We start from the raw sequence: 458,325 nt of genomic DNA, 5'->3' as shown, positions 1-458,325 counted from the left end.
GGTGGCCCACCCTGTCGGCAGAGCGGAAGCTACCCGGGTCCACGCCCCCGGCGCACCACCCCACGCTGATCGGCTACACCACGCCAAGGGACGCGATCCGAAGAAGTGCCGCAGGGCGTGCATCCCGTCCTCACGGGCCGCCTGGTGACGCTTCCCCTTCACCCGCTCCGGAAGAACGCCAGCACCCACCAGCGCAGGCTTCCATGCGTAGGTGTTGAAGTCGCTCCGGCGCACCGCTCCGCCGTGAGCCGCAGTGAACATCAATTTCTTCGTCACTGGAGCACCGTCCGGCCGGAGCCACGGCAGGGTGACAGCTGTCGGCGGGAACCGCTCGGCATGTTCCTTGAAGGCCAAGGCAACAGCAGGCGCAAGCGGGATGTCACGGACTTTCCCTCGCTTCGGTGGAGCGAAGACGAGGTGACCCCCGACATTCTTGACCTGAAAGCCGACGTGCAGCCAACCGGTGTCGAAGTTGACTTCATCCACGGGCAGGCCGAATACCTCGCCCTGACGGAGGCCGCACGAGAGTGTCCTGATCTTTGTGTTGTTTGGCCTGGTGTCTTGTGGTGTCAGTAGTGGTCGGTGACGCGTTCGCCGTAGTAGTTGGCGAGCGTGTTGGCGGCCTCCATCCAGTCGCGGGTCCGGCCGGTGATGTTGGCCCGGTTGGGCCGGTGCTCGCGTAGGACGAGATAGACGACCTTGAGCGCTGCTTCCTCCGTGGGGAAGTGTCCTCGTCGGGCGGTGGCCCTGCGGACCCGGGCGTTCAGGGACTCGATCATGTTGGTGGTGTAGACGACCTTCCGCAACTCCGGCGGGTACTTCAGGAAGCCGGTGAAGTGGTCCCAGTTCCGCCGCCAGGTGGCGATCAGTCCTGCCGCCTGCTGCCTCAGCTTCACCAGGCCCTTGAGGAGCCCGTCGGAGCCGACCAGGTTCACCCCCTCATTGCGGGCCCGCTCCACCAGTCGGGCCGCCAACTCCCGGACCAGCTCCACCGCACGAGACTCGTCCCTGGTTCCCATCCGTGATCCTTCCCGGCAGAGCACAGCTCATGCCAACTCGGGTCACACCGGGCCAAACAACACAATCCCTAGGACAGTCCCCGACCAGGGAATCGACGACCGGGCACAGTCGGGAGGCGCCGGAGGCGATGTGCTGGACGACGCCGAGGGCCTTGGAGGTGCGGACGATGTCGCCGACGGCGTATATCGTCCGCACCCTTCTTTGAGGCTCGCTACGGGTTGATTGCGGATTCTCCTGGCAATCCCCGGTACTGGCGGGTGTGAGCCGCGCACAGCCAATAGATGTGGCCCTCAGGGGTGGCCACCTTGCTCAGACCACTCCAAGCCTGCTTGGGGTCCAAGGCGAGCAGCAACCCCTGCATGGCCCGGAACTGGGGGTCCTCCGTGGCGCGGACCATGGTCTGGACTCCGCTGAGATCGTGGGTGTGCAGTTCATCGGGCAGACCGGCCACCAACGCTTCCATCGTCTCGATGTCACCCTTCAGGTGCTTGGCCAGGTCCTCGGAGGCGATACCGATGCTGGCCCCAGCGACCGGGACCACGTACTTGAGCAGGGACAGCATGGTCTGCACGTAGGGCAGCACTGTCGCAATGGCCCCCGATGTCAGCTTCAGCTCGTAAGGCTCGGCGCCTGGCGCCCGATGCCAGGCGCCGGGCGCCTCGCAGTAGAGATGTACTCGCACCACCGATCCCATGAGGCCTCCCGCCCGCTTGCGAACGTGCTCCACCGCCATCACACTCGGGCACAACACCTGATTCAACGACTGGTTCAATCGCTGCGCGGCCAGGAACGTGCGCTGCTGCTCGGCCGCGATTGCGTCCTGCTTGATCCTCATGGCCCGTAGTTCGTCTAAGACGTCTTCGTTGTGATGCTCGACCTGCTGCCGCAAGCCCACCACTACACCTGTTACCGCCTCAGCCAACTCTTCAGAACGGGACCTGGCCGGCGGTTCGATCCCTTGCAGCAATTGCCGCACGTTCAGTTCGGCGAAGTCCACCGGGCACTCAATGGTCTCGCGTGGCGGCTCAAGACTCAGACGCGCAACCAGTTGCTCGTGACGAAACTCATGCGGGCACGCCTCCCCGTCATCTCCGATGACTGGACACGGCACCAAGCGTTCGATACCCAGCCCCGGATACCGGTCCAGGGTCTCCTCCAAACCGTCCTTGAGCACTGCGAAGAAGTCCTGCGGATAAGGGCCGCGTACCCGAAGCTCCGCCGTCTTCGCATGCTTGTCCATGGTTAGCAGTCCGAAGTGGGCACCGTCGGAATGCCGTAGAAGCACACCGGTACGCCAGTGGAAGCCAGTGGTGAACCGATGCTCCCGAGCGATGAACCAGGTCGGGATACCGGGCGGCACCGTATGCAGCCTGTACCGCAACCGCAGCTCCCGGTGTGCCGAGGTGAATGCTCCCTCCCACAGGTTCTGGAAGTCGGGCGGATCCCAGGGCAGCAGTTCTACTACCAGGCTGCTGGCGCGGTCACTGGTGCGGTACGACAGATCGAAGCGCTCCATCATGCTCACAAAGTGCTGCCGCATTCCAGAGGAAAGGTCGTGCCATAGCCGCCGCTGGTGCGCCTTGGTGAAGAGGGCACCGTTGGCTTGCAGTTCCTTAGTCTCGTCGTCCAGCACCTTACTGACATAGGAAGTTACCCACTGGGGGTGAAGCACTACCAGGTCCTGCAGTTCATCATCCTGCGGGTAAAATAGTATGTCGCCCAGACTGTGCAGCGCTGCGGCTAGGGCCCTCTGGTGCACCAGGTCTTCCACTCCGCACCTGGCCATGATCGCGTACAGCTCCTCGGCTGGAACATGATTTTCAGGGTGGGCGCGGATCGTGTCCGCAGCCTCCAGCCAGGGGCGCGGCCACCGAGTTCCCATCAATGGTAGGTCGGCCGCTACGCGCCTGATCACCGCCCGTAGCTCCTCAAGCCCATGTCCCGTCTCGCTGTCAACGGCCATGCTCTCCACGATCAGGCCCGGATATGCCTGGCGGAGGTTGTTCAGCGGGAAGTCCGGTGGTCGTGGCCCCAGGTGAGTGGCGACCAGAACCACCGGGGCGTATGGCGCTCGTGCCTTGATCATGTCCAGCCAGTAGTACAAGAGGCTGGCCTCCCAACCCACTTGTGCGTCCCAGACCAGCACGAACAGCGAACGTTCCGTCAGAAAGAATTGGTGCGTCGCATGATAGATCTCCTGGCCGCCGAAGTCCCACGTTGCCAATTCCATCATGACATCAGCACACGCTGGATCCGGATGCGCCATCCGAAGCGAACCGATGGTTAGACCGTGCGTACTGTCCTCGCCGAGGTCGAACGCCTCACCGCGCAATGCCTTCAGCAACGACGTCTTGCCAGCACGTCCCTGCCCCACAACGAGTACCTTCGATACCCACTGACGTACTGGATTAGCCGCCAGGCCCGATAGGAATGCCACCACTGCCCCAGCTCCAGCCGCAATGACTTCAGGCGGAGGGCTCGTGAGCGAATTTCCATCCACTTCGAGAACTTGGAGTTTGGTCAATTTCCCTATAGAATCAGGGAGCATCGAAAGATTGCTATTAGACAAGTATAGATGATTGAGAAGCGTGAGATTGCCAAGTGATTCAGGTAGCTCCAATAGGTCGTTTCCGGTTAGATTGAGAAGCTCTAGCCTGACAAGGTCCCCAATTGAACTGGGCAATACCGAAATCTTATTCATGTACAGATACAAAGAGGTCAGTCTAGTCAATTTTCCGATCGAATCCGGCAGGACTGACAATTCATTTTCAGAAAGGATCAGGTCGGTGAGGCTCGCAAGATCCCCAATTGACTCTGGCAATGCCGACAGGCCGGCGTTATACAGGTATAGGTATGTGAGGTCGGTCAATTTTCCAATCGAATTAGGTAGTACTGAAATTCTATTATCGGCAAGGCTTAGGCTGGTGAGTCTAGCGAGATTGCCAAGTGACTCCGGCAATGCCGACAGGTCATTCTTGGAAATATCCATACTTAGGAGCTTGGTGAGATTTTCAATAGATTCTGGCAGGGCCGAAAGCTTGTTGTCCGACAGGTCCAGATCGGTGAGGGCGGTGAGATTACCCAGCCATTCCGGCAATACCGACAACTTATTCCCGCCAAGGTCCAGGCTGGTAAGAGCAGTCAGGCCAGCCAGGAACTCCGGCAAGGCCGACAACCCGTTGTCCGACAGGTCAAGATCGGTGAGGCCGGTGAGGTTACCCAGCCATTCCAGCAACACCGACAACTTATTCCCGCCAAGGTCCAGGCTGGTAAGAGCAGTCAGGCTAGCCAGGCATTCCGGCAAGGCCGAAAGATTATTGCCCGACAGGTCAAGATCGGTGAGATTGGTGAGATTGCCCAGCCATTCCGGCAACTCCAGAAACTCATTCCGGGCCAAGTCCAGGCTGGTGAGAGCAGCCAGGCAAGTCAGGCATTCCGGCAAGGCCGAAAGATTATTGCCCGACAGGTCAAGATCGGTGAGATTGGTGAGATTGCCCAGCCACTCCGGCAACTCCGGCAACTCATTCCCAGCAAGGTCCAGGCTGGTGAGAGCAGTCAGGTCAGCCAGGCATTCTGGCAATGCCGAAAGCTTGTTCTTCGACAGGTCCAGATCGGTGAGGGCGGTGAGGTTACCCAGCCACTCCGGCAACTCCGGCAACTTATTCCCGCCAAGGTCCAGGCTGGTGAGAGCAGTCAGGCCAGCCAGGAACTCCGGCAAGGCCGACAACCCGTTGTCCGACAGGTCCAGATCGGTGAGGGCGGTGAGGTTACCCAGCCACTCCGGCAACTCCGGCAACTCATTCCCAGCAAGGTCCAGGCTGGTGAGAGCAGTCAGGCTAGCCAGGCATTCTGGTAATGCCGAAAGCTTGTTCTTCGACAGGTCCAGATCGGTGAGATTGGTGAGATTACCCAGCCACTCCGACAATACTGACAACTCATTCCCGTCCAGGTGTAGCTCAGTGAGGGAAGTCAGATCTCCCAGCCACTCAGGTAAAGCGGAAATCTGATTCTTGGACAGGCTTAGAGTGGCGAGGGCGGTCAGATCTCCCAGCCACTCCGGCAGCGCCGAAAACGTATTCCCGCTCAGGTCCAAGGTGGTGATGGCGGTGAGGTTACATAGCGATTCCGGCAGCACCGATAACCCGAGGTCAGACAGGTCCAGCCGATGGGCCTTGCTGCGACGAGTCGCTTCGATCCGTTCTTCAGCGACTCCCTGCGCATCCGTAGACACTGCTCCCCTTTCAGACGGGCACGTCATGACCCGCCTATCGTCGCCCACCCCGGTAGTCGGCAGGATCGGTTTGACCTAATACCCCGACTGTATTTTGTGATCATGGCCGCTTCGTCCAGTGATAGAGGCCGATGGATCTTGAGGTGTACTTGGGGCGGATCCGGAACAGGCCGTGCTTCGTCCGCGCGTTCCTGGATAAGTGACATACGGCGCCTGGCAAGGTCTTGGTCGCACCGGGAGATTGACAGTCGGTGTTGGTGCCTGTCAGCGCGGTGCCAGGCACCGTTCGCTCTGGCGCACCTGACAAGAACTGACCGACCTAAGCTTGTCCGTCCTGCCCCTTTCTGAGTGCCTAGCGGGCCAGTGTGGGGCCGTCTGTGGGCCGTCCGAGGGTGGCCAAGGATGAACATCGATGACAGACGTCGACCAGATCGTGGCTGGTCCGCCGCACTTGTCGAACAGAGGTTCGCAGGCTACGAAGGTGGCCGCCAGTTCCTGCGCAACAAGCGCCAGGAATGGGAGGAGTACCGCTCCGAGGTCACCGCCTTCGAGCTCCGCAAGAACCTCCCGGTCCTGTAACCGTAGGCCGGAGGAGCCCGGTACCGGTGGAGTCATCCACCGGTACCGGGCTCCTCGCTTTCCGCCGCTACAGTCCGGCGCCGCCCGTCGCATCGATGACCCGGCCGGTCACCCAGCGGGCGTCGTCGGAGGCGAGGAAGGCCACGATGTCGGCCACGTCCTCCGGCTGCCCGACCCGGCCGAGGGCGGCCAGGGCCGAGGCGTGCGCCTCGGCCTCCGGATTGCCGCGGAGCCAGGACGCGTTGACGTCCGTGTCGACGATGCCGGGGGCCACCGAGTTGGCGGTGATGGCCCGAGGGCCCAGTTCCTTGGCGAGGTTGAGGGTGAAGGTGTCCAGCGCGCCCTTGGTGGCGCCGTAGGCCAGGATCTCCGGCATGGCCAGGCGGGCGGCGCCGCTGGAGATGTTGATGATCCGGCCTCCGTCACGCAGGCGCGGCAGTCCCTGCTGCACGATGAAGAACGGCGCGCGCACGTTCACTGCGAAGACCTCGTCGAATCCCTCTTCGGTCAACGAGGCCAACGGCGCACTGCGTCCGATGCCGGCGTTGTTGACGATGATGTCGAGCTTCCCGTCGGGTACGTGGTCCCGGCCCGCGGCGTCGAAGGCCGCCCACAGGCGGGCCGCGTCACCGTGCCGCCCCAGTTCCGCGCGGAGCGCGAAGGCCTGCCCGCCGTTCTTCCGGATCCGCGCGACGGTCTCGCCAGCCGCGTTCTCGTCGCGGGCACAGGCGACGCCGACGCAGGCGCCGTCACGGGCGAGCCGTTCCGCGATGGCCCGGCCGATACCCCGGCTGCCGCCGGTGATCAGTGCGACCTTTCCCTCAAGTGCTTTGGCTGCCATGGCTGTTGCCCGCTCCCCACTTTCTTGAATGAACGCTCAAGAATGAACGTAGCACACGTTCTTGAACGATCGCTCTAGAATCAGGGCATGACTGCACCAGAGGTGAAGCGAGGGCGGCCCCCGACCTTCGACCGCGCCACGGCCCTGGAAGCCGCGACCCGACTGTTCTGGGAGCACGGTTACGAAGCCACCTCGGTCGGTGAGCTCACCCGCGCGATGGGCATCAGGCCCGGCAGCCTCTACTCGGCGTTCGGGGACAAGAAGTCCCTGTTCAAGGAGGTCGTGCAGGCCTACGGGCGCTCGCCTGTCGGCGCCTTCGTCGGTGCCGCCCTGGCCGAGGAGCCCACCGCCCGCGGCGCGTTCCGCCGCCTGCTCCGGGAGGCCGCAGCCGCCTACCCCGACCCCTCCCATCCGGCCGGCTGCCTGACCATCAGCGCCGCCACCAACGTCACCGTGCAGGACGCCGAGGTCGCGGCGTTCCTGCGCGACCTGCGCAACGCGAACCTGGCCGCCTTCGAGGCCCGCCTGCTGACCGCACAACAGCAGGGCGAACTACCACCTACCGCTAACCCGCGCGCCCTGGCCGCGTACTTCGCCGCAGTCATCCAGGGCATGTCCCAACGCGCCCGCGACGGAGCCACCCCGGCGGAACTCACCCGGACCGCAGAACTCGCACTGGCCGCCTGGCCCCAAGGGCAAGGCTGACCTGCTGTTCTGTCCCGGAGCGCCGATCAGCGCAGGCGGGTGGTGGCGGTGTTGAGGTGCATGCCGGCGGGGATGCGGCCGGCTGTGTCGAGTAGGAAGGGGGCGGCGGCGAGGAACTCGGTGCGGAGGCGGGCGGTCTGGTTCTCGTCGAGGGCCGCCAGGTCGTAGAAGGCGTCGGTGAGGGACTCCCAGACCTGTTCGGGGGCGCCGCCCATGTCGATGACGACGGTCGTCCAGCTGACGGGTTCGAACCCGGCGGGGGTCAGCAACTCGTCCAGGCCCTCGCGGGTACGGGTCCGACGGTCGCCGAGGCGCGGTAGGGAGCGTTCGGGCGGGACGGCGCTGAAGTAGGGGGCGGCGATTTCGAGGAACAAGCTCATCGCCTCGCCCTTCACCGACCCGCCGCCCACGGCGACGGCGAGCCTGCCGCCGGGGGCGAGGACGCGCGAGGCTTCGGCCGCGACCTGCTCTACGTCGTTCATCAGCATCAGCGCCATGTGGGACACCACCGCGTCGAACGAGTCGTCAGGGAAGGGCAGTTGCTGTGCCCGGCCCTGGCGCAGATCCGCCCGGGCGAGTGCGGGACGACGACGGGCGAACGCCAACTCGGCTTCGGAGAGGTCGATCCCGGCCAGCTCCTCGGCCCCGGCCGCCGCCAGCACTTCGAGCAGCGCACCGTCGGCGCAACCGAGGTCCAGCACCCGCCGGGCCCCGGCAACTTCGGCCGCCAGCAGCTGGTACCCGGTGCGGCCGTCAGCCGACGGTGCGCCCTCCATGTTCACCGACTGCCGACCGGGGAGGCGGTTGTGGAAGTCACGGAGGAAAGCCTCGGCGGCGGAGTGAGCGGAGTCGACGGAGTCAGCACGCGGGGAAGCCGGAGTCGTCGTCATTGCGCGACCCTAACAAGCGCGGCCGGCCCGCAGGTGCTGTTCGGGGGCGGTCGGCAGGGCGGCGTAGCTGGTTGTTTGCGGAAGCTGTGGGTGGCTTACATGGCGGCACCGATGCCGCCCGCCCCCGCCCGTGGCTTGTTGCTGTTGCTCGGCTCCGCCTCGCGGGCTAACAGCAGGGAGGGGGCTGCTTGGCCGGTCGCCGTAGGCCCGTGACGGGGGCGTGCGGGGCGGGGTAGGAGCGTGCGGTGGGCCGAGTTGCTTGAACTCGGGTCACTTCTCGTACATCGGGTCACTCGTCGTACGGAGATGTCCGATATATCCGGGCATTCACGTAGATCAAGTGACCCAATGTCCGGAGATTGACCCAAAGTGTAGAGGGCACCTACCTGGCGAATCGTTTCTCCAGCCGCGCCACCGACCGACCCGCCGCCCGGCAATGGCGAGCCCCCGCACCCCTCCCGTCCTTGTCGCCGCGAGCGAAGCGAGCAACAGCAACAAGCCACGGACGGCGGAGGGCGGCAACGGAGCCGCCATGTAAGCCACCCACGGTTTCCGCCCCTGTACCCTCCGGCCTGATCCCGAACCTGTCTCCGTTCTGGGGACAGGTTCGGGACGGATCCTCAGTCAGACCAGTACGGTGCCGCCGTCGACGACCACCACTGAGCCGGTGGTGTAGGCGCCGCGCATCAGGTAGAGGTAGGCCTCGGCGACGTCCGCCGGTTCGCCGATGCGGCCGACGGGGAGGGACTCGGCGGCGGAGGCGAAGAGGCCCTCGCGGTTGGCCTGCGGCAGGTCGCGCCACAGGTCGGTGCGGACGACGCCCGGTGCGACCGCGTTGACGCGGAGCGGGGCGAGTTCCAGGGCCAGGGCCCGGGTCAGCGACTCCATCGCTCCGCAGAGGCTGGCCGCGACGGTGGTGCCCGGCATCGGGCGGCGGCCCGCGGTGCCGGTGGTCAGCACCACGGAACCGCCCTCGCGGATCGACGGGGCTCCGTACTTGACGGCCGTGTAGGCGCCCCACAGCCGGGTGTCCAGGAAGCCGCGGGCCCGCGCCAGGTCCGACTCGGCGAGGGTCTCCAGCAGCAGGGACTCGCCCGCGGTGAAGACCAGGTGGTCGTAGCCGCCGATTCGCTCGAAGAAGGCGGCGATGGCCGCCTCGTCGGTCGCGTCCAGGACGTGGCCCTCGGCGGTCCCCGGCAGGCGCTTCAGTGCGCCGTCCACGCTCTCCTGCCTCCTGGAGGCGACGATCACCGCGGCCCCGTCCTGCGCTGCCGCCTCCCCGACTGCGAGCCCGATGCCCGTGGTGCCGCCGATGACGACGATCCGCTGTCCTTGCAGGCCCATGTCGGTTCCCTTCGTAGGACCGGCCGCTCCGCGCTGCCGACCGGTCCAGATTGCTCGTGCTCTGGCGTGATCCAGCCTGCGGCCGGACCCGCCGCGTCGTCCAAGACCTCTTTCGACGGTGGCGATACCCTGAAGGCATCGCCACCGGAGCAGAGCAGAGCTGGGGAAGGTGCGGCATGGATCTGGACCTGCGGAAGATCCGCTACTTCGTCGCCGTCGCCGAGCTGCTGAACTTCGGACGTGCGGCCGAGCGGCTGCACATCGCCCAGCCGGTGCTGAGCCGTCAGATCCGGGCCCTGGAGAAGGACCTGGATGCCACGCTCTTCGTGCGGGACAGCCACGGCGTGACACTGACGGCCGCCGGGCGCCAGCTCCTCGACGACGCGCAGCCCCTGCTCGCCGGCGCCGAAGCCGCCCGCCGCAGGGTGCACCGGGCCGCCCGCGGTCCACGCCGGCTGGTGGTCGGTTTCCGGGCCGGGGTCGTCGTCACCGGGGTGATCCGGGCCTTCGGCGCCGCCCATCCCGATGTGGAGGTCCAGGCGCGCCGGGTCGAGTGGGACGACCAGGAGGACCTGATCCTGGACGGGACCGTCGACCTCGCCTACCTGCGCAGGCCGATCCGGGAGCAGGGCCTGAGGCTGCTGCCGGTGTTCACCGAGGCGCGGGTGGCGATGCTCCCGGCCGACCACCGGCTGGCGGGCAAGCAGGACCTGGCCCTGGCCGACCTCGACGCCGAGCCCCGGCTGCGCTACGTCGACGCCGGCCCGGACGACCCGCCGATCCGCACCGTCGAGGAGAAGTTCGAACGCGTCGCCGCCGGCCACGGCATCACCCTGGTGCCGCAGTCCGTCGCCGAGCAGTACTCGCGCCCGGACATCACCTACGTCCCCGTCCTGGACGCGGAGCCGGACCAGGTGTTCCTCGCCTGGGAGGCGGCCCGCCGCTCGCCGCTGGTCGCCGCCTTCGTGACGGTCGCCCAGAGCTGAGGCCCGAGGCCCTCGGTCGTCGCCACTAACGGACCATCAGATCCGGCATCTGACGACCCGTCGTGTTCGGATGAGGTGATCTGCCAGTACGTCGATCACCACGTCGATCACCACGTCGATCACGACGAGTACGAACCGAGAGGACCCGATGCACCGCAGGACCGCAGTGACGACCCCCCGCTCGCGCAAGCTGATCCGTGCCACCGTCGCCGTGGCGGTGGCGGGCGCGGCAGCCGCCTCCCAGCTGGTTTTCGCCTCGGGCTCCGGCGCGCTGGCCCCGGCCCGCCCCGGACCGCTGCCCGTGACGCGTGCCGGCGACAGCACCGGACAGCACCCGATCCCCATGAAGACCCGCTACCAGGCGGACATGAACGGATCCATCACCCGGATCGCCAACACCCTGATGACCTGTGACGAGAAGAAGCCCCCGGTGACCCCGGGCGTGGCCTCCTGCCTCGACGCACGCAAGGGCATCGGCCAGGGCATCTACAACAACAACTACATCATGCGGTACGTCAACCAGTACCCCGGGAAGTTCAAGCTGCCGGCCTCGGAGGGCGGCGGCTACGAGACGCTGTACTCGTCCAGCGGCGCGGTGATGAACCTGTCGAAGGGCTCCGACATCAAGTACGCCCGGCTGTACTGGGGCGGAACCCGAGGCCTGGGGAACGATGTCCTGCCGCTGACGAAGGTCGACGGGGTGCTCTTCAAGGGCGCCAAGGACAAGACCTACCACGAGGTCAACACGGACGACAACGACCTCGGCTACATGACCGGCATCGGAACCGGCAACGCCATGGAGCACGGCTACCAGGCCTCCGCCGACGTCACCGACATCGTCCGCAAGAACGGCAACGGCAACTACATCGTGGCCGACATGGACTCGAAGGTGCAGTCGCACAGCTGGGGCGGCTGGACCCTGGTCGTGGCCTACGAGAACTGCGACCTGCCCTACCGTCACATCACCCTGGACGACGGCTTCCAGATCGAACTGCCGAAGTCGGCACCGATCAAGGTGGACATCTCCGACCTGAAGACGCCCGCGAGCGGGCCGATCAAGTCCGTGCTCGGGTACGTGGCCTACGACGGCGACCGCACCTACACCGGTGACACGGTGACCGTGAAGTCCACCAACGGGCCGCTGACGCAGCTCAGCCTGCCGGAGAAGCCCGCGAACGACTTCATGAACTCGACCATCATCGACAACGCCGGGACCGTCGCCGGTGCGCGCACGCCCAACTACGTCAACCAGATGGGCTACGACTCGAACCGGCTCGACATCTCCGACTTGATGCGGAACGGCGACACCGGTCTGGAGTTCACCTTCGACACCAAGCTCGACGGCTACCAGATCGGCGCGATCTTCTCCTACACCGACCTGGAGTAGGACCGGTCGGCGGCGGACCGGGGGCCCGGGACACCGGGTCCCCGGCCACGCGGAGGTCCGTCCGCAGGCTCGTCCGCCGGCCGCGGACGTCCGCGCAGCGCGGCTTCCAGCGGGCGCTCCACCCAGGTGTGCAGGGCGCCCGCCAGGACCAGGCTCAGGGCGGCGACGAGCACCCAGCCCGTCGCCGCCTGCGCCGTGCCGTGCGGCGGCCCCACCAGCAGCGGCGCCAGCCGCAGGCAGGTCTGGTGCACCAGGTACCAGGCGAACGACCAGTGGCCCAGCCGCCGCATCCAGGGCCGCGACAACGTCCCGCCCGGGCGCCCGCCGTCCGCGTCACGCCCGGCGGCCGCCAGCACCAGCACCGCGAACAGCGGCGCCACCAGCAGCTGCGATCCGCTGTACGGTCCGTACCAGCGGCTCTCGGGCACCGCCGCCGACCAGGGCACCAGCGCCAGATGCCACAGCACCAGCGCAGCCACCGCGGGGCCGACGGCCATTCGCAGCCGCCACCCGCGCCGGAACGCCACACCCGCCACGGCGCCCAGCAGGAACTGCGGGGTACGGGTCAGCGGCAGGTAGTCCAGCAGCCAGTCCCGCAGCGCGGGCGATCCCATGTACGCCCCGGCGAGCCAGAGCACGACCCCGGCGCAGCAGGCCGCGGCGGCGAGCAGGGCGAGGGCGCGGTCGCCGCGCCGCAGCAGGGCACGCAGCAGCGCGGGCAGCAGCAGGTAGAACCAGGCCTCGGCGCTCAGTGACCAGGCGGCCGGGTTGCCTCCGTACACCGTCGACGGGGCCCAGGCCTGCAGCAGCGGCAGCGACCACAGCACTGCCCGCCACGGCAACAGGCCGCCGGCGGCGGCGGTCACGGCGAGCGCGAAGCCGGTCGCCAGGACGTGCAGCGGCCAGACCCGGGCGAACCGCCGCCGGTAGAAGACCCGGGCCGGTACTGCGGCCGCGCCGGCGTAGGACCAGGCCAGCACGAAGCCGGACAGCACGAAGAAGAAGGTCACCCCGTCCCTGCCGTACCAGACCAGGGAACTGACGAGTGGTAGCCGGTGGTACTGGCGGCTGAGGTGGTACGCCACCACCAGCAGCGCGGCCCAGAAGCGCAGCCCGGTCAGCGAGGGCAACCGGTCACGGTCCATACCCAGGACAACGCCCACCCGCGGCCAGGAGTCACCCCCGCGTTGTTGTGAGTCCTCGCGCAGCAGGAGTCACCGCGCCGCACCGGGACTCCATCCTCCGGGGGGCGACCCCCCGGACCCCCGCGTGGGTGTGAGTCCTCGCGCAGCAGGAGTCACCGCGCCGCACCGGGGAAGAACGGCTCAGTGGCACGTAGTCTCGGATCTTGGTTCGGTTGTTGTTCGACGTTCGACGGTTGATCGCATGGGAGGGGCAGCGCCTTGGAGCAGGCAGGCGGCGGGTTGGACGGCCCCACGGCCAGCGGTGACGGCTATGCGCCCCCGGCGCCCCGCGGCGCGCGGCGGGTCAATCCGGCTGCGCGGCTGGTCCGGCGCGGGTTCACCGACCCCGAGGCCGCCGTCAGGCGCCTCGCGGAGCCGGACCTCGCCGCGCACGCCAGTGACAGCGTGCTGCTCGACGCCCTCGCTGCCACCGCCGACCCCGACCTGGCCCTGCTGGGCCTGGCCAGGCTCGCGGAGGCCTGCGCGCCGGCCGAGCGCCGGACCCTGCTGGACACCGTCACCACGGCCAAGCCGCTGCGGGACCGGCTGCTCGGCGTCCTAGGCGCCAGCGCCGCCCTCGGCGACCACCTCGCCCGCCATCCCGAGGACTGGCACGCCCTGGTCACCTTCGAACTCCACGACATCCACCCGGGCCCCGAGGAGTTCCTGCGCACCCTCTACCACCACATCTGGGACACCCACGCCCACCTTCCCCGCGCCGACGCGCTCCGCACCGGCTACCGCCGCTGCCTGCTGGGCATCGCCGCCCGCGACCTCACCGGGACCACCCAGATCAGCCAGACCGCCGCCGAGCTGGCCGACCTCGCCGGGGCCACGCTCCAGGCCGCACTGGACATCGCCGCCGAGGAGGACCCGGTCTCCGCCGCGGCCTGCCGGCTGGCGGTCGTGGCCATGGGCAAGTGCGGCGGCCACGAGCTGAACTACGTCTCCGACGTCGACGTCATCTTCGTCGCCGAGCCCCGCGACCCCCATGAGCACCACTATCCCCGGGACCTCCCCGGGGGCGCTGCGGAGAGCGACGACGGCACCGCCGTCCGGGCCGCCACCCGGCTGGCCGCCCGCCTGATGCGGCTCTGCTCCGACACCACCCGCGAGGGCGTGATCTGGCCGGTCGACGCCAACCTCCGTCCCGAGGGCAAGAACGGGCCGCTGGTGCGCACCCTCGCCAGCCACCTCGCCTACTACCAGCGCTGGGCCAAGACCTGGGAGTTCCAGGCCCTGCTCAAGGCCCGCCCGGTGGCCGGCGACGCCGAACTCGGCCGCGCCTACCTGGACGCGGTCACCCCGATGGTCTGGCAGGCCGCGGAGCGCGAGAACTTCGTCCCGGACGTCCAGCAGATGCGCCGCCGGGTCATCGACGCCATCCCGGTCGCCGAGGTCGAGCGCGAGCTCAAGCTCGGCCCCGGCGGGCTGCGGGACGTGGAGTTCTCGGTCCAGCTGCTGCAACTGGTGCACGGCCGGGCCGATGTGACGCTGCGCAGCGCCACCACGCTGGACGCGCTGGCCGCGCTCTCGGCCGGCGGCTACGTCGGCCGCGCCGACGCCGCCGCGCTGGACTCCGCGTACCGCTTCCTGCGGGCGATGGAGCACCGCATCCAGCTCTACCAGCTGCGCCGCACCCATCTGGTGCCGACCGGAGAGGACGACCTGCGGCGGCTGGGCCGGTCGCTGGGCATGCGGGCCGACCCGGTCCAGGAACTGCGCCAGGAGTGGCGGCGGCACGCCCGCGAGGTGCGCAGGCTGCACGAGAAGCTGTTCTACCGCCCGTTGCTGGACTCGGTGGCCCGTCTCGACACCGCCGAGGCCGGGCTGACCACGGCTCTGGAGACCGCCAACGGCGGTGGCCTCAGCGCCGCCGCCGCCCAGGCCCGGCTGGCCGCCCTCGGCTACCGCGAGCCGGCCGACTCGCTGCGCCATCTGCGCGCCCTGGCCGGCGGCGTCAGCCGGCGGGCCGCGCTGCAGCGCACCCTGCTGCCGGTGATGCTGGGCTGGTTCGCCGACTCCGCCGACCCCGACTCCGGGCTGCTGAACTTCCGCAAGGTCTCCGACAGCCTGGGCTCGACCCCCTGGTACCTGCGGCTGCTGCGGGACGAGGGCGCGGCGGCCGAGAACCTGGCCCGGATCCTGTCCTCCGGACGGCTCGCCCCCGACCTGCTGCTGCGCGCCCCCGAGGCGGTCGCGCTGCTGGGGGACCGGGACGGGCTGGTGCCGCGCGGCCGGCAGGCGCTGGAGCGCGAGATCGACTCCGCGGTCGGCCGGGCCGCCGACGCCCCGGCTGCGGTGGCCGCCGCCCGGTCGGTGCGCCGCAGGGAGCTGTTCCGTACCGCGGCCGCCGATGTGTTGGGCCGTCTGGGTGACAGCCCGGGCGAGGCCGTCTCGACCTCCGGCGCCGCGCTCACCGCGATCACCACCGCCACCATCACCGGAGCCCTGCGCGCCTGCACCGACGCGCTGGAGGCACGGGACGGGGAGCCGCTGCCGACCAGGATCGCGGTCATCGGCATGGGCCGGTACGGTGGCGCGGAGCTCGGCTACGGCAGCGACGCCGACGTCATGGTGGTCCACGAGCCCCTCCCCGGCGCCGACGAGACCAAGGCGACCAATGCGGCCCGCCAGGTCTTCGAGGAGGTCCGCAGGCTGCTGCAGCTGCCCTCGACCGAGCCGCCGCTGTTGATCGACGCGGATCTGCGTCCCGAGGGCCGGCAGGGGCCGCTGGTGCGCACCCTGGCCTCCTACGCCGCGTACTACCGGCGCTGGTCGCGGACCTGGGAGAGCCAGGCGCTGCTGCGGGCCGCCCCGGTCGCCGGGGACGCCGACCTGGGCGCCGCCTTCGTCGAACTGGTCGACCCGCTGCGCTACCCGGCCGCCGGGGTCAGCGAGACCGAGCTGCGGGAGATCCGGCGGATCAAGGCCAGGGTGGAGACGGAGCGGCTGCCGCGCGGCGCCGACCCGACCACCCACACCAAGCTGGGCCCGGGCGGCCTGGCCGACGTCGAGTGGACCGTGCAGCTGCTCCAGCTGCAGCACGGGCACCGGCTGGCCGGGCTGCGCACGACCAGGACCAGGGAGGCGCTGGCGGCAGCGGTGGAGGCCGGTCTGGTGGCGCCCGCGCAGGCGGAGGCGCTGGACACCGCCTGGGTGCAGGCGACCCTGGTGCGCAACGCGGTGATGCTGGTGCGCGGCCGGGCCGGGGACAGCTTCCCCGGGGACCCGCACGAACTGGCGGGCGTGGCCCGCTACCTCGGCTACGGGGCCGGGCACGCCGGGGTGATGGTGGACGACTACCGGCGCCGGGCGCGGCAGGCCCGGACGGTGGTGGAGGAGCTGTTCTACGGCTGAGGAACTGCCCGAGGGCGTGCCGGATCGAACGGGCGCGCGCCCGTCAGCGGTTGGCTAGCGGTTGGCCGCGACCGGGGCCAGTTCGGTCTCGTCCGAATCCGCATCCGAATCGGCATCCGAGCCGGGGGCCGGGGCGGCGGCCGGGCCGGTTTCCGTGGCGGTGTCGGCGCCGGTGGCCGCGCCGATCGCGGGGGCGCTGCCGGTCAGTGTGGTCGGCTCGGTGGTGGTGCGCGGGAAGGCGAACACCCAGCGGCCGTACACCAGTCGCGAGGTCAGCAGTCCTATGCCGGTGCAGGTCGCGCCGGCGACCGCGTCCATGAAGAAGTGGTTGCCGCTGGCCACGATGACCACCAGGGTGGCCAGCGGGTACAGCAGCGCGACGGCGCGCACCCAGCGCCTGCGGGCCAGGAAGGCGATGGTCAGGCCGCACCAGAGGGACCAGCCGATGTGCATCGAGGGCATGGCGGCGAACTGGTTGGACACGCTGGCCATGTCGCCGGAGGCCATCGAGCCCCAGGTGTGGTGCTTGGCGACGGTGTCGATGAAGTCGCCGCCGGTCATCAGCCGCGGCGGGGCCAACGGGTAGAAGTAGTAACCGAAGAGCGCGATCGCAGTGGTGACGAACAGCGAGAGCCGCGCCGCCGCGTAGCGTCCCGGCTGGGTGCGGAACAGCCAGACCAGCACGCCGATGGTCATGATGAAGTGCAGCGTGGCGTAGTAGTAGTTCATGCCGGTGATCAGCCAGGTCACCGAGTCGAAGGCATGGTTGATCGACCGCTCCCAGGCGAAGCCCAGGGTCTGCTCCAGGTGCCAGACGTCGTGGGCGTTGTGCTCGGCCCGGTTCTTCATCTCCGGGACGGCGTTGCGCACCAGCGAGTAGAGCCAGTAGCTGACACCGATCAGTACCAGTTCGAACCAGAGGCGCGGACGGCCGGGGGAGTGGAAGTGGCCGCGCAGCGGGTGCCAGCACCGCTGCCACGCGCGCCGCGCAAGGCTCTGCTCTTCGGCGCTGCCCGTGGTTCCGTCGGGGGCGACGGAACCGGACGGACGCATCGCCGCGGCGACGCTGGCGCCGCCCTCGTGATCCCGCTCAGGTTCCCCCATGGGGCAGTAGTCTGCCATGCGGCCTCCCGGGACCCGATCACCCTCTGGTTGGGGATTCGCTCGCCGATATCCCTCTGAAGTCCTACTCAAGTCCTACGGCTGTACACCGCAGAGTCAGCCGGCCGACTCCGAACACGCACGCGATCCTATCCGGCGTGGCGCAGTCGCGTTACTGGGGGCCGTGCTCATACCTGTGACCAGGGTGATTTGGATGAGTGGGTTGGAAATCGTTTCTGCATCTTGCTGAAACATCTTGCGGCCAGTACGGTCCTGGCATTGCTGACGCCGCCTCAAGGGAGAGCCCGCGTGGCCACCAGGTCCCACCGCACCAGATCCAATCCCACCCGATCCAGGCTCGGCAGTTTCGTGACGACGGCCGCCCTGCTCGCACCGGCCTTCGCCGCAGCCGCGCCGTTCCCGGCGGCTGCCGCCCAGCCTCTGACAGCCCCCGCCGCCACCACCGTCACCACGACCAGCACCACGACGAGCACCACTGCCACCACCACGACTGCCACCACCACTGCCGCCAAGCCGCTGGCCGCCGCCCCCTCCGACAAGGCGCTCGCCGCCACCCCGGACCGGCACGACCTCACCAAGGAGCAGTACTACTTCGTCCTCCCCGACCGCTTCGCCAACGGGGACACCGGAAACGACACCGGGGGCATCACCGGCAGCCGGATGGACAACGGCCTGGACCCCACCGACTCGGGCTTCTACCACGGCGGTGACCTCAAGGGCCTGATCGGCAAGCTGGACTACATCAAGAAGCTGGGCACCACCGCGATCTGGATGGCGCCGATCTTCAAGAACAAGCCGGTGCAGGGCACCGGGTCGGACGCCTCGGCCGGCTACCACGGCTACTGGATCACCGACTTCACCCAGGTCGACCCGCACTTCGGCACCAACGCGCAGCTCAAGGAGCTGATCCAGAAGGCCCATGCGATGGGCATGAAGGTCTTCTTCGACGTCATCACCAACCACACCGCCGACGTCGTCGACTACGCGGAGAAGACCTACGACTACCGCTCCACCGGTGCCTACCCCACCCTGGACTCCAGCGGCCGTCCGGTCGACACCACGGCGCTGGCCGACGCCAACGCGCTGAACGGCACCTCGCTCTACCCCAAGCTCACCACCAGCGCCTTCCCGTACACCCCGATCTTCGACTCGCCGGCCGACGCCAACGCCAAGTCGCCGTCCTGGCTGAACGACCCGACGCTCTACCACAACCGGGGCAACTCGACCTTCACCGGCGAGTCCGGCACGGAGGGGGACTTCTCCGGCCTCGACGACCTCGACACCCAGGACCCGAAGGTGGTCCAGGGCATGGAGAAGATCTACGAGGACTGGGTGAAGAACACCGGCGTCGACGGCTTCCGCATCGACACCGTCAAGAACGTCGACATGGCGTTCTGGCAGCAGTGGGCCCCGGCGCTGAAGAAGTACGCCGCCGCGCAGGGCGACAAGAACTTCTTCATGTTCGGCGAGGTCTACGACAGCGACACCTCCACCACCTCGTCCTACGTCACCCAGGGCAAGCTGCAGGCGACGCTGGACTTCCCGTTCCAGTCGGCCGCGCAGACCTATGTCGCCAACGGCGGCTCGGCCAAGGCGCTCTCCGCCGTCTACGGGAACGACTACAAGTACACGACGGCCGACACCAACGCCTACGAGCTGCCGACCTTCCTCGGCAACCACGACATGGGCCGGATCGGCTACTTCCTGCAGTCGGCCAACCCCGGCGACAGCAACGCCCAGCTGCTGAAGAAGGACCAGCTGGCCCAGCAGCTCCAGTTCCTGACCCGCGGCCAGCCGGTCGTCTACTACGGCGACGAGCAGGGCTTCACCGGCGCCGGGGGCGACAAGGCGGCCCGCCAGGACATGTTCGCCTCGCAGACCGCCTCCTACAACAGCGACACCGTCATCGGCGGCAGCTCCGGCTCGGCCGCCCGCTACAGCACCAGCACCCCGCTGTACTCGACCATCTCCACCCTCGCCGCGCTGCGCAAGGCCAATCCGGCGCTGGAGGACGGCGCCCAGGTCGAGCGCTACGCCGCGGACGGCCCCGGGGTCTACGCCTTCTCCAGGATCGACGAGAAGCAGCAGGTGGAGTACCTGGTCGCGGTGAACAACGCGACCACCGCGCAGAGCGTCAGCGTCCCCACCTACTCGGCCGGGATGACCTTCGACCCGATCTACGGCGGCTCCACCGGAGCCTCGCCGCTCGGCGCGGTCACCACCGGCAGCGACAGCAAGCTGGCCGTCACCGTCCCGGCCCAGTCCGCCGTCGTCTACAAGGCGACCAAGCGACTCGCCGCGCCGACCGCCGCCCCCGCGATCAGCCTCACCGCCCCCGCTGCGGGCTCGACCGGCACCGTCACCGTCGCCGCGACCGTCCCCGGCAGCGGCTTCGACCGGGTCACCTTCGCGGCCGCCGTCGGCGACGGGAAGTGGCAGACCCTGGGCACCGCCGACCACGCTCCGTACCAGGTCACCGAGAACCTGGCGAACGTCGCCGCCGGCACCACGGTCCGCTACAAGGCCGTGGTCGAGGACAGCGCCGGACACCTGGCCGACGCCACCGGGAGCACCACCGTGGGCACCGTCCCGCCGGTGACCAAGCCCAGCGCCACCTCGCGCACCTACGCGGTGGTCCACTACCACCGCGCCGACGGCGACTACAGCGGCTGGAACCTCTACGCCTGGGGGGACATCGCCGACGGCGAGGGGACCACCTGGCCGGCCGGGCACCCCTTCGTCGGCCGGGACGCCTTCGGCGCCTTCGCCTACGTCAAGCTGAAGGCCGGCGCCGCCAACGTCGGCTTCATCGTGGAGAACAACGGCACCAAGGACGGCGACGCCGACCGGTCCATCGACCTCTCGTCGACCGGAGAGGTCTGGGTCAATTCCGGCGACACCACCACCTACACCACCAACCCGGGTGCGACCTCGACCGTCCCGGCCGACACCGCGGTCATCCACTACCACCGCACCGACGGCAACTACACCGGCTGGGGCCTGCACGACTGGACCGGCGCGGCCACCCCCACCGACTGGACCAGCCCGCTCCAGCCCTCCAGCACGGATGCCTTCGGTGACGTCTTCACCGTGCCGCTGGCGTCGGGGGCGACCGTCCTCGACTACATCATCCACAACGGCGACACCAAGGACCTGCCGGACAACCAGGAGCTCAACTTCGCGGTGAACGGCCGCGAGGTGTGGATCACCGACTCCACTCCCGGCTACATCCTGCCGCAGTCCACGGCCTCGGCCGCGGACCTCGACCTGACCCAGTCCAAGGCGCAGTGGATCGACGGCACCACCGTCGCCGTCCCGGCGGCCTGGGGCTTCGGCCAGAACCTGGCGGCGGGCGCGTCGGCGGAGATGGTCTACTCACCCACCGGCGCCCTCGCGGTCAAGGACGGCGACCTGACCGACCCCGGCTACTGGCTCCGGCTGCTGCCCGTCAGCACCGGTCTGACGGCGGCCCAACTCGCCGCCCACCCCGAGCTCAAGGGCTACGCAGCCTTCACGGTCGACCCGCGCGACCGGAGCCGGATCACCACCGCACTGCGCGGCCAGCTGATCATGACGGAGCGTGAGGCCAACGGCGCACTGCTGGCCGCCACCGGGGTACAGATCCCGGGCGTCCTGGACGCCGTCTACGCGACCAAGGCGGTCAACGCCACCCTGGGGCCGGTGGTCTCGCACAACTCGGCCAGGCTCTCGGTCTGGGCCCCGACCGCGCAGTCGGTCAGCCTGGAGCTCTACGACGGCCCCACCGGCGGCACCGCCCGCACCGTCGCCATGCACCGGGACGACTCCACCGGAGTGTGGTCGGTGACCGGGCCCGCCTCCTGGAAGGGGAAGTACTACCTCTACCAGGTGCAGGTCTGGGCGCCGAGCGTGCAGAAGGTGGTCACCAACCACGTCACCGACCCCTACTCGCTGGCCCTGTCCGCCGACTCCAAGCGCAGCGAGATCGTCGACCTGGACGACCCGTCGACCGCGCCCGAGGGCTGGAAGGGTGACCGGTCGCCCAAGGCGCTGACCTCCACCCAGCAGGAGATCCAGGAGCTGCACGTCAGCGACTTCTCCTCGGCCGACACCACCGTCCCGGCCGCCGACCGCGGCACCTACCTGGCCTTCAACGACCTGGACTCCGACGGCATGAAGCACCTCGCCGCCCTGGCCAAGTCCGGGGTCACCACCGTCCACCTGCTGCCGACCTTCGACTTCTCCTCCGTCCCGGAGACCAAGTCCGAGCAGACCACCCCGGCCTGCGACCTGGCCTCCTACGCCCCCGACTCGCAGTCCCAGCAGGCCTGCGTCAGCGCCTCGGCGGCCACCGACGACTACAACTGGGGCTACGACCCCTACCACTTCACCGTCCCCGAGGGCTCCTACGCCACCGACGCCGACGGCACCGCCCGCACCGAGCAGTTCCGGCAGATGGTCGCCGCGCTGCACAGGATCGGCCTGCGGGTGGTCATGGACGTGGTCTACAACCACACCGCGGCCTCCGGCGAGGCGGCGACCTCGGTCCTGGACCAGATCGTCCCGGGCTACTACCAGCGCCTGAGCGCCACCGGCGCGGTGACCACCGACAGCTGCTGCGCCGACACCGCGCCCGAGCACACCATGATGAACAAGCTGGTGGTGGACTCCACCCGGACCTGGGCCGACGAGTACCACGTCGACGGCTTCCGCTTCGACCTGATGGGTCTGGACCCCAAGCAGACCATGCTGGACGTCCAGGCCTCGCTGAAGAAGACCGGACGCTCCGAGTTCCTCTACGGCGAGGGCTGGAACTTCGGCGTCGTCGCCAACGACGCCCGCTTCGTCCAGGCCACCCAGACCAACATGGCCGGCACCGGCATCGCCACCTTCAACGACCGCCAGCGCGACGCGGTCCGCGGCGGCGGCCCGTTCGACACCGACCCGCGGATCCAGGGCTTCGCCTCCGGCCTCTACACCGATCCCAACGGAGCCGCCGCCAACGGCACGGCGGCTCAGCAGAAGGCGAACCTGCTGCACGCCATGGACCAGCTGAAGGTCGGCCTCACCGGCGACCTGGCCTCCTACTCCTTCACCGACAGCAGCGGAAGGACCGTCAAGGGCTCGGAGGTCGACTACAACGGCTCGCCGACCGGCTACACCGACGCCCCCGGGGAGGCCATCACCTATGTGGACGCCCACGACAACCTGGACCTCTACGACGCGCTGATCTACAAGCTGCCGACCGGCACCTCGATGGCGGACCGGGCCCGGATGCAGTCGCTCGCGCTCGCCACCACGGCCCTCTCCCAGGGTCCCGGATTCGCGGTGGCCGGCAGCGACCTGCTGCGCTCCAAGTCGCTCGACGCCAACTCCTACGACAGCGGCGACTGGTTCAACGCGATCCACTGGAACTGCACCCAGGGCAACGGCTTCGGCCACGGCCTGCCGCTGGCGGCGGCCAACCAGTCCTCCTGGACCTTCGCCCAGCCGCTGCTGGCCCGGACCGACCTGGTCCCCGGCTGCGCCGCCGAGCAGTCGGCCTCGGCCCAGTACCAGCAGTTCCTGCAGATCAAGAAGTCCACCCCGCTGTTCTCACTGACCACCGCCGCCGCCGTGCAGCAGCGCCTCAGCTACCCGCTCTCGGGCACCTCCGGTGAGACCCCGGGCGTGATCACGCTGCACCTCGACGGCACCGGCCTGAACACCTACAAGTCCGTCACGGTCGTCTTCAACGCGACCCCGACCAGCCAGCAGCAGACCGTCACCGGTCTGGCCGGCACCAGCCAGAAGCTCCACCCGGCCCAGGCCGGCGGCTCGGACCCGGTGGTCCGCAGCTCCGCCTTCGACCCCGCCACGGGCACCTTCACGGTCCCCGCGCGGACCGTGGCGGTCTTCGTCCAGCAGTAGCAGCTCGGGCGCAGAGCCCGGACGCCCGGCCCCGGATCACAGTGATCCGGGGCCGGGCGTCCGTCTGCTGCGACCGGCGTCAGCCGGAGGTGGTCGCCGCGGTCAGGTCGTAGACGGTGGTGCCGTCCACGGTGGTGGCCTTGTAGTGGGCCTTCACCCAGGCGGTGATCTGGGAGGCGGAGCCGGTGCTGCCGCCCTGGCCCCCGGTGGAGGCGGCGATGAAGTAGTGGATCTTCCCTTCCTTGACGTACTGCTCGAACTGGGCCAGCGTCGGCGAGTTGTCGGTGCCGTTGAAGCCGCCGATCGGCATGACCGACTGCTGGGTGGCCAGCTGGTAGCTGGCCGCGTTCTGGGAGCCGATGGTCGCGGCGACCCAGGTGTAGCTGGAGGCGTTCTTCTCCAGCAGGGTGGTCATCGCGGAGCTGACGGTGGCTCCGTTGAGCAGGCCGCTGGCGCCTCCGCCACCCATGGAGCCCTGCTCGGTGCCGGACGGTGCGGTACCGGTCCTACCGGTTCCGCCGGTCGTGCCGCCGGTGGTCCCACCCGGCATGCCGGCCTGCGAGCTGCTGCCGCCCGCGGCGCCCGCACCGGCCGCGGCACCCGCGCCGCCGCCGGTGCCGGTCGGGGGCGTTCCGCCGCCACCCGTGCCGCCGCCGAAGCCGCCGGTCTTGCCGCCGCCGGGCATCCCGCCGCCCATGCCGCCCATGCCGGTGCTCGGACCGGCGGTCGGGATGGAACCGGTATGACCGGTGGACGCGGTGTCCGCCGCATAGGCGGCCTGGCCGGCCAGCATCGAGATCAGCGCGGCGACCCCGGCGGCCACCATCAGCCGCTTGATCCCGGAAGCGGCCGGGACGAAGGCGTTGGCCAGGAACAGCGCTGCTGCTGCCAGCCCCAGCAGCAGCACCAGCCAGCGCACCGCCGGGTAGAAGTCCGCGCTGCGGTTCAGCAGGACGAAGGCCCAGATCGCCGAGACGCCGATGGTGGCCGCGCCGACCGTGGCCACACCCGGACGCCTGCGTCCGCGCCAGACGGCCTCCGCGCCCATGCCGACCAGGGCGGCGATGGAGGGGGCCAGCGCCACGGTGTAGTAGGCGTGGAAGATGCCGCTCATGTAGCTGAAGGTGAGCGCGGTGAAGAGGAACGAGCCGCCCCAGAGCAGGAACGCTGCCCGCGCGGTGTCGGCCCGCTTGGCCCGACGGGTGACCCAGACGCCGAGGGCGAGCAGGATCACCGCCGCCGGGATCAGCCAGGAGATCTGACCGCCGATGTCCGAGCTGAACAGACGGGTGATGCCGGTGGCACCCCACTGGCCGGTGGAGCCGGTACCGCCGCCGCCCACGCTTCCGGTCTCATCGCCCGTCAGCCGCCCGAAGCCGTTGTAGCCGAAGGTCAGCGACAGGAAGGAGTTGTCGGTGGAGCCGCCGATGTAGGGACGGTCGGCCGCCGGGACCAGCTGGACGATGGCGACCCACCAGCCGCCGGCGAGCAGCATCGCCAGGGTGCCCCAGGCCAGCTGGCCGATCCGCTTCCGCAGCCGGTGCGGGCCGAAGGCCAGGTAGACGGCGGCGAAGGCCGGCAGCACCAGGAAGGCCTGCAGGGTCTTGGTCAGGAAGGCGAAGCCGATCAGCGCTCCGGCCAGCACCACCCAGCGGGTGCGGCCGTCCTCGTGGGCCCGCAGCATCGCGTAGGTGGCCAGCGTGAGCAGCAGCGCCAGCAGCGCGTCCGGGTTGTTGAAGCGGAACATCAGCACCGCGACCGGGGTCAGCGCCAGCACCGCGCCGGCGATCAGCCCGGCGTGGGCGCTGAAGCGGCGGCGCACCGCCGCGTAGACGGTGCCCACGGTGGCGACGCCCATCAGCGCCTGCGGGACCAGGATCGACCAGGAGCTGAGGCCGAAGACCCGCACCGACAGGCCCATCACCCACAGCGCCGCCGGGGGCTTGTCGACGGTGATGGAGTTGCCGGCGTCCGAGGAGCCGAAGAAGAACGCCTCCCAGTTCTTGGAGCCGGCCTGCGCCGCCGCCGAGTAGAAGGAGTTGGCGTAGCCGGAGGCGCTGAGGTTCCACAGGTAGAGCACGGCCGTGGCGAACAGCAGGCCGAGCAGGGCCGGGCGGACCCAGCGGGGGTCCTCGGGCCGGCCGCGCCAGACCCGGCCGGGGAGGGTGCGGACCCGCTCGCCGAGCGGCAGCCGGGGTTTCTGCGGCGGCGGATCCCAGGTCGGGAAGAGCGGCTCGGGCCTGGCCCGGCCGTGGGACCGGGGTGCGGGCGGCTGCTCGCTGAGCGGGGTGTCGGTCTCGGGGGCGTGGATGGTCATGCGGAGTTCCTCTGCTGGTGCCGGTGCTGGCTGCTGTGCTTGCGGAAGACCCAGGTGCGCAGCAGGACGAAGCGCACCAGGGTGGCGGCGAGGTTCGCCGCGACGAGTACGGCCAGCTCCGTCGCATGGCCCGGGTCGGGGGAGAGGGCGTGCAGCAGGGCGAGCGAGCCGCTGGTGAGCACCAGGCTCAGCAGGAACACGGCCAGGCCCTGGGCCTGGTGCCGTCCGGCGCCCGACCCCCGCACGCCGAAGGTGAGCCGGCGGTTGGCCGCGGTGTTGGTGATTGCACTGAGCAACAGTGCTGTGGCGTTCGCCAGTTGAGTGCCCATCAGGGTGCCGGCGAGGCTGAACAGCACCAGGTAGAGCAGGGTGCTGGCGGCGCCGACCGCGCCGAAGCGCAGCAGCTGTCCGCCGAGACCGTGCGGGACACCGGGCAGTTCCGGCTGCTCGGGCTCGGGCCGCCGGAGTTCGGCCAGCGAGATGCTGCCGGTGGCCAGGCCCCGGCCGACCCGCCAGCAGCCCTTGAGGTCGGCCTTGGCGGTGGCCACGATGTCCACGCTGCTGTTGGGGTCGTCGACCCAGTCGACCGGCACCTCGTGGATGCGCAGTCCGGCGCGTTCGGCCAGCACCAGCAGTTCGGTGTCGAAGAACCAGCCGGTGTCCTCGACCATCGGCAGCAGCCGTTCGGCGACGTCGGCCCGGATCGCCTTGAACCCGCACTGGGCGTCGCTGAAGCGCACCGACAGGGTCCGGCGCAGGATCTGGTTGTAGGCGCGGGAGATGAACTCGCGCTTGGGCCCGCGCACCACCTGCGAGCCGCGGGCCAGCCGGGAGCCGATGGCGATGTCGGAGTGGCCCGAGATCAGCGGGGCGACCAGCGGCAGCAGCGCGCTGAGGTCGGTGGAGAGGTCGACGTCCATGTAGGCGAGCACGGGTGCGTCGGAGGCGGCCCAGACGTTGTTCAGCGCCCGGCCGCGCCCCTTGAGCGGGAGCCTGCGGACGCACACCGCGGGCAGTTCGCGGGCCAGTTGCTCGGCCACCACCGGGGTGCCGTCGGTGCTGGCGTTGTCGGCGATGGTGATCCGGAAGCCGTACGGGAAGGCGCGGTCGAGGTAGGCGTGCAGGCGGTGCACGCTGGGGCCGAGGTCGTGTTCCTCGTTGTACACGGGGACCACGACGTCGAGCATGGGCGTTTCCAGCTCGGCGGGCAGCGGGTCACGGCGCGGCAGCGGCCGTACCGTGACCCCCTGGGCCGGCGTCGAGGGTGCTGCGATGGTTGTGGACATGGAGCAACCGTCGCGGCCGGGTCTGAGAGGCCGCTGAGCCGCCGTTGAGATCGGCCTTCAGATCACGCCCCGATAACGGGCCGTTCCTGAGGAGGCCTTCACCCGCGCCCCGAAAGGGGCGCGGGGAACTGCGCAACCCCGGCTGAGACGGCGGACCAGCCGGGCGCCGAGGCTCAGCCGCTCTCGCCGTCGCCTTCCTGGCCGCCGGCGCCGGCCATCGCGGCCATCTCCAGGTCCACCAGCCGCTGGTGCTCCTCGGCGTCCTCGCGCGCCTTCTTCGGGCTCCAGCGCCCCGCCATCACGAACAGGAACGGCAGGAACAGCACCTGGCCGGCCAGGCAGACGAACCACCAGGTGCGCCAGTTGCCGGGGTTGTCCTTGGCGGCCTTCTGCACCGTGGTGCCGTACTGCTGCAGCACCGCGAGCTGGGGCTGGGCCTTCTGCACCGTCTGCAGGCCGGGCAGGCCCACCTGCTGCACCGCCTGGGCCTGCAGCGCGGGCGGGATCGCGGTCGGCGGGTACTTCTGCAGCTCGGCGAAGAGCTGCGGATGGGCGTTGACGATAGCGAGCGCCGGACCGGCCTGGGCCTCCGCGGTCGCCACCGCCGCGCCGTGCTCCACCAGCGGGGTCGCCGTGGTCACCACCACCGGGACGAACGCGGCGGACACCGCGACCACGATCCGGATGATCCAGCCCCACACCGCGAGGCCGGTCGCCGTCGCGGCCGGGTTGTGCTTCTCCACGGTCTCGGTGAAGCTCGCCATCCACGGCGCGTAGGTCAGCCCGCTGAGCACGCCGATGCCGATGAACATCCAGGCGAAGGTGTAGTAGCCGGTCTTGGCGTGGGTCGCGCTCAGCGCGAAGATCAGCGTCACCACGATGCTGCCGACGGCGCCCACCAGCATGAACGGCTTGCGGACCTTCAGCCGGTCCGAGGCCAGGCCGGCGACCACCAGGGCGATGGCGTTGGCCGCCCAGTACCAGTTGGCCAGGGCGTTGACCCGCTGCTCCGAGTAGCCGAAGACGGTCGAGAAGTAGACCACGAAGTTGCCGACCGCGGCGAAGTACAGCAGCAGGAAGATGCTGATGGCGACGGCCGAGCCGACCACGTCCAGGCGCATCATCTGGCGCCAGTGGCTGCCGGACTCGACCTCGCCGAGGTCCATGCCCTTGGCCCGGGCCTCGACCAGGGCCCGGTCGCGCAGGGTCACCATGATCTGGTCGCGCAGCCGGGGGGACAGCTCGCGCAGCGCGACCAAGGAGAGCAGGAACACGATCAGCGTGGAGATCCCGGCGTAGCGCAGCTCGTCCTGCCAGCTGGAGGAGTTCAGGGTGCTGCTGGTCACCGTGGTGACCACCAGGCTGCCCAGCACCGGGCCCATGGTCCAGTAGCCCATGGCCGTGGCCCGGCCCAGCTGTGGTGAGAAGTCCCTGATCAGGGCCGGTGTCGCCACCAGCACGATGCCTTCGACGAAGCCGACCAGGGCGAACAGGATCAGGTAGGACAGCTCGCCGGAGGCGTTCGGCAGGCCGAACAGCACCAGCAGTCCGGTGACCAGCAGCCCGTACACCACCATGTTGGCCCGGCCCCAGCGGTCGGCCAGGCCCGCGATCAGCGAGGCGAAGGCGCCGACGGCGTTGCCGACCACGGAGACCCAGATGAAGTAGCGGTAGGTCATGTGGAAGTGGGTGATGATCGAGGTCGCCACCGCGTACTGGATGTACAGGGCGTAGTACAGAACGATCGTGGTCAGCACCACGATGGCCAGGTAGGCGTAGCGGCGGCCGGTGTCCGGGTAGTGGGCCAGGTCGCGCTGCCAGAGCCGGGTGAGTGCGCCGGGCGCGGGTCTGGAGGCCGGCGCGTCTGCGTTGAACGGAGTGGTGGTCATGCTGCTCCTCGGGGCACCGGTGCGTACGGGATGCGGACGGACGGGACGGCGCGCGATCGTGCCGGGACGCACGCCCGCAAGGGCACGGGCCTCGGCGGCGAGGGCGTGAACGGAGGTTAGTACCGACTGGTCGGTACGGACCAGATGCGTGCATGCACCAGTTGCGCGGAAGGCGGCCCCGGGAATCCCGGGGCCGCCTCCGGCGGTGCCTGTCGGTGCGTCAGACGCTTCTGCTGGGAAGCGTCACCGGGAGCAGCTGGCGGTTGAAGGTGCTGCTGACCACCCCGGCGAAGGAGGTGTACCAGGCCAGCAGTCCGGTGATCAGGCCGAGCCAGCCGCCGGCCTTGGTGATGTTGCCGGTCCCGGAGAACTCGCCGACGGCCAGCACCACGAAGGTGAGGGTCAGCGCGACGAAGACGGCGAGCACGGCGTGGTTGACCCGGACCGCGGCCACGGTCATGTAGAGCGTGAAGATGCCCCAGACCAGCAGGAACAGGCCGAGGGCGTTGTGGAAGTCGACCGAACTGGCGATGGCCGGCGCGACGTCCTTGACCAGAGCGTAGTAGGCCAGCCAGAACGCCCCGAAGGAACTGAAGGCGGTGGCGCCGAAGGTGTTGCCACGGCGGAACTCCCACATCCCGGCCAGGAGCTGGCCGAGACCGCCGTAGAACAGGGCGAGCGGGAGCACCACGGCCTCTGCGGTGGCGTTGAAGAATCCGGCGTTGAAGCAGCTGAGGACCAGGGTGGTCATGGCGAACCCGGCCAGGCCCAGCGGGGCGGGGTCGGCGATCGCGGATGCGGTTGCGGGGAGCGGGGTTGCCCGTTCTGTCTGCGGCTCGACTTCGGACATGAGGATGTGCCCCTTCCGACAAGAAGCTGACGCTGTCCATTATGTGACGGCTCAGCAGATAGAGCGCCGGGCCGGAACGGGTAGAAAATGTCATGTCTGCGAAAAGACGGGAACGCCTCCGCTTCCCCGCGAGTTCTCCGGTCCAGGAGCAGTTCGGCAACCGACAGGGGGAGGCCCGGACATGGACGCGGCAGAGATCATCGGCCAACTGGCCCGCGCGGAGGGCCGGGTGGACCCGTACCCGCTGTACGCGCAGGCCCACCGGCTGGGCCCGGTGACCAGCTTCGCCGAGGACTGGGTGCTGGCCTGCGGCTACGACTCGGTCAACCGGGTGCTGCGCAATCCGGCCTTCGGCGTCGACAGCGACGAGCTGCGCCGGGCCCGCTTCGGCGACGAGCCGATCCCGGACTCGCTGTCGCTGTTGGGCGCCTCCATGCTCCAGAGCAATCCGCCGGTGCACACCCGGATGCGCGCGCCCATCGCCTCGGTGTTCACGCCCCGGCGGGTCGCCGCGCTGGAACCCGCCGTGGTCGGCGTGGTGGAGCGGCTGCTGGACGGGCTGGGCGGCCGTGACTCCGGGGACGGCCGCGGTGTGGACTTCATGGAGGAGTTCGCCTACCAGCTGCCGGTCAGCGTGATCTCCGAGCTGCTGGGCGTCCCGGAGCAGGACCGGCGGCCGTTCCGGTCGCAGATCCACGACCTCAGCAGGGTCCTGGAGTTCATGTCCGACGACAGCGATCTGACCGCGGCCGACGCCGCCGCCCGCGAACTCGGCGGCTACTTCGCGACCCTGGCCGAGCTGCGCCGCGCCGAGCCGCGCGACGACCTGGTCACCGCGCTGGTCCAGCTGGTGGACGCCGAGGATGCCCGCCTCGACGCCGCCGAGCTGCTCGGGAACCTGGCGCTGCTGCTGCTCGCCGGCTTCGAGACCACCACCAATCTGCTCGGCAACGGCCTGGCGCTGCTCTTCGACCACCCCTCGGTGCGCGCGGCCCTGATCCAGGGCGCCCTGCCGGTCGGCGACTTCGTCGAGGAGGTGCTGCGCTTCGACTCGCCGGTCCAGCTCACCTCCAGGACCGCCCTGTTCCGCGGGCTGGACGTCGACGGCGTGCCGCTGCCCCAGTACGGCGAGGTGGTGCTGCTGATCGGCGCGGCCAACCGCGACCCGGCCCGCTTCCACGACCCGGACCGCTTCGACCCCTGGCGGGCCGACAACCAGCCGCTGAGCTTCGGCGCCGGTATGCACTACTGCCTGGGGGCGATGCTGGCCCGGCTGGAGGCACGGACCGCCTTCACCGCCCTGCTGCGGCGCTTCCCGGCGATCGCCCCGGCGCAGGGCGCGCAGCCGGTGCGGCAGGACCGGCTGCTGCTGCGGGGGTACGCGACCCTGCCGGTGGACCTGGGCTGACCTGGACCCCGGCTTACCCGGACCCGGGCTGACGCCGGGCTACCCCAGCTGGGCGTAGCCGCAGGCCACGGCGGACTCCAACTCGCTCACGGGGTACGGCCAGCCGTCCTCCGCCAGGGCGTCCCGGACCGGCACCCCGGCCCGGTGCAGCGCCCTGATGCGGTCGGCGAGCAGGCCGAGGGCGTCGCGCTGGGCCCGGACGAAGGCCGGGTCCACCGGGGCGCCGTGGCCGGGGACGACGACGGTGTCCGGCGTGGTCCGGGTCAGCAGGCTGTCCAGGGTGCCGGCCCAGTCCAGCGGGTGGCTGTCCGGGCCGAGCGCGGGCGGACCCGACTCCTCGACCAGATCGCCGGCCAGCAGCACGTCCGCGTCGGGGACCAGCACCACCAGGTCGCCGTCGGTGTGGCCGCGGCCCGGGTGGAACAGCTCGACGGTGCGGTCGCCCAGGTCCAGGCTGCTGCTGCGGTCCACCAGCCGCTCCGGGACCACCCGGGGCGGCAGCCGGTACCCGGCCCGGGTCCAGTCCGCGTCGGTCTCCCCGGCGCCCAGCGCGGCGGCCATCGCCCGGTGGCCCCACAGCTCGGCCGGCGGCAGCTGCCGCGGCGCCACGAACTCGGCGTTGCCGCCGACGTGGTCGAAGTGCACATGGGTGTTGACCACCCAGCGCACCGGCGCGGGGGAGAGCTGCCGCAGGTGCTCCCGCAGCTCCGCGGCCTCGGCCAGGTCGGTGCGGGTGTCCACCACCGCCAGCCCGTCGGCGCCGGCGATCACCGCGACGGTGACGTCGTAGGGGTCGTAGCGGCGCTGGAAGACGCGGTCGGCGACCTCGCGCCAGCTGGAGTCGGGCATGCGGCGATCATGCCAGCCGCCGGCGCCCCCGCGCACGCCGTCCGGGCGACCCGCGTCCGGGCTGGTGAGCGGTCGGGCCCCGGGGACGGCGATACTGGTGCACGTCGGATCCGAGGAAGGAAGCCACCATGCCCGAAGAGGTTCTCGTGCAGCGCGCGGACCAGGAGGCGGCCCAGGGCCGCCACGCCGCCGCACTGGAGTTGTACGCGAGGGCGTGGGAGAGCCGGCACGACGAGACCGCCGACAAGCTGCTCGACCTGGTCGAGGACTGGGGCGACGTCGAGGCGTCCCTGGAGGTGCTGCGGAGCACCGCGGAGAGCGGGGTGTCCGGGGCCTACGAGGCGCTCGCCGCGCTGCTCATCGAGGTCGAGGAGCCGGAGGAGGCGCTGGAGGCGCTGGCCCTGGCGCACGCGGCCGGCCGCGAGGTCACCCTGTGGACCGCCGCGGTGTACGCGGACGAGCTGGGCGAGCGCGAGCGCGCCGAGGAGTGGTACCGCAAGGCCATCGGCGCGGAGGAGCCCGGGGCGCTCAACGACTTCGGCGTCTTCCTCAGCGACGACCAGGACCGGCTGGTCGAGGCCGAGGAGGTGCTGACGCTGGCGGTGGAGCGCGGCGACCCGATGGCGCTGGGGAACCTGGGCCGGATGCACCTGGAGGCCGAGCGGGTGGACCAGGCGCTGGAGTGGCTGGGCCGCGGCCTGGACGCCGGGGTGCGCTCGGTGCTGGTGCCGATGGCCGAGGCCGAGCAGCAGCTCGGCCGCTACGACGAGGCCAGGGCCCACCTCACCGCGGCGCTGGACGAGGAGATCGAGGGCGCCCAACTGGCCTGGGCCAACTTCTGCGCCGAGCACGGCACCGCCGAGGAGAAGGCGTCCGCCGAGGGCGAGTACCTGACGGCGCTTCAGCAGCAGGAGTACGGGGCGCACTTCGACTACGCCATCTTCCTGGCCGAGCAGGACCGGATGGACGAGGCGGTCAAGCAGTACGAGGCCGCGGCCGCCGAGGGCGAGTCCAACGCCTGGCTCAACCTGGCCCTGATCTACGAGGACCGCAAGGACCGCCGCACCGCCGAGGACTGCTACCGCAGCGGCATCGAGGCCGGCGACCTCCAGGCCCTGCTCGCCTACGCGGAGTTCCTGCGCCAGTGGGGCCGCCAGAAGGACATCCCCGACCTCTACCCCACCGCCGAGGCCCTCGGCGCCGACGAATCCGAAACAGCCCAACTCCACACCCTGGCCGGCACCGCCTGACCGACCCGTGCGGACGCAGGACGGGCCGGCGCGGAACCCTCCGCACCGACCCGTCCCGTGTGTGCGGCCGAGATCAGACCTGCGGCGTCACCGGGGCGCCCGTCCCGGCCGGCGCCGCCGCCTGCCCCTGCGCGGCCTGGGCTCGGGCCGCCAGGATCTGCTGGGCCTGCACCTGCTGGGCCCGCACAGCCGCCTCGGTGGCCTGGCGGCGCGCCGCGATCGACTTGATCCCGTTGGCGATCAGCAGCACCGGCAGGATGAACGCCTTGAACATGATGAAGTAGGTGCCGCCCTCGAAGATGAAGGCGAGGTAGATCGCGTAGCCCAGGAAGGCGACGCCGACCAGGGCGTTGAACACCCGCATGCCGGTGCTGCCTGACCTGGCCGCGGCCAGGGCGACCATCGCGACACCGCTGACGGCGAGCAGCACGACGTACCAGGAGAACAGCGGCTGCGCGCTGAAGTCGAGATTCACAGGGATCCCCCGAGAGATAAAGATCAGATAAGGAACGCGCAGACGCTAGCTGATTCCAGCTACCGACGTCGCCTCAGATTCGCCGCCGAAACCACACCGTGACGCAAATCCCGCAGATGGCGGGCAGCGGCTAGGTTGGGGGGACGATGAATCGACTGATCGCCGCACAAGGCTCGTACGACCTCGCCCGTTTTCCGGCCGACCCGCGTGACACGCTCCGGGCGTGGGACGCCTCCGACGAGTACCTGCTGCGGCAGCTCGACGGGAGCGCCGCGCTGGACGGGACGAGCGCTCCGCCGGTCGACCTCTCCGGTGAGGTCGTGGTGCTGGGGGACCGCTGGGGGGCGCTGGCCACCGCGCTGGCCGGGCAGCGGCCGGTGCAGATCAGCGACTCCTACCTGGCCCAGCAGGCCACCCGGGCCAACCTGGCCCGCAACGGCATCGACGCGGGGGCCCTCCGGCTGCTGTCCACCCAGGACGAGCCGCCGGCCCGGATCGACGTGCTGCTGGTCCGCGTCCCCAAGAGCCTCGCCCTGCTGGAGGACCAGCTGCACCGGCTCGCCCCGGCCGTGCACGCCGACACGGTCGTCATCGGCACCGGGATGACCACCGAGATCCACACCTCGACGCTCAAGCTCTTCGAGCGGATCATCGGCCCGACCCGCACCTCGCTGGCCGTCCGCAAGGCCCGGCTGATCCACTGCACCCCTGACCCGGCGCTGAAGCCCACCCCCAGCCCCTGGCCGCACGGCTACGACCTGCCCGCGGACGTCGGCGCCGGAGCCGCCGGGCTGACCGTCACCAACCACGCCGGGGTCTTCTCGGCCGAGCGCCTCGACATCGGCACCCGGCTGCTGCTGCAGCATCTCCCGCAGCTCTCGGGCCCGACCCGGGTGGTGGACCTGGGCTGCGGCAACGGCGTGGTCGGCACGGCGGTCGCGGCGCGGTCCGCCGAGGCGGCGATCGTCTTCGTGGACGAGTCGCACCAGGCCATCGCCTCCGCCCGGGCCACCTTCGCGGCCAACGCCGGTCCTGCCGCGGCGGCCGAGTTCCTGCTCGGCGACGGCCTGTCCGACGTCCCGCCGGGCTCGGTGGACCTGGTGCTCAACAACCCGCCGTTCCACTCTCACCAGGCCACCACCGACGCCGTCGCCCGCCGGATGTTCGCCGGCGCCCGCGCCGCGCTGCGCCCCGGCGGCGAACTCCGCGTGGTGGGCAACCGCCACCTCGGCTACCACGTCACGCTGCGCCGGATCTTCGGCAACTGCACGACCGTGGCGAGCAACCCCAAGTTCGTGGTCCTGAGCGCGATCAGGTCCTAGGACCCGGGGCCGGCTACTTCAGCAGCCGGGACAGCCGGCGGTCGGCGAGGATCCGGCCGCCGGTCTGGCAGGTCGGGCAGTACTGCGTGGACCAGTCGCTGAAGGACACCTCGCGGACGGTGTCCCCGCAGACCGGACAGGTCTCGCCGGTGCGTCCGTGGACCTGCAGACCGCTCTTCTTCTCGGCCTTGAGGTCCTTGAGCGGCAGTCCCCGGGCCCGTTCGACGGCGTCGACGAGCGTCCTGACGACGGTGGCGTGCAGCAGGCCGGCCTCCTCCTCGGAGAGGTTCGCGGCCGGTCTGAACGGGGACATCCGGGCGGCGTGCAGGATCTCGTCCGAGTAGGCGTTGCCGATGCCGGCGATCACCGTCTGGTCCCGGAGCACGCCCTTGATCTGGCGCCGCTCGCCGGAGAGCAGCGCGGCGAGGACGGCCGGGGTGAACTCCGGCGACAGCGGATCCGGACCCAGCCGCTGGATCCCCGGCACCTGCGACGGGTCGTGGACCAGGTACACCGCGAGCCGTTTCCGGGTGCCGGCCTCGGTCACGTCGAAGCCGGCCCCGTCCGGCCCGGCCAGCCGGACCCGCAGGGCCAGCGGCCCCTTGCCGGGCTTGGGCGGCAGCTCCGGCAGCCCCTCCTTCCAGCGCAGCCAGCCGGCCCGGGCCAGGTGGATCACCAGGTGCAGCCCGTCGGCGTCCAGGTCGAGGAACTTCCCGTGCCGGGTCGCCCCGGTGAAGGTCCGGCCCGCCAGCGCGTCGGGCGGCGGGTCGTAGGTCTTCAGGGCCGACACGGCGAGCGGATACACCCGCTCCACGGTGCGTCCGGCCAGGTGCTCGGCCAGGAACCGGGCAAGGGACTCGACCTCCGGCAGTTCGGGCATACGCCCAGTCTGCCCCGCCGGCCGTCAAATGCGGCGCTCCGTTTAATGCCGTGCTCCGCGCGCAGGGTTGCGGTAGCGTCCCTCCGCAACGTTCTCGGAAGCAGGGAGTACGAAGATGCGGCGTGGCCTCGGAGCAGTCGAGTTGCTGTGTGCCCCTTCCCTGACTTCTTCCGAGGACCGTTTTGACGACGCCCGACACCCTGAACCTGGGCATTCTCGCCCACATCGACGCCGGTAAGACCAGCCTCACCGAGCGGCTGCTGTTCGACAACGGGGCCGTCCCCGAACTCGGCAGCGTCGACGCCGGCAGCACCCGCACCGACTCCGGTGAGCTGGAACGCGAGCGCGGCATCACCATCCGCTCGGCCGTCGCCGCGTTCGCCCTCCGCGGCGGCGACGCCGACGGTGCGCCGGACCTGCAGGTCAACCTGGTCGACACCCCGGGCCACCCCGACTTCATCGCCGAAGTGGAACGCGCGCTCTCGGTGCTGGACGGCGCGGTCGTGGTGCTGTCCGCGGTGGAGGGCGTCCAGGCGCAGACCCGGGTGCTGATGCGGTCGCTGCGGAAGCTGAAGCTGCCGACACTCATCTTCGTCAACAAGATCGACCGGATGGGCGCCCGCCCCGAGGGCCTGCTCGCGGACGTCCGCAGCCGCCTCGCTCCGCACATCGTCCCGATGGGCACGGTGGCCGACCCCGGTACGGCCGCTGCCCGGGCTACGGCCCGGTCCTTCGCGGACCCGGAGGCGCGGGTCGCGGCCGCCGAGGTCCTCGCCGAGCAGGACGACGACCTGCTGGCCCGTCTGGTCGACGGATCGGTCCCGTCCGAGGCGGACCTCCGCGAGGTGCTGCTCCGGCAGACCGCGGCCGGCCAGGTGCACCCGGTGTACTTCGGTTCGGCGCTCACCGGCGAGGGGACCCGCGAACTCGCGGACGGCATCAGGACGCTGCTCCGACCGCCGGTCGCCGACCCGGGCGCACCGGCCGACGGCACGGTCTTCGCGGTGGAACGGACCCCGGCCGGGGAGAAGGTCGCCTACCTGCGCCTGTTCTCGGGCCGGGTGCACGAACGGGAGCAGGTCGTCCTGCGGCGGCGCGGGCCCGGCGGGGCGGAGCACACCGTCGGCGGCAGGGTCACCGGCCTGCAGACCGTCCGTCCACCGGGGTCCGTCCCGGGCCGTTCTGACGATCGATCACTGACGGCCGGCAGCATCGCCAGGGTGCGCGGCCTGTCCGCCGTCCAGGTCGGCGACCGGATCGGCGACCGGACCGGTGCGGGGGACCGCAGCTCCGAGGGGTTCCACTTCGCGCCGCCCGGACTCGAGACCGTGGTCCGCCCCGAGCGGCCCGACCAGAAGGCCCTGCTGCACGCGGCACTGCTGAGCCTCGCCGACGAGGACCCGCTGATCAGGACCAGGCCCGCAGCCGGCGGGGCGACGTCCGTGCTGCTCTACGGCGCGGTGCAGCGCGAGGTGGTCGCCGAGCGCCTGCGCCGCGACTTCGGGGTCGCCCCGGTCTTCGAGCCGATCACCCCGGTCCACGTGGAGCGCCCGGTCGGCACGGGGGAGGCGCGGATCGGGATCGAGCGCGGCGGTGGCCATGACTTCTGGGCCACGGTCGCGCTCCGGGTGGAGCCGGCGCCGATCGGCTCCGGCGTCCGCTTCGTCGACGACACCGAATGGGGGGCTCTGCCGCAGGCGTTCCACCGCGCGGTGGACGAGGCCGTCCTGCGCTGCCTCGAACAGGGGCTGTACGGCTGGGAGGTGACCGACTGCACGGTCACTCTGACCGAGGTCGGCTACACCTCGCCGGTGAGCACGGCGGCGGACTTCCGCAACCTCACCCCGATGGTGCTGCTGCGTGCGCTCAGGGCGGCCGGGAGCAGGGTCTTCGAGCCGGGGCAGGCGGTGGAGATCGAGGTGCCGCCGGACCTGCTCGGCGGCGTGGTGGGGCTGCTGGGCACCCTCGGCGCCGACATCGGCCGGTCGGTGCAGCACGGCACGTCCTGGCTGATCGGCGCCGAACTGCCGGCGCAGGCGGTGCAACAGCTGACGGCGGCGCTGCCCGGGCTGACCCGCGGCGAGGGCGCGCTCTGGTCCGGACCGGGCGCCGATCGGCCGGTGCACGGTCCGGCGCCGCTGCGTGAACGCTTCGACGGCAATCCGCTGGACCGGATCGAGTACCTGCGATTCCTCGCCGACCGCTCCCTCGTCCGTACTATTGTTACTGGCCAGTAGTAGCCGATGCGGCTGCCACGGCCGGAGCGAGAGAAGGAACATCCATGCCCACGCTGGACCGCCAGGACGATGTCTTCGTCCTCGACATCGGGGACAACGAGAACCGCTTCCACCCGGACTGGCTGGCGGCGGTCGGTGCGCTGCTGGACCAGGTGGAGCAGGCCGAGGGGCCGAAAGCCCTGGTGACCACCGCGACCGGGAAGTTCTTCTCCAACGGCCTGGACCTGGACTGGCTGTTCGCCCACGCCGACCAGGCCGGCGAGTACGTGGCCGGGGTGCAGGAGCTGTTCGCGCGGGTGCTCTCGCTGCCGCTGGTCACCGTGGCCGCGCTGCAGGGGCACACCTTCGCGGCGGGCGCCATGTTCTCGCTGGCGCACGACTTCCGGGTGATGCGCGCCGACCGCGGCTTCTGGTGCCTGCCCGAGGCCGAGATCAACATCCCGTTCAGCGTGGGGATGTCCGCGCTGATCCAGTCCCGGCTGAGCCCGCGGACGGCGCACGAGGCCATGGTCACCGCCCGCCGCTACGGCGGTCATGACGCCCTGGCCGCCGGCCTGGTGGACCGCACCGCGGACGAGGAGACGGTCAGGACGGCCGCGATCGAGATCGCCCGGCCGCAGGCAGCCAAGGCCGGCCCGACGGTGGGGACCATCAAGGCCCGGATGTACGCCGGGGTTCTGGAGGCGCTGCGGGAGAAGGACATCCCGCTCGGCTGAGGGGGCAACTGAGGGAAGGGCCCCCGGTGCTCGCCTCGGAAGGGGCACCGGGGGCCGGCCGGGTCCGCCCGTCCGGTCGCTGCGGTCGGACGGCCGGCTGTCTCAGGCCGCGTCGAGGCGGCTGAACTCGTCGGCGGATAGCTCCAGTTCCGCCGACGCGACGGAGTCGCGGATCGTCTCGGGGCGCGAGGAACCCGGGATCGGGATCACCACCGGCGCCTTGGCGAGCATCCAGGCCAGGCAGACCTGCTGCGGGCTCACCCCGTGGTCCTGCGCGACCTGCTGGAAGGCGGCGAACCGCGACCCCAGCCGGCCCGCGTTGCTGATGCCGCCGAGCGGGCTCCAGGGCAGGAAGGCGATGCCCAGCTCCGCGCACAGCTCCAACTCCGGTTCGCTGGAGCGGAACGCCGGCGAGAACTGGTTCTGCACGCTGATCAGGCGTCCGCCCAGGATCTCGTTGGCCAGCCGGATCTGCTCGGGGTTCGCGTTGGAGATCCCGGCGTAGCGGATCTTCCCGGCGTCCAGCAGGTCGCGGATCGCGCCCACCGAGTCGGCGTAGGGGACCGTCGGGTCGGGGCGGTGGAACTGGTAGAGGCCGATCGCCTCGACCCCGAGCCGCTTCAGCGAGGCGTCGCAGGCCCGCTTCAGGTACTCCGGCGAACCGTTCTGGGTCCAGGAGCCGTCGCCGGGGCGCAGGTGGCCGCCCTTGGTCGCGATCAGCACCTCCGAGGTGTCGCCGCCGTAGCCGGCCACCGCACGGGCGATCAGGGTCTCGTTGTGGCCGACGTCGGTGGCGGTGAGGTGGTAGGCGTCGGCGGTGTCGATCAGGGTGACGCCGGCGTCGAGGGCGGCGTGGATCGTCGCCACCGAGCGCTCCTCGTCGGGCCGTCCCTCGATCGACATCGGCATCCCGCCGAGGCCGATCGCGCCGACCCGGACGTCACCGATGCTGCGAGCCTGCATGGAGGATCCTCCTGGGAGTCTTGCGCGTGCTACGGACTGTCTGCGCTTCTCCAACAGCCTGCGGCACTGCCATTAAGCTGTCCAACAGAAGTTGCTGATCCCTTTGAGCACTGCGGGTGATGAATCATGGAACTGCGGCAGCTGGAGTACTTCGTCGCCGTCGCCGAGGAGCGCCACTTCACCCGGGCGGCCAAGCGGCTGCAGGTGGCCCAGTCCGGGCTGTCGGCCTCGATCCGCACGCTGGAACGGGAGTTGGGCGCCGCACTGTTCCTCCGCAGCACCCGCTCGGTCGAGGTGACCCCGGCCGGGCAGGCCCTGCTGGTCGAGGCCCGGCGGGCGCTGTCGGCGAGCCATGCCGCCAAGGACGCGGTCGCGGCGGTCCAGGGCCTGCTCCGCGGCAGCCTCTCCATCGGCTCGCTGCAGTGCCTGCACGTGGTCCATCTGCCCGCGGTGCTCGCCAGGTTCTCCGCGGCGTACCCCGGACTGGAGATCCGGCTGCGCCAGGGCGGGTCCAACGAGCTGACCGAGGAGGTCCGCACCGGACGGCTGGACCTCGCCTTCGTCTCCCGCCCGGCCGGCAGCCCCGAGGGCGTACTGGTGGAGCCGCTCGCCGACGAGCCGCTGGTACTGGCCTGCGGCCCCGATCACCCCCTGGCCACGCGGTCCGCCGTCGAGCCGACCGATCTGGGGCAGGAGCAGTTCGTCGACTTCCACCAGGACTGGGGCACCCGCGACCTGGCCGACCAGGTGCTCGGCGCGGCCGGGGTGGACCGCCGGGTCGCCCTGGAGGTGACCGATGTGCACTCGCTGCTGGACCTGGTGGCCTTCGGCCTGGGCGTGGCCCTGGTCCCGCAGTCCTTCGCGGCCAAGACCGACCAGGTCCGCTTCCTCCCGCTGGCCGGGCCGACCGGACCGCTGCCGCCCTGGCAGACCGTCTCGGTCACCGGCGATCCGGTCAGCCCGGCCGCGGCGGCGCTGCTGCGCGAGGTCCGACGCGGCCGCGGCGCCCGCTGAGACCCCTCAGCGGGCGCCGTGCACTGCGCTGTACCTACCGGTCAGGGCGCGAAGGTCATGGCGCGATGGTCCACTGCTGGCAGGTGTTGTCGAGCTGGGCCCACTGCCGGACCACGACGCCGTTGGCGGTCCCGCAGTTCTTCACGTCCATCACCATGCCGTTGCCGACGTTGGAGATGGTGTAGTTGCTGCCGACCCTGGTGACGTTCCACTCCTGGCAGAGGTTGCTGAGCGAGGCCCAGAGGTCGAGTGAGGTCCCGTTGGAGGAACCGCAGTTGACCGAGTCCAGGACGGTGCCGCTGTTGACGTTGGTGATGGTGTAGCGGTTGCTGCCCAGGCTGGTGAACTTCCACTGCTGGCAGGTGTTCCCCAGCGACGCCCACTGGTCGATCGAGGTCCCGTTGGCAGTACCGCAGTTGACGGCGTCCAGCACCTTGCCGCTGTTGGTGTTGGTCAGCCGGTAGGCGGTCCCGGCGACCGGGAAGCTGCTGCTCGGGCTGGTGTAGCCGACCGAGACGATGTTGGCCTGGACGGCGTTGTCGGCCGCGTCGGTCGGGTAGCCGGTGGTCATCACGCCCTCGAAGAAGGAGCCGTCCGACCCGTTGCTGTCGTCGCCGCCGGTGCCCAGCACGATGGCGCCCTCCTGGCTCATCGGCGTGTAGCCGCCCAGGTCGGGCAGGGCGCCGTTGTACCAGGTGGTGAGGGATCCGGACTGGGCGTTGCCGCCCTTGAGGGCGTAGGTGGTGGTGCCGTTGTTCTTCAGCAGGGCGGTGACGAAGGTGCTGGAGTTGCCCGCGTTGGCGGTGTTGGAGCCGTTGCCGCCGGCGAACAGGCCGTTCTCCAGGTCGGCCTGGACCCAGGGTCCGGAGCCGGTGCAGGGCGAGAACCAGCATTCGGTGCCGAAGTTGATGGCGTCCATGTGGCCGTTGCCGGTGTCGTCGCCGGAGGTCTCCGCGTTGCCGTAGTCGAAGCAGCAGCGGGCGTTCACATGCGTGCCGCTGGTGACCATGTAGGCGCCCTGGGCGGTGCTGCCGGTGGGCACGCCGCTGGTGCTGTTGTTGCGGTAGCCGACCCCGGCCGAGACGAAGACGCCGTAGACCGAGTGACCGCCGACGGTCACCGGCAGCGCGTTGGCGATCGCGCCGACATCGGCACCGCCGTTGCCACCGGCTTCCTCGATGGTGAGGTTGTTGTGCTTGGAGGTCTGGTCGTAGATCTCGGTGATGGTGCAGGTGGTACTGGCGCAGAAGGTGTCCTGGGCGGCGGCGTTGGCGTAGCCGCCGGCGGTCAGCGTGCCGATGTCGGTGGTGGTGCTGTCGGAGGCCCGCTTGACCTGGTAGAGCGAGCCGCTGTAGGCGGCGAAGAGCGCCCGCACGGTGCTGTGCGCGGCCACGCAGGGCGTGCCCGCGGCGGCGTAGATGTCACAGGGCAGGGAGGTGGCGGCCTGCGCCGTCCCCGCCGTGCTGATCGCGCCGGCCAGCAGGGCGAGCAGGAACGCCATTGCGGCGCCCGCTGCCAGCAGTGCTCTCCTCAGGTGCCGAACTCGCATCCGAACGTCCACGGTGGGCCACTCTCCGTTCCGGTGGGCCTTGCTGGGTGGGGTGGGGCCGCGCCGACGAGCCGGACCGCCGAGGGCGGCCGGATATGTTAGCGTTAACAATTTCTCCCGCAGGCAGGGGTGGTCGACTGGGGGATATGTAGTGCGCATGGCAGGCGGCGCGATGGCCATCACTATGGATCCGGCGTTTGGTTGCGTCAAGGTTTCCAACAGAACAAATGTGAGCGCTCACATCCGACCTGACATCGCGCCAGGTGAGGCCTCGACACAGCTGGATCCCAAGCTGCGCACAGCAGTTGACGGCCCCTCCGGCGGACCGGGGTCCGGCGGAGGGGCCGTCAGATCAGTGCAGCGGGGTCAGGGCGATGGGGTCAGGGCAGCGGGGTCGGTGCGGCCAGGTAGGACTGGGTGCGGGTGACCCAGTAGTCGTAGTCGCTGGGGGCGCTCTGGTAGCTGCCCACCATCTCCGGCACCCCGTAGGTGCCCGAGCCGGTGCCCGCCCCGAAGAGGATGGCCACCACGCCGTCCGCCGCCGCCTCCGGGAGGTGCGAGCCCCAGGTGACGGTGGACCCGCTGACGGTCACCTTGGGGTCGGCGCCCGGGTTGCTGCTGTAGAAGGCGAGGTTGTTGCCGCTGCTGGTGAACGAGTCCCCGTAGAAGAAGGTGGCCGCCGAGTCCTCGTCCCGGTTGGCCGAGACGTCGTCCAGGGCGGGGAACTTCCCGGAGGCGTTCCAGTAGGTCGGGCTGGCCGTGAGGGTCGAGTTGAGGTGGCCGGTCGGCAGTTGCCACAGCACGGCCGGCAGTCCGAGCGACTGGCGGATGGTCTTCACGTAGAGCAGGTAGTTGGTCCAGTGCGCGTCGTTGAGGTAGCGGATGTCGCCCGCCGGGTTCGGGTCGTTCAGGATGCCGAAGTCCTGTCCCCACTGGTCGAACGCGGTGAAGTCGGCGTCGTAGTTGATGGCCGCCGTCTTCACGAAGTCGGCCACCTGGGTGGCGGTGTTCACCACCGACTGCTGACCTGCGGTCCAGCCCAGGGTGTCGGTGTCCTTGAGTGCGTCGCGGACGCCCCAGGTGTTGACCTGCCAGCCGACGAAGGCGGTCGGGTCGTACTTCTTGACGGCGTAGTTGATCGCCTGGACCAGGCCCTTGAGGTTGTTGCCGAAGGCCGGGTCGCTGCCGCTGGACAGCACGCCGGAGGAGTACGCGGCGTTGGTGGCGGCCGGGAACTGGGCGGCGTCGTTGTTGTACTGCGCCGCGTAGTTCTGCTGCAGGTAGCCGAGCATGTCCGGCTCGATCACCCAGCCGACCGGCTTGCCGGGAGCGGCGGCCTGCGCGGCCTGGGCCGCGGACTTGAGGGCCTGGAAGTAGGTGGTCAGCCAGCTCGCGTTCTGCATGTTGGTGTAGTCGACGCTGGTGCCGTCGATGTTGCCGTTCATGCCGTAGTCGACCAGGACCGGGGTCATCCCGAACTGCTCGGAGTGGGTGACCATGGTGGTCGTGGTCGTGGCCCAGTTGGCGAAGTCGCCGCCGATCAGGTACTCGTACCCGTAGTCCGGCAGCTTGCCGTGCGACTTGAGCGTGGTGAAGAACGCGTCGACGGTGCTGCCGGGGGTGTAGACCGACCCGATCGACAGGTAGTTCGGGTGCCAGGCGGCCGTGCCGCCGGTGCCCCCGGTGGCGGTGGGTGTCGGAGTGGGGCTGCTGGTCGGGCTCGAACTCGCGGTGGGACTGGCGCTCGGCGTGGGGCTGGCCGAGGCGCTGGCCGACGCACTGGCGCTGGGCGTCGGGGTCGCCCCGCCGCCGGGGCCGGTGAGCACCACGTCGTCGGCCGTGTAGCCGCCCTGCCCGTACCAGCCGTGCAGGTAGACGGTGATCGAGGTGGTCGCGGCGCCGGTGGTGAACGTGGTGCTGAGCTGCTGCCAGCTGGTCGCGGACGGCGTCCAGGTGGAGCTGGAGCCGTTGGCGCCGAGGTAGACGTAGGGGCCCTCGACGTAGGCCGACAGCGTGTACGTCGAGTTGGGCAGCACCGCGACGGTCTGGGTGCACTGGGCGTCAGCGGACGACGTCGGCACCCCGGACAGCGCATGGGTGCCCGAGTGCACCGGGGAGCCGACCACCGAGGCGGTGCCGGTGTCGCAGGTCCAGCCGGACAGCGTCCCGGTCTCGAAGCCGGCGTTGGTGAGCAGATTGGTGGCGGCGGCACTGGCGCTGCGGCCCAGCAGGCCGAGGCCGAGCGGGACGAGAGCGACTGCCGTCAGCGCGGCGAGTGCCCGGTTTCTCCTGCGGTGATGCACTGTGCTGCCTCCTGGGGGCGACATGACGGTCGGCACGGCGCCGCGCCGCCGGCGGGGGGACGGCAGCGGCTGTGCACCTGACAAAAGCAGGTATGTCCCGAACAATGGCCTAGACCTATTAGGCCGTCAAGGGTCTAGACCACGCCATGAGTTGTCGCTAGGACTCCCTTAAGCCGGGCGGCGACACGGGCCCCGGCAGGCACTCGGGTGGCAGCGGTGGCCGGGGCGGCCGACCATGGAAGTGCGCCGTCGGACCGTCGAGGCGATCGGAGCGGAGTACCGCGGTGCGGAGTCCAGCCCTCGCGCGAGGCCGAGCAGCGGAGATCTCTGATGACAGCCCAGCAGCCGTCGCACAACCAGACAGGCGCCAGTCCCGCTTCGCGGGCACCCCGCGGAGGCGCTTCCGCTCCCGTGGGCGTTGTGTTCGCCGCGGTGGTCATGGCCGTCAGCGGGGTCCTCAGCATCCTGCAGGGCGCCGCCGCGATCGCCAAGAACGTTCCCTACGCCAACGTCCTGCACTACGCCTACCGGTTCAACGTCTCGGCGTGGGGCTGGATCCACCTGCTGTTCGGGGTGGCCCTGGTCGTCATCGCCGTGTGCCTGCTGGGCGGGATGGTGTGGGCCCGGTGGGCCGGGGTGCTCTTCGCCGCCACCACCATGGCCCTGCAGTTCATCTTCCTGCCCTACTACCCGGCCTGGGCGCTGATCGCGATCACCCTGGACGTGGTGATCCTCTGGGCGCTGCTGATGCACGCGAGCGAACCGGACTGGGGACCGCAGGACCGCCGCTGAGGACCGCCGCGGGCTACTTCACCGCGCCGCCGGTGATGCCCGAGGCGATGAAGCGCTGGGCCAGCACCAGCAGCACCGTGGACGGCAGGCAGGCCAGCACGGCGCTGGCCATCACCGGGCTCCACTGCTCGGTCTGGGCGCCGAGGTACTGGTAGATGCCCAGCGTGATCGGGGTGACCGTGCCCGACGAGGTCAGCGTCAGCGCGAACAGGAAGTCGCTCCAGGCGAACAGGAAGCTGAACAGGGCGGCGGTCACGATGCCGTTGCGGCAGATCGGCACCACCACCGACCAGAAGGTGCGCAGCCTCCCCGCCCCGTCGACGCGTGCGGCCTCGATGATCTCGCCGGGGACGTTGGCCATGAAGGAGCGCATCAGCAGGATCGAGAAGGGGATGCCCAGCGAAGCGTCGGCCAGGATCAGGCCGGGCAGCGAGTTGAGCAGGTGCAGGGTGTTGTAGGTGCCGTAGAGGGCGTTGGCGATGACGATGCCCGGGATCATCTGGGTGACCAGGGTCGCCAGGACGATCCATCCGCGGCCCGGCAGCCGGAACTTCGCCAGCGCGTAGGCCGCGGGGGTGGCCACCGCGACGGCGACGGCCGTGGCGCCCAGTGCCAGCAGCAGGCTGACCAGCAGGTGCCCGCCCTGGTCCGCCAGTGCCTGGCGGTATCCGGACAGGCTGGGGTGCCAGGGGAACCAGGCGGTGGTGAACGAGGTCGCGTCGCTCTGCAGGGACGCGTTGACCATCCAGTACACCGGGAACAGCAGCACGGCGAGGATCAGCAGCGCCAGCACCGTGGAGAGACGGCTGCGCGTGGTCGACGGGGTCTTCATGACTCGCCCTCCGTGAGGATCGCCCGGCGGTTGAAGCGCAGGTAGACCAGCGCGAACAGCAGGGAGACCAGGATCAGCACATTGCCCATGGCCGCGCCCTGGCCGAACAGGAACGTCTTGAACGACAGCTGGTAGGACTGCACGGCCAGGGTCTGGCTGGCGTCGGCCGGCCCGCCGCCGGTGACCACCAGGATGATGTCGATGACCTTGACGGTGTAGATGAACCCGAGCACGACCACCACGGTGACCACCGGCCGCAGCAGCGGCCAGGTGATGTAGCGGAAGCGGCTCCACGGACCCACGCCGTCCAGCGCGGCCGCCTCGTACAGCTCGGGCGGGATCTCCTTGAGGCCGCTGTAGAGGATCGCCAGGTTGAAGGGGATGCCGACCCAGATGTTGACCAGGGTGACCGAGACCAGGGCGACGCTGACGCTGGACAGCCAGGGCACCCCGCCGGCCGGGGCCAGGTGCAGGCCCTCCAGGATCCGGTTGACGATGCCGGTGTCCTGCCCGAGCATCCACCGCCACACCGTGGCCGAGGCGACCATCGGCAGCAGCCAGGGCAGGAGCAGCAGCGCCCGGATCACGCCGTTGAGCGGGAAGCGGCGGTTGAAGAACAGTGCCAGCGCCATCCCGATCACGAACTGCCCCAGCATCGAGGCGACGGTGAACAGCGCGGTGTTGAGCACCAGTTTCGTGAACAGTCCGGAGGTGAAGACCGCCTGGTAGTTGGACCAGCCGGTGAAGGGGGCCTGTCCGGTGTAGAGGCTGGCGGTGCTGTAGTCCTGGAAGCCCATCACCACGTTCCTGGCGATCGGGTAGCCGAAGAACGCGAGCAGGTACAGCAGGGCGGGCGCCAGGAACAGCCACTGGGCCAGCCGCTCCTGGCGGCGGCGCCGTCGTGGGCCGCCGGCCGGTCCTCCGGCCCGCATGGACCCGGCCGCCCTGGCGCCGGGAATCGTCGAGACCTGGGTCATCCTGCTGTTCCTCCGCCGTAGTTCCGCCGTGGTGGGGTGCGCGACCGGGCCGGACGCGCCGGGTCAGCCCTTGGTCGCCGCGGACTGAGCGGTCGTCAGCGCCGCCTGCGGGCTGGCCGCGCCGGTCAGCGCCGACTGCATCGCGGTCTCCAGCGCGGTGGCGATGGCCGGGTACTTGGTGCCGACCACCGCGGTGCGGGACAGCGCGGTGGAGACCTCGGTGACGAACGGCGCCAGCGCCGGGGTGTCCTTGGCGACCTGGGCGGCGGCCGACTGCAGCGAGGGGACGTAGCCGGCCGCCTTGGCGAGGGCGACCTGGTTGGCGCCGGTGTTCATGCAGGCCAGCACCTTCGCGGCGGCCTTCTCCTTGGCCGAGGAGGTCACCGGCACGGTCCACACCTCGCCGCCCAGCGGCACCTTGACTGCGGCACCCGCCGTCGGGACCGGGATCGGGGCGACCCCGTAGTGCAGGCCCTTCGCGGCGTCCAGGGTCGGGAACTGCCACGGCCCGTTGATCATCATGGCCGCCTTGCCGGCGATGAACTGGTCGTTCACGTCGCTCTGCGCCCAGGTCACCACCGACTTGGACATCGAACCGCTCTTGACCAGGCCGCTGACCAGCTGCAGCGACTGGACCGAGGGCGCCGCGTCCAGGTGCTGCAGGTCCCCGCCGTTGGACCAGAAGAAGGGCAGGTACTGCCAGGCGCCCTCGCCGTCGTTGTCCGCCGACATCGCGAAGCCGTAGCGCTTGGGGGTGGTCAGCTTCGCCGCGTCCGCGGTCAGTTCGGCCCAGGTGGTGGGGGGCTTGATGCCCGCCGCGCTCAGCATGTCCTTGTTGTAGAACAGGGCGATCGAGTTCACCCCCGGGGCCAGTCCGTAGACCTTGCCCTGGTAGCTGCCCGCCGAGAGGATCGAGGGGTAGACGCCGGACAGGTCCACGCCCGCGGTGTCGAGCGGGACCAGCGCGCCGGTCTGGGCGATCTGCTGCAGGCTCGGGTTGTCCAGCATCAGCAGGTCCGGCAGCGTGTGCGAGGACAGCTGCTGGAGCGCCTTGGGCATCAGCTGCGGGTTGGCCACGCTGACATGGGTGACCTTCACACCGGTGCTCGCCGCGCAGCTGGTCAGGATCGATCCCACCGCGCTGTGCATCGGCTCGGAGGTGTAGTAGTCCGTCGCGGTGAGCGTGAGCGGTCCGGCGGGCGCGCTGCCGGTGGCCGCGCCGGAGCTGCAGGCGCCGGCGGTCAGGGCCACACCGGCGGCCATGGTCAGCGCCAGGCCTCGGCGCGGAGATCTGCTGGGACTCCCGGATTTCCTAGCTGCGTTCATGGCTGCCCCTTTCGCGGAAACGTTTCGACGTATCGAAGCGCGAGCGGGAGGGGTTGTCAATGGGAGGTTTCGTTTCCGTGGCTCGCCGGTAACCGCACTTCGCCAGAGTCTCCCTGCTGACGGGTGCACTTGACGTGATGACCGGCGATGGGGGAGGGTCCGGTGCTCGGGGACGATTGCCTCTAGCGATCATCGAATCAATTCGATTAACATCCGGCGGGCAGACCTGTGGCGTCTCGGTGCCCGGGTCCATGAACAGGGAGGACGGGGCATGAGCGTGTTCCGCGAAGTCGACGGCGGTCTCGAATGGCGCGACAGCGAGCAGTTCGTCCGGATCGAGCCCTGGGGTGTCGACAGCGTGCGGGTCCGCTCCGGGGTCGGCGTCCTGCTGGAGGACCTGCCCGGGGCACTGCTGGCCGCACCGCCCGGCGTACGCCCGGTCGTCGAGCTGCCGCCGCCCGGTTCGGTGACCCGTTCCGCCGAGGCCTCCATCGGCGCGGCCGTCGGGATCCAGGGGCCGCCCGCGGTGCTGTTCCACGGCGGGCTGCGGGTGGAGGTCACCCCGGCCGGGGTGGTGCGGTTCCTGGACGCGCGGGGCGAGGAGCTCCTCGCCGAGCGGCCGGCCCACTTCTGGTGGCCCGGCCCGCGCGGCTTCAGCCCGCTGGGCGCCGGCCGCTACCGCATCGAGCAGCTGTTCGCGGCCTACGAGGACGAGCGGATCTACGGACTGGGACAGCACCAGCACGGGCTGCTCGACCAGAAGGGCGCCGTGATCGACCTGGTCCAGCGCAACACCGAGGTCAGCATCCCGTTCCTGCTCTCCAGCCGCGGCTACGGCCTGCTGTGGAACAACCCCGCCGTGGGCGCCGTCGAACTGGCCGCCGGCGGCACCCGCTGGATCGCGCACCAGGCCCGGCAGATCGACTACTGGTTCACCACCGCACCCACGCCGGCCGGGATCCTGACCAACTACGCCGACGCGACCGGCCACAGCCCGGTCCTGCCCGAGTGGGCCACCGGTTTCTGGCAGTCCAAACTGCGCTACCGCACCCAGGAGGAACTGCTCGCGGTCGCCCGCGAGCACCGCAGCCGCGGCCTCCCGCTGTCGGTGATCGTGGCCGACTTCTACCACTGGCCCAGCCTCGGGGACTGGCGCTTCGACGAGGCGGACTGGCCCGACCCCAAGCAGATGGTCGCCGAACTCGACGCCATGGGCGTCAAGTTGATGGTCTCGGTGTGGCCCTCGGTGAACCCGGTCAGCGAGAACTGGCAGCAGCTCAGCGAGCAGGGGCTGCTCATCGGCACCGAGTCCGGGCTGCCCACCCACACCCGGTTCATCGACAAGCCGTCACCGGTCCCGACCCCGGTGGCCTTCTACGACGCCACCAACCCGCAGGCCCGGGCCTTCCTCTGGGACACGATCAGGCGCAACTACGCCGACCTGGGCATCAACGTCTTCTGGCTGGACGCCTGCGAACCGGAGATCGTGCCGCTGCACCACGCCAACCTGCGCTTCTGGGCCGGCAACGGCGCCGAGGTCGGCAATCTGTACCCGCGCGAGCACGCCCGCGCCTTCTGGGAGGGACTGACCGCAGGGGCGGCCGCGGGCCCGGGCCCGGGCTCGGGCCCGGGCCACGACGGGATGAGCTTCTCCCGCTCGGCCTGGGCCGGCAGCCAGCGCTACGGTGCCGCGCTGTGGTCCGGTGACATCGGCGTGGACTTCGCGACGCTGCGCCGGCAGATCGCCGCCGGACTCAACACCGCCCTGTCCGGACTGCCCTGGTGGTGCGCCGACATCGGCGGCTTCCACGGCGGCGACCCGGACGACCCCGGCTACCGGGAGGTGATGATCCGCTGGTTCCAGTTCGGCGCCTTCAGCCCGCTGTTCCGGATGCACGGCGACCGGGCCCCGCGCACCCCGCTGGGCCGCGACATCACCGGTGGGCCCAACGAGGTCTGGTCCTACGGCGAGCGTGCCTACGAGGTCATGACCGGCTACCTCGCCCTGCGCGAACGGCTGCGCCCCTACCTGCGGCAGCAGATGGAGACCGCCGCCCGCGCCGGCCTGCCGCCGATGCGCGCGCTGTTCCTGGAGTTCCCCGAGGACGCCCGGGCCTGGGAGGTCGCGGACCAGTTCCTGCTGGGCCCGGACCTGCTGGTCGCCCCGGTGCTGGAGGCGGGTGCCGAGAGCCGCGAGGTCTATCTGCCGGCGGGCGCCGACTGGACCTGTGCCTGGACCGGCCGGTCCTTCGCCGCCGGACGCACCCACCGCTGCCCGGCGCCGCTGGAGCGGATACCGCTGTTCCTGCGCGACGGCGCAAGCCTTCCGATCCTCGCCGCCGAGCTCGGCTAGACCGGGCGGACGGGTAAAGTCAATGGTCTCTCACCCGATGGAGGCGCAGTGCCGGTAAGGCTGGTCGATGTGGCGCGGCGGGCCGGGGTCTCGCCCAGCACCGTGTCCTACGTGCTCAGCGGCAACCGGCCGATCTCCGCCGAGACCCGGCGCCGGGTCGAGGAGAGCATCGCCGAACTCGGCTTCCGCCCGCACGCCGGCGCCCGCTCGATCCGGCGGCAGAGCACCAATGTGGTCGCCATGGTGCTGCCGATGTTCGCGGACGGTCAGAGCAGCGTCCAGATGCAGTTCGTCTTCGCGGTCCTGCACGCGGCGCGAGCGCAGGGGTACAACCTGCTGCTGCTGACCGCCGAGGACGGCGTCGCCGAGATCAACAACGTGGTCAACAGCGCCATGGTCGACGGCGTCATCGTGATGGAGATCCAGGTCAACGACCCCCGGGTGCCGGTGCTGCGGGCGCTGGACCGGCCCGCGGTGCTGATCGGCACGCCCGACGACGCGGAGAGCCTGGTCCATGTGGACTTCGACTTCGCCGCCGCCGGTGCCATGTGCGTCCAGCACCTGCACGACCTGGGCCACCGTCACATCGGCATGCTGGCCCAGCCCGCCGACACCTTCGCCCGCCAGGCCGGGTTCGCGCTGCGCGCCCGCGACGGCGTGCTGCAGGAGCTGACCGACCGCGGGCTGAATCCGACCTGGATCCCGGCGCAGCCCAACCCGGCCGGGGTGGCCGAGGCCATCGAGGAGCTGTTCGGGCAGGACCCGGAGCTGTCGGCGCTGATCGTCTACAACGAGCTCGCGCTGCCCTTCGTCCTGGACCGGCTGCGGCAGCTCGGCCGGCGGGTGCCCGGTGACATGTCGGTCGTCGCGATCTGCCCCGACGACCAGGCCCAGCACCTGCTCCCGGCCGTCTCGGACGTCGCGCTGCCCGCCGCCGAGCTCGGGCGGCTGGCCTTCGAACGCCTGGTCGGACTCATCAGCGGCACCGACCAGCCGGTGTCCACGCTGCTGGAACCGCACCTGAACCGGCGCGGCAGCGCGGGCCCGCCGCTGCGGCGGTAGCCGGGGGGGCGGGGCCGGGCTGGGGGGTGCGCGGATCGATCCGCGCCCCCCCCAGCCGTTCAAGCAGGTCCCTCAGCCGGTGGTGACGTCGGCGCTGTCGACGGCGACGTTGAAGCCGCTGCTGCTGGGGTTGTGGTTCCCGGTCACCCTGATGTGCAGGGTGTGCGTGCCGGCGGCCAGCGTCGGGCTGGTCCAGACGACGCCGGAGGCGTTCCGGGTGGGGCTGTAGTCGTCGACGACCGTCTCTGCGCCGCCGTCCAGGGAGACCGCGATCATCTCCTGGTCGACGTCGCGCACGGCGTGCAGCGCGACCCTGGTCCCGCTGAAGGTGAAGGTCACGGTGGAGCCGGCGGTCTGGCTCCAGTTGGCGGTGCCGTCGTACATGTCGGAGATGCCGTTGGCCAGGCCCCAGCCGGAGCTGTAGGAGAACTGGTCGACCCCGGTTCCGGTGGCGTTGCCGTCGACGGTCACCGTCGTGCCCGAGCTCTGCGTCTGCAGGACGTCGGCGCTGTCCAGCGCGATGGTGCTGCCGCTGCTGCTCGGATTGCGGTTGCCGGTGGCGGTGACGGTCAGCGTGTGCGCGCCACTGGCCAGGACCGGGCTGGTCCAGACGATCCCGGAGGCGTTGCGGGTGGCCGCGTCGTCGTCCACGGTGACCGGGGCGGAGCCGTCCACCGAGACGGTCATGATGCCCTGGTCGGTGTCACGGACCGCGTGCAGGGCGACCTGGCTGCCCTGGAACTGGAACTGCGCGGTGGAGCCGGCGGTCTGGGTCCAGTTGGCGGTGCCCGCGTACATGTCGCTGATGCCGTTGGCCACGCCCCAGCCGGAGCTGTAGGAGAACTGGTCGATGCCGGCGCCGGTGCTGTTGGCGTCGACGGTGGTGGTGGCGACCGGGGGAGGCGTCGGGGCGACCCCGTTGGGGGAGAGGGTGACGGTGTACGCGTCGGTCCCGGAGACCACGTTCACCGGGACGCTGATGCTGCCGTTGCTCGGGGTCAGCGCGGTGTCGGTGACCGTGATCGGGGTGACCAGCTGGCTCTGGTCCGGGATGCGCTGCACCGTGACGTGCACGGTGCCGCCGGACAGCAGCCAGGGCGTGGCGGACAGTCCGTTGATGGTGACCGTGGTGGTGCCGGTCTGGCCCGAGTTGTTGCCGAGCAGGGCGGTGGCCCGGCCGCGGCTCTGGTCCTCGGTCGCGAAGACGGCCATGCCGCCGCTGTTGCTGCTCGCCGCCCGGACGCCGGTGAGCTGGGCGTAGGCCTGGTAGACCCACCACTGCCCGGAGGGCTGCTGGCTGCTGCCGCTGCCGGTCAGCAGCGAGTCCAGGGTGCCGGCCCCGCAGCAGTCGCTCCAGATGGCATGGGCGGCGGCGGTGACCCCGGAGACCGCGAGGCGGTCCAGGAACCAGGCCGAGTAGGCGGAGTTCTGCTGCTGCGAGAAGAGGTACTCGTTGATGGTCATCGGTATCGCCGGGATGCCGTGCGCGGACATCAGGCTGCTCGCGTCCGCTGCGTCGGCGGCGGGGTCGGTGCCGAAGTGCCAGTTGAGGACATTGGGCAGGGTGCCGTCGGCCTTGGTCTGGCCGAGCCAGGAGTCCAGCCAGCTGTGGTTGTAGCCGCTGTAGGAGGGGCCCACGATCGGGGCGGACGGCACCAGGCGGCGGATCTCCCGCACCGCGGTGTCCCACATCTGGTAGTACTGCGCGCTGTTGACGCCGCGTTGCCAGAAGCCGGTGCCGTCCGGCTCGTTCCAGATGTCGTAGCTGACCTTGACGCCCGAGGCCTGAACGTCGGCGACGACCTGGTCGATGAAGGCGGTCCAGTTGGCGCAGTTCCCGTTGTCGCAGGGGTAGACGGTGTTGGTCGGCTGGGTGGTGTCCGCGCCGTACAGGTCCGACACCAGCAGGTGGTAGGTCCCGTTGTACGGTGCCGTCGTCACCCGCTTCGCCTGCGAGAGCGCGGAGTTGATGCGGACCCGGTAGCCGGCGCCGGCGGTGTAGCCGTCGCCGATCCACCCGCCGCCGGCGATCCGGGCACCGCCGCCGCGGAACAGGTCCGCCTGCAGCGGCTGCAGCAGGGAGTCGGCCGGACCCGATCCGTCCTGGGTCAGCCCGTACAGGAAGCCGGCCCCGGCGTGGGTGGGGGCCGCGCCGGGCTGGGACAGGTCCACGGAGACGGTGGTGTCCGCCGCGCTGGCGTGTGCGGGCGCCGGTGCGGCCAGGAAGGCGCAGGCCAGTGCGGAGGAGGCGAGCAGGGCGAGTACGGCGGAGCGCAGCCGTCCGGTGTTCATCAATTCCCTCCCAGGGGTGGGGTAGGCGGGAGACCATCGTAGAAACGTTTCGACGAATCAAAGCGCGGGCCCATACGACTGTCAATCGGGCAAGCTGACCCACTCTCGGCTGGTCGGTCATTCTTTGGTCATCGAATTGTCGAAAGGATTCGATGACCGTCGCCGACCTGGGGACATCACCGGTTCGGACGCCGGCAGGTGCCGGTGCGCGGCTGTGCGTGGTGTGCTGGTTCCCAGGACGACTAGCGAGGATGTGCGATGGCATTGCCGGTCAAGCCCCCGATCGAGCCGATGCTCGCCAAGGCCGCGGCGTCCGTGCCGACCGGCGGGTACCTGTACGAGCCCAAGTGGGACGGCTTCCGCTGCCTGGTGTTCCGCGACGGCGACGACATCGAGCTGGGCAGCCGCGGCGGCAAGCCGCTGACGCGGTACTTCCCGGAGCTGGTCGCCGCCCTGGCCGAGGCGCTGCCGCCGCGGTGCGTGCTGGACGGGGAGATCGTGATGGTCCAGGGCAGCCGGCTCGACTTCGACCGGCTCGCCGACCGGATCCATCCGGCCGAGTCGCGGATCCGACTGCTGGCCGAGCAGACCCCGGCCACCTTCGTGGCCTTCGACGTGCTCGCGGTCGACGACGAGGACCTGATGGGTCGTCCGCTGGCCGAGCGGCACGAGGTGCTGGCACGGCTGTTCGCGCCGCACCCGCAGGTGCGGGTGTCCCGCGCCACCCAGGACGTCGAGCTGGCCAGGACCTGGTTCCGGACCTTCGAGGGCGCCGGGCTCGACGGCGTGGTCGCCAAGCCGCTGGACGGGGCCTACCGACCCGGCGAGCGGGCGATGGTGAAGATCAAGCACGAGCGCACGGCCGATGTGGTGGTGGCCGGGTACCGGCTACACAAGAGCGGCCCGGTGGTCGGATCGCTGATGCTGGGTCTGTACCTGGAGCCGGGCGTGCTCAACTACGTCGGCGGTGCGAGCGCCTTCACCACGGTCCGGCGTGCCGAACTCGTCGACGAGCTGGCGCCGCTGGTGCTGGGCGAGGGCGAGGAGCACCCCTGGCTCGGCGAGGACGACGGCGGGCACCGGCGCCCGGGTGCGCTCAACCGCTGGAACGCCGGCAAGGACCGGTCCTTTGTGGCGCTGCGTCCGGAACTGGTCTGCGAGGTGCGCTACGACCAGCTGCAGGCGGACCGGTTCCGGCACAACGCCCGGTTCCTGCGCTGGCGTCCGGACCGGCAGCCCGAGTCCTGCGGCTACGACCAGCTGGACCTGCCGGCCGCCTACGACCTCGCCGACGTGCTCGGCCCGGCCGCGTCGTCCTAGTCCGCTACCCCTATCCGCTACCCCTGGTCCGCGTCGTGGCGGGCCTTGGACGGCTGGACGCGCTTGGGTTCGCCGGGCATCTTCGGGAAGTCGGGCGGATAGGGCAGATCGCCGAGCCCGCGGTCGTGCTCGTCCCGATCGGCCATCTCCAGCAGCGCGTCCAGGGTGGCCGGCGCCTCGTCGAGGGACTCGTGCGCGTCGCCGCGTTCGGCGAGCAGCGCGGGGACGGTGCGCACGGTGAAGTCCTCGGGGGCGACGTCGGCGAGCTCGGTCCAGCGCACCGGCATCGAGACCGTGGCCTCCGGGGTGGCGCGGGTGGAGTAGGCGGCGGCGAGCATCCGGTCCCGGGCCATCTGGTTGAAGTCGGCGAAGATCCGCTCGCCGCGCTCCTCCTTCCACCAGGAGGTGGTGAACAGCTCGGGGCGGCGGCGCTCCAGTTCGCGGGCGAGGGCGATGACCGCGCGCCGCGTCTCGACGAACGACCAGCGCGGTTCGATCCGGACCAGCACATGCAGGCCGCGCCCGCCGGAGGTCTTCACGAAGGGCACCATGCCGAGCTCGGTGAGCAGCGCCTCGGCCTCGGTGGCGGCCTCGACCGCCTCGGCGAAGCCGGTGCCGGGCTGCGGGTCGAGGTCCAGCCGCAGCTCGTCGGGGTGGTCGGTGTCCTCGCGGCGCACCGGCCAGGGATGCAGTTCCAGGGCGTTCATCTGCACCGCCCACAGCGCCGTCGCCGGCTCGGTCACGCACACCTCACGGCCGGTACGGCCGCTCGGGAAGGTCACCTCGGCCGTCTGCACCCAGTCGGGAACGCCCTTGGGCGCGTGTTTCGTGTAGAACGAGCTGCCGCCGTCCAGGCCGCCGGGGAAGCGGTGCAGCGCCATCGGGCGTCCGGCGAGCGAGCGCAACAGCCCTTCGGCGACGGCGACGTAGTACTCGGCGAGGTCGAGCTTGGTGACCCCGACGGCCGGATAGCAGACCCGCTCCGGCGAGGAGATGCGCACCTCACGCCCGGCGACGGTGACGAACGCCTCGCTGCTGCTCATGACCGTAGGCTAAGCGCCCGCAGTGGCCGCCGCATGCGGAGTGCCGGGCCGCAGTGTCGGCCCTGCCGGGCCTCTGCCGGGTCTGGGTCTGGTCGGGGTCTGGTCGGTCCTATGCCGGTCACGGCCGGCAGGCGCGGTGCACGAGGCTCTGCCACCCCTGCACGAGCCGGGTCTCCATTCGTGGTGCGTCCACGGCGAGGTCGTCGGCGGACAGGTGGAGCAGCAGCGGGCCGTCCAGGGCGGCGGTGAGCTGGACGGCCAGGATGTCGGGATCGACGGCGCCGAGCCGGATCTGCCCGAGCAGCATCCGGATGTGCATCCGGGACAGCGGCGTCTCGGTGCCGGCCGGGACGGCCTGGCTGCCGTCCAGGGCGGCCCGGGCGATGTCGCGATGCGCGAACAGGAAGCCGATCCGGGCCCGGCCGTAGGCCACCAGCCGGTCCAGGGCGTCGGCGTCGGGACCCAACGGCGGTGGACCGGACAGGACTTGTTGCTGGAACTGCTGCTCCTCGTCGTCCAGCAGGGCCTGGAAGATGCCGGCGCGGGTGCCGAACCGGCGGAACACCGTCCCCTTGCCCAGCCCGGCCCGTTCGGCCAGTCCGTCCATGGTGAGCCGGTCCGCGCCGTCCTCGGCGAGCATCTCGCGGGCGGTGGCCAGCAGGTGCAGCCGGTTCCGTGCGGCGTCGGCGCGTTCGGCGCGCGGCACGCCCAGGGGCAACAGGGGTCCGTCCACGGGCCTCACCCTACCCGGCCGGAATAGTAAGCGGGGTAAAGTCCGTTTATCCCCGCACAAGGCGGCGGCGACGCCGACACCGACCTGGAGGCAGTGATGGAGAAGACCCAGGAGATCGAATTCGGGCTGGACTCGTTCGGCGAGGTGAGTGCGGATTCCTCCGGACGGCTGCTGACCGATGCCGAGACCGTGCGGCTGATGATCGACGAAGCGGTGCTCGCCGAGTCGGTCGGCATCGACTCGTACAACATCGGCGAGCACTACCGGGACCAGCACGTGGACTCGGCCGGCCCGGTCATCCTCGCGGCGATCGCCGGCCGGACCGAACGCATCCGGCTGGGCACGTCGGTGACCGTGCTGAGCACCCAGGATCCGGTGCGGCTGTACGCCGAGTTCGCGACCCTGGACGCGGCGTCGAAGGGCCGGGCGCAGCTCATCGTCGGGCGGGCCTCCTCGACGGAGTCGTTCCCGCTGTTCGGATTCGACCTCGCCGACTACGACACGTTGTTCGAGGAGAAGCTCGACCTGCTGCTGCACCTGCTCCGGGACCAGCCGGTCACCTGGTCCGGCACCGTCCGCTCCGCCCTGGTCGACCAGCGGGTGCACCCGGCCGTCGGTGCCGACGGCATCCCGGTCTGGGTCGGCGTGGGCGGCACGCCGGAGTCGGTGGTCCGGGCCGCCTACTTCGGCCTGCCGCTGATGATCGCCGTCATCGGCGGCAACCCGAGCCGGTTCGCAGGCCACGTCGACCTCTACCAGCGGGCGCTCGACCAGTTCGAGCGTCCGCGGCTGCCGGTGGGGATGCACTCGCTCGGGCTGGTGGCCGGCACCGACGAGGAGGCGAGGTCCGCCTACTGGCCGCACTGGAAGGCGGTCATGGACGCGGCCTCCAAGGAGCGCGGCTTCGCGCCGCCCTCCCTCCGCCGCTACGAGGAGGAGATCGCGGAGGGAGCCCTCTTCGTGGGATCGCCGGAGACGGTCGCCCAGAAGATCGCCACCAGTGTCCGCGCGCTGGGCCTGAGCCGCTTCGACCTCAAGTACGACATCGGACGACTCCCGCTGGAGCACCGCGCCGCCTCCATCGACCTGTACGGCCGCGAGGTGATCCCCAGGGTCCGCGACCTCCTCGCGGACCGCCCGGCCCCGGCCGACCCGCACCCGGCCGATCAGTTGGCGTAGGGGTTCCCCGGGTTCCGGATCCGCGCCGAGTCACCTCCGCGGACAACGGATGGTTGTGGATCGGGGGCAGCGGAGTTGTTTGACCTGCGGCGGTGCCAGTCGGTTAGCTCTCACCGATCAACTTCGGTCTGTTTCGGGTGAGGCATCAGGAGGGGCGCTGACCATGCTGGGCAGGAGACCGTTGGGGCGGCAGTTCGGCTGGCTCTGGGCGGCGTACGCGGTCAGCGCCTATGGGTCTGGACTGGGGTTCGGCGCGTTTCCGCTGATCGCCGTGCTGGTGCTGCACGCCGGCCCCGCCGAGGTGTCCGCACTTTCCGCGGTGGGGCCCGCGGTGGGTGCGCTGATCGCGGTTCCGCTCGCGCCGTGGGTGGAGTTCCGGCGCAAACGCCCGGTCATGATCGCCATGGACCTGACCCGGTTCGCGGCCATGGCGACGATCCCGGTCGCCTATGCCTTCGGCCGGCTCGGGTTCGTCCAGTTGCTGGTGGTCTCGGCCGTGATCGCCGCGGCCAAGATCGCCTTCAACGCCGCCAGCGGCAGTTACCTCAAGTCCCTGGTCCGGCCGGACGACCTGCTGGTCGCCAACGCCCGGTTCGAGTCCACGAACTGGAGCTCCATCGCGGTCGGGCCGCCGCTGGGCGGGGCGGCGATCGGCCTGTTCGGACCGGTCACCACGGTGGTGGCCGACGCGCTCAGCTACCTGTTCTCCGCGCTGGGCGTCACCGCGATCCGCGACCAGGAGGAAGCACCGCAACCGGCGGGCCCGGGCCCGACCCGGGCGGGCGCCCTGCTCGACGGCTGGCGCCACATCCTGGGCCATCCCGGTCTGCGGGCGCTCTACCTCAACAACCTGCTCGTCGGCGGGCTGATCATGGCCACCGAGCCGCTGCTGTCCGTGCTCCTGCTGCGCCAACTCGGCTTCCCGCCCTGGCAGTACGGCCTCGCCTTCGCCGTCCCCTGCCTCGGCGGACTCATCGGCTCCCGGCTGGCCCGCCGCGTCGTGGCCCGCTACGGCCGGCAGGCGGTCTTCCGGACCGTCGGCACCCTGCGCGCGATCTGGCTGATCGGCCTGGTCTTCGTCCGTCCCGGCATCGTCGGCCTGCTCACCGTGATAGCGGTCGAACTGGCGATCATCATCAACATGAGCCTGTACACCCCGGTCCTCGCCACCTACCGGCTCGAACACACCCCCAAGCACCTGGTCGCCCGCACCCTGTCGGCCTGGTCCATCGGCCAACAGGCGTCCATCGCCGTCCTCACCGCACTCGCCGGGCTGCTCGCCGACGCCACCGGCCCGCGCACCGGCCTCGCGGTGGCAGGACTGCTTATCCTGGCCACCCCGCTCCTCCTTCCCCGCCGCGAGCCCGCAGCGCAGCCGCGGCCGGAACTGGTCCCCAGCGACTCGTGACCAGCGACTCGTGACGGCGCCGGGGAACGTCCGTGCGGACGACCAGCTGACCTGCGGTGTCCCCGGCTCAGCCCTGTGCCAGCTCTGCCACTGGCTGCCATGCCTCCCACGTCGCGAGACGCTGCTCGTAGTCGGCCTTGGCGATGCCCAGCGGCGCCGTACCGAGGAAGCAGCGCAGTGGCGGCTCGTCGGCATCGACGATCTTCAGCACGGCTGCGGCCGACGCGGTCGGGTCGCCCGGCGTGCCGACGCGCTTGCGGCGCTGCTCCTGCACCTCCTTGTGGAAGTCGGCGTACGCGGGCAACGGCTGGGACGTGCTCGACGAGGACCCCGCCCAGTCGGTGGCGAACCCACCCGGCTCGATCAGCGTGACCTTGACGCCGAACGGCGCCACCTCCTGCGCCAGCGCCTGGCTCATGCCTTCGAGCGCCCACTTGGACGCGTGGTAGATCCCGACCAGCGGGAAGGCACTGATGCCGCCGATGGAGGAGACCTGGAGAATGTGGCCGCTGCCCTGCTCACGCAGGAACGGCAGCGCAGCCTGCGTGACCCACAGGGCGCCGAACAGGTTGGTCTCCAGTTGCGCCCGTGCCTCGGCCTCGGTGAGTTCCTCGACCAGGCCGAAGTGGCCGTAACCGGCGTTGTTGACCACCACGTCCAGGCGGCCGAACCGCTCGTGCGCCTGCTGTACGGCGGCGAAGTCGGCGTCACGGTCCGTCACGTCGAGACGCAGCGGCAGAAGTCGGTCTCCGTACTTCTCGCCGAGGTCGTCCAGCGCGGAGAGGTCACGCGCGGTCGCGGCCACCGAGTCGCCGCGTTCGAGCGCGGCGATCGCCCACTCCCTGCCGAAGCCGCGGGAGGCACCGGTGATGAACCAGATCTTCTGCGCCATGCTGTGCTCCTCGGAAACTCGTCATCCGCGCGGTCGACACGTCGCGGTACTCGTCCCACCAGTCAACACCTGAGAGTGGACTCGAACGCAACCGCAACGGCTGCCCGCCCGAGGGCTGGAAAGACGGCGTCGCTGCAGGCCGAAAACTTCACGGTCTGCAGCGACGCCGTCGTACCTGCTTCAAACACTCCAGGTCAGGGCCCTTTAGATGTCGAAGTAGAGCTCGAACTCGTGCGGGTGGGGGCGGAGGGAGACCGGGAGGATTTCGTTGGTGCGCTTGTAGTCGATCCAGGTCTCGATCAGGTCCGGGGTGAAGACGCCGCCGGCGAGGAGGTAGTCGTGGTCGGCCTCCAGGGCGTTCAGGACGGCCGGGAGGGTGGCGGGGACCTGGGGGACCGAGGCGTGCTCGTCGGGGGCGAGCTCGTAGAGGTCCTTGTCGACCGGCTCCAGCGGCTCGACCTTGTTCTTGATGCCGTCCAGGCCCGCCATCAGCATCGCCGAGAAGGCGAGGTAGGGGTTGGAGGACGGGTCGGGCGCGCGGAACTCGATGCGCTTGGCCTTGGCGTTGGCGCCGGTGATCGGGATGCGGATCGCCGCGGAGCGGTTGCGCTGCGAGTAGACCAGGTTGACCGGGGCCTCGAAGCCGGGGACCAGGCGGTGGTAGGAGTTCACCGTCGGGTTGGTGAAGGCCAGCAGCGACGGGGCGTGCTTGAGCAGGCCGCCGATGTAGTAGCGGGCCATGTCGGAGAGGCCGGCGTAGCCCTGCTCGTCGTAGAAGAGCGGGGAGCCGTCGCTCCACAGCGACTGGTGGCAGTGCATGCCGGAGCCGTTGTCGCCGAAGATCGGCTTGGGCATGAAGGTCGCGGTCTTGCCGTTCCGCCAGGCGACGTTCTTGATGATGTACTTGAACAGCATCAAGTCGTCGGCGGCGGCCAGCAGGGTGTTGAACTTGTAGTTGATCTCGGCCTGGCCGGCCGTGCCGACCTCGTGGTGCTGGCGCTCCACGGTCAGCCCGGAGGCCTCCAGCTCCAGCGACATCTCGGCGCGCAGGTCGGCGAAGTGGTCCACCGGCGGGGCCGGGAAGTAGCCGCCCTTGTAGCGGACCTTGTAGCCGCGGTTGCCGCCCTCCTCGACGCGACCGGTGTTCCAGGCGCCGGCCACGGAGTCGATCTCGTAGAAGGACTTGTTCTGCTTGGTCTCGAAGCGGACGTCGTCGAAGACGTAGAACTCGGCCTCGGGACCGAAGTAGGCGGTGTCGGCGATGCCGGAGGAGGCCAGGTAGGCCTCGGCCTTCTTGGCCACGTTGCGCGGGTCGCGGCTGTACTGCTCGCCGGTGATCGGGTCGTGGATGAAGAAGTTGATGTTGAGGGTGGAGTCCTTGCGGAAGGCGTCGAGCCGGGCCGTGCTCAGGTCCGGGATCAGGGCCATGTCGGACTCGTGGATCGCCTGGAAGCCGCGGATCGACGAGCCGTCGAACATCAGCGTCTCGGCGGGGTCGAAGGACCCGGCCGGAACGGTGAAGTGCTGCATCACGCCCGGGAGATCGCAGAACCTGACGTCGACGAACTTGACGTCGTTCTCCGAGATGTAGCGGGACACCTCGTCGGCGTTGTTGAACATCCATCCTCCTCGGGCCCGGCAAGCGCCAGGGTTGCAGCTCGGTTGGCGTCACGGCCGGCCGCCGGTCCCGCCGGCGGTACCGGTGTGGCCACGATAGGAACAGGCCGTTTCTCGCTTGTGACTCGTATGTTTCGTGGATGTTAACCGCAGCAGGTCAAGGAGGAGAAAAGCCTTGTGGTTCCTGGGTTCGGCCGGAACGGCGCCGAGAGCAGGGGTTCACTCGTTGGGGAGTGGACTAGACCACTCGACCGGCTCCTCGGGAAACCGGCACCCGGGCGCAATTCGGTAGAGCTCGGGCGGATACTGTGGCGTTGTGGAAGACAGCAGAAAAGTCATCGGATCGTGGATCGAGGGCCCTCAGGTCGGCGGCTCGCCGGTGGACGGCGCGGGGGCGTACCGGGGCCAGCGGTTGGGGCTGCCCGAGCAGGGCAGCGGATCGCTCGCCTCGACCGGGCGCCGCCTCGCCGCGGTCGTCATCGACTGGTGGCTGTGCGCGCTCATCTCCTACGGGCTGGTCGCGCACGGCAACACGGTGCTCGCCAACTACTGGGCGATGTTCGTGTTCTTCGTACTGAGCCTGCTCACCGTCGGCACCATCGGCAGCAGCCCCGGCAAGCGGCTGCTCGGCCTGCGCGTGGTCCGGCTGGACGGTGGCCGGGCCTCGCTGGGCCAGGTGGCGCTGCGCACCTTCCTGCTGCTGCTGGCCATCCCCGCGGTGGTCTGGGACCGGGACGGCCGCGGGATGCATGACCGGGCCGTGGGCACGGTCGAGGTGCGGATGTAGCAGATCCGACCTGCAGAGCGTGATGGCGTGAAGGACGACGGCCCCGGCCGCGCCCCCACCGAGTGGGGGCGCGGCCGGGGCCGTTCTACGTATCTGTGGGTGCTGCTGCGGTTCCCGGTCGGGCGCTCAGCGCGGCCGGCCGCCCTTGGGCATCCGTACGCCCTTGGGCAGCGGACCCTTGGGGATCGGGGCGTTGGTCATCAGGTCGCCCATCGCCCGCAGCCGGTCGTTGATCTGGGTGACCTGCGACGCGGGGAGCGTCCGGGACATCCGGGTCAGGTGCAGCTGGAGCTTCTTCAGCGGGATCTGGCCCTCTTCGTCGCCGACGATGATGTCGATCACCGGCACCTCGCCGACGACCCGGCTCATCTTCCGCTTCTCGGCGGCCATCATCGGACGCAGCCGGTTGATGTTGCCCTCGCCGACCAGCACGATGCCCGGGCGGCCCACGGCGCGGTGCACCGCGTCCTGCTGGCGCGTCGCCGCGACCACCGGGGTGATCGTCCAGCCGCGCTTGATGTTGTTCAGGACGGCGGCGGCCGCACCGGGCTGCCCGTCCATCTGCCCGAAGGCAGCCTTCTCGGCCCTGCGGCCGAAGACCACGACAGCGGCCAGCAGCCCCGCGAAGAGGCCCAGCACGCCCAGGTAGATCGGGTGTCCGATCAACAGGCCGATAACCAGGAGCACCGCGAAGGTGCCGAGCCCGATACCGGCGATGATGAGACCGATCTTCGGGTCGACCCGCTTGGTCATGGTGTACGCCAGACGGATCTGCTTCAGCCGTCCGGGGTTTTCGTCGGTGGTTTCCTGCCTCGCCATGCCGCCATCGTACGGTGCGACTGATCCGGTTACCCAAGCCCGGGGGTCGGAAACCGTATCGGGTTGATCTCGTTGCGGCAGTCGGCCGACCGGAGCGCCGGGGGCGCGGCTGCGGGAGGGTCGGCCGACGGGGCGTCAGCGGGCCGCGCGGACCAGTACCCGGCGGACGTCCTCACGGTCCTGGGCGTGCCGGCGGTTCTCGCAGACCGCGTCCCAGGCGTTGCGCCGGGCCGTCTGCTGTCCGCCGCGGAGCAGGACCGACTCCGCCATCCGCAGGGCGCCTTCGAGCAGGCCGCCGCTCAGACTCGTGCTGATGTGGCCGGTGACGGGCTGCTCCGCACCGGGTCGTACGTGTTTCGTCGACTGCATCCTGAACCACTCCCCTCGTGGTCGTGCTGTCCGGAACGTGTACTCCGACGTGCGCTGCCGCGCTTCCGCACTGCTGCGCAGTCCGGTCCGGGGTGCCGCCGCGGTCGGACAACCCTGTTCGGCGGCGGCCACCCCCATCGTCACCACACCGTGTTACCGCGCGGTGACCCCCGGGTCAAACATGCATGAAGCCCTGTGGCGGCTTTCACACGTCTTGTTCAGACGGTGGCGCCGCGGCGTTCCAGGGCCTGGCGGTAGAGCCGTCCGGCGCGGTACGAGGAGCGGACCAGCGGTCCCGACATGACGCCGGCGAAGCCGATCTCCTCGGCCTCCTGCTGCAGCTCCACGAACTCCTGCGGCTTGACCCAGCGCTCCACCGGGTGGTGCCTGGGGGAGGGGCGCAGGTACTGGGTGATGGTGATCAGCTCGCAGCCGGCCTCGTGCAGGTCGCGCAGTGCCTCGCTGACCTCCTCACGGGTCTCGCCCATGCCCAGGATCAGGTTGGACTTGGTGACCAGGCCGACCGCCCGGGCCTCGGTGATGACCTTCAGTGAGCGCTCGTAGCGGAAGCCGGGGCGGATCCGCTTGAAGATCCGGGGCACTGTCTCGACGTTGTGCGCCAGCACCTGCGGACGGGACGAGAAGACCTCGGCCAGCTGCTCGGGGACGGCGTTGAAGTCGGGGATCAGCAGCTCGACGCCGGTGGTGCCGGTGGGCCGGTCGGCGGTCACCGCGTGGATCTGACGCACCGTCTCGGCGTAGAGCCAGGCGCCGCCGTCCTCCAGGTCGTCGCGGGCGACGCCGGTGATGGTGGCGTAGTTGAGGTCCATGGTGAGCACGGACTCGGCGACCCGGCGCGGCTCGTCACGGTCGAAGGCGGCCGGCTTGCCGGTGTCGATCTGGCAGAAGTCGCAGCGCCGGGTGCACTGGTCGCCGCCGATGAGGAAGGTGGCCTCGCGGTCCTCCCAGCACTCGAAGATGTTGGGACAGCCGGCCTCCTGGCAGACCGTGTGCAGCCCCTCCTTCTTCACCAGCGACTGGAGGGCCGTGTACTCGGGCCCCATCTTCGCCCGGGTCTTGATCCACTCCGGCTTCCGCTCGATCGGGGTCTCGCTGTTGCGGACCTCCAGACGCAGCATCTTCCGACCGTCAGGTGCGACAGCGGACACGTAGCGGCTCCCTCAATGTTGATGTGGTGCGAGCGTTGGTGGTGCGGGCTCTGACTTCCAGGCGGTCCCCCCAGGGTACGCCTGTGATTCCATGGGCCGGTCGGCCCCCGGGCCGACCTTCAGACGGCAACAGCGTCGGACGGCAGCTGATTCCCGGCCGGATCCCCGAGCACCTCCTGGAGGTGCCGCCGTACCGCGGGCAGTGCCTCGGAGACGGTGACGTCCCGGCCCAGCTCGGTGCTGAGCGAGCCCACCCCGGCGTCACGGATGCCGCAGGGGATGATCTGGTCGAACCAGGTCATGTCGGGGTCGCAGTTGAGGGCGAAGCCGTGCATGGTCACGCCCCGGGCGACGCGGACGCCGATGGCCGTCAGCTTGCGGTCGTCGCCGCGCTGGCCGGCGTTGGAGGCGGCGTACTCGGGGCCGGCGAGCCGCGGGTCCAGGCCGAGCTTGGCGCCCATCCGCAGGGTCAGCGCGCCGAAGTCGACCACCTTGTCCTGGTCCACCACCGCGCCCGGCAGCTCCTCGCCCAGCACCCACACGCCGCTGCGGCCCTCGATCCGGGTGGTCGCCACGCCGAAGTCGGCGCAGGCTCGGATCAGTGCCTCCTCCAGGCGGCGCACATAGGCGACCACGTCCATCGGCTCGGGCAGCTTCACGATCGGGTAGCCGATCAGCTGGCCCGGCCCGTGCCAGGTGATCTCGCCGCCCCGGGTCACCTCGACCACCGGGGTGCCGTCCAGCGGGTAGTCCTCGCGGCGGGTGCGGCGGCCCGCGGTGTAGACGGGCTGGTGCTCCAGCAGCAGGACGGTGTCGGGGATCTCGTCGGCCACCCGCAGGGCGTGCAGCCGCTGCTGTTCGGCCAGGGCCTCCTGGTAGGGGACCGCCCGTTCGCCGATGCCCAGCTCTACAAAGCGCAGACTCTCGCCCACCGCAACCGACCCTCTTCCGTCCGTCCTCTGCTCCTGGCCACTCTACGACTGCCAGACGGCGTGGATGGGATGACAGATATTGAAATCTGTCATCCCATAGTGCATAGTTGTCAGCGGCAGGTTGAAGACCCCGAAAGGACCTCCCCTCATGGACCTCCGTCAGCTCGGCAGCACCGGCCCCCGCGTCTCCGCCATCGGCCTCGGCGCCATGGGCATGTCCGGAATGTACGGTCCCGCCGACGAGACCGAGTCGATCGCCACCGTCCACGCGGCGATGGACGCCGGCGTCACGCTCATCGACACCGGCGACTTCTACGGCATGGGCCACAACGAACTCCTGATCCGCGACGCGCTGCGCAGCAGTGGCCGCAGCCGCGACGAGGTGCAGATCAGTGTGAAGTTCGGCGCCCTGCGCGACGCCGACGGCGGCTGGTGGGGCAACGACGCCCGCCCGCAGGCCGTCAAGAACTTCCTCGCCTACTCGCTGGGCCGGCTGGGCACCGACCACATCGACGTCTACCGCCCGGCCCGGCTGGACCCCGCCGTCCCGATCGAGGAGACCGTCGGCGCCATCGCCGAGCAGATCCAGGCCGGGCACGTGCGTCACATCGGCCTCTCCGAGGTGGGCGCCGAGACGCTGCGCCGCGCCCACGCCGTGCACCCGATCGCCGACCTGCAGATCGAGTACTCGCTGATCTCCCGCGGCATCGAGGCCGAGATCCTGCCCACCGCCCGTGAGCTGGGCATCGGCATCACCGCCTACGGTGTGCTCTCCCGCGGTCTGATCAGCGGCCACTGGCGCGCCGACCAGGCCGTGGCGCCGGGCGACTTCCGCGGCATCAGCCCCCGCTTCGCGGCGGGCAACGTGGACACCAACCTCCGGCTGGTCGAGGCCCTGCGGGCGGTCGCCGAGGCCAAGGGCGCCACCGTCGCCCAGACCGCCATCGCCTGGGTGCTGGCCCAGGGCGAGGACATCGTGCCGCTGGTCGGCGCCCGTCGCCGGGAGCGGCTGAGCGAGGCGCTGGGGGCGCTGGACCTCAAGCTCGAAGCCGACGACCTGGCCGCGATCGAGGCCGCGGTCCCGGTCGGCGCCGCCGCGGGCGACAGGTATGTTGCTGCTCAGATGGCACACCTGGACAGCGAGAAGTAGGGCCGGACGACACGCGATGGCGGAAACAGCGCTCACCACCGAGCAGATCATCGAGGCGGCGGAGGACGTGCTGCGCCGCTTCGGGCCGGCCAAGGCCACGGTGGTCGACGTGGCCCGGGCGCTCGGGGTGAGCCACGGCACGGTCTACCGCCACTTCCCCAGCAAGGCGGCGCTGCGGGCGGCGGTGACCCGGCGCTGGCTGGACCGTGCGCACGCGGCGCTGCCGGCGATCGCCACCGGGTCGCAGTCGCCGGACCGGCGGCTCCGGCTCTGGCTGGAGGCCCTGTACGGGGCCAAGAAGCGCAAGGCCCTGGACGACCCGGAGCTGTTCGCCACCTACTCGGTGCTGGCCGCCGAGAGCGGCAGCGTGCTCGACGAGCACCTCACGACGCTGGAGTCGCAGCTCGCCGTGATCATCGCGGAGGGCCAGGACGACGGGATATTCGCCCGTGACGGTGATCCGCTGACCCTGGCTCAGATCGTGTTCCAGGCCACCGCCCGCTTCCACGACCCGGTCTACGCACCGCTCTGGTCCGCCCCGGCCGCGGACCGCGACTTCGCCGCCCTGGTCGGCCTGGTGCTGCGGGGGCTCGCGGCGCGCTGACATCCGCTCGTCCCCCACCGGCACCGGGTCGGTGGGGGACGTTGTCACGGTCGTCACCCTTGTCGCCTCAACGAGGGGCTGTTGTCACTCGATCGGACGAACGTGGAGACGTATTCGGCCATACGGGTCAAATGCTCGCTACATTCACGCCGTTCCCGTAGGGAGCTCGCGGGGCGTTCCGGGGAGCGCACCCCGGTGCCGCCGAGAGCCCCCGGAAGGTGAGTGTCCTATGCCCCAACGGCCAGTAACCGAGCGGCCGTCGACCGAGCCGCGTCCGGACCGCAACCCGGTCCAGGACCACCCTCGGTCGGTCGACCACCGGATCAGCCCGCCCCGGGCTTTGGAGCCACCCATGAGCCCCGGTCCGACCCGTCCCGTCCCGCACCAGCCCGCGCAGCCGGAGGTCCGCTCCCAGGCCGACCGGTCGCAGAACGCGCGGCTGGCCGCGCTGATCGAGGAGGCCGGCTTCTCCCACGCCGGCCTCGCCCGCAGGGTGGACCAGCTCGGCCTGGAGCACGGCCTGGACCTGCGCTACGACAAGACCTCGGTCACCCGCTGGCTGCGCGGACAGCAGCCCCGGGGGGCCACCCCCGCGCTGATCGCCGAGGTGTTCACCCGCCGCCTCGGCCGCCGGCTGAGCGCCCAGGACCTCGGCCTGGACGCCTGTGCGCCGGTGTACGCGGGGCTCGAGTTCGCCGAGACCCCCGCCGAGGCGGTGGACATCGTCAGCAGCATGTGGCGCAAGGACACCGGAGCCCACTCCGAGCTGCGGCGGATCGCCTTCACCCCGGCCGGCCTGGTGGTCCCGAGCCGGGACTGGCTGATCGGCCGCACCGACGACCGGGTGGCCAGGGAGACCCCGCAGGAACTGGGCATCGCCGCACCGCCGCTCCGTCCGGGGCTGCGCCCCGGACTGCCCGGCATCCCCGCGCAGTCGCGTCGCCCGCTCACCCCCGGAGCGCTGGGGGTCCAGCCCGCGGGCTCGGGCGGGATCGGCCACGGCGAGGCGCTGCCCGCGCCGGCCCCGGCCCACGCGCCGCGCGGCCTGCAGCGGGTCGGCCGCGGTGACGTCGCGGCGGTCCGCGCGGTCGGCGACCTGTTCCGCTCGCTGGACAACGCCTACGGCGGCGGCCACGCCCGGCAGGCGCTGATCCGCTACCTGGAGAGCGAGGCCGAGCCCATGCTGCGCGGCCGCTACAGCGAGCCCATCGGCCGCTCACTGTTCGGCGCCGTCGCCGACCTGACCCGGCTGGCCGGGTGGACCTCCTACGACATCGGCGCGCACGGACTGGCCCAGCGCTACTTCGTCCAGTCGCTGCGGCTGGCCCAGGCGGCCAACGACCGGCTGTACGGCGCGTACATCCTGGTCACCATGAGCCGTCAGGCGGTGTACCTGGGGCACGGCCGGGAGGCCGTCCAACTGGCCAGGGTGGCCCAGCAGGGGATCGGCAGCGCCGCGCCCAGCCCGGTCCAGGCGCTGATGCACGCCGCGGAGGCGCGCGGGCACGGGGTGATCGGCGACGCCAGGTCCTGCACCACCTCGCTGGTCAGGGCCGAGCGGGCGCTGCAGACCGCGCGCCCGGGCGACGACCTGCCGCCGTGGGCCCGGTTCTTCGACGAGGCCCAGCTGGCCGACGAGTTCGGCCACTGCTACCGCGATCTGCAGCAGTGGCGCCCCTGCGCCCAGCATGCAGAGCGGTCGCTCCGGCTCCGTGCGGTGGGGTACGCCCGCAGCCGGGTGTTCTGCCGCATCGTGCTGGCCACGGCGCGGCTGGGCATGGGCGAGGTCGACGAGGCCTGCACCGGCGCGACGGAGGCGCTGCGGGGGGCGGCGGAGATGCGGTCGCTCCGGGCAGTCGAGTACGTCCGCGAGTTCAGCCGGAGGCTCGGGCCTTATCGGGGGACCACGGCCGTCCGCAGCTTCGAGGAGGCGGCACATGCGGCGGGTGTGATCTGACGGTTGGTGCATGGTTGGCAGCGCGCGCAGTTGATTGAGCAGAGCCCCGCGCCCCTACAGGGGCGCGGGGAACTGCGCGAGCATCCATCAACGGTCCGCACCTCAGGCAGCCTGCTCGGCCCCCGCGGCGAAGGGCACTCCCAGGTCGCGGAGGACCGCGCCCGCCGCCCGTCGGCCCGACAGCAGGGCGCCCTGGACGGTGCTGGTGTCGCGGTGGTCGCCGCACACGTAGAGGCCGTGCAGCACCCGCACCGGGCGGCGGAAGTGGTGCGGCGGCACCATCGCCGGGAGGGCGTCCGGGACGTGCCGTACCGTCAGGAACTCCCAGCGGGACGGGTCCACCCCGTACAGCCGGCCCAGCCGCCGCCGCACCTGCGGCTCCAGCGCTGCCGGGCCGTCAGGCCCGAAGTGCGGACGGCCCAGGACGGTCGAGCAGATCAGCGCGCCGCCGCCGGGCGCGTAGGAGCGGTCCACCTCGCTGAGCACCAGGGTGTGCGCGACCAGCGAACCGCCCCGGTCCGCGTCCAGCAGCAGCTGCGGCGCGGCCAGCGGGGAGACGTCGGCGACGTGGTAATAGGTCGTCACCGGGTGGTGTCCGGGCTGGTGCAGGCCGGGCAGCAGCTCGCCCGCCGAGCGGGCGTCGGCGGCCACCACCACCGCGCGGCAGGGCATCCGGCCGTGCCGTTCGGTGTCGACGCCGTCCGCCGAGACCGAGGTGACCCGGACGCCCAGCCGTAGCGTCCCGGCCGGCAGCGCCTCGGCGAGTTGGGCCGGGACGGCGCCGATGCCCCCGGCCGGGAGGCTGAGGCCGCCGCGGGCGTAGCCGCGCAGCACCAGGTCCGCCACCCGGCTGCTGCTGGCCAGGTGCGGGTCGCTGAGCAGCGCCGCCAGCAGCGGGCGCAGGAAGCTGTCGATGGTCCTGGCCGGAATACCGCGCAGGGCCAGCGCCTCGGCGGCGGTCCGTTCGGGCCGGCCCAGCAACTGCTCGACCGGGGTGGCGGCGAGGCGGGACAGGGCCGCACCCAGGCGGGCCTTGTCCCAGGGGGCGCCGATGGGGGCGCGAACGGCGGTGAGTGCGCTGCGGGCATGGGCAGCCACCCCGATCCGGTGGCGTCGTCCGTGCTGGTGCACCAGCACCTCGGGGCTGAGCGGGCGCAGTTCGAGCCGTTCCAGGTCGAGGCTGTGGTCGAGCTCGGGGAACGAGGGGTTGAGCACATGCGAACCGTGGTCGAGCCGGAAGCCGTCGTGGTGGTCCCCGGCGGCCCTGCCGCCGATGCGGTCCGTGGACTCCAGGACGGTCACCGCCATTCCGGCGGTGGTGAGCTGCCGCGCGGCGGCCAGCCCGGCGAGTCCGGCTCCCACGACGACCACGTCGACCGGACGGGACATTCTGTGCAGCAGGGGTGTTGCGGGCACGGTGCGGCTCCCTCCGTGTGCCTCGATCGGCTGACGCCGATCGGTCCCCACCTCAATGCCCAGTCGAACGGCTGATCAGACCGCTGGTTTCGGCCGGAATGAACGGAGGGCGACAATCCGGCGACGGCGGGTGACGGAGAAGGTGGCGAGGGGCGCAGGCGAGCGCAGAGGGTTACGGGAGCTACGGCGTGCGCCCCCAGCGTGCGCCCGTACGCCGTCCACGCGGACGAGGCGTCAGACGCCGTTCAGGGCGCGGTGCAGAGCGCCGTTCAGAGTGCGGCTTCGATGGCCTGGTCCACGGTCGGGTGCTGGAAGCGGAACCCGGCGTCGAGCAGCCTGGCCGGCACCGTGCGGTGGCTACCGACCACCTCCACCGCCATCTCGCCCAGGACCAGCTTCAGCGCGAACTCGGGGACGGCGGCCAGGGTCGGACGGTGCATCAGCCGCCCCATCGCCTCGGTGACCTCGCGGTTGGTGACCGGCGCCGGGGCGCTCAGGTTGAAGGGTCCGCTCAGCGAGTCGGTGTCGACCAGGAAGCGCAGCGCGGCCACCTCGTCGTGCAGGGAGATGAAGCTCCAGTACTGCCGGCCGTTGCCCAGCCGGCCGCCGAGGCCGAACCTGAACAGCGGGAACAGCTTCCCCCAGGCACCCCCGTCACCGGCCACGACCAGGCCGGTCCTGGCGTGCGCCACCCGGATGCCGGCCGCCTCGGCGGGGGCGGTGGCCTGCTCCCACTCCACGCAGACCCGGGCCAGGTAGTCGCCCCCGGCGGGCGCGGTCTCGTCGATGACCTGGTCGCCGGTCTGTCCGTAGTAGCCCACCGCCGATCCGCTGACCAGTACCTTCGGCGGCTGCTCCAGTCCGGCCACGGCCTCGGCGATGGTCCCGGTGCCGAGCAGCCGGCTCTCGTGGATCTGCCGCTTGTAGGCGGCGGTCCAGCGGTGGTCGGCGATGCCGGCCCCGGCCAGGTGCACCACCGCGTCCAGCGGCGCCCCGTCGGTGCCCTTCGCCAGGGCGGCGCGGTCGATCTCGCGCAGCCCCGGGTTCCAGCGGACCTCGGTACTGCCGTCCGGCCGTGGCGCGGGTGGGCGGCGCACCAGCCGGACGACCTGGTGCCCGTCCGCGAGCAGCGAGCGGACGAGTGCGGACCCGATAAGGCCGGTCGAGCCGGTGACAGCGATGCGCATGGGGCCATCCTGGCAGGTCGCCGCAGTGGCGCTTCGCGGGGGCGGGGACGTGTCGGGTTTTCGGCTGCGGCGTGTGCATGGTCTGTCGCGCAGTTCCCCGCGCCCCCAGGGGTCTGCAACTGGCTCAGCCGCAGCCGAAAGCCCGTCAGAAACGGCTACCCGCCGAACCTGTCCCAGAGGCGGGGGAAACGTTCCTCCATGATGCGGGCGTTGTCGAAGTCGAAGGACCTGCCGGTGGGCTTCCCGGGCTTGGGCCTGATGCCGAGGTCGGGCAGCGGGAGCCCGGTGAGCTGCTCGTGGGCCCGGTCGGCGGCGTCGCCCAGCTCCTCGGCGTCGCCGTCCTCCTCGTCGTCGAAGTCCGGCACCAGGTCGGCCAGCTCGTCCGGATCGGCGAGCGCGCCCTCGAAGACCTCGCGGCCCTGGCCGATCAGCCAGCAGCAGAAGTACTCGAAGGCGTCGTCGCCCGCCCCTCCCAGCAGCAGATCGGCCGCTCCCCACAGGTCCCAGCGCCAGGCCCGCACCATGCGGGCCTCGAACAGCCTGGCGAAGTCGATCACCTCGTCCGGCGTCCGTTCCACCAGCCGCTCGACCAGCAGGTCGGCATGCTCCACCGGGTCGCCCTGAGCTCCCTCACGGGTCTCGTCGATCAACTGCCAGAAGTCCGTCTCGTCCATAGCCCTGATCCTCGCAGGTCTCCGGAGACGCCGCTGCCCCCGTCCGCCGAAGCGGGGACGGGGGCAGCGGCGTCGAAGGGGTCAGAGCCCGAGGTCGCCCTCGAACGCGCCTTCCTCCAGGCGGGCCTTGACGGTGCCCAGGAAGCGGGCGGCGTCGGCGCCGTCGACCACGCGGTGGTCGTAGGACAGGGCCAGGTAGACCATGTCGCGGACGGCGATGGTCTCGCCGAGCTCCGGCGTGGTGACCACCACGGCACGCTTGACCGTCGCGCCGATGCCGAGGATCGCGACCTGCGGCGGCGTGAAGATCGGGGTGTCGAACAGCGCGCCGCGCGAACCGGTGTTGGTGACGGTGAAGGTGCCGCCGGACAGCTCGTCCGGCTTGACCTTGTTGTCCCGGGTGCGGGCGGCCAGGTCGGCGGTCTTCTTGGCGATGCCGGCGATGTTGAGGTCGCCCGCGTCGTGGATGACCGGGACCATCAGGCCGCGCTCGGTGTCCACCGCGATGCCCACGTGCTCGGCGGCGTGGTAGGTGATCGTGCCCTCGGCGTCGTTGACGGTCGAGTTGACGATCGGGTTGGACTTGAGCGCCTCGGCGGCGGCCTTCACGAAGAAGGGCATCGGCGAGAGCTTGACGCCCTCACGGGCCGCGAAGGCGTTCTTGGCCTGCGCGCGGAGCCGCATCACCTTGGTGACGTCGACCTCGACGACCGTGGTGAGTTGCGCGGTGGTCTGGATCGCCTTCAGCATGTTGTCGGCGATGACCTTGCGCATCCGGGTCATCTTGACGGTCTGACCGCGCAGCGGGGAGGCCTCGGCGATGGTCGCCGGGGCCTTGGCGGCAGCCGCAGCCGGGGCGGCGGACGCGGCCGAGGCGGCCCGGGCGGCCTCCGCGGCGGCGAGCACGTCCTGCTTGCGGATCCGGCCGCCGACGCCGGTGCCCTGGACCGCGCTGAGGCTGATGCCCTGCTCGGAGGCCAGCTTGCGGACCAGCGGGGTGACGTAGGCGTCGCCCGCGTCGGCCGGGGCCGCAGCGGGAGCGGCCGGGGCGACCGGCGCAGCCACCGGGGCCGGGGCCGGGGCGGCGGGGGCCGGCGCGGCGGGGGCCGGCGCGGCGGCGACCGGGGCCGGGGCGGCGACCGGGGCGGGCGCGGCGACGGGCGCCGGGGGAGCGACCGGAGCGGCGGGCGCGGGAGCCGCGACCGGGGCCGGGGCGGCCGGAGCAGCCGGGGCGGGGGCCGCGGCACCGGGCGCACCGATGACGGCCAGTTCGGCGCCGACCTCGACGGTCTCGTCCTCGCCGACGGAGATCTTCAGCAGGACGCCGGACACCGGGGCCGGGATCTCGGTGTCGACCTTGTCCGTGGAGACCTCGAGCAGCGGCTCGTCGGCCTCGACGGTGTCGCCCTCGGCCTTGAGCCAGCGGGTGACGGTGCCCTCGGTCACGCTCTCGCCCAACGCGGGGAGCAGGACCGGGGTGCCGGCGACGGCGGACGGGGCAGCGGCGGGGGCGGCCGGAGCAGCGGCGGGCGCCGGAGCGGCAGCCACCGGGGCCGGGGCAGCCGGAGCCGCGGGGGCCTCGACGGCGGCGGGGGCGGGCGCGGGCGTCGGGGCGCCGGTGCCGTCGTCGATGATCGCCAGCTCGGCGCCGACCTCGACGGTCTCGTCCTCGCCGACCTTGATCGAGGCCAGGATGCCGGACGCGGGCGCCGGGATCTCGGTGTCGACCTTGTCGGTGGAGACCTCGAGCAGCGGCTCGTCGGCCTCGACACGCTCACCCTCGGCCTTGAGCCAGCGGGTGACGGTGCCCTCGGTCACGCTCTCGCCGAGAGCGGGCAGTGTTACTGAGACTGCCATGAGTTCAGGTACTCCTACTTGGTGCGTGCGGATGGATGGCGGCGTAACCGGGGAGGTCAGTCGTGATTGTGCAGGGGCTTCCCGGCGAGCGCCAGGTGTGCCTCGCCGAGAGCCTCGTTCTGGGTCGGGTGCGCGTGGATGAGCTGGGCGACCTCGGACGGCAGCGCCTCCCAGTTGTAGATCAGCTGAGCCTCGCCGACCTGCTCGCCCATCCGCTCGCCGACCATGTGGACGCCGACCACGGCGCCGTCCTTGACCTGGACCAGCTTGATCTCGCCGGCCGTCTTGAGGATCTTGCTCTTGCCGTTGCCGGCCAGGTTGAACTTGGCGGTGACCACCTTGTCGTCGCCGTAGAGCTCCTTGGCCTTGGCCTCGGTGATGCCGACGGAGGCGACCTCGGGGTTGCAGTAGGTCACCCGCGGCACACCGTCGTAGTCGATCGGGACGACCTTGAGGCCGGCCAGCCGCTCCGCGACGAGGATGCCCTCGGCGAAGCCGACGTGCGCCAGCTGCAGGGTCGGCACCAGGTCGCCGACGGCGGAGATGGTGGGGACGTTGGTCCGCATGTACTCGTCGACGAGGACGTAGCCGCGGTCGGTCGCGACGCCCGCCTCCTCGTAGCCGAGGTTCTGCGAGACCGGGCCGCGGCCGACGGCGACGAGCATCAGCTCGGCCTCGACCTGCTTGCCGTTCTCCAGCGACGCGCGGACACCGGTCTCGGTGTACTCGACGCCGGCGAAGCGGGCGCCCAGCTCGAACTTGATGCCGCGCTTGCGGAAGGCGCGCTCCAGCAGCTTGGAGGAGTTCTCGTCCTCCAGCGGGGCCAGGTGCGGCAGCGCCTCGATGATGGTGACCTCGGCGCCGAAGGACTTCCAGACCGACGCGAACTCGACGCCGATGACGCCGCCGCCGAGCACGATCACGGACTGCGGGACCCGGTCCAGGGTGAGCGCGTGGTCCGAGGAGATCACCCGGTTGCCGTCGATGGCCAGCCCCGGCAGGGACTTCGGCACGGAGCCGGTCGCCAGGACGATGTGGCGGCCGGTGTAGCGCTCGCCGTTGACGTCCACCGAGGTGGGGGAGGAGAGGCGGCCCTCGCCGGTCACGTAGGTGATCTTGCGGCTGGCCACCAGGCCCTGCAGGCCCTTGTAGAGGCCGCTGACGACGCCGTCCTTGTAGGCGTGGACGCCGTTGATGTCGATGCCCTCGAAGCTGGCCTTGACGCCGAAGCCCGCGCTCTCGCGGGTCTGGTCGGCGACCTCGCCGGCGTGCAGCAGCGCCTTGGTGGGGATGCAGCCCTGGTGGAGGCAGGTGCCACCGAGCTTGTTCTTCTCGATGAGGGCGACCTGGAGTCCAAGCTGGGCCGCCCGCAGCGCCGCGGCGTATCCGCCGCTTCCGCCTCCGAGAATGACTACGTCGAAAACGGTGCTGGCGTCGTTCGCCACGTCACGTCCTCCATGCAAAGGGTGCGGATCGTCCCGGTCGGTCGCCGGCCGGGGAGCGGTTCTCCCTTGTGGGGAGACCAGTCGTGCCGGAAATACATCTTCGCACTTGTTTCCAGTGCTTGATGTCCGGGGCTGCCCTGTGGACGCGGGCGGGGGGCCAAAGGTCCCGCCACGCCACAAACAAGTGTGTGGTTGCGCTCATGGCGAACGCCGGAGCGTCCAGATCCTGTCGACACTGGGTCAACGGAACTGGACGCTCCGGCGTCACGGCGTGCTGGTGGAACTACAGGTCGCCGGCGGCGGTCTCCTCGGCGAGCTGCACCAGGGTGCGAACCGCGGAGCCGGTGCCGCCCTTGGGGATGTAGCCGTACGCGGCGCCCTCGTGGTACGCGGGGCCCGCGATGTCGAGGTGCGCCCAGGGGGTGCCCTCGGTGACGAACTCCTGCAGGAACAGGCCGGCCACCAGGCCGCCGCCCATCCGCTCGCCCATGTTGGCGATGTCGGCGGTCGGCGAGTCCATGCCCTTGCGCAGCTCGGCCGGCAGCGGCATCGGCCAGGACTGCTCGCCGGCGGCGGTCGCGGCGGCGAACACCTTGTCCCGGAAGCCGTCCTGATTGGCCATGATGCCGAAGGTGCGACTGCCCAGCGCCATCATCATGGCGCCGGTCAGGGTCGCCACGTCGACGATCGCGTCCGGCTTCTCCTCGCCCGCGCGGACGATGGCGTCGGCGAGCACCAGGCGGCCCTCGGCGTCGGTGTTGAGGACCTCGACGGTCTTGCCGCCGTACATCTTCAGCACGTCGCCCGGGCGGGTCGCCGAGCCCGAGGGCATGTTCTCGGCCAGCGCCAGCCAGCCGGTGACATTGACCTGCAGGCCCAGGCGGGCGGCGGAGACCACGGCGGCGAACACGGCGGCGGCGCCGGACATGTCGCACTTCATGGTCTCGTTGTGGCCGGCCGGCTTGAGCGAGATGCCGCCCGAGTCGTAGGTGATGCCCTTGCCGACGAAGGCGAGGGTCTGCTTGGCCTTGGGGTGCGTGTAGGCGACCTTGACCAGGCGCGGCGGACGGGCCGAGCCGACGCCGACGCCGAGGATGCCGCCGAAGCCGCCCTTGGCGAGCGCCTTCTCGTCCAGGACCTCGACCTTGAGGCCGTGTTCCTTGCCGACGGCGGTGACGATGTCGGCGAAGGACTTGGGGAACAGGTCGTTCGGCGGGGTGTTGATCAGGTCACGGGTGCGGTTCATCTCCTCGGCGAGCACGGTGGCGCGCTCGACGGCGGCCTTGGCCGCCTTGTCGCGCTTGCCGCCGACCAGGGAGATCTCGCCGAGCGGCGCCTTGCCGGCGGCCTTGGCCTCGTCGCCGCGGAAGGCGGTGAAGGCGTAGGCACCGAGGAGCGCTCCCAGGGCGACGGCTTCGACCGAGGCCGCGTCGCCGGACGGCAGCGCGAAGGCGGCCTTCTTGGAGCCGTGCAGGGTGCGGGCGGCGGTGCCCGCGGCGCGGCGCAGCGCCTCGGCGTCAAAACCGCCGTCCTCGGCGGCCTCGCCCAGGCCCACGGCCAGGACCAGCGGAGCCTTGACGCCGGCGGGGGCGGGGAGCTTCACGGCCTCACCCTCGGCGCCGGTGGCGCCCAGGGTGCCGAGAACGTCGGCCAGCTTGCCGTCGAACGCCTCGTCGACCGTCTCGGCGCCCGGGGCCAGCACGAGGCCCTTGGGACCCTTGGCCACGGCCACGACGACGGCGTCCGCGCGCAGCGCGTTGGCCGCGGAGGTGCTCAGAGACACTGAAGTCACGTAATGCGTCCTGTTCTGTATGCGGTCCTCGGCACGCGGTCCATGCGTCAGGAGTGCTGAGGAGGGCGAGGGTGAGGGTTGCTGGTTGTCCAGACCGCGAGCGGCCTGTCCAGCATGGTAGTCCGCATGGTGGAATGTTGTGCCCCTCATGCCGAGGTCCGTCACCCCGGCTTGTGGTGACAGCATCTCAGACCGGCTCCGTGCGGTTCGGCCCGGTGTCGCCGCGTCAGGCTGCGGCGAACAGGCACCACACCACCAGCGCGGCGGTGGTCGCCGTCTCCACCATGGCACCCAGGACGTCGCCGGTGATGCCGCCGAAGCGGCGGACGCAGTGCGCAAGCAGCAGCGCGGCGCAGCCGAGACCGCAGGCCAGGGCGAGCAGCGCGCCCACCGCCAGGCGCAGCCCGGCGGTCCCCGCGCCGCCCGCCGCCCAGCCGCCGCCGGCCGCCGCCGCCACCAGGAGCACCCCTGTGACCAGCGCGGATCGGGGGAGCACGGTGCCGGCGACGGTCGCGCCCAGGCCGTCGGGGCGGGCCGAGGGGGTGCCGTCCAGGCAGCCCCTGAGCAGGCTCGCCCGACCGGTCGCGGCGGCCAGCACCACCCCGAACGCCCCCAGTCGGGCGGACCCGCCGAACGCCTGGGCGAGTGCCGCCACCTGGGTGAACAGGGCCAGTAGCAGCACCACCACCCCGAAGGGGCCGATGTCGGAGGCCTTCATGATCCGCAGCGCGTCGGCGGCGGGCTTGTTGCTGCCGAGGCCGTCGGCGACGTCGGCGAGGCCGTCCAGGTGCAGGCCCCGGGTGAGGGCCGCGAGCGCGGCCACGCAGGCGACGGCGGCCAGCAGCGGGCCGCCGTCCAGCAGCCGCAGCCCGCCGCCGAGCAGCGCGGCCAGCCCGCCCAGCACCACGCCGACCAGCGGCGCCCACAGCATGGCCCGCCCCGCCGTCGGCCGGTCCCACCGGTCCACCCGCACCGGCAGCACCGAGAGGGTGCCGAAGGCGAAGCGCAGGCCGTCGGTCACACCGCGGCCTCGTCCTGGTCCGCCGGCTCGGCCGGACCGGTCTCCTCGGTCGCCCCGGTCTCCTGGGCCGCATCCGCCGCAGCCGCCGAATCAGCCGCCTCGGCCGACTCCACCGGCGCCAGCGGGAGTTCCGCCAGCAGCACCGAGGCGGCCTGCAGCACCGGCAGCGCCATCAGCGCGCCGAGGCCCTCGCCGAGGGCGACCCGCTGCTCCAGCATGGGTTCGACGCTCATCCGCTCGTAGGCCTTGGTCTGGGCCGGCTCCCCGGTGGCCTGCCCGGCCCGCCACCACTCGGGCGCGCGGAACGCGATCCGCTGCGCCACCAGCGCGCAGGCCGCGGAGACCACGCCGTCCAGCACCACCGGGGTGCGCCGCAGCGCCGACTGCAGCAGGAAGCCGGTCATCGCGGCGAAGTCCGCGCCGCCGGTCGCCGCCAGCAGGTCCAACTGGTCGCCCAGGACCGGACGGGCCCGGCGCAGCGCGTCGCGGATGGCCGCGCACTTCACCATCCAGACCCGGTCGTCGATGCCGGAGCCGCGCCCGGTCACCGCAGCGGCGTCGGTCCCGCACAGCGCGCCGACCAGGACCGAGGCCACCGTGGTGGAGCCGACGCCGATGTCGCCCAGCAGCACCAGGTCGGTGCCCGCGTCGGCCTCCTCGTCGGCGACGGCCATCCCGGCCCGGAACGCGGCCTCGGCCTGTTCCCGGGTCAGCGCGTCCTCGATGTCGATCCGCCCGGAACCGCGGCGGACCCGGTGCCGGACCACCTCGGCCGGGAACTCCTCCGGGTCGGCGTCCACGGCCATGTCCACCACCCGCACCTGCGCGCCGTACTGCTCGGCCAGCAGGCTGACCGGCGCGGTGCCGTCCAGCACCGCCCGCACCCGGCGGGCGGTGCTGCCGGCCGGCAGTGCCGAGACGCCCAGCGCGGCCACCCCGTGGTCGGCGGCGAACAGCACCGCCTTGGCCCGGCGCACGGGGGCCGGCGGGCAGGTTGCCTGTACGGCGGCCAGCCAGCCGCCCAGTTCCTGCAGGGTTCCCAGCGAGCGGCGCGGCAGGCCGAGCGCGCCGTAGCGCTCCTCGGCCGCCTGCCGGTACTCGTCGTCGGGGCGCGCCACCAGCGCGGAGAACTCGTCGAGATCGAAGGTACTCACCGGCGGAACGTTACCGTTCCGGTGGGTCAGGACGCAGGGCCCAGTCGTAGGGTCCTACCGGCGACGACCAGCAGGACCTCGTCGGAGGCCGCGGCGACCGCGGCGTTCAGCCGTCCCAGCTCGTCCCGGAAGCGCCGCCCGGACGCGGTCGCGGGCACCACCCCGCTGCCGACCTCGTTGCTGACCCCGACCACCCGGCGCGGTGAGGAGCGCCAGGCGGCGACCAGCCCGGTGGTGCGGGACCGCAGTTCGGCCTCGCCGCCGGCCGCCCAGACCGCGTCGTCCCAGGCGCCGCAGTCGTCCATGGCGGCGGTCAGCCACAGCGACAGGCAGTCCACCAGCAGCGGCGCGCTCTGACGCGCCGCCAGCAGCGGTTCCAGGTCGCAGGTCTCGGCGGTCCGCCAGGAGGCGGGGCGCCGCTCCCGGTGCAGCGCCACCCGCTGGGCCCACTCGGCGTCGCCGTCCCTGAGGCCCCCGGTGGCGACGTAGAGCACGTCCTGACGGTCGCTCAGCATCCGCTCGGCGGTGACCGACTTCCCGGAACGCGCGCCGCCGAGGACCAGGGTGCGCCGGGGGTCGGCGGCGGCCGGACCGAACTCGATCCCGATCCTCCGGCGGCCGCCCTGCTTACGTTCCGCGTAGATCCGCACAAACCCGCCCCTTGCTCTGGACTCCAGGTGTGACCAGCGTAAACACCCGATTTGGTGCTCTGTCGACCAGCTGCCATGTTGGTGTTCCGGAGCACCCGTCGGAAGGGGACCAGCATGAACGTCCGCAGGATCGCTTCGCCGGCCCGGGACCGCGCCGACGCGGTGTCGGGGGTGCCGACCGTGATCGACCTCTACACCGGCAGCCTGCCGACCGAGCGGGCGCTGGTGGCACCGACCTCCGCCCCGCTGCACGGACGGGCCGTCATCAGCGACGAGGGGACCGCCACCTACACCTCGGTCCCCGGCTTCACCGGCAGCGACTCGTTCGGCTACCGCTTCACCGACGAGCGCGGCCGCAGCTCCCGGGTCACCGTCGCGGTCCAGGTCGCACCGGATGCAGAACCCGAGGACGCCGAACCCGACGACGGAGACACCGCACTGGCTTACGCGGCCTGAGGTACTGGGTAACCTGCGCAGGAACGAGATGTCCCGGCGGAAGGAGCCCCAGCATGGTGTGGACGTGGCGTTTCGAGAAGGCCGACGGTTCGGTGACGGCCTCGGCCAACGGCACCGAGGAGTTCCCCACCCAGGGCGACGCCGAGTCGTGGATCGGCGAGAGCTACAAGGACCTGCTCGCCGAGGGGATCGACCAGGCGGTGCTGCTGGAGGACGGCGAGAAGATCTACGGCCCGATGAGCCTGCACCCGTCCTGACCCCGCACTCCCCGCGTCACCGTGTCCGCCACCGGCCCGCCCGGGCTCAGGCGGACACGGTGACGTCGAAGGTCTCGGTGTAGCGGCAGGCGGAGACCTGCGTGCCGCAGGCCAGGTTCCAGACGATGTGCGTGGTCCCGGGTTCGACCGCCCGGTAGACCTGCACGTAGGTGGACGAGCCGCCGACAGTGCCCTTGGGCGGGGTCCGCACCGTGATCGAGTTCCCCTGCTGCACCACGCCGGCGTCCTCGGCGGTCCCGGGGGTCCACCGCTCCGGGTAGTCCGGCACGGTGTAGCGGACCCCGAAGCTCTGCCCCGGTCGCAGCGCGACCTCGACGGCGGGGAAGGCGCTGGGCGCGGTGGCACCGGGCGCCGGGAACGCCGGCACGTCGAGCACCGTGGCGGGCAGGGAGGGCCCCGAGCCGTGCAGAGCGACGGCGGTGACCGCCCCGGCACCGGCCAGCAGCAGTACGCCGACCACGCTCCACAGCACCGTCCTGCGCCGGGTCACCGGGCCCCGCCCCGGTACAGCCGCAGCCGGGCCGCGAGCAGCATGGACACCGTGGTCAGCCAGCGGGCGAAGAGGTCGTCGGTGGTGACGTCGCCGCTGACCGGCTCCGCCGCCGCCAGCCACTGCCGGGCCAGCGCCGTTCCGGCCGGGCCGACCAGGGGCTCGGGCAGCGCGGCGGCGCTGCTCACCCCGGCGGCGCGGACGTAGCGGGCCAGGAAGGCCAGCCCCAGCGGGTCCACGCCGATCTCCTCGGCCCGGTGCGAGGCGGCGACGGCGGTCTGGTCGAACAGCGCCCGCTGCGCCGCACCGCCGGCGGCGAGGCCGCGGGTGATGCCGGCCGGGACGTCCAGGTCCATCAGATCCGCGTCGTAGCGAACGTTCCGGGGTCGGTCCTGCTCGTTCACTGTTTCGGGATCTCCACGTGGAAGGGGGTGTTCATGGTGGTGCCGGTGATCGAGCCGACGTTCCCGTTGACGTAGTCCGAGGTCGAGATCCAGGAGGTGGAGCCCCAGGGGTTGTAGACCTCCAGCTGGTCGCCGCTGGCCCCGATGATCATGACCTGGTGGCCCTCCCACTTGGTCGAGCCGTCGGGCTGCTTGACGTCCCCGCCGATGTCCATCGGTACCGGTGTGCCCGAGGAGACCGACTGCTCGATCTGCGGCACGGTGGCCTGCCGGTCCGAGGAGGAGTTCACGTCCACCGACTGGTACGCGGTCCCGGTGACCGAGCCGAGGTCCTTGTTGGCCAGGAAGTCCACACCCTTGGGGCCCACGCCGTCCGGGTCGGCCGGGTCCTTCAGCGGGTCCTGGTTGCCCTCGGCGAGCTGGGCCAGGTCGTACTGGTTCAGGTACTCCTGCTGGAGCGCCTGCTGCAGGCCCAGGCTGCTGGTGCTCAGCTGCAGCATCAGCACCGGGTTGACCTTGGCCTCGGCGACCACGGTCGAGGCGGCCACGCAGTCGTTCACCGCCCCCTGGCTGTAGGTGTTGCCGATGCCGGGGTCGGCCGAGTCCAGCACGGTCGGCGACAGGTGCTGGTAGAGCCAGTCCGGGTCGGAGCCGTGGGCGTGGATGACGCTGTCGAACTGCTGGACCTGGCTGATGCTGTTCCCGGCGGCCAGCGCCTGCCAGAGGTAGGCGGCCTCCTGGGGCGAGGAGGAGCTCTGCAGCAGCTGCTCGAACGCGGCCCGGTCGGCCGGGTTCATGCTGTTGAGCCTGGTCGAGGCGCGGCTGAGCTCGGCGGCGGTGAGGATGTCCCCGCCGGTGCCGGAGGCGTTGGCCAGCTCGACCGCGCCGAGCGGGTCGATGTCCGGGCTGTCGACCCGCTCGGCCCGGGCCTGGGCGGCCAGCTGGGTCAGCAGGTTGGCCAGCGTCTGCGCCCCCGCGGCGGCGTTCCTGGCCGCCTGGATCCGGGTCTCGCAGCCGTTCACCGCGGCCTGCTTGGCCGCGTCGAACTGCGACATCGGCTGCTGCTGAGCGGCCGTCAGTTCGGCCGTGCCGGAACGGTCCAGGGTCTGCGCGGCGGACAGCTCAGCGCTCCACTGCGCCATCGCCGCGGCGGCCTGGCCGAGCACGGTGACGGTGGTGGCGACCTCGGCCGCGACCGAGGCCACCGCCTGCGCGGCGGTCTCGGCGACCGGGCCGGTCCACGCCCGGGGCAGCGCGGAGCTGCTGACATGGGTCAGGTCCGCCTCCACCACCGCGGCCTGCGCCCCGGCCTTGCGGTAGTCCTCGGCCTGGGCGTCGACGACGGAGGGCGACCCCGGCGGCCCGGGGACCGCCAGGGCCTGGCCGATGGCCCCGGGGAGCGAGTCGAACATGAAGCGTCCGACCATCGGTGTCGACCGCTGGATCTGCTGCAACGCGTCCTGCAGGTCGGACAGCGAGCTCATCGCGGCCCACCGCCCACGCCGGCGATCGCCCCGGCCACCGCGGCCTCGTTGGTCCGGTAGTTGTCCGAGGTGGCCTGGAGCTTCCGGGTCAGCTCGGCCAGGGCCAGGCTGGTGGTGCTCAGCTCGCCGCCCCAGGCGCTCTCGAACGCGGACCAGGCGGCCGGGACACCGTCCTGCCCCAGTTGGTTTCCTGACGGGGTGTCACCCGAACCGCAGAAGTACACGATCACCGTGTCGTAGTCGTCGTAGGCCCGGCCGACCTGTCCGGCCACACCGGAGAGGTCGGCCGGGTCCACCGAGAACCCGTCACTGCCACCTGGATCAACCCGCATGTCCCCCGCCTCGTGGACCAGTACCTTTCGGCGAGGACACCATAGGCTGCGGGCGCGACCGTTGAGAAGTACGGCCGGTACGTACGGTGCGGGCTACGGACGGGACTTGGGCGCGTTCTCCGCGGTCCTGGCCGGGTCGAACTCGGCGACCGGGGCCAGCACCGCGTCCATCCTCTTGAGCAGCTCGGAGTCCAGCTTCACCCCGGCCGCCCTGACGTTCTCGGTGACCTGCTCGGGGCGGGAGGCGCCGATGATCGCCGCGGAGACGTCGGGGTTCTGCAGCACCCAGGCGACCGACAGCTGGGCGAGCGAGAGCCCGGCCTCGTCCGCCAGCGGGCGGAGCTGCTGCACCCGCTCCAGCACGTCGTCCCTGAGGTAGCGGGCGACGAACTGGGAGCCGTTCTCGTCGGTGGCCCGCGAACCGTCCGGGACCGGCTGCCCGGGCAGGTACTTGCCGGTCAGCACGCCCTGGGCGATGGGGGAGAAGACGATCTGACCCAGGCCCAGCTCGGCGCAGGTCGGGACCACCTCGGCCTCGATGACCCGCCAGAGCGCGGAGTACTGCGGCTGGTTGGAGACCAGCGGGATCCGCAGCTCCTGGGCCAGCGCGTGCGCCGCGCGGATCTGCTCGGCGGTCCACTCGGACACGCCGATGTAGTGGGCCTTGCCCGAGTGCACCACGTCGGCGAAGGCCGTCATGGTCTCCTCCAGCGGGGTGCTGGTGTCGTAGCGGTGGGCCTGGTAGAGGTCGACGTAGTCGGTCTGCAGCCGGCGGAGCGAGCCGTTGATCGACTCCATGATGTGCTTGCGGCCCAGGCCCCGGTCGTTGCGGCCCGGACCGGTCGGCCAGTAGACCTTGGTGAGGATCTCCAGACCCTCGCGCCGCTCGCCCTTCAGCGCCCGGCCGAGGACGGCCTCGGCCCGGGTCCCGGCGTAGACGTCGGCGGTGTCGAAGGTGGTGATCCCGGTGTCCAGGGCGGCCCGGACGCAGGCGACGGCCGCGTCCTCCTCCACCTGGGAACCGTGGGTGAGCCAGTTGCCGTAGGCGATCTCACTGATGATCAGGCCGCTGCGGCCCAGATGACGAAACTCCATGCGGCAGACCCTACCCCCGGTGATCAACCGGGGCGGGTGCCCACCAGATGGAGCAACGCGGCCACGGCGCGGTAGGGGTCGGTGCGACCGGCCCGCTCCTCGGCGTCCAGCAACTGCGCCAGCTGCCGTCCGTCCACCGGCGGGCCGACGTGGTCGGGCGTCTGGTCGGTGAACACCCGCACCCCGTACCAGCGGCGCAGCGGGACCACGATCTCGGACAGGGTCCGGGTCAGCGGCTCAAGACGGTCGGCGCGGGTGGGCAGACCCAGCCGGTTGGTGTAGCGGTCGGTGCCGAAGGCCTCGATCGCCCCGCCCCAGTCCCCGGCGCAGCCGGGCCGCATCGCCAGCGCGTCGCCGTTGCGGACCACCACCGAGAGCATGCCGCCGGGGGCGAGCACCCGGGCCAGCGAGGCCAGCATCGGCTCCGCCTCGGGCATGTACATCAGCACCCCGTGGCAGAGCACCACGTCGAAGGTGCCGGGGCCGAACCAGCGGCCGCAGTCGCCGCCCTCGCCGGTCAGCAGGCTGATCCGCTGCTGCACCTGCTGGGGCTCGGCGCCGATGGCGCCCTGGGCCGCCCCCAGCGTCACCGGGTCCGGGTCGAGTCCGGTGACCAGGTGCCCGGCCCGGGCCAGCCGGACCACCTGGGTGGCCTGACCGCAGCCGACGTCCAGCACCCGCAGCGGACGGGCCTCGGCGGCGCCGTTGCCGTGGAAGAAGTGCTCGGTGATCTGTTCGGCCAGCTGCCTGGCGACCAGTTCCTGACGCACGATGTTCCGCAGCCCCGACAGACCCGCCAGCCAGGCGTCGGCGCCGCCGTCGAATCCCGCCTGGCGCTGCTCCGGCAGCCGACCCCGGTGGGCGTAGGCCTCGATCAGGGCTTCTGCCCTCGCTTGACCTGGGGCTTGGGCAGGCGCAGCCGGCGCATCTGCAGGGTGCGCATCAGCGCGTACGCCACCGCGCCCTTGGTGTTCTTGTCCGGGAAGCGCTGGGCCAGCTGCTTGCGCAGGCCGAAGGACAGGATGAAGGAGTGCACCACGATCAGCGCGATGATCACGACCCAGAGCACCAGCGAGATCGCGGTCAGCGCGGGGCTGCGCATCACACTGAGCAGCAGGATGATCACGGCGAACGGCAGGAACCACTCGGCCGCCGTCATCCGGGAGTCCACGTAGTCGCGGGCGAAGCGCCGCACCGGGCCCTTGTCGCGGGGCGGCAGCGCCGACTCGTCGCCGTTCAGCAGCGCGGCGCGCTGCCGCTCGCGGGCGGAGCGGTCGCGGCTGCGGGCGTCCTTGGCGGCCTCCTTGCGGTCCTTGGGCACGTACGCGCGACCGCGGCGGTTGGCCTCGGCCTCACTGCGCTTGGGCGTGGGGCGGCCCTTGGGCGCTTGCGCGGCGGGGCGGTCGGCGGAGTCAGGCTTCTCGAGCGTGACGGCGTCGGCGGGGGCATCCTGGGAGCTTCGTCGGAACACACGGCAAGAGTACGTGGTCAGCAGGTGTAATCCCTAGCCCTGGTGGGCAACCGGCTGCCTCGGCCGCCCCGGTGCCGCCTCCGGGGCCCTGCTCCTGCCTGTGGTCGAGGCGACACCTGGAGGTATCCCTCGCACGGATGACGCCGCTGCGGTGTTGCTGTAGCACTCTTGTTGCAGGCCGGTGCGCTGCGGTGAACGCCCCGCGCCCCGTAGTCTTGGGTACGAGAACCGGCAGGCCGGAGAAGGGGGCGCGCGAGGCCCATGAGCGACGGAATTATGAGGCGGATGTCGATGATCTTCCGCGCCAAGGCCAACAAGGCCTTGGACCGTGCGGAGGACCCACGGGAGACACTCGACTACTCGTACCAGAAACAGCTCGAACTGCTGCAGAAGGTGCGTCGTGGAGTGGCCGATGTGGCGACGTCCCGCAAGCGCCTGGAGCTCCAGCTCCAGCAGCTCCAGAAGCAGTCCTCGACGCTGGAGGAGCAGGGCCGCAAGGCGCTCTCGCTCGGCCGCGAGGACCTGGCCCGTGAGGCGCTGACCCGCCGTTCCGGGATCCAGCAGCAGGTCGCCGACCTGGAGACGCAGTACCAGGCCCTGCAGGGCGAGGAGGAGAAGCTCACGCTCGCCTCCCAGCGGCTGCAGTCCAAGGTCGACGCCTTCCGGACCAAGAAGGAGACCATCAAGGCCACCTACACGGCCGCGCAGGCGCAGACCCGTATCGCCGAGTCCTTCTCCGGGATCTCGGAGGAGATGGGCGACGTCGGCCTGGCGATCCAGCGGGCCGAGGACAAGACGGCGCAGATGCAGGCGCGGGCCGGCGCGATCGACGAGCTGCTCGCCTCGGGCGCGCTCGACGACCCGACCGGGATGCGCAAGGACGACATCACCGCCGAGCTGGAGCGGATGTCCAGTGGTTCGGACGTCGAGCTGGAGCTCGCCAGGATGAAGGCCGAGCTGTCCGGCGGCAGTGCGGAGCCGACTCCCGCGATCGAGCAGGGTCAGCAGCCGACCACGCCGCAGGACCAGCCCCGGTTCGACAAGTAAGGGAGAGTCTCATGATCGTCAGGATCATGGGGGAGGGCCAGTTCGAGGTCCCGGACAGCCTGGGGGACCGGCTCAACGAGCTGGACAACGCCGTGCTGGCCGCTCTCGACACAGCTGACCGGGCCGACTTCAAGGTCAGCCTGGCCGCCCTGCTCGCTGCCGTCCGGGCCGGCGGCACGCCGGTCGCGGACGACGTGCTGGTCCCCTCGGACGCCACCCTGCCGTTCGAGGACGCCACGGTGGACGAGGTCAAGGCACTGCTGCACGACGACGGGCTCATCCCCGGATAGTGACGGCGGACGCAGGAGGGGCACCCCGACCGGGGTGCCCCTCCTGCTTGCTGACGCGGCTTCAGCAGCCGTTACGGCAGGGCCAGCATCTGGTCCAGCGCCGCCTTGGCGTGCTTCTCGGTCTCCGGGTCGACCGTGATCACATTGGGGACCCGGCCCTCGACCAGCGACTCCAGGGTCCAGACCAGGTGCGGCAGGTCGATCCGGTTCATGGTGGAGCAGAAGCAGACGGTGCGGTCCAGGAACACGATCTCCTTGTCCGGGTGCGCCTTGGCCAGCCGGCGGACCAGGTTGAGCTCGGTGCCGATGGCCCACTTGCTGCCGGGCTCGGCGGCGTCCAGCGCCCGGATGATGTACTCGGTCGAGCCCACCAGGTCGGCGGCCTCGACCACCTCGTGCTTGCACTCCGGGTGGACCAGCACGGTGACCCCGGGGACGCGCTCGCGGACCTCGTTCACCGAGTCCAGCGAGAAGCGGCCGTGGACCGAGCAGTGGCCGCGCCACAGGATCATCTTGGCCGCCCGCAGCTGCTCGGGGGTCAGCCCGCCGCCCGGCTTGTGCGGGTTGTAGACGACGCAGTCGTCGGGGCTGAGGCCCAGGTCGCGTACGGCGGTGTTGCGGCCCAGGTGCTGGTCCGGCAGGAACAGCACCTTGGTCCCCTGCTCGAAGGCCCACTCCAGGGCCCGCTGGGCGTTGGAGGAGGTGCAGATGGTGCCGCCGTGCCGGCCGGTGAAGGCCTTGATGTCGGCGGAGGAGTTCATGTAGGCGACCGGGACGACGGTGTCGGCGATCCCGGCGTCGGTGAGCACGTCCCAGCACTCGGCGACCTGCTCGGCGGTGGCCATGTCGGCCATCGAGCAGCCGGCCGCCAGGTCGGGGAGGATGACCTGCTGGGCGGCGCTGGTCAGGATGTCCGCGCTCTCGGCCATGAAGTGCACGCCGCAGAAGACGATGTACTCGGCCTCGGGCTTGTTGGCGGCGTCGCGGGCCAGCTTGAAGGAGTCGCCGGTGACGTCGGCGAACTCGATGACCTCGTCGCGCTGGTAGTGGTGGCCCAGGATGAACACCCGGTCGCCGAGGGCGGCCTTGGCGGCGCGGGCGCGGGCGACCAGGTCCGGGTCGGAGGCGGCGGGGAGGTCGCCGGGGCAGTCGACGCCGCGCTCGCTGGCGGTGTCGGCCTCGCGGCCGAGCAGCAGCAGGGCCAGCGGGGTGGGCGCCGGTTCCTGTGCCAGTGTTCCGGGGCGTGCACCGTTGGTGGTCATGGGCGGACTGCCCTCCTGTGGGGGAGGGGCAGCGGCGCCCCACCCTTTTCGTCTATCTGACGCTATCTATCATAACCCGCTTGCGCCACCGTGACGACGGGCGCTGTGGGAGTGTGACGTACACCGCTCTGTGGGAGGGTCGCAGGTGAGGGCGGTCGGAGAGCCACGGGAAGGGTACGCGTAGGTGAGCCTCAGGTCGATCGGCGTCGGTGCGGGAGTGCGGCGGATGGTGCGCAGGGAGCGCACCGAGAAGCACCGGGCGTCCACTCCGTTGGAGCTCTTCTTCGACCTCTGCTTCGTGGTCGCGGTGGCCCAGGGCGGCTCGCAGCTGGCCCACGCCTTCGCGGCCGGGCACGGCTGGAACGCGCTGCCGCACTACCTGTTCGTGTTCTTCGGGGTCTGGTGGGCCTGGATGAACTTCACCTGGTTCGCCTCGGCCTACGACACCGACGACGTCCCCTACCGGCTGGCGACCTTCGTCCAGATCACCGGCGCGCTGATCTTCGCGGCCGGGGTGCCGCGGATGTTCGAGGGCCGGATCGCGGTCGCGGTGCTCGGCTACGTGGTGATGCGGACGGTGATGATCACCCAGTGGCTGCGGGTGGCCTCGGCGTCCGACGGACCCGAACGGGTGATGGGGCTGCGCTACGCCGGCGGCATCGCACTGTGCCAGTGCCTCTGGGTGGTCGCGGTGCTGCTCCCGCACCGGGTGCAGGTCTGGGTGCTGCTGCCGGTGGTGCTGATGGAGATGCTGGTCCCGCTGTTCGCGGAGCGCCGGTACGCGACCACCTGGCACCCCGAGCACGTCTCCGAGCGCTACGGCCTGTTCACCCTGATCGTGCTGGGGGAGACGGTCTCGGCGGCCACCGTCGCGGTCCAGTCCGGGGTGAACGGGCACGGCGACCTCGGGAAGGTGCTGCCGATCGCCGCCGGCGGCCTGCTGGTCTGCTTCTCGGCCTGGTGGATCTACTTCGCCCGGCCGATCCACGACTACCTGCGGTCCAACCGGCAGGCGTTCGTCTGGGGCTACGGCCACTACTTCGTCTTCCTCAGCGCGGCCGGCATCGGGGCCGGGCTGGAGGCCGCCGTCGAGCACGCCGTGGGTGAGGGGCACCTGTCGGACACCGGCGCCGCAGCGGTGGTCACCGGGCCGACCGCGCTCTTCCTGTTCACGGTGTGGGCGATCCACGCCCGGCACAACAAGCACGGTGCGGTCCAGATGCTGCTGCTGCCGGTCACGGCGCTGGCGGTGCTCGCCACCACCTTCGTCGGCGGCGGCGCGGCCGTGCTGACGGCCGGGCTGCTCTGCGCCGCCGCCACCGCGGTCGGCCTGGTGCTGCACCTGCGCGAGGACGGGGCCGGTCAGCCGGGTTGAGTCCGGTGGCCGGTGTGCTAATCCTGTACGCGTGCCCGCACCGCTGAACTCCGCCGCCGCCCGTCTGGACGAGACCGACCGCAAGGTCCTGGAAGTGCTGGGCCGGGACGGGCGGGCCAGCTACGCGGAGATCGGGCTGCTGGTCAACCTGTCCGCGACGGCCGTCAAACGGCGGGTGGACCGGCTCCGGGAGCGCGGGGTGGTCCGCGGCTTCACCGTGGTGCTGGACCCGGCCTCGCTGGAATGGCGTACCGAGGCCTTCGTCGAGGTCTACTGCCGGGAGCGGACCTCCCCCGAGGAGATCCTGGCCGCGCTGCGGCAGTTCCCCGAGGTGGTCGCCGCCTGGACGGTCACCGGCGACGCCGACGCGCTGGTGCACCTCCGCGCGGCGGACACGGGGCACCTGGAGGCGGTGATCGAGCGGATCCGCCGGGAGCGCGGGGTGCAGCGGAGCCGTAGCCAGGTGGTGCTCAGCCGGCTGATTGGCTGACCCTCGGTGCGCGACCAGCCGTGCACGTGCCGCACCTGTTCGGAAACCGTCGCGGTGGGGCTGGCACGCGCAGGAATGCTGCGTGGGGCGGTGGGTTCCGACATGCCGGGTGGGGTTGCCGCTGCCTAGGGTTGATCACGACCTGAGCCCGCCGTGAGAGGACCCTCCCGTGACCCAGCGCATGCACCGGTACGACGCCAGGACGGTCGACCTGGTCTTCGACTACATGCGGGAGCGGCTGCAGTACGACCCGGTGCCGCTGGACCACCCGGGCGACGGCGAGCGGCTCGGAGCCGTGCTGGACGGGCTGCTGAGCCCCGGCGGAAACGATCCTGCCGATGTGCTGAAGCTCTACGACCACGAGCTGTCGCGCGCCGTGATCTCGGCCGACAGCCCCCGTTACCTGTCCTTCATCCCCTGTGCGCCCACCAAGGCCGCGCTGCTCTTCGACATGGTGGTCTCCTGCGCCTCGCTGCAGGGCATCTCCTGGCTGGAGGCGGCCGGCGCCATCGCCGCCGAGAACCAGGTGCTGCGGCTGATCTCGGACCGGGCCGGGCTGCCCGAGTCGGCCGGCGGCTGCTTCGTCTCTGGCGGTTCGGCCGGGAACCTGTCGGCCCTGGTGGTGGCCAGGGACACGGCCAGGCACCGGCTGGGGGTGGGCGTCGGAGCTCGGCTGCGGATCGCGGTGAGCGACCAGACCCACTCCTCGGTCACCAACACGCTCAACATCATCGGAGTGGAGAAGCTGGTGGTGCCGACCGAGGGTCACCGGCTGACCGGTGCGGCGCTGCGCGCGGCGCTGACCGCCGACGGCGACCCGGCGTCGGTGATCGGGGTGGTCGGCACGGCCGGCACCACCAACGCCGGCATCGTCGACGACCTGGCCGGGCTGGCCGAGGTGGCCCGGGAGTACGGGCTCTGGTTCCACGTCGACGGCGCCTACGGCGGTGCCGGGCTCTTCGCCCCGTCGGTCCGGGCCAAGTACGACGGCATCGAGCACGCCGACTCCTTCGTGGTGGACCCGCACAAGTGGCTGTTCGCGCCGTTCGACTGCGCGGCGCTGGTCTACCGGGACCCGAGGCTGGCCAAGGCGGTGCACACCCAGGACGCCTCCTACCTGGACGTGCTGCACACCGGCGACCACGAGCAGGAGTGGAACCCCACCGACTACGCCTACCACCTCACCCGCAGGGCCCGCGGCCTGCCGCTGTGGTTCTCGCTCGCGGTGCACGGCACCGACGCCTACACCGAGGCGATCGAGACCGGGATCGGCCTGGCCAGGGACACCGCCGCGCTGATCCGCGCCGAGTACCCGCAGCTGGAGGTGGTCCGCGAGCCCGAGCTCTCCTGTCTGGTCTACCGGCGCCTGGGCTGGCAGGCCGAGGACTACTACGCCTGGTCCGAGCAGCTGCTGGCGGACCAGGTGGGCTTCGTCACCCCGACCGGGTGGGAGGGCGAGGTGGTCTCCCGGTTCGCCTTCCTGCACCCCGGCACCACCATGGCGATGGTCAGGGAGATCCTGGACACCATGGTCTGACCGCCGCCCGGGATCCGGTGCTCAGAGCGCTCAGAGGTAGGCGCTCGACGGCAGGTACGGAGCCGGCGGGCGCATCCCGCGCAGGGCCAGGTAGCCGCGGTTGCGCAGGGTCAGGCCGCCGGCCAGGCCGACCGCCACGGCCCAGTCCTGCTCGGCGGTGGCGCGGGCGATCCGCACCTCGGTCCCGGCCGGGACCCGGGCCAGTGCCTCGATCAGCAGCCGCGAGGCGAGCCGCCGGGAGGTGGCCGCCAGCAGCACGATCCGCCCCTCCCGCCGGTAGCAGTAGCCGCTGCCGGTGAGGGTGTCGACGAGCAGCAGTTCGTCGCTGGTGCGCAGCAGCACCGGGTGGTCCGGGCCGTGCGCCCCGCCCCGGGCGCGGCGGTCCACCGAGTCCAGCAGCGCCAGGTGCGAGGCGTCGCCGAGGTGCACCGGGATGCCGCCGGGGTCCGGCAGCGCGGCCCGGTCGACCTGGCCGGTCAGCTCCATCGTCGGGTGCAGCTTGAACCCCGCCGCCTGGTAGCGGCGGGCCGCGCGCGGGTCCGGGGAGGAGGCGACGATGCCGCGCAGGCAGCCGCGCCCGTAGGCGACGGCGTGGTCCAGCAGCAGCCGTCCCACCCCCTTGCCCTGGGCCTCCGGGACCACGCAGAACAGCGAGAGCCCCCACAGGCCCTCGCGGCGCAGGGCCAGGGCGGCGCCGATCGGCCGGCCGTCCTCCTCGGCGAGCCAGCAGCCGCCGGGGTCGGTGCCGGCGAGGTGCCGGGTGCGGATGTCGGAGACCGCCACGGCCGCCGGGGTCGGCTCTCCCGGCTCCTCGCCGAGACTGCGGTCCAGGGTGGCGAAGGCCGCGGTGGACACCTCGCGGACGGCTGCGGCGTCGGAGGCGCTGTCACGGACCGGGCGCAGGAGCATGGACTCAGTCTCCCTCCGGACCGGCGCGGGAGGGGACCGTTCCGGCCGCCTCCGCCGGGCAGTGTGCGAGCATGGGAGATGCCCCTACCACTTGTGGGCAATCCCCGGAATACTTCGGGGACGCCGCCGGTTTGCCGCTGGTAGCAGCAGTACGTCGTCACAACCCGGGAGTATGCAGATGACCGTCCAGGACGAGACCAACGTCGAGAGCGGGATCCTCCTCAGCGATGCCGCCGCGGCCAAGGTCAAGAGCCTGCTGGAGCAGGAGGGCCGCGAGGACCTCGCGCTGCGCGTCGCCGTGCAGCCCGGTGGCTGCTCGGGCCTGCGCTACCAGCTGTTCTTCGACGAGCGCTCGCTCGACGGCGATGTCGTGAAGGACTTCGGTGGCGTGAGCGTCGTCACCGACCGGATGAGCGCTCCGTACCTCGGCGGCGCCTCCATCGACTTCGTCGACACCATCGAGAAGCAGGGCTTCACGATCGACAACCCCAACGCCACCGGCTCCTGCGCCTGCGGCGACTCCTTCAGCTAGTCGCTCCGCGCACGGCCGAAGCAGCGGCGCCCCCGTCCGTCCGGACGGGGGCGCCGTTCTGCGTGCGGGGCCGGGCGGGCCGGGTCAGTTGGGCTTGGTCGGACCGTGGGTGACCACGGTGCCGCTGCTGGGCAGCGGATCGCTGAGCGGGAGGGCCTTCCCGGTGGTGGTGTCCACCACCCTGCGCCCGTCCAGCGGCGACCCGAGGTCGGTGCTGACCGTCTGCGGGGTCAGCACGGCCGGGCACATCTGGCCCGTCTTGGGGCCCTGGGTGACCACCACGGTCACCGCGACCTCGCCGGAGGCCGACTGGTCCGTGTGCAGGCCGTACTTCTCGCAGGTACCGCCGTAGAAGTGGACGGTGAGGACGGTGCCGGAGGTGGAGTAGCCGTCGGCCGTCTGACCCCTGCCGGTGGGGGTGGCCGACGCGGCACCGGAGCCGGAGCCCGAGCTGCTCGGCGCGGGGATGTTGGGGCCGCCGGGCTGGATGCCGGTCTGGGTGCCCGCCGCGGGCGTGGTGGGCACCGGCACGACCACCGACGACGTGGCCGAGGGCGATACCGAGACCGCTGCCGAGCCGCCGGCGTTCACCGCGGAGCCGGAAGCGCATGCCGTGGCGCTGCCCAGCGCGACGGCTCCGAGTACCGCGAGTGCCGCCGCTGTCCGTGCAGTCGTCCGGGTCGTCGTCCTGCGAGTCATCACTCATGCCTCCCGTGCTGTCCCGTATAGCTGAACGATGATGGGACGCGGAAGGTGCGGAACAGGTTCCGCCGGATCAGTCGCCGAAGTCGGAGAGGTCCCGGACCAGGGCGGCCGAACGGGCGCTGACCTCGAATCCCGGGTGCACGGGCCGGTCGGCGGTGGCCTTGTCGGTGGCCTTGGAGGTGGCCAGCAGCGGCCAGAACAGGCCCATCCGGCGGGAGGTGTGCACCAGACCGGCGAGGGTGTCGGCGTCGGCGTCGCCGCGGAGGTGGGCGGGGACGTGGATCGGGTTGTTCCTGGGCAGCATGCGGTGCTCCGAGGTCGGTTCCGGCGGCGAGTGGACGCCGTCCACCTTCGACCCTAGATCGGGAACGGAGCGCATTCCAGGCCTACCACAGGGTAACCGGCAGGTGCCGGTGAGGTGACACGGCGTGCGGCCGGTACCGTGTTCGGGGCCGACATCTGTCGGCACCCTGTGTGCAGTCCCGTAGAGAACCGCTTCGAGGAGCCCTTCCGTGCGCATCGCTGTTACCGGATCGATCGCCACCGACCACCTCATGACCTTCCCCGGACGTTTCGCGGAGCAGTTCATGGCGGAGCAGATGCACACCGTGTCGCTCTCCTTCCTGGTCGACACCCTGGACGTGCGCCGCGGCGGGGTCGCCCCCAACATCTGCTTCGGGATGGGCCTGCTCGGGCTGCACCCGATCCTGGTCGGCGCGGCCGGGGCGGACTTCGCCGAGTACCGGTCCTGGCTGGACCGGCACCACGTGGACACCAGCGCGGTGCGGATCTCCGAGACCCGGCACACGGCGCGGTTCGTCTGCACCACCGACACCGACCACAACCAGATCGCGTCCTTCTACACCGGTGCGATGAGCGAGGCCCGCAACATCGAACTGCGGCCGATCGCCGAGCGGCTGGGCAGCCTGGACCTGGTGCTGATCGGCGCGGACGACCCGGAGGCGATGGTCCGCCACACCGAGGAGTGCCGCGACCGCGGGTACGCCTTCGCGGCCGACCCGTCGCAGCAGCTGGCCCGGCTGGACGGCCACGACATCCGCAGCCTGGTGGACGGGGCGACCTACCTCTTCTCCAACGAGTACGAGAAGGCCCTGATCGAGACCAAGACCGGCTGGTCCGAGGAGGAGATCCTGGACCGGGTCGGCGTGCGGGTCACCACGCTGGGCGCGAAGGGCGCCCGGATCGACCGCAAGGGTGAGCCGCCGGTGCTGGTGCACTGCCCGGTGGAGAACGTCAAGGCGGACCCGACGGGTGTCGGCGACGCGTTCCGGGCCGGGTTCCTCGCGGGGCTGACCTGGGACCTGGGTCTGGAGCGGTGCGCGCAGATCGGCTCGATGCTGGCGACCCTGGTCATCGAGACGGTCGGCACGCAGGAGTACGAGCTGCGGCGCGGGCACTTCCTGGACCGCTTTGCCGTGGCCTACGGCGAGGACGCGGCCGCCGAGGTCCGGACGCACCTGGCCTGAGCGATCCGCTCCACGTCGGTGGGTGGCTGACGTTCGCGCAGTTCCCCGCGCCCCTAAAACAGGGGCGCGGGGAACTGCGCAACCTCAGCTCAGACGGCGGATCAGGTAGGCAACGGCGCCGACGCCCTCCGCGGGTTCGCTCCCCACGTACTCCTGATCGCGCATCTCGCACCAGGCCGGGATATCGAGCCCCGCGGCCTCGTCGTCGGACAGGACTCTGATGAGCCCGCCGACCGGGACGTCGCCGAGGTGTCTGGCCAGCTCGATCACCGGGATCGGACAGCGGCGGCCCAGGGTGTCCAGGGTCAGTTCGTCCGTCGACGGCGTTGCTGACGGAGCGTCGAGCGTACTGCGGACCGCTGCGACGGCCCGGGGGAGGACCTCCAGGAAGCGGTCGAGGTCGGCGTCGGCGCAGTCCGCCGGCAGCGACACCCGGATGTTGCCCTCGGTGAGCACCCCCATCGCGGCCAGCACATGGCTGGGCATCAGCGTGCTGGAGGTGCAGGAGGAGCCGGAGGTGACGGCGAAGCCGGCCCGGTCCAGCTCGCCCAGCAGTGCCTCCCCGTCGACGTAGAGGCAGGAGAAGGTCAGCAGGTGGGGCAGCCGGTCCTCGGCGGGGCCGAGCACGGCCAGGTCGGGGACCAGCCCCGGCAGGGCCTCCCGCAGCCGGGCGATCCTGGCGTGCTGCACCGGGTTCAGCGCCGCCGCCTCCTGCCGGACCGCGCGCAGCGCGACCGCCGCCGCGATCACCGCGGGGACGTTGACGTGGCCGGGCACCCGCCCGGCCTCCCGGTCGTCCGCGGGCAGCGGCGAGCGGTAGCGGACGCCCTTGCGGACCGCCAGCACACCGACGCCCGCCGGTCCGCCCCACTTGTGCGCCGAGGCGGTCAGCAGCGACCAGCCCCGGGGCGCCCCCAGCGGCCCGAGCGACTGGGCCGCGTCGACCAGCAGCGGCACCCCCCGCTCCGCGCACAGCTCGGCCACCTCGGCGACCGGCTGCACCGTCCCCACCTCGTGGTTGGCCGACTGCAGGGCGGCCAGCGCGGTGCCGGGGCGCAGCTCCTCGGCGAACGCCCCGGTGCGGACCCGTCCCTGACGGTCCACCGGGACGGCGGCGGCGGTGCCCCCGTCGGCCTGGTGTCGCTCGGCCGCGTGGAGCACGGAGGAGTGTTCGACCGCGGAGTGGACCAGGTGTCGCCCGTTCCGGTGATTCCCGGCGAGCGCGCCCAGCACCGCGAGCTGGTTGGCCTGCGTCCCCGACGTGGTGAACACCACTTCGTCGGTACGGGCGCCGAGTTCCGCGGCGACGGTCTCGCGGGCGGCGTCCAGCAGCATCCTGGCCCGGCGTCCGTCCCGGTAGAGCCGGGCCGGGTCGGCCCAGCCCTCGTCGAGCGCGGACAGCAGCGCCTGCCGGGCGAGCGGGTGCAGCGGGGCGGTCGAGGCTGCGTCGAAGTACGGCACCTTCACACGTTAGCGAGCAGGTCCTTGGCGGGACGTCAGGGGGCCGTCCACAGTGTGATCGTTTGGGTGCCTTATGGTGTGTCAGCCGGGTGCCACCGGCGTGTCGCCGGAATGCTCCCCGGGTGTGCGAAGTGCCCATCTGACCTGGGAATCCATCCGTTCGGGGGCCATCCGGGGGCCGCCTCGGCGCGTTAGCCGGACCTGCCCGCGAAGCTCCGATACGCCTGGAGTAGGGTTTGGCCCGCATAAACATCCATACCCTGCCCGCTGACCGGGCCGCCGGGACCACAGTTACCCGGGTGGCGCGTGAGCGGGCGAGACTTCGGGAAGGCGCTACGTGAGTCCCAACGGCTCCGACCGCTCGCCGCGGCGCTCGATGCGGCGGAAGCTGCTCTCAGCGCTCACGCTGGGCCTCGTCCTTGCCACCGCCACCGGCTGCTCGTCCTCGCAACTGCCCCGGCTCGGCCTGCCCACTCCGCGTGACGAGCAGGGCAAGACCGTCCTCTTCATCTGGCAGAGCTCGTGGATCGCGGCGCTGGCTGTCGGTGTCCTCGTCTGGGGACTGATCCTGTGGAGCGTGTTCTTCCACCGGCGCAGCCGCACCAAGATCGAGGTGCCGCAGCAGTTCCGGTACAACATGCCGGTCGAGGCACTGTTCACCGTGGTGCCGCTGATCATGGTGTCGGTCTTCTTCGCCTACACCGCGCGTGACGAGGACTACCTCCTCAAGACCCCGACGCCGGCCACCACGGTCAACGTCGTCGGTTTCCAGTGGAGCTGGGCGTTCAACTACAACCACACCGTCACCAACAAGAGCCAGGGCGACGTGGCCGGTGACGACGGCGGCGCCTACGACGTCGGCACGCCGGGAACCCCGCCCACGCTGTGGCTGCCGCTGGGGGAGAAGGTCGAGTTCGACCTCACCTCGCGTGACGTGATCCACGGCTTCTGGCCGGTCGACTTCCTGATGAAGATGGACGTCATCCCCGGTGTGGTGAACAAGTTCGAGGTGACGCCCACCGCGCTCGGCACCTTCCGCGGGAAGTGCACCGAGCTCTGCGGTGTCGACCACTCGCAGATGCTGTTCAACGTCAAGGTGGTCACCCCGGCCGAGTACGACGCGCACATCGCCGAGCTTCGCGCCAAGGGCCAGAAGGGCTTCGTGCCCGCGGGCATCACGACCACCGGAGCGGACAACGCCAAATGACGATCCTCAACGAACCCCAGGGTCTCAGCGGTGGTACCGCCACCGTGGGCCGGAAGAGCGCGCTTGAGCGCAAGTCCGGGACCCAGGTCATCAAGTGGATGACCACCACCGACCACAAGACCATCGGCACGCTGTACCTGGTCACCTCGTTCGCGTTCTTCATCATCGGCGGCATCCTGGCGCTGACGATGCGTGCGCAGCTGGCACAGCCGAACGGCTCGGTCCTGACGAACGAGCAGTTCAACCAGGCGTTCACCATGCACGGCACGATCATGCTGCTGATGTTCGCCACCCCGCTGTTCGCCGGCTTCACCAACTGGATCATGCCGCTGCAGATCGGCGCGCCCGACGTGGCGTTCCCGCGGCTGAACATGTTCGCGTACTGGCTGTACCTGTTCGGCTCGCTGATCGCGGTGGGCGGCTTCCTCACCCCGCAGGGTGCGGCCGACTTCGGCTGGTTCGCCTACTCGCCGCTGTCCGACGCGATCCACTCGCCGAGTGTCGGCGCCGACATGTGGATCATGGGTCTGGCGCTGTCCGGCTTCGGTACCATCCTCGGCTCGGTCAACTTCATCACGACCATCCTCTGCATGCGTGCCCCCGGCATGACCATGTTCCGGATGCCGATCTTCGTGTGGAACGTGCTGCTCACCGCGGTGCTGGTGCTGCTGGCCTTCCCGGTCCTGGCCGCCGCGCTGCTGGCGCTGGAGGCGGACCGCAAGTTCGGTGCGCACGTCTTCGACCCCGCCAACGGCGGGCCGATCCTCTGGCAACACCTCTTCTGGTTCTTCGGCCATCCAGAGGTGTACATCATCGCGCTGCCGTTCTTCGGGATCATCTCCGAGATCGTCCCGGTGTTCTCGCGCAAGCCGATGTTCGGCTACCAGAGCCTGATCGCGGCGACCATCGCCATCGCCGGCCTCTCGGTCACCGTGTGGGCCCACCACATGTACGTGACCGGCGCGGTGCTGCTGCCGTTCTTCTCCTTCATGACGTTCCTCATCGCGGTGCCCACCGGGGTGAAGTTCTTCAACTGGATCGGCACCATGTGGCGGGGCTCGCTGAGCTTCGAGACCCCGATGCTGTGGACCGTCGGCTTCCTGGTGACCTTCCTCTTCGGCGGTCTGACGGGTGTTCTGCTGGCCTCCCCGCCGATCGACTTCCACGTCTCGGACTCCTACTTCGTGGTGGCGCACTTCCACTACGTGGTGTTCGGCACGGTCGTCTTCGCGATGTTCGCGGGCTTCCACTTCTGGTGGCCCAAGATGACCGGCAAGATGCTGGACGAGCGGCTGGGCAAGATCACCTTCTGGATGCTGTTCGTCGGCTTCCACACCACCTTCCTGGTGCAGCACTGGCTGGGCGCCGAGGGCATGCCGCGTCGCTACGCGACCTACCTGCCCACCGACGGCTTCACCACGCTGAACCTGATCTCCACCATCGGGTCGTTCATCCTCGGCGCCTCGATGCTGCCGTTCTTCTACAACGTGTGGAAGACCGCGAAGTACGGCGAGAAGGTCGACGTCGACGACCCGTGGGGCTACGGCCGTTCGCTGGAGTGGGCGACCTCCTGCCCGCCGCCGCGGCACAACTTCCTCACCCTGCCGCGGATCCGCTCCGAGTCCCCGGCGTTCGACCTGCACCACCCGGAGATCGCGGCCCAGGACTACCTGGAGAACCACGGCGAGGTGCCGCCGCACCTGGTCGCCGCACTGGAGGCAGCCGCTGCCGACACCGAGAAGGAGGCGGGTGACCGATGAGGGAACAGGGCAAGATCTTCGCTGGCTTCGCCGTCTTCGTCCTCGGCATCGCGATCTGGTACGGCATCTGGTCCAAGGACCCGACCGGCACCACGGCACTGTTCATGGCCTTCGGGCTGGGCGCCTTCATCGCCTTCTACCTGCTGTTCACCGCCAAGCGGGTGGACACCGGGGCCGGTGACAACCCCAAGGCCGAGGTGTCCGACGACGCCGGCGTGCAGGGCTTCTTCAGCCCGCACAGCTGGATGCCGCTGTCCCTGGGCATCGGCGGGGCGCTGATGTTCAGCGGCGTCATCTTCGGCTGGTGGCTGATGTACTTCTCCGCCCCCATCCTGCTGATCGGCATCTTCGGCTGGGTCTTCGAGTACTACCGGGGCGAGAACCAGACGCAGTGAGTTCCATCCCCCTGAAGGGGCGGCGGACCGTTTCGACGGTCCGCCGCCCCTTCTGCATTTCCGGTCGCGCGTATTCGGCATCACTCGTTGGGGCGCGGTCAGTGGGTGTAATGCTGTGATTCTTCCTAGGATGTGACGGTACGTCGACTATCGGCGCTTGGGAAGGACAAGGGCATGAGGGCTCGGTTTCTGGCAGCAGCGGCGTTGACGGCCGGGCCGCTGCTGCTGTGCGGGTGCAGTGGTGGCAGCAGCCTGGGCCATGAGAGCTCGGTGGACGCGGCCGGTCTGGTCAGCCTCAGCCCGTCCGGACGGACCGTCGACCCCGACCTGCCGGTGGTGGTCACCGCCGCGCACGGGCAGCTCACCGACGTGGTGGTGACCGACGCCGGCGGCCGCCGGGTGGCCGGGGCGATCGCCGCCGACGACCGCAGCTGGCGCTCCAGCGCGCCGCTGAGCGCGGGGCAGCAGTACACCGTGCGGATCAGCGCCGACAACGGCGACGGCGGCCGTGGGACCACGGTCCAGCAGTTCGCCACCAAGCCCGCCCCGAAGACCCTGACGGTGAAGCTCACGCCCGGCGACAAGGCCGTCTACGGGGTCGGCGAGCCGATCACGGCGACCCTGAGCACCCCCGTGCACGACCCGGCCGCCAGGAAGGCCGTGGAGCGCGGTCTGACCGTCGACTCCACCCCCTCGGTGCAGGGCGGCTGGTACTGGGTGGACGACAGCACCCTGCACTTCCGCCCCAGGACCTACTGGCCCGCGCACGCCGCCGTCAGCGCGGCCTTCTCCATGCAGGGCCTGCCGGTCGGCGCGGGGCTCTACGCCGGCGCCCCCAGCAGGATCTCCTTCAGCACCGGGGACAAGGTCCTCGCGCTCACCGACGCCGGCAGCGACGAGATGACGGTCTACCGCAACGACAAGGTGATCAGGACGCTGCCGATCACCACCGGGAAGCCGGGCTTCTCCACCCGCAGCGGGTTCAAGGTGATCCTGGAGCAGTCGCCGGTGGTCTACATGAACTCCACCACCATCGGCATCCCGGCCGGCAGCTCCGAGTCCTACCACCTGGACGTGCACTGGGACACCAGGGTCACCTGGAGCGGCGAGTACGTCCACGCCGCGCCCTGGTCGGTGGACCAGCAGGGGGTCGCCAACGTCAGCCACGGCTGCACCGGGATGAGCACCGAGAACGCGCACTGGTTCTACGACACCGTCCGGCGCGGCGACGTGGTGGACGTGGTCAACAGCCGGGGCCACCAGATGGAGACCTTCAGCAACGGCTTCGGCGACTGGAACCTGTCCTGGGACGACTGGCTCAAGGGCAGCGCCCTGGGCCGGCCGGTCGACACCGGCGCGGTGGACGGCCGGACCGCGGCCGAGGTGGGACACCTGCGTCCGGAGGCCTGAGCAGCCCTCCGGCAGCATTCCTGGAAATGACCCTGCGCGCACGCACGTTCGCCTGAACAATGGGCGGCGGTACGGCACTTGGCCATTCCAGGAGGGGAATCCCGTTGTCCGAGAGCGCCACCGCGGTCCGCATGTCCGAACCCGTAACCGGGACGACGCCGGGGCAGTCGAGATTCGTCCTGCCCGTCGTCCTGGTCGGTACCTTCATGGCGATCCTCGACGTCGCCATCGTGAACGTCGCCATCCCCTCGATCCGCAGCGGGCTGCACGCCGGCTTCGGCGCGGTCGAGCTGGTGGTCTCCGGTTACACCATCGCCTATGCCGCCCTGCTGGTCACCGGTGGGCGGCTGGGGGACATCATCGGCCGCAAGCACATGTTCGTGGCCGGACTGCTGGTCTTCTCGGCGGCCTCGGCGCTGTGCGGGGCGGCGCCCAGCATCGACGTGCTGATCGTGGCCCGGGTGCTGCAGGGCATCGGCGGAGCGATGCTCTACCCGCAGGTCCTGGCGATCATCCAGACCACCTACCAGGGCCAGTCCAGGATCAAGGCGCTGGGCACCTTCGGCGCGGTCATCGGCATCGCCTCCATCGCCGGGCAGCTGATCGGCGGCGGACTGCTGGCCGCGAACCTGTTCGGCTGGACCTGGCGTCCGGTCTTCCTGGTGAACGTCCCGATCGGGCTGCTGGCCGTGGCGGCGGCGCTGGTCTGGCTGCCCAGGGACGAGCCGGTCCCGGGCACCCGGCTGGACCTGGGCGGGGTCGGCCTGGTCACGCTGTTCCTGCTGCTGCTGTCGGTGCCGCTGCTGATCGGCCGTGACCAGGGCTGGCCCGCCTGGCTGCTGGTCTGCCTGGTCGCCGCGGTCCCGGCCGGATACGCCTTCGTCCGCTACGAGCACCGGGTCGGCCGGCGGGAGGGCGGCCAGCCGCTGGTGCGGCTGGACCTGTTCCGCAACCGCAGCTTCGCCGGCGGGGTGCCGATCGCCCTGCTGTTCATGGCCTCCTACGCCGGCTTCCTGTTCACGCTCGCGGTCTACCTGCAGACCGGTCTCGGCTTCTCGCCGATCGACTCGGCGATGGTCTACACACCCTCGGCCCTCGGCTTCTTCGTCACCTCGCTGCGGGCCCCCAGGCTGGTGCCGGTACTCGGCCGCCATGTGCTGACGCTCGGCTACCTGGTGGCCGGGCTCGGGCTGCTGGCCACCGCGGCCACGGCGTACACGGCGGGCACCTCGCTGACCGTGTGGACGCTGGCGCCGACGCTGCTGATCACGGGACTGGGCCAGGGCCTGGGGATGAGCCCGCTGGTCGGCACCATCATCTCCGGGGTACCGCCGAAGGACGCCGGCTCGGGATCGGGCATCGTCACCACGATCATGCAGACCGCGAACGTGCTGGGAGTGGCCCTGTTCGGGCTGGTCTTCTTCGACCTGGTCGGGCAGTCCGCGCCGGGAGCGGCCTACTCCACCGCCTTCTCCGAGGTGCTGCCGATCTCCGCCGGGCTGCTGCTGGTCGCCGCACTGCTGGTGTTCCGGCTGCCGCACGCCCCGGGGCAGCCGTCCAACGCGCTGATCGAGCGGCTGCCCGGCTGGGCCAGCGGCTTCGCCTGGTCGATGTTCCTGTCCACCGGCGGCCGGGTCGGCGACACCCTGTTCACCGACCTGCTGGGCCGTTTCAGGGCCTCCCGGCTGGAACGGGCCGCCGAGGCCCCGGACACGATCGGTGACTTCCTCGCCTTCCACTACCACGAGCACGAGGCGGGGGACAGCTCCTGGATGGGCTACCTGCAGCGGGAGGCACTCGCCTACGGCGACCGGACGGTCCCGCGCGAGGAGGAGCGGCAGCCGGTGATCCAGGCCCAGATCGAGGAGATCAGACGGCGCCAGGCAGCCGGGATGATCAATCCCGGGACCGATCCGGTGCTGTTCCAGCTGCTGACCTTCGCGATGGGCAGCTATCCGTCGCTGCTCCCGCAGATCACCCGGATGGCCACCGGACTGAGCCCGCACGACCCGGAGTTCGTGGCCCGCTGGGAGGAGTTCCTGCACCACATCGGCGCCCAGCTGGAAATCCGGGGAGCGGAGACCAGGGCGGGCGGGGAGTTCGCCGTCGAGGGCTGACCCGTCCTCAGCAAGCAGACCGAAGGGCCCCTCCCGCGAGTGCTGCGGGAGGGGCCCTTCGGGTACTGCCGTGCGGTGGAGCGGGATCAGTGGTGGCCGTGGCCGCTGGTGATCTCGGCGTGCTCCTCCGGGGTCGGCTTGGGGATCTGCGCGGCCTCGCCGAAGTAGCTCTGGGAGAGCCGGGCACGGGTCTTGGTCAGCAGCGAGACCTTGCGCTTGACGCCGTTCTCGTCCACCTCGGCCGGCAGCTCCATCGGCTGGAACTGCTCGTGCGCGGTGATGGTGTGCAGCGCCTCCGGGGAGAGCTGCTCGTGCACCTCGATGAACTCACCGTGCGGCAGGCGCTTGATGGTGCCGGTCTCGCGGCCGTGCAGGACCTTGTCCCGGTCACGGCGCTGCAGGCCGATGCACCAGCGCTTGGTGATGGTGAAGGCGATCACCGGGCCGACGAAGAAGAGGATCCGGCAGGCCCAGGTGATGGTGTTGATCGACAGGTTGAAGTGCGTGGCGAACAGGTCGTTGCCGCCGGCCACCAGCAGGATGCCGTACTCCGCGATCCAGGCGACACCGAACGCGGTGCGCATCGGCGCGTTGCGCGGGCGGTCCAGGATGTGGTGCTCGCGCTTGTCGCCGGTGATCCACCCCTCCAGGAAGGGGTAGGCCGCGATCACGATCATCACCAGGCCGAAGATCATCAGCGGGATGAAGACGCCGAGGACCAGGGTGTGCCCGAAGGCCCTGATCTCCCAGCCGGGCATGATGCGGATCAGGCCCTCGGAGAAGCCCATGTACCAGTCCGGCTGGGCGTCGGTGGACACCTGGTCCGGCCGGTAGGGGCCGTAGGCCCAGATCGGGTTGACCGAGGCGATCGCCGAGACCATCGCGATGACGCCGAAGACCAGGAAGAAGAAGCCTCCCGCCTTGGCCATGTAGACCGGCATCAGCGGCATGCCGATGACGTTCTTCTCGGTCCGTCCGGGGCCCGCGAACTGGGTGTGCTTGTGGTAGAAGACCAGGATCAGGTGGGCCACCAGCAGGCCCAGCATGATGCCCGGGATCAGCAGCACGTGGATCGTGTAGAAGCGCGGGATGATGTCGTTGCCGGGGAACTGGCCCCCGTACAGGAACATCGCGATGTAGGTGCCGACGATCGGCATCGACAGGATCGCGCCCTCCATGAAGCGGATACCCGTACCGGACAGCAGGTCGTCCGGGAGGGAGTAGCCCATGAAGCCGTCGAACATGCCCAGGAAGAGCAGCAGGAAGCCGAACAGCCAGTTGATCTCGCGGGGCTTGCGGAACGCGCCGGTGAAGAAGACGCGCATCATGTGCACCAGCATGGCCGCCACGAAGACGATGGCCGCCCAGTGGTGGATCTGACGGATCAGCAGGCCGCCGCGGACGTCGAAGCTGATGTCCAGGGTGGACTTGTAGGCCTCCGACATCCGGATGCCGTTCAGCGGGGTGTAGGAGCCGTGGTAGACGACCTCACCCATGCTGGGGGTGAAGAACAGCGTCAGGTAGACGCCGGTCAGGATGATGATGATGAAGCTGTAGAGGCAGATCTCGCCGAGCATGAAGGACCAGTGGTCCGGGAAGATCTTCCGCAGGTTGGCCTTGGCCAGCCCGTAGATGCCGAGCCGGCCGTCGACCCAGTCCGCCGCCTTCTCGCCGAGGTGGGCCTGGTCGACCCCGGCCTCGCTGTGGCCGACCTGGTGGTCGTCGTGGTCGCCGACCGCTGTGGGTTCCGCGTGAGTGGTCATGGTTAGCTGCGCTCCCAGAAGCCGGGGCCGACGGGCTTGCTGAAGTCGCCGAGTGCCTCGAGGTAGCCGTCGCCGTTGACCGAGATCTGCAGCTGCGGCAGGGGGTGCCCGGCCGGGCCGAAGATCACTCGGCCACCGTCGGAGAGGTCGAAGGTCGACTGGTGGCACGGGCAGAGGACGTGGTGCGTCTGCTGCTCGTAGAGGCTGATCGGGCAGCCGACGTGGGTGCAGATCTTGGAGTAGCAGAGGACGCCCTCGTAGCCCCACTCCGCCGACGTCTGGTCCTTGATGTCGGCCGGCTGCATCCGGACCAGCATCACCGCGGCCTTGGCGATGACCTCCTGGAAGTCCTCGTCGCTCTCCTCCACGCCTTCCGGCTTGGCGAAGGTCAGCGAGCCCACCGTGATGTCGGAGGCCTTCATCGGCTCGTTGGTGTTCATGTTGACCAGGCGCTTGCCCTTGGCCCACTCGGTGGAGTCGAGCTTCTTCTCCGGCAGCGGACCGAGGTCGCGGAACAGCACCACCGCGGACAGCGGGACCATCGCCATGGCGCCGATCATGGTGTTGCGGATCAGCTTGCGACGGCCGAAGCCGCTCTCCTTGGCACCCTGGCGGAAGTCGGCGAAGACCTGCTCGCGGACCTCGGGGCTGGCCTCGATCGGGTGGCGCTCGGCGATGTGCTCCTCGTCCGACATCAGCGTGCGGGCCCAGTGGACCGCGCCGGCGCCGATGGCGAACAGCGAGATGCCGAGGGTCATGCCCAACGAGAAGTTGAGCTTGCTGATGTGACCCAGCGGGAAGATGTAGACCGTGTTCTTGAGCTCGGGCCCCGGCTTGAAGAGCACGTAGGACGCGATGAAACCGATCGTCGCGACCATCGAGAGCAGGAACCACATCGCCACCTGGCGCTCCGCCCTGGCGGCGGCGTGCTCGTCGATGTCGGTACGGCGGTGCTCGTGGGGCGGCAGCCCCGGATCGGCGAAGGCGTCACCGTGGACGGCTAGCTCTCCGCCGTGGGCCCCGTGGGCCTCCGGCAGGTGTTCTTCAGACATGTTGTCCTGGCTCGTCATGACTTCTTGGCCTTGGGGGTGCGGGCGGCGATCCAGATCGCGATACCGATCAGGGCGCCCAGCGCGAAGATCCAGCCGAACAGGCCCTCGGTCACCGGACCCAGTGCGCCCAGGGTGAGCCCGCCGAAGCTGGGGTTCTTCGCCGGGTCGGTGGTGTGCTGCACGTAGGCGATGATGTCCTGCTTGTTCTGCGTGGACAGGGTGCTGTTCGGGAAGGACGGCATGTTCTGCGGGCCGGTGAGCATGGCCTCGTAGAGGTGCTTGGCGCTCACGCCGTCCAGGGAGGGCGCGTACTTGCCCTCGGACAGCGCGCCGCCGGAACCGGCGAAGTTGTGGCACTGCGCGCAGTTGGTACGGAACAGCTCTCCACCCTTGGCGACGTCGCCGGCGGCGTACTGGTCGGACGTCGGGATCGACGGACCGGCGCCGAGCGAGGCCACGTAGGCGGCCAGCTCGTTGATCTCGTCCTGGGTGTAGATCACCTTCTTGGCGGGGATCTGCGCACCCGGCTGCTGGGCCGGCATGCGTCCGGTGCCCACCTGGAAGTCCACGCTGGCAGAACCCACACCCACCAGGGTGGGCCCGTCCTTCGTCCCCTCGCCGCTGAGAGCGTGGCAGCTGGAGCAGCCCACGGCGAACAGCTTCTTGCCCTGCTCGATCTGCAGGGACTGGCTGCTGTCGGCCTGGGCGTTGCCGGCCGGAGCGAACGCCGCGTACAGCCCCCCGGTCGTCGCCAGCGCAAAGAGTAGGACGACGAGCGCTGCCAGCGGGTGGCGCCGTCGTGCGGAGAGCTTTTTCACGGATTAACCCCGGTGTGAGGATCTGGAGCGTCTGGAGTCTGGCTGACCGTCAGGTCGGTCTGTGGGGACCGCCCGGCGGTGTGCCGGGAGGACGGTCCGACCCTGGCCTACTTGATCAGGTAAATGGTCGCGAAGAGGCCGATCCAGACCACGTCGACGAAGTGCCAGTAATAGGACACGACGATCGCCGCTGTGGCCTGCTCGTGCGTGAACCGCTTGGCGGCGTACGTACGGCCGAGGACCAGCAGGAAGGCGATCAGACCACCCGTCACGTGCATGCCGTGGAAGCCGGTGGTCAGGTAGAACACCGAACCGTAGGGGCCCGAGGACAGCGAGATGTGGTCGTGCTTGACCAGGTCCGTGTACTCGAAGATCTGACCGCCGATGAACGTCGCACCCATGATGAAGGTGAGGATGAACCACGCCCTGAGCTTCTTCACGTCGCCGCGTTCGGCGGCGAAGACACCCATCTGGCAGGTGAAGGAGGAGAGCACCAGGATCGTGGTGTTGCCCGACGCGAAGGGAACGTTGAGGGCTTCGTTGATGGAATGCCAGTACTCCGTCCCGGTGACCGAGCGGAGTGTGAAGTACATCGCGAAGAGGGCCGCGAAGAACATCAGCTCGGAAGCCAGCCAGACGATGGTTCCGACGCTGACCAGGTTCGGCCGGTTGACCGATCCGTGTGCGTGCCCGGTTTCTACTGCAGTTGCTGTCGCCACGACGGTCATTATGTCGGTCGCTTATTCCGTCTTCACTCCGGGGGGTGTTCCTCGGTGTGTCCGGCTGGTGACGTACCCTCCGGCCGTGGTCGGACCCCTGACGACCTCGCAGGTAGCCCGGATGGCGGGGGGCGCCGCCCGGCGGTGTCCGTGCGCGACTGGCCGCCGGGTCCCCCGAAATGGTGAACCCGGAACGGCCGGACGGCTGCCGTCCCGATCTTCCCGTTTCGTACCGGTGCTGAGGGCGGTGCTTCGGGAGTAGCATCCGGCGCAGACGCCGAAGTGACCCCGGTCACCCATCAGCAGCCCGAGGACATCCCAGGGGGATACCGACCATGGCACTGAACGTTCTTGTCTACAGCGACGACCGCTCCACCCGCGAGCAGGTCCTGCTGGCGCTGGGGAAGCGGCCGGCGACGGACCTGGCGGAGCTCCAGTACCTGGAGTGCGCCACCGCGCCGGCGGTGCTGAAGGCACTGGACGCCCACGCCAAGGGGGTCCGCCGGCTGGACCTGCTGGTGCTGGACGGCGAGGCCACCCCGGTCGGCGGGATGGGCCTGGGCCGGCAGCTCAAGGACGAGGTCTACGGCTGCCCGCCGGTGCTGGTCCTGATCGGCCGGCCGCAGGACTCCTGGCTCGCCGCCTGGAGCCGCGCCGACGCCGCCATCGCCGCGCCGGTGGACCCGGCGGCGCTGGCGGAGACCGCGGTGACGCTGCTCCGCAGTGGTCAGGCGCATCTCGTCGGTTGAGATCTTCCACGGGGCGGCCGTCGCGGTCGCTAGGCTGGGCCTCTCCTTATCTGCACCCACTGAGAGGCCCAGGCCATGGTGAACGTGATTCCTGCGAACGGCGGCGGCGACCCCGTGCAGGCGCGGTCCTGGCCGGATCTGCTGAGCACGCTGATCGCCGGTGACGACCTGTCGACCGACGAGACCGCCTGGGCCATGGACCGGATCATGACCGGGGAGGCCTCGCCGATCCAGGTCGCCGGCTTCCTGGTGGGCCTGCGCGCCAAGGGCGAGACGGTGGACGAGATCGCCGGTCTGGTCGACTCCATGTACGCCCACGCCACCGTGATAGAGGTGCCGGGCCGGGCCGTGGACATCGTCGGCACCGGTGGCGACCGGGCCAAGACCGTCAACATCTCCACCATGTCGGCGATCGTCGCGGCCGGTGCGGGCGCGCTGGTGGTCAAGCACGGCAACCGGGCCGCCTCCTCCGCGAGCGGGGCCACCGACGTGCTGGAGAAGCTGGGCGTCAATCTGGAGCTGACCCCGCGTCGGGTGGCCGAGGTCGCCGTCGAGGCCGGCATCACCTACTGCCCGGCCCCGGTGTTCCACCCCTCGATGCGGCACGCCGGGCCGGCCCGGGTCGGTCTGGGCGTCCCCACCGCGTTCAACCTGCTCGGCCCGCTGACCAACCCGGCCCGGGTCGGCGCCAACGCCGTGGGCTGCTTCGACACCAGGATGGCCGGCCTGATCGCCGGCGTGCTGGCCCGCCGCGGCGCCTCCGCGCTGGTGTTCCGCGGCGACGACGGCCTGGACGAGCTGACCGTGACCGGGACCTCCACGGTGTGGCAGGTCCGCGACGGCGAGGTGGGGCGGAGCCGGTTCGACCCGCGGGACGTCGGCATCACCCCGGTCGGCATCGAGGCGCTGCGCGGGGCCGACGCCGCCCACAACGCCGAGGTGGCCCGCCGGGTGCTGGCCGGGGAGCAGGGCCCGGTCCGGGACGCGGTGCTGCTCAACTCGGCCTCGGCCCTGGTCGCCCTGGACCAGACCGACGCACCGCTGACCGAGCAGCTGGCGGCGGCGATGAAGCGCACCGCGGAGTCGATCGACTCCGGCTCGGCCGCAGCGGTGCTGGAGCGCTGGGCTGCGGCGACGCACAGGTAGTCCGGGCGGTCCCACATGCCGGACGGGGGTTCGCCCACAGGGCGGACCTCTGGCATAGTTCTCACCAGGTCACGAGTGACAGCGCGCGGTTCACGACCGCTGCAGCCCCGGCTTGCTGTCCGGCAACCCTCCGTCCGTGGCGGGGTGCCTCCGGGTGACGACCAGGCCCTTCGGCAACAATGCCGCGGGGCAAGCGCGGATCCCTTCCGATCAGGCCTTGCGCCGGGGATCCACTGGATGCCCTGGAGGGGTCTGTGTCGGCGTACCCGAATACTTCCACCGTCTGTCAGCCGCTCGCGGTCCTCGGCCGCGATGTCGAGGTCCCGCTGGTCAGCGGTGCCAAGGTGACCTACGCCGCGCTCGACTACGCCGCCAGCGCGCCGGCCCTGCAGCGGGTCTGGGACGACGTCGCCGCCTACGCCCCCTACTACGGCAGCGTGCACCGCGGCGCCGGGTACCTCTCGCAGCTGTCCACCGACCTGTTCGAGCAGAGCCGGGCCACCGTCGCCGAGTTCCTGGACCTGCGCGAGGACGACCAGGTGGTCTTCACCCGGGCCACCACCGACTCGCTGAACCTGCTGGCCGGCGTGCTGCCGACCGGGACCGAGGTGTTCGCCTTCGAGACCGAGCACCACGCCTCGCTGCTGCCCTGGCGCAGGGACGGACTGACCGTCAGCTACCTGCGCGCCCCTCGCTCGCCCGAGGAGGCCGTGGCGGCGCTGGACGAGGCGCTGGCGGGTAGCGCGGCGGGGCCGCGGCTGGTGTGCGTGACCGGCGCGTCCAATGTCACCGGGGAGATCTGGCCGGTCCGCGAGCTGGCCGCGACCGCGCACCGGCACGGCGCGCGGATCGTCCTGGACGCCGCCCAGCTCGCTCCGCACCACCCGGTCTCGGTCCGTGAACTGGACGTCGACTGGGTCGCCTTCTCCGGGCACAAGCTCTACGCCCCCTTCGGCGCCGGGGTGCTGGCCGGGCGCAGCGACTGGCTGGACGCCGCCGAGCCGTACCTGGCCGGTGGCGGCGCCAGCCGCACCGTGGCCAGGGAGGCCGACGGCTCGGTGGCAGTGGAGTGGCACCGCGGTCCGCAGCGGCACGAGGCCGGTTCGCCGAACGTCGTCGGCGCCTACGCCATCGCCTCCGCCTGCCGGGCGCTCGGCGAGGCCGGCTTCGACGCGCTGGTGGCCAGGGAGCGGTTCCTGATCGACCGGCTGCGGGCCGGGCTGGCCGGGATTCCGCAGGTCAGGGTGTTGACCCTGTTCGGCGAGGAGCACCCGCGGGTGGGTGTGCTGTCCTTCGTCGTACAGGACTGGAACAGCTCGCACTTCTCCGCGGCGCTGTCCGCGGAGTACGGCATCGGGGTGCGGGACGGGCTGTTCTGCGCGCACCCGCTGGTGCGGACGCTGCTGGGCGGGGAGGAGGCTGCGCCGTCCGAGTGCGGTGCGCCGGAGGCGTCGCTGCCGGGGGAGCGCAGTCTGAACGCCATCCGGGTGAGTTTCGGGGCGGGCACGCCGGACGAGCATGTGGACCGCTTTGTGGAGGCGGTGCGGGAGTTGGTCACCGACGGGGCGAAGTGGGCTTACCGGACCGAGGGTGGGCGGTGCGTGCCGGACACGCGGCGGGGGTGACCGGTTCTCGGGTGCGGGTTGTGCATGGTTGGCCGCGCAGTTCCCCGCGCCCCTGGGGGCTGCAACTGACCCACTGTGAGTGAGTTGCGCCTACCTAGGGGCGCGGGGAACTGCGCGACAAGCCAGGCACAACCCGCACCTAGTCCTCCAGACCCAGAGCGAAGGCGGCATCGAGGTCGTGCCGGGAGTAGGTGCGGAAGGCGATGTGGGTCTCCGTGGACTCGACCCCGGGGACCTTGTTGACCTGGCCCGGGATCACTTCGGCCAGCTCCTCGTGGGCCCGTACCCGGACCATGGCCACCAGGTCGTGCTGTCCGGTCACCGAGTACACCTCGGTCACCCCGTCGATCGCGGCGATCGCCTCGGCGATCTCGGGGATCCGGTCGACGGTGGTCTTGATGAGCACGATCGCGGTGATCACGGGGGGTCTCCTGGGAGTACGGCGGCGTTCGTCGGATCAGCGTAGCCGCGCCTGCGGCAGTACAGCAGCCAGGCGAAGAGGAAGCCGCCGGCGAAGCCGATCAGATGGGCGGTGTAGGCGACCCCGGTCACGGCCGCGGAGGGCGCCCCGACCGAGGCCCACTGGATCGCGAACCACACGCCGAGCACCAGCCAGGCGGGGAACCGCAGCGGCAGGAACAGCAGGAACGGCAGCAGGCTGGTAACCCGGGCCTTCGGGTGCAGCCGCAGGTAGGCGCCGAGGATGCCGGCGATCGCGCCGGAGGCGCCGACCAGGGTCTGCGTGGCGCTGTCGCCGCCGGCGAAGACCGCGTAGCCGTAGGTCGCCAGGTAGCCCAGGGCGACATAGCTGAGCAGGTACGGCAGCCGCCCCATCCGCTCCTCGACCATCGCGCCGAAGACGTAGAGGAACAGCATGTTGCCCAGCAGGTGCAGCCAGCCGCCGTGGACGAACATCGCGGTCAGCACCGACAGGGCCGGGATCTTCGGGAAGCCGTCCGGGGCCGGGCAGCCCGGGGTGGTGGGTGCCGCGATCGGCTGGTTGTCCATCAGCTCGCTGGGGATCACCCCCCAGTGGTGGTAGTAAGCCAGCTCCGCACAGGCGCGCGCGTTCCCGCCGCCGTACAGCGGATCGAGCCCGGAGACCGGGCCGACCAGGAAGACCAGCGCGCACGCCGCGATCAGGGCGTAGGTCACCAGCGGAACGAACGGCTGTGCGCCCCCTGGGGGCGGATTCTTCGCGCTTACCGGCCTCAACATGGATTGAGCATTCCTTAACCGGACAAATCTGACACCGGTTGTCCCGCCGTATCTGCCGTTGAGGGCAAGGCCATAGGGTTGTGCAGGTAGGCGTACCCGTCGCGAGAGGACCGCTCATGTCAGTTCCCCTTCCCACCGAGGGGACCCGGTGGCGCTGCACCCTGTGCGGCAACCTGACCCGCTTCGACGTGACCCGGTCCTCCCGCGTGGTCGAGTTCGTCCATCTGGACCTGGCCGGCGAGTCCCGGGTGGAGGAGCGCGAGGTGCTGAGCGAGACCGTGGAGTCGGTGCGCTGCCGCTGGTGCAACGCGGTGGACCAGGTGGAACTGGTGGACCGTCCGGGCGCGGAGGCCGAGGCGGCCGCGCAGGCGGGGCGTACCGAGGCCTGAGCGCCCGGTGTGAAGGCGGTGCCCCGGGGCAGGTGGCCTGAGGCATGTGTGGCGCGGTGACGAGTAGGGGGTAGGGCGGGCGAGAATGGTTACTGCGGGCAGGTAGTCCCGCAGGACCGGATCGGAGACAGCGGACGTGGTGGAGCGAGACCGGGCGGACGTCGCCGAGGGGCCCGTGGGCCCCGAGCAGGCGGCAGACCTCGCGCTGCCCGCCACCGAACCCGCCGAACCGGATGAGCCCGCCGAGCCCGTCGAGCAGTTGGACCGGCCGCTGCCCGAGGGGGTGCGGCGCAGGGTCGTCGGCATCGCCGCCGACGGGCTCAGCGCCATGCCGGTCGGCGAGCTGCCGCCCCGGCTGCGCCCCTACGCCAAGTTCACCCCGGTGCAGCGGGCCAGGCGCGGGGCCACCGCCATCGCCGCCGCCCTGGAGACCGAGCCCGGCTTCCGGTCGCGGATAGCGGAACGAGTCAGACAGGGCCAGCCCGACCTGGTCGCGGCGCTGGAGAACGGGCAGGTTCCTGCCGCCGCCGATCCGCAGGACGTGGCCGCGGTGGCCTATCTGCTGCGGCCGGCCGGCTGGAGCAAGCTGGTCGGCGACGCCGGCGAGGAGGTCGAGCGGGCCGAGTCGGAGGGCGCCGCCGCCGAGGCGGCCCGACTGGTGGAGAAGCTGCAGGCGGAGCTGTCCGCGCTGCGCGAGACCAGCAGGACCGAGGCGGACCGGGGCCGGGTCGAGCTGGACGAGACCAGGAAGGAGCGGGACTCGCTCCGCCGCCGGGTGCGCAGCCTGGAGGCCGACACCAAGCGCGCCGAGGCGGCGACCCGCAAGGTCACCGCCGAGCTGGAGGCGCTGAAGGCGGCCGGTGCCACCGAGCGCGGCACCACCGACAGCGAGGTGCGCCGGCTGAAGCACCGGCTGGCCGAGGCCGAGTCGGCCGTCGAGGCGGCCAGACGGGCGTCCAGGGAGGGGCGCAGCGCCGAGGAGATGCGGCTGCGGCTGCTGCTGGACGTGGTGCTGCAGGGCGCCCAGGGGCTGCAGCGGGAGCTGGGCCTGAAGCCGGTCACCACCCGCCCGGCCGACACGGTGGAGGCGGTGGCGCCCACCACGGCCTCCCCGCACGACGTGGCCAGACGCGCCCTGGACGGGGACGACCCGGCGCTGCTGGACCAGTTGCTGGCGCTCCCTCAGGTGCATCTGCTGGTGGACGGCTACAACGTCACCAAGAGCGGTTACCCGACGCTGCCGCTGGACAAGCAGCGGGTCAGGCTGCTGAACGGGCTCTCCATGCTCGCCGCGCACAGCGGGGCGGAGATCACCTGCGTGTTCGACGGCAAGGACCTGGACGCGCCGGTGCCGATGGCTCCGCCGCGCGGGGTACGGGTGCTGTTCAGCCGGTCCGGGGAGAACGCCGACGAGTTGATCCGGCGTCTGGTGCGGGCCGAGCCGGAGGGCCGTCCGGTGGTGGTGGTGTCCACCGACAAGGAGGTGGCCGACGGGGTGCGGAAGGCCGGCGCGCGTCCGGTGCCCTCGGCGATGCTGCTGCGGCGGCTCGTCCGCACCTGAGCGATCCGTGCCGAGTGGTCCAGCCTGTGTGGCCTCCCAGGGTGCCTTAAGGGCTTTCCTATAAAGGACATTGCGCCCAATCACCCCCGGACTCACCGCCGAGGGCGACAGAGTCACATCAATCTCACTAGTCTCTCCCTTCGAACCTCTGTCTGTGAACGTCTGTCTGTGTTCGCCAGTGTTTGCTCGAAGGGACCAGCTTCTGTGGCCACGCACCGTCGCCCCAAGCAACCCAGCCGCGCCCGGGTGTCGATCCTGACCGCCGCTGCCGCCGCCGCTGTGGCCCTCTCGGCCCAGGCGACCGCCCAGGCAGCGCCGGCCAAGACCACCACCGACCAGGCGAAGTCCCAGGTCGAGGCGGACCAGTCGGCGGCGAACAAGGCGACGGAGCAGTACGACCAGGCGCAGGGCCAGGAGCAGGAGCTGCAGCGGCAGACCGGTGTGCTCCAGGACGAGATAGCCCGCCAGCAGGCGGCGGTGAACAAGGAGTTGGGTCAGCTCGGGCAGATGGCCAGCGCCGAGTACCGCGAGGGCGCGGTGGACCCGACGGTGAAGCTGCTGCTCTCCTCCAACCCGGAGGAGTACCTGAACCAGGCCTCCACCCAGAGCCAGGTCGCCGGCAGCCAGGCCGCGCTGCTGCAGATGCTGCAGAGCCAGCAGAAGACCCTGGCCGAGGAGAAGGCGCAGGCGGCCCAGGAGCTGACGGCGCAGCAGGCGCTGCTCAAGCAGATGCAGACGGCCAAGAACACCGCCCAGACCAAGCTGAACCACGCCCAGAGCGTGCTCAGCTCGCTGTCCGCGGCGGCGCGCGCCGCAGTGGAGGCGGCGGCGCTCAAGGAGCAGGGGGCCGGCACCGGCGGTGGCGGCGGCTACAGCTCGGTGGACTCCACCGACAACCACATGTCGGTGTCCGACATCAACCTCTCCGGGATATCCGCCGCGGCCAGGACCGCCATGGAGGCGGCGATGAGCAAGGTCGGCATCGCCCCGTACGCCTGGGCCGGCGCCGGGCCCAACAGCTTCGACTGCTCCGGACTGGTGATGTGGGCCTACGCCCACGCCAACATCAGCCTGCCGCACTCCTCCGAGGGCGACGAGTCGGTGGGCACCCGGGTGGCCTCCAGCGCCGACCTGAAGGTCGGCGACATCGTGGTGATGGAGGGCGGCGCGCATGTCGGCATGTACGCCGGCAACGGGATGCTGCTGAACGCCCCCGAGTACGGCTACAACGTGTCGATCCAGCCGATGTCCTACTTCGGGTCGATCGTGGCGATTCGCCGCTTCTGACGCAGGGTCGGCTCCGGACCGAAGGTTTGGGAGTCGGCTGAGGCGTGGGTTGTCTCCTGATGTGACTCACGTCACACGGGTCTCGAACACCTCGGCCTGATGACCGATTTGACCGCCATGTCGTCGTCAGATGGTCATTCCGCGACTACGGTCCGTTGGAAATCTGATGCAGTGTCGTAACCAAAGATAGTTTTTACTTACAGGGATTTGAACGGATCACGGTTGGGTCACTAGTGTCAGCGATCGAACCACCGCGAAGTCGATCACCCAGCCTGGGTGGCAGCGGAGGTTTCCGCCGAGTCCGACCGCACGGCAGGCCCGTCCCGAAGCCATCGGGGCGACCACAGGGGAGAGCCGTCAGTCTCGGAGCCGGGGAACCACGTTCCTCGGGGTGAATCGACGCCAGGCCGGTACGCCGGTGAAGCGCCGTAGGGCACGTCTTCCAGCCCGAACCCGTCAGCTCACCCGGTAGGCGGACGTAGGAAGAAGGAGCTCGCCTTCGTGGCGTCCCATCGTCGTCCCAAAACCCCCGGTCGCGCCCGCATAACCGTGCTCACGGCTGCCGCGGCCACAACCGTCGCCCTCTCCGCGACCGCCGCCCAGTCGGCGCAGGCGGCCCCGAAGCAGACCACCGCCGAACTCAAGGCGCAGATCGACAAGCTGAACAGCGACGCCGACACGGCCGTTCAGCAGTACGACAAGGCCCAGTCCGACCAGCAGACCCTGCAGAAGCAGGTCAACACGCTGCAGGACCAGGTGGCCCGGCAGCAGGCCTCGGTCACCGCCAAGGCCTCCGCCCTCGGTGCGGTCGCCAGCGCCCAGTACCGCAGCGGGGCGATCGACCCCTCGGTCCAGCTGATGCTCTCCTCGGACCCGACCGAGTACCTGAACTCGGCCTCGGCGCAGAGCCAGATCACCTCCAGCCAGTCCAACATGCTGGCCGAGCTGAAGACCGAGCAGTCGACGCTCAACAACGAGAAGTCCGAGGCCGAGACCAAGCTGAAGGCCCTCGACGCCACCAGCAAGCAGCTCGCCGCCTCCAAGGCCTCGGTGCAGAAGAAGCTCGCTGCCGCGCAGGCCAAGCTGGACTCGCTCACCGCCGCCCAGGCGGCGGCGCTGAAGGCCGCCAACGCCGCAGCCGCGGAGAAGGCCGCCGCGGCCGCCAGCAGTTCCTCCTCGTCCTCCTCCTCGTCCAGCAGTGCGAGCGGCTCGTCCTCCTCCAAGGCCGGCGACTCGGTGGAGGCGATCGCCTACGCGGCCGCCCAGACCAAGCTCGGCGACGCCTACGTCTACGGTGCCACCGGTCCGAACACCTTCGACTGCTCGGGCCTGACCCAGTGGGCCTACGCCCAGGCCGGGGTGGCCATCGGCCGCACCACCTACGACCAGATCAACGCGGGTACCGCGGTCACCCGCGCCAACCTGCAGGTCGGCGACCTGGTGTTCTTCAACGGTGACTCGCACGTCGGCATCTACGCCGGCAACAACACCGTGCTGCACGCCCCGCACACCGGCACCGTGGTCAAGTACGAGAGCATCGACACGATCGGCAGCATCTACGCGATGCGCCACATCTGAGAGCGTTCCGGCCGCCCAAACGGCTGTACGGGCCCGATCCCCTGCGGGGGGTCGGGCCCGTTGCGCTGTCCGGGACACCCCTCCCGACATGGCGTTTCGTCAAGTTGTACTAATTTCGGCGGTATTTTCGTCCTTGCTGGGGTTTGGACTCGATGTGTCCGACTCGCTAACGTCGGCGCTCGGTCCTCTGCTTCGACGAATGGAGCCATTCCCCGTGGCGTCCCACCGACGTGCCCGACCGCTGGGCCAGTACTCCACCGTGGCAGCCCTGTCGCGTTCCGCCGCGACCCTGGCGGCGGCCACCGCGGCGGTCCTCGCGGGCGGAGGCAGCGCCCTGGCGACTCCGGGCAGCCCCGGAGGGGGCGCCCCGGTCACCGCCGACGACGTGCAGCACCAGCTCGACGGCCTCTACGCGCAGGCGGAGGTGGCCGGCCAGCAGTACGACGGGGCGCAGGAGCAGGAGCACGCGCTCCAGCGCGAGTCGGTGCTGCTGCAGCAGCGGGTCGCCGAGGAGCAGCAGCACGTGAACGCCCTGCTCCAGTCCATGGGTTCGATCGCCAGCGCCGAGTACCGTCAGGGGGGCGGGCTGGACCCGCTGGTGAAGCTGCTGCTCAACGCCCATCCGGACCAGTACCTGGAGCAGGCGTCCAGCGCCGACCAGGCCGACGCCGTGGCCGCGCTGAAGCTCCAGGAGATCGAGGCCGACCAGCGGCAGCTGGTGCAGGACCGGGCCGAGGCGGTGGCGCAGCTGGCCCGGTTGGAGACGCTGCGTCAGTCCATCGCCGGCAGCAAGACCCAGGTGCAGCAGCGGCTCGGCCATGCCAAGGCGCTGCTGGACTCGCTGACCGCGGCGCAGCGCGCCCAGCTCCAGCAGGGCGAGGACGACGCGGCGGGAGCGGCGGCCCAGGCCGCGCAGCAGCCGCCGCTCTCCGGCCAGGGGCCGGCCTCGGCCCGGGCGGCGCAGGCGCTGGCGGCCGCCGAGAGCGCCCTGGGCAGACCCTATGTGTACGGATCGGCGGGGCCCGGATCGTTCGACTGCTCCGGGCTGATGTACTGGTCCTGGCGCCACGCCGGAGTGACGCTGCCCCGCACCTCGCAGGGCCAGGCCTTCGCCGGGCAGCGGATCCCGCTGAGCCAGGCGAGGCCCGGTGACCTTGTGATCTACTACGGCGACAGGCACCACGTCGGGATGTACGCAGGCAATGGGACGGTCATCCATGCGCCCTACCCGGGGGCCAGGGTCCGCTACGAGCGGGTCACCAGCATGCCCGTGGCCGAGGTGGTCCGGGTCTGACCTCCCCGCCGGACGGGGGTGCCGCTGATGCCGGCCGGGCGCAGGGCGGTGCTGGCCGCGGGTGCGGCGGTGCTGGTCGCCGGGGCGCTGGGCGGCGAGGAGTGGCACGACCGACGGCACACCGCCGGCGGCGGCACCTCGGGCACGGCCGACCCCGCGACGGTGCGGGCGGTGCAGGCGGTGCTGGACCGGCGGGCCGCCGCGGTCCTGGCCCGGGACCAGGCGGCGCTGGCCGCGACGGTGCTGCCGACGGCGCAGGCCCTGCGCGACAGCGGCGCCGCGATGCTGGGCAACCTGGCCCAGGTTCCGGTCGGCGCCTGGACCTACCGGCTCCAGGCGCTGGACGCCTATCCGCTGCCGCCGGTGATCGGGGCCGAGGGGGCGGCGCGGCTCGCCACCCGGGTCGAACTGTCCTACCGCCTCAGCGGTTTCGACTCCGAGCCGGTGACCGCGACCCAGTACCTCACCTTCACCCGCAGCGGCAGCGGAGGCGGCACTGGCAGCGGCGGCGGCTGGCTGCTCAGTTCGGACAGCGACCACGTCGGCGGCGACGTCCAGCTGTGGGACCTGGGCCCGGTCACCGTGGTCCAGGGCCGTTCCAGCCTGGTGCTCGGGCTGCGCGACCAGGGCACGCTGCAGCAGCTCGCCGACGAGGCGGACCGGGCGGTGCCGGCCGTCAGCGCGGTCTGGGGCACCGGCTGGGGTCAGCGGACGGTGCTGCTGGCCCCGCTCGGGCTGGACCAGTTCGGCCGGCTCCTCGGCGCCGACCCGTCCGGGTACACCGCGATCGCCGCCGTCACCACCGGGGAGCTGGGCGCGGCCGAGGCCGGCCGCACCGAGCGGATCACCGTCAACCCGCAGGTCTGGGACACCCTGAACGCGCTCGGCCGGCGGGTGGTCACCACCCATGAGACCACGCATGTCGCCACCCGGGCGATCACCGAGCAGTGGACCCCGCGCTGGCTCTCCGAGGGCGCCGCCAACTGGACCGGCTACCTCGGCACCGGCCGCACCCCGCAGCAGATCGCCCCGGAGCTGCTGGCCGACCTCAGGGCGGGCCGGATCCCGGCCCGGCTCCCCGACGACGCCTCCTTCGACGGCTCGGCCGCCGACCTGCCGCAGGCGTACGAGCAGGCCTGGTTCGCCTGCCGGAGCATCGTCGCGCGGCACGGCCAGAAGGCGCTGGTCGCCCTCTACCGCGCGGTGGCGGCGGCCGGCGGGAGCGGCGGCGCGGCGGCCGCGCTGGACACCGCGCTGCGCCGCAGCACCGGCGTCGGAACGAGCGCCTTCACGGCCCAGTGGGTGGCCGATCTCCGGTACGCGGCAAGGTAGTTATGGATTTGATCGAATCCTGACGGAGTAACATCAGTATCAGTAGTGTCTGCGATCGACTCTGATCGTCGAACGAGGGATGACACTGTGTCAGATACTGCTGAGTCCACCCCGCTCTGGCTCCAGGGACGCGAGGCCGTGATCGCTGCGGCGGACCCGTCGGAGTGGCGCGGAGAGGTGCCCGACTACCACCTCTCGCACACCGTGATGCCAGAACAGCGCACCCACCAGTTCCAGCCCGGGTCGCTGGAGGCGATCGTCGAGAGCATCGTCGCGGTGTTCGAGATGGAGGTCTCGCACAAGAAGGATCCGGCGACCTGGGTGTCCATGGTCACCGAGCACTTCCGCACCAATGTCAACGGCGGCGGCTGGGCCACCGCCGCGGACATCGCCGAGCAGGGCAGCTACAACATCCTGATCGGCGACAGCCCGTTCTACCCGGTGGGGCAGAAGGACTTCGACTCCTCGCACGAGGTGTTCCACGGTGCCTTCCCCAACGGCTTCTACTGGGAGGTCCTGGAGGTCGTCTCCCCGCCGCCGCTGGTGACCTTCAAGTGGCGGCACTGGGGCAGCTTCGACGGCGAGTACGAGGGCCATGCCCCCGACGGCCGGACCGTGGAGATGTTCGGCGTCAGCATCGCCAAGGTCAGTGACGACCTGCGGCTGCTCTCGGTCGAGCACTACTACGACCCCAACGCCTTCCTCGGCGGCCTGACCGGCGGCTGCCCGGTCGCCCGCGCCGGGGAGTAGCCCCGCTCCGCGGCCGGCGGCCCCGCCCCACGCCCGGGGCGGGGCCGCCGGCCGTCAGCAGGACGGCTCGGTCTCCGGGTCCGTCGCCGCCGCCTCCGGCAGGGTCTCCGGCAGCGCCACCGGCAGCCCTTCCGACAGGGCCGCCGGCACCATGTCCGGCACGGCCTCCGGCTCCGGCCGGACCGTCGCGCACCACAGCCGCCGGCAGGAGACCAGGGCGGCGGCGGCCAGCAGCAGGTTGCGGACCACCAGGACCGAGACGCCCAGCGGCTTGAAGGCCGCCAGGTCGCCGAAGAAGACCGGGAACTCCAGGAAGGTGAACAGGCTCGCCGCGGCGATCAGCCAGGCGGTGGGCCGCTGGGTGGTGTGCGGGGAGACCAGGCAGACGGCGGCCACGCCGATCAGCCAGACCAGGTACTGCGGGCTGATCACCCGGCTGGTCACGGTGAACAGCAGCAGCGCGGCCAGCGCCGCGTCGGCGGGGGTCGCCGCGGTCCAGCGGCGGGCCCGGAACCGCCACAGCAGCAGCCAGGCGAAGGCCGCCAAGGACAGCGCCACCATCAGCTTGCCGACCAGCTGCACCCCGGTGCCGAGGAACTCCGTCGAGCCGTAGTGCATCTCGGCGTGGCCGCGCCAGCCGAAGAGGTGGGCCAGGTAGAACGGGATGGCGCCGAGCGACTCGATCTCGACGCCGCGGTTCTCCTGGAAGCTCATGAACGAGTAGGCGCCGACGTTGGTGACCGCGTAGTAGAAGCCGATCGCCAGCGCCGAGACCACCATCGCGGTCCAGGTCTCCCTGGTCCTGCGGCCGCGCGGGGTGCCCAGCACCATCAGCACCGGCCAGACCTTGAGCATCGCGCCCATCCCGGCCAGCACCCCGCCCAGCCGCGGCCGGGTGGCCGCGGCCAGCAGCCCGACCACCGCCACCGCGGTGACCACCAGGTCGAAGCGGCAGTAGACGGTCGGGCCCAGCAGCGGCACCACCAGCGCCCAGAGCCAGGCGCCGGCCCTGCTCCGGCCGTGCCGGGAGGCCCGCAGCAGCAGCCCGAGCACCAGGGCGTCCGCGACGGCGACCATGACCAGGAAGCCGGTGAAGTAGGTCCACGGGAGCCAGTGCGGCAGCAGCATCACCAGCGCGGTCAGCGGCGGGTACTGCCAGGTCACGTCGTCCAGCGGGAAGGTGCCGGTCTGCAGCACCTGCGCCCAGCCCTGGTAGATCACCTTGACGTCGCTGGTCACGTCGCTGGTGCCGAGCTGCAGCAGCCCCAGCACCATCAGCATCACCAGGGTTCTGGTCGCCGCCCAGCTGACCGCCACGGCCGCCCAGGCACGCCGCGTCGCCCGGGCGCGCGAGAGCGCCGGGTCGTCCGCCGGCTCGGCCGGGCGGGACAGCGGGTGCAGCTGAGTAGTGATGGAATCCTCGCCCGGGGACTGGAGGCCGACAGGGAACCGCTGGGTGGAACGAACGACAGGGTGGAACACGCTCGCGGACACTCGTGCGGTTGCCGCACTGCCCTATCGTACGGATCACGTCCCGCCGGTCACAGAATGCCTCCCGATGATTGCGGGGGTACGCGGGTCGGTCGCCCGGAAAGACGGAGTATGAACAAGACGCTGATCGTCACCAATGACTTCCCGCCGCGCCCCGGCGGGATCCAGACGTTCGTGCACAACATGGCGGTCCGGATGCCGGCCGAGCAGATCGTGGTGTACGCCTCGACCTGGCGCGACGGCGCCGAGGCGGCCCGCTTCGACGCCGAGCAGCCGTTCCAGGTGGTCCGCGACCGGACCACGATGCTGCTGCCCACGCCCCGGGTCACCCGCCGGGCCGCCGAGATCCTGGCCGCCGAGGGCTGCGGCTCGGTCTGGTTCGGGGCCGCCGCCCCGCTCGGGCTGACGGCGCCGGCGCTGCGCCGGGCCGGCGCCGAGCGGCTGCTGGGGATGACCCACGGCCACGAGGCGGCCTGGGCCCAGCTGCCCGGCTCCCGGCAGCTGCTGCGGCGGATCGGCGCCGGCACCGACACCCTGACCTACCTCGGCGAGTACACCCGCTCGCGGATCGCCGCAGCGGTGGGCCCGGAGGCGGCGGCGCGGATGCGCCAGGTCCCGCCCGGGGTGGACGAGAAGACCTTCCACCCCGACTCGGGCGGCGCCGAGGTCCGGGCCGCGCTGGGGCTGAGCTCCCGCCCGGTGGTGGTGTGCGTCTCCCGGCTGGTGCCCCGCAAGGGCCAGGACACCCTGATCAGGGCGCTGCCAGGGGTGCTGGCCGCGGAGCCGGACACGGTGCTGCTGATCGTCGGCGACGGGCCCTACCGGGGCGACCTGGAGAAGCTGGCGGCCTCGGTCGGGGTGTCCGCCTCGGTGCGGTTCACCGGCGCCGTGCCCTGGTCCGAGCTGCCGGCCCACTACGGCGCCGGCGACGTCTACGCCATGCCCTGCCGGACCCGCCGCGGCGGCCTGGACGTGGAGGGGCTGGGCATCGTCTACCTGGAGGCGTCCGCGACCGGACTGCCGGTGGTGGCCGGCGACTCCGGCGGGGCGCCGGACGCGGTGCTGGAGGGTGAGACCGGCTACGTGGTCCCCGGACGGGACGGGGCGGCGCTGACCGATCGCCTGGTCACGCTGCTCCAGGACCCGTCCCTGCGCGCGCGGATGGGCGGGCGGGGACGGGCCTGGGTGGAGCAGAGCTGGCGCTGGGACCTGCTGGCCGGGCGGCTGGCCGAACTGCTCTGACCGGCCTGCGCCGCTCTGACCGGCCTGCGCCGGGGTGGGCGCCGGCCGGTCGGAGCAGGGGTCAGCGTCCCGCGTAGAGGGCCTCGATCTCGGCGCCGAAGTCCTTGGCCACCACCGCGCGCTTGAGCTTCAGCGACGGGGTGACATGGCCCGACTCCTCGGTGAAGACGGTGTCCAGGATGTGGAACTTCTTCACCGCCTCGGCGTGCGACACCGCCGCGTTGCCGTCGTCCACCGCGGCCTGCACCGCGGCCAGCAGGTCGGCGTCCTGGAGCAGGTCGGAGACCGAGGCGTCGTCGGGCTTGCCGTTGAGCTTCTTCCAGGTCGGGAAGAACTCCGGGTCGATGGTGATCAGGCAGGCGATGAAGGGCTTCCGGTCGCCGACCACCATGCACTCGCCGATCAGCGGGTGGGCCCGGATCCGGTCCTCGATCACGGCGGGGGCGACGTTCTTGCCGCCGGCCGTGACGATGATCTCCTTCTTGCGCCCGGTGATGGTGAGGTAGCCGTCGTCGTCCAGGGTGCCGATGTCGCCGGTGGAGAACCAGCCGTCCTGCAGCGCCTCGGCGGTGGCCTCGGGGTTCTGCCAGTAGCCGGTGAAGATCTGCGGGCCCTTGAGCTGCACCTCGCCGTCGTCGGCGATCCGGATCGAGGAGCCGGGCAGCGGCTGGCCGACGCTGCCGATCCGCGGCTCGTCGTGCGGGTTGAAGGCGGTGGCGGCGCAGGACTCGGTGAGGCCGTAGCCCTCCAGCACGGTGAAGCCGATGCCGCGGTAGAAGTGGCCGAGCCGCTCGCCGAGCGGGGCCCCGCCGGAGATGGCGTGGGTGGCCCGACCGCCGAGCGCGGCGCGCAGCTTGCTGTACACCAGCGCGTCGAACAGCTTGTGCCGCAGCTTCAGGCCCAGTGAGGGGCCGTCCGCGTCGAGCGCCCGGCTGTAGGCGATCGCGGTGTCGGCGGCGCGGTCGAAGATCTTGCCCTTGCCCTCGCTCTGCGCCTTGGCCCGGGCCGAGTTGTAGACCTTCTCGAAGACCCGGGGGACGCCCAGGATCAGGGTCGGCCGGAAGGCGCTGAGCTCCGCCACGACCTCCTTGATGTCGGGCAGGTGGCCGAGCCTGACCGGGGCCAGCACGGCCGCGATCTCGGCGATCCGGCCCAGCACGTGCGCCTCGGGCAGGAACAGCAGCACCGAGGACTCCCCGGTGCGGAACAGCGGGTCCAGCCGGGCCACCACATTGCCCAGCTCGCCCAGGAAGTTCCCGTGGGTCAGCTGACAGCCCTTCGGTCGGCCGGTGGTGCCCGAGGTGTAGACGATGGTGGCGATGGTGTCCGGGTTCAGCGCGGAACGCCGCTCCTCCACCGTCGCGTCGGCCACCTCCCGCCCGGCGTCGGCCAGTTCGCGCAGCGCGCCGCCCTCGATCTGCCAGGTCTGCTTGAGCTCCGGCAGGCGCTCGCTGACCTCGGCGACCACGGCCTGGTGCCGGGGCAGCTCGGTGATGCAGGCCACCGCACCGGAGTTGCCGAGGATCCACTCGACCTGCTCGGCGGAGGAGGTCTCGTAGACCGGGACGGTGATCGCGCCGGCGCACCAGATGGCGAAGTCCAGCAGGGTCCACTCGTAGCGGGTGCGCGACAGCAGCCCGACCCGGTCGCCGGGGCCGATGCCCGAGGCGATCAGGCCCTTGGCGGCGGAACGCACCTCGGCCAGGAACTGCACGGCCGTCAGGTCCTCCCAGACGCCGTCCATCTTGCGGCTCACCACGCCGACCGTCGGGTGCCGTTCGGCGTTGCGGTGGATGAGGTCGGTGAGGTTTGCGCCGCTCGGCACCTCGTAGAGAGCCGGAAGGCTGAACTCGCGCAAGACTGCTCCTCGGTCTGCGACGCTGCGGGACGCCAGGACGTTACTGCTCGGTACGTGGACTCCGATAGGGGAGACGGCAATTATGTTTCCTGTGTCACACTGCCGTGAGCAGCATGTTTCCTGTGGTCGGTGTGGTGCGGTCGCACACTCGGCCGTCGGAAGGGTCATGCTTCCCTCTGCCCGAAACCCTACTGCCGGACAGGTCGGTAGGGTGACGCCATGCGGGTGCATGTGGTCAGCGACGTACACGGCAACAGCGAGGCACTGGCGCGGGCGGGCGAGGGCGCGGACGCGCTGCTGTGCCTCGGCGACCTGATCCTCTTCCTCGACTACGCGGACCACTCGCGCGGCATCTTCCCGGACCTGTTCGGCAAGGAGAACGCCGACCGGATCGTGGCGATGCGCACGGCCCGGCGGTTCGACGAGGCCAAGGAGTTCTCCCGGCAGCTGTGGGCGGCCCTGCCGGTCGACCGCGAGACCGCCACCGAGCAGGCCGTGCGCCGCCAGTACGCCGAACTCTTCGCCGCCTTCCCCACCCCCACCTACGCCACCTACGGCAATGTCGACCGGCCCGACCTGTGGCCCGAGTACGCCGCCGGCGCCGGCGTCACGGTGCTGGACGGCGAGGTGGTCGAGATCGGCGGGCGCACCTTCGGCTTCGTCGGCGGCGGGCTGCCCACGCCGATGCGCACCCCCTACGAGGTGGACGAGGAGACCTACGCGGCGAAGGTCGCCGCGCTCGGCCGGGTGGACGTGCTGTGCAGCCACATCCCGCCGGCCGTCCCGGAGCTCACCTACGACACAGTGGCCCGCCGCTTCGAACGCGGCAGCGAGGCCATCCTGGACGCGATCCACAGCACCGCACCGGGTCATGTGCTCTTCGGGCACGTGCACCAGCCGCTGGCGCGGCGGATGCGGATCGGCCGGAGCGAGTGCGTCAACGTCGGGCACTTCCGCTCCACCGGCCGCCCCTGGGTCCTCGACTTCTGAACCGGTAACCTTCCAGCAGCACCCAGGCAGCAGAGACGCGGAGGCCAGCGATGGCGGAGCACACGAGGTCGAGCACCACGATCGAGGCCACCCCGGAACAGGTCATGGCGGTGATCGCGGACTTCGCGGCCTATCCCGAATGGACCGGTGAGGTCAAGGAGATCGAGGTGCTGGCCGAGGGCGCGGACGGCCGTGCCGAGCAGGTGCGGCTGCTGCTGGACGCCGGGGCCATCAAGGACGAGCACGTCCTCGCCTACACCTGGGAGGGCGACCACCGGGTCAGCTGGACCCTGGTGAAGAGCCAGATGCTGAAGTCGCTGGACGGCTCCTACCTGCTGAACCCGTCCCAGGGCGGCGGCACCGTGGTGATCTACCAGCTCGCCGTGGACGTCAAGATCCCGATGCTGGGGATGATCAAGCGCAAGGCCGAGAAGGTCATCATCGACCGTGCGCTGGCCGGTCTGAAGAAGCGGGTGGAGTCGGCCGACGTGAAGTCGACGGGCGTCGAGGGTTGATGGGCCTTCCCCGCACCGTCCTGGTCAGCGGGGGCGGCGGCAGCGGCCGCAGCACCCTGGCCGCAGCCACCGCCCGGCTCGCCGCGGACGAGGGCGGCCGCACCCTGCTGCTCGCCGCCGACGACCCGCACCGCAGCGTCGACCGGCTCTTCGACACCCGGCTGTCGCCGGAGCCCACCCAGCTGGAGGGCGGCCTCTTCGCGGCCAGGCTCGACCCGCAGGCCGCCTTCCGGGACGCCGCCGAGCGGCTGCTCTCCCGCGCCAAGCCACTGTTCGACCTGCTCGGAGTGGATCCGCTGGACCGCGACGAACTCAGCGCGCTGCCCGGCGCCGAGCACCTCGCCCTGCTGGACGCGCTGCGCAGGCACGCGGCCCGGGGCGACTGGGACGTGGTCGTGGTGGACGCCCCGGTGGTCGCCGAGCTGCTGGCGGCGCTCGCGCTGCCCGAGCAGCTGGACCGCTACCTGGCCCGGCTGATCCCCGAACAGCGCCAGGCCGCCCGGGCGTTGCGCCCGGTGCTGGCCGCCGTCGCCGGAGTGCCGATGCCCTCCGACTGGGTCTATGAGGCACGCTCCTGGGCCGCCGCCGAACTCGACGAGGTCCGCGCGGTCACCGACGCGCCCGGGACCACGGTCCGGCTGGTGCTGGACGCACCGACCGGACCACGCGCCACCGCGGCGCTGCGGCAGGCCCGGGCCGGGCTCGCACTGCACGGCCAGCGGGTGGAGTCGCTGCTGGTCAACCGGCTGGTGCCGGCGGGCCCCGAGCCGGACGGCGGCGGGCCGTTCCTGGCCGGACTGCGCCGGGAGCAGCAGCGGCAGCTGGAGGCCCTGCGCGAGGAGTGGGACGCCCCGGTGCACGGGGTCCCGCACCTGGGGGCGGAGCCCGAGGGCGCGGAACGGCTCGCGTCGCTGGGACTGCCGTCGATCGACCCCTCCGGATCGCTGCCCGTCCCCTGGCCGGTGCAGGACCTGCGCGAGGGCGACGAGGGCGCGCTGGTGTGGCGGATCCCGCTGCCCGGCGCCGACCGCGCCGACCTGGACCTGGTCCGGCGCGGCGACGACCTGGTCCTCGGCGTCGGCCCCTACCGGCGCACCGTCGCCCTGCCCTCGGCGCTGCGCCGCTGCACGGTGGCCGGCGCGGCGCTGCGCGACGGCGTACTGGCGGTGCGGTTCACCCCGGACCCGGCGCTCTGGCCCGGCGGCCGCTGACCGGCGGGCCGCTGAAGGACAGGCCGCTGACCGACAACGCATCGGCCGGAACGCCGACGCGCCATGCCGGTTGGGGTAGCGTCGGAGGAGTCCCCTGAGCGCGTCCCGCGGAGCTCGAAGAAGGAGCAGGAACCATGACGACTGCCGACGACCGGAACAACGAGGACGTGTGGGCCGAGGCCGTGGCCGAGGGCGGCGCGGGGGACGACACGCCCGCCGGGGCAACTGCGTCCGCCCATGACGAGGTGGCGGAGACCGATGGGCCGAAGAAGCCCGCCTCGCCGGCCGACTTCTTCGGCCCCGAGCTGACCCCGCTGGTGGACGAGGTCCGCCGGTTCGCCTCCACGCTGGGCGAGCGGGTCAACGCCGCCTCCGCGGCGGCCAGCAGCGGCGACAGCCTGGGCGCCCTGCAGAACCTCGCTGCCCCGCTGCGCAGCAAGCACCCCGAGGTCTACGGTCACCTCATCGCCGCAGGTGGGGAGCTGTTGGCGGCCTACCGTGCGGCGGTCTCCGCGTCGGAGAAGCGCTGGACGGCCGAGAAGCCGGCCTCCTCCGAGCAGATCGACCTCGACTGAACCGGTACCGGTACCGGTCCGTCCGACCTGGTTGACTACGACTCCTGAAGGCTCACCAACGTATCCCCAGCTGTCTGTCTTCGGCTAATGTACGCACAGGTGTGTACCCGGCCCCACCCGGCCGGGTACGGTACCGGCCAGCGGGGAAGCCAGCGGAGACTGAGGGACACATGGGACTGACCATCGGCGTCGACGTCGGGGGTACCAAGATCGCAGCCGGGGTCGTCGACGAGGACGGCGCGATCCTGGCCCGAACACGGGTACCCACCCCCGCGGACCCGCAGTGGGCGGTCGGCGCCATTGCCGACGCCATCAAGGAGTTGCGGGCGGGGCACGACGTCACCGCGGTGGGCGTGGGCGCTCCCGGCTACATCGACCGGGACCGTTCCACCGTGATCATGGCTCCCAACATCGCCTGGGAGAACGAGCCGCTGAAGACCCGCATCGAGGACCTGGTGCACCTGCCCACGGTCATCGAGAACGACGCCAACGCGGCGGCCTGGGGCGAGTTCAGGTTCGGCGCCGCGGCGCAGCACAACGACATGATCATGATCACGGTGGGCACCGGCATCGGCGGCGGCATCGTGCTGGAGGGCCGGATGTACCGGGGCAGCTTCGGCGTCGCCGGCGAGATCGGCCACCTCAACATGATCCCGGACGGCATCCCCTGCGGCTGCGGCTCCAAGGGCTGCTGGGAGCAGTACGCCTCCGGCCGCGCCCTGCGCCGCTACGGCCGCGAGCGTGCCGCGGCCGACCCGGTGTTCGGCAAGCGCCTGCTGGAGCTGAACGAGGGCATCGCCGAGACCATCACCGGCAGCCAGATCACCCAGGCGGCGGAAGAGGGCGACCCGCTGGCCCTGGAGGTCTACGACGAGCTGGCCGACTGGCTCGGACGCGGCATGGGCGACCTCGCCTCGCTGTTCGACCCGGCCGTGTTCGTGCTCGGCGGCGGTGTCGCCGACTCCGGCAACCTGCTGCTCGAACCGGTCGCCAAGGCCTTCGAGAAGCACCTGATCGGCGGGGTGCACCGGCCCCGTGCCGAGGTGGTGCTCGCCTCGCTGGGTTCCGCCGCGGGGATCGCCGGCGCCGGCGACCTGGCCCGCCAGCGCTGACACGCCGCGCGCACTCTCGCACCGCCCCCGGGGGCGGTGCGAGACTCGGCCCCATGGACGCCGACGATCTCCCCGCCTCCGGTCCGCAGCCAGACGGCTCCGAAGTCGTACGCCTGCTCAGCTACAACATCCGCTCGCTGCGGGACGACCGCACGGTGCTGGCGCGGCTGATCCGGACCTGCGATCCGGACCTGCTCTGCGTCCAGGAGTCACCGCGGTTCTGGTTCCCCCGGCAGCAGGCCGGCTGGCTGGCCCGGTCCACCGGACTGGTGATCCTGTCCGGCGGTCTGAGCGCGTCCGGCCCGCTGCTGCTGGGACGGCTCCGGGCGATGCCGCTCTCGGTCCACGACGTGTTGCTGCCGCGCACACCGGGGCTGCACCAGCGGGGCTTCGCCACCACGGTGGTGCGGTTCGGCGCGGCCGCGCCGTTCTCGGTGACCAGCTGTCACCTCTCGCTGGACCCGGACGAGCGCTATGCCCAGTGCGGGATGCTGTTGGAGCAGTTGGGCCGGACCGGCACCGCGCTGGGCGTGGTCGGCGGGGACTTCAACGAGCACCCGGACGGCCCCGGCTGGAAGCTGTTGGCTGAGCGCCTGCAGGACGGGTGGGCCACCGCGCCCTGGGGCTCCGAGTTCACTTCCGTCCCGGACAACCCGTACCAGCGGATCGACGCGGTCTTCGCCACCCCGGGGATTGAGGTCCTCGCCTGCGGGGTTCCTGATCTTCCGCGCAAGGATCTGATCGCGGCGACGGATCATCTGCCGTTGATCGCCGTCCTGAGGGTTCCGGCGGGGTCGTAGGTCGGGTGCAGCTGGGGAGGTGCAACTTGCTCACGGTGGGTCAGTTGCAGCCCCCCAGGGGCGCGGGGAACTGCGCGACAAGCCACACACGCGCCGCACCCGGGATCAGACCACCGCCCCCCGCTGCGGATCGTCGTCCTCGTCCTCGTCGTCGTCCACCCGCATCCGGGCGATCAGCGTGGCCACCCCGCCCACGAACAGCCCGATGCCCAGGAACGCCCCCATCCCGCCGACCCCGGGCAACTGCCCGAACGCCGAGTAGAGGGTCAGCGCCACCCCCGCGACCACCGCGGCCACGGCCAGCCGGGTCGCGGTCTCGGTGCGGGGCAGCGGCGGCGGGGGCGGCGGGACGTAGTGGTCGTCCTCGTCCGACTCCTGCGGGATCCAGGCGCGCGGGTCCACCGGAGGGATCGCCCGCACCACCGGCAGCGGCTTGATCACCGGTCGCGGCCGCGGCGCGGGCGCCAGCTCCGCCAGGTCCTCCGCGGCCGGCCAGGACCGCGCCTCGTCGTCCACCGGGCTGTCGAACCCGGCGACGAGCTGCGCGAACACCGCGTCGTCGTCCGCGGCGGCCCGCTCCTCGGGGGCGGGGGCGGTGTCCTCCCCGGCGGCGTCCTGGGGCACGTCCGCGTCTTCCTCGGGCAGCTCGGGCACGGCCGTCATCCCTTCGCGGCGGGCGTGAGCCGCCGCACGAAGTCGAGACTTCCCTCGAAGATGGCTTCGGCGTCGTGGTCCAGGGTGGCCACGTGGAAGCTGCGCTCGCAGAGCCGCTCCTCGACGTCGGTCGAGGAGATCCGGGCGAGCAGCATCGCCCCGCTGGCCGGGGTCACCACATGGTCCTGGGGGCTGCGGAACAGCAGCAGCGGCTGGGTGACCTGCGGCAGCTCGGACTGGACCAGCCGGGTCAGCTGCGCCATCGAGTGCGCGGCGTGCAGCGGGGTGCGGACGTAGCCGCCCTCGTTCACCCCGGGCTTGGCCACGTCGTTGGCGATCCCCGGGAAGCTGGGCACCAGGTGCCGCACCAGCGGCAGCGCCCGGTGCGCCTGTCCGGGCATCCGCACCAGCGGGTTCACCAGGACCAGGCCGGAGACGTCCGCGCCCTTCTGCGCCGCCAGGTGCAGCGCCAGCGCGCCGCCCATGGACAGGCCGAAGACGAAGACCTGCTCGCAGTCCTTCGCCAGCAGGTCGAACTCCCGCTCGACGGTGGCGTACCAGTCCGGCCAGCGGGTGATGTTGAGGTCGCGCCACTGGGTGCCGTGCCCCGGCAGCAGCGGCAGCGACACGCTGAAGCCCTCGGCGGCCGCGGCCTCGGCCCAGGGCCGCATCGAGTACGGGGAGCCGGTGAACCCGTGGCACACCAGGACTCCGACCGGTCCGCTGTGGTGGCGGTACGGCTCGGCACCGGGCATGAGCGGCATCTGCGGCTCCTTTCGTACAGGGGGCTGCACCGGGCAGGGGGCTGCACCGGGTCTGCACGGGACAACACGACGGGTGACCCGCATAGTCCCATGCCTGCCTGTCAGCCGTACAGCTCACCACTGCCCGAGCGGCTAAGGTTCTCCGTGGTTCGTGAATCTGGAGGCCAGGGTTGTTCTACCGACTGATGAAGATGATCGTCGCCCCGATGCTGAAGATCTTCTTCCGTCCCTGGGTCGAGGGGATGGAGAACATCCCCGCGGAAGGGCCGGCCATCATCGCCAGCAACCACCTCTCCTTCTCCGACTCCTTCTTCCTGCCCGCACTGATGAAGCGTCGGGTGACCTTCATCGCCAAGTCCGAGTACTTCACCGGAACGGGTGTCAAGGGAAAGTTGACGGCGGCCTTCTTCAAAGGCGTCGGACAGCTCCCGGTGGACCGCTCCGGGGTGCGCGGCGCCGGTGAGGCGGCGATCAGCAGCGGGATCGAGGTCATCAAGCGGGGCGAGCTCTTCGGGGTGTACCCGGAGGGGACCCGTTCGCCGGACGGCAAGCTCTACCGCGGCAAGGTCGGCGGCGTGGCCCGGATCGCCCTGGCCACCGGCGCGCCGGTGATCCCGGTCGCGATGATCGACACCGAGAAGCTGCAGCCGCCCGGCCAGGTCAAGCCGAACTTCGGGGTCAGGCCCGGCATCCGGATCGGCGCGCCGCTGGACTTCTCGCGCTACCACGGTATGGAGAACGACCGCTTCATCCTGCGCTCGGTCACCGACGAGGTCATGTACGAGATCATGCGGCTGTCCGGCCAGGAGTACGTCGACATCTACGCGACCGCGGCCAAGCGGCAGATCCAGGAAGCCAAGAAGCAGGCCAAGCAGAGCGGCGCGGAGAAGCAGCCGTAGCCGACGGAGCATCAGGGGGCGCAGGGTGGGGACCGAGGAGCGCGCCGCGGGGGTCTTCTCCGTGGAGCAGCCGCTGTGGCGGGCGGTGACCGCCTTCCGCCTGCTCACGCTGCTGTACGCGGTGGGCCGCTACGCCGGGAACGCGCACCACTACAGCCATCCGGCCGCGGCCTGGGCCTACATGGCGGTGCTCACGGTGTGGACCTTCGCCACCGTGCGGGTGTTCTCCACCAAGGCGCGCTGCGGCTGGTGGTGGCTCTGGGCCGACCTGGCGCTGGTGGTCGTCGGCATACTGCTGACCCGAAGCTTCGACCAGGCGGCCAGCGTGGACGCCAACGACGTGACCCTGCCGACGGTCCGTGCCGCCGCCACCGTGCTCGGCTTCGCCGTCATGGGCGGCTGGCGCCCGGCCGCCCTGGCCGGACTGCTGGTCGGCCTGGCCAACATCGGCGAGCGGGGCCGGGTCACCTCCAGCAACGCCCACAACATCGTGCTGCTGATGCTGGCCGGGGTGGCCATCGGCTACGTGGTCGAGCTGGCCCGCGCCAGCGAGCAGACCCTGGCCAGGGCGCTGGAGATCCAGGCCGTCACCCGGGAGCGGGAGCGGCTGGCCCGGGACATCCACGACGGGGTGCTCCAGGTGCTGGCGATGGTGCAGCGGCGCGGCGCCGAGGTCGGCGGCGAGGCCGCGGAGATCGGCCGGATGGCCGGTGAGCAGGAGATCGCGCTGCGGGCACTGATCGCCGAGGGCCTGGTGCCCAATCCCTCCTACGAGGCCCCGCGCCGCCCGCTGCACCGGCCGGAACCGGGCGAGCCGCAGGACCTGCGGGCCCTGCTCACCCCGCTGGCCGGCTCCCGGGTGACGGTCTCCGCGCCGGGGACGCCGGTGCTGCTGCCCGGCCGTGCGGCGACCGAGCTCAGCGCCGCTGTCGGTGCCGCGGTGGACAATGTGCGCAAGCACGCGGGCGAGCAGGCGCACACCTGGATCCTGGTCGAGGACGAGCCGGACGAGGTGGTCGTCAGCGTCCGCGACGACGGTCCCGGTTTCGCTTGGGAGCGGTTGGGAGAGGCCGAGCAGGAGGGGCGGCTCGGGGTCTCCCAGTCGATCCGCGGCCGGTTGCGGGATCTGGGCGGCAGCGCCGAGATCAGCTCGGCCGCCGGTCAGGGCACCGAGGTCGAGCTGCGGGTGCCCCGTCAGCGAGTCGAACGAGGGAGCACGAAGTGACGGCCGAACAGACTACGGGTGGTCAGCCGACGGACGGTCAGCCGGCCGACGGCGAGCAGGCGATCCGGGTGATGGTGGTGGACGACCACCCGATGTGGCGCGAGGCGGTCGCCCGTGACCTCGGCGCGGCCGGCTGCCGGGTGGTGGCCACCGCGGGGGACGGGCGCGAGGCGGTGCGCCGGGCCCCGGCCGCCGCGGCCCAGGTCGTCGTCCTCGACCTCAACCTGCCGGACCTGCCCGGGGTCGAGGTCTGCCGCCAGCTGATGGCGCACGACCCGGCGCCCCGGGTGCTGGTGCTCTCCGCCAGCGGGGAGCACGCCGACGTGCTGGAGGCGGTGAAGTCCGGCGCCACCGGTTACCTGGTGAAGTCGGCCAGCCGGGAGGAACTGCTGGACGCGGTGCGCCGCACCGCCGTCGGCGACCCGGTGTTCACCCCGGGGCTGGCCGGGCTGGTGCTGGGGGAGTACCGCCGGCTGGCGGCGGAGCCGGTGGCGGCCGGCTCCCGCAGCCCGGCCGCCCCGCAGCTCACCGACCGGGAGACCGAGGTGCTGCGGCTGGTCGCCAAGGGCCTGGCCTACAAGCAGATAGCCGACCGGCTGGTGCTGTCGCCCCGCACCGTGCAGAACCATGTGCAGAACACCCTCGGCAAGCTCCAGCTGCACAACCGGGTGGAGCTGGTCCGCTACGCCATCGAGCGCGGCCTCGACGACGAGGGCTGACCGGTCCCGGTCAGCCCGCCCCGTGCACAGCAGGGTGCATCCGTCCCGCCCGCCGCTACCGTGAAGTGACAGTTCGTCATACTCAGGGGAGGGGACGGATATGCGGATCGGCGTGCTCACCGGCGGCGGGGACTGCCCGGGGCTCAACGCGGTCATCAGGGGGGTCGTCCGCAAGGGCGTCGAGGTCTACGACTACGAGTTCACCGGCTTCCGGGACGGCTGGCGCGGCCCGCTGGAGGGCGCCACCCTGCCGCTCGGCATCCCCGAGGTGCGCGGCATCCTGCCGCGCGGCGGCACCGTTCTGGGCTCCTCGCGCACCAATCCGCTCAAGGTCGCCGACGGCATCCGCAAGGTCAAGGAGAACCTGGACAAGTACCGGGTGGACGCGCTGATCGCGATCGGCGGCGAGGACACCCTCGGGGTGGCCGCCACCCTGCACGACAACGGCGTGAACGTCGTCGGCGTGCCCAAGACCATCGACAACGACCTCAACGCCACCGACTACACCTTCGGCTTCGACACCGCCGTCAACATCGCCACCGAGGCCATCGACCGGCTGCACACCACCGCCGAGTCGCACCGCCGAGTGCTGGTCATCGAGGTGATGGGCCGTCACGCCGGCTGGATAGCGCTGCACTCGGGCATCGCGGGCGGCGCCAATGTGATCCTCATCCCCGAGCAGCGCTTCGACATGGACCAGGTCTGCGCCTGGGTGGAGCAGCGCTTCCGGATCAACTACGCGCCGATCGTGGTGGTCGCCGAGGGGGCGATGCCGGTCGAGGGCCAGATGGTGCTCAAGGACGACACTAAGGACGCCTTCGGCCACGTCCGGCTGTCCGGCATCGGGGAGTGGCTGGCCCACGAGATCGAGGCCCGCACCGGCAAGGAGGCGCGAACCACGGTCCTCGGGCACATCCAGCGCGGCGGCACCCCCAGCGCCTTCGACCGCTGGCTGGCCACCCGCTTCGGACTGCACGCCATCGACGCGGTGCACGACGGCGACTACGGCACGATGGTGGCGCTGCGCGGCACCGACATCGTGCGGGTGCCGCTGGCGGACGCCACCGCCCGGATCAAGACCGTCGAACCCGCGCTGTACTCCGAGTTCGACGTCTTCTTCGGCTGACGGCCGATCAGACCGGCGGCAGGGCGTGCACCTCGTCGCCGACCACTCCGTAGAGCAGTGTGCCGTCGGTGGCCAGCCACCAGTCCTTGTCGTTGGAGGTGGTGCGGTAGTTCCAGAGGATCTTCCCGTTCTTCCGGTCGATCGCGTAGACCCCGTTGCCGCCCACGAACGAGCCGGTGAACAGGGTCGGCCCGACCACGACCAGGGTGGAGGTGAACGGACCGTCGGGGACGACGCACTCCCACTGCTGCGAGCCGGTGGCCGCGTTCAGCGCGACCACCCGGTCGCCGCGCAGGTCGGCCGCGTAGAGGACGCCCTCGGCGATCGCGGGTACGCCGAAGGAGCCGCCGCTGGAGTCCTTGGCCGACAGCACCTGCTTGCCGTCGGCCACGGTGAAGCCCAGCAGCTGCGGGCCGCCGACGTACAGGTCGCCGCCGACGATCAGGGGGTCGACCTGGGACTGGAAGTTCTTCAGCCCGAAGTCCTTGGACCAGAGCTGCACCCCGGTCGTGGTGTCCCGGACCACGATGTTGTTCTGGTCGTTGGTGTACACCAGGTACTTCCCCGCGACGCTGCCGGTGACCTGGTCGTCGGCCGAGGCCTTGCGCATCTGGGTCCAGGCGACCTTGCGGGTCTGCAGGTCGACGGCGATCACCGCCTTGGTGGTCGGGTCGCCGATGGTGATCACCGCCTTGCCGTTGGCGTCCAGCGGGTACTTGCTGCCGAGCAGGTAGGCGCGCTTGTCGTCCACCGCCAGGACGGAGGTGAAGGCCAGGGCCGCCGGCTCCAGCAGGTGCCAGCGCTCGGCACCGGTGGTCGGATCGGTGGCGATGAGGGCCGGCTCGTTGGTGGCGGTGTACCCCACCGAGACGACCACCCCGGCACCGATGCCGATCGGCGGCGAGGCGAAGGCGGAACCCAGCTCCGGGCCCTGCCACTGCTGCTTGCCGCCGCGCGCGTCGATCGCGGTCAGATTGGCCCCGCTGACCAGCAGCGTGCCGTGGTACGGGACCACCGGCACCTCAGCCAGGCTGCTGCCCTTGTAGACCCAGACCGGCGCCGGGGCCACGCCGGGCGCGTGGGTGGCGTAGCTGGGGGCGGCCGTGGTCGGGCCGGCGGAACGGCTCGCGGTGGTGGCGGTGGGGCTGTGGGTGGGGCCGGGGGTGGGGCCGCTGCCGCCCGAGCCCCGGGTGAGGGCCAGCGCCACCCCGCCGCCGACGACCGCGACGGCGCCGACCGAGAGGGCGCCGGTCAGCACCCGGCGCCGGCCCGGGGTCGCAGGGGCCACCGCGGTCGTCCTGAGCGGCGCCGGCCCCGGGGCCGGCGGCGGGGTGCGGCCGAGCACGGCCGTGTCCGGGCTGGCGCCGGTCGCCGGCCCGAGCAGCACGGTCCCGCTGTCGGCGGGCCCGGCCTCGGGGGCCTCCATGTCCATCACCCGCGCCGCGTGCGAGGCGATGTCCGAGGCCACCTCGGCGGGCAGCCAGGCGGTGCGCAGCAGGGTGGGGGTGCCCGCCGGGGCGAGCAGCCGGGAGAGCTCCGCCGGGGTGATCCGCTCCGCCGGTTCCTTGGCGAGACAGGCCCCGACCGGCTCGCGCAGCGAGGGCGGCAGGTCGTCGAGGTCCGGGGCCTCGTGCACCACCCGGTAGAGCAGCGAGGCGACCGAGTCGGAGCCGAAGGGGCCGTGCCCGGTGGCGGCGAAGGCCAGCACCGAGCCCAGCGAGAAGATGTCGCTGGCCGGGCTGACGGCCCGGCCCGAGGCCTGCTCCGGCGACATGAACCCCGGCGAGCCGACGACCACGCCGGTGCTGGTCAGCGCCCCGCCGTCGAGGGCGCGGGCGATCCCGAAGTCGATCACCCGCGGGCCGTCCGCGGACAGCAGCACGTTCGACGGCTTGAGGTCGCGGTGCACCAGTCCGGAGCCGTGGATCGCCTGCAGGGCCTCGGCGAGGACCGCGCCCAGCACGGCCACCGAGCGCTCCGGCAGCGGGCCGTGGGCGTCCACGGCCTCGGCCAGGGAGGGGCCCAGGACGTAGGCGGTGGCCAGCCAGGGGGTCGCCGCGTCGTGGTCGTAGTCCACGACCGGCGCGGTGTAGGCGCCGGAGACCGACTGCGCGGCCTCGACCTCGCGGCGGAACCTGCTCCTGAAGTCGGCGCTCTCCGCGAGCTCCGGGCGCACCACCTTCACCGCGACGGTCCGGCCTCCGCCGGAGCGGGCGAGGTACACCCGGCCCATCCCGCCGGCGCCCAGACGGGCTATCAGCCGGTAGGCGCCGATTGCTGCTGGATCATCACTTTCCAATGGCTGCATGTGCGTTCCCCCGTTGCTGTGCCGATGTTGTGGGACAGATTAGGGGTACGTTGCGGGCTTCCCTTTGCGGGGGTTGCTGTTGCGCAGTTCCCCGCGCCCCTACAGGGGCGCGGGGAACTGCGCATACGGACGGAAACCGTTACAACGGCGGCAACCCCGGCGGGGTGACCGCAGGAGTCGTCTCCAGCGCCCGGAGGGCGATGCGGACGGCCTCGTCCAGCTGCGGGTCGCGCCCCGCCGCCCAGTCCTCGGGGGTGCAGACCACCTCGACGTCCGGGTCCACCCCGTGGTTCTCCAGCCCCCAGTCGTAGCCCTCGAACCAGGTGCGGAACCGCGGCTGGGTGACCCCGGTGCCGTCGACCAGCCTGTAGTGGCCGTCGATGCCGACCACCCCGCCCCAGGTCCTGACGCCGACCACCGGGCCCAGGCCGTAGGCCTGGAACGCGGCGTTGATGTTGTCGCCGTCCGACCCGGAGAACTCGTCCGCGACCGCTACCAGCGGCCCCCGCGGGGCGTCCTCGGGATACCTCGGGTGCGGCCTGAACCCGCGGATCGTCTGCCATTTGACGACCCGTCGGCGCAGCTTCTCGACGACCAGCTGCGAGGTGTGGCCGCCCCGGTTCTCGCGGGTGTCCACGATCAGGCCGGCCTGCGAGGACTCGGTGTGCAGGTCGCGGTGCAGCTGGGCCCAGCCCGGGCTCATCTGGTCGGGCAGGTGCAGATAGCCGAGCCGTCCGCCGGACAGCTCGCGGACCCGGGCCCGGCGGCCGGCCACCCAGTCGTGGTAGCGCAGCGGCTCCTCGTCCGCGAGCGGCACCACCACCACGGAGTACTCGCCGCCCTCCGCGGTGCCCAGGGTGAGCTCGACCGGCTTGCCCGCGGTGCCGGCCAGCAGCGGGGCCGGGCCGGTGACCGGGTCGACCGTACGGCCGTTGACCGCCAGGACCGCGTCCCCGGCCCTGATCCCCAGGCCCGGGGCGGCCAGCGGCGACCGCGCGGCCGGATCGGAGCTCTCGCCGGGCAGGATCCTGACGATCCGCCAGTTCCGGTCCCCGTCCTCGGAACGGGCCAGGTCGGCCCCCAGCAGTCCCAGCCGCCGGGCGTCCGCCACCTCGCGGGCCCTGGGCTGCACATACGCGTGCGAGGTGCCGAGCTCGCCCTGGATCTCCCAGAGCAGGTCGACCAGGTCGTCATGGCTGCCGAGGCGGTCGACCAGCGGACGGTAGCGCTGCTGCACCGCCTCCCAGTCGACCCCGCCCAGGTCCACCCGCCAGTAGTTGTCCCGCATCAGCCGGGCCGCCTCGGCGACCATCTGCCGCCACTCGGCCGGCGGGTCGAGGGTGATCCTGATCCGGTCCAGGTCCACGGTGACGGACTCGACCCGGTCGTCCTCGGCCGCCTTCCGGTCGGCAGGGACGACCCGCAGCTTCTTCCCGTCCACCAGGGTCAGCCTGGTGCCGTCGCCGGAGACGGCGTAGCGGTCGACGGCCTCGGCCAGGGTGTCCAGCCGGCGGGCGGCCAGGTCGAAGTACTCCAGCGAGGTCCGCTTGGCCGGGGTGTCGGGGGTGGCCTTGGCGTTCCCCAGCATCCCGGTCAGCGGGCGGTGCAGCCAGCTGAAGCCGCCCCTGACCGCCCGCAGGGCCTCGTAGCGGCCGGCCTCGACCGGGAAGGGGACCACCCGGGCGGCGATCCCTTCGGTGTCGACCCGGATCGCCGCCGCGTCGGCGGCAGCCTCCTCCTCGGGCTTGCCCGGCCTGCGGCCCTGCGGCAGCGGGTCGAACGGGGAGAGCGTGTCGGCGGTCAGCAGCGCCAGGTAGGGACGGCAGGCGACCGGGAAGGAGAGGTCGAAGACGTGCTCGTCGTAGACCGGGTCGAACTCGCGGATCGACAGGAAGGCCAGGTGGCGCCCGTCGGCGCTGAAGGCGGGGGAGTGGTCGTTGAAGCGCACCGGGGTGACCTCGGTGACCGCGCCGTCGGCGAGCCGGGCCAGCCGGATCTGGCGCAGCCGTTCGTTGAGGTCGGCGCCGTGCGACCAGGCCAGCCAGGCCGAGTCCGGCGAGAAGACCAGACCGGTCGCCTGCACGGCCTCGCTGCGGTCCAGCTCCCGCACCTCCCCGTCCGCGACCGTGACCAGCAGCACCCGGCCGTCCCGGTCGGCGACGGCCAGCACCGCGCCGTCCGGCGAGGCGACCAGTTCCTCGACCCGGCCGAGCGCCCCCACGGCGACCCGGCGGCCGTCGGAGAAGTCCAGGCCGTCCTCGCCCTCGGCGTCGGTGACCCAGACCGACGCCCCGTCAGGCAGTGGCTGCGGCAGCCGGTTGCGCACGCCGGGCGCGTCCGCGAGCACGCGCGCCGGTCCGTCCTGGTGGGTGACCCGGTGGACGGTGCCGCGCACCTCGACCAGGCTGGACCGGCCCTCGGCGTCGGGGGACACCGTGCCGAGGTGGTCCGCGGCGGCGACCGGGCGGCGCCGGCGGGCGGTGCTCGGGCCGCCCAGGTCGAACTCGATCCGGCGCGGTCCGGCGCCGTCGAGGCCGTCGAGGCTGTCCACCAGCCACAGCGCGCCGGCCCGCTGGAAGACCACCCTGCTGCCGTCGGTGGACGCGTTGCGGGCGTAGAACTCGTCCTGCTCGCTGTGGACCCGCAGGTCCGACCCGTCCGGAAGGCTGGACCAGAGCCGGCCGACGCCGTCGTGGTCACTCAGGAAGGCGATCCTGCCGCCGACCCACATCGGCGAGTCGATGTTCCCGTCCAGTCCTTGGTGGACCCGCTGGAACGCGCCGTCCGTGCCCAACCAGAGCTTGCCGGCCCTCCCGCCGCGGTAGCGCTTCCAGTGCGCCGGCTCCCGGCCGCCGTTGGCCGTGCTCAGCAGCGCACGCGAGCCGCCGGGCTCCAGCGCCAGCCCGGCCAGCCGTCCGTACGGCAGTCGCCGGGCTGGACCGCCGTCCAGCGGCACCGCGAAGGCCCAGGGGTGGGCCCGGGACATCTGCCCCACGCTGCTCAGCGCCAGCGGTTCGCCCTCGGGGGTCCAGCCGAGCACCGCGGTCTGGGCGCTGCCCCAGTAGGTCAGCCGCCGTGCGGGGCCGCCCTCGACCGGCGCGACATGCACCTCCGGCGCGCCGTCGGCGGTCGAGGTCCAGGCCAGCAGCGACCCGTCAGGGGAGAAGCGCGGCCGCGACACGGGCACCTGATCGGCACTCACCCGCCAGGCCCTGCCCCCGAAGGGGGCGACCCAGACGTCGTCCTCGGCCACGAAGGTGACTGCGTCACCGTGGATGTGCGGATACCGGAAATAGCCATCAGCAAAGGTCACTGAGGCACCTTAACCGGAGCGTTGTTCGAAGGTGCGGCGTCGTCGTGGTCGGCCGCGCAGTTCCCCGCGCCCCTGCAGGGGCGCGGGGAACTGCGCGAAGACCAGCCACGGCAGCGCCGCGCTAGACCACCGACCGCTCCCCGAGCCCCGCGAGCATCCCGGCCACGATCCCCACCCCGTCCAGCGTCAGCACCGACTCCGGATGGAACTGCACCCCCGCGAACCCCGGCCCCCGCAGCGCGAAGACGTCACCCGTCACCGCGTCACGGCTCACCTCGATGCCCCGGGCCGCGAGCCGCGCGACATCGCCCGCGTCGCAGACCGCCGTGAAGGTGTTGTAGAAGCCCACCGTCCGCGCCGTCCCGAACAGGTCGATCCGTTCCTGCGCGCCCTGGTACGGCACCGCCTTGCGCCGCAGCGGCAGGCCCAGTGACGCGCACAGCAGCTGATGGCTCAGGCAGACCGCGAGCAGCCCGCCGGGGCGTCCGGTCGCCATCAGCTCGCCGACCACGCCCTGCATCCGCCGCATCTTCGGGTCCGTCAGATCGGCCGGGTCGCCCGGGCCGGGGCCCAGCACCAGCGGACCGGTGTGCGCGGCGACCGCCTCGGCCAGACCGGGGAGGTCGTAGCGGCGGACGGTGACCCGGTGGCCCAGCGAGCGCAGCAGATGCGCCAGCATCGAGGTGAAGGTGTCCTCGCAGTCGATCACCAGGACGTGCTGCGGATCGGCCGGGACCGGCGCCGCGGTCTGCATCCGCAGCCAGAACGGCGCCAGATTGCCGCGCCTGGCGTCCAGCGCGGCCTGCACCCGGTGGTTGTCGGCCAGTCGCGGTGCCCGCCCCGCCCCCGCCACCCCGGCTCCGGCCCGGGCCGGGACCGCGCCGATCGCGGCGAGCACGCCCGCCGCCTTGGCGTGCGTCTCGGCGACCTCCGCGTACGGGTCGGAGTGCCGCACCAGCGTCGCGCCGACCCGCACCGCGAGCCGCCCGCTGGCCGGGTCGATGTCGGCGGTGCGGATCAGGATGGGGGAGTCCAGCGTCTGGCCGCCGCCCGAGGTGCGGCCGACCAGCGCGAGCGCGCCCGCGTAGTAGCCGCGTCCGGTCGGCTCGTAACGGGAGATGACCCGGGTCGCGTTCTGCAGCGGGCTGCCGGTGACGGTGGCGGCGAACATGGTCTCCCGGAGCACCTGGCGGACGTCCAGGGTGGTGCGTCCGCGCAGCTCGTACTCGGTGTGGGCGAGGTGGGACATCTCCTTGAGGCGCGGGCCGAGCACCTGGCCGCCGAGGTCGCCGACCGCGCACATCATCTTGAGCTCCTCGTCCACGACCATGGTGAGCTCCTCCAGCTCCTTGGGGTCGTTCAGGAACGCGAGCAGCGACTCCAGGCCGGGGCCCTCGGCCGGGTAGCGGTAGGTCCCGGAGATCGGGTTCATCACCACCGTCCCGCCGGCCTGCCGGACATGGACCTCGGGGCTGGCCCCCACCAGGACCCGGTCCCCGGTGTGCACCAGGAAGGTCCAGTAGGCCCCGCGCTCCTGCTCCAGCAGCCGCCGGAACAGGGTCAGCGCCAGCGCCGGGGAGAAGTCCCGCAGGGTCCCGGTGAAGTCGCGGCGGACCACGAAGTTGGCGCCCTCGCCCCGGCCGATCTCGTCCTCGATCACCCGCCGGACGATCTCCGCGTAGGCGTCGTCGTCGAGGTCGAAGCCGCCGTCGTCCAGCTGGACCGGGAGCTGCGGCAGCGCGGCCCGCAGCTCGGCCAGTGGCAGGGCGAAGGACTCGCGCACCCGCAGCGCCTGCAGCGGGGTGCCGTCGTCGCGGGCCTCGAAGCCGCGCTCGCGCAGCTGCCGGTAGGGGACCAGGGCCAGCAGGTCGTGCACCGGGACGCCGGGCGGCCCCTCGGGCAGCGGCAGCTGCGCCAGCGTCTCGTAGCAGCCGACCTCGCCGAACAGCACCTCGACGGTGTCCGGGGCGAGCCGGGGCGTGCGGCGGTGCAGCAGGGCGAACGGCTCGTCGGCGGCCGCGAGCCTGGCGACCAGGGCAGCGGCATCGACCGGAGCAGTGGGGTTGGTCACAGCGGGGACCTTTCCGAGGGAGGTGCGGCGGCGGGAGGGGTGCCGGCCGGCTCGGGGCGGTGTCCGCTGGAGAACGCAGAACGGCCGCCCCGAGGGGCGGCCGTTGAGTCTGCGTGGGAACGCGCGATCAGTGGGCCGCCTCGGGGACGGTCCACCACCAGGAGTAGGTGTGCTGCGTGTTCACGCGGTCGACCTTAGCGGATCGGACGGCGCTGGGGCAGGAGATCCGCGGCATGTCTCAGCCTGCGGGCGTTGGGACATTTCGGTTGCGTTACCCCGTAGCCTTGGCGCTGTGACCGTGAACGTTGAAACCCACCCCGAAGGGGACTCGGCCCAGGGCTTCTCCTGGCAGTCCCTTCCCGCGGCGCAGCAGCCCGAGTGGCCGGACCCCGAGGCTCTGCGCAAGTCCCTTGCGGACCTCGCCTCCTATCCGCCGCTTGTGTTCGCCGGCGAGTGCGACCAGCTGCGCACCCGTCTCGCCGCCGTGGCCAAGGGTGAGGCGTTCCTGCTCCAGGGCGGCGACTGCGCCGAGGCCTTCGACGGCGTGTCGGCGGACCAGATCCGCAACAAGCTGAAGACCCTGCTGCAGATGGCCGTGGTGCTCACCTACGCCGCCTCCGTCCCGGTGGTCAAGGTCGGCCGGATCGCGGGCCAGTACTCCAAGCCGCGCTCCAAGCCCACCGAGACCCGCGACGGCGTGACCCTGCCGGTGTACCGGGGCGACTCGGTGAACGGCTTCGCCTTCACGCCCGAGGCCCGCCGCCCCGACCCGGAGCGGCTGAAGCGGATGTACAACGCCTCCGCCTCCACCCTCAACCTGGTCCGCGCCTTCACCACCGGTGGCTACGCCGACCTGCGCCAGGTGCACGCCTGGAACCAGGACTTCGTCCGCAACTCGCCCTCCGGGCAGCGCTACGAGCGCCTGGCCAAGGAGATCGACAGCGCGCTGTCCTTCATGAACGCCTGCGGGGTGGACCCGGAGGAGTTCCGCACGGTCGAGTTCTACTCCTCGCACGAGGCGCTGGTGCTGGACTACGAGACGGCGCTGACCCGCACCGACTCGCGTACCGGCAAGCTCTACGACGTCTCCGGCCACATGGTCTGGATCGGCGAGCGCACCCGGCAGCTGGACCACGCCCACATCGAGTTCGCCTCGCAGATCAGCAACCCGATCGGGGTGAAGCTGGGCCCGACCACCTCGGTGGACGAGGCGCTGACGCTGATCGACCGGCTGGACCCGGAGCGCGAGCCGGGCCGGCTCACCTTCATCACCCGGATGGGAGCGGGCAAGGTCCGCGACAACCTGCCCCAGCTGGTGGAGAAGGTCACCGCGAGCGGCGCGGTGCCGGTGTGGATCTGCGACCCGATGCACGGCAACACCTTCGAGGCGGAGACCGGGCACAAGACCCGCCGCTTCGACGACGTGCTGGACGAGGTCAAGGGCTTCTTCGAGGTGCACCGCGCCCTGGGGACCCACCCCGGCGGCATCCACGTGGAGCTGACCGGTGACGACGTCACCGAGTGCGTCGGCGGCGGCGACGAGGTGTTCGTCGACGACCTGCACCAGCGCTACGAGACGGCCTGCGACCCGCGGCTCAACCGCAGCCAGTCGCTGGACCTGGCATTCCTCGTGGCAGAGATGTACCGGGGCGCCTGAGACCCGACCGGTGTGACGAAGACCCCTTCGATTCCGCGGAAGCGGAACCGGAGGGGTCTTTTAGCACCCGTCCGGATTGGGTAAGGTTAGCCTTAGCTCAACCGGACGCCATCGGGAAGGACCGTCATGTACGTGTGCGTGTGCCATGCGGTCACCGAACAGCGCGTCCGCGAGGAGATCGCCTCCGGGGCCTCCACGCCCCGCCAGATCGCCAACGGCTGCAAGGCCGGCACCGACTGCGGCTCCTGCGTCCGCCGGATCCAGTCCATCCTCGGCCACGAGGGCGCCCGCCCCTGCCCCACCGCCCGCCTGGCCGCCCTGCTCGGCCTGCCGGAGCCCGCGCAGCAGGACGGCGCCGAGGCGGCCTGACCGCAGGTCCGCCGCCGGACGGCTCAGCTGTCGGGCTGCTCGATGAGGGACTGGATGTAGAGCGGCTCGCCCAGCTTGTCCAGGAGTTCGAGCTGGGTGTCCAGGTAGTCGATGTGGTGCTCCTCGTCCTTGAGGATGTGCTCGAAGATGTTGGCCGAGGTCACATCGCCCTTCGCCCGCATCACCACGATGCCGCGCCGCAGCCGGTCGATCGCCTCCACCTCGACCTGGCGGTCCGCCTGGAACATCTCGCCGACGGTCTGGCCCACCCGGATGTGGAACAGCCGCTGGTAGTTGGGCAGCCCCTCCAGGAAGAGGATCCGGTCGGTGAGGATCTCCGCGTGCTTCATCTCGTCGATGGACTCGGAGCGGGTGTACTTCGCGAGCTTGGTCCAGCCGAAGTTCTCCTGCATCTTGTAATGCAGAAAGTATTGATTGATCGCGGTCAATTCGGCAGTCAGCTGCTCATTGAGGAACTCGATGACCTCTGGGTCGCCCTGCATCGTTCGCACCCTTTCTATGCCGCTCAAGACGGTCGTGCGCATCGTTCCACCGCGGACCGGCGAGTTCCAGTAAGGTCACACTCGCCTCCGGGGTCCCCGTGTGCTGTCGTCCGGCCGCGATCTGTCACCATGGAGGCATGGGTCAGTCCGAGAACGAGCAGGCCAGGGCCCAGGAGCCCGGCGCGGGGGAGCTCCCGCCGGGGCAGCGCCTGCAGCGCGGATGGCCGGTTCTGCACTACGGCCCCGTGCCCCGTTTCAAGCCTTTGACGTGGGAGTTCCAGGTATTCGGAGCAACGGCCTCCGGCGACAAGCACAGCTGGAACCACGAGGGATTTATGACCCTCCCGAGAACCACGGTCACTGCCGATCTTCACTGCGTCACGCGTTTCAGCATGCTCGGCAGCCGCTGGGGCGGGGTCTCCACGGCGACCGTCCTCGAACTCGCACCGCCGGCCCCGGACGTCACCCATGTGATGGTATGGGCCGAGTACGGCTTCAGCTCCAACCTGCGCCTCGCGGACTTCGCCGACCCCTCCTCCCTCTTCGCCACCCACCGCAACGACGAGCCGCTGACGGTGGAGCACGGCTTCCCGGTCCGTATGGTGGTCCCCCACCTCTACGCCTGGAAGGGCCCCAAATGGGTCCGCGGCGTCGAGTACATGACCGCCGACCGCCGCGGATTCTGGGAGGAGCGCGGCTACCACAACATCGGCGACCCCTGGGCCGAGCAGCGCTACTCCTACCAGGAGGTCCCGGGCGACGGCCCGGAGCTCTGACCCGGCCAGTCGGCCGCCCGGCCGCAAAAACGGTTGCCCGCCCCGGCCCGCCGTCGGCAGGATCGAGGGCATGGAGCACCCTGCCGAGGTACTGGTGTACGACCGCGTCGAGCTGCGACGGAAGCGGCCCGACGACGTCGACGCGCAGCACCGGCTGGTGCTGGACTCGCTGGAGCACCTGACTCCCTGGATGCCCTGGGCGTCCGACTACTCCCGGGACTCGCTGCTGGAGCATCTGACTGCAGCTCAGGCCGACTGGGAGTCGGGCCGGTCGTACGACTACGCCATCGTCAGCGAGGGGGAGACGGTCGGCGCCTGCAGCCTGATGCGGCGGATCGGCCCCGGCGGCTGGGAGATCGGCTACTGGATCCACCCGGACCGGACCGGCCGGGGCCTGGTGACCATGGCCGTGGCCGCCCTGGTCGAGGCGGCCTTCGCGCTGCCGGGCACCACCCACGTCGAGATCCACCACGACGAGGCCAACGCGGCCAGCGGCGCCGTCCCCCGCCGCCTCGGCTTCACCGTCGTCTCCCGCGAGAAGGACCCCACCCGCGGCGGCGCCCCCGCCGAGTCCGGCATCACCGTCGTCCACCGCCTGGACCGCGCAGCGTGCTAACCGTCTGAGGGCTGCGGGAGTGGAGCAGCACCCCCGTTCTGCCCAGGGCTCCGTCTCCGTGCCAGGGCCGCGCCCAGCAGCGGTCCGACCAGGAACAGGACGCCGGCGAAGGCGTACCAGGACGGCGGCTGCCGGGAGGGTACGGCCTGGGCGTGGATGGAGATCGCTTCCAGCACCAGGAGGCCCGGCAGGCAGCCGAGCACCCACCAGCGGGAACGCACCTCCAGTCGGCGCAGGCGCGCACGCAGGAGAGCGGTGGCCCAGACGGTGAGGAAGAGTGCCAGGGCTCCGATGCCGATGATCGCGGCGACGTCGCTGTCCACGGAGTAGGTCGACGAGGAGGTGGTGCGGGCGGAGGCCTGGCCGTCGGAGACGGCGATCACCGGTCCCCTGCCGATCGCCGTGATGCGGACGTCGGTGCCCGGTGCCAGGGAGCTCAGCCAGGACGGGGCTGCGCCGAACGAGACGTCGTTGCCGCCGATCAGGAGTTCGACGTCGCCGAAGCCGTCGTGCTCGCGCACCACGGTGTCGACCGCGACGGTGTAGTGGTTCTGGCAGACCGCTTCCAGCGAGTACACGACTGCTCCGTCGACCGGAATGGCGGGGCAGCGGCTCGCGCCGAGTTCCACCTGCGCGGCCTGCCGGTCTGCCGGGATCTGGCTCGCAGGAGCAGCCAGGGCGGCCACCGCGACGGCGGCGACCAGATACTGCCAGAGGCCACTGCGCCGCATGCTGGGCCTGGGGACCCATTGTCTCGGAACGGCATCGACCGGGGCGGCGCCGAAGCGGCGCGCGATGGCGACGATGCTCTCGGCCTTCTCGGAGAACGCCGGATCGCGGATCCACGGAGTGGACATGACCACCGGCAGCGTGCGGTGCCGGCCGTTGCGGCGCGTGATCCGGACCGCGCTGGTGACACCCATGCGGGTCCCCTGGTCGCGGATCTCCACCGCGACGACGTCGCCCCAGGCGAGGTGCCGTGCCCACAGGCCGCCTCGGGAGTAGCTGATGCCCGAGACGTCGACGCGGCACCAGGACCGGGGATATGCCCAGCGGACGTAGCCGAACAGAACTGCAACAGCCGCAGTCGCAGTCGCGCCGGCCCAGATGCCTCCGGTCAGCGAGAGCTTTGCGATATTGATCGCGATCCCCAGCCCGGGCAGGATCATCAACCACCAAGCGAACTTCGGCCGCTCGGTCCCCCTGAACACCAGTTCGTCCACGACTGTGCAGCGTATGGCCTCGGCTGCCCGCCGCGGCAGCCGTGGACCAGGAAGAGTGGGGGCCACCCCGGCTTCCTGGATCTGTGCCTCTGAACGGTCGTCAGGGCTACCAGCGGTCGCGGTGCAGGACGTCGGCGAGGGGGCGGCGGCGGACCGGGCCGAAGCGGCCGAGGGGCCAGCCGACCGGGATGATGCCGAAGGTGTGGACCTCGGAGGGGATGCCGAGGGCGGCCTTCCACTCGCGTTCCAGGAGCAGGTGCCAGATCGTCAGATTGGCGCCCAGGCCCAGGCCGCGGGCGGCCAGGAGCAGGTTCTGGATGCCCGGGTAGACGCTGGAGGCCTCGGCGAGCAGGTTGAACCGGCCGCCGTGGGTGGCCAGCCGGCTGAGCCCGGCGGTGCCGAGCTGGGTGACCATGCCGCGCAGGCTGCCCAGGTCGGCGGTGAACTTGGGGGAGCGGTAGCAGGGGATGATCAGGGCCGGGATGTCGGTGAAGTGGTCCCGCTGGTACTCGATCGCCGCGCGCATCCGGTCGTAGGCGTCCTCGTCCATCGGGGCGGGGATGGTCCGGCCGGCCGAGGCGAGGTAGGCGTCCACGCAGCGGGCCCAGAGCGGGGCCAGTGTGGTCATCATGTCGCGGTCGGTGACCAGCACGTACTCGTAGTCCTGGGCGTTGTGGCCGCTCGGACCGTTGACGGCTGCCTGGACCAGCTTCTCCAGCAGTTCGTCCGGCACCGGCTCGGCGCTCAGCCGGCGCATGGCCCGCATGGTGGCCATGGTGTCGAAGAGGTCAACCGCCGCAGGTGAGGTCATGCGCACGGAGTCTACGGAGGCCCCTCGGACGCTCTGTCAGCGGGGTTACCCAAATCGATACAAGGTGCCCGGTACAACCAGTGGTCAGTACAGCCAGATGGTGACCTTGCTGCCCAGCGCCGCCTGCTGGTTCCCGCCGGGGCTCTGGTTGTGCACGGTCGGGGTGCCGAACGGGTTGAGCTTGACGGTCTGCACCTGGAAGCCGGCGCCCTCCAGGGCCTTCCGGGCGTCCTTCTCGCTCTGCCCGGTCACATCCGGGACGGTGGCCTGCTGCTGGCCCTTGGAGACGGTCAGGGTCACCGTGCTGCCCTTGGAGGCGCTGTCGCCGTTGGGGCTCTGCGCGGCGACGTCGCCGGCCGCGGCGTCGGGGGAGTAGACCTGGTTGGGGTCGAGCTGGACGTTGAACCCGGCGTCCTGCAGGTCCGAGGTGGCCTGGTCGACCGACTCGCCGACCACGTCCGGCAGCGGCACCGGCTGGGCGCCGGAGCTGACGACCAGGTTGACCACGGTGTTGGGCTGCTCCTTGGTGCCGACCGCCGGGTCGGTGCTGATCACGTCGCCCTGGGAGATGCTGTCGCTGGCCTGCTGGGTGACCTGGCCGACGGCGAGCCCGGCGTCCTTGATCGCCTGCTCGGCGGCGGACTGGGACTTGCCGGTGACGTCCGGGACGGCCGGGCGGTCCGGGCCCTTGGAGACGTCCAGGGTCACCGTGGAGTCCTTGCGGATCCTGGTCCCCACGCCCGGGTTGGTGCTGATCACCTTGCCGCTGGCCACGGTCGTGCTGAAGTCCTGGGTGACGGTGACGGTCAGGCCGTCGGCCTGCAGGGTCTGCACCGCCTGGCCCTGGGTCTGGCCGAGCACGCTCGGCATCCGCATGTAGAGGCCGTCCAGCGCCCAGGTGGCGCCGCCGGCGACCAGGCCGATCACCAGCAGCACCACCGCGGGGACGACCCAGCGGCGGCGCCGCCGCTGCGGGCGGCGGGCGGCGCGGGACGGTGGTGGGGCGAAGCGTTCCTCCGGCGGGGTGCGCCGGGGCATCACCAGGTCGGGCGGCAGTTCGCGCATGATGCTGGTGCGTTCCACCGGCGGCTGCTGCGGGCCGGGCTGGAACGGCAGGCCGGGCTCGGCGTCCAGCTGGGCCGGGCTCAGGCCGCGGCGGATGTGCTGGAGGGCGGCGAGCAGGGCGACGGCGTCGGCCGGCCTGCGGTTGGCGTCCCGGGAGGCCGCTGCCGTCGTTATGGCGTCCAGCTCCGGTGCCAGGCCCGGGACCAGCGACGAGGGCGGCGGTACGTCCATGCTGATGTGCTGGTAGACGACCTGCATCGGGCTGTCGCCGGTGTAGGGCTTGGAACCGGTGAGCATCTCGAACATCAGGATGCCGCAGGCGTAGACGTCGGTGCGCGGGTCGGTGGCGCCCTGCTCGATCTGTTCCGGCGCCAGGTAGGAGACGGTGCCCATGACCTGACCGGTCGTCGCCTGGCTCTCCCCGCTCACCGCCCGGACCAGGCCGAAGTCGGTGACCTTGACCCGGCCGTCCTCGGTGAGCAGCACGTTCTCCGGCTTGACGTCCCGGTGCACCAGTCCGGCCCGGTGCGCGGCGCCCAGCCCGGCCAGGATCGGCTCCAGGATGTCCAGCACGGTGCGCGGCGCCAGCGCGCCGCGGTCCCGCATCAGGTCGCGCAGGGTCCAGCCGGGTACGTACTCCATGGCCAGGAAGACGGCGTCGCCGTCCTGGCCCTGGTCGAACACGTTCACCACGTTGGGGTGCGAGAGCCGGGCCACGGCCTTGGCCTCGCGGATGAAGCGGGAGGTGAACTCGGGGTCACTGGCCAGCCCCGGGTGCATCACCTTGAGCGCGACGACCCGTTCCAGCCGGGTGTCCAGGCCCCGGTAGACGGTGGCCATGCCGCCGACGGCGATCCGCTGCTCGACCCTGTAGCGGGCATCGAGCAGCCGCCCGAGGAGGGGGTCGTGCAGGGCAGTGTCCATTCCAGGGAGTTTACGGGGCCCGGAGCCGGCTGCGGGCGCACCGACGGTCGAGTTGTTGCCGGACGGTAAGGACTGAGTGACCCGGGTCACCCCCCGGCCCGGCTCAGAAGGCCGGGGCCTCCGGGTCGAGCTCGGCGCGACCGGCCATCGGCGACGAGGCCTCGGCGTGGAAGCGGCGCGGGATCCGTCCGGCGCGGTGGGCCAGCCGACCGGCCTCGACGGCGTGCCGCATGGCCTCGGCCATCAGCGCCGGGTGCTGGGCCCGGGTGACGGCGGTGGCCAGCATCACCGCGGCGCAGCCCAGCTCCATCGCCAGTGCGGCGTCGGAGGCAGTGCCGGCGCCGGCGTCCAGCACCACCGGGACCTGGGCCCGCTCCACGATCAGCTGGAAGTTGTGCGGATTTCGGATGCCGAGGCCCGAGCCGATCGGGGAGCCCAGCGGCATCACCGCGGCGCAGCCCACGTCCTCCAGCTTGCGGGCCAGCACCGGGTCGTCGTTGGTGTACGGGAGGACCACGAAGCCGTCGTCGACCAGGGTCTCGGCGGCGTCCAGCAGTTCGATCGGGTCGGGCAGCAGGGTCCGCTCGTCGGCGACCACCTCGAGTTTCACCCAGTTCGTACCCAGCGCCTCGCGGGCCAGCCTGGCGGTGAGCACCGCCTCGCCCGCGGTGAAGCAGCCGGCGGTGTTCGGCAGCACGGCGATGTTGTTGCGCTGCAGCACCTCCAGCACCGAGCCGCGGGCGGCGGGGTTGATCCTGCGCATGGCCACGGTGGTCAGCTCGGTGCCGGACAGCCGCAGCGCCTGCTCCAGCACCTCCAGGCTGGGGGCGCCGCCGGTGCCCATGATCAGCCGCGAGCCGAAGCTGCGGCCGGCGATGGTCAGGGTGTCGTCGGACATCGTCTGTCAGCCTCCCTGGACGGCGGTGAGGATCTCGATCCGGTCGTCGGCGGCCAGAGCCGTGGCGGACCAGGCGCCGCGCGGCACGACCGTCTCGTTGACGGCTGCGGCTATGCCGGAGGGCGCCGAGCTGAGCTCGGCGACGACCTCGGCCAGGGTGGTGCCGGGGGCGACCAGGCGCGGGTCGCCGTTGACGCGGATGGCGAGGGTCGCCGTCACGGGGGTCGCGGGGGGCGTCATGAGCTGGCCTCCAGGAGGGAGAAGCGGGCGGGGGTGAACAGGGCGGCCTCCGGCGGCAGCACGCCGGTGGCCAGGTAGGCGGAGACGGCGTCGGCGGTGACCGGGGTCAGCAGCACGCCGTTGCGGTGGTGACCGGTCGCGGCGACCAGGCCGGGCAGCGCGGTGGGCCCCAGCAGCGGGGCGTTGTCGGGGGTGCCGGGACGCAGCCCGGCGCCGGTCTCCACCAGCGGCAGCTCGGTGATCCCGGGGACGAGCTCATGGGCGTCCCGCAGCAGCTCGTACACCCCGCCGGCGGTGACGGTGGTGTCGAAGCCCTGCTCCTCCATGGTCGCGCCGACGACCAACTCGCTGTCCTCGCGCGGCACCAGGTAGAGGTGCACGCCGCGGACCACGGCCCGGAGGTTGCGGGAGAGGAAGGGGCCGCCGGGCAGCGGCGCGCCCAGCGAGGTGGTCATCCGCAGCCGCAGGATCTGGCCCTTGACCGGGCGGACCGGCAGCCGCGCCTCCGGTGGCAGCCCGGGGACCTCCCCGGACCAGCTGCCGGCCGCGAGCACGGTCTGCCCGGCGGACAGCCGGGTGCCGTCCTCGGCGAGGGCGCCGACCACCCGGTCCTGAGCGTCCGTCAGCTCGATCCGGGCGGCCCGGGAGCGGTGGATCCGCACCCCGGCCGCGGTGCAGGCGCGCAGCAGCGCCGCGCCCAGCCGCCGCCCGTCCACCTGGTGGTCCCCCGTCACCAGCAGCCCGCCGCGGACCGAGGGCGCCAGCATGGGTTCGAGCCGGCGGCACTCGCGTCCGGTCAGCCACTCGGCCTCCAGGCCCAGCCGCTGCTGGAAGGCGTGCAGCTCGCGCAGTTCGGCGCGGTCGTCGGCGTCCAGCGCCGCGGCCAGGGTGCCGCAGGCCCGGTACCCGGTGGGCAGTCCGCTCGCGGCGGTCAGTTCGGCGGCGAAGGCGGCGTAGCGCTCGTTGGAGGCGATACCGAGGCGCAGCAGCTCCTCCTCGCCGTACTGCAGCTCGGTGACCGGCGCCAGCATCCCGGCGGCCACCCGGTTGGCGCCACGGCCCGGATCCGGGTCGAGCACGGTCACCGAGAGGCCGCGCTGGGCGGTCCGCCAGGCGGTGGCCAGGCCGATGATCCCGCCGCCGACGACCAGTACGTCGGTCGGTGCGTCGGTCGATACGTCGGTGTTGGTACGTGGCACAGGTGCCCACTCCCTTCGCCGGCATGACCCGGATCAGGTTCGGACGGTCGGAGGCCGGGGGCGCGGTCCGCCCTGCTGCCTCCCTCTCAGCCCGGTACGCCGGGCTCCCGTGGATGGTCCCCACAACTGTAGTCGTGCCTGCTCGGCCGTAGAGTGACGGGATGCGGATCGTCGTGGTCGGGGCCGGGATGGCCGGGGTGCAGACAGCGGTGGCGCTGCGGGACCAGGGGCACGAGGGGGAGGTGCTGCTGCTGGGCGCCGAGCCGCACCAGCCCTACGACCGGCCGCCGCTCTCCAAGGACGTGCTGCTCGGCAAGGCCGAGCACTCGCGCTTCGACATCGACTTCCCGGGCCGGGGCATCGAGTTGCTGCTCGGCCGCCGGGCCACTGGGCTGGACCCCGTACGGCGGGTGCTGGGCACCGACGGCGGGGAGCTGGAGTACGACCGGCTGGTGCTGGCGACCGGGGCCCGCCCGGTCGCCCTGCCCGGGCAGTCCGCGCGGAGGCATCTGCTGCGCACCCATGACGACGCCGTCGCGCTGAAGGGCGCGCTGCGCCCTGGGGCCAGGATCGTGGTCGTCGGTGCCGGCTGGATCGGCGCCGAGGCTGCGACCGTGGCCCGGCGGCTGGGCTGCGAGGTCACCGTGGTCGAGGCGGCGCCGGTGCCGCTGGCCGGTGCGCTGCCGGCGGAGATCACCGAGGGGATGCGCGGCTGGTACGCGGAGGCCGGCGTCGAGCTGCGGACCGGAGCCGCGGTCGGCGGCATCGTGGACGGGGACGTCCGGCTGGAGGGCGACCCCGGGGCGACGGTGCTGCTCACCGACGGCACCGAGCTGGGCGCGGACGCGGTGGTGGTCGGCATCGGCGCCCGCCCCGACACCGGCTGGCTCGACGGCTCCGGGATCGTCCTGGACGACCGGGGCGCGATCGCGGCCGACGACCGGCTGCGGACCTCGGCCGAGGGGGTGCTGGCCGTCGGCGACTGCGCCTCCTTCCCCTCCGCCCGCTACCGGACCCGGCTGATGGTCCACCACTGGGACAACGCGGTGCAGGGCGCCCGGGTCGCCGCCGCCAACGCGCTCGGCGGCGAGCAGCAGTACGACCCCGTTCCCTACTTCTGGTCCGAGCAGTTCGGCCGCATGGTCCAGTACGCCGGCCACCACCGCCCCGGCGACACCCTGCTCCGGCGCGGGGACCCGGAGGCCGCCGACTGGAGCGCGCTGTGGCTGCGCGACGGCGTCCCGGTGGCGCTGCTGACGGTGGACCGCCCCCGCGACCTGGTCCAGGGACGCCGGCTGCTGGAGCGGCGGACTCCCCTCGACCCGGTGCTCGCGGCCGACCCCGCGGTCCAGCTCAAGGCCGCCGTGCGGGCCTGATGGTGCGCGGGGGCGGCCGGGGATGGCAGTCTTGAGGGCGTGAGCCAGATTGATCCCAAGATTGACGCCCTGATTCCCGCGTGGATGAACGTCCCCGACATCGCCGAGCAGTGGGGGGTGGTGGTGACCAAGGTCCGGCGTCTCGTCGACGACGGCACCCTGCTCGCCGTCCGCCGCGGCGAGAACAACGCCCTGATGGTGCCGGCCGCCTTCATCGGCCCCAACGGCACCGTGAAGGGCATCTGCGGCCTGCTGACGCTGATGCACGACTCCGGGTTCACCGACGAGGAGATCCTGGAGTGGCTGTTCACCGAGGACCCCTCGCTGCCCGGCACCCCGGCCCAGGCCATGAACGAGAACCGCGGCACCGAGGTCAAGCGCCGCGCCCAGGCGATGGCGCTGTGAGCCGTTCGTCCGCGGTGGCTGCGCTGGACGAGGCCCGGCTCTACCTGTGCACCGACGCCCGGCGCGAGCAGGGGGACCTGCCAGAGTTCCTGGACGCGGTGCTGGCCGGCGGCGTGGACATCGTCCAGCTGCGGGACAAGGGGCTGGAGGCGCGGCAGGAGCTGGCGGCGCTGGAGGTCTTCGCCGACGCCTGCCGTCGGCACGGGCGGCTGCTGGCCGTCAACGACCGCGCCGACGTGGCCCATGCGGCCCGCCCGGACGTGCTGCACCTCGGCCAGGACGACCTGCCGGTGGCCGCGGCGCGGGCGATCCTCGGCGAGTCCGTTCTGATCGGCCGCTCCTGCCACGCCGAGGCGGAGGTGGACGCGGCGCTGACCGAACCGGGCGTCGACTACTTCTGCACGGGGCCGGTCTGGCCCACCCCGACGAAGCCCGGGCGGCACGCCCCGGGTCTGGAGCTGGTCTCCTACGCGGCCAAGCAGGCACCGGCGCGGCCCTGGTTCGCCATCGGCGGGATCGATGCCTCGAACCTGGACCAGGTGCTGGACGCGGGGGCGCGACGGATCGTGGTGGTACGGGCCCTGACCGAGGCGGCGGATCCGTATGCTGCGGCCGAAGCTTTGGCGGAACGTGTACGTCAGCGGGGCTGAGCGTTTGCGCAGTTCCCCGCGCCCCTTCTGTTTTAGGGGCGTGGGGAACTGCGCGAACAGCAACCGTCGGCCGAGGCGAGCGCTTCAGTACCGACGTGCGGTAGCCGCCCCCGCCAGCCGCCGCAGCACCCTCCGGGCCTCCGGCTCCACCAGCGGCGCAGCCTCCAACGCCGCCAACGCTTCCCCGCGGAGCGCGGCGATCCGCTGCTCGACCCGCTCCGGTGCGCCACTGCGCACGATCGCCGCCCGCAGCAGCCCCACCTCGTGGTCGCCCAGGTCCGGCGCTCCCAGCAGTTCGTCCAGCAGCCCGGCGTCCCCCGCCGAGCAGGCCGCCGAGGCCTCGGCCACCAGCAGCGTGCGCTTTCCCTCCCGCAGGTCGTCCCCGGCGGGCTTTCCGGTGACCTCGGGGTCGCCGAAGACGCCCAGCAGGTCGTCCCGGAGCTGGAACGCCTCGCCGAGCGGCAGCCCGAACGCGGCGTAGGCGGCCGTCAGGGCCGGATCCGCACCGGCGAGCAGCCCGCCGATCTGGAGCGGGCGCTCCACGGTGTACTTGGCCGCCTTGTAGTGCACCACCGTCCGGGCCCGGTCGATCGCGTCCTCGCGGTCCGCCCCGGCGAGGCCCGCGCTGGCCGGCTCCAGCAGGTCGAGGTACTGGCCCGCCATCACCTCGGTCCGCATCAGGTCGAACACCGGCTTGGCCCGGCGCACCGCCGCCAGCGGCAGCCCGCTGCCCCAGAGCAGTTCGTCGCACCAGGCCAGCAGCAGGTCGCCGAGCAGCAGCGCGGAGGCGGCCCCGAACCGCGCGCCGTCCCCGTGCCAGCCCTGCTCGCCGTGCAGGGCCTCGAATCGGCGGTGCACCGACGGCAGCCCGCGCCGGGTGGCGCTGCGGTCTATCAGGTCGTCGTGCACCAGCGCGCTGGCCTGCAGCAGCTCCAGCGCCGAGCAGGCGGCCACCGCGGCGTCGTCGTCCCGGGCGCCGCCGGCCCCGCGCCAGCCCCAGTAGCAGAAGGCGGGCCGCAGCCGCTTCCCGCCGCTGTCCAGGAACGCCCGCACGGTGCCGGTCAGCGGGCCCAGCTCCGGCGACACCGTCGCCAGCACCGCCTCCTGGCGGTCCAGGAAGCGGTCCAGGGTCCGGTCCACCCGGGAACGCAGCAGTTCCTCGTCGACCGGGCTGCCCGGAACGCGGGCGAGGTCGATCGGGGGGACAGGATGGGTGAGGGACACCGGCGGGCTCCGAGCGGGTACGGGAGCAGCCAGCGTAACGCGAGGGGTCCGCGGGTCCGGTGAGCGCATCCCCACCCGGAGCCCGCCCGGAGCGGTATCAGTAGGTGGACGGACGTTTCGGCATCGGTTCCAACGGCCGCTAATCTGCCTGCATGGCCCTCGGTACCTCAAGCGTCCGGCACGACAGCAAGCCCTCCATCCGGGAGCTCCTGGCGGCGGGCAAGTGCTCCTACTCCTTCGAGTTCATGCCGCCCCGCAGCGCGGAGGCGGAGGTCGGGCTGTGGAAGGCGATCCGGAGGCTGGAGGGTCTCGCGCCGACCTTCGTCAGCGTGACCTACGGCGCCGGCGGATCCACCCGCGGCCGCACCATCAACATCACCGGGCGGATCACCCAGGAGACGACGCTCACACCCGTCGCCCATCTGACCGCGGTCGACCACAGCGTCGCCGAGCTGCGCAACATCCTCGGCCACTACGCGGACCAGGGCGTGCGCAACATCCTGGCGCTGCGCGGGGACCCGCCGGGCGACCCGCTGGGCGAGTGGGTCAAGCACCCGCAGGGACCGGAGTACGCCTCCGACCTGGTCCGGCTGATCAAGGAGTCGGGCGACTTCTGCGTCGGCGTCGCCGCCTTCCCGGAGATGCACCCGCGGTCGTCCGACTGGGACGAGGACATCCGGCACTTCGTCGCCAAGTGCCGGGCCGGCGCGGACTACGCGATCACCCAGATGTTCTTCGACGTGGACGACTACCTGCGGTTCCGGGACCGGGTCGCGGCGGCCGGCTGCGACACCCCGATCATCCCGGAGATCATGCCGGTGACCTCGGTCCGCTCGCTGCGACGCATCCCCACGCTCAGCAACGCTGTGATCCCGCAGCAGTTCGCCGACCGGCTGCTGGCGGCCGAGGAGGACCCGCAGGCGGTGCGCGCGATCGGCATCGACTACGCCACCGAGATGTGCCGCAGGCTGCTCGCCGAGGGCACCCCGGGGCTGCACTTCATGACCATGAACTTCTCGACGGTGACCACGGAGATCTATCAGAACCTCGGCCTTGACCGCAGGGGCTGAACGGTACCGTGGTGCGCAGGGGCACGGCCGTGCCCGTTGCAGGCAGAGGTAGGTAAGCCCGTGGGAGTCATCGGACTTGCGGTGCTCTACGCCGCGTTCGCGCTGGTCGCGCTGTGGCTGCTGGGGGAGCTGCTGCTGCAGCACCGGGCCGCGCCGCACTGGCGGGTGCTGGCGCTGGTCGGCTTCCTCGCGCTGGTGGCGGGTGTGGCGCAGGGGTCCCTGCCGCTGATCGGCGGCGGGGTGGTGGCCTTCGGTGCGGGTCAGTACCTGGTCACCCGCTCGGTGAAGACCGGCGCCGCCAGCCACTGGTCGCTCCGCTCCCAGGACGGGTCGCTGCCGGGACCGCTGGCGGGGGTGCCGCTGCTGGCGAGCGTCTTCCCGGCGGGCGAGCCCGCACCGGTCGGCGACGGGGACGGGCGCGGGGAGGCGGTCCGGGTCGGCGAGGTCGGCCCGATCGAGGAGGCGCCCCCGACGATCGCCTACGACCCCGCGGTCTTCGAGCAGGAGGCGGCGGGGGAGGACCCCCAGCAGCTGCCCTACCCGGAGTACGCCGGGACCCCCTACGGCGAGACCCCGTACGCCGAGCCGCAGTACGCCCAGGGCCAGTACACCGAGGGCCAGTACGCAGAGGGCCAGTACGCCGGGACGCCCTACCCGGAGACCCCCTACACCGACTACCCGCAGCAGGACTACGGGTACCAATACCAGGAGTACGCGCAGCCCGCGTACGCCCAGGCGCAGCCGCAGGTCCAGTACGACACCAACGGCTTCCCGGTCCAGCCGGCGGAGCAGCAGCAGTACGCGCCGCAGGCCGACTACTCCTACGGCTACGAGCAGCAGTACCAGCAGCAGGCGCAGGCGTACGACCCCTCGGCCTCCTACGAGCAGCAGTACCAGTACGGCTACCAGCAGGAGCAGCCGCAGCCCGTCGAACAGCCGCAGCCGGCCGGCCAGGAGACCTGGCAGCAGCAGTACGGCTGACGCCGGGCTGACGCCGGGTCACGGCGTGCCGATCAGCTCCGCGGTGACCGCCGCCGACATGCCCACCCCGGCCAGCCCGCCGCCCGGGTGCGCCGCGCCGCCGACCAGGTAGAGGCCGGTCCTGGCGGCGCGGTTGGCGGCGTGGAGCCAGTCGCCACCGCCGCCGGCCAGCGCCGGGCCGGGGACGGAGCCGCCGGTCGCACCGGTCCGGGCCTCGGTGTCGGCGGGGGTGCGGACCTCGCGCCACAGCATCCGCTCCCGCAGTTCGGGGGCGGCGTGGGCGAGGACGGCGTCGGCGTAGGCCTCGGCGCGGCCGGCCGCGGTCCAGTCCAGCCGGCCGTGGGCCGGGACGGTCACCGTGAGCACGGCGGCCTCGTGCCCGGCGGGCGCGAGTGTCGCATCGTCAGGACGCAGCAGCTGCACGGTGGGGCGCTCGCACAGCCGCGGTGACTCCGAGAACAGCGCGTCCAGCTGGTCCAGCCGATCGGCGGCGTGCACGACGGTACGGTGCGCCGTCCCGGCGGGACGCGCGCCGCGCAGCGCGAGCAGCACGGTGAACCGGCCCGGCGCGGCCTCGGCGGTCGGCTGCTCGACGGCGGCGCCGAGCGCTCCCGGGTCGGTGTCGGCGACCACCACATCGGCGTCCAGCTTGCTGCCGTCCTCCAGCAGCACGCCGTCGACCCGGTCGTCGTCGCCGAGAAGCTGCTGGACCCGGGTGTCGAAGCGCAGCTCCACCCGGCGCTGCTCGCAGCGGCGCAGCACCGCGTCGGCGAGGGCGCGCATCCCGCCGGTGACGTACCAGATGCCGAAGCTCTGCTCCATGTACGGGATCGCCGTCAGCGAGGCCGGGGCCCGGCGCGGGTCGAAGCCGAAGCGCAGCGCGTACTCGTCCAGCAGCGCGGTCAGCCCGGGGTGGCGCAGTTCGCGTCCGGCGACGTCGGCCAGGCCCTGCGGCGGGAGCGGCCGGCGGAACAGGCCGCGCCGGGGCGACGGGAAGGGGTAGGGATCCTGGTGCAGGGCTGACGGATCGTCCGGCAGCGGTTCCTCCAGCAGCGGGCGGCGGGTGGCCTCCCACACCGCCCGTCCGCGCTCCAGCATCTCGCCCCAGCGCAGGCCAGCGCCGTCGCCCAGCGCCTGGTCCAGGGACTGGACCACCCGGGCCCGGGAGGCGTTGGCCAGTTCGACCGTGGTCCCGTCCGGCAGCCGGTGCACGGCGGCCGGCTCCACCGAGCGCAGCTCGACCTCGTCCTCCAGCCGGGTGCGGCCGGTCTTCAGCATCAGGTCGCGGTAGACGGCGGGCAGGGTGAGCAGGGTGGGGCCGGTGTCGAAGCCGAACCCCTCGCGCCGGTACTGCCCGACCATGCCGCCGTGGCTGTCGGCTGCCTCGCACACGGTGACCCGGTGGCCCACCGTGGCCAGCCGTGCCGCTGCCGCGAGCCCGCCCATACCTGCGCCGATGACGACGATTCGTGCCATGGGCACTGATCCTATGCGCCGCGGGGAGCGCTCAGTCCCGCACCCGCAGGCCGTTCATGATCAGGTCGATCAGCCGGTCGGCGTCGACCTCCTTGCCGCTGGTGCAGGCCCAGGTGACACCGCTGACCAGCATCATCACTTCCTTGATGACGACGTCGGAGCGGATCTGACCGCTCTGCTGGGCGCGCGCGAGCAACTGCTCGGAGGTGCTGTGCAGCACCCAGCCGGGGGAGTCGCCCTTCATCTTGTCCTCGGGCGGGATCAACGCGCTGGAGAGCCCGCGGAAGCGGTAGACGTGGGAGACCAGCCTGCGCAGCCACACGGCGAGGGCCTCGGCCGGGTCGGCCGCCTCGAGCAGCGGCTCGGCCTCGGTCAGCACCGAGGCCATCCACCGGTCCAGCACCGCGTCGATCAGGTTCTGCCGGGCCGGGAAGTGCCGGTACAGGGTGCCCGGGCCGACGCCCGCACGCTTGGCGATGTCGTCCAGGGAGGCGTCGGCGCCGTTCTCCAGGAACGCCTCGGTGGCGGCCGAGACCAGTCGCTCGTAGTTGCGACGGGCGTCGGCGCGCATCGGGCGGGCCGGTGGAGACGGCGGCACGGTCATCGTTCATCCCAGGGTTGATAAACGGAGAGTATCTCCGTATCGTTGTTCTTGGAACCGGAGACTCTCTCCGCTTTGTTCCCTTCCTCGTCATGACCTCATGGGAGAGCCATGCCCGAGAACATCATCGCTCCCGTCACCACCGCAACCCAAGACGTCCGGGCTGATCCGCCTGGTGAGGACGGTACCGGGCGGCGGCCACCGCGCCCAGGGCTCGCCCTCGCGGTGATCCTCATCTGCCAGTTGATGGTCGTCCTGGACGCCACCGTGGTCTCCATCGCACTCCCCGGCATCCAGCGCAGCCTGCACTTCTCCGCGGCAGGGCTGTCCTGGGTGCCGAACATCTACCTGCTGACCTTCGGCGGGCTGCTGCTCCTCGGCGGCCGCGCGGGCGACATCCTCGGACGGCGACGGCTGCTCACCGCGGGCATCGCCCTGTTCACCCTGGCCTCGCTGCTCGGCGGCCTGGCCACCACCCCGACCATGCTGCTGGTGGCCCGCGCCGCCCAGGGCGTCGGCGCGGCCGTGGCGGCGCCCAGCACGCTGGCCCTGATCGTCAGCAACTACCCGGACGCCGGGCAGCGGGCCCGCGCCATCGGGCTGTACTCCAGCATGTCGGCCGGCGGCGGCGCCGTCGGCATGATCCTCGGCGGAGTGCTGACCTCGGCCTTCTCCTGGCGCTCCGTCATGTTCATCAACATCCCGTTCGGGCTGGCGGTGGTGCTGCTCGCACCCAGGCTGATCCGCGAGCCGGAACGCCACCCGAGCCGCTTCGACCTGCCGGGTGCGGTCACCGCCACCCTCGGCAGCGCGTCGCTGGTCTACGGCTTCATCCGGGCCGCCACCGCGGGCTGGGGCGCGGCCTCCACGCTCGGCTGCTTCGCGGCCGCCGTACTGCTGCTCGGCGCGTTCGTGGTGATCGAGTCCCGCACCGCCCGGCCGCTGCTGCCGCTGCACCTGCTCACCCGGCGGGCCAGTGGCGGCGGTTACCTGGCCATGCTGATGCTGGCCGCGGGCATGTTCGGGATGTTCTTCTTCGTCACCCAGTACCTCCAGAACGTCCTCGGCTACAGCGCCCTGCAGACCGGCGCCGCGTTCCTGCCGCTGGTGCTGCTGCTCTTCGCCGGCGCGCGGATCGTCCCGAGGCTGGTGCCCAGGACCGGTGCGCGGCCCTTCCTCTACGGGGCGCCGGTGCTGCTCGCCGCCGGGCTGCTGCTGCTCAGCCGGGTCGGCGCCGACACCGGCTTCGCCCCGGGCATCCTGGTGCCGATGGTGCTGTTCGGCCTGGGCGCGGGCTGCACCATGGTGCCGCTGAGCCTCACCATCCTGGGCGGGGTCCGTCCGGAGGAGTCCGGTGCGGCGGCCGGGACGCTGCAGTCCATGCAGCAGATGGGCGGCGCGCTGGGCACCGCGCTGCTGCTGACGGTGTTCGCCTCGGCCACCCGGCACTCCGGCGGACGCTCCCCGCACGCCCTGTTCGCGCACGGGGTGGCCGACGCCATGGGCGTGGCGGCGCTGTTCGTCGCCGTCGCGCTGCTGCTGATCGTGGCGGTCATCCGCCCGAGCGGACGTCCGCGTCCTGACGCGGCAGGGCCCGTCGCTGCCGGCGCTCCCGCCGCCGTATCCGGTAGCGGCGGATCCGGGAGTAGGTGAAGCCGACGATCAGTACGCCGATCAATAGCAGCACCCCGGCGATGATCGCGGCGGGCACCGGGTGGAACAGCGCCAGCGTCACCAGGCTCGCGACCGAGAACTCCTCGAACAGGCTGACCGCTATGTTGCTGAACGGCTCGGGGGAGGTGTTCACCCCCATCCGGATGCCGCTCTTGACCAGATGGCTGACCAGCGCGGTGGTGCCGCCCATGGCCGCGGCGGCGAGCGAGGCCAGCGAGTCGTGGGCGTGCCCGGCGATCAGCGCGGCCACCACGGCCCCGGCGACCGGGCGGATCACCGTGTGCACCGCGTCCCAGGCCGAGTCCAGATAGGGGATCTTGTCGGCCACCACCTCGCAGAGGCACAGCAGCGCGGCGGCCACCAGCACGTCCGTCCGCTCCAGGCCGGGCGGGACGCTGCTGACGCCGTCGTAGCGGCCGAACAGGCCGAGCAGCAGCACCACGGCGTAGGCGTTGATGCCGCTGGCCCAGCTGCTGGTGAAGATCAGTGGAATGACCGACACGGTGGATCCCCCTTACCCGTGGGTCAACGGTGCACGCTCACCGTAGCCGACGCCACCGACAACGGGCCCGTTCCCCGGGGCGATCACTGAGTACCCGTACTCAGTCCTACCCATGCGGCTGGATGAGTAGAAGCGCGGATACCCCCCGACCTGCGCAAAGGGCAGAGTATGGAGCACCGGGAAGCACCGGTGACGGACTGGTTCGGGACCGCACCGCCGACACGGGGCGGCGGAGCGGGACCCGGCCAGAGGCGACACGGACACGTCGCCGTCCGGCCTCCTCGCAGGGGGAGGGGCAGGGGGATCCGGGGGGATCACGGGGGGAACGGGTGGGGCGGTGCCTGCAGGCCGGCGGAACGATCCGCCGGGACGCAGACACCGTCCCTTCCCCGTAGGCGGATCCATGGGCCGATCCGTCGGCCGATCCGTTCAGAGCAGTGAGAACTCCACCGGTCCCGCCGTGCCGGCGCCGGTACCGGCCGCGCTCGCCGCGGCGAGGCGGCGGACGGCCTCGCGCAGCACCTCCGGCGGCTGGGCGTAGGGCAGCCGGACGAAGCGCTCCAGCACGCCGTCCACGCCGAAGCGCGGGCCGGAGCCGATCCACACGCCGAAGCGCTGGGCCGCCTCGGCCAGTGCGCTGCCGCCCATCCCGCCGTCCCCGGTCCGGACCCAGAGCGACAGGCCGCCCTGCGGCATCCGGAAGGTCCAGTCGGGCAGCTCGGTCCGGAGCGCGGTGGTGAGCGCCTCGCGCTGCTCCCGGTTCCGGTCCCGCTGGAACGCCAGCACCTCGGGCAGGCACTCGGCCAGCAGATGACGGACCGCCAGCTGTTCGACCACCGGCGAGCAGACGTCCAGGCTGGCCCGGTCCGCGCAGATGCGGCGGATCAGGTCGGGGGCCGCCCTGATCCAGCCGATCCGCAGGCCGCCCCAGAAGGTCTTGCCGGCCGAGCCGACGGTGATCGCCGTGCCGCTCCGGTCGAAGGCGGCCAGCGGGAGCACCGGGGGGACGTCGTCGATGGCCATCTCGGCGATGGTCTCGTCCACGATCAGCCGGGTGCCGGTGGTCCGGGCCAGGGCGGCCAGCTCGCGGCGCTGCTGATCGGACATCAGCAGTCCGGTGGGGTTCTGGAAGTCGGGGATGACGTACGCGAGCGCGGGCGCGGCCTCGCGCAGGGTCCGGCTCCAGGCGTCCATCGACCAGCCCTCCTGGTCCAGCGGGACCGGCACCGCCCGGCCGCCGACGAAGCGGATCGCCTGCAGCGCGTTGGCGTAGCTGGGGGACTCCACCGCGATCCGCTCGGCCGGTCCGCCCAGGGCGCGCAGCAGCAGCGTCAGCGCGGCGGAGGCGCCGCTGGTGATCATGATCTGGTCCGGGGTGGTGGGCAGCCCGCGCTGGGCGAAGCGCTCGGCGACGGCCTCCCTGAGCACCTGCAGCCCGGCCGGGAAGGTGCCGTGGGTCCGGGTGTAGGCGGGCAGTTCTGCGACCGCGGCGGTCATCGCCCGGGTGATCCAGGGCTCGGCGGCCGGCCGCGCGGCGATGCCCAGGTCGATCACCCCGCCCCGGTCGGTCGGGTACGGCGAGAGGCCGGCCACCGGCATCGGCCGTCCCTCGGGCAGCGCGGTCCAGCTGCCGGAGCCCCGACGGCTCACCAGGAAGCCCTCGTCGCGCAGCAGTTCGTAGGCGGCGGCCACGGTGGTCCGGCTCAGGCCCAGCACCGTGCACAGCTCGCGTTCGGCCGGGAGCCGGGTCTCCACCGACACGCGTCCGTCCAGGACCAGCGTGCGCAGCGATCCGGCCAGGGCGCGGTAGGCGGGTTCGCGCGACCGCTGCCAGCTGCCCAGCGCGCGGTCCAGCTGGGTCGCGCCGATGGAGGAGCGAACGACCACGACCAGTCCACCTCTCATTGATTGGCCCTGGAAGGCCGGTCCACTTTCCCCCAGGGTGGCATCAGTACCCGAGGAATCCAAGGGGGGCCACCCGTGCACCGACCGACCGCCGACCGACCGCTCCGGCTGTTCCGACCGCTCCGGAACCGACCGCCCGCGCAGCTGGCCCGCCGGCTGGTCCAGCTCTACGTCGGCCTGGCCCTGTACGGGGCGAGCATGGCGCTGCAGATCCGCGCCGCGCTGGGGCTGGACCCGTGGGACGTCTTCCACCAGGGCCTGACCAGGCACATCGGGCTGTCCTTCGGCACCATCACCATGATCGTCGGCGCCGCCGTACTGCTGCTGTGGATACCGCTGCGCCAGCGCCCGGGCCTCGGCACCGTCAGCAACGTCTTCGTCATCGGCCTGTCGGTGGACGCCGCGCTCGCGCTGCTGCCGACCCCGCACGGAGTCCCGCTGCGGATCTGCCTGTTGATGGCGGGGATCGTGCTCAACGGCATGGCCGGCGGCCTCTACATCGGCGCCCGCTTCGGTCCGGGCCCGCGCGACGGCCTGATGACCGGCTTCTGCCGCCGGACCGGACGCTCGGTCCGGCTGGTCCGCACCACCATCGAGGTCACCGTGCTGGTGGTCGGGGTGCTGATGGGCGGCAGCGTCGGCATCGGCACGGTGGCCTACGCGCTGGCCATCGGCCCGCTGGTGCAGATCTTCCTGCCGCTGTTCACCGTGCCGGGCGGTCCGGCCGCGTCGGGGTCCGGGCCGGAGGCGGCCGCCCCCGCCGTCGCCCCCGCCGTCGCGCTCGAACGCGAACTCGTCGAGCCCGCAGAGCCCGTGGCCCGGTAGCGGACGGCGGCCCCGGCCGGATTGTCAGTGGTGGGGTGCAGCATGGCGCTGAGGGTCCGACCCGGGGCCTGCGGCATTGACGCAGGCCCGTGGGTGGGGGCTACCCTGAGGTTGTTCGAACGTAGATTCGAATAAGCGTCGATGGCAGGGAGAGGGAGGTGGCCGCGATGGCGGGGATGCCGAGCAGCACCGCGCGTGGGGCAGGACAGGCCGACCCGATCGAGGTCAGGGGCGGCCAGGAGCAGCCCACGCACTTCCTCTGGCGGGACCGGGTCTACGCCGTGCGCGAGGTGCTCGGCCACTGGACCGGGGGCCGCGAGGTGTGGCGGGTGCAGGCCAGCCCGGGCCGCTGCTTCGCCAGCGACGTGTACGACCTCAGCCTCGACCGCGCCGCCGGGCGCTGGACTCTCACCCGTACGCCGCTGCCGCGTACGCCGACGCCCGCCTGACGGCCGGATTCGAACGGGAGGACTGAACCAGCCATGAGCGACAAGGTGATCCCCACAGCACAGGTGCTGCAGTTGCCGCTGCAGGCGGCCAACCCGGCCGGTCCCGCCAACCCCGCCGGCCGGGTCGACTCCGCGGCCAGGCCCTACCGTCCGCCCTCGGACGTGCATCCGGTGCTGCGCCGGGCCGGGGCGCCGCCGGCCGCGCTGGACCTGCTGGCCCAGGCCTACCGGGGCCTGGACGAGGCCCGGAGCATGGAGGGCCCGCTGGAGCGCTACGCGGTGGCCCATCTCGCCGCGCTGCGGGCCTCGGCCGCGGTGCTCGCGGTGCGCGGCGTCCCCGAGGAGGGCCCGCGCAAGCGCGGCCGGATCCGCAGCGCCTGGGAGGTGCTGCCCGAGGTCGCCCCGGAGCTGGCCGAGTGGGCGGTCTACTACGCGGCGGGCGCCCCCAAGCGCGCCGCGGCGGAGGCGGGCATCGCCTCGGCCGCGACCATGCGCGACGCCGACGACCTGATCCGCAACACCGCGCTGTTCGTCCGGATGGTGCAGCGGCTGGTCGCGCTCAACCCGGTCCGCAGCGCCGAGGCTTCGGAGGGCTCCGCCGACCAGCGCGCGGTCTAAGGTTGGGGCAGCCAGATCCAGAACCTCCCGAGGAGCCCCTCCGTGTACCCGACCCGCCCCCGCAGTTCTCTCCGGACCGCCGTGGTGTGGGAGGTGGTCAGCGCCGCTCTCGCCCGCCGGGCCGGGGAACTGGGCCGACCGGTGCTGGACGTCCTGGACACCGGCGGCGGCACCGGCAACTTCGCCGTGCCGGTGGCCCGGCTCGGACACCGGGTCACCGTGGTCGACCCCAGCCCGGACGCGCTGTTCGCCCTGGAGCGGCGGGCCGCCGAGGCCGGGGTCACCGATCTGGTGCGGGCCCTGCAGGGGGACACCCAGACCCTGGCCGACCTGGTCGAGCCCGACAGCGTCGACGCGGTGCTCTGCCACGGGGTGCTGGAGGTCGTCGACGACCCGGCCGAGGCGCTGGGCCAGCTCACCGCCGGGCTGCGCAAGGGCGGACTGGTCAGCCTGCTCGCGGCCAACCGCAACGGCGCGGTGCTGGCCCGGGCCATCGCGGGCCACTTCGCCGAGGCCCGGACCGTCCTGGACGACCCGGACGGCCGATGGGGCGGCAACGACCCGATGCCGCGCCGTTTCACCGTCGAGGAGCTGCGCGCGCTGGCCGAGGGCGCGGGGCTGCGGGTCGCCGAGGTGCACGGCGTACGGATCTTCGCCGACCTGGTCCCCGGAGTGCTGGTGGACACCGAACCCGGCGCGGTCGAGGCGCTGCTGGCGCTGGAGCAGGCGGCCGCCGCCCAGCCCGCCTTCCACGCCATCGCCACCCAGCTGCACCTGCTCGCCGAACTGGACTGACGCAGCGGCGCACCTCACAGCGGCTCACAGCGACCTTGGAAACTTCGGTGCCGTTCCGGCCGTTCTAGGGATGGCTCCGATGGCGCACCGTGCCCCAAAAAGGCACGGTCGACCGTATGATTCGGGTAAAGCCAGCAAGGCATGACAGACCTGCCGGTGGGGCATAACGCAACACAAGCGGGATCCAGGGAGGACTGTCTGTCCTGACGGGGACGGCGGCGGTCGCCAGCAGCGACCAGAGTAGGAGGACGACGTGCCGCTCTCGGAGCACGAGCAGCGTCTGCTCGAGCAGATGGAGCGAGCGCTGTACGCCGAGGACCCCAAGTTCGCGACAGCGCTTGAAGGTACCGGCCTGCGCGCCCGTAGCCGCCGGACGATGTACGCGGCCGCGGCGGGCTTCGTGGTGGGTGTCGCCCTGCTCATGGGTGTCGCCGTGACCGGGCTCTGGTGGATGGGCGTGGTGGGCTTCGCGGTCATGCTGGCCTGCGCCGCGATCGCGTTCACCGCCTGGCGCCGGGCCCCCAGGATCGGTGTCGCCGACCCGCGCACCGGGGCGCCGCTGCGCAGGCGCAAGACCGGCGTGGTGGACCGCATGGAGCAGCGCTGGCAGCGCCGCCACGACGAGCAGCGCGGCGCCTGACCGGCGGAAGCACCGGACGGAGCAGGACCCGAACCGTAGAAGGCCCGGGGCCGGCAGCGGAAGCTGCCGGCCCCGGGCCTTCCCGGCTCACTGCTCCTCGCCGTCCTCCGTCCGGCGCCCGCGCCACCGCAGCCGGTCGGTCAGCGACTGCCAGCTCTCCCGCAGCCCGCGCACCAGCCGGGCCGAGGAGGGCGGGAAGAGCACGGCGCGGATCCGCACCGAGGGGCGGGCCGAGGCACGCAGCCCGTGCCGTACCGCCCTGACGTCCTGGCGCAGCGCGGTCGGCGGGGACGAGCTGGGCGCGTACAGCACCTGTTCGGTGGCCAGCGCCAGCCGTCCGGCCGCCGCTCTGGGCTCCTCCTCCAGGGCCCCCAGCTCGACGATCCTGGCCACCGTGCGCCGGGGCGTCTCGGCCTCGTCCGGGGGGATGCCGACGTCCCAGGCGGAGTCGATCATCTCGCGCCAGACCAGCAGCACCTGCTGGTCGCTCAGCTCCAGGGCCGTGCCACCGCGGCGCGGCGCGGGCGCCCCGGCCGTGGTCCCGGCGGCGCCGGGGCCGCCGGGACCTCCGGAGCCGCCGCCGGGGCCGTGCGGCAGGCGTCGGCGCAGCCGGTGGCTGCGGGCCCGCAGCCGCCACAGCATCGGGGTGAGCAGGATCAGCACCAGCAGGCCGGCCAGCACCAGACCGGTCAGCTCCAGCGGGGTCGGCCAGGACGAGCCGGTGCCGGTGCCGGTGGCGCCGGTGGCCGAGTCCTGGCCGCAGAAGCCCGCCCGGCGCTCCTGCACCGGGCAGCCGGCGCTGGTGCTGGCGGTGGGTCCGGTGGAGGTGCTGGTCTGGGTCGGCGCGGTCGAGGCGGCCGAGGTGCCGCCGGAGGTGGTGGCCACGGTGTAGTCGGGGGTGAAGCCCACGTGCGGGGTCGGCTCGAAGCGGATCCAGCCCACTCCCGAGAAGTAGAGCTCCGGCCAGGCGTGGGCGTTCTTGGTGCCGACCTTCCAGCTGCCGTCCGACTGCTGCTCACCGGGGGTGAAGCCGATGGCCACCCGGGCCGGGATGCCCAGCGAGCGGGCCATCGCGGCCATCGTCCCGGCGAAGTGGACGCAGAAGCCCTTGCGGTTGCGCAGGAAGTCCACCATGGCGTTGCTGCTGGTGTCGTCCTTCACGGTGGTGTCGTAGGTGAAGCCGCCGGTGGTGGTGAACCAGTTCTGCAGGGCCACCGCCTTGTCGTAGGCGGTGGTGGCGCCGTGGGTCACCGAGACGGCGGTGTCGTGGATCACCGTGGGGAAGTTCTTCGGCAGCGCCAGATAGGTCTTGGTGATGTCGGCCGGGGCCGGCCCGGCCGCCTTGAGGGCGTCCTCGGACGGGTCCAGCGCCAGGCTGTTGACGGTGTACTGGAGGCCGCCGGCGTTCTGGCCGCCGTCGCCGATCAGGGTCCGGCCCTCGGGCTCGTACTTCCAGTCGCCGGGCACCTGGACCGAGGTCGCCGGATAGGGCATCGGCAGCCACTGCTGGACGTAGCCGGACTCGGTGCTGATCCTGGTCTGCACCGCCGTCTCGGGGGTGTTGTTGTCCAGGCCGGTCGGGTAGGGCAGCGGGTTGGGCACGTTCTGGACCTGGTGCTCGCTGGGGGTCCAGGCGACGCCGTTGAAGTCGTCCAGGTCGACGATCCGCAGGTACTGGTCGCCGGGGCTCTGCGAACTGGTGGTGTAGGTCAGGATGTTGACGTTGACGCTCTTGTTGAGCGAGGCGCCCAGCGAGGCCAGCGGGTTGACCGCGGTGATGATGTCGCCGTCCGAGCCGATCCCGCCGCCGCCGTGGCCGAGCCGGCCCACCAGGCCGGTACCCAGTCCGGGCAGGGCCAGCGGCAGCAGCAGCCCGATGGCCAGGGCGGCTCCGGCGATCCGGTAGCCGGTGCTGCTGAGCGGGTTGCCGCCGGTGGTCCCGGCCAGGGTGGCCGGGGTGCCGTGGAAGACCCGGCCCCAGCGGGACAGCCGGTCCTGGCCCTCGGCCATCAGCAGCGACAGGTAGCCGAAGGCGGAGAGCAGGAAGTACAGCCACAGCGCGCCGTGCGGATGCAGCCCGGTGCCGACCGAGTACAGCGCCAGCAGCGGCAGCCCGGCCAGGGCCACCCGCTGGTAGGTGGCCACCAGGGTGTCCACCACCAGCCCGATCAGCACCACCGAGCCGACCAGGATCAGCCGCAGGCCCTCGTGGGCCGGGGCCGGGGCGGCGTACTGGCCCATGTCGGTGATGCCGTCGCTGATCTCGCCGGTCAGGGTCTGCCAGGCGCCCGGGCCCGGCAGTATCCCGCCGACGGCGGTGCTGCTCGCGTAGAACAGCGTCAGCAGCAGCACGATCAGCAGCAGTTGGGCCAGCGGGACCAGCGGTCGCGGCACCGCGAGCCGGCGCAGTCCCAGCCCGGCCGCGGTGACCAGGGCGATCACGAAGGCGGCCTGGATCAGCCAGTAGGCGGGGGTGATCAGCGGCCACAGGCACAGCGCCGTCAACAGGGTCGCGGCGGCGCCGGAGAACGCGATCCGGGTACGCCCGTTCATGCGAGGCCCCTCTCCTGGGACGGCTGCTGGGACGGCTGCTGGGACGGCTGGGCCTTGCGGAAGGACTCCGGCCGGAAGGACTCCGCGGGCTGGTACGAGCCGGGGACCGAGGAGCGGCCGGCCCGCTGCCACAGGTCGGGCAGCGAGTCGCCGGAGCGGGCCGCCAGCACGGTCCAGCCGGCCTCGTGCAGCAGCCGGACCTGGTCGGATCCGGCGGGCGCGGGGCCGGCCGGGGCGACCGCGTCGGCGGCCAGACCGCGCAGGGTCCAGCTGGGGCTGTCCAGCAGCACCGCCACCGCGGTCGCGGTGCGCCGGCGCAGCCGGGAGAGCTCGGCCAGCTGCTCGTCCTCCAGCGAACCGAGCAGCGCCACCACCAGGCCCTCGCCGCCGAGGCGGAGCACCTCCTCGGCCGGGGCCAGGCCCTGGCCCTCGGAGAGCTGCACCATCGCCAGGGTGTCCAGCAGCAGTCCGGCGGCCTCCTCGGAGGCCCCGCCGAGGCCGCTGCCGCCGGCCCCGGTCACCGCGTCCCCGGTGTCGGTGAGCAGGCGTACCGCGTAGCCGCGCTCCAGCAGGTGCAGGCTGATCGAGGCGGCGGCGCTGACGGCCCATTCGAACGAGGAGGCCGGGCCGTTGCCCCGGTGGCCCGCGGACCTGGTGTCCAGCAGGACGGTGGCCCGGCTGCGCAGCGGCTGCTCCTCGCGACGGACCATCAGTTCGCCGTACTTGGCGGTGGAGCGCCAGTGCACCCGGCGCAGGTCGTCGCCGTGCCGGTACTCGCGCGGCACCACGTCGTCCTCGCCGGCCAGGGCGACGGCCCTGGAGTGGCTGTCGCCGTAGCCGGTCCACTCGCCGGTGAGCCTGACCGGGGCCAGCCGCTGCACCTGGGGGACCACGGTGAGGGTGTCGGCGGCGGTGAACGAGCGGGTCAGCTCGCACAGTCCGAAGGGATCGCCCAGGCGCAGCTGGAGCGGGCCGAGCGGATAGCGTCCGCGCAGGTCGGAGCGGACCCGGTAGGACACCTCGCGGTGCCCGCGGGGCTCCACCCGGTCCAGCACGAAGCGCGGGCGCGGTCCGAGCACGTAGGGGACCTTGTCCTCCAGCATCAGCAGCCCGGTGGGCACCCGGGAGACGTTGTCGACCCGCAGGTGCACCCGGGCCTCCTGTCCGGCCGGGGTGCGCGAGGGCGTCAGCCGCCGCCCGCTGGCGACCCGGTACCGGGTGCGCATCAGCATCAGCACGCTGACCAGCGGGAGCGCGGCGAGCAGCAGCGCGATCTTGAGCAGGGCGGGCTGGCCGAGCAGGTAGGAGCAGAGCGCGGCGGTGATCCCGGCGGCCAGGAAGGAGCGGCCGCGGGTGGTCAGTCCGCGCATCCCGGTGCGGAAGGTGCTGCCCCGGCCCGCCCCTCGGGGAGGCGGCGTCCTCGGCGGCGTCCTGGGCGGTGCGGCGGGCGGCACGTCAGCGCGCCGGGTGCGGGATGGGCAGCTGCAGCACCAGGTCGCGGACGACCTGCTCGGTGGTGCGCCGGCCGAGGACGGTCTCCGCGGTGGGCAGCAGCCGGTGCGCCAGCACCGGGACGGCCAGGGCCTGCAGGTCGTCCGGGATGACGTACTCGCGGCCGTCCAGTGCGGCGGCGGCGCGGGCGGCCCGCAGCAGGTGCAGGGTGGCCCGCGGCGAGGCGCCGAGCCGGAGTTCGGGCGCGGTGCGGGTGGCCGCGACCAGGGCGACGGCGTAGCGGCGCAGCTCGTCGGCGACGTGCACCCGGCGCACCGCGTCGATGGCCTTCACCACGTCGTCGGCGTGGGCGACCGGGCGCAGGTCGGCCAGCGGGGAGGCGCCGCCGTGCACGTCCAGCATCTGCAGCTCGGCGTCGGCGCTGGGGTAGCCGATGGAGATCCGGGCCATGAAGCGGTCGCGCTGGGCCTCGGGGAGGGGGTAGGTGCCCTCCATCTCGATGGGGTTCTGGGTGGCCACGACCATGAACGGGGACGGCAGCGGGTAGCTGGTCCCGTCGACCGTGACCTGGCCCTCCTCCATCGACTCCAGCAGCGCGGACTGGGTCTTCGGCGAGGCGCGGTTGATCTCGTCGCCGACCACGATCTGGGCGAAGATCGCGCCCGGCTTGAACTCGAAGTCCCGGCGGTTCTGGTCGAACACGCTGGTCCCGGTGATGTCCGAGGGCAGCAGGTCGGGAGTGAACTGGATCCGGCGCACGGTGCAGTCCACCGACCGGGCCAGCGCCTTGGCCAGCAGCGTCTTGCCGACGCCGGGCACGTCCTCGATCAGCAGGTGGCCCTCGGCCAGCAGCACGGTGAGGGCCAGCCGCACCGCCTCGGGCTTGCCCTCCAGCACGCTCTCCACGGAGGCGCGGACGCGCTCGACGACGGCGCCCAACTCGGCCGTTCCGAGGCCCTGCGGCACTCCCGCCGCCGCCGAAGGCGGCATCCCCCCGGCCTGGTGGTCCAGACTGGCGTGCTCGTTGAAGGTGGTCACCCGGTTACTCCTTGGCCCGTGTACGGGGCCGCGACCGGGCTGCCGGAATTGCCCCAGCCTCGGTCCTGGCCCCTCCGTGTGCGTCGACACGGCAGATGCATTGTTCCCTGTTCGGACCGACTACGTCACTCGACCGGACGAATAGCAGCTCAATGTTCCCGTTATTCGTCCGTTATGGACCGGTTATCCGACGCCAGGAGGGGCCATTGACTCTATGTCATGGTTTGGTCAGGGCTGGATCTCGCGCAGCAGGCCGGTGGTCACGTCGAACACAAAACCCCGGATGTCGTCGCGGTGCAGCAGGAACGGGGAGGTGCGGACCCGGGCCATCGACTGGCGGACGTCCTGCTCCAGGTCGGTGAAGGACTCCAGGGCCCAGGACGGCCTGATGCCGACCTCGTCCTCCAGCTCGCGCCGGAAGTCCTCGGTGAGGCTGAGCAGACCGCAGCCGGTGTGGTGGATCAGCGCTATCGAGCGGGTGCCCAGGGCGCGCTGGCTGACGGTGAGTGAGCGGATGGTGTCGTCGGTGACCACGCCGCCCGCGTTGCGGATGACATGGCAGTCGCCCAACTGCAGGCCCAGCGCGGCGTGCACGTCCAGCCGGGCGTCCATGCAGGCCACCACGGCGACGTGCTGGACCGGACGGGCGTCCATGCCGCCGTCGCGGTAGCCGGCGGCGTAGTCGCGGTTGCGGGCGACGAAGCTGTCGATGATCGAGGGGGAGCCGGTCGCGCTGGACGCAGCGGCCTGGGCGGAGGGCAGGTCGGGGGTCGTGGTCATACCTCTGACGTTAGTGGGAACCAGCGGTACCGCCAGCCCCGGACGGGGGTACGGAGCAGCGCTGTGACGCACCGCATACGCGCACGGGCCCGGTCGGCGGTACGCGCCCCGGCTCTGCTCCATTCGCGTGATCTTCCTCCGGGAGGGGTGGTGCGGCTGCCGGACATCGGCGTGGCGCGCCCCTCGGCGCCGTTCCGAAATGCAGGCTGACCTGCGGGTTAATCGGCGTGCGCCGGGGGGCGTGCGCCGTCGCATCCGATTGACCGGGGGACGCCGTGGAGTAAAGTGACGCGACGTTCGGCGCAGGGTTCCCACAACGGCGCGGAACGCTTCTCCTCACCCGCACGACGCGCACGTACCGGCCCGGCCTCCACCCGCTCCTCACCCGCTGCCGCCCCTTCCCCGGTGGCAGAGGGTTCCTTCCCCAAGGCGAGCGGGCGGGGACCAGGCGGCACGTGCCCCCATGAGAGGTACCCATTGAGCAGCGGCCCGGAGGCCAAGCACGTCCCGGTGATGCTCCAGAGGTGCCTGGACGTCCTCGCCCCGGCACTGACCGCGCCCGGGGCCGTCGTCGTCGACGCCACGCTGGGGCTCGGCGGCCACAGCGAGGCGCTGCTGCGCACCTTCCCGGAGGCCCGGCTGGTCGCCGTCGACCGCGACCCGGCGGCGCTGCGCCTGGCGGGGGAGCGGCTGGCCCCCTTCGGGGAGCGCGCGACCCTGGTGCACGCCGTCTACGACGAGATCCCGCAGGTGCTCGCGGACCTGGGCATTCCCGCTATTGAGGCCGCGCTGTTCGACCTCGGCGTCTCCTCGATGCAGCTGGACGAGGCCGACCGCGGCTTCGCCTACGCCCAGGACGCGCCGCTGGACATGCGGATGGACCAGACGACCGGCATCAGCGCTGCCGAGGTGCTCAACACCTACTCGCACGGCGATCTGGCCCGGATCCTCAAGGTCTACGGCGAGGAGCGGTTCGCCGGGAAGATCGCCTCGGTGATCCTGCGCGAGCGCGAGCGGGAACCGTTCAGCAACAGCGCGCGTCTGGTGGAACTGGTACGCAATGCCATTCCCGCGGCCACCCGCCGCACCGGCGGCAACCCGGCGAAGCGCACCTTCCAGGCCCTGCGGATCGAGGTCAACGGGGAGCTCTCGGTCCTGGAGCGCGCCATCCCCGGCGCGCTGGACGTGCTCGCGGTCGGCGGCCGAATGGCCGTCATGTCGTACCACTCGCTGGAGGACCGGCTGGTCAAGCAGGTCTTCGCGGCGGGGGCGACGGCCACGGCGCCGCCCGGTCTGCCGGTCGTACCGGAGGAGCACCAGCCCCGGCTGAAGCTGCTCACCCGGGGAGCGGAGCAGGCGACGGAACAGGAAATCGCCGAGAACCGCCGCGCCACACCCGTTCGACTGCGCGCGGTGGAGAGAATCAGAGCGTCCGTCAGGCAGGGGTAGCGGCGGGCGGGTCCGACCGGACCGGGCCGGCACGGAGTCGGCGCAGAGGCCGAACGGCGCAGCGAAGGAGCGGATGCAGGTGGCTCTCGGAAGAGTCGCGGGGGGGACCTCCCCGGCACGCCGGCGACCGCGGCCCGGCGCGGGGCGGACCGGGCGCGCAGCCGGCCGGGGCCCGTTCGCGGCGCTGGTCGTGCTGATACTCGCGGGCGGCCTGATCGCGCTGCTGCTGCTCAACACCGCGCTCAACCAGGGCTCCTTCCAGCTCACCAGGCTCCAGCAGCAGACCGACAAGCTGACCGACGAGCGGCAGGGCCTGCAGCAGCAGATCGGCTCCTGGTCGGCACCTGACGCCCTGTCGGCACGGGCCCGCAGGCTGGGCATGGTGCCCGGCGGCAACCCGGCCTTCCTGCGGGACGACGGGACGGTGCTCGGCAGCCCGGCCCCGATCGAGGCGGGCGCGGTGCCGCCGGTGGCGCAGCCGACCGCGAGCCCGTCGGCCAGCCCCAGCCCCAGCGCGAAGCCGAGCGCCAAGCCGAGCGCCAGTGCGCATGCGAGTGCGAGCGCCGGTGCGAGTGCGGTGGTGAAGGCCGATGCCAGGACCGCCGCCACCGCGAGCACGACCGCGGCCGCCACCGCAGGCACGACCGCCTTCAAACCGGGCACACGCACGAGCACAGGCACCGGCGTCAAGCCGGGCGCCACGCCCTCCAGCACGCCGACCGGCACCGCCCACTGACGGGGAGACAGCAGCCATGACCGCCCCCCGCCCACCGCGGCAGCGCCCCCCGCACCAGTCCGCCCGGCCCTCCGGCCGGCCGCAGCCCCGGCCGTCCGGTCGCCCCGCCGCCCGTCCGGCCCCGCGCCCGGCCCGGCTGCGGCTGGCCACCCCCCGGCGCCGGCTGCGGCTGCTGGTGGTCTCCCTCGGCGTGGTGCTCACCCTGTTCGTCGGCCGGCTGGTGCAGCTCCAGTTCGTGGACTCCTCCTCGCTCGCCGCCGCGGCCACCGTGAGCCTCTACCGGACCGACCCGCTGCCGGCCCCGCGCGGCTCGATCACCGACGCCGACGGCCGGGTGCTGGCGACCACCGTCGACGCCTACGACATCACCGCCGACCCCTACATGTTCACGCCGAGCCAGGCCCACATCGACGACGCGCCAGCGCAGGCCGCACAACTGCTGTCGCCGATCGTCGGGGTGCCGGTGGCGACCCTGACCAAGGCGCTCACCTCCACCGGCAAGGGCGACCGCTACGCGCTGCTGGCCAAGCAGCAGTCGCCGCAGACCTGGAACCAGATCACCGCGCTCCAGACGAAGCTGACGAAGACCGCCTGGAGCGGCCACTGCCTGACCGAGAACAACCTGGCGCTGAAGGCCGGGGACGACGGCCGGGTCGACGACGCCTGCGCCAACGTGCTGAACGGGGTGTTCCACGCCCAGCACGCCAAGCGGGTCTACCCGGACGGCTCGCTGGCCGCCAACGTCATCGGCTTCGTCAACAGCGACGGCGTCGGCAGCGGCGGCCTGGAGCAGCAGTACGACGCGCTGCTGAAGGGCAAGGACGGCAAGGTCACCTACGCCCAGTCCGGCGGCCGGGAGGTGCCCACCGCCGGGCAGCGCGAGACCGCCGCGGTGCCCGGGTCGACGCTGCGGCTCACCCTGGACCGGGACATCCAGTGGGACGCCCAGCAGGCCATCACCGACGAGGTGCAGGCGGCCGGCGCCGAGCGCGGCTACGTCATCGTCCAAGACGTCAGCAACGGGAAGATCCTGGCGATGGCGACCTCGCCCGGGTTCGACCCCAACGACCTGGCCCAGGCCGACCCGGCCAACCTGGGCAACGCCGCGCTCCAGGACGCCTACGAGCCGGGCAGCGTCAGCAAGCTGATGACCATGGCGGCGGTGCTGCAGCAGGGCGTGGCCACCCCGCTGACCCACGTCACCGTCCCCGGCACGCTGCCCAGGGCCGACCGGGTGTTCCACGACGACGTGGCCCACGGCACCGAGCAGCTCACCCTGAACGGCGTGCTCGCGCAGTCCTCCAACATCGGCACCATGCTGGCCGCCGAGCACCTGGGCTCCACCCAGAAGCAGGCGGACCAGGTGCTGTACGACTACCTGACCAAGTTCGGCATCGGCCAGCCGACCGGTCTGGGCTTCCCCGGCGAGACCCAGGGCATCCTGGCCCAGCCGAGCAAGTGGTCCGGGTCGCAGCAGTACACCATCCCCTTCGGCCAGGGCCTGTCGGTGAACGCCCTGCAGACCACCTCGGTCTACTCGACCATCGCCAACGGCGGGGTCCGGATCGCCCCCAGCCTGGTCGCCGGGACCACCGGCCCGGACGGACGGTTCGTCCCGGCCGCGGCCCCCAAGGAGACCAGGGTGGTCAGCGAGCAGACCGCGAAGACCCTGTCCCAGATGCTGCAGTCGGTGGTCGCCAGCCAGGAGGGCACCGGGGTGATGGCGCAGATCCCCGGCTACCTGGTGGCCGGCAAGACCGGCACGGCCAACCGGGTCGACCCGGCCACCGGCCGCTACTCGGGCTACACCTCCTCCTTCATCGGCTTCGCGCCCGCGGACAAGCCCAGGGTCACCGTGTCCTGCGTGATCCAGGACCCGGTCAACGGGCACTTCGGCGGTGAGCTCTGCGGACCGGTGTTCAAGCAGGTCATGGAGTTCGCGCTGAAGACCCTCCAGGTGGCGCCGACCGGCGCCGCGGCGGCGAACCTGCCGGTGAACTGGTGAAAGGCAGTGATGGCATGACCCCTCCCACCGATCCCAAGGCTTCGCACGCACCCTCGCTTGGCCCCGGGCGGGGCGGTACCGGTAACCTCACGGCCGTGCACCGAAGTGATCAGGAGACCCCGCCCCCGACGCGTGGAGCAGCGGCACCGCCCCGCCCGCAGGGACTGCCCGCCGTCCCGCTCGCCCAGGTCGCGGCCCTGCTGGGGCTGGACGCCGCGGGTCCCTGGCCCGGCGCGGTCACCGGCATCACCCACGACTCCCGGGCGGTCCGTCCCGGCGACGTCTACGCGGCCCTCCCGGGCGCCAACGCCCACGGCGCGGCCTTCGCCGCGCAGGCGGCCGCCAACGGCGCCGTGGCCCTGCTCACGGACCGCGACGGGGCCGTCCGCGCCGCCGACTGCGGGGTGCCGCTGCTGGTGGTGGACCAGCCCAGGGCCCGGATGGGAGCGCTCGCCGCGGCCCTCTACGGCCGCGCCGCCGAGCGGCTGCTGATGATCGGCATCACCGGCACCAACGGCAAGACCACCACCGCCTACCTGGTCGAGGGCGGGCTGCGCGGCACCGGCCGGGAGACCGGCCTGATCGGCACCGTGGAGATGCGGGTCGGCAGCGAGCGGATCAAGAGCGAGCGGACCACGCCCGAGGCCACCGACCTGCACGCGGTGCTGGCCGTGATGGCCGAACGCGGCGCGGACGCGGTGGTGATGGAGGTCTCCAGCCACGCCCTGGTCTTCGGCCGGGTCGACGGCGTGGTCTACGACGTCGCGGTGTTCAACAACCTGACGCCGGAACACCTGGACTTCCACCCGGACATGGAGGACTACTACCGGGCCAAGGCCGGGCTCTTCACGGCACGCCGGGCCAAACTGGGCGTGGTCAACCTGGACGACCGCTACGGCCGCAGGCTGGCCGCCGAGGCGGAGATCCCGGTGGTCACCTACTCGGCCACCGGCGACCCCGACGCCGACTGGCGGGCCGAGGCCGTGCACCTGGGCCCGGCCGGATCGACCTTCCGCGCGGTGGGTCCTGACGGCGCGTCGGTCGATGCCTCGGTGCCGCTGCCGGGTCCCTTCAACGTCGCCAACGCCCTCGCCGCGATCAGCGCCCTGGCATGTGCAGGACTACCGCTGGAGGAGGTCGCCGCCGGGATCGCCGCCGTCCCCGGGGTGCCCGGCCGGATGGAGCGGGTCGACCGAGGCCAGCCCTACGTGGCCGTGGTGGACTACGCCCACAAGCCCGACGCCCTGGAGGCCGCGCTGCGCTCGCTGCGCGAGGTCACCAAGGGACGGGTGCACGTCGTGGTCGGCTGCGGCGGCGACCGTGACCCCTTCAAGCGCGGGCCGATGGGCGCCATCGCCGCCCGGTTCGCCGACACCGCCATCCTGACCAGCGACAACCCCCGCTCGGAGGATCCGCTGGCGATCCTGCACGCCATGCTCGGCGGCGCCGCCGAGGTGCCCGAGGCGGAACGCGGTGCGGTCCTGGTCGAACCCGACCGGGCCCGTGCCATCGCCGCCGCGGTCGCCCTGGCGCATGCCGGCGACTGCATCCTGGTCGCGGGCAAGGGCCATGAGCTCGGCCAGTACGTCCGCGACGAGATCCGACCCTTCGACGACCGTGCCGTGCTGGGCGAGGCGATCCTCGCGTCGCATCGCGACGGCGACGCCAAGGAGTAGAGCCAACGTGATCCCACTGACCCTCGCCGAGGTGGCCCAGGCCACCGGGGGGAAGCTGCACGACGTTCCGGACCCGCAGGCCCGGGTCACCGGCCCGGTGGTCCACGACTCCCGGCAGATCGTCCCGGGCGCGCTGTTCGCCGCCGTGGTCGGCGAACGGGTGGACGGCCACGACTTCGCCGAACGCGCCGTCGCGGAGGGGGCCGTGGCGGTGCTGGCCGCCCGTCCGGTCGGCGTCCCCGCCGTGGTGGTCGACGACGTGGTGCAGGGGCTCAGCCTGCTGGCGCACGCCGTCACCGAGCGCGCCGCCGACACCACCGTGGTCGCGCTGACCGGATCCGCCGGGAAGACCAGCACCAAGGACCTGATCGCCCAACTGCTGGGCGCGCTCGGCCCCACGGTCTACACCGAGGGCTCGTTCAACAACGAGATCGGCCTGCCGCTGACCGCGCTGAAGGTGGCCGACTCCACCCGCTTCCTGGTCCTGGAGATGGGCGCCCGGCACAGGGGCGACATCGCCCACCTGACCGGGATCGTCCGTCCGTCGATCGGCCTGGTGCTGAACGTCGGCACCGCCCACATCGGCGAGTTCGGCAGCCGCGAGGGCATCGCCGAGGCCAAGGGGGAGATGGTCGAGGCGCTGCCGCCGGAGGGATGTGCGGTGCTGAACGCCGACGACCCGCTGGTGCGGGCCATGGCCGCGCGCACGCGAGCGCGGGTGCTCTACTTCGGCGAGTCCGCCGAGGCGCAGGTCCGGGCCGAGGACGTCCGTCTGGACGCATCGGGTCGTCCGGGGTTCACCCTGGTCACCCCCTCCGGTTCCGCGCCCGTTCAGCTCCGCCTCTACGGTGAGCACCATGTCTCCAACGCCCTCGCCGCCGCGGCCGTGGCCACCGAGTGCGGCATGGACGTGAAGCGGATCGCCGTCGCGCTGGGCGAGGCCGGCAGCCTCTCCCGCTGGCGGATGGAGCTGACGGACCGTCCGGACGGCGTCACGGTGATCAACGACGCCTACAACGCCAACCCCGACTCGATGCGGGCCGCCCTGCGCGCCCTCGCCGCGATCGGTGGCAGAGGGCCCGGTGCCCGCCGTACCTGGGCGGTTCTGGGGGAGATGCGGGAACTCGGCGAGGACTCCCTCGCCGAGCACGACGCGGTGGGCCGGCTGGCGGTTCGGCTGGACATCGCGACCCTGGTGGCTGTCGGCGGCCGGGAAGCGGCCTGCATGGAGCTGGGCGCACGGAACGAAGGTTCATGGGGTGAGGAATCGGTGCTGGTGTCCGATGTGGATGCGGCGATCGCATTGCTGCGCGAGCAGGTCGCGCCGGGGGACGTGGTGCTCGTGAAGGCGTCGCGCTCGGTCGGCCTGGAGCGGGTCGCCGAGGCCTTGCTGGCTGATGGCGTCTTGTCGAACGGAGCGGCCGAATGAACCCGACCCTCCTGGACCACGCCGCTACGGTGCAGCTGGCCAGTTCCAGCAGCTCGCCGATGCGTCAGATCCTGTTCGCCGCGGTCTTCGCGCTGGTCCTCTCGCTGGTCGGCACCCCGGTCCTGATCCGCATCCTGGCCAAGCACGGCTACGGCCAGATGATCCGCGACGACGGCCCCAAGGCCCACCACAGCAAGCGCGGCACCCCCACCATGGGTGGCATCGCCTTCATCCTGGCGACCCTGGTCGCCTATGCGCTGACCAAGGTCCTGGTGGGCACCCCGCCGACGGCCTCCGGGCTGCTGGTGCTGTTCCTGATGACCGGGATGGGCCTGGTCGGCTTCCTGGACGACTACATCAAGATCGTCAAGCAGCGCTCGCTGGGCCTGCGGGCCAAGGCCAAGATGGCCGGGCAGCTGATCGTCGGCGTGCTCTTCGCCATCGGCGCGCTGAACTTCGCCGACTCGGCCGGGATCCACCCCGCCTCGACCAAGCTCTCCTTCGTCACCGACTTCGGCTGGTCGCTGGGCCCGGTGCTGTTCGCGCTCTGGGCCATCTTCATGATCCTGGCGATGTCCAACGGGGTGAACCTGACGGACGGTCTGGACGGCCTGGCCACCGGCGCCTCGGTGATGGTCTTCGGCGCCTACGTCTTCATCGGCATCTGGGAGTACGGCCAGACCTGCGGCTCCGCTGCCAGTGCCGGACCGCTCTGCTACCAGGTCAGGGACCCGCTGGACCTGGCCGTGGTGGCCGCCGCGCTGATGGGCGCCTGCTTCGGCTTCCTGTGGTGGAACACCTCGCCGGCGAAGATCTTCATGGGCGACACCGGTTCGCTGGCCCTCGGCGGCGCGCTGGCCGGCCTGGCCATCTGCTCGCACACCGAGATGCTGCTGGCGATCCTGGGCGGCCTGTTCGTGCTGATCACCCTGTCGGTGATCATCCAGGTCGGCTCGTTCCGGATGACCGGCAAGCGGGTCTTCAAGATGGCCCCGCTGCAGCACCACTTCGAACTCAAGGGCTGGTCCGAGGTCCTGATCGTGGTCCGCTTCTGGATCATCCAGGGCCTGTGCGTCGCGGTCGGGCTCGGCCTGTTCTACGCGGGCTGGGTGACCGCCACATGACCGACGGCACCCCCGAGCGGACCCCAGAGCGGACCCCCGAGTGGAAGGGCCTGCCGGTCACCGTGGCCGGCCTGGGCGTCTCCGGAGTGCCCGCGGCCCGGGTGCTGCACGGACTCGGCGCCCGGGTCACCGTGGTGGACGGCGGGGACGGCCCCCGGCAGCGGGCGCAGGCCGAAGAGCTGCGCGCGCTCGGCGTCGAGGTGCTGCTCGGCGACGGGGCGAGCCTGCCCGAGGGCACCCGACTGGTCGTCACCTCGCCCGGCTGGCCGCCGCACAGCCCGCTCTTCCTGGCCGCGGCCGGGGCCGGGGTGCCGGTCTGGGGCGACGTGGAGCTGGCCTGGCGGCTGCGCAGGCCGCATCCGGCCACCGGCGAGCCGGCGCCCTGGCTGGCCGTCACCGGCACCAACGGCAAGACCACCACGGTGCAGATGCTCGCCTCGATCCTGACCGCGGCGGGCCTGCGCACGGCGGCCGTGGGCAATGTCGGGGTGTCCGTCCTGGACGCCGTGCTGGCCGAACAGCCGTACGACGTCCTCGCGGTGGAGCTCTCCAGCTACCAGCTGCACTGGTCCTCCTCGCTGCGTCCGCACTCGGCCGTGGTGCTCAACATCGCGGCCGACCACCTGGACTGGCACGGCTCGATGGAGGCCTACGCCGCCGACAAGGGCCGGATCTACCAGGGCAACAGCGTCGCCTGCGTCTACAACACCGCCGACCCGGCCACCGAGGCGCTGGTCCGCGAGGCCGACGTGGAGGAGGGCTGCCGCGCCATCGGCTTCACCCTCGGCCCGCCGGCCCTGTCCCAGCTCGGCGTGGTGGACGGCCTGCTGGTCGACCGCGCCTTCGTGGCGGACCGTCACAAGAATGCGGCCGAACTGGCCTCCGTCGAGGACGTCCGCCCCGCCGCCCCGCACAACATCGCCAACGCCCTGGCCGCCGCCGCGCTGGCGCGGGCCTACGGGGTCGAGCCGCGCGCGGTCCGGGACGGCCTGCGGGCCTTCCGTCCGGACGCGCACCGGATCGCCGAGGTGGTCGAGAGCGGCGGGGTGACCTGGATCGACGACTCCAAGGCCACCAACCCCCATGCGGCGGCCGCCTCCCTGGCGGCCTACCCCTCGGTGGTCTGGATCGCCGGCGGCCTGGCCAAGGGCGCCGACATGGACCCGCTGGTGGCCGGCGCCGCCAAGGCGCTGCGCGGCGTGGTGCTGATGGGCGCCGACCGGGCGCTGATCCGGGAGGCGCTGGCGCGACACGCCCCCGAGGTCCCGGTGATCGAGCTCCAGGACGGACAGACTGGTGCCCCGGCCATGGACGCGGCGGTACGCGCAGCCGCCGGGCTCGCCCGTCCCGGCGACACCGTGCTGCTCGCCCCGGCCTGCGCCTCCATGGACATGTTCACCAACTACGGTGAACGCGGCGACCTCTTCGCCGCGGCGGCCCGGGCGCTCGCAGAGGACTGACCCGCCGGAGCGCAGCAGCAACCAGTACCACCCAGGGGAGAGGGGGCCGTCGTGGCCGGTACGAAGGCGCGACCCGCCGCCCGGCCGGCCAGGCCGGGAGCGACCTCCGTCGCGGTGTTCCGCTCCAAGAGCCGCTTCACCGGGCCCGGAACCGCGCTGGGACGCTTCCAGCGGGGCCTGGAACGGCCGCTGACGCCGTACTACCTGATCCTGGGCTCCTCGGCGCTGATCCTGGTGCTCGGTCTGGTGATGGTGTTCTCCGCCTCCCAGATCGAGGCCAGGACCCTCGGCCTGTCCTTCACCTTCTTCTTCACCAAGCAGCTCACCGCGGTGGTCCTGGGCAGCGGGCTGATGTACGTCGCCGCCCGGCTGCCGGTGCGGCTGCACCGGGCGCTGGCCTATCCGCTGCTGATCGCGGTGCTCGGACTGCTGCTGCTGGTCGCGGTGCCGGGGGTGGGCAAGGCCGTCAACGGCAACCAGAACTGGATCAGCCTCGGCGGCTCGTTCCAGATCCAGCCGTCCGAGTTCGCCAAGCTCGCCCTGGTGCTCTGGGGCGCCGACCTGCTGGCCCGCAAGCAGCAGATGAAGATGCTGGACCAGTGGAAGCACCTGTTGATCCCGCTGGTGCCGATGGCGGTGCTGCTGCTGACCCTGGTGCTGGCCGGCGGTGACATGGGCACCGCGATGATCATCTGCGCACTGATGTTCGGCCTGCTCTGGATCTCCGGGGCGCCGATGCGGTTGTTCGGCGGGGCCGCCGCGGTCGCCCTGGGCTTCAGCACGCTGCTGATCGCCCTGGTGCCGCACCGTCTTGGCCGGATCCAGTGCATCGGGGCCACCAGTGTCCCCTCGGACGGCTCCTGTTGGCAGGCCGTTCAGGGAGTGTACGCACTGGCGGGCGGCGGTCTGACCGGCCGCGGGCTGGGTGCCAGCGTCGAGAAATGGGGTCAACTCCCGGAGCCGCACACGGACTTCATCTTCGCCGTGACCGGGGAGGAGCTGGGTCTGCTGGGGACGCTGTCGGTACTCGCCCTCTTCGCGGCACTAGGGTATGCGGGTATCCGCGTGGCCGGACGCACGAGGGACCCCTTCATCAGGTACGCAGCGGGAGGCGCCACCACCTGGATCATGGCCCAGGCCATGATCAACATTGGTGCGGTGCTGGGACTCCTTCCCATCGCGGGAGTCCCGCTCCCGATGTTCTCCTACGGGGGTTCGGCGTTGCTGCCGACCATGTTCGCGGTGGGGATGCTGCTCTGCTTCGCACGCAGCGAACCCGCCGCCAGGGCTGCTCTGGCCGCCCGGAGCAAGCGGACACGCAAGAACGCCCTGGGCAGACTCATCGGTCTGCCCCAACGGACCATCGCGCGGCTCGGGAAGGCCCGGCAGCGCAGGGAGCGGTGAATTTCGGTGCATGTCGTACTCGCCGGCGGGGGGACCGCCGGTCACATCGAGCCCGCGCTCGCCCTTGCGGACGCACTGCGCAGGAACGACCCCACGATCGGGATCACGGCGCTGGGCACGGAACGCGGCCTGGAGACCAGACTGGTCCCGGAACGCGGCTACGAACTGGCACTGATCCCCGCCGTACCGCTGCCGCGCAAGCCGACCCCGGAGCTGATCACCGTTCCGGGCCGGCTGCGCGGGACGGTCAAGGCGGTGCAGGACATCCTGGAGCGCACCAAGGCCGACGCGGTGGTCGGCTTCGGCGGCTACGTCGCCATGCCGGCCTATCTCGCGGCCAAGCGGGCCCGGGTCCCGATCGTGGTGCACGAGGCCAACGCCCGTCCCGGGCTGGCCAACAAGGTCGGCGCCCGCTACAGCGACTTCGTCGCCGTCAGCACCCCGGACAGCAAGCTGCGGGACTCCCGCTACATCGGCATCCCGCTGCGCCGCACCATCGCCACCCTGGACCGCAACGCGGCCCGCCCCGAGGCCCGCGCCTACTTCGGCCTGGACCAGCGGCTGCCCACGCTGCTGGTCTCCGGCGGCTCCCAGGGCGCGCGCCGCCTCAACGAGACCGTCCAGGCCATCGCGCCGCGGCTGCAGCAGTACGGGGTGCAGATCCTGCACGCCGTCGGCCCCAAGAACGAACTGCCCGCCATCGACGACATCCCGGGCATGCCGCCCTACCGGGTGCTGCCCTACGTCGACCGGATGGACCTCGCCTACGCCGCGGCCGACATGATGCTCTGCCGGGCCGGGGCGATGACCGTGGCCGAGCTCTCGGCGGTCGGACTGCCCGGCGCCTACGTCCCGCTGCCGATCGGCAACGGCGAGCAGCGGCTCAACGCCCAGCCGGTGGTGCGGGCCGGCGGCGGGCTGCTGGTGGACGACGCCGAGCTGACCCCGGACTGGGTGATCGCCAACCTGCTGCCGGTGCTGACGGACCCGCAGCGGCTGTGGGACATGAGCCGGGCGGCTGCCGAGTTCGGCCGCCGCGACGCCGACGAACTGCTGGTGGGCATGGTCTACGAGGCCATCGCCGCGCACCGCCGTGCCTGACGCCCCCTCGGTCCCGTCGGCCGAGGAGCAGTTGGACACCGCCGGGGCCGAGGAGGCCCCGGCGGCACCGCCGCGCGTCCCGTTGCGGCTGTCCCGGCGCGGCTTCGTCGTGCTGGGCGCGCTGCTGGCGGCGGTGCTGGGCACGGTCTGCTGGCTGGTCTGGTTCTCCTCGGTGCTGGACGTGCGGACCGTCGAGGTCTCCGGCACCCGGGTGCTGACCGCGGATCAGGTGCTGGCGGCGGCCTCGGTCCCGCTCGGCGGACCGCTGGAGCGGCTGGACACCGGCGCGGTGCGGGCCCGGGTGCTCAGGGCGCTGCCCAGGGCCGCCGACGCGCAGGTCAGCACCTCGCTGCCGCACACCGTGCGGATCCGGGTCACCGAGCGGCAGGCGATCGCCGCGATCGCCGGTTCCGGCGGCGTCTACACCCAGGTCGACGCGTCCGGGGTGCGCTTCGCCACCGGTCGCCAGGTCCCGAGCGGCGTGCCGGTGGTCGAACTGTCGCTCTCCGCCGCTGGCCGCGGCGCGCTCGCGGTCTTCCCCGAACAGGCCCTGGTCGCCGCGGCGGTGGATGTCGCCAAAGCGCTTCCGGCAGCGGTTTCCAAGCAGACCAGGTCGGTCGTCGTGCATTCGTACGACGATCTGGAACTGCAACTCGCGGACGGTTCCAAGGTGCTGTGGGGAAGTTCTGAACAGGACCAGCGAAAAGCCGTGGTGCTCACCGCGCTGCTCCGGCAGAAGGGCACGTCGTACGACGTCAGCGCCCCCGACGACCCCGCAGTGCGGCATTGAGTCGGGTAACGTCACAGCGGCGCGGTGTTGACGGACTGCCAGTTCCTCCCCGAATCTGGGTGGCCACCCCGGGTGAAAGTCCGGCACATTGATCACATAGCATCACAAGAAAAAAGCGCAGGCTCGGCGTGTCCGTTGAACGGGCAGGCTCGGAGACCTAGTGTCCTGTGACAGTAGATGATGGAAGAGTGACAGAGCATTAACCCTAAACCTCAGGTTCAGGGTTCGGGTCAGGGCCTCGCGTTCAGAGTTCCCGCCCCTTCGGCACCGTACATCCGAGGCGAGAGGCCTTCGACGTGGCAGCACCCCAGAACTACCTCGCAGTCATCAAAGTCGTCGGCATCGGCGGCGGTGGCGTCAATGCCATCAACCGGATGATCGAGGTCGGGCTCAAGGGCGTCGAGTTCATCGCGATCAACACCGATGCGCAGGCCCTGCTGATGAGCGACGCGGACGTCAAGCTCGACGTCGGCCGCGAGCTCACCCGCGGCCTCGGAGCCGGCGCCAACCCGGACGTCGGCGCCAAGGCGGCCGAGGACCACCGCGAGGAGATCGAGGAGGTCCTCAAGGGGGCCGACATGGTCTTCGTCACCGCCGGCGAGGGCGGCGGCACCGGCACCGGCGGCGCACCCGTGGTGGCCAACATCGCCCGCACCCTCGGCGCGCTGACCATCGGCGTGGTCACCCGGCCCTTCACCTTCGAGGGCCGCCGCCGCGCCAACCAGGCCGAGGACGGCATCGCGCAGCTGCGCGAAGAGGTCGACACCCTCATCGTGATCCCCAACGACCGGCTGCTGTCCATCTCGGACCGCCAGGTCAGCGTGCTGGACGCGTTCCGCTCCGCCGACCAGGTGCTGCTCTCCGGCGTCCAGGGCATCACCGACCTGATCACCACCCCCGGTCTGATCAACCTGGACTTCGCCGACGTCAAGTCGGTCATGTCGGACGCCGGTTCGGCGCTGATGGGCATCGGTTCCGCCCGGGGCGAGGACCGCGCCAAGGCGGCGGCGGTGATGGCGATCTCCTCGCCGCTGCTGGAGGCCTCCATCGACGGCGCCCGCGGCGTGCTGCTCTCCATCTCCGGCGGCTCCGACCTCGGTCTCTTCGAGATCAACGAGTCGGCGCAGCTGGTCAGCGAGGCGGCGCACCCCGAGGCCAACATCATCTTCGGTGCGGTCATCGACGACGCGCTCGGCGACGAGGTCCGGGTCACCGTGATCGCGGCCGGCTTCGACGGCGGGGCGCCGCCCACCATCGTCCGCGAGCCGGTGGTCCGCTCGACCAACTCGGCCACCCCGCCGCCGCAGCAGGAGCGGGTCGGCGAGTACAACCGGGCCGGCTCCACCGCCGCCGGGCGCAGCGTCCACACCATCGGCAGCGTCCCGCGCGCCGAGGAGCCGCCGCGCCACGTCGAGCCGCAGGCCCCGCCGCTGCCGCCGCACGTTCCGCAGACCCGGCCGCCCTACGTGGACAGCCCGGCCGAGGAGCTGGACGTCCCGGACTTCTTGAAGTAACCGGAGCCGCACTAGGCTGATCATCATGATCGGCCAGCGACTCACCCTCCACGACCGTGCTCACTTCGCCTTCACCGACCGGTGGGGCGGGGTGAGCACTTCGTCGTTCCAGGAGCTGAACCTCGGCGGCGCGGTCGGCGACGACTCCGCCGCGGTCCGCGAGAACCGCCGGCTGGCCGCCGCCGGCCTCGGCCTCGACCCGGCCGACGTGGCCTGGATGAACCAGGTGCACGGCAAGGACGTCGCCGAGGTGGCCGGGCGCCAGCCCGACGGCACCGCGCCCACCGCGGACGCGCTGGTCGGCGCCGGACCCGGGCAGGCGCTCGCGGTGCTCACCGCGGACTGCGTCCCGGTGCTGCTCGCCGATCCGGTGGCCGGAGTGGTCGGCGCCGCGCACGCGGGCCGCCCCGGACTGGCCGCCGGAGTGGTGCCGGAGGCGGTCGCCGCCATGGTCGCTCTGGGCGCCGAGACCGGTCGGATCACCGCCGCGATCGGGCCCTCGGTCTGCGGCCGTTGTTATGAAGTCCCTGTGAAACTCCGCGCCGAGGTCGCCGGGGTCGAGCCCGCGACCTGGTCCGAGACCAGCTGGGGCACCCCGGCGCTGGACCTCCCGGCGGGGGTGCGGGCCCAGCTCACCGCGCTCGGCGTCACGGTCGCGGACCTCCCGCACATCTGCACGATGGAATCGCCGGACCACTTCTCCTACCGCCGCGAGCAGCGCACCGGCCGCCTCGCGGGCTACGTCTGGCTGAACGGAACCACCTCATGACCGAGCCCCAGTCGCGCCTGGCCGAGTTGACCGCCAACCTCGCCGCCGTCGAGCGGCGGGTGGCCGAGGCATGCGCCGCCGCCGGGCGCGCCCGCGACGAGGTCACCCTGATCGTGGTGACCAAGACCTACCCGGCCTCGGACGTCAGGCTGCTCTCCTCGCTCGGGGTGCGGCAGGTCGCCGAGAACCGCGACCAGGACGCCGGGCCGAAGGCGCTGGAATGCCGCGACCTCCCACTCGTCTGGCATTTCGTCGGCCAATTGCAGACGAATAAGGTCCGTTCTGTTCTGAAGTACGCCGACATGGTGCATTCCGTCGACCGGATCCGACTCGTCGATGCGCTCTCCGCCGAAGTCCAGAAGTCGGAACGCCCCGAATTGGGATGCCTTATCCAGGTCGCCCTGGAGGGTGATCCGGAGTCGGGCCCGGCCCACCGCGGCGGCGCCCGCCCCGAACAGGTGCTCCAGCTCGCCGATGCGCTGGCCGGGGCCCCGGGTCTGCGACTTGACGGCGTGATGGCCGTGGCGCCGTTGCGCGGGAGGTACGCCGGTGACCCCGCGGGTGCTTTCGCACGCCTTGTGGAAATCGCATCTCTGGTGCACCGTCAGCATCCGGCTGCCACGATGGTCTCCGCGGGTATGAGTGGCGACCTGGAACAGGCGATCGCCGCCGGAGCGACACATGTGCGCGTCGGTACGGCGGTACTGGGTGTCCGGCCGCCCCTCGGGTAACGTCACCGGTTAGAAGATCAGATCGCAGAACAAATCAGGACAAGTAGGAATCTCCCCTGCATCGCGGGGTCAGACCGTGGATCGTAGAACCACCTCGCGCGAGCGGGGCGGCCGGTGACGGACCCGATCCACCACAGAGCGGAGGACAGGAGTATGGCCAGCGCACTGCGCAGGATGGCGGAATACCTCGGCCTCGTGGAGGACGAACGCTACGACGTCCAGGGTTACGACCCGGACGACGAGGACTACGGCCCCGAGCCCGAACCGCTTCGCAACACCGCCCGTACCGAGGAGGTCCCCCGCCCCGCCCCCGCGCCCGTCGCGCAGCCGGCGGCCGCGGCGGTGGTCGCCCCGATGCGGTCGGAGCCAAGGATGGCGCCAGTGTCGTCCATCACACCTGAACGTCGTCACGTGGAGAAGAGTGCCCCGGTGATCATGCCCAAGGCCGCCTCCGAGCGGGAGCCCTACCGGATCACGACACTTCATCCCCGAACCTACAACGAGGCCCGTACCATCGGGGAACACTTCCGTGAGAGCACCCCGGTGATCATGAATCTCACGGAGATGGACGACACGGATGCCAAGCGCCTCGTAGACTTCGCGGCTGGACTGGTCTTCGGCCTCCACGGAAGCATCGAACGTGTGACTCAGAAGGTGTTCCTTCTGTCTCCTGCTAACGTCGATGTAACGGCGGAGGACAAGGCCAGGATCGCCGAGGGTGGGTTCTTCAACCAGAGCTGACCAGAGCGGGACGATACGTGCGGATCACGTGACGCCGGGTAGCGGGGCTTCCGCTCCCGGCGGGCAGGCAGCAGGACGAGTTCGAGGGGACGAGCGGTGAACGTTGTATGGCAGGTGCTGTACATCGTGCTGATGGTTTTCTTCGTCATCCTGCTGGCCCGGCTTGTGATGGACTGGGTGCAACAACTAGCCCGCGAATGGCGGCCCGGCCGCGGGATGATCGTTGTGCTGGAGTGCATCTACACCGTCACCGATCCACCACTCAAGCTGTTGCGGCGGTTCATCCCGCCGCTGCGGTTCGGGGGCGTGGCGCTCGACCTGTCCTTCCTCGTACTGATCATCATTGTTTCGATCCTGATCTCCGTCGTGCAGGGGGCCGTGTGAACCCCGCAGGCCGCCGATTGTCCGACGATCACGTTGAGGTGAAGAGATGCCATTGACCCCCGAGGACGTGCGGAACAAGCAGTTCACGACCGTCCGCCTCCGCGAAGGCTATGACGAGGACGAGGTCGATGCCTTCCTCGACGAGGTCGAAGGAGAGCTGACCCGACTGCTCCGCGAGAACGAGGACCTGCGCGCCAAGCTGGCCGCGGCGACTCGCGCGGCCGCGCAGAACCAGCAGAACATGCGCAAGGAGCAGGACCAGCACCAGCGCCCCGGCCCCCCGGTGCCGGCCGCCATATCTGGTCCGCCCGTGCCGCAGCAGGGCATGCCGCCGCAGCTGCAGCAGCAGGGCCAGATGCAGCAGCCCGGCCAGATGCAGGGCCAGCCGCAGCAGCAGATGGGCCACCCCGGCCCGCCGCAGCTGCCCAGCGGTGCGCCGCAGCTCCAGGGCCCGCCCCAGCTCCAGGGCGGCACCATGGGCGGCCAGCAGGGCTTCGGCCAGCAGATGCAGCAGCCCGGCCAGATGCAGCAGCAGGGCCAGATGCAGCCGCCGCAGCACATGGGCGGCCTGCAGCAGATGCAGCAGCCGCACTTCCCGCAGCAGCAGCAGGGCCAGAACAACGACAGCGCGGCCCGCGTGCTGGCGCTCGCCCAGCAGACCGCGGACCAGGCCATCGCCGAGGCGCGTTCCGAGGCCAACAAGATCGTCGGTGAGGCCCGCAGCCGCGCCGAGGGTCTGGAGCGCGACGCCCGTGCCAAGGCCGACGCGCTGGAGCGGGACGCGCAGGAGAAGCACCGCGTGGCGATGGGCTCGCTGGAGTCCGCCCGCGCCACGCTGGAGCGCAAGGTCGAGGACCTGCGTGCCTTCGAGCGCGAGTACCGCACCCGGCTGAAGTCCTACCTGGAGACCCAGCTGCGTCAGCTGGAGTCGCAGGCGGACGACTCGCTGGCGCCTCCGCGCCAGCCGGCCACCGCGTCGCTGCCGCCGTCCTCGATGTCCCAGCCCTCGATGTCGCAGCCGTCGATGACCCCGGTCGGTGCGTCGCCCATGGGCGGGCAGACCTTCGGCGGTCAGCAGAGTTTCGGTGGCAACGGCCAGAGCTTCGGTGGCGGGCAGCAGCAGCCGAGCTTCGGCGGGAACAGCTTCAACCCGGGCGCGCAGCACCAGAGCGCGGGCGGCCAGCAGCAGATGGCTCCCGCCGCGATGACGCAGCCGATGGCCGCGGTGCGGCCGCAGCCGCCGCTGCAGCAGGCCCCGCAGCCGATGCGCGGCTTCCTGATCGACCAGGACGACGAGGGCTGACCCCAGCCCCCGCCGCCCCCTACCGCGGGCCCCTGCCGGAACGTTCCGGCAGGGGCCCGCGGTTTTGTCTTCCAGGGCGAGGGGGCTGCGTTTCGCACGTGGCGGGCCATGCAACCAGAAAGGGGCGCGGGGAACTGCGCGACCAGCCCGCTACGAAGGTGCATGGCTGGCAGCGCAGTTCCCCGCGCCCCTTTCGTTCAGGCCTTCCGCAGCCAGAACGTCAGGCTGAGCATCTCGTCGGTGAACGGCGTGGCCGACTCCCAGTCGGCTTCGCCGGAGGCGAAGTCGGTGGCGAGGACCTCGTCGGCGATCAGGGCCGCGTGGGCCGTCAGGGCCTCGACCGTCGTGGCGTCGTCAGACGTCCAGCGGAGCTGGATCCGGTCCGCCACGTCCAGGCCACTGTTCTTGCGGGCCTCCTGCACCTGCCGGATGGCATCCCTCGCGACGCCCGCCAACCGCAGCTCCGGCGTGATGTGCAGGTCGAGCGCGACCGTCGCGCCGCCCTCGTTGGCGACGGCCCACCCCTCCCGAGGGGTCTCCGTGACGATGACCTCATCGGGCGTCAGCTCGACCCTCTCGCCGCCGAGTTCCACAGACGCCGTGCCCGTGGCCCGCAGCGAAGCGGAGAGCGCTGCCGCGTCCGCCGCGGCCACCGCCTTGGCCACCTCCTGCACCCCCTTGCCGAACCGCTTGCCCAGGGCGCGGAAGTTGGCCTTGGCCGTGGTGTCCACCAATGACCCGCCCACCGCCGACAGGGATTCGAGCCCCGCCACATTGAGCTCCTCGGCGACCTGCGCCCGCAGCTCCGCCGGGAGTTCCTCGTACCCCTGCGCCGCGACCAGTGCGCGCGAAAGCGGCTGACGGGTCTTCACCCCGGAGTCGGCCCGGGTCGCCCGTCCCAGCTCCACCAGCCGCCGCACCAGCGCCATATGGCGCGACAGGTCGGCGTCGACCAGCGACTCGTCCGCGACCGGGAACTCGGCCAGGTGCACCGAGACCGGCGCGGTCGGGTCCACGGAGACGACCAGGTCCTGCCAGACCCGCTCGGTGATGAACGGGGTCAGCGGCGCCATCAGCCGGGTGACCGTCTCCAGCGCCTCGTGCAGGGTCGCCAGCGCGGCCGGCTCGCCCTGCCAGAAGCGGCGCCGGCCGCGCCGGACGTACCAGTTGGAGAGGTCGTCGACGAACGCGGACAGCAGCTTGCCGGCCCGCTGGGTGTCGAAGCCGTCCAGCGCCGCGTCCACCTCCTTGACCAGGGTGTTCAGTTCGGACAGCACCCACTTGTCGAGCAGCGGACGGTCCGCCGGTGCCGGGTCGGCGGCCGACGGCGCCCACCCGGCGGTGCGGGCGTAGAGGGCCTGGAAGGCGACCGTGTTCCAGTAGGTCAGCAGGGTCTTGCGGACCACCTCCTGGATGGTGTTGTGCCCGACCCGGCGCGCGGACCAGGGCGAGCCGCCGGCCGCCATGAACCAGCGCACCGCGTCCGCCCCGTGCTGGTCCATCAGCGAGATGGGCTCCAGGATGTTGCCCAGGTGCTTGGACATCTTCCGGCCGTCCTCGGCCAGGATGTGGCCCAGGCAGACCACGTTCTCGTACGAGGACTTGTCAAACACCAGCGTGCCGACCGCCATCAGCGTGTAGAACCAGCCGCGGGTCTGGTCGATGGCCTCGGAGATGAACTGGGCCGGGTAGCGCTTCTCGAACAGCTCGGCGTTCTTCAGCGGGTAGCCGTACTGGGCGAACGGCATGGAGCCCGAGTCGTACCAGGCGTCGATGACCTCGGGCACCCGGACCGCGTCCAGCGCGCAGCCGCTCCCGGTGCAGCGGAAGACCACCTCGTCGATGAAGGGGCGGTGCGGGTCCAGGTCGGACAGGTCCCGGCCGGTGAGCTCGCTGAGCTCGGCCAGCGAGCCCACGCAGGTGAGGTGGCCCTCCTCACAGCGCCAGATCGGCAGCGGGGTGCCCCAGTAGCGGTTGCGGGACAGCGCCCAGTCGATGTTGTTGTTCAGCCAGTCCCCGAAGCGGCCGTACTTGACGGTCTCCGGGTACCAGTTGGTCTTCTCGTTCTCCTCCAGCAGCCGCTGCTTGACCTCGGTGGTGCGGACGTACCAGGACGGCTGCGCGTAGTAGAGCAGCGCGGTGTGGCAGCGCCAGCAGTGCGGGTAGCTGTGCTCGTACGGGACATGACGGAACAGCAGGCCGCGGGCGTCCAGGTCGGCGACCAGGGCCTCGTCGGCCTTCTTGAAGAACTGCCCGCCGACCAGCGGCACATCGGGCTCGAAGGTGCCGTCCGGCAGCACCGGGTTGACCATCGGCAGGCCGTAGGCCCGGCAGGTGGCCAGGTCGTCGGCGCCGAAGGCGGGCGCCTGGTGGACCAGGCCGGAGCCGTCCTCGGTGGTGACGTACTCGGCGTTGACGACGAAGTGCGCGCCCTCCACCGGGACCAGCTCGAACGGCCGCCGGTAGCTCCAGCGCTCCATCTCGGCGCCGGTGAAGCGCTCGCCGGTGGCGGTCCAGCCCTCGCCGAGGGCCTTCTCCAGCAGCGGCTCGGCCACCACGACCCGCTCGTCGCCGTCGGTCGCCACCACGTAGTCGACGGCGGGGTGCGCGGCCACGGCGACGTTGGAGACCAGCGTCCACGGGGTGGTCGTCCACACCAGCAGCGAGGCGGCGGGCCTGTCGTCACCGCCGGCCAGCGGCCCGGAGGTGAGCGGGAAGCGGACGTAGACCGAGGGGTCGACGACGGTCTCGTAGCCCTGCGCCAGCTCGTGGTCGGACAGGCCGGTGCCGCAGCGCGGGCACCAGGGGGCGACCCGGAAGTCCTGGGTGAGCAGGCCCTTGTCGAAGATCTGCTTCAGCGACCACCACACCGACTGGATGTAGTCCGGGTCCATGGTGCGGTAGGCGTCGTCCAGGTCGACCCAGTAGCCCATCCGGTTGGTGAGGGTGGCGAAGGCGTCGGTGTGCCGGGTCACCGACTCCCGGCACCGGGCGTTGAACTCGGCGATCCCGTAGGCCTCGATCTCCGGCTTGCCGGAGAAGCCCAGCTCCTTCTCGACGGCGAGCTCCACCGGCAGGCCGTGGCAGTCCCAGCCGGCCTTGCGGGCGACGTGGTGGCCCTTCATGGTCTTGTAGCGGGGGAAGACGTCCTTGAAGACCCGGGCCTCGATGTGGTGCGCGCCGGGCATGCCGTTGGCGGTGGGCGGGCCCTCGTAGAACACCCACTCGGGGCGGCCCTCGGACTGCTCCAGGCTGCGCTGGAAGATCTTGTTGTCCTGCCAGAAGGAGAGGATCCCGTGCTCGAGCACGGGCAGGTCCACCTGGGCGGGGACGGGACGGTACTGGGTCATCAGGAGGTTCCTCCGGCGGGCGCGTCCGAGCTGTGCGGCTTCCGACGAAGGGACGAGGCCGAGTGCTGCGGGCCCCGCGGTACCACCCTTCTTGGCTGCGGCACGCGGACGTGCCGAGCCCCCTCATTAGGGGTTGCGGCCGGTTCTACTCGGTCCGCCCACGTGCTGCGAGCGCACTGGGCGGTGCCTTTCCTCCGGCGGCTCCGGGGTGATCTTCCCGTCGCGCACACCCCCGGGCTTTCACCGACCCCGGGTCGCTCCTGGCTGCGTTCGGCGGTACTCGTCCCCATCCACGCCTTGCAGCCCCGAGTCTATAGGGCCCGGCAAGAAGATTTTCCGCGCCGGGCGCCGTCCGCGCGCCGGTGACGCACCAGTAACGATGACGGAAGGCGATTATCAGGTCACGTTCTGGGCACACATTCGTCGAGCCGGGCGTGAGCCGGTAACCCGTGACCTCTGTTGCGGTATGTCCCGTTGTGGATGGATTCAGTACGCATTATCGTTCCGGCACCATGTCGTGTCGCCGTGCTCACGGCGGTGCGCCACCAGCAGCTCGGCCGCAGCACGCAGACGACAGTCGCAGACGCACACTCGCAAAGGGCAAAGGGGTCAGACGCATGGCGGACAAGGCAAGGAGCGGGGCTGCGGGCGCACGCCGCGCGGAGACGTCCGTGGCGGGTCCCGGAGACGTGGGGGAGGGCACCGTGGTGCGACACAAGACCGAGGCCGTGGCCAGGCCGGCCGCCGCCCGGCCGAGCGGCAGCAGGGCCAGGACCGCTCCGGCCGCTCCGGCCGACTCCGCGGCCGACACGCCGCCGGAGGCCCCGGCCGCGGCCGGGACGCTGCCGGTGCGGCCCGGCGAGGACCCCTGGACCGAGGCCGAGGTGGCCGAGCTCAGGACGGAGCTGGTGGCCGAGGCCGCCGCGCTCGGCGCCGAGATCGCCGCCTCCGAGGAGGCCGTCAGCGGCCTGATGCGGGACTCCGGCGACGGCGCCGGCGACGACCAGGTCGACGCCGGGACCAAGAACATCTCCCGCGAGCACGAGCTGTCGCTGGCCGCCAACGCGCGCGACATGCTCGCCCAGACCGAGCGTGCGCTGGCCCGGCTCACCGGCACCGGCTTCGGCCTCTGCGAGTCCTGCGGGGAGCCCATCGGCAAGGCCAGGGTCCAGGCCTTCCCGCGGGCCACCCTCTGCGTCCAGTGCAAGGCCAAGCAGGAGCGCCGCTAGCGGCCGCGGCGGGTGGTGCGGACCTGTCCGCACCACCCGGTGGGCGTACCGTACGCTCGACGTAAGACCACCCCTCTCGGTGTAGCGGAGAGCATCATCAGTACCCCAGGTTTCCAGAAGGCTCCGGCGGCTGACTCTGCCGCGCCGGTCGACCCTGCTGCCCCCGCCGACCCTGCCGTTTCCACCGATCCTGCCGATCCCGCCGCCGGGACCCCGGTGCGGCGCAGGCGCAGGATCGGCGTGCTGCTCTCCGTCGCCCTGCTCGCCTACCTGCTGGACCTCGGCAGCAAGCTGCTGGTCGTGGCCAGGCTGGAGTACCACGAGCCGATCAGGATCGCGGGCGACTGGGTGATGCTCCAGGCCATCCGCAACCCCGGCGCCGCCTTCGGCATGGGCGCGGCGATGACCATCGTGTTCACCGTCATCGCCACCACCGTGGTGGTGGTCATCTGCCGGCTGGCCCGCAAGCTCTACAGCCTGCCCTGGGCCATCGCCCTGGGCCTGCTGCTGGGCGGCGCCTTCGGCAATCTGACGGACCGTATCTTCCGCTCGCCGTCCACCTTCCGCGGCGCCGTGGTGGACTTCATCTCGGTCAAGCACTTCGCCGTCTTCAACCTCGCCGACTCGGCGATCGTCTGCGGCGGCGTGCTGGTGGTGCTGCTCTCCTTCCTCGGCACCAACCCGGACGGGACCACGATGCGCGAGCACGGCGGCGGGGACGGGACCGCGGACGGGACCACGGACAGTGGCAACGCGGACCGGACCGTCGAGCAGCAGCCCGCCGAGGACGGCACCGGCAAGGCCTGATGGCGGGCCGGGCCCGGGCGGTCCGGCATACTCGTTCAGGTGAGCACCGTTCCGCAGATCCGAAACCTGCCCGTACCCGACGGCCTCGAGGGTGAGCGCGTCGACGCCGCCATCGCCCGGATGTTCGGGTTCTCCCGCACCAAGGCCGCCGAGCTGGCCGCCGAGGGCAAGGTGACGCTGGACGGCTCCGTGGTCGGCAAGTCCGACCGGGTGATGGCCGGGGCCTGGATGGAGGTCGAGATCCCGGCGCCGCCCGCTCCGGTGCAGATCGTCGCCGAGCGCATCGACAATATGAAGATCGTCTACGACGACGAGGACCTGGTCGTGGTGGACAAGCCGGTCGGCGTCGCCGCCCACCCCAGCCCCGGCTGGACCGGTCCCACCGTCATCGGCGGCCTGGTCGGCGCCGGCTACCGGATCTCCACCTCGGGCGCCGCCGAACGCCAGGGCGTGGTGCACCGCCTGGACGTCGGCACCTCCGGGCTGATGGTGGTCGCCAAGTCCGAGCGCGCCTACACCCTGCTCAAGCAGCAGTTCCGGGACCGGGTGGTGGAGAAGAAGTACAACGCCCTGGTCCAGGGCCACCCCGACCCGATGTCCGGCACCGTGGACGCCCCGATCGACCGGCACCCCAGCAGCGACTGGAAGTGGGCCGTGGTCGCCAACGGCAAGCCGTCGGTCACCCACTACGACCTGATCGAGGCCTACCGGGCCGCCTCGCTGCTGGACATCAAGCTGGAGACCGGCCGCACCCACCAGATCCGGGTGCACATGTCCGCGCTGCGGCACCCCTGCGTCGGCGACATCACCTACGGTGCCGACCCCACCCTGGCCAAGCGGCTCAAGCTCACCCGGCAGTGGCTGCACGCGGTCCAGCTCGGCTTCGAGCACCCCGGCACCGGCGACTGGGTCGAGTTCCGCAGCGAGTACCCGGAGGACCTGGCCCGCGCCCTGGAGATCATCAGTGCCGAAAGCTGACACACCCGACATACGCGTGGCCGTCTCGGCAGCCGACCTGGAGACCGTCCACGCCATCAGGCGCGAGGTCTTCATCGTCGAGCAGAACGTCCCCGAGGACGAGGAGTGGGACGACCTCGACCCGACCTCGCTGCACCTGCTGGCCTTCGGCGCGGACGGCGGCCCGCTGGGCACCGGCCGGCTGATCCACGGCGAGCAGGCCCTCAAGCTCACCGGCCGGGACGGCACCGTACTGCTCGGCCGCCTCGCGGTCCGTGCCGCCGCCCGCGGCACCGGCCTCGGCGCGGCCCTGGTCCGGGCCATCGAGGAGCAGGGCCGGTCCCGCGGCGCCGTCGAACTGGAACTGCACGCGCAGACCCACGCGCTGGGCTTCTACCAGCGCCTCGGCTATGTCGCCGAGGGCCCGGAGTACCTGGACGGCGGTATCCCCCACCGCACGATGACCCGATCCCTGGCAGGCTGATCAAGAGCTGTCCGGAGACGGCGTCGGCGAGCGGGAGGGGTGGGCGGCGGGATGACCCAGCTGATGCTGCTCTTCATCGTGCTGCTGGCCTCGGTCGTCACCACTCCGCTGGCCGAGCGGATCGGGTTCCCGCAGCCGGTGATGATGACGCTGGTGGGCATCGTGATGGCGGTGCTGCCCTTCGTCCCCAACATCACCCTGGAACCGGACCTGATCCTGCCGGTGGTGCTGCCGCCGCTGATCTACGCCGCGGCGCAGCGCTCCACCACCCGCTACTTCAAGGCCAACTCCCGGGTCATCCTGCTGCTGGCGGTCGCGCTGGTCCTGGTCACCACGGCGGTGGTGGCCTGGGCGGCGCGTTCGATCATGCCCGCCCTGCCGCTGGGCGCCGCCGTCGCGCTGGGCGCGATCATCTCCCCGCCGGACCCGATCGCCGCCGCCGCGGTGGCCGGCAGCGTCGGCCTGCCGCGCCGGCTGATGGGCATCCTGGAGACCGAGGGACTGTTCAACGACGTCACCGCCCTGGTGGTGTACGGGCTGGCGGTGGACGCCGTGGTCAGCGGCCACTTCTCGACCCTGAACGCGGTCGGGCTGCTGGTGCTCTCGGCCGTGCTGGCCGTGGTCATCGGGGTGGGCCTGGGCTGGCTCAGCGGCAAGATCATGAGCATGCTGGACGACCCCACCCTCCAGGTCGCGCTCAGTCTGCTGGTCCCCTTCGCGGCCTACTCGCTGGCCGAGGAGCTGCACGGCTCGGGCGTCCTGGCCGTCCTGGTCACCTCACTGTGGATCAACGACCGCACGGTGGGCGCCGACGACGTCGGCTACCGGCTGGTCGGCAGCGCCTTCTGGGACGTGGTGGAGCTGCTGATCTCCGGCATGGCCTTCGGACTGATCGGCCTGGAGCTGGCCAGCGTCCTCAAGGAGGTCGGCCACCAGTGGACCAGCATGCTCGGGGACGCCGGGCTGGTCATCGTGGTGGTGGTCGGCGTCCGCTTCCTCTGGCTGCTGCCCGGCGCCTGGGTCACCCAGCAGTGGGACCGGCGCCGCGGCGAGCAGGAGGAGGCCGCGCCGCTGAGCTGGCGCGAGTCGGTGGTGCTGTGGTGGTCCGGGATGCGCGGGGTGGCCTCGGTCGCCCTGGCCCTGGCCATCCCGCTCAACGTCCACAACGGCTCGGCCTTCCCAGGGCGGGACGAGATCGTCTTCACCGCCTTCTGCGTGGTCCTGTTCACCCTGCTGGTCCAGGGCATGTCGCTGTCCTGGGTGGTCAAACGCCTGCACCTGAGCCGCGACGAGGACGCCGAGGACGCGGCCGAGCGCCAGCTCTGGTACCGCGTCTCCAAGGCCAGCCTGCGCCGGCTGAAGGAGCTCGCCGAGGCCGACGACCTCCCGGACGAGCTGGTCGAGCGGCTGAAGCAGCGTCAGACCGACCGCCTGGCCCGCAACCGCCCGGACATGTACGACGAGGACCAGCGGCAGGAACTGAAGAAGCGGGTCAAGCAGGTACGGCTGTTCCAGCAGATCGAACAGGAGATGCTCGCGGCGGGCCGCGCGGAGATGCAGTCGGCCCGGATGGAACCGGGAGCGGACCCGGAGCTGGTGGACCGGGTCATCCGGAGGCTGGACATCCGCAGCGCGCCGCAGCAGTAGCGGGTGGGGTGTTGTCCCCGATTCGGGGACAGGTTCGCGGGCCGGGGAGGGTAGCGTCCCGTCGCATGGACGACAGCGTGTACGTGGGCAATGCGGGTAAGGACGCGGCGTTGGACCGGGGGTGGCTGCTGGGGCACTTCAAGGACGTCGGCGATCCCCGGCACAGCGAGGCGGTGGAGATCAAGTGGGGGGGTCCATCCGCGCGGTGACGAGCGGGCCGAGTGGGTGCGCGGGGAGCAGCGGACCGCGCTGCTGGTGCTCATCAGCGGGCGCTTCCACGTGCAGGTCCCGGGGCGCAGCGTGGTGCTGGCTGAGCAGGGCGACTACGTGGTCTGGGGGCACGGGGTGGACCACTCCTGGTACGCGGAGCAGGAGTCGGTCGTGCTGACGGTCCGCTGGCCCTCGGTGCCCGGGTACGCGGTCGCGCCTACGCACGATTGACGAGCGGGTGCGGGGATTTCCGAGTTGTGTGTGTTCTGCGGTGATCAGGTGAGTACCGTGTGGCGGCACTGAAGGTAAGAGCCTCGGAGGACTCCTGTGCCCACCCGCATCCCGCGCATATCCAGCGCGCCCCGCCTGTCCCGTGCGTCCAGATCGGCCCGCCGTCTCTCGGCCGGCGTCGCCGCCCTTGCCGTGTCCGCCTTACTGGCTGCCTGCGGTCCGACGGCGGGGGCGGCGTCGGCCGGGCAGCAGCCGACGGCGACGGCCACCGCGGTGACGGTCGTCTCCGCCTCGGCGGACCCGTCCACCGCGGCGCCGACGACCGCGGCGCCCAGCACGGCGGCACCCACCACTGCGGCACCGGCCAGCGCGCACCCCAGCGCCTCGCCGTCACCCCGTCGGACCACCGCCGCGCCGACCCACCGGGCCACCACCGCCGCCAGCACGACCAAGCCGGCGACGCGGACGGTGACCAAGGCGCCCACGCAGGCGCCGACCAAGGCCGCCACCACGGCCGCGACGGGCTGCACGATCGTCTCCGCCGCCGGCAACTGCTACAAGGCCGGCCAGTTCTGCCGGAACGCCGATCTGGGGAAGACCACCGACGACGCCAACGGCAGGCTGCTGAAGTGCGCCATGGAGAGCGGCCGCCCGCACTGGCAGTACGCCTGAGGCCAGGGCATGCGGAGCGGGCGCCGGAAATCGTCGCGTTCGATACACTATGTTATGGAATGTGTACTCAGGGTAGCGGTCGGCAGGTTTCCGGCATGTGTCGTCGGTCTCATTTCGGAAAATGTCCGACGGTCCGTCAGATTAAGCTGACGGACCGTCAAGTATCAGGGCCAGCAGTGCGCCTATCCTCTGACGGTACGTCAGAAATCATGCGCAGAAAGGCCATTGCTGGTCCGATACCGCTTCGACTCCGATACCGCTGACGCATCTGCCGGACTAGCATCGACCGGGTTGTCGACGAGATGAGGACCGATGGCCACGGCCGTGTACGCCCCGTACCTGGAGAAAGCGGTAGCCCCGAGCGGGCTCGCACTGTTCCCCGGGCGCCCCGCACACGCTCCGCGCACCCTCGTCGACATCCTCGACGCCGCCGTCGCCGCCCACCCCGACGAGCCCGCGCTGGACGACGGCCGCAGCGCGCTGAGCTACCGCGCCCTGGCCGCCGAGGTGGACACGCTGCGCCGCCGCCTCGCCGCCGCCGGGATCGGCCGGGGCGACCGGGTCGGCATCCGGGTGCCCTCCGGCACGGCCGACCTCTACGTCGCGATCCTCGCCGTGCTCGCCGCCGGCGCCGCCTACGTCCCGGTGGACGCCGAGGACCCCGACGAGCGGGCCGCGCTGGTGTTCGGCGAGGCCGGGGTCCGCGCGGTGCTGGGCGCCGAGCGGGCACTCACCCTGACGGAGCAGGCCCCCGAGGCTGCTGCCGGGACCCCCGGGGCCACCCAGAGTCCCCAGGCCCCCCAGACGGCCCCCGCCCGTCCCGGCCTCGGCGACGACGCCTGGATCATCTTCACCTCCGGCTCCACCGGCAAGCCCAAGGGCGTCGCGGTCACCCACCGCAGCGCCGCCGCCTTCGTCGACGCCGAGGCCGCGCTGTTCCAGCAGGAGGAGCCGCTGGGCCCGGGCGACCGGGTGATGGCCGGGCTCTCGGTGGCCTTCGACGCCTCCTGCGAGGAGATGTGGCTGGCCTGGCGCTACGGCGCCTGCCTGGTCACCGTCCCCCGCTCGCAGGTCCGCAGCGGGGCCGACCTCGGCCCGTGGCTGGTGGAGCAGGAGATCACCGTGGTCTCCACGGTCCCCACGCTGGCCTCGCTCTGGCCCGCCGACGCGCTCGGCGACGTCCGGCTGCTGATCTTCGGCGGCGAGGCCTGCCCGCCTGAGCTGGCCGAACGACTGGCCACCGAGGGCCGCGAGGTCTGGAACACCTACGGCCCCACCGAGGCCACCGTGGTCGCCTGCGCCGCGCCGCTCACCGGCGAGGCCCCGGTCAGGATCGGGCTGCCGCTGGACGGCTGGGAGCTCGCCGTCGTGGACGAGCAGGGCCAGGTCGTCGCCATGGGCGAGAGCGGCCAGCTGGTCATCGGCGGCGTCGGCCTGGCCCGCTACCTGGACCCGGAGAAGGACGCCGAGAAGTACGCCCCGCTGGAGTCGGTCGGCTGGGAGCGCGCCTACCGCAGCGGCGACCTGGTGCTGGCCCAGCCCGAGGGCCTGGTCTTCCTGGGCCGGGCCGACGAGCAGATCAAGCTCGGCGGCCGCCGGATCGAGCTCGGCGAGGTCGACGCCGTACTGCAGTCCCTGCCCGGGGTCACCGGCGCAGCCGCCGCCGTGCGCACCGCGCGCAGCGGCAACCAGCTGCTGGTCGGCTACCTGGTCACCGACCAGGCGTTCGATCAGGAGGCCGCGGTCCAGCAGCTGCGGGCCGAGCTGCCCGCCGCCATGGTCCCGCTGCTGGCCCTGGTCGAGGACCTGCCGGTGCGCACCTCCGGCAAGGTCGACCGCAACGCGCTGCCCTGGCCGCTGGCCCAGCTGGAGACCAAGGGCGTCGCCGAACAGCTCTACGGCACCGAGGCCTGGCTCGCCGAGCAGTGGGCCGAGGTGCTCGGCGTGCCGGTGGGCAGCGCCAAGGACGACTTCTTCGCCATCGGCGGCAGCAGCCTCGGCGCGGCCCGCCTGGTCACCCTGATCCGGGCCCGTTACGCGGCCATCGCCGTCAGCGACATCTACCAGGCCCCGGTGCTGCGCGAGCTGGCCCGTCGGCTGGAGACCTCGGTCCAGTCCACCGGCGCCGTCCGCGAGGTCGCGCCGACCCCGCGCCGGGCCGGGGTGGTGCAGACCCTGCTCACCGTCCCGCTGCTCACCGTGGTCGGGCTGCGCTGGACCGTGGCGCTGGCCGCGCTGGCGCACCTGCTCGGCTGGTGGGGCTTCGGCTCCTCGGCCTGGGCCTCCTGGTGGCTGCTGGTGCCGGTCGCCGCGGTGCTCTGGTCCCCGGTCGGACGGATCGCGCTGGCCGCCGGCGGCGCCAGGCTGCTGCTGCGCGGCGTCGAGCCCGGCACCCACCCGCGCGGCGGCAGCGTGCACCTGCGGCTGTGGACCGCGGAGCGTCTGGCCGAGCTGAGCGGCGCCACCGACCTCTCCGGCTCCTGGCTGCTCCGCTACGCCCGCGCCCTCGGCGCCAAGGTCGGCCCGGACGTGGACCTGCACACCCTGCCGCCGGTCACCGGGCTGCTGAAGCTCGGCAAGGGCTGCGCGGTCGAGGCCGACGTGGACCTCAGCGGCTGGTGGCTGGACGGCGACCTGCTGCACCTCGGTGCGGTCCGGGTCGGCGCCGGCGCCGTCGTGGGCACCCGCTCCATCCTGTTCCCCGGCTCACGGGTCGGAAAGCGCGCCGAGATAGCTCCCGGCTCCGGCGTCACCGGCCAGGTCCCCACCGGCCAGCGCTGGGCCGGCGCGCCGGCGGTCAAGACCGGCCGGGCCAACCACGCCTGGCCCAAGGAGCGTCCGGCCCGCACCAGGGGCTGGGCCGCGATGTACGGGCTCAGCGGCGCCGGCCTCAGCCTGCTGCCGCTGCTGGCCGCGCTGCCCGCGGTGGCCGTGCTGGCCGCCCTGGTGACCCCCGGCAGCGTCGGCAGCGTGCTGGCGCAGGCGCTGGCCGCGGTCCCGCTGGTCACCCTCACCGGGTTCGCCGCCTACGCGCTGCTGGTCCTGGTCGCCGTCCGGCTGCTCGGCATCGGGCTGCGGGCCGGGCACCACCCGGTGCACAGCCGCACCGCCTGGCAGGCCTGGACCGTGATCCAGCTGATGGACCTGGCCCGCGGCAGCCTCTTCCCGCTCTACGCCGGCCTGGCCACCCCGGCCTGGCTGCGCGCCCTCGGCATGAAGGTCGGCCGGGGCGTCGAGGCCTCCACCGTGCTCGCCCTGCCCAGCATGACCACCGTCGGCGACGGCGCCTTCCTCGCCGACGACACCCTGATCGCCCCCTACGAGCTGGGCGGCGGCTGGCTGCGCATCGACGAGGCCGAGATCGGCGAACGCGCCTTCCTCGGCAACTCCGGGATGACCGCGCCCGGCCGCAGCGTCCCTGACCGCGGCCTGGTCGGAGTGCTCTCGGCCACCCCCAAGAAGGCCAAGAAGGGCAGCTCCTACCTCGGCATGCCGCCGATGAAGCTGCCGCGCCGGGCCGAGACCGGCGACCAGAGCCTCACCTACGCCCCCGCGCGCCGGCTCAAGCTGATGCGCGGCGCCATGGAGCTGTTCCGGATCGTGCCGGTGATGGCCGCGGTGGCGCTCGGCCTCAGCGTGCTGGGGGTGCTGGCGCTGATCGCCGAGCAGGGCGGGCTGCTGCTCGCCGCGGTCTGCTCGGGGGCCGTGCTGCTGGCTGCAGGAGCGGTCGCCTGCGTCGTGTCGCTGGCCGCGAAGTGGCTGCTCATCGGCCGTTTCAAGGCGGTCGAGCACCCGCTCTGGAGCAGCCATGTCTGGCGCAACGAGCTCGCCGACACCTTCACCGAGGTGCTGGCCGCGCCCTGGCTGCTGAACGCGCTGCCCGGCACCCCGGTGCTCAACCTCTGGCTGCGCGGCCTCGGTGCCGGCATCGGCCGCGGGGTCTGGTGCGAGAGCTACTGGCTGCCCGAGGCCGACCTGGTCACCCTCGGCGACGGAGTGAGCGTCAACCGCGGCTGTGTGCTGCAGACCCACCTGTTCCACGACCGGATCATGCGGATGGACACTGTCACCCTCCAGGAGGGTGCCACGCTGGGCCCGCACGGTATCGTCCTGCCCGGAACCACCATCGGCGCCCGCACCACCCTGGGACCCGCCTCCCTGGTGATGCGCGGCGAGTCCGTGCCCGCGGACAGCCGCTGGCTGGGGAACCCGATCGCGCCCTGGGTCCGCTCCGTCCCCTAGGACCGGGAGCACCCGCCTGAGCACCAACCGCACTGGAGCAGAGCAGCATTGAGCGCCAAGCAGACGTCGCCCCGTCCCCAGTCGGCAGCTGACCCGTACTTCCCGACCCACGGCGACGTCCGCTACCACGTGCACCGCTACGAGCTGACGCTGGACTACCGCCCGGCGCCCAACCGGCTCGCCGGGGCGGCCAGGCTCACCTGCCTGACCGGCCCGGACCCGCTCGCCGACGTGGTGCTGGACTTCGCCGACTTCCGGATCACCCGGGTGCTGGTCGACGGCCGCACGGTCCGCTGGACCCACCGCGCCGGCAAGCTGCGGCTGCGGCCGGCCCGGCCGCTGCGGCCCGGCGCCGCGTTCACCGTCGAGGTGCACTACAGCGGCAACCCGCGGCCGGTCCGCAGCGAGTGGGGGACACTGGGCTGGGAGGAGCTGGAGGACGGCTCGCTGGTCGCCAGCCAGCCGATCGGCGCGCCCTCCTGGTACCCCTGCAACGACCGGCCGGCCGACAAGGCCGCCTACCAGATGTCGATCACCGCGCCGAGCCCCTACGCGGTCGTCGCCAACGGTCGGCTGCTCACCCGCACCACCCGCGCCAGCAGCACCACCTGGGTGTACGAGCAACCGGCGCCCACCGCCAGCTATCTCGCCACCGTCCAGGTCGGCCAGTACCAGCAGCTGCAGATCTCGGCCGGACCCGTTCCGCAGACGGTGTACGCGCCCGCCCGGCTGATCGGCTCCTGCGTGCACGACTTCGCCCACCAGCCGGCCATGATGAGCCTGTTCGTCGACCTCTTCGGCCCCTACCCCTTCGGCGAGTACGCCGTGGTGGTGACCGACGAGGAACTCGACGTCCCGGTCGAGGCCCAGGGGCTGTCCACGTTCGGCGCCAACCACGTCGACGGCCGCCGGGGCAGCGAGCGGCTGGTCGCCCACGAGCTGGCGCACCAGTGGTTCGGAAACAGCGTCACCGTGGCCGACTGGCGGCACATCTGGCTCAACGAGGGCTTCGCCAAGTACGCGGAGTGGCTCTGGTCCGAACGCTCGGGTGGCCGCGACGCCGCTGCGCACGCCGCGATGGCCCACGCCAAGCTGAAGGCCCTGCCGCAGGACCTGGTCCTGGCGGACCCCGGTCGCAGCCTGATGTTCGACGACCGCCTCTACCAGCGCGGCGGGCTGGTCCTGCACGCGCTCCGCGGGGTTCTCGGTGAGGGCCCGTTCTTCGCCCTGTTCCGGGAGTGGGCCGACGCCCACCGCCATGCGGTGGTGACCACCGCCGACTTCACCTCACTGGCCCAGCACCACAGCTCGCGCCCCCTGCACGCCTTCTTCACCGAATGGCTCTACGTAGGCACCCTGCCGCCTCTCCTTTAGCTTTTAGGGGCGCGGGGAACTGCGCTGCCAACCATGCACCTCCGTAGAGGGCTGGCAGCGCAGTTCCCCGCGCCCCTAAAAGATCAGGCCGCTGCCCACACGCCGGGGCCGAGGAGTCCCTTGATGTCGCTGGCGAACCCGCTCTCCGCGTCGACCAGGAAGCCGAGTTCGAAGAGCACGCTCTTCATCCGGCCCTCCAGCAGCAGCCGGACCGGCGTCTCCCCGGGGTGGGCCCGCATCGTGCGCTTGAGTTCGGCGACCAGCTGCGGGGTGATCTTCCGCTCCGGGATGTTCAGTTGGATCGGCGGCTTGCCGCCCAGCTCCGCCGAGGAGATGTCCAGCGGGGCCATCTCCGAGCCGAAGATCGACAGTGCACCGTCGCGCTCGTTGAGCCGGCCCTTGACGGCGACCACGTTGTCCTCGATCAGCTCCTGCTGGATCAGCATGTAGTTCTTGGGGAAGAACAGCACCTCCACCGAGCCGTCGCGGTCGGCGAGCGTCACGATCGCCCACGCATTGCCGGCCTTGTTGATCCGCCGGTCCACGCCGGTGATCAGTCCGGCCAGCTTGACCTCGCCCTCGGTCCGGCCGGAGCCCAGCAGTTCCGCGATGGAGACGTCGCGGTTGCGGGCCAGGATGTGCTCGGCGCCGTCCAGCGGGTGGCTGGAGACGTAGAGGCCCAGCATCTCCCGCTCGGTCGAGAGCAGGTGCTTGCGCGGCCACTCCTTGTCGTCCAGGGTGAAGTCCAGGCCGATGCCGGGGGAGTCGCTGCCGTCGTCGATCGCGCCGAACAGGTCGTCCTGGCCGATCGCGGCCTGCTTCTTGACGCCGATGACGGCGTCGATCGCGGTCTCGGCGACGGCGACCAGGCCGCGGCGGGTGTGGCCGAGGGAGTCGAACGCGCCGGCCTTGATCAGCGAGTCCACCGCGCGCTTGTTGCAGACCGGCAGCTCGACCTTGTCCAGGAAGTCGGGGAAGGCCGTGAACTTGCCCTTGGACCTGCGGGTCTCCACCAGCGAGTCGATGACGTTCTCGCCGACGTTGCGGATGGCCTTGAGGCCGAAGCGGACGTCCTCGCCGACGGCGGTGAAGTCGGTGACCGACTCGTTGATGTCGGGGGAGAGGATCCGGATCCCGGCGGCACGGGCGTCCGCCAGGTAGATCGCCATCTTGTCCTTGTCGTCGCCGACCGAGGTCAGCAGCGCGGCCATGTACTCGGCCGGGTAGTTGGCCTTGAGGTAGGCGGTCCAGTAGGAGACCAGGCCGTAGGCGGCGGAGTGCGACTTGTTGAAGGCGTAGCCGGCGAACGGGACCAGCACGTCCCAGACCGCCTGGATGGCCTCGTCGCTGTAGCCGCGCTCCTTGCAGCCCGCGTGGAAGGGCACGAACTCCTTCTCCAGGACCTCCTTCTTCTTCTTGCCCATGGCCCGGCGGAGCAGGTCGGCCTGTCCCAGGCTGTAGCCGGCCAGCACCTGCGCGGCTCGCTGCACCTGCTCCTGATAGACGATCAGACCGTAGGTGGGGCCCAGGACTTCACTGAGCGGCTGCTCCAGCTCCGGGTGGATCGGGGTGATCTCCTGCTGGGCGTTCTTCCGCAGCGCGTAGTTGGTGTGCGAGTTCATGCCCATCGGGCCCGGCCGGTACAGCGCCGAGACGGCGGAGATGTCGGCGAACTCGGTGGGCTTCATCAGCCGCAGCAGCGCCCGCATGGGGCCGCCATCGAGCTGGAACACGCCCAGGGTGTCGCCGCGCTGGAGCAGTTCGAAGGTGACCGGGTCGTCGAGGGGGATGTCGTCGCAGACGACGTCCTCGCCGCGGTTGGCCTTGATGATCTTGATGCAGTGGTCGATGATGCCCAGGTTGCGCAGACCCAGGAAGTCCATCTTGATCAGCCCCATGTTCTCACATGAGGGGTAGTCGAACCCGGTGATGATCACGCCGTCCTTGTCGCGGCGGTGCAGCGGGATCAGTTCCAGCAGCGGCGTCGAGGAGAGGATCACCGCGGCGGCGTGCACGCCGGTGCCGCGGATCAGGCCCTCGATGCCCAGGCCGGTGTCGATGATCTTCTTGACGTCGGGTTCGTTCTCGTAGAGGGAGCGGATCTCCGTGCCCTCGTTGTAGCGCGGGTGCTCGCTGTTGAAGAGGTCCTTGAGCGGGACGCCCTTGCCCATCACGTCCGGCGGCATGGCCTTGGTGATCCGGTCGCCCATGGCGAAGGGGTAGCCGAGGATCCGCGAGGAGTCCTTGACGGCGGCCTTGGCCTTGATCGTGCCGAAGGTGTTGACCTGGGCGGTGTAGGCGGCGCCGTACTTCTCGCTGACGTAGCGGACCATCTGGTCGCGCTGGCGGTCGTCGAAGTCGATGTCGACGTCCGGGGGGTTGATCCGCTCGGGGTTGAGGAAGCGCTCGAACAGCAGGTCGTGCTCGATCGGGTCGAGCTGGGTGATCCCGGTGAGGTAGGCGATCATCGAACCGGCCGCCGAACCACGGCCGGGGCCGACCGGGATGCCGTTGTCGCGGGCGTACTGGCAGATGTCGGCGACCACGAGGAAGTAGCTGGAGAAGCCCATCGGGTCGATGACGCTCATCTCGAGCTCGATCCGGTCCAGGATGTCCTGGCGCGGCTCCTCGCCGAACCGGTTCTTCAGGCCCTCGTCGATCTTCTTGCGCAGATAGCTGACCTGGTTCTCGCCCTCGGGCACGTCGAACTGCGGCATCCGGTCGACGTAGGTGAAGACCTCCTGGTACGACTCGATCCGCTCGGCGATGGCGAGGGTGTTGTCGCAGGCCTCCGGGAGCTCGCGGAACAGCTCGCGCATCTCCTCGGAGGTCTTCAGGTAGTAGCCGGAGCCGTTGAACTTGAAGCGGTTCGGGTCGTCCTTGTTCTTGCCGACGCCGATGCACAGCAGGTTGTCGTGCGCGTCCGCCTGGTCGGCGGTGACGTAGTGCGAGTCGTTGGTGGCCAGCAGCGGGATCCGCAGCTCCTTGGCCAGCCGCAGCAGGTCCTCGCGGACGTCGCGCTCGATGCCCAGGCCGTGGTCCATCAGCTCCAGGAAGTAGTTCTCCTTGCCGAAGATGTCCTGGTAGGCCGCGGCGGCCTTGACCGCCTCCTCGTACTGGCCGAGCCGCAGCCGGGTCTGCACCTCGCCGGAGGGGCAGCCGGTGGTGGCGATGATGCCCTCGGAGTTCTGCGAGATCAGCTCGCGGTCCATCCGGGGCTTCATGTAGTAGCCCTCGATCGACGCGAGCGAGGAGAGCTTGAAGAGGTTGCGCAGCCCCCTGGCGTTCTGCGCCCACATCGTCATGTGGGTGTAGCGGCCGCCACCGGAGACGTCCTTGCCGCCCTCGCCGCCGGCGTCGGCCGCGTTGGGGCGGCCGCCCTGCTGGCCCCAGAAGGTCTGCTTCTTCTCGAAGCGCGAACCGGGCGCGACATACGCCTCGATGCCGATGATCGGGGTCACCGGGCTCTTGTCGGCCAGATGGAAGAACTCGTAGGCCCCGAACATGTTCCCGTGGTCGGACATGGCGATCGCGGGCATGCCCTGCCGCTCCACCTCGGCGATCATCTTGCCGTTCTTCGCGGCCCCGTCCAGCATCGAGAACTCGGTGTGAACATGCAGGTGAACGAAGCTGTCGGCCACGGTTGAGGCGCTCCTCGGGCAAGGGGGCGAGTGCGGGAAGCCTCTACCCTAGCGCGCCCTCACGGCGTGTCGGGACGGTCCTGCGCAGGTGTCTGCCAGACCACCGGCGGGGCTTGGGGCTTGGGGGTGAAGAGGGCGGTGAGGCCGATGAGGACGACCATGGCCGCGGCCGGCCAGGTGAGCAGGACGCCCTTGGCGGTGAGCTTCAGCGGGCCGTAGAAGGTCGATCCGGTGGGCACCGACTTGGCGGTGGCGATGACGTTCCCGCCGGGGCCGAGCGCGGTGCCGAGCTTCATGGCGATGTACCCGCCGAGCAGTCCGCCGGCGACCAGCCCGAGGGCTACGGTCACCCCGCCCTGGCGACGGCGGCTGAGCCAGTAGGCGACCGCGCCCGCCAGCAGGCCGGCGCAGCCGCCGATGATGGCGAAGGTCCCGTCGGCGCCGATCGCCTGCTCGCCCTCGGGGTCCTTGAGGTAGACCGCGGAGCTGTCCGCGTACAGCGGCACCTTGGGGGCCAGCCAGTGCCAGAGGAAACCGGCCAGCACGCCGAGCAGGGCGGAGCCCGCCAGCAGCAGCACGGCGATGAGCGCCTCGGTCCGGACGCTGCGCTGCGGCTTCCCGGCCGGGGCCGGTACCGGCGGGTACTCCGGTGGCGGTGCCTGGGCCGCCCCGGCCTGCGGCGCCGGTGCCTGGGCGGGGGTGTCCGCCGGGGACTCCTGGGCCGGGTCCTCGTGCGGGTTGTGAGAGGTGTCGGGTGCGGTCACCGCGTCATCGTCGCACGTGCGTGCTCAGGCACGGGTGGCGGCACGGCGGTAGGCCCAGGCGGCCAGCGCCAGCGACAGCACGCCCACCGCCGCGCACACCGCCAGGTCCAGCGCGACCGCCGTCCAGTCCGGGTGCGTCGCGAAGGTACGGGCCAGTGCCTCGACGCCGTAGGTGGACGGCAGCAGGTCCCTGACCCAGCGGATCACCGTGGGCATGTGGCTCGGCGGCAGCACCCCGAGCAGCAGCGCCGCCGACATGCCGAGCTGGCCCAGCAGCGTCGCGATCTCCTGACGGTTCGCCAGCAGCCCGCAGGCGGCGCCGATCCCGGACAGCGCGGCGCCCGACAGCGGCACCACCAGCGCCAGCACCCACAGGTGCACCCAGCTGAGCTGGAACAGCGCGCAGCCCACGGCGGCGGTGACCACCGTCCCGGGCACCGTGAACGAGGCGTACGCGGCGGCGGTCCCGAGCACCACCGAGGCGGCCGGGACCGGCAGCGTGGCGTAGTGGTCCAGGCCGCCGGTGGCGCGCAGCCGGCCGAAGTACTGGGCCAGCAGGTTGAGCGCCACGAAGGCGACCACCAGCACGGTCGAACCGGCCACCACGTCCTGGGCCGCCTCGGCGTCGGCGGACCCGGTGGTCACCACGCCGCGCATCATCACCATGATCCCCAGGGACTGGAAGGTGGCGACGAACAGCAGCGGGATCCTGGCCACCCGGGCCCGGGAGAGCTGGGCCCGGTAGACCGCGCCGAGCGCGGGGAAGAGGCGTGCCTGGGGTGCGGGCAGTACGGCCGTGGTCACTTGACCAGCCCTTCGTGTCGGCCGCCGAGCAGCAGGTACACGTCCTCGAGGCTGGGGGTGGCGAGCGAGAAGTCGTCGAGGGCGGCGAAGGCGGGTCCGCCGGTGATCTGCGCGACCAGGTCGCGGGCCTCGTCGGGGCTGCTGCGGACGGTCCAGCGGCGGCCGTTGACGGCGGCGCGCGGTGCGAGGGCGGCGACCAGCGGCAGGTGCAGCGGGGGCTCCTCGCGCCAGACCAGGTCCAGCCGGACGTCCCCGTCCACCAGCGCCTTCAGCCCTCCGGGCGTGTCGCAGGCGATGACCCGGCCCTCGTCGACCACCGCGACTCGGTCCAGCACCGTCTCGGCCTCGATGACGTTGTGGGTGACCAGCAGCACGGTGGTCCCGCTGGCGGCGCGGCGGCGGTCCACGGCGGCCCAGACGGCGCGGCGGGCCACCGGGTCCATGCCGGTGGTGGGCTCGTCCAGGACCAGCAGCGGGCGCTCGCCGACCAGCGTGGTGGCGAAGCAGGCGAGGCGGCGCTGGCCGCCGGAGAGCTTGGCCAGCGGGCGGTGGGCCAGGGGTTCCAGGGCGAGCTCGGCGAGCACCGCGTCGCGCTCGGCGGCCGCGGCGGGGCGGGAGAGGCCGCGGAGCCGGGCGGTGGTCTCCACCGCGAGGGCCACGGTCAGCTCGTCCAGCGCGGTGGACTCCTGCCCCAGGTAGGCGAGCAGCCGGGAGGCGCGGTCGGGGTGGCGCACGATGTCGTGGCCCAGCACCTCGATCCGGCCCCGGTCCGGCCGGAGCAGCCCGGTGAGCTGGCGGACCAGGGTGGACTTCCCGGCGCCGTTGGGTCCGAGCAGTCCGAAGACCTCGCCGCGGCGGATCTCCAGCGAGATGTCGCTGTTGGCGAGGACGGTCTTCGCCTTGGCACCGCGGCCGGTGCGGTAGGCCTTGGTCAGGCCGGTCACCTTGCAACAGTTCTCCGCGGGCGGCGCGGGGGCCGGGGGTGCGGGGGTTGCCTGGGTGTTCACGGTGCCCGACTTTAGCGGGTCGGCGCTGTCGCGGTTCCGGTGGGTTTGCCGGGCTCGCGTCGGAGGGGGGCTTGTCGCGCAGTTCCCCGCGCCCCTTCAGGGGCGCGGGGAACTGCGCGAACAGAAACCATCCGCGACGGTAACGGTCAGCTGTCGACCGTCACCGCCTCCCCACCCGGCACTCGCGCAGCGAGCTCTCGCCAGAACCCCGCGCGGATCGCATAGCGGTCGTGCTCGTCGATCTGGTCGTCCTTGTGGGCGAGCAGCCCGAACCTCGCCGCGTAGCGCAGCAGCTCGCCGTCCACCCGGTGCGGGATCCGGGGGTAGTCCGGCCACAGCACGGTGAGCCGTGCGGGATCGCCGAGCCGGTCGGTCCAGCGCCGGGCGAACACCTGGCCGACCTCGGTGGGGTCGCCGCCGACCGCGGTGATGTCCTCCTCGCGGTCGGCCCACTTCTGCTCGGCCGTGGTGAGCTGGGCCAGGGTGGGGATCAGGTCCGCCGGGCCGTTTCCCTCGCCTGGGCGGTCCACCATGCCGCGCTCGGAGGACCAGCGCAGCAGCGAGGGCGCGGGCGGCGGCGCGGACGCCGACCGCGAGGCGCCGAGCCCCGCGGCGATCTCCTTGGGGGTGGGGACCTTGGGCGTGGCCGGCGGGGACGGGCGCGCGGAGACCGTCGCCGAGGCGGTGACCAGTTCCTCCGGGGTGTCCGGGACCGCGGCCGGCTGCGGGGCGGAGAGGATCTTGGCGAACTCCGGACGGGGGTCAGCGGTGACCGCGGGAATCACCACCTCCCGCAGCTGGACCGAGCGGGTGATCCACTCCCGGTCCAGCACCCGCCGCTCGTCGGCCTCGGCTACCAGGTCCTCGGACTGGTTGAAGTCGCCGTCGGCGGCCTGGACCGCCCACAGGTGCACGGCCACCCCGTAGTCCTTGGCCGCGGTCATCCCCGGCAGCAGGTCGCCGTCGCCGGTCACCAGCACCACGTCCGCGCAGGCGCGGTTGCGGGCCAGTTCGGACAGTTCGGCGTGCATCGCCGCGTCCACGCCCTTCTGCACCATCCGGCCCTCGGCCCGGGTCAGCGCCCCGAGCCGGACGGTGACCCTGGGCATCACCCGCAGCCGCCGGTGCTCCGGCATCGGACGGCGGTCCGGTGCCGCGTCGAACCAGTAGATGCGCAGCAGCGGCAGCCCGGTCTCGGCCTCGGCGCGTTCGCGCAGCTGTCCGATCAGTTCATTCTGGTCGACGGTGATCCGTGAGCGTGAACTCTCGCCGGCCAGCAGGCTGGCTGCGGCCCCCAGCAGGTATCCGGCGTCCACAAGGACGACACAGCGATCCACGTCCAACACCTGCTTTCGTCTGCCGAGCGTTTCTCAGGCCGGCCGGTGTTCGGGGGTGGAACTGGTCGGAGTGCCCGGCCGCGCCCCGAAAAAGAAATTGGAGAACAGGCCCATACCCCACCGGAACGCAGCGTATCCAAGTGCGGGGACACACCGGAGGGGACACGCGCACATTGCCCCTGTGCACAATGGCCGCCGGTGCAGAATGGGCGATGGAGACGTGAACGGTGCAGGGAGATCATGCGTAGACGGTCGGTCCTGCTGCTGGTGTCCGGCGCGCTCGCGGTCGCCGGGGTGCTGGTGCCCTCGCTGGCGATCAAGCAGTCGCACGGGGACACCAGGATCACCGGCGTGGTGGTGAACGGTGGACAGCCGATCGTGCTGGGACCCACCGGCAGGGTCGACTTCGGCTTCAGCATCACCGCCGAGGACAACTCCGGGATCAGCTCGGTGGACGGCGTCGGCCTGTGGGGTTCCGACTACGGCGCGCTGCGCTCCTCGGCGATCCACTGCACCGCGAGGTCGGCGACGGTGTCGGTGTGCACCGGCACCTCCTCGGTGGACATCGCCGCGCAGCAGATCTTCGACAGCATGGCCGGCACCTGGTACGTCCAGGCCACCGCGCACGGGCGGGACGGCGACCGGCGCACCGAGACCAAGGCGGGCAGCTTCGCCATCCTCAAGGCGGGCCGGCTCAGCAGCTTCGGCGCGCCGCAGACGGCCGCGCCGGGTGCGACGATCTCCATCAGCGGGCTGCTGGAGCGGCCCGAGTGGAAGACCCAGCAGTGGGTGCCCAGCCCGGACCAGCCGGTCCGGCTGGAGTTCTGCGCCAAGGGCTGCACCGCCCCGGAGACCGTGGCCACCGTCAGCTCCGACAGCGAGGGCCAGTTCACCGCGAAGGTGCGGGTGGACCGCACCGGGACCTACACCTGGTCCTACCCCGGAAAGGACTGGGCCGAGCCGGTGTCCTCGTACGGGGTCCAGGTGACGGTGCGCTGACGTCTTCGCCTCAGTTGGGGTTGAAGGCCTGGCGGGTGAGCTCCACGGCCGGCAGCGACGGCAGCTTCGCCAGCACCGCGGTCTCCTGGCGCAGCAGCGCCAGCTCCGCGGTCAGCCGCTCGCTGGCCGAGCCGGCCCCGAGCAGCCGCTGCTTGTCCGCGGTGTCCAGCACCGAGGCCGCCGCCACCAGGTAGGACAGCACCATCGGGTCGTCGGGGAGCTCCTGCAGCCCGGTCACCGTGCTCTCCCGGGCGCCGGCCAGCCGCTTCTGGTAGGTGCGGAACAGCCGCTCGACGGCCTGCCCGAGCACCGACGCCTCCGGGCCGACCACCTCGGGCAGCCGTTCGACCTCGGCGGTGAGGTAGGGGCCGGAGGCGTCGAAGTCCAGCACCGTGAACCGGGTGGTGCCGGTCGCGATCAGGTCGTATCCGCCGTCCTCGCGGGTCTCGGCCGAGGCGATCTCGGCGACGCAGCCCAGGTCGTACAGGGCCCGCGCCGGATCCGGGCCGAAGCCGGCCAGTGCCTGGCCGCCGGGGTCGGTGCCCGGTTCCAGCCCGGTCGGCGCGGTCTCCCGGCCGGCCCGGATGCCGACCACGCCGAAGCGGTGCGGCTCCGGCCCCGCCAGCAGGTCCGCCATGAGACGGCGGTAGCGCTCCTCGAAGACGTTCAGGGGCAGCACCAGGCCGGGATAGAGCACTGTGCCCAAGGGGAAGAGGGGGAGCCGTTCCGTCACGAGCGCAAGAGTACTCAGGTGGCGGGGTCCCGCCGTACCGCTTCGCGCCCGCGGTCGGGCCGCGCCACGCCGTCCCAAGTCGTGATATGCGCAAACGGTCGTTGCCGGGGCTCCGTAGACTGGCCTGTGTGATTTCGCGAATCGACCTCCGAGGTTCCATCGACGACCCGCGCGCCGTACTGCCGCGCGCCGAGCTCGACGTCGAGGCCGCGCTTGAGAAGGTGCGGCCCATCTGCGAGGACGTACGCCATCGGGGCGTCGAGGCGCTGATCGAGATCACGGAGCGTTTCGACGGGGTACGGCTCACCGACATCCGCGTGCCGCAGGCGGCCGTCGCCGCCGCGCTGGAGCAGCTCGACCCCGACATCAGGGCCGCGCTGGAGGAGTCCATCCGCCGGGTCCGGATCGTGCACCGCGAGCAGCGCCGCACCGACCACACCACCACCGTGGTCCCCGGCGGCACGGTCACCGAGCGCTGGGTGCCGGTCGACCGGGTCGGCCTCTACGTCCCGGGCGGCCTGGCGCCGCTGGCCTCGTCCGTGGTGATGAACGTGGTGCCGGCGCAGGAGGCCGGCGTGCCCAGCCTGGCGCTGGCCTCGCCGCCGCAGAAGGAGCACGGCGGCCTGCCGCACCCCACCATCCTCGCCGCCTGCGCGCTGCTCGGCGTGGACGAGGTGTACGCGGTCGGTGGCGCCCAGGCGGTCGCGATGTTCGCCTACGGTGCGGGGGAGTGCCGCCAGGTCGACCTGGTGACCGGCCCCGGCAACATCTTCGTCGCGGCGGCCAAGCGGCTGCTCAAGGGCCGGATCGGGATCGACGCCGAGGCCGGCACCACCGAGATCGCGATCCTGGCCGACGACACCGCCGACGCCCGGCACGTCGCCGCCGACCTGATCAGCCAGGCCGAGCACGACCCCAACGCCGCGTCGGTGCTGGTCACCGACTCGCTCGCGCTGGCCGACGCGGTGGAGACGGAGCTGAAGGCCCAGGTCGCCGCCACCCGGCACGAGGCCCGGGTGCGGGAGGCGCTGTCCGGGAAGCAGTCCGGGATCATCCTGGTGGACTCGCTGGAGCAGGGCCTGGAGGTGGTCAACGCCTACGCGGCCGAGCACCTGGAGATCCAGACCGCGGACGCCCCCGCGGTCGCGGCCCGGGTCCGCAACGCCGGCGCGGTCTTCGTCGGCGCCTTCTCCCCGGTGTCGCTGGGCGACTACGCGGCCGGGTCCAACCACGTCCTGCCCACCGGCGGCTGCGCCTGCCACTCCTCGGGCCTGAGCGTGCAGTCCTTCCTGCGCGGGATCCACGTCGTGGACTACTCCCGGGAGGCGCTGGCCGGGGTCGCCAAGCACGTGGTGACCTTCGCCGACGCCGAGGACCTGCCCGGCCACGGCGACGCCGTGCGCGCCCGCTTCGACTGGACGGTGCCGAACGCATGAGCTCGATCCGCATGACGATTGACGACCTGCCGATCCGGGACGAGCTCAAGGGCAAGTCGCCCTACGGAGCACCGCAGTTGGACGTCCCGGTGCTGCTGAACACCAATGAGAACCCGTACCCGCTGCCGGAGGCCCTGGTCGCCAGGATCGCGGAGCGGGTGGCCGAGGCCGCCCGCAACCTCAACCGCTACCCGGACCGGGACGCGGTGGAGCTGCGCGAGGGCCTGGCCGCGTACCTGACGAAGTCCACCGGCTTCCCGGTGGCCCGGGAGAACGTCTGGGCGGCCAACGGCTCCAACGAGGTGCTGCAGCAGCTGCTGCAGACCTTCGGCGGCCCGGGGCGCGCCGCGCTGGGCTTCGCGCCCACCTACCAGATGCACGACCTGATCGCCCGGGGCACCGGCACCCACTGGACCCAGGGCCCGCGCGACGACGACTTCACCATCGACCTGGACGTCGCCCTCGCCGCGATTGCGGTGCAGCGCCCCGACGTGCTGTTCGTCTGCTCGCCGAACAACCCCACCGGCACCGCCGTCCCGCGCGAGACCGTGCTGGCGCTGTACGAGGCCGCGCAGGCGGTCAAGCCGACGCTGGTGGTGGTCGACGAGGCCTACATCGAGTTCTCGCACCAGCCCTCGCTGCTGCCGCTGATCGAGGGCCGCCCGCTGCTGGTGGTCACCCGGACCATGTCCAAGGCCTTCGGCGCCGCCGGGCTGCGGCTCGGCTACCTGGCCGCCGACCCGGCCGTGGTGGACGCGGTGCAGCTGGTCCGGCTGCCCTACCACCTGTCCTCGGTCACCCAGGCCACCGCGCTGGCGGCACTGGAGTTCACCGACACCCTGCTGGGCTACGTCGAGCGGCTCAAGGCCGAGCGCGACCGCATCGTCACCGAGCTGCGCGCGATGGGCCTTGAGGTCACCGACTCGGACGCCAACTTCGTGCAGTTCGGCGAGTTCGCCGACACCCACGCGGTCTGGCAGGCGATCCTCGCCCAGGGCGTGCTGGTCCGCGACAACGGGGTCCCCGGCCGGCTCCGGGTCACCGCCGGCACCCCCGACGAGAACAACGCCTTCCTCGACGCCGTACGCGCCGCAATCAAGGAGCTTTGACCACACATGTCCCGGATCGGGCGCGTCGAGCGCACCACCAAGGAGACCTCCGTCAAGGTCGAGATCGACCTCGACGGACGCGGGAAGACCGACATCAGCACCGGGGTCGGCTTCTACGACCACATGCTGGACCAGCTCGGCCGGCACGGTCTGTTCGACCTCACCGTCAAGACCGACGGCGACCTGCACATCGACACCCACCACACCATCGAGGACACCGCCCTGGCCCTCGGCGCCGCCTTCAAGCAGGCGCTGGGCGACAAGGTCGGCATCTACCGCTTCGGCAACTGCACCGTGCCGCTGGACGAGTCGCTGGCCCAGGTCACCGTGGACCTCTCCGGCCGTCCCTACCTGGTGCACACCGAGCCGGAGGGCATGGCGCCGATGATCGGCGCCTACGACACCACCATGACCCGGCACATCCTGGAGTCCTTCGTGGCCCAGGCGCAGATCGCGCTGCACGTCCACGTACCGTATGGACGCAATGCCCATCACATTGTCGAGTGCCAGTTCAAGGCGCTCGCCCGGGCGCTGCGGTACGCCAGCGAGCTGGACCCGCGCGCGGCCGGGATCCTCCCCTCGACCAAGGGCGCGCTGTAGCCATGAGTACCTCGACCATCGTCTTCGTCTTCCTCGGCCTGTTCCTGCTCGGCGGGGCCTACTCGTTCTGGAAGCAGAAGCTTCCCAAGGGCGTGGTCCTGCTGCTCGTCCTCGGCTCGGGCATGTGCCTGGCCACCGGGCTGATGCGGATCTAGGCCGTGCGCCCCCACCGGCGGAATCCACAGAAAGGCTGGCCCTGATGGCCAAGCGCGTGGTCGTCCTCGACTACGGTTCGGGCAACCTCCGCTCCGCCCAGCGCGCCCTGGAGCGCGTCGGCGCCGAGGCCGAGGTGACCTCGGACTTCGACACCGCTCTGAACGCCGACGGACTGCTGGTCCCCGGCGTCGGCGCGTTCGCGGCCTGCATGGACGGGCTCAAGGCGGTCCGCGGCGAGCGGATCATCGGGCGGCGGCTGGCCGGCGGCCGGCCGGTGCTGGGCATCTGCGTGGGCATGCAGATCCTCTTCGCCCGCGGCGTCGAGCACGGCATCGAGACCGAGGGCTGCGACGAGTGGCCCGGCACGGTCGAACCGCTGCAGGCCCCGATCGTCCCGCACATGGGCTGGAACACCGTCAAGGCACCGGAGCAGAGCGCGCTCTTCGCCGGCCTGGACAGCGACGCCCGCTACTACTTCGTGCACTCCTACGCGGTCCGCAGCTGGGAGCTGCCGCCCATCGAGCAGCTGCGCCCGCCGCTGGTCACCTGGGCCGAGCACGGCGAGCCGTTCGTCGCCGCCGTGGAGAACGGGCCGCTGTCCGCGACCCAGTTCCACCCCGAGAAGTCCGGCGACGCCGGAGCCACCCTGCTGAAGAACTGGATCGCCACGCTGTGAGCAGTGCAGACCGCCTCGTCCTCCTCCCCGCCGTGGACGTCCGCGACGGTCAGGCCGTGCGCCTGGTCAAGGGCGCCTCGGGCTCCGAGACCTCCTACGGCGAGCCGCTGGCCGCCGCCCTGGCCTGGCAGAGCGCCGGTGCCGAGTGGATCCACCTGGTGGACCTGGACGCCGCCTTCGGCACCGGCGACAACCGCGCCCTGCTGGCCGAGGTCACCGGCCGACTGGACGTCAGGGTCGAGCTGTCCGGCGGCATCCGCGACGACGACTCGCTGCGGGCCGCGCTGGCCACCGGCTGCGCCCGGGTCAACCTCGGCACCGCCGCGCTGGAGTCCCCGGAGTGGGTCGCCAAGGCCATCGCCGAGTACGGCGACCGGATCGCGGTCGGCCTGGACGTGGTCGGCACCACCCTGCGCGGCCGCGGCTGGACCAGCGAGGGCGGCGACCTCTACGAGGCGCTGGCCCGCCTGGACGCCGAGGGCTGCGCCCGCTACGTGGTCACCGACGTCGACAAGGACGGCACCCTCACCGGTCCCAACCTGGAGCTGCTGCGCAACGTCTGCGCCGCCACCGACCGCGCGGTGGTCGCCTCCGGCGGGGTGTCCTCGCTGCAGGACCTGCGCGACATCGCCGGGCTGATCGGTTCCGCAGCCGGCGGTCACAGGGGCGTCGAGGGCGCGATCGTCGGCAAGGCCCTCTACGCTCAGGCATTCACCCTCGAAGAGGCACTGGCCGCAGTGTCCTGAGGGACCGTCGAGTCCAGCCAGCACCAGGGAGATGAGCCCGTCATGACGGATTTTCCGACGGTTCGAATGAACGGCAACGGCCCTTGGGAGGAGCAGTTCGGCTTCTCGCGGGCCGTCGCGGCGGGTGACTTCGTGTTCGTCTCCGGCTGCACGGCCTGGGACGACGGCCGGGTCCTGTTCGAGGGCTCGCCCGCGGAGCAGGCCAGGGCCGCCTTCGGGGTGGCCGTGGCCTCGCTGGCCCGGTACGGGCTCGGCGCCGCCGACGTGGTGCGGACCAGGATGTACGTCACCCACGCCCGCGACGTCGAGGACGTGGGCCGGGTCCACAAGGAACTCTTCGGTGCTGTGCGGCCGGCCGCCACCATCGTTGTCGTCAGTGCCCTGCTCGACTCCCGGATGGCCGTGGAGGTCGAGGTCGAGGCGTACCGAAGGAAGGCCCAGTAGCGATGACCCTCGCCGTTCGTGTGATCCCCTGCCTGGACGTCGACGCCGGGCGGGTGGTCAAGGGCGTCAACTTCCAGAACCTGCGCGACGCCGGCGACCCGGTGGAGATGGCCAAGCTCTACGACGCCGAGGGCGCCGACGAGCTCACCTTCCTGGACATCACCGCGTCCTCGGGGGACCGGGCGACCACCTACGACGTGGTGCGCCGCACCGCCGAGCAGGTCTTCATCCCGCTCACCGTCGGCGGCGGGGTGCGCGAGGTCGAGGACGTGAACCGGCTGCTGCGGGCCGGCGCGGACAAGGTCGGTGTCAACACCGCCGCCATCGCCAGGCCGGAGCTGCTCCGGGAGATCGCCGAGCGCTTCGGCCGGCAGGTGCTGGTGCTGTCCATCGACGCCCGCAGGGTGCACGAGGGCACGGTGACGGCCTCCGGTTTCGAGGTCACCACCCACGGCGGCCGCCGCGGCACCGGGATCGACGCGGTGGAGTGGGCCGAGCGCGCGGCGGAGCTGGGTGCGGGCGAGATCCTGCTCAACTCCATGGACGCGGACGGCACCAAGGACGGCTACGACCTGGAACTGCTCCGCGCGGTGCGCAAGGTGGTCGGCGTGCCGGTGATCGCCAGCGGCGGCGCCGGCCGGCTGGCCGACTTCGCCCCGGCGGTGGCGGCGGGGGCCGACGCGGTGCTGGCCGCCAGCGTGTTCCACTTCGGTGACCTGCGCATCGGCGAGGTCAAGCAGTCGCTGCGGGAGGCCGGGCACCCGGTTCGCTGACGAACAGTCAAAGTACGTCAAATCAGCCGATAAGAGGCCGTGGTTCATCCACGGCCTCTTGTAATGTGCAAGCCCCTCCACACTTCCCTGACAACCTCCATCCCTCTCATTTACCTGCCTCATGTCTGGCGTTCTCCTTGCAGATCCTGTGTAGCTGCTTGGAAACAGGACCGTCTCTCTCGGCCAGTGGCGGATCCGCCCTGGGGTGCGTGTGGGGCAGGACCCGAGGGAGCACGTCATGGGGCAGGCACGTTTTCTCATCGTCACAAGACCGGTGTCGCCGTCCGTCCCGGCCGGCGAGTTTGCAGCCGGGGCACGCACGGTCTGGCGCCTGCTCGGGCCCAACAACCGGGAGTTGGGGCGCGGAGCCGCCGGCTTCGACACCCCGGAGCGCTGCCTGGAGGCGGTGCTGCGACTGCGGGCCGACGCCCACCGCGCCGTGGTGGCGGCGCTGCGGATCCAGCCCGGGGCGATGTGGGCCTGGCGGCTGAGCGTCGACGACCTGCCGGTGGCCGCCTCCGGGCGGGCCTACCGTCGGCAGCGTGAGTGCCAGTACAACCTGACGCAGTTCATCGATGCCGTGCCGCTGGCTGAACTGCCGCGCCGGAAACCGGAGTTCGCCGAGGCCAAGGCGGTCCGCCGATGAGCGCGGCCACTGAGTTGCGTCCCGCGGCCGACCCGGAGGGGACCGGCGACCGGCCGCGCCGGCTCAGCACCAACGCCGGGCTCGGCGACCGGCTCTTCGCGCTGGGCGCCCGCTCCAGCGGGGTGGTGGTGCTGCTGATCATGCTGGCCGTCGGCGGCTTCCTGGCCAGCCAGGCCACCCAGGCGCTGCGGGTGGCGGGATGGTCCTTCCTCACCGTCCAGCACTGGAACCCGGGCGGGCACCGCGGACAGTTCGGCATCGCCGCCGTACTCGTCGGCACCCTGCTGATCGGCGCCCTGGCGGTGCTGGTCGCGGTGCCGCTGGCGCTCGGGATGGCGCTGTACATCTCCGAGTACGCGCCGGCCGGGGTCAAGCGGACGATGATCACGCTGGTCGACCTGATGGCGGCGGTCCCCAGCGTGGTCTACGGGCTGTGGGGGTTCTTCTTCCTGGAGCACCGGATGACCGGCCTGGCCCGCTGGATCTCCACCTGGTTCGGCTGGATCCCGCTGTTCAAGGTGGACGGCGCCGATCCGCACGACCCGCTGGCGCCGGTGCCCGCCTACACCTCCTCGACCTTCATCGCCGGCACCGTGGTCGCGCTGATGATCACCCCGATCATGTGCTCGGTGATGCGCGAGGTGTTCGGCCAGGCCCCGGCCGGCGAGCGGGAGGCCGCCTACGCCCTCGGCTCCACCCGCTGGGGAATGATCCGCTCGGTGGTCCTGCCCTACGGACGGGGCGGGATCATCGGCGGCACCATGCTCGGCCTGGGCCGCGCCCTGGGCGAGACGATCACCGTCTACATGATCATCTCCATGGTCTTCACCATCCAGCCGCACATCCTGCAGAGCGGCGCCAGCACGGTCGCCGCTCTGATCGCCCTGCACTTCGGGGATTCCACCCCGTTCGGACTGTCCGCGCTGATGGCCGCCGGACTCGTCCTGTTCCTGATGACCCTGGTAGTGAACTTCGCCGCCTCGGCCGTCGTCGCCCGCAGCCGCTCCGGAGCAAGCACATGAGCCACACCGTCCCGGCCGCCACCGCGGTTGCCGCCACCACCACCGTGGTGGTGGCGCCCCCGGCGGACGGCACCGACGAGGTCCGCAGACGCCCGGGGGGCGCCCGGGCCAGTGACCGCTTCGCGCTGGTCGGCGCGCTGGCAGGCGGTGTCGGTGCCACCGTGCTGCTGTTCCGGTACCTGCTGCCGCTGAACGGGCCGCTCGGCTTCGTGGTCTGCTCCTGGCTGTGCTTCCTTGGCCTGTACGCGCTGCTGGTCGCCCAGGACGAGAACGGCCTGGCGGTACGGGACCGGCTGGCGACCGTGGTGGTGCACAGCCTGGCGGCGCTGGTGGTGATCGCCCTGGCCTTCACCGTCGGCTACACGCTCTACCAGGGCAAGGACGCGCTGCCGCACGGCAACTTCTACACCCAGGACATGTCCGAGGCGGACTCGCTGACCCCGCTGGTGGTCGGTGGCGTCAAGCACGCGCTGGTGGGCTCGCTGGAGCAGATCGGCATCGCCCTGGCGATCACCGTGCCGCTCGGGGTGAGCTGCGCGGTCTTCCTCTCCGAGGTCCCCGGCCGGCTGGCGCGCTTCGTCCGCACCGTGGTCGAGGCGATGACGGCGCTCCCCTCGGTGGTCGCCGGCCTCTTCGTCTACGTGGTGGTGGTGAGCGTGGTCCACTGGCAGCAGTGCGGGCTCGCCGCCGGATGCGCGCTGTCGGTGATGATGCTGCCGATCATCATCAGGGCCGGCGACGTGGTGCTGCGGCTGGTGCCGGCATCGCTGAAGGAGGCCTCCTTCGCGCTGGGCGCCGGGCGGCTGCGGACCGTGTGGCAGGTGGTGCTGCCGACCGCGCGTTCCGGGCTGACCACGGCCGTCATCCTCGGCACCGCGCGCGGCATCGGGGAGACCTCGCCGGTCCTGCTGACCTCCGGCTACAACAAGGCCTTCAACGGCGACCCGTTGCACAACCCGCAGGTCTCGCTGCCGCTGCTGGTCTTCACTCTGGTGCGGCTGCCGTCCAAGTGGCAGATCAGCCGGGGGTTCGGCGCGGCCGCGGTACTGATGCTGCTGGTCCTGGCACTGTTCCTGACGGCCCGTCTGATCGGTGGACGGGCGCCGGGAGAGCTGAGCCGACGTCAGCAGAAGCGCAGGGCGGGGGCATCGGCCCGGATCGCGACGCGCAATGCCCGACGGGCCGGAGCGGTCGCGGCGTCCCTGGCCCTGATCGCGGTGGGAGTGCTGTGGGGCGGCACGCCCCAGGCGTCGGCCGCGGCACCGTACGTCTCCATCGACGGCGCCGGCTCCACCTGGAGCAGCAACGCGATGGACGCCTGGACCACCAACGTCAAGCAGTACGGGATGACGGTCAACTTCAACGCCACCGGCTCCTCCGACGGCCGCACCAAGTTCAAGAACGGCACCAATGACTTCGACGTGTCCGAGATCCCCTACGGGATCACCGACGACGGCGTCTACGAGGCGCCCCCGTCCCGGCACTTCGCCTATATGCCGATCGTGGCCGGCGGTACCTCGTTCATGTACAACCTGAAGATCGACGGGCACCGGGTGACCACGCTGCGGCTGTCCCCGGACACCATCGCGAAGATCTTCACCGGTGTCATCACCAAGTGGAACGACCCCGTCATCGCGGCTGACAATCCGTCACTGACCCTGCCCGCCCGGCAGATCGTGCCGGTGGTGCGCTCCGACGGCTCCGGGACCACGGCCCAGCTCACCACCTGGCTGAGCAAGAAGGAGACCAGCCTCTGGAACGCCTACTGCGTCAAGGCCGGACGCAGCTCGCCGTGCGGGGTCACCTCCTTCTACCCGTTGGTCAACGGTCAGGGCTTCCAGTCGCTGGGCAGCTCGCAGAGCGTCTCCGGCTTCGTGGCCCAGGACAACAACGAGGGCTCCATCACCTACGTCGAGTACTCCTACGCGGTGCTGACCGGCTACCCGGTGGCGAAGATGCTCAATGTGGCCGGCTACTACGACGGCCCCACCGCGGCGAACGTGGCCGTGGCGCTGACCAAGGCGCAGATCAACTCGGACCTGACGCAGAACCTGGACCAGGTCTACGACAACCCGGACCCGCGCACCTACCCGCTGTCCAGCTACAGCTACATGATCCTTCCCACGGCGGTGGAGGACAAGTTCACCACCGCGAAGGGCAACACCCTCAGCGCCTTCGCCTACTACTTCCTCTGCCAGGGGCAGCAGAACGCCGACCGGCTCGGCTACTCGCCGCTGCCGATCAACCTGGTGAAGGCGGCGCTGATCCAGGTCAAGAAGATCCCCGGGGCCGAGGCCAACACGGTGAACATCGCCGGCTGCCACAACCCGACCTTCTCCACCGACGGCACCAACACCCTGGCCAGGACCGCTCCCTATCCGCCCGCCTCGGACAAGAAGGGCGGCAGCGGCGGGACCGGCGGGACCGGTGGCCAGACCGCCTCGCAGCAACCGGGCACGAGTGGCGGCAGCACCAGCGGCGGCACCTCGGGCGGCGGCAGCGCCACCGGTGGAACCGGCGCGGGCACGAACGGCACCGGCGGCGCCGGGTCGTCCGGGAGCGGCTCGTCCGGCGGAACCGCCGGCAGTTCGGCCTCGCAGACCGGCGGCGGCTCGACCGCGGGCTCCACCGGAGGCTCGGGCTCCGGTGATCCCGGACTGGTCGGCGGCGGGGGGAGCAGCGGAGGCGGCTCGACGAGCGGCGGCAACACCGTGCTCGCCAACCCGGTGACCATCGCGGCCAGCTCCGACGGCACCCTGCAGCATGTGCTGATGGTGGTCGCCGGGCTGCTGCTGGTCTCCATCGTGGTGCTGCCCCCGGTCCTGGCCGGTCGGGCCGCGCGCCGCCGGGGGGTCGAGCGATGAGACTGCTTCGTCGTGCGGTGCCGACCCGGGTCGCGCTCCGTTCCCGCATCCTCCGCACCGTCGCCGCGGCGGCCGTGCTGGTCACGGCGGGCCTGGGCTATGCCTCGCAGAACCTCGACCGGCCCGCCACCGGGACGGCGGCGGTGGGCAGCGCCGCCAGCCCTTCGATCCAGGTGGATCCGATGACCGGGTCCGCGGTGCCGATCGACCCCGCCGCCGGGAGCGGCAGTACCACGTCCGGATCCGGAACCGCCGTGGGAGGTTCGACGGCCGGCCCGAAGGCCCCGGTGGTCAGCGCCACCGAGTCGGCGCTGCTGCCGGGCCATCCGGTGGCCGCCTCCGCTGCCGCGGTGAAGGCCGTGACGGGGTCGTCGAAGGCGGTCAGCCCGGCGGCGGTGAGCTCCGCCGAGGGCTCGGCGGTGACGGTGACCGGCAGCGGACCCTTCGCCGGGCTTGCGGTGACGGTCGCTCAGACCGTGGACCTGGTCGACCAGGTGGTCCAGGTGACCTGGACCGGCGGCAAGCCCACCCAGCCCAACCCGACCACCTTCGCCACCGACTACCTGGAGCTGATGGAGTGCTGGGGCGACGCGGCCACCGGCCCGGACCGCACCCAGTGCGAGTACGGCGCCGACCGCGGCGACAGCCGGGGCGGTGACTACGTGGCGAGCCGTCAGCTGAACTACGGCAATCTGGTGGACCCGGCCGAGCCGCTGAAGCAGACCAAGCCCAACGTCAACGTGTACACCCCGTTCACCTCCTGGAAGGGGGTGACCGAGTCCGGCGCCGACAGCCAGTTCTTCGACGCGGGCACCACCAACGAGGTGCCCTTCGCCCCGACCCGGGCCAACGGCACCGGCCAGGTCTTCTTCGAGACCATGACCGGGATGGAGGCCGCGGGGCTGGGCTGCGGCGAGGTCGACGCCAACCAGAAGACCACGCCGACCGAGGGCCGGCAGTGCTGGCTGGTGGTGGTCCCGCGCGGGGAGACCGAGGTCGACGGCAACCCGCCGAGCGGCAACTCCGGCAAGCTGGAGTCCTCGCCGCTGTCCACCAGCAACTGGGCCCACCGCCTGGTGGTGCCGCTGCACTTCGCCCCGCTCGGACTCAACTGCCCGATCGGCGCGAACGAGCAGCTCACCTTCGGCAGCGAGCTGGTGGAGGAGGCCATCGTCCGGTGGCAGCCGGTGCTGTGCCGGAAGACCACCTCGATCTTCGGCTACACGCCCAACACCGACAACTCCGCCCGGCAGGCGCTGACCGCGGGCACCGACCCCGGCCTGGAGTACATCACCGACCCGGTGCCGGTCGACTCGGTGAAGACCGGTGCCACCCCGGTGTACGCCCCGCTGACGCTGTCCGGGGTGACCATCGCCTTCGACGTGCAGAGCCAGTCCTACTCCGGCACGCCGGCGGCGACCCGGCTGCTGGACGGACAGCGGATCCCGCAGATCAAGCTGACCCCGCGGCTGGTCGCCAAGCTGCTCACCCAGTCCTACCGCTACGCGGTCAACTACCAGGCCACGGACGTGCAGAGCAATCCGCTCGACCTGACCAGCGATCCGGACTTCCTGGCGCTCAACCCGGCCTTCGCCGACCTCTACTTCCCGTCCCGGATACCCGACATGCTGGTGCCCGAGGGCCAGTCGGACACCGCGAGGCACCTGTGGGCCTGGGTGCTGGCCGACCCGGACGCCAGGGCGTTCCTGTCCGGCACCAAGGATCCCTGGGGCATGGTGGTCAACCCCAACTACACCCTGGACACCCTGAACCTGCCCCGGGACGACTTCCCCAAGAAGGACCCGTTCTGCCAGCAGTTCCCCAACGACCCCGACAAGCGGCCGGCCTGGTGCACCCAGGACGCCCACCCCTACGCCCTGGACCTGCACGACGCGGCCAGGTCGGCCTCCCGCGGCGACACCCTCTCCAAGAGCATCTGGGACGCCACGGCCACCCCGCCGCAGCTGAAGAAGGGCAATCCGGAACCGCAGGGGCAGATCGGCATCCTGGCCGTCACCGACACCGCCACCGCGGCCCGCTACGGCCTGGACACCGCCGAACTGCTCAACGGCAACGGCGAGTACGTGGCGCCGACGGCGGACTCGCTGCTGGCCGGCGCGGCGGCGATGACCGAGGTGCCGGGCACCGGGGTGCTCACCGAGTCGCCCACGACCAAGGCGGCCGGCGCCTACCCGCTCACCATGGTCAGCTACGCGGCCACCGTTCCCACCCTGCTCCAGCCGGACGAAGGCGCGGCCTACGCCTCGCTGATCCGGTTCGCGGTCGGCGACGGCCAGACGCCGGGGGTCGCCCCCGGCCAGCTGGGCGACGGCTATGTGCCGCTGCCGGAGAGCCTGCGGACGACGGCGCTGGCCGCGGCGCAGACCATCGTGGACGACACCCCGAAGACCACCGCGGGCAGTTCGCCGTCGAGCGCGCCGAGCACCGGCAAGGCGCACGCCTCGGCCACCGCCGGGTCCGGCGGATCGTCCGGCGGCGGGAGCACCGGCGGCAGCGGGACCGGCGGGAGCACGGGCGGGTCCGGCAGCAAGGGCGCCGGCGGGTCCGGCGGAACCGGCTCCGGTGGTTCCGGCGGCAGCACCGGAGCGCCGTCGCCGTCCCCCTCGCACTCCACGGTGGTGCTGGCTCCCTCGGCCACCCCGGTGGTCACCCTGGCCCGGACCGCACGGACCGACGCCGGTGCCTTCCACTACCTGCTCCTCGGCCTGCTGGCGGCCGGTGCCGCCGCCGCGCTCGCAGGCCCGCTGCTGCCCCGTTACCTGCGTCGACGCCGCAGCTGACGCACCGGCTGACGCCGGGTCAGCACCTCAGACCACCATCCCGCCGACCGGAATCCCTCCGGGCCGTGATGCGCGCAGAACCGTTGAAAGGGATGCATCCCACCATGAAGAACTCGCTCAAGCTCGCCACCGCGGTCGCCGGCATCGGCCTGATGGCCTTCGGTGCCGGCACCGCCCAGGCCGACCCGTCGGGCACGCCCACCTACCGCCAGCTGGCCGGCGTCGGATCCGACACCACCCAGGGCGTCATGAACGCGATGTCCAACGCCATCACCATCAACGGCACCAAGGTGATCGGTTCCTACGACGCCACCGGCTCCGCCACCATCGCCACCCAGTCGGGGGCGGCCTGCCAGGCCGTGGCCCGTCCCAACGGCTCCGGCGCCGGCCGCACCGCCCTGCTGAACTCGCTCACCGCCGCCGACGGCTGCCTGCAGTTCAGCCGTTCCTCCAGCCTGAACACGACGGCCAGCATCCCCGGCCTGACCTACGTCCCCTACGCCATCGACGCGGTCACCTACGCGATCACGCCGAAGAGCTCGATCCCGCGCAACCTGTCGCTGGCGGACCTGCACTCCATCTACACCTGCGACCCCAACTACGTGGGCACCGCGCCGAACTACTCGATCCACGCGCTGCTGCCGCAGGCCGGATCCGGCACCCGCAGCTTCTGGGAGACCACGGTCGGCATCTCCGACACCGACGTGGTCAGCGGGAAGTACCCCTGCATCAGCGACACCAAGAACGGCAAGCCCATCGAGGAGCACGACGGCCGCGTCCTGGACGACACGTCCATCGCGCCGTTCTCCATCGCCCAGTACATCGCGCAGGAGTCGGGCACCATCACCGACCTGCGCGGCAGCGCGCTGCTCGGCAACATCGACGGCACCCCGTCGCTGCTGCTGAACACCGGCGCGACGGCCACCCGCGAGGTCTACAACGTGATCCCCAGCAGCAAGGTCGGCACCGCCCCGTACAGCACGGTCTTCGTCGGCGGCACCTCGCTGATCTGCCAGCAGACCTCGATCATCAAGAACTACGGCTTCGGACTCGACGCCAACTGCGGCGACACCTCGAAGACCAGCGGCTGACGTGCTCCCGCAGTTCCGGTCCGCAAGGCTCCACCCTCCCACCGAGAAGGCGAGTCCCACCGTGTCAACTACCGTCAACCGACTGCCCAAGCGCATCGCCCTGGGCACCGCGACCCTGCTCGCGGCCGGCTCCATGGCCATGATCGCCGCACCCGCCGCGCACGCCGACGACACCGTGCTCGGCACCCTCACGGCGACCCCGGCCTCCGGGGCCGACGACGACGGCATGTCCTTCACCTCCTCCGGAGGCTGCACCGCCGGCGGTAGCCGGGTGCAGATCTCCGTCACCGGTGAGGGCTTCACCACCGCCACCAATGTGACGCCGTCCGTCGACTTCACCACGCTGCCGACCACCACGGCCGGCGGCTACGTCTTCGGCCTGGTCGACACCATGCGCCAGGACGCCCAGGAGGCCGGCATCGCCGCCCTCTCCGGCAAGTACGTGTTCACCATGGTCTGCAAGAACGCCTTCGGCGCCACCACCTTCGGCTCCTACACCGGTGCCATCTGGTTCACCACGCCGACCACCTACCAGTCCACCGACCCGGCCGGCTCCCAGGTCACCGCCACCACGACCACGCTGGCGGTCAGCCCGACCGGATCGGCCACCACCGGCAGCCAGGTCACACTGACCGCGCAGGTCTCCCCGAGCGCCGCCGGGACCGTGCAGTTCCTGGACGGCACCACGGCGATCGGCGCCCCGGTCACGGTGACCAACGGCACCGCCACGCTCACCACCTCGGCCCTGGCCCAGGGCGCGCACCAGCTCTCGGCCGCCTTCACCTCCACCGACGCCGCCTTCGGCAGCTCCACCTCGACGGCGACCGCCTACACCGTCAGCGCCCCCGGCGCGGTGAACACCACCACCTCGCTGGCCGTGGTCCCCGGCGGCTCGGCCGCCCCCGGCACCCCGGTGGCGCTGACCGCCACGGTCGCGCCCTCGGACGCGGTCGGTTCGGTCACCTTCACCGACGCCAGCAACGGCACCACCCTCGGCACCGTCGCGCTCTCCGGCGGCAGCGCCTCGCTGACCGTCAGCAGCCTGGCCGAGGGCGACCACTCGCTCACCGCCTCGTTCACGCCCACCGACTCCACCGCCTTCGCGGCCTCCACCGCGACGGCCGTGCCCTTCACGGTCACCGCTCCCACCGGTGGCGGCACCGGCGGGTCGTCGACCGGCACGGAGACCATCAACACCTCCGTGGCACCCGGCGCGCTGGCCCTCAGCGTGGCCGGCAGCCAGGTCAACCTGCCGGCGCTGGCGCTCAACACCACCAGCACCCTGTTCACCACGGCCGGTCCGATCCAGACCGTCACCGTCACCGACACCCGGGCCGGCGCCCCCGGCTGGTCGCTCAGCGGCCAGGTCGCGGACTTCGCCTCCGGCAGCAACAGCATCAACGCCGAGAACCTGGGCTGGGCGCCCAACCTGGTCAACAAGGGCGACAGCGTCAAGCTCAGCCTGGGCGGCAACGTCGCCCCGGCCGACGGCGTGCCGTCCTCGGACACCGGCGTGCTCGGCCTGAAGTCCTCCCGCACCCTGGCCAGCGCCACCGGACTGGGCACCGCCCAGCTCGGCGCCGACCTCTCCCTGGTCGCCCCCACCTCCACGGTGGCCGGCGCCTACACCGGTGTGCTGACGCTCACCGTGATGTGACACCGCCTCAGCTGACCTGACGTCAGCCGCAGTCCCCTCCGCACGGCAGCCCGCCGTGCGGAGGGGGCACCGCCCCACCGCTCTCCCCGCCAGCGAAGGACGTCCGATGAGACCACGACGCACCGCACCGCACCAGCAAGGACGAGCACCCGCCCTGGTGCTGCTGCTGACGACCCTGGTCGCGGCGCTGCTCGCGCTCGGGACGGCCACCCCCGCCACGGCGGCGCCGGGCACGCCGGCCCCGCAGACCTTCGGCATCCAGCCCGCCTCGGCCAAGGGACCGGACAACCGCGGCTCCTTCAGCTACTCGGCCGGCCCCGGCGCCCAGGTCAAGGACCACGTCGAGGTCTGGAACTACGGCGACCAGCCGCTGCAGCTCAGCCTGTACGCGGCCGACGCCTTCAACACCGACACCGGCGGCTACGACGTGCTCCCGGCGGGGAAGCCCTCCAAGGACGTCGGCAGCTGGGTCCACCTGGCCACCGCGGCCGTCACGCTGCCGGCCCGGTCGCACCGCACGGTGCCGTTCACGCTGGCCGTCCCGGCCGGGGCCACCCCCGGTGACCATTCCGGCGGCATCGTGCTCTCGCTCCGGCGGATCACCAAGGACGCCAAGGGCAACGAGGTCGCCGTGGACGAGCGGGTCGGCACCCGGATCCACCTGCGGGTGCCCGGGGCACTCCGGCCGCAGCTCACCCTGGAGGGCGTGAGCACCGTCTACCACGGCACGCTCAACCCGTTCGGCACCGGCAGCACCACCGTCGGCTACACGGTCCGCAACACCGGCAACATCCGGCTGGCCGGACACCAGGCGGTCCGGGTGCGCACCGCCACCGGGTCGATCGTCACCGCGAAGGGACCGGCGGACCTGACCGAACTGCTGCCCGGCAACAGCTCGACCTACACGGTGACCGTCTCCGGCTTCTTCCCCACCCTGTGGTCCACCGCCTCGATCACCGTCGACCCGCTCGCGGTCACCGGGGACACCGACCCCAGACTGTCCAGCAGCACCAGCCAGACCCGCTTCGCCACCGTGCCGTGGACCCTGCTGGCACTGCTGCTGCTCCTGGCCCTGTTCGGCCTGAGCCGGTACCGGCGCTACCGGCGCACCAGGCGCGGCGCCGCCCCCGGCACCCCGCCCGGCACCGCGCTCGCGCCCGAGCCGTCACCCGCGCCCGCCGCGCCGGCCCCGGCCGGCTCCACCGCCGGCAAGGCGGCGGCCGCCGTCACCGCGCTGCTGCTGGCCCTCGGCCTCACCGCGATCGGCGGCGCCGGCGGAGCCCGGGCCTGGGCCGATCCGTCCGGCCCCGCGTCCGCGCAGGCCGGAACCACCGGGCCGGGCGCCCTGGCCTTCGACTACCCGTCCGGCCGTGACGACGACCCCATCGACACGCTGACCTCCGGGGCCTGCCCGCACGCCACCGACCAGCTGATGGCTTCCATCAAGGGTGCGGGCTTCCCGGCGGGCGGAACCTCGCTGCTGGGCCTGTCTCCGGTGTCGATCTACCCCGAGGCCGCCAACGGCGGCTATGTGGTGCCGCTGCCGCAGACGCTGCGGGAGACCGCCAGCGCGGCCGGGGTCACCCTGCGCGGCGACTACACCGTGGACGTCTACTGCCGGACCCGCTTCAACCCGGCCCACCTCAGGGACTTCACCGGCACCCTGGACTTCACCGCGCCGCGGAGCTGGAAGGCGAAGGACGTGGCCCCGGCCGGCTCGATCCATGCCGCGGTCAAGGCCACCGCGACCGCCCTCGCCACCCCGTCGGCGGCCCCGACGGTGGTGGCGGAACCCGCCGCCGCCCCCGCCGCCCCCTCGGCCGGTACCCCGGTCGGCTCGGTGGTGGCCATGGCCGGCGGCGGACTGCTGCTGGCCGGCCTCGGCACCGGCGCGCTGCGCCGGCAGCGGGCCAGGGCCAGGGCGGCCGGACGATGACGCTCACCGCACCCCCGCCCGCTGCCCCGCAGGAGCCCGCACCGGCCGGCCCGGCGGTCGCGCCGCGGAAGCCCCCGCGGCCCCGGCGCCCGGGCCGACCGGACGCCGCGGGCGCCTACGGCACCGCCCTGCTGATCCTGGCCGCCCTGGTCTTCGGGCTGCTGCTGGACATCGGCCCGATCGGCGACGTCCGGCACGCCAGGGACCGCGAGACCAGCTACGCGGCGCTGCGCAAGGACCTCGCCGAGGGCACCATCCCGGTGGGGCAGACCGACAGCAGCGGCACCCTGGTGCGCCAGGGCCGCCCGGTAGCGCTGCTGACCATCCCTCAACTCGGTTTGAAGGAAGTGGTCCTGGAGGGGACCACCTCCGGGGTGCTGGCCACCGGAGTGGGACACCGCCGGGACACGCCGCTGCCGGGGCAGGCCGGCACCAGCGTGCTGATGGGGCGTCAGTCGGGCTTCGGCGGTCCCTTCGGCCACCTGTCAGAACTGCGGCCCTCGGAGACCTTCACGGTCCTCACCGGCCAGGGCACCCAGACCTTCCGGGTGCTGGACGTGCGCCGGGCCGGCGACCCGGTGCCGCCCGCCCTCGCCGACGGCGCCGCCCGCCTGGTCCTGGTCACCGCCGACGGCCCGGCGTTCACCCCGGACGGACTGCTGCTGGTCGACGCCGACCTGGTCGGCAAGGTCCTCCCGGCGCCCGCCCGTCCGCTGGGCAGCGACGGGCTCGCGGCCGCCGAGAAGCCGATGGGGATCGACCCCTCGGCCTGGGTGCCGCTGGTGCTGTGGGCCGAGGCACTGCTGCTGGCCGCCGTCGGGGTGACCCTGGCCCGGCTGCGCTGGGGCCGCTGGCAGGCCTGGATCTGCGGCGTCCCGGTGCTGGGCGCGCTCGGGCTGTCCGTGGCCGACCAGGTGGTCCGGCTGCTGCCCAACCTCATCTGAACCGATCGTCAGGATCTGAAAGGCCATCATGTCGGTTACCCCCAGCAGTGCAGAGACGGTGGAGATCCCCGCCGTGGTGGACGGCCAGGGGCGGGAGGCCGCCCGCCCCGGCGGGCTGGAAGCCCTCGCGGTCTCGGCCTGGTTCGGCGACCACAAGGTGCTGCAGCAGGTCTCGCTGCGGATGCCGGCCGGTGAGGTCACCGCGCTGATCGGCCCCTCGGGCTGCGGCAAGTCCACCTTCCTGCGCATCCTCAACCGGATGCACGAGCTGGTCCCCTCCGCCACCCTCAGCGGCGAGGTGCTGCTGGACGGCGAGGACGTCTACGCCCCGGGCCGCCGGCTCACCGATGCCCGGCGCCGGATCGGCATGGTGTTCCAGAAGCCCAACCCCTTCCCGGCGATGTCCATCTACGACAACGTCACCGCGGGCCTCAAGCTCACCGGGGTCAGGACCGGGCGCGGCGAGCGGGACCTGCTGGTGGAGGAGTGCCTGACCAAGGCCGGGCTGTGGAAGGAGGTCAGGGACCGGCTGCGGCAGCCCGGCGGCGCCCTGTCCGGCGGCCAGCAGCAGCGGCTCTGCATCGCCCGCTCGCTCGCGGTCCGGCCGCAGGTGCTGCTGATGGACGAGCCCTGCTCGGCACTGGACCCCACCTCGACCCGGCGGATCGAGGAGACCATCAGGGAACTGGCGGACGAGGTGACCATCGTCATCGTCACCCACAACATGCAGCAGGCACAGCGGGTCTCCGACCGCTGCGCCTTCTTCCTGGCCGCCCAGGGCACCCCCGGCGGCATCGTCGAACACGGCCCCACCGGGGCCATGTTCGACGCACCGCAGGACCAGCGCACCGCCGACTACGTCAACGGCCGCTTCGGCTGAGCCGGTTACATCCCCAGCTCGGCCGCCTGCACCCGGTCCACGGCCTCCTTGTCGCCCTCCAGCTCGACCTGGGCCTGGTCCTGACGTCCCATCACAAACAGCAGCAGCTCGCCCGGCTCGCCGGTGACGGTGACCACCGGCGTGCCCTTGCGGGCGACCGCGGTCTGCCCGTCCGGGCGGCGCAGCACCAGTCCGGAGGGGGAGCGGCGGCCGTTCATGGAGGCCGACTGGGCCAGTCGCCTCCAGAGCACGTCGGCGAACTCGGGGTCCAGCACCCGCGGCGCCCAGCCGTCCTGGGCGCGGCGCACGTCCTCGCCGTGGACGAAGAACTCCACGGTGTTGGCGAGCTCGTCGGCGCCGGGGATGCCGAACAGGGACAGCCGCGGCGGCCCGGTGCGGATCAGCTCCAGCAGTTCGGGATAGGGCTTGGCGGCGAACTCGCCCTGGATCTTGGCGAGCCGTCCGGCCAGGGGCTTGATCATGATGCCGCCGGCCGCGTCGGGACGGCGCTCGCGGACCACGACGTGTGCGGCCAGGTCCCGGGTGGTCCAGCCCTTGCAGAGGGTGGGCGCGTCCGGGCCGGCGCTCTCCAGTAGGTCAACCAGCAGTAGGCGTTCGCGTCGGGCATGGTTCGACATGCGTTCAGCCTACGTCTGATGGGTCGTCAATGCGCGGCCTCATTCCTCCGGACGGCCCCGGACTGTGCCGGACCGCTCACCGCAGCGGCGCGGTGAGCTGCGGGCCGGCCGGGTCGTGCTCGATGGCGCAGGTCGCGGTGCGCCGCCCACCCCGGTAGGAGGCCAGGTCGGGCCAGATCACCCCGCCGACCACCAGTGGCCTGACGGTCTGCCGGGCCCGGACCGGGGCGGTGACCGGATAGCAGAGGCTGTTGGCCTTCTCGACCAGGGCGACCCCGGTGGTCAGCCCGGCCGGGAGCTGCAGCAGCCCGATCACCTGGCCGTCGTGCGGCTGGTGGCAGTCCTTCCTGCTGTAGCGGGAGGTGGCTCCGGTGTGCCCGGGGGCGTCGAAGCAGTCGCCGGGGCGGAGCAGCAGGTAGGGCAGGGTCTGCGGAACCGGCGAGGGGGACGGCGGGGGCGGGCTGCTGGGCGCCGGGCTGGCACTCGGACTGGCGCTCGGCGAGGCGGAGGCCGGGGCGGCGGCGGCCTTGCGGTGGCCGCCGCCGGCGAGGACCACCACCAGTACGGCGGCCACCACCAGCGCCAGCAGCCCGGCGGCCACCGCGAACGTGCGCCGCCGGGCCGTGGGCCGGTTCGTGCTCATGTTCCCCAGGATGCCCGCTGGGCGGGTCTCAGCGCAGCGGTGCGGTCAGTTTGGTGCCGCCGATGTCGATGGTGAGCACGCAGTACCCGGTGTGGTCACCGTTCCTGTAGGCGTCCAGCACCGGGTAGAAGACACTGCCGGAGAGGTCCGGGCTGCCCGGCTGCCGCTGGTAGACCGTGGAGTTGATGGGGTGGCAGATGCTGTCGGCCTTGGAGCTGATGGCGTCGTCCGTGGTCAACCCGCTGGGGATGGTCACCACGGCGGTCACCTGGCCGTCGTGGGAGCTGGTGCAGTTGCGCACGGTGATGTCGTCGACGGTGAAGGTGATGGCCGGGTCGCTGTAGCACTGACCCTTCTTCAGCTCGACCGCCTTGTAGGTGAGGTCGCTGGAGGAGGCGCTGGGCAGCGCGCTCGGCAGGTCACTGGGCAGATCGCTGGGGAGGTCGCTGGGCAGCTCGGACGGCAGGGACGAGGGCAGCGTGCCGGAGGGCAGCACCAGCGGGGAGCTCTGCGACGCGACCGGGGTGTTGCCGTTCCCCGAGCCGTGCATGGCCACGGCTATGCCGGTGCCGACGATGGCCAGCGCGACCACCGAGCCGACCACGATGGCGACGGTCTTGCCCCGTCCGCCGCCGTTGCCGCCACCGGGCGGTCCGTACGGCGGCTGGAGCTGTCCCGGGTACTGCGGCGGCCCGTACGGGGGCTGCTCCGGCTGGCCGGGGTAGGGCGGCTGGCCCGGGTACTGGGGCTGGTTGGGGAAGTTCTGGTACTGCGGCGGCCCCGGATAGGGCTGCGGCGGACCGAAGCCGGGAGCGGGCTGCTGCGGGGGCTGCTGCGGCGGCTGGTCCTGGCCGCCGTAAGGCGGTTGCTGAGGAGGCGGCGGGTAACTCATGGCGTACACAATGCCGGTAGGTAAGGGGTCGATGAGAGCCAGGTCGAACAAAAAGCCTCATCGACTCGGCCGGATCCGGGGAATTCACCTGGATCATCCCCATATATCCGTGCTGCTCCCCGCCGGCCCGCCGCCTTGGCACAATGGACGGCATGTCCGCATCTCCCGCCGCCCCCGGCAGCACCGCCCTGGCCCCCGAGGTCGCCGCACGTCTGAAGCGCGACCCGCAGGGGCTGGTCCCCGCCGTCGCGCAGCAGTACGACACCGGGGAGGTGCTGATGATGGGTTGGATGGACGACGAGGCCCTGCACCGCACCCTCACCACCGGGCGCTGCACCTACTGGTCCCGCAGCCGCAGCGAGTACTGGGTCAAGGGCGACACCTCGGGCCACCTCCAGCTGGTGAAGTCGGTCGCCCTCGACTGCGACGGCGACACCCTGCTGGTCCAGGTCGACCAGGTCGGCGCCGCCTGCCACACCGGCGACCGGACCTGCTTCGACGCCGGGCAGTTGCCGGTCTCGGCCCCCGGCACCACCTCGACCTGATCGGATACGCTGCGCAACCATGACCACCGGCACCGTCAGCCCCGATCTCGAGACCTTCCGCAAGCTCGCCGTGGACCGCCGGGTCATTCCGGTGGTCCGTCGGCTGCTCGCGGACGGGGACACCCCCGTCGGCCTGTACCGCAAGCTCGCCGCCGAACGCCCCAACACCTTCCTGCTGGAGTCCGCCGAGCAGGGCCGGTCCTGGTCCCGGTACTCCTTCGTCGGCGTCCGCAGCAGCGCGGCGCTGACGGTGGACCAGGAGGGACGGGCCCGCTGGCTCGGCGACCCGCCGGTCGGGGTGCCCACCGAGGGCGACCCGCTGGAGGTGCTGCGGGCCACCGTCGAGGCCCTGCACACCCCCCGGGACCTGCACCGGGACGGTGAACTCCCGCCGTTCACCGGCGGGATGGTCGGCTACCTCGGCTACGACGTGGTCCGCCGGCTGGAACGGCTGCCGGTGATCGCCCCGGACGACCTGGGCCTGCCCGAGCTGACCATGCTGCTCGCCACCGACCTGGCCGTGCTGGACCACGCCAACGGCACGGTGATACTGATCGCCAACGCGGTGAACCACGACGACCGTCCCACCGGTGTCGACGCCGCCCACGCGGACGCCGTGGCCCGGCTGGACGCGATGACCGCGGACCTGGCCCGCCCGGTGGACGCCGGCGCCGCCGCGCTCACCCCGGTCGCCTCGGTCGACGCGGTCTCGCCCTTCGGCGGCGCCCCCTACCGGGCCGCCGTCGAGGAGGTCAAGGAGCGGATCAGGGCCGGCGAGGCCTTCCAGGTGGTGCCCTCGCAGCGGTTCGAGGTCCCCTGCCCGGCCAGCGCCCTGGACGTCTACCGGGTGCTGCGGGCCACCAACCCCAGCCCCTACATGTACCTGTTCCGCTTCGCGGGCACCGCCGGCGGCGCCGACTTCGACGTGGTCGGCTCCAGCCCCGAGGCGCTGGTCAAGGTCGAGGACGGGCGCGCCATGGTGCACCCCATCGCCGGCACCAGGCACCGCGGCGCCACCCCCGAGGAGGACGCCGCCCTGGCCGCCGAGCTGCTGGCCGACCCCAAGGAGCGCGCCGAGCACCTGATGCTGGTCGACCTAGGCCGCAACGACCTGGGCCGGGTCTGCGCCCCCGGCAGCGTCGAGGTGGTGGAGTTCATGACGGTGGAGCGCTACAGCCATGTGATGCACATCGTCTCCACCGTCACCGGCCGGGTCGCCGCCGACCGCACCGCCTTCGACGTGCTCACCGCCTGCTTCCCGGCCGGGACGCTGTCCGGGGCGCCCAAGCCCCGCGCCATGCAGATCATCGAGGAGCTGGAGCCCACCCGGCGCGGCCTCTACGGCGGCTGCGTCGGCTACCTGGACTTCGCCGGCGACTCCGACACCGCCATCGCCATCCGCACCGCGCTGATCCGGGACGGCAGGGCCTACGTCCAGGCCGGCGCGGGGGTGGTCGCCGACTCGGTGCCCGAGAGCGAGGACGCGGAGTGCCGCAACAAGGCCGCCGCCGTGCTCCGGGCGGTGGCGGGCGCGAGCACCCTGCAACCGGTGCGGTGACCCTGCGTCCGGCCGCCGCGCGGGCTCAGGGCACACTGGAACGGTGACCGCGCTGCCCGTGACCGAACCAGAGACCGAGACCCCTGACGGGACCCCCGCCGAGGACGCCGCCCCGCGCCGTCCGGACCGGCGCAGCCTCGCCCTGATGCTGCTGCTCACCGTCGTCGGTGCGGCCGTGGTGCTGCTCGCCGCCGGACAGACCTGGGCGCACGGCAGCGTCGCCTTCCAGACCACCCGGCTCAAGGTCTCCGCCAGCGGCTCCGAGACCAGCGGACTGCCCGGGGCGCTGGCCCTGGTGGCGCTGGCCGCCGCGGTGGCCGTCTTCACCGTGCGCGGCGTCGGCCGGGCCGTGGTCGGCGCGCTGCTGGCCCTGGCCGGTGCCGGAGTGGCGGTGACCGCCCTGCTCGCCGCCACCGGGGACGGCGCCCTGGACAGCAAGGCCGCCCGCGCCGTCGGCCTCACCAAGGCCACCGCCACCGGGGTCGGCCACACCCTCTGGCCCTGGGTCGGGGCGCTCGGCGGCGTCCTGCTGCTCCTCGGCGGCCTGCTGGTGCTCGCCAGGGGCCGCGACTGGCCGGGCATGTCCGCGCGCTACGACGCCCCCGGTAAGGCGGCCGGCCGCCCCCGCGGAGCCGCCGCGAAGCGCGCCACGCCCGACCAGGAGACCCCGGCCGACCTGTGGAAGGCCATGGACCGGGGCGAGGACCCGACACGTTAGGTCACAGTGGGCCACCCCGCACGGCGGCGCGGACCGGCGTACGGAACAATGTGCAGCGAGAGTCAGCATTGAGAGACACCGTGCAACCAAGGAGCAGCAATGTCGGGTAGTGCCCACGGACACACCACCGCCGCCTGGACCGGGGTGACCATCTCCTTCATCGGCTTCTTGCTCGCCGGTGTGGCCATGGTCATTCCCAGCCCGATCCTGGTCATCGTCGGACTCGTGCTGGCCCTGGTCGGCCCGGGCGTCGGCAAGATGCTGTCGGCGGCCGGCTACGGCAAGAAGGTCGACACGGCCCCGAAGGTCGACACCGCCAAGAAGACCCCGGTCGGCACCGGCGCCTCGCACTGACCGTGTCGGATGCGGCGGGTCGCCCCGCCCCCCGATCCCTGACCGCGCCGGCGGTCGCCCTCGCGGCGGTCGGCGCGGCGACGGCGTATGTGGCCGAGGTCGATCCCAACCACCCCGGCCACTACCCCACCTGCCCGTTCCTGCTGCTCACCGGCTGGTGGTGCCCCGCCTGCGGCGGGCTGCGCTGCGTCCACGAGCTGACCCGCGGCGACCTGTCGGCCGCCGTGCACGACAACGTCCTGGTCGTGGCCTCGGTGGTGCTGGCCACCGTGTTCTGGGCCCGCTGGACCTACCGCGCGGCGCGCGGGCGGCGCAGCCCGGTGCCCGGCATCCCGCGCCGCTGGACGTGGGGCCTGATCGCCGCCCTGGTGGCCTTCACGGTGCTGCGCAACCTTCCGTTCGGCTCGTTCCTGGCCCCGCCCTCGGTCCCGCTGTCAGGGCTGTGACCAGCGGCGTCGTGTCCAGCCAACGAGACCGGGCGTGGCTCGATGCAGGCCATGGCGGTTCCGGCGGATACCATCGACAGCGGCTGGAAGCAGCCGGGCCAATCTCCACCACCCCGCCATCCACACCTGCAGAAGGGGGCGTCCAGCGTGAGCGTGCTCGACGAGATCATCGCCGGAGTCCGTGAGGACCTCGAAGAGCGCCAGAAGCTGGTGTCCCTGGACGAGCTCAAGGAACTGGCCGTCCAGGCCCCGCTGGCCAAGGACGGCGTGGCCGCCCTGCGCGGCGACAGCGTGCGGGTGATCTGCGAGGTCAAGCGCTCCAGCCCGTCCAAGGGCGCGCTGGCCGCGATCGCCGACCCGGCCGCCCTCGCCGCGGACTACGCCGCGGGCGGTGCCGCCGCCATCTCGGTCCTCACCGAGCAGCGCCGCTTCGGCGGCTCGCTGGCCGACCTCAAGGCGGTGCGCGCGGCGGTCGACACCCCGCTGCTGCGCAAGGACTTCATCGTCACCGCCTACCAGCTGTGGGAGGCCCGCGCCGCCGGCGCCGACCTGGCCCTGCTGATCGTCGCCGCGCTGGAGCAGCCGGCGCTGGAGTCGCTGATCGAGCGGGCCCAGTCGATCGGGCTGACCCCGCTGGTCGAGGTGCACGACGAGGAGGAGGTCGCGCGCGCGGTGGACGCCGGCGCGCGGATCATCGGCGTGAACGCCCGCAACCTCAAGGACCTCAAGGTCGACCGGGACACCTTCGCCAATGTCGCGCCGTCCATCCCGTCGCACATCGTCAAGGTCGCCGAGTCGGGCGTCCGCGGCCCGCACGACCTGATCGCCTACGCCAACGACGGCGCCGACGCCGTCCTGGTCGGCGAGTCCCTGGTCACCGGCCGCGACCCCAAGGCCGCCGTCGCCGACCTGGTCGCCGCCGGCGCCCACCCGGCCATCCGCCACGGCCGCTGAGAAACCCGCTACCCTCATGGCCATGTCCCCCCGCCTCCAACCCGGATGCAAACTGCGTCGAGGGTCGTCCTCCGCCGCTGCTCCCCTCCGGGCGGGTACCGGGCACTCGTTCCTCGCACCCGATCCCCACCCTCCGGTGCGCATCGGCTACGTCCTCCAGCGCGGCTGCCGCGCGCCCGCGCGCCGCGTGCTGGGGCGGCGCGTCCGCTACGTGATCGGCGCCGAGCCGGGCCAGGTCCCCGGCCGCCGATGGCAGGGCCCGCGCAGCTAGAGGACTGTCCGCAGCAGCTCAGCCATGCAGCACCGTAGGGGCGCGGGGAACTGCGCGAGAAACCACCCACATGCGTGCACTGCTGAACCCTGCCGACCCACACCCTCGTTGCGCTTACGACGCCCCTGCCCACCTCACACATCTGAGGACCAGTCATGTCTACGCACGCCCTCACACCCGACGGCCGTGGCTACTTCGGAGCCTACGGCGGCCGCTTCATCCCGGAGGCCCTGGTCGCCGCCGTGGAGCAGGTCGCCGACGAGTACGAGAAGGCCAAGGCCGACCCCGCCTTCGGCGCCGAACTCGCCGCCCTGCTCAAGGACTACACCGGACGTCCGAGCCCCCTCACCGACGTCCACCGCTTCTCCGCCGAGGCCGGCGGAGCCCGCATCCTGCTGAAGCGCGAGGACCTCAACCACACCGGCTCGCACAAGATCAACAACGTCCTGGGCCAGGCCCTGCTCACCCGCCGGATGGGCAAGACCCGGCTGATCGCCGAGACCGGTGCGGGCCAGCACGGTGTGGCCACCGCCACCGCCGCGGCGCTCTTCGGCATGGACTGCACCATCTACATGGGCGAGGTCGACACCCAGCGCCAGGCGCTGAACGTCGCCCGGATGCGGATGCTCGGCGCCGAGGTGGTCCCGGTCACCTCCGGCAGCCGCACCCTCAAGGACGCCATCAACGAGGCCTTCCGCGACTGGGTCGCCAACGTCGACTCCACCCACTACCTCTTCGGTACCGTCGCCGGACCGCACCCCTTCCCCATGATGGTCCGTGAGTTCCACCGGGTGATCGGCATCGAGGCCCGGGCCCAGGTGCTGGACCGCACCGGCGCCCTCCCGGACGCCGTGGTGGCCTGCGTCGGCGGCGGCTCCAACGCGATGGGGATCTTCTACGACTTCATCCCCGACGCCGGCGTCCGGCTGATCGGCATCGAGGCCGCCGGCGAGGGCGTGGACACCCCGCGCCACGCCGCCACCCTCACCAAGGGCGACCCGGGGGTGCTGCACGGCTCCCGCACCTACGTGCTGCAGGACGAGGACGGCCAGACCATCGAGAGCCACTCCATCTCGGCCGGCCTGGACTACCCGGGCGTCGGCCCCGAGCACGCCTACCTCAAGGACTCCGGCCGCGCCGAGTACCGGCCCTGCACCGACGACGCCGCCATGCAGGCCCTGCGGCTGCTCTCCCGCACCGAGGGCATCATCCCGGCGATCGAGAGCTCGCACGCCCTCGCCGGGGCGCTGGAGCTGGGCCGCGAGCTCGGCCCGGACGCGACCATCCTGGTCAACCTCTCCGGGCGCGGGGACAAGGACATGCACACCGCCGCCGAGTACTTCGGCCTGCTCGACGGGGAGACCAAGTGAACACCCAGCTCAGCGGAGTCCTCGCAGCCGCCAAGGCGGAGGACCGGGCCGCCCTCATTGGCTACCTCCCGGCCGGCTTCCCGACCATCGACGGCGCCGCCCAGGCCGTGCAGGCGCTGATCGACGGCGGCGCGGACGCGGTCGAGATCGGCCTGCCGCACAGCGACCCGGTGCTGGACGGGCCCACCATCCAGACCGCCGACGACATCGCCCTGCGCAACGGGGTCCGCACCAGGGACGTGCTGGAGACGGTCCGTCAGGTCACCGCGGCCAACCCGACCGTGCCGGTGCTGGTGATGACCTACTGGAACCCGGTGGACCGCTACGGCGCCGCCCGTTTCGCCGCCGACCTCGCCGCCGCCGGGGGAGCCGGCTGCATCCTGCCCGACCTGCCGGTCGAGGAGGCGGGCCCCTGGCTCGCCGCCGCCGAGGAACTGGGCCTGGCCACGGTGTTCGTGGTCGCCCCGTCCAGCCGGGACCAGCGGCTGGCGACCATCACCGCCAGCGGCACCGGCTTCGTCTACGCGGCCGCGGTGATGGGTGTCACCGGCAGCCGCAACCAGGTCGGCGAGATGGCCGAGGACCTGGTGCGGCGCACCCGGGCCACCACCGACCTGCCGGTCTGCGTCGGCCTCGGCGTCTCCACCGCGGCGCAGGCCGCCGAGGTGGCGGCGTTCGCCGACGGGGTGATCGTCGGCTCCGCCTTCGTCCAGCGGATCCTGGACGCGGCCTCCCCGGAGGCCGGCTACGCGGCCGTCCGCGAGCTCGCCGCCGAGCTCGCCGAGGGCGTCCGCAAGCGTTAGCCCCAAGCGGCGGCCCCCGCCCCGGGGCCGCCGCCGCGAAGTCGCCCTAAACCCGCCACGCGGTCACTCGTTCAGGTGAGTGGCCGCGTGGCGCGTATCCCCGTGAGTGCCCTCCTCGTTGATGATCCGGCAGGTGGCTCCTTTTGGCGCCGCCCGTGCGCGCCCGCACGACCGCGATCAGAGGAGGTCCACCGTGGCTGTCTCCACCCGTGCCCGGGTGACCCGTGCGGCCGTCGCCGCCGTGGCGCTGGCCGTCGCCGTGGGCGCCGAGGCCAGCGTGGGCAGGGCGTTGTCCGAGGGCGGCCGGCAGCGGTTGGTCGCGGAGCAGACGACCGGCTACGACCGGACCGACCCCCTGGTCGCCAGCCGCAGCGTCCAGCGCCCCGTCCTGATCGCCGACGTCCCGCAGCGCAAGGTCCTCAACGGCCTGCCGGCGCGGCTCGCCCCGGACGGCGCCGGCGTCGACGTCGGTTATGCCGACGCCCCCGTGGTGCTCACCCTCTTCGAGGACTTCCGCTGCTCCTCCACCCGTGACTTCGAACGCCGGCAGGGCGCCGAACTGGCCGCCCTGGCCGCCCGGCACCAGGTGCTGGTCCGCTACGTCATGGAGTCCTCGCTGGACCAGCGGCTGCCCGGTCCCGGCGCCGTGCTCGCCACCAACGCGGCCAGGGCCGCCCTGTCCCGGGGTGCCTTCCCGCTGTTCCACGCGCTGCTGTTCGCCAACCAGCCGGACGAGTGGGTGAACGGCTTCACCGTGCCCCGGCTGCTGGCCATCGCCGGCACGGTGCCGCATCTGCGCGGCCCGGCCTTCGACACCGAGGTCCGCACGGTCTGGTACCGGAGCTGGGTCGACGCGGCGCAGACCGCGTACAACGACGCGCACGTCCGATTCGGGACGCCCTCGATGCTGGTGGACGGCAACGAGGTGGACCTCGGCGCGCAGCACGAGCTGCTGAGCGACCCCAAGGCGCTGGGCGCCTTCGTCGCGCAGGCGGCCGCGCGGAAGGCGACTGCGGAGCAGTACTGACCGTCCTGAGCAGTACTGAACAGTCATGAATCGCAGGGAGGCGATGCCGGATGGCCACGGATCAGATGGCCCGGGCGGGTGGGAAGCAGATGGAGCGCAGGCGCCGCGGCGCGATCGTCACGGGGATCGGCACCGCCGCGCGGCTCGGGCTCGCGGTGGTGTGGGCCTGGGCCGGGCTGGCCAAGATCTCCGATCCCGAGGCCGCGGCGCAGGCCGTGCGCGCCTACCGGCTGCTGCCGGAGGCCCTGGTGAAACCGTTCGGCTACGGGCTGCCCTTCCTGGAACTGGCGCTGGCCCTGCTGCTGCTGGTCGGTCTGGGCACCCGGGTCGCGGCCGCCCTCTCCGGACTGCTGCTGCTGGTCTACATCGGGTCCATCGCCTCGGTCTGGGCCCGCGGGATCTCCATCGACTGCGGCTGCTTCGGCGGCGGCGGCGCGGTGAGCGCCTCGCACACCGCCTACCTGCAGGAGATCTTCCGCGACATCGGCTTCCTGCTGCTGGCCGGGTGGCTGGTCAGGTGGCCCCGCACCTGGGCCTCGCTGGACGGCCTGCTCGCAACGGACTGACCCACCGCAGTAGTTCAACATGTCCCCGGATATTTGGTGATGACGCAGCAATGAGCCAGAAGAACAGCAGTGAAGCCAAGCGCACCGCGCGCGAACGGATGCAGGAGGAGCGCGCCGCCCAGGAGGCCAAGACCAAGCGGCTGCGCAAGTTCGGCATCATCGGCACGGTGCTCGCCGTGATCGTGGTGGCCGTGGTGATCGGCGTGCTGGTGCAGAACAGCCGCACCAGCTCGTACGACGCCGCCACCCAGGCCCCGGCCGGGACCATCGGCACCAACAAGCTGATCATCCCGGTGGGCTCCTCGGCCGCTCCGTCCACGCTCACGGTCTACGAGGACCTGCGCTGCCCGGCGTGCGGCTCCTACGAGAAGAGCTTCCACACCACGGTCAACCAGCTGATGGCCCAGGGCAAGATCCACGTGAACTACCACGTGGTCTCGTTCATCGACCGCAACGACAACGGCTCAGGGTCGAAGAACGCCGCCAACGCGGTGGCCTGCGCTCAGAACGTCGGCAAGTTCCACGGCTACCACGACGTCCTCTACGCCAACCAGCCGGACGAGACCGACGACGCCTGGGCGGACAAGTCCAAGCTGATCACGCTGGCCAAGCAGGTCCCCGGGCTGGACACGCCCACCTTCGAGTCCTGCGTGAACAACAACAGCTTCGGGGCCTGGGTCACCGCGGTGCAGAAGGACTTCGACAAGTCCGGCTACACCTCCACCCCGACCATCCTGCTCAACGGCACCTCGGCCTACCCCACCTACAACGGGGAGCAGATCAGCACGGCCAACCTGATCAAGTGGGTCGACGCCGCCAACAAGGGCAAGACCCCGGCGACGATCTCGCCGTCGGCCTCGGCCGCGCTGGTCTCCCCGAACGCGTCGCCCAGCGCCGGCTGAGTCCGGACGCCCCGGCCGGGCCGATACGCAGTCAGCGGGACCGTCGCAGCAGGCCGCCCTGGTGGGCGGCGGCGATCGCGGCGGTCCTGCTGTCCACCCCGAGCTTGTCGTAGACATGGACCAGATGGGTCTTCACGGTGGCCTCGCTGATGAACAGCCGCCGGGAGATCTGGCGGTTGGTCAGGCCCTCGGCCAGCAGTTCCAGGATCTCGGTCTCGCGCGGTGAGAGCGTGGGGCGGCCGGCCCGGACCCGGCCCAGCAGCCGGGCCGCCACCGGCGGTGCGAGCACCGTCTCGCCGCGGGCGGCCGCCCTGATCGCGGCGGCCAGGTCCTCCGGCGGGGCGTCCTTGAGCAGATAGCCGGTGGCGCCGGCCTCGACGGCCGCCAGGATGTCGCCGTCGGTGCTGTAGGTGGTCAGGATCAGCACCGCAGGGGGATCGGACAGTGCGGTGATCCTGCGGGTGGCCTCGACACCGTGCATCCCGGCGCCCATCTGAAGGTCCATCAGCACCACGTCGACCCGGTCCGTGCCCGCCGGTGCGGCCTCGGCCAGGAAGCGCAGCGCGGCGGCCCCGTCGGCGGCCTCGCCCACCGGGTCCAGCTCCGGCAACTCCTCCAGCAGGGCGCGCATCCCGCGCCGCACCACCGGGTGGTCGTCCACCAGCAGCACCCGGATCACCGGTCCGCCTCCGTCTGCTGCGGAACGGCCAGCGGCAGCGACGCGGCCACGACGGTGCCCTCTCCCGGGGTGGACTCGATCGCCAGGCGGCCACCGAGGTCGGTGATCCGCTCCCGCATCCCGTGCAGACCGAACCGGGGCCGGTGGTCGTCATCGCCCGTCGCCCGGTCTGCCCCCCGACCTGTCTCCCATTCTGCGGCGAAGCCCCGTCCGTCGTCGTAGACGTCCAGGGTCACCTGGTCGTCCAGATAGCTGAGGGTCACCGCGACCCGGTCGGCGTCGGCGTGCCGCCGCACATTGGCGAGCGCCTCCTGGGTCAGCCGCAGCAGCGCCACCTCGGCCTCGACCGGCAGCGGGCAGGCCTCGCCGTCTTGATGGAACGACACCCGGGGAACCGGGCCGTACCCGGCGGTGACCCGGCGCAGTGCCTCGGGCAGGGTGGTGTCCTGCAGCGACGGGGGAGTGAGCGCGGCGACGAAGCGACGTGCCTCGGCCAGGTTGTCGGCGGCGGTGCCGCCGATCTCCCGGATCCGCTGCCGCGCGGTCCCGGCGCCGTCCGGCAGCGCGTTCTCCGCCGATCGGGACAGCAGCACGATGCTGGACAGGCCCTGGGCCAGGGTGTCGTGGATCTCCCTGGCCAGTCGCTGCCGCTCGGCCAGCCGGCCGGCCTCGCGCTGGCTGGCGGCCAGTTCGTCCCTGGTCCGCACCAGGTCGTCGATCAGCCGCTGCCGGGTCGAGCTCTCCCGGTACAGCACCGAGTAGCCGTAGGCGGTGAGCACCGCCACCACCGCGCCCACGCACGGACCTATCACCTTCGCCGCGGTCAGCCCGCCGTCGGTGCCGGCCTGCGCCGCGACCACGACCCCGGTCAGCGCCGCGACCACCGGCAGCGACCAGCGCGGCGGCAGCAGGTGCAGCCCGATCAGGAACAGCGGGAACACCACGTAGCCGGCCGCCGGGTCGACCGCGGTCAGCCCGGTCCACAGCGCCGCGACCCCGGCGAACCAGATCCTGGAGGCGGCACGCGAGGAGCGCACCCGGGGCAGCCCGCCGCAGGCGTAGGCCGCCCCCAGCGCCACGCCCAGCAGCACGCCGGCCGCTCCGGCGCCGTTCACCAGGCCCGCCACCAGCAGCGCGTAGAACATCGCATGCAGGGCGGCGCCCATCACCCGGACGGCGGGCAGATGGACGGCTGGGGCGTCGGTACTGGTCACAGCGTTCGAGCCTAAGGCCGTCGGCACCGCTGTCCGGCCTGCGCCGGTATCAACCTTTCGATGGATTCGGGACCACTCCTCTCCCTGATGGGCGCGGACGCCGGTGCCGCCAGGGTGGAGGCACGGTCCACTCCTGGAGGATTTCCGGTGTTCATCGCCCTGCGCGAGATCAGCTTCGCCCGCGGGCGCTTCGCCCTGATGGGCGCGGTCGTCATGCTCATCACCACGCTGGTCGCCTTCCTGTACGGGCTCACCGGTGGGCTCGCCGCCGACGCCTCCTCGGCGGTGGCGCGGCTCCCGGTCGGTTCGATCGTCTTCGCGGCAGGTCAGGGCTCCTCGCCCCAGGTCTCCTTCAGCAACAGCAGCGTCGGCCCGGCCCAGCTCGCCGCCTGGCAGTCGGCCCCCGGGGTCGGTTCCGTCGCCGCCCTCGGCATCGCCATGTCCCGGCTGACCAGCGCCGACAGCACGACGTCGGTCAGCGTCCTGGGCGTCCCGGCCGCACTGCTGCCACCGCTGGAGTCCGGCAGCGCGCCCGCCGCCGGGCAGGTCGCCGTCGGCGCCGGGACCGCTCGGGCGGACGGCGTCAGCGTCGGCAGCAGGGTCACCGTCGGCGCGCGGACCCTCACCGTCTCCGGCATCACCGCCGACCGCTCCTACGGCCACGCCCCCAGCGTCTGGACCACCGAACCGACCTGGCAGCAGCTCAGCGGGGCCACCGCCCCCAGCGCGCTGGCCGTCGACCCCGGGACCGCCGACACCACCGCCCTGGACCGGCTGCAGAACACCAGGACCGTCGGCCGCGCCGCCGCCCTGGCCGGTATCGACGGGTTCTCCGCCGAACAAGGCAGCCTGCGGATGATCCAGGGCTTCCTCTTCGCCGTGAGCGCCCTGGTGGTGGGCGCCTTCTTCACTGTCTGGACCGTACAACGCGGCACTGACATCGCCGTCCTCAAGGCCGTCGGCGCCTCCAGCGGCTACCTGGTGCGGGACGCCCTGGCCCAGGCGCTGGTGCTGCTGCTCGGCGGCACCATCACCGGCGCGGCCGTCGGTGTCGCCGGCGGCGCCCTGCTGAGCAGCGGCGGCCTGCCCTTCGTCCTCAGCGGCGCCACCGTCGCCGTCCCGGTGCTGGCCATGGTGGTGCTCGGCCTGGCCGGCGCCGCCCTAGCCGTCCGCCGGATCACCTCCGCCGACCCGCTGACCGCCCTGGGAGCCAACCGATGAACGGCCTCACCCTGCAGGACGTCGTACTCACCTACCCGGACGGCGATCGCCGTCTCACCACCCTGGACCGGGTCAGCCTGCACGCCGCTCCCGGCACCCTGACCGCCGTGGTCGGACCGTCCGGCTCCGGCAAGTCCAGCCTGCTCGCGGTTGCCGCGACGCTGCTGCGCCCCGACTCCGGCCGGGTCCTGGTGGCCGGGCGGGACACCGCCGGGCTGAGCCCCAGGCAGGCCACCGAGCTGCGCCGGGACCGTATCGGCATCGTCTTCCAGCAGCCGAACCTGCTGGCCTCGCTGACCGCCCTGGAACAGCTCCAGGCCATGGCCCATCTGCGCGGCGTCAGCGCCAAGGCCGGTCTGCCCCGCGCCGAGCGGCTGCTGGCCTCGGTCGGCCTCACCGACGGCAGGCAGCACCGCCGCCCGCACCAGCTCTCCGGCGGCGAGCGCCAGCGCGTCAACATCGCCCGTGCGCTGTTCGCCGAGCCCGCGGTGCTGCTGGTGGACGAGCCCACCTCGGCGCTGGACCACGACCGCGGCGCCCGCATCGTCGACCTCCTGGCCGCGGTCACCCGCGACCACGACACCGCCACCGTGATGGTCACCCACGACCGCGGCTTCGCCGCCCGCGCCGACCGGACCCTGGAACTCACCGACGGCAGGCTGTCCTGAACCAAAATCGGTGGCCCGCCCCGGCCCGTACCGGCAAGCTCATCGCATGAATGTGCTGCTGGCCGGCGTCGTCGGCTCGACCGCGTACGGGCTCGCGCACCAGGGCTCCGACATCGACGTGCTCGGCATGTTCGCGGCGCCCACCGCGGACCTGCACGGGCTGCACCGGCCGCAGGAGTCGGTGGTCAGGTACAGCCCCGACAGCACCTTCCACGAGGCCGGGAAGGCCGTACGGCTGATCCTGTCCAGCAATCCGACGGCCAGTGAGATCCTCTGGCTGGAGGAGTACCAGGTGAGCACCCCGCTGGGGGAGGAGCTCGTCGCGCTGCGCGGCTCGCTGCTGTCCGAGCGCGGGGTCCGCAGCGCCTACCTCGGCTACGCCACCCAGCAACTGCGCAAGCTGCTGACCCGCGAACCGGAGCAGGCCGCCCGCGCGGCCAAGCACGCCCGCCACCTGGTCCGGCTGCTGCGCCAGGCGGAGGAACTGCACACCACCGGCCGGCTGACGGTCCGGCTCGCCGACCCGGACGAGGTGCGCCGGTTGGGGGAGTGGATCGCGGAGCGGCCGGAGCGCGCCGAGCCGCTGCTGTCCCGGGCCGAGTCGGTCCTGGACGGTCCCGGAATGCTGCCGCAGGCACCGGACGAGGCCGCCGCCGACGCCTGGCTGCGGCGGGTCCGGCGGGCCTTCTACAGCTGAAGGCAAGGCTAACCTTGCAGGTCAGAGGGGCAGTAAGGCAGTACTTCCTTACTGGAACAAAACTTGGACAGAGTCTAGTTTTACTGATGTGACCAGTACCGCAGCACGTATCGATGCCCCCGTCCCGTCGTCCGCCACCCCCTCCGACGTACCCTCTGCCGAGTCCATAGCCGCGACCGCCGAGGCGTACGCCCACACCCACCGCGACGTCAGCGGCGGGTGGCTGCGTCCGGCCGTGTTCGGGGCGATGGACGGGCTGGTCTCCAACTTCGCGCTGATGGCCGGCGTGGTCGGCGGGGACGTCGGGCACCAGGCGATCGTGCTGACCGGGCTGGCCGGACTGGCGGCCGGTGCCTTCTCGATGGCGGCGGGGGAGTACACCTCGGTGGCCTCGCAGCGCGAGCTGGTCCAGGCCGAGCTGGAGATCGAGCGGCTGGAGCTGCGCCGCAACCCGGGCGAGGAGCTGGCCGAGCTGGCGCAGCTCTACGTGGAGCGCGGCGTGGAGCCGCGGCTGGCCTTCGAGGTCGCCCAGCAGCTGACCGCCGACCCGGAGCGGGCCCTGGAGGTGCACGCCCGCGAGGAGCTGGGCATCGACCCGGAGGACCTGCCGTCGCCGCTGCTCGCCGCGGTCTCCTCGTTCGCCGCCTTCTCGATCGGCGCGCTGCTGCCGCTGCTGCCCTACCTGCTCGGCGCGACCAGCCTGCTGCCCGCGCTGGGGCTGGCCGTGGTCGGCCTGTTCGGCTGCGGCGCCGTGGTGAGCAAGGTGACCGCGCGCAGCTGGTGGTTCAGCGGTCTGCGGCAGCTCGCGCTGGGCACCGCGGCGGCCGGGATCACCTTCGCGCTGGGCCACCTGATCGGTGCGCACATCGGCTGACCTGCGGGGGTTCGTCCGGGGCCGGGACAGGTCCGGGTGGTGTTACTCACACCATGCGGACATATGAACCCCCTGTTTCGCACGCCTGTCGTTCGGGCACACTTGCGAGGACGTCCGAGCTCTCCCTACCCCACGAGAACCGGGCGGTTCCTGATCCGCCGCGCGTGGCCGCACCTCGGGCCTGACCTGCTGCGTTGTCCACATGATGGACTCCAGAATCCACTTTGTGGAATCCACGGCATCATGTAACCTGCACGAAATCGCAGAGGGCCAGCGTCGTCCCGGATGCGCATGTGAATTGTGACCATGCCGAACACGACGACACGACGGGAGAGCCGATGCTGTCTGCGTCCCCGCAGTCTTCCCCCAAGCCCTACTGGGCTCTGGCGGACGCGCGCCCCGCTCAGCAGGGCCTGTACGACCCCAGCAATGAGCATGACGCCTGCGGCGTCGGCTTTGTGGCGACGCTCACCGGCAAGGCCGAGCACCGCATCGTCGAGCAGGCACTCACCGTTCTCCGCAACCTCGAACACCGCGGCGCCACCGGTGCCGAGCCCGACTCCGGCGACGGCGCGGGCATCCTCACCCAGGTCCCGGACGCCTTCCTGCGCGGCAAGGTCGACTTCACCCTCCCCGCGGCCGGCTCCTACGCCGTCGGCATCGCCTTCCTGCCCGACGCGGACGAGGCCGACGCCGCAGCCGTGGCGGCCATCGAGGCCGTCGCCGCCGAGGAGGGCCTGACCGTCCTCGGCTGGCGCGACGTCCCGGTCACCCCCGACCTGCTCGGCGTCACCGCCCGCTCGGTCATGCCGCGCTTCCGCCAGCTCTTCGTCGCCGACGCCGACACCGACGCGGGGGCCGGCCGCTCCGGCCTGGAGCTGGACCGCGTCGCGTTCGTGCTGCGCAAGCGCGCCGAGCGCGAGGCCGGTGTCTACTTCCCCTCGCTGTCCGCGCGCACCCTGGTCTACAAGGGCATGCTCACCACCGGCCAGCTGGAGCCGTTCTTCCCCGACCTGTCGGACCGCAGCTTCGCCTCCGCCATCGGCCTGGTGCACTCCCGCTTCTCCACCAACACCTTCCCGAGCTGGCCGCTGGCCCACCCGTACCGGTTCATCGCCCACAACGGCGAGATCAACACGGTCAAGGGCAACCGCAACTGGATGACCGCCCGCGAGTCCCAGCTCGCCACCGACCTCATCCCGGACAACCGCAACGGCCAGGGCCTGGACCGGATCTTCCCGGTCTGCACCCCGGACCACTCCGACACCGCGTCCTTCGACGAGGTCCTGGAACTGCTGCACCTCGGCGGCCGCACGCTGCCGCACGCCGTGCTGATGATGATCCCGGAGGCGTGGGAGAACCACGCCACCATGGACCCCGACCGCCGCGCCTTCTACCAGTTCCACTCCAACCTGATGGAGCCCTGGGACGGCCCGGCCTGCGTCACCTTCTCCGACGGCACCCAGATCGGCGCGGTCCTGGACCGCAACGGCCTGCGCCCGGCCCGCTACTGGATCACCGAGGACGGCCTGGTCGTGCTCGCCTCCGAGGTCGGCGTGCTGGACATCCCGCAGGACCAGGTGGTCCGCAAGGGCCGGCTGCAGCCCGGCCGGATGTTCCTGGTCGACACGGCCGCCGGCCGGATCGTCGAGGACGAGGAGATCAAGGCCGAGCTCGCCGCCGAGAACCCCTACCAGGAGTGGCTGCACGCCGGCTCGATCACCCTGGACGCGCTGCCCGAGCGCGAGCACATCGCGCACACCCACGCCTCGGTGACCCGCCGTCAGCAGACCTTCGGCTACACCGAGGAGGAGCTGCGGGTCATCCTCGCGCCGATGGCCAAGACCGGCGGCGAACCGCTCGGCTCGATGGGCACCGACTCGCCCATCGCCGCGCTCTCCGAGAAGCCCCGGCTGCTGTTCGACTACTTCACCCAGCTGTTCGCGCAGGTCACCAACCCGCCGCTGGACGCCATCCGGGAGGAGCTGGTCACCTCGCTGTCCAGCAACCTCGGCCCCGAGGGCAACCTGCTGGACGCCGAGGCCGCCTCCTGTCGCTCCGTCACCATCCCCTTCCCGGTGATCGACAACGACGAGCTGGCCAAGCTGGTCCACATCAACGCCGACGGCGACCTGCCCGGCCTCAAGGCGGTCACCCTCTCCGGCCTCTACAAGGTCTCCGGCGGCGGCGCAGCCCTGGCCGCGCGGCTCACCGAGATCGCGGCCGAGGCCGACGCCGCCATCGCCGACGGCGCCCGCATCATCGTGCTGTCCGACCGGCACTCCGACGCCGAGCACGCGCCGATCCCCTCGCTGCTGCTCACCGCAGCCGTGCACCACCACCTGATCCGCACCAAGCAGCGCACCCACGTCGGCCTGATCGTCGAGGCCGGCGACGTCCGCGAGGTGCACCACGTGGCGCTGCTCATCGGCTACGGCGCCGGCGCGGTCAACCCCTACCTGGCCATGGAGTCCGTCGAGGACATGGCCTCGTTCGGCAACTTCGTGGACGGCGTCGAGCCCGAGAAGGCCATCCGCAACCTGATCTACGCGCTGGGCAAGGGCGTCCTCAAGGTGATGTCCAAGATGGGCATCTCCACCGTCGCCTCCTACCGCGGCGCGCAGGTCTTCGAGGCCATCGGCCTCTCCCAGGACCTGGTGGACACCTACTTCGCCGGCACCACCACCAAGCTCGGCGGCGTCACCCTGGACCAGATCGCCCAGGAGACCGCCGCCCGGCACGCCCAGGCCTACCCGGTCTCCGGCATCTCCCCGGCCCACCGCCGGCTGGAGATAGGGGGCGAGTACCAGTGGCGCCGCGAGGGCGAGCCGCACCTGTTCGACCCCGAGACGGTGTTCCGGCTCCAGCACTCCACCCGCACCAAGCGCTACGACATCTTCAAGCAGTACACCGGCCGCGTGAACGAGCAGTCCGAGCGCTTGATGACGCTGCGCGGGCTCTTCAAGTTCGCCGAGGGCCGTACCCCGATCCCCATCGACGAGGTCGAGCCGGTCTCCGAGATCGTCAAGCGGTTCTCCACCGGCGCCATGTCCTACGGCTCCATCTCCATGGAGGCCCACGAGACCCTCGCCATCGCTATGAACAGCATCGGCGGCAAGTCCAACACCGGTGAGGGCGGCGAGGACCCCGAGCGCCTCTACGACCCGCAGCGCCGCTCCGCGATCAAGCAGGTCGCCTCCGGCCGCTTCGGCGTCACCAGCGAGTACCTGGTCAACGCCGACGACATCCAGATCAAGATGGCCCAGGGCGCCAAGCCCGGCGAGGGCGGCCAGCTGCCCGGCCACAAGGTCTACCCGTGGGTCGCCCGCACCCGGCACTCCACCCCCGGCGTCGGCCTGATCTCCCCGCCGCCGCACCACGACATCTACTCCATCGAGGACCTCGCCCAGCTGATCCACGACCTCAAGAACGCCAACCCGGCGGCCCGCATCCATGTGAAGCTGGTCTCCGAGGTCGGCGTCGGCACGGTCGCGGCCGGCGTCAGCAAGGCCCACGCGGACGTCGTCCTGGTCTCCGGACACGACGGCGGCACCGGCGCCTCGCCGCTCACCTCGCTCAAGCACGCCGGCGGACCCTGGGAGCTCGGCCTCGCCGAGACCCAGCAGACGCTGCTGCTCAACGGCCTGCGCGACCGCATCGTGGTGCAGACCGACGGCCAGCTCAAGACCGGCCGCGACGTGGTCATCGCCGCGCTGCTCGGCGCCGAGGAGTTCGGCTTCGCCACCGCGCCCCTGGTGGTCTCCGGCTGCATCATGATGCGGGTCTGCCACCTGGACACCTGCCCGGTCGGCGTCGCCACCCAGAACCCGGTGCTGCGCGAACGCTTCAGCGGCAAGCCCGAGTTCGTGGTGAACTTCTTCGAGTTCATCGCCGAGGAGGTGCGCGAGATCCTCGCCGAGCTGGGCTTCCGCACCATCGAGGAGGCCGTCGGCCACGCCGAGCTGATCGACGCCACCAAGGCCGTCGACCACTGGAAGGCCAACGGGCTGGACATCGCCCCGCTGCTGCACGTGCCCGCGCTGCCCGAGGGCACCGCGCTGCACCGCACCACCGAGCAGGACCACGCCCTGGACAAGGCCCTCGACAACCAGCTCATCGAGCTGGCCGAGCAGGCCCTGCTGCACGGCGAGGCGGTCCGCGCCCAGGTCCCGATCCGCAACGTCAACCGCACCGTCGGCACCATGCTCGGCCACGAGGTGACCAAGCGGTACAAGAGCGAGGGCCTGCCCGAGGGCACCATCGACATCACCTTCAACGGCTCCGCCGGACAGTCCTTCGGCGCCTTCGTCCCGCGCGGCATCACGCTGCGTCTTGAGGGCGACGCCAACGACTACGTCGGCAAGGGCCTGTCCGGTGGCGTGCTGGTGGTCCGCCCGGCCCGGGACGCCGCCGCCATCGGCGCCGACGCCCAGGCCCACGTCATCGCCGGCAACACCATCGGCTACGGCGCCACCGCGGGCCGGATCCACCTGCGCGGCAAGGCCGGCGAGCGCTTCGCCGTCCGCAACTCCGGCGCCACCCTGGTCGTCGAGGGCGTGGGCGACCACGGCCTGGAGTACATGACCGGCGGACGGGTCGTCATCCTCGGCGAGACCGGGCGCAACCTCGCAGCCGGCATGTCCGGCGGCATCGCCTACGTCCTGGACATGCGACCCAACAACGTCAACACCGGCATGGTGGGCATCGAGGCCCCCGACGCGGCCGACCGCGAATGGCTGCGCGACACCGTCCAGCAGCACTACGAGGAGACCGGCTCCACCGTGGCCGCCGAACTCCTCGCCGACTGGGGCAGCGGCGTCTCCCGCTTCTCCAAGATCATGCCCCGTGACTACAAGGCCGTGCTCGCCGCCAAGGACGCCGCCGAGCGAGACGGGCTCTCCGAGTCCGCGACCACCGCGAAGATGATGGAGGCTGCCAACCGTGGCTGACCCCAAGGGCTTCCTCACCACGCCCAAGCAACTCGCCGAGCGCCGCCCCGTCGACGTCCGCATCAAGGACTGGAACGAGGTCTACGTCGAACGCAGCCTCCTGCCCATCATCACCAAGCAGGCCGGCCGCTGCATGGACTGCGGCATCCCGTTCTGCCACAACGGCTGTCCGCTGGGGAACCTCATCCCCGAGTGGAACGACCTGGCCTACCGGGACGACTGGAACGGCGCCATCGAGCGCCTGCACGCCACCAACAACTTCCCGGAGTTCACCGGGCGGCTGTGCCCCGCGCCCTGCGAGTCCGCCTGCGTCCTGGGCATCAACCAGGACCCGGTGACCATCAAGAACGTCGAGGTCACCATCATCGACAAGGCCTGGGACAACGGCGGCGTCGCCCCGCAGCCGCCCGAGCGCCTCTCCGGCAAGACCGTCGCCGTCGTCGGCTCCGGCCCCGCCGGACTCGCCGCCGCCCAGCAGCTCACCCGGGCCGGCCACACCGTGGTCGTGTACGAGCGCGCCGACCGCATCGGCGGCCTGCTGCGCTACGGCATCCCCGAGTTCAAGATGGAGAAGCGGCACGTCAACCGGCGCGTCGAGCAGATGCGCGCCGAAGGCACCCGGTTCCGCACCGGCGTCGAGGTCGGCGTCGACGTCACCGGCCGCCAGCTGCGCGAACGCTTCGACGCGGTCGTCGTCGCCGCCGGCGCCACCACCGCCCGCGACCTGCCCGTCCCCGGCCGCGAGCTGGGCGGCATCCACCAGGCGATGGAGTACCTGCCGCTGTCCAACAAGGTGCAGGAGGGCGACTACGTCGACTCCCCGATCAGCGCCAAGGGCAAGCACGTCATCGTCATCGGCGGCGGCGACACCGGCGCGGACTGCCTCGGCACCGCGCTGCGCCAGGGCGCGGCCTCGGTCACCCAGCTGGAGATCATGCCCCGCCCCAGCGACGACCGCCCGGCCAACCAGCCCTGGCCGACCATGCCGATGACCTACAAGGTCACCTCCGCGCACGAGGAGGGCGGTGAGCGCGTCTACGCGGTCAACACCACCCACTTCACCGGCGACGAGGACGGCAACGTCCAGGAACTGCACCTGGTCGAGGTCGAGTTCAAGGCCGGCCGGTTCGAGCCGATCCCCGGCACCGAGCGCTCCATCCCGGCCCAGCTGGTCACCCTCGCCATGGGCTTCACCGGCACCGACGTCCAGAACGGCCTGGTCGAGCAGCTCGGCGTCGACCTGGACGCCCGCGGCAACGTCGCCCGGGACGGGAAGTTCGCCACCAACGTCGACGGCGTCTTCGTCGCCGGCGACGCGGGCCGCGGCCAGTCCCTGATCGTCTGGGCCATCGCCGAGGGCCGCTCGGCCGCCAAGGCGGTCGACAGCTACCTCTCCGGCCGGGCCTCCACCCTGCCGGCCCCGATCCGCCCCACGGACCGTCCCGTCACCGTCTGACGGTCCCAAGGAATTCCGGGGCGGCTCACACCTGAGCCGCCCCGGTGGTCCCGGAAGCCACACCCCCGGGATCTGCTCCACCGCGTCCCCGCCAGCGCCGCCGGATCGCACGCGGAGAACAACAAAGGCACCTGCCTCTCGTCCCCGACCAAGGTTGAGAGGCAGGTGCCGCCGTGTTTTTGTATTTGTCTCTAGGGGCGCGGGGAACCGCGCGAACAGTCACCCCCACCCACGGCTAGGTCCGGATCAGACCTGAGCCGCACTCCGCTTCCGGTTCCGCCGTGAAACCGTGAACCCGGTGCCCACAGCGGCCAGCGCCGCCGCCCCGAGGCCGGCCGACAGCAGCGCCGAGTCGTTCGACCCCGTCGACGTCGTGGAGGCCGTGTCGCTCACCGCGAAGCTGGTCACCGTGTCGCTGTTGTCGTACCGGTGGATCGGCTTCACCGAGGCGACCGAACCGTCGGCGTTCAGCAGCACCTGCTTGTTGTTCGGGTCCCAGAAGTCGAACGCCGAGGTCAGCGAGCCGGCCGAGGCGTCGAAGGACGCGTCGCCGAGGCGGCCCGTCTTCCAGTTGTCCTCGATGAACTTGGTGATCGAGGCCTGGGTGGTGAAGGTGTGGTCGACGCTGTTGGTCTTCGCGTAGGGCGAGATCACCAGCAGCGGCTGACGCGGGCCGGGGCCGCAGCGGTCCGCGTACCCGCCCAGCGGAGCGGTCTTCTTGGCGGTGGCGGCCGCCGTGCACGCCGCCGCGTCCTGCGCGGTGTCCGCGGAGCCGTTGGTCGGGGTGTGGTAGACGTGGTCGTACCAGCCGTCGGAGTCGTCGTAGGCGATCACGACGGCGGTCGAGGACCACTCCGGCGACTTCTGCAGCGTGTTGATCTGCTTGACCAGGAAGTTCTGCTCGTCGGTCGGGTCGGAGTAACCGGCGTGGCCGTCCTGGTACTCGGCGGCCTTGACGAAGCTCACCGCGGGCAGCTTGTCGGCGGTGACGGCCTGGTCGAAGTACGACAGGTCGTAGTTGTGGTTCGCCTGCCCGTTGTGGCCGATCTCGTTCAGGCTGGCCGGCAGGGTGTGGTGCGGGTTGGACGTCGAGGCGTAGTACGCGAACGGGTTGTGGTGCGCGCTGTAGTCCTCGGAGGCCGCGCCACCGATGTTGGTGTGCGTGTTGCCCGCGCACTTGGCGTAGGTGCCGGCCGCGCCCGTGTAGGGGGTGCTCGGGGAGAAGCCGCCCTGGAACCAGCCCCAGGTGACGTTCTTCTTGTTCAGCAGGTCGCCGATGTTGGTGCCGGTCATCTCACCCAGCGCACTGGTGCTGGTGTGGTCCGTGTCCGCGCAGTCGTCGTAGGCCGGGTCCGGGTCACCGGTGATGGTGCCCACGCCCTGGGCGTTCGGCGAGTGCACCGTGTACGAGTCCGGGGTCGAGGTCTGCACCGGGTTGGTGGTACTGCCGGTGCCGCTCACCGAGACCACGCCGTGGGTCTGGCCGGCGATCAGGTTGAGCGCACCCGGGGTCGACGGACCGTAGGTGTTGCTGAACGAGTTGTCGTTCAGGGTGTAGTTCTGCGCGTAGTTCCACAGCGCGGTGACCGTGTTGCCGTCGTAGTAGTCCATGCCCAGACCGGGCGCCGCGTACAGCCCGCCGGAGCAGGTGTCGTGGTCCGTGTTCTGGACGAACAGGTTGGCCAGGCCGCTGTTGTAGGCCAGCTGCTCCGGGCCGTAGTTGTGGTTCTGGTCGCACGTCAGAGCCTGCGCGGAGCTGAGCCGCTGCGGCGCGTACAGGTTCGGGTTGCTCGTCAGCAGACCCGAGTTGGTCAGGTTGTTGACCTTCTTCGGGGTGCTCTTGGCAGCCTTGAACGTCGTCCCGTCGGTGTTCGCCGCCTTCGGGTAGGTACCGAAGTAGTGGTCGAAGGAGACGTTCTCGTCATAGATGACCACGAGGTGCTTGATCGGGGTCGTCGTCGTCACATGGGTGGGGCGCGGGTCCCCGCCGTGTCCATGGCCTCCGTCCCAGGCCCAGGCCGGAGAGGTCCCAGCCGCCGCCACCAGTGCCGCCGCGCCTACGAGGGCCGCCCATCGGGCGCCCCTCCTGCCACCAGTCACTATCGCCATAACGAGTCCCTCCGCAGGACAAGAAGACCGAGTTCGTTTCGCCCCGCATCCTCCGCCGCACGCACGTCGGGATGCGTGCCCGCAGATGACCGGAACGTGAACGCCATATGAGAAGACGATGAGTCAGTGCGCGTAGACCGCACCAGTATCCACAGAAGGCGACACCCGAGTCAGTACTTTCAGCTCATCAGTGCGCTTCCGAAACTGTCCTTCGCATCACGCACGCCCGGCAGCACGAAGAAGTACCCGCCGCCGAACGGCGTGATGTAGTCCACCAGCGGCTCACCCGCCAACTTCTTCTGCACGGCTATGAACTGACGGTCCAGATCCTGCTGGAAGGCGCAGAAGACCAGGCCCATGTCGAGGTTGCCGTTGCTGTCCGTGCCCCGGTCGTAGTTGAACCCGCGGCGCAGCATCCGCAGCGAGTCCGAGCCCGCGGTGCGCGGGTTCGCCAGCCGCATGTGGCTGTCCATCGGGATCACGTCGCCGGTCGGGTCCGCCGAGTAACGGGGGGCGTCCGTCTCCACCTGGCCGTCCAGCGGAGCCCCCGACTGCTTCACCCGGCCGAACATCCGCTCCTGCTCGTTCAGCGACACCCGGTCCCAGAACTCCACCAGCATCCGGATCAACCGGACCGCCAGGTAGGAGCCGCCCTGCGCCCAGGCGGGCTCGCCCTGCGCCGGGGTCACCCAGACCACCTGGTCCATCGTCCGGGCGTCGTTGACATCGGGATTGGCCGTGCCGTCACGGAAACCCAGCAGGTTGCGCGGCGTGCCCGACGGCCGCGGCGGCGACGAGAAGCCGTCGATCCGCCAGCGCACCTGCATCGCCCCCCGGGTGTGCTGGGCCAGGTCGCGCAGGGCGTGCGCCACCGTGTCCGCGTTGTCGGCCCCCAACTGCAGCAGCAGGTCGCCCTGGCAGTACGCCGCGTCCAGGTCGTCGTCCGGGAAGGACTCCATCGGGCGCAGCAGCTTCGGCTTGCGGGCGGACAGCCCGAACCGGCCGTCGAACAGCGAGGAGCCCACCGCCAGGGTCACCGTCAGACCGTCCGCAGGCACCACCGGGCCCAGCACACCGGAGTCCGCCGGCGGTGCGCCGATGCCCAGCGGCTCCGGCACCCCGCCCGCCATCAGGAACCTGACCCGCTCGGTCAGCGTCCTCAGCAGCGCCGACAGCCCTGCCTTGTCCTTCGCCGTCACATCGAACGCGACGAACGCCGCGCAACGCTGCTTGTCCGTCAGCACACCGCTCTGGTGCACCCCGTGGAAGGCGAAGACGCCGTCGGCGCTCCCGCCCTGCGACGAGGCCGAAGCCGAGGGCGACGCCGCAGCCCCCGAGAGCCCCACCGCGGCGGCCCCGGCGGCTCCCGCCGCCACCGCACCGCGCAGCACCGACCGCCGGTCCACCTGTCCCGAACCAACCGTCACGACGTCCTCCGCACATCACACACAGCCGCCACCGGCGCCAACTCCGTCACCAACTCGCCGAACACCGCGTTCAGCTGCTCGCGCTCCGCCGTCGACAGCGTCGACAGGGGCACCCGGCCCAGCGTCGACAGCTCGTTCGACGCCGCCTTCATCGCCGTGTCGATCGCCGGCAGCGAGGGCATCCTGGTCACCAGCAGCGGCCGCAGCAGCGACAGCGACTCCGCCGTTCCCTGCAGGTTGGCCTGCGCCGTCGCCAGGTTCGAGCCGCTCCCGTAGTCCGTCCGCGCCGTCAGCTCGAACTGGATCGTGTTCTCGACGATCTCGTGCGCCCGCAGCCCCAGGTCCAACGGATCCATCTGCGCCTTCGCCCAGTCGGTCCTGAGCTGCTGCACGTCCTTGGTCAGCTGGGCCGCGACCGGGCGCAGCGACGCCGCCGACTGGCCGTGCCACAGTCCGTACTCGAGCCGGTGGAACCCGGTGAAGCCGGGGTCGGTCAGACCGCCCGGCAGGCCCTTGGTGGTGCCGTTGATACTGCCGTCCAGATCGCCGAAGGTCCCGTACGCGGCGCCCAGGCGCTCGTAGTCCAGGTGCGCCGGCAACCAGGCCTTCTCGGCGGCGGCGACATCGCCGCTGTCCACCGCGGCCTGCAGCGCCTGCACCGCCGTGATCAGCGCCGGGAGCTGGGCGGCCACCCACTTCTGGTAGGCCAGCGTCGGCGGCACCAGGTCCTGCTGGGTCACCGGCACCACGCCCGGGGTATCGGTCCCGCCCGTGCCCGGGACCACCACGGTGGGCCCGGTGATGGTGTCGACGTCCTGCGGCAGGCAGGAGAAGGCGTACTTCCCGGCCGCCAGCCGCACCACCATCGACCGGGTGGTGCCGGGGCCGAGCTCCTCGACCTCGCCCAGCACCGCGCCGGTGGCGGGATTCTTGAGGTAGGCCTCCTCGGACTGCGGGCCGGTGTTGCTCACCTCAAAGACCTGCAGGCCCGCCTGCGGCTTCGTCCAGCCGACCCCACAGCCGCCAGGCGACACCTGCACCGTGGTGTGCGGCAGGCCGGGGTAGTCGTCGGCCACGGCGGCCGTCCTGGCCGGGGCGGATCCGCCGCACCCGCTGACGACCGCGAGAGCGGCCACCGTCCCGGCTATCAGCCAGGGCCTGATCGACCCCAGCGGCCCTGTCGGCCCCGTCGGCCTCCGCACCACGCACCCCACAACCTGACAACCGCGCTCCGACCTGCATTCTCGACGCAGATGCTAGACATGTCGGACAGCCGACCGATAGCCCGGACGGAATCGGTCCCCAGAGTTCCGCGGGCGTTCACCTCTCGTATGCGTTCGGGAACGCTGCGGATTGTTCAAGGAACCGTCATCCGCACGACATCTGACGCTCCATGAGGGCTTCTTCACTACTCACCGGTAAGACCTACGCTCGGTGTTATGCGCCGAGCAAAAATCGTCTGTACTCTAGGGCCCGCCACCGACTCGTACGACCAGATCAAGACCCTGGTCGACGCCGGTATGGACGTGGCCCGCTTCAACCTCAGCCACGGCTCCTACGCCGAGCACGAGGAACGCTACCGCCGGGTCCGCAAGGCCGCCGACGAGACCGGCCGCAGCGTCGGCATCCTCGTCGACCTCCAGGGCCCCAAGATCAGGTTGGAAACATTCGCGGAGGGTCCGGTCCTCCTGGAACGCGGTGACGAGTTCACCATCACCACCGAGGACCACCCCGGGGACCGCAACGGCTGCGGCACCACCTACAAGGGCCTCAACGCCGATGTGACCCCGGGCGAACGCATCCTGATCGACGACGGCCGCGTCGCCCTCGACGTCGTCGCGGTGGACGGACCCCGGGTCCGCTGCACCGTGGTCGAGGGCGGCATGGTCTCCGACCACAAGGGCCTCAACCTTCCCGGTGTGGCCGTCAGTGTCCCCGCGCTCAGCGACAAGGACGTCGCCGACCTGCGCTGGGGACTCCGCATCGGAGCCGACATCGTCGCGCTCTCCTTCGTCCGCAGCGCCGCCGACATCGCCGACGTGCACGCGATCATGCGTGAGGAGGGACGTTTCGTCCCGGTCATCGCCAAGGTCGAGAAGCCCCAGGCGGTCGACAACCTCGAAGGCATCGTCAACGCCTTCGACGGCGTCATGGTCGCCCGCGGAGACCTCGGCGTCGAGATGCCGCTGGAGCAGGTCCCGCTGGTCCAGAAGCGGGCCATCAAGCTCTGCCGCCGCAACGCCAAGCCCGTCATCGTCGCCACGCAGATGCTCGACTCCATGATCAACGCCTCGCGCCCCACCCGCGCCGAGGCCTCCGACGTCGCCAACGCCGTCCTCGACGGCGCCGACGCGGTGATGCTCTCCGGCGAGACCAGCGTCGGCAAGTACCCCACTGAGACCGTCCGCACCATGGCCCGCATCGTCTGCGCCGCCGAGGAGGACATCATCGAGGCCGGGCTGCCGCCGCTCACCGAGAACAACAAGCCCCGCACCCAGGGCGGGGCCGTCGCCCGCGCGGCCGCCGAGATCGGCGACTTCCTGGGCGCCAGGTACCTGGTCGCCTTCACCCAGTCCGGGGACACCGCCCGGCGGCTGTCGCGCTACCGCTCGCCGATCCCGGTGCTGGCCTTCACCTACGAGCCGGCGGTGCGCAGCCAGCTGTCGCTGAGCTGGGGCGTGGAGACCTTCATGGGCCCGCTGGTGGAGACCACCGACGAGATGGTCGCCCAGGTCGACAACGCCCTGCTGGCCATCGGCCGCTGCGAGCGGGGCGACATCGTGGTCATCACGGCCGGCTCCCCGCCCGGCCTGGCCGGCTCCACCAACCTGGTCCGGGTCCACCACGTGGGCGAGGACGACAGCCCGCGGGACGTGACCGTCTGAGCCTTCGGGCAGAGCCGCAGGACGCGAACGTGACCGGGCCCGGTCGGTGAGTAACCCTCACTGACCGGGCCCGGCCTGTTGGTTGACTGTGCATCAGCGGCGCGTGTCAGTGACCGCCCTCGTCCACCACGGCGACCTCGTCGATGTTGCGCTCGATGTCCTCACGCTTCAGGCCGACGGCGAGCGCCCAGTAGTAGACGGCCAGCGAGAAGACCGCGATGAGGCCCATGTCCCACCAGAGGTGGATGTGGCCCTCCGAGCCGACGCCGAAGCCGCCCTGCCAGGAGATGATCCCGATCCCGACCAGGTAGACCGGCAGCCACTGCGCCGCCTTCCAGTCCAGCTGCGGGGCGTTGGGCAGGTTCTTGGCCCGGGCGTACCAGGCGTAGGAGCCGAGGAGGATGTAGCCCAGGATGATGGCCACTCCGAGCCGCCAGAGGGTGGCCCAGCCGGCCCAGTAGATGATCAGGCTGGCGATCACGAACGACACCGGGGCGATGACCTGCCCGGCGGGCAGCCGGTAGGGGCGCTCGCGGTCGGGCAGCTGCTTGCGCAGCACGCCGTAGGCCAGCGGGGCACCCGCGTACATCAGCACGCTGGCCGAGGTGATGAAGCTGACGAGCTGCTGCCAGCTGGGGAACGGCAGGAAGCAGACGACGCCGGTGACGAAGGAGATGATCAGCCCGAACCACGGCACGCCGCGCTTGTCGGTCGCCTCGAACAGCTGCGGGGCGTAGCCGTTGCGGCTGAGACCGTAGGAGATCCGGGAGGTCGAGGTGGTGTAGATCAGACCGGTTCCGGCCGGGGAGATGATCGCGTCCAGGTAGAGGATCCAGGCCAGCCAGCCCAGTCCGATCACGGTGGCGAGGCCGGCGAACGGACCGCTGATCCCGGTGTAGGCGAGGTTCGCCCAGCCGTGCACGAAGGAGGAGCCGGGCAGCGCGCCGATGTAGACCACCTGCAGCAGCATGTAGATCAGCGCGCCGATCGCCACCGAGCCGAGGACGGCACGGGGGATGTCCTTCTTGGGGTTGCGGCTCTCGCCGGAGAGCTGGATCGCCTGCTCGAAGCCCAGCAGCGCGAAGATGATCCCGCTGGTGCTGATCGCGGCGAGGATGCCCTTGGCGCCGAACGGGGCGAAGCCCTGCGAGGTGAAGTTGCCGCCGTGGAAGTGCGTGATGGCCAGGACGAAGATGGCGAGCAGCGGGATCGCGATCTTCCACCAGGTCGCCGCGCTGTTGGTGTGGGCGAGCAGGCGCACGCCGAGGAAGTTCACCGCGACGAACACGGCCATGAGTACGACGGCGATGACGAAGCCGGACAGTGTGAGCGTCCCGTTGGAGTGCTGGAAGCCGGACGCCCAGGACCAGTGCTGGGCGTACCCGATCATGGCCTCGACCTCGATCGGTGCGACCGTGGCCGCCTGCAGCCAGGAGAACCAGCCGAACGACATCCCGGCGAGGCCGCCGAAGGTGTAGTGCGGGTAGCGGGCGGTGCCGCCGGCCACCGGGAACATCCCGCCGAGCTCGGCGTGCACCAGCGCCAGCAGGACGATCGCGACCGCGCCGATCCCCCAGGAGATGATCGCCGCCGGCCCGGCGACCACGACGGCCTCCTTGGCCCCGAAAAGCCACCCCGAACCGATGATCGACCCGACGGACGCCCACATCAGTCCGATGAGGCCGATTTCCCGCCGCAGCGAGCGGTCACCGGTGTCGGGGGATTTGGACAACAGATCAGTGGGTGCCATGCGGGCGCCACCTCTCGACATAGCTGGCAGGGCAGGTGGGGTTGTTAAGCGGCCGTTAAGGGCTGGATCAGATTAGGTGCAGATTGCGCTCATGCATAGATGTCAGCACTGAATACTTGCGTTCTCTTGAGCTTCTTCACACCTGCTTCCCAGGAGAATCACCGGCGGAAGCCCCTCTAGGCAGGGGGCATCATCCCTGGTGGCGGCCGTGTGGCAAGGCAGCGCTGGGCGGAGCCCGGATGGAACGTGAACCAACTTGAAAACTTGAGCATTACTTGAGGAAAGCCGTCGAGGTCAGGATCCGGGCATGGGTATGGCTATTGAATGATCGTCATCCCCGTCGCCCCTATACCCCGATCGAACGATTGCATTCCCCGCGCGGCATGGTCAGTACTTGGCCCCGACATGCTCGTCCATCAACGCCACAGACGCCCTCCGCGCGACGGAGACCGTGTGGACGCCGTCCCGTCGGCTGCGGGTGCGCCATTCGACGCCGAGTCGGTCGAGAGTGCCTGTGTAGATGTCGCGGATATCGGCGGACCTGTTGGTGAACTCGTAGCGGATGTACTCGTGCCGTCGCTGCTCGCCGTCTGTCGTGCGCTGTGCCCAGTTGTGCGTCCTGCTGCCGTCCGAGTGGAAGAGACCCCGGATGAGGCACCAGTTGTGGGTATGGGTCACCTGGCGCTGCCAATCGGCCAGCAGGATCGGCCGGTCGTGCTTCTTGCCGGGGCCGTGCTGTGGGAACAGGCATGGCAGGTGCCGTGAGTAGACCTTGACGCTCGTACAGCCACGCGCTTGGACGCGACAGACGGCGTTGTAGGGCAGTACCGCTCGCATGGCGGCCTCTGCAGCGTCGATCAATCCGGGCCAGGTATCGGAGCAGGCGATCGTCAGGTTGTGCACGCGATGCTGTCTTGGGCGGACGATGTGCCCGTCGCCGAGATAGAGCCCGAGGAGGTACGCGTAGGCTGCTTCGTCAAGGTCGTCGCCGTCGCATCGATGGCAGGTGGATCGACGAAGGCCGGGCAGAGCATCGCGCGCTGCACGGTCCTGGTGGAGCCACCAGGCGACAGTCCCTTTGGGGACGCCGAGCGAGCGGGCGACGGACGCGTTGGACTGTCCATGCTGGCAAGCGGCCAGGGCCTGCCGACGGGTTTCATCGGGCCAGTACATGGCCTCAGGGTGCGGAGCATGAGGTCGAATGATCCGGCGATTGCCCAACAGTCATTCGTATGCGTGAATCGCGTCAAGGTCGACTCGGCGGCACCACCCGCAGGAGGGCTTGACCGTATCGTGAGACACGTGTAGTGACGCTTCACATGACATGAACCGCCTCAGCGCAATGATGACCTTGGAAACGAAGGTGTGTGCCGGGTGCGGGATTCGAACCCGCAAGCCTTTCGGCGCGGTTGTTTGAGAACCGTGTGTATGCCATTCCACCAACCCGGCTGGCCTGCGGAAGGAACCATATCGTGTTCCCTGGTCTTCGTGCAGCTAGGTAGGCTCTTGCACGTACCCCCGCGTCAACGAGGAGCACCGTGACCGCCGCCGACGAGCAGCACGAGCAGCATGTCCCGCCGACGACGACCCGTGTGGTCATCGCCGAGGACGAGGCATTGATCCGTCTCGACCTCAAGGAGATGCTCGAGGAGGAGGGCTACACCGTCGTAGGTGAGGCCGGGGACGGTGCCGAGGCGGTGAAGCTGGCGACCGAGCTCCGGCCCGACCTGGTGATCCTCGATGTGAAGATGCCCATCCTGGACGGCCTGTCCGCCGCCGAGCAGATCCACGAGGCGCACATCGCGCCCACCCTGATGCTCACCGCGTTCTCGCAGCGCGAGCTGGTCGACCGGGCACGGGACGCCGGCGCCATGGCCTACATCGTGAAGCCGTTCAACAAGAGCGACCTCGTCCCCGCCATCGAGATGGCGGTCTCCCGCTACAGCGAGATGCGCGCGCTGGAGGAGGAGATCGCCGACCTCAGCCTCCGCCTGGACACCCGCAAGCTCGTGGACCGCGCCAAGAGCGTCCTGCAGACCAAGTTCGGCCTCACCGAGCCGGCCGCCTTCCGCTGGATCCAGAAGACGTCCATGGACCGCCGCATGACCATGAAGGCCGTCGCTGAGGCGGTCATCGAGGAGGGCGCAGCCCAGGACGCCAAGAAGAAGGCACCGGCGGCCCCGTCGGAGCCGCCGGTGTCGGAGGCCTGAGGCGGCGCTCCCTGCCTGCAACGGCATTCGCCGTAGCACGACCGCACCCACCGTCTCCGGGGCTCCGCCCCGAAAGCAGCAACAAGCAGGAGCGGGGGCGGCCGGGCCCCGGCGCGAAGCGTCGGCCGTGCGCCGGGGTGGGCCGAACCGGGGTCACTTTCGGGACAAGGTGTCACTTGATCATGCCCAAATGCCCGAATTGACCCGACTCTCGCGTACCAGAAGTGACCCAACGTACCGAAAGTGACCCGAGTTCACCCGATCAGGGTGCAACCGTGGGCCGGGCAACCACGTGCTCTGCGGCATGAACGAACACGAACTGCGCCAGCACGCCCTGCGCCTCGGCGGCTTCCTGTCGGTCGATCGCGCGCGCAACATGGGCTGCTCCGAGCGGCAACTTCGCACGCTGCTGCGGGACTACGGCTGGTACCACCCGGAGCCCGGACTGCTCGCTCCGCCTGGAGCGCCCTCAGCTGTGCCCCTGCTGCGGCTCAGGGCCGCCCAGGCTGCGAAGCCACACCTCGTAGCGAGTCATCGGACCGCCGCCAGGCTGCACGGCATCACCGTCCTGCAGCGTCCGGGGGAAGCCGCCAGACCCATCGAGGTGACCGACCCCCGTCCCGAGCGGGCGCGCACGCGGGTCGCCGGGGTGCTCGTCCATCGCCTCCCGCTGGGGCCGCACGACTCGACCGCAGTGGAGGGCCTCCGCTGCACCACGATTCTCCGCACCCTGACCGACCTGCTCCGGAGCGAGCCGCGCAATACTGCGGTGGCTGCCTTGGACTCCGCACTGAATGCGGGACTGTGCACCGAAGAGGACGTGCGGGCGCACCTGGCCGGGGCGAGCAATCGACAGGCGACCAGCACTGCGCTCCGGTGGGTCGAACTCGCTGACGCCCGTAGCGAGTCTCCGCTGGAGACCGAAGCCAGACTGCTGATGTACGACGCCGATGTCCACCCGCGAACGCAGGCCGAGGTGGCGACGGCGGCGGGCGTCCGGCGAGTGGACTTTATCTTCGACCGGGAGGGCCTGGCCGTGGAGGTCGACGGCGCTGAGCACCACTGGACGCCGGACGGCCAGCGACGTGATCTGCGCCGTTTCAACGACCTGGCGACAAGTAGTGCAGTGCGCGCAGTCCTGCGTTTCTCCTGGCAGGCCATCTTTCTGCGACCGCACGCATTCCTGGACGAGATCGTGAACCAGTTGGAGCTGCTGGGTTGAACCGGGGTCACTTTCGGTACATTGGGTCACTTCTGGTACGCGAGAGTCGGGTCAATTCGGGCATATGGGCATGATCAAGTGACACCTTGTCCCGAAAGTGACCCCGGTTCGGCCCAACCCCGGCGCACGGCCGACGCTTCGCGCCGGGGCCCGGCCGCCCCGGCTCCTGCTTGTTGCTGCTTTCGGGGCGGAGCCCCGGAGACGGTGGGGCAGATCGCGTTACGGCGAATGCCGTTGCAGGCAGGGAGCGTCCCCGCCTGCAACGGCATCCATCAGTACCGACGGTCCGTCAGTCCTCGCCGAGGTAGGCCTTCCGTACCGACTCGTCCGTCAGCAGGTCGGAGCCCGTTCCGGAGAGGACGATGCGGCCGACCTCCATCACGTGGCCGGTGTCCGCCAAGGACAGTGCGGCCTGGGCGTTCTGCTCGACGAGCAGGATGGTGGTGCCCTGGTTGCGGAGCTCGACGATGGTCGCCATGATCTTCTGCATCATGATGGGGGAGAGGCCCATGGAGGGCTCGTCCAGCATCAGCAGCTTGGGCTGGGACATCAGTGCGCGTCCCATCGCGAGCATCTGCTGCTCGCCGCCCGACAGGGTTCCCGCCGCCTGCTTCCGGCGCTCGCCGAGGATGGGGAACAGGTCGTAGGCGCGTTGGACGTCGGCCTGGATGCCGTCCTGGTCCTTCCGGAGGAAGGCGCCGAGGAGGAGGTTCTCCTCGATGGTCATGCGCGGGAAGATGTGCCGGCCTTCCGGCGAGTGGGCCAGGCCCAGCGACACGATCTTGTGTGCGGGGACCGAGCCCAGCGGCTGCCCGTCGAAGCGGATGCTGCCGCCGATGGGCTTGAGCAGGCCGGAGAGGGTGCGCAGGGTGGTGGTCTTGCCGGCGCCGTTGGTGCCGATCAGGGTGACGACCTGGCCTGCCTCGACGGTGAAGGAGATGCCCTTGACCGCCTCGATCTTGCCGTAGGCCACGCGGAGGTCTTCGACCTCGAGCAGGGCGGTCACTGGTCCTCCTCAGGAGTGGCATCGGTGGCGTCGGGAGTGGCGTCGGGAGTGGCATCGGAGGCGGCGTCGGAGGCGGGAATGCTGCCGTCGGCCTCGCCGGCGGCGCCGGCCTCGGGGGTCGCCTCGTACGGCGTGCCCAGGTACGCGGCGATGACGCGTTCGTCGGCCTGGACCACCTCCGAGGTGCCCTCGACCAGTTTCTCGCCCTGGACGAGGACGGCGACGCGGTCGCAGAGGTTGAAGATGAACCGCATGTCGTGCTCGATGACCAGCACGGCGATACCGCGGTCGCGGATCGCGAAGACCAGCTCCTCCGTCGCCCGGGTCTCCTGCGGGTTCATGCCCGCGGTGGGTTCGTCGAGCAGCAGCAGGCCGGGTTCGCTGGCGAGGGCGCGGGCGATCTCGAGCTTGCGCTGCTCGCCGTAGGGGAGGTTGCGGGCGAGGTGTCCCGCCTTGCGGGCGAGGCCGGTGAACTCCAGCAGGGCCATGGCCTTCTCGCGGGACTCGGCCTCCTCGCGGCGGTAGCCGGGGCCGCGGAGGATGGCGGAGATGATGCCTTCCTTGGTGCGGGTGTGGCGACCGACGAGGACGTTCTCCAGGACCGTCATGTTGTGGAACAGCCGGATGTTCTGGAAGGTGCGGGCCATGCCGGCCTGGGTGACCTTGAAGGGCTTGGGCGGCAGCACCGTGCCCTTGTAGGTGACCTGTCCCTCGGTGGGGATGTACAGGCCGGTGAGGCAGTTGAAGAAGGTGGTCTTGCCGGCTCCGTTGGGGCCGATCAGGCCGATGATCTCACCGGTGTTGACGGTGAGGTCGACGTTGTTGACGGCGGTCAGGCCGCCGAACCGCATGATGACGCCACGGGCTTCGAGAAGCGGGGTGCCGGTGGCGGGGGAGTTGCTGGAGCTGTTCTCCAGGGTGATGTCGGTCATCTGGTTCACGCCCCTGCGGTGCTGAGTTCGGCGGCGGATTCGGTCTCGTCCTCGTGGAACTCCAACTGCCGCTGCTTGTTGGCGATCAGGCCCTCGGGCCGGAACCGCATGAAGAGGATCAGCGCGATGCCGAACAGCAGGAGCTGGTAGCTCTGCAGGAACTGCAGCTTCGCCTGGAGGAGGTAGAAGAGCGCGGCACCGATCAGCGGACCGGTGACGGTGCCCATGCCTCCGATGACGACGGCGGCGAGCAGGAAGGCGGAGTTCGGCGGTACCGGTCCGGCGAAGACGAAGGGGTCGGGGACGACGCTGAAGCCGACGTGCGCCATGACGGTACCGGCGAGTCCGGCCAGGGTGGCGCCGAGGGCGAAGGCGAGCAGCTTGAAGCGGAAGGCGTTGATGCCCATGGCGGTGGCTGCGGTCTCGTCCTCGCGGATGGCGACCCAGGCGCGGCCGATGCGGGAGCTGCTGGAGCGGCTGAAGACCAGCACGATGATGGCGATGAACACCAGCATCAGTTCGAAGTAGTTGGCGAACCGGCCGAGGGTGATGCCGCCGATGGTGTGCGCGTTCCCGAGGTTGAAGCCGAAGATGCTGAGGTCGGGGATGTTGGGGATGCCGTTGGGGCCGCCGGTGACGTTGGGCCCTGATACGCCGTCCAGGTTGTTGACGACGATGCGGAAGATCTCACCGAAGCCGAGGGTGACGATGGCGAGGTAGTCGCCACGGACCCGCAGGGTGGGGGCGCCGAGGATGACCCCGAAGATGCCGGACACTGCCGCGCCGGTGATCGCTGCTGCCCAGAACGGGAAGGTGACGTGCAGCGACGAGGTGGCGGCCCCGGAGACCAGTGCTCCGGTGTAGGCGCCGACGCCGAGGAAGGCCACGTAGCCGAGGTCGAGGAGGCCGGTGAGGCCGACGACGACGTTGAGGCCGAGGGCGGTGGCGCCGAAGATCAGCAGGTTCACGCCGATGGAGGCGTTGGCGTCGCTGTTCTGGGTGAAGGGGAAGATCGCGGCGGCGACGAAGGCGCCGACGGCGGTGAAGACGCGGTGCCTGCTGGTGATGTCGGTGAGTCGGCCGAGGGCACCGGAGCGGCTGAGCGCCCAGGCGGCGAAGACGGCGGTGATGAGGAAGCCGCCGAAGAGTTCGCCGTAGCTGGTGTCGATGCCGAAGGTGAAGATGCCCAGGCCGAGGGCGAGGGCCAGAGTGATGATCAGGAGTTCGACGGCAACCGGCAGTGCGGGTGCGGGCCTGAGGTCGGGGCGCTTGCCCGGGTAGCCGACGACGCGCTTGAGCGGGTTGTCCGCGTCCGCGGCGACGCCGTCGCGGGGCAGGCCCAGGGCGCCGAGCAGGGCGACCAGCGAGGCGATGCCCGCGACCCAGCCACCGCTGGCGAGGTTGGCGAGGCCGCCGAGTTCGTCCGCGATGGCGATGAGGGTGAACCAGGTGGTCGCCAGGGCGCCGAAGGCGACGATGACGGTTGCGCCCTCGGCGCCGCCGGGGGCGAGCCAGCGCAGCCCCGGGACGCGGTAGCCGGTCAACGCGTAGAGCAGCACCAGGAGGCCGGCGACGAGGGTGACCCACTGCAGGCCGCCGGGGTACCCGTTGACGGTGAGGTCGCCGGGGAACGCGGAGCTGTAGGTCCAGGCGAGGAAGGCGGAGGCGGCGGTGGCCAGTCCGCCGACGGCGGCGAGTCCGCGGGCGGCGGCTTCCGGCAGCGGCAGCGCGGGGCGCAGGGCCGGTGTCTGCTGCGTGTTGATGGTGTCGGTCATGTCGTTCACGCCCTGTCCGCGACGCGTTCGCCCAGTAGGCCCTGTGGTCTGACCATGAGCACGAGGATGAGGATGACGAAGGCCCAGACGTCCTGCCAGGCGCCGCCGCCGAACTGGCTCATGCCGGGGATCTTCTCTATGTATCCGGCGGCGAGGGATTCGGCGACGCCGAGCACGATGCCGCCGAGCATGGCGCCGTAGATGTTGCCGATGCCGCCGAGGACGGCGGCGGTGAAGGCCTTGAGGCCGGCCACGAAGCCCATGTCGAAGGAGACCTGGCCGTAGCGCAGGCCGTGGGCGACGCCGGCGACGGCGGCGAAGGTGGCTCCCAGGATGAAGGCGATGACGATGACGCGGTCGGTGTCGATGCCCATGAGCTTGGCGGTGTCCGGATCCTGCGCGGTGGCCTGCATCGCGCGGCCGGTGCGGGTGCGCTGGACGAAGTAGGCGAGGAAGAGCATCGAGGCCACGGCTGCGACCACGACGAAGATGTCCGCCGACTGGAAGGTGATGGAACCCAGGTGGAACGGGCCGCCGGGGAGCGAGGGGAAGACCCGGGGCGACTTGGCCTTGGGGTAGAAGCCCCAGACGAGTTGCTGCAGGGTGATGGAGAGCCCGATCGCGGTGATCAACGGTGCGAGGCGCGGCGCGTTGCGCAGTGGCCGGTAGGCGAAGCGCTCGGCGAGAACGGCGATGACCGTGGCGGTGACGATGCCGCCGAGGAGCATCAGGGGGAGTGCGATCCACATGGAGGTGCCCGAGCCGAGGCCCAGGTACACGGTGAGGGCGCCGAAGCCCCCGGTCATGAAGATCTCGCCGTGGGCGAAGTTGATGAGCTGGACGATGCCGTAGACCATCGTGTAGCCGACGGCGATGAGTCCGTAGGTTGCGCCGAGAAGCAGGCCGTTGGCTAGGTTTTGCGGCAGTTCGTGCACCGCAGGCCTCCGTTGTCAGGGGCGGGTGAGCCGGAAATGGGCGTGGGTACGGGATGCGCGGGTGCGGGAGCGCGGGTACCGGAAACGTGGGCCGATGTGGCACCGCGCGGGGGCGCCTGACCTGCTGCGCCCCCGCGCGGTGCTTGTGCTGTACGGGTGTTGACGGTGTGTCAGCCGGAGAAGGTGCCGGTCTTGACGGTGGCCCAGGCGCCGTTCTTGACGCCGTAGACGGTGAGCTGCTTGTTGGTGGCGTCGCCGTACTGGTCGAAGGAGACCGTGCCGGTCACGCCGCTGAAGTTGACGCTGCCCATGGCGGTCTCGACGGCCTGGCGCGGGTTGGCCGGGAGCTTGCCGCTGTTGGCGGCGGCGACGGCCTTCACGGCCTCGATGATCGCCCACGCGCTGTCGTAGGAGTAGCCGCCGTAGGCCGCGTAGGGGTCCTTGTAGCCGGCTGCCTTGTAGTCGGCGACGAACTTGGTGGCGGACGGCAGGGTCTCGACCGGGGCGCCCACGGAGGTCGCGTAGTCGCCGTTGGCGGCGGCACCGGCGAGCTGGATGTAGGTCGGGTCGTACATGCCGTCGCCGCCGATGAGCGGGACGTTGTAGCCGGCTGCCTTGAGCTGCTTGGTGAGCGGACCCGAGTCGGGGTACTCGCCACCGAAGTAGACGAAGTCGGCCTTGGAGTTCTTGATGGCGGTGACGGTGGACGAGAAGTCGTTGGCGCCGCTGGTGACGTGGTCCTGGCCGACCACGGTGCCGCCGAGCTTGGTGAACTCGTCCTTGAAGGTCGCAACCAGGCCGACGCCGTAGGTCAGCTTGTTGTCGACCAGGAACACCTTCTTCTTGTTGAGGGTGCTGTAGGCGAACTGGGCCGCGAAGGGGCCCTGGATGGCGTCGGTCGTGGCGGTGCGGAAGTACGACTTGAACGGGCGGGTCTTGGTGCCGGTCGCCCAGTTCGGGCCCTGGGTCAGGGCGGGGTTGGTGTTCGCGGGGGAGACCTCGACCAGGTTGGCCTCGTCGAAGATCTTCTGCATGGAGACGGCGACGCCGGAGTTCAGCGGGCCGACGACGCCGATGACATTGCTGTCCGCGACCAGGGCGGTGGCGTTCTGCTGGCCCTGCTGGGGCGACTTCTTGTCGTCCAGTGCCGAGATCTTGAAGGTGACGCCGGGCACCTCGTGCGTGGAGTTGGCGGTCTTGATCGCCAGGTCCACGGAGTTCTGGATGCCCAGGCCCAGGGCCGACAGCGAACCGGTCAGAGGGGCGTCCACGCCGATGGTGACGGTGGTGGACCCGGCGGCGGCGCTGGAGCTCCCACTCGAGCTGGAGCCGCTGTTGGCGCGCGATCCGCACGCGGTGAGGCTGAGGGCGCCGGTTACGGCAAGAGTGGTGACGATGAGAAGCGAACGGTTTCGCACGATCAGTCCTTTCCTCTGGGCGAGGGTCGAACCGCGCGCAGGCCCCGACCTGTCGATCCGATGGCGCGGTGACTGGCCGTGACTCTAGGCCCCCACCAGGGGCTTCGGCAGAGCCAACGCGCACTGTGTGATGGTCTTGTTATGACCTGAGGAAAACTTGAGGCTTGATCCGGCCACCACGGTTCGGGGTGGGATTTCGCCCTGATTCCGGTCGCCGAACCGCGAATCCGATGATCGCCCAGCTCAGCCCGGTGATGTGACCACGGTGGACGGAACGGGCGGGAGCGAAGCGGGGGTTCGGCCGCAGCGCACGTCGATCTCGCGGCTGAGGTCGTCGCCGTAGTTTTCGCCGAGGATTTCGCTTTGCGTCTGTATTGCGCGCAGGTTACTCAACGTTACGTCGACGAAAGGCAGCTGGTCCCGCGCGGGCGTCCTGGAACAGTCGCGGACGTCGGCCAGTACCAGCACGATCCGGGTTTCGGCCGGTAGGACGACGATCGGCAGCGGATCCTCGGTGGTGACCTGAAGTCCGGCGTAGGGCTGGGCGATGTGATGGATCGTCACCGGATCGGAGTCCCGGTCGACGAAGGAGAGCAGGAATGCGAACCGGCTGCTTCGCGGGTCGTTGCCGGGAGCCATGCCGGCGTAGTGCACATCGGTGATCTGCGCGGGCCAGGGGACGGGACCGCGGGTCTGCCCGGCCTGGGGGCGATGGCGCGGGATGTCGCCGACGGTCGCCAGGGCGAGTGCGCCGGCCGCCGCGAGGATCGCCGCCGTGAGCAGTCCGCGGCGCAGTGGCCGGCCGAGACCGTGCCACCAACTGCTCAGCCGCCGCTCGACCCCGAACTCCGTCGGCTCGTTGACCTGCAGCTCCGCAGCCATGGTTGACGGGTCGTCAGCCGACTCCAGCGGACCGACACCGCCGACCGGCTCGGGCCGCTCGGGCCGTTCGGGCCGCCCGCGACCACCGGTCATCGCCCGCACCCCCTAGTCGAGGCGGGCGATGCCCGGTGCCGTACCGGGGCGGACCCGCACGGCCATGGTGCCCCCGCGCCGCCCGGGCCGCGCGGGTTTCGGCACTCAGGTGTCGCGGAGCATGCAGGTGAGCCTGCAACTGGTGATGCGCCGGCCCTGGTCGTCGGTGACGGCGATCTCGTAGGTCGCGGCGGTGCGGCCCTTGAAGACGGCGGTGGCGACACCGGTGACCAGTCCGGAGGTGGCCGAACGGTGGTGGGTGGCGTTGAGGTCGACGCCGACGGCGTAGCGGCCGGGGCCGGCGTGCAGCATCGCGCCGACCGAGCCCAGGGTCTCCGCGAGGGCCGCCGAGGCGCCGCCGTGCAGCAGGCCGTAGGGCTGCTGGTTGCCCTCGACCGGCATGGTGCCGACGACCCGGTCGGGGGAGGCCTCGACCACCCTGATCCCCAGCCGCTCGCCGAGGTGGCCGCCGGAGAAGGTGCTCAGGTCCACGCCCAGTTTGGTGAAGTGGTCGATCACGTCCTGCGGGATCTTGAAGGCGGGACCGGGCTCAGGGGGCCGCTCGGACATGGTGCTCCTGACGTCGTTGTACGGGACTGCCTGTGATCGTACGACTCCCTTCGGCGGCGTTGATGGGGGGCACTGTCAGTGGCGGGCCATAGGATTTCGTTCGGCAGTGGCAGGCAGCTGGGCGTGGACGGAAGAAGTGGTGGCAGGCATGGCGAGTACGACCGGAAGCAACGGCAAGGCGGCGAAAGGGGCGGCCCGGCCCAGGCTGCTGCTGCTCGACGGCCACTCCATGGCGTACCGGGCCTTCTACGCCTTCCCCGCGGAGAACTTCGCCACCTCGACCGGGCAGCCCACCAACGCGGTGTACGGCTTCGCCTCGATGGTCGCCAACATCCTGCGCGACGAGGCGCCGACGCACTTCGCGGTGGCCTTCGACGTGTCCAGGAAGACCTTCAGGGCCGGGATCTACCCGGAGTACAAGGCGACCCGCTCGGCCTCCCCGGAGGAGTTCCGCGGCCAGGTCGAGCTGGTCAGCGAGCTGCTGGACGCGATGAAGGTGCCGCATCTGCGGCTGGCCGAGTTCGAGGCCGACGACATCATCGCCACGCTGGCCACCCGCGCCGCCGCCGACGGCTTCGAGGTGCTGATCCTCACCGGTGACCGCGACGCCCTGCAGCTGGTCACCGACGACGTCACGGTCCTCTACCCGACCAAGGGCGTCTCCGAGATGACCCGCTACACCCCCGAGAAGGTGTTCGAGAAGTACGGGGTCACCCCGGCCCAGTACCCCGACCTGGCGGCGCTGCGCGGCGACCCGTCCGACAATCTGCCCGGTATCCCCGGGGTGGGGGAGAAGACCGCCGCCAAGTGGATCGGCCAGTACGGCTCCTTCGCCGAGCTGGTCGAGCACGCCGACGAGGTCAAGGGCAAGATCGGCGAGAAGCTGCGGGCCGGCCTGGATGCGGTGAAGCTCAACCGCGAGCTCACCGAGCTGATCCGGGACGTCGAACTCCCGCTCGGTGTGGACGAGTTGGGTCGCAACCCGTACGACAGGGAGGCCACCCTGCTGCTGCTGGACACCCTGGAGTTCCGCAACCAGGCGCTGCGCGACCGCCTGTTCGCGGTGGACCCGGGCGCCGGCGAGGGCGCCGAGGGCGCGCCGACCGCGACCGGGCCCGGCGTCGAGGTCGACGGTGAGCTGCTGACCGACGACGGCGCCCTGGCGGCCTGGCTGGCCGAGCACGCCTCCGGCGCCGTCCGCACCGGGCTGGCCGCCGACTACAGCTGGGCGCTGGGCGAGGGCTCCGTCAGCGCGGTGGCACTGGCCGTCGAGGGCGGTCCGGCCGCCTGGCTGGACCCGGCGGTGCTGGCCGAGGCCGACGAGCGCGCCTTCGCCGACTGGCTGGCCGACCCCGAGCGCCCCAAGGCGCTGCACATCGCCAAGCAGGTGATGCGGGCCTTCGCCGAGCACGGCTGGCGGATCGAGGGCGTCACGGCCGACAGCGCCCTGGCCGCCTACCTGGAGAAGCCCGGGCGCCGCACCTTCGGCCTGGACGTGCTGGCCGAGGAGTACCTGGGCCGCCAGCTGGACGCCGGCACCGCCGCCGACAGTGGCCAGCTGGCCTTCGGCGACGAGTCCGGCGACGCCGAGGACCAGGCGCTGGCCGCCGCCCAGGCGCTGATGGTGCAGGCCCGCACGGTGCTGGACCTGGCCGAGGTGTTCGAGACCCGGCTGGCCAAGGACGGCGCGCTGGAACTGATGCGCGAGGTCGAACTGCCCATCGCCGCGCTGCTGGCGCGGATGGAGCGGGCCGGCATCGCCGCCGACCTGGACTGGCTCACCCAGCTGGAGATCCAGTTCGGCGCCGCGGTGCAGCAGGCGGTGAAGGAGGCGCACGCGGCCGTCGGCCACGAGTTCAACCTCGGCTCGCCCAAGCAGCTCCAGGAGATCCTCTTCAACGAGCTGGAGCTTCCCAAGACCAAGAAGATCAAGACCGGCTACACCACCGACGCCGACGCGCTGACCTGGCTGGCCGGGCAGACCACCCACGAGCTGCCGGTGATCCTGCTGCGGCACCGGGACCAGACCCGGCTGCGCAGCACCGTCGAGGGCCTGATCAAGACGGTGGCCGCGGACGGCCGGATCCACACCACCTTCAACCAGATGGTCGCCGCCACCGGCCGGCTCTCCTCCACCGAGCCCAATCTGCAGAACATCCCGGTGCGGACCGAGGAGGGCCGGATGATCCGCCGGGCCTTCGTCGTCGGCGCCGGCTACCAGGAGCTGCTGACCGCCGACTACAGCCAGATCGAGCTGCGGATCATGGCGCACCTGTCCGAGGACGCGGCGCTGCTGGCCGCGTTCTCCAGTGGCGAGGACCTGCACACCACCGTCGGCTCCCAGGTGTTCGCGGTGGAGCCGCCGCAGGTCGACGCGGAGATGCGACGCAAGATCAAGGCGATGTCGTACGGACTGGCGTACGGGTTGTCGGCCTTCGGCCTGTCCCAGCAGCTGAACATCGCCACCGGCGAGGCGCAGCGGCTGATGGACACCTACTTCGAGCGCTTCGGCGGGGTGCGGGACTATCTGCGGCGTGTCGTCGACGAGGCACGCAACACCGGCTACACCGAGACCGTGCTGGGCCGCCGCCGCTACCTGCCGGATCTGACCAGCGACAACCGGCAGCGGCGGGAGATGGCGGAGCGGATGGCGCTGAACGCGCCGATCCAGGGCTCGGCCGCGGACATCGTGAAGATCGCCATGCTGAAGGTGGACGCGGCGCTGACCGGCGCCGGACTGTCCTCGCGGATGCTGCTGCAGGTTCATGACGAGATCGTGCTGGAGGTGGCTCCGGGGGAGCGGGAGGCGGTGGAGGATCTGGTGCGGCGGGAGATGGCGGCGGCGTATCCGCTGGCCGCGCCGTTGGACGTCTCTGTCGGGGTCGGGCGGGACTGGGAGACGGCGGCGCACTGACGTTCCGTCAGGTTCGGGAGGGTTCTGAGGGGTGTCTGGCTGCGGACCGTAGTGGGCTTGTCGCGCAGTTCCCCGCGCCCCTAGGGGGCTGCAACTGACCCACAGTGGGCATGTTGCACCTACCTAGGGGCGCGGGGAACTGCGCGACCAGCCAGGCAAGCGCCGCACCCGATCGCCTCGGTAGAACCTGTTCTCATTTCGCGGCCCCCGCGTTACCGTGCGGGGCGGCGAGACGAGGGAGGTGGCCGATGCGTGCACTGCTGGCTGCGGCGATCGGGGTGGCGGTCGCCCTGGGTGTGGCCCTGGTGATGGTGCCGTTGGCGCACCAGGGCGGTCCGACCTCGCCCAAGCCCCTGCTGACCAGCGCTCCGGCGCATCCGTAGGGGGGCGGGCCCGCCGATGCGACGTCGCCTGAGCCTGGTCCTGGTCGCCCTCGCCGCCTTCCTGGCGGTGCTGGGTCCGATGGTGCGCTGGTACGACTATCCACGCGTGGTCGAGGTGCCCGCCAACCAGTACCAGACCGTGGTGCTGCAGGCGAAGGACGCCACCCTGATCGACTACAGCACCCTCACCGGCGTCCCGCACCAGACCGTCACCATCGTGCAGACGCTCAAGGGCGACGCCGCCGCGGCCGCCGCCGAGAAGAAGCGCACCGGCCGCGACGTCGTGGTCTGGGACGGCCTCTCCTACGTGCTGGGCACCGACGGCAAGATGATCTCCAGCATCCCCGAGGTCTACGTCTTCGACGCGCACACCCAGGAGCCGGTGCACTGCTGCGGGGAGAGCGTCGACGGGGACCCGGTGACCCGTACCGGCATCGAGTACAAGTTCCCCTTCGACACCCAGCCCAGGGACTACCAGTACTACGACCCGCAGACCCGCACCTCCGCGCCCATCCTCTACCAGGGCACCCGGGAGTACCGGGGGATGAAGGTCTACTACTTCACCCAGACCATCCCCTGGACCCGGGTCGTCTTCCCGAAGACCATGCCGGCCGGGATCACCGGCCTGACCCCGGCGAGCATCACCGCCCTCGGCTACCAGCGCTGGTACACCACCACCCGCGAGTTCTGGGTGGACCCGGTGACCGGCGCTCCGGTCAACGGCGAGGAGCAGCACCACGAGGAACTGCGCTTCGCCAAGGGCAGCGGCAAGGCGCCGGTCACCGTCTTCGAGGGCGACGTCAAGATCCGCCCCGACTACCTGGACGCGACGTTCCGGCAGATCAGCTCCCAGCGGCAGCTGGTGCTGGGCATGACCACCTACCTCCCCTGGGGTGCGCCGGTCCTGGGCGCGGTGCTGCTGGGGCTCGCCTTCCTGTTCGAGGCGCGCGGGCGCAGCAGGGGTGACCGGAAGGGGAAGCGCGGGTCAGTCGGCGACGGTGACGAAGACGGCGGTGCCCGGCAGGTACCGCCCCCGCAGCGGGCTCCAGCCGCCCCACTCCTGGGTCAGGCCGTCGGGCCACTCGGGCTCGACCAGGTCGACCAGTCGGAAGCCCGCTGAGGTCAGCTCGCGGACCCGGTCGCCCATGGTGCGGTGGTGCTCCACGTAGACGGCGCGGCCCCGCTCGTCCTGCTCCACGTAGGGGGTGCGGTCGAAGTAGGAGGAGAGCGCGGTCAGCCCCTCGGGGCCGGGTTCGTCCGGGAAGGCCCAGCGGATCGGGTGGGTGACCGAGAAGACCCAGCGCCCTCCGGGCCGCAGCACCCTGCGCACCTCGCGCATCAGCAGCGCGGTGTCCGCGGCGAACGGCACCGCCCCGTAGGCGGAACAGGCCAGGTCGAAGCTGGCGTCGGCGAACGGCAGTACGGTGGCGTCGGCCTGGACCAGCGGGACCGGGCGGAGGCCGAGGTCCTCGTCGATCCGTCGCGAGTGCTGGAGCTGACGGTACGACAGGTCCAGGGCGACCGGCCGGGCCCCCTGGGCGGCCAGCCAGCGCGAGCACTGGGCGGCGCCGGCGCCGATCTCCAGGACGGTGCGGCCGCGCAGCGCGGCCGGATCGCCGAGCAGCCGGGCCTCGGCCTCGTCCAGGCCCTCGGGGCACCAGGTGAATCTGGCGTCGCCGAGGAAGCCGCCGTGCTCGTCCTGGTACTCGTCGGCGTTGCGGTCCCACCAGTGCCGGTTGGCCCGGCTGCTCTCGGTGGTCCCGGCCTCGCGGCGGACCGCTTCGCCGTCGTCGTCCCAGGCGGCTGAGGAGCGGTCCGGGGCTGCGTCGCTGTCATGGTGCGTGGTCATCTCACAGGTAGCGTAACCTTGCTCCTGTAGCGTCCGGGAGGCGCCGGAAGGGTCGTCGCGAGAGTGCTGATTTGACCGGTTTGTCCGGTCTGTGTGGGGCTCTCCCGCACTGCGGCATCCCGCATTGACCGTGCATGGCTGTCCCCGTATGCTACAAGTTGCGCTGCGGGCCTGCGCGCCTCGGACGGAGCAGGTCGCGCTCGCATCTGTTGAAGACCCCACAGTCACAGCCCGGGGTATCGGCTTCCAGTAGATCTGGATGTGGCGATACACCGGCTCAACCCTGTCTGGTCCTTGGTGGAGCGATAACGGGTCCCCGGCGCAGTAGTACCTACGACTTCATGTCCGTACCGGAGCCCTTTTCCTAATGACGACCAGCAGCACCGAGGCCCGTACCACCCCGCAGGTGGCGGTCAACGACATCGGCGACGCAGAAGCCTTCCTCGCGGCGATCGACGAGACCATCAAGTACTTCAACGATGGCGACATCGTCGAGGGCATCATCGTGAAGGTCGACCGTGACGAGGTCCTCCTCGACATCGGTTACAAGACCGAGGGCGTCATCCCCTCTCGCGAGCTGTCCATCAAGCACGACGTCGATCCCCATGACGTCGTCAAGGTCGGCGACAACATCGAGGCCCTGGTTCTCCAGAAGGAGGACAAGGAGGGTCGTCTCATCCTGTCCAAGAAGCGCGCTCAGTACGAGCGTGCCTGGGGCACGATCGAGAAGATCAAGGAAGAGGACGGCATCGTCACCGGTACCGTCATCGAGGTCGTCAAGGGTGGTCTCATCCTCGACATCGGCCTCCGTGGCTTCCTGCCGGCCTCGCTGGTCGAGATGCGTCGGGTCCGCGACCTCCAGCCCTACGTGGGCAAGGAGCTCGAGGCGAAGATCATCGAGCTGGACAAGAACCGCAACAACGTGGTCCTGTCCCGCCGTGCCTGGCTGGAGCAGACCCAGAGCGAGGTCCGTCAGACCTTCCTCACCACCCTGCAGAAGGGTCAGGTGCGCTCCGGCGTCGTCTCCTCCATCGTCAACTTCGGTGCCTTCGTGGACCTGGGCGGCGTCGACGGCCTGGTGCACGTCTCCGAGCTGTCCTGGAAGCACATCGACCACCCGTCCGAGGTCGTCGAGGTCGGCCAGGAGGTCACCGTCGAGGTGCTCGACGTGGACATGGACCGCGAGCGCGTCTCCTTGTCGCTGAAGGCGACCCAGGAGGACCCGTGGCAGCAGTTCGCGCGGACCCACCAGATCGGCCAGGTCGTCCCGGGCAAGGTCACCAAGCTGGTTCCGTTCGGTGCGTTCGTCCGCGTGGACGAGGGGATCGAGGGCCTGGTCCACATCTCCGAGCTGGCCGAGCGCCACGTGGAGATCCCGGAGCAGGTCGTCCAGGTCGGCGACGAGATCTTCGTCAAGGTCATCGACATCGACCTCGAGCGTCGCCGCATCAGCCTCTCGCTGAAGCAGGCCAACGAGTCCCTCGGTGCCGACCCGGCCTCGGTCGAGTTCGACCCGACCCTGTACGGCATGGCTGCCTCGTACGACGACGCCGGCAACTACATCTACCCGGAGGGCTTCGACCCCGAGGCGAACGACTGGCTGCCCGGCTTCGAGAAGCAGCGTGAGGAGTGGGAGCGCCAGTACGCCGAGGCGCAGACCCGCTTCGAGCAGCACCAGGCCCAGGTCATCAAGAGCCGCGAGGCCGACGCCGAGGCCGCTGCCGCTGGTGAGGGCGCTGCCCCCGAGGCCGCTGCCGCCGGTGCCGGTGCGGTCTCCGGTGGCTCGTACTCCTCGAGCAGCGACGAGACCTCGGGCGCCCTGGCGACTGACGAGGCCCTCGCCGCCCTGCGTGAGAAGCTCGCGGGCGGCCAGAGCTGAGGCTCTGACCTGCTGCGGTAAGCAGTGAGCAGTACCTGAACAGTGGCCCCACCCGGTTCGTCCGGGTGGGGCCACTGTCGCGTTCATGGCCGCGTTACCCCATCGGTATGCAGTTGCAATATACAAACATCAACATCCTTGGAGCGCAGGCGAACTGATCTTCGCAGAGGCGAGTCCGAAGGGATGATGGATGACGCAGCAGTTGGAGGCAGGCGGGTTCAGCCGCAGGGGGTTCCTGCGGGCGGTGGGGGTCAGCGGCGGGGCCGGGACGATGTTCGCGGCCATGGGCGCTCTGGGCCTGGCGCCCACCGCGACGGCGGCGACGCCGGCGTTCTCGGCGCCGAGCGCCTCGGACTTCCACCTCACCGGCCGCAAGGCGGCCAAGGTCGTGATCCTCGGCGGCGGTGTGGCCGGCCTGGTGTCGGCGTACGAACTGGGTAAGGCGGGGTACGACTGCACGATCCTCGAACCGCGCAGCCGCACCGGCGGCCGGAACTTCACCGCACGCGCCGGAACCGAGCAGACCGACCTGTTCGGCAACAGCCAGACCGCGCGGTTCTCCGAGGGCCAGTACATGAACTGCGGCCCGGCGCGGCTGGCCCAGTGGATGGTGACGCTGGACTACTGCCGTGAACTCGGGGTGCCCATCGAGGTGTTCACCAACACCAACGCCGACGCCTACATCTACAACGAGAGCTCCGGGATGACGCCCGGGAACCCGGTGCGCTACCGCACGGCCAAGGCCGACACCTACGGCTACGTCAGCGAACTGCTGGCCAAGGCCACCGACAAGGGCGCACTGGACCAGCAGCTGACCGCGGCCGACCAGGAGCGGCTGCTGGCCTTCCTGGAGGACTGGGGCTCCATCGGCGCCAAGGCGGACGGCTTCGGCTACACCGGCAGCAGCAACCGCGGCTTCAGCACCTACCCCGGCGCGGCCGGGACGCCGGGCACCGAACTGGCGCCGGTGCCGGACGTCTCCTCGGTCTTCGCCTCCGGGGTGGGCCGCTACTTCTCCTTCGAGTTCGAGTTCGACCAGGCGATGCTGATGTTCCAGCCGGTCGGCGGGATGGACCAGATACCGAGGGCGCTGACCCGCGCCGTCGGCGCGCAGAAGGTCAAGCTCGGCTGTCAGGCCACCGGCATCACCGAGACCGGCAGCGGGGTCGAGGTCTCCTACACCGACGCGGCCGGGCGCAGCCGGGCGGTCACCGCGGACTACTGCATCGCGGCGATGCCCCCGCACCTGCTGGCCAAGCTGCCGCACAACCTGGGCAGCGCGGTCCAGGCCGGGCTGGCCTCGATCACCCCGGCCTCGGCCAGCAAGATCGGCCTGGAGTACCGCAGCCGCTGGTGGGAGACGGACCACCGGATCTACGGCGGCATCACCGAGACCGACCTGGACCTCACCCACATCTGGCACCCGTCCTACGGCTTCCACGGCGAACGCGGCGTCATGATCGGCTACTACAACTACGACACCGACGCCGACCGGTACGGCAGGATGACGCCGGCCCAGCGCGAGGCCCGGGCGGTGTCGCTGGGGGAGCGGATCTACGGCTCCAAGTACCGCACCGAACTGGCCTCCTCCTTCTCGCAGTCCTGGCGCTTCATCCCGCACCTCGAGGGCGCCTGGCACAACCTGCCCGACAACAGCCCCGACGCGGCGGTGCTCAAGCCGCTGGTGGAGCCGGCCGGGCGGGTGCTGTTCGCCGGGGACTGGCTCTCCTACATGGACGCCTGGCAGCACGGGGCGATCCTGTCCGCGCGCAAGGCGGTGACCGCGCTGCACAGCCGGGCGCTCAAGAGCTGAGCATGAGCGCGCACTGAGGATCGAGCTGCGCGGGGACTCCGTCCGGGCGGTCGGGCGAAGTCCCCGCGCAGCTCACGGCAGGTGGGGGTGGCGGGGGCAGATGAAGGGGATCAAAAGGGATATCAGGGTGTTCTCACCGTGATTCTGGCCATAGTCTGAGTTACTTCCTATTCAGCTGGATATGGGCGAAAGTTCCAGGAAACCCTCTTCCTGACGCAAGGCGCCCTCTCCATGCACGCACCCTTTTCCCGTGTCGGCGGACCCTTCGCCGCCGTGGGGCGCTTCAGTCATCGGCGCCGGCGCTGGGTGCTGCTCGCCTGGGCGCTGCTGATCGCGGTCGGTCTGCTGTTCGGCACCAAGGTCTTCGACACCGCCGCGCCGACCGCTGCCGCCGCCGGGTCCGAGTCCGCGACCGGGAGCGCGCTGCTGGCCTCGGCCAGCTCGTCGGACCTCAGCATCACCGCCCTGGTGGACGGGAAGTCGGTGGACGACTCCGCGGTACGGGCGGCGGTGACCGCAGCGGCCGTCGACCTCTCGCACATCGCCGGGGTCACCGGGGTCACCGACGCCTACAACGGCGGCGGTACGGCGCTGAGGTCGAGCGACGGCACCGCGAGCCTGGTCGAGGTCCAGCTCGACACCGCCGGCAAGAGCACGGTGGCCGCGGTCTCCCAGCGCCTGGAGGCGATCGGGTCCGCCTCGGGGACCACGGTCGACCTCGGCGGCACCCAGGTCCTCAACGCGCAGGTGCAGCAGCAGACCCAGAAGGACACCGAACTGGGCGAGCTGGTGACCCTGCCGCTGACCCTGCTGGTGATGGTGCTGATCTTCGGCGGCTTCCTGGCCGCGGGGCTGCCGCTGATCGGGGCGGTCGGTTCGATAGCCGGGGCGTTCCTCGCCCTGCTGGGCTTCAGCCGGATCATGCCGATGGACACCAGCGTGCTGCCCATCGCCACGGTGCTGGGGCTCGGACTGTCGATCGACTACGCGCTGCTCATGGTCAACCGCTTCCGCGAGGAGCGCGGCCACGGCGCGGACGTGGCGGCCGCGGTGGAGCGCAGCTGTGCGACCGCCGGACGCACCATCACCTTCTCGGCGGTGACCGTGGCCGCCGCCCTGTCCGGGCTGTTCGTCTTCGTCAGCCCGATCTTCCGCGCCGTCGCGGCGGCCGGGGTCAGCGTCGTGGTGATCACGGTCCTGTCCGGGCTGACCCTGGTCCCGGCCCTGCTGGGGTTCGTCGGCGGGCGGATCAAACCGCTGCCGGCCGGCCGGAACTCCGACGACGGGGTCTTCGCCCGGACTGTGCGCCGGGTGCAGCGCCGTCCGCTGCCGGTGGCGATCGGGGTCACCGTGCTGCTGCTGGCGCTGGCGGCGCCGTTCGCGACCGCGCATGCGCAGAGCGCCGGGGCGGACGTGCTGCCGAAGTCCTTCAGCAGCCGGGTGGTCGCGGACGCGCTGGAGAGCCGGTTCCCGGCGCAGCAGCAGGCGGCGGTCACCGTCGCGGTCCAGGGCTCGACGGCGCAGGCCGAGAGCTATGCGGCCGAGGTACGCGCGCTGCCGGGCGTCACCGGTGCGACGGTGGCGTCCGTCGGCGACGGGCTGGTGAGCGTCGCGGTGAGCGTGGACGGCGGCACCCAGGGCAGCACGGCGCAGCGGGTGGTCGGCGAGCTGCGGGCCGACCGCGGCGGGCTGACCACCTGGGTGACCGGCGACGCGGCGACGGTGGTCGACTTCAAGCACGAGGTGTCGACCCGTGGGCCGTGGGCGCTGGGACTGGTGGTGGGCGCGACCTTCCTGCTGCTGTTCCTGATGACCGGCTCGCTGCTGGTGCCGCTGAAGGCGCTGCTGACCAACCTGCTGTCGTTGGGGGCCTCGCTCGGGGCGATGACCCTGGTCTTCCAGGACGGCTGGTTCAGCGGGCTGCTGGGGTTCACCCCGACCGGCGGGTTGGAGGCGTGGATCCCGGTCCTGGTGTTCGCGTTCGCCTTCGGCCTGTCCATGGACTACGAGGTGTTCCTGCTGGCGCGGATCAAGGAACTGCACGAGGAGGGCCATCGCTGCCGCAAGGCGGTGGAGCTCGGGGTGCAGCGCAGCGGACGGATCATCACCTCGGCCGCGCTGCTGATGGTGGTGGTCTTCGCCGGGTTCTCCACCGGGAGCATGCTGGACATCAAGGAGATCGGCCTGGCGCTGGCGGTCGCGGTGCTGGTGGACGCCACGCTGGTGCGGATGCTGCTGGTGCCGGCCACGATGACGCTGCTGGGCCGGGCGAACTGGTGGGCGCCGGGCTGGCTGCAGCGGTTCCACGCCAGGATCGGGCTGCGCGAGGGACAGACCCTGCCGCCGCTGCGGGCCGGCTGGGGGACGCTGGGCAAGGCACTGCTGCCGCCGCAGCGACCGCCGCAGCGGGTGCCGCAGCGGGTGTCCGAGCCGATGCGGGGCGGCTCGGTCTAAGCTGCCCGCATGCTGAAGGTGGGACTGACGGGCGGGATCGGTGCGGGCAAGAGCGAGGTGTCGCGGCTGCTGGCCTCCTACGGGGCGGTGCTGGTCGACGCCGATCTGATCGCCCGTGAGGTGGTGGCGCCGGGGACGCCCGGGCTGGCGCGTGTCGTCGCCGAGTTCGGGCCGGAGGTGCTGCTGCCGGACGGCGCGCTGGACCGGCCGAAGCTGGGGTCGATCGTGTTCGCGGACCCGGCGCGGCTGGCGGCGCTGAACGCCATCGTGCATCCGCTGGTGCGGGACCGCTCCGCCGAGCTGGAGCGGCGGGCCGGGCCCGGCGACGTGCTGGTGAACGACGTTCCGCTGCTCGCGGAGAACGGGCTGGCGAAGGTGTTCGACCTGGTGGTGGTGGTCGACGTGGCGGAGGGGACCCGGCTGGACCGGTTGGTGCGGCTGCGCGGGATGCCCGAGAAGGAGGCGCGGGCCAGGATGGCGGCGCAGTCCTCGCGCGAGGACCGGCTGGCGATCGCCGACCTGGTGATCGACAACGACGGCCCGCTGGAGGCGCTGGAGCCGCAGGTCCGTGAGGTGTGGGCGGAGCTGCGGCGTCGGGCGCAGCGGTCGTAGGAAGGTCCAAAAGGGTAAACAATCTGTTGACGCTGCATGTGGATGGTTCTACGTTTCGTTGAAACGCCGTCACGGATCGCCGTTCGGACGACCGTTCGACCCATCCTGCCCGCAGGCCGTCCCCTGCCTCAGGTCCTCCCTTTCTGTGGACTCACCTACCTGGAGGCATCAACGTGGATACCTCGCGCCCGGACGCGGCACCTGCACCAGCCGTCCATCCCGTGGACGAACTCCTGCCCGCACCCAAGCTGATTGCCTATGCGCTGCAGCACATCGCCGCGATGTACGCCGGGGTGGTCGCGCCGCCGCTGATCGTGGGCGCCGCGGTGGGGCTGTCGGCCACCGAGCTGACCGTGCTCATCGGCGCCGCGCTGCTCACCTCGGGGCTGGCCACCCTGCTGCAGACGCTGGGGGTGTGGAAGGTCGGCTCGCGGATGCCGTTCGTCAACGGCATCAGCTTCGCCGGGGTCGCCCCGATGCTGGCGATCGCCAGGACGACCGACCACGGGCATGCGCTGCCGGTGATCTACGGCTCGATCCTGGTCGGGGGCGCGGCGATCTTCGTGGCCGCGCCGTTCTTCGGCAAGCTGGGGCGGTTCTTCCCGCCGGTGGTGAGCGGGACGGTGATCTGTCTGATCGGTCTGTCGCTCTTTCCGGTCGCCTTCGGCTGGGTGACCGGCAGCGACCCGGCGGCCAAGGACTACGCCTCGGTGTCGCGGGTGCTGCTGGGCGGCACCACGCTGGTGGTGGTGCTGGTGCTGAACCGGTTCCTGACCGGGTTCCTGCGCAGCATCGCGGTCCTGCTGGGGCTGGTCGTCGGCACGCTGCTGGCGATCCCGTTCGGGCTCTTCGACGCCTCGGCGCTGAGCGGCACGCCGGTGTTCGCGGTGCCCTCGCCGTTCCACTTCGGGGCGCCGGAGTTCCAGGCCGGCGCGATCGTCTCGATGCTGATCGTGATGGTGGTCTCGATGACCGAGAGCACGGCGGACATGCTGGCGCTGGGCGAGGTCGTCGAGATGCCGGTCACCGAGGACACCATCGCGGCCGGGCTCCGCGCGGACGGGGCGGCGACGTTCGTCGCTTCGGTGCTGAACGGGTTCGCGGTGTCGGCGTTCGCCCAGAACATCGGGCTGATCGCGCTCACCCGGGTGCGGAGCCGGTACGTGGTCGCGGTGGGCGGGGTCGTGCTGATCCTGCTGGGACTGTTCCCGGTCGCCGGGGCGATCGTCTCGATCGTGCCGCAGCCGGTGCTGGGGGGCGCGGGGTTCGCGCTGTTCGGGACGGTGGCGGCCAGCGGGATCAAGACGCTGGCGCGGGCCGGGCTGGGGGACAGCAACAATCTGCTGATCGTGGCGGTGGCGCTGGGGTTCGGGGTGCTGCCGATCGCGTCGCCGAACTTCTGGGTGCGGTTTCCGGAGGTGGTGCAGACGGTGATGGGGTCGGGGATCAGTGCAGGATGCCTGGCGGCTATTGCTCTGAATTTGTTCTTCAACCATCTGGGGCGGCGGGACGCTGAGGCGGCGGGGGAGGTTTCGGTCGCAGAGGCGGAGCCGACGTTGGTGCACTGACGGTTTGGTGGCGGGTGCGGGTTGTTGCATGGCTGGTCGCGCAGTTCCCCGCGCCCCTGACGGGGCTGCAACTGATCCACAGCGGTTCAGTTGCAGCACCCCAGGGGCGCGGCCAGCCCGCTACGGCCTGTGGTCGATCGCCCTGCCGATCCACGCCGAGTGCGGCGGCAGGGTGATTGACGGTCCATCAGGGATGCTGGAAGGGAAGGCGGCCAAGGTTTCCACCGACGGGGTGTCCAGCGGGACGGTACGGGGTTCGTGGGAGAGGTTCACCGCTGTGCGGTAGTGGCCGCGGTGGAGGACCAGCCAGCGGTCGGTCTCGTCGAAGGTGACCTGGACCGTCGAGAGGTCGGGGTCGGTGAACTCCGGGTGGCGGCGGCGCAGGGCCAGCAGGGTGCGGTACCAGGCCAGTAGTTCGGCGTGGGGCTTGCGGTGCGGTTCGGTCCAGTCGAGCTTGGAGCCGAGGAAGGTCGCCGCGGCCTGCGGGTCGGGGACCTCCTCGGGGCGCCACCCGTGCCCGGCGAACTCGCGGCGGCGGCCGTTGCGTACCGCCTCGGCCAGGTCCGGGTCCTGATGGTCGGTGAAGAACTGCCAGGGGGTGCGCGCACCCCACTCCTCGCCCATGAAGAGCATCGGGGTGAAGGGGGAGGTGAGCACCAGGGCCGCGCCCGCCGCCAGCAGGCCGGGGTCCAACTCGGCGGAGAGGCGGTCGCCCAGGGCGCGGTTGCCGATCTGGTCGTGGGTCTGCAGGTAACCCAGCAGCCGGTGCGCCGGGATGCGGTGCACCGGCAGCGGCCGGCCGTGGCTGCGCTCCCGGAACGAGGACCAGGTGCCGTCGTGGAACCAGCCCCGGGTCAGGGTCTTGGCGAGACCGGCGATCGGTCGGGCGGCGAAGTCGGCGTAGTAGCCCCGGGCCTCGCCGGTGAGGGCGGCGTGCAGGCTGTGGTGGAAGTCGTCGCTCCACTGGGCGGCCAGGCCCAGGCCGCCGGCCTCGCGGGCGGTGATCAGGCGCGGATCGTTGAGGTCCGACTCGCCGATCAGGAACAGCGGCCGTCCGGTCGCGGCGGCCAGCGCGTCCACCGCGGTGGACAGTTGCTCCAGGAAGTGCACGGCCCGGCTGTCGACCAGGGCGTGCACGGCATCCAGGCGCAGCCCGTCGATGCGGTAGTCGCGCAGCCAGGCCAGGGCGCTGTCGACGAGGTAGCGGCGGACCTCGTCCGAGCCGGGCGCGTCCAGGTTCACCGCCGAGCCCCAGGGCGTGTGGTGACGGTCCGTGAAGTACGGGCCGAAGCGCGGGAGGTAGTTCCCGGACGGTCCGAGGTGGTTGTGGACCACGTCCAGGACGACGCCCAGGCCGCGGCGGTGGGCGGCGTCGACGAAGCGCTTCAGGCCCTCCGGGCCGCCGTAGGGCTCGTGCACGGCCCACAGGGAGACGCCGTCGTAGCCCCAGCCGTGGTTCCCCGGGAAGGGGCACACCGGCATCAACTCGACCAGGTCGACGCCGAGTTCGACCAGGTGGTCCAGGCGGGCCGCGGCCGCGTCGAAGGTGCCCTCCGGGGTGAAGGTGCCGATGTGCAGTTCGTAGATGGTGCTGCCGGGCAGCGCGCGGCCCTGCCAGGGGGTGGCCGACCAGGAGAAGGCGGAGTGGTCGGTGAGCTGGGAGGGGCCGTCCGGGCCGTCCGGTTGGCGGGGCGAGCGCGGGTCGGGGAGCAGGGTGGCGTCGCCGTCCAGCCGGAAGCCGTAGCGGGAGCGGGACGGGTCGGCCGGGGCGGTGGCCTCCCACCAGCCGGGGCGGGCCCGGTTCCGGGCCATGGCGGTGGTGCTGCCGTCGACCTCTACCTCGACGCGGTGGGCTGTGGGGGCCCAGAGCTCAAAGCGGTGCGGCATGGGTCAGGGCTCCTGGGGGGTGCGGACCAGCAGGGCGACGGGCAGGTGTGCCAGCAGGGAGGCGAGGGGGACCTCGCCGGTGCGGGTGGGGCCTTCGGTCAGGGCGTCGGTCCATTCTCCCGGTGGGAGGGGGAGGGTGGCGCCGTTCCAGCCGGTCTGTTCCAGGCGGGAGGGCAGGCGGGTCGCCAGGGCCAGGACGTTGTCGCCGCGGAGGTAGGCGATGGCGTTGTCGTGGGTGGGGACGGGGGTGTAGGAGCTGGTGAAGGACTCGGGGTGGGTGCGGCGGAGGCGTAGGGCCGTGGTGGTGACGTGGAGTTTTTCTGGTGCGGGGGGTGCTTGGTTGCTGTTCGCGCAGTTCCCCGCGCCCCTGGAGGAAAAAACGACCGGGTGGCGGTTGTCGGGGTCGACCAGGGTGTGCAGGGGGTGTTCGCTGCCCTGGTAGAGGTCGGGGACGCCGGGCATGGTGAGGTGCAGCAGTGTGGCGGAGAGGGTGTTGCTGCGTTCGTAGGGGGCCAGGCGGGCGGTGAAGGCGGCGATGCGGGCGGCGAGTTCCGGAGTGCCGGGGACGGCTCGGGCGAAGTCCTCGACGGCGCGCTCGTAGTCGGCGTCCTGGGTGGTCCAGCTGGTGCGCAGCTTGGCCTCGCGGACGGACTTGAGGGCGGTGGCGGCCAGCCGGTCGGCGTCGATCGGCCAGGCGGCCAGGGCGGTCTGCAGGATCAGGTAGGCGGCGTTGGCGTCGCCGTCGGGGGGCGGCAGCAGCTTGGTCCAGGCGGCCAGTTCGGTGCGCCACTCGTCGGGCAGCTCGGCCAGTACGGCCAGGCGGGCCCGGGCGTCGGCGCTGCGCTTGGTGTCATGGGTGGAGAGCACCGTCATGGCGGCCGGGCGGTCGCGCTGCATCCGGGCGCAGTAGGCGTGGAACTCGGTGGGCGTGAGGCCGGGGTTGCCGGGGTCGCCGCCGACCTCGTTGAGCGAGAGCAGCGGGTAGCGGCGGTAGAAGGCGGTGTCCTCGACACCCTTGGCGGCGACCACGGAGGCGGTCTGGGCCAGCCGGATCCGGAACTCGTCCTTGACCGGGCTGCGGCCGTAGCGGCCCAGGGCCAGGTCCCTGACCAGGTCGGCGGTGGCGGCGTGGTGGGCCGGCAGCAGGGTGCGGGCGGTGGCGGCGGCGCCGGTGAGCCGTTCGATGTCGGCGGGGGTGTCCGGCTCGCCGGGGACCGGGTAGGGCCGGTAGACCGGGTAGGCGGCCAGGGTCGCGGCTATCGCCTGGCGCAGCGCCCAGACCGGATGGTCCCGCAGTTCGGGGGCGTCGTCCGCGCATATCGCCGTGGCCAGCCGGGTGAGCCGGCTCACCTCGGCGGCCAGCGCGCCCTCCGGGGCCGTCATCTCGGTGCGGCCGCGCCGCGCGGCGGCGGTGGCGCTGTCGACCGGGGCGCCCAGGTGGTCGGCGTAGACGGCGGTGAGGGCCGCCGTGCCGGGGCCGTCGGTGAGCACGCCGTCGATGCGGCGCAGCGCGTCGTAGCCGGTGGTGCCGGCACAGGGCCAGTCGTGCGGGAGCTCCTCGTCACCGGTGAGGATCTTCTCGACCGCGACGTACGCCCCGCCGGTGGCCTCGGCCAGCCTGGCCAGGTAGCCGCGCGGGTCGGCCAGGCCGTCCGGGTGGTCGATGCGGAAGCCCTCGACGACGCCCTCGGCGTGCAGCCGCAGCAGCACCTCGTGGGTGGCCCGGAACACCTCGGGGTGCTCGACCCGGACGCCGACCAGGTCCGAGACGGTGAAGAAGCGCCGGTAGTTCAGCTGGGTGCGGGCCATCCGCCACCAGGCCAGCCGGTAGAACTGCTGGTCGAGCAGGTCGGCGAGCGGGAGCTGCTCGGTGCCCGGCCGCAGCGGGAAGGCGTGGTCGTAGTAGCGCAGCACCGGCTCGCCGTTCCAGCTGTCGGTCTTGAGGTGCGGCAGTTCGGCGCCGAGGCGGTCGGCGAGGACGGGCAGCAGGATCCGGCCGGCCCCGGCCGCCCAGTCGACGTCGAACCAGGACGCGGTCGGGGACTGCGGGCCCTCGCGGAGCAGCTGCCACCAGGCCGGATTGCGGTGGGCCGGGACCGGGGCGGCCATGTGGTTCGGCACGGCGTCCACGATCAGGCCCAGTCCGTGGGCGCGGGCGGTGACGGACAGGGCGCGCAGGCCCTGCTCGCCGCCGATCTCCTCGCGGACCCGGCTGTGGTCCACCACGTCGTAGCCGTGGGTGGAGCCCGTCACGGCCTCCAGGACCGGGGAGAGGTGCAGGTGGGACACGCCCAGCCGGGCCAGGTAGGGGACTGCCCGCCCGGCCTCGGCGAAGCCGAAGCCGGGCTGGAGCTGCAGTCGGTAGGTGGCCGTCGGGGGCGGCTGGGGACTCGGGAGGTCGCCCCCCGGGAGGTGGGGCACCTGTGCGGCGGTCATGCCCCACGCTTACCCCGTTCGGGGCCGTCGCACGACCCCGAAGGGCCCACCCGGGGGAAAAGCGGCTGGTTCAGGCCGGTCGTTGGAGCACCATCATTGACCGGTCCGCCAGGTGCAGGCCGTCCCCGGCGCGGACCTTCTGGCCGGTGCCGGGGGCGATCACCCAGGGCAGCGCGGTGTCGACGACGACCTGCCACTCCCGGCCGTGGTTGATCGGGACGGTGAAGTCGATGCCCTTGTCGCCGGCGTTGAAGAGCAGCAGGAAGGAGTCGTCGGTGATCTTGCCGCCGCGCCGGTCCGGCTCGGAGATGGCGTAGCCGTTGAGGAAGACGGTCAGCGACTTGGCGTAGGAGGCGGACCAGTCCTTGTCGGTCATCTCCTCGCCGCCGGGGGTGAACCAGGCGATGTCGGTGAGGTCGTCGTGGGTGCCGGAGACCGGGCGGCCGTGGAAGAAGCGGCGCCGGCGGAAGACCGGGTGGTCCCGGCGCAGCCAGACCATGTGCCGGGTGAACTCCAGCAGCTGGGCCGAGGTGTCCTCAAAGGACGGGGTCTCCTCGCCCGGCGGCTCCTCCTCGGGGGAGGTCGGCATCCGGCTGGGGCCGATGGCGGCCTCGGGCCACTGCACCCAGGAGATCTCGCTGTCCTGGCAGTAGGCGTTGTTGTTGCCGCCCTGGGTGCGTCCGAACTCGTCGCCGTGCGAGAGCATCGGCACGCCCTGGGAGAGCATCAGGGTGGCGATGAAGTTGCGCTGCTGACGGCCTCTCAGCGCGAGCACCCCGGCGTCGTCGGTCTCGCCCTCGGCGCCGCAGTTCCAGGAGCGGTTGAAACTCTCGCCGTCCCGGTTGTCCTCGTGGTTGGCCTCGTTGTGCTTGTTGTTGTAGGAGACCAGGTCGCGCAGGGTGAAGCCGTCGTGGCAGGTGACGAAGTTGATGGAGGCGATGGGGCGGCGGCCGTCGTCCTGGTAGAGGTCGGAGGAGCCGGTCAGCCGGGAGGCGAACTCGGCCAGCGCCGCGTTCTCCCCGCGCCACAGGTCCCGGACGGTGTCGCGGTACTGGCCGTTCCACTCGGTCCACAGCGGCGGGAAGTTGCCGACCTGGTAGCCACCCTCGCCGATGTCCCAGGGCTCGGCGATCAGCTTGGCCTGGGAGACGATCGGGTCCTGCTGGACCAGGTCGAAGAACGAGGACAGCCGGTCCACCTCGTGGAACTGCCGGGCCAGGGTCGCCGCGAGGTCGAAGCGGAAGCCGTCGACGTGCATCTCGGTGACCCAGTAGCGCAGCGAGTCCATGATCAGCTGGAGCACGTGCGGATGCCGCATCAGCAGGCTGTTGCCGGTGCCGGTGGTGTCCTCGTAATAGCGGCGGTCCTCGGCGAGCCGGTAGTAGGCGGCGTTGTCCAGGCCGCGGAAGGCCAGGGTCGGGCCCAGGTGGTTGCCCTCGGCGGTGTGGTTGTAGACCACGTCCAGGATGACCTCGATGCCGGCCGCGTGCAGGGCCTTCACCATGGACTTGAACTCCTGCACCTGCTGGCCGCGGTCCCCGAGCGAGGAGTAGGCGCCCTGCGGGGCGAAGAAGCCGATGGTGTTGTACCCCCAGTAGTTGGCCAGCCCCAGGTCCACCAGCCGGTGGTCGTGGACGAACTGGTGCACCGGCATCAGTTCGATGGCGGTGATGCCCAGCTTCACCAGGTGCTCCACCACGGCCGGATGCGCTATTCCGGCGTAGGTGCCCCTGATCTCCTCGGGGATGCCGGGGTGCAGGAAGGTCAGGCCCTTGACATGGGCCTCGTAGATGACGGTGCGGTGGTAGTCGGTGCGCGGCGGCCGGTCGTTGCCCCAGTCGAAGAAGGGGTTCACCACCACCGAGGCCATGGTGTGCGGGGCGGAGTCCAGGTCGTTGCGCTGCTCCGGCGAGCCGAAGTGGTAGCCGTAGACCGACTCGTCCCAGTCGACCCGGCCGCTCATCGCCTTGGCGTAGGGGTCCAGCAACAGCTTGGAGCCGTTGCAGCGGTCCCCGTTGCGCGGTTCGTAGGGTCCGTGCACCCGGAAGCCGTAGCGCTGCCCTGGCTGGACGCCGGGGAGGTAGGCGTGCCGGACGAAGGCGTCGGTCTCCCGCAGCTCGACCGAGGTCTCCGATCCGTCGTCCCCCAGCAGGCACAGCTCGACCCGCTCGGCGACCTCGGAGAACACGGCGAAGTTGGTCCCGGCGCCGTCGTAGGTGGCACCCAGGGGGTACGGATGTCCCGGCCAGACCTGCATCGTCGTCAACAACTCCCACTAGTGCCCGCGCCGACCCCGGCAGAGAAGATCGGCAACCGTCAGGTGCCCTATGCCCAGGGAAGGGCTCCGTCATGTCCACTCGCATCGTGTCGCAGCGCGTGCCCGCTCATGGCGGTTTCCCGGGTACTTCGCCCGAACGGGTGTCCCAGTGGCCCACGGTGACGGTGTGGCAGCAGTGTCGAAGTGGGCGCTGAATCCGGGTCGGCCACAGTACCCTTGATCGTCCGGAGTCACCCGGACGGGCTACTGCGGGCGCTCCGGCGCGGTACGTTGTCGGCGACGGTTCGGCGACTGCCCGGCAGCGCTGCGGTTGACGTCGTGTGCCCGCTGCGTTCAGCGGGGTCGAAAGGAACGGTGAGGTCCGGGATGGTCGTCCCCGACGGGGGTGCCGCAGGAGGCACGGCGCGGGGAGAGGCCCCGACCACGGTCGTCCGAGGCGGCCCGGGGCGGACCGTACCGCACCAGCCGGGGCCGATGGAGCCGTCGCTGGCCTGGCCCGCCGCCGCCTGGGACGAGGCCAGGCTGCGGGTCCGCAGGGCCGGCCGCGCCTACGTCTGGCTGAACCTGGTCGAGCAGCGGCTGCGCTCGGTGGTCGCCGAGGTGCTGCGCCCGGTCTACGAGCCGGTGCACGGCGAGGACTGGGTGATCGCCGCCGCCGGACCGGCCGGCGAGGAGTGGGTGCAGCGGGCCGGCGCGGTCCGCGAGGTCAGCCGGCGCAAGGGCTACCTGCTGGACCCGGACGACGACAACCTTGTGGTGTTTCTCACGCTGCCGCAGCTGCGCGAGCTGATGGTGCAGCACTGGCCGTGCTTCGAGCCGTTCCTGAGCGACCGTCGGGAGGTCGAGGTCGCGCTGGACGAGCTGGAGGTCGCCCGGCACGTGGTCTCCCGCAACCGGGCGCTGTCCGAGAACGTGCTGGCCCAGGCCGAGCGGGCGGCCGCCCGGCTGCTGCAGCTGCTGGACGGCCGGGTCGACGCCACCCGGCTGCGGGCCCCGGTGGACGTGGTCGAGGAACTGGTGGGCGACCGCTACGCCGACGTCATCGGGGTGCACCCGGACCGGGTCAGGCTGCAGCGCGACCTGCCGGTGGAGGACCTGCTGGCCGGGGCCCGCCGGCTGGACGCGGTGGGGATCTCGCTCAACCTGCTGTGCCAGAACTTCACCGGGCGGCGGCTGGTCGGCCTGGCCGACAGCGGCTGCCGGATCCGGCTGCTCTTCCTCAACCCGGCCAGCAGCGCGCTGCGCCGCCGCGAGCGGGAGCTCGGCATCGGGCGCGGCGAGCTGGGCAAGGCCGTGGAGACCAACATCATGCACGTCCGCCGGGTCCGGGCCCGGCTGCGGGACGCCGGCTCCTTCGAGATCCGGGTCTACGACGAGATGCCGCGCTTCTCCGCCTACCTGGTCGACGGGGACGGCCCGGACGGGCTCGGCGTGGTCCAGGCCTACCTGCGGCGCTCGCGCGGGATAGAGTCCCCGGCGCTGGTGCTGCGCGGCGGGACGCCGGGCCCGATCCTCTCCGGACGGCCCCCGGAACCCGGCCTGTTCCAGGTCTACCAGGAGGAGTTCGAGGGCGCCTGGAGCGACTCCCGCTCGGTGTCCTGACCCCCCGTCCTGTTGTCAGTGGTGCGCGGGATGATGGTGACGCACGCGGACGAGAGGACGACACGCCATGAGCTGGCTGCACGACACCCTGGTCGGATTCGACCTGGAGACCACCGGGACCGACCCCGCCGAGTCGCGGATCGTCACCGCCGCGCTGGTGGAGGCCGAGGGCGGCGAGGTGGTGCGCGAGCGGGACTGGCTCGCCGACCCCGGCGTCGCCATCCCGGACGAGGCCGCGGCGATCCACGGGATCGTCACCGACCGCGCCGTGGCCGAGGGCCGTCCGGCGGCCGAGGTCGCCGAGGAGGTCGCGGCCGCGCTCTGCGAGTACTGGCGGGCCGGGGTCCCGGTGGTGGTCTTCAACGCCTCGTTCGACCTCAGCCTGCTCTCCGCCGAGCTGCGCCGGTACGGACTGCCCTCGCTGGAGCAGCGGCTGGGCGGGCGGGCCCCGGGGCCGGTGCTGGACCCGCTGGCGGTGGACCGCGCGGTGGACCGCTACCGCAAGGGTTCGCGCACCCTGCAGAGCGCCTGCGCGGTGTACGGGGTGGAGCTGGCCGACGCGCACCGGGCCGGCAGCGACGCGCTGGCGGCGCTGCACGTGGCGCTGGCGCTGGGCCGGAAGTACCCGCAGGAGGTCGGCGGCCTGGACCCGGCGGAGCTGCACACCCGTCAGGTCGGCTGGTATGCGGCCTGGGCGACGGGGCTTCAGGAGTGGCTGCGGAAGAAGGACCCGCACGCGGTGGTGAACGTCGACTGGCCGACCCGCGCGGCGGTCAGCTGACCCTCTCCCCCCGTGTGGAGAGGGTCAGCCGACCGGGTAATCGGGGCGCTACCGGGGGTATACGCCCGGGCGGCGCGAACGGTTCGTCAGATCAGAAGCCGTCCTGGGTGCTGTAGACGGGCGCCGGGGCCGGTGCGGGGGCGGGGACCTCGCGGCGCGGCTCGGCCGGCTCCGCGGTCGGTTCGCCGTGGCCCAGCTCGGGCAGCCAGCCCAGCCAGCGGGGCAGCCACCAGTTGCGCTCGCCCAGCAGGCTCATCACCGAGGGCAGCAGCACCGCGCGGATCACCGTCGCGTCGATCAGGACGGCCACGGCCAGGCCGATGCCCATCTGCTTCATGGACTGCATGTCCAGGGTGCCGAAGACCGCGAACACCGCCACCATGATGGTCGCCGCGCTGGTGACCACTCCGGCCGTGGTGGTGATGCCGTGGGCGACGGCCGCCCGGGTGGACAGGCCCCGGTCGTGCGCCTCCTTGATCCGGGAGACCACGAACACGTGGTAGTCCATGCTCAGCCCGAACAGGATGACGAAGAGGAACAGCGGGACCCAGGTCTCGATCGCGCCCACGCCCGAGGTGCCCAGCAGCGAGGCGCCCACTCCGTGCTGGAAGACCAGCGTCAGCGCCCCGTAGGAGGCGGCGACCGAGAGCAGGTTGAGCGCCAGCGCGGTCAGCGCCACGGTGACCGAGCGGAAGGAGAGCAGCATCAGCAGGAAGGCGAAGCCCATCACGAAGGCGAACACGGGCAGCAGGCTGCCGGTCATCTGCGCGTTGAAGTCCTCGGAGCCGGCCGTCTGACCGGTGACCGCGGCCTCGGTGCCGGCGACCTTGCCGAAGGTGTCCGGGACCAGCGTGCCGCGCAGTGCGGCGAGGGCGTCGCTGCTGGTCCTGTCGTTGCCGCTGCCGGCCATCGGCACGTCAACGGTCTCGATCTGCTGGGCCGGGTGGCGGGTGACCGTGATCGGGTCGTGCAGCAGTCCGGTGGCCACGGCGCGGGACTTGAAGTCGGCGAGGGCGGTGGCCATCGCGGGCGAGTCCAGCCGGTCGGACTTGATCACCACGGTGGCCTGGTTGGGGTTGCCGGGGAAGGCGGCGGCGATCTTCTGCTGGGTGGCCACCAGCGGGTTGCCCTTGGGCAGTTGCTGGGCGAAGGTCAGGTTGGCGGTGTGCATGGTGAGCAGCGGCACGGCCAGGGCCAGCAGGAAGGCGGTGGCCAGCCCGGCCGAGACCAGCGGGCGGCGCAGCACCCGGCCGAGCACGGCCCGCCAGAAGGCGCTGCCGGCCTCGGCGCCGGCGCCGGCGGTGGAGCGCATCATCCGACGGCCCAGGAACGGCACCCGTCCCTTCATCACCCGGTCGCCCAGCATCGACAGCAGCGCCGGGAGGACGGTGACCGAACCCAGCACCGCGGTGATCACGACCAGGATGGTGGCCATGCCCATGGCCTGGAAGTCGGCGATGCCGGTGAGGAACATCCCGGCCATGGCGACGACCACGGTGAGCCCGGAGACCATGACGGCCCGTCCGGAGGTGGCCGCGGCGATCTTCAGCGCGGCCTCGGGGGAGTGGCCCTTGGCCCGCTCCTCGCGCTCGCGGCGCAGGTAGAAGAGGCAGTAGTCGACGCCGACGGCCAGCCCCACCAGCAGCATCACCGAGGATGCGTCGTCGCTGGTGTGCAGCAGATGGCTGCTCAGCGCGACCAGCCCGCCGGCGGCGATGAAGGCGGTGAGGGCGAGCAGCACCGGCAGTACGGCTGCGACCAGCGCGCCGAAGGCGATCAGCAGGATGCCCAGGGCCAGCGGCACCGCCGTCCACTCGGCGCGGCTGAAGTCGTGGCTGAAGGCGTCCTGGAACCACTTGTCGGCGCTGGCGTCGCCGAACTCCTGGACGGTCAGGTCGGTGTGGCGGGCCTGGACGCCGGCGACGGCGGCCAGCACCGGGGCGACCCGGTCGGCAGCGGTGTCGGGGTCGCCGGCCATGGTGACCACGACCAGCGCCGAGTGGCCGTCGGGGGCCACGGTGCCGTTGGTGTAGGGGGACTTCACGGCCGAGGTCGCGCCGGTGGCCTTGACGGCGGCCATTGTGTCGTCGACGACGGTGCGGAAGCGCGGGTCGGTGGCGGTGAAGGAACCGCTCTGGATCAGCACGGTCTCGGTGGCCGGTGAGTGCAGCCCGGCCGCGGCGATCATCTGGTCGGCCCGGCCGGACTGGCCCAGGGCGTTGTCCTTGTCGGTGGTCTGCAGACTGCCGGCCATTCCGCCGAGGACGGTGGCCAGGACGACGAACAGCAGCCAGCCGAGGACGGCGGTCTTGCGGTGCCGGGCACTCCAGCCGCCGACGGCGGCGGCCAGTCCCAGCCGTCGGGGCGTCTGCGCCCCCGGCTTCGAATTCGTGCGGGCATGCGATGTCACGGTGGTCCCCCAGGGCCGGATGCGGACGGTACGGGCGGGTGCGGAAGCTCATCAACGAAGCTAGTGAGCGGGCTTCCGGCGGGACATCCGGCCAGCGGGCGGGCCTTCCCTGGGTCTGGCACCAGGGTCTCCCGGGGGCTAGCCCTACCCCTGCCCCCCGGTCCCCCTCAGGGTCCGTCTCCGCCCTGAGGGGGAGGGGACTCCACCCGGGGGACGAGGAAACCGCCGGTGGCGGCGGGTGAAGATAGGTCCCGGACATCTAAGGCTTCTGTGAGCTCCGCAGGACCAAGGACCCGACTTGCCGCGCGGCTAGTCGGCTTCCTATGATGCCGACACCACACTTACTTGCCGACCGGCTAGCACTGCCGAACCGATCGCGCTGCCCGTGCACTGTCGCCGGGGCGGAGTGATCCACGCCTTGGAGGCGCACCCAGATGTTTCATCGGATAGGACGCACCGTCGTGCGTCACCCGGTCTGGACGATCGTGGCGTGGATCGTCGCGGCCGTCGTGATCGCCATGACGGCGCCGACGCTGGCGTCCAACAGTGACGAGAGCAGCTTCCTGCCGAAGAGCTACGAGTCCATCCAGGCGATGACGCTCCAGCAGAAGGCCTTCCCGGCGGCCTTCACCCCGGCCGCCGAGGCGCTGTTCCAGCGCACCGACGGCCAGCAGCTGACCGCGGCCGACAAGGCCGAGATCTCCTCGATCACCACGCAGCTGAACAAGGAGACCATCAAGGACGTCCAGGGGGTCTTCCCGGGCGCCTACTCCTCCGACGGCAAGTACGGCCTCAGCCTCGTCAAGATGGACGACAAGAGCAACGGCCAGCCCTCGCAGGCGGACGCGGCCAAGGCGTTGCGCGCCGACCTGGCGACGCTGACCAAGGGCACCGACATCAACGCCAAGCTCGGTGGCTCGGCGGCCCAGGTCCTCGACCAGCAGGACGCGTCCAAGCGCGGTCAGTCGCTGATCGGCATCGGCACCTTCGTGATCATCATCGTGGCGATGATCCTGATCTTCCGTGCGCCGCTGATGGCGATCCTGCCGCTGCTGCTCATCGGCGTGGTCGCGATGGCCGCCAACGGTCTGATCGCCGACATCACCAAGCTGCTCGGGCTGGAGTCCAACTCCTCGGTGTCCGGCATCCTGATCGTGGTGCTGTTCGGTGTGGGCACCGACTACATCCTGTTCCTGATGTTCCGTTACCGAGAGCGGCTGCGGGCGGGTGACGACTCCAAGGAGGCCATGATCACGGCCGTCGGCCGGGTCGGCGAGGCCATCGCCTCCGCCGCCGGCGCGGTCATCATCGCCTTCCTGGCGCTCTCGCTCTCCTCGGTCTCCTTCCTCAAGCAGATGGGCCCGGCGCTGGCCATCTCGGTCGGCGTCACCCTGATCGCCGGTCTGACCCTGGTCCCCGCCGTCTTCTCGCTGATCCCGCCGCGGGTGCTGTTCTGGCCGTCCAAGAAGTGGCAGGTCGAGCCGCAGGGCTCGGCCTTCGCCAAGGTCGGCCGCGGCGTGCAGCGCAGGCCCGCCCTGGTGGCCATCGTCTCCGGCCTGCTGATGGTCGTCCTGGCGCTCGTCGCCACCAGCTACAAGGCCAGCTTCGACTTCGCCTCGGGCTCGATGCCCAAGACCAAGGAGTCGATGGTCGTCCAGGACATCATGACCAAGGCCTACAGCGCCGGCGCCGCCCAGCCCACCCAGATCTACCTGACCTCGGAGAGCGGCGCGCCGCTGGACAAGACCGCGGTGGCCGCCTTCGACCAGAAGATCACCACGGTCCCCGGTGTGAGCACGGTGTCCCCGGCGACCTACAACAAGGACGCCAGCACCGCCAGCATCTCGGTGATCCTCAAGTACGACCCGCAGAGCTCGGCCGCCATGAACACGGTGGACAGCATCCGCTCGGTCGCCCACGCCAACGCACCCAACGGTGACAAGGCGCTGGTCGGCGGTGTCTCCGCGATCTACAAGGACATCAACAAGGCGATCAACCACGACTACCTGGTGGTCTTCCCGGTCGCCGGCATCCTGATCATGCTGATCCTGGGCCTGATGCTGCGAAGCGTGGTCGCGCCCTGGTACCTGATGGCCTCGGTCGGCCTGGGCTTCGCGGCCACCCTGGGCGCCACCGTGCTGATCTTCCAGCACATCCAGAACCAGTCGGGGCTGATGTTCATGCTCCCGGTGTTCATGTACCTGTTCGTGGTGGCCATCGGGACGGACTACAACATCCTGATGATCTCCCGACTGCGCGAGGAGGCCCGCGAGGGCCGCGAGCCGAGGGAGGCGGCCGCGCAGGCGCTGCGCCACGCCGGTCCCACCGTGGCGGCCGCCGGCGCGATCCTGGCCGGGACCTTCGCCAGCATGATGCTGGCCGGGAACACCCTGTTCGCCGAGATGGGCTTCTCGATCAGCTTCGGCATCGTGATCGCGGCCTTCGTCATGGCGATGTTCTTCACCCCGTCGCTGACCGCGCTGATCGGGCACGCCGCCTGGTGGCCCGGCCGCGCCGACCGCCGCTCCGCCGGCCCCGGCGAGAGCCTCGTGGTTGCGGGCAACGTCCCGGCGTCGCTGGACGAGAGCGACGACGTGGACTCCGCCTCGCGGAGGTAGCTGCCCGGTCGGGGCGCTGAACAGCACACGCAGGTGAGGGCCGTCGTACTTCGGTACGGCGGCCCTCACCTGTTGCGGTTCGGACCCGTCCGGACATGTAGAGGTGACGCCTTCTGAGAGGACACCCATGGCGATCCGCACCGAAGCCGAGTACGAGGCGATGTACCGGGAGCACTACCCCGACGTGCTGAGGTTCGTCGCCCGCAGGGCCGAGCCCGCGCAGGCCGACGACATCGTCGGGGAGACCTTCCTGACGGCCTGGCGCAAGCGCGGCGAACTGCCCGCCGAGGTGCGGCCCTGGCTCTTCGCGACGGCCCGGAACGCGATGCTCAACGCTGGCCGCGGCCGCCGCCGGCGGCAGGCACTGGCGGTGCGGATAGCCGAACGGCCGGACCCCGGCCATGATCCGGCTCCGCACGTCGACGCCCGGCTGGATCTCGCCGACGCCTGGCGCCGGCTCTCTGCGGGCGATCAGGAGGCGCTGGCCCTGGTGGTCTGGGACGGGCTGAGCGATGTCCAGGCCGCCGACGTGCTCGGCTGCTCGCCCTCGGCGTTCCGGATGCGGCTGTCCCGGGCCCGGGCGCGGCTGCGGGAACTGCTGCAACTCACGGCCCCGGCCGTCCCGTTCGTCCCGGCCCAGCGCGGTGCCCGATGAGGCGCCGCAAGGACCGCAGTGCTGCCGCCGTCGCCCCTGCCGTCGCCCCTGCCACCGAGAACGGAAACCCGATGACCGAGAACCTCGACCTGGACCTGCTGCTCTCCGGGCACGACCCGGCCCCGGCCCGGGAGCTCACCCTGGCGGAGGCCGCCCGCTGCGAGGCGCTGCTGCAGAGCATCCGCACCGAGGGGCACGGCCCCCGGACCGTCCCGGCCCCGAGGCGTCGCCGGCGGACCGGTCGGATCCTGCTGGCCACCGGTCTGCTGACGGCGGCCGCGGCCTGCGCGGCCGTGGTGGTCGCCCCCACCGCGGTCCAGCGCGTCCGCGACCTGATCTCCTACGGCAGCCCGCACGCCCCCATGTTCACCTCGGCCGAGCTGGCCTCCTGGACCAGCGACGCCGCTCCCGCGACGGCGGACGGCTCGGGGGCGAAGTGGTGCGACCGCGCCCTCCAGGACGCCCCTGGCAACGGCAGCCCGCAGACCGTGACCGTCGCCGACCTGCGCGGATCGATCGCCAGCGAGATCGTCTCACGGGCCGGGAACGTGTTCCTGTGCATGGCTGGCTCCGGCGGCCAGGGCTTCTGGGACACCCTGGACCCGGTTCCGGCGAAGCTGGCCGACCGGGCCGTCCTGATCGACACCGGCGGCGCCCACGGCGTGGGCAAGGGCAAGGCGGGATTCGGCTACAGCACCGGATTCGCAGGCAACGGCGTCCGCAGCGTGACGGTGAACTCGGGCGGTCACCGGACCACGGCGCACATCCAGAACAACCGCTGGACCGCCTGGTGGCCGGTCGCGGACATGTGGGCCACCCCGGGAGGCGACACCGTCACCGTCAGCTACACCGACGGCTCGGTCCGGACCTTCCCCGACTCGGACCTCTACGTCACCCGGTAGTGCCCTGGCCGTCGTGGCGGTCGTCCAGGATGTCCGCCATCGCGTCGGACAGCGCCTCCAGTGCGGTCACCGCCTCGGCCAGCCGTTGCGGGCCGAGGCGGTCGACCAGTTGCCGGGCCAGCTCGCCGTGGGCCGGTCCGATGGCGTGCACGGCGGCGCGGCCCGCCTCGGTGGCCAGGATCAGCTTGGCCCGGCGGTGCGCCGGGTTGGGCCGGTACTCGGCCAGGCCCTGTTCCACCAGCAGGTCCGCCAGCCGCTGGACGCTCTGCCGGGTGATGCCCATCGCCCTGGCGATGCCGGCCACGGTCAGCGGTTCCACCAGGACGGCGCCCAGCACCTGCCAGCGGGCGGCGGTGAGCCCGATTGGGCGGGACAACTGCTCGGCGGCCTCCAGGAACAGGCCGTTGGCCCGGAACGAGCCCAGCGCGGCGGCCGAGAGCAGGGCGCCGGGGGAGGGCGGTGCGGCCAGGGGTGCGAGGGTGGGCGAGACGGCGGGCGCGGTGTCGGTCATGCGGCGGAGACCAGGCCCATCAGCTCGCCGTACGCGGCCGATTCGGAGCGGCCGAACAGCCGGAACCAGGCGTCCAGCACGGCCGGCCGCCAGATGCCCAGCTGTGCGATGACCTCGCGGGCGAAGGCCACCGAATCGGTCGGACCGGCGGTGATCAGCCCGCGGTCGTTGACGGCGTCGGCCTCCTGGTACCGCTTGCCGCCCTGGTAGCCGGTCATCGCCAGGTACTCGGCAGCGGCCCCGGTGTGGTCGCGGTCGTCCAGCAGCCCGGCCGCCCCGAAGCCGAAGACGGCACCGCAGATCGCCGCCACCGGCACACCGGCGTCCAGGAACTGACGTCCCTTAAGTGGGAACTCGGTGTGGTCGCCGGCCTCCCAGCAACCGCCGCCGGGAACGATCAGCATGGCGCTGTCGGCGGGGGCGAGCCCGTCCAGGCCCAGGTCGGGGACGACGGTCACCCCGCCCATGGTGCGGACCGGCTCCCGGTCGACGCCGACGGTGCGGATGTCGTGGGTGGCGCCGCCGATCTGGAAGGTACCGCTCCGGATCTGCGCGACCGCGAGTGCGGCCTCCCAGTCGGCGAGGCCGTCGTAGACGGCGAGATGGACGATCGGTGCGACTGCGCGGGTCTGCTCCGCCTGATTCGTCATGACAGCATTCTGTCACTTCGACAGCATGCTGTCGATAGCTAGCGGGCCGGATGCCCCAGGTACTCCGGCGGCACGGCGTCGGTGAGCCAGACGCCGTTGGCGCTGACCCGGAATCGGTGGCCGTCGGCCGCCATCCGGGCGGCGTCGACGGTGAGGACGACCGGGCGGCCCCGGCGGGCCCCGACCCGGGTGGCGGTCTCCGCGTCGGCGGACAGGTGCACGGCGTGCCGGTTCATCGGACGCAGGCCCTCGCGCCGGATCGCGTCCAGCACCTGCGGATGGGTGCCGTGGAAGAGCTGCGCCGGCGGCTCGGCGTCCTCGTAGCCGAGGTCGACCGGGACGGAGTGGCCCTGGCTGGCCCTGATCCGGGTGCCGGTCGGGTCGAAGGCGAAGCGGCGCTTGTCGTTCTGCTCGACGACGAGGTCGAGCTGCTCCCGGGTCAGCCGGTGGTTGTGCGCCGCGAGGGCGCTCAGCAGGACGTCGACCTCGACCCAGCCGGCCGGGTCCAGGGTCAGGCCGATGCGGTCGGGGTCGTGCCGCAGCACCAGCGAGAGGAACTTGGAGGTTCTCACCATTCGCTTGTCGGATGTGGATTCGGACATGCGGCGAAGGTAGCGGGCGGCTGCGGCCCGGGTCACCTGATTATGGGTCAGGCGGCGAGCGAGGCGCGCCGGGTGGCAGTCCGCAGTGCCTCGTCGTGGCGGCGCAGCAGCAGCCGGGCCAGCTCCGGGGTCGCACCCAGCGGCGCGGCGACGGTGTCGACACCCGCCGCCGACGCCTCGGCGGCGATGCGGTCCGGGAGCAGGCCAGGGGCCAGCAGGTAGGGGGCGACGGCGATGTCCGTCAGACCGCGGGCGCGCAGCGCGGCGACCGCGTCGGCGACCCGGGGCGGGGCGGCGGAGGCGTGGGCGACCTCGACCGCGCCCCAGCCGCGGGTCCGCTGCCAGTCGGCGGCGACCTCGCGGGTCACCGCGTTGGCGGCCGGGTCGGAGGAGCCTGCGGCGGCCAGGACGACCCCGGTCCGCGCCGAGGGACGTACCCCCGCCTCGGCCAGACGCCGGTCCAGGGCGTCCAGCAGCAGCGGCGAGGGGCCCAGCACCGCGCCCTGGCGGACGGTCAGCCCGTGCTGCCGCGACGCGGCCTCCGCCAGCACCGCCGGGATGTCGCTGCGGGCGTGGAAGGCGTGGTTCAGCAGCAGCGGGATCGCGACGACCTGGTCCCGGAACCAGGCGGGTGCCGCGGGTTCACCGGGGGGTGCGACGGGTCGCCCGCCGAGCGACTCCAGCACCTGCGGGATCCGGGGCGCGCAGTGGTCCAGATAGCCCACCTCGACCGGCAGGTCGGGCCGCTGCGCCCGCACCAGCGCCGCCAGGTCGGTGACCGTGGCGGCGTGGCGCGGGTCGCGGCTGCCGTGCGCGACCAGGAGCAGGGTGGAGCCGGTGGTCATCGACGGGCCACCAGCAGCCCGCGCGAGCGCAGCACCCGACGCTCCATCGGGGCGAAGATCAGCAGCTCGATGCCGATGCCGACGATCAGGATCAGCAGGATGGTGGAGAGCACCCCCGGCATGTCCTGGACCTCGCGGGCGTTCTCCAGCGACTGCCCCAGGCCCAGGCCCAGCGCCGGCGAACTGGCGATCAGCTCGGCGGCCATCAGCGAGCGCCAGGCGAAGGCCCAGCCCTGCTTCAGCCCGGCCAGGTAGCCCGGCAGCGAGGCCGGGAGCAGCACGAACCAGATGCCGCGCAGCCCGGTGGCGCCCAGGGTGCGTCCGGCCCGCAGGTACAGCGGCTGGACCTGGTCCACGCCGGCGACCAGGCCGTTGGCGATGGAGGGGACGGCACCGAGCAGCACCACGGCGTAGATGGTGGCGTTGCTGAGTCCGAACCAGATGACGGCGGCCGGGACCCAGGCGACCGACGGGATGGACTGCAGCCCGGACAGGATCGGCCCGATGGCCGCCCGGACCGGCTTCACCTTGGCGACCAGCAGGCCCAGCGGCGTGCCGATGACGACCGAGGCCAGGAAGCCCAGGGCGCCGCGGGACAGCGAGGTCCAGATGGTGCCGAGGATGGTGCCCTGCAGCCACTGGTCGTAGAGGCTGTTCCAGACGTCCAGCGGGCTGGGCAGCAGGTCGGGCCGTTTGATGTGGGCCGCGTAGGCGAGCTGCCAGACCAGCAGCACCAGGGCTATCGCGACCAGCGGCGGGACCACCTTGCTGATCAGGATGGAGCGCAGCGGGGTGCGTTCGACGGTCTGGGTCTCCAGGGCGTCGAGGCCGGCCCCCAGTGCGGCGTCGTCGGCGGCCTTGTCGGTGACGTTTGCGGTGACGTTTCCGGTGACGTTCCCGGCGGCCTCGGGGGCCGCCTCGGTCAGCTGCTCAGTGCTGGACATGGCGGCGGATCTCCCCTCGGAGCTGGTCGGTGATCTCGACGGAGAGGTCCGCGACCGCGGCATCCTCGATACGGCGCGGCTGCGGCAGGTCGATCCGCCACTCGCGGGCGATCCGTCCGGGCCGCGAGGACAGCAGGACCACCCGCTGGGCCAGCCGGACGGCCTCGCGGACGTTGTGGGTGACGAAGACGACCGAGACGGCCGTCTCGGCCCAGATCCGGGTGAGCTCCTCGTGCAGCACGTCGCGGGTGATGGCGTCCAGGGCGGCGAAGGGCTCGTCCATCAGCAGCACCTTGGCGTCCTGGGCGAGCGCGCGGGCCAGGGCGACGCGCTGGCGCATGCCGCCGGAGAGCTCGTGCACCCGCTTGCGGTGGGCGCCGCCGAGGCGGACCAGCTCCAGCAGCCGCTCGGCCTCGGGGCGGCGCTCGGCGCGCGGCAGGCCGCGCAGCCGCAGCGCCAGCTCGATGTTCTGCCCGGCGGTCAGCCAGGGGAACAGCGCGTGCTCCTGGAACATCAGCGCGGCGCGGCCGCCGGGGACCTCGATGGTGCCGCTGCTGGGCCGGTCCAGCCCGGCGACCAGGTTGAGCAGGGTCGACTTGCCGCAGCCGGAGGCGCCCAGGAGGCAGACGAACTCGCCGGGGGCGACGCTGAGGGTGATGTCGTCGAGCACGGGGTGTTCTGCGCCGGGACGGCCGAACGACTTGCTGACGTGGTCGAGCGTCACGGCGGGCGGTTCCGTGGCGAGGGCGGGGCCGGGCAGTTGGTCGGTGACTACCGAAGCCATTCGGTCACCTCCTGGAACGGTGCGGGAAAAGGGACGTGGTGCGGACGGGGTGGGGCCGGGGCCCGTCCCGCAGGCATCGACATGGATGCGGGACGGGACCCGGAGCGTGTCACTGCGTGCCGGTCACTGGGTGCCGAGCCCTGCCGCGGAGACGGTCGGCTGCCCCGCCGCGGTGAGGACCTTGTTGAGCAGCGTGAGGTCGTAGATGCCGGTCAGGTCGGGCTTGGCCAGCAGACCCGCGGTGACCGCGTGCTGGGCCTCGGTCTGCAGCGAGGAGGCCAGCGGGTCGTTGGTGACCGCCAGTTCGGACCAGGCGGCGTCCAGCACCGAGGTCGACAGGGCCTTCTTGGTGAGGGTCTTCAGCGCGGCGTTGGCGTCGGTCTTGGCCTCGGCCGGGTTGGCGGTGATCCAGGCGTTGGTGTCCACGGACGCCTTGAGCACGGCCTGGACCACGTCGGGGTGCGCCTTCAGGAAGGTCTGCGAGACGATCACGTTGGTGGACACGAACTTGCCGTCCGGCCACAGGCTCTTCTCGTCGACCAGGATCTTCGCGCCCTCGGCCACCAGCTTGGAGGCGGTGGGCTCGGGCACCCAGGCGCCGTCGATGGCACCGGTCTGGTAGGCGGTCGGGGTGAGCGAGTTGTCGGTGCGGACCACCGAGACGTCGCCCTTGCCGGACTTGGCGTCCACCTTGAAGCCCTTGGTGGAGAGGAAGTTGAGCAGCGCCACGTCCTGGGTGTTGGCCAGCTGCGGGGTGGCGATCTTCTTGCCCTTGAGGTCCGCGATGCTCTTGATCTTCGCGGGGTTGACCACCAGCTCCGCACCACCGGTGGTGGCACCGGAGATGATCTTCAGCGCCGCGCCGTTGGACTTCACATAGCCGTTGATGGACGGGGAGGGGCCGATCCAGGCGATGTCGATGGCGCCGGAGTTCAGTGCCTCGATCTCGGAGGGGCCGGCGTTGAAGATCTGGGTCTTGATGGTGGTCGAGCCCAGGTCCTTCTGGAACTGCCCGTTCTGGATCCCGATCAGCGGCGTCGCGTGGGTCAGGTTGGCGAAGTAGCCGATGTGGACGGTGTCCGCCGAGAGCTTGGCGCCGGTGGCGGAACCGGAGGCGGCGGCCGAGGTGGCTCCGGACGTGGAGTCCGACTTGGAACCGTAGCCGCAGGCGCTGAGCAGACCGACGACGGCCAGACCGGCACCGGCCGCGGCGAGTGAACGTCTGGTGCGGGTGCGGGAGAGAGCAGACATGGAGGGGTCCTTAACGATGGTCGGCAGGAAGGAACAGGAGGTGTGACGGAGCGTCAACAGCCCGTGCCGCGACAGTCGGCTATGCCGCCCTGTCCCGCACCGAGCGCGCCGCTGCCGACCCGCCCGCCTTCCTTCGCCATGCGGGAGAAAGCCTCGCCGCCCATCGTGTGCTTCCCTTCCTCGGTTGTGCCGGTCAGAACGCTTCGCCGACCATGCCGGCGGTGAGCGTGGTGCCGTCGGCCTGGTCGATCAGCAGGAACGATCCGGTGTGCCGGTTCACTGCGTAGCGGTCCAGCGCCAGAGGTTCGGCGGTGCGCAGCACCACCTGGCCGATGTCGTTGACCTGGAGGCTCTCCGGCTGGGGGACCCGGTCCAGGGTGTCGATGTCGATCCGGTAGGGCAGCTCCTTGACGATCGCGCGGACCGTGCGGGTGGTGTGCTTGAGCAGCACCCGGTCGCCGACCCGCAGCGGCCGCTCGTGCAGGTGCGAGACGGTCGCCAGCACGTCCTGGGTCGGCTCGGGGGCCGCCCCGGCCGCGATCAGGTCGCCCCGGGAGACGTCGATGTCGTCGGCCAGACGGACCGTCACCGACTGCGGGGCCCAGGCGATGTCGGTCTGCTTGCCGAGCACGTCGATCCCGGCCACGGTGGTGGTCAGCCCGGACGGCAGCACCGTCACCGGGTCGCCGGCCCGCAGCACGCCGGAGGCCAGCTGGCCGGCATAGCCGCGGTAGTCCAGGTGCTCGGCGCTCTGCGGGCGGATGACGTACTGGACCGGGAAGCGGGCCGGCTCGTCCGAGGGGTCGGAGCCGACCGGCACCGTCTCCAGGTGCTCCAGCAGGGTCGGGCCGCCGTACCAGTCCATGTGCGCGGAGGGCTCGACCACGTTGTCCCCGGCCAGCGCCGAGATTGGGATCGCGGTCACGTCCGGGACGCCGAGCGAGGCTGCGTAGGCGTTGAACTCCTCGGCGATGGCTGCGAAGACCGGCTCCGCGTAGTCGACCAGGTCCATCTTGTTGACGGCCAGCACGACGTGCGGGACCCGCAGCAGCGCGGCGACCGCGGCGTGCCGGCGGGTCTGCTGGACCACGCCGTTGCGGGCGTCGACCAGGACCACGGCCAGCTCGGCGGTGGAGGCGCCGGTGACCATGTTGCGGGTGTACTGAACGTGGCCCGGGGTGTCGGCCAGGATGAAGCGGCGCCGGGCGGTGGCGAAGTAGCGGTAGGCCACGTCGATGGTGATGCCCTGCTCGCGCTCGGCGCGCAGCCCGTCGGTCAGCAGCGCCAGGTCGGGGGCCTCCTGGCCGCGGTTCTGGGAGGCGGTGGTGACCGCCTCCAACTGGTCGGTGAGGATCGACTTGGAGTCGTGGAGCAGTCGGCCGACCAGGGTCGACTTGCCGTCGTCGACGGAGCCCGCGGTGGCGAAGCGCAGCAGCGCGGTCGCCGTCCCGGACTCCAACGCGGGGGTGGGCTGGTGCAGTTCGGTGCTCATGCTTAGAAGTACCCCTCGCGCTTGCGGTCTTCCATGGCGGCCTCGGACACCTTGTCGTCGGCCCGGGTGGCCCCGCGTTCGGTCAGGCGGCTGGCGGCGACCTCGGTGACCACGTCGGCGACGGTCGTCGCGTCGGAGTCGACGGCGCCGGTGCAGGACATGTCGCCGACGGTGCGGTAGCGCACCAGGCGCCGCTCGACGGTCTCGCCGGCCTTGGGGCCGCCCCACTCGCCGGCGGTCAGCCACATGCCGCTGCGCTGGAAGACCTCGCGCTCGTGCGCGTAGTAGATGGCCGGGAGTTCGATGTTCTCCCGCTCGATGTACTGCCAGACGTCCAGCTCGGTCCAGTTGGAGAGCGGGAAGACCCGGACGTGCTCGCCGGGGGAGTGCCGGCCGTTGTAGAGCGACCACAGCTCGGGGCGCTGGCGGCGCGGGTCCCAGGCGCCGAACTCGTCGCGGAGCGAGAACACCCGCTCCTTGGCGCGGGCCTTCTCCTCGTCGCGGCGGCCACCGCCGAAGACCGCGTCGAAGCGGCCCTTCTCGATGCCGTCCAGCAGCGGCACGGTCTGCAGCGGGTTGCGCAGCCCGTCCGGGCGCTCGCGCAGCCGGCCGTCGTCGATGAAGTCCTGGACCCTGGCGACGTGCAGCCGCAGGCCGTGCTCGGCCACCGTGCGGTCGCGGTACTCCAGCACCTCGGGGAAGTTGTGGCCGGTGTCCACGTGCAGCAGCGCGAAGGGGACCTGGGCCGGCCAGAAGGCCTTGAGCGCCAGGTGCAGCATGACGATGGAGTCCTTGCCGCCGGAGAAGAGGATCACCGGGCGCTCGAACTCGCCGGCCACCTCGCGGAAGATGTGGACGGCCTCGGCCTCCAGCGCGTCCAGGTGCGACAGCGCGTAGGGGTTCCCGTAGGACTCGGAGGTCAGGATGTCGGCAGCGGTCGTCACGCCAGTCCCCTCTCGGTGAGCAGTGCGTGCAGGGCGGCGGCCGAGTCGGCCACCGGCTGGGTGTGCGCCTGGATGCGCAGGTCGGGTGCGGTGGGGGCCTCGTAGGGGTCGTCCACCCCGGTGAGGCCGGAGATCTCGCCCGCCGCCTGCTTGGCGTACAGGCCCTTGACGTCGCGCTCGGAGCAGACCTCGACCGGCGTGGCGACGTGCACCTCCAGGTACGGCGTCCCCTGCTCGGCGTGGCGGGCGGCGACGGCGGCGCGGGAGGCGGCGTAGGGGGCGATCACCGGCGCCAGCACCTTGACGCCGTTGGAGGCCAGCAGTTCGGCGACGAAACCGATCCGCTGGATGTTGGTGTCGCGGTCCTCGGGGCTGAAGCCGAGTCCGGCCGAGAGGAAGGTGCGGATCTCGTCGCCGTCCAGGATCTCCACCCGGTGGCCCTCGGCGCGCAACCGGTCCGCGAGCGCCAGCGCGATGGTGGTCTTCCCGGCGCTGGGCAGGCCGGTCAGCCACACGGTGGCGCCGGCTGCGGCCACGGCGGCCGCCGGGGCGGTCGCTGCGTCGACGGTGGTGGTCATCGGTTTCTGCTCCAAGCTGGTTCGGGTGGTGCTGTGGGGGCGTCAAGGGCGCACGGGGTAAGAGTGCTACAGGAGTCTGAGAGCTTCCTGACCTACAGGTGAATGCCGCACTCGGTCTTGCCGGCTCCGGACCAGCGGCCCGAACGAGCGTCCTCACCTGCGAGGATGCGCCGGGTGCAGGACTCCGGGGAGCAGCCGATGGACGCGTAGCCGTCGCTGAGCAACAGGTTCAGCAGGATGCCGTGCTCGGCGACGTAGGCGTCCACGTCGTCCTGGGTCCAGCGGGCGATCGGGGCGATCTTGACCTTCTGCCGCTTGGCGTCGTAGCCGACGATCGGGGTGTTCGCCCGGGTCGGCGACTCGTCGCGGCGCAGCCCGGTGGCCCAGGCGTCGTAGCCGGCCAGGCCGCGGTTGAGCGGCTCGACCTTGCGCAGCGAGCAGCAGAGGTCCGGGTCGCGGTCGTGCAGCCGCGGCCCGTACTCGGCGTCCTGCTCGGCCACGGTCTGACGGGGGGTGAGGGTGATCACATTGACCGGGTAGACCTCCGCGACGGCGTCGCGGGTGCCCAGGGTCTCCGGGAAGTGGTAGCCGGTGTCCAGGAAGATCACGTCCACTCCGGGCAGGGCGGTCGAGGCCAGGTGGGCGACGACCGCGTCCTCCATGGACGAGGTGACGGCGAAGCGGCGGCCGAAGGTCTCGGCGGCCCAGCGCATGATCTCCTGGGCGGAGGCGTTCTCCAGGTCCTGGTTCGCCTGCTCGGCGAGGGCCTGCAACTGCTCGGGCGTCCTGGTCGGTATGTCAGTCTCTGTTGCCATCTGACGGTCCCCCAGATGTGGATGAATGCGAAGAAAGCAGGCCAAGGAACTTCAGCGAGAACGCCCGACAACAGCTCGCGCATTCCCAACTCCCGTGCCCCCCTTCCTCGCTGGGGCGCAGGTCCTCGTCCCCGCAGTACGGGCAGTAGAACGGTGCGGCTCGCTCACTCACTTCAGGGCCCCTTCGTCGGCGCGCAGCGCCCACTCGGCGAAGCGCTCGTCGTCGGTGCGCTCCTCCTCGAAGCGGCGCAGGACGCGCTCGATGTAGTCGGGGAGTTCGGCGGCGGTGACCTTCAGGCCGCGCAGCTTGCGGCCGAAGCCGGCCTCGAAGCCCAGGCTGCCGCCCAGGTGCACCTGGAAGCCCTCGACCTGCTCGCCCTCGGCGTTGAGGACCAGCTGGCCCTTGAGCCCGAAGTCGCCGGTCTGGATCCGGGCGCAGGCGTTGGGGCAGCCGTTGATGTTGATGCTGATCGGCTGGTCGAAGTCGGGCAGGCGCTTCTCCAGGTCGGAGATCAGGTCGTGGCCGCGGCCCTTGGTCTCGACGATGGCCAGCTTGCAGAACTCGATGCCGGTGCAGGCGATGGTGCCGCGCCGGAAGGAGGACGGGCGGACCTGGAAGTCCAGCGCGTCCAGGGCCGCGACCAGCGGCTCGACCTGGTCCGGCGCCACGTCCAGGATGATCATCTTCTGCTCGACCGTGGTCCGCAGCCGGTCCGAGCCGTGGGCGGCGGCGACGTCGGCGATCTTCGCCAGGGTCGGGCCGTCGATGCGGCCGACCCTGGGAGCGAAGCCGACGTAGAAGTTGCCGTCCTGCTGCGGGTGGACGCCGACGTGGTCGCGCCAGCGGGTGCTGGGCTCGGCCGGGGCCGGTCCGTCGATCAGCTTGGTCTTGAGGTAGTCGTCTTCCAGGATCTGACGGAACTTCTCGGGGCCCCAGTCGGCCATCAGGAACTTCAGCCGGGCGCGGGTGCGCAGTCGGCGGTAGCCGTAGTCGCGGAAGATGCCGACCACGCCGGCCCAGACGTCCGGGACCTGCTCCAGCGGGACCCAGGCGCCCAGGCGCTCGGCCAGTCGGGGGTTGGTGGACAGGCCGCCGCCGACCCAGACGTCGAAGCCGGGGCCGTGCTCGGGGTGGACCACGCCGACGAAGGCGATGTCGTTGATCTCGTGCACCACGTCCTGGACCGGCGATCCGGAGATCGCGGTCTTGAACTTGCGCGGGAGGTTGGAGAACTCCTTGTCGCCGATGTAGCGCTCATGGATCTCGTCCACGGCCCAGCTGCCGTCGATGATCTCGTCCTCGGCGATGCCGGCCACCGGCGAGCCGATGATCACGCGCGGGCAGTCGCCGCAGGCCTCGGTGGTGGACAGGCCCACGGCCTCCAGCTTCTGCCAGATCGCCGGGACGTCCTCGATCCGGATCCAGTGCAGCTGGATGTTCTGCCGGTCGGTGATGTCGGCGGTGCCGCGGGCGTAGGTCTCGGAGACCTCGCCGATGGCGCGCAGCTGAGCGGTGGTCAGCCGGCCGCCGTCGATGCGGACCCGCAGCATGAAGTGCTCGTCGTCCAGCTCGTGCGGCTCCAGGATGGCGGTCTTGCCGCCGTCGATGCCGGCCTTGCGCTGGGTGTAGAGGCCCCACCAGCGCATCCGGCCGCGCAGGTCCGCCGGGTCGATGGAGTCGAAGCCGCGCTGGGAGTAGATCGTCTCAATGCGTGTCCGCACATTGAGACCGTCGTCGTCCTTCTTGAACTGCTCGTTGGCGTTCAGCGGAGTGAAGTGACCCATGGCCCACTGGCCCTCACCGCGGTGGCGGGTCACCTTGCGGGTGGCCGCCGGGCGGCGCGCGGCGGCGTCGTCGGGGGTGGGGGTGGAGGCCATGGTGCAGTCCTTCGGCAGAGTGGCGGGGGCCTGGCGGAGCGGTCTCGGATCCCGGTCTGCACGGCGCCGTTGAGCTGCACGGATGTACTCACTCGTGCGGGTGGCGGATGCGGTGGAACCTGACCGGACCGACTGGCGGCGGGCAACGGCGGCGGCGTGGGCGGCTCAGGTCACCGGACAGATGGCGCTGGACATGCGGCCGAGGTCGACGTGAAGTCGACCTACCAAGGCGGTTCCGGCACCAGACATGGCAGAAGCGTCGCATGCCGAGCTTTCTCGCGTCCACCACCGTCCGGAATATGAACAATTGTGTCTCATCTGATGAGACAATCAGACCGCCGGGCGGGTCCGGTCCACGATCGCGGCGAGAGCCAGACCGGTCGGCAGCGTACCGAAGGTGGAACCCCGGTCGCCGCCCAGGCGGGAGAGGCAGAACGCGTCGGCGACGGCCGCCGGGGCGTGCCGCAGCAGCAGCGACGCCTGCAGCAGCAGCGCCAGCCGCTCCACCACCCGGCGGGCCCTGGTCTCCAGCTCGGCCGGGTCGGCCAGCTCGGTGAGCAGTTCCTTCAGCGCGGTGTCGAAGTGCCGGTCGGAGCCCTCGGCCAGTCGCAGCTCGGCCAGGAAGGCCTCCACCACCTGCGGCTCCCGGGCCAGCACCCGCAGCACGTCCAGGGCGTTCACATTGCCCGAGCCCTCCCAGACCGAGTTCAGCGGGGACTCGCGGAACAGCCGGGGCATCCCCGACTCCTCGACGTAGCCGTTGCCGCCCAGGCACTCCAGCGCCTCGGCGGCGACCACCGGACAGCGCTTGGTAATCCAGTATTTGGACACCGCGACCGCCAGGCGGCGGAACTCCCGCTCCGGCGCGGTGTCCGCGTCGAAGGCGGAGGCGAGCCGCAGCGCGGTGGCGGTGGCCGCCTCGGACTCCAGCGCCAGATCGGCGAGGACGTTGCGCATCAGCGGCTTGTCGACCAGCGGGCCGCCGAAGGCGCTGCGGTGCGCGGCATGGTGCGCCGCCTGGGCCAGGGCCTGCCGCATCAGCGAGGTGGAGCCCAGTACGCAGTCCATCCGGGTGGCCGCCACCATCTCGATGATGGTCGCCACCCCGCGCCCCTCGGGGCCGAGCCGCTGCGCCCAGGTGCTGCCGTCGAACTCGATCTCGGAGGAGGCGTTGGAGCGGTTGCCCAGCTTGTCCTTGAGCCGCTGGATCCGGAAGGTGTTGCGGCTGCCGTCCGGGAGCACCCGGGGCAGCACGAAGCAGGTCAGCCCGCCCGGGGCCTGCGCCAGCACCAGGAAGACGTCCGACATGGGGGCGGAGCAGAACCACTTGTGGCCGGTCAGCGTGTACTCGCCGTCCGCCGCCAGCGGCTCGGCCCGGGTGGTGTTGGCGCGGACGTCCGAGCCGCCCTGCTTCTCGGTCATCCCCATCCCGGCCAGCACGCCGCGCTTGCCCTGCGGGGCCCGCAGCCCGAAGTCGTACGAGCGCGAGGTCAGCAGCGGCACCCACTGCTCGGCCAGCGCCGGGTCGGTGCGCAGCGCGGGGACGGCGGCGTGGGTCATCGAGACCGGGCAGCCGTGCCCGTACTCGGCCTGCGACCACACCATGAATCCGGCCGCCCGGCGCAGATGCCCGTCCGGACGGGTCCAGGCGTCGCCGGTCAGCCCGGCGGAGACGGCACGGTTCATCAGCGAGTGCCACGCAGGATGAAACTCGACCTCGTCGATCCGGTTGCCGTAGCGGTCGTGGGTGCGCAGCACCGGCTCGTGGGTGTTGGCCAGCTCGCCCCAGTGCTGCGCCTCGGCCGAACCGGCCGCCCGCCCCAGCTCCCCGAGCTCGCCGTCGATCTCCGCCAGCCGCTCCGGCGCCGCGTACCGGGCCACGCCCTCGCGCAGCGCGGCGTCGGCCCCGTAGACGTCGTAGTCGACCAATGGCGGGGCCTGGTTGGTGACCTCGTGGGTGCTCATGTCAGCCACCGTAGTTCGCTCCCTGCCCCTAGCCCAGTCTGAACCGGGCCGCTGTCCGGATCAGGCCGGGGGAGAGCCGGCCCAGTACCCGGGCGGCCTTGGCCTCCACCGTCACCGGGACGAAGGGGCGGTCGTCGGCGACCGCCTTGACGATCGCGGCGGCGACCTTCTCGGGCGGGAAGTTGCGGCGGGCGTAGAGCCCGCTGACCCGGCGGCGCTGGGCGGTCTGCTCGGCGTCGTCCAGTCCGGAGAAGGTGGTGCTGCGGGTGATGTTGGTGTTGACGATGCCCGGGTAGATCGCCGACACCTTGATGCCCTGCCCGGCCAGCTCGGCCCGCAGGCAGTCGGAGAGCATGGAGACCCCGGCTTTGCTGGTGGCGTAGGCGGCCAGCATCCGGGACGGCAGGTAGGCGGCGGCCGAGGCCAGATTGACGATGTGTCCGCCCTCGCCGCGCGCGGCCATCAGCGCGCCGAAGGCGCGGCAGCCGTGGATGACGCCCCAGAGGTTGACGTCCAGCACCCGCTTCCACTCCGCCTCGGTGGTCTCCAGGAAGCTGCCCGAGTGCCCCACGCCGGCGTTGTTGACCAGCACGTCGGGGACCCCGTGCTCGGCGGCGACCTTGGCCGCCAGGGCGTCCATGGCGGCGCCGTCGGAGACGTCCACCTGGTAGGCGTGGGCGGTCGCGCCCAGCAGCCGGGCCAGCTCGACGGTGCGCTCGGCGGACTCCAGGTCCCGGTCCAGCAGCACCACCTCGGCACCGCGCTCGGCGAAGGCCAGCGCGGTGGCCCGGCCGATGCCGCTGCCGGCGCCGGTCAGCACCACCAGCCGGCGCGGGGCCCTGGGCAGCGCCGGCCCGCCCTCGTGGTGGGCGGTGAACTCGCGGACCATCCGTGCCACGGTGGTTCCCTTCTCCAGCAGCGCTCCCCAGTGGCCGACCGGGATGGTGCGCCGCCACAGCTGCGGCGCCCATCGCTCCAGGCCCTCGGTCAGCGCCGGACTGACGTAGTTGTCCTCGGTGAGGGTGATCGTCTGCACCGGTACCAGGGTCGGCCGCTGCCCGGGGTTCAGCAGCCGGGGCAGCATGTTGGCGCGGTAGAGCCCGATGCCGCGCACCGCGTCCCCGGCCAGCTCCCGGGCGGACCGGGGGTCGCCGGCTCTCGGGGTGACCCCCTCGACCAGGCGCAGCACCGAGTCCCAGCGGGCCGCCAGCCCGTGCTGCCAGGCGAGCGGTGCCAGCCCGGGCAGGTGGAAGGCGACGATGTACCAGGAGTGCGCCGCCTGCCCGGCCAGCTGGGCGAGGTGACGGGGCGTCGGCCTGGCGAAGCGGTGCCGGGCCCAGTGGCCGATGTGGTCCAGACAGGGCCCGGAGATGGAGGTGTAGGAGGCGATCCTGGCCTCCGCGCCGGGGCGGGTGACCGCCTCCCAGGACTGGATCGAGCCCCAGTCGTGCGCCACCACGTGCACCGGCCGGTCCGGGCTGACGGCGTCAGCGACGGCCGTCAGATCGTCGGCGAGGTGCTCCAGACGGTAGTCGCGGACCCGCTCGGGCCGGCCCGAGCCGCCCGCCCCGCGCACGTCGTAGCGGACCACGTGGTGGTCGGCGGACAGGTCGGCGGCGACGTCGTCCCAGACCCGGTGGGTGTCGGGGTAGCCGTGCACCAGGACCACGGTGGGGTGGGCCGGGTCGCCCTCGGCGTGGACCGAGAGCGGCAGCCCGGAAGGTCCGGTGACGGTGAGGTGGCGGGCGGCGGCGGTCATCGGCTCTGCTCCCAGCGCCGCACGTGCGGCAGGTCGTCGTCCAGCCAGTAGGCGTCGTCTTCGGTGACCACCAGCAGCTCCTCGAACTTCAGCCCCACGTCCCGGAAGCCCACGTGCGGCTCCACCGCCCACAGCCCCGGCGTCGGCGGGTGCTGCGAGGAGCGGCCGTCGGCCCAGAGCGGGCTGCGGCCCTGGACCCGCTCGCTGACCAGTTCGCGGCCCAGCGTCTGCAGGGTGCGCACGCCGAAGCCGAACAGGTTCACCCCGGCCGGGCCGCGCTGGACCGTCCTGGTCACCTGGTGGCCGATCACCCGGCCCGGGTAGACCCGGTGCCGGTTGTCGTAGCCGTGCTTGGCGATCAGCGCGTCCACCGAGGCGTACACCTCGTTCAGCGGCCGTCGGGCCCGCACCTCACGGAGGATCAGCTCGCGGTATTCGCGCAGGTCCTGGGCGATCATGTCCCAGATCGGGTTGTCGCCGACCTTCCCGGCGTAGCCGATGTCGGCGGTGTAGCCGTCCACCACCGGGGCGCAGTCCAGGACGAAGCACATGCCCTCCTCCAGCCGCCTGCCGCTGGCGAAGAACTGCAGCGGGGTGCGGAAGTGCCGGAAGGCGGTGCGGTCGCCGAACCAGGCGAAGGGGATGTGGAAGAAGTCCTGGACCCCGGCCGCGACCAGCTCGCGCCGCAGCCGGCCGGCGGCCTCCCGCTCGGTGACCCCGGGGGCCAGCCAGGCGGCGACGCTCTCGGCGCAGCCGTAGGCGAGCTGCTGCAACTCGCGGAACCGGTCCAGGTCCTGGGTGTCGTAGGGGAAACGGGGCGGGCTCTTCACCGCTGTGGTCATCGAGGTCATCGAGGTCATCGGGGTCATCGGGGTCATCCGTCCAGTTCGAGGCATTCGCCCTCGGGGGCGCGGGACACGCAGACGAGCATCTGGCCCTCGGCCCGCTCCTGGTCGCTGAGTCTGCGGTCGCGGTGCTCGACCGTACCGGCCGTGACGCTGCGCCGGCAGACGCCGCAGAAGCCCTGGCGGCAGGAGTACGGCGTGGCCGGGTCGTGGTCGCGGAGCACGTCCAGGGCGGAGCGGTCGGCGGGGACGGCCAGGGTCACCCCGCTGCGGCGCAGCCGCAGGGTGAACGGCCGGCCGTCCTTGACCGGGGCGGCGCTGAAGCGTTCGAAGTGCAGCGCCCGGGCGGGGGATTCGTCGAAGGCGGCGCGGACCGCGTCCAGCATCGGTGCCGGGCCGCAGACGTAGACCGCGGCGCCGGGGGCGGGGGCGTGGCCGAGCAGTTCGGCGGCGTCGGCCGGTCCGCCGTGCTCGTCGTCGGGGCGGAACACCACACGGCTGCCGTCCGGGTCGAGCGCGGCGAGTTCGGCGGCGAAGGGCATGGAGGCGCGGGAGCGCCCGGTGTGGACCAGCCGCCAGTCCAGTCCGCGCCGGGCCGCCTCGCGGGCCATCGGCAGCAGCGGGGTGATACCGATGCCGCCGGCGATCAGCAGTACGGCCGGGTCGGCGGCGAAGGGGAAGGCGTTGCGCGGGTGACTGACCGTCAGTCCGCTGCCGACGGCGAGGTCCTGGTGGACCTCCAGGGAGCCGCCGGCGCCGCCGTCGATCCGGCGTACCGCGATCCGGTAGCTGCCACGGTCGGCCGGGTCGCCGTTGAGCGAGTACTGCCGGCGCAGCCCCGAGGGCAGGTCGACGTCCAGGTGGGCGCCGGGCTGCCAGCCGGGCAGCGGGCCGCCGCCGGGAGCGGCGGGGCGCAGTTCCAGCGAGACGACGTCCTCGGCCTCGACGGTGCGGGCGGCCACCACGACCTGGAGCCGGGCCGGCGTCAGCGGTAGCGGGCCGCGGCGGCCGTAGCGGTTCCTGCGGGTGCTGACGGGCAGGTACAGGCGGGTGGCCCGGTCCAGGAAGCGCATGAAGCGGTCGTCGCGTCCGCGTCCGTACAGGTCGGGCGGGGGCGGCAGCGGGGTGGGTTCGGGGCTCATGGGATGGCGTGGTCCTCGGGGTCGGTCCGCGGGGGGCGGTGCGCGGTTCGGTGCGCGATCAGTGCGCGATCAGTGCGCGGCGGCGCGGGCGGCCGGGGAGCTGCCGAGGTAGGCGACGGCCTGCCGGGTGGAGCCCTCCTGGGTCGGGTGGTAGTCGCGGCGCAGGTAGCGGGCGGCCGAGCGGGCGGCCCTGCCCAGGTGCGGCAGCAGCCCTCGTCCGGACGCCGCCGTGTACGCCCGCCAGCTGGGCCGCGCCGCGCCGGGCCGCAGCGTCGGATCGTTGGCCATCAGGAACCGGACGCCGCGGACCCACAGCTGCACCAGCACCGGGCCGGTGATCGCCATGGCCCGGATGCGTCGGGCGTATCCCGGGTCGAGGTGCCGGAGCAGGTCGAAGGCGACGCTCCGGTGCTCCACCTCCTCGGCGCCGTGCCAGCGGAGCAGGTCCAGCATCACCGGGTCGACCCCGGCCCGGTCCAGCCCGTCCGCGTTCAGCACCCAGTCGCCGAGGAAGGCGGTGAAGTGCTCGATGGCGGCGATCACGGCGACCCGTTCGATCAGGTTCTCCCGGGCCGCCGTGCCGGTCAGCTCCGGGTGCTCGCCCAGCACCCGCTGGAACAGGTACTCGGCCTGCCGGGTGTAGGGACGAGGGTCCAGCCCCTTGGCGAGCAGGTGGTCCAGCACGCCCTGGTGCGCCTCGGCGTGGATCGCCTCCTGGCCGACGAAGCCCAGCACCTCCTCGCGCAGCCGCTCGTCGCGGATCAGCGGCAGCGCCTCCTTGAAGGTCCGGACGAACCAGCGCTCGCCCTCGGGGAGCAGCAGGTGCAGCACATTGATGACATGGGTGGCCATCGGCTCGCCGGGGATCCAGTGCATCGGCAGCGCGTTCCAGTCGAACTGCACGTTCCTGGGCTGCAGGACCAGGTCGTGGTGCTCGCCGTCCCCGGCCGGGCTGTGGGGCATGGGTCCTCCCTGACCGATGTCTTATTGATGCTTACTCAACAGTAGGGTCTATTGAGGACAAGTCAATAGACTGTGCACATGGTTCGTTCCGCCGGCTCCCGGCTGTCTCCCGCCGACCGCAAGACGCAGATCCTCGCCGCCGCCCGCGGCCTGCTGGAGCGTCGCAGCATCGAGGACCTGTCGGTGGAGGCGGTGGCCGACGAGGTGGGGGTCTCGCCCGGGCTGCTGTTCCACTACTTCGGCTCGCAGCGCAGGCTGCGGCACGCGGTGCTGCGTGCCGTGGCCTCGGAACTGCTCGACCACGTCCGCCCCGACCCCGCGCTCACCGCCTCCGCGCAGCTGCGTTCCGGTATCGACACCTTCGTCGAGCAGGTCTCCCGGCACCCCTCGGTCTACCTCGCCGTGGTCCGGCTGACCACCACCGGCGACAACCCGGAGATGAAGGCGCTGCACCGGGCCATGCGGACCACCTTCACCGAGTGGATCACCGAGGGGCTGGTGGCGGCCGGGATGCCGCCGAACCCGTCGGTGGCGATGGCGGTGCACGGGTGGCAGGCCTTCATGGAGGAGGTGGTGCTGGCCTGGCTGGACCAGCCGGCGGCGGAGCGGATGGACCGCGCCGAGCTGGTGGAGCTCTGCCACCGGGCCTGCTACCAGCTGGTGATGGTGGCCCTGGACGACCCCGAGGCCTGGGAGCGGATGCTGCCGGCGCTGCGGGCCTGAGCGGGATCCGGCCCAAGCCGGGTGCAGCCGGTTCTTGGAGGGGTCATAAGTTCGGCTTATGCACTCATAGACCGGGGCCGGGTACTGTTCCTCGATCACTCTTAGGCATGCTTACCCTTACCGGAGTCTCGTCTGCCGTCCAGATCGAAGGAAACGCCACATGCCTCGCCCTCTGCGGGTCGCCATCGTCGGAGCCGGCCCTGCCGGCATCTACGCCGCCGACGCCCTGATGAAGTCCGACGTCGCGGCCGACCCCGGTGTCTCCATCGACCTGTTCGAGCGGATGCCGGCCCCCTTCGGACTGATCCGCTACGGCGTCGCCCCGGACCACCCGCGGATCAAGGGCATCATCACCGCGCTGCACCAGGTGCTCGACAAGCCGCAGATACGTCTCTTCGGCAACATCGACTACCCCGGTGACCTCAACCTGGACGACCTGCGCCAGTTCTACGACGCCGTCATCTTCTCCACCGGCGCCAGCGCCGACCGGGCGCTGAACATCCCCGGCATCGAGCTGGACGGCTCCTACGGCGCCGCGGACTTCGTCTCCTGGTTCGACGGCCACCCGGACGTCCCGCGCACCTGGCCGCTGGAGGCGGAGAAGGTCGCCGTCCTCGGCGTCGGCAACGTCGCCCTGGACGTGGCCCGGATCCTCGCCAAGACCGGGGACGAGCTGCTCCCCACCGAGATCCCGGCCAACGTGCACGAGGGGCTGGTCGCCAACAAGGCGCTGGAGGTGCACGTCTTCGGACGCCGCGGCCCGGCCCAGGCCAAGTTCAGCCCGATGGAGCTGCGCGAGCTGGACCACTCGCCGAACATCGAGGTCATCGTCAACCCCGAGGACATCGACTACGACGAGGGCAGCATCGCCACCCGCCGCTCCAACAAGCAGGCCGACATGGTCGCCTCCACGCTGGAGAACTGGGCCATCCGGGACGTCGGCGACCGCCCGCACAAGCTCTTCCTGCACTTCTTCGAGTCCCCGACCGAGGTGCTCGGCGAGGACGGCCGGGTGGTCGGGCTGCGTACCGAGCGCACCGAGCTGGACGGCACCGGCAATGTGAAGGGGACCGGCAGGTTCACCGACTGGGACATCCAGTCCGTCTACCGTGCCGTCGGCTACCTCTCCTCCGAACTGCCCAAGCTGCCCTGGGACGAGGAGACCGGCACGGTGCCGCACGAGGCCGGACGGGTCGTCGAGAACGGCGAGCACCTGGCCTCCACGTACGTGACCGGCTGGATCAAGCGCGGTCCGGTGGGCCTGATCGGCCACACCAAGGGCGACGCCAACGAGACCGTCGCCAACCTGCTGGCCGACTTCCAGGCCGGGAGGCTGGCGGAGCCGGCTGCGCCGGAGGAGGACGCGGTGACGGAGTTCCTGGCGTCGTCGGGGGTGCGGTACACGACCTGGGACGGGTGGTACCGGCTGGACGCGGCCGAACGGGCGCTCGGAGAGGCGCAGGGGCGGGAGCGGGTGAAGATCGTTCCGCGGGACGGGATGCTGGAGGCTTCGGGGGCGTAGGGGGGTGGGGGGCGAGGTTGTGCGGCCGGTGCACGGAGGTGCGTGGTTTGTCGCGCAGTTCCCCGCGCCCCTGAGCGTGTGCCTGGTCGGGGTCTGCTGGTTGGATACTCTCTGAGGGTGCAACCAGCAGGCGAAACGCCACCCCCCAAGGCCCGGCACAGAGCCAGGCCGTCCCGGCGCGCCGGTGGGCGGCGGGCGGGCGCGCCGTACCGGACGATCGCCTGGCAGCTGGTCAAGGACACCACCAACACCTGCATGGAGTACCGGGTGACCGGGCTCGCCGCCGAGGTCGCCTTCTTCACGCTGATGTCGGTGCCGCCGCTGCTGCTCTGTGTCGCGGGGACACTGGGCTACCTCAGCGCCGGCACCATCAAGGTGCTGGAACAGGACATCCTGAACGCGGCGGCGACCGTGCTGTCCCCCTCCTCCATCGATCAGACCGTCAAACCCCTGTTGAACAGTGTCTTCAGCTCCGGCCGGCCCGACCTGATCTCGATCGGCTTCATGCTGGCGCTCTGGTCCGGCTCCCGGGCGCTCTACGTCTTCGTCGAGACCGTGACCATCATGTACGGGCTGGAGGGCAAGCGCGGGATCATCCACACCCGGATGCTGTCGCTGGGCCTCTACATCGTCGCGCTGATCGTCGGCACCATCGTGCTGCCGCTGGTGGTGGCCGGCCCCGGGCAGGTGGTCGACGCCTTCCCGGAGTCGGCGGGGCTGGTGCACGCGCTGTACTGGCCCGGGGCGATGGTGCTGTCGGTGGTCTTCCTCACCACCCTCTACCACGTGGCCGTCCCGGTGCGGACGCCGTGGAAGGAGGACCTGCCCGGGGCCCTGGTCGCGCTGCTGGTGCTGGTGATCGGCAGCGGGGTGCTGCGGTTCTACCTGGTGCACGCCGTCGAGGGGCCGACCGTGTACGGGTCGCTGGCCGCGCCGGTCGCGGTGCTGCTGTGGATCGGCGTGACCGCGATGGCGGTGCTGGTCGGCGCGGCGATGAACGCCGCCATCGACCGGATGTGGCCCAGCCGCGAGACCGCGATGGCCAGGGCCGAGAACGAGCGGGCCCGCGAGGAGGCCGCTGCGGAGCTGATACGCCGCGCCGAGGCGCGCCGGGCGGCGGTGCGCAACAAGGCCGCCAACCCGGCGCCGGAGGGCGAGGAGGCGGAGGGCGAGGCCCCGTCCGAGTACCCGGAGCGCTGGGCCGACTTCCTGGCGCCGACCAACCTCCGCGACCGGATCCAGTCCAGGAAGATCCGCCGCCGCAACCCCTACCCGCCGCCCGAGGACCCGAAGGACCAGCGCAGGCGCGGCGGCTGGGAGCGCGGCCGCCGCGGCCGCGGGCTCTGACCCCGGGTCAGGCCCGGATGTCCGGATCCTGCTGCGTCACCCGTCCGGAGATGGAAAGAATGTACGCATGGGTGACGGGTGGATCGCGCTGATCGCGGCCGGCGCAGCAGTCGCGGGCGGCCTGGTGACCGGGGGGTTCACCCATGTCGCCGGCGCCCGGCGGGCGGACGCGGTGCTGGAGGCGGTGCTGACGGCCTTTCGGGACCAGCGGACCGCCCGTGAGCTGGAGCTCAGGCGCGGCGCCTACGCGGACTTCCTGGCCGCCGCCGAGGTGCTGGTGCTGACCCGCAGGACCCGGGTCGGCGACGCCTCCGACCTGCCGGCGCTGCGCCGCGCCTTCGCCGCGGTGCTGCTGGCGGGGCCCCCGGAGGCGTGCGGCGCCGCACGTGAACTGGTCGACCTGCTCGGCACCGGGCACGGCTCGCTGGACCAGGTCGAGGCCCGCAGGGAGGCCTTCGTCGAGGCGGCCCGGCAGGCACTGCGCCCGGGTGAGGTCGTCAGCGCGTAGACCTCCGTCCGCCTGCTCGGTCACACCGGGAGCCGCTACTCTCAGCGTCCGTACAGGCTGACCAGACGACGGGGGAGCTGACCGAGTGAGCAGTGTGAGTACGGGGTCCGTGGGGACGGGCCGGAAGAACCTGGTGCTGACCGCGATGATCTTCGCGGTGGCGATGACCTTCATCGACCAGACGATCGTCTCGATCGCGGCACCGAAGATCCAGAGCGAGCTCGGGTTGTCGAGCACCGGGATGCAGTGGGCGGTCAACTCCTATCTGCTCACCATGGCGGCGCTCTTCGCCTACGGCGGCCGGCTGGCCGACACCGTGGGCCACCGCAAGATGGTCACCATCGGGGTGATCGTCTTCGCCGGTGCCTCCGCGCTGTGCGGGCTGACGCCCAAGGGCAGCCTGGCCGAGACCTGGATCGTGGCCTTCCGCGCGCTGCAGGGCGTGGGCGGCGCGATCATGTACCCGGCGGCGCTGGCCATCGTGGTGAACACCTACGAACTGCGGGAGCGCGGCCGGGCGCTGGCCCTCTTCTTCGGCATCGCCGGCGGTCTGACCGCGGTGGGGCCGCTGCTCGGCGGCTACCTCAGCGCCTGGACCTGGCGGGCCATCTTCTGGGTCAACATCCCGATCGCGCTGATCGCGCTGGTGCTGATCGTGCTGTCCAAGCCGGAGACCCGGCACCGTCCGGCGCCGATGGACTACCGCGGCCTGGTGCTGATCGCCGCCGGGGTCGCGCTCAGCGTCTTCGGCTTCCAGCAGTCGAACATCTGGGGCTGGAGCAACCCCGGCATCGGCCTGAGCATCGGCCTGGGACTGCTGCTGCTGGTGGTGTTCTTCCGCTACGAGAAGACCGTCGCCTCGCCGCTGATGAACGTCTCGATCTTCAGCAACCGGGCGTTCGTGGTCCAGAACGTCATCCTGGGCGTCGCCATGATGGTGTTCGTCCCGATGTTCTTCTTCGCCAGCGAGTACGCCGCCGTCGGCTTGGACGAGAAGCCGTCCCAGGCCGGGGAGAGCCTGCTGTACTTCTTCCTCGGCTTCGTGGTCGCCGCGCAGATCGGCGGGCGGATGCTGGACCGGGTCGGCGCCAAGCGCCCGGTCGTCATCGGCTGCGCCGTCGCGGCGGTCGGCTTCTACCTCTGGGCCCAGCGGTTGACCACACTCGACTTCAACAAGGAGATGTGGATGATCGTCATCGCCGGTGCCGGGATGGGCCTGATGATGGGCCCGGCCAACACCGACGCGGTCAACCGGGCCTCCAGCCTCTCCTACGGCGAGGCCACCGGGATCACCCAGACCGTGCGCAACTACGGCTCCAGCCTCAGCCTGGCCATCCTGGGCACGGTGATGGTCACCGAGACCCGCTCGCACCTGGTCTCCTCGCTCACCGCCCAGGGCCTGACCCACGCCGAGGCGGTCAAGGCGGCCGACGCCAACTCGGGCACCGGCTCCGGCGGCAGTACGGCGGGCATCCCGCACTTCGTCCGGCTGGACTTCGCCCGGGCCACCCAGACCGTCTTCTACATCATGGCCGGGGTGATGGCGGTGGCCTGCCTGGTGGCGCTGTTCGGCCTGCGCCGCGGACTCCAGGAGCAGCCGGAGCCCCAGGAGTCCGACGACTCGGCCGTCACCGCTGCCTGACGGACACTCAGAACAACTGCGGCTACGCGCCGGTGGCGCCCTTGAGGGCGCTGCCGGCGAGCCACTGGGTCCAGCTCAGGTTCCAGTCGCCGTAGCCGTTGCCGGCGGCGACGGTGTCCTTGGAGTGGATCACCTTGACCACGTCGCCGGGGATGACCTCGTTGTAGAAGCTCTTGGCGGTGCCGTCGTCGGCGAGGCCGACGCAGCCGTGGGTGACGTTCTCCTTGCCCCCGTAGGTGTCGGCCCTGGGGTTCTGGTGGACGTAGGTCCCGGACGTGGTGATGTGCACCGCCCAGTAGTAGTAGCCCAGATAGGCGTCACCGAGGCCGACGGTGCGCGAGTCCATCAGCACCTTCTGCGCCTTGTCGAGCACGACCATCACGCCGTTCCAGGTGTCCAGACCGGGCTGGCCCGCGGTGATGGGGATGCGGGTGGTCCTCCCGGCGTTCACCACGGTCATCTGGTGGGTGCGCACGTCCACGGTGGCTATCAGCGAGCGGCCGACGGTGAAGTGCCGTACTGTCTGCGAACCCAGATGCACCGTCACCTCGGTGCCGGGCTTCCAGTAGCTCTGCGGGCGGAAGTCCACCCGCTCGCCATCCAGCAGGTTGCGGTCCTTGATCCAGCTCCAGGCCCCGGTCACGCCGCCGGCCTGGACCGTCAGCCACTGCTCCACCGCGGCCCGCTGCGAGGCCGGGACCGGGTGCGCGAAGGTGACCGAGACGGGCATGCCGACACCGACGGTCTGGCCCTCGCCGACATTGATCTGCGCGTCCGCCAGCACGGCGGGCTCGGGCACGGTGGGTCCGGTGGGGGAGGGCGAGGCCGAGGGGGTGCTCGGGGCGGCCGAGGGCGAGGCGCTCGCGGCGGGCGCGCTGCTCGCCGAGCTGCCGGCGCCGGCCTGCGGAGCACCGCCCAGCCCGGCGGCGGCGTTCGAACCGCTTCCTGCTCCGCCCCCCGCCGAACAGCCGGCCAGCGCCAGCGCGACGAGGGTCGCCGCCCCCGAGCCGATCAGGCCGTTTCTCCGACGGACGGTGCTGCGCTGCGCGTTCATGGTCCCCCCACAAGCGTTTCCGAGTTCTCGAATAGCCTCACGCAACCCCGTTCGAGTTGGTTGCACCCGTACCGGCCGGAAAAACTGATGGCAGCCGGCGCCGGCGCCCGGTTACGCTGGCCGCCGCATCCGGGAGCAGACACAGCGGGGACAGGAGGTGAGGACGTTGATGGCGATCACGGTGCAGCACATCGTTCCCACTCCTGCGGTCCCCGCCTGACGCCACGTCAACCGGGGCCGCCCTTCGAAGGGTCTCCCTTGTCCGACGCTGTCATCAGCACACCTTCCGACACCGCGCATCCGCTCGCCCGCTACGGCTGGGACGAGTTGTGCGCCGAACAGTTCACCCTGCACGCCGGGGCGGGCCTGCTGCCCGGACGGGTCGTCCGGGTCGACCGCGGCCTGTGCGAGGTCGTGGTCGCGGACGGCGGCGAAGCCGTCCCGCTCCGGGCCGACATCGCGCCGGTGGCGGTGCACGACCCGCTGCACTACGTCTGCACCGGCGACTGGGCGGTCGTCGGCCCCGCCGCGTCCGGCCCGGCCGTCCGCGCGCTGCTGCCGCGGCGCACCTCGGTGGTACGGTCCACCTCCTCCAAGCGGTCCGAGGGGCAGGTGCTGGCGGCCAATGTGGACACCGTGGTCATCGCCGTCTCGCTGTCCGTCGAACCCGACCTCGGCCGGGTCGAGCGCTTCCTGGCCCTGGCCTGGGAGAGCGGGGCGCAGCCGCTGGTGGTGCTCACCAAGGCGGACGCGGCCCCCGACGGCGACCACATCAGGGCCGACGTCGAACGGGTCAGCCCCGGCGTCGGCGTCCTCGTGGTCAGCGCCCTGACCGGGCAGGGGATGCCGGAACTCGCCGGCCGCCTGCCCGGCACCAGCGCCCTGGTCGGACTGTCCGGCGCGGGCAAGTCCACCCTGGCCAACTCGCTGACCGGGCGCGCCGGTTCGACCGCCGGAGCGGTCCGCCCGGTCGGCGGCTCCGGCAAGGGCCGGCACACCACCACCGCCCGGGAACTGCTGCCGCTGCCCGGCGGGGGCGTCCTGATCGACACCCCCGGACTGCGCGGAGTCGGCATGTTCGACGCCGCGCAGGGGCTGCAGCAGGCCTTCGCCGAGATCGAGGCGCTGGCGCGGGACTGCCGCTTCGGCGACTGCGGCCATGTCGCCGAGCCCGGCTGCGGGGTGCTGGCGGCCCTGCGGGACGGCCGGCTGGACGAGCGGCGGCTGGACAGCTACCGCAAGCTGCGCCGGGAGAACGAGCGGATTGCGGCGCGGACCGACGCCCGGCTGCGCGCCGAGCAGTTGAGGCGCTGGAAGGCCGCCGACCGGGAGCGGGGTGCGGCGCTGCGGGCGAAGGGACGGCGCTGACTCAGTCGTCCGACGGCCCGCCGTCCGGGGGCCTGCGCCGCCCGCTCCGGTCCCTGGAGCGGCCGCGGGGCAGGCCCTGCCCGTCGTTCCACAGCGTGAAGCCGATCGCGGCGACCGCCAGCAGGGCGATCACGATGCCGACCAGCACCACGCCGACCATGGTGACCTCCCGGAATCCGCCTACCTGTGTGGTGCCCGGTCGGTCCGGCTCCCACACCGGCGGCGACCGGGATCACCCGGTGACAATCCTGTTGCCCGACCGTCGAACTGACGGGTCCTTGGGTCGGCGGGTACGGGGTAGGAGGTGGTCGAGGGCGTCGGAGCGACGCCCCCGGAACCCCTGGCAGAGGAGACAACCATGAGGTCCCTGCGTGGAGACGCGACGGAGACCGAGCGGCCCGTCGTCGAGGAGCGGCGGTACGCCCGGCGCCGCGTCCCCTGGTACATCAGCATCCCGATCACCTTCGTGGTGATCGTCGCGCTCTTCCTCGCCGCCGGGAAGTTCAACTGGCTTCCCTCGCTGCCCAACCCGTTCGGCACCACCACCGTCGACCGCAGCCAGCCGGCGGTGCTCCAGTCGATCGAGAACATGAGCCACTACGAGGCGGCGGACGGCAACTTCCAGCTGGTCGTCGACATCGACAAGGAGGCCAAGTTCCTGCCCTCGGCGCTGCTCGGCAAGCGCACCCTCTACGTCGCGGCCGGCACCGTCGGCTCCTACGTGGACATGGGCAAGGCCGGGGTGACGGTGAGCAAGGACCGCAGGAGCGCGACCATCGTGCTGCCGCACGCCGCGCTGGACAAGACCGCGCTGGACCCGAAGAACTCCTACACCTACGCGGAGCAGCGGGGGCTGTTCAACCGGATCGGCGACTTCTTCTCCAGCAACCCCAACAACCAGCAGCAGCTGGATGTCCTGGCCGCACAGAAGATCGAGGCCGCGGCCGCCGCCAGCGGGCTGACCACCCGCGCGGAGCAGAACACCAGCGCCATGCTCAAGGGACTGCTGGGCTCGCTCGGCTTCACGTCGGTGACGGTCACCTACAAGTGAGCTGAGGCACACGCCAAGGGCACCAGGTCATCAGGGCATCAGGGGAGGTCCGCCGGACGGCGGGCCTCCCTCCCGTTTTCCTGGGAGTATTCCGTCAAATTCTGCGCTCATCCGTTCCTAAGAATTCATTAGGAAAGTTACGTGAGTGTTGCAGCCATGGAGCAGACGCAGCGCAGCAGGGCAGTGGGACGGGCGGTCCGTCGAAGGTCGGAATTCCTCATCGAGGCATTCCGGCCGCCGGGCGTCAAGCCCAGGCGCAGGGTCCATCTGCCCGACCGGGTGCCCAGTACCCGGCTGGTCGACTCCCCGGTCTTTGTGATCTCCACCCAGCGCTCCGGATCCACCCTGCTGCGGGTGCTCCTCAACAGCCACTCGCGCATCCGCGCCCCGCACGAGCTGCACCTGGACTCGCTCCGGGTCGACCTGGGCGCCGACTACGTCGACGGGATCATGGACGAGCTGGGCCTGGCCCGGCAGACGCTGGAGCACCTGCTCTGGGACCGGGTGCTGGACCACGAGCTGCAGCGCAGCGGCAAGGGCGTCATCGTCGACAAGACCCCGTCCAACGCGCTGATCTGGCGCCGCATCTCCACGGCCTGGCCGAACGCCCGCTACCTCTTCCTGCTCCGGCACCCCGGTTCGGTGCTGGAGTCGATGCTGGCCAGGCACAACGACTTCACCCGCGAGCGGGCGATCGACGACGTGGCGACCCAGATCGCCGCCGTGGACGAGGCGCGCCGATGTCTCGACGGCCTGACCCTCACCTACGAGGACCTCACCGCCGAGCCCGAGCGCGAGACCCGCCGCATCTGCGACTACCTGGGCGTCGACTGGGAGCCGCAGATGCTCGACTACGGCAAGCAGGAGCACGGCCCCTTCAAGCCCTACTTCGGCGACTGGAGCGAGAACATCGCCTCCGGCCGGGTCCAGCAGGCCAGGCCGCTCCCGTCGGCGGCCGAGGTCCCCGCGGTGCTCCGCGGCATCACCCGGACCTGGGGCTACCCCGGCTGAGCGGTCGGGCCTGCGGTCGGTCAGCAGGCGCAGGCGATGCCCGAGCGGGGGGCGGTGAGGTCGTCGACCGGGCGCTGCTCGCCGCCTTGGGCGGTGTCGAAGGCGAAACCCTCGCGGACCCAGTACTCGAAGCCGCCGAGCATCTCCTTGACCGGGTGGCCGAGCCGGGCGAAGGCGAGGGCGGCCCGGGTGGCGCCGTTGCAGCCCGGGCCCCAGCAGTAGGTCACCACGGTGGCGCCCGGGGCGACCAGGGCCGGGGCCAGCTCGGCGATCCGGGCGGTGGGGATGTGGACCGCGCCGGGGATACGTCCCTGCGCCCAGGCGGCGTCGCTGCGGGTGTCCACCACGACGATCCCGTCCACCCCGGCCTGCAGGTCGGCGTGGACGTCGGAGACGTCGGCCTCGAAGGCGAGCCGCTCGGCGAAGTGCGCGGCGGCGACGGCCGGCTCGGCCGCGGCGACGGAGAGAACGGCGCTGGTGGGGACGGTGCTGGTGGGGACGGTGGTCGTCATGCTGACTCCTCGGGGCGGCGGTATCGCGTCGCACCGATCATGTCGCCGCAGCCGGGGTGCCCACGAGTGGCGTGAACGCCGGTGCTCGTGAAGATTCCGCCAGCGGGCGGGCCGTACGCCCATGTCCGATTCCCGCCAGTCCTCGGCTTCCGGATGCCGCAGACTGGGAGCTGTGATCGACGAGGAGAGCAGCTACCGAGCGGTGAGCAGCCGCGACGCACGCTTCGACGGCGTGTTCTTCACCGCCGTCCGGACCACCGGCATCTACTGCCGCCCCAGCTGTCCGGCGGTGACGCCCAAGCGGCAGAACGTGCACTTCTACCCCAGCGCCGCCGCCGCCCAGGCCGGCGGCTACCGGGCCTGCCGCCGCTGCCGTCCGGACGCGGTTCCCGGCTCGCCTGACTGGAACCTGCGCGCCGACCTGGTCGGCCGCGCCATGCGCATGATCGGTGACGGGGTGGTCGACCGCGAGGGCGTCTCCGGCCTGGCCGCGCGCCTCGGCTACAGCGAGCGGCACCTGACCCGCGAACTGGTCGCCGAACTGGGCGCGGGACCGCTGGCGCTGGCCCGCTCCCAACGCGCCCACACGGCGCGGCTGCTGCTGCAGACCACCGACGTCAGCGCCACGGACACGGCCTTCGCTGCCGGGTTCGCCAGCGTCCGCCAGTTCAACGACACCATGCGCGAGGTGTACGGGCTCACGCCGACCGAGCTGCGGCACAAGGCGGCCCGCTCGTCCCAGCCGGCCCAGGTGCCGGGGACGATCCCGCTGCGGCTGGCCCACCGGCAGCCGCTGGACGCCGCGCACCTCTTCGACTTCCTGGCGGTCCGGGCGGTGCCCGGCGTCGAGGAGGTCGTTGCGGCGGGCAGCAGGGGCGCGGTCCGCACCTACCGCCGCACGCTGGCACTGCCGGGCGGCCCCGGCGTCGCCGAGGTCGACCAGCCGCGCAGGTCGCAGGGCTGGCTGGACTGCCGGCTGCGGCTGACCTCGCTGCGCGACCTCACCACCGCGGTCCAGCGGATCCGGGCCCTGTTCGACCTGGACGCCGACCCCGACGCGGTCGACCGGGTGCTGGGCGCGGACCCGTGGCTGGCCCCGCTGGTCGCGGCCCGACCCGGGCTGCGGTCGCCCGGCCACGTGGACCCGCAGGAGCTCGCCGTCCGCGCGGTGCTCGGCCAGCAGGTCACGGTCGCGGGGGCGCGGACGCTGGCAGCGCGGCTCGCCGAGCGCTACGGTCTGCGGCTGGCAGCCGCCGACGGGGGCCTGACCTCGCTGTTCCCGTCGGCCGCGGCCCTCGCCGAGGCCGACCCGGCGGACCTGGCGATGCCGGCCGCGAGGCAGCGGGCGCTGCGGGGGCTGTGCGCGGCGCTGGCCTCCGGCGAGCTGGACCTCAGCCCGGGCGTGGACCGGGAGCAGACCTCGGCGGCGCTGCTGGCGCTGCCCGGGATCGGCCCCTGGACCGTCTCCTACGTCCGGATGCGGGCCCTGGGCGACCCGGACGCCCATCTCCCGACCGACATCGGCGTCCGCCACGGGCTGGCCGCGGCCGGCGCCGCCGAGGCGGTCGACGCCTCGGGGTGGCGGCCCTGGCGCTCCTACGCGGTGCACCACCTGTGGGTGGCCGCCACCGAAGCAGGCAAAGAGAAGCAGAAGCAGAAGCAGGACTGACGAGGGAGCATCTGATGACCAGTTACTCGACCATGGACTCACCGCTGGGCGTGCTGCTGCTGGTGGCGGACGGGCAGGGGCGGCTCTCGCATGTGCTCGCGCCCAACACGAAGGGCCAGGTGAGCAGCCCCGACCCGGACTGGATCGAGGATCCGGCGCCGTTCGCCGAGGCCGTCGCCCAGCTCACCGCGTACTTCGAGGGCGAGCTCAAGGAGTTCGACCTGCCGCTGGCCCCGGTCGGCAGTGAGTTCCGGCAGCGGGTGTGGGACGCCCTGGACACCATCCCCTACGGCGCCACCGTCACCTACGGCGAACTCACCTCGGCGGCGGGCCGACCGGCCACGTCGGTACGGGCGGTCGCGGGCGCGGTGGGGGCCAACCCGCTGCTCATCGTCCGCCCCTGCCACCGCGTCCTCGGTGCCAACGGCGCGCTCACCGGCTTCGCCGCGGGGCTCGATGCCAAGAAGCTCCTCTTGGGCCTGGAGTCCAGGGACCAGTCACTTTTCAACTGACCGTCACCACAACAGGGGCGCGGGGCTCTGCTCGATGAAAAGCAGGCGCTGCCAACCATGCACCTCCGTAGAGGGCTGGTCGCGCAGTTCCCCGCGCCCCTTAGGCTGTGGGTGGTTCCTCGCCGAGGGCGATGGCGAGGTGTTCCAGGCCGCCGAGGGCGCCCATCACCGCGGCGCTGTCCTCCGCCGAGATCAACGACAACGCCGCGGCCATCCGCCGCTCGTGCGCCTGCTGCCAGTCGGCCAGCTGGCGGTGCCCCGCCTCGGTCACCGCGATCCTCGCGGTCCTGCGGTCGCCCGGGTCGGCCTGCCGGTCCACGAAGCCGGACTCCAGCAGCTTCCCGATGAGCCCGCTGACGGTGTTCGGCGCCAGCCGCTGACGCGCCGCCAATTCGCCGACCCGCAGCGGCCCCGTGGCCAGCGTCTGCAGCAGTTCGACCTGCGCCATCGGCAGCGACTCCCACGGGTAGTCCGTACGGATGCTGCTGCGCAGGGCGCGACGCAGTCGGGTCACCACGTCGGTGAGTCGCTGCACCTGCGCGGGATCGACGGTGTGGGGAGCTGCGGCGGTCGCCGCGGTCGCTGAGCGGGGGGCAGGATCGGACATGGAGCACAGACTAGTGCGGCGCGCTGTCAGCGCTGCTAGCGGGACACCCAGCCGCGCTCGTACGCGTGCCAGCCGAGCTGCATCCTGGTGGTGACCTCGGCGAGGTCCATCAGCCGCTTCACCCTCCGCTGCACCGTGCGCAGGCCCAGGTCGAGCTGCTTGGCGACGCTCACATCGGTCATCCCCACCAGCAGCAGCGAGAGGATCTGCAGGTCCACGTCCTCCGGCTGCTCACCGGCGTCCCGCACCAGCGCCCGCTTCCCGGAGGCCTCGGACACCCGCAGCGGCAGGGCGGACTCCCAGACCGAGTCGAAGAGCCCGGTCAGGGCCTCCAGCATGCCGCCCGCGCGCACGATCAGGGCGGAGGGTTCGCCGGGGGCGTTCAGCGGGCGCAGCGGCAGCATCGCCAGCGAGCGGTCCGCCATGATCAGCTTGGTGGGCACCCGGTCGGCGACCCGGATCTCCTCGTCCCGGTCCAGGGCGGTGAACAGGGCGACGGCGTTGCCGGGGTCGTCCAGTGCGGCGCGCTCCAGGACCACCCGGTAGTCGACGCCGCGGGCCACGGCGATGGGCTCGGCACCGTTCTCGTCGCCGCTGACCGCGATCGGCGAACTCGTCACCAGGGCCAGCACCTCGTGCTCCGCGCCCAGCTGCAGCTGCTCGAAGCGGTGGCGCACCGCGGCGGCCCCGGTGACCACCTCGATGAGGTCGCCCAGCGAGAGGCCGACGGCGTTGCGGCGGTACTCCTGCGCCAGGATCTCCACCGACCGCTCGGCCTGGGTGAGTTCGTGCCTGCGCTGGGACAGGAGCGCTCCCAGCGCCACCGCGGGCGGCGCGGCCACGTACCGGCCGGGCTCCAGCGAGGACTGCGCGACCAGGCCCAGCTCCTCCAGGACGTCGAGGGAGCCGGCCACCAGGTCGCCGTGGTGCAGGCCGAGCTTGCCGGAGAGCTCGTCGACCGAGGCGGAGCCCAGCCCGACCAGCAGCCGGTAGACCTCCTCGCTCACGTCGTCCAGTCCGACGAAGCCCAGCACCTGACCCGCCTCGCTTTCGCGCCGCCGTCCCGCCCGGGAAGCTGGAGTAATAGGAGTAGTTGAAGGTCATCATGCCTGGCCAGGAGCTTTCCGGGTAGTCGGGACCCTGTGGAGGAAGTGTGGTTGCGCGCCACGGGGTGATCCGATTCGCCCGTTCCGCCCGGTGAGCGGGGTCGGGACGTGGACAATGGCGTCCGTCCGGGGTGCGGAATTGTCGCTGAGGAGACGAATCGATGAGCAGCCAGGGTGGACCCGCGTCGGGTGGGGCGGACGGTTCCTGGTGGGACGCCGTGTACGAGGGGCCGGGGGACGAGGTCCCCGACGCACCGCGGGCCGAGGCCGGAGCCGGGTCGGTGGACGACTGGTTCGACTCGGCCAGCGGCATGCTGAGCGGTGCGGTCCCGTCGCCCCCGGTGCCGCCGTCGCCCCCGGCGTCGCGGAGCGAGGAGGACGCTGCCCCGGGCGGTCCGCCCACCCTGGTCGACGGTCCGCCGAGGGACGCCGAACCGCCGCTGCCGCCGCTGCCGGTGCGTCCGCCCCGGATACCGGCGCTGAAGCCCGACCCCAGGGCCGTCCCCGCGCAGCGGGCCTCGGAGGAATCTGACGACCTGTTCGATCCCTACGACCCCTACGACCCCTATGACGACATCCCGGACATCCCGGTCCCCCCGCTGCCGAGCACCGCACCGAGCACCCCCACGGCACCGAGCATCCCCTCAGCACCGGTGACCCCCGCGCCGCCCGCCGTACCGGCCGCGCCGAAGGTCGCGGCGCCGCGGATCCCGGTGCCCCCGGCCCGACCGCTGCCGGGCGCGCGTCCGACGGAGCGTTCCTCCGGTGACGAGCCGGAGCCCGCGGCGCTTCCGGCGGCCGACCCCGACCTGCTGGTCGGGATGGTCCCGGACACCGCCCTGGACGGGGCCCGCTACGGAACCATGACCCTGCTCGCCGCCTCGGTCCGTGGTGACCGGGCCCGGCGCCGCGGCGAGGTCCGCGGCGACCGGCTGCTGACGCTGCGCTTCGGCGAGGGCAGCGAGGCGCTGCTGCTGGTGGTCATGGCGACCCCGCCCCCCGAGGAGAGCCCCTCGCTCGCCGACGACGCCTGCCGCCAGCTCGCCGCCTCGGTCGGCCGCAGCCGTGGCGAACTGCTGGCCGATCTCCGGGTGGGCGCGCAGGAGCGGCTGCGGTACGGGCTGCAGCGGCTCACCGCCCGGGCCGCGGTCCGGCTGCAGCGGGTGCCGCAGTCGGGCTCGTCCACCGAACTCAGCGGCACCGGCGGATCGTTGCACGCGCTGCTGGCCCCGCTGGACCCGACCAGCAGGCTGCGGGCGGGTTTCGGCCTCGGCCCCGGCGGCCTGCTGCTGCTCGGCGACGACGCCTGGTACGACGCCTACGCCGGACGCCGGCTGGTCGGCTCGCAGCAGCCGGCCGGGGCCGGCGCAGAGAAGCCCTCGGGGGCGCCGCGCAGCCCGGACCGTTTCCGCTTCCGGGTGGTGGTGCCGGAGCCCGGCGACGTGCTGCTGCTCTGCAGTGAGGGCCTGGACCGGCCGCTGCGTGAGGAGCCCGCGGTGTCCGACTTCCTCGCCGACCACTGGGCGCACCCGCATCCGCCGGGCCAGGTCGACTTCCTGCGGCAGATCCAGGTGCGCGCCGAGGGTTACACGGCGGACCGCACCGCGGCGGCGATCTGGGAGGACTGACCCGGCGGGCCGGGGGCGGGCGCGGTCAGTCCTCGGCCTGCCCGGGTACGGCGTCGGCGGGCACGGCGTCGGCCGGTACCGCGTCCGCGGGCTCGACGGCGGCGGGCTCGACCGGGACGGGCTCGGCCGCGGGCTTGGCGAATTCCACGGCCGGAGCGGGAGGCACCGGAGCGGTCCCGTAGACCGGGGCCTGCATCGCCGCTGCCATCGAGTAGGGGTGTCCCGTCCCCGGTCCCTGCATGATCCGCACCTGCTGACGGCTGGTCACCCGACGCACCATCAGGATGCCGAGCACGGCGGCCGCGATCCGCAGCGCCCCGATCACGAACGCCCAGACGAACCACGCGGTGGAGACCGGGACGCTGATGTCGTCGCCCAGTTCGTTGCTGTGCCGCATCAGCATGGCCAGCGGGGCGTAGGGCAGCGCGAAGACCAGCTGGCTCAGGGCGAAGGTCAGCCACCAGAAGGTCACCAGCAGGGTGCGCGGCCGGCGCACCGGCTGCTCGGCCAGCGGCTCGGCGGCCCGCCAGATGTCCCCGGCCACCAGCCGGGGGAGCACCAGGTAGGCGAGCGGGACGAACCAGCCGCCGATCGCCCAGCCGGGGCTCAGCCGCTGCTGGCCCGGGGCCAGCACCGCGGAGAGCCTGGCGGACCTGAAGAACCAGATGATGAAGGTGACGGCGGTGCCGAGGACCAGCAGCAGTTCCAGCACCAGGAGCAGTGCGGCCCCGCCGTCGGTGGCGGTGGCCGCGTCCAGGTGGCTGCCGGAGCCGTCCGCGGCTATCGAGTGCGACAGCGCGAGGCCGTAGCCGTCCAGGCCGACGAAGAGCAGCGACACCAGCAGGCCGACGGCGAACAGGATCTGTACGGCCAGCGCCAGCCCGGTCGGCGCCGTGGGCACGGTGTAGGCGACCGGGTAGTAGGCCGAGGGCGGCGGCTGGGCGCCGCCCCAGCCGCAGGCGGAGCACCGTCCGTAGGGGTCGAGATACGGGGACGAACAGGACGGACAGGGCAAGGTGACTCCACCTGGGAAAGGCCCGCTCATCGGCGGCGGGGCGGCTGATGCTACCGAGCGGCCGGGTGGCCGTCCATCGGCCCGCCCGGCCCGCTGCGGCGGCGTCACCGCAGGTGGAGCGAGTCGTCCAGGTATTCGCCGATGTGCGCCAGCGCCGCCTCCCGGCCGGCCCCGGGCACTCCGGTGACCACGGGCGTGCCGAAGCCGTCCAGCAGGGCGCCGAGCCGTACCGCGAAGCGCTCCGGGTCGACGGCCCGGAACTCGCCGGCTGCGATGCCCTGGCGCAGCAGTGCCACCAGGTCCGTCCGCCAGGCGGCCTCGATCACGGCCTGCCCGGTGCGCATCGCCTCGACGGCGAGCGAGCGGCCCCAGACCTCCACCCACAGGGCCCAGCGCGGGTCGCCGATGCCGGTCGGCAGGTAGAGGGCGACGTAGTCGTCCAGCCGCCGGGCCGCCGGCGCGTCCGAGCGGAGCGCGGTGCGGCGGCGCTCGCCCAGTTCGGACTCGCTCCAGCCCAGGGTCTCCAGCAGCAGCTGGTCCTTGCTGCCGAAGTAGTAGAGGAGGTGTCCCGCGCTCATGCCCAGGCGCCGTCCGAGCCCGGCCATGGTCAGTGCGGCCAGCCCCTGCCCGGCGATGGCGTCCATCGCCGCGGCGAACACCTCCTCGCGCGGCGGCGCGGGGCGTCGGCCCTGCTCCCGGTCTGGCACGCCGGTCCCTCCGATGGCGTTGGAATGTCGTTCTAACCCAGTAAAGCAGCCGGACCGGAGCCGGACCGGCGCGCCCGTTCGAAATCATTCCGGCTCCCGGCGCATGGGATCGACCTGCCCGGGTACACGACCGCCCGAAGTCAGTCCTGATCAGTGAGCGATCGACCGCGTGGAAGCCGTTCATGCCGGTCACATCCCAGGGAGGAGCACCATGAACAGCAGTACCAAGGTCATGACGAGGAGCACCGCCGCTGCCCCGCAGCGGTCCGCGGAACCCGTCGCGGACGTGGCACTGCCTGCCTTCGCCGACCCCGCCGCTGTCGTCCACCCCGCCGCTCTCCTGGACCCGGCCGGTGTCAGTCCCACCGACGCCCGGGCCATGTCCAAGGTGATGTTCGCCCGGCTGGCGACGCTGGAGGAGGGCACGCACGAGTACCAGTACGTGCGCAACACCCTGGTGGAGCTGAACATGGCGCTGGTCCACTTCGCCGCCGCGCGGTTCCGCACCCGCAGCGAGCCGATGGAGGACATCGTCCAGGTCGGCACGATCGGCCTGATCAAGGCCATCGACCGGTTCGACCCGGCCCGCGGGGTGGAGTTCCCCACCTTCGCCCTGCCGACCGTGCTCGGCGAGATCAAGCGCTTCTTCCGGGACACCAGCTGGGCCGTGCACGTGCCGCGCCGGCTGCAGGAGCTCCGGCTCGCCCTGGCCCGGGCCGGCGACGACCTCGCCCAGGCGCTGGACCGCTCCCCGACCGCGGCCGAGCTGGCCGCGCACCTCGACATCACCGAGGAGGAGGTCTGCGAGGGCCTGGTCGCCAGCAACGCCTACTCGGTGAGCTCCCTGGACGCCCAGCCCGGCGAGGACGAGACCGAGGGCTCCTTCGCGGACCGGGTCGGCACCCTCGACCCCGGGTTGGAGGGCATCGAGAACCTGGAGTCGCTCAAGCCGCTGATGGCCGGGCTCAGCGAGCGCGAGCGGATCCTGCTGTCGCTGCGCTTCGGAGCCGAACTGACGCAGTCCCAGATCGGCGCGGAGCTGGGCATCTCGCAGATGCACGTCTCCCGGCTGCTGACCCGGGCCCTGGACAAGCTGCGGGCGCACCTGCTCGTCGAGGAGTGACCGTGCCCGAGCTCGGAGCGGACGCGATCCCGCGCTTCGCCGTGCACCTGCGCGAGGTCGGAGCCGTCCCGGTACTGGCCCTCACCGGCGAGTTGGACCACGACACCGCCCCGGCCCTGCGGGAGCGGCTGGCGGAGGCCCTGGCGCGGGCCGGACGGGCGGGACGCCGTCCGACCGTGGTGGTGGACTGCTCCGAGCTGGCCTTCTGCGACTCCACCGGGCTCAATGTGCTGCTGGCGGCCCGACTGCAGGCCGACGGTCAGGGCGTGGTCATCCGGCTGGCCGCGCTGCGCGGCCATGTGGTCCGGATGTTCGACATCACCGGCGCCGGGACGGTGTTCAGCGTCCATCCCGATCTCGACGACGCGCTGGCGGCCGCGTGATGGGCCAGGACACGGTCAGGCGCACCCCGGTCCTGCCACCCGGCGGCCAGATCCGGCGGCTGGCCCTGACCGGCACCGCGGGGCCGGTCGGACGGGCCCGCGACTTCTCCCGCAAGGCGCTGACCGACTGGGAGTGGCTGCCGGGGCGGACCGAGGAGCAGCAGGCGGTGGCCGAGGACGTGCTGCTGCTGGTCTCGGAACTGGTCACCAACGCCTGCCTGCACGCCGGCGGGCCGACCGAGCTGGCGCTGCGCTGCACCGGGGAGCGGCTGCGGGTGGAGGTCTCCGACCTCAGCCCGCACCAGCCCCACCCGCGCACCCCGCACCAGGCGGCCCGCCCCGGCGGCCACGGCCTGCACATCGTCACCCGGCTGGCCGAGGTCTGGGGCAGCGCCCCGTCCGAGCGCGGCAAGACGGTCTGGCTGGAGGTCCGGGCGGCCCGCTGAGGTTCAGGCCCGGGGCTGCTGCTGGGTGATGCAGTGAATGCCGCCCCCGTTGGCGAAGATCTCCCGGGCGTCGACCAACTCGACCTTCCGGTCCGGGAAGTGACGGGCGAACAGTTCGGCGGCGGCCTGGTCGCGGGGGTCGTCGAAGGCGCAGAGGACGACGGCGCCGTTGCAGAGGTAGTGGTTGATGTAGGAGTAGTCGACGGGTTCGCCGTCCTCCTCGAAGAGCACGGTGGGGGCCAGGAGTTCGACCACCTCCAGCCGGCGGCCGCGGGCGTCGGTGGAGGCCCGGAGCAGGTCGGCGATCTGCCGGGTGACCTCGTGGTCGGGGTGGGCCGGGTCGGGCTGGCTGTGCACCGCGACGGTGCCGGGCTTGAGGAAGGCGGCGACGATGTCGATGTGGCCGCGGGTGCCGAAGCGCTGGTAGTCGCGGGTCAGGCCGCGCGGCACCCAGATCGCCTTGGTGGTGCCCAGGTGGGCGTGGATCTCCGCCTCCACCTGCTCCTTGGTCCAGTCCGCGTTGCGGCCCTCGCCGAGCTGCACGGTCTCGGTGAGCAGGACGGTGCCCTCGCCGTCGACGTGGATGCCTCCGCCCTCGTTGATCAGGCGGGAGGCGAAGCGGCGGACCCCGGCCAGGGCGCTGACCTCCTCGGCGATGTGCTGGTCGTGCTCCCAGCTGGCCCACTCCTGGGCGCCCCAGCCGTTGAAGACCCAGTCGGCGGCGGCCAGGCCGCCCTTGCCGTCGGTGAGGAAGGTGGGGCCGATGTCGCGCATCCAGGCGTCGTCCAGCGGCCGTTCGACGATCTCGACCTCGGCGGAGACGTAGCCGCGGGCGGCCTCGGTCTCGCCGAGGGCGACCACCAGCGTCACCGGCTCGTAGCGGACCACGGTGTTGGCGACGGCGGCCCAGGCCTCCCGGGCGGCGTGCAGGTCGTCACCGGTGAAGGTCTCGTTGGGGGTGGGGAAGGCCATCCAGGTGCGGTCGTGCGGCTGCCACTCGGCGGGCATCGAGTAGCCCAGCTCGGCGGGGGTCTGCGGGTCGGGGATCTGAGGGTTCGTCATGGTGCTTGTCCTTAGAGGAAGTAGAGGCGGCTGAGGGAGACCGAGTCGGCCGGGACGGACTGCAGCAGCTCGCCGTCCAGGGAGACCAGCCCGGTGGCCGGGTCGACGTCGACGGTGCCGGTGCGGCCGTTGCGCAGCATGTCGCGCGGGCCGATGCCACGGGTGTTGCGGACCGCGACGCGCCGGCGCCGGGTCGGCATGGCGTCGCCGTTGTCGACGGCCGCCTGGGCGACGAAGGCCACCGAGATGTCGGCGGCGGTCGCCCCGTGCGCCCCGAACTGCGGGCCCAGCACCAGCGGTTCGCAGCGGTCGGTGGAGGCGTTGGGGTCGCCGGTGACCCCGTAGGCGGGGAAGCCGGACTTCAGCACCAGTTGCGGCTTGGCGCCGAAGTGGTCGGCGCGCCAGAGCACCAGGTCGGCGAGCTTGCCGACCTCGATGGAGCCGATCTCGTGGGCCAGGCCGTGGGCGATGGCGGGGTTGATGGTGAGCTTGGCGATGTAGCGCAGCACCCGCTCGTTGTCGTCGCCGCCGCTGCTCTCACCGAACGAACCTGCACCGTCCATGGGGCCCAGCTCGTACTTCATCTTCCCGGCCAGGGCGAAGGTCCGGCGCACCGTCTCGCCGGCCCGGCCCATGCCCTGGGCGTCGGAGGAGGTGATGCCGATGACGCCCAGGTCGTGCAGCACGTCCTCGGCGCCCATGGTCCCGGCCCGGATCCGGTCGCGGGCCATCGCGGCGTCACCGGGCAGGTCGACCTTGAGGTCGTGCGCGGAGACGATCATGCCGAAGTGCTCGCCCAGCGCGTCCCGGCCGAAGGGCAGGGTCGGGTTGGTGGAGGAGCCGATGACGTTGGGGACACCGGCCATCTTCAGCACGTTGGGGACGTGTCCGCCGCCGCAGCCCTCGATGTGGAAGGCGTGGATGGTCCGGCCCGCCAGCACGGCCAGGGTGTCCTCCACGGACAGGCACTCGTTCAGCCCGTCGGTGTGCAGGGCCACCTGGACGTCGTGCTCCTCGGCGACCCGCAGAGCGGTGTCCAGCGCGCGGGTGTGCGCGCCCATGTCCTCGTGCACCTTGAAGCCGGAGGCGCCGCCCTCGGCCAGGGCCTCGACCAGCGGTGCGCCGTCCGAGGAGGAGCCGCGGGCCAGGAAGCCGATGTTCACCGGCCAGGCGTCGAAGGCGTTGAAGGCGTGCCGCAGCGCCCAGGGCGAGTTGACGCCGACCCCCCAGACCGGGCCGAACTCCTGGCCGATGATCGTGGTGACGCCGGAGGCCAGCGAGGCCTCCATGATCCGCGGCGACAGCAGGTGCACATGGGTGTCGATGGCCCCGGCCGTGGCGATCATGCCCTCGCCGGAGACGATGGTGGTGCCGGTGCCGACCACGACGTCCACCCCGTCCAGGGTGTCCGGGTTCCCGGCCCGGCCGATGGAGCAGATCCGGCCCTCGCGGATGCCGATGCTGGTCTTGCGGATGCCCTGCACGGCGTCGATGACCAGGACGTTGCTGATCACCACGTCGCAGGTGTCGCGGACGGCGGCGGCCTTGAGGTGCAGGCCGTCCCTGGCCGTCTTGCCGAAGCCGGCCAGGAACTCCTCGCCGGGCTGCTGGGAGTCGGACTCGACCCGGACGATCAGACCGGAGTCGCCCAGCCGGACCCGGTCGCCGGTGCGCGGGCCGTGCACGGCGATGTAGTCGGCGGGGGAGATGGTGCTGCTGGGCCCGGGGCGGCCGTGGCAGCCGTGGGCGTCGAAACCGCTGGCGGTCACTGGCCGTCCTCCTGGTACTGGGTCAGATATCCGGTGGCGCGGGCCTTCTCCAGTGCCGCCTCCCTGGCGCCGGGGGCGTCCAGCGGGCCGTCCACCAGGCCGGCGAAGCCGATGGCCACCCGGGCGCCGCCGATCGGCAGCAGTTCCACCTCGACGGTCGCCCCGGCGTCGAAGCGCACCGTGGAGCCGGCCGGTACCGCCAGTCGGGTGCCGTAGGCGGCGGCGCGGTCGAAGGCGAGCCGCGGATTGGCCTCAAAGAAGTGGAAGTGCGAGGTGACGCTGATCGGCACCGGCGAGGTGTTGCGCACCGGCAGCCGTACCGGCGCTTCGGGTGCCTGGTAGCCCTCGCCGGTGCCGGGCAGTGCGGCCCCGGGGGCGTCCGAGCCCAGCGATCCGGCGCCGCGGAACGGGTCGTCGATCACGCAGAGCCTGGTCCCGTCGTCGAAGACCGCCTCCACCTGCAGCGTGGTCACCACGTCCGGGACGCCGGGCAGCACGTCGGCGGCGGTCAGCACGGACCGGCCGGCCTCGACCGCCTCGGCCAGCCGCCGGCCGTCACGGGCGGCCTCGCAGACGGTGTCGGCGATCAGCGCGGTGGCCTCCGGCACATTCAGCCGCACCCCGCGCGCCCGCCGCGCTCGGGCCAGCTCGGCGGCGGTGAAGAGCAGCAGCCGGTCCCGCTCGGTCGGTGTCAGTCGCACAGTGCCTCGTCCCGGTCTTTAGAACGCCGTTCAAACCCTCGCTGGCATTGAACCCCGACCGACTGGTCGATGTCCAGCAAGGAGCCGGGACGCGCCGGACTCCGATTCCGGCATTGCCGCTGATACCTTCATCCGACAGGATGAAGCCCAGATAAACGTGACGTTTTTCCGCAGTCGCCGGCCAGGGGCCGCCGACCTCCGGGAGTCACGGAACCGACGACCGGCAGGGAGAGCAATGGCGTCCGCACCCCAGTCGCCGCGCCTGCCCACGGAGCTTCCGGGACTCACCTTCCTCTCCTCGTCCGGCGGTCTGATGGCAGCGAGCCTGCAGGGCGATTCGGAGTCCGGTGAGGCCACCCCCGCCTGGCTGGCGCCGGCCATGGCCGCCAACGGGATCGGCTCCTTCGACTGGGACCTGCACAGCGACATCGTCGACGGCGACGACCGCGCCTGTCTGATCCTCGGCATCCCGCTCGACGACGGCACCGGGCACCGCCCCCCGCCGCTGAACTCCGAGTCCTTCCTGGCCATGCTGCACCCCGAGGACGCCCCGATCGTGCGGCGCCGGGTGGCCAGGGCGGTGGAGACGCTGGGCCAGTGCGGCGCCTACTACCGCACCGTCTTCGCCGACGGCGAGATGCACGCGGTGCGCTTCCGCGGACGGGTCCTGGCCGACGAGCGCGGCAGGCCCTCGCACATGGTCGGCTTCGTCTGGGACGCCACCGCCGAGCTGCACAAACGGGTGCGCGCCGACCATCTGGCGGTGCTCCGCGAGGAGCGCACCCGCTTCATCAAGGAGGCCGCCCGGGCCCTGTCCGAGGCCACCAGCATGAACGACGTGGCCCGGGTCTTCACCGAGCTGCCGCTGCCGGGCATCCCCCCGGACGGGCTGATCCTGGCCGTGCTGGAGAACGGCCGGATCCAGATCCTGCGCTCCACCGGCTACGACCCGGACACCGCGCCGCCGCCGCACAACCACGTCCCGCTGGACGCCGACCACCCGGCGGCGCTGGCGCTGCGCACCCGCACCCCGGTGTTCATCTCCAGCCGGCCGGAGTACCAGCAGCGCTTCCCCGGCGCCTGGGCGCCGATGGTGCAGCACACCAGGCACAGCGCCTGGGCCTTCCTGCCGCTGATCGCCAGCGGCCGACCGCTGGGCGTCTGCCTGGTCAGCTTCGCCGAGGACCGCGAGCTGGACTCCGAGGACCGGACCCTGCTCAGCACCCTGGGCGGCATGGTCGCCCAGTCGCTGGCCCGGGCCCGGCTGCACGACGCCGAGCACGAGCTGGCCGCGGGCCTGCAGCGGGTGCTGCTGCCGCGCCGGGTGCCGCCGCTGCCCGGGTTCAGCACCGCGGTGCGCTACCTCCCGGCCGGGACCGGGCTGCAGATCGGCGGCGACTGGTACGACGTGGTGCCGCTGCCCGGCGGCCACGTCGGGCTGGTCATCGGCGACGTGCAGGGGCACGACGTGCACGCCGCCGGGGTGATGGGCCAGCTGCGGATCGCGCTGCGCGCCTACGCCGCCGAGGGCCACCCGCCGGCCGCGGTGATGGCCCGCGCCTCACGCTTCCTCGCCGACCTGGACACCGGGCACTTCGCGACCTGCCTCTACGCCGAGGTCAACGTCGACTACGGCGCCGTCTACGCGGTGCGCGCCGGGCACCTGGACCCGCTGGTGCGCCGCGCCGACGGCAGCGCCGCGGTCCAGCCGGTGGCCGGCGGGCTGCCGCTGGGCATCGACCCGGAGAGCGCCTACCCGGTCACCCGGTTCACCCTGGACCCTGGGGAGATGCTCCTGCTCTGCACCGACGGACTGGTGGAGACCCGCACCATCGACATCGACGAGGGCATGGAGCGGCTGCGCCGTACCATCGCCGGTCCGCACCCGGAGGGGCCCGCGGCCCTGGAGGCGCTGGCCGACCGGCTGGAGGAGCAGGCTGCCGACAGCCATGACCGGGACGACGACATCGCCCTGCTGCTGCTCCGCTGGGAGGGCCCGGCCGAGAGCCGCCCCCGGCAGCTGCGGCGCCGGATCCAGCAGGCCGACCTGGCCCAGATCTCCGAGGTGCGCGGCGAGCTGCGGGACGCGGTCCGGCGCTGGGGTGTCGGCGACCTCGCCGACACCGTGGAACTGCTGACCTCGGAGCTGGTCACCAACGCCCTGGTGCACACCGACCGGGACGCGGTGCTGACCGCCCGCCTCTACCAGGAGGGCGGCCCGGAGGGGCCGGCCCGGCTCCGGGTCGAGGTGGACGACGAGTCGGACCTGTGGCCCCGCCGCCGCACGCCCGGGGAGCAGGCCTCCTCCGGGCGCGGGCTGATGCTGGTCGAGGCGCTCTCCGACGCCTGGGGCGTGGACCCCCGGGGCAGCGGCAAGCGGATGTGGTTCGAGCTGATCCACCGTCAGCCGAAGGCCGCCGACCCGGAACCTCAGCCGTAGAGCTGTTCCAGGTCCTTGAGCTTCTGCTCCAGCGAGTCCAGCCTGGGCAGGGTCAGCGTGTCGTCCTCCGCCGAGAGGTCGAAGGTCCGCTCCTCCGGCCTGGGCCGCACCGGCAGCTCGACCACCGGCGGGACCGGGGTCGCGGGGGTCTCCGTCTCCAGCGGGTCGTTGTCGGCTATGACGGGCTCCGCGGCCGGTGAGCGCTCACCCGCGGCCGTACGCGGACCGGCCGGGGCCGGCAGCTCCGCCTGTGCGCGCAGCCCGCGGGACCAGCCGCGGCTGCTCAGCGCCCGCAGCTCGGCCCGCTCGTGCCGGGAGGCCCGGCGCTGCTCGTGCCGCTCGATCTCGCGCTGCCGCTTGTCGTCGCGGACCTCGTCGACCGCCTCGTCCAGGCTGCGGACGTTCTCCAGCAGCATCAGCGACCAGGCGGCGTAGGTCTCCCGGGGCGCCCGCAGCCAGCGCACGATGCGGATCTGCGGCAGCGGACGCGGCACCAGGCCCTGCTCGCGCAGCGCCGCCCGGCGGGTCTGCTTCAGCGCGCGGTCGAACAGCACCGCGGCCGAGAGCGACATCCCGGCGAAGAACTGCGGCGCGCCGTGGTGGTCCACCCCGCGCGGCGCGTGCACCCAGTTGAACCAGGCGGAGGCGGCCGCGAACAGCCACACCAGGATGCGCGAGCCCAGCGCCGCGTCGCCGTGGCTGGCCTCGCGCACCGCCAGCACCGAGCAGAAGCACGCCGCCCCGTCCAGGCCGAACGGCACCAGGTACTCCCAGCCGCCGGACAGCCCCAGGTTCTGCACGCCGAAGCCGACCAGCCCGTGGAAGGACAGCGCGGCGGCCACCGCGGCGCAGCAGAACAGCAGCACGTAGGAGGCCGAGCCGTACAGGGCCTCCTTCTTGCGCCGCCGTTCCTCGCTGCGCTCCCACGAGTCGGTGCTCGCACGGGAGGCGGAGCCGCGCGACCGCAGCAGGGTCGCCAGCCCCGCGATGAGAAGCAGGCCCGTGACGGCAGCGACGCCCCACCCCAGCGTTGTGTCGGAAACTCTCATGCCCCTGCCCAAACCTCGGAGCTCAAACGTCCACGACCCCGGCCGGTGCCGAAGTGGGAACCATCCTGGCTCAAACCTCCGGGGCGCATGATGCTTTTGGGATGGATACACCGGAAGGGTGTATCCGTCGTTGGTGTACACACCGGGTAGGGTGGCCGGATGCCCCCCGTGTCCACCCGCTCCCGCCTGCGGCTTCGCCCCTCCGAAGGGTCCGGGGCCGGGCGTCGCGGACCGGAGCGGCGACTCGGAACGCCGGCACTGCTGCTGCCTCCTGTGGTAGTGGCGTTGACGCTGGGCCTGTGGGGCATCGGCCGGGACCGCAGTCTCTGGGGCGACGAGGCGGTCAGCCTGGAGGTCGCGCACCGCAGCACCGGGCAGATCTGGGCGCTGGTCCACCAGGTCGACGCCGTGCACGCGCTGTACTACCTGCTGCTGCACGGCATGTTCCAGCTCCACGACGGCGGCCCGGCAATGCTGCGGCTGCCCTCGGTGCTGGGCACGGCGGCAGCGGCGGCCGGGGTCGCCCTGATCGGACGCCGGCTGGCCGGACCCCGGGCCGGGCTCGCCGCAGGCCTGGTCCTGCCGGTCTTCCCCGCGGTCCAGCAGTACGCGCAGGAGGGCCGCTCCTATGCGCTGGTCATGGCCGCGGTGGTGTTCAGCGGGCTGCTGCTGCTCCGGGCGGTGGAACGCCCGAGCGCCGGGCGCTGGTGCGGCTACGCGGCAGCGGCCCTGGTCACCTGCCTGCTGCACGAGTACGCGGCCCTGGCCATCGCCGCCCACGCGGTGACGCTGCTGCTGGCGCGGGTGCCGCGCCGGGTGTGGGCGGGCTGGGCGGCGGCCATGGTGGCGGTACTGGCCGGCCTGGCCCCGCTGGCCGTGGCCGGGGCGGAACAGGCCCAGCAGGTCGCCTGGATCACCGCCCCGAGCACCGGGACCGTGCTGTTCGCCGCCGGGATGTGCCTGCTCGGCGGGCTCTGCGCGCTGGTGCCGCAGCGGCAGTCCGGCGCCGTCAGCCTGCGCGGCTTCGCGCTGCCGCTGCTCCTGCTGCCGCAGGCGGTGCTGCTGGGCGTCTCGCTGGTGCACCCGGTCTACCTGGACCGCTACGTCCTGTTCGAGTACGCGGGCCTGGCCCTGCTGGTGGGCTCGGCGCTGGACGCGCTCGGGCGGCGGCTGCCCCGGCTGGGCTGGCGCGCGCTGCTGGCCGTACCGCTGGCGCTGCTCCTGCTGCTGCCGGTGGAGATGCAGCTGCGGACCCCGCAGAGCCGGTCCGACGACCTGCAGGGCACCGCCAGGGCGGTCGCCGCGCTCGCCGAGCCGGGGGACGGGGTGCTCTTCATGCCGACCTCGCGGCGCCAGTCCGAGCTGGCGTTCCCGCAGGACTACGCGGGGCTGACCGATCTGGCGCTGTCCGCCCCGGTGGCCGGTTCGGCGACGCTGGGCGGCGTCGAGCTGACGCCGCAGCAGATCACGGACCGGATGGCGGACTTCACCCGGATCATCACCGTCCGCACCAAGGGGAAGGGGCCCTCGCCGACCGCGGCGGCCCGGGACCGGGCCAAGCAGGCGGAGCTGACCTCGGGGTTCCAGAAGTGCACCAGCCTGGAGGTCAAGGGCGTCGAGATCAGCCTCTACGCCCGGCCCGGCGCCTGCCCGTCCCGCTGATCGGCCGCTGCGCCGGGACCGCCGTCCTCGGCCAGCCACACCGGCACGCCCCCGAAGGTCCGGACCAGCCGGGCCGCCTCGGCCCGCAGCAGTACGGCCTCCGGGCTGGGGGAGACCTCGGCCAGCGAGGCCAGCGCGGGGGCGATGCCGATGGCGAAGCCGATCAGCTCGCGCAGCCGCAGCGACTCGGCGAAGCCGTGCCTGGCCCCGGCGAGGTTGCCGTCCTGCTGGGCGATGGAGGCGAGGTGCCGCCAGGTGTAGGACAGCAGCAGGTCGTCCCGCTGCTGCTCGGCCCCGGCGTGGGCGCGACGGTAGGCGGTGCGGGCGGCGGCCGGGTCCTTCAGCAGGTTCTCGGCGACCAGTCCGCGGCGGAAGTCCAGCAGCGGACGGCCCGGCGCGTCCGGCGGGAGCATCGCGGAGGCCCGGCCGAGGGCCATCTGGGCCTCGTCCAGCCGGTCGTGCACCCGCAGCAGGGTCGCGCAGTAGGCGAGGTAGCCGCGGGCGCAGGCGGCGGCGGCCCGGGTGCCGTCGACCCGCGCGCCCGCCTCGGCCAGCCGCAGCGCGCTCTCGGCCTCGCCCCAGCCGCGGTTCTCGAAGAGCGAGCGCTCGATCAGCAGCTCGGCCCGGTCCAGCGCGGCCTCCGGGGAGTGCGCGGCGGCGGGCTCCAGCAGCGCGGCGGCCGGCTCCCAGCAGCCGCGGGAGCGCAGCAGCCAGACCGTGGCGCCGCCGTCGGGCGTGGCGGCCCCGGGAGCCGAGTCGTCGGGGACCGATCCGTCGGGGTTCGGGATCGCTGTCGTTCGCTGGTCCGACGCGCCTCGGTTGACCGACAAGGACGGCTCCCCTCCGTGCTGCTGGGCCGGTGGTGACGGAATTGCAACACGCAGTCGACCACCCGCGCCAGATCAATCACAGATCCAGTTCGAACTGACGTGGCGTCAGTTCGAGCCGCCGGTGCGGAGCAGTTCCCGCGCCGCGGAGTTCACCGGCTGCGGAACGCCCTCCAGATCCAGCTCGAACAGGGCCACCAGCAGCTGGTCCGCCCGGTTGCGGGACTCCTGGTTGTAGCCGGCCAGGGTGAACATCACCGGCTGCAGCTCGTCGGCGTGCAGGGTGTTCAGCCACAGGCACTCGACCGCGCGCAGGTCGGCCGGCTCGGTCCAGGTGTCGACCTGGGCCACGACCGTGGTCCCGAGCAGGCACACCCCTTCGCGGTCCTGCGAGTCGGACACCTCCAGGGTGCCGAAGCCCAGCCACTCCAGGTAGCGGGCCGCGGCCAGGATCGCGTCGTCCGAGTTCCGCACCGGATGCGGGACGAACGGCGGCCGCGAGGGCGCCGGGCGGCGGCCCACCGGTGGCTGCGCCGCGGGCGGCTGCCCCGGCTGCGGGCCGGACGGGTACGGGCCGGCCACGGGCTGTCCCGAGGGGTGCTGCACCGCGGGGCGCTGGACCGTCGGCGGCTTGGGCGGCGCGATCGGCACCGGCCTGCGGTCGGTGTCCACCGGCAGGCGCACAGTAGCCCCGCAGGAGCAGGTGAACTCGGGCTGCGGCCACTGCTCGGACCGTCCGCAGGACGGGCAGCGCATGCTCAGCCAGGAGTCCTCCCAGGAGCGGAACCGCACCTGGACCGGCACCCCGCCGCGCAGCAGCGGCACCTTGAGGCTGGCCCCGCAGGGGCACGGGAAGACGGACGGCTCGTAGGCGTGCTCCCGACGGCAGGACGGGCAGCGCACCGGGCGGGCAGCGGGCTGTGGCGCCCCCTGGCTGTCGGGCTGCGGCGTGGCGGGCATGACTAACCGTCCGTTCCGGTCGGGGCGGGCTGCGCCCTAACATCCTCGCTGATCCAAACGGGTTCGGGGAGGCCCTTTATCGGACGGGACGGTGCGGATCGCGGGTGATCAGCCGCCGATGGCCGACATCGGACGGTCCGGCTGCCGGAAGTCGGCGCTGCCGATGGCGTGGCCGGGGCCCTTGCCGGCGATCGAGTCGCGCCAGGCGGCCTCGACCGCGTCGTCGTCGGCACCGCCCCTGAGCAGGGCCCGCAGATCCGACTCGGTGGCCGCGAACAGGCAGTTGCGCAGCTGGCCGTCGGCGGTGAGCCTGACCCGGTCGCAGCCGCCGCAGAAGGGTCGGGTCACGCTGGCGATCACGCCGATGACCGCGTCGGTCCCGACCACCCGCCACTCCTCGGCGGGCGCGTTGCCCTCGCGGGGCAGCGGCGCCAGCTCGAAGCGCTCGCCGAGCCGGGCCAGGATCTCGTCGGCGGTGACCATCCTGGCCCGGTCCCAGGCGCCCTGGGCGTCCAGCGGCATGGACTCGATGAAGCGCATCCGGTAGCCGTGCTCGACGGCGAAGGCGGCCAGCTCGGCGATCTCGTCGTCGTTGACGCCGCGCACCGGCACCGCGTTGACCTTCACCGGCGCCAGCCCCGCCAGCTGGGCCGCGGCCAGGCCGAGCAGCACGTCCTGGAGCCGGTCGCGGCGGGTGATCGCGGCGAAGCGCTCCGGCCGCAGCGTGTCCAGGCTGACGTTGACCCGCCGCAGACCGGCCTCGCGCAGGGCGGCGGCGCTGCGGGCCAGGCCGACGCCGTTGGTGGTGATCGACAGCTCCGGGGCGTTCGGCAGCGCGGCCAGCCGGGCGACCAGGCCCGGCAGCCCGCGCCGCAGCAGCGGCTCGCCGCCGGTGAGCCGGACCGTGCGGATGCCCAGCCGGCTGGTCGCCAGGGCGACCAGCCGCACCAGCTCGTCGTCGGTCAGCAGCTCCGGTCGCGGCAGCCAGTCCAGGCCCTGCTCCGGCATGCAGTAGGTGCAGCGCAGGTTGCACCGGTCGGTCAGGGACACCCGCAGATCGGTGTGGACCCGGCCTAGACGGTCCGTCAGGGGGGAGGCGGTGGTGCAGGGCATTGGCCCAGTAGAACGGCCGTACCGGGCAACGGTCCAGCGGGTGAAGCCCCGGTGAACGGGGGAGGCGGCGGCGGCAGGGCTGTAGTTTCGTCCAACGCGGGGTCCGGGTCCCTCCCGGCAGACTGGACGCATGCCCTCCACACCTGTCGCCCTGCTGCTGGCCGCCGGCGAGGGACGCAGGTTGGGGCTGGGCCCCAAGGCACTGCTGCCCTACCAGGGGCGTCCGCTGGTCGAGCATGCGCTCGCAGTGCTGCGGGCGGGGGGCTGCGAGCGGATCGTGGTCGTGCTGGGCGCGGGGGCCGAGGAGGTCCTGGCGACGGCCGAGCTGGGGGACTGCACGGTCGTGCGCAACGGGGACTGGCGCACCGGGATGGGGTCCTCGCTGCGCGCGGGCCTGGGTGCGCTGCCTGCGGATGCGCCAGCGGTGCTGGTCTCGCTGGTGGACACGCCCGGGGTGACGCCTGCGGCGGTGGCGCGAGTGCTCGCTGCGGAGGGGTTCGCCGCGGCGGCGTACGGGGGGCGGCGGGGGCATCCGGTGCGGATCCCTGCGGGGTACTGGGGGGAGGCGGCGCGGGGTGCGGTGGGGGACGCGGGGGCGCGAGCGCTGTTCGCTGCGCGGGCCTCGGAGCTTCTGTTGGTGGAGTGTGGGGACGTTGCTTCGGGAGACGACGTCGACACTGTTGGCCAATGGGAGCGGTGGCGGGGTTAGCCGTCTGCTCTACCTGGTGCGTGGTTGTTCGCGCAGTTCCCCGCGCCCCTAGCTGATTGCAAGCGGGCCAGTTGCAGACCCCTGGGGGCGCGGGGAACTGCGCGAACAACCATCTACGGTCAGTCAGCTGTCCCCAGAGCCTGACCCAAGCGCACGGCGATCTCCCGCATCTGCGGGATGAGCCCGCCGCTACGGGCTTCCAGCGCCTGCACCCGGGCCTCGGGCCCCGAGATGGAGAGCGCCGTGGGCGTGGGGGCGCCGGGGACCAGGACGGCGATGCAGCGGACGCCGATCTCCTGTTCCTGGTCGTCGACGGCGTAGCCACCGGCCCGGACCGCGTCGAACTGGGCGAGCAGCCGGGCCGGGTCGGTGACGGTGTGTTCGGTGTGGGCGGGCAGCGCCGCGCTGCCGAGCACACCCGCCGCCTCCTCCCGGGGCAGCTGCGCCAGCAGGATCTTGCCGACGGCGGTGCAGTGCGGCTGCACCCTGCGGCCGACCTCGGTGAACATCCGCATGGAGTGCCGCGAGGGCACCTGCCCGACGTAGACGACCTCGCCGGCCTCCAGCACCGCGAGGTTCGCGGTCTCGCCGGTTGCCTCCATCAGCTCGGCCAGGTAGGGCCGGGCCCAGCTGCCCAGCAGCCGCCCCGCGGTCTCGCCGAGGCGGATCAGCCGGGGGCCGAGGGTGTACCGGCGGGCGGTGTCCTGGCGGACGTACCCCTGCTGGACCAGGGTGCGGACCAGGCGGTGGATGGTGGGCATCGGCAGTCCCGAGGCGGCCGCCAGATCGCTCAGCGTGCTCACCCCGCCCGAGTCGGCGAGCACCTCGAGCAACTGGAAGGCGCGCTCGACGGACTGGACGCCTCCGGAGCGGTCTGCCGGAGCGTCGATCGATGCGGGGGATGCCGCCACAGGACTACCTTCCAGGGCAGGGGTACGGTGTGCCGCGATCAACATCAACAAAGTGTTGAAATTCTGTATCGCGGAAACTAGCCTCCACCTTACAGAAGACCGAGGGTACCGAGCACGCCTTTCGATCATCATCCTGAAGGAGCATTGGACCATGGCAGGACCGCAGGAAGCCGAACCCGCCTCCATCGTCGTCGCCGGCCTCCCGGTCGACCGGGGCGAGGAGGTGCTGACGCCGGAGGCGCTCGCCTTCGTCGCCGACCTGTCCCGCCGCTTCGGGCCGCGCCGCCGCGAACTGCTGGCGCTGCGCAAGGAGCGCCGCGCCCGGATCGCCGCCGAGGGCACCCTGGACTTCCTCCCCGAGACCGCCGCCGTCCGCAGCGGCGACTGGAAGGTCGCCGCCGCACCCCGGGCCCTTCAGGACCGCCGGGTCGAGATCACCGGCCCCACCGACCGCAAGATGGTCGTCAACGCCCTCAACTCCGGTGCCAAGGTCTGGCTCGCCGACTTCGAGGACGCCACCGCGCCGACCTGGAGCAATGTCGTCGAGGGGCAGATCAACCTGATCGACGCCTTCGAGCGCCGGATCGACTTCAGCACCGGCGCCGGGAAGAGCTACGCGCTGCGCCCCGACGCCGAACTCGCCACCGTCGTGGTCCGCCCGCGCGGCTGGCACCTGGACGAGGCGCACCTGCTGGTGGACGGCGAGCCGGTGGCCGGCGCCTTCGTCGACTTCGGGCTGTACTTCTTCCACAACGCCGCCCGGCTGCTGGCCCGCGGCGCGGAGGACCCCAACTCGGGCCCGTACTTCTACCTCCCCAAGACCGAGAGCCACCTGGAGGCCCGGCTCTGGAACGAGGTCTTCACCCACGCCCAGGAGGCCCTCGGCATCCCGCACGGCACCGTCAAGGCCACCGTCCTGATCGAGACGATCACCGCGGCCTTCGAGATGGACGAGATCCTCTACGAGCTGCGCGACCACGCCGCCGGGCTGAACGCCGGGCGCTGGGACTACCTCTTCTCGATCATCAAGAACCTGCGCGACGCCGGGGAGCAGTACATCCTCCCGGACCGCAACTCCGTCGGCATGACCTCGCCGTTCATGCGCGCGTACACCCAACTGCTGGTCCAGACCTGCCACAAGCGCGGCGCCCACGCCATCGGCGGGATGGCCGCGTTCATCCCCTCCCGCCGCGACCCGGCCGTCAACGCGGCCGCGATGGAGAAGGTCACCGCGGACAAGGAGCGCGAGGCCGGCAACGGCTTCGACGGCTCCTGGGTGGCCCACCCCGACCTGGTGCCGATCTGCCGGACCGCGTTCGACGCGGTGCTCGGCGACCGGCCCAACCAGAAGGACGTCCAGCCGGCCGGCACCGTCACCGCCGCCGAACTGCTGGACATCGCCGGCGCGGACGGGGAGTGCACGGCCGTCGGACTGCACAACGCGGTCCAGGTCGGCATCCGCTACATCGAGGCCTGGCTGGGCGGGTTGGGGGCGGTCGCCATCTTCAACATGATGGAGGACGCCGCCACCGCGGAGATCTCCCGCTCGCAGATCTGGCAGTGGATCTACAACGGGGTGGTGCTGGACGACACCGGCGTCAAGGTCACCCCGGAGCTGGTCCGCGAGCTGGTCGCCACCGAACTCGCGGAGCTGCGCAGCGAGTTGGGCGACGAGGCGTACCAGGCCGGTCGCTGGACCGAGGCCGCCGGGCTGTTCGAGCAGGTGGCGCTGGCGGAGGAGTTCCCCGACTTCCTGACCCTGCCCGGCTACGCCCTGTTGGGCTGAGCGGGCAGCAACGACCGGCGGCGGTGACCGGGAACAAACCTGGGGAGGTCCTTCCTGGTCACCGCCGCCTGATTGCCTGTCGGCACGACCTGTCAGCGGCAGTTGGGCCGCCGGCCGTGGTTGGCCTTGCGCCTGCGCCAGCTGCGCTTGCGGGTCTTCTTCGACATGACGCCTCCCGAGGATCGTGTCCTACGGGGCAGATGATGGACCGTCAGAACAGTTGTGGCTAGGGCAGGGGCTTCTTTGGCTGCGGACCGTAGTGGGCTTGTCGCGCAGTTCCCCGCGCCCCTAACCCCCAGGGGCGCGGGGAACTGCGCGACAAACCAGGCAGGTGCCGCACGCTACCGCCAGGGATCCAGCACCAGCTTCCCCACGGTCCGCCGAGCGCGCAGCTCACTGTGGGCCCGGGCCGCCTCCGACATCGGGTACGCCTCGCCCACCAGCGGGTTGAGCTCGCCCGCGGCAACCATCCGCAGCAGCTCCGCCATCGGCTCGGCATGCAGCGCGGGCTTGCCCACACAGTGCATCAGCCAGAAGCCGACCACGGCGGTCGAGTGCGCCATCAGCTTCCCCGCGGCGACTGCCGTGGGCTCGGTGCGCGAGGCCATGCCGTAGGTCACCAGGCGTCCGAACGGCGCCAGCGCGGCCAGCGACGCGTCGAACACCGGGCCGCCGGTCATCTCCAGCACCAGGTCGACCTTGGCGCCCCCGTTGGCCTCGACCAGGCGCTCCTTCAGCCCCTCGGCCTCGGCCTCCACCGCGACGTCCGCGCCGAGCTCCAGGGCCAGCTCCCGCTTCTCCTTGCTGGACGCGGTGGCGATGATCCGTCCGGCCCCGAAGCGCCGGGCCAGCTGCACCGCCAGCGAGCCGGTGCCGCCCGCCGCCGCGTGCACCACCACGGTCTCGCCGGGGGCCATCCGTCCGGCCGTCCGCAGCAGGTGCCAGGCCGTCAGGCCCTGGACGACCAGCGCCAGTGCGGCCCCGTCGGACACTCCGTCGGGCACCTCGGTCGCCATGTTCTCCCAGGCCACGGCCTTCTCGGCGTAGCCGCCGGTGGCGGTGAGCGCGACCACCCTGCGGCCGTCGGCGGTCAGGCCGACCACCTCGCCGCCGGGCACCATCGGAAGGGTGCTGCGGGAGAGGTAGGAGTCCTCCACCGAGTGGGTGTCCGCGTAGTTCACGCCGACCGCGGCGACGTCGATGAGCAGCTGCCCCGGCTTGGCCACAGGATCGGGCAGCTCGACCGGCCGCAGTACCTCGGGGCCGCCGAACTCGGTGATCTGGATCGCCCGCATACCTGACTCCTTACCAGTGGGTAACACCTTGGAGTCCCAACATACCGGCTGGTATGTCATCCGGGTACGCCGCGGCCCCGGATCCTCGCCGTGGATCCGGGGCCGCGGTCCCCGGCGGCGCGCAGGGCGCTGCCGGGGAGCCCGGGTGCCACACCGTCCAGCGGCACCCGGAGTTCAGGGGGTTCTGCACCGGCTCAGGTGCGGGAGGCCAGCTCCTTGGCCGCGTCGGCGGCCGCCTTGGCGATCCGGTCCTCGTTGACCGTGGTCAGGTGGCCGTTCTCGACCACCGGGCGGCCGTTGACCAGCAGCAGGGTCAGTGGCGGCAGCGCGCCCAGGGTGAGCGCGGCGATCGGGTCGGCGATCGAGGAGTGCATCACCCCGTCGATCTTCCACAGCGCCAGGTCGGCGAGCTTGCCGACCTCGATGGAGCCGATCTCGTTCTGCCGGCCCAGCACCCGGGCGCCGCCCATGGTGCCGAGGCGCAGCGCCTTGCGCCCGGTCAGCGCGTCGGGGCGGCCGTGCAGCCGGTTGATCAGCAGCGCGTTGCGCAGTTCGGTGCCCAGCTCGCCGGACTCGTTGGAGGCGGTGCCGTCCACGCCCAGGCCGACCGGGACACCGGCCGCGAGCATGTCCGGGACCCGGGCGATGCCGGCCGCCAGGCGGGCGTTGGAGGACGGGCAGTGCGCCACCCCGGTGCCGGTCTCGGCGAACTTGGCGATGTCCGAGTCGTTCATGTGGACGCAGTGCGCCATCCAGACGTCCTCGCCCAGCCAGCCGGTGGACTCGAAGTAGTCGGTCGGGCCCATGCCGAACAGCTCCTTGCAGAACTGCTCCTCCTCGGCCGTCTCCGAGCCGTGGGTGTGCAGCCGTACGCCCTTGCGGCGGGCCAGCAGCGCGGCCTCGCGCATCAGCTCGGTGGAGACCGAGAACGGCGAGCAGGGCGCGATGGCGATCTGCAGCATCGAGTCGAAGGAGGCGTCGTGGTAGCGGTCCACCGCCGCCTCCGAGGCGATCAGGATCTCCTCGGTCTGCTCCACCGCGTGGTCCGGGGGCAGGCCGCCGTCCTTCTTGCTGCGGTCCATCGAGCCGCGCAGCGCGGTGAAGCGCATGCCCAGCTCGGCCACCGCCTCGATCTCGGCGCCGAGGATGTCGCCGCCATCCTTGGGGAAGACGTAGTGGTGGTCGCTGGCCGTGGTGCAGCCGGACTTCAGCAGGGCCGCGGTCGAGCCCTGGGCGGCTGCGTGGACCAGGCGGTCGTCGATCCGGGCCCAGGTCGGGTAGAGCGCGACCAGCCAGTCGAACAGGATGTTGTCCTGCGCCAGCCCGCGGGTGATCCACTGGTAGAAGTGGTGGTGGGTGTTGACCAGGCCCGGGGTGACCAGGTGGCCCTCGGCGTTGATCCGGCGCACCACGCCCTGCAGCCACTGCGGGGCGGGGCCCTCGCCGACCGACTCGATGCGGTTGCCGGCGATCACCACGTGCCCGCGGGTGTACTCGTTGTCGGCGGCGTCCACGGTGGCGATGGCCGCGTTCTCGATGACGATGCGCTCGTCGGAGGACGGGGGAAGGAAGGTCATCTGCTGTCTCAGCTCCTCGGCGATGGCGGTGTGGGCTCCGGGTCCCACAAGAACCGCCGTCGGGTGGGGCTGCCCAGGGCGGGACGGCGGGAGAATCCCTGGGGTGGTGCTGGAGGAAGGCTATGCCACCGGGATGACCGGGGTCACGCCCTCGCGGTGCACCGTACCCTCGATCAGACCGTACGGGCGGTCCGCGGCGAAGTAGACCTCGTTGTTGTTCTTGAGGCCGAACGGCTCCAGGTCCACCAGGAAGTGGTGCTTGTTGGGCAGCTCCAGGCGGACCTCGTCCACCTCGGCGCGGTTGTTCAGGACCCGGCTGCCCATCGCGTACAGGGTCTGCTGCAGCGAGTAGGAGTAGGTCTCGGCGAAGGCCTCCAACAGGTGGCGGCGTACGTGGGTGTACGAGCGCTCCCAGTTGGGCTGGGTCTCCTCGCCGCTCCAGGAGTGCGCCCAACGGGCCGTCACCTGGGTGGCCAGGATCCGGTCGTAGGCCTCCTTGAGGGTGGTGTACTTGTCCTTGATGTAGCCCCAGAACTCCGAGTTGGTGGAGTTCATGACGGTCAGTTCCTTGAGGCCGGTGATGACCTCGAAGCGGTCGCCGTCGTAGGTGATCTGCGCGGTGCGGATCTCGCCGCCGTTGCGGACGAAGGAGTGGCCGACCTCCTCGGACCCTATGAAGCGCGCCGAGTTGTCCGGCGTGCGGATCCGGTCCCAGGTGTACTCCTCGATCCGGATCCGGGCCCGGCGGATCGGCTCGTTGTTGTCGACGAAGTGCCGGGCCAGGTGGATGCCGAAGGCCTCGGCCGACTCGATGCCGTGCTCCTTGGCGAACGCGTACACCGTGTTCTTGGTGGTGTCGGTCGGCAGGCAGTTGGCGTTGGAACCGGTCAGGTGGACGTCGTCCAGGTCGCCGGAGAGGGCGACCGAGACGTTCAGGTCCTTGATCTCGTGGCGGGTCGTGTCCCGGTAGATGCGGACGACACGGGTCTCCGCCTTTCCGTACTGGTTCTGGCCAAGAACGTGAGCCATGGGATCTCTAGCTTCCTCGGTAGACGGAGTACCCGTACGGGTTGAGCAGCAGGGGTACGTGGTAGTGGGCCTGGGCCGGGTCGACGTCGAAGACGATGGAGACCTCGGGGAAGAAGGGGCCCTCGGTGGTGAAGTTCAGCCGCAGCACCGTCCCCGCCGCCGTGTCCGGGACCGGCAGGTCCTTGCAGCGGCCGTCGGCGTCGGTGCTGGAGCCGCCGAGGACGGTCCAGCCGCCCCCGGCCCCCCGCTGGGCCAGCTCGACCGGGACGCCCTCGGCGGGGCGGCCGGTGCTGGTGTTCAGCACATGGGTGGAGATGGACGTCATGATGCTCCGTCAGTCCTCGGTGAGAAGGCGGTCGATACGGATGTCGTTGATCTTCCGCAGCTCGCCGCGGACGGTCTCGCGCTCGGTCGCCGCGTCGTTGCCGTAGCGCTCGCGCAGGGCGCCGAGCATCGTCCCGGCGGTGCGGCCGGTGGCGCAGATCAGGAAGACATGGCCGAACTTCGCCTCGTAGTCGGCGTTGGCCTGCGCCAGCTCGTCCAGCAGGGCGCGCTCGGCGCCCTGGACGCCGGACTGCTCGCGCTCGGAGGTCGCGTCCCCGGCCTTGGGCTGCCCGATCCGGGCGTGCCCCGCCATCGCGTCGCTCAGGTCGGCGGCGCTGAGCCCGGCCATCGCCGCGGCGTTGGCGGCGTGCACGGCTTCGGGGTCGGCCCAGGGGCCGGCGGCGCGGACCAGCTTCGCCCAGGTGGGGCTGGTGCAGATCTCGTCGAGCCCGGCTTCGAGCCGGGAGAGCGCGGAGGTGGACAGGGCCACGGATGACCTCCTACGAGGGGGGTGTCACCAAAAGCTAGGTCCACCACCGCCGTACGTCAACAGTTTGTTGAAAAAGTGTTGCGCGTCGGCGTTCAGGCGTCCTTCGTGGTCGCCTGCTGCCGGTTGAGGTAGTTGTAGACCGTGAAGCGGCTGACGCCGAGCGCCGCCGCGACGGTCTCCACGCCGTGCCGGATGGTGAAGGCGCCGCGCTCCTCCAGCTGTGCCACCACCCGCTGCTTGCTGGCGCGGTCCAGCGCGGTCAGCTCGACGCCGCCGAACTGCCGGCGCACCTCGCCGAGCAGCCGGTCCAGCGCGCTCTCCAGTCCGGGCAGTCGCACGGCGACGGCCGGCTGCTCCTCCCACTCCAGCAGCACGTCGTCCGGCCGGGCCTCGGCAGGGCTGACCGCGGTGGCGCCGACGGCGTCCAGGAGCGGCTTGATGGCCTGTGCCAGCGGGTGCTCCTCGCGGCTCATGCGCCGTCCTCCTCTCGCTCGGCTATCGGCCGGCCGGCCTCGTCCAGGGTGCTGACCTGGAGCGAGATCCGGGTGGCGCCGCTGGCCAGGGTCTCCCGGAGCAGTCGCTCCACGGCCGCGAGGGCGGCCGCGGCCTCCCCCTCCGCGCTGGTGCCGAACGGGCCGACGTCGACCGTCAGTCCCGCCTCGTCCACGGCGCGACGGGCGGCCTTGGCATGGTCGGGGAAGCCGTCGAGTTCGAACGGCTCTGTCGTGAACTCCACCTTCAATCGCACGGGCGCAGCGTATCCGACCGCTGTGCGGTCGGGCGGAGTGCCGATCGGCCATTTTCAACATTTTGTTGCGGCGGCCCTTGACAGTGACTCGCGGCCTCGTGCGATAGTTCCATCAAGCAGAAACGAGCTTCCGTATCGTGGAATTGAATGGGTGACCGCATGACCGCCGCCGCGCAGAAGCAGCACAACTGGCTCGACCAGCGCTGGACCGTGAACCTGTCGATCCTCTTCACCGAGCTCCCGCTGTTCGAGCGCCCCGCCGCGGCGGCGGCAGCCGGCTTCGACGCCGCCGAACTCTGGTGGACCCTGGACGGCCCCACCCCGCCCGACAGCGACCTGGACGCGCTGCGCCGCGCCTTCACCGATGCCGGCGTGCAGCTCACCGGGCTCAACTTCGACGCCGGGAACATGGCCGCGGGCTCCAAGGGCCTGCTCTCCCGCCCGGCCGAGTCCCAGCAGTTCCGCGACAACATCGCGGTCGCGGTCGGCCTCGCCGACTCGCTCGGCTGCCGCTCGCTGAACGCCCTCTACGGCAACCGGGTGGAGGGGGTGGACCTCAAGGTCCAGGACGAGCTGGCGCTGGAGAACCTCACCCTGGCCGCGCACGCCGCGCACGGCATCGGCGCGACCCTGCTGGTCGAGGCGCTGAACGCGCCGGAGGCGCCACTGTACGGGCTGCTCTCCAGCAAGGACGCGGTCGCGGTGGTGGACCAGGTCAACGCGGTCACCGGACTCGACAACACCCGCTTCCTCTGCGACCTCTACCACTTGGCCCGCAACGGCGAGGACCTCGTGTCGGTCATCGACACCTACGCCGACCGCATCGGCCACGTACAGGTGGCCGACGCCCCGGCCCGCAACTTCCCGGGCTCCGGCGAACTGGACTTCCCGTCCCTGCTGAGCCGTCTCGACGGCGTGGGCTACACCGGCTACGTCGGCCTGGAGTACAAGGCCGGACCGGAGCAGGACCCCTTCGCCTGGCTGCCCCGGGACCTGCGCACCAGTGCACGGGCCTAACCACTGACTGCCTTAGGGGCGCGGGGAACTGCGCTGCCAACCGTGCACCTCCGTAGAGCGCAGTTCCCCGCGCCCCCATCTGGTTGCAGCCTCCCTCGGCCCTTGACTGACCCTCACTTGTTTTGGAGTAACCAATGAGCAGGATCGCCTTTATCGGCCTCGGGATCATGGGCAGCCCGATGGCTGCCAACCTGGTCAAGGCCGGGCACACGGTCACCGGGTACAACCTGACCCAGCCGGCCATCGACAAGCTCGTGGCCGACGGCGGTCGCGCAGCGACCAGCATTGCCGAGGCCGTCGCCGAGGCCGAGGTGGTCATCACCATGGTCCCCGCCGACCCGCAGGTCGAGCAGGTGATCCTGGGTGAGGGCGGTGTCCTGGAGAACGCCAAGCCCGGCACCCTGGTCATCGACATGAGCAGCATCACCCCGCAGACCTCCATCAAGGTCGCCGAGGCCGCCGCCGCGAAGGGGATCCGCACCCTGGACGCCCCGGTGTCCGGTGGCGAGGCCGGTGCGATCGAGGCGGTTCTCTCGATCATGGTCGGCGGCGGCGCCGCCGACTTCGCCGAGGCCAAGCCGCTGTTCGACGTGCTGGGCACCACGGTCATCCACGTCGGCCCGGCCGGCGCCGGACAGACCGTCAAGGCCGCCAACCAGCTGATCGTCGCGGTCAACATCCAGGTCGTGGCCGAGGCCGTGGTCTTCCTGGAGAACGCCGGCGTCGACCTCCAGGCCGCGCTGGACGTGCTCGCGGGCGGCCTCGCCGGTTCCACCGTGCTGAACCGCAAGAAGGCCAACATGGTCGACCGCCAGTTCGCCCCGGGCTTCCGGATCGACCTGCACCACAAGGACATGGGCATCGTCACCGCCGCCGCCCGCGCCGTCGAGGCGCCGCTGCCGGTCGGCTCCCTGGTCGCCCAGCTGGTCGCCTCGGCCCGGGCCAACGGCGACGGTTCGCTGGACCACTCGGCACTGCTGCGCGGCGTCGAGCGCCTCGCCGGACGGAAGGTCAACTGACATGGCCCGTATGACTGCCGCCCAGGCGGCTGTTGAGATCCTCAAGGCCGAGGGTGTCACCCACATGTTCGGTCTGCCGGGTGCGGCGATCAACCCGTTCTACTCCGCGATGCGGACCAACGGCGGGCTGACCCACATCCTGGCCCGCCACGTCGAGGGCGCCTCGCACATGGCGGAGGGCTACACCCGCGCCAAGGCCGGCAACATCGGCGTCTGCATCGGCACCAGCGGCCCGGCCGGCACCGACATGATCACCGGTCTCTACTCGGCCAGCGCGGACTCGATTCCGATCCTGTGCATCACCGGGCAGGCGCCGGTCTCGAAGCTCCACAAGGAGGACTTCCAGGCCGTCGACATCACCTCCATCGCCAAGCCGCTCACCAAGATGGCGATGACCGTGCTGGAGCCGGCCCAGGTGCCCGGCGCGTTCCAGCAGGCCTTCCACCTGATGCGTTCGGGCCGTCCCGGCCCGGTCCTGATCGACCTGCCGATCGACGTCCAGATGGCCGAGATCGAGTTCGACATCGAGACCTACCAGCCGCTGCCGGTCTACAAGCCGTCCGCGAGCCGCGCCCAGATCGAGAAGGCGCTGGACCTGCTGCAGGCCTCGGAGAAGCCGCTGATCGTCTCCGGCGGCGGCGTCATCAACGCGGACGCGGCCGACCTGCTGGTCGAGTTCGCCGAGCTGACCGGCGTCCCGGTGGTCCCGACCCTGATGGGCTGGGGCAGCATCCCGGACGACCACGAACTGACGGCCGGCATGGTCGGCCTGCAGACCTCGCACCGCTACGGCAACGCGACCATGCTGGCCTCGGACTTCGTCCTGGGCATCGGCAACCGCTGGGCCAACCGCCACACCGGCGGCATCGACACCTACACGGCCGGACGCACCTTCGTCCACGTCGACATCGAGCCGACCCAGATCGGGCGGGTCTTCGCCCCCGACTTCGGCATCGTCTCCGACGCCAGGGCCGCGCTGGAGCTCTTCGTCGAGGTGGCGCGCGAGCGCAAGGCGGCCGGACAGCTCAAGGACCGCAGCGGGTGGGCGGCGAGCTGCCAGGAGCGCAAGGGCGAGCTGCTGCGCAAGACCGACTTCGAGAACGTCCCGGTCAAGCCGCAGCGGGTGTACCAGGAGATGAACCTGGCCTTCGGCCGGGACACCCGCTACGTCACCACCATCGGCCTCTCGCAGATCCAGGCCGCGCAGATGCTGCACGTCTACGGCCCGCGCAACTGGATCAACGCCGGCCAGGCCGGGCCGCTGGGTTGGACCCTGCCGGCCGCGCTGGGTGTCGCCACCGCCGACCCCGAGGGCACGGTCGTCGCGCTCTCCGGCGACTACGACTTCCAGTTCATGATCGAGGAGTTGGCGGTGGGGGCGCAGTTCCAGATCCCCTACGTCCACGTCGTCGTCAACAACGCCTACCTGGGCCTGATCCGCCAGGCGCAGCGCAACTTCGACATGGACTACCACGTCCAGCTGTCCTTCGAGAACGTCAACGCCCCCGAGGTCAACGGCTACGGCGTGGACCACGTCAAGGTCGCCGAGGGTCTGGGCTGCAAGGCGATCCGGGTCTTCGACCCGAGCGAGCTCGGTGCCGCGTTCGAGCAGGCCAAGAAGCTGATGGCCGAGTTCAGGGTGCCGGTGGTCGTCGAGGTCATCCTGGAGCGCGTCACCAATGTCTCGATGTCGGGCAGCGACATCGACAAGGTGAACGAGTTCGAGCCGATCGCCGAACGCGCCTCGGACGCGCCCAGCGCCCTGCTCAACACCCTGGGCTAGCCCCCACCGACTCCCCCCGCGCCGGTAGATCCATTCCGGTCGTGCCCGCCGACGCGGGGGGCCCACCCGTCGCCCGCCACCACCCTTCCAAGGGCGCGCTGCGCGCGACGCCTCCTGATCTTCCTCTCGGCGGCGTGACCCATCCCATGATGGAATCCGGTCGTGCCCGCGCCGCCGGGAGGAGACCCACCATGTATGGCGCAAACCGGAAGATTGAGGACGCGATGACCCAGCAGCAGGAGACCACCGGTCATGTGGTCGTCGCACCCGACAAGTTCAAGGGCAGCCTGACCGCTGCCGAAGCCGCCGAGCACATCGCCGCAGGCATCCTGCGGACCGCGCCCGGCACCGACGTCCGTACCCTCCCCGTCGCCGACGGCGGCGAGGGGACCGTGCTGGCCGCGCTCGCGGCGGGCTACCGCCGCGTCGCGCTGACGGTGAGCGGCCCGACCGGCGAGCCGGTCGAGGCGGCCATAGCCGTCCGCGAGGACACCGCCGTGGTGGAGGCCGCGCAGGCCAGCGGGCTGACGCTGCTCCCCGGCGGGGTTCCGGCGCCGCTGACGGCGAGCAGCTACGGCACCGGGCAGTTGGTCGCCCGGGCGCTGGACCTCGGCTGCACCCGGATCGTCCTCGGCCTGGGCGGAGTCGCCTGCACCGACGGCGGCGCCGGCCTGGTCCAGGCCCTCGGCGCGACGCTGCAGGACGCCGAGGGCACCGATCTCCCCCCTGGCGGCGCCGCCCTGAGCCGGCTGCACCATCTCGACCTCGGACCCGTCGCGGGAGCGCTCCGCGGGGTCGAGGTGGTGATCGCCAGCGACGTCGACAACCCGCTGCTCGGCGAGCGCGGCGCCCCCGCCGTCTACGGCCCGCAGAAGGGCGCGGGCCCGGCGGACGTGGCCGAGCTGGACGCGGCCCTCGCGCACTGGGCCGACGCCGTCGCCAAGGCCACCGGCACCGAACTGCGCGAGGCCCCGGGGGCCGGCGCCGCCGGCGGACTGGGCTTCGGCGCGATGGCGCTGCTGGGGGCCCGTATGCGGCCCGGGATCGAGCTGCTGCTCGATCTGCTGGGCTTCGACCGGGCCGTGCGGGGAGCCGGCCTGGTCGTGACCGGCGAGGGATGCCTGGACGTGCAGACACTGCACGGCAAGGCCCCCGCCGGGGTCGCCGCGGCGGCCGCAGGGGCGGGGGTCCCGGTGGTCGCCGTGGCAGGCCGACTCGAACTCGACGCGCCCGCCTGGCGCGGCGCCGGCTTCGCCGCCGCCTACGAACTCGCGGCGCTGGCCGGTCCGGGGGCGACGGCGGCCGAGAGCATCGCCCGTGCCGCCGAGCTGGCCGAGCTGGCCGGGGAGCAGATCGCTCAACGCTTCCTGCTCTGACCGCCGGGCGATGTGGAGATTCGAACGTTGACGTTTTGTTGAAGCCGCCCGTAGTCTCCCCCTACCACCTGAGCCGCAGCATCCGTTCCGCGCCGCAGCACCGATCCCGGAGGTTGAGTTGACCCAGGTCTTCCGATCCCGTCGCGCCGTCCTCCCCGAGGGCGAGCAGGCCGCCGATGTCGTGGTCCGCGAGGGGAAGATCGTCGAGGTGCTGCCCTACGGGCAGGCCGACGGTGGCCAGAACGACGGTACCCGGACCGACCTGGTCGACCTGGGCGACCTGGCCCTGCTGCCCGGTCTGGTCGACAGCCACGTGCACGTCAACGAGCCGGGGCGGACCGAGTGGGAGGGCTTCGCCACCGCCACCCGCGCGGCCGCCGCCGGCGGCGTGACCACCATCGTGGACATGCCGCTGAACTCCATCCCGCCGACCACCACGGTCGCCAACCTGGAGGCCAAGCGCAAGGTCGCCGACGGCCAGACCTTCGTCGACGTCGGCCTCTGGGGCGGTGCGATCCCCGGCAACACCGCGGATCTCGAACCGCTGTACCGGGCCGGGGTGTTCGGCTTCAAGAGCTTCCTCGCCCCGTCCGGGGTGGACGAGTTCCCGCATCTGACGGGCGGTCAACTCGAAGAGGCCCTCGCCGAGCAGGCCCGGATCGGCGCCCTGGCCATCATCCACGCCGAGGACCCCGCCGTCCTGGATGCCGCACCGCAGCAGCCCGGCCCGCACTACTCGGACTTCCTGGCCTCCCGGCCGGACGACGCCGAGGCCACCGCGGTGGCCGGCCTGCTGGCCGCCGCCCGGCGCACCGGCGCCCGGGTGCACATCCTGCACGTCTCCTCGGCCGCCGTGCTGCCGCTGCTGCGGCAGGCCCGCGCCGACGGCGTCCAGGTCACCGCCGAGACCTGCCCGCATTACCTCACACTGGCCGCCGAGCAGGTCCCGGACGGCGACACCGCCTTCAAGTGCTGCCCGCCGATCCGCGACGAGTCCAACCGCGACCTGCTCTGGCAGGCCCTGGCGGACGGGGAGTTCGCGGCGGTGGTGTCCGACCACTCGCCGTCCACGCCGGACCTCAAGCACCTCGCCCGCTACGGCGGCAACGGCGACTTCGCCGCCGCCTGGGGCGGCATCGCCTCGCTCCAGCTCGGCCTGCCGGCCATCTGGACCGAGGCCCGCCGCCGCGGCTTCGCCCTGGCCGACGTGGTGCGCTGGATGAGCTCCGGCCCGGCGGCCCTGGTCGGGCTGTGTACGAAGGGGGCCATCGCCCCCGGCAAGGACGCCGACCTGGTCGCCTTCGACCCCGACGCCGCCTTCACCGTCGACCCCGAGGGCCTGCACCACCGCAACCCCGTAACCCCGTACGCAGGCCGTTCGCTGACTGGCGCCGTCCGTACCACCTGGCTTCGCGGCCAGGTCGTGGACGTCGACGCTGACGCCCGTCCGATCGGCCGCATCATCGCCCGAGGAGAAGCATGACCGAGAGTCAGCAGCCCGCCGCCTTCACCGAGTTGGTCAACCTCGCAGCCCGCGGTCTGGGCGCCGGCGTGGTGGACGCCAATGACGAGCTGTTCGCCGAGAAGGAGAACCTGATCGTCGCTGCGGCCGCCGAGTTCCGGCCGCACACCTTCGGGCACAAGGGCCAGATCATGGACGGCTGGGAGACCCGCCGCCGCCGGGGCGCCGGCGCCGACGAGCCGCACCCCACCGACGACGACCACGACTGGGCGGTGGTCCGGCTGGGCGCGGCCGGCGTGGTCCGCGGCGTCATCGTCGACACCGCCCACTTCACCGGCAACTACCCGGAGACCGCCTCGGTCGAGGCCGCCTCCGTCCCCGGCCACCCCTCCCCGGCCGAGCTGGCCGCGGCCGAGTGGACCGAGATCGTGCCCCGCACCGCGCTCAAGGGCGACACCGCCCATGAGTTCGCGGTCGACAGCGAGCAGCGCTTCACCCATGTCCGCCTCAACATCTGGCCGGACGGCGGCGTGGCGCGGCTCCGGGTGCACGGCGAGGTCGTCGCCGACCCGCGCGACCTGGACGGGCTGACCTTCGACCTGGCCGCGCAGGAGCACGGCGGCGTCGCCACCGGCGCCTCGGACCGCTACTTCTCCTCCCCGCACAACCTCAACTCGCTGGGCCGCGCGGCGGTCATGGGCGAGGGCTGGGAGACCCGGCGGCGCCGCAACAAGGACAACGACTGGGTCGAGCTCAACCTGGCCGGCACCGGCGAGGTGCTGGCGATCGAGCTGGACACCACCCACTTCGTCGCCAACTGCCCGGGCTGGGCCTCGGTATCCGGCCGCGACGCCGCCAGCGGCGAGTGGTTCGACCTGCTGCCGCGCACCCGGCTCCAGCCCGACACCCGGCACCGCTTCCGGGTCGCCCCGCAGCGCCCGGTCGACGGCGCCCGGCTGAACGTCTTCCCGGACGGCGGGGTGGCCCGGCTGCGGCTCACCGGCCGGCTCACCGAGGCGGGACGGGCGGCCCTGGCGCTGCGCTGGTTCAACCTGGTGCCGGTCGAGGAGGCGGTGCAGGCCCTGACCGACGCCGGCCTGACCCGAGCTGAGGCTGCGTCAGTCACCGGAGCCCGTCCTTTCGCTGACGCCGCGTCGGCGCAGTCCGCGGTTGCCGCACTGGCGCCCGCCGACACCCCCGACGGCGCGGAGACCTCCCGCCGCCGGGCCGCGATCTGGCGGCTGCTGGGCGTCTGAGACGACGGCCCGCCCAGCAGCTGCCGCACCACCCTTCACCTTTCCCTGAGCCACTACCGAGGTACCGCCATGCCTGAAACCAGCACCGCCAAAATCCTCACCACCGAGTCCGGCGCGCCCGTCGCCGACAATCAGAACAGCGCCCAGGCCGGCATCGGCGGCCCGGTGCTGATCCAGGACCAGCAGCTGATCGAGAAGCTCGCCCGGTTCAACCGCGAGCGCATCCCGGAGCGCGTGGTGCACGCCCGCGGTTCCGGCGCCTACGGCTACTTCGAGGTGACCGACGACGTCACCCCGTACACCCGTGCCAATTTCCTGAACACGGTCGGCAAGCGCACCGAGGTCTTCCTGCGCTTCTCCACCGTGGCCGGCAACCTCGGCGCCGGCGACGCGGTGCGCGACCCCCGCGGCTTCGCGCTGAAGTTCTACACCGAGGAGGGCAACTACGACCTCGTCGGCAACAACACCCCGGTGTTCTTCATCAAGGACCCGATCAAGTTCCCCGACTTCATCCACTCCCAGAAGCGCGACCCGTTCACCGGCGTGCAGGAGGCGGACAACGTCTGGGACTACTGGTCCTACTCGCCCGAGTCGCTGCACCAGATCACCTGGCTCTTCGGCGACCGCGGCATCCCGGCCTCCTACCGCCACATGAACGGCTACGGCTCGCACACCTACCAGTGGGTCGCCGCCGACGGCGCCGCCTACTGGGTGAAGTACCACTTCAAGACCAACCAGGGCGTGCGCAGCCTGGACGCCGGCCAGGCGGCCGAGCTGGTCGGCCAGGACGCCGACAGCCACCAGCGCGACCTGCACCAGGCCATCGAGCGCGGCATCTTCCCGTCCTGGACGGTGCACGTGCAGCTGATGCCGGTGGCCGAGGCGGCCGACTACCGCTTCAACCCGTTCGACCTCACCAAGGTGTGGCCGCACGCGGACTACCCGCTGCACAAGATCGGGCGACTGGTCCTGAACCGCAACCCCGACAACGTCTTCGCCGAGGTCGAGCAGGCCGCGTTCTCGCCGAACAACTTCGTCCCCGGCATCGGCCCCTCGCCCGACAAGATGCTCCAGGGCCGGCTGTTCGCCTACGCGGACGCGCACCGGTACCGCCTGGGCGTCAACCACACCCAGCTCTCGGTCAACGCCCCCAGGGCCACCACCGCGCAGAACTACGGCCGGGACGGCCTCGGCGCGGCCAACACCGCGGGCCGGGCCAAGAACTACGAGCCCAACTCCTACGACGGCCCGCGCCAGACCGACCAGGCCCTGGCCGCCCCGACCGCGGTGCACGGCTGGACCGGCACCCATGCGGCCCTGGCGCACGCCAAGGACGACGACTTCTTCCAGGCGGGCGAGCTGTACCGGCTGATGTCGGACGGCGAGAAGGAGCGTCTGATCGCCAACCTGGCCGGCTCCATCGGCTCGGTCGGCCGCGACGACGTGGTCGAGCGGGTCCTGCCGTTCTTCCACGCGGCCGACGCCGACTACGGCCGGCGGCTGCAGGCCGCCGTCGAGGCGATCCGCAACGCCGACGAGGCCTGATCCCCGGCTGATCGGCGGCTGATCGACGGCTGACCCCAGGCCGATCGGCGGCAGTGAACCAGCGGACCCCGGTGCAGCGTCGCACCGGGGTTCGCTCTTCTGTTCTATTCTGCGATTCCGGTAGCGGAGTGGCAGCGGACGGTGAAGAGTGTCCCCCGGGGGGACCGTCCGCACGTCTCATTCCGGAGGCTCGCACCGATGCCCGAAGTCAAAGCCCCATACGCACCTGGAACCCCCTGCTGGGTGGACCTGATGGTCCCGGACCAGCAGGCCGCACTCGACTTCTACCGCGACATCCTCGGCTGGCAGGGCGAGCCCGGGGCCGCCGAGACCGGCGGCTACGCGGTCTGTACCTACAAGGGCCTGCCGGTCGCCGGCATCGGCCCGACCATGGACGAGTCCACGCCCACCGTGTGGACCACCTACCTGGCCACCGGCGACGCCGAGGCCACCGCGGCCGCCATCGGCAAGGCCGGCGGCACCATCATGATGCCGCCGATGGACGTGATGACCCTCGGCCGGATGATGGTCGCGGTCGACCCGGCCGGCGCGGTCTTCGGCGTCTGGCAGCACAAGGACTTCATCGGCGCGCAGCTCGTCAACGAACCGGGCGCGCTGGCCTGGAACGAGTGCAACTCCCGCGACGCGGAGGCCTCCGGCGCCTTCTACAAGACCGTGTTCGGCCTCGGCGTCGGCCCGATCCCCGGCGCGCCCGAGGGTCCCGGCGGCTACCTCACCATCCAGGTCGACGGACGCCCGGTCGGCGGCATCAACCCGATGACCGACGAGAACTTCCCGGAGGAGGTCCCCTCGCACTGGATGACCTACTTCTGCGTCGACGACACCGACAGCACCGTGGACGCCGCCGTCAAGCGCGGCGCCAACGTCACCTCGGCGCCGCAGGACACCCCCTTCGGCCGGATGGCGGCGCTGACCGACCCCTGGGGCGCGTCCTTCTCGATCATCCAGGACATGCCCACGGGCTGACCCCGGACCATCGGACTGACGTACGGTCATTCCCGCTTTCCGTGCAAGCCATGCCCATCAGCCGTGTCGCTGATTACTCTGATGGGCATGGCGGCACAGAACAGCACCCGTCCGGCCGATGCGGCCCCACCTTCCGGGGCCCCGCGCGGCCCGGTCGCGCGTGCGCTGCGGCTGCTGGAGGCGGTGGACCGGCACCCGCACGGGAGCACCCCGGTCGAGCTGGCCGCCGAGGTCGGGCTGCCGATCGAGGCGGCCCGGCGGCTGCTGCGCACCCTGGAGCGCGAGGGCTACCTGCAGCGTCTGGACGACGGCGCCTACGTCATCGGCGGTGCGCTGGCCCTGCTGGGCGAGGGCAGCCGCGAGCTGATGATCCAGTCCCGGCTGCTGGCCAAGCTCTCCTCACTGCGGGACGAGCTCGGCGCCGCCGTCTACTTCAGCCGGTACCAGGACGGCGAGGTCTCCGTGGACGTGGTGGTGGACAGTCCGTCCACCCCGAGCGTCCACGAATGGGTGGACTTCCGGGCCACCGGCCACGCCAGCGCCCTGGGCAAGTGCCTGCTCGGGCAGCTGGACCACGACGGCCGCCGGGACCACTTCTTCCGCCACCCGGCCGCCCGGTTCACCCCCAGCACCGAGATCGACCAGACGGTGCTGCTGCACCGGCTGGACCGTCAGCCGGCGACGGTGCCGGTGCTCGACCTCCAGGAGTACGCCCTCGGGACGGTCTGCGCGGCGGTGCCCGTCACGGCCGGGGGAAGCGTCGGCGCGCTCGGCTTCTCGCTCCCGCTGGACCAGTCCTTCCGGCTCCGCGAGACCGCCGAGACCCTCGCCTCCCGCGCCGCCCCGGTGCTGCTGGCGCTGTCGCTCTGAGATTTCCGCCCGGCCGGCGAACCCGCAGGCCCCAGCCCTGTCCATGGGGGTCGCCGCGACATACGTTGAAGGTATGACACGCGGACGAGAACTGGCACTGCTTGCCTGGGACGACCGGACCGGAGAACTGGACGGTGGACCCGAGCTCGGCTGCGCCCTCGCCGGGGCGGAACTCCTCGATCTGCTGGAGGCGGGACGGCTCGGCATCCGCGGCGCCAATCTGACGCTGCTCGGCCGGACCCAGACCGAACCGCACACCGGCGACCCGCGGTTCGACCGCGCGATCGCGGTGATCAAGCTGATCCCCGAACCCAAGGTGGTCCAGGCCTGGATCAAGCGGCATGCGCCGGAACTCAGGGACAGCTACCGCGCCCTGCTGGAGGACGAGGGCACCATAGCCCCCCGGCGCGGCCGCCGCCTCGGCCTGATCCCGACCTCCCGCACCGCGCTCGCGGACCCGTCCGAACGCGACGGGCTGATCGCCCGGCTGTCGCTGCTCGCGACCGAGGACGAGCCCTTCGCGGCGCTGGCCCACCGGGCCGGCCTCACCCCGCTGCTGTTCCCGGGCCCCGAGCAGGAGGAGCTCCGCGAGTCCATCGCCGAGACCACCCGCTCCCTGAGCGAGGCCCTGCCGGCAGCCGCGGACCCGGAGGTGCTTGCCGACCCGGACACCGCCGTCCGCACGGTGCTCCGCCAGGTCCGCGACGCGGTGGTGCAGCTGCGCACGGCCGGCCCGAAGAAGCGCGGCGGCTACGACTCGTTGTCGCACAACTCGCCGGGCGACTCCACCACCAGCATCGCCGGCCTCGGCGGCGGAGGCATCTGATCCGACGCCGACGGCGAGGGCGCGGCCACCAGGGGCCGCGCCCTCGCCGTCAACGGACCGAGGACTGGGAACTGCTGCTGACGACTGGTCAGCCGACCATGTCCTCGAGTCGCTTGCCCTTGGTCTCCTTGACGAACTTGGCCACGAAGGGGATCGAGAGCGCGGCGAAGACCGTGTAGATGACGTAGGTCGTGGTGAGGTTCCAGCCCGCGAGGCTCGGGAAGGTCGCGGTGATCACCCAGTTGGCGATCCAGTTGGCCGCGGCGCCGACACCCAGCGCGGCGGCGCGGATCCGGTTCGGGAACATCTCGCCGAGCATGACCCAGACCACGACGCCCCAGGACATCGCGAAGAAGAAGACGAACGCGTGGGCGGCGATCAGCGCCACCATGCCCTGGCCGTGCGGCAGCGTTTCCCCGGACTTGGCCGAGAACGCCCAGGCCTCAAAGGCCAGCGAGACGGCCATGCCGGAGGAGCCGATCAGGGCGAGCGCCCGGCGTCCGATCCGGTCGACCAGGATCATCGCGACGACGGTACCGACGATGTTCACGATCGAGGTGGTGAACGAGTACAGGAAGGACGAGCTCGGGTCGATGCCGACCGACTGCCACAGCGTGTTCGAGTAGTAGAAGGCGACGTTGATGCCGACCAGCTGCTGGAACACGGCCAGGCCGATGCCGACCCAGACGATCGGCTTGAAGCCGAAGCGGGCGCCGAGCAGGTCCTTGAAGGTGGACTGGTGCTCGGACTCCATGCCGGCGCGGATCTCGGCGACCCGGGCGTCCAGGTCCCGGCTCTCGCCCTCGACCTCGGCGATGACGGCCTTGGCGCGGTCGGTCTTGCCGACCGAGATCAGGAAGCGCGGGGACTCGGGGATGGCGAACGACAGCAGCCCGTAGACCACGGCCGGGACCACCATCACGCCGAGCATGACCTGCCAGGCCTCCAGGCCCAGCAGGTGGCCGCGGTCGTTGCCGCCGGCGGCGTTGAGCAGGCCCCAGTTGACGAGCTGGGAGATGGCGATGCCGATGACGATGGCCGCCTGCTGGAACGAGGCCAGCCGGCCGCGGTAGGCGGGCGGTGCGACCTCGGCTATGTAGGCGGGGCCGATGACGGAGGCCATGCCGATGCCGAAGCCGCCGATGACGCGCCACAGCGCGAGGTCCCACACGGCGAAGGAGAGCGCCGAGCCGACGGCGCTGACGGTGAACAGCACGGCGGCGATCTGCATGACGCGGATGCGCCCGATCCGGTCCGCGACCCGCCCGGCCACGGCGGCGCCGATGGCGCAGCCGATCAGCGCGATGGCGACGACCTGGGCCAGCTCGGCGGAGCCGATGCCGTACTTGCTCTGGATCGCACCGGTGGCGCCGTTGATGACGGAGCTGTCGTAGCCGAAGAGGAAGCCGCCCATGGCAGCGGCGGCGGTGATGAAGATGACGTGGCCCAGACTGTCGCCGGCGCTGCGAGGGGGCCTGGCGGACGTGGGCAGGGTGGTGCTGGTCACTGCGGTGCTCCTTGGCGTCCGGCATCCTCGCCGGACTTGAAGGCTGTGGCTTGAAGACTTTGGTCAACCAGCTGAGAATATGCCTTCAAGATGTGAAGTCAAAGTGACCTAAATTCGGGCAGGTGGGAGTACATGACACGTCACAAGTTGAACAAAACGCGCTCCGCCGCGTCCACCGTCTGTTCCAGCAGCACCGCGATCGTCATCGGGCCGACTCCGCCGGGGACCGGGGTGACCAGGGCGGCTCGTTCCATCGCGCCGGCGAAGTCGACGTCGCCGACGTTGCCGGGGTTGTAGCCGGCGTCGACGACGACGGCGCCGGGCTTGAGGTCGTGGCCCTTGATGAACTCGGGCCTGCCGACGGCGGCCACCACGATGTCGGCGGCGGCCAGATGCGAGGCCAGGTCGACGGTCCGGGAGTGGCAGTAGGTGACGGTGGCGTCGCGGGCCAGCAGCAGCATGCCCATCGGCTTGCCCAGGATCGGGCTGCGGCCGACCACGACGGCCTGACGGCCGCTCAGTTCCACACCGTGGGCGTCGAGGAGGCGGATGATGCCGCCCGGGGTGCAGGAGGCGAAGCCGGGCTCGCCGAAGGCCATGGCGGCGAAGGAGTGCATGGTGACGCCGTCGACGTCCTTGGCCGGGGCGATGGCCTCGAAGGCGGCCCGCTCGTCGATGTGCGCGGGGACCGGGTGCTGCAGCAGGATGCCGTGCACGCCGGGGTCGTCGGAGAGCGCTCGCACCGCGGCGACCAGCTCCGCCGTGGTGGTCTCGGCGGGCAGCCGGACCAGGCGGGAGTCGATGCCCGCCTTGGCGGAGCGGTTGCGCTTCATGGTGACGTAGGTGACCGAGGCCGGGTCGTCGCCGACCAGGACGGTGGCGAGGGCGGGCCGGACGCCGTGCTCCTCGAACAGGGCCTGCGCCCGCAGGGCGCAGCGTTCGACGATCTGCCGGGCGAGGGCGGTACCGGACATGAGCTGGGCGGACATGGGCGGATCCCGGTGCTGGAAGGGTGTGCCCAGGCGCGCGGCTTCGCTCCGAAGGCGGGTCGCTCCCCGGTGGTGGTCCACCCAAGCGCCAGTTACGGCCCGCCCGGGAAGCATAGGTCATCCGCCTCGCGGGCCCGGGGGCCTCAGGCGATCCGGCGCGGCAGGTCGCTGACCCGCAGCGGGTGGTCGTGGTGGATCGGGCCGCTGTGGCTGCTGAGCGGCAGGCAGGTGCCGCCGCGGCGGTGGGCGACGATCTCGGCGGCGACGGCGACCGCCGTCTCCTCCGGGGTGCGGGCGCCGAGGTCCAGGCCGATGGGGGAGCGCAGCCGGTTCAGCTCGACCTCGGTCAGGCCGGCCTCGCGCAGCCGGTCCAGCCGCTCCAGGTGGGTGCGGCGCGACCCCATCGCGCCGACGAAGCCCAGCGGCAGCCGCAGCGCCCGCTCCAGCAGCGGGATGTCGAACTTGGCGTCGTGCGTCAGCACGCACAGCGCGGTGCGGCCGTCCACCCGTCCGGCGGCGACCTCGGCGTCCAGGTAGCGGTGCGGCCAGTCGACGACGACGGCGTCGGCGGTGGGGAAGCGGCGCTCGGTGGCGAAGACCGGCCGAGCGTCGCAGACGGTGACGTGGTAGCCGAGGAAGCCGCCGATGCGGGCGACCGCCGCGGCGAAGTCGATGGCCCCGAAGACGATCATCCGCGGGGCGGGGACGTGCGACTCGACGAAGAAGGTGACGGTCCGTTCGGAGTCGGCGTCGGTCTCCGCCGAGGTGGCGTCGGGGGTGCACGGCCGGCCGTCCAGCGCCAGCGTGAACTGCCCGGTGCGCCCGGCGTCCAGCATGGCCCGGCCGTGGGTGGCGGCGGCCCGTTCCAGTGCCGGGTACCGGCCGAAGGTGCCGTGGTGGGTGTCGCCGGTGACGGCCAGGGCGGAGCCGAGCATGGCGGCCGGTCCGGCGACGGCGCGGACCAGGGCGACCGGGGTGCCCGAGTGGATGTGGGCGAGGGCGGCGTCCAGCCCCTCCGAGGCGCCGGGGACGACCGGCTGGACGAAGACGTCGATGATGCCGCCGCAGGTCAGACCGACGGCGAAGGCGTCCTCGTCCGAGAAGCCGAAGCGGTGCAGCTCCGGCTTCCCGGACGCGAGCGCGGACTGGCACAGCTCGTAGACCGCCCCCTCCACGCATCCCCCCGACACGCTGCCGACGGCCTCGCCGTCGTTGTCCACGGCCAGCGCCGCCCCGGGATCGCGCGGGGCGCTCCCGGAGACGGACACCACGGTGGCCACGGCGAAGGAGCGACCCGCTGCATGCCAGGCGTCGAGCTGCTCGGCGATGTCCTGCATGGGTGGCTCCTTCGGAAGGTGGAGGGGGGATGGGGGATGGGGGGAGGAGGGCCGGCTAGTGGATGCCGAGCCAGGCCTTCAGCGGGTGCAGGGCGAAGAAGACGACGAACACCAGCGAGAGCGACCACATCAGTACGCCGGGCTCGCGCCACTTGCCCGCGCCGGCCTTGATGACCACGTAGGAGATGACACCGGCGCCGACACCCGCGGTGATCGAGTAGGTGAACGGCATCAGCGCGATGGTGAGGAAGGCCGGGATGGCCACCTCCCGGTCGCCCCAGTCGATGTGGCGGGCCTGGGTGAGCATCATCGAGCCGATCACGACCAGGGCGGCCGCGGCGACATGGCCCGGGACCATGCCCGCCAGCGGGGTGAAGAAGAGCATGAAGGCGAAGACCGCGCCGGTGACCACGCTGGCGAAGCCGGTCCTGGCGCCGTCGCCGACGCCGGTGGCGGACTCGATGAACACCGTCTGGCCCGAGGCGCCGGCCAGGCCGCCGATCGCGCCGCCGGCGCCGTCCACCAGCAGGGCCTTGGACAGTCCGGGCATCCGGCCCTGCTTGTCGGCCAGCCCGGCCTCGGTGCCGATGCCGATGATGGTGGCCATCGCGTCGAAGAAGCCGGCCAGGACCAGGGTGAAGACCGCGAAGCCCGCGCTCAGCGCGCCCATGCCGTGCGAGCCGAAGGCGCCGAACAGGTCGATGTGGCCGAAGAGCCCGAAGTTCGGGGCGGAGACCGGGTTGCCGGGCCACTTGGGCACGGACAGGCCCCAGGTGCTGGCCGGCAGGTTCAGCGCCGCCTGCAGGATCAGTGAGAGCACGGTGCCGATGGCGATGCCGATCAGGATCGCGCCGCGGACCTTGCGGACCTGGAGCACGAAGATCGACAGCAGCGTGATCGCGAAGATCAGCACCGGCCAGCCGGTCAGGTTGCCGATGGAGCCGAGCTGGACCGGGGTGTCGGAGTGCGCCGCGTCCGGGACGCGGGTCACGAATCCGGCGTTGACCAGGCCGATCAGCGCGATGAACAGCCCGATGCCGATGGTGATCGCATGCTTGATCGCCAGCGGGATGCCGTTCATGATCATCTCTCGGAGTCCGGAGACGACCATGATCACGATCAGTGCGCCGTAGATCACGCAGAGGCCCATCGCCTGCGGCCAGGTGACGTGCGGGGCCATCACGGCGGCGAGGGTGTTGGAGACGCTGAGCCCGGCCGCCGCGGCGAGCGGGGCGTTGCCGACCACGCCGAGCAGGATGGTGGTGACCGCCGCCGCCAGGGCGGTGGCGGTGGTGACCTGAGCGTGGTTCAGATGGGCGCCGTTGACGTCCGCGACCGAGAGGATGATCGGGTTCAACAGCAGGATGTAGGCCATCGCCATGAAGGTGGTGAGGCCGCCGCGGATCTCGTTGCCGATGGACGAGCCACGGGCGCTGATCTTGAAATAGGCGTCCAGCGCGTTCTTCGGCGCGGGATGGGCCGGCGACGGGGACGGGGACGAGGTGGCGTCCGCGTCGGTCTCGGCGGTAACTCTGGATTCCGTGGGGATCTGGGTCACGGGTTCCACTCCCAAGGTTCATAGGGGGTTGGGGTGGGGCTCGCGGCCGGCCTGATGGCCCGTCTGGTAGGGGAACAGGGGACGGTGCGGCTCGCAGGTGGTGCTGTCCGTCCGTACGGCTCCGGCGAGAGCGGTGTACGGGCGGTGGTGCTGATCCGGTCGTGCGCCTGGTGGTTCATGCCTGTACCTCGGTACTGCGGCTCGGTACTGCGGTGGTGCAACCCCGGGGCGGATCTGTGGGAAGACAGGACGGCCGCCCCGGGGAGGTTCATGACGGACCCTCAGGTCCCGGTGATGTGTTCCGGACGGACCGGCACCCGGTTCAGGGCCAGGCCGGTCGCGGCGCGGATGGCCGAGACGATGGCCGGCGTGGAGGAGAGGGTGGGGGCCTCGCCGACGCCGCGCAGCCCGTACGGGGCGTTGGGGTCGGCCAGTTCCATGATCTCGACCGGCTGCGGCGGGGTGTCCAGGATGGTGGGGATCAGGTAGTCGGTGAAGGAGGGATTGCGCACCTTCCCGTCCTTGGTGATGATCTCCTCCATCACGGCCAGCCCCAGGCCCTGGGTGGAGCCGCCCTGGATCTGCCCGATCACCGACAGCGGGTTCAGCGCCTTGCCGACGTCCTGGGCGGCGGCCAGCTCGACCACCTTCACCAGGCCCAGCTCCACGTCCACGTCCACCACCGCGCGGTGCGCGCAGAAGGTGTACTGGACGTGGCCGAAGCCCTGCCCGGTCTCCTTGTCGAAGGGGACGGTGGGCCGGTGGTGGTGCTCGCGGGTCAGGTCGATCGCCTGGTCGCCGAGCAGGTCCACCATGGAGATCAGCACGCCGGCCGAGGCGGAGACGACCTTGCCGCCGATCAGCGAGAGGTCGTTGTAGGTCCAGCCGTAGCGCGAACGCCCCAGGTTGAAGAGCTCGTTGCGGACCGCCTCGGCGGCCAGCTTCACCGCGCCGCCGGTCATGTAGGTCTGCCGGGAGGCGGAGGTGGAGCCCGCCGAGCCGACCTCGGTGTTGGCCGGGTGGATGGTGACCTGCTCGACGCCCAGCTCGGTGCGGGCGATCTGGCCGTGCACGGTGACGCCGCCCTGGCCGACCTCGGCCATCGCGGTGTGCACCATGGCGACCGGCTCGCCGCCGATGACCTCGAGACGGACCCGGGCGGTGGAGTAGTCGTCGAAGCCCTCGGAGAAGCCGACGTTCTTCAGGCCCACCGCGTAGCCCACGCCGCGGACGATGCCCTCGCCGTGCGAGGTGTTCGACAGCGCGCCGGGCAGCTCGCGGATGTCCAGGTGGTGCTCGGTGTCCAGCGGCGGCGGCAGCGGCAGGTCCTTGACCTTCTGCAGCAGCTCGGCCACCGGCGCCGGGGCGTCGATGACCTGACCGGTCGGCAGGTGCGAGCCCTGCGAGACGGCGTTCAGCTGGCGCAGCTCCACCGGGTCCATGCCCAGCTCCGCGGCCAGCCGGTCCAGCTGGGTCTCGTAGGCGAAGCAGGCCTGGACCGCGCCGAAGCCGCGCATCGCGCCGCAGGAGGGGTTGTTGCTGTAGTAGGCGATGGCCAGCACGTTGACGTTGGGCACCTCGTAGGGGCCCACGCTCAGCGAGGAGGCGTTGCCGACCACGGCCGGGGAGGCGGAGGCGTAGGCGCCGCCGTCCAGCACGATCCGGGCGTCCATGTAGACGAGCCTGCCGTCGCGGGTCGCGCCGTGCTCGTAGCGCATCTTCGCCGGGTGGCGGTGGACGTGCCCGAAGAAGGACTCCTCGCGGGAGTACACGATCTTGACGGGCTTTCCGGTGCGCTGCGCCAGCAGGCAGGCGTGGATCTGCATGGACAGGTCCTCGCGGCCGCCGAAGGCGCCGCCGACGCCGGCCAGGGTGAGCCGCACCTTGTTCTCGGGCAGCCCCAGCACCGGCGCCACCTGCTGGCGGTCCACGTGCAGCCACTGGGTGGCGATGTACAGGTCGATGCCGCCGTCCTCGGCGGGCACCGCCAGGCCGGACTCCGGGCCGAGGAAGGCCTGGTCCTGCATGCCGACCTCGTACTCGCCGACCACCACGACGTCGGCCATGGCCCGGACGTCGTCGTTCACGCCGAGGCCGGAGACGACCTTCTGCGAGTGCACCACATTGCCGGAGGCGTGGCCCCGGTACTCCTCGGGCTCGTGGACGTAGCCGAAGGTCTCCGGGTTCTGGCAGTGCTCCTCGGTGGTGATCGGGGCGAGCACCTCGTACTCGACCTTGATCTTCGCCAGCGCCCGGCGCGCGGTCTCCGGGTGGTCGGCGGCGACGATGGCGACGGCCTCGCCGTGGTAGCGGACCTTGCCGAAGGCCAGTGCCGGCTGGTCCTGGATCTCCAGGCCGTAGTACTTGCTGCCGGGGATGTCCTCGTGGGTCATCACCGCGTACACGCCGGGCTGGGTCAGCGCCTCGGTGGTGTCGATGGAGAGGATCCGGGCGTGGGCGTGCGGCGAGCGCAGCGCCATGCCCCACAACATGTCCTCGTGCCACAGGTCGGAGGAGTAGGCGAACTCGCCCCTGACCTTCAGCGTGCCGTCGGGCCGCAGCGGGGAGCCGCCGATGCCGTCCGGGTGCGCGGTGGTGATGTCCTGGAGGTTCTTCTCACCGCGGATGGTCCGCGTGGCGGAGTTGCGGGCACTCACTGGGACACCTCCGAGCTGTTACTGCTGCACTTGCGGGCGGAGGCGAGGCGGACCGCGTCCATGATCTTCTCGTAGCCGGTGCAGCGGCAGAGGTTGCCGGACAGGGCCTCGCGGATGTCGCTGTCGCTGGGCTGCGGCTCGCGCTCCAGCAGGTCGTGGGTCTGCACCAGCAGGCCGGGGGTGCAGAAGCCGCACTGGACGGCGCCGGCGTCGATGAACGCCTGCTGCACCGGGTCCAGGCCGTTCTCGTCGTCGGCCAGGCCCTCGACGGTGCGGACCTCGCGATCCTGCACCTGGCCGGCCGCGACCAGACAGCTGCAGACCGGCGAGCCGTCCAGGTAGACCGTGCAGGAGCCGCACTCGCCCTGCTCGCAGGCGTTCTTGGAGCCCGGCAGGCCCAGCCGCTCGCGCAGCATGAACAGCAGGCTCTCGCCCTCCCAGACGTCGTCGGCCTCGACCGGCCGACCGTTGGCGTTGAAGGTCACCCTCATGCTGCTGCGCTCCTCAGGGACTGCGTGTACTCGTTCCAGGTCCAGGTCAGGGTCCGCCGGGCCATCACCGCGAGGGCGTGGCGGCGGTAGGCCGCGCTGCCGCGCACGTCGTCGATGGGGGAGGCGGCGGCGGAGACCAGCTCGCCGAAGCGCTGGACGGCGGCCGGGCCGATCAGGCCGCCGCTCTGCCACAGGCCGCGCTCGGCCAGCTCGTCGGCGAGGAACTGCTCGGCCTCGGGGGCCCGGCGCGGGGTGGGCGCGGCGGAGCCGATGCCGGTGCCGACCGTCCCGTTCTTGGGGTGCAGCGCGAAGCCGAACGCGCAGACCGCGATGACCATGGCGTTGCGGGTGCCGATCTTGGAGAACTGCTGCGGCCCGTCCGCGACCGGGATGCGGACCGCGCGGATCAGCTCGTCCGGCTGCAGGCTGTTGCGTTTGACCCCGACGTAGAAGTCGTCGATGGCGATCAGCCGGGTACCGCGCACCGACTCGGCCTCGACGAACACGTCCTTGCCGGCCGCCAGCAGGGCGGGGTGGGCGTCCCCGGCGGGGGAGGCGCCGCCCAGGTTGCCGCCCACGCTGCCGCGGTTGCGGATCTGCGGGGAGCCGACCGTGTTGCCCGCGATGGACAGGCCCTGCAGCGGTCCGGACAGCTCCTTGGTGATCCGGGCGTAGGGCACCGCGGCGCCCAGCCGGATCACCTCCCCGTCCTGGCCCTCGTAGGTTCCTGACTCCCACTCGGTGAGCTCGGTGATGCGGTTCAGGTCGAGCAGGGCGCCGGGGCGGTGGCGGTCGAAGTTGAGCTCGACCATCACATCGGTGCCGCCGGAGATCGGCAGCGCGGACGGGTTCTCGGCCTTCGCCGCGAGTGCCTCGTCCCAGGTGGCGGGCCGCAGGAACTCCATGCGGTGACTCCTTTGTCAGACGTGCGGTGTGTCGTGCTGTGGGGGTCTGCTGCAGCTGTGCGGGGTTGTGAGCAGTAGACAAGCGCCGGGGGGTGTGTCGGCAGTCACTGATGGCATGAACCCCTCGGTACGGAGCCACCGGAGCCGCTGTACTTTTCTCCAACCGATGGCCCTCCGTTCACGGCGTCGTCACCGGGCGGACCCGCGTCGGAATTCAGGGGCTGAGCTGCCACCCCGAGGCGTAGTGTCTGGCGGATGAGCAACCCCTTCCTGAGCCCCAGCCCCCTGCCGTTCGAACTGCCGCCGTTCGCCGAGATCCGCGAGGAGCACTACCTCCCCGCCTTCGAGGCGGGCATGGCGGAGCAGCTCGCCGAGGTCGCCGCCATCAGCGGCATTTCAGGGACCGGCAGCCCGGAGCCGCCGACCTTCGAGAACACCATCGAGGCTCTGGAGCGCTCAGGCGCCGTGCTGAGCCGGGTGTCGCTCGCCTTTTCCAACAAGACCGCGTCCGACACCACCCCGGGCCTGCAGGCGTTGGACGCCGAGATCAGTCCCCGGCTGGCCGAGCACAGCGATGCGATCAACCTGGACCAGGCCCTCTTCGCCCGGATCGACGCGCTCTACCAGCAGCGCGCCGAGCTGCGGCTGGACCCGGAGTCGGAGCACCTCCTGCAGCGCTACCACGACCGCTTCGTCCGGGCCGGGGCGCGTCTGGGCGAGGCCGAGCGGGACCGGTTGCGGCAGATCAACGCCGAGCTGGCCTCGCTGGGCACCGCGTTCGAGCAGAACGTCTTCGCCGACACCCGGGCGGCCGCCCTGGTCCTGGACAGCGCCGAGGAGCTGGCCGGACTCCCCGAGCTGGCCGTCGCGGCCGCCGCCGAGAACGGGCGTGCGCTGGGACGCGACGGCAAGTACGTACTGAGCCTGCAGAGCTACAGCAACCAGCCGGAGCTCGCGTCGCTGGACGATCCCGCGGTGCGCCGCCGGCTGCTGGCCGCCTCGCTCGGGCGCGGCGCCGGGTCCAACCCCGACCTGATCCGGCGGATGGTGGTGCTCCGCGCCGAGCGCGCCGCGCTGCTGGGCTTCGCCAATCACGCCGAGTACGTGGTCGCCGACCAGACAGCCGGCAGCACCGAGGCCGTGGAGACCATGCTGACCGGACTGGTCCGCCCGGCGGTCGCCAACGCCCGCCGCGAGGCCGAGGCGCTGGCCGCCGAGGCTGGCGTGGAGCGGATCGAGGCCGCCGACTGGAAGTACTGGTCCGAGAAGGTCCGCAAGGCCCGCTACGACGTCGACGCCTCGGTGATGCGGCCCTACCTGGAGCTGGAGTCGGTGATCCGCAACGGCGCGTTCTTCGCCGCCGAGCAGGTCTACGGGCTGAGCTTCACCGAGCGCACCGACCTGGTCGGCCACCACCCCGACAGCCGGGTCTTCGAGGTCAAGGACGCCGACGGCAGCCCGGTCGGGCTGTTCATCGGCGACTGGTTCGCCCGCGAGTCCAAGCGCGGCGGCGCCTGGATGAACGAGGTGGTGCTGCAGTCGCACCTGCTGGGCACGCTGCCGGTGGTGGTGAACAACCTGAACATCGTCAAGCCCCCGGCCGGCGAGCCGGCGCTGCTGAGCTGGGACGAGGTCACCACCCTGTTCCACGAGTTCGGCCACGCGCTGCACGGCCTGCTCTCCGACGTCCGCTACCCGCTCGCCTCCGGGACCCAGGTGGCCCAGGACTTCGTCGAGTACCCCTCGCAGGTCAACGAGATGTGGGCGGACTGGCCGCTGGTGCTGGCCAACTACGCCAAGCACCACGTCACCGGCGAGCCGATGCCGGCCGAGCTGGTCACCCGGATGAAGCAGGCCGAGAGCTTCGGCGAGGGCTTCCGGACCGTGGAGTACCTGGCCGCGACGCTGCTCGACTGGGCCTGGCACACCGTCCCGGCCGGGACCGACCCCGGGGACGTCGAGGCCTTCGAGACCGCGGCGCTGGAGCGGTACGGCATCGCGATGCCGGAGATCCCGGTGCGCTACCGCAGCGGGTACTTCGCGCACATCTTCGCGGGCGGGTGGTACGCGGCCGGGTACTACGGCTACATCTGGTCCGAGGTGCTGGACGCGGACACGGTGGAGTGGTTCAAGGAGAACGGGAAGTCGATCCGGGAGAGCGGGGAGATCTTCCGCAGGGAGCTGCTGGCCGTCGGCGGGAGCAAGGACGCGATGGCGGCGTTTGCGGGGTTCCGGGGGAGGGGGCCGGAGATCGAGCCGTTGTTGGTGCGGAGGGGGCTGACCGGCTGATCCGCTGTGGGTGGCTGGGCGCGCAGTTCCCCGCGCCCCTGGGGTGCGTTCGGGGTTGCTCCATGGTGGGTTGGGTCGGGTAACGTGCGGCAACGCGCTTGCCACAAAACGTCAACCCGGAGGTATCCCCGTGCGGATCGGAGCACTGCTCGCGCCTGCCGCACCGCGGCTGCGCCTGCTGGCCGGGCGCGAGGAGCTGGACCGGGTGGTGTCCGGGGTGATGACCACCGACCTGCACGATCCCGGGCGGTACCTGCAGGGCGGTGAGCTGGTGCTCACCGGGATGCTGTGGCGCAGCGGCGCCGAGGACTCGGAGCGGTTCGTCCGGGGCCTCGCCGCCGCCGGCGCCGTCGGGCTGGCGGCGGGCGAGGCCGAGGTCGGGCCGGTGCCCGAGGACCTGGTCGCGGCCTGCGAGCGGCACCGGATGCCGCTGTTCGCGGTGCCCGAGGACGTGGCCTTCGCGCAGCTCACCGAGTACGTGGTGCGGCAGGTGTCGGCGGACCGGGCAGCCGACCTGTCGGCGCTGGTGGACCGGCACCGCGTGCTGGTCTCCGCCAGCGGCGGGGCCGGTCTGGACGCGGTGCTGGAACTGCTCGGCGGCGATCTGGACCTGGACTGCTGGGTGCTCACCCCCAGCGGCCGGGTGGTCGCCGGACCACCCGACCGGCTCAACGAGGCCGAACGGGACCAACTGGTCCGGGCCCATCTGGACGGCCAGCGCCGCCGTCCCGGCCCGTCGGTCCGGGCCCGGGTCGGTAGCCGGCAGTTCTCGGTGCTGCCGGTCGCCGCGGAGGGCACCGGGCTGCTGGCGCAGTGGCTGCTGGCGGTCGAGGGCGACGTCACCGAGTGGACGCCCAAGCGGCAGCAGCTCGCCGAGAACCTGGCCCGGCTGGCCGGGGCCGAGCGGGAGCGCCGGGACGAGAGCCGAAGGCTGCGGATCCGGCTGGCCGACGAGGTGATCACGCTGCTGCAGCGGGACGCCCCGCCGGAGGAGCTCAGCCGGGCGCTGGAGGCCTCGCTGGCGATGGCGCAGACCGCCCTGGGCACCCCGATGCCGGACTCCTGGGTGGTGGTCTCGGCCGAGGGCCAGGGGCTGCCCGAGGGTGCGGCGCGGGCCGCCTTGGTCGAGGCGCTCACTGGCGCGGACGACCGGGCCCTGATCGGCGGCGGCGGGACCGGCGCGATCCTGCTGGTCCCCGAGCCGGCCGACGGCAGCACCATGGCGGAGCTGCTGCGGGCCCTGCTGGCGCCGCTGGAGGCGGGGCTCGGCGCGGACGGACGGCTGACCCTGGGCGCCAGCGCCCCGGCCGCCTCGGCGGGCGGGCTGCGCGGCGCGCTGGAGGAGGCCCGGCACGCCCGCCGGATCGCCGCCTCCCGGGTCGGCCGGATCTGCGTCAGCGGCCCCGAGGAACTGGCCTCGCACGTGCTGCTGCTCGCCGCGGTCCCGGACGAGGTGCGACGGGCCTTCCGCAGCAGGCTGCTGGACCGGGTCATCGGCTACGACCTGGAGCACCAGGCCGACCTGGTCCGCACCCTCGGCGCGTTCCTGCGCTACGACGGCTCCTGGACCCGCTGCGCCGCCGCGCTGCACGTGCACGTCAACACGCTGCGGTACCGGATCGGGCGGATCGAGGAGCTGACCGGGCGGGACCTGTCCAAGCTGGAGGACCGGGTGGACTTCTACCTGGCCCTGGAGCTGTCCTGACGCCACCCGCCCGGGTGAACGCGGACGGCGGCTGACGGCGGGTCAGCGCAGACTGGGGCCATGCGCCGTCCCCTCCTGCCCGCCGCCGCAGCCGTACTGGCCTCGGCCCTCATGCTGGCGGGCTGCAGCAGCACCGGCGGGCTGCGGGCCGAGGAGGCCGCCCGTTCGGCCGCGGCGGCCGGCGGCGGCTCCGGGGTCACCACCCCGCGCTGGACCTTTGCCATGGTCACCCACGCCGGCAGCGGCGACTCCTTCTGGGACACCGTCCGCAAGGGCTCGGAGCAGGCCGCCGCCAAGGACAACATCAACTTCCTCTACTCCAACGACGCCAACACGGCCAACCAGGTGCAGCTGGTGCAGGCCGCGATCGACCAGAAGGTCGACGGACTGATCGTCACCCTGGCCAAGGGCGACGCGATGAAGGACGTGCTGGCCAAGGCGGAGGCGGCCGGGATCCCGGTGATCAGCGTCAACTCCGGCGAGGAGTACGCGGCGAAGTTCGGCGCGCTGACCCATGTCGGCCAGGACGAGTCCACCGCCGGGAAGGCCGCCGGGGCCGAGCTGAAGCAGCGCGGGCGCCGGAGCGTGCTGTGCGTCATCCACGAGCAGGGCAACGTCGGCCAGGAGCAGCGCTGCAACGGCGCCAGGGCCGGTTTCGGCGGCCCGCTGCAGGTGCTCTACGTCAACGGCACCGACCTGCCGGACGCCAAGGCGGCGATCTCGGCGAAGCTGCAGGCGGACGCCTCGGTGGACACCGTGCTGACGCTGAGCGCGCCGCTGGCCGCCACCGCGCTGCAGGCGGTCGGCGACGCGGGCCGGGCGGCCGGCAGCACCGAGACCGACACCTTCGACCTCAGCAGCCAGGTGGTGGCCGGGCTGAAGTCCGGGACGGTCGGCTTCGCCGTGGACCAGCAGCCCTATCTGCAGGGCTACGAGGGCGTGGACCTGCTCTGGCTCTACAAGTACAACCTCAATGTGCTGGGCGGCGGCAGCCCGGTGGCGACCGGGCCGCAGATCCTCACCGCCAAGGACGCGCCCGCGCTGGCCCAGTACGTCGCCAGGGGGACCCGATGAGCGGTCCTGACCTGCTGTCAGCGGGGGACGAGCGGCTGGCTCCCCGGTCCGCGGTGCGCCGGCTGATGGCGCGTCCGGAGCTGGGCGCGCTGGTCGGCGCGGTGGCGGTGTTCCTCTTCTTCGCCGTCGTCACCAGCACCTTCCTCACCCCGGGCGCGCTGGGCACGGTGCTCTACTCGGCCTCCACCATCGGCATCATGGCGGTGCCGGTGGCGCTGCTGATGATCGGCGGCGAGTTCGACCTGTCGGCCGGGGTGCTGGTCACCACCGCGGCGCTGGCCTCGTCCATGGTGTCGTACCAGTTCACGGCGGTGACCTGGGTCGGGGTCGGGGTCTCACTGGTGGTCACGCTGGGCATCGGGCTGTTCAACGGCTGGGTGCTGACCCGGACCCGGCTGCCCAGCTTCATCGTCACCCTGGGCACCTTCCTGATGCTGACCGGCGCCAACCTGGGCGTGACCCAGCTGGTGGACGGCACGGTGGCGACCAAGTCGATCGCCGACATGCAGGGCTACCGCTCCTGCGCCTGGCTGTTCGCCGGCTCCTTCACCGTGGGCGGGCTGACGGTCCGGGCGACGGTGTGGTGGTGGCTGGGCCTGGTGCTGGTTGCCGGCTGGCTGCTGCTGCGGACCCGCTTCGGCAACTGGGTCTTCGCGGTGGGCGGGGACGCCGACGCGGCCAGGGCGGTGGGGGTGCCGGTCGGCCGGACGAAGATCGCACTGTATCTGGGGGTGGCGCTGTGCGCCTGGATCCTGGGCCAGCACCTGCTGTTCTCCTTCGACACGGTGCAGTCCGGCGAGGGCGTCGGCAACGAGCTGATCTACATCGTCGCCGCGGTCATCGGCGGCTGCCTGATCACCGGCGGCTACGGTTCGGCGGCCGGCTCGGCGCTGGGGGCGGCGATCTTCGGGATGACCAGCAAGGGCATCGTCTACGCCCAGTGGGACCCGGACTGGTTCAAGTTCTTCCTCGGCGCGATGCTGCTGCTGGCCACCCTGCTCAACTCCTGGGTGCGGCGCCGGGCGGAGCACGGATGACCGCCCCGCCGCCTCCCTTGCTGGAGCTCTCCGGGATCGGCAAGAACTACGGCAGTGTGCTGGCGCTGCGCGACGTCGGCCTGGTGGTCGAGGCCGGTTCGATCAGCTGTGTGCTGGGTGACAACGGCGCCGGCAAGTCCACCCTGATCAAGGTGGTCGCCGGGCTGCACGCCCATGACACCGGCTCGTACCGGATCTCGGGCGAGGAGGTGCACCTCTCCTCGCCGCGGCAGGCCCTGGACCGGGGCATCGCCACCGTCTACCAGGACCTGGCCGTGGTGCCGCTGATGCCGGTCTGGCGCAACTTCTTCCTCGGCTCGGAGCTGCAGCGCGGCCGGGGTCCTACCGCTCGGCTGGACGTCGCCGCGATGCGGGCCACCACCCGGGAGGCGCTGCTGCGGATGGGCATCGACCTGCGCGACGTGGACCAGCCGATCGGCACCCTCTCCGGCGGCGAGCGGCAGTGCACCGCGATCGCCCGGGCGGTCCACTTCGGCGCGAAGGTGCTGGTCCTGGACGAGCCCACGGCCGCGCTGGGGGTGAAGCAGTCCGGGGTGGTGCTCAAGTACGTCGCCGCCGCCCGGGACCAGGGGCTGGGCGTGGTGCTGATCACCCACAACCCGCACCACGCCTACCTGGTCGGAGATCGCTTCCTGCTGCTGAAAAGAGGGAGGATGGCCGGCAGCCACACCAGGGCGGAGATCACCCTGGAACAGCTGACGGCCGAGATGGCCGGAGGCTCCGAGCTCGCCGAACTCAGCCATGAGCTGCGGCGCGCCGGGGTGGTGCCAGCAGATCCCGGTGAAGGAACGGAACCGACCACGTGACCACCCCGCGTACCCCGTACACCCGCGTCTCCGGACTCAGCGCCGCCAGGCGCCGGACCGCCCCGCGCCGCGACGGCGCCCCCCGCCCCGGGCTGCTGCGGCTGCCGACCGTGGGCATCGACATCGGCGGCACCAAGATCGCCGCCGGGGTAGTGGACGGCGAGGGACGGATCCTGGAGCAGCTGCGCACCGAGACGCCGCACAAGAGCAAGAGCCCCAAGGTGGTCGAGGACACCATCACCGAGCTGGTGCTGGACCTGGCGGACCGTCACGACGTGCACGCGGTGGGCATCGGCGCGGCCGGGTTCGTGGACGCCGACCGGTCCAGGGTGCTCTTCGCCCCGCACCTGTCCTGGCGCAACGAGCCGCTGCGGGAGGCGCTGAGCTCGCGGCTCAGGCTCCCGGTAGTGGTCGAGAACGACGCCAACGCCGCCGCCTGGGCCGAGTGGCGCTTCGGCGCCGGCGCCGGCACCGACCACCTGGTGATGGTGAACCTGGGCACCGGCATCGGCGGCGCCATCGTCCGCGACGGCTGGCTGGAGCGCGGGCGGTACGGCATGGCCGGGGAGTTCGGCCATATGACGGTGGTGCCGGGCGGGCTGCGCTGCCCCTGCGGCAACCGGGGCTGCTGGGAGCAGTACTCCTCCGGCAACGCCCTGGTCCGCGAGGCCAGGGAGCTGGCCGCGGCCGAGTCGCCGGTGGCCCAGCCGCTGCTGGACCGGGTCGACGGCGACGTCGCGCTGATCACCGGCCCGCTGGTGACCGAGGCGGCGCAGCAGGGCGACGCGGTGGCGGTGGAACTGCTCCAGGAGATCGGCCACTGGCTCGGTCTGGGCATCGCCAACCTGGCCGCGGCACTGGACCCGGGCCGCTTCGTGATCGGCGGCGGGGTCTCCGCGGCCGGCGAGCTGCTGATCGGCCCGGCCCGCGAGGCGTTCCGGCGCAACCTGACCGGGCGCGGCTTCCGGCCCGAGGCGGACATCGTGCTGGCCCGGCTGGGCAACGAGGCCGGGCTGGTCGGCGCGGCCGACCTGGCCCGGCAGGTGGCGCGCCGGTTCCGCACCGTGAAGCGCAGCCGGGTGGAGCGCCGCTCCGGCGGATGAACGATCAATTGCCTTGATTCACAACTGAACTGATCACACGTCAGTCAACAGGGGGTAATTTTTCGCCCGGAAATACTGACGCAACGTCAGGGAAACCGAACCGCTGGACCTTCCGGTTGGATGTGCGCGGCTGGGCCGCGCCGCTCGACCCCGACGGGAGGCACTGCGCAGTGATTCCCTATCCAAGTTGGCTCAACTCGGGTGACAACACGTGGCAGTTGGTGGCCGCGACGCTGGTCGGCCTGATGAGCATTCCCGGTATCGCGATCCTCTACGGCGGTCTGGTCCAACGCAAATGGGCCGTCAACACCATGCTCATGGCGTTCAGCGCGTTCTCCATCGTGCTGGTCGCCTGGGTGCTCTACGAGTTCAAGATGAGCTTCGGCAGCCCGCTGCACATGGGCCCGGGCATCCTGCGCGCCGCCGTGGGCAAGCCCGGGACCATCACCGGGGCCAAGGCGGAGATCGGCCAGGCCAACATCCCGCTGGTCAGCGGGGCCGGTCTGATGCCCGCCTTCCGCTTCCCGCAGTCCACCCTGGCCTACTTCCAGTTCGCCTTCGCGGCGATCACCCCGCTGCTGTTCCTCGGCAGCGTCATCGGCCGGATGAACTTCAGGGCCTGGCTGCTCTTCGTGCTGCTCTGGTCCGGGATCGTCTACTCGGTCAACGCCTTCCTGCTCTGGGGCGGCGGCTGGTGGGCGCAGATGGGCGCGCTGGACTACTCCGGCGGCTATGTGATCCACCTCGCCGCCGGGACCTCGGGCTTCGTGGCAGCCGCGGTCGTGGGACCGAGGCTGGCCAGGGACAGAGCCAGGGCCGTGCCCAACAACCTGCCGCTGGTGGCCTGCGGCGCGGGCTTCCTGTGGCTCGGCTGGAACGGCTTCAACGGCGGCGACATGTACTTCGGCGGCCAGAACGCGGCGGCGGCCGTGCTGAACACCAATCTGGCCACGGCGGTCGCCCTGCTCGCCTGGGTGCTGCTGGACATGTTCGCCGGCGCGCAGCGCAAGCCCACCTTCCTGGGCGCGGTCAACGGCATGATCGTCGGCCTGGTCTCGATCACCCCGGCGGCCGGCTTCGTCACCGGCACCGGCGCGATCCTGGTCGGGCTGATCGCCTCGGTCCTGGTCTGGCTGTCCTGGAACAAGCTGGCCAAGCTGAAGTTCATGAGCCGGGTCGACGACGCCCTGGGCGTGGTGCACACCCACGGTGTGGCCGGACTGGTCGGCGGGCTGCTGGTCGGCCTGTTCGCGGATCCGGCGATGGCCATCTACTACAACAAGGACGGCAGCGCCGTCTCCGTCTCCGGTCTCTTCCACGGCCACCCCAAGCAGCTGGCGCTGCAGGCCGGGGCGGCCGGGACGATCATCGTCTGGGACGGTCTGATGACCTTCGTGATCCTCAAGGTGATCGGACTGTTCGTCAGACTCCGTTCCCCGGACGAGGTGTTGGAGCTCGGCGACCTCGCGGCCCACGACGAGGAGGCGTACCCGAGCGAGGAGGGCCTGGCGGCCGTGGGCGCCGGCGCCGCCAGCACCGGCCCGCCGCCGACGGAGTCCCCGGCATCGGCCAAGAGCGCCGAACCAGCCGCTGAACCGTGAAACTGATCACGGCCGTCCTCCCGACGGCCGGCTTCGAACAGGTGCAGCAGGCGCTGCGGACCCTGGGTATCCCCGGGATCACCGTCAGCACCGTGATGGCTCCACCACTCGGACGGGTACAGGGAACTCCCAGGTTCGAGGTCTACCGGGGAGTACGCCGGCAGATCGCCCTGCGGCCCGCCGTGCGGATGGACATCGTCACCACCGACCTGGACGCCGTGGACGTGGTCCAGGTCATCACCGTCGCCGCCGGGGGCACCGGTGGCGCAGTATGGGTCCTGCCGGTCGACACCATCGTCAGGATCCGCACCAAGGAGCGCGGGGAGGCCGCGCTGTAGCGCGACCGCAGGCGGAGGCGGCGGGCCCCGACCGAGGAGTGTTCACCCTGGAATCAGGGGTAGTTCACCCGTGCAGGTCGGGGCCCTGTCCGTTCGGCCGGGGCACTGTTCGCCGTCTTGACCAAGACACGCTACTCTCGGCGCTCATGCCGGGCTGCTGGCGCGGACACAGCTATATCCCGGCGGGCTTTAAGCTTTCGGCTAGAGGTCCACAGGCTCCATACGCGAAGGTGTCACCCTTTATGGACAAGCTGGTACAGCACTCTTCCCACGACGCGTCCGACGACGACGGCGCGCCGACGGCACTCCCCGAGTACACCGAGCGACTGGCGACCCTCGAAGGTTCCGGCATCAAGCGGTTGCTGCCCACCCAGGCGCCCTATCGGTGGAACATCCGGCGGCTGGGTCTCGGACGGGTGCTGGACGTGGGGTGCGGCCTCGGGCGCAATCTGCAGAACTGCTCGCCGGACAGCGTGGGTGTGGACCACAACGAGCACTCGGTGGCCACCGCCCGGGCCCGCGGACTCAACGCCTACACCCCCGAGGAGTTCAACGCCTCGGAGGACGGCGAACCCGGGCGCTTCGACAGCCTGCTCTGCGCCCATGTGCTGGAGCACCTGGACCAGGACGTCGCCGAGGACCTGCTGACGACCTACCTGCCCTCGGTGCGGCCCGGCGGCAAGGTGGTGCTGATCACCCCGCAGGAGGCCGGCTACGCCAGCGACGCCACCCATGTGCGCTTCGTCGACCTGGACGGGCTGCGCGACCACGCCGAGACGGCCGGGGTCGAGGTGCTCCGGGCCTACTCCTTCCCGCTGCCGCGCGCGGCCGGGCGGACCTTCAAGTACAACGAGTTCGTGATGGTGGGCAGGCTCCGTCCGTAACGGGAGCTGACACGCCTTCCGGCTTCCCCGCCCGTACCGCCGCCGATGCCGCTGCCCACTCCGGCGTCCGGCCCTCCGCGGCTGAGGTGCGCCGCCCCGGACGGGTGCAGGATGGACTGATCACCCAGTGGCAGCGACAGACGACGAGGAGAGCCATGCGCCTCACCAAGATGTCCCACTCCTGCGTCCGGCTGGAGCGGGACGGCCGGACCCTGGTGCTCGACCCCGGTGTCTACTCCGAGGCCGAGGCCCTGGACGGCGCCGACGCCGTCCTGATCACCCATGAGCACTTCGACCACTTCGAGGAGTCCCGGCTCCGGGCCGCCGCCGAGGCCAACCCGGCGCTGGAGATCTGGACCAACGGCGCCGTGGCCGAGCAGCTGACCGGCCTGGGAGTGGGGCGGGTGCACCGGGTCGGGCACGGCGACGCCTTCACCGCGGCCGGCTTCGAGGTGGAGGTGCACGGCGAGTGGCACGCGCTGATCCACCCGGACATCCCACGGGTCGGCAACGTCGGTTTCGCCGTCGACGGCAAGGTGTTCCACCCCGGGGACGCGCTGACCGTACCCGATCGGCCCATTCCGACGCTGCTGCTACCGGTGCACGCGCCCTGGTCCAAGACCGGCGAGGTCGCCGACTACGCCAGGGCGGTCGGCGCCGAGCGCGCCTTCGCCCTGCACGACGTGCTGCTGAGCCCGCTGGGGCTGGCCGGGGTGGAGCGCTTCATCGGGCTCCTGGTCGAGGACGCCGGCTACGAGCGGCTGGCGCCGGGCCAGGGCGTCGAACTGCACTGAACCGGGCCGCGCCCGGGCCCAACGCGGGGCAGGCCCGACGCGGGGCAGCCCGCGTCGGGCCCGGGCCGGGGTCCCGACCTAGGCGGTCAGCAGCGGGCGCAGGAAGCCCGACTCCAGCCGGACCACCAGCGGCGGACCGTAGCGCCGGGCCGCCAGCACCACCGGTACCGCGACGACCGCTCCGACGACGAGGCCCACCAGCACGTCGTGCGGGTAGTGGGCGCCGACCCAGATCCGGGAGAAGCCCATCACCAGCGCGGCCAGCGCCGCGATGATCCCGAGCCTGCGGCTGATCAGCCAGATCGCGGCCGCGGCGGCCGCCGCGATGGCCGAGTGGTTGCTGGGGAAGGACCAGTCGCCGACCCCGGGGCAGGGCTGGACGGTCGCCGGGGAGGTGATCACCTGGCAGGGCCTGGCCTCGTCGAAGACGCTCTTGACGATGTCGTTGACGACGTACGCCAGGACCACCGCGACCGGGACGGCCAGCGCCATGGCCATGGCCACCGAGTCGCGCGAGCGGCGCGCCTGCCACCAGCACCAGACCATCATCAGCGCGAACAGGCCGAGGCCGTAGCTGGCGTACCAGGAGACCAGGTCGTCGAACCAGTGCGGGGCGTTGGCGGCCCGGGTGATGAACCAGTGGTAGAGGCTGCCGTCGATGGAGGCGCCGTCGAGCGCGGCGAGCTGTACGGGGAAGTGCTGGATCACTGAGCCGCCTTGGCGTCCCGGCGGCTGCGCAGCAGCTCCAGGGCGATCGGGATCAGCGAGACCACGACGATCAGGGCGATGATCGGCAGCAGGTACTTGTCGATGCTGGGGATGGTGTTGCCGAGGCCGTAGCCGGCCATGGTGACCCCGACGCTCCACAGCAGGCCGCCGACGACCTGCCACAGCGTGAAGGTGCGGACCGGCACGTTCAGCGCGCCGGCCATCGGGTTCAGCACGGTGCGGACCACCGGGATGAAGCGGGCCAGCACGATCGCCTTGGCGTACCCGTACTTGGCCAGGATCTCCTCGGCCCGGACCGCGCCCCGCTGCAGGTGCTTGTTGCTGCTGCGGGCCAGCAGCGCCTTTCCGCCCTTGGCCCCGATCACATAGCCGACCTGGGCCCCGACCAGCGCGCCGACCACGGCGGCGACCAGGACCTCGGCAAGGTTGAGGTGGACGCCGTTCTTGCTGGTGGTGCAGAGCAGCCCGGCCGTGAACAGCAGCGAGTCGCCGGGCAGGAAGAAGCCGACCAGCAGTCCGGTCTCGGCGAACAGGACGACGGCGATGCCGATCGCCCCGAAGGAGGCGAGCAGCGAGTTCGCGTCCAGCGGGTTCACCGCCAGATTGATCAGGGCCGTCGGATCCGGGGCCATGGACGTCACACTCCTGCGATGGGGGACACTGTTCGAGTCCGGGCGCTATCGTCTACATGTGTGTAGACGTTCAGTGCCACTGTAGTGGATAGCCGCGGTAGGCCTGTGGGAGGCGAAAGTCCTTGACGATGATCGGACCGCAGCGTCGCCACCCCGGCGAGCTGGAGGCGAGCGTCCTCGCCGTGCTCTGGGCCGGGGAGCGGGCGCTGACGCCCGGCGACATCCAGCGTGCCATCGGTGGTGACCTCGCCCGGACCACGGTGAACACCATTCTCACCCGGCTCTTCGACAAGGGAGTGGTGGTCCGCACGCGTGTCGGGCGTGCCTTCGCCTACGCGCCGGCGCAGGAGGCCCAGGACGCGCCCGGGCTCGCCGCCCGGCGGATGCGCTCCGAGCTGGAGAAGGAGGCGGACCGCCCCACCGTGCTGGCCCGCTTCGTCTCCGGGCTGAGCGAGGACGACGAGCAGGTGCTGCGCGCCCTGCTCAGCCGGGAGGCGGGCCAGGACGGGCCGGAGGCCGGCCGGAACGGGTCGGGGCCGGTCGACGGGGGTGGTCGGTCGTGACCGTCAGCGTCTGGGCGCCGCTGCTGCTGCCGCTGCTGCTCGCGCCGCTGCTCGCGCTGCCCTCCATGGGGGCCCTGCCCGATCTGCTGCCGCCCAGGGCCGCCGCCTGGCTGCTCACCGCGACCGCGGCCGGCCTGTCCGCCGCGGGGGCCGCGGCGCTCGCCCTGCTGAGCGTAGCGGCGCTGCTGCACCTGCCGTTCGTCGCCGCGGTGGGCCACCTCGACCTCCCGGTCGCCCGGCATCTCGCCCCGGGGGCGGTGGTGCCGGTCGGCGCGGCCGCGGCGCTGGTGCTGGTCGTGCTGGCGGTGCGGGCGCTGCGGGTGCTGCGCCGGCACCGGGCGGAGCACGCCGAGGCCAGGTTGCTGGTCGCGCTCCACGCGGGCGCCGGGGCCGGCGACCTGATCGTGCTGCCGGACCGGCTGCCGGACGCCTACGCCCTGCCCGGCGGGCTGTTCCGGGGCGGCCGGGACCGGATCGTGGTCACCGCGGGCATGATCGAGGCGCTCCCCGCCGACGAGCGCGAGGTGCTGCTGGCGCACGAGCGGGCCCATCTGACCGGGCGTCACCACCGCTTCCTGCTGCTGGCCGACCTGGCCGTGGCGCTGCACCCGCTGCTGCGTCCGCTGCGTGACGGCGCCGCGTACAGCCTGGAGCGCTGGGCCGACGAGTCGGCCGCCGAGCGGGTCGCCGACCGGCGGCTGGTGGCCCGGGCGGTCGGCCGGGCGGCGCTGGCGGGGGCTGGCGCGGGTGCGCTGCGGATGGCGGCCGGACCGGTGCCGCGCCGGGTCGCCGCGATGCTGGAGTGCCGGGCCGCGCCGCGCCGGCGCCGGGCCTCGCTGCTGGCCGCCGCGGTGCTGGCGGGCGCGCTCGGGCTGTCGCTGGGCACCACCCTGGACGCGGCGAGCGATCTGCACGAGCAGGTCGAGGCGGCACAGTCGGCGCCCTGGTGGCACGGGCCGCACGGCGCCCACGAGGCCGGCGACAGGGCAGCGGGCGGGACCCGGGACGGAGCGGTTCACGGGGCGGTCGACAAGGCGGTCGACCGGGCGGTGGACGGGGTCCGGGACGGCGCACGGTAGCCGCGCGCCCCGGTGGGCGAAGATGGGCGCATGTCCTTCACCACGCTGACGTTCGAGCTCACCACCGGCAGCCGCGAGGCCGCGGTGGACATCACCGACCGCTGCGACGAGTTCCTGCGCGAGGCGGCCGCGGGCCGCGACGGCCTACTCAATGTCTTCGTCCCGCACGCCACCGCGGGCGTCGCCGTGATCGAGACCGGCGCGGGGAGCGACCACGACCTGCTGGCCGCGCTGCGCGAGCTGCTGCCCGCCGACGACCGCTGGCGGCACCGCCACGGCAGCCCCGGGCACGGCCGGGACCACGTGCTGCCGGGGCTGGTCGCCCCGCACGCCACCCTGCCGGTGGTCGACGGGCGGATCGCGCTCGGCACCTGGCAGTCGGTGGTGCTCGTCGACACCAACAGCGACAACCCCCGGCGCACCGTCCGGCTGTCCTTCCTGGGCTGATGGGGCGGGTGGCTACACGAGTGACCAAATGGGTGACGACACGTCAGAATTTCATGGCATGGACACTATGGAAACGGGTTACCCGTCGGTATAAATGTGCGTGACGCACGTCACCCCGTGTGCCACCCATCTGCCGTGGAGGCCCCATGCGCTCACCCAGCGCACGCTCGCTCCGCACCGCGACCCTGACCCTCCTCACCACCCTCGGCCTGGCCGGCGCCGGTCTGGCCGCCGCGCCGGCCCACGCGTCCGAGCCCGGCTACGTCGCCCTGGGGGACTCGTACTCCAGCGGCGTCGGCGCCGGCAGCTACATCAGCTCCAGCGGCGACTGCGAGCGCAGCACCAAGTCCTACCCCTACCTGTGGCAGGCCGCCCACAGCCCGTCCTCGTTCTCCTTCGTGGCCTGCTCCGGCGCGACCACGGCGGACGTGCTGAGCAGTCAGCTCTCCACGCTCAGCAGCTCGACCGGACTGGTCAGCATCAGCATCGGCGGCAACGACGCCGGCTTCTCCAGCACCATGGAGACCTGTGTGCTGGACGGCACCAGCTCCTGCCTGTCCGCCGTGTCCACCGCCGAGACATACATCAACGGGCCGCTCGCCGCCAAGCTCGACGCCACCTACGCGGCGATCAGCGCGCACGCGCCCAACGCCCACGTGGTGGTGCTGGACTACCCGCACCTCTACCAGGTCCCCGGGACCTGCCTGTTCGGCATCAGCGACACCTCCCGCAACGCCATCAACGGCGCGGCCGACGAGCTGGACAGCGTGATCGCCAAGCGCGCCGCCAACGCCGGCTTCACCTTCGTGGACGTCCGCGGGGCCTTCACCGGCCACGAGATCTGCTCCAGCGACTCCTGGCTGCACAGCACCACCCTGCCGATCGACGAGTCCTACCACCCGACCGCAGCCGGCCAGTCCGGCGGCTACCTCCCCGGCTTCACCTCCGCCGCGGGCTGATCCGTCGGACCATGGTCGTCATGAACGACGACCGCACTAACGAGGACCGCACCAACGAGGACCGCAAGGGTCCGTCCTTCGTCCACCACGTCGAGCTGTGGGTGGACGACCTCGCCGCAGCCGAGCGCCAGTGGGGCCCTGTCCTGCTGGCACTCGGCTGCGCGCCGTTCCAGCACTGGGAGCACGGCCGCAGCTGGCGCGGCGGTGACGGCAGCTACCTGGTCATCGAGCAGTCGCCCGCTATGCGCGCTGGCGGGCACGACCGCATGCGCGCCGGCATCAACCACCTGGCGCTGCGTGGCGAGCGCGGGCCGGTGCTGGCGGCGGCGCTGGCCGGGGGCTGGACGCAGCGGGTCGACACCGGGCGGGCCGTGCACCTGGTGGACGGGCAGGGGTTCGAGGTCGAGGTGGTGTACCGGGAGGGGGATCAGGCCGGGGAGGAGGCGTAGAGGGCGTCGATGTCGTCGGAGTAGGTCTTGGCGACGGCGCGGCGGCGGATCTTCAGGGACGGCGTCAGCAGCCCGCGGTCCTCGGTGAACTCGCCGGGGAGGACCCGGTAGGCGCGGATGGACTCGGCACGGGAGACGGCGGTGTTGGCCATGGCCACGCTGCGCTGCAGTTCGGCCTGCAGGTCCGGGTCGTGCCGGGCCGCGGTCGCCGGGGACTGGTCCGGCTTGCCGCGCTGCCGCTGCCAGCGCAGCAGCGCCTCGGCGTCCAGCACCAGCAGCGCGCCGATGTAGGGGCGGTTGTCGCCGACCAGCATGCAGTGCGCCACCAGGGGGTGGGACCGCACCCGGTCCTCCAGCACGGTGGGGGCGACGCTCTTGCCGCTGCTGGTGACGATGATCTCCTTCTTGCGGCCGGTGATGGTGAGGTAGCCGTCCTCGTCCAGATGGCCCAGGTCCCCGGTGGCGAGCCAGCCCTGACGCAGGGTCAGTCTGCTGGCCTCCGGGTCGTCCAGGTACCCCTGGAACACCTGGCCGCCGCTGATCCACACCTCGCCGTCCTCGGCGATCCGCACCGTGGTGCCGGGGACGGGGTGCCCGACCGTGCCGAAGCGCGGCTTGTCCGGCGGGTTGGCGGTGGCCGCCGCGGTGCACTCGGTGAGGCCGTAGCCCTCGTAGACGGTGATCCCCGCGCCGGCGAAGAACAGTCCCAGCTCCCGGTTCATCGCCGAGCCGCCGGACATGGCGTGCCGCACCCGGCCGCCCAGCACGGCCCGCACCTTGCTGTAGACCAGCCGGTCGTAGACCTGGTGCTGCACCCGCTGGGCCGCGGTCGGTCCTGGGCCGTCGCCGAAGGCGTGCCGCTCAACCGCCGCGGCGTAGCGCACCGCGGCGTCCACGGCCTTCTCGAACGGTGCGAGCTTCCCGGCCTCCTCCGCCGCCTCGCGGGCCCGCTGCATCAGCTTCTCGAAGATGTACGGCACGGCGAGGACGAAGGTCGGCCGGGCCGACTCCAGCGCCGGCATCAGGTCGGCCGGTGCCAGGCTGGGTTCGTGCGACAGCTGCACCCCCGCGCGCAGCGCCGCGACCTGCACCATCCGGCCGAAGACATGGGCCAGCGGCAGGAACAGCACGGTGGCCGGCTGCTCGCTGGCCTTGTTCTGGAAGACGTCGTGGTAGCGGGCCACGATGTTGTCGGTCTCGGCCGCGAAGTTGGCGTGGGTCAGCACGCAGCCCTTGGGCCGTCCGGTGGTCCCGGAGGTGTAGATGACGGTCGCGGTGGACTCCGGGGTGACCGCCTGCCGGTGCCGGTCCAGCAGGTCGTCGGGGACGCCGCGGCCGGCCAGGGCCAGCGCCCGCAGCGCCCCGGCGTCCAACTGCCAGATGCTGCGCAGCTCCGGCAGGCCCTCGACCACCGAGCCCACCGTCATCGCGTGGTCCTCGTGCTCGACGACGCAGGCCACCGCCTTGGAGTCGGCGAGGATCCAGCGCACCTGCTCGGCGGAGGAGGTGGGGTAGACCGGGACCGGCTGGGCGCCGATGGTCCACAGCGCGTAGTCCAGCACCGTCCACTCGTACCGGGTCCTGGACATCAGGGCGACCCGGTCGCCGAAGCGGACGCCCTGGTGCAGCAGGCCCTTGGCGATGGCCACGACCTCGTCGCGGAACTCGGCGGCGGTGACGGTCTGCCAGCCGCCGTCCTCGGTGCGCCGGGAGAGGGCGGCCAGACCGGGGTCCGCGACGGCGGTCGCGAAGACGGACTCGGCGAGGCCGCCGTGGGTCGGCGGTTCCGTGAGGGCGGGAACCGAGAACTCGCGCACACTTGCTCTCTCCGTCGGCGGCGCCGTTTCTGCGCCGGTCTGTGCCGGAAAGTTACCCGAAGGTAAAACCTCTGGCCAGGGGTCCGCAGTCGATCTCCACCGATCCCCACCGATCTCCACGTGATGTGCACGCGTGGATCGGGTCAGGTCGTGCACACCCGTTGACGGGGCGTCGGGGCCGGACATAACTTACCAGTCAGTAAGTTCAGCTCTCCCCTCATCGGAGGCCGTTCATGTCCGCCGTCCCAGCCGTCCCGGCCGTTCCCGCCGCCACTTCTACCACCGCTCTGCGCACGGTGACCACCGCGGACGGGGCCTCGCTCGCGGTCCGGACCGACGGCCCCGAGGACGCCCCGGTCACCCTGGTGCTGGCCCACGGCTGGACCCTGGACGCCGGCGCCTGGGAGCGGCACGCCCAGGAACTGTCGGCCGACGGCACGGTACGGGTGGTCCGCTACGACCAGCGCGGCCACGGCGGCTCCACCGGCGGCAGCGCCCGGCCCTGGAGCATCGACCTGCTCGGCGAGGACCTGGACCGGGTGATAGCGGAGACCGCGCCGAGCGGTCCGCTGGTGCTCGGCGGCCACTCCATGGGCGGGATGACGGTGATGGCGCTGGCCGCGGCCCGTCCCGAACTCTTCGCCGAGCGGGTGGCCGGAGTGCTGCTCACCAGTACCTCCGCCGGGCAGCTGGACCCGCGGGGCCGCCGCGGTGCGCCGCTGCGGCTGCGGGCGCTGGGCCACGTCGAGTCCGCCTTCTTCGGCTACTGCTCGCGGACCGCCGAGCGCTCCGAGCGGATCCGCACCCGGCTGCCCGGCCCCGACGGGCGGCTCAACCCGTACCTGGTCAAGCGCTACCTCTACGGCCCCAGGGCGGCCCGCGAGGCCGTGGTCGCCGGGGCACGCATGATCCACGCCTGTCCGATGGCCGCGGTCGCCGACTGGTTCCCGGCGCTGATGCTCCATGACAAGGCGGGCGCGCTGGGCGCGTTGCGGGGGACGCCGGTGGAGATCGTGGTCGGCTCGCTGGACCGGCTCACCCCGGTCGCGCACAGCCGTCGGCTGCTGGAGGAACTGCCGGAGGCGCGGTTGGAGATCGAGCCGGGCTGCGGCCACATGCTGCTGATGGAGCGGCCCGAGGCGGTCATCGGCCCGCTGCGGAGGCTCTGCGCCGGGGCGCTCGCGCACTGACCGGGCCCGGACAGCGGGCCGTTACCGCGGGCCGGAGAACGCGACCGTGGGCCGGGAAAGCTGTAAGTGAGCGAAGCTCGAACTGACGCGCCCACTGGTAGTAGGCTCTCGCCGACACAGCGCCATCCCTGCCACCACCGTCCCTCATCCATGCCGTCCAGTCGCGTCCGCCTCCGCGTGCACCTCCTGCGGTCGGTCCGGAGGAGTCCATGCGCATTCGCAGCAGGTCGATCCGCGCGAAGATCGTCGCGCTGCTCCTGGTCCCGCTGGTCTCGCTGACCGGCGTCTGGACCTGGACCACGGCCACCAGCGTCGACCAGGTATGGGGCCTGGTCCAGGTGAGTTCGGACTACCGCTGGTTCGGCACACCCGCCGACGACCTCTCCCGCGCGCTGCAGGACGAGCGCAGGGCGGCGGTCGCCTATGTCGCCGCGGCCGTCGGCAAGGGCGACCGCGCCGCGCTGCAGAAGGCGGAGGCGGCCACCGACCAGCAGGTCGCGGTGTTCCAGGAGCACGCCACCGACGGCGGGCGGCTCGACGATCTGACCGGTGCTCAGAAGCTGGCGCTGCAGGGCATCCAGGCGCAGATCGGCGGCCTGACGATGGAGCGCGCCCAGGTCTCCGGGCACAAGGAGGACTGGGACGAGACCTTCACCTGGTACACCGGCGCCCAGGACCCCTTCTTCAACCTGCGGCTGGCGATGAGCAACTTCCAGGCCGGAGACCTGACCCGGGAGGCCGGGAACCTGATCGAGCTGGTGCGCGCCCGCGAGTACCTCTCGGAGGAGGACGCGCTGATGTACGGCGCCCGGGCGACCGGCTTCTTCAGCTCCGGCGAGTACCAGCAGTTCCTCACCGTCAGCGACGGCGAACGGCTGCTGTTCCAGGTGCACGTACCGCAGTTGCCGGACCAGGAGCAGACGCTCTTCCAGGACTTCACCACCGGCGAGATCTACACCCGGGTGAACAGCCTGGAGGCCGCGGTGAGCACGCTGGACGCCCAGCAGGCGCCCAAGCTGATCGACGGCGCCGCCTGGGTGGCCAGCTACGGCACGGCGCTCAGCCAGCTGTCCCAGCTGGACACCCAGTCGGCCACCCTGGCCGGCAACCGGGCCAGGTCGTACGCCATGGGCGTGATCTGGCGCGCCGTCGCGGTCGGCCTGATCGGACTGCTGGCGGTGGTGCTCACGCTGGTGCTGTCGCTGCGGATCGGCCGCGGCCTGGTCCGCGAACTGGTCGGGCTCCGGGACGACGCCTTCGACCTGGCCGGGGTCCGGCTGCCCGAGGTGATGCGCAGACTGCGCGGCGGCGAACGGGTCGACCTCGCGGCCGAGGTGCCCCAGGTGACCGTGCGGCCCAGCGGCAACGACGAGATCGCCCAGGTCGGCCGGGCCTTCAACGCGGTGCAGCGGGCGGCCGTCGAGGCCGCGGTGGAGCAGGCCGACCTGCGCCGCGGCGTCGCCGCGGTCTTCGTCAACCTGGCCCGGCGCAGCCAGGCCCTGCTGCACCGTCAGCTCACCCTGCTGGACGAGATGGAGCGCCGCGCCGACGACCCGGACGAGTTGGAGGACCTGTTCCGGCTCGACCACCTCACCACCCGGATGCGCCGCCACGCCGAGGGCCTGATCATCCTCTCCGGGTCGGCGCCCGGCCGCAACTGGCGCCGCCCGGTGCGGATCCTGGACGTGGTGCGGGCCGCTGTGGGCGAGGTCGAGGACTACGCCAGGGTGCGGGTGCACCGGATGCCGCAGGTCGCCGTGGTCGGCGGGGCGGTGTCCGACATCGTGCACATGATCGCCGAACTGGTCGAGAACGCCGCGGTGTTCTCCCCGCCGCACACCCAGGTCAGGGTCCAGGGCGAGGAGGTGGCCAACGGCTTCGTCCTGGAGATCGACGACCGCGGTCTCGGCATGGGCGAGGAGGCGATGGCGGCGGCCAACGAGCGGCTCGCCACCGGCGGCGACTTCGACCTCAGCGACACCGACCGGCTCGGACTGTTCGTCATCAGCAGGCTGAGTGCCCGTCACGGGGTGAAGGTGTCGCTGCGGCGATCCCCGTACGGGGGGACGACCGCGGTGGTGCTGCTGCCGCGCGAGCTGATCACCGAGGTGCCCTCGCGGGGCGGCGACGCCCCGGTGGAGGAGTCCGAGGCGACGGCCGAACACCCGCTGCCGGCCAATCAGTTGCAGACCGCCTCGCTGCAGGTGACCCGGTCGCGGACGCGCCGGGAGCTGCCGACGGGCACCGGCGGCGGCACCGGGGCGGGCGAGGACGGGCAGCCCGGCGGGCCCGGGACGCCCGGGGACCCCGGACCGCAGCGCAGGAGGAGCGGGCCCCGGCACGCGGCGCCGTTCCCGGCCGCGGTCCCGGAGGTCCTGGAGGTCCCGGGGCAGGAGCAGGGCCTGGCGGCCCTGCCCAAGCGGCGTCCGGTGTCCAGCCGTGCCGACTCCTACCTGGCGGCGCGGGACGCGTCGCTGCGGGAGGCGCCGGTGCGCGAGGTGCCTGTGCGCGAGGCATCCGTGCGCGAGGCGCCGGTGTCCGATCCGGCGCCGCTGCTGCCGCGCCGGGTGCGGCAGGCCAGCCTGGCCCCGCAACTGCGGGTCGCCGCCCAGGAGTCCGGTGCGGAGCACGCCGAGCACACCGATCCGGGCGGGCCGGCGCAGCCCGCGGTGCGCGAGCGTTCCCCCGAGGAGGTACGGGCCACCTTCTCCTCGTTCCAGCGCGGCCTCAGCCGGGGCCGCGGTCGGGTCGGCGCCGAACAGGGCCAGGCGCTCCCGGCCGACGATCCGCACGCCGCCCGCGCGGACGCAGCCCCCGAACCCTCAGCGGAAGGACCCTCCCGATGACCGTACCGACCACGAACTCCGGCGACCTCAACTGGTTGCTCGACGATCTGGTGCGCCGTGTCCCCGAGGTCCGGCACGCGGTCGTGCTGTCCAGCGACGGTCTGGCCACCGGGGCCTCCTCGGGGCTGACCCGCGAGGACGCCGAGCACCTGGCCGCCGTCGCCTCCGGGTTCCACAGCCTGGCCAAGGGCGCCAGCAGACACTTCAAGGCCGGCGGCGTCAGACAGACCATGATCGAGCTGGACCACGCCTTCCTCTTCGTCACCGCCGCCGGGGACGGCAGCTGCATGGCGGTGCTCAGCGAGGCCGAGGCCGATGTCGGCCTGGTCGCCTACGAGATGGCGCTGCTGGTCAAACGGGTCGGCGAGCACCTCGGCAGCGAGCCCCGGGCGGGCCTGCCCACGGGGCGGTGAGTGGCGTCGTGCGGAATACGGGGGGCCCTGGCGGACGGGGCAGGAGGGCCTGGGGCGACAGCTCCTGGGAGAACGACGGAGTACCGGAGGAAGAGGGCGCCGAACAGGACGGCGCCCCCCATCAGGACGGCGGCGGTGAGGACGGCAGGCACGAGGGCGGCAGGCACGAGGACGACGGCTCGCTGCGGGACGGCCAGCCGGCGGAGGAGGACTGGGACGACGACGCCGAACTGTCGCAGCTGGTCCGCCCGTACACGCTGACCCGGGGCCGGACCCGGCACGCCGAGGGCGCCGCGTTCGACGTGATCGCCCAGGTGGTCGCCGCGGACCGGGACGGTCTTGCCGACCCGGACGGGACGGAGGGCGCGGACGACCCGGAGCACCAGCAGATCCTGGAGCTGGTCCGGTCCGCTCCGCTGTCGGTGGCGGAGATCGCCGCGGAGACCGATCTGCCGCTGGGCGTGGCCCGGATCCTGCTGGGAGACCTGCTGGACGCGGAACTGATCCGGGTGAGCCGGCCGGTACCTGCGGCGTTGTTGCCGGATGTGAGTGTGCTCCGCGAGGTCATTCAGGGGTTGCGGGCTTTGTAGCGGTTTCTGACGGGCTTTCGGGTGCGGGCTGTAGATGGCTTGTCGCGCAGTTCCCCGCGCCCCTGGGGGGCTGCAACTCACCCACGGTGGGTAAGTTGCACCTACCCAGGGGCGCGGGGAACTGCGCGACAAGCCACCCCCCTACGGCCGCCCGTGCACCTCAAGGAAGGTCCGCACAGCGGATTCCAGCGCCCCCTCGATCCATGCGGGCTTCAGACTGGTGTGCTCGCCCGCGAAATGCACCCGTCCCTCGACCGTGCGCCCCGCCGCATGCAGCTCGTGCAGCTGGCCGGGGGTGAAGACGACCGCCTCGCCCAGCGCGTAGCGGGCCCGGGCCCAGGACTGGGTCGCGCCGGTGCCGGTGAACTCCCGCCGCACCACCGGGCCGAACAGCGCCTCCAGGTCGTTCAGCGCGAACGCGTACCGCTCGCCGTCGGTCAGTGAGTCCCACCGCATCGCGTCGTCCGACCAGGTGTACGCGGCCAGGACCACGCCGCCCTTGGAGCCGTCGGGTGCGTGCGAGGGGAAGTAGCTGAAGCGGCTGGGGCTGTCGGAGACGCACCCGCCGCCGGTGAAGCCGCCGGCCCCCTGCTCCCAGAAGCGGGTCCTGAACTCCAGCAGCACCTTGGTCGCCGAGTCGTAGTGCAGCTCGTTGACCGCGCGCCGCTTGGGGTAGGACATCAGCGGTTCGACCTGGCAGAAGCGCAGGGCGCTGAAGGGGATGGTGACGATCGCGTAGTCGCCCTCGAAGGTCTCGGTCGGGGCCACCGGCCGGCCGGTGAAGCCGGACTCGGACCCGGTCTCGGCGGTGGTCTCCACCCGTACCCCGCCGGCGGTCTGAACCAACCGGGTCATCCGGCGACCCATCCGCAGGTCGTTGCGCAGCGGCTCGGCCAGCGCGTCGGTGAGGGTGGCGGTGCCGCCGGTGAGCTCCCAGTAGCGGCCGGTGGGGGAGATGGCGGCGTGGTCCATCAGGGTGGGGATCAGCGAGTAGTGCAGCCGTGAGGTGAGGTTCTCCAGGGTGCCCGCGGCCTGGATCTGGTCCAGGGACCAGCCGGCCTCCTCCACCAGGAAGCGGTGGGTGGAGTAGCCGTCGTACTTCTGCAGCAGCTTGGACCAGCCGTCGATCTGGTCGGCGATCGGGCCGCCGGGGACGGTCACCGGCGCCAGCACCTGGTTCACCGCGGCGGTGGTGGTCTGCGTGCTGTCCACCCCGAACGAGGCGTTCACCGCGGCCGGGGCGCTCGCGTAGCGGGACCGGGTGGTGGCGCTGCCGTTGACCCGGATCAGGGTGCGGTTGGTGGCCGCCGGAGCGGTGAAGCCGGGTGCGTCCGGACCGTTGCGCCACTGCGTGCCGGTGAAGGACTGGTACACCACCGGCGGTGTGCTGCCGGTGGGCTCGGCGCCGGGGGCGACGTCGGCGTTGTAGAACAGCCGCCGCTTCAGCTTGAGTTGGTCGGCCAGGGCGAGGACCAGCGGATGGAAGTCGGGCAGTCGCATGGCCCCGGCCTCGGCGTGCAGGGCGGGGTCGGTGAAGACGCCGCGGAAGGTCTTGACCCGGCCGCCCACCCGGTTGCCGTTGGCCTCGATCACCACCACCTCGTGCCCGGCCCGCTTCAGCAGCCCGGCGACCGTCAGCCCGGCCACTCCGGCGCCGACCACCAGCACCTTCTTGCGCGGGGAACGGGGCGGCAGCTGCCCGTCGATGAGGATCTTCAGGTACTCCAGCTTGAGGTCCTCCCCGTTGTCGCCGACCAGCAGCATCTTGCGGGCCAGGTCCCGGCTGACCTCGGGGTCGGCCCCGCCCGGATATGACGCCGGGTCAGTTCCCTTCTCCGGTCGGGACGGGGCCGGTGCGAAGCCGGTCGCGCCGAAGAGTGCGGCGGCCGCTCCGGTGCCCAGGACGGTCCTGCGTCCCATCGCGGTACGGGCGTTGGGGACGGGGGCGGGGCCGGTTCGGCGGAGGAAAGCTGGCATGGGGACTCCTGGGGTGCTGAACTGCCGGTCAGGGGCCGTGGGATGGCCCCGGGTCCAGTCTCTGCACGGTTCGGCCGCGAACGGCCGATTCACTCGTTCGGCGTCGAGTCCTCCGCCGGCGTCGCCACCACCCCTGCTGAATCAGATGTTTGAGAGGTATTCATCCTCATGGGTGGGTTTGCCGGATCTGCCCCATGCAGCGCAGCGCCGTCGGGCAATCCTTGCGCATGGCTCCGTCCCACCACCATCACCGGCAGTGCACCGTCCCGCCACCACCACCCGTGCCCGCGCCGCCGAAGCCGCCCGTCGGCGGTGCGCCGCCGACGTCGTTCCCGAGCTTCCCGTCCTTCCCGTCGTTCCCGCACTGCAGCACGCCGCCCGCGCCGCGTCCGACGCCGACTCCGACGCCGACCCCGCACCCGACCCCGCACCCGACGCCGCATCCCACGCCGCGCCCGGTGCACCATCCGGCGCCGGTCGTGGTGGTGCACCACCACCCGGCACCGAAGCCGACGCCGCGTCCGACCCCGCCGCCGCACCCGCTCGCGGTGCTGCCCACCCCCACGCCGCACGCCCAGGTGCACACCACCACCGCGCCGCCGCGCATCATCACCGACACCGCGGCCCCGGCCACCAACGGGTCCCCGGAGGCGGCGTTCATCCTGGTCGCGGTGACCCTTCCGGCGCTGATCGCGGCCGGTGCCAGCTTCATCAACCACGCTGTCGGGAGGCACCGTTGATCCTCGGTTTCATTCTCTTCGTCCTGCTCGGCACGCTCGCGGCGGTCGGGGTGCTGGCGGCCTTCGGCCGTACCGCACGGTCCAGGGAGGGGACCTTCTCAGGCGGCGCGCTCAGCTTCCTGGGCTCGGCCTCTCTGTCCTCGTTCATCCTGGTGGCCGCCTTTCTGATCGCCGGCTCCTGGTCCAACATCAACACCGCCCGCGGGCACACCTTCGACGAGTCCCGGGCCCTCAACGCCGCCTACACCGACGCCGACACGACCACCCGTCCGCTGCTGACCAGGTACGTCACCTCGGTCATCGACGGCGAGTGGGCCACCATGTCGCACGGCGACGCCGATCCGGCCACCTGGAGCGACCTGGACGCGGTGCGCGCCCACGTCGAGGCGCTGCCGGCCGCCAACCCCAGCAGGGCCCAGGAGTTGACCGACCTGGCCAGCGTCTACACCACCCGTCAGATCCGGTTGGCGGACACCCAGGCCTCGCTGCCGGCCCCGCTCTACCCGGCGTTGATCGGTGCCGGACTGCTGGTGCTGCTGTACGCACCGATCGCCGGACTGACCTTCCACCTGCGCGAGTCGATCGCCCTGGGGCTGGTCGGCGCGGTGGTCGGCTTCGGCATCTACCTGGTGCTGCACATGACCCACCCGTACACCGGCCCGGTCCATGTGACCCCGGTCGCCTACACCCAGAGCCTGGCCCGCTTCGCCCAACTGTCGGCGGGTTAGCGGGGATCCGAAACCGTCGCCGACCAGCGGTGCCGCCCCGCCTCCCCCGCTCCGCGCAATCCCGCTAGGATCTCGCGGGTGGACCCGATATCCCGCCGCAACGGCGCTGCCGCCGCCCCCGTGGCGCTCAAGATCCTTGTGGCCGGCGGGTTCGGGGTGGGCAAGACCACGCTGGTCGGCGCGGTCAGCGAGATCCGTCCGCTGCGCACCGAGGAGCAGTTGAGCGAGGCCGGGCGGCCGGTGGACCGGACCGAGGGGGTGGAGGCGAAGACCACCACCACCGTGGCGATGGACTTCGGCCGGATCGACATCCGCGAGGGCCTGGCCGTCTACCTGTTCGGCACCCCGGGCCAGGACCGCTTCTGGTTCGTCTGGGACGAGCTCGCGGTGGGCGCGCTGGGTGCGGTCGTGCTGGCCGACACCCGGCGGCTGGACGAGTGCTTTCCCTCGGTGGACTACTTCGAGCGGCGCGGCATCCCCTTCGTGGTGGCCGTCAACTGCTTCGAGGGCGCACGCCCCTACCCGCTGGAGCAGGTGCGCGCGGCGCTCGACCTCGGCGCGGAGATCCCGCTGGTGCAGTGCGACGCCCGGGTGCGGGACTCGGCCAAGGCGGTGCTGGTCTCCGTGGTCGAACTCGCCCTGAGCGCCGCGAGCCCGGTGCCCGCCGTCCGTCCCGGCGAGTGAGGCGCCGCTGTCGGGGAGCAGCACCCCCGTCCCGGCTCACGGCTTCGCGGCGGATGCGCTCCCGGTCGGGATCACGGCGCTGGTGAGGGTCTGCGGGTCGTCGGTGAACACCCGCAGGTAGGTCGAGCCGCTGCCGCCCGACGGGTTGCCGCGGCGGATCAGCCGGTAGCTGCCGGAGCCTCCGGGGGCCAGCATCGACGGGCCGGACTCCACCCTCCAGTCGAAGCTGGTCCAGGCGCTGCTGCTGGAGGCGAACTGCGGGGTGAGCACCGCGTCCGAGGTGTTCGTCAGTCTGACGGTCAGTGCGGTGACGGCGGACGAGCCCTTGCCGGCGGCGGTCGTGGTCCGTACCGCGGAGATGTCCATCCTCAGCGGCACCGGCGAGGCGACCGCGACCGCCAGGCAGAGCAGCGCCGGGACGGCGAGCAGGGCGGGCAGCGCCACCCGGAAGCGGCGGTCGGCGAGCAGCCGGGGCCGCCACTGCCGGAGCCCCTGGTAGTCCTCCTGCGGGCAGCTGGCGAAGGCGATCAGCCACAGCGGGGCCAGCAGCACGAAGTAGGTCTCGGGGGAGCGCGGCGCCAACAGGAAGGCGGGCCAGGGGAGCAGGGCCAGGGCCGGGGCCAGCCGCCTGGGGTACAGCAGCAGCGCGACCAGGGTCGCGGCCAGCAGCAGCGCGGCGGCGTAGGAGTACATCGCCAGGTTGCCGGAGCCGGAGGTCAGGTAGTAGCTGATGTCGATCGCGCCCAGCCCCTGCGGGGTGGCGTGCTGGGTGAGCACGCTGCCGATCCCGCTGACCCAGGCGCCGCCGTCCCGGATCATGAAGGGCAGGTTGACCAGCAGGAAGGTGCCGAGGGCGATGGCCGCCCAGCGTCCGGTCACCAGCAGCGCGCCGCGCCAGGGCAGTTCGCCGCGCCGGGCCAGCAGGATCCCGAGGAGCAGGAACGGCGCCAGGAACCAGCCGAGCTGGTGGGCGGAGGCGGCGATGCCCAGGCACAGCGCGGAGACCACGCCCCGCCGGCCCAGCACCCCGCCGGCCCCGGTACGGGTCCACCGGTGCACGGCGACGGCGAGGAAGGGCAGCGCCAGGAAGACCGGGTAGCCGTTCCTGACGTAGAAGAAGTACCAGCTCATGCCGAAGCAGACCAGGGTGGCGGCGGGGCGCAGCTGCACCGGCAGGGTCCGGAACATGAACAGCGCGGTCGCGCTCAGCGCGGCGAAGGCGAACAGGCCGAGCACGGGCACCCAGGAGGGCAGAGAGCCGACGAAGGGCGCGGCCAGCAGGGCGCTGAGCGGCGGGTAGCTGAAGGTGTCCGCGAACCGGCCGTTCATCAGCGGGGTAGTGCCCACCCCGAACTGCTGGGCGAAGTGCGGCCAGTGCCGTCCGTAGACGTGGCCGCCGGCGGCCAGGGCCCGGGCCGCGAGGGTGACCAGCGGCCCCTCGTCGTCCTGGTACGGCCGCTGGCTGGAACCGACCGACCCCACGAAGATCGCGGCGAAGCGCAGGAAGCCGGCCAGCAGCACCGCCAGGTCCACCCGGACCAGCGCCCGCTGCCGGCGCACCGTCAGCGCCAGCACGGCCAGCAGCACCAGCGACGCGTACAGCACCAGCAGCAGCACCAGCACCTTGTGGTTGGCGAGGGCGTGCGAACGGATCGCGTCGGCCATGCCCTGGAACAGGGAGAGCACGGCGAGCAGGCTCAGCGTCCGGTGCAGGTACGAGGGACGCTCCTGCCCGGACTCCGGGCGCTGGCGCAGGACCGTGAAGCGACGGCTGGTCAGAGCCGTGGAAGGAACGGACATACTAAGAGAAGGTCCCCAAGTTCGGTCAAATGACTCGGTCGTCGAGGCCAAGCTAGTGGACCGGGGTAAGACCCGGGGCGCGACTCGGGTGAACACCTGGTGCGAAAGTCACCGGTGCGCCGCTCGGTGCGCCCGGGCACGGCCGGCTGCGCCGGGGCCGGATGCGGGCTTCACCTCGCCCGGAACCAGTACCCTGGTGCTCCGCCCATCGGCGTAGTCCGGCCGGTGCCGCGGGCCGGATTCCCCGGCCGCGCCGGACCGAACTCCCGGGGCGCCGGCGCCGTTCGGGGCGGTGAGCGGCCTGCGCCCGCGCGACCGCGGCCGTTCGTCCGTAAACCTGCTCGACAGGGCTCACAATTGTTCTTCACCGGACTGGCACATCTGGGAGTCTGTCCGGCAGAGGTGGGCGAGGGGAGGGGGAGGCAGCCGTGGCCGGACTCGCCATGCAGCCGGACGCCCACGGCCGTCTTCCGCGTCCCCGGTTCCGCTGGCGGTACGGCCTCGGCCTGCTGCTGCTGCTCTGCAGCCTGCTGGCGCTGGTGGCGGTGGGTCAGTTCGCCGGCTGGATCGGCTCCGGGCGCGGGCGCGCCCAGGCCGAGGCCGCCGCGGACTACCGGGCGTCCACACTGCTGCTGGCACTCCGGGGGATACCCGCGGCCGGCTCCCCCGGGGCGGTGCCGGTGGGGGAGGCGGCGTACGCCGGCGCGGTGCGCCGGGTCGGCGGCCAACTGCTGGACGCCCGCTACGGTCCGGCCCCCGGCCAGGTCGCCCTGACCGTGCGGATCACCGGTACGTCCGTGCGCGGGGCGCTGAGCGGACACCGGACCACGACGGTGCGGCACTGCTACGCCTACAGCTGGACGGGTGCTCCGGCCGCGGCCGTGCGGAGTTCGACGGACTGCCCGCCGGTGGCGGCCGACCTGTACCTGTCGGCCGGGAAGGCCGAGGTCCTGGCGGGCCGGCTGGCCCTGCTGTCCGGTACCGCGGCGGCGCGGCAGGCGGATCTGCCCGGTCTGCTGTCCGCCGCCAAGGCGCCGCCGAACACGGCATTTCAGCGGACGGAGGTCTCCGCGAGCCCGAAGAGCAGTACCGTCGTCACTGCGATCTCCGATCCAGAGGACGGCTGCGTCTTCGTCGAACTGAGCTCCGGGGTGCTGACCGCCTGGCCCGCTCCGCTGCTGGCGGCGTGCACGCCGGCTCGCGCGACCCAGGCCGTGCAGGTCGGTTGAGTCCGGGTCAGTTTTCTTGTCACCATGTTGCAAGAAATAGTAAGCAGCTTGCGCTTCATGACATACACTTGCGGACATGACACGACGACTTGCTGAAGTGGCGAAGAAAGTCGGGGTCAGCGAGGCGACGGTCAGCCGCGTCCTCAATGACAAGCCCGGCGTCTCCGAGAACACCAGGACGGCGGTGCTGACCGCACTCGACGTGCTCGGGTACGAACGGCCGACGCAGCTCCGCGGGGAGCGCTCCCGGCTGGTCGGCCTGGTGCTGCCGGAACTGCAGAACCCGATCTTCCCGGCCTTCGCCGAGGTGGTCGGCGGGGCGCTGGCCCAACAGGGGTTCACCCCGGTGCTGTGCACCCAGACCGCCGGCGGGGTGTCCGAGGCCGACTACGTCGAACTGCTGCTGCAGCAGCACGTGTCCGGGGTGGTCTTCTTCGGCGGCCTCTACGCGCAGGCGGACTCCCCGCACGAGCACTACGAGCGGCTGGCCCAGCGCGGCCTGCCCACGGTGCTGCTCAACGCGGCCATAGACGGGCTCGGCTTCCCGCAGGTCTCCTGCGACGACGCGGTGGCGGTGGAGCAGGCGATGGGACACCTGGTCTCGCTGGGCCACCGGAAGATCGGCCTGGTGCTGGCCACGCCGGACCACGTGCCCTCCCGGCGCAAGCTCGCCGCGGCCCGGATCGCCGCCGAGCGGGCCGGTGTGGAGCTGCCGGACGAGCACATCGAGCACGCGCTGTTCTCGCTGGAGGGCGGCCAGGTCGCGGCGGGACGGCTGGTGGCCCGCGGGGTCACCGGCATCATCTGCGCCAGCGACCCGATCGCGCTGGGCGCGGTGCGCGCGGTGCGCCGGGCCGGGCTCACCGTCCCCGGCGACGTCTCGGTCGTCGGCTACGACGACTCCTCCTTCATGACCTGCACCGACCCGCCGCTGACCACCATCAGGCAGCCGATCGAGGCGATGGGCAGGGCGGCGGTGGACCTGCTGGCCAGCGAGATCGCCGGGGCCAGGGTCACCCACGACGAGCTGCTCTTCGAGCCGGAGCTGGTGGTCCGCGGCTCCACCGGGCCGGTGGGCGGCCGGGGCTAGCGCGGCCGGATCCGCACGCAGCGCACTGTCAAGGGGTCGGACGGTAATCGTCCGACCCCTTTGTCATGCCCTCTCGTTACCATGTCGAAATCTTGCAATCTTTGGTCGACATATTGTGGTCATCTGCTTGCGATGGTTAAGTGTCCCGCATCACAGCGCAACGACACCCTGAATCGCCACCCAGAAGGGTCCTCACAATGACCAGTGAGCGACTGACCAGTCCTCGCACCCGTAGAACGGCCGCCCTGCTCCTCGCGGCAACTGTCGGACTCACCGCGGCCGCCTGTGGCAGCAGCACCAAGACTGCTTCCAACGGCGGTAGCGCCAGCGCGGGTTCGGGCGGCGGCAAGGTGACCATCAGCATCGACTGCGAGCCGCCGACCAGCCAGCCGGTTCCCCGTCAGCAGTGGGTCGACGACATCGCCGCGTTCGAGAAGCAGAACCCCAACGTCACGGTCAAGAGCATCGACACCTTCCCGTGCGAGACGCCGGCGCTGTTCACCGCCGCCCTCGCCGGGCACACCGAGCCGAACGTCTTCTACACCTACTTCACCGACAAGCAGCAGGTGCTGGACTCCGGCCAGGCCGCGGACATCACCCAGTACGTCAACACCACCAGCGTGCCCACCCTGAACGACATCCTCCCGTCCGTGCTGGACGGCCAGAAGTCGGACGGCAAGCTGTACGGCATCCCGCGGAGCAACTACTCCATGGGCATGATCATCAACCGCAACCTGTTCAAGCAGGCCGGCCTCAACCCGGACAAGCCGCCGACCACCTGGGCGGAGGTCGCCACCGACGCCGCGGCGATCCAGAAGCTGGGCGGCGGCATCAGCGGCTACGGCGACTACAGCGCCGGCAACAACGGCGGCTGGCACTTCGTCGCCGAGATGGACGCCCTCGGCGCCCCGGTCGTCAGCAGCGACGGCAAGACCGCCGCCTTCAACAACGCCCAGGGCCTCGCCGTCCTGCAGAACCTGCACGACCTGCGGTTCAAGGACAGCGCCATGGGCACCACCCAGCTGTTCAAGTGGGGCGACCTGCAGAAGCAGATGGCCACCGGCAAGCTCGGCATGTACATCGCGGCGCCGGACGACATCACGTACATGGTGCAGCAGCTGAACGCCAAGTACTCGGACTACGGCATGGGCCCGATCCCCGGCACCGACGGCCCCGCCAAGGGCACCCTGGCCGGCGGCGACGACTACATGTTCAACGTCAAGGACACCCCGGACCAGATCAAGGCCGGCGTCGCCCTGGTCAACTTCCTCAAGCTGACCATGGGTCAGGGCCAGTTCAACTACGCCCGGGCCAAGAGCACCAACCAGGCCGTCGGACTGCCCGAGCCGGAGTTCTACTCGGGTGCCTCGCTGCAGGCCGACAACACGCTCAAGGCCGCCAACGCGACCATGCCGGTGAACAACTACGCGCCGTTCATCCAGGCCGCGGTCCCCGGTGACCTGGAGCCCGGCAACGCCCAGGACATCTACAAGGTGCTGGACACCGCCATGGCGTCCACGCTGACCAACACCAACGCCAACCTCCAGCAGCTGCTGAAGACCGCGGAGACCCAGGTCAACCAGGTCCTCGCGAACAAGTAGCCGGCAACCGATCCGAACGCCGGAGTGGGGCGGCCGCCAACCGGGCCGCCCCGCCACCGTCGTCCCCGTCCAGGCATTGTCAGGAGCCCCGATGGCGGCAATCGAGGTACTGGTGAGCACCACCGAACCGGGGCCCACCCCCCGGCGCACACCGCGCAGGCAGGGCGACTTCGTCCGGGAGCTGCGGCGCAACGTCAGCGCCTACGGCTTCCTGATCGGAGCGCTGCTCTGCTTCGGCCTCTTCTCCTGGTACCCCATGGTCCGGGAGTTCATCATGAGCTTCCAGAAGCAGAAGCTCGGCCGTACCCAGTGGGTCGGCATGCACAACTTCAACCAGATCTGGAACGACCCCAGCTTCGGCCAGGCCTGGCGGAACACGCTCTACTTCACCCTGCTCGCCCTGCTGCTCGGCTACGTGGTGCCGTTCTTCGTCGCCATCGTGCTCAACGAGTTCCGGCACGCCCGCGCCTACCTGCGGGTCGTGGTCTACCTGCCGGTGATGCTGCCCCCGGTCGCCTCACTGGTGCTGTTCCAGTACTTCTACAACCCCGAGTACGGCCTGTTCGACCACATCCTGCACGCGGTCGGGCTGCCCACGCTGCAGTGGCTGCAGTCGCCGAACACCTCCATGATCGCCGTGGTGATCGCCTCCACCTGGATGAACATGGGCGGCGCCACCCTGATCTACCTCGCCGCCCTGCAGGGCATCCCCGGTGAGCTCTACGAGGCGGCGGAGATCGACGGGGCCGGCATCCTGCGCCGCATCTGGCATGTGACGATCCCTCAGACCCGACTGATCCTCAGCATGCTGCTGATGCTGCAGATCGTGGCCACCATGCAGGTCTTCGTCGAGCCCTTCGTGCTCACCAACGGCGGACAGGGGGTCGACAACTCCACCACCACCATCGTCTACCTCGTCTACCAGTACGCCTTCAACTTCAGCAACTACGGCGCCGCGTCGGCCCTGGGGCTGCTGCTCCTGCTGGTGCTCATCGTGTTCGCCCTCATCTACCGGTGGGTCAGCCGCCGAGCGGAGCAGTGAGGTCAGCCATGGCAGTCGCAGTCGACACGTCCACCCGAACCCTGGTCTCCCGGGTCCAGCTGAACCGCCCGCGCGGGCGGATCGTCTACTGGTCCGTGCTGGTGCTGACCCTGGTGGTGTTCACCCTGGTCTTCATCGGACCGCTCTACATGATGGTCACCGGCGGCCTGAAGACCACCGCCGAGGCGATCCAGAGTCCGCCCACGCTGTACCCGCACAAGATCACCCCCGGCACCTACAGCACCGCCTGGACCCAGCTCAACCTGGCCAAACTGCTGACGAACACGCTGATCTACGCCTTCGGAGCGCTGCTCCTCCAGCTGGTCTTCGACATCAGCGCGGCCTACGCCTTCTCCAAACTGCGCCCGGTCCTCGGCAACCTCGTGCTGGGTGCGATGCTGGCCACCCTGATGATCCCGGCCATGGTGCTGATCGTGCCGCAGTACCTGACCGCGATCGACGTGCCGATCCTGCACGTCAACCTGCTCAACACGCCCTGGGCGATCTGGCTGCCCTCGGTGGCCAACGCCTTCAACATCTTCCTACTGAAACGATTCTTCGACTCGATCCCGCAGGAGCTGCTGGACGCGGCCTCGATCGACGGAGCCGGATCGATCCGGATCCTCTGGTCGATCGTGCTGCCGATGTCCAGGCCGATCATCTCGGTGGTGTCGATCTTCGCCCTGGTCGCGGTCTGGAAGGACTTCCTCTGGCCGCTGCTGGCGGAGCCCTCCCCGACCAAGCAGACCCTGAACGCCGGCATCTACTCGCTCTCCCAGGGCGTCCCCGAGAACGTGCTCATCGCGGCCTCGGCCATCTCGGCGGTGCCGACGATCCTGTTCTTCCTGTTCTTCCAGCGCAACATCATGGCCGGCCTGACCGCGGGCAGCCTCAAGGGCTGACACCCCGACAGACTGCCGCGGACACCCTCCCGCAGTGCCGCGCCCCGTCCCGTGATTGGTCCTGCCCGGGACCGGTCCCTCCCCGGACCGGTCCCAGGCGGACCAGCCTCGTCCCCGACAGATGGAGACCCCTACCGTGCACGAGCCCCAGTGGTGGCGCGGCGCCGCGATCTACCAGGTGTACGTACGCAGTTTCGCCGACGCGGGCGGCGACGGAGTCGGCGATCTCGCCGGCGTACGCTCCCGGCTCCCCTACCTCTCCGACCTCGGTGTCGACGCACTCTGGTTCACCCCCTGGTACGCCTCGCCGCTCGCGGACGGCGGCTACGACGTCGCCGACTACCGTGAGATCGACCCGGCCTTCGGCACCCTCGCGGAGGCCGAGAAGCTCATCGCGGAGGCGCTCGACCTGGGCATCCGCACCATCGTCGACATCGTCCCCAACCACGTGTCGGACCAGCACGTCTGGTTCCAGCAGGCACTGGCCGCCCCGCCGGGGTCACCGGAGCGGGCCCGCTTCTGGTTCCGCCCCGGCCGCGGCGAGCACGGAGAACTGGCGCCCAACAACTGGCGCTCCCAGTTCGGCGGCTCCGCCTGGACCAGGGTCACCGAGCCGGACGGCACGCCGGGGGAGTGGTACCTGCACCGCTTCGCCCCCGAGCAGCCCGACCTCAACTGGGACCACCCGGAGATCCGCCGCGAGCACGAGGACGTGCTGCGGTTCTGGTTCGACCGGGGCGCGGCCGGCGTCCGCATCGACTCGGCCGCCGAACTGGTCAAGGACCCGGCCCTGCCGGACTACGACTACGAGGCGCCGCACGCCCCGGACGAGCCGCACCCCTACATCGACCGGGAGGAACTGCACGACATCTACCGCTCCTGGCGGGCCATCGCCGACTCCTACCCGCAGCCCCGCGCCCTGATCGGCGAGGTCTGGCTGCCGGACCCGGTGCGCTTCGCCCGCTACCTGCGGCCGGACGAGCTGCACACCGCCTTCAACTTCGGCTTCCTGGCCTGCCCCTGGGACGCGGTCGAACTGCGGGACACCATCACCACCACGCTGGCCGTGCACGCCCCGGTGGGGGCCCCCGCCACCTGGGTGCTGGCCAACCACGACATCACCCGCACCGCCACCCGCTACGGCCGCGAGCACACCGGCTTCGACTTCGCCGACAAGGCCCACGGCATCCCGACCGACCTGGAGCTGGGCACCCGCAGGGCCCGTGCCGCCGCACTGCTCTCGCTGGCCCTGCCCGGATCGGTCTACCTGTACCAGGGCGAGGAGTTGGCGCTGCCGGAGGTGGAGGACATCCCCGCGGACCGGATCGAGGACCCGATGTACCACCGCACCGGCGGTGTGGACCCGGGCCGCGACGGCTGCCGGGTACCGATCCCCTGGTCCGGGGTGGTCCCGCCGTACGGCTTCAGCCCGCCGACGGCCGAGGCCGAGCCGTGGCTGCCGCAGCCGGCCGCGTGGGCGCGGCTCGGCGCGGAGGCCCAGGACGGCGACCCGGCCTCGATGCTGACGCTCTACCGGCAGGCGCTGCGGATCCGCCGCGACGAAGCTGCGCTGGGCGACGGGCCGATGGAGTGGCTCACCGCGGAGGCGGACGGCGCCGCGCTGGGGCCGCGGGTGCTGGCGTTCCGGCGCGGTGCCGGCTTCACCTGCCTGGTGAACCTCTCCGACGCGGCGGTGCCGCTGCCGGGGCCTGCGGCGGCCGAGGTGCTGCTGGCCAGCGGACCCACCCCGGGCGGCCTGCTGCCCCCCGATACGGCGGTGTGGCTGCGGACCACCTGACAGGTCCTCAGCGGTGCCGCTTCGCGCCGTCCCGTACGTGCCGAGGGTCGCGTACGGGGCGTCGCAATTCTTTGCACAGCACTTGCATGGCTGGTCGCGCAGTTCCCCGCGCCCCTGTCTGGTTGCAACTGAGCCAGTTGCACTCGCTCAGGGGCGCGGGGAACTGCGCGACCAGCCATCTAGGGTCCGCAGATGCACGCCTACCCCACCACGGTCCCGCTGACCTCCCCCAATCCCATGCGCCCGCCGCCAACCCCCGGCGCACTCCCGCGAATCGTCACCGTGTCCCCGTCCTGCAGAAACGCCCGTTCGCTCCCGTCGCGAAGCCGCAGCGGCCGCTCCCCGTTCCAGCCCAGCTCGATCAGCGAGCCCCGCTCGGCGTCCCCCCGGCCGGACACCGTGCCGGAGGCGTACAGGTCCCCGGTGCGCAGCGACGCGCCGTTGGCGGTCAGATGGGCCAGCATCTGCGCCGGCGACCAGTAGGTGTCGCGGTAGGGCGGCCGGGAGACCACCTCCCCGTTCAGCAGGATCTCCAACTGCAGGTCCAGCCCCCAGGGTTCCTTCTCGGCCAGGTACGGCAGCGGCTCGGGCCGCTGGTCCGGCCCGGCAACCCGCGCCGCCTCCAGCGCGGCCAGCGGCACCACCCACGGCGAGACCGAGGTGGCGAATGACTTGCCCAGGAACGGCCCCAGCGGCTGGTACTCCCAGCGCTGCAGGTCGCGGGCGCTCCAGTCGTTGACCAGGACCACGCCGAAGACATGGTCGGCGAAGGCCCCGGTGCCGACCGGTTCGCCCAGCGCCGACGGTGCGCCGACGACGAAGCCGACCTCGGCCTCGATGTCCAGCTTGAGGGTGGGGCCGAAGTCGCCGGCCGCCCGCTGCCCGCAGGGCCGCCGCACCACCGTGCCGGAGGGCACCACCGTGCCGGCCCGGCCGTGGTAACCGACCGGCAGGTGCTTCCAGTTGGGCAGCAGCGGCTCCGCCGTCTCGGGGCGGAAGATCCGTCCCAGGTTGGCGGCGTGCGCCTCGGAGGCGTAGAAGTCGACGTAGTCGGCGACCTCGACCGGCAGGTGCAGCATCACCTCGTCGACGCGGTGCAGGTTCCGCTCGCAGAAGCGGCGGCGTTCGTCGGTCTCCAGCATCCGGCGGACCTCGGCGCGGACATAGGCCCACTCCCGCGGTCCGCGCCGCAGGAACCGGTTCAGCGAGCCGGTGGCCAGGTCCGCGCCCAGCGGGGTGCCGGCCCACATCGCGGCCAGGTCCAGGACGTGCTCGCCGATGGCCACCCCGACCCGGGGCCCGCCGACCGGCCGGCCGCCGCGCAGCGGCGTGAACACCCCGTAGGGCAGGTTGTCGAGGGTGAATCCGGAGCCGTCCGGGACCGGGACCCAGCTCATCCCTCACCGCCGGGCCCGCGACCGCTCCAGCTCCAGGCGTAGCGGCCGTCGTCGACGGCCCGGCCGCCCTCGGCCAGGTCCAGCGGGCGGAAGGTGTCGACCATCACCGCGAGTTCGTCGAAGAACTCGGCGCCGATGGAGCGCTCGTAGGCGCCGGGCTGGGGGCCGTGGGTGTGGCCGCCGGGGTGCAGCGAGACCGAGCCCTGGCCGATGCCGGAGCCCCTGCGGGCCTCGTAGTCGCCGCCGCAGTAGAACATCACCTCGTCGCTGTCGACATTGGAGTGGTAGTAGGGCACAGGGATGGACAGCGGGTGGTAGTCCACCTTGCGCGGGACGAAGTTGCAGATCACGAAGCCGTTGCCCTCGAAGACCTGGTGCGCCGGCGGCGGCTGGTGGACCCGGCCGGTGATCGGCTCGTAGTCGCTGATGTTGAAGGCGTAGGGGTAGAGGCAGCCGTCCCAGCCGACCACGTCGAAGGGGTGGGTGGGCACGGTCAGCACGGTGCCGCCGATGGCGCCGCCGACCCGGTGCTTCACGTAGACGTCCACATCGCCGTCCACATCGCCGTCGGCGTCGCCACCGAGGTCCTCGGCGAGCAGCGGTCCGACCGGTCCGCGCAGGTCGCGCTCGCAGTAGGGCGCGTGCTCCAGCAGCTGGCCGTACCTGGACAGGTAGCGCCGGGCCGGGGTGATGTGGCTGTTGGCCTCGACGGCGTAGAGCCGCAGCGGGGCGTCCCCGGTGGGCAGCCAGCGGTGCGTGGTGGCCCTGGGCACGATGACGTAGTCGCCCTGGCCGACCTCGATGCTGCCGAAGACGCTCTCCAGCACCCCGCTGCCGGACTCCACGTACACGCACTCGTCCCCGGTGCCGTTGCGGTAGAGCGGGGAGGGCAGCCCGGCGGCGACGTAGCCGATCCGGACGTCGGCGTTGCCGAGCACGGTGCGGCGGTCGCGGACCGGGTCAGCCTGGCGCCAGCTCTCGCCGGGGAAGAGCTCGTGCAGCCGGAAGTGGTACGGCTTGAGCGGATGGTTGGGCTCGGGCTTGTCCTCGGGGAGCTGCCAGACCCGGCTGTCCACCATCGCCGAGGGCAGGTGCCGGTGGTAGAGCAGCGACGAGTCGGAGGAGAAGCCCTCCTCGCCCATCAGCTCCTCGAAGTAGAGCCGGCCACTCTCCGCGTCCCGGTGCTGGGTGTGCCTCTTCGGGGGGATCGTGCCCGCGCTGCGGTAGTACGCCACCTTCGCCTCCTGAGCGACCTGAGCGACTCTGACCAGGGCGCACGCCCTCGGGGTCGCCGAAGGGCCTGCCCTCACATCCCACGGCCCGGCCCTGCCGCTGTCAAGCAGTGGACTCCGGAGCCGGCCGGGGTCAATGAGCCGAGTGGCAACGACCTGGACACACGAATGTAACGATCACCCAGCCTTTCAGAAAGTTGCTGCAAGGTCTTTCCATGCCGCTCACACGCCTGTTACGTTCCTCCCCAAGCCCGACGGCAGCAACGGTGCGTCGGCTCGGGGAGGTTCCTTCGCAGGTGCCGACCCACCCACTCGGGCATCCACCCTCCAAGGAGTTCACAATGCGTCGTGGCATTGCGGCAGCCGTTCTGGCGGCAGCGATAGCGGTTTCTGCAAGCGCTTGCGGGAGTAGCAGCAGCGGAAGCAGTGGTTCTGGCGCCAAGGCCGACAGCCCGGTCACCATCACCTGGTGGGACACCTCGGACGCGACCAATGAGGCCCCCACCTACAAGGCCCTGGTCGCCGCCTTCGAGAAGGCCAACCCGACCATCACGGTGAAGTACGTCAACGTCCCCTTCGCCGACGCGCAGACCAAGTTCCAGACCGCCGCGGGCAGCTCCGGCGCCCCGGACGTGCTGCGCGCCGACGTCGGCTGGACCTCCGGCTTCGCCAAGGCCGGCTACCTGGTCCCGCTGGACGGCACCGCGGCCACCGCTGACAGCAGCTCCTTCGAGAAGCAGCTGGTCACCCAGGCCAGCTACAACGGCCACCAGTACGGCGTGCCGCTGGTCACCGACACCCTCGGCCTGATGTACAACAAGGCGCTCTTCGCCAAGGCCGGCATCACCGCGGCCCCCACCACCTGGGACGAGCTCAAGGCCGACGCCGCGCTGGTCAAGCAGAAGGACGGCGTCGACGGCTTCGAGTTCAACGCCGCCTCCTACTACGCGATGCCGTTCCTCTTCGGGGAGGGCACCGACATGATCGACGCCTCCTCGCAGAAGATCACCGTCAACTCGGCCGCCGCGGTCAAGGGCATCGACACCATCAAGAGCCTGCTGGCCAGCCCCGGCGTCACCAAGCTGGACACCACGGCCAACGCCTACGCGACGATGATGGACAAGTTCGGCAGCGGCAAGATCGCCATGATCGTCCAGGGCCCCTGGGAGACCACCAACGTCTACAAGGGCTCGGCCTTCACCGACAAGAGCAACCTCGGCGTGGCCCAGGTCCCGGCCGGTTCCACCGGCAAGGCCGGCGCCCCGATCGGCGGCCACAACCTGGTCGCCTACGCCGGCGCCGACACCGCCCACCAGGCCGCCTCGGAGAAGTTCATCGCCTTCATGACCTCGGCCGCCTCGCAGGTCACCATCGCGACCAAGAACGCGACCCTGCCGACCCGGTCCGACGCCTACACCTCCGCGGTCACCTCGAACCCGGGCATCGCCGCCTTCCAGGCGATCCTGGCCGCCGGCGTGCCGCGCCCGGCCGTGCCCGAGTACAGCTCCATGTACACCCCGTTCAACACCGACCTGCTGAAGATCCTGGCCGGCCAGGAGAGCACCCAGACCGGTCTGAACAACGCCTCGGTCGCCATCAAGAAGCTGGTCCCGTCCTACGCGACCCAGTGACCCCCGGCCCGGCGGGCCGGTCCCCGATCCGGGACCGGCCCGCCGGGCGCCTGCCGTGCCCCTCGCGCCGTACGAACAGCCGCAGATCCGAAGAGGTGTCAGACCGATGACCGTCGCCGTCCAGGGCAGAGCCCGCAAGGAGCGCCGCGACCGCGAACCCCGGCCGGGGCTGATCGCCCGGCTGCGGCGTTCCTACGACCAGCACTGGTACGCCTGGGTGATGTGCACCCCGGTCGTCGTGGTGCTGGCCGTGCTGGTCGGCTACCCGCTGGTGCAGGGGGTGATCCTCACCTTCAGCAACGCCAACAGCCTCAACGTCGGCCGCACCATCGGGGTGAACCACATCCCGGACAGCTACACCTGGATCGGCTTCCACAACTACGTCGACCTGCTCACCGGCCCGGACAACCAGCTGGTGCCGCACTTCGTCTGGACCGTCGTCTGGACCTTCGTCTGCGTGGTGCTCACCGTCGGCACCGGCCTGGGCCTGGCCGTGCTGATGAACCGGAAGATGCGCGGCCGCGCCGTCTACCGGATGCTGCTGATCCTGCCCTGGGCGGTGCCGACCTTCGTCACCGTCTTCTCCTGGCGGCTGCTGCTCAGCGACGGCGGCGCCGTCGACGGGCTGCTCGGCGCGCTGCACCTGCCCCAGCCCAGCTGGCTCAGCGACCCGCTGGCGATGAAGGTCGCCGCGATCCTGGTGAACACCTGGGTCGGCTTCCCCTTCATGATGCTGTCCTTCCTCGGCGGACTGCAGTCCATCCCCAGCGAGCTCTACGAGGCCGCCGAGATGGACGGCGCCACGCCCTGGCAGCGCTTCACCCAGGTGACCCTGCCCGGGCTGCGCCCGGTGAGCAGCACCGTGACGCTGCTCGGAATCATCTGGACCTTCAACCAGTTCAATGTCATCTACCTGCTGTTCGGCTCCAACGGAACCGACAGCGTGCAGATCCTGGTCACCTACGCGTACCAGCTGTTCTTCGGTCAGATGCCGCAGGACTACGCGGAGTCGGCGGCGGTGGGTGTGATCTGCCTGTCGATCCTGGTGGTCTTCACCGGCTTCTACCGCCGCTGGATGACCAGGAACGAGGCCGCGGCATGAGCACCAGCGTCCTCCCCGAACCCGGCGACACCGCAGGAGCAGACCCGATGTCCACCCTCACCACAGCCGACCGGCCCGTCGCGGTCGGTGCCGCGAAGCCCGCCCGGCGCCCGCTGCGGCGCGGCGAGCGCGGGAAGCTCGCCTCGGTGGGCCTGCACAGCCTGCTGACGGTCTGCGCGTTCGTCGCGGCCTTCCCGGTGGCCTGGATCCTCTACATCTCCCTGGGCGCCGGCAAGGACGACTACCTGCACCCGGGCCGGATCTTCAGCCGGATGACGCTGTCCAACTACAGCTTCGTCGTCAACCACACCGGCTTCGGCACCTGGATGCTGAACTCGCTGATCGTGGGCCTGGGCACGATGGCCGTCGGCGTGCTGATCTCGGCCAGCGCCGGCTACGCGGTCTCCCGGATGCGCTTCCCGGGGCACCGCCCGCTGATGTACACCTTCCTGCTGACCCAGATGTTCCCGGTGTCGGTGCTGATGGTCCCGCTGTACAAGATCATGGCCAACCTGGGCCTGCTGGACACCTACCAGGGCCTGATCCTGATCTACTGCTCCACCGCCGTCCCCTACTGCGCCTGGCTGCTGAAGGGCTACTTCGACACCATCCCGGTGGACATCGACGAGGCGGGGCGGATCGACGGGCTCTCGCCGTTCGGCACCTTCTGGCGGCTGATCGTGCCGCTCGCCAAGCCCGGCCTGTCGGTGGCGGCGTTCTACACCTTCCTCACCGCCTGGGGCGAGGTCGCCTTCGCCTCGCACTTCATGCTCTCCGCCGACAAGTACACCCTCGCGGTAGGACTGCAGACCTACATCAGCCAGTACAACTCCCAGTGGAACTACATGGCGGCCAGCGCGGTGCTGATCGCCATCCCCGCCGGAGTGGTGTTCTACCTGGTACAGAAGCACCTGGTGGCCGGCCTCACCGCCGGCGGCACCAAGGGCTAGCGGCCCGCGCACTCCTGACTACTCGACCGTCTCTGAGACCCAAGGGATCCCATGACCCCCCAGCACCCCGCCAACCCGACCGCCCCTGCCGCCGACTCCGGCCGCAGATCCGGCTGGTGGCGCGACGCGGTGATCTACCAGGTCTACCCGCGCAGCTTCGCCGACGCCGACGGCGACGGGATGGGCGACCTGGAAGGTGTCCGCAGCAGGCTCCCCTACCTGCGGGACCTGGGCGTCGACGCGGTCTGGCTGTCCCCCTTCTACGCCTCGCCGCAGGCCGACGCCGGCTACGACGTCTCCGACTACCGGGTCGTCGACCCGATGTTCGGCGACCTCGCCGACGCCGAGCGGCTGATCGGCGACGCGCACGGTCTGGGCCTGCGGGTGATCGTGGACATCGTCCCCAACCACGCCTCCGACCAGCACGCCTGGTTCCGCCAGGCACTGCGCGAGGGCCCCGGCAGCCCGCTGCGGAACCGTTTCCACTTCCGTCCCGGCCAGGGCGAGGGCGGCGAACTGCCGCCGAACGACTGGGAGTCCATCTTCGGCGGACCCGCCTGGACCCGTACCGTCAACAGCGACGGCACCCCGGGGGAGTGGTATCTGCACCTCTTCGCCCCCGAGCAGCCCGACCTGAACTGGGAGAACGCCGCCGTCGCCGACGAGTTCCGCTCGGTGCTGCGGTTCTGGCTGGACCTCGGCGCCGACGGCTTCCGGATCGACGTCGCCCACGGCCTGGTCAAGGCGGCCGGGCTGCCCGACATCGGCCGCCACGACCAGCTGAAGCTGCTCGGCAACGACGTACTGCCGTTCTTCGACCAGGACGGCGTGCACGAGATCTACCGCGACTGGCGCCGGATCCTGGACGAGTACGGCACCGACCCGGACACCCGTCGCATCGCCGTCGCCGAGGCCTGGACTCCGACGGTCCAGCGCACCGCCAACTACCTGCGCCCCGACGAGCTGCACCAGGCCTTCAACTTCCAGTACCTGGGCACCGCCTGGGACGCCGAGGCGCTGCGCGAGGTGGTGGACCTGACCCTGGACGCGATGCGCCCGGTCGGCGCCCCGGCGACCTGGGTGCTGTCCAACCACGACGTGGTCCGCCACCTCACCCGGCTGGGCGACGGCAACGACGCCGAGCAGGACCTGCGCCGGGCCCGCGCCGCCACCCTGCTGATGCTGGCCCTGCCCGGCTCGGCCTACCTCTACCAGGGTGAGGAGCTGGGCCTGCCCGAAGTGCTCGACCTGCCGGACGCGGTCCGTCAGGACCCGGCCTTCACCCGCGCCAAGGGCACCAACGCCGAGGGCCAGGAGGGGATGCGCGACGGCTGCCGGGTGCCGCTGCCCTGGTCCGGCACCGAGGCCCCGTTCGGCTTCGGCCCGGTGCCCGGCGGCCCCAGCTGGCTGCCGCAGCCCGCCGAGTGGGCCAAGCTCGGTGTGGAGGCCCAGACCGGCGACCGCAGCTCCACCCTGGAGCTGTACCGCGCCGCCCTGAAGGCCCGTCGCGAACACCCGGCGCTGGGCACCGGCGACAGCGTGACGTGGCTGGACGCCCCGGCCGGGGTGCTCGCCTTCCGCCGCGACAGCCCCGACGGCGCGTTCGCCTGCTTCGCCAACACCGGCGACCAGGCGGTGCGGCTGGCCGCCCCGGGACGGCTGCTGCTGGCCTCGGAGCCGGTCACCGTTGTGGAGGACGAACTGGTGCTGCCGGCCGACGCCACCGTCTGGTGGGCCGTCTGAGATGGGCTCTCCCTCAGCGGCGTCCCCGTCGGCTGCGTCGCCCCAGCCGGCGCAGCCGACGGCTCGGCTCGCCGACATCGCCGCCCAGGCCGGGGTCAGCGAGGCGACCGTGTCCCGGGTCTTCAACGGCCGGGCCGGGGTCTCCCCGACGACCCGTCAGTCGGTGCTCGCCGCCCTGGACGTGCTCGGCTACGACCGCCCGGTGCGGCTGCGGCAGCGCAGCGCCGGACTGATCGGGCTGATCACCCCCGAGCTCAACAACCCGATCTTCCCGGCACTGGCCCAGGTCATCGAGCAGGTGCTGACCCGCTACGGCTACACGCCGCTGCTGTGCACCCAGACCCCCGGCGGCTCGACCGAGGACGAACTGGTCGACATGCTGGTGGAGCGCGGCGTCACCGGCATCGTGTTCGTCTCCGGGCTGCACGCGGACACCACGGCCGACATGGAGCGCTACGCCCGGCTGGCCGGCCGCGGTGTGCCCTATGTGCTGATCAACGGCTACAGCGAGCGGATCTCCGCGCCGTTCGTCTCCCCGGACGACCGGGCGGCGATGCGGATGGCGGTGCAGCACCTGGTCGAGCTCGGCCACGAGCGGATCGGGCTCGCCCTGGGCCAGCGCCGCTTCGTCCCGGTGCTGCGCAAGCTGGAGGGCTTCACCGCGGCCTGCCGCGAGCTCCTAGGCCAGTCCGACGAGGAGATCGCCGGCCGGATCCAGCACACCCTGTTCAGCGTCGAGGGCGGCCACGCGGCAGCGGCGGCGCTGCTGGAGGCCGGCTGCACCGCCGTGGTCTGCGGCAGCGACCTGATGGCCTTCGGCGTCATCAGGGCCGCCCGCCAGCACGGCTTCCACGTACCGGGCGACGTGTCGGTGGTCGGTTTCGACGACTCCCCGCTGATCGCCTTCGCCGACCCGCCGCTGACGACGATTCGTCAGCCGGTCGAGGCGATGGGTGCGGCGGCGGTCGACGCGCTGCTGGAGGAGATCAACGGCAACGCCCTGCACCGTGCCGAGTTCGTCTTCCAACCCGAGCTGGTCGTCCGGGGCTCCACCGGGGCGGCCCGCCCGCGCGTCTGAGGGGTCGCGCGGGCCCGCAGGAGAGCGGGACCGGACGGGAGGTGCCTCCCCGTCCGGCCCCGCTTCCGGCATGCCCCGGGATCCGCGCCCCGGACACCCCGGGCCCGGAAATAACCTGTTGCACCTGCGGCGATGCCGGATCCCATACTGACGGGGCCAATCCGCAGACACTTCAGGAGAGTTGTGTTCAGTAGTTACCGCCGGGTCTTCGTGGAACCGGGCACCGTCGCCTTCGCCCTCGCCGGGTTGCTCGCCCGGTTCCCCATGGGGATGACCGGAGTCGCCGCCGTTTTCATGATCACCGGCTGGCGGCACTCCTACTCGCTGGCCGGCTCGCTGGCCGCCACGGTGCTGGTGGTGGTCGCCGTGGCGGGCCCGCAGATATCCCGGCTGATGGACCGTCACGGCCAGGCCAGGGTGGCGGTTCCGGCCGTGCTGGTGTCGACCGCCGGCGGCTTCGCCGAGCTGCTGTGCCTGCGCTTCGACGGCCCCGGCTGGCTGCTCTTCGGCACCGCCGCGGTCACCGGCCTGGGCCCCAACATCGGCACCATGTCCCGGGCCCGCTGGGCCGCGTTGTACCGGGGCGACGAGGAAGTGCTGCACAGCGCCTACGCGTTGGAGGCGGTGATCGACGAGATCTGCTTCATCCTCGGCCCGCTGGCGGCGACCGTGCTGGCCACCGCCCTGTTCCCGGCCGCCGGCTTCCTGGCGGCCGGAGTGGTCATGCTGCTGGGGACGGTGCTGTTCTGCGCCCAGCGGCGCACCGAGCCGCCGGTGGCCCGGGCCGGCGCGGACGGTGCTGACGGCGCGGACGGTACGGACCGCGCGGCCCGCGGCGGCTCCGCGCTGCGCTCGCCCGGGCTGCGGGTCCTGGTGCTGACCCTGCTGGCCACCGGCGGGGTGTTCGGCGTCAACGAGATCACCGTCATCGGCTTCGCCGACCACCTCGGCCACAAGGCCGCTGCCAGCCTGGTGCTGGCCTGCTACGCGCTGGGGTCGTGCCTGTCCGGACTCGCCTTCGGGCTCTGGAAGCCCAAGGGCGCCGCCGCGGTGCGACTGCCGCTGTGCCTGCTGTTGATGACGGCGCTGCTGGCGCTGCTGCCGCTGGTCGGCAGCCTTCCGACGCTGGCCGCGGTGCTGTTCGGGGCCGGGCTCAGCACCGCGCCGACCATGGTGACCGGCATGGGCCTGGTCCGCGACTGCGTCCCGCCGCAGAAGCTCAACGAGGGCTTCGGCTGGGCCGTCACCGGCCTGCTGCTGGGCGTCTCCGGGGGCGCCGCGCTGGGCGGTTGGGCGGTGCAGCACCTGGGCCCCGGTGCCGGGTTCCGGATCCCCGCGGCGATGAGCGGTCTCGCCCTGCTGATCGCGCTGCTGGGCCGGCGCGGACTCGCCGCGCCGGCCGCCGGCGCCGTCCGGCCGGAAGGAGAACGTTCCGAAGCGCCCGGACCGGTCAGTCAGGTGCAATAGGGTGCGATGCTGTACGGCAGCGGACCGACACTGACTGGGGAACACTTGCTCAAAACCTTCGGGGGGCGACCCCCCGCACCCCCACGTGAACACGTGTCGGCCGGCCCCTGCGCCAGGACTTCCCGAGGAGAAGCTGAGTGAACACCGCACGGCTGGCGGATATCGCGGCACAGGCCGGGGTGAGCGAAGCCACCGTCTCCCGGGTGCTGAACGGCAAGCCGGGGGTCTCCGCCACCACCCGGCAGATGGTGATCGCCGCCCTGGACGTCCTGGGGTACGAGCGGCCCACCCGGCTGCGCCAGCGCAGCGCCGGGCTGATCGGACTGATCACCCCGGAGTTGAGCAACCCGATCTTCCCGGCCTTCACCCAGGTCATCGAGCAGGTGCTGACCCGCTACGGCTACACGCCGGTGCTGTGCACGCAGACCCCGGGGGGCTCCACCGAGGACGAGTTGGTGGAGCTGCTGGTCGAACGGGGCGTCACCGGCATCTGCTTCATCTCCGGGCTGCACGCGGACACCAGCGCCGACACCGAGCGCTACGCCAGGCTCACCGGCAAGGGCGTCCCCTTCGTCATGATCAACGGCTACAGCTCGAAGATCGCGGCCCCGTTCATCTCCCCGGACGACCGTGCGGCCATGCAGATGGCGGTGCAGCACCTGGTGGGCCTCGGCCACCGGCGGATCGGACTGGCGGTGGGCCCGGCCAGGTTCGTGCCGGTGGAGCGCAAGCTGGAGGGTTTCGCCGAGGCGATGCGCACCCGGCTGGGCATGGAGCCGGCCGAGTCCGCAGAACTGGTCCAGCACTCGCTGTTCAGCGTGGAGGGCGGCCAGGCGGCCGCCGGGGCGCTGCTGGACAAGGGCTGCACGGCGATCGTCTGCGGCAGCGACCTGATGGCCTTCGGGGCGATCCGCGGGGCACGCTCGCGGGGCCTCTCGGTGCCCGGGGACGTGTCGGTGGTCGGTTTCGACGACTCCCCGCTGATCGCCTTCGCCGACCCGCCGCTGACGACGATCCGTCAGCCGGTCGAGGCGATGGGCGCGGCGGCGGTCAACGTCCTGCTGGAGGAGATCGGCGGCAACCCGGCGCAGCGCGGCGAGTTCGTGTTCCAGCCGGAACTGGTGGTCCGCGGCTCGACCGGGGCGGCCCGGCCGCGCGACTGACGGCGGAGAACGGCACAGCACAGCACGGCACAGCACGGCACAGCACGGCGGGGGCACCGGGCAACCGCCCCGCGCCCCCGCCGTGCTGTGCCCGCTCGGCCGGGTCCCGCTCAGCTGAGGTCGGCTCAGGTGAGGTCGGGGTCCAGTTCCATGCCCAGAGCCGTCAGGTAGAGCCCCAGCACCAGCCGCGCCACCGTCGGGTACGCCCCCAGCGGCTCCGACGCCTGGCACTCCGCCTCCGCCGTCACCGACTTGAGCAGGTCCGGGTCCACCTCGGGACCGAAGACATAGGGGGCCAGCGCGGGTTGGGCACTGCCGGTCGCGCGCAGGTGCGCGGCCGCGGCGGCCACCGATCCGGGCTCGTCCAGCGCGGCCGCCACCACCGGCACGGCCAGCCGGGCGGCCAGCAGCACCGCGGTCACCTCGGCGAGCTGCAGCGCCTCGGCACCGCCGACGGTGGCGAGCACCACGCCGTCAGCGGAGGTGTTGATGGCGAACAGCCTGGCCCGGTCGGCGCGGGCGAGCCCGGCCTCGGACAGCCGTACGTGCAGGGCCTCGGCCAGCAGTGGGTGCGGGCCGAGCGTGTCGGTGACCCTGACCTCGCCGGGGATGCCGCTGACGGCGTCCCGGAAGGAGTCGGAGGGACCGGGCAGCAGCGGCACGACCACCGGGGCCGGACGCTCCTCGGCGGCGGCCGCGCTCAGCAGCGCGGCGAGGGTCTCGGTGCCGTCGCCGTCGGTGCCGTTCGCGGACAGGTACCCGGCCCGCGCGTCGATCCCGGGCTGCTCGGCGCGGATCAGCGCGACCAGCTCGTCGGCGATCTGCTGCGTGGCCGGAGTGGCCTCGGCGGGTACGGCCAGAAGCAGCGCGGGGGCCTCCGCGGGGATCTCGTGGCGTTCGGGCCGACGGTGCCGGCCGCGTGCCCTGGTCCCGGGCGTGCGGACGGGCAGCGGTGTGCTGGGGGTGGCGGCAGAGCTCATGTCGGACGATCGTAGGTCATGTGTGCGGACTGCTGAAGTCGGGCACCCTTCTTTGCGGTTCAGCGGCGTGGCCATACCCCCTGAATCATCCTCAAATCCGGTCATATATTTGCGGCGCCTGTGCGCGTTGCAACCGGATCACGGTGAGCAGCGTCACATAGGTGTGCGACGCACATGATTACTGACTGTGTGTCACCGGGGCGCTGCGCGCTGTGGATCTTGATTGCCGGTCGGCGGCGCGTTGCAGTGCGCCCGTAGCCCAGAGCGACGAGTCAGGTGGCTTTTGTCCCTTTCGATCCGTCAGCCCAGCATTACGGAGCGGAAGTTGTCACATGTGGTGAACGCACGTGCACGCGCATAAGCAGCTGCACGTGCAAGTGCACTGGCGTTATCATCACGTGCAGTGAGGCGCCTCTCTGGCCCATCCTGCACGGCTCGCACAACCAGGAGACACCGATGCTTCGCATGTACAACGGCATGGCCGCCACGGAGATCGAGGGTGTGGTCTGGCAGAAGAGCCGTCTGAGCAATTCGCAGGGTGACTGTGTCGAGTTGGCCCGGCTGGCGGACGGCGATGTGGCGGTGCGCAACTCGCGGTTCCCCGAGGGGCCGGCCCTGATCTACACACGGGCCGAGATAGCGGCGCTGATAGACGGGATGAAGAAGGGCGAGTTCGACCACCTCGCCGAGCCGGCCTGAGCGCCGGAGCGGTCGGCGGCCCGGACCCCGGTCCGGCCCCGACCGCCGCTGGACCCGGCCGGCGGCCGGACCCGACACACGGAGCGGCGGTACCGGGGGAGTCACTCCCCCTGGTACCGCCGCTCCGTCTGTGTCTCCCCGATGTCCTGGAGCGCGCCCTCCTGGAGGGCGGCTGCCTCGTCGAGCTCGAACAGGGCCCAGACCACCTTTCCGGCGGCCACCGGGTGCCAGCCCCAGGACTGGCTGAACGAGTCCACCAGGTGCAGGCCGCGTCCCGACTCGGCGACCCAGTCCGGCTCCCGGGTGACCGGACCCGAGCTGCTGGGGTCGCTCACCGCGCACACCACCTGCGGCGCCCGCCGGACCAGGCTGAGGCGTATCAACGGGGTGGGAGCCTGCGGGGCGTCGCCGAACTTCTGGGTGATCGGTCCCGGGCTGCCGGCCCCGCGCTTTCCCCAGGCGCTGGTCCGCTGTTCGGGCACGCTCGCGGCCGCGAGCGCGTGGCGCAGCGCGTTGGTCACGAGTTCGCTGGTCACCAGGGCGATGTCGTCGAAGAGGTCGCCGAGACCCCATCGGTTCAACGTCAGCTTGGTGAACTCACGTGCGGTGCGCACGGATTCCAGCCGGGGGGCGAGGGCGCAGTTGACCACGTCGGGGTCCGTGGCCAGTGCCGGGCTCAGGCCCATGAAGAGCTCCTCCCATAAGGGCGCTGCAGGCATTTCTGCCGAGGTCTGCCCTGCCGGGGTCGCGCGCGCGACGCCGAGCTCCGCCGCGTCACCGAACGGTTGACGGGGCGGTGGCGCGGAGTGGCGTGAGGGGGGAGCGGGCTCCCCGCAGGACTGCCAGTGGGTGTGCATGTGCACGTGCATCATGCTCCTCCCCGCTCACGCCAGATGCAAGGGTGGATTCACGTGCATGTGCGACCCGGGCATCTGCACGTGCATCTTCGTGTGCAAGGAGTAGTCTCATGGTTGCTCGCCGCAGGCGTCACTACTGACGTGGGGCCATCCCGTCCGGGTTCTTGACACAAACCTGTCCGTTTGGGCACCCTTCGCCACCGGACAGTGGCAGACTGTGCGCTGATTTCATTGGGTGGAGGTTCAACGGAATGACCACAGTTCAGCCGGGGAGCGGCTCGATGGTGCGCCGTATCCTCCTCGGCTCCCAGCTGCGCCGACTCCGTGAGGCTAAGGGGATCACCCGTGAAGACGCGGGCTACACCATCAGGGCCTCCGAATCGAAGATCAGCCGCATGGAACTCGGCCGCGTCAGCTTCAAGGAGCGGGACGTGACGGACCTACTGAGCCTGTACGGCGTCGATGACGAGACCGAGCGCGCCGCTCTGGTGACCCTGGTGCGCGAGGCCAACCAGGCCGGGTGGTGGCACAGTTTCAGCGACGCCATGCCCAACTGGTTCCAGACCTACGTCGGCCTGGAGGAGGCGGCGGCGCTGATCCGCACCTACCAGGTGCAGTTCATCCCCGGCCTGCTGCAGACCGAGGACTACGCCCGGTCGATCATGCTGCTGAACCGCCCGCACACCGACCCCGGTGAGCTGGAGCGCCGCATCAACGTGCGGATGCGCCGTCAGAAGCTGGTCGCCGAGGGCGACGGGCCCCGGCTCTGGGCCGTCGTCGACGAGGCCGCGCTGCGGCGTCCGGTGGGCGGCCCGGCGGTGATGAAGGCCCAGATACAGCGCCTCATCGACGCGGCCGACATGCCCAACATCGTGGTGCAGGTGATGCCGTTCCGCTTCGGCGGCCACGCCGCGGAGAGCGGTGCCTTCACCATCCTGCGCTTCCCCGAGCAGGACCTGCCCGACGTGGTCTACCTGGAGCAGCTCACCAGTGCCCTGTACCTGGACAAGCGCGACGACGTGGACCAGTACGTCCAGGTGATGGAGCGGCTCAGCGTCGACAGCCTGACCCCGGAGAGCAGCGTGGAGCTGCTGTCCTCGCTGCTCAAGGAGATCTGATCCGGGCGGTCCGATCCGGATCGCCCGGGGCCGGTCAGGGCTCCAGACCGTAGCGGGCGAACAGGTCCGCGCGGATCAGCGCGTAGGACGTCTCCGCCCCGGGCAGCAGCATTCCCATGCAGGCGCCCATCAGGGCGCTGCGGAGCACCGCGTGCTCCGCGACCGGGTCGGCGGCCCCGCGCCGCCGCAGCACCCCCTGGAGCAGCGCGCCGAACCGCCGCTGCTCCTCGTCCTGGATGAACCCCTCCGCGCTCGGCGCCAGGATCAGCGCCAGATGGGTGCGCATCAGCGTCGGCCGGTCCCGGGTCAGCGTCAGCACCGTGTCGATCGAGGTGGCCAGCCAGAGGTCCGGCGGATCGGTCTCGGCCAGCTTCGCCAGCTCCGCCGCCAGGGACAGGTGCATCAGCCGGTGCATCGAGGACTGCAGCAGGTAGCGCTTGCCCGGGAAGTAGTACGAGACCAGGCCCCTGGCCAGGCCGGCCCGCTCGGCTATGTCGCCGAGAGTCGTGCCCGTAAAGCCCCGTTCGTCCACCAACTCGACGGTGGCCTGCATGATCCGCGAACGGGACCGGGCCCGCATGGCCTCGTTGACTGATGCGCGTCGGGGTGACATGGTGCTCCTGCGTTCATTGGCTGCTGGCCAATATACGGCCACGCTCGAACGCGTGTGGCCGCCCGGGTAGTTCGCCGACGCGGGGGATCGGCGAACTACCGGGCGGCCCGCCCGAACCCCGTACGGGCGGGCTCTCAGGGGCGCTGGACGGCCTATTCCGCGGCCGAACCGGCCGGTGCGCCGTCCAGAACGTCAACTCCCGTTCCAGGGGCCGTCACAGGGCCCGCGCCGGGCGCCGGGACCGGGTAGTCCGGCACCGGGTGGGCGGCGGCCGTGGCCCGTGCCGTCCGCCGGTCCTGTACCGCGCCCAGTGCGGTCACCAGCAGCCCCAGCAGCGCCACCCCGGCCACCACGCCCACCGCCCGGTGATCGGCGCTCAGTTGGGCGTGCACGCCGCCGCTGCCACCGCTGGTCACCACCGCGGTCACCACGGCCAGCACCACCGCGCCGCCGATCTGGAACGAGGTGTTCACCAGCCCGGAGGCCAGCCCCTGCTCGTCGTCGGCGACCCCGTCGGTGGCCTGGATGTTGAGCGAGGGGAAGACCAGCGCGAAGTGGATGCCGAGCAGCACCATCGACGGCAGGATCACCGTCAGGTAGTCCGAGTGCGGGCCGATCCGCAGGAAGTTGGCGTAGCCCAGCAGCGCGGCCGGGAAGCCGACCAGCATCAGCTTGGTCGTCCCGAAGCGGTCCACCAGCGCGCCCATCCGGGTCGCCGAGGCCACCACCAGCACGCCGGCCGGCAGGAAGCCCATCGCCATCTCCAGCGCGGACCAGCCGAGCAGCGACTGCAGGTACAGCGTCGCGATGAACTGGAAGCCGACGTAGGCGCCGAAGCAGGCCAGCGCGCCGATGTTGGCCCGGGCCACCAGCCCGTTGCGGAAGATCCCCAGCCGCACCAGCGGATGCGCGGTGCGCTGCTCCACCGCGACGAAGGCCGCGAAAAGCGCCGCCACCCCGACCAGCGACAGCACGGTACGGGCGCTGCCCCAGCCGACCCCCTGGGCCTGGGTGACGGTGTAGACGAGCAGCAGCAGGCCGCCGGTGGCGGTCACCGCGCCGAGCAGGTCGTAGCCGCGTCCCTCGCGCTGCGGTCGCTCCTGACGCGGGATCAGCCTGCTTCCGGCCGCCAGTGCCAGCAGTGCCAGCGGGAACGGCAGCAGGAAGGTCCAGCGCCAGCCGACCTCGGTCAGCAGCCCGCTGAGCACCAGGCCGAGCGAGAAGCCGCTGGCGCCGCAGGTGGTGTAGATGCTCAGGGCCCGGTTGCGCTGGTGCCCCTCGGGAAAGGTCGTGGTGATGATGGACAGGCCGGCCGGCGCGGTGAAGGCGGCGGCGACGCCCTTGACGAACCGGGTGGCGATCAGCAGTCCGCCGTCGTCCACCAGTCCGCCGAGCAGCGAGGCGACGGCGAAGACGGCGAGCGCGGCGAGGAACACCCGTCGCCGCCCGAGCAGGTCGGCGGCCCGCCCGCCGAGCAGCAGCAGCCCGCCGTAGCCGAGGACGTAGCCGCTGACCACCCACTGCAGCGACGTGGTGCTCAGATTCAGGTCGGTTCGGATCGAGGGAAGGGCGACCCCGACCATCGACACATCCAGGGCGTCGAGGAACAGGGCCGCGCAGAGGACGACGAGGGTGCCCCAGAGGCGGGGGCTCCATCGGGTAGTGGTGGTGGCTGTGGTCATGCGGAGGAGACTACATGCATGTGCATTCAATGCACGTGAATTAAATGTTAACTCATTAAGTTCCGCTGCAACTGCTACACTGCTCTGGTGAGCGCTCCCACCGACCCCGAGCTCGTCGAAGCCTGGCGCACCCTCCTCGCCCGCCAGGCCGCCACCGCGTGCGCCCTGGACCGTGAGCTGAACGAGCGTCACGGCCTGGGCATGAGCGAGTTCGAGGTGCTGGAACGCCTGGTGGAGGGCACCTCGGGGGACTGCGCCGCCTCGCTCCGGGTGCAGGAGCTGGCCACCTCGGTCCACCTCAGCCAGAGCGCGCTGTCCCGACTGATCGCCCGCCTGGAGAAGGCCGGCCTGGTCGAGCGCTCGATGTGCCCCGAGGACCGCCGCGGCGTCTCCGTCTGTCTGACCCCCGCCGGCCGCGACCGCCACACCGACGCCGTGCCGACCCACCGCAGCGTGCTCGCGGAGATGCTGACCGGCTGAAGCCCGTCCCGCCCCCGTCTTCTTTCGGTGTGCCTCTTGTCGAAAGAACTCTTTCGAGCGTAACGTTTCGAAACATGTCTTCCGAAGAGTCGCGGCCGCTGAGAACCCTCACCGATCCCAAGGCCATGCGCGCGATCGCCCACCCCACCCGGATCGCGCTGCTGGAGGCCCTCGGCCGGGACGGTGCCCTCACCGCCACCGAGGCCGCCGCCGTGGTCGGCGAATCGCCGACCAACTGCGCCTTCCATCTGCGCACCCTGGCCAAGTACGGCTTCGTGGAGGAGGCCGGCGGCGGCACCGGTCGCCGCCGGCCCTGGCAGCTCAAGCACGTGGGCTTCCGCTTCGACGAGGACACCGTGGAGGCCAATGCCCTGGCCGGCTTCCTGTGGGAGACCTGGCTCGCCCGGCTCGCCAAGGTCGCCGGCCGCCGGGCCGGCTTCTCCGAGGAGTGGCGCAAGGCCACCAGCGCCTCGGAGATGGTGCTGTACCTCACCCCGGAGGAGGCCAAGGCCTTCCACGAGGGGATGGCGGACCTGGTGCTGCGCTACCACGACCGCATGGAGAACCCGGCGCTGCGCCCGCCCGACAGCCTGCCGCTGGAGCACATCCAGTTCACCTACCCGTACGACGCGGTCCGATGAGGCGCCTGCTCGCCCGGCGCGAGCTCCGCTGCTTCATAGCCGGACAGGTGCTGTCCACGCTCGGCGACAGCGCCATGTGGATCGCCGTCGGCATCTGGATCAAGATGCTCACCGGCAGTTCCTCGGCCGCCGGGCTGTCCTTCTTCGCCTTCATCGTCGGCAACGCCTGCTCCCCGGCCGCCGGGCTGCTGGTGGACCGGGTCCGGCGCCGTCCGCTGCTGATCCGGCTGAACCTGCTGGCGGCCGTGGCGATCCTGCCGCTGCTGCTGGTCCACGGCCGGCACGGCCTGTGGATCATCTACACCGTGATGGTCGGCTACGGCTTCCTCAACGGCCTGATCGCCTCGGCCCAGACCGCGCTGATGCAGACCGTCGTCCCGGCCGGGGAACTGGGCGAGGCCAACGGCCTGCTGCAGACCCTGCTGCAGGGGCTGCGCCTGGTCACCCCGCTGCTGGGCGCCGGCGCGGTCGCCGTGGTCGGCATCGGCACCCTGGTCGTGGCCGACGCGGCGACCTTCCTGGCCGCCGCCCTGCTGCTGGTCCTGATGCGGACCGAGGAGCCGGCGCCGGTGCGTTCCGCCGAACGGATGACGCGTCAGGTCACCGCGGGCGTACGGCATGTGCTCTCGGTCCCGGCGCTGCGGCAGCTGGTGCTGGCCGCGGTCCTCGCGGTCACCGCGTTCGGCTTCGCGGAGTCCGTCTGCTTCGCCGTCGTCGACCAGGGCCTGCACCGGCCGCCGGCCTTCCTCGGTGTGCTCACCTCGGCCCAGGGCGCGGGCGCCGTCGTCGCCGGGATCGGCGCGGCCGCCCTGATGCGCAGGATCGGCGAGGGCCCGCTGGTCGCCCTCGGCCTGGTCGCCGCCGGGGCGGGCTTCCTGCTGCTGGCGCCGGGGATCCTGGCCGCCGCCCTGCTGGGCACGGCCCTGGTCGGGGCCAGCCTGCCGTGGATCCTGATCGGCCTGGTCACCTCGCTCCAGCGGCGCACCCCGCCCGAGCTGATGGGCCGTGCCGACGCCGCCTTCAACGTCCTGGTCACCGTCCCCCAGGCGGCCTCCATCGCGGTCGGGGCGGCGCTGCTGGCCGTCGTCGACTTCCGGCTGCTGCTGTGCGCCATGACCGCGCTGATGCTGCTGGCCGCCGCCTTCCTGGGCACCCGCCGGGACCAGCGGACCGACCGGACGCCGGAGGCGGCCGCCGAAGCGACCGTGCAGACCGTGGCGGGGGTCGAACCGTGACGGCGGGGCCGGACGACGGGCCGACCGAGGGGCGAGTACTGCTCCTGGCGTAGGCGGGCGCCCGAGCGGGTCAGCCCCGCACGCCGGCCCGCTGGGCGGCGGCGGCCTCGCGCTGGGCGGCCCGGACGGCCTCCTCGACGCAGCTCTCGGCGCAGGCGTCCGGCATCGCCGGGTGCCTGCCGATGATGATCACGCCCAGCACGATGCAGACCAGGCCGACGGCCTCGCCGGCCAGCGCCCCCGGGGTCAGCCGGAGCCGGTCGCCGAGGAATCCCACCCCGCAGGCGATCCCCGCCAGCGGCTGGGCGGCGGTCAGGGCCGGCAGCGACATCCGCAACGGGGCCGACTCGAACGCGCTCTGGACCAGGATCAGGCCGATCACGCCGATCGCCACCACGGTCCAGGTCTGCCAGCTGCTCAGCAGCAGGGCCAGACCGCCGTGCTTGAACCGCTGTCCCGCGGTCCGCGTCAGCGCGTCCTGGAGGCCGTAGAGCAGGCCCGCGGCCAGCGCCAGCAGGGTGGCCTCCTCGAACAGCGGCAGCCGTCTGGCGATGGAGACCAGCAGCAGGGCGACCCCGGCCACCACTCCGAACACCAGCCAGTGCCGGAGCACCCCGGCCTCGGTCCCGCCGCCGGTCGGCTCCCCGCTGGTGATGAACGCGGTGACCCCGGCGGCCAGCAGCAGTACCCCGCCCCAGCCGGAGCGGCCCAGCCGCTGGCCGGTGATGGTCCGCGCCAGCAGCATGGCGAACAGCAGATTGGTGGCCAGCAGTGGCTCCACCAGTGAGATCCGTCCGGCCGACAGCGCCATCGCGCTGAGCACCTGGCCGCCGACCATGAAGGCGATCCCGAGCAGCCACTCCGGCTGTCGCATCAGCCGCAGCAGCAGCCGGTAGGACAGGATGTCGGAGCGCGGTGCGCGCTGCGCCGCGTGCTGCTGGAGAACGAAGCCGAGTCCCAGCAGACATGCAGCGCCCACACCGAGCAGAAACACCGTCACGAAGTGTTCACCCCACGTCCCAGCCCGCACTGACCAGCCGGAATTCCTGCTCTCCGCCTGCCCACTGCCGGTTCGTCCATACGCCCGTGCTCACGCGGACGTTTCGGACACCGTCTGTTGCGGGGAAGCCTAGCGCGGTCGGCTGGGAATGGCCTGCGCGTCAACGCAAATCACAGCCGGGCGGGAAAGGCTTCAGAAACCTCTCAGGCCGACTGCAGAAAACCTCAGAAACCCCTCAGATGAGCACACGCAACCCGGGTGCGAACACCAGTGCCAGCGGTGCGCTGAGCGCGGCCAGGGTCGCTGCGGTGAGCCGCAGCCGCCGGGCCACCGGCAGCCGCGGCTCACCGGCGAGCAGCCGCTCCACCCGTCCGGGGACCTGGTCCAGCAGCCCGGGACACTGCGGGACGGGGCCGTGCGCGGTGTTCAGCTCGACCAGGGCGACGGCGGTGGCCAGCCGTCCGTGCCGGCGCGCGGCGGAGTCGTCGGCAGCCAGCTCCACCAGCCGTCCCACCTGCTCGCGGAACAGCCGGAAGATCCCGGCTCCGGGGAAGCCGCTGTTGAGCGCCTCGGCGCACTGCAGCAACCAGTGGTGCCTGGCCCGAACGTGTCCGCGCTCGTGCTCCAGCACCGCGGCCAGCTCCCGGTCGCTCAGCCGGTGCAGCGCACCGGTGGTGACCACCAGACGGGTGGCCGGACCCGGCAGCGACCAGGCGTTCGGCTTGGCGCTCTCCAGGACGACCAGCCGCTCGCCGGCGTCCGTGCGGCGCACCCGCTCCAGCCCCGAGGGCAGTTCCGGGGCCCGCAGCCGCAGCTCGCGCAGCCGGCGCCGGCGCAGCGCACGCGCCGAGCGCACCTCGCTCCCCAGCGCCAGCGCGGTACGGGCGCCGCCCACCGCGAGCAGCACGGCGGCGGCGACGGCCCAGGGGCGGGAGAGCGGTATGCCGTAGGCGGCCTCGACACCGCGCGGCGCTCCGGAGAACAGCAGGGTCCGCACCTCCGGCCAGGCCGCGGCCGCGGTCAGCAGCAGCGCCAGGCCGCAGCAGAGCAGCGCGGCCAGCACCAGGCACTGCCAGGCCCAGAGCGCCAGCACCGGTTCGCGCTCGGCCCAGCGGGCCCGGGCCAGCAGCCGGGGACCGGCCGTGGCCAGTACCAGGCCGAGCAGCAGTAGGGCGGGCAGCGCGTTCAACCAGACCTCCGCCGGCGGGACCCAGGACACGCGACACTGCGTGCGGGCCAAACCTATGCGGCACGGGGTCGCCGTGGCAGCGGAATACGAAGGGCGTGACGCACGCCACGCCGCCGCCGGCAGCTGCCCGGACCGTCGGCGGCCGGCGGTTCAGATGGCCAGCAGCATGGTGAACATGCCCAGGCCCAGCACCATCCGGCAGGCCTGCGGCAGTTCCGGCGCCCCCAGCAACCGGCCCGTCACCGACCCGCGCCCCGGCGTGCCACCCCCGGCGAGGGCCGGCGCGGCGATCAGCCGGGCGCCGGCCAGCACCGCGTACCCGCCGAAGAACACCAGCAGCGCCCCGGTGACCAGGGGCACCCCGGCGCCGGCGGTCGCGGTGGCCATCCCGGCCATGCCCGGCATCGCGGCCTGCCCGCCGGCACCCGCCGCTCCCAGCCCGGCGCCCATCACCACGGCCATGTAGACCATCGCCAGGTGCCCCACCCCGTGGTAGAGGTGGTGCCCCCGGTGCCCTTGGGACGCCCCGCCGGCAGGGAGCAGGCCCACCGCGAGCGACCACACCGCCGCGACGCCGAAGAGCACCACCCACACCGCCGCGGGCACCTCCTGCCCCAGCCCGAGCGGCAGCGCCATCGCCGCCATGCCCAGACCCTTCAGCGCCTCCGAGGCGTCGAGCTCGCGCTCGGCCCGGGAGGCGCTCCTGCGCACCAGCCTGACCAGGCAGTACAGTCCGGTCGCTCCCATCAGTCCGGTCAGCAGCCATTCGACGGCGGCGGGACCATGCATCCGGTCTCCCCTCGAGTCCTGTTCCCACCATGACGCTGAGTGGCCGAGAACTACAGGGCGCAACAGGGGGCGCACGAGTGCAGTCGCCCGCCTGTCACCCCCCGGTGCCGCCGTCCGCGCCCTGCCCCGCCCCGGATGTCGGGGTCCTCCCGGGTGCACTCCCTGAGAACCGCCGTACTCCCACGGGAGTACGTGGCCGATTCCCTGCCTCAGTGGGACTACGTGGCTGGTGGGGCTGAATCATCCCCCGGTCTGTCTTCCGGTGGGACGGAGATCGTTAGGTTGGGGATGCCCGAGCCCCCAGGCCGCAGCACGGAGCACCACCGCCTCGGAGGCCAAGCATCCAGAAGCAGGAACGAGACCTCGACCATGGGCCGACTGATCCGCATTCCCCGGCAGCGCAGCGCCGGTACTGGCGCAACCACCCCGCCGCCGCGTGCCGTCATCGTGTCGGCGAGCGTCGGGGCCGGTCATGACGCGGTCGCGGAGCAGCTCGCCGCACGCCTGGAGGAGGCCGGGATGGTCGTGGACCGCCACGACTTCCTGGACCTGATGCCGGGATCCACCGGCCGGGTGTTCGTCGGCTCGTACCACGGCATGATCTCGCGGGCCCCGTGGACCTGGAAGCTGCTCTACGGCGGGATGGACAACCCGCGGATGGCCGGGATCCAGGCGTCCCTGTTCACCGCCCTCGCCGGGCGCAGCATCCGCAGGGCGGTCCAGGGCGACACCACCCGCATGGTCATCGCGACCTACCCGCTGGCCAGCCAGGTCCTGGGCCGGCTGCGGCTGCGCGGCAAGGTCTGCACCCCGGTGCACACCTATCTCACCGACTTCTCGGTGCACCAGCTCTGGGCCGCCCCCGGCGTGGACGCGCACCTGGCGCTGCACCAGGTGGCCGCCGTCCAGGCCCGCGCGGTCGGCTGCGCGGACGTCTCGGTGGTCGCCCCGCTGGTGGACCGGCGGTTCACCCCGGCGACGCCGGAGTCCCGCTTCGCCGCCCGGGCCCGCTGGGGCCTGCCGCAGGACGCACGGCTGGCGCTGCTGGTCGGCGGCTCCTGGGGCGCCGGCGAGCTGGAGCGCACCGTCGCGGACGTCGAGGCGGCCGACCCCGGGATCACCTGCGTCGTCGTCTGCGGCCGCAACGAGGGGCTGCGCGAGCGCCTGCTCGCCGCCGGGGTCAAGCACGCCCACGGCTGGGTGGACGACATGCCGAGCCTGATGCACGCCGCCGACGTACTGGTGCAGAACGCCGGCGGGATGACCGTCCAGGAGGCCGTCGCCAGCGCCCTGCCGGTGGTGACCTACCGCTCCATACCCGGGCACGGGCTCACCAACGCGGCCGCGCTGGACGAGGCCGGCATCGCCCGCTGGGCCCGGCACTCCGGCGAGCTCGCCGGGGCCCTGGCCGGTGCCCTCTCGGACCGGGTCACGCCGATCTCGGCGGCCCGCCGTCCCGGCGCGGACGCCGTCCAGGTCCTGCTCGCCTACGCGGGCCTGGACCGCCTCGCGGCTGTCGGCGACGACGCGGTCGCAGACCCGGCCGCGGGCTCGGCCGCCCGCTCCGCCGTCGCCCTGCCCGCGGTGGCCCTCCCCGCCGCCGCGCTTCCCACCGCCGTCCCCGCCACGATGGAGTCCGTCCGTTGAGCCGCGTAGTCAAGGCAGCCGCCGCCGTCGCCGGGGGCCTGGCCCTCGCCCACGCCGCCCCGGCCGTCACCGCCGTCCAGCCGCTGGAGACCCTGCGGACCCGGCTGCTCCCCGGCTACGGCGGGCAGGGCGCCCCCGACCACATCGCGCTGACCTTCGACGACGGCCCCGACCCGCTGTCCACCCCGCGCTTCCTCAGCCTGCTGGAGAACCGGGGCGTCAAGGCGACCTTCTTCCTGCTGGGCTTCATGCTGGAGCGCGACCCCGGGCTCGGTCGGGCGATCACCGACGCCGGGCACGAGATCGCGGTCCACGGCTACCTGCACCGCCCGATGGTGCTCCGTACGCCCGGACAGACCCGCGACGACCTCACCCGCGCCCATGCGCTGGTCACGGAAGCGACCGGGGAGACCCCGCGCTGGTACCGGCCCCCGTACGGCGTCGCCACCACCTCGGCGCTGGTCACCGCGCGCGGCCTGGGGATGCGCCCGGTGCTGTGGACCAGCTGGGGCGCGGACTGGCGCGCCGGTGCCACCGGCAGCTCGGTCTTCGACACGGTCACCCGCAATCTGCGCGGCGGCGGCACCGTCCTGCTGCACGACTCCGACTGCACCTCGGCCCCGGCCTCCTGGACCGCGACCCTCAGCGCCCTGCCGCGGCTGCTGGACCACTGCGAGGAGCAGGGCTGGAAGGTCGGCCCGCTCGCGGAGCACGGCCTGTAGTCACCCCTGCTCCTTATTACGCCCGACGTCTGCGACGGCACCCCGGCCCATCGGCCGGGGTGCCGTTCTGCGTGATGGGGCAGGTCGGGCGAGAGTGGTCTGTGAGGTGTGTCATTTCCGCTCCGTCGACCTTCCCTTGAACAGAAGAACCTTCTGTATATACGGTGTCCGGACAACAGTTCCTTCGGTACAGGCAGGGTTGTCATGCAAAATCTCTCGCCCGAACTCCCTTCGGCAGTCAGCCCTGCCTGGATGCGGCTCAAGGAGGCCGTCGAGGCGATCCGACCGCTGCAGTCCAAGGACGGCTCCATCGACCTCAACTCCCGCGGCGCCGGGACCCGTGACGAGGCCGACGCCCTGCTCACTGCCATCACCGCCGCGGTGCGCGAGCTCGCCCCCCACTTCCCGCACGACGCCGCCTACCTGGACGCCGTGGTCACCGACCTGGAGCGCTGGCGCGCCTCCGGTTACGCGGTGCCCGACTTCCTGGACTCGCTGCTCGCCTTCCAGCCCGCGGCGCAGCGCGAGGACGGCCTGCTCCACCTGGTCGTCTTCCCGATGTACACGCAGAACGGCAACCCGGACCGCAACATCGAGGCCGTGCTGCTCACCGTGGTCTGGCCGGACTGGCTGGCGGAGCTGGAGCGCACCCGCTTCGACAACCCGATGTTCGTACCGATCACCTTCATCGACTTCACCTCCGGGTACGACACCAACTCCGCGGTGCTGTTCCCCGAGACGGTCGCGGTGCGCGAGGCCCCCGAGCGCTTCACCTGGGGCGGCATCTTCTGCGACCGCGAGGCCGCCCGCTTCCGCGCCGTCAGCAGCGCCGCCGTCGGTGCCCTCGGCCTGGACATCCCCGCCGACGCCGCCGCGCTGCTCGACGACCAGAAGCTCTCCCAGGAGACCTTCGTGCTCTGGGACCTGATCCACGACCGCACCCACAGCCACGGCGACCTGCCGTTCGACCCCTTCATGATCAAGCAGCGCAGCCCGTTCTGGATGTACGGGCTGGAGGAGCTGCGCTGCGACCTCACCGCCTTCAAGGCCGCGGTCCAGCTGGAGAAGGAGGGGCAGCCGCACTCCGGCCCGATGGGACGCAACGTGCAGTACGCCATCCTCTTCGACCGGATGTTCCGCTTCCCGGTCAGCGGCGGCCGGGTCCGCAACTACGACGGCCTGGGCGGCCAGCTGCTCTTCGCCTACCTGCACAAGCACGACGCGCTGCGCTGGACCGACAACCGGCTCCGGATCGACTGGGACCGCGTCGCCGACGTCACCACCGACCTCTGCACCGAGATCGAGACCCTCTACCGGGACGGCATCGACCGGCCCAAGACCGCGCACTGGATCGCGGCCTACCAGCTGGTCTCGCGCTACCTGACCCCGCACCCCGCCTCGGTGTGGGCCAAGGGCCCCGACGCGCTGCCGCTGACCGAGCACAGCGACGCCAAGTCGCTCAACAAGGCGCTGTGCGACGCCGTCCTGCCGGACGAGTTCCCGCTCAGCATGTTCTTCGAGGCCCTGTCCAAGAAGCTCGGCGGGGTCATCGCCTCCACCACCGGGATCACCGGCACCAGCGAGCTCCGGAGCGCCGCATGAGCGCCGGCACGGCGGCCACCGCCGGGTCCGCGTCCGCGTCCGCGCCCCTGCCGATGCAGGGACGCGTCGTCGCCGTAGCCGGCGCCACCGGTCCGGCGGGACGGGCGGCGGTACGGGCGCTGGCCGCCGCCGGTGCCACCGTGGCCTGCGCCGGGACCGACCCGCGCCGGCTGGACGCGCTGCTCGACGCCACCCGCCGCGCGGTCCCCGGCGCCACCGTCGTCGGCCAGGTGCTCGACCTGCTGGACCCGCAGGCCGCGGGGGACTGGTCCGACCACATCGAGGCCGAGCACGGCAGCGTCGACGGGCTGATCCACCTGGTCGGCGGCTGGCGCGGCAGCAAGAAGTTCACCGACATCGACCTGTCGGACTGGGACTTCCTGCACGACCAGCTGGTCCGCACCCTGCAGCACACCACCCTGGGCTTCCACGACGCGCTGCTGCGCAGCCCGCAGGCCCGCTTCGCGGTCGTCTCGGCGGCCGGCGCCGCCAAGCCCACCGCGGGGAACGCCGCCTACGCGGCCGCCAAGGCCGCGGCCGAGACCTGGACGCTGTCGCTCGCGGACTCCTTCCGCACCCTGGTTGCCGCGGAAGAGCAACCCGAGCGTGCGGCGGCTGCCATCCTGGTCATCAAGGCCCTGGTCACCGATGAGATGCGGGTGGCCAAGCCGAACGCCAAGTTCGCCGGCTTCACCCACGTCGACGACCTGGCCACCACCATCACCGACCTGTGGAACCGACCCGCAGCCGACCTGAACGGACAGCACCTGTGGCTGACGCCCCGATGACCGAAGCCGCCACCACCAGCACGGACGCCCAGCGCCGTCACGACCCCTCCGTACGCGGCTTCGCCAGCGACAACTACGCCGGCGTCCACCCGGAGGTCCTCGCCGCCCTCGCCCTCGCCAACGGCGGCCACCAGATCTCCTACGGCGAGGACGAGTACACCTCGCACCTCCAGGACGTCTTCCGCAGCCACTTCGGCGAGCGGGCCGAGGCGTACCCGGTCTTCAACGGCACCGGCGCCAACGTGGTCGCGCTGCAGGCGCTGCTGCCGCGCTGGGGCGCGGTGGTCGCCGCCGAGACCGCCCACATCAACGTCGACGAGTGCGGCGCACCGGAGAAGATCGCGGGCCTCAAGCTGCTCACCGTCCCCACCCCGGACGGGAAGCTGACCCCCGAACTGATCGACCGTCAGGCCTGGGGCTGGGGCGACGAGCACCGCGCCCAGCCGCTGGCCGTCTCCATCACCCAGAGCACCGAGCTCGGCACCCTCTACACCGCCGAGGAGATCCGGGCGATCTGCGACCACGCCCACGAGCGCGGCATGCTCGTCCACGTGGACGGCTCGCGCCTGGCCAATGCCGCTGCGTCGCTGAACCTCCCGCTGCGGGCCTTCACCACCGACGCGGGCGTGGACGTCCTCTCCTTCGGCGGCACCAAGAACGGGCTGCTGATGGGCGAGGCCGTGGTGGTGCTCAACCCGGACGCGGTGAAGAACATCCTCTTCCTGCGGAAGATGTCGATGCAGCTCGCATCGAAGATGCGCTTCGTCTCGGTGCAGTTCGAAGCGCTGCTGAGCGGCGACCTCTGGCTGCGCAGCGCGAGCCACGCCAATGCGATGGCCCGCCGCCTCGAAGCCGCGGTCCGCGACATCGACGGCGTCGAGGTGGTCCGCCCGGTCCAGGCCAACGCGGTCTTCGCGCTCCTCCCGCGCGAGGTCAGCGAGCGCCTGCAGAAGAGCTACCGCTTCTACTTCTGGAACGAGCACACCGGCGAGGTCCGCTGGATGGCGGCCTTCGACACCACCGAGGCCGACATCGACTCCTTCGCGGCGGCGATCGCCGAGGAGATGGGCAAGCGCTGATCGGGTCGGGTTCGGCAGAAGGGCCCCGGGGTTGTGAACCCCGGGGCCCTTCGTCTGCGGACGTGGGTAACTTGGGGCCCATGACGATCAATCTCTCGGCTGTGCCCGGGCTGACCCTGCGCCCCTGGCGTGCGGAGGACCTGCCGTCGCTGGTCGCGGCCCACCAGGACCCGATGATGCAGCGCTTCCTGGACAACCGCGTCGCGGGGATGGCGGAGGCCCGGGTGTGGCTGGCCGCCCAGGAAGCCGGCTGGACCGACGGCACGCGGTGCAGCTTCGCCGTCATCGAAGACGTACGGGCGGAGGCGGGCCCCATCGGCCATGTGGTCGTGAAGAGGCTGGGCCTCGCCGGCCCCGGTGGCTCCGGTGGCTCCGGTGGCGACGGTACGGCCTCGGGCCCCGCCGAGATCGGGTACTGGACCGCGACGGGGGTCCGAGGACGCGGGATAGCCCCGGCCGCGGTGTCGGCCGTCGCCGAATGGGCGCTGCGGCAGGTGCCCCGGCTGCAACTGCTCCACAGCGTGGAGAACCACGCCTCCTGCCGCGTGGCCGAGAAATCGGGCTTCGCCTTTGCCGACCACCTACCGGCCCATCCACCACGCTTCCCGGACGAGGGACACCGACACGTCCGTGAGTCCACGATTTGACTCCACCTGGGCCGTCCACGTAGTGTCCTGCGAGTTGCCCTGCGGACAGCGGTGGCGGCGAAACCCCTTATGAGACGGCATGGCTCTTCTTTGGCATGCCGTTTATCGGGAAAACGGCGGAATTGGCTCGGACCGAGAAATTCCGCTAGAGTTTCACTCGTCGGAACGGGCCGGAAACGGTCTGGTACGGTGGAAAACGAAGGAAGCGCCCGGAG

The 458,325-nt window shown here is 71.6% G+C and carries 389 protein-coding genes, 1 tRNA gene, 6 pseudogenes and 3 riboswitches; of the genes and pseudogenes, 222 read left to right on the top strand and 174 right to left on the bottom strand.

Going from position 1 to position 458,325, the window contains the following annotated elements:
* Positions 1-93: 93 nt before the first annotated feature.
* From IF29_RS47305 to IF29_RS0101980, 3 genes and pseudogenes are all read right to left on the bottom strand, one after another.
* Positions 94-522: pseudogene (locus tag IF29_RS47305) on the bottom strand (site-specific integrase); the annotation flags it as partial.
* A gap of 47 nt (positions 523-569) precedes the next feature.
* Positions 570-869: pseudogene (locus tag IF29_RS0101985) on the bottom strand (transposase); the annotation flags it as partial.
* 362 nt (positions 870-1,231) lie between these two features.
* On the bottom strand, positions 1,232-5,251 hold the full coding sequence (locus IF29_RS0101980; RefSeq protein ID WP_198037240.1) for a leucine-rich repeat domain-containing protein: 4,020 nt from the start codon (positions 5,249-5,251) through the stop codon (positions 1,232-1,234).
* 492 nt (positions 5,252-5,743) lie between these two features.
* Here IF29_RS0101980 and IF29_RS45775 point away from each other — a divergent pair.
* A pseudogene (locus tag IF29_RS45775) lies at positions 5,744-5,830 on the top strand (glutamine synthetase); the annotation flags it as partial.
* Positions 5,831-5,897: 67 nt separating this feature from the next.
* On the opposite strand, the gene IF29_RS0101970 reads toward IF29_RS45775, so the two are convergent.
* The gene (locus IF29_RS0101970) at positions 5,898-6,671 is read right to left on the bottom strand and encodes a glucose 1-dehydrogenase (RefSeq protein WP_030248641.1); all 774 of its coding nucleotides are present in this window, start codon (positions 6,669-6,671) and stop codon (positions 5,898-5,900) included.
* An 87-nt stretch (positions 6,672-6,758) separates the two neighbouring features.
* Between IF29_RS0101970 and IF29_RS0101965 the strand changes: the two genes are divergently transcribed.
* The gene (locus tag IF29_RS0101965; protein ID WP_030248640.1) at positions 6,759-7,376 is read left to right on the top strand and encodes a TetR/AcrR family transcriptional regulator; all 618 of its coding nucleotides are present in this window, start codon (positions 6,759-6,761) and stop codon (positions 7,374-7,376) included.
* 26 nt (positions 7,377-7,402) lie between these two features.
* Here the strand turns inward: IF29_RS0101965 and IF29_RS0101960 are convergent, their stop codons facing one another.
* Both IF29_RS0101960 and IF29_RS0101955 read right to left on the bottom strand, forming a co-directional pair.
* Entirely contained in the window at positions 7,403-8,266 is an 864-nt protein-coding gene (locus tag IF29_RS0101960) for a class I SAM-dependent methyltransferase (RefSeq protein ID WP_030248639.1), read from the bottom strand.
* Positions 8,267-8,890: 624 nt separating this feature from the next.
* Positions 8,891-9,610 carry an SDR family oxidoreductase gene (locus IF29_RS0101955; RefSeq protein WP_030248638.1) on the bottom strand — a complete coding sequence of 240 codons (720 nt, stop codon included), beginning with the start codon at positions 9,608-9,610 and terminating at the stop codon, positions 8,891-8,893.
* Positions 9,611-9,786: 176 nt separating this feature from the next.
* On the opposite strand from IF29_RS0101955, the gene IF29_RS0101950 reads away from it, so the two are divergent.
* Both IF29_RS0101950 and IF29_RS0101940 read left to right on the top strand, forming a co-directional pair.
* The gene (locus IF29_RS0101950) at positions 9,787-10,596 is read left to right on the top strand and encodes a LysR family transcriptional regulator (RefSeq protein WP_030248637.1); all 810 of its coding nucleotides are present in this window, start codon (positions 9,787-9,789) and stop codon (positions 10,594-10,596) included.
* Positions 10,597-10,762: 166 nt separating this feature from the next.
* Entirely contained in the window at positions 10,763-11,983 is a 1,221-nt protein-coding gene (locus IF29_RS0101940) for a hypothetical protein (RefSeq protein ID WP_030248635.1), read from the top strand.
* Here IF29_RS0101940 and IF29_RS0101935 read toward each other — a convergent pair.
* Positions 11,965-13,128 (bottom strand): acyltransferase family protein, encoded by a 1,164-nt coding sequence (locus tag IF29_RS0101935; RefSeq protein WP_084713362.1) that lies wholly within the window; start codon positions 13,126-13,128, stop codon positions 11,965-11,967. The two genes, IF29_RS0101940 and IF29_RS0101935, sit on opposite strands and share 19 nt — an antisense overlap.
* Before the next feature lie 279 nt (positions 13,129-13,407).
* Here IF29_RS0101935 and IF29_RS0101930 point away from each other — a divergent pair, with 279 nt between their 5' ends.
* Positions 13,408-16,527 carry a bifunctional [glutamine synthetase] adenylyltransferase/[glutamine synthetase]-adenylyl-L-tyrosine phosphorylase gene (locus IF29_RS0101930; protein WP_030248632.1) on the top strand — a complete coding sequence of 1,040 codons (3,120 nt, stop codon included), beginning with the start codon at positions 13,408-13,410 and terminating at the stop codon, positions 16,525-16,527.
* A gap of 54 nt (positions 16,528-16,581) precedes the next feature.
* On the opposite strand, the gene IF29_RS44635 is transcribed toward IF29_RS0101930, so the two are convergent.
* A complete protein-coding gene (locus IF29_RS44635; protein WP_232241975.1) occupies positions 16,582-17,631 on the bottom strand; it encodes a phosphatase PAP2 family protein in 1,050 nt (349 codons plus the stop codon).
* 366 nt (positions 17,632-17,997) lie between these two features.
* Here IF29_RS44635 and pulA point away from each other — a divergent pair, with 366 nt between their 5' ends.
* Positions 17,998-23,538, top strand: a complete 5,541-nt coding sequence (pulA, locus tag IF29_RS0101920) for a pullulanase-type alpha-1,6-glucosidase (protein WP_232241974.1) — start codon at positions 17,998-18,000, stop codon at positions 23,536-23,538.
* A gap of 79 nt (positions 23,539-23,617) precedes the next feature.
* Here pulA and IF29_RS0101915 read toward each other — a convergent pair whose 3' ends face one another.
* From IF29_RS0101915 to IF29_RS0101900, 4 genes are all read right to left on the bottom strand, one after another.
* A complete protein-coding gene (locus tag IF29_RS0101915; RefSeq protein WP_030248627.1) occupies positions 23,618-25,855 on the bottom strand; it encodes an ArnT family glycosyltransferase in 2,238 nt (745 codons plus the stop codon).
* The gene (locus tag IF29_RS0101910) at positions 25,852-27,141 is read right to left on the bottom strand and encodes a bifunctional glycosyltransferase family 2/GtrA family protein (protein WP_030248626.1); all 1,290 of its coding nucleotides are present in this window, start codon (positions 27,139-27,141) and stop codon (positions 25,852-25,854) included. The genes IF29_RS0101915 and IF29_RS0101910 overlap by 4 nt, the downstream gene beginning before the upstream one ends.
* 173 nt (positions 27,142-27,314) lie before the next feature.
* A complete protein-coding gene (locus tag IF29_RS0101905) occupies positions 27,315-29,030 on the bottom strand; it encodes an MFS transporter (protein WP_037593966.1) in 1,716 nt (571 codons plus the stop codon).
* A gap of 220 nt (positions 29,031-29,250) precedes the next feature.
* Positions 29,251-29,880 carry an acetate uptake transporter gene (locus tag IF29_RS0101900; RefSeq protein ID WP_030248622.1) on the bottom strand — a complete coding sequence of 210 codons (630 nt, stop codon included), beginning with the start codon at positions 29,878-29,880 and terminating at the stop codon, positions 29,251-29,253.
* Positions 29,881-30,061: 181 nt separating this feature from the next.
* Between IF29_RS0101900 and IF29_RS0101895 the strand changes: the two genes are divergently transcribed.
* Positions 30,062-31,288: a cytochrome P450 gene (locus IF29_RS0101895; protein WP_030248621.1), complete on the top strand. Its 1,227-nt coding sequence runs from the start codon at positions 30,062-30,064 to the stop codon at positions 31,286-31,288.
* A gap of 39 nt (positions 31,289-31,327) precedes the next feature.
* Here IF29_RS0101895 and IF29_RS0101890 read toward each other — a convergent pair whose 3' ends face one another.
* Positions 31,328-32,137 carry an MBL fold metallo-hydrolase gene (locus tag IF29_RS0101890; RefSeq protein ID WP_030248619.1) on the bottom strand — a complete coding sequence of 270 codons (810 nt, stop codon included), beginning with the start codon at positions 32,135-32,137 and terminating at the stop codon, positions 31,328-31,330.
* A 128-nt stretch (positions 32,138-32,265) separates the two neighbouring features.
* Between IF29_RS0101890 and IF29_RS0101885 the strand changes: the two genes are divergently transcribed.
* Positions 32,266-33,387 carry a tetratricopeptide repeat protein gene (locus IF29_RS0101885; protein WP_030248618.1) on the top strand — a complete coding sequence of 374 codons (1,122 nt, stop codon included), beginning with the start codon at positions 32,266-32,268 and terminating at the stop codon, positions 33,385-33,387.
* 73 nt (positions 33,388-33,460) lie between these two features.
* On the opposite strand, the gene IF29_RS0101880 is transcribed toward IF29_RS0101885, so the two are convergent.
* On the bottom strand, positions 33,461-33,862 hold the full coding sequence (locus IF29_RS0101880) for a hypothetical protein (protein WP_051724760.1): 402 nt from the start codon (positions 33,860-33,862) through the stop codon (positions 33,461-33,463).
* A gap of 146 nt (positions 33,863-34,008) precedes the next feature.
* On the opposite strand from IF29_RS0101880, the gene IF29_RS0101875 reads away from it, so the two are divergent.
* Positions 34,009-35,184 carry a methyltransferase gene (locus tag IF29_RS0101875; protein ID WP_030248614.1) on the top strand — a complete coding sequence of 392 codons (1,176 nt, stop codon included), beginning with the start codon at positions 34,009-34,011 and terminating at the stop codon, positions 35,182-35,184.
* A gap of 13 nt (positions 35,185-35,197) precedes the next feature.
* Here IF29_RS0101875 and IF29_RS0101870 read toward each other — a convergent pair whose 3' ends face one another.
* Positions 35,198-36,064, bottom strand: coding sequence for an Fpg/Nei family DNA glycosylase (locus tag IF29_RS0101870; RefSeq protein ID WP_030248613.1), 867 nt, complete (start codon positions 36,062-36,064; stop codon positions 35,198-35,200).
* A 182-nt stretch (positions 36,065-36,246) separates the two neighbouring features.
* Here IF29_RS0101870 and IF29_RS0101865 point away from each other — a divergent pair, with 182 nt between their 5' ends.
* Both IF29_RS0101865 and IF29_RS0101860 read left to right on the top strand, forming a co-directional pair.
* Positions 36,247-38,301 carry a GTP-binding protein gene (locus IF29_RS0101865; RefSeq protein ID WP_030248611.1) on the top strand — a complete coding sequence of 685 codons (2,055 nt, stop codon included), beginning with the start codon at positions 36,247-36,249 and terminating at the stop codon, positions 38,299-38,301.
* 44 nt (positions 38,302-38,345) lie between these two features.
* Positions 38,346-39,017: an enoyl-CoA hydratase-related protein gene (locus IF29_RS0101860; RefSeq protein ID WP_030248610.1), complete on the top strand. Its 672-nt coding sequence runs from the start codon at positions 38,346-38,348 to the stop codon at positions 39,015-39,017.
* Between the two features lie 102 nt (positions 39,018-39,119).
* Here the strand turns inward: IF29_RS0101860 and IF29_RS0101855 are convergent, their stop codons facing one another.
* Complete coding sequence (locus tag IF29_RS0101855; protein ID WP_030248608.1) at positions 39,120-39,980, bottom strand: aldo/keto reductase; 861 nt, start codon at positions 39,978-39,980, stop codon at positions 39,120-39,122.
* Positions 39,981-40,106: 126 nt separating this feature from the next.
* On the opposite strand from IF29_RS0101855, the gene IF29_RS0101850 reads away from it, so the two are divergent.
* Positions 40,107-40,994 (top strand): LysR family transcriptional regulator, encoded by an 888-nt coding sequence (locus tag IF29_RS0101850; protein WP_030248606.1) that lies wholly within the window; start codon positions 40,107-40,109, stop codon positions 40,992-40,994.
* Positions 40,995-41,049: 55 nt separating this feature from the next.
* Here IF29_RS0101850 and IF29_RS41480 read toward each other — a convergent pair whose 3' ends face one another.
* Both IF29_RS41480 and IF29_RS45770 read right to left on the bottom strand, forming a co-directional pair.
* Positions 41,050-42,543, bottom strand: a complete 1,494-nt coding sequence (locus tag IF29_RS41480) for an arabinofuranosidase catalytic domain-containing protein (protein ID WP_030248605.1) — start codon at positions 42,541-42,543, stop codon at positions 41,050-41,052.
* Between the two features lie 380 nt (positions 42,544-42,923).
* On the bottom strand, positions 42,924-44,846 hold the full coding sequence (locus tag IF29_RS45770; protein ID WP_051724759.1) for a carbohydrate binding domain-containing protein: 1,923 nt from the start codon (positions 44,844-44,846) through the stop codon (positions 42,924-42,926).
* Between the two features lie 411 nt (positions 44,847-45,257).
* Here IF29_RS45770 and IF29_RS0101835 point away from each other — a divergent pair, with 411 nt between their 5' ends.
* Positions 45,258-45,638, top strand: coding sequence for a DUF7144 family membrane protein (locus IF29_RS0101835; RefSeq protein ID WP_157623524.1), 381 nt, complete (start codon positions 45,258-45,260; stop codon positions 45,636-45,638).
* A gap of 13 nt (positions 45,639-45,651) precedes the next feature.
* On the opposite strand, the gene IF29_RS0101830 is transcribed toward IF29_RS0101835, so the two are convergent.
* The 3 genes from IF29_RS0101830 to IF29_RS0101820 all read right to left on the bottom strand — a co-directional run bounded on the left by IF29_RS0101830 (position 45,652) and on the right by IF29_RS0101820 (position 48,773).
* Positions 45,652-46,470 carry a carbohydrate ABC transporter permease gene (locus IF29_RS0101830; protein WP_030248600.1) on the bottom strand — a complete coding sequence of 273 codons (819 nt, stop codon included), beginning with the start codon at positions 46,468-46,470 and terminating at the stop codon, positions 45,652-45,654.
* On the bottom strand, positions 46,467-47,447 hold the full coding sequence (locus IF29_RS0101825) for a carbohydrate ABC transporter permease (RefSeq protein WP_030248598.1): 981 nt from the start codon (positions 47,445-47,447) through the stop codon (positions 46,467-46,469). The genes IF29_RS0101830 and IF29_RS0101825 overlap by 4 nt, the downstream gene beginning before the upstream one ends.
* A 63-nt stretch (positions 47,448-47,510) precedes the next feature.
* Positions 47,511-48,773 carry a sugar ABC transporter substrate-binding protein gene (locus tag IF29_RS0101820; protein WP_030248597.1) on the bottom strand — a complete coding sequence of 421 codons (1,263 nt, stop codon included), beginning with the start codon at positions 48,771-48,773 and terminating at the stop codon, positions 47,511-47,513.
* A gap of 271 nt (positions 48,774-49,044) precedes the next feature.
* Here IF29_RS0101820 and IF29_RS0101815 point away from each other — a divergent pair, with 271 nt between their 5' ends.
* Positions 49,045-51,126 carry a glycoside hydrolase family 31 protein gene (locus tag IF29_RS0101815; RefSeq protein ID WP_030248595.1) on the top strand — a complete coding sequence of 694 codons (2,082 nt, stop codon included), beginning with the start codon at positions 49,045-49,047 and terminating at the stop codon, positions 51,124-51,126.
* Positions 51,127-51,174: 48 nt separating this feature from the next.
* Positions 51,175-52,188: a LacI family DNA-binding transcriptional regulator gene (locus IF29_RS0101810; RefSeq protein ID WP_030248593.1), complete on the top strand. Its 1,014-nt coding sequence runs from the start codon at positions 51,175-51,177 to the stop codon at positions 52,186-52,188.
* 72 nt (positions 52,189-52,260) lie between these two features.
* Here the strand turns inward: IF29_RS0101810 and IF29_RS43125 are convergent, their stop codons facing one another.
* The gene (locus IF29_RS43125; protein WP_051724757.1) at positions 52,261-54,480 is read right to left on the bottom strand and encodes a hypothetical protein; all 2,220 of its coding nucleotides are present in this window, start codon (positions 54,478-54,480) and stop codon (positions 52,261-52,263) included.
* Between the two features lie 258 nt (positions 54,481-54,738).
* Here IF29_RS43125 and IF29_RS0101800 point away from each other — a divergent pair, with 258 nt between their 5' ends.
* Positions 54,739-55,800, top strand: coding sequence for an ATP-dependent DNA ligase (locus tag IF29_RS0101800; protein ID WP_030248590.1), 1,062 nt, complete (start codon positions 54,739-54,741; stop codon positions 55,798-55,800).
* Positions 55,801-55,817: 17 nt separating this feature from the next.
* On the opposite strand, the gene ligD is transcribed toward IF29_RS0101800, so the two are convergent.
* Both ligD and IF29_RS0101790 read right to left on the bottom strand, forming a co-directional pair.
* Positions 55,818-56,843 (bottom strand): non-homologous end-joining DNA ligase, encoded by a 1,026-nt coding sequence (gene ligD / locus IF29_RS0101795; protein WP_030248588.1) that lies wholly within the window; start codon positions 56,841-56,843, stop codon positions 55,818-55,820.
* A gap of 118 nt (positions 56,844-56,961) precedes the next feature.
* Positions 56,962-57,576, bottom strand: coding sequence for a TetR/AcrR family transcriptional regulator (locus IF29_RS0101790; protein WP_030248586.1), 615 nt, complete (start codon positions 57,574-57,576; stop codon positions 56,962-56,964).
* 96 nt (positions 57,577-57,672) lie between these two features.
* Here IF29_RS0101790 and IF29_RS0101785 point away from each other — a divergent pair, with 96 nt between their 5' ends.
* Together IF29_RS0101785 and IF29_RS0101780 are read left to right on the top strand one after the other, a co-directional pair.
* Positions 57,673-58,755, top strand: a complete 1,083-nt coding sequence (locus IF29_RS0101785) for an LLM class flavin-dependent oxidoreductase (RefSeq protein ID WP_030248585.1) — start codon at positions 57,673-57,675, stop codon at positions 58,753-58,755.
* Positions 58,756-58,918: 163 nt separating this feature from the next.
* Complete coding sequence (locus IF29_RS0101780) at positions 58,919-60,163, top strand: MFS transporter (RefSeq protein WP_030248583.1); 1,245 nt, start codon at positions 58,919-58,921, stop codon at positions 60,161-60,163.
* A gap of 67 nt (positions 60,164-60,230) precedes the next feature.
* Here IF29_RS0101780 and IF29_RS0101775 read toward each other — a convergent pair whose 3' ends face one another.
* Both IF29_RS0101775 and glnA read right to left on the bottom strand, forming a co-directional pair.
* The gene (locus IF29_RS0101775; RefSeq protein ID WP_030248582.1) at positions 60,231-61,055 is read right to left on the bottom strand and encodes an SDR family oxidoreductase; all 825 of its coding nucleotides are present in this window, start codon (positions 61,053-61,055) and stop codon (positions 60,231-60,233) included.
* Positions 61,056-61,259: 204 nt separating this feature from the next.
* Positions 61,260-62,675, bottom strand: a complete 1,416-nt coding sequence (glnA, locus tag IF29_RS0101770) for a type I glutamate--ammonia ligase (protein WP_030248580.1) — start codon at positions 62,673-62,675, stop codon at positions 61,260-61,262.
* Positions 62,676-62,988: 313 nt separating this feature from the next.
* Between glnA and IF29_RS0101765 the strand changes: the two genes are divergently transcribed.
* Entirely contained in the window at positions 62,989-63,459 is a 471-nt protein-coding gene (locus IF29_RS0101765) for an RDD family protein (protein ID WP_037593963.1), read from the top strand.
* Positions 63,460-63,585: 126 nt separating this feature from the next.
* On the opposite strand, the gene IF29_RS0101760 is transcribed toward IF29_RS0101765, so the two are convergent.
* From IF29_RS0101760 to lipB, 4 genes are all read right to left on the bottom strand, one after another.
* Positions 63,586-64,278, bottom strand: coding sequence for a DUF4191 domain-containing protein (locus IF29_RS0101760; RefSeq protein ID WP_030248577.1), 693 nt, complete (start codon positions 64,276-64,278; stop codon positions 63,586-63,588).
* A 135-nt stretch (positions 64,279-64,413) separates the two neighbouring features.
* Entirely contained in the window at positions 64,414-64,647 is a 234-nt protein-coding gene (locus tag IF29_RS41460; RefSeq protein ID WP_051724756.1) for a hypothetical protein, read from the bottom strand.
* A gap of 218 nt (positions 64,648-64,865) precedes the next feature.
* A complete protein-coding gene (lipA, locus tag IF29_RS0101750; protein ID WP_030248576.1) occupies positions 64,866-65,816 on the bottom strand; it encodes a lipoyl synthase in 951 nt (316 codons plus the stop codon).
* A 119-nt stretch (positions 65,817-65,935) separates the two neighbouring features.
* The gene (lipB, locus tag IF29_RS0101745) at positions 65,936-66,748 is read right to left on the bottom strand and encodes a lipoyl(octanoyl) transferase LipB (protein ID WP_037593961.1); all 813 of its coding nucleotides are present in this window, start codon (positions 66,746-66,748) and stop codon (positions 65,936-65,938) included.
* A gap of 148 nt (positions 66,749-66,896) precedes the next feature.
* Between lipB and IF29_RS0101740 the strand changes: the two genes are divergently transcribed.
* The 3 genes from IF29_RS0101740 to IF29_RS0101730 all read left to right on the top strand — a co-directional run bounded on the left by IF29_RS0101740 (position 66,897) and on the right by IF29_RS0101730 (position 70,459).
* Positions 66,897-67,898 (top strand): aldo/keto reductase, encoded by a 1,002-nt coding sequence (locus IF29_RS0101740; protein ID WP_030248573.1) that lies wholly within the window; start codon positions 66,897-66,899, stop codon positions 67,896-67,898.
* A 16-nt stretch (positions 67,899-67,914) separates the two neighbouring features.
* Positions 67,915-68,502: a TetR/AcrR family transcriptional regulator gene (locus IF29_RS0101735; RefSeq protein ID WP_030248571.1), complete on the top strand. Its 588-nt coding sequence runs from the start codon at positions 67,915-67,917 to the stop codon at positions 68,500-68,502.
* A 352-nt stretch (positions 68,503-68,854) separates the two neighbouring features.
* Positions 68,855-70,459 carry an NsdA family TPR-like regulatory protein gene (locus IF29_RS0101730; protein ID WP_232241973.1) on the top strand — a complete coding sequence of 535 codons (1,605 nt, stop codon included), beginning with the start codon at positions 68,855-68,857 and terminating at the stop codon, positions 70,457-70,459.
* Between the two features lie 102 nt (positions 70,460-70,561).
* Here the strand turns inward: IF29_RS0101730 and IF29_RS0101725 are convergent, their stop codons facing one another.
* The 9 genes and pseudogenes from IF29_RS0101725 to cobU form a co-directional block, all read right to left on the bottom strand.
* Positions 70,562-71,848: an NAD(P)/FAD-dependent oxidoreductase gene (locus IF29_RS0101725; protein WP_030248568.1), complete on the bottom strand. Its 1,287-nt coding sequence runs from the start codon at positions 71,846-71,848 to the stop codon at positions 70,562-70,564.
* Positions 71,849-72,144: 296 nt separating this feature from the next.
* Positions 72,145-73,062, bottom strand: a complete 918-nt coding sequence (locus IF29_RS0101720) for a TIGR01777 family oxidoreductase (protein WP_030248566.1) — start codon at positions 73,060-73,062, stop codon at positions 72,145-72,147.
* Between the two features lie 155 nt (positions 73,063-73,217).
* Positions 73,218-73,736 (bottom strand): DUF4240 domain-containing protein, encoded by a 519-nt coding sequence (locus IF29_RS0101715; RefSeq protein WP_030248564.1) that lies wholly within the window; start codon positions 73,734-73,736, stop codon positions 73,218-73,220.
* 81 nt (positions 73,737-73,817) lie between these two features.
* The gene (gene sucB / locus IF29_RS0101710) at positions 73,818-75,593 is read right to left on the bottom strand and encodes a 2-oxoglutarate dehydrogenase, E2 component, dihydrolipoamide succinyltransferase (protein WP_030248563.1); all 1,776 of its coding nucleotides are present in this window, start codon (positions 75,591-75,593) and stop codon (positions 73,818-73,820) included.
* Between the two features lie 56 nt (positions 75,594-75,649).
* Positions 75,650-77,038 (bottom strand): dihydrolipoyl dehydrogenase, encoded by a 1,389-nt coding sequence (gene lpdA, locus IF29_RS0101705; protein ID WP_030248562.1) that lies wholly within the window; start codon positions 77,036-77,038, stop codon positions 75,650-75,652.
* 283 nt (positions 77,039-77,321) lie between these two features.
* Entirely contained in the window at positions 77,322-78,830 is a 1,509-nt protein-coding gene (locus tag IF29_RS0101700) for a leucyl aminopeptidase (RefSeq protein ID WP_030248561.1), read from the bottom strand.
* A gap of 226 nt (positions 78,831-79,056) precedes the next feature.
* A complete protein-coding gene (locus tag IF29_RS0101695; protein WP_030248560.1) occupies positions 79,057-79,851 on the bottom strand; it encodes an adenosylcobinamide-GDP ribazoletransferase in 795 nt (264 codons plus the stop codon).
* Entirely contained in the window at positions 79,848-81,005 is a 1,158-nt protein-coding gene (gene cobT, locus IF29_RS0101690; protein WP_051724755.1) for a nicotinate-nucleotide--dimethylbenzimidazole phosphoribosyltransferase, read from the bottom strand. The genes IF29_RS0101695 and cobT overlap by 4 nt, the downstream gene beginning before the upstream one ends.
* A 26-nt stretch (positions 81,006-81,031) precedes the next feature.
* A pseudogene (cobU, locus tag IF29_RS47300) lies at positions 81,032-81,580 on the bottom strand (bifunctional adenosylcobinamide kinase/adenosylcobinamide-phosphate guanylyltransferase); the annotation flags it as partial.
* Positions 81,581-81,769: 189 nt separating this feature from the next.
* Between cobU and IF29_RS0101680 the strand changes: the two are divergent.
* Both IF29_RS0101680 and IF29_RS0101675 read left to right on the top strand, forming a co-directional pair.
* Complete coding sequence (locus tag IF29_RS0101680) at positions 81,770-82,111, top strand: Ig-like domain-containing protein (protein ID WP_030248557.1); 342 nt, start codon at positions 81,770-81,772, stop codon at positions 82,109-82,111.
* Positions 82,112-82,164: 53 nt separating this feature from the next.
* Positions 82,165-82,368, top strand: coding sequence for a hypothetical protein (locus IF29_RS0101675; RefSeq protein ID WP_030248556.1), 204 nt, complete (start codon positions 82,165-82,167; stop codon positions 82,366-82,368).
* A 46-nt stretch (positions 82,369-82,414) separates the two neighbouring features.
* Here the strand turns inward: IF29_RS0101675 and IF29_RS0101670 are convergent, their stop codons facing one another.
* The 7 genes from IF29_RS0101670 to IF29_RS0101640 all read right to left on the bottom strand — a co-directional run bounded on the left by IF29_RS0101670 (position 82,415) and on the right by IF29_RS0101640 (position 87,665).
* On the bottom strand, positions 82,415-82,879 hold the full coding sequence (locus IF29_RS0101670; RefSeq protein WP_157623522.1) for a hypothetical protein: 465 nt from the start codon (positions 82,877-82,879) through the stop codon (positions 82,415-82,417).
* Positions 82,876-83,283, bottom strand: a complete 408-nt coding sequence (locus IF29_RS0101665; protein ID WP_030248553.1) for a hypothetical protein — start codon at positions 83,281-83,283, stop codon at positions 82,876-82,878. Before IF29_RS0101665 ends, IF29_RS0101670 begins: the two co-directional genes overlap by 4 nt.
* Positions 83,280-84,767 carry a hypothetical protein gene (locus IF29_RS0101660; protein ID WP_030248552.1) on the bottom strand — a complete coding sequence of 496 codons (1,488 nt, stop codon included), beginning with the start codon at positions 84,765-84,767 and terminating at the stop codon, positions 83,280-83,282. The genes IF29_RS0101665 and IF29_RS0101660 overlap by 4 nt, the downstream gene beginning before the upstream one ends.
* Entirely contained in the window at positions 84,764-85,099 is a 336-nt protein-coding gene (locus tag IF29_RS0101655; protein WP_157623520.1) for a hypothetical protein, read from the bottom strand. The genes IF29_RS0101660 and IF29_RS0101655 overlap by 4 nt, the downstream gene beginning before the upstream one ends.
* Positions 85,100-85,192: 93 nt before the next feature.
* Positions 85,193-86,194, bottom strand: coding sequence for an aldo/keto reductase family protein (locus IF29_RS0101650; protein ID WP_030248549.1), 1,002 nt, complete (start codon positions 86,192-86,194; stop codon positions 85,193-85,195).
* Positions 86,195-86,217: 23 nt separating this feature from the next.
* Positions 86,218-86,967 (bottom strand): class I SAM-dependent methyltransferase, encoded by a 750-nt coding sequence (locus IF29_RS0101645; RefSeq protein ID WP_030248547.1) that lies wholly within the window; start codon positions 86,965-86,967, stop codon positions 86,218-86,220.
* A gap of 101 nt (positions 86,968-87,068) precedes the next feature.
* The gene (locus tag IF29_RS0101640; protein ID WP_030248545.1) at positions 87,069-87,665 is read right to left on the bottom strand and encodes a DUF3043 domain-containing protein; all 597 of its coding nucleotides are present in this window, start codon (positions 87,663-87,665) and stop codon (positions 87,069-87,071) included.
* A 276-nt stretch (positions 87,666-87,941) separates the two neighbouring features.
* On the opposite strand from IF29_RS0101640, the gene IF29_RS0101635 reads away from it, so the two are divergent.
* Both IF29_RS0101635 and pspAA read left to right on the top strand, forming a co-directional pair.
* Complete coding sequence (locus IF29_RS0101635; protein ID WP_030248544.1) at positions 87,942-88,712, top strand: PspA/IM30 family protein; 771 nt, start codon at positions 87,942-87,944, stop codon at positions 88,710-88,712.
* A gap of 11 nt (positions 88,713-88,723) precedes the next feature.
* Entirely contained in the window at positions 88,724-89,002 is a 279-nt protein-coding gene (gene pspAA, locus IF29_RS0101630) for a PspA-associated protein PspAA (RefSeq protein WP_030248542.1), read from the top strand.
* Positions 89,003-89,073: 71 nt separating this feature from the next.
* On the opposite strand, the gene nadA is transcribed toward pspAA, so the two are convergent.
* Positions 89,074-90,264 (bottom strand): quinolinate synthase NadA, encoded by a 1,191-nt coding sequence (nadA, locus tag IF29_RS0101625; RefSeq protein ID WP_030248541.1) that lies wholly within the window; start codon positions 90,262-90,264, stop codon positions 89,074-89,076.
* A 184-nt stretch (positions 90,265-90,448) separates the two neighbouring features.
* Between nadA and IF29_RS0101620 the strand changes: the two genes are divergently transcribed.
* The 3 genes from IF29_RS0101620 to IF29_RS0101610 all read left to right on the top strand — a co-directional run bounded on the left by IF29_RS0101620 (position 90,449) and on the right by IF29_RS0101610 (position 93,666).
* On the top strand, positions 90,449-91,639 hold the full coding sequence (locus tag IF29_RS0101620; protein ID WP_232241972.1) for a low temperature requirement protein A: 1,191 nt from the start codon (positions 90,449-90,451) through the stop codon (positions 91,637-91,639).
* 31 nt (positions 91,640-91,670) lie between these two features.
* Complete coding sequence (locus IF29_RS0101615) at positions 91,671-92,129, top strand: Lrp/AsnC family transcriptional regulator (RefSeq protein WP_232241971.1); 459 nt, start codon at positions 91,671-91,673, stop codon at positions 92,127-92,129.
* A 169-nt stretch (positions 92,130-92,298) separates the two neighbouring features.
* On the top strand, positions 92,299-93,666 hold the full coding sequence (locus tag IF29_RS0101610) for a pyridoxal phosphate-dependent decarboxylase family protein (protein ID WP_232241970.1): 1,368 nt from the start codon (positions 92,299-92,301) through the stop codon (positions 93,664-93,666).
* Positions 93,667-93,696: 30 nt separating this feature from the next.
* On the opposite strand, the gene IF29_RS0101605 is transcribed toward IF29_RS0101610, so the two are convergent.
* A complete protein-coding gene (locus IF29_RS0101605; RefSeq protein ID WP_030248534.1) occupies positions 93,697-94,575 on the bottom strand; it encodes a GNAT family N-acetyltransferase in 879 nt (292 codons plus the stop codon).
* 178 nt (positions 94,576-94,753) lie between these two features.
* On the opposite strand from IF29_RS0101605, the gene IF29_RS0101600 reads away from it, so the two are divergent.
* Complete coding sequence (locus tag IF29_RS0101600; RefSeq protein ID WP_030248533.1) at positions 94,754-95,107, top strand: HesB/IscA family protein; 354 nt, start codon at positions 94,754-94,756, stop codon at positions 95,105-95,107.
* An 84-nt stretch (positions 95,108-95,191) separates the two neighbouring features.
* On the opposite strand, the gene IF29_RS0101595 is transcribed toward IF29_RS0101600, so the two are convergent.
* Both IF29_RS0101595 and IF29_RS0101585 read right to left on the bottom strand, forming a co-directional pair.
* Complete coding sequence (locus IF29_RS0101595) at positions 95,192-95,806, bottom strand: hypothetical protein (RefSeq protein WP_157623518.1); 615 nt, start codon at positions 95,804-95,806, stop codon at positions 95,192-95,194.
* Between the two features lie 76 nt (positions 95,807-95,882).
* Positions 95,883-96,116: a hypothetical protein gene (locus tag IF29_RS0101585; protein ID WP_157623516.1), complete on the bottom strand. Its 234-nt coding sequence runs from the start codon at positions 96,114-96,116 to the stop codon at positions 95,883-95,885.
* Between the two features lie 208 nt (positions 96,117-96,324).
* On the opposite strand from IF29_RS0101585, the gene IF29_RS0101580 reads away from it, so the two are divergent.
* Positions 96,325-97,299 (top strand): carbohydrate kinase family protein, encoded by a 975-nt coding sequence (locus tag IF29_RS0101580; RefSeq protein ID WP_030248527.1) that lies wholly within the window; start codon positions 96,325-96,327, stop codon positions 97,297-97,299.
* Positions 97,300-97,383: 84 nt separating this feature from the next.
* Here the strand turns inward: IF29_RS0101580 and IF29_RS0101575 are convergent, their stop codons facing one another.
* On the bottom strand, positions 97,384-98,760 hold the full coding sequence (locus tag IF29_RS0101575) for a cysteine desulfurase/sulfurtransferase TusA family protein (protein ID WP_030248525.1): 1,377 nt from the start codon (positions 98,758-98,760) through the stop codon (positions 97,384-97,386).
* Between the two features lie 337 nt (positions 98,761-99,097).
* Here IF29_RS0101575 and ctaC point away from each other — a divergent pair, with 337 nt between their 5' ends.
* The 5 genes from ctaC (at position 99,098) to IF29_RS0101550 (ending at position 105,649) form a co-directional block, all read left to right on the top strand.
* Complete coding sequence (gene ctaC, locus IF29_RS0101570) at positions 99,098-99,967, top strand: aa3-type cytochrome oxidase subunit II (RefSeq protein WP_030248523.1); 870 nt, start codon at positions 99,098-99,100, stop codon at positions 99,965-99,967.
* Complete coding sequence (gene ctaD / locus IF29_RS0101565; RefSeq protein ID WP_030248521.1) at positions 99,964-101,727, top strand: aa3-type cytochrome oxidase subunit I; 1,764 nt, start codon at positions 99,964-99,966, stop codon at positions 101,725-101,727. Before ctaC ends, ctaD begins: the two co-directional genes overlap by 4 nt.
* A complete protein-coding gene (locus tag IF29_RS0101560) occupies positions 101,724-102,122 on the top strand; it encodes a cytochrome c oxidase subunit 4 (RefSeq protein ID WP_030248520.1) in 399 nt (132 codons plus the stop codon). The genes ctaD and IF29_RS0101560 overlap by 4 nt, the downstream gene beginning before the upstream one ends.
* Positions 102,123-102,296: 174 nt before the next feature.
* Positions 102,297-103,532 (top strand): L,D-transpeptidase, encoded by a 1,236-nt coding sequence (locus IF29_RS0101555; RefSeq protein ID WP_030248518.1) that lies wholly within the window; start codon positions 102,297-102,299, stop codon positions 103,530-103,532.
* Positions 103,533-103,663: 131 nt separating this feature from the next.
* Positions 103,664-105,649, top strand: coding sequence for an MFS transporter (locus IF29_RS0101550; RefSeq protein WP_198037236.1), 1,986 nt, complete (start codon positions 103,664-103,666; stop codon positions 105,647-105,649).
* A gap of 86 nt (positions 105,650-105,735) precedes the next feature.
* On the opposite strand, the gene qcrB is transcribed toward IF29_RS0101550, so the two are convergent.
* The 4 genes from qcrB to ctaE form a co-directional block, all read right to left on the bottom strand.
* Entirely contained in the window at positions 105,736-107,412 is a 1,677-nt protein-coding gene (qcrB, locus tag IF29_RS0101545) for a cytochrome bc1 complex cytochrome b subunit (protein ID WP_084713350.1), read from the bottom strand.
* Between the two features lie 2 nt (positions 107,413-107,414).
* Entirely contained in the window at positions 107,415-108,482 is a 1,068-nt protein-coding gene (gene qcrA, locus IF29_RS0101540) for a cytochrome bc1 complex Rieske iron-sulfur subunit (protein WP_030248513.1), read from the bottom strand.
* On the bottom strand, positions 108,479-109,282 hold the full coding sequence (gene qcrC / locus IF29_RS0101535) for a cytochrome bc1 complex diheme cytochrome c subunit (protein WP_030248511.1): 804 nt from the start codon (positions 109,280-109,282) through the stop codon (positions 108,479-108,481). The genes qcrA and qcrC overlap by 4 nt, the downstream gene beginning before the upstream one ends.
* A 107-nt stretch (positions 109,283-109,389) precedes the next feature.
* Positions 109,390-110,010, bottom strand: a complete 621-nt coding sequence (ctaE, locus tag IF29_RS0101530; RefSeq protein WP_030248509.1) for an aa3-type cytochrome oxidase subunit III — start codon at positions 110,008-110,010, stop codon at positions 109,390-109,392.
* Positions 110,011-110,336: 326 nt separating this feature from the next.
* Here ctaE and IF29_RS0101525 point away from each other — a divergent pair, with 326 nt between their 5' ends.
* From IF29_RS0101525 to IF29_RS0101515, 3 genes are all read left to right on the top strand, one after another.
* A complete protein-coding gene (locus tag IF29_RS0101525; protein WP_030248506.1) occupies positions 110,337-110,750 on the top strand; it encodes a hypothetical protein in 414 nt (137 codons plus the stop codon).
* A gap of 75 nt (positions 110,751-110,825) precedes the next feature.
* Positions 110,826-111,896, top strand: coding sequence for an anthranilate phosphoribosyltransferase (gene trpD, locus IF29_RS0101520; RefSeq protein ID WP_030248504.1), 1,071 nt, complete (start codon positions 110,826-110,828; stop codon positions 111,894-111,896).
* A 67-nt stretch (positions 111,897-111,963) separates the two neighbouring features.
* Positions 111,964-112,098: riboswitch (SAM riboswitch) on the top strand.
* Positions 112,099-112,150: 52 nt separating this feature from the next.
* Positions 112,151-113,521: an aminotransferase class V-fold PLP-dependent enzyme gene (locus IF29_RS0101515; protein ID WP_030248503.1), complete on the top strand. Its 1,371-nt coding sequence runs from the start codon at positions 112,151-112,153 to the stop codon at positions 113,519-113,521.
* Positions 113,522-113,660: 139 nt separating this feature from the next.
* Here the strand turns inward: IF29_RS0101515 and IF29_RS0101510 are convergent, their stop codons facing one another.
* Together IF29_RS0101510 and IF29_RS41455 are read right to left on the bottom strand one after the other, a co-directional pair.
* Positions 113,661-113,942, bottom strand: a complete 282-nt coding sequence (locus IF29_RS0101510; RefSeq protein ID WP_030248501.1) for an Lrp/AsnC family transcriptional regulator — start codon at positions 113,940-113,942, stop codon at positions 113,661-113,663.
* Positions 113,939-114,739: a rhomboid family intramembrane serine protease gene (locus IF29_RS41455; protein ID WP_051724753.1), complete on the bottom strand. Its 801-nt coding sequence runs from the start codon at positions 114,737-114,739 to the stop codon at positions 113,939-113,941. Before IF29_RS41455 ends, IF29_RS0101510 begins: the two co-directional genes overlap by 4 nt.
* A gap of 116 nt (positions 114,740-114,855) precedes the next feature.
* Between IF29_RS41455 and IF29_RS0101500 the strand changes: the two genes are divergently transcribed.
* From IF29_RS0101500 to IF29_RS0101470, 7 genes are all read left to right on the top strand, one after another.
* The gene (locus IF29_RS0101500) at positions 114,856-115,128 is read left to right on the top strand and encodes a hypothetical protein (RefSeq protein WP_030248498.1); all 273 of its coding nucleotides are present in this window, start codon (positions 114,856-114,858) and stop codon (positions 115,126-115,128) included.
* Positions 115,129-115,264: 136 nt separating this feature from the next.
* A complete protein-coding gene (locus tag IF29_RS0101495) occupies positions 115,265-116,689 on the top strand; it encodes an NYN domain-containing protein (RefSeq protein ID WP_084713348.1) in 1,425 nt (474 codons plus the stop codon).
* A gap of 204 nt (positions 116,690-116,893) precedes the next feature.
* A complete protein-coding gene (locus IF29_RS0101490; RefSeq protein ID WP_030248494.1) occupies positions 116,894-117,976 on the top strand; it encodes a C40 family peptidase in 1,083 nt (360 codons plus the stop codon).
* A 342-nt stretch (positions 117,977-118,318) separates the two neighbouring features.
* Positions 118,319-118,467: riboswitch (cyclic di-AMP (ydaO/yuaA leader) on the top strand.
* A gap of 10 nt (positions 118,468-118,477) precedes the next feature.
* Positions 118,478-119,554: a C40 family peptidase gene (locus IF29_RS0101485; RefSeq protein ID WP_037593955.1), complete on the top strand. Its 1,077-nt coding sequence runs from the start codon at positions 118,478-118,480 to the stop codon at positions 119,552-119,554.
* A 214-nt stretch (positions 119,555-119,768) separates the two neighbouring features.
* Positions 119,769-120,848 carry a C40 family peptidase gene (locus IF29_RS0101480; RefSeq protein WP_030248491.1) on the top strand — a complete coding sequence of 360 codons (1,080 nt, stop codon included), beginning with the start codon at positions 119,769-119,771 and terminating at the stop codon, positions 120,846-120,848.
* 27 nt (positions 120,849-120,875) lie between these two features.
* A complete protein-coding gene (locus tag IF29_RS0101475; protein WP_084713386.1) occupies positions 120,876-122,180 on the top strand; it encodes a hypothetical protein in 1,305 nt (434 codons plus the stop codon).
* Between the two features lie 87 nt (positions 122,181-122,267).
* On the top strand, positions 122,268-122,930 hold the full coding sequence (locus IF29_RS0101470; RefSeq protein WP_030248487.1) for a hypothetical protein: 663 nt from the start codon (positions 122,268-122,270) through the stop codon (positions 122,928-122,930).
* Positions 122,931-122,984: 54 nt separating this feature from the next.
* Here the strand turns inward: IF29_RS0101470 and IF29_RS0101465 are convergent, their stop codons facing one another.
* The gene (locus tag IF29_RS0101465; protein WP_063757401.1) at positions 122,985-124,412 is read right to left on the bottom strand and encodes a glycosyltransferase family 87 protein; all 1,428 of its coding nucleotides are present in this window, start codon (positions 124,410-124,412) and stop codon (positions 122,985-122,987) included.
* A gap of 120 nt (positions 124,413-124,532) precedes the next feature.
* Here IF29_RS0101465 and IF29_RS0101460 point away from each other — a divergent pair, with 120 nt between their 5' ends.
* On the top strand, positions 124,533-125,663 hold the full coding sequence (locus IF29_RS0101460) for a glycosyltransferase family 4 protein (protein WP_030248482.1): 1,131 nt from the start codon (positions 124,533-124,535) through the stop codon (positions 125,661-125,663).
* Positions 125,664-125,724: 61 nt separating this feature from the next.
* Here the strand turns inward: IF29_RS0101460 and IF29_RS0101455 are convergent, their stop codons facing one another.
* The gene (locus IF29_RS0101455) at positions 125,725-127,521 is read right to left on the bottom strand and encodes an AMP-dependent synthetase/ligase (protein ID WP_030248480.1); all 1,797 of its coding nucleotides are present in this window, start codon (positions 127,519-127,521) and stop codon (positions 125,725-125,727) included.
* Positions 127,522-127,740: 219 nt separating this feature from the next.
* On the opposite strand from IF29_RS0101455, the gene IF29_RS0101450 reads away from it, so the two are divergent.
* From IF29_RS0101450 to IF29_RS0101425, 6 genes are all read left to right on the top strand, one after another.
* Positions 127,741-128,511 carry a metallophosphoesterase family protein gene (locus tag IF29_RS0101450; RefSeq protein ID WP_030248476.1) on the top strand — a complete coding sequence of 257 codons (771 nt, stop codon included), beginning with the start codon at positions 127,741-127,743 and terminating at the stop codon, positions 128,509-128,511.
* A 50-nt stretch (positions 128,512-128,561) separates the two neighbouring features.
* Complete coding sequence (locus tag IF29_RS0101445) at positions 128,562-129,026, top strand: SRPBCC family protein (protein WP_030248474.1); 465 nt, start codon at positions 128,562-128,564, stop codon at positions 129,024-129,026.
* Positions 129,026-130,237: an ArsA family ATPase gene (locus tag IF29_RS0101440; protein ID WP_030248473.1), complete on the top strand. Its 1,212-nt coding sequence runs from the start codon at positions 129,026-129,028 to the stop codon at positions 130,235-130,237. The genes IF29_RS0101445 and IF29_RS0101440 overlap by 1 nt, the downstream gene beginning before the upstream one ends.
* 134 nt (positions 130,238-130,371) lie before the next feature.
* On the top strand, positions 130,372-130,812 hold the full coding sequence (locus IF29_RS43120; RefSeq protein ID WP_051724750.1) for a DUF5304 family protein: 441 nt from the start codon (positions 130,372-130,374) through the stop codon (positions 130,810-130,812).
* A 170-nt stretch (positions 130,813-130,982) separates the two neighbouring features.
* Positions 130,983-131,924, top strand: a complete 942-nt coding sequence (locus tag IF29_RS0101430; RefSeq protein WP_030248464.1) for an ROK family glucokinase — start codon at positions 130,983-130,985, stop codon at positions 131,922-131,924.
* A 53-nt stretch (positions 131,925-131,977) separates the two neighbouring features.
* On the top strand, positions 131,978-132,724 hold the full coding sequence (locus IF29_RS0101425; protein ID WP_030248463.1) for an endonuclease/exonuclease/phosphatase family protein: 747 nt from the start codon (positions 131,978-131,980) through the stop codon (positions 132,722-132,724).
* A 105-nt stretch (positions 132,725-132,829) separates the two neighbouring features.
* On the opposite strand, the gene IF29_RS0101420 is transcribed toward IF29_RS0101425, so the two are convergent.
* Both IF29_RS0101420 and IF29_RS0101415 read right to left on the bottom strand, forming a co-directional pair.
* Positions 132,830-133,378: a hypothetical protein gene (locus IF29_RS0101420; protein WP_051724749.1), complete on the bottom strand. Its 549-nt coding sequence runs from the start codon at positions 133,376-133,378 to the stop codon at positions 132,830-132,832.
* A 5-nt stretch (positions 133,379-133,383) separates the two neighbouring features.
* A complete protein-coding gene (locus IF29_RS0101415) occupies positions 133,384-134,142 on the bottom strand; it encodes an alpha/beta hydrolase (protein WP_030248460.1) in 759 nt (252 codons plus the stop codon).
* 170 nt (positions 134,143-134,312) lie between these two features.
* Between IF29_RS0101415 and IF29_RS0101410 the strand changes: the two genes are divergently transcribed.
* From IF29_RS0101410 to IF29_RS0101395, 4 genes are all read left to right on the top strand, one after another.
* On the top strand, positions 134,313-135,041 hold the full coding sequence (locus IF29_RS0101410) for a lysophospholipid acyltransferase family protein (protein ID WP_030248458.1): 729 nt from the start codon (positions 134,313-134,315) through the stop codon (positions 135,039-135,041).
* 25 nt (positions 135,042-135,066) lie between these two features.
* Complete coding sequence (macS, locus tag IF29_RS0101405) at positions 135,067-136,266, top strand: MacS family sensor histidine kinase (protein WP_030248457.1); 1,200 nt, start codon at positions 135,067-135,069, stop codon at positions 136,264-136,266.
* A 71-nt stretch (positions 136,267-136,337) separates the two neighbouring features.
* Positions 136,338-136,985, top strand: coding sequence for a response regulator (locus IF29_RS0101400; protein ID WP_030248455.1), 648 nt, complete (start codon positions 136,338-136,340; stop codon positions 136,983-136,985).
* Between the two features lie 100 nt (positions 136,986-137,085).
* On the top strand, positions 137,086-138,111 hold the full coding sequence (locus IF29_RS0101395) for a 6-phosphofructokinase (RefSeq protein ID WP_030248453.1): 1,026 nt from the start codon (positions 137,086-137,088) through the stop codon (positions 138,109-138,111).
* Positions 138,112-138,118: 7 nt separating this feature from the next.
* Here the strand turns inward: IF29_RS0101395 and IF29_RS0101390 are convergent, their stop codons facing one another.
* The 3 genes from IF29_RS0101390 to IF29_RS0101380 all read right to left on the bottom strand — a co-directional run bounded on the left by IF29_RS0101390 (position 138,119) and on the right by IF29_RS0101380 (position 145,803).
* Positions 138,119-140,419, bottom strand: a complete 2,301-nt coding sequence (locus IF29_RS0101390) for a protein kinase domain-containing protein (protein WP_030248451.1) — start codon at positions 140,417-140,419, stop codon at positions 138,119-138,121.
* Between the two features lie 139 nt (positions 140,420-140,558).
* A complete protein-coding gene (locus IF29_RS0101385) occupies positions 140,559-143,732 on the bottom strand; it encodes a S41 family peptidase (protein ID WP_030248450.1) in 3,174 nt (1,057 codons plus the stop codon).
* 121 nt (positions 143,733-143,853) lie between these two features.
* On the bottom strand, positions 143,854-145,803 hold the full coding sequence (locus IF29_RS0101380) for an anthranilate synthase family protein (RefSeq protein ID WP_030248448.1): 1,950 nt from the start codon (positions 145,801-145,803) through the stop codon (positions 143,854-143,856).
* 292 nt (positions 145,804-146,095) lie between these two features.
* Here IF29_RS0101380 and IF29_RS0101370 point away from each other — a divergent pair, with 292 nt between their 5' ends.
* Complete coding sequence (locus IF29_RS0101370; protein ID WP_030248445.1) at positions 146,096-147,460, top strand: class II 3-deoxy-7-phosphoheptulonate synthase; 1,365 nt, start codon at positions 146,096-146,098, stop codon at positions 147,458-147,460.
* 126 nt (positions 147,461-147,586) lie between these two features.
* Positions 147,587-147,829, top strand: a complete 243-nt coding sequence (locus tag IF29_RS0101365) for a (2Fe-2S)-binding protein (RefSeq protein WP_030248444.1) — start codon at positions 147,587-147,589, stop codon at positions 147,827-147,829.
* A 23-nt stretch (positions 147,830-147,852) separates the two neighbouring features.
* Here the strand turns inward: IF29_RS0101365 and bfr are convergent, their stop codons facing one another.
* On the bottom strand, positions 147,853-148,332 hold the full coding sequence (gene bfr, locus IF29_RS0101360; protein ID WP_030248442.1) for a bacterioferritin: 480 nt from the start codon (positions 148,330-148,332) through the stop codon (positions 147,853-147,855).
* Between the two features lie 137 nt (positions 148,333-148,469).
* On the opposite strand from bfr, the gene IF29_RS0101355 reads away from it, so the two are divergent.
* Positions 148,470-149,108: a sulfite oxidase-like oxidoreductase gene (locus IF29_RS0101355; protein WP_030248440.1), complete on the top strand. Its 639-nt coding sequence runs from the start codon at positions 148,470-148,472 to the stop codon at positions 149,106-149,108.
* 70 nt (positions 149,109-149,178) lie between these two features.
* A complete protein-coding gene (locus IF29_RS0101350) occupies positions 149,179-149,724 on the top strand; it encodes a GNAT family N-acetyltransferase (RefSeq protein ID WP_030248438.1) in 546 nt (181 codons plus the stop codon).
* Here the strand turns inward: IF29_RS0101350 and IF29_RS41450 are convergent.
* The 6 genes from IF29_RS41450 to thiO all read right to left on the bottom strand — a co-directional run bounded on the left by IF29_RS41450 (position 149,721) and on the right by thiO (position 156,084).
* Complete coding sequence (locus IF29_RS41450) at positions 149,721-150,947, bottom strand: hypothetical protein (RefSeq protein ID WP_037593954.1); 1,227 nt, start codon at positions 150,945-150,947, stop codon at positions 149,721-149,723. The genes IF29_RS0101350 and IF29_RS41450 overlap by 4 nt on opposite strands.
* A 106-nt stretch (positions 150,948-151,053) precedes the next feature.
* Positions 151,054-151,758, bottom strand: coding sequence for a nitroreductase family protein (locus tag IF29_RS0101340; RefSeq protein WP_030248436.1), 705 nt, complete (start codon positions 151,756-151,758; stop codon positions 151,054-151,056).
* Positions 151,759-151,842: 84 nt separating this feature from the next.
* On the bottom strand, positions 151,843-153,747 hold the full coding sequence (pknB, locus tag IF29_RS0101335) for a Stk1 family PASTA domain-containing Ser/Thr kinase (RefSeq protein ID WP_030248435.1): 1,905 nt from the start codon (positions 153,745-153,747) through the stop codon (positions 151,843-151,845).
* A 103-nt stretch (positions 153,748-153,850) separates the two neighbouring features.
* Positions 153,851-154,645, bottom strand: coding sequence for a thiazole synthase (locus IF29_RS0101330; protein ID WP_030248433.1), 795 nt, complete (start codon positions 154,643-154,645; stop codon positions 153,851-153,853).
* A 6-nt stretch (positions 154,646-154,651) separates the two neighbouring features.
* Positions 154,652-154,885, bottom strand: a complete 234-nt coding sequence (thiS, locus tag IF29_RS0101325; RefSeq protein WP_030248432.1) for a sulfur carrier protein ThiS — start codon at positions 154,883-154,885, stop codon at positions 154,652-154,654.
* Complete coding sequence (gene thiO, locus IF29_RS0101320) at positions 154,882-156,084, bottom strand: glycine oxidase ThiO (protein WP_051724747.1); 1,203 nt, start codon at positions 156,082-156,084, stop codon at positions 154,882-154,884. Before thiO ends, thiS begins: the two co-directional genes overlap by 4 nt.
* 161 nt (positions 156,085-156,245) lie before the next feature.
* On the opposite strand from thiO, the gene IF29_RS0101315 reads away from it, so the two are divergent.
* Genes IF29_RS0101315 through thiE form a run of 3 tightly spaced genes read left to right on the top strand, consistent with a single transcriptional unit; the run spans position 156,246 to position 158,515 of the window.
* Positions 156,246-157,460 carry an NAD(P)/FAD-dependent oxidoreductase gene (locus tag IF29_RS0101315; protein ID WP_030248430.1) on the top strand — a complete coding sequence of 405 codons (1,215 nt, stop codon included), beginning with the start codon at positions 156,246-156,248 and terminating at the stop codon, positions 157,458-157,460.
* 39 nt (positions 157,461-157,499) lie between these two features.
* Positions 157,500-157,865, top strand: coding sequence for an Rv2175c family DNA-binding protein (locus tag IF29_RS0101310; protein WP_030248429.1), 366 nt, complete (start codon positions 157,500-157,502; stop codon positions 157,863-157,865).
* Positions 157,862-158,515 carry a thiamine phosphate synthase gene (gene thiE, locus IF29_RS0101305; protein WP_030248428.1) on the top strand — a complete coding sequence of 218 codons (654 nt, stop codon included), beginning with the start codon at positions 157,862-157,864 and terminating at the stop codon, positions 158,513-158,515. Before IF29_RS0101310 ends, thiE begins: the two co-directional genes overlap by 4 nt.
* An 84-nt stretch (positions 158,516-158,599) precedes the next feature.
* Here the strand turns inward: thiE and IF29_RS0101300 are convergent, their stop codons facing one another.
* On the bottom strand, positions 158,600-159,739 hold the full coding sequence (locus tag IF29_RS0101300; RefSeq protein ID WP_269664917.1) for a polyprenyl synthetase family protein: 1,140 nt from the start codon (positions 159,737-159,739) through the stop codon (positions 158,600-158,602).
* A gap of 152 nt (positions 159,740-159,891) precedes the next feature.
* On the opposite strand from IF29_RS0101300, the gene metF reads away from it, so the two are divergent.
* Complete coding sequence (metF, locus tag IF29_RS0101295) at positions 159,892-160,809, top strand: methylenetetrahydrofolate reductase [NAD(P)H] (RefSeq protein WP_030248425.1); 918 nt, start codon at positions 159,892-159,894, stop codon at positions 160,807-160,809.
* Between the two features lie 60 nt (positions 160,810-160,869).
* Positions 160,870-161,790: a hypothetical protein gene (locus IF29_RS0101290; protein ID WP_030248424.1), complete on the top strand. Its 921-nt coding sequence runs from the start codon at positions 160,870-160,872 to the stop codon at positions 161,788-161,790.
* Positions 161,791-161,808: 18 nt separating this feature from the next.
* Here the strand turns inward: IF29_RS0101290 and IF29_RS0101285 are convergent, their stop codons facing one another.
* Together IF29_RS0101285 and IF29_RS0101280 are read right to left on the bottom strand one after the other, a co-directional pair.
* The gene (locus tag IF29_RS0101285; protein ID WP_030248422.1) at positions 161,809-163,266 is read right to left on the bottom strand and encodes a phytoene desaturase family protein; all 1,458 of its coding nucleotides are present in this window, start codon (positions 163,264-163,266) and stop codon (positions 161,809-161,811) included.
* A 31-nt stretch (positions 163,267-163,297) separates the two neighbouring features.
* Positions 163,298-163,870 (bottom strand): TetR/AcrR family transcriptional regulator, encoded by a 573-nt coding sequence (locus IF29_RS0101280; protein WP_030248420.1) that lies wholly within the window; start codon positions 163,868-163,870, stop codon positions 163,298-163,300.
* A 108-nt stretch (positions 163,871-163,978) separates the two neighbouring features.
* On the opposite strand from IF29_RS0101280, the gene IF29_RS0101275 reads away from it, so the two are divergent.
* Positions 163,979-165,520, top strand: a complete 1,542-nt coding sequence (locus IF29_RS0101275; RefSeq protein WP_084713342.1) for an MFS transporter — start codon at positions 163,979-163,981, stop codon at positions 165,518-165,520.
* Here IF29_RS0101275 and IF29_RS0101270 read toward each other — a convergent pair.
* Both IF29_RS0101270 and yczR read right to left on the bottom strand, forming a co-directional pair.
* On the bottom strand, positions 165,420-166,043 hold the full coding sequence (locus IF29_RS0101270; protein ID WP_030248416.1) for a DUF4126 domain-containing protein: 624 nt from the start codon (positions 166,041-166,043) through the stop codon (positions 165,420-165,422). The two genes, IF29_RS0101275 and IF29_RS0101270, sit on opposite strands and share 101 nt — an antisense overlap.
* 429 nt (positions 166,044-166,472) lie before the next feature.
* Complete coding sequence (yczR, locus tag IF29_RS0101265) at positions 166,473-167,948, bottom strand: MocR-like transcription factor YczR (protein ID WP_030248414.1); 1,476 nt, start codon at positions 167,946-167,948, stop codon at positions 166,473-166,475.
* Between the two features lie 198 nt (positions 167,949-168,146).
* Here yczR and yczE point away from each other — a divergent pair, with 198 nt between their 5' ends.
* The 5 genes from yczE to IF29_RS0101240 all read left to right on the top strand — a co-directional run bounded on the left by yczE (position 168,147) and on the right by IF29_RS0101240 (position 171,275).
* A complete protein-coding gene (gene yczE / locus IF29_RS0101260) occupies positions 168,147-168,773 on the top strand; it encodes a membrane protein YczE (protein ID WP_232241984.1) in 627 nt (208 codons plus the stop codon).
* A 167-nt stretch (positions 168,774-168,940) separates the two neighbouring features.
* Positions 168,941-169,222: a DUF6504 family protein gene (locus tag IF29_RS0101255; protein ID WP_232241983.1), complete on the top strand. Its 282-nt coding sequence runs from the start codon at positions 168,941-168,943 to the stop codon at positions 169,220-169,222.
* A gap of 33 nt (positions 169,223-169,255) precedes the next feature.
* Positions 169,256-169,840, top strand: coding sequence for an SAV_6107 family HEPN domain-containing protein (locus IF29_RS0101250; protein ID WP_198037235.1), 585 nt, complete (start codon positions 169,256-169,258; stop codon positions 169,838-169,840).
* A gap of 42 nt (positions 169,841-169,882) precedes the next feature.
* A complete protein-coding gene (locus tag IF29_RS0101245) occupies positions 169,883-170,635 on the top strand; it encodes a methyltransferase domain-containing protein (protein ID WP_030248406.1) in 753 nt (250 codons plus the stop codon).
* 253 nt (positions 170,636-170,888) lie between these two features.
* The gene (locus IF29_RS0101240) at positions 170,889-171,275 is read left to right on the top strand and encodes a DUF3040 domain-containing protein (protein WP_030248404.1); all 387 of its coding nucleotides are present in this window, start codon (positions 170,889-170,891) and stop codon (positions 171,273-171,275) included.
* Positions 171,276-171,362: 87 nt separating this feature from the next.
* Here the strand turns inward: IF29_RS0101240 and IF29_RS0101235 are convergent, their stop codons facing one another.
* The 4 genes from IF29_RS0101235 to IF29_RS0101220 form a co-directional block, all read right to left on the bottom strand.
* Positions 171,363-173,828, bottom strand: coding sequence for a transglutaminase TgpA family protein (locus IF29_RS0101235; RefSeq protein WP_030248403.1), 2,466 nt, complete (start codon positions 173,826-173,828; stop codon positions 171,363-171,365).
* Positions 173,825-175,198 carry a DUF58 domain-containing protein gene (locus IF29_RS0101230; RefSeq protein WP_063757400.1) on the bottom strand — a complete coding sequence of 458 codons (1,374 nt, stop codon included), beginning with the start codon at positions 175,196-175,198 and terminating at the stop codon, positions 173,825-173,827. The genes IF29_RS0101235 and IF29_RS0101230 overlap by 4 nt, the downstream gene beginning before the upstream one ends.
* Before the next feature lie 85 nt (positions 175,199-175,283).
* A complete protein-coding gene (locus IF29_RS0101225) occupies positions 175,284-176,270 on the bottom strand; it encodes an AAA family ATPase (protein ID WP_051724775.1) in 987 nt (328 codons plus the stop codon).
* Positions 176,271-176,546: 276 nt separating this feature from the next.
* On the bottom strand, positions 176,547-177,098 hold the full coding sequence (locus IF29_RS0101220; protein ID WP_030248397.1) for a beta-class carbonic anhydrase: 552 nt from the start codon (positions 177,096-177,098) through the stop codon (positions 176,547-176,549).
* A 513-nt stretch (positions 177,099-177,611) separates the two neighbouring features.
* On the opposite strand from IF29_RS0101220, the gene rsmH reads away from it, so the two are divergent.
* The 16 genes from rsmH (at position 177,612) to IF29_RS0101140 (ending at position 195,714) form a co-directional block, all read left to right on the top strand.
* Positions 177,612-178,547: a 16S rRNA (cytosine(1402)-N(4))-methyltransferase RsmH gene (gene rsmH / locus IF29_RS0101215; protein WP_030248395.1), complete on the top strand. Its 936-nt coding sequence runs from the start codon at positions 177,612-177,614 to the stop codon at positions 178,545-178,547.
* A 79-nt stretch (positions 178,548-178,626) separates the two neighbouring features.
* Positions 178,627-179,283, top strand: a complete 657-nt coding sequence (gene ftsL / locus IF29_RS45765) for a cell division protein FtsL (RefSeq protein WP_232241969.1) — start codon at positions 178,627-178,629, stop codon at positions 179,281-179,283.
* Between the two features lie 16 nt (positions 179,284-179,299).
* Positions 179,300-181,288, top strand: coding sequence for a peptidoglycan D,D-transpeptidase FtsI family protein (locus tag IF29_RS0101205; RefSeq protein WP_030248391.1), 1,989 nt, complete (start codon positions 179,300-179,302; stop codon positions 181,286-181,288).
* Between the two features lie 14 nt (positions 181,289-181,302).
* Complete coding sequence (locus IF29_RS0101200; protein WP_030248389.1) at positions 181,303-182,964, top strand: UDP-N-acetylmuramoyl-L-alanyl-D-glutamate--2,6-diaminopimelate ligase; 1,662 nt, start codon at positions 181,303-181,305, stop codon at positions 182,962-182,964.
* 7 nt (positions 182,965-182,971) lie between these two features.
* A complete protein-coding gene (locus IF29_RS0101195) occupies positions 182,972-184,393 on the top strand; it encodes a UDP-N-acetylmuramoyl-tripeptide--D-alanyl-D-alanine ligase (RefSeq protein WP_030248387.1) in 1,422 nt (473 codons plus the stop codon).
* Positions 184,394-184,452: 59 nt separating this feature from the next.
* Complete coding sequence (gene mraY / locus IF29_RS0101190; protein ID WP_030248386.1) at positions 184,453-185,517, top strand: phospho-N-acetylmuramoyl-pentapeptide-transferase; 1,065 nt, start codon at positions 184,453-184,455, stop codon at positions 185,515-185,517.
* Positions 185,514-186,977 carry a UDP-N-acetylmuramoyl-L-alanine--D-glutamate ligase gene (gene murD / locus IF29_RS0101185; RefSeq protein WP_051724744.1) on the top strand — a complete coding sequence of 488 codons (1,464 nt, stop codon included), beginning with the start codon at positions 185,514-185,516 and terminating at the stop codon, positions 186,975-186,977. Before mraY ends, murD begins: the two co-directional genes overlap by 4 nt.
* A gap of 51 nt (positions 186,978-187,028) precedes the next feature.
* The gene (gene ftsW, locus IF29_RS0101180) at positions 187,029-188,381 is read left to right on the top strand and encodes a putative lipid II flippase FtsW (protein ID WP_084713335.1); all 1,353 of its coding nucleotides are present in this window, start codon (positions 187,029-187,031) and stop codon (positions 188,379-188,381) included.
* A gap of 6 nt (positions 188,382-188,387) precedes the next feature.
* Positions 188,388-189,482, top strand: a complete 1,095-nt coding sequence (gene murG, locus IF29_RS0101175) for an undecaprenyldiphospho-muramoylpentapeptide beta-N-acetylglucosaminyltransferase (RefSeq protein ID WP_030248380.1) — start codon at positions 188,388-188,390, stop codon at positions 189,480-189,482.
* The gene (locus IF29_RS0101170; RefSeq protein WP_198037234.1) at positions 189,475-190,272 is read left to right on the top strand and encodes a cell division protein FtsQ/DivIB; all 798 of its coding nucleotides are present in this window, start codon (positions 189,475-189,477) and stop codon (positions 190,270-190,272) included. Before murG ends, IF29_RS0101170 begins: the two co-directional genes overlap by 8 nt.
* Before the next feature lie 296 nt (positions 190,273-190,568).
* Positions 190,569-191,786, top strand: coding sequence for a cell division protein FtsZ (ftsZ, locus tag IF29_RS0101165; protein ID WP_030248375.1), 1,218 nt, complete (start codon positions 190,569-190,571; stop codon positions 191,784-191,786).
* Between the two features lie 25 nt (positions 191,787-191,811).
* Positions 191,812-192,555: a peptidoglycan editing factor PgeF gene (gene pgeF, locus IF29_RS0101160; RefSeq protein ID WP_030248374.1), complete on the top strand. Its 744-nt coding sequence runs from the start codon at positions 191,812-191,814 to the stop codon at positions 192,553-192,555.
* Entirely contained in the window at positions 192,552-193,286 is a 735-nt protein-coding gene (locus IF29_RS0101155; protein ID WP_030248372.1) for a YggS family pyridoxal phosphate-dependent enzyme, read from the top strand. Before pgeF ends, IF29_RS0101155 begins: the two co-directional genes overlap by 4 nt.
* Positions 193,287-193,439: 153 nt before the next feature.
* Positions 193,440-194,027 carry a cell division protein SepF gene (locus IF29_RS0101150; protein WP_030248370.1) on the top strand — a complete coding sequence of 196 codons (588 nt, stop codon included), beginning with the start codon at positions 193,440-193,442 and terminating at the stop codon, positions 194,025-194,027.
* Between the two features lie 96 nt (positions 194,028-194,123).
* Positions 194,124-194,411, top strand: a complete 288-nt coding sequence (locus tag IF29_RS0101145) for a YggT family protein (RefSeq protein ID WP_030248367.1) — start codon at positions 194,124-194,126, stop codon at positions 194,409-194,411.
* A gap of 46 nt (positions 194,412-194,457) precedes the next feature.
* Positions 194,458-195,714 carry a DivIVA domain-containing protein gene (locus tag IF29_RS0101140; protein ID WP_030248366.1) on the top strand — a complete coding sequence of 419 codons (1,257 nt, stop codon included), beginning with the start codon at positions 194,458-194,460 and terminating at the stop codon, positions 195,712-195,714.
* Positions 195,715-195,911: 197 nt separating this feature from the next.
* Here the strand turns inward: IF29_RS0101140 and ileS are convergent, their stop codons facing one another.
* A complete protein-coding gene (gene ileS / locus IF29_RS0101135) occupies positions 195,912-199,064 on the bottom strand; it encodes an isoleucine--tRNA ligase (protein WP_030248363.1) in 3,153 nt (1,050 codons plus the stop codon).
* 671 nt (positions 199,065-199,735) lie between these two features.
* Between ileS and IF29_RS47295 the strand changes: the two genes are divergently transcribed.
* From IF29_RS47295 to IF29_RS0101085, 9 genes and pseudogenes are all read left to right on the top strand, one after another.
* Positions 199,736-200,293, top strand: coding sequence for a TraR/DksA family transcriptional regulator (locus IF29_RS47295; protein WP_030248361.1), 558 nt, complete (start codon positions 199,736-199,738; stop codon positions 200,291-200,293).
* 39 nt (positions 200,294-200,332) lie between these two features.
* Entirely contained in the window at positions 200,333-201,100 is a 768-nt protein-coding gene (lspA, locus tag IF29_RS41445) for a signal peptidase II (protein WP_380523148.1), read from the top strand.
* Between the two features lie 39 nt (positions 201,101-201,139).
* Entirely contained in the window at positions 201,140-202,078 is a 939-nt protein-coding gene (locus tag IF29_RS0101120; protein ID WP_030248357.1) for an RluA family pseudouridine synthase, read from the top strand.
* Complete coding sequence (locus IF29_RS0101115; protein WP_030248356.1) at positions 202,065-202,541, top strand: GNAT family N-acetyltransferase; 477 nt, start codon at positions 202,065-202,067, stop codon at positions 202,539-202,541. Before IF29_RS0101120 ends, IF29_RS0101115 begins: the two co-directional genes overlap by 14 nt.
* Positions 202,542-202,592: 51 nt before the next feature.
* Positions 202,593-204,188 (top strand): Na+/H+ antiporter, encoded by a 1,596-nt coding sequence (locus IF29_RS0101110; RefSeq protein ID WP_030248354.1) that lies wholly within the window; start codon positions 202,593-202,595, stop codon positions 204,186-204,188.
* A gap of 65 nt (positions 204,189-204,253) precedes the next feature.
* Positions 204,254-204,629, top strand: a pseudogene (locus tag IF29_RS41440) (cupin domain-containing protein).
* Between the two features lie 192 nt (positions 204,630-204,821).
* Positions 204,822-205,301, top strand: coding sequence for a hypothetical protein (locus IF29_RS47290; RefSeq protein ID WP_232241968.1), 480 nt, complete (start codon positions 204,822-204,824; stop codon positions 205,299-205,301).
* A gap of 312 nt (positions 205,302-205,613) precedes the next feature.
* Positions 205,614-209,543 carry a Pls/PosA family non-ribosomal peptide synthetase gene (locus tag IF29_RS0101090; RefSeq protein WP_030248350.1) on the top strand — a complete coding sequence of 1,310 codons (3,930 nt, stop codon included), beginning with the start codon at positions 205,614-205,616 and terminating at the stop codon, positions 209,541-209,543.
* Positions 209,544-209,591: 48 nt separating this feature from the next.
* Positions 209,592-210,917 carry a M1 family metallopeptidase gene (locus IF29_RS0101085; RefSeq protein ID WP_030248348.1) on the top strand — a complete coding sequence of 442 codons (1,326 nt, stop codon included), beginning with the start codon at positions 209,592-209,594 and terminating at the stop codon, positions 210,915-210,917.
* Positions 210,918-211,000: 83 nt separating this feature from the next.
* Here the strand turns inward: IF29_RS0101085 and dnaE are convergent, their stop codons facing one another.
* From dnaE to IF29_RS0101060, 5 genes are all read right to left on the bottom strand, one after another.
* Positions 211,001-214,558 carry a DNA polymerase III subunit alpha gene (gene dnaE / locus IF29_RS0101080; protein WP_030248347.1) on the bottom strand — a complete coding sequence of 1,186 codons (3,558 nt, stop codon included), beginning with the start codon at positions 214,556-214,558 and terminating at the stop codon, positions 211,001-211,003.
* Positions 214,559-214,617: 59 nt separating this feature from the next.
* Positions 214,618-215,322 (bottom strand): hypothetical protein, encoded by a 705-nt coding sequence (locus tag IF29_RS0101075; RefSeq protein ID WP_063757399.1) that lies wholly within the window; start codon positions 215,320-215,322, stop codon positions 214,618-214,620.
* Positions 215,323-215,346: 24 nt separating this feature from the next.
* A complete protein-coding gene (locus IF29_RS0101070) occupies positions 215,347-216,126 on the bottom strand; it encodes an ABC transporter permease (protein WP_030248342.1) in 780 nt (259 codons plus the stop codon).
* Complete coding sequence (locus IF29_RS47285; RefSeq protein ID WP_084713331.1) at positions 216,123-217,133, bottom strand: ABC transporter ATP-binding protein; 1,011 nt, start codon at positions 217,131-217,133, stop codon at positions 216,123-216,125. Before IF29_RS47285 ends, IF29_RS0101070 begins: the two co-directional genes overlap by 4 nt.
* Positions 217,134-217,279: 146 nt before the next feature.
* Positions 217,280-218,470, bottom strand: a complete 1,191-nt coding sequence (locus tag IF29_RS0101060; protein WP_051724743.1) for an NYN domain-containing protein — start codon at positions 218,468-218,470, stop codon at positions 217,280-217,282.
* Positions 218,471-218,710: 240 nt separating this feature from the next.
* On the opposite strand from IF29_RS0101060, the gene IF29_RS0101055 reads away from it, so the two are divergent.
* Positions 218,711-219,469, top strand: a complete 759-nt coding sequence (locus IF29_RS0101055) for a hypothetical protein (RefSeq protein WP_030248337.1) — start codon at positions 218,711-218,713, stop codon at positions 219,467-219,469.
* Between the two features lie 10 nt (positions 219,470-219,479).
* Here the strand turns inward: IF29_RS0101055 and IF29_RS0101050 are convergent, their stop codons facing one another.
* Positions 219,480-220,202 carry an LON peptidase substrate-binding domain-containing protein gene (locus IF29_RS0101050; RefSeq protein WP_030248334.1) on the bottom strand — a complete coding sequence of 241 codons (723 nt, stop codon included), beginning with the start codon at positions 220,200-220,202 and terminating at the stop codon, positions 219,480-219,482.
* 128 nt (positions 220,203-220,330) lie between these two features.
* Here IF29_RS0101050 and hisD point away from each other — a divergent pair, with 128 nt between their 5' ends.
* From hisD to IF29_RS0100960, 17 genes are all read left to right on the top strand, one after another.
* Positions 220,331-221,638, top strand: a complete 1,308-nt coding sequence (hisD, locus tag IF29_RS0101045; protein ID WP_030248333.1) for a histidinol dehydrogenase — start codon at positions 220,331-220,333, stop codon at positions 221,636-221,638.
* 11 nt (positions 221,639-221,649) lie between these two features.
* Positions 221,650-222,747, top strand: a complete 1,098-nt coding sequence (locus IF29_RS0101040) for a histidinol-phosphate transaminase (RefSeq protein ID WP_030248332.1) — start codon at positions 221,650-221,652, stop codon at positions 222,745-222,747.
* Between the two features lie 6 nt (positions 222,748-222,753).
* Positions 222,754-223,347, top strand: coding sequence for an imidazoleglycerol-phosphate dehydratase HisB (gene hisB, locus IF29_RS0101035; RefSeq protein WP_030248331.1), 594 nt, complete (start codon positions 222,754-222,756; stop codon positions 223,345-223,347).
* A 2-nt stretch (positions 223,348-223,349) separates the two neighbouring features.
* Positions 223,350-223,502 carry a hypothetical protein gene (locus IF29_RS46720; protein WP_030248330.1) on the top strand — a complete coding sequence of 51 codons (153 nt, stop codon included), beginning with the start codon at positions 223,350-223,352 and terminating at the stop codon, positions 223,500-223,502.
* 44 nt (positions 223,503-223,546) lie between these two features.
* On the top strand, positions 223,547-224,179 hold the full coding sequence (gene hisH / locus IF29_RS0101025; protein WP_030248328.1) for an imidazole glycerol phosphate synthase subunit HisH: 633 nt from the start codon (positions 223,547-223,549) through the stop codon (positions 224,177-224,179).
* Positions 224,176-224,925, top strand: a complete 750-nt coding sequence (priA, locus tag IF29_RS0101020; RefSeq protein WP_030248327.1) for a bifunctional 1-(5-phosphoribosyl)-5-((5-phosphoribosylamino)methylideneamino)imidazole-4-carboxamide isomerase/phosphoribosylanthranilate isomerase PriA — start codon at positions 224,176-224,178, stop codon at positions 224,923-224,925. Before hisH ends, priA begins: the two co-directional genes overlap by 4 nt.
* A 42-nt stretch (positions 224,926-224,967) precedes the next feature.
* Entirely contained in the window at positions 224,968-225,369 is a 402-nt protein-coding gene (locus IF29_RS0101015) for a RidA family protein (RefSeq protein WP_030248326.1), read from the top strand.
* Between the two features lie 2 nt (positions 225,370-225,371).
* Positions 225,372-226,142, top strand: a complete 771-nt coding sequence (gene hisF / locus IF29_RS0101010) for an imidazole glycerol phosphate synthase subunit HisF (protein ID WP_030248325.1) — start codon at positions 225,372-225,374, stop codon at positions 226,140-226,142.
* Positions 226,143-226,380: 238 nt separating this feature from the next.
* Entirely contained in the window at positions 226,381-226,788 is a 408-nt protein-coding gene (locus IF29_RS0101005; protein WP_030248322.1) for a hypothetical protein, read from the top strand.
* Positions 226,785-227,810: a phosphate ABC transporter permease subunit PstC gene (gene pstC, locus IF29_RS0101000; RefSeq protein ID WP_030248321.1), complete on the top strand. Its 1,026-nt coding sequence runs from the start codon at positions 226,785-226,787 to the stop codon at positions 227,808-227,810. Before IF29_RS0101005 ends, pstC begins: the two co-directional genes overlap by 4 nt.
* Entirely contained in the window at positions 227,807-230,674 is a 2,868-nt protein-coding gene (gene pstA, locus IF29_RS44615; RefSeq protein WP_084713329.1) for a phosphate ABC transporter permease PstA, read from the top strand. Before pstC ends, pstA begins: the two co-directional genes overlap by 4 nt.
* The gene (locus IF29_RS0100985; protein ID WP_157623509.1) at positions 230,671-233,475 is read left to right on the top strand and encodes a hypothetical protein; all 2,805 of its coding nucleotides are present in this window, start codon (positions 230,671-230,673) and stop codon (positions 233,473-233,475) included. Before pstA ends, IF29_RS0100985 begins: the two co-directional genes overlap by 4 nt.
* 104 nt (positions 233,476-233,579) lie before the next feature.
* Entirely contained in the window at positions 233,580-234,566 is a 987-nt protein-coding gene (locus tag IF29_RS0100980) for a substrate-binding domain-containing protein (RefSeq protein ID WP_030248316.1), read from the top strand.
* 61 nt (positions 234,567-234,627) lie between these two features.
* Complete coding sequence (locus tag IF29_RS48410; RefSeq protein WP_051724741.1) at positions 234,628-236,223, top strand: Ig-like domain-containing protein; 1,596 nt, start codon at positions 234,628-234,630, stop codon at positions 236,221-236,223.
* Between the two features lie 106 nt (positions 236,224-236,329).
* Complete coding sequence (locus IF29_RS45760; RefSeq protein WP_157623507.1) at positions 236,330-238,159, top strand: WxL protein peptidoglycan domain-containing protein; 1,830 nt, start codon at positions 236,330-236,332, stop codon at positions 238,157-238,159.
* Positions 238,156-239,103: a sortase gene (locus IF29_RS0100965; protein ID WP_051724740.1), complete on the top strand. Its 948-nt coding sequence runs from the start codon at positions 238,156-238,158 to the stop codon at positions 239,101-239,103. The genes IF29_RS45760 and IF29_RS0100965 overlap by 4 nt, the downstream gene beginning before the upstream one ends.
* Before the next feature lie 28 nt (positions 239,104-239,131).
* Positions 239,132-239,983 carry a phosphate ABC transporter ATP-binding protein gene (locus IF29_RS0100960; protein WP_030248310.1) on the top strand — a complete coding sequence of 284 codons (852 nt, stop codon included), beginning with the start codon at positions 239,132-239,134 and terminating at the stop codon, positions 239,981-239,983.
* Between the two features lie 5 nt (positions 239,984-239,988).
* On the opposite strand, the gene IF29_RS0100955 is transcribed toward IF29_RS0100960, so the two are convergent.
* The 3 genes from IF29_RS0100955 to IF29_RS43110 all read right to left on the bottom strand — a co-directional run bounded on the left by IF29_RS0100955 (position 239,989) and on the right by IF29_RS43110 (position 242,156).
* Complete coding sequence (locus IF29_RS0100955) at positions 239,989-240,621, bottom strand: TIGR03085 family metal-binding protein (RefSeq protein ID WP_030248307.1); 633 nt, start codon at positions 240,619-240,621, stop codon at positions 239,989-239,991.
* Between the two features lie 76 nt (positions 240,622-240,697).
* On the bottom strand, positions 240,698-241,264 hold the full coding sequence (locus IF29_RS43115; RefSeq protein ID WP_030248305.1) for a hypothetical protein: 567 nt from the start codon (positions 241,262-241,264) through the stop codon (positions 240,698-240,700).
* Between the two features lie 28 nt (positions 241,265-241,292).
* A complete protein-coding gene (locus IF29_RS43110) occupies positions 241,293-242,156 on the bottom strand; it encodes a hypothetical protein (RefSeq protein WP_030248304.1) in 864 nt (287 codons plus the stop codon).
* A 152-nt stretch (positions 242,157-242,308) separates the two neighbouring features.
* Between IF29_RS43110 and hisI the strand changes: the two genes are divergently transcribed.
* The 12 genes from hisI (at position 242,309) to IF29_RS0100890 (ending at position 251,670) form a co-directional block, all read left to right on the top strand.
* Positions 242,309-242,701 (top strand): phosphoribosyl-AMP cyclohydrolase, encoded by a 393-nt coding sequence (gene hisI / locus IF29_RS0100940; protein ID WP_030248302.1) that lies wholly within the window; start codon positions 242,309-242,311, stop codon positions 242,699-242,701.
* 19 nt (positions 242,702-242,720) lie between these two features.
* Complete coding sequence (locus IF29_RS0100935) at positions 242,721-244,259, top strand: anthranilate synthase component I (protein ID WP_030248300.1); 1,539 nt, start codon at positions 242,721-242,723, stop codon at positions 244,257-244,259.
* 43 nt (positions 244,260-244,302) lie between these two features.
* Entirely contained in the window at positions 244,303-244,977 is a 675-nt protein-coding gene (locus tag IF29_RS0100930; RefSeq protein WP_030248299.1) for a TIGR02234 family membrane protein, read from the top strand.
* A 99-nt stretch (positions 244,978-245,076) separates the two neighbouring features.
* Complete coding sequence (locus tag IF29_RS0100925) at positions 245,077-245,331, top strand: HGxxPAAW family protein (protein WP_030248296.1); 255 nt, start codon at positions 245,077-245,079, stop codon at positions 245,329-245,331.
* Positions 245,332-245,333: 2 nt separating this feature from the next.
* Entirely contained in the window at positions 245,334-245,777 is a 444-nt protein-coding gene (locus tag IF29_RS0100920; protein ID WP_232241967.1) for a DUF2752 domain-containing protein, read from the top strand.
* A gap of 147 nt (positions 245,778-245,924) precedes the next feature.
* The gene (gene trpC, locus IF29_RS0100915) at positions 245,925-246,731 is read left to right on the top strand and encodes an indole-3-glycerol phosphate synthase TrpC (RefSeq protein WP_030248293.1); all 807 of its coding nucleotides are present in this window, start codon (positions 245,925-245,927) and stop codon (positions 246,729-246,731) included.
* Positions 246,732-246,747: 16 nt separating this feature from the next.
* On the top strand, positions 246,748-247,002 hold the full coding sequence (gene trpM / locus IF29_RS48885) for a tryptophan biosynthesis modulator TrpM (RefSeq protein WP_380523130.1): 255 nt from the start codon (positions 246,748-246,750) through the stop codon (positions 247,000-247,002).
* Between the two features lie 155 nt (positions 247,003-247,157).
* Entirely contained in the window at positions 247,158-248,372 is a 1,215-nt protein-coding gene (gene trpB / locus IF29_RS0100910; protein ID WP_030248291.1) for a tryptophan synthase subunit beta, read from the top strand.
* Complete coding sequence (gene trpA, locus IF29_RS0100905) at positions 248,369-249,175, top strand: tryptophan synthase subunit alpha (protein ID WP_030248290.1); 807 nt, start codon at positions 248,369-248,371, stop codon at positions 249,173-249,175. The genes trpB and trpA overlap by 4 nt, the downstream gene beginning before the upstream one ends.
* Before the next feature lie 193 nt (positions 249,176-249,368).
* Positions 249,369-250,202: a DsbA family protein gene (locus IF29_RS0100900; protein WP_051724739.1), complete on the top strand. Its 834-nt coding sequence runs from the start codon at positions 249,369-249,371 to the stop codon at positions 250,200-250,202.
* Positions 250,203-250,252: 50 nt separating this feature from the next.
* Complete coding sequence (locus tag IF29_RS0100895; RefSeq protein WP_084713323.1) at positions 250,253-250,768, top strand: MauE/DoxX family redox-associated membrane protein; 516 nt, start codon at positions 250,253-250,255, stop codon at positions 250,766-250,768.
* A 50-nt stretch (positions 250,769-250,818) separates the two neighbouring features.
* On the top strand, positions 250,819-251,670 hold the full coding sequence (locus IF29_RS0100890) for a DsbA family protein (RefSeq protein ID WP_030248283.1): 852 nt from the start codon (positions 250,819-250,821) through the stop codon (positions 251,668-251,670).
* A gap of 31 nt (positions 251,671-251,701) precedes the next feature.
* Here IF29_RS0100890 and IF29_RS0100885 read toward each other — a convergent pair whose 3' ends face one another.
* Together IF29_RS0100885 and IF29_RS0100880 are read right to left on the bottom strand one after the other, a co-directional pair.
* Positions 251,702-252,349, bottom strand: coding sequence for a response regulator (locus tag IF29_RS0100885; RefSeq protein ID WP_030248282.1), 648 nt, complete (start codon positions 252,347-252,349; stop codon positions 251,702-251,704).
* Positions 252,346-253,563, bottom strand: a complete 1,218-nt coding sequence (locus tag IF29_RS0100880; RefSeq protein ID WP_232241966.1) for a sensor histidine kinase — start codon at positions 253,561-253,563, stop codon at positions 252,346-252,348. Before IF29_RS0100880 ends, IF29_RS0100885 begins: the two co-directional genes overlap by 4 nt.
* Before the next feature lie 60 nt (positions 253,564-253,623).
* Between IF29_RS0100880 and IF29_RS0100875 the strand changes: the two genes are divergently transcribed.
* The 6 genes from IF29_RS0100875 to IF29_RS0100850 all read left to right on the top strand — a co-directional run bounded on the left by IF29_RS0100875 (position 253,624) and on the right by IF29_RS0100850 (position 263,428).
* Positions 253,624-254,784 (top strand): ABC transporter permease, encoded by a 1,161-nt coding sequence (locus IF29_RS0100875; RefSeq protein WP_232241965.1) that lies wholly within the window; start codon positions 253,624-253,626, stop codon positions 254,782-254,784.
* Positions 254,781-255,452, top strand: a complete 672-nt coding sequence (locus IF29_RS0100870; RefSeq protein WP_030248277.1) for an ABC transporter ATP-binding protein — start codon at positions 254,781-254,783, stop codon at positions 255,450-255,452. Before IF29_RS0100875 ends, IF29_RS0100870 begins: the two co-directional genes overlap by 4 nt.
* A 46-nt stretch (positions 255,453-255,498) precedes the next feature.
* Positions 255,499-256,149, top strand: a complete 651-nt coding sequence (locus tag IF29_RS0100865) for a nucleotidyltransferase domain-containing protein (RefSeq protein ID WP_030248275.1) — start codon at positions 255,499-255,501, stop codon at positions 256,147-256,149.
* A gap of 166 nt (positions 256,150-256,315) precedes the next feature.
* A complete protein-coding gene (locus IF29_RS0100860; RefSeq protein WP_030248273.1) occupies positions 256,316-257,023 on the top strand; it encodes a VIT1/CCC1 transporter family protein in 708 nt (235 codons plus the stop codon).
* Positions 257,024-257,361: 338 nt separating this feature from the next.
* Complete coding sequence (gene gltB / locus IF29_RS0100855) at positions 257,362-261,972, top strand: glutamate synthase large subunit (RefSeq protein WP_084713319.1); 4,611 nt, start codon at positions 257,362-257,364, stop codon at positions 261,970-261,972.
* Positions 261,965-263,428: a glutamate synthase subunit beta gene (locus IF29_RS0100850; RefSeq protein ID WP_030248269.1), complete on the top strand. Its 1,464-nt coding sequence runs from the start codon at positions 261,965-261,967 to the stop codon at positions 263,426-263,428. The genes gltB and IF29_RS0100850 overlap by 8 nt, the downstream gene beginning before the upstream one ends.
* A 246-nt stretch (positions 263,429-263,674) precedes the next feature.
* Here the strand turns inward: IF29_RS0100850 and IF29_RS0100845 are convergent, their stop codons facing one another.
* The 3 genes from IF29_RS0100845 to IF29_RS0100835 form a co-directional block, all read right to left on the bottom strand.
* A complete protein-coding gene (locus IF29_RS0100845; RefSeq protein WP_030248268.1) occupies positions 263,675-265,537 on the bottom strand; it encodes a phospholipase C in 1,863 nt (620 codons plus the stop codon).
* Positions 265,538-265,716: 179 nt separating this feature from the next.
* A complete protein-coding gene (gene efeB / locus IF29_RS0100840; protein WP_084713317.1) occupies positions 265,717-266,964 on the bottom strand; it encodes an iron uptake transporter deferrochelatase/peroxidase subunit in 1,248 nt (415 codons plus the stop codon).
* Positions 266,961-268,100, bottom strand: coding sequence for an EfeM/EfeO family lipoprotein (locus IF29_RS0100835; protein WP_232241963.1), 1,140 nt, complete (start codon positions 268,098-268,100; stop codon positions 266,961-266,963). The genes efeB and IF29_RS0100835 overlap by 4 nt, the downstream gene beginning before the upstream one ends.
* A 303-nt stretch (positions 268,101-268,403) precedes the next feature.
* On the opposite strand from IF29_RS0100835, the gene pyk reads away from it, so the two are divergent.
* Positions 268,404-269,849 (top strand): pyruvate kinase, encoded by a 1,446-nt coding sequence (gene pyk, locus IF29_RS0100830; RefSeq protein WP_030248262.1) that lies wholly within the window; start codon positions 268,404-268,406, stop codon positions 269,847-269,849.
* Positions 269,850-269,955: 106 nt separating this feature from the next.
* On the opposite strand, the gene IF29_RS0100825 is transcribed toward pyk, so the two are convergent.
* The 3 genes from IF29_RS0100825 to IF29_RS0100815 form a co-directional block, all read right to left on the bottom strand.
* Entirely contained in the window at positions 269,956-271,599 is a 1,644-nt protein-coding gene (locus IF29_RS0100825; RefSeq protein ID WP_051724738.1) for an APC family permease, read from the bottom strand.
* 387 nt (positions 271,600-271,986) lie between these two features.
* Positions 271,987-272,772 (bottom strand): hypothetical protein, encoded by a 786-nt coding sequence (locus IF29_RS0100820; protein ID WP_030248258.1) that lies wholly within the window; start codon positions 272,770-272,772, stop codon positions 271,987-271,989.
* Positions 272,773-272,967: 195 nt separating this feature from the next.
* Positions 272,968-273,048: transfer RNA gene (locus IF29_RS0100815), tRNA-Leu, on the bottom strand.
* Positions 273,049-273,137: 89 nt separating this feature from the next.
* On the opposite strand from IF29_RS0100815, the gene IF29_RS0100810 reads away from it, so the two are divergent.
* Both IF29_RS0100810 and IF29_RS0100805 read left to right on the top strand, forming a co-directional pair.
* Positions 273,138-273,809 carry an ANTAR domain-containing response regulator gene (locus tag IF29_RS0100810; RefSeq protein WP_030248257.1) on the top strand — a complete coding sequence of 224 codons (672 nt, stop codon included), beginning with the start codon at positions 273,138-273,140 and terminating at the stop codon, positions 273,807-273,809.
* Between the two features lie 304 nt (positions 273,810-274,113).
* The gene (locus IF29_RS0100805; protein WP_157623505.1) at positions 274,114-275,031 is read left to right on the top strand and encodes a DUF559 domain-containing protein; all 918 of its coding nucleotides are present in this window, start codon (positions 274,114-274,116) and stop codon (positions 275,029-275,031) included.
* A 289-nt stretch (positions 275,032-275,320) separates the two neighbouring features.
* Here IF29_RS0100805 and IF29_RS0100800 read toward each other — a convergent pair whose 3' ends face one another.
* From IF29_RS0100800 to IF29_RS0100770, 7 genes are all read right to left on the bottom strand, one after another.
* Entirely contained in the window at positions 275,321-276,037 is a 717-nt protein-coding gene (locus IF29_RS0100800; RefSeq protein ID WP_030248253.1) for an ABC transporter ATP-binding protein, read from the bottom strand.
* A complete protein-coding gene (locus tag IF29_RS0100795; RefSeq protein ID WP_037594006.1) occupies positions 276,034-276,969 on the bottom strand; it encodes an ABC transporter ATP-binding protein in 936 nt (311 codons plus the stop codon). Before IF29_RS0100795 ends, IF29_RS0100800 begins: the two co-directional genes overlap by 4 nt.
* Positions 276,970-276,974: 5 nt before the next feature.
* The gene (locus IF29_RS0100790; protein ID WP_037594005.1) at positions 276,975-278,744 is read right to left on the bottom strand and encodes a branched-chain amino acid ABC transporter permease; all 1,770 of its coding nucleotides are present in this window, start codon (positions 278,742-278,744) and stop codon (positions 276,975-276,977) included.
* 5 nt (positions 278,745-278,749) lie between these two features.
* Positions 278,750-279,679 (bottom strand): branched-chain amino acid ABC transporter permease, encoded by a 930-nt coding sequence (locus IF29_RS0100785; RefSeq protein WP_030248247.1) that lies wholly within the window; start codon positions 279,677-279,679, stop codon positions 278,750-278,752.
* Positions 279,680-279,849: 170 nt separating this feature from the next.
* Positions 279,850-281,097, bottom strand: a complete 1,248-nt coding sequence (locus IF29_RS0100780; RefSeq protein ID WP_030248245.1) for a branched-chain amino acid ABC transporter substrate-binding protein — start codon at positions 281,095-281,097, stop codon at positions 279,850-279,852.
* A 243-nt stretch (positions 281,098-281,340) separates the two neighbouring features.
* Positions 281,341-282,072, bottom strand: a complete 732-nt coding sequence (locus IF29_RS43105) for a hypothetical protein (protein WP_051724736.1) — start codon at positions 282,070-282,072, stop codon at positions 281,341-281,343.
* A gap of 105 nt (positions 282,073-282,177) precedes the next feature.
* Positions 282,178-282,642: a PaaI family thioesterase gene (locus IF29_RS0100770; protein WP_051724735.1), complete on the bottom strand. Its 465-nt coding sequence runs from the start codon at positions 282,640-282,642 to the stop codon at positions 282,178-282,180.
* Between the two features lie 148 nt (positions 282,643-282,790).
* Between IF29_RS0100770 and polA the strand changes: the two genes are divergently transcribed.
* From polA to pgfA, 3 genes and pseudogenes are all read left to right on the top strand, one after another.
* Entirely contained in the window at positions 282,791-285,556 is a 2,766-nt protein-coding gene (gene polA / locus IF29_RS0100765; RefSeq protein WP_030248236.1) for a DNA polymerase I, read from the top strand.
* A 248-nt stretch (positions 285,557-285,804) separates the two neighbouring features.
* The gene (locus IF29_RS45755; RefSeq protein WP_157623503.1) at positions 285,805-285,939 is read left to right on the top strand and encodes an SPW_0924 family protein; all 135 of its coding nucleotides are present in this window, start codon (positions 285,805-285,807) and stop codon (positions 285,937-285,939) included.
* A gap of 16 nt (positions 285,940-285,955) precedes the next feature.
* Positions 285,956-286,894 (top strand): annotated as a pseudogene (gene pgfA / locus IF29_RS44600) (cell envelope lipid trafficking protein PgfA); the annotation flags it as partial.
* Between the two features lie 30 nt (positions 286,895-286,924).
* Here the strand turns inward: pgfA and IF29_RS0100750 are convergent.
* Positions 286,925-287,788: a class I SAM-dependent methyltransferase gene (locus tag IF29_RS0100750; RefSeq protein ID WP_030248232.1), complete on the bottom strand. Its 864-nt coding sequence runs from the start codon at positions 287,786-287,788 to the stop codon at positions 286,925-286,927.
* 367 nt (positions 287,789-288,155) lie between these two features.
* On the opposite strand from IF29_RS0100750, the gene rpsA reads away from it, so the two are divergent.
* The 5 genes from rpsA to IF29_RS0100725 all read left to right on the top strand — a co-directional run bounded on the left by rpsA (position 288,156) and on the right by IF29_RS0100725 (position 296,114).
* On the top strand, positions 288,156-289,667 hold the full coding sequence (gene rpsA / locus IF29_RS0100745; protein ID WP_030248229.1) for a 30S ribosomal protein S1: 1,512 nt from the start codon (positions 288,156-288,158) through the stop codon (positions 289,665-289,667).
* A 271-nt stretch (positions 289,668-289,938) separates the two neighbouring features.
* On the top strand, positions 289,939-291,480 hold the full coding sequence (locus tag IF29_RS0100740; protein ID WP_084713376.1) for a flavin monoamine oxidase family protein: 1,542 nt from the start codon (positions 289,939-289,941) through the stop codon (positions 291,478-291,480).
* 231 nt (positions 291,481-291,711) lie between these two features.
* Entirely contained in the window at positions 291,712-293,934 is a 2,223-nt protein-coding gene (locus IF29_RS0100735) for an MMPL family transporter (protein WP_051724734.1), read from the top strand.
* A gap of 9 nt (positions 293,935-293,943) precedes the next feature.
* Positions 293,944-294,546: a dephospho-CoA kinase gene (gene coaE / locus IF29_RS0100730; RefSeq protein ID WP_030248223.1), complete on the top strand. Its 603-nt coding sequence runs from the start codon at positions 293,944-293,946 to the stop codon at positions 294,544-294,546.
* Between the two features lie 221 nt (positions 294,547-294,767).
* A complete protein-coding gene (locus tag IF29_RS0100725; protein WP_380523117.1) occupies positions 294,768-296,114 on the top strand; it encodes a nucleobase:cation symporter-2 family protein in 1,347 nt (448 codons plus the stop codon).
* Positions 296,115-296,234: 120 nt separating this feature from the next.
* Here IF29_RS0100725 and treZ read toward each other — a convergent pair whose 3' ends face one another.
* The 3 genes from treZ to glgX all read right to left on the bottom strand — a co-directional run bounded on the left by treZ (position 296,235) and on the right by glgX (position 302,694).
* Positions 296,235-298,001 (bottom strand): malto-oligosyltrehalose trehalohydrolase, encoded by a 1,767-nt coding sequence (treZ, locus tag IF29_RS0100720; protein ID WP_084713313.1) that lies wholly within the window; start codon positions 297,999-298,001, stop codon positions 296,235-296,237.
* Positions 298,002-298,004: 3 nt separating this feature from the next.
* Positions 298,005-300,437 carry a malto-oligosyltrehalose synthase gene (gene treY / locus IF29_RS0100715; RefSeq protein WP_051724732.1) on the bottom strand — a complete coding sequence of 811 codons (2,433 nt, stop codon included), beginning with the start codon at positions 300,435-300,437 and terminating at the stop codon, positions 298,005-298,007.
* Positions 300,438-300,507: 70 nt separating this feature from the next.
* Entirely contained in the window at positions 300,508-302,694 is a 2,187-nt protein-coding gene (glgX, locus tag IF29_RS0100710; protein WP_030248214.1) for a glycogen debranching protein GlgX, read from the bottom strand.
* A 387-nt stretch (positions 302,695-303,081) separates the two neighbouring features.
* On the opposite strand from glgX, the gene IF29_RS0100705 reads away from it, so the two are divergent.
* Positions 303,082-304,317 carry an SAV2148 family HEPN domain-containing protein gene (locus IF29_RS0100705; RefSeq protein ID WP_157623499.1) on the top strand — a complete coding sequence of 412 codons (1,236 nt, stop codon included), beginning with the start codon at positions 303,082-303,084 and terminating at the stop codon, positions 304,315-304,317.
* 67 nt (positions 304,318-304,384) lie between these two features.
* A complete protein-coding gene (locus IF29_RS0100700) occupies positions 304,385-305,098 on the top strand; it encodes an exonuclease domain-containing protein (RefSeq protein ID WP_030248212.1) in 714 nt (237 codons plus the stop codon).
* 91 nt (positions 305,099-305,189) lie between these two features.
* On the opposite strand, the gene IF29_RS0100695 is transcribed toward IF29_RS0100700, so the two are convergent.
* Positions 305,190-307,508: an MMPL family transporter gene (locus IF29_RS0100695; RefSeq protein WP_232241962.1), complete on the bottom strand. Its 2,319-nt coding sequence runs from the start codon at positions 307,506-307,508 to the stop codon at positions 305,190-305,192.
* A gap of 434 nt (positions 307,509-307,942) precedes the next feature.
* Here IF29_RS0100695 and IF29_RS0100690 point away from each other — a divergent pair, with 434 nt between their 5' ends.
* From IF29_RS0100690 to IF29_RS0100680, 3 genes are all read left to right on the top strand, one after another.
* Positions 307,943-310,126, top strand: coding sequence for an MMPL family transporter (locus IF29_RS0100690; RefSeq protein WP_030248209.1), 2,184 nt, complete (start codon positions 307,943-307,945; stop codon positions 310,124-310,126).
* A 127-nt stretch (positions 310,127-310,253) separates the two neighbouring features.
* On the top strand, positions 310,254-310,781 hold the full coding sequence (locus IF29_RS0100685) for an RNA polymerase sigma factor (protein ID WP_030248207.1): 528 nt from the start codon (positions 310,254-310,256) through the stop codon (positions 310,779-310,781).
* Positions 310,782-310,852: 71 nt separating this feature from the next.
* A complete protein-coding gene (locus IF29_RS0100680; RefSeq protein WP_030248205.1) occupies positions 310,853-311,683 on the top strand; it encodes a hypothetical protein in 831 nt (276 codons plus the stop codon).
* On the opposite strand, the gene IF29_RS0100675 is transcribed toward IF29_RS0100680, so the two are convergent.
* From IF29_RS0100675 to IF29_RS0100590, 19 genes are all read right to left on the bottom strand, one after another.
* On the bottom strand, positions 311,673-312,194 hold the full coding sequence (locus IF29_RS0100675; RefSeq protein WP_051724731.1) for a MarR family winged helix-turn-helix transcriptional regulator: 522 nt from the start codon (positions 312,192-312,194) through the stop codon (positions 311,673-311,675). The genes IF29_RS0100680 and IF29_RS0100675 overlap by 11 nt on opposite strands.
* Positions 312,191-312,844: a DJ-1/PfpI family protein gene (locus tag IF29_RS0100670; protein WP_030248201.1), complete on the bottom strand. Its 654-nt coding sequence runs from the start codon at positions 312,842-312,844 to the stop codon at positions 312,191-312,193. Before IF29_RS0100670 ends, IF29_RS0100675 begins: the two co-directional genes overlap by 4 nt.
* Positions 312,845-312,882: 38 nt before the next feature.
* A complete protein-coding gene (locus IF29_RS0100665; RefSeq protein WP_030248199.1) occupies positions 312,883-313,446 on the bottom strand; it encodes an RNA 2'-phosphotransferase in 564 nt (187 codons plus the stop codon).
* A gap of 47 nt (positions 313,447-313,493) precedes the next feature.
* Positions 313,494-314,291, bottom strand: coding sequence for a sirohydrochlorin chelatase (locus tag IF29_RS0100660; RefSeq protein WP_030248197.1), 798 nt, complete (start codon positions 314,289-314,291; stop codon positions 313,494-313,496).
* Positions 314,288-315,235 (bottom strand): ABC transporter permease, encoded by a 948-nt coding sequence (locus IF29_RS0100655; RefSeq protein ID WP_030248195.1) that lies wholly within the window; start codon positions 315,233-315,235, stop codon positions 314,288-314,290. The genes IF29_RS0100660 and IF29_RS0100655 overlap by 4 nt, the downstream gene beginning before the upstream one ends.
* The gene (locus IF29_RS0100650; protein ID WP_030248194.1) at positions 315,222-316,019 is read right to left on the bottom strand and encodes an ABC transporter ATP-binding protein; all 798 of its coding nucleotides are present in this window, start codon (positions 316,017-316,019) and stop codon (positions 315,222-315,224) included. Before IF29_RS0100650 ends, IF29_RS0100655 begins: the two co-directional genes overlap by 14 nt.
* Before the next feature lie 123 nt (positions 316,020-316,142).
* Entirely contained in the window at positions 316,143-317,270 is a 1,128-nt protein-coding gene (locus tag IF29_RS0100645) for an aliphatic sulfonate ABC transporter substrate-binding protein (RefSeq protein ID WP_030248186.1), read from the bottom strand.
* 193 nt (positions 317,271-317,463) lie between these two features.
* The gene (locus tag IF29_RS0100640; protein ID WP_051724730.1) at positions 317,464-318,762 is read right to left on the bottom strand and encodes a sulfate adenylyltransferase subunit 1; all 1,299 of its coding nucleotides are present in this window, start codon (positions 318,760-318,762) and stop codon (positions 317,464-317,466) included.
* 2 nt (positions 318,763-318,764) lie between these two features.
* Positions 318,765-319,688, bottom strand: coding sequence for a sulfate adenylyltransferase subunit CysD (gene cysD / locus IF29_RS0100635; RefSeq protein WP_380523155.1), 924 nt, complete (start codon positions 319,686-319,688; stop codon positions 318,765-318,767).
* Between the two features lie 14 nt (positions 319,689-319,702).
* Complete coding sequence (gene cysC, locus IF29_RS0100630) at positions 319,703-320,284, bottom strand: adenylyl-sulfate kinase (RefSeq protein WP_051724729.1); 582 nt, start codon at positions 320,282-320,284, stop codon at positions 319,703-319,705.
* A 92-nt stretch (positions 320,285-320,376) separates the two neighbouring features.
* Positions 320,377-321,099: a phosphoadenylyl-sulfate reductase gene (locus IF29_RS0100625; RefSeq protein ID WP_030248178.1), complete on the bottom strand. Its 723-nt coding sequence runs from the start codon at positions 321,097-321,099 to the stop codon at positions 320,377-320,379.
* Complete coding sequence (locus tag IF29_RS47265) at positions 321,083-321,271, bottom strand: hypothetical protein (RefSeq protein WP_084713311.1); 189 nt, start codon at positions 321,269-321,271, stop codon at positions 321,083-321,085. The genes IF29_RS0100625 and IF29_RS47265 overlap by 17 nt, the downstream gene beginning before the upstream one ends.
* Complete coding sequence (locus tag IF29_RS0100620; RefSeq protein WP_030248176.1) at positions 321,268-322,977, bottom strand: nitrite/sulfite reductase; 1,710 nt, start codon at positions 322,975-322,977, stop codon at positions 321,268-321,270. The genes IF29_RS47265 and IF29_RS0100620 overlap by 4 nt, the downstream gene beginning before the upstream one ends.
* Before the next feature lie 165 nt (positions 322,978-323,142).
* A complete protein-coding gene (locus tag IF29_RS48750; protein ID WP_332262522.1) occupies positions 323,143-323,226 on the bottom strand; it encodes a putative leader peptide in 84 nt (27 codons plus the stop codon).
* 81 nt (positions 323,227-323,307) lie between these two features.
* Complete coding sequence (locus IF29_RS0100610; RefSeq protein WP_030248174.1) at positions 323,308-324,942, bottom strand: acyl-CoA dehydrogenase family protein; 1,635 nt, start codon at positions 324,940-324,942, stop codon at positions 323,308-323,310.
* Positions 324,943-324,970: 28 nt separating this feature from the next.
* The gene (locus IF29_RS0100605; protein ID WP_030248173.1) at positions 324,971-326,701 is read right to left on the bottom strand and encodes an SDR family oxidoreductase; all 1,731 of its coding nucleotides are present in this window, start codon (positions 326,699-326,701) and stop codon (positions 324,971-324,973) included.
* The gene (locus IF29_RS0100600; RefSeq protein WP_157623530.1) at positions 326,698-327,561 is read right to left on the bottom strand and encodes a M24 family metallopeptidase; all 864 of its coding nucleotides are present in this window, start codon (positions 327,559-327,561) and stop codon (positions 326,698-326,700) included. The genes IF29_RS0100605 and IF29_RS0100600 overlap by 4 nt, the downstream gene beginning before the upstream one ends.
* A gap of 14 nt (positions 327,562-327,575) precedes the next feature.
* Positions 327,576-328,688 (bottom strand): PDR/VanB family oxidoreductase, encoded by a 1,113-nt coding sequence (locus tag IF29_RS0100595; protein WP_030248171.1) that lies wholly within the window; start codon positions 328,686-328,688, stop codon positions 327,576-327,578.
* A 69-nt stretch (positions 328,689-328,757) separates the two neighbouring features.
* Positions 328,758-329,651: a metal-dependent hydrolase gene (locus IF29_RS0100590; RefSeq protein ID WP_030248170.1), complete on the bottom strand. Its 894-nt coding sequence runs from the start codon at positions 329,649-329,651 to the stop codon at positions 328,758-328,760.
* 78 nt (positions 329,652-329,729) lie between these two features.
* On the opposite strand from IF29_RS0100590, the gene IF29_RS0100585 reads away from it, so the two are divergent.
* From IF29_RS0100585 to IF29_RS0100565, 5 genes are all read left to right on the top strand, one after another.
* The gene (locus IF29_RS0100585) at positions 329,730-330,374 is read left to right on the top strand and encodes a TetR/AcrR family transcriptional regulator (protein WP_030248166.1); all 645 of its coding nucleotides are present in this window, start codon (positions 329,730-329,732) and stop codon (positions 330,372-330,374) included.
* Between the two features lie 160 nt (positions 330,375-330,534).
* Positions 330,535-331,896: an FAD-dependent oxidoreductase gene (locus IF29_RS0100580; protein ID WP_030248164.1), complete on the top strand. Its 1,362-nt coding sequence runs from the start codon at positions 330,535-330,537 to the stop codon at positions 331,894-331,896.
* Between the two features lie 117 nt (positions 331,897-332,013).
* Complete coding sequence (locus IF29_RS0100575; protein WP_332262520.1) at positions 332,014-333,243, top strand: YihY/virulence factor BrkB family protein; 1,230 nt, start codon at positions 332,014-332,016, stop codon at positions 333,241-333,243.
* Between the two features lie 67 nt (positions 333,244-333,310).
* Positions 333,311-333,751 carry a hypothetical protein gene (locus IF29_RS0100570; protein ID WP_030248161.1) on the top strand — a complete coding sequence of 147 codons (441 nt, stop codon included), beginning with the start codon at positions 333,311-333,313 and terminating at the stop codon, positions 333,749-333,751.
* An 85-nt stretch (positions 333,752-333,836) separates the two neighbouring features.
* Complete coding sequence (locus IF29_RS0100565) at positions 333,837-335,393, top strand: MFS transporter (RefSeq protein ID WP_232241961.1); 1,557 nt, start codon at positions 333,837-333,839, stop codon at positions 335,391-335,393.
* A 22-nt stretch (positions 335,394-335,415) separates the two neighbouring features.
* On the opposite strand, the gene IF29_RS0100560 is transcribed toward IF29_RS0100565, so the two are convergent.
* Complete coding sequence (locus IF29_RS0100560) at positions 335,416-336,447, bottom strand: L,D-transpeptidase (RefSeq protein WP_051724728.1); 1,032 nt, start codon at positions 336,445-336,447, stop codon at positions 335,416-335,418.
* Between the two features lie 258 nt (positions 336,448-336,705).
* Here IF29_RS0100560 and rsgA point away from each other — a divergent pair, with 258 nt between their 5' ends.
* Positions 336,706-337,815: a ribosome small subunit-dependent GTPase A gene (gene rsgA / locus IF29_RS0100555; protein WP_030248155.1), complete on the top strand. Its 1,110-nt coding sequence runs from the start codon at positions 336,706-336,708 to the stop codon at positions 337,813-337,815.
* Between the two features lies 1 nt (position 337,816).
* Here rsgA and IF29_RS0100550 read toward each other — a convergent pair whose 3' ends face one another.
* Entirely contained in the window at positions 337,817-337,975 is a 159-nt protein-coding gene (locus tag IF29_RS0100550; protein ID WP_157623497.1) for a hypothetical protein, read from the bottom strand.
* 198 nt (positions 337,976-338,173) lie between these two features.
* Between IF29_RS0100550 and IF29_RS0100545 the strand changes: the two genes are divergently transcribed.
* Both IF29_RS0100545 and IF29_RS0100540 read left to right on the top strand, forming a co-directional pair.
* A complete protein-coding gene (locus IF29_RS0100545; RefSeq protein WP_084713307.1) occupies positions 338,174-338,866 on the top strand; it encodes a DUF4230 domain-containing protein in 693 nt (230 codons plus the stop codon).
* Between the two features lie 141 nt (positions 338,867-339,007).
* A complete protein-coding gene (locus IF29_RS0100540) occupies positions 339,008-339,877 on the top strand; it encodes a sulfotransferase family protein (protein WP_232241960.1) in 870 nt (289 codons plus the stop codon).
* Positions 339,878-339,897: 20 nt separating this feature from the next.
* On the opposite strand, the gene IF29_RS0100535 is transcribed toward IF29_RS0100540, so the two are convergent.
* Entirely contained in the window at positions 339,898-340,389 is a 492-nt protein-coding gene (locus IF29_RS0100535) for a rhodanese-like domain-containing protein (RefSeq protein WP_030248148.1), read from the bottom strand.
* Between the two features lie 121 nt (positions 340,390-340,510).
* On the opposite strand from IF29_RS0100535, the gene IF29_RS0100530 reads away from it, so the two are divergent.
* The gene (locus tag IF29_RS0100530) at positions 340,511-342,058 is read left to right on the top strand and encodes an AlkA N-terminal domain-containing protein (RefSeq protein ID WP_030248145.1); all 1,548 of its coding nucleotides are present in this window, start codon (positions 340,511-340,513) and stop codon (positions 342,056-342,058) included.
* 14 nt (positions 342,059-342,072) lie between these two features.
* Complete coding sequence (locus tag IF29_RS0100525; protein ID WP_030248143.1) at positions 342,073-342,570, top strand: methylated-DNA--[protein]-cysteine S-methyltransferase; 498 nt, start codon at positions 342,073-342,075, stop codon at positions 342,568-342,570.
* Positions 342,571-342,670: 100 nt separating this feature from the next.
* Here IF29_RS0100525 and IF29_RS0100520 read toward each other — a convergent pair whose 3' ends face one another.
* Together IF29_RS0100520 and IF29_RS0100515 are read right to left on the bottom strand one after the other, a co-directional pair.
* Positions 342,671-343,177: a MarR family winged helix-turn-helix transcriptional regulator gene (locus IF29_RS0100520; RefSeq protein ID WP_051724727.1), complete on the bottom strand. Its 507-nt coding sequence runs from the start codon at positions 343,175-343,177 to the stop codon at positions 342,671-342,673.
* A 35-nt stretch (positions 343,178-343,212) separates the two neighbouring features.
* Positions 343,213-344,211, bottom strand: a complete 999-nt coding sequence (locus tag IF29_RS0100515; RefSeq protein WP_030248139.1) for a hypothetical protein — start codon at positions 344,209-344,211, stop codon at positions 343,213-343,215.
* A 233-nt stretch (positions 344,212-344,444) separates the two neighbouring features.
* Here IF29_RS0100515 and IF29_RS43100 point away from each other — a divergent pair, with 233 nt between their 5' ends.
* Positions 344,445-345,911 (top strand): hypothetical protein, encoded by a 1,467-nt coding sequence (locus IF29_RS43100; RefSeq protein ID WP_051724726.1) that lies wholly within the window; start codon positions 344,445-344,447, stop codon positions 345,909-345,911.
* A 25-nt stretch (positions 345,912-345,936) separates the two neighbouring features.
* Here IF29_RS43100 and IF29_RS0100505 read toward each other — a convergent pair whose 3' ends face one another.
* Together IF29_RS0100505 and IF29_RS0100500 are read right to left on the bottom strand one after the other, a co-directional pair.
* On the bottom strand, positions 345,937-346,926 hold the full coding sequence (locus IF29_RS0100505; RefSeq protein WP_030248135.1) for a DUF4328 domain-containing protein: 990 nt from the start codon (positions 346,924-346,926) through the stop codon (positions 345,937-345,939).
* A 104-nt stretch (positions 346,927-347,030) separates the two neighbouring features.
* On the bottom strand, positions 347,031-347,633 hold the full coding sequence (locus tag IF29_RS0100500; protein WP_030248133.1) for a TetR/AcrR family transcriptional regulator: 603 nt from the start codon (positions 347,631-347,633) through the stop codon (positions 347,031-347,033).
* 211 nt (positions 347,634-347,844) lie between these two features.
* On the opposite strand from IF29_RS0100500, the gene IF29_RS0100495 reads away from it, so the two are divergent.
* Genes IF29_RS0100495 through IF29_RS41415 form a run of 3 tightly spaced genes read left to right on the top strand, consistent with a single transcriptional unit; the run spans position 347,845 to position 349,585 of the window.
* The gene (locus tag IF29_RS0100495; protein ID WP_380523099.1) at positions 347,845-348,756 is read left to right on the top strand and encodes an RNA polymerase sigma factor SigF; all 912 of its coding nucleotides are present in this window, start codon (positions 347,845-347,847) and stop codon (positions 348,754-348,756) included.
* 2 nt (positions 348,757-348,758) lie between these two features.
* Positions 348,759-349,139 (top strand): STAS domain-containing protein, encoded by a 381-nt coding sequence (locus IF29_RS0100490; RefSeq protein ID WP_030248130.1) that lies wholly within the window; start codon positions 348,759-348,761, stop codon positions 349,137-349,139.
* Entirely contained in the window at positions 349,139-349,585 is a 447-nt protein-coding gene (locus IF29_RS41415; RefSeq protein ID WP_157623495.1) for an ATP-binding protein, read from the top strand. Before IF29_RS0100490 ends, IF29_RS41415 begins: the two co-directional genes overlap by 1 nt.
* Positions 349,586-349,588: 3 nt before the next feature.
* Here IF29_RS41415 and IF29_RS0100480 read toward each other — a convergent pair whose 3' ends face one another.
* The 3 genes from IF29_RS0100480 to ureA are packed head-to-tail and all read right to left on the bottom strand — an operon-like array spanning position 349,589 to position 353,117.
* Entirely contained in the window at positions 349,589-350,647 is a 1,059-nt protein-coding gene (locus IF29_RS0100480; RefSeq protein ID WP_030248129.1) for an agmatine deiminase family protein, read from the bottom strand.
* 11 nt (positions 350,648-350,658) lie between these two features.
* Entirely contained in the window at positions 350,659-352,356 is a 1,698-nt protein-coding gene (locus IF29_RS0100475; protein ID WP_030248126.1) for an urease subunit alpha, read from the bottom strand.
* A gap of 56 nt (positions 352,357-352,412) precedes the next feature.
* On the bottom strand, positions 352,413-353,117 hold the full coding sequence (gene ureA / locus IF29_RS0100470) for an urease subunit gamma (RefSeq protein ID WP_030248123.1): 705 nt from the start codon (positions 353,115-353,117) through the stop codon (positions 352,413-352,415).
* A gap of 235 nt (positions 353,118-353,352) precedes the next feature.
* Between ureA and IF29_RS41410 the strand changes: the two genes are divergently transcribed.
* On the top strand, positions 353,353-355,557 hold the full coding sequence (locus IF29_RS41410) for a SpoIIE family protein phosphatase (RefSeq protein ID WP_051724724.1): 2,205 nt from the start codon (positions 353,353-353,355) through the stop codon (positions 355,555-355,557).
* Here IF29_RS41410 and IF29_RS0100460 read toward each other — a convergent pair.
* Positions 355,548-356,606: a DUF2637 domain-containing protein gene (locus IF29_RS0100460; protein WP_030248121.1), complete on the bottom strand. Its 1,059-nt coding sequence runs from the start codon at positions 356,604-356,606 to the stop codon at positions 355,548-355,550. The genes IF29_RS41410 and IF29_RS0100460 overlap by 10 nt on opposite strands.
* 279 nt (positions 356,607-356,885) lie before the next feature.
* Here IF29_RS0100460 and IF29_RS0100455 point away from each other — a divergent pair, with 279 nt between their 5' ends.
* A complete protein-coding gene (locus IF29_RS0100455; protein ID WP_198037233.1) occupies positions 356,886-358,268 on the top strand; it encodes a glycosyltransferase family 39 protein in 1,383 nt (460 codons plus the stop codon).
* Here IF29_RS0100455 and IF29_RS41405 read toward each other — a convergent pair.
* The 3 genes from IF29_RS41405 to moaA all read right to left on the bottom strand — a co-directional run bounded on the left by IF29_RS41405 (position 358,235) and on the right by moaA (position 361,168).
* A complete protein-coding gene (locus tag IF29_RS41405; RefSeq protein ID WP_380523095.1) occupies positions 358,235-359,098 on the bottom strand; it encodes a hypothetical protein in 864 nt (287 codons plus the stop codon). The genes IF29_RS0100455 and IF29_RS41405 overlap by 34 nt on opposite strands.
* Positions 359,099-359,203: 105 nt before the next feature.
* A complete protein-coding gene (locus IF29_RS0100445; RefSeq protein WP_051724722.1) occupies positions 359,204-360,055 on the bottom strand; it encodes a hypothetical protein in 852 nt (283 codons plus the stop codon).
* A gap of 108 nt (positions 360,056-360,163) precedes the next feature.
* A complete protein-coding gene (moaA, locus tag IF29_RS0100440; protein ID WP_030248113.1) occupies positions 360,164-361,168 on the bottom strand; it encodes a GTP 3',8-cyclase MoaA in 1,005 nt (334 codons plus the stop codon).
* Between the two features lie 130 nt (positions 361,169-361,298).
* On the opposite strand from moaA, the gene IF29_RS0100435 reads away from it, so the two are divergent.
* A complete protein-coding gene (locus IF29_RS0100435; RefSeq protein WP_030248112.1) occupies positions 361,299-361,877 on the top strand; it encodes a nucleotidyltransferase family protein in 579 nt (192 codons plus the stop codon).
* A 119-nt stretch (positions 361,878-361,996) separates the two neighbouring features.
* Here the strand turns inward: IF29_RS0100435 and IF29_RS0100430 are convergent, their stop codons facing one another.
* Positions 361,997-362,833, bottom strand: coding sequence for an IclR family transcriptional regulator (locus tag IF29_RS0100430; RefSeq protein ID WP_084713301.1), 837 nt, complete (start codon positions 362,831-362,833; stop codon positions 361,997-361,999).
* 106 nt (positions 362,834-362,939) lie between these two features.
* Between IF29_RS0100430 and aceB the strand changes: the two genes are divergently transcribed.
* Positions 362,940-364,574 carry a malate synthase A gene (gene aceB, locus IF29_RS0100425; RefSeq protein WP_030248107.1) on the top strand — a complete coding sequence of 545 codons (1,635 nt, stop codon included), beginning with the start codon at positions 362,940-362,942 and terminating at the stop codon, positions 364,572-364,574.
* 92 nt (positions 364,575-364,666) lie between these two features.
* On the opposite strand, the gene IF29_RS49200 is transcribed toward aceB, so the two are convergent.
* The 8 genes from IF29_RS49200 to IF29_RS0100390 all read right to left on the bottom strand — a co-directional run bounded on the left by IF29_RS49200 (position 364,667) and on the right by IF29_RS0100390 (position 370,037).
* Positions 364,667-364,741 (bottom strand): hypothetical protein, encoded by a 75-nt coding sequence (locus IF29_RS49200; RefSeq protein ID WP_475630825.1) that lies wholly within the window; start codon positions 364,739-364,741, stop codon positions 364,667-364,669.
* Between the two features lie 174 nt (positions 364,742-364,915).
* Positions 364,916-365,869 carry a quinone oxidoreductase family protein gene (locus tag IF29_RS0100420; RefSeq protein WP_030248104.1) on the bottom strand — a complete coding sequence of 318 codons (954 nt, stop codon included), beginning with the start codon at positions 365,867-365,869 and terminating at the stop codon, positions 364,916-364,918.
* Between the two features lie 194 nt (positions 365,870-366,063).
* Entirely contained in the window at positions 366,064-367,446 is a 1,383-nt protein-coding gene (locus IF29_RS0100415; protein ID WP_030248102.1) for an 8-oxoguanine deaminase, read from the bottom strand.
* A 120-nt stretch (positions 367,447-367,566) separates the two neighbouring features.
* Positions 367,567-368,475 carry a factor-independent urate hydroxylase gene (gene pucL / locus IF29_RS0100410; protein WP_030248100.1) on the bottom strand — a complete coding sequence of 303 codons (909 nt, stop codon included), beginning with the start codon at positions 368,473-368,475 and terminating at the stop codon, positions 367,567-367,569.
* A gap of 7 nt (positions 368,476-368,482) precedes the next feature.
* Positions 368,483-368,800 (bottom strand): hydroxyisourate hydrolase, encoded by a 318-nt coding sequence (uraH, locus tag IF29_RS0100405; RefSeq protein WP_030248099.1) that lies wholly within the window; start codon positions 368,798-368,800, stop codon positions 368,483-368,485.
* Between the two features lie 9 nt (positions 368,801-368,809).
* Entirely contained in the window at positions 368,810-369,289 is a 480-nt protein-coding gene (gene uraD / locus IF29_RS0100400; RefSeq protein WP_051724721.1) for a 2-oxo-4-hydroxy-4-carboxy-5-ureidoimidazoline decarboxylase, read from the bottom strand.
* A gap of 92 nt (positions 369,290-369,381) precedes the next feature.
* A complete protein-coding gene (locus IF29_RS0100395; RefSeq protein WP_030248094.1) occupies positions 369,382-369,762 on the bottom strand; it encodes a helix-turn-helix domain-containing protein in 381 nt (126 codons plus the stop codon).
* A complete protein-coding gene (locus IF29_RS0100390) occupies positions 369,759-370,037 on the bottom strand; it encodes a thiamine-binding protein (protein WP_030248093.1) in 279 nt (92 codons plus the stop codon). Before IF29_RS0100390 ends, IF29_RS0100395 begins: the two co-directional genes overlap by 4 nt.
* 147 nt (positions 370,038-370,184) lie before the next feature.
* Here IF29_RS0100390 and IF29_RS0100385 point away from each other — a divergent pair, with 147 nt between their 5' ends.
* The 10 genes from IF29_RS0100385 to IF29_RS0100340 all read left to right on the top strand — a co-directional run bounded on the left by IF29_RS0100385 (position 370,185) and on the right by IF29_RS0100340 (position 382,178).
* Positions 370,185-371,054, top strand: a complete 870-nt coding sequence (locus IF29_RS0100385; protein WP_157623491.1) for a TIM barrel protein — start codon at positions 370,185-370,187, stop codon at positions 371,052-371,054.
* Positions 371,055-371,188: 134 nt separating this feature from the next.
* Positions 371,189-372,073 (top strand): 2-hydroxy-3-oxopropionate reductase, encoded by an 885-nt coding sequence (locus IF29_RS0100380; protein WP_030248088.1) that lies wholly within the window; start codon positions 371,189-371,191, stop codon positions 372,071-372,073.
* Position 372,074: 1 nt separating this feature from the next.
* On the top strand, positions 372,075-373,856 hold the full coding sequence (gcl, locus tag IF29_RS0100375; RefSeq protein WP_030248087.1) for a glyoxylate carboligase: 1,782 nt from the start codon (positions 372,075-372,077) through the stop codon (positions 373,854-373,856).
* A 254-nt stretch (positions 373,857-374,110) separates the two neighbouring features.
* A complete protein-coding gene (locus IF29_RS0100370; RefSeq protein ID WP_198037242.1) occupies positions 374,111-375,232 on the top strand; it encodes a glycerate kinase in 1,122 nt (373 codons plus the stop codon).
* A 103-nt stretch (positions 375,233-375,335) separates the two neighbouring features.
* Entirely contained in the window at positions 375,336-376,715 is a 1,380-nt protein-coding gene (allB, locus tag IF29_RS0100365; protein ID WP_030248084.1) for an allantoinase AllB, read from the top strand.
* The gene (alc, locus tag IF29_RS0100360; protein ID WP_051724720.1) at positions 376,712-377,950 is read left to right on the top strand and encodes an allantoicase; all 1,239 of its coding nucleotides are present in this window, start codon (positions 376,712-376,714) and stop codon (positions 377,948-377,950) included. The genes allB and alc overlap by 4 nt, the downstream gene beginning before the upstream one ends.
* Positions 377,951-378,019: 69 nt before the next feature.
* Positions 378,020-379,495 carry a catalase gene (locus tag IF29_RS0100355; RefSeq protein ID WP_030248080.1) on the top strand — a complete coding sequence of 492 codons (1,476 nt, stop codon included), beginning with the start codon at positions 378,020-378,022 and terminating at the stop codon, positions 379,493-379,495.
* Positions 379,496-379,693: 198 nt separating this feature from the next.
* Positions 379,694-380,482 carry a VOC family protein gene (locus IF29_RS0100350; protein ID WP_030248078.1) on the top strand — a complete coding sequence of 263 codons (789 nt, stop codon included), beginning with the start codon at positions 379,694-379,696 and terminating at the stop codon, positions 380,480-380,482.
* An 87-nt stretch (positions 380,483-380,569) separates the two neighbouring features.
* On the top strand, positions 380,570-381,352 hold the full coding sequence (locus IF29_RS0100345) for an IclR family transcriptional regulator (RefSeq protein WP_084713368.1): 783 nt from the start codon (positions 380,570-380,572) through the stop codon (positions 381,350-381,352).
* A 73-nt stretch (positions 381,353-381,425) separates the two neighbouring features.
* Positions 381,426-382,178 carry a GOLPH3/VPS74 family protein gene (locus IF29_RS0100340; protein ID WP_030248073.1) on the top strand — a complete coding sequence of 251 codons (753 nt, stop codon included), beginning with the start codon at positions 381,426-381,428 and terminating at the stop codon, positions 382,176-382,178.
* An 88-nt stretch (positions 382,179-382,266) separates the two neighbouring features.
* Here IF29_RS0100340 and IF29_RS0100335 read toward each other — a convergent pair whose 3' ends face one another.
* The 7 genes from IF29_RS0100335 to IF29_RS0100305 form a co-directional block, all read right to left on the bottom strand.
* The gene (locus IF29_RS0100335) at positions 382,267-383,685 is read right to left on the bottom strand and encodes a sugar porter family MFS transporter (RefSeq protein WP_232241959.1); all 1,419 of its coding nucleotides are present in this window, start codon (positions 383,683-383,685) and stop codon (positions 382,267-382,269) included.
* 140 nt (positions 383,686-383,825) lie between these two features.
* A complete protein-coding gene (locus tag IF29_RS0100330) occupies positions 383,826-384,674 on the bottom strand; it encodes a bifunctional 5,10-methylenetetrahydrofolate dehydrogenase/5,10-methenyltetrahydrofolate cyclohydrolase (RefSeq protein ID WP_030248068.1) in 849 nt (282 codons plus the stop codon).
* A 20-nt stretch (positions 384,675-384,694) separates the two neighbouring features.
* Positions 384,695-384,780, bottom strand: a riboswitch (ZMP/ZTP riboswitch).
* Positions 384,781-384,817: 37 nt separating this feature from the next.
* Positions 384,818-386,011: an XdhC family protein gene (locus tag IF29_RS0100325; protein ID WP_030248067.1), complete on the bottom strand. Its 1,194-nt coding sequence runs from the start codon at positions 386,009-386,011 to the stop codon at positions 384,818-384,820.
* A gap of 55 nt (positions 386,012-386,066) precedes the next feature.
* Complete coding sequence (locus IF29_RS0100320; RefSeq protein ID WP_030248065.1) at positions 386,067-387,569, bottom strand: NCS2 family permease; 1,503 nt, start codon at positions 387,567-387,569, stop codon at positions 386,067-386,069.
* A 281-nt stretch (positions 387,570-387,850) separates the two neighbouring features.
* Positions 387,851-390,196 (bottom strand): xanthine dehydrogenase subunit D, encoded by a 2,346-nt coding sequence (gene pucD / locus IF29_RS0100315; RefSeq protein ID WP_051724764.1) that lies wholly within the window; start codon positions 390,194-390,196, stop codon positions 387,851-387,853.
* Positions 390,197-390,222: 26 nt separating this feature from the next.
* On the bottom strand, positions 390,223-390,717 hold the full coding sequence (locus IF29_RS0100310; protein WP_030248062.1) for a (2Fe-2S)-binding protein: 495 nt from the start codon (positions 390,715-390,717) through the stop codon (positions 390,223-390,225).
* On the bottom strand, positions 390,714-391,622 hold the full coding sequence (locus IF29_RS0100305) for an FAD binding domain-containing protein (RefSeq protein ID WP_030248060.1): 909 nt from the start codon (positions 391,620-391,622) through the stop codon (positions 390,714-390,716). Before IF29_RS0100305 ends, IF29_RS0100310 begins: the two co-directional genes overlap by 4 nt.
* A gap of 255 nt (positions 391,623-391,877) precedes the next feature.
* Between IF29_RS0100305 and IF29_RS0100300 the strand changes: the two genes are divergently transcribed.
* The 10 genes from IF29_RS0100300 (at position 391,878) to IF29_RS0100255 (ending at position 403,274) form a co-directional block, all read left to right on the top strand.
* A complete protein-coding gene (locus tag IF29_RS0100300) occupies positions 391,878-393,911 on the top strand; it encodes a M3 family metallopeptidase (protein ID WP_037593946.1) in 2,034 nt (677 codons plus the stop codon).
* 130 nt (positions 393,912-394,041) lie between these two features.
* The gene (locus IF29_RS0100295) at positions 394,042-395,616 is read left to right on the top strand and encodes a PucR family transcriptional regulator (RefSeq protein ID WP_030248054.1); all 1,575 of its coding nucleotides are present in this window, start codon (positions 394,042-394,044) and stop codon (positions 395,614-395,616) included.
* Between the two features lie 60 nt (positions 395,617-395,676).
* Positions 395,677-396,690 (top strand): sugar ABC transporter substrate-binding protein, encoded by a 1,014-nt coding sequence (locus IF29_RS0100290; RefSeq protein ID WP_051724719.1) that lies wholly within the window; start codon positions 395,677-395,679, stop codon positions 396,688-396,690.
* Positions 396,687-397,727, top strand: a complete 1,041-nt coding sequence (locus tag IF29_RS0100285) for an ABC transporter permease (protein WP_030248050.1) — start codon at positions 396,687-396,689, stop codon at positions 397,725-397,727. The genes IF29_RS0100290 and IF29_RS0100285 overlap by 4 nt, the downstream gene beginning before the upstream one ends.
* On the top strand, positions 397,724-398,554 hold the full coding sequence (locus IF29_RS0100280; RefSeq protein WP_030248048.1) for an ATP-binding cassette domain-containing protein: 831 nt from the start codon (positions 397,724-397,726) through the stop codon (positions 398,552-398,554). The genes IF29_RS0100285 and IF29_RS0100280 overlap by 4 nt, the downstream gene beginning before the upstream one ends.
* Positions 398,551-399,657, top strand: coding sequence for an ROK family glucokinase (locus tag IF29_RS0100275; protein ID WP_084713297.1), 1,107 nt, complete (start codon positions 398,551-398,553; stop codon positions 399,655-399,657). Before IF29_RS0100280 ends, IF29_RS0100275 begins: the two co-directional genes overlap by 4 nt.
* A gap of 170 nt (positions 399,658-399,827) precedes the next feature.
* Positions 399,828-401,258: an ammonium transporter gene (locus tag IF29_RS0100270; protein WP_030248043.1), complete on the top strand. Its 1,431-nt coding sequence runs from the start codon at positions 399,828-399,830 to the stop codon at positions 401,256-401,258.
* On the top strand, positions 401,255-401,596 hold the full coding sequence (locus IF29_RS0100265; RefSeq protein ID WP_030248040.1) for a P-II family nitrogen regulator: 342 nt from the start codon (positions 401,255-401,257) through the stop codon (positions 401,594-401,596). The genes IF29_RS0100270 and IF29_RS0100265 overlap by 4 nt, the downstream gene beginning before the upstream one ends.
* Before the next feature lie 242 nt (positions 401,597-401,838).
* Complete coding sequence (locus tag IF29_RS0100260) at positions 401,839-402,480, top strand: class I SAM-dependent methyltransferase (RefSeq protein ID WP_051724718.1); 642 nt, start codon at positions 401,839-401,841, stop codon at positions 402,478-402,480.
* Positions 402,481-402,635: 155 nt separating this feature from the next.
* Positions 402,636-403,274, top strand: coding sequence for an MBL fold metallo-hydrolase (locus tag IF29_RS0100255; protein WP_030248036.1), 639 nt, complete (start codon positions 402,636-402,638; stop codon positions 403,272-403,274).
* A gap of 78 nt (positions 403,275-403,352) precedes the next feature.
* Here IF29_RS0100255 and IF29_RS0100250 read toward each other — a convergent pair whose 3' ends face one another.
* Together IF29_RS0100250 and IF29_RS0100245 are read right to left on the bottom strand one after the other, a co-directional pair.
* A complete protein-coding gene (locus IF29_RS0100250) occupies positions 403,353-403,982 on the bottom strand; it encodes a phosphatase PAP2 family protein (RefSeq protein WP_030248035.1) in 630 nt (209 codons plus the stop codon).
* The gene (locus IF29_RS0100245; RefSeq protein WP_030248027.1) at positions 403,979-404,635 is read right to left on the bottom strand and encodes a DedA family protein; all 657 of its coding nucleotides are present in this window, start codon (positions 404,633-404,635) and stop codon (positions 403,979-403,981) included. The genes IF29_RS0100250 and IF29_RS0100245 overlap by 4 nt, the downstream gene beginning before the upstream one ends.
* Positions 404,636-404,763: 128 nt before the next feature.
* Between IF29_RS0100245 and IF29_RS0100240 the strand changes: the two genes are divergently transcribed.
* The 5 genes from IF29_RS0100240 (at position 404,764) to IF29_RS0100220 (ending at position 408,132) form a co-directional block, all read left to right on the top strand.
* Entirely contained in the window at positions 404,764-405,198 is a 435-nt protein-coding gene (locus tag IF29_RS0100240; protein ID WP_051724717.1) for a BlaI/MecI/CopY family transcriptional regulator, read from the top strand.
* Positions 405,195-406,277 carry a M48 family metalloprotease gene (locus IF29_RS0100235; RefSeq protein WP_063757396.1) on the top strand — a complete coding sequence of 361 codons (1,083 nt, stop codon included), beginning with the start codon at positions 405,195-405,197 and terminating at the stop codon, positions 406,275-406,277. Before IF29_RS0100240 ends, IF29_RS0100235 begins: the two co-directional genes overlap by 4 nt.
* A gap of 30 nt (positions 406,278-406,307) precedes the next feature.
* Positions 406,308-406,724, top strand: a complete 417-nt coding sequence (locus IF29_RS0100230; protein WP_030248021.1) for a secondary thiamine-phosphate synthase enzyme YjbQ — start codon at positions 406,308-406,310, stop codon at positions 406,722-406,724.
* 146 nt (positions 406,725-406,870) lie between these two features.
* Positions 406,871-407,683, top strand: a complete 813-nt coding sequence (locus IF29_RS0100225; RefSeq protein ID WP_030248019.1) for an SGNH/GDSL hydrolase family protein — start codon at positions 406,871-406,873, stop codon at positions 407,681-407,683.
* Positions 407,684-407,703: 20 nt separating this feature from the next.
* Entirely contained in the window at positions 407,704-408,132 is a 429-nt protein-coding gene (locus tag IF29_RS0100220) for a VOC family protein (protein ID WP_051724763.1), read from the top strand.
* Here the strand turns inward: IF29_RS0100220 and IF29_RS0100215 are convergent.
* Complete coding sequence (locus IF29_RS0100215; RefSeq protein WP_030248015.1) at positions 408,111-409,949, bottom strand: AMP-dependent synthetase/ligase; 1,839 nt, start codon at positions 409,947-409,949, stop codon at positions 408,111-408,113. The genes IF29_RS0100220 and IF29_RS0100215 overlap by 22 nt on opposite strands.
* A gap of 233 nt (positions 409,950-410,182) precedes the next feature.
* On the opposite strand from IF29_RS0100215, the gene IF29_RS0100210 reads away from it, so the two are divergent.
* From IF29_RS0100210 to IF29_RS0100195, 4 genes are all read left to right on the top strand, one after another.
* A complete protein-coding gene (locus IF29_RS0100210) occupies positions 410,183-411,139 on the top strand; it encodes an alpha/beta fold hydrolase (RefSeq protein WP_051724716.1) in 957 nt (318 codons plus the stop codon).
* Between the two features lie 209 nt (positions 411,140-411,348).
* Positions 411,349-413,985, top strand: a complete 2,637-nt coding sequence (locus tag IF29_RS0100205) for a sensor histidine kinase (RefSeq protein ID WP_051724715.1) — start codon at positions 411,349-411,351, stop codon at positions 413,983-413,985.
* A complete protein-coding gene (locus IF29_RS0100200; RefSeq protein WP_030248008.1) occupies positions 413,982-414,398 on the top strand; it encodes a roadblock/LC7 domain-containing protein in 417 nt (138 codons plus the stop codon). Before IF29_RS0100205 ends, IF29_RS0100200 begins: the two co-directional genes overlap by 4 nt.
* A gap of 8 nt (positions 414,399-414,406) precedes the next feature.
* Entirely contained in the window at positions 414,407-414,988 is a 582-nt protein-coding gene (locus IF29_RS0100195) for a DUF742 domain-containing protein (protein ID WP_084713295.1), read from the top strand.
* A gap of 141 nt (positions 414,989-415,129) precedes the next feature.
* On the opposite strand, the gene IF29_RS0100190 is transcribed toward IF29_RS0100195, so the two are convergent.
* Together IF29_RS0100190 and IF29_RS45750 are read right to left on the bottom strand one after the other, a co-directional pair.
* Positions 415,130-416,965, bottom strand: coding sequence for a flavin monoamine oxidase family protein (locus IF29_RS0100190; RefSeq protein WP_051724714.1), 1,836 nt, complete (start codon positions 416,963-416,965; stop codon positions 415,130-415,132).
* A gap of 247 nt (positions 416,966-417,212) precedes the next feature.
* Complete coding sequence (locus IF29_RS45750) at positions 417,213-417,677, bottom strand: hypothetical protein (RefSeq protein WP_157623489.1); 465 nt, start codon at positions 417,675-417,677, stop codon at positions 417,213-417,215.
* A 24-nt stretch (positions 417,678-417,701) separates the two neighbouring features.
* On the opposite strand from IF29_RS45750, the gene IF29_RS0100180 reads away from it, so the two are divergent.
* Complete coding sequence (locus IF29_RS0100180) at positions 417,702-418,433, top strand: bestrophin-like domain (protein ID WP_030248000.1); 732 nt, start codon at positions 417,702-417,704, stop codon at positions 418,431-418,433.
* Between the two features lie 78 nt (positions 418,434-418,511).
* A complete protein-coding gene (locus IF29_RS0100175) occupies positions 418,512-419,117 on the top strand; it encodes a GTP-binding protein (protein WP_232241958.1) in 606 nt (201 codons plus the stop codon).
* Between the two features lie 36 nt (positions 419,118-419,153).
* Here the strand turns inward: IF29_RS0100175 and IF29_RS0100170 are convergent, their stop codons facing one another.
* Complete coding sequence (locus IF29_RS0100170) at positions 419,154-420,917, bottom strand: hypothetical protein (RefSeq protein ID WP_051724713.1); 1,764 nt, start codon at positions 420,915-420,917, stop codon at positions 419,154-419,156.
* A gap of 428 nt (positions 420,918-421,345) precedes the next feature.
* On the opposite strand from IF29_RS0100170, the gene IF29_RS0100165 reads away from it, so the two are divergent.
* From IF29_RS0100165 to IF29_RS0100140, 6 genes are all read left to right on the top strand, one after another.
* Entirely contained in the window at positions 421,346-422,146 is an 801-nt protein-coding gene (locus tag IF29_RS0100165) for a hypothetical protein (RefSeq protein WP_030247993.1), read from the top strand.
* Positions 422,147-422,222: 76 nt separating this feature from the next.
* Positions 422,223-423,236, top strand: a complete 1,014-nt coding sequence (locus IF29_RS0100160; RefSeq protein WP_030247991.1) for a LacI family DNA-binding transcriptional regulator — start codon at positions 422,223-422,225, stop codon at positions 423,234-423,236.
* A gap of 197 nt (positions 423,237-423,433) precedes the next feature.
* Complete coding sequence (locus IF29_RS0100155) at positions 423,434-424,837, top strand: extracellular solute-binding protein (protein WP_030247990.1); 1,404 nt, start codon at positions 423,434-423,436, stop codon at positions 424,835-424,837.
* Positions 424,838-424,928: 91 nt separating this feature from the next.
* Positions 424,929-425,879, top strand: coding sequence for a carbohydrate ABC transporter permease (locus IF29_RS0100150; protein WP_030247988.1), 951 nt, complete (start codon positions 424,929-424,931; stop codon positions 425,877-425,879).
* An 8-nt stretch (positions 425,880-425,887) separates the two neighbouring features.
* Entirely contained in the window at positions 425,888-426,781 is an 894-nt protein-coding gene (locus IF29_RS0100145; RefSeq protein WP_030247987.1) for a carbohydrate ABC transporter permease, read from the top strand.
* Between the two features lie 121 nt (positions 426,782-426,902).
* Positions 426,903-428,579 carry a glycoside hydrolase family 13 protein gene (locus tag IF29_RS0100140; protein WP_030247986.1) on the top strand — a complete coding sequence of 559 codons (1,677 nt, stop codon included), beginning with the start codon at positions 426,903-426,905 and terminating at the stop codon, positions 428,577-428,579.
* 200 nt (positions 428,580-428,779) lie between these two features.
* On the opposite strand, the gene fahA is transcribed toward IF29_RS0100140, so the two are convergent.
* Both fahA and IF29_RS0100130 read right to left on the bottom strand, forming a co-directional pair.
* Positions 428,780-429,976: a fumarylacetoacetase gene (gene fahA, locus IF29_RS0100135; RefSeq protein WP_030247984.1), complete on the bottom strand. Its 1,197-nt coding sequence runs from the start codon at positions 429,974-429,976 to the stop codon at positions 428,780-428,782.
* The gene (locus IF29_RS0100130) at positions 429,973-431,211 is read right to left on the bottom strand and encodes a homogentisate 1,2-dioxygenase (protein ID WP_030247982.1); all 1,239 of its coding nucleotides are present in this window, start codon (positions 431,209-431,211) and stop codon (positions 429,973-429,975) included. Before IF29_RS0100130 ends, fahA begins: the two co-directional genes overlap by 4 nt.
* 338 nt (positions 431,212-431,549) lie before the next feature.
* Here IF29_RS0100130 and IF29_RS0100125 point away from each other — a divergent pair, with 338 nt between their 5' ends.
* The 7 genes from IF29_RS0100125 to IF29_RS0100095 all read left to right on the top strand — a co-directional run bounded on the left by IF29_RS0100125 (position 431,550) and on the right by IF29_RS0100095 (position 440,342).
* Positions 431,550-432,839 carry an extracellular solute-binding protein gene (locus IF29_RS0100125; protein ID WP_030247980.1) on the top strand — a complete coding sequence of 430 codons (1,290 nt, stop codon included), beginning with the start codon at positions 431,550-431,552 and terminating at the stop codon, positions 432,837-432,839.
* Positions 432,840-432,945: 106 nt separating this feature from the next.
* Positions 432,946-433,941, top strand: coding sequence for a carbohydrate ABC transporter permease (locus IF29_RS0100120; RefSeq protein WP_030247975.1), 996 nt, complete (start codon positions 432,946-432,948; stop codon positions 433,939-433,941).
* 47 nt (positions 433,942-433,988) lie between these two features.
* The gene (locus IF29_RS0100115) at positions 433,989-434,891 is read left to right on the top strand and encodes a sugar ABC transporter permease (RefSeq protein ID WP_030247974.1); all 903 of its coding nucleotides are present in this window, start codon (positions 433,989-433,991) and stop codon (positions 434,889-434,891) included.
* Positions 434,892-434,942: 51 nt separating this feature from the next.
* Complete coding sequence (locus IF29_RS0100110) at positions 434,943-436,634, top strand: glycoside hydrolase family 13 protein (protein WP_030247972.1); 1,692 nt, start codon at positions 434,943-434,945, stop codon at positions 436,632-436,634.
* 1 nt (position 436,635) lies between these two features.
* Complete coding sequence (locus IF29_RS0100105; protein ID WP_051724712.1) at positions 436,636-437,712, top strand: LacI family DNA-binding transcriptional regulator; 1,077 nt, start codon at positions 436,636-436,638, stop codon at positions 437,710-437,712.
* A 183-nt stretch (positions 437,713-437,895) separates the two neighbouring features.
* Positions 437,896-439,179, top strand: a complete 1,284-nt coding sequence (locus IF29_RS0100100) for an MFS transporter (RefSeq protein WP_051724711.1) — start codon at positions 437,896-437,898, stop codon at positions 439,177-439,179.
* Between the two features lie 137 nt (positions 439,180-439,316).
* Positions 439,317-440,342 (top strand): LacI family DNA-binding transcriptional regulator, encoded by a 1,026-nt coding sequence (locus IF29_RS0100095; protein WP_030247964.1) that lies wholly within the window; start codon positions 439,317-439,319, stop codon positions 440,340-440,342.
* 125 nt (positions 440,343-440,467) lie between these two features.
* Here IF29_RS0100095 and IF29_RS0100090 read toward each other — a convergent pair whose 3' ends face one another.
* A complete protein-coding gene (locus tag IF29_RS0100090; protein WP_030247963.1) occupies positions 440,468-441,322 on the bottom strand; it encodes a sirohydrochlorin chelatase in 855 nt (284 codons plus the stop codon).
* Positions 441,323-441,778: 456 nt separating this feature from the next.
* Between IF29_RS0100090 and IF29_RS0100085 the strand changes: the two genes are divergently transcribed.
* Positions 441,779-442,021: a DUF397 domain-containing protein gene (locus IF29_RS0100085; RefSeq protein ID WP_030247960.1), complete on the top strand. Its 243-nt coding sequence runs from the start codon at positions 441,779-441,781 to the stop codon at positions 442,019-442,021.
* A 101-nt stretch (positions 442,022-442,122) separates the two neighbouring features.
* Here the strand turns inward: IF29_RS0100085 and IF29_RS0100080 are convergent, their stop codons facing one another.
* Positions 442,123-442,707: an ATP-binding protein gene (locus IF29_RS0100080; RefSeq protein WP_232241956.1), complete on the bottom strand. Its 585-nt coding sequence runs from the start codon at positions 442,705-442,707 to the stop codon at positions 442,123-442,125.
* 422 nt (positions 442,708-443,129) lie between these two features.
* Between IF29_RS0100080 and IF29_RS0100075 the strand changes: the two genes are divergently transcribed.
* On the top strand, positions 443,130-443,996 hold the full coding sequence (locus IF29_RS0100075; RefSeq protein WP_030247955.1) for a helix-turn-helix domain-containing protein: 867 nt from the start codon (positions 443,130-443,132) through the stop codon (positions 443,994-443,996).
* 34 nt (positions 443,997-444,030) lie between these two features.
* Here the strand turns inward: IF29_RS0100075 and IF29_RS0100070 are convergent, their stop codons facing one another.
* Positions 444,031-444,609 carry a TetR/AcrR family transcriptional regulator gene (locus IF29_RS0100070; RefSeq protein ID WP_037593945.1) on the bottom strand — a complete coding sequence of 193 codons (579 nt, stop codon included), beginning with the start codon at positions 444,607-444,609 and terminating at the stop codon, positions 444,031-444,033.
* A gap of 152 nt (positions 444,610-444,761) precedes the next feature.
* Positions 444,762-446,291, bottom strand: coding sequence for an MFS transporter (locus IF29_RS0100065; protein ID WP_063757394.1), 1,530 nt, complete (start codon positions 446,289-446,291; stop codon positions 444,762-444,764).
* 87 nt (positions 446,292-446,378) lie between these two features.
* Between IF29_RS0100065 and IF29_RS0100060 the strand changes: the two genes are divergently transcribed.
* The 3 genes from IF29_RS0100060 to IF29_RS0100050 all read left to right on the top strand — a co-directional run bounded on the left by IF29_RS0100060 (position 446,379) and on the right by IF29_RS0100050 (position 448,647).
* The gene (locus tag IF29_RS0100060) at positions 446,379-446,771 is read left to right on the top strand and encodes a MarR family winged helix-turn-helix transcriptional regulator (RefSeq protein WP_084713289.1); all 393 of its coding nucleotides are present in this window, start codon (positions 446,379-446,381) and stop codon (positions 446,769-446,771) included.
* A gap of 74 nt (positions 446,772-446,845) precedes the next feature.
* Positions 446,846-447,412: a winged helix-turn-helix domain-containing protein gene (locus IF29_RS0100055; protein ID WP_084713287.1), complete on the top strand. Its 567-nt coding sequence runs from the start codon at positions 446,846-446,848 to the stop codon at positions 447,410-447,412.
* Positions 447,409-448,647, top strand: coding sequence for an MFS transporter (locus tag IF29_RS0100050; protein ID WP_051724709.1), 1,239 nt, complete (start codon positions 447,409-447,411; stop codon positions 448,645-448,647). The genes IF29_RS0100055 and IF29_RS0100050 overlap by 4 nt, the downstream gene beginning before the upstream one ends.
* A 70-nt stretch (positions 448,648-448,717) precedes the next feature.
* Here the strand turns inward: IF29_RS0100050 and IF29_RS0100045 are convergent, their stop codons facing one another.
* The 3 genes from IF29_RS0100045 to IF29_RS0100035 all read right to left on the bottom strand — a co-directional run bounded on the left by IF29_RS0100045 (position 448,718) and on the right by IF29_RS0100035 (position 451,625).
* Positions 448,718-449,647, bottom strand: a complete 930-nt coding sequence (locus IF29_RS0100045) for a DMT family transporter (RefSeq protein ID WP_051724708.1) — start codon at positions 449,645-449,647, stop codon at positions 448,718-448,720.
* A gap of 235 nt (positions 449,648-449,882) precedes the next feature.
* Positions 449,883-450,866 (bottom strand): M56 family metallopeptidase, encoded by a 984-nt coding sequence (locus IF29_RS0100040; protein ID WP_232241955.1) that lies wholly within the window; start codon positions 450,864-450,866, stop codon positions 449,883-449,885.
* 120 nt (positions 450,867-450,986) lie between these two features.
* Positions 450,987-451,625 (bottom strand): DUF5134 domain-containing protein, encoded by a 639-nt coding sequence (locus IF29_RS0100035; protein ID WP_030247938.1) that lies wholly within the window; start codon positions 451,623-451,625, stop codon positions 450,987-450,989.
* 369 nt (positions 451,626-451,994) lie between these two features.
* On the opposite strand from IF29_RS0100035, the gene IF29_RS0100030 reads away from it, so the two are divergent.
* The 6 genes from IF29_RS0100030 (at position 451,995) to IF29_RS0100005 (ending at position 458,110) form a co-directional block, all read left to right on the top strand.
* A complete protein-coding gene (locus tag IF29_RS0100030) occupies positions 451,995-453,272 on the top strand; it encodes an MGDG synthase family glycosyltransferase (protein ID WP_063757393.1) in 1,278 nt (425 codons plus the stop codon).
* Positions 453,269-453,994 (top strand): polysaccharide deacetylase family protein, encoded by a 726-nt coding sequence (locus IF29_RS0100025; RefSeq protein WP_030247935.1) that lies wholly within the window; start codon positions 453,269-453,271, stop codon positions 453,992-453,994. Before IF29_RS0100030 ends, IF29_RS0100025 begins: the two co-directional genes overlap by 4 nt.
* A gap of 204 nt (positions 453,995-454,198) precedes the next feature.
* Positions 454,199-455,596 carry a DUF6421 family protein gene (locus IF29_RS0100020; RefSeq protein ID WP_030247933.1) on the top strand — a complete coding sequence of 466 codons (1,398 nt, stop codon included), beginning with the start codon at positions 454,199-454,201 and terminating at the stop codon, positions 455,594-455,596.
* Positions 455,593-456,384 carry an SDR family NAD(P)-dependent oxidoreductase gene (locus tag IF29_RS0100015; RefSeq protein WP_030247932.1) on the top strand — a complete coding sequence of 264 codons (792 nt, stop codon included), beginning with the start codon at positions 455,593-455,595 and terminating at the stop codon, positions 456,382-456,384. The genes IF29_RS0100020 and IF29_RS0100015 overlap by 4 nt, the downstream gene beginning before the upstream one ends.
* On the top strand, positions 456,381-457,463 hold the full coding sequence (locus IF29_RS0100010; protein WP_030247931.1) for a threonine aldolase family protein: 1,083 nt from the start codon (positions 456,381-456,383) through the stop codon (positions 457,461-457,463). Before IF29_RS0100015 ends, IF29_RS0100010 begins: the two co-directional genes overlap by 4 nt.
* 80 nt (positions 457,464-457,543) lie before the next feature.
* Positions 457,544-458,110, top strand: a complete 567-nt coding sequence (locus IF29_RS0100005) for a GNAT family N-acetyltransferase (RefSeq protein WP_030247929.1) — start codon at positions 457,544-457,546, stop codon at positions 458,108-458,110.
* The last annotated feature ends 215 nt before the right edge of the window (positions 458,111-458,325 follow it).

The organism is Streptacidiphilus jeojiense (genome assembly GCF_000719095.1).
Classification (GTDB): domain Bacteria; phylum Actinomycetota; class Actinomycetes; order Streptomycetales; family Streptomycetaceae; genus Streptacidiphilus; species Streptacidiphilus jeojiensis.
The sequence above is the reverse complement of the archived record's forward strand: the minus strand, read 5'-3'. Positions and strand labels throughout refer to the sequence as shown.

Coding starts and splice junctions, on each gene's coding strand:
- IF29_RS0101970 (WP_030248641.1), bottom strand. CDS start 6,671: ATGGCAGCCAAAGCACTTGAGGGAAAGGTCGCACTGATCACCGGCGGC.
- IF29_RS0101965 (WP_030248640.1), top strand. CDS start 6,759: ATGACTGCACCAGAGGTGAAGCGAGGGCGGCCCCCGACCTTCGACCGC.
- IF29_RS0101960 (WP_030248639.1), bottom strand. CDS start 8,266: ATGACGACGACTCCGGCTTCCCCGCGTGCTGACTCCGTCGACTCCGCT.
- IF29_RS0101955 (WP_030248638.1), bottom strand. CDS start 9,610: ATGGGCCTGCAAGGACAGCGGATCGTCGTCATCGGCGGCACCACGGGC.
- IF29_RS0101950 (WP_030248637.1), top strand. CDS start 9,787: ATGGATCTGGACCTGCGGAAGATCCGCTACTTCGTCGCCGTCGCCGAG.
- IF29_RS0101935 (WP_084713362.1), bottom strand. CDS start 13,128: ATGGACCGTGACCGGTTGCCCTCGCTGACCGGGCTGCGCTTCTGGGCC.
- IF29_RS44635 (WP_232241975.1), bottom strand. CDS start 17,631: ATGGGGGAACCTGAGCGGGATCACGAGGGCGGCGCCAGCGTCGCCGCG.
- IF29_RS0101915 (WP_030248627.1), bottom strand. CDS start 25,855: ATGACCATCCACGCCCCCGAGACCGACACCCCGCTCAGCGAGCAGCCG.
- IF29_RS0101910 (WP_030248626.1), bottom strand. CDS start 27,141: ATGTCCACAACCATCGCAGCACCCTCGACGCCGGCCCAGGGGGTCACG.
- IF29_RS0101905 (WP_037593966.1), bottom strand. CDS start 29,030: ATGACCACCACTCCGTTCAACGCAGACGCGCCGGCCTCCAGACCCGCG.
- IF29_RS0101900 (WP_030248622.1), bottom strand. CDS start 29,880: ATGTCCGAAGTCGAGCCGCAGACAGAACGGGCAACCCCGCTCCCCGCA.
- IF29_RS0101895 (WP_030248621.1), top strand. CDS start 30,062: ATGGACGCGGCAGAGATCATCGGCCAACTGGCCCGCGCGGAGGGCCGG.
- IF29_RS0101890 (WP_030248619.1), bottom strand. CDS start 32,137: ATGCCCGACTCCAGCTGGCGCGAGGTCGCCGACCGCGTCTTCCAGCGC.
- IF29_RS0101885 (WP_030248618.1), top strand. CDS start 32,266: ATGCCCGAAGAGGTTCTCGTGCAGCGCGCGGACCAGGAGGCGGCCCAG.
- IF29_RS0101875 (WP_030248614.1), top strand. CDS start 34,009: ATGAATCGACTGATCGCCGCACAAGGCTCGTACGACCTCGCCCGTTTT.
- IF29_RS0101870 (WP_030248613.1), bottom strand. CDS start 36,064: ATGCCCGAACTGCCGGAGGTCGAGTCCCTTGCCCGGTTCCTGGCCGAG.
- IF29_RS0101860 (WP_030248610.1), top strand. CDS start 38,346: ATGCCCACGCTGGACCGCCAGGACGATGTCTTCGTCCTCGACATCGGG.
- IF29_RS0101855 (WP_030248608.1), bottom strand. CDS start 39,980: ATGCAGGCTCGCAGCATCGGTGACGTCCGGGTCGGCGCGATCGGCCTC.
- IF29_RS0101850 (WP_030248606.1), top strand. CDS start 40,107: ATGGAACTGCGGCAGCTGGAGTACTTCGTCGCCGTCGCCGAGGAGCGC.
- IF29_RS41480 (WP_030248605.1), bottom strand. CDS start 42,543: ATGCGAGTTCGGCACCTGAGGAGAGCACTGCTGGCAGCGGGCGCCGCA.
- IF29_RS0101830 (WP_030248600.1), bottom strand. CDS start 46,470: ATGAAGACCCCGTCGACCACGCGCAGCCGTCTCTCCACGGTGCTGGCG.
- IF29_RS0101825 (WP_030248598.1), bottom strand. CDS start 47,447: ATGACCCAGGTCTCGACGATTCCCGGCGCCAGGGCGGCCGGGTCCATG.
- IF29_RS0101820 (WP_030248597.1), bottom strand. CDS start 48,773: ATGAACGCAGCTAGGAAATCCGGGAGTCCCAGCAGATCTCCGCGCCGA.
- IF29_RS0101815 (WP_030248595.1), top strand. CDS start 49,045: ATGAGCGTGTTCCGCGAAGTCGACGGCGGTCTCGAATGGCGCGACAGC.
- IF29_RS43125 (WP_051724757.1), bottom strand. CDS start 54,480: ATGAACACCGGACGGCTGCGCTCCGCCGTACTCGCCCTGCTCGCCTCC.
- IF29_RS0101800 (WP_030248590.1), top strand. CDS start 54,739: ATGGCATTGCCGGTCAAGCCCCCGATCGAGCCGATGCTCGCCAAGGCC.
- ligD (WP_030248588.1), bottom strand. CDS start 56,843: ATGAGCAGCAGCGAGGCGTTCGTCACCGTCGCCGGGCGTGAGGTGCGC.
- IF29_RS0101785 (WP_030248585.1), top strand. CDS start 57,673: ATGGAGAAGACCCAGGAGATCGAATTCGGGCTGGACTCGTTCGGCGAG.
- IF29_RS0101780 (WP_030248583.1), top strand. CDS start 58,919: ATGCTGGGCAGGAGACCGTTGGGGCGGCAGTTCGGCTGGCTCTGGGCG.
- IF29_RS0101775 (WP_030248582.1), bottom strand. CDS start 61,055: ATGGCGCAGAAGATCTGGTTCATCACCGGTGCCTCCCGCGGCTTCGGC.
- glnA (WP_030248580.1), bottom strand. CDS start 62,675: ATGTTCAACAACGCCGACGAGGTGTCCCGCTACATCTCGGAGAACGAC.
- IF29_RS0101760 (WP_030248577.1), bottom strand. CDS start 64,278: ATGGCGAGGCAGGAAACCACCGACGAAAACCCCGGACGGCTGAAGCAG.
- IF29_RS41460 (WP_051724756.1), bottom strand. CDS start 64,647: ATGCAGTCGACGAAACACGTACGACCCGGTGCGGAGCAGCCCGTCACC.
- IF29_RS0101740 (WP_030248573.1), top strand. CDS start 66,897: ATGGACCTCCGTCAGCTCGGCAGCACCGGCCCCCGCGTCTCCGCCATC.
- IF29_RS0101735 (WP_030248571.1), top strand. CDS start 67,915: ATGGCGGAAACAGCGCTCACCACCGAGCAGATCATCGAGGCGGCGGAG.
- IF29_RS0101730 (WP_232241973.1), top strand. CDS start 68,855: ATGAGCCCCGGTCCGACCCGTCCCGTCCCGCACCAGCCCGCGCAGCCG.
- IF29_RS0101725 (WP_030248568.1), bottom strand. CDS start 71,848: ATGTCCCGTCCGGTCGACGTGGTCGTCGTGGGAGCCGGACTCGCCGGG.
- IF29_RS0101720 (WP_030248566.1), bottom strand. CDS start 73,062: ATGCGCATCGCTGTCACCGGCTCGACCGGCCTTATCGGGTCCGCACTC.
- IF29_RS0101715 (WP_030248564.1), bottom strand. CDS start 73,736: ATGGACGAGACGGACTTCTGGCAGTTGATCGACGAGACCCGTGAGGGA.
- sucB (WP_030248563.1), bottom strand. CDS start 75,593: ATGGCAGTCTCAGTAACACTGCCCGCTCTCGGCGAGAGCGTGACCGAG.
- IF29_RS0101680 (WP_030248557.1), top strand. CDS start 81,770: ATGAACGTCCGCAGGATCGCTTCGCCGGCCCGGGACCGCGCCGACGCG.
- IF29_RS0101675 (WP_030248556.1), top strand. CDS start 82,165: ATGGTGTGGACGTGGCGTTTCGAGAAGGCCGACGGTTCGGTGACGGCC.
- IF29_RS0101660 (WP_030248552.1), bottom strand. CDS start 84,767: ATGAGCTCGCTGTCCGACCTGCAGGACGCGTTGCAGCAGATCCAGCGG.
- IF29_RS0101655 (WP_157623520.1), bottom strand. CDS start 85,099: ATGCGGGTTGATCCAGGTGGCAGTGACGGGTTCTCGGTGGACCCGGCC.
- IF29_RS0101650 (WP_030248549.1), bottom strand. CDS start 86,194: ATGGAGTTTCGTCATCTGGGCCGCAGCGGCCTGATCATCAGTGAGATC.
- IF29_RS0101635 (WP_030248544.1), top strand. CDS start 87,942: ATGAGGCGGATGTCGATGATCTTCCGCGCCAAGGCCAACAAGGCCTTG.
- pspAA (WP_030248542.1), top strand. CDS start 88,724: ATGATCGTCAGGATCATGGGGGAGGGCCAGTTCGAGGTCCCGGACAGC.
- nadA (WP_030248541.1), bottom strand. CDS start 90,264: ATGACCACCAACGGTGCACGCCCCGGAACACTGGCACAGGAACCGGCG.
- IF29_RS0101605 (WP_030248534.1), bottom strand. CDS start 94,575: ATGCTCCTGCGCCCGGTCCGTGACAGCGCCTCCGACGCCGCAGCCGTC.
- IF29_RS0101600 (WP_030248533.1), top strand. CDS start 94,754: ATGACCGTCCAGGACGAGACCAACGTCGAGAGCGGGATCCTCCTCAGC.
- IF29_RS0101595 (WP_157623518.1), bottom strand. CDS start 95,806: ATGACTCGCAGGACGACGACCCGGACGACTGCACGGACAGCGGCGGCA.
- IF29_RS0101585 (WP_157623516.1), bottom strand. CDS start 96,116: ATGCTGCCCAGGAACAACCCGATCCACGTCCCCGCCCACCTCCGCGGC.
- ctaD (WP_030248521.1), top strand. CDS start 99,964: ATGACGATCCTCAACGAACCCCAGGGTCTCAGCGGTGGTACCGCCACC.
- IF29_RS0101560 (WP_030248520.1), top strand. CDS start 101,724: ATGAGGGAACAGGGCAAGATCTTCGCTGGCTTCGCCGTCTTCGTCCTC.
- IF29_RS0101555 (WP_030248518.1), top strand. CDS start 102,297: ATGAGGGCTCGGTTTCTGGCAGCAGCGGCGTTGACGGCCGGGCCGCTG.
- IF29_RS0101550 (WP_198037236.1), top strand. CDS start 103,664: ATGTCCGAACCCGTAACCGGGACGACGCCGGGGCAGTCGAGATTCGTC.
- qcrB (WP_084713350.1), bottom strand. CDS start 107,412: ATGACCACTCACGCGGAACCCACAGCGGTCGGCGACCACGACGACCAC.
- qcrA (WP_030248513.1), bottom strand. CDS start 108,482: ATGACGAGCCAGGACAACATGTCTGAAGAACACCTGCCGGAGGCCCAC.
- ctaE (WP_030248509.1), bottom strand. CDS start 110,010: ATGACCGTCGTGGCGACAGCAACTGCAGTAGAAACCGGGCACGCACAC.
- IF29_RS0101525 (WP_030248506.1), top strand. CDS start 110,337: ATGGCACTGAACGTTCTTGTCTACAGCGACGACCGCTCCACCCGCGAG.
- trpD (WP_030248504.1), top strand. CDS start 110,826: ATGGTGAACGTGATTCCTGCGAACGGCGGCGGCGACCCCGTGCAGGCG.
- IF29_RS41455 (WP_051724753.1), bottom strand. CDS start 114,739: ATGTTGAGGCCGGTAAGCGCGAAGAATCCGCCCCCAGGGGGCGCACAG.
- IF29_RS0101500 (WP_030248498.1), top strand. CDS start 114,856: ATGTCAGTTCCCCTTCCCACCGAGGGGACCCGGTGGCGCTGCACCCTG.
- IF29_RS0101475 (WP_084713386.1), top strand. CDS start 120,876: ATGCCGGCCGGGCGCAGGGCGGTGCTGGCCGCGGGTGCGGCGGTGCTG.
- IF29_RS0101460 (WP_030248482.1), top strand. CDS start 124,533: ATGAACAAGACGCTGATCGTCACCAATGACTTCCCGCCGCGCCCCGGC.
- IF29_RS0101450 (WP_030248476.1), top strand. CDS start 127,741: ATGCGGGTGCATGTGGTCAGCGACGTACACGGCAACAGCGAGGCACTG.
- IF29_RS0101445 (WP_030248474.1), top strand. CDS start 128,562: ATGGCGGAGCACACGAGGTCGAGCACCACGATCGAGGCCACCCCGGAA.
- IF29_RS0101440 (WP_030248473.1), top strand. CDS start 129,026: ATGGGCCTTCCCCGCACCGTCCTGGTCAGCGGGGGCGGCGGCAGCGGC.
- IF29_RS43120 (WP_051724750.1), top strand. CDS start 130,372: ATGACGACTGCCGACGACCGGAACAACGAGGACGTGTGGGCCGAGGCC.
- IF29_RS0101430 (WP_030248464.1), top strand. CDS start 130,983: ATGGGACTGACCATCGGCGTCGACGTCGGGGGTACCAAGATCGCAGCC.
- IF29_RS0101425 (WP_030248463.1), top strand. CDS start 131,978: ATGGACGCCGACGATCTCCCCGCCTCCGGTCCGCAGCCAGACGGCTCC.
- IF29_RS0101415 (WP_030248460.1), bottom strand. CDS start 134,142: ATGCCGCTCATGCCCGGTGCCGAGCCGTACCGCCACCACAGCGGACCG.
- IF29_RS0101400 (WP_030248455.1), top strand. CDS start 136,338: ATGGTGGTGGACGACCACCCGATGTGGCGCGAGGCGGTCGCCCGTGAC.
- IF29_RS0101395 (WP_030248453.1), top strand. CDS start 137,086: ATGCGGATCGGCGTGCTCACCGGCGGCGGGGACTGCCCGGGGCTCAAC.
- IF29_RS0101390 (WP_030248451.1), bottom strand. CDS start 140,419: ATGCAGCCATTGGAAAGTGATGATCCAGCAGCAATCGGCGCCTACCGG.
- IF29_RS0101365 (WP_030248444.1), top strand. CDS start 147,587: ATGTACGTGTGCGTGTGCCATGCGGTCACCGAACAGCGCGTCCGCGAG.
- bfr (WP_030248442.1), bottom strand. CDS start 148,332: ATGCAGGGCGACCCAGAGGTCATCGAGTTCCTCAATGAGCAGCTGACT.
- IF29_RS0101355 (WP_030248440.1), top strand. CDS start 148,470: ATGGGTCAGTCCGAGAACGAGCAGGCCAGGGCCCAGGAGCCCGGCGCG.
- IF29_RS0101350 (WP_030248438.1), top strand. CDS start 149,179: ATGGAGCACCCTGCCGAGGTACTGGTGTACGACCGCGTCGAGCTGCGA.
- IF29_RS0101340 (WP_030248436.1), bottom strand. CDS start 151,758: ATGACCTCACCTGCGGCGGTTGACCTCTTCGACACCATGGCCACCATG.
- pknB (WP_030248435.1), bottom strand. CDS start 153,747: ATGGACACTGCCCTGCACGACCCCCTCCTCGGGCGGCTGCTCGATGCC.
- IF29_RS0101330 (WP_030248433.1), bottom strand. CDS start 154,645: ATGTCCGACGACACCCTGACCATCGCCGGCCGCAGCTTCGGCTCGCGG.
- thiS (WP_030248432.1), bottom strand. CDS start 154,885: ATGACGCCCCCCGCGACCCCCGTGACGGCGACCCTCGCCATCCGCGTC.
- IF29_RS0101315 (WP_030248430.1), top strand. CDS start 156,246: ATGCGGATCGTCGTGGTCGGGGCCGGGATGGCCGGGGTGCAGACAGCG.
- metF (WP_030248425.1), top strand. CDS start 159,892: ATGGCCCTCGGTACCTCAAGCGTCCGGCACGACAGCAAGCCCTCCATC.
- IF29_RS0101285 (WP_030248422.1), bottom strand. CDS start 163,266: ATGGCACGAATCGTCGTCATCGGCGCAGGTATGGGCGGGCTCGCGGCA.
- IF29_RS0101280 (WP_030248420.1), bottom strand. CDS start 163,870: ATGACCGTGCCGCCGTCTCCACCGGCCCGCCCGATGCGCGCCGACGCC.
- IF29_RS0101275 (WP_084713342.1), top strand. CDS start 163,979: ATGCCCGAGAACATCATCGCTCCCGTCACCACCGCAACCCAAGACGTC.
- yczR (WP_030248414.1), bottom strand. CDS start 167,948: ATGAGAGGTGGACTGGTCGTGGTCGTTCGCTCCTCCATCGGCGCGACC.
- yczE (WP_232241984.1), top strand. CDS start 168,147: ATGGCGCTGCAGATCCGCGCCGCGCTGGGGCTGGACCCGTGGGACGTC.
- IF29_RS0101255 (WP_232241983.1), top strand. CDS start 168,941: ATGGCGGGGATGCCGAGCAGCACCGCGCGTGGGGCAGGACAGGCCGAC.
- IF29_RS0101250 (WP_198037235.1), top strand. CDS start 169,256: ATGAGCGACAAGGTGATCCCCACAGCACAGGTGCTGCAGTTGCCGCTG.
- IF29_RS0101235 (WP_030248403.1), bottom strand. CDS start 173,828: ATGAACGGGCGTACCCGGATCGCGTTCTCCGGCGCCGCCGCGACCCTG.
- IF29_RS0101230 (WP_063757400.1), bottom strand. CDS start 175,198: ATGCGCGGACTGACCACCCGCGGCCGCTCCTTCCTGGCCGCCGGGATC.
- IF29_RS0101225 (WP_051724775.1), bottom strand. CDS start 176,270: ATGCCGCCTTCGGCGGCGGCGGGAGTGCCGCAGGGCCTCGGAACGGCC.
- IF29_RS0101220 (WP_030248397.1), bottom strand. CDS start 177,098: ATGACCACGACCCCCGACCTGCCCTCCGCCCAGGCCGCTGCGTCCAGC.
- rsmH (WP_030248395.1), top strand. CDS start 177,612: ATGCTCCAGAGGTGCCTGGACGTCCTCGCCCCGGCACTGACCGCGCCC.
- IF29_RS0101205 (WP_030248391.1), top strand. CDS start 179,300: ATGACCGCCCCCCGCCCACCGCGGCAGCGCCCCCCGCACCAGTCCGCC.
- IF29_RS0101200 (WP_030248389.1), top strand. CDS start 181,303: ATGACCCCTCCCACCGATCCCAAGGCTTCGCACGCACCCTCGCTTGGC.
- mraY (WP_030248386.1), top strand. CDS start 184,453: ATGCGTCAGATCCTGTTCGCCGCGGTCTTCGCGCTGGTCCTCTCGCTG.
- murD (WP_051724744.1), top strand. CDS start 185,514: ATGACCGACGGCACCCCCGAGCGGACCCCAGAGCGGACCCCCGAGTGG.
- pgeF (WP_030248374.1), top strand. CDS start 191,812: ATGATCGGCCAGCGACTCACCCTCCACGACCGTGCTCACTTCGCCTTC.
- IF29_RS0101155 (WP_030248372.1), top strand. CDS start 192,552: ATGACCGAGCCCCAGTCGCGCCTGGCCGAGTTGACCGCCAACCTCGCC.
- IF29_RS0101150 (WP_030248370.1), top strand. CDS start 193,440: ATGGCCAGCGCACTGCGCAGGATGGCGGAATACCTCGGCCTCGTGGAG.
- IF29_RS0101140 (WP_030248366.1), top strand. CDS start 194,458: ATGCCATTGACCCCCGAGGACGTGCGGAACAAGCAGTTCACGACCGTC.
- ileS (WP_030248363.1), bottom strand. CDS start 199,064: ATGACCCAGTACCGTCCCGTCCCCGCCCAGGTGGACCTGCCCGTGCTC.
- IF29_RS0101110 (WP_030248354.1), top strand. CDS start 202,593: ATGACCCAGCTGATGCTGCTCTTCATCGTGCTGCTGGCCTCGGTCGTC.
- IF29_RS0101090 (WP_030248350.1), top strand. CDS start 205,614: ATGGCCACGGCCGTGTACGCCCCGTACCTGGAGAAAGCGGTAGCCCCG.
- IF29_RS0101055 (WP_030248337.1), top strand. CDS start 218,711: ATGCGTAGACGGTCGGTCCTGCTGCTGGTGTCCGGCGCGCTCGCGGTC.
- IF29_RS0101040 (WP_030248332.1), top strand. CDS start 221,650: ATGACGATTGACGACCTGCCGATCCGGGACGAGCTCAAGGGCAAGTCG.
- hisB (WP_030248331.1), top strand. CDS start 222,754: ATGTCCCGGATCGGGCGCGTCGAGCGCACCACCAAGGAGACCTCCGTC.
- IF29_RS46720 (WP_030248330.1), top strand. CDS start 223,350: ATGAGTACCTCGACCATCGTCTTCGTCTTCCTCGGCCTGTTCCTGCTC.
- hisH (WP_030248328.1), top strand. CDS start 223,547: ATGGCCAAGCGCGTGGTCGTCCTCGACTACGGTTCGGGCAACCTCCGC.
- IF29_RS0101015 (WP_030248326.1), top strand. CDS start 224,968: ATGACGGATTTTCCGACGGTTCGAATGAACGGCAACGGCCCTTGGGAG.
- hisF (WP_030248325.1), top strand. CDS start 225,372: ATGACCCTCGCCGTTCGTGTGATCCCCTGCCTGGACGTCGACGCCGGG.
- IF29_RS0101005 (WP_030248322.1), top strand. CDS start 226,381: ATGGGGCAGGCACGTTTTCTCATCGTCACAAGACCGGTGTCGCCGTCC.
- pstC (WP_030248321.1), top strand. CDS start 226,785: ATGAGCGCGGCCACTGAGTTGCGTCCCGCGGCCGACCCGGAGGGGACC.
- pstA (WP_084713329.1), top strand. CDS start 227,807: ATGAGCCACACCGTCCCGGCCGCCACCGCGGTTGCCGCCACCACCACC.
- IF29_RS0100985 (WP_157623509.1), top strand. CDS start 230,671: ATGAGACTGCTTCGTCGTGCGGTGCCGACCCGGGTCGCGCTCCGTTCC.
- IF29_RS0100980 (WP_030248316.1), top strand. CDS start 233,580: ATGAAGAACTCGCTCAAGCTCGCCACCGCGGTCGCCGGCATCGGCCTG.
- IF29_RS45760 (WP_157623507.1), top strand. CDS start 236,330: ATGAGACCACGACGCACCGCACCGCACCAGCAAGGACGAGCACCCGCC.
- IF29_RS0100965 (WP_051724740.1), top strand. CDS start 238,156: ATGACGCTCACCGCACCCCCGCCCGCTGCCCCGCAGGAGCCCGCACCG.
- IF29_RS0100960 (WP_030248310.1), top strand. CDS start 239,132: ATGTCGGTTACCCCCAGCAGTGCAGAGACGGTGGAGATCCCCGCCGTG.
- IF29_RS0100955 (WP_030248307.1), bottom strand. CDS start 240,621: ATGTCGAACCATGCCCGACGCGAACGCCTACTGCTGGTTGACCTACTG.
- IF29_RS43115 (WP_030248305.1), bottom strand. CDS start 241,264: ATGAGCACGAACCGGCCCACGGCCCGGCGGCGCACGTTCGCGGTGGCC.
- IF29_RS43110 (WP_030248304.1), bottom strand. CDS start 242,156: ATGAGTTACCCGCCGCCTCCTCAGCAACCGCCTTACGGCGGCCAGGAC.
- hisI (WP_030248302.1), top strand. CDS start 242,309: ATGTCCGCATCTCCCGCCGCCCCCGGCAGCACCGCCCTGGCCCCCGAG.
- IF29_RS0100935 (WP_030248300.1), top strand. CDS start 242,721: ATGACCACCGGCACCGTCAGCCCCGATCTCGAGACCTTCCGCAAGCTC.
- IF29_RS0100925 (WP_030248296.1), top strand. CDS start 245,077: ATGTCGGGTAGTGCCCACGGACACACCACCGCCGCCTGGACCGGGGTG.
- trpM (WP_380523130.1), top strand. CDS start 246,748: ATGGCCATGTCCCCCCGCCTCCAACCCGGATGCAAACTGCGTCGAGGG.
- trpB (WP_030248291.1), top strand. CDS start 247,158: ATGTCTACGCACGCCCTCACACCCGACGGCCGTGGCTACTTCGGAGCC.
- IF29_RS0100895 (WP_084713323.1), top strand. CDS start 250,253: ATGGCCACGGATCAGATGGCCCGGGCGGGTGGGAAGCAGATGGAGCGC.
- IF29_RS0100890 (WP_030248283.1), top strand. CDS start 250,819: ATGAGCCAGAAGAACAGCAGTGAAGCCAAGCGCACCGCGCGCGAACGG.
- IF29_RS0100875 (WP_232241965.1), top strand. CDS start 253,624: ATGGATTCGGGACCACTCCTCTCCCTGATGGGCGCGGACGCCGGTGCC.
- IF29_RS0100870 (WP_030248277.1), top strand. CDS start 254,781: ATGAACGGCCTCACCCTGCAGGACGTCGTACTCACCTACCCGGACGGC.
- IF29_RS0100865 (WP_030248275.1), top strand. CDS start 255,499: ATGAATGTGCTGCTGGCCGGCGTCGTCGGCTCGACCGCGTACGGGCTC.
- gltB (WP_084713319.1), top strand. CDS start 257,362: ATGCTGTCTGCGTCCCCGCAGTCTTCCCCCAAGCCCTACTGGGCTCTG.
- IF29_RS0100845 (WP_030248268.1), bottom strand. CDS start 265,537: ATGGCGATAGTGACTGGTGGCAGGAGGGGCGCCCGATGGGCGGCCCTC.
- pyk (WP_030248262.1), top strand. CDS start 268,404: ATGCGCCGAGCAAAAATCGTCTGTACTCTAGGGCCCGCCACCGACTCG.
- IF29_RS0100825 (WP_051724738.1), bottom strand. CDS start 271,599: ATGGCACCCACTGATCTGTTGTCCAAATCCCCCGACACCGGTGACCGC.
- IF29_RS0100820 (WP_030248258.1), bottom strand. CDS start 272,772: ATGTACTGGCCCGATGAAACCCGTCGGCAGGCCCTGGCCGCTTGCCAG.
- IF29_RS0100805 (WP_157623505.1), top strand. CDS start 274,114: ATGAACGAACACGAACTGCGCCAGCACGCCCTGCGCCTCGGCGGCTTC.
- IF29_RS0100795 (WP_037594006.1), bottom strand. CDS start 276,969: ATGACCGACATCACCCTGGAGAACAGCTCCAGCAACTCCCCCGCCACC.
- IF29_RS0100790 (WP_037594005.1), bottom strand. CDS start 278,744: ATGACCGACACCATCAACACGCAGCAGACACCGGCCCTGCGCCCCGCG.
- IF29_RS43105 (WP_051724736.1), bottom strand. CDS start 282,072: ATGACCGGTGGTCGCGGGCGGCCCGAACGGCCCGAGCGGCCCGAGCCG.
- IF29_RS0100770 (WP_051724735.1), bottom strand. CDS start 282,642: ATGTCCGAGCGGCCCCCTGAGCCCGGTCCCGCCTTCAAGATCCCGCAG.
- polA (WP_030248236.1), top strand. CDS start 282,791: ATGGCGAGTACGACCGGAAGCAACGGCAAGGCGGCGAAAGGGGCGGCC.
- IF29_RS45755 (WP_157623503.1), top strand. CDS start 285,805: ATGCGTGCACTGCTGGCTGCGGCGATCGGGGTGGCGGTCGCCCTGGGT.
- IF29_RS0100750 (WP_030248232.1), bottom strand. CDS start 287,788: ATGACCACGCACCATGACAGCGACGCAGCCCCGGACCGCTCCTCAGCC.
- rpsA (WP_030248229.1), top strand. CDS start 288,156: ATGACGACCAGCAGCACCGAGGCCCGTACCACCCCGCAGGTGGCGGTC.
- IF29_RS0100740 (WP_084713376.1), top strand. CDS start 289,939: ATGTTCGCGGCCATGGGCGCTCTGGGCCTGGCGCCCACCGCGACGGCG.
- IF29_RS0100735 (WP_051724734.1), top strand. CDS start 291,712: ATGCACGCACCCTTTTCCCGTGTCGGCGGACCCTTCGCCGCCGTGGGG.
- coaE (WP_030248223.1), top strand. CDS start 293,944: ATGCTGAAGGTGGGACTGACGGGCGGGATCGGTGCGGGCAAGAGCGAG.
- treZ (WP_084713313.1), bottom strand. CDS start 298,001: ATGCCGCACCGCTTTGAGCTCTGGGCCCCCACAGCCCACCGCGTCGAG.
- treY (WP_051724732.1), bottom strand. CDS start 300,437: ATGACCGCCGCACAGGTGCCCCACCTCCCGGGGGGCGACCTCCCGAGT.
- glgX (WP_030248214.1), bottom strand. CDS start 302,694: ATGCAGGTCTGGCCGGGACATCCGTACCCCCTGGGTGCCACCTACGAC.
- IF29_RS0100705 (WP_157623499.1), top strand. CDS start 303,082: ATGGTCGTCCCCGACGGGGGTGCCGCAGGAGGCACGGCGCGGGGAGAG.
- IF29_RS0100700 (WP_030248212.1), top strand. CDS start 304,385: ATGAGCTGGCTGCACGACACCCTGGTCGGATTCGACCTGGAGACCACC.
- IF29_RS0100690 (WP_030248209.1), top strand. CDS start 307,943: ATGTTTCATCGGATAGGACGCACCGTCGTGCGTCACCCGGTCTGGACG.
- IF29_RS0100685 (WP_030248207.1), top strand. CDS start 310,254: ATGGCGATCCGCACCGAAGCCGAGTACGAGGCGATGTACCGGGAGCAC.
- IF29_RS0100680 (WP_030248205.1), top strand. CDS start 310,853: ATGACCGAGAACCTCGACCTGGACCTGCTGCTCTCCGGGCACGACCCG.
- IF29_RS0100675 (WP_051724731.1), bottom strand. CDS start 312,194: ATGACCGACACCGCGCCCGCCGTCTCGCCCACCCTCGCACCCCTGGCC.
- IF29_RS0100670 (WP_030248201.1), bottom strand. CDS start 312,844: ATGACGAATCAGGCGGAGCAGACCCGCGCAGTCGCACCGATCGTCCAT.
- IF29_RS0100665 (WP_030248199.1), bottom strand. CDS start 313,446: ATGTCCGAATCCACATCCGACAAGCGAATGGTGAGAACCTCCAAGTTC.
- IF29_RS0100660 (WP_030248197.1), bottom strand. CDS start 314,291: ATGACCACCGGCTCCACCCTGCTCCTGGTCGCGCACGGCAGCCGCGAC.
- IF29_RS0100655 (WP_030248195.1), bottom strand. CDS start 315,235: ATGTCCAGCACTGAGCAGCTGACCGAGGCGGCCCCCGAGGCCGCCGGG.
- IF29_RS0100650 (WP_030248194.1), bottom strand. CDS start 316,019: ATGGCTTCGGTAGTCACCGACCAACTGCCCGGCCCCGCCCTCGCCACG.
- IF29_RS0100645 (WP_030248186.1), bottom strand. CDS start 317,270: ATGTCTGCTCTCTCCCGCACCCGCACCAGACGTTCACTCGCCGCGGCC.
- IF29_RS0100640 (WP_051724730.1), bottom strand. CDS start 318,762: ATGAGCACCGAACTGCACCAGCCCACCCCCGCGTTGGAGTCCGGGACG.
- cysC (WP_051724729.1), bottom strand. CDS start 320,284: ATGACCACCACCGTCGACGCAGCGACCGCCCCGGCGGCCGCCGTGGCC.
- IF29_RS0100625 (WP_030248178.1), bottom strand. CDS start 321,099: ATGGCAACAGAGACTGACATACCGACCAGGACGCCCGAGCAGTTGCAG.
- IF29_RS0100620 (WP_030248176.1), bottom strand. CDS start 322,977: ATGGCCTCCACCCCCACCCCCGACGACGCCGCCGCGCGCCGCCCGGCG.
- IF29_RS48750 (WP_332262522.1), bottom strand. CDS start 323,226: ATGTCTGGTGCCGGAACCGCCTTGGTAGGTCGACTTCACGTCGACCTC.
- IF29_RS0100610 (WP_030248174.1), bottom strand. CDS start 324,942: ATGAGCACCCACGAGGTCACCAACCAGGCCCCGCCATTGGTCGACTAC.
- IF29_RS0100605 (WP_030248173.1), bottom strand. CDS start 326,701: ATGACCGCCGCCGCCCGCCACCTCACCGTCACCGGACCTTCCGGGCTG.
- IF29_RS0100600 (WP_157623530.1), bottom strand. CDS start 327,561: ATGACCTCGATGACCTCGATGACCACAGCGGTGAAGAGCCCGCCCCGT.
- IF29_RS0100595 (WP_030248171.1), bottom strand. CDS start 328,688: ATGAGCCCCGAACCCACCCCGCTGCCGCCCCCGCCCGACCTGTACGGA.
- IF29_RS0100590 (WP_030248170.1), bottom strand. CDS start 329,651: ATGCCCCACAGCCCGGCCGGGGACGGCGAGCACCACGACCTGGTCCTG.
- IF29_RS0100585 (WP_030248166.1), top strand. CDS start 329,730: ATGGTTCGTTCCGCCGGCTCCCGGCTGTCTCCCGCCGACCGCAAGACG.
- IF29_RS0100580 (WP_030248164.1), top strand. CDS start 330,535: ATGCCTCGCCCTCTGCGGGTCGCCATCGTCGGAGCCGGCCCTGCCGGC.
- IF29_RS0100570 (WP_030248161.1), top strand. CDS start 333,311: ATGGGTGACGGGTGGATCGCGCTGATCGCGGCCGGCGCAGCAGTCGCG.
- IF29_RS0100560 (WP_051724728.1), bottom strand. CDS start 336,447: ATGAACGCGCAGCGCAGCACCGTCCGTCGGAGAAACGGCCTGATCGGC.
- IF29_RS0100550 (WP_157623497.1), bottom strand. CDS start 337,975: ATGGTCGGCGTGGTGCTGGTCGGCATCGTGATCGCCCTGCTGGCGGTC.
- IF29_RS0100545 (WP_084713307.1), top strand. CDS start 338,174: ATGAGGTCCCTGCGTGGAGACGCGACGGAGACCGAGCGGCCCGTCGTC.
- IF29_RS0100535 (WP_030248148.1), bottom strand. CDS start 340,389: ATGACGACCACCGTCCCCACCAGCACCGTCCCCACCAGCGCCGTTCTC.
- IF29_RS0100530 (WP_030248145.1), top strand. CDS start 340,511: ATGTCCGATTCCCGCCAGTCCTCGGCTTCCGGATGCCGCAGACTGGGA.
- IF29_RS0100525 (WP_030248143.1), top strand. CDS start 342,073: ATGACCAGTTACTCGACCATGGACTCACCGCTGGGCGTGCTGCTGCTG.
- IF29_RS0100520 (WP_051724727.1), bottom strand. CDS start 343,177: ATGTCCGATCCTGCCCCCCGCTCAGCGACCGCGGCGACCGCCGCAGCT.
- IF29_RS43100 (WP_051724726.1), top strand. CDS start 344,445: ATGAGCAGCCAGGGTGGACCCGCGTCGGGTGGGGCGGACGGTTCCTGG.
- IF29_RS0100495 (WP_380523099.1), top strand. CDS start 347,845: ATGAACAGCAGTACCAAGGTCATGACGAGGAGCACCGCCGCTGCCCCG.
- IF29_RS41415 (WP_157623495.1), top strand. CDS start 349,139: ATGGGCCAGGACACGGTCAGGCGCACCCCGGTCCTGCCACCCGGCGGC.
- IF29_RS0100480 (WP_030248129.1), bottom strand. CDS start 350,647: ATGACGAACCCTCAGATCCCCGACCCGCAGACCCCCGCCGAGCTGGGC.
- IF29_RS41410 (WP_051724724.1), top strand. CDS start 353,353: ATGGCGTCCGCACCCCAGTCGCCGCGCCTGCCCACGGAGCTTCCGGGA.
- IF29_RS0100460 (WP_030248121.1), bottom strand. CDS start 356,606: ATGAGAGTTTCCGACACAACGCTGGGGTGGGGCGTCGCTGCCGTCACG.
- IF29_RS0100445 (WP_051724722.1), bottom strand. CDS start 360,055: ATGCCCGCCACGCCGCAGCCCGACAGCCAGGGGGCGCCACAGCCCGCT.
- moaA (WP_030248113.1), bottom strand. CDS start 361,168: ATGCCCTGCACCACCGCCTCCCCCCTGACGGACCGTCTAGGCCGGGTC.
- IF29_RS0100435 (WP_030248112.1), top strand. CDS start 361,299: ATGCCCTCCACACCTGTCGCCCTGCTGCTGGCCGCCGGCGAGGGACGC.
- IF29_RS0100430 (WP_084713301.1), bottom strand. CDS start 362,833: ATGTTGATCGCGGCACACCGTACCCCTGCCCTGGAAGGTAGTCCTGTG.
- aceB (WP_030248107.1), top strand. CDS start 362,940: ATGGCAGGACCGCAGGAAGCCGAACCCGCCTCCATCGTCGTCGCCGGC.
- IF29_RS0100420 (WP_030248104.1), bottom strand. CDS start 365,869: ATGCGGGCGATCCAGATCACCGAGTTCGGCGGCCCCGAGGTACTGCGG.
- IF29_RS0100415 (WP_030248102.1), bottom strand. CDS start 367,446: ATGACCTTCCTTCCCCCGTCCTCCGACGAGCGCATCGTCATCGAGAAC.
- pucL (WP_030248100.1), bottom strand. CDS start 368,475: ATGGCTCACGTTCTTGGCCAGAACCAGTACGGAAAGGCGGAGACCCGT.
- uraH (WP_030248099.1), bottom strand. CDS start 368,800: ATGACGTCCATCTCCACCCATGTGCTGAACACCAGCACCGGCCGCCCC.
- IF29_RS0100395 (WP_030248094.1), bottom strand. CDS start 369,762: ATGAGCCGCGAGGAGCACCCGCTGGCACAGGCCATCAAGCCGCTCCTG.
- IF29_RS0100385 (WP_157623491.1), top strand. CDS start 370,185: ATGGGTGACCGCATGACCGCCGCCGCGCAGAAGCAGCACAACTGGCTC.
- IF29_RS0100380 (WP_030248088.1), top strand. CDS start 371,189: ATGAGCAGGATCGCCTTTATCGGCCTCGGGATCATGGGCAGCCCGATG.
- gcl (WP_030248087.1), top strand. CDS start 372,075: ATGGCCCGTATGACTGCCGCCCAGGCGGCTGTTGAGATCCTCAAGGCC.
- alc (WP_051724720.1), top strand. CDS start 376,712: ATGACCGAGAGTCAGCAGCCCGCCGCCTTCACCGAGTTGGTCAACCTC.
- IF29_RS0100355 (WP_030248080.1), top strand. CDS start 378,020: ATGCCTGAAACCAGCACCGCCAAAATCCTCACCACCGAGTCCGGCGCG.
- IF29_RS0100350 (WP_030248078.1), top strand. CDS start 379,694: ATGCCCGAAGTCAAAGCCCCATACGCACCTGGAACCCCCTGCTGGGTG.
- IF29_RS0100345 (WP_084713368.1), top strand. CDS start 380,570: ATGGCGGCACAGAACAGCACCCGTCCGGCCGATGCGGCCCCACCTTCC.
- IF29_RS0100340 (WP_030248073.1), top strand. CDS start 381,426: ATGACACGCGGACGAGAACTGGCACTGCTTGCCTGGGACGACCGGACC.
- IF29_RS0100330 (WP_030248068.1), bottom strand. CDS start 384,674: ATGTCCGCCCAGCTCATGTCCGGTACCGCCCTCGCCCGGCAGATCGTC.
- IF29_RS0100325 (WP_030248067.1), bottom strand. CDS start 386,011: ATGCAGGACATCGCCGAGCAGCTCGACGCCTGGCATGCAGCGGGTCGC.
- IF29_RS0100310 (WP_030248062.1), bottom strand. CDS start 390,717: ATGAGGGTGACCTTCAACGCCAACGGTCGGCCGGTCGAGGCCGACGAC.
- IF29_RS0100305 (WP_030248060.1), bottom strand. CDS start 391,622: ATGGAGTTCCTGCGGCCCGCCACCTGGGACGAGGCACTCGCGGCGAAG.
- IF29_RS0100300 (WP_037593946.1), top strand. CDS start 391,878: ATGAGCAACCCCTTCCTGAGCCCCAGCCCCCTGCCGTTCGAACTGCCG.
- IF29_RS0100290 (WP_051724719.1), top strand. CDS start 395,677: ATGCGCCGTCCCCTCCTGCCCGCCGCCGCAGCCGTACTGGCCTCGGCC.
- IF29_RS0100285 (WP_030248050.1), top strand. CDS start 396,687: ATGAGCGGTCCTGACCTGCTGTCAGCGGGGGACGAGCGGCTGGCTCCC.
- IF29_RS0100280 (WP_030248048.1), top strand. CDS start 397,724: ATGACCGCCCCGCCGCCTCCCTTGCTGGAGCTCTCCGGGATCGGCAAG.
- IF29_RS0100260 (WP_051724718.1), top strand. CDS start 401,839: ATGGACAAGCTGGTACAGCACTCTTCCCACGACGCGTCCGACGACGAC.
- IF29_RS0100255 (WP_030248036.1), top strand. CDS start 402,636: ATGCGCCTCACCAAGATGTCCCACTCCTGCGTCCGGCTGGAGCGGGAC.
- IF29_RS0100245 (WP_030248027.1), bottom strand. CDS start 404,635: ATGGCCCCGGATCCGACGGCCCTGATCAATCTGGCGGTGAACCCGCTG.
- IF29_RS0100240 (WP_051724717.1), top strand. CDS start 404,764: ATGATCGGACCGCAGCGTCGCCACCCCGGCGAGCTGGAGGCGAGCGTC.
- IF29_RS0100230 (WP_030248021.1), top strand. CDS start 406,308: ATGTCCTTCACCACGCTGACGTTCGAGCTCACCACCGGCAGCCGCGAG.
- IF29_RS0100225 (WP_030248019.1), top strand. CDS start 406,871: ATGCGCTCACCCAGCGCACGCTCGCTCCGCACCGCGACCCTGACCCTC.
- IF29_RS0100220 (WP_051724763.1), top strand. CDS start 407,704: ATGAACGACGACCGCACTAACGAGGACCGCACCAACGAGGACCGCAAG.
- IF29_RS0100210 (WP_051724716.1), top strand. CDS start 410,183: ATGTCCGCCGTCCCAGCCGTCCCGGCCGTTCCCGCCGCCACTTCTACC.
- IF29_RS0100205 (WP_051724715.1), top strand. CDS start 411,349: ATGCGCATTCGCAGCAGGTCGATCCGCGCGAAGATCGTCGCGCTGCTC.
- IF29_RS0100200 (WP_030248008.1), top strand. CDS start 413,982: ATGACCGTACCGACCACGAACTCCGGCGACCTCAACTGGTTGCTCGAC.
- IF29_RS0100190 (WP_051724714.1), bottom strand. CDS start 416,965: ATGCCAGCTTTCCTCCGCCGAACCGGCCCCGCCCCCGTCCCCAACGCC.
- IF29_RS45750 (WP_157623489.1), bottom strand. CDS start 417,677: ATGAAGCTGGCACCGGCCGCGATCAGCGCCGGAAGGGTCACCGCGACC.
- IF29_RS0100170 (WP_051724713.1), bottom strand. CDS start 420,917: ATGTCCGTTCCTTCCACGGCTCTGACCAGCCGTCGCTTCACGGTCCTG.
- IF29_RS0100160 (WP_030247991.1), top strand. CDS start 422,223: ATGACACGACGACTTGCTGAAGTGGCGAAGAAAGTCGGGGTCAGCGAG.
- IF29_RS0100155 (WP_030247990.1), top strand. CDS start 423,434: ATGACCAGTGAGCGACTGACCAGTCCTCGCACCCGTAGAACGGCCGCC.
- IF29_RS0100150 (WP_030247988.1), top strand. CDS start 424,929: ATGGCGGCAATCGAGGTACTGGTGAGCACCACCGAACCGGGGCCCACC.
- IF29_RS0100145 (WP_030247987.1), top strand. CDS start 425,888: ATGGCAGTCGCAGTCGACACGTCCACCCGAACCCTGGTCTCCCGGGTC.
- IF29_RS0100140 (WP_030247986.1), top strand. CDS start 426,903: ATGGAGACCCCTACCGTGCACGAGCCCCAGTGGTGGCGCGGCGCCGCG.
- fahA (WP_030247984.1), bottom strand. CDS start 429,976: ATGAGCTGGGTCCCGGTCCCGGACGGCTCCGGATTCACCCTCGACAAC.
- IF29_RS0100125 (WP_030247980.1), top strand. CDS start 431,550: ATGCGTCGTGGCATTGCGGCAGCCGTTCTGGCGGCAGCGATAGCGGTT.
- IF29_RS0100120 (WP_030247975.1), top strand. CDS start 432,946: ATGACCGTCGCCGTCCAGGGCAGAGCCCGCAAGGAGCGCCGCGACCGC.
- IF29_RS0100115 (WP_030247974.1), top strand. CDS start 433,989: ATGTCCACCCTCACCACAGCCGACCGGCCCGTCGCGGTCGGTGCCGCG.
- IF29_RS0100110 (WP_030247972.1), top strand. CDS start 434,943: ATGACCCCCCAGCACCCCGCCAACCCGACCGCCCCTGCCGCCGACTCC.
- IF29_RS0100105 (WP_051724712.1), top strand. CDS start 436,636: ATGGGCTCTCCCTCAGCGGCGTCCCCGTCGGCTGCGTCGCCCCAGCCG.
- IF29_RS0100090 (WP_030247963.1), bottom strand. CDS start 441,322: ATGAGCTCTGCCGCCACCCCCAGCACACCGCTGCCCGTCCGCACGCCC.
- IF29_RS0100085 (WP_030247960.1), top strand. CDS start 441,779: ATGCTTCGCATGTACAACGGCATGGCCGCCACGGAGATCGAGGGTGTG.
- IF29_RS0100080 (WP_232241956.1), bottom strand. CDS start 442,707: ATGGGCCTGAGCCCGGCACTGGCCACGGACCCCGACGTGGTCAACTGC.
- IF29_RS0100075 (WP_030247955.1), top strand. CDS start 443,130: ATGACCACAGTTCAGCCGGGGAGCGGCTCGATGGTGCGCCGTATCCTC.
- IF29_RS0100070 (WP_037593945.1), bottom strand. CDS start 444,609: ATGTCACCCCGACGCGCATCAGTCAACGAGGCCATGCGGGCCCGGTCC.
- IF29_RS0100065 (WP_063757394.1), bottom strand. CDS start 446,291: ATGACCACAGCCACCACCACTACCCGATGGAGCCCCCGCCTCTGGGGC.
- IF29_RS0100055 (WP_084713287.1), top strand. CDS start 446,846: ATGTCTTCCGAAGAGTCGCGGCCGCTGAGAACCCTCACCGATCCCAAG.
- IF29_RS0100050 (WP_051724709.1), top strand. CDS start 447,409: ATGAGGCGCCTGCTCGCCCGGCGCGAGCTCCGCTGCTTCATAGCCGGA.
- IF29_RS0100035 (WP_030247938.1), bottom strand. CDS start 451,625: ATGCATGGTCCCGCCGCCGTCGAATGGCTGCTGACCGGACTGATGGGA.
- IF29_RS0100030 (WP_063757393.1), top strand. CDS start 451,995: ATGGGCCGACTGATCCGCATTCCCCGGCAGCGCAGCGCCGGTACTGGC.
- IF29_RS0100020 (WP_030247933.1), top strand. CDS start 454,199: ATGCAAAATCTCTCGCCCGAACTCCCTTCGGCAGTCAGCCCTGCCTGG.
- IF29_RS0100015 (WP_030247932.1), top strand. CDS start 455,593: ATGAGCGCCGGCACGGCGGCCACCGCCGGGTCCGCGTCCGCGTCCGCG.
- IF29_RS0100010 (WP_030247931.1), top strand. CDS start 456,381: ATGACCGAAGCCGCCACCACCAGCACGGACGCCCAGCGCCGTCACGAC.
- IF29_RS0100005 (WP_030247929.1), top strand. CDS start 457,544: ATGACGATCAATCTCTCGGCTGTGCCCGGGCTGACCCTGCGCCCCTGG.